This window comes from Streptomyces sp. NPDC039465 (genome assembly GCF_055639315.1).
The window spans coordinates 1-451,192 of the sequence record NZ_JBVKAP010000007.1; the positions used below are offsets into that span (position 1 = coordinate 1).

A 451,192-nucleotide genomic window follows, 5' to 3' on the forward strand; every position below is an offset into this window, starting at 1 on the left:
CTCGGGCTTTCCTCCGGGCGCTTCCCTTCGGTCTTTCGTGTTTCCAGTTTAGCAGATCCATTTTCCGTTTCTGCCACCCGCTGGAGCGGGCTGCCGGTCTGTTCTTCGCTTTCGCGTTTCCCTTTCCGGCGATTCCAACTCTATCAGAATCATTTCCGCCGAGCTAATCGGCTTCGTGATTCGAATGAGGAATCGGAGGAGGCTCCTCGGAAATTCAATTTCCGACCGGAGCGAGAGAGATTCTAGCTGCTGGCCTTCGAACATGTCCAGTCCGAGGCAACCGTTAAAATCTACCTCCCCACGCGCCCCGTGTCAACGGGTCTTGCGGGCGAAGAGGAGACTAGCAGGTCAGAGGGGTCGTACGCACATCAGGCGGCGGTCGGCAGCTCGGCGCTGCGGTCGGGCTCCTCCACGTCGCCCGCGTCGCCGGCCCGGGCCGCTCGGCCGCCGAGGACGTAGACGTAGGCGAGAAACGCCAGCTCAGCGACGATGCCGATGGTGATGCGGGCCCAGGTCGGAAGGCCTGACGGGGTCACGAAGCCTTCGATCAGGCCCGAGACGAACAGGACGAGGGCGAGGCCTATGGCCATGCCGACGGCTGCGCGGCCTTGCTGGGCCAGGGCGGCGCGGCGGGTCTGGGGGCCCGGGTCGATCACGGTCCAGCCCAGGCGGAGCCCTGTGCCGGCGGCGACGAAGACGGCGGTCAGTTCGAGCAGGCCGTGCGGGAGGACCAGGCCCAGGAACGTGTCGAGGCGTCCTGCCGACGACATCAGGCCGATGCCGACGCCGAGGTTGAGCATGTTGAGGAAGAGGATCCAGATCACCGGGACACAGAGGAAGGCGCCGAGGACGAGGCACGTGGCGGCGGCCTGGGCGTTGTTCGTCCAGACCTGGGCGGCGAAGGAGGCCGCCGGGTGGCTGGAGTAGTACGTCTCGTACTGGCCGCCCGGTCGCGTCATCTCGCGCAGCTCCTGCGGGGCGGCGATCGACGCCTGGACCTCGGGGTGCGTGCCGATCCACCAGCCGATGACCGCGGCGACCAGGGTGGAGAGGACGGCCGTGGGGATCCACCAGTGGCGGGAGCGGTACACCGCGGCGGGGAAGCCGGACGTCAGGAAGCGGGCGGCGTCGCGCCATGAGGCGCGGCGGGTGCCCGTGACGGCGGCGCGGGCGCGGGCGACGAGCTGGGTGAGGCGGGCCGTGAGTATCGGGTCCGGGGCGCTGGACTGGATCAGCGAGAGGTGCGTCGCCGTGCGCTGGTAGAGGGAGACGAGTTCGTCGGCCTCGGCACCGGTGAGGCGGCCGCTCCGGCGCAGGAGGTGGTCCAGGCGGTCCCACTCGGCGTGGTGGGCGGTGACGTAGACGTCGAGGTCCATGATCGGCTGCTGCTCCAGGGACAGGATGCGGACGGGTCCGTACTGCTGCGGCGCGCTGCGGGCCAGCTTGGCAGACTGGCGTTTCGAGGGGTCGGGAAGGTCGACGAAGGGTGGGCGTCATGAGCGGGGTGGTGACGGGGGATGCCGTCGTCCTGGGGTTGCAACCGGCGAGGCTGCCCAGTCGTGCGCTGGCGATCCTTCTCGATCTCGTCGTGGTGTGGACCGCGTATCTCCTCATATCCATCGGCCTGACGGTCGCGACGGCTTCGCTGGACGAAGCGGCTCGTACGGCGGTCCAGATCGCGTCCTTCCTGCTGGTGCTGGTCGGGGCGCCGATCGCCGTGGAGACGCTGACGCACGGTCGTTCGCTCGGGAAGCTGGCCTGCGGGCTGCGGGTGGTGCGGGACGACGGAGGGCCGATTCGTTTCCGGCACGCGTTGGTGCGGGGCGCGATGGGGGTGGTGGAGATCCTGATGACGTTCGGGGTGGTCGCCTGTATCGCGTCGCTGGTTTCGGCTCGTGGGCGGCGCATCGGTGACGTGTTCGCCGGGACGCTGGTCGTACGGGAGCGGGTGCCGGCGGCGCGGGGGCGGGCGGTGCCGCCGCCACCGCCGTGGCTGGCGGGACGGTTCGCGGAGTTGGATCTGTCGGCCGTGCCCGATGATCTCTGGCTCGCGATACGGCAGTACCTGACGCGGATGGGGCAGCTGGACGCGGCGGTGGGGCGGACGCTGGCGGAGCGGCTGGCGGACGAGGTGGTGGCGCGGACCGGGACTCCGCCGCCTGCGGGGGTGCCCGCGGCGGCGTATCTGGCCGGTGTCGTGCAGGAGCGCCAGGCGCGGGAGGCGCGCAAGGCGTTCGGTGAGGCTGGTGCGCGGGGCCGGGACTCCGTGGCGGGTGTGGCCGGTGAGGCTGGTGCGTGGGGCCGGGACTCCGTGGCGGGTGTGGCCGGTGGGCCCTTCGCGGCGCCGGCGCCGGCCTCGGTCAGGAGTCCGGCGGCCGCCCAGTCCACTCCCTCCACTCCGTCCGCTCGGCCCGCCCCGGACGCGGCGCCGACGCCTCCGCCCGCGACGGGGTTCGCGCCTCCCGCTTAGTCGCGCGTCCGCCCGGGCGTCAGGCGTCAGGCGTCGACGGAAAGACCGAGGGCGGGGATTCGAGGGCTTCGAGCTCGATGCCGGGGGCCGAGAGGACCACGTCACCGGCGATGTGGACGGTGTGCTGTTCGCCCGTGTCGAGGGCGCTGACCTGGTATTCGTCCACGATCAGGGGGCCGTTGTCAGTGGCGTGCGCTTCACTCTTCATCAGGGCCCACGACTGGTCGACGGTGAGGGGGGCGAGGACCGGGTCCGTGAAGGCGACGAGCCTTACGCGGGTCGCGGGGGAATCGGGGGTGAGTCGAAGCAAACGGGATGTCGCGACGAGGAACGCCGGGGACCGGCCGGTGAAGGCATGGGCGCGCACATTGCCTTCTGTGGCCTCGGTGCCGGTGGGGTCGGTACGGACCCAGGTGACGCCTTCGAGGGCGGCGCCTCGGACCTGCCAGCTCGCGGCGTGGAGTTCGAGGCGGATGGGGCGGCCGAGGTCGTCGAGGGCGAGGTCGACGGAGCCGGCGTGGTCGCCGGAGGGGGTGGTGATCTGGGAGACGTAGCGCCAGCCGGAGGGGCCTGGGGCGCAGTGGAAGTGTTCTTCGCCGAGGGGGGTGTGATCGTGCGGATCGTGAAGCGAATAACGGCCGCGGGGCATGGGTCCTCGGGGGCGGGTGAGGTCGGTGGCCGGTTTGGCGGCCGGCGACGACGGGTGGTGCGGGCGTCGGTGTGAGGAAGCAGGGCAGGCCCCCCGACACGGGGGTGCGGGGGGCCTGCCTGAACTTCCTGCTACCTGCCGGCTACTGCCGCTGGAGGATCAGTAGCGGTAGTGGTCGGGCTTGAACGGGCCCTCGACCGGGACGCCGATGTACGCCGCCTGCTCGGGGCGAAGCGTCGTCAGCTTCACGCCGAGCGCGTCGAGGTGCAGCCGGGCGACCTTCTCGTCGAGGTGCTTCGGCAGCACGTAGACGTCGGTCGGGTACTGCTCCGGCTTCGTGAAGAGCTCGATCTGGGCCAGCGTCTGGTCCGCGAACGAGTTCGACATGACGAACGACGGGTGACCGGTGGCGTTGCCGAGGTTCAGCAGGCGGCCCTCCGACAGCACGATGATGACCTTGCCGTCGGGGAACGTCCACGTGTGGACCTGCGGCTTCACCTCGTCCTTCACGACGCCGGGGATCTTCGCCAGACCCGCCATGTCGATCTCGTTGTCGAAGTGACCGATGTTGCCGACGATCGCCTGGTGCTTCATCTTGGCCATGTCCGAGGCCATGATGATGTCCTTGTTGCCCGTGGTCGTGATGAACAGGTCCGCGGTCTCGACGACCTCGTCCAGCGTCGTGACCTGGTAGCCGTCCATCGCGGCCTGGAGCGCGCAGATCGGGTCGATCTCCGTGATGATCACCCGGGCGCCCTGGCCCCGCAGGGACTCCGCGCAGCCCTTGCCGACGTCGCCGTAGCCGCAGACGACCGCGACCTTGCCACCGATGAGGACGTCGGTGGCGCGGTTGATGCCGTCGACCAGGGAGTGGCGGCAGCCGTACTTGTTGTCGAACTTCGACTTCGTCACGGCGTCGTTCACATTGATCGCCGGGAAGAGGAGGTCACCGCTCTGCTGCATCTCGTACAGGCGGTGGACACCGGTGGTGGTCTCCTCCGTGACACCGCGGATCTCGGACGCCAGCTGGGTCCACTTCTGCGGGTTCTCGGTGAGGGTGCGGTTCAGGAGACGGAGGATGTAGCCGTACTCCTCGCTGTCCGCGGTCGAGGGGTCCGGGGCCGAGCCGGCCTTCTCGAACTCGACGCCCTTGTGGACGAGGAGGGTGGCGTCGCCGCCGTCGTCCAGGATCATGTTCGGGCCGCCGGTGGGGCTGTTCGGCCAGGTCAGAGCCTGCTCCGTGCACCACCAGTACTCCTCCAGCGTCTCGCCCTTCCAGGCGAAGACCGGGACGCCGGCGGGGGCCTCGGGGGTGCCGTTCGGGCCGACGGCGATGGCGGCGGCCGCGTGGTCCTGGGTGGAGAAGATGTTGCAGGAGGCCCAGCGGACCTCGGCGCCGAGGGCGACCAGGGTCTCGATGAGCACGGCAGTCTGCACGGTCATGTGCAGGGAGCCGGTGATGCGGGCGCCGGCGAGGGGCTGCTGGGCCGCGTACTCCTTGCGGATCGCCATCAGGCCGGGCATCTCGTGCTCGGCGAGGGTGATCTCCTTGCGGCCGAAGGCGGCCAGGGAAAGGTCGGCGACCTTGAAGTCCTGCTGGTTGGCGACAGTCGTCATGACTGGGCTGCTCCTCGTTGTGTCGGTTCGAGGGTTCGGGCGGGCGCGGGCACGGCGGTGCCGGGCATGGGAAAGCCCGGGTGTTCCGTGCAGGTGCACGGGTGTCCCGCAGTGCAGTCGTCGGAGGCCCTCTCTCCCTCGGACGGTCCGTGCGGACCGCCCGACCGCCATCAGCAGCGACGTCTGGCTCGGTCACGAATCTACACCGATCGGCGCAGCGGGCCACAGTGGTCATGCGGAAGGGGCCCGGGTCGTGGTGACCTCGGGCCCCTGTGGGTCGGTTCCGGACGGGCGACGGCGGCCCGTGGACGGCTTTGGCCGTCAGTGGCTGGGGCCGCCCGGGTTCTTGGCCGGGTTGATGCCGGAGGCGGCGGCCGTCTCGCTGTAGATGTCCGGCTCGAGGTAGATGACCCGGGCGATCGGGACGGCCGCGCGGATGCGGTCCTCGGCGGCGTTGATGGCGGAGGCGACCTCGGCGGCGGTGTTGTCGTGCTGGACGGCGACCTTGGCGGCGACGAGGAGCTCCTCCGGGCCGAGGTGGAGCGTGCGCATGTGGATGAGGCGGGTGACGGTCCGGCCGTCGACCACCGCGTCCTCGATCTTCTTCACCTCGTCGACGCCGGCCGCCTCACCGAGCAGCAGGGACTTGGTCTCGGCGGCGAGGACGATCGCGATGATGATGAGGAGGACACCGATGCAGAGGGTGCCGATGCCGTCCCAGACGCCGTTGCCGGTGGCGAGGGCCAGGCTGACGCCACCGAGGGCGAGGATCAGGCCGACCAGCGCGCCGAGGTCCTCCAGGAGGACGACGGGGAGCTCGGGCGCCTTGGCGCGGCGGACGAACTCCTTCCAGGAGAGGTTGCCGCGCAGGGCGTTGGACTCCTTGATGGCGGTCCGGAAGGAGAAGGTCTCCGCGATGATCGCGAAGACGAGCACGCCGACGGGCCAGTACCAGGCCTCGATCTCGTGGGGGTGCTTGATCTTCTCGTAGCCCTCGTAGATGGCAAACATGCCACCGACGGAGAAGAGGACGATGGAGACGAGGAAGGCGTAGATGTACCGCTCGCGGCCGTAGCCGAAGGGGTGCTGCGGGGTCGCCTCGCGCTGGGCCTTCTTGCCGCCGAGGAGCAGCAGGCCTTGGTTGCCGGAGTCGGCGAGCGAGTGCACGCTCTCGGCGAGCATCGAGGACGAACCGCTGAAGAGGAACGCCACGAACTTGGCTACCGCGATCGCGAGGTTGGCGGCGAGAGCCGCCACGATCGCCTTGGTTCCGCCTGACGCGCTCATGGGTGGTGAAGGTCCCTTCCTCGGTGTGTCGCTGCCGTGCGGCCGCCGTACGGCCGCACATTGTTGCAGCAGCCGCGGGGGACGGTACGTCAGGCCACCACTGTGGCGCGGAAGACCGTACCGGTACCGGACAGTTCGGTCTTTTCGCCTGCCGGGACGAAGGCGGATTGTCCGGGGGTGAGGTCGAGCTCGCCGACGCGTACGGCGCCTGCTGTGCAGAGCAGGATCTGCGGGGTGGGGGCGGTGGCGTCGGTGGGGGCCGCGCCCGAGGCCCGTACGAAACGGCTGAGGCGGAATTCGTCGATCGGGGTCTCGTAGACCTCCTCCCCCGTCGGCGAGGCCTCGGGGCGGAGCACCCCTGGGTCGCCCGCCTCGAAGCGGACGACCTTGAGCAGTTCGGGGACGTCGACGTGCTTGGGGGTGAGACCGCAGCGCAGGACGTTGTCGGAGTTGGCCATGATCTCGACGCCGAGGCCGCTGAGGTAGGCGTGCGGGACGCCGGCGCCGAGGAAGAGGGCCTCGCCGGGCTGGAGTTCGACGTAGTTGAGGAGCATCGCGGCGATGACGCCGCGGTCGCCGGGGAAGTGGTGGGCGAGGGCGGCGTACGGGGCGTGGGCGCCGCCGAGCCGGTCGCTCGCGGCGGCGGCCTCGGTGACGGTGGCCGCCATCTCCTCCGGATCGGCGGTGAGGATCGCGGTGAGGACCTCGCGCAGGGCGGCGTCCTCCGGGTGGGCGTGGAGCAGGTCCACGTACGGCTTGAGCGAGTCGACGCCGAGGGCGGCGAGGGAGTCGGCGGCCTCGACCGGGGGGCGGAATCCGCAGAAGCCCCGGAAGGGGGTGAGGGCGCAGATGAGCTCGGGCTTGTGGTTGGCGTCCTTGTAGTTGCGCTCGGGCGCGTCGATGGGGAGGCCCGCGGCTTCCTCGGCGGCGTATCCGGCCTTGGCCTGCGCGATGTCGGGGTGGACCTGGAGGGAGAGGGGTGCGCCGGCGGCGAGGATCTTGAGGAGGAAGGGGAGGTGCGGGCCGAACTTCTCGACGGTGGGGGCGCCGAGCTCGCGTACGGGGTTGTCGGCGATGACGTCGTTCAGGGGGCCGCGGTCGGTCTGCGAGGGCGCTCCCGGGTGGGAGCCCATCCACATCTCGGCCTGGGGCTCGCCGGAGGGGGCGAGGCCGAGGAGTTCCGGGATGGCCGTCGTGGAGCCCCAGGCGTAGGGGCGGACGGTGTTGGAGAGGCGGTCCATGAAGCGTTCCAGCTTTCCTCGGTGCGGGAGGGGCTCGGGGGGCGGAGGGCCTGGGAGGGGCCCGATGGCCGGGGGTCCGTGACGGCGAAGGTCGGGGGAGGTCGGGGAAGTCGGGCGGACGGAGAGCTCGGCTCAGGGCAGGACGGCGACGGCGACCGGGACGGTGACCGGGACGGCGAGGGCGGCTGGGTCGTCGGCGACGGTGACGGCGACCGGAGCTGCTACCACGACGACCGCGACTGGGACGACGGTCATGAGGGGCTGCCGGGGGTCTCTGTGCGCGGTGTTGCCGCTGTGGCCGCGGAGGCGAGGGCGAGGTAGACCGCGGCGAAGTCGGTGATGGCGACAAGTTCGGCGAGGGCCTCGAGCTCGGTGCCTTCCCCGGGCTCCAGCTCGCTGATGGCCGTGTCGTGGCTGAGGGCCAGTTCGCGGGCGGCCGGGGCGGCGGTGAGGCCTTCGGCCGGGCGGTCCCGGAGCAGGACCACACGGGTCCGCAGGGCCTGCGGCTCGTCGACCCGGTCGCGGAAGAAGTCGTCCGGGTCCGCGCCCGCCGCGAAGTCGCTCGCGAGCAGGACGCCGTGCGCGGCGAGGGCCTCCGGGAGGTCGGCGGCGAGCGCGGGCAGGCCCGCGAGCTCGGCGAGCACGGCCGCGAACCTGCGGCCGGCCGGACCGGCGGTCGCGCCCTCGGTCCAGATCAGCGGCAGCGACTCGGTGAGCTCCGCGGCGAGGCCCTTGGCGGGGTTGCTGTGCGTGGCGATGGCGGGGCCGCAGCGCTCGGCGGTGTGGTCGAGGCGGTCGGCGACCTTCTCCAGGACGTCCGGGGGCGCGGTGGCCAGGCCCAGCCGGTCGAGGAGGGCGAGCAGGGGGGTGAACAGCGCCCACAGCGCGCCGGGGCTGGCGGCGGGGGTTTCGAGGGTTTCGTCGTACTGCTCGTTCGGCGGGGTCGCCATGGGGACGACGAGGCCGTGGTGGTTGCCGACCGATTCGGTCAGCGGGGAGCGGCTGGGGGCGACGGCGACGACGGTGACGCCGCGGCGGTAGGCCTGTTCGGTGAGGAGGGCGAGGCCCGGTTCGGAACCGTCCGTCGTGACGACGAGGAGGAGGTCCACGGAGCCGGCCCAGCCGGGGAGCTCCCAGCGCAGGGCCCCCGCGGCGGGGGCGACGCCGGTCGGGTGCAGCCGGGTCACCGGGGCGGCCGCGCCCGCGAGGGCGGTGACCAGGTCCGCGACGCCGGTGGCGGCGGTGCCGGTGCCCGCGACGAGGACGGCGCGGGGGCGGCCCTCGGGCCTGAGCTCGCCGACGCCGGCTTCGGCGGCGTGCCGGGCGGCGGTGCGCACGCGGGCGCCGGCTTCGGCGGCGCCGCGCAGGAGGCCACGGTGGTCGGCCCGGGCGAGGGCGTCCGGGTCGTCGAGCAGCGACTCGTCGAGCATGGGGGTGGGGCCTCCGATCGCCTTCGCCGGTTGTCCTGTGGCGTGCGTCTACGCGCGTACGTTACGGGCGTTACGTGAACGGGCGTGCGCCCACGTGGGTCACTCCGGGCGACGGGCTTCGTCGACGAGGAGTACGGGGATGCCGTCGCGTACGGGGTAGGCCAGGCCGCAGTCGGTGCCGGTGCAGATCAGCTCGGGGGTCTCGGCTGCGGTGCGGTCCTTGAGGGGCGCGTGGCAGGCGGGGCAGGCGAGGATCTCCAGGAGGCCGGCTTCGAGCGGCATGGGGGTTGTCCCTTCGGGGTGCGGGCGGGGTGTGTGGTGTTGGGGGTTGGGCCAGGTCAGCCTACCGCCGGGGGGCGGGGGGCGCGGCTTGGGTGGACGAGGGCGATCCCCCACCCCTCCCCTTCCCGAAACCGGGGCTCGGCCCCGGACCCCGGGGGCCGCGTTGGCCGGCGGCGCGGAGGGGGACGGGGGCTCGCCCCGGATCCGGAGGGTGGGCAGGCCCACGCCGGGCCCCGGCGGCCGGCGGCAGGCGCGGTCCCGAGGAGCCGGTCCCGCAGCCCGAAATCCGGCGGGCCCGGCCGCGCGCGGGAAGGCTCAGAAACAGCGCGGCGTGTGGCGGGGCCCTGGAGTCAGCCCGACGCGCGGAAGGAATCCCGCGTCAAAGGCGATCCGGACTCAGCCCGTCGCCCGGACCAGGGAGAGGACCTCGTCGCGGATCGCGGTCATCGTCGCCTCGTCCTGGGCCTCGGCGTTCAGCCGCAGCAGGGGCTCCGTGTTGGAGGGGCGAAGGTTGAACCACCAGGTCGGGGCGGTGACGGTGAGGCCGTCCAGCGTGTCCATCTCGACCTCGGGACGGGACTCGAAGGCGGCGCGGACCGCTGCCATCCGGGCGGCCTGGTCGTCCACGGTCGAGTTGATCTCGCCGGAGGCGGCGTAGCGGTCGTAGGAGGCGACCAGCTCCGACAGCGGGCCGTCCTGGCCGCCGAGAGCCGCCAGCACATGCAGGGCCGCCAGCATGCCGGTGTCCGCGTTCCAGAAGTCACGGAAGTAGTAGTGCGCCGAGTGCTCACCGCCGAAGACCGCTCCCGTACGGGCCATCTCCTCCTTGATGAACGAGTGCCCCACCCGCGTACGGACCGGGACGCCGCCGTTCTCCCGTACGACCTCCGGGACCGACCACGACGTGATCAGGTTGTGGATGATCGTGCCGCCCGGGTGCTTGGCCAGCTCACGCGCCGCCACCAGGGCCGTGATCGCCGACGGCGAGACCGGCTCGCCGCGCTCGTCCACCACGAAACAGCGGTCCGCGTCGCCGTCGAAGGCCAGACCGAGGTCGGCCCCCTCCGCGCGGACCCGCGCCTGCAGGTCGACGATGTTCTTCGGGTCCAGCGGGTTCGCCTCGTGGTTCGGGAACGTGCCGTCCAGCTCGAAGAACATCGGCACCAGGTCCAGCGCCAGACCCTCGAAGACGGTCGGGACCGTGTGGCCGCCCATGCCGTTGCCCGCGTCGACCACGACCTTCAGCGGCCGGATGGAGGCCACGTCCACCAGCGACTTCAGGTGGGCGGCGTAGTCCTTGAGGGTGTCCCGCTCGGTGATCGTGCCGGGAGTCTCGGCCGGCTCGGGGGCCGACGTCCAGGACTCGACCAGGGTCCGGATCTCCGACAGGCCGGAGTCCTGGCCGACCGGCGCCGCGCCCGCACGGCACATCTTGATGCCGTTGTACTGGGCCGGGTTGTGGGAGGCGGTGAACATCGCGCCCGGCAGGCCGAAGCTTCCCGACGCGAAGTAGAGCTGGTCCGTCGAGCAGAGGCCGATCATCGTGACGTCCGCGCCCCGGGCCGCCGCGCCGCGCGCGAACGCTCCCGACAGGCCCGGCGACGAGGGACGCATGTCGTGCCCGACGACGATCGCGTCCGCGCCGGTCACCTGCACGAACGCCGCGCCGAACAGCTCCGCCAGCGGCTCGTCCCACTGATCCGGCACCACTCCGCGGACGTCGTACGCCTTCACGATCTGCGACAGATCAGCAGCCACGGTCCAAACCCTCCTGAAGTCTCGGACCGCCCAAGCTACCGTTCCCCGCCGGCGCCGGGTGCCGGGGCTACGCGTCGGGGGAGCGCAGGACCCGCAGATGGCCTCGGCGGCCGGCCTCGACCGGGCTGCCGCCGCGTCCGCCGCCCTTGCCGCCGGCTTCCGCCGCGCGCTCCTGGGGGCGGGCCGCTTCCCGTACCGCGTTGGCGAGGGCTTCCAGATCGTCGCCGCTCGGCCGGGACGGGCCCGATGCGTCGGTCAGCCGGACGACTTCCCAGCCACGCGGCGCGGTCAGGCGCTCGCTGTGCTCGGCGCACAGGTCGTAGCAGTGGGGCTCGGCGTAGGTGGCGAGCGGGCCGAGGACCGCAGTCGAGTCGGCATAGACGTACGTCAGTGTCGCGACGGCAGGGCGGCCGCACGCGGTGCGCGAACAGCGACGTACAGGGCTCACGACGTTGGACGGTACCGCACTCTTGAGCGGGCCGCGACGACTCTCCACCAGGTCACTCCACCGTGTCGCGGTGTGACGTCCGACACGGGGCCCCTCCGGGCAACTGGCCTGACCTGCATGGGAGGAGGGGCCGGCGGAGGCCGGAGGTGAGCGATCCGGACATCGGGCGGTATGAATCCGGTCAATCCCGGACGGCGAGCCGATCGCCGGGGCGTTCGGATTCGGGCCCGTGCCTGGCCGGAATGCTCAACTAACGACATTCGGGTCGGGCGGCGCAGGGAGAGCTACGCTGCGTCAGTGATGGACAGTCCCGTACCGCCCCGCCCGATCGAGCCACGGCCCCGCCGCCGCGACCGCCACGGCCGCGGTATGCGCGGGCCCGTCGCGCCGCCGCAGGTACCCCTTTCGCTGAGCCGAGCCGAGTCCTTCCGCGATCTGGTGCAGGACTCCGTGGAGCGGCTGGAGCGGCACTGGCCGCAGCTGGCCGAGGTGGACTTCCTCGTGATGGAGGTGCCCGACCCGCGCGGGGACTCGGTGCCGCTGGGCAGCGCGCTCACCGCCGGGAAGGACCGGCCCGCGCGGGTGGTCGTCTACCGGCGGCCGATCGAGATCCGTACGAAGAACCGCGACGAGCGGGCGCTGCTCATCCACGAGGTGGTGGTCGAGCAGGTCGCCGAGCTGCTCGGCCTCTCCCCCGAGTCCGTGGATCCGCGGTACGGGGACAACTAACCCCGTATGCCTCTCCGGTTCAGTCCAGGACCGTGAGGTCCTGGCGTGCGGTGGGCACCTCGACCGTGCCCTTGTCGTCGGGCAGCGGCTGGATCGTGAACATCGGGATGCCGTCCTGCGGTACGGCCAGCATGCGCGAGGCGTGCACGGGGCCGCCCGAGACCGTCTCGACGATCAGGGCGTACGAGCCCTTGAGCCCGGCGGGCACCGGCGGGGCGACCGCGAGGGTCGTCCCGGCCTTGACCGTGTACGTCTTGCTCACCGGCGCGCCGGCCTGGGTGCCCGCCGAGGCCGTGACCTTGACCTCGGCGGCGGCGGCCGGGGCGGTCAGGGAGAGCGTCGAGCCGGAGGAGCGGTTGTCGGCCACGGCCGACCGCGCGCCCACCGGTCCGGTCGCGGGGACGAAGGCGATCTCCTGCTTCTGGCCGGTGCCGCGGATCACCCGCAGCGCGGCCACCACCGGGGTCGCCTGCTCCTTGCGTGCCGGGGTGAGCAGCAGTGAGCCGGGCTCGCCGCGGGTGACGTTCTTCAGCTCGACGGCTGCCGTCATGCCCGACTTGACGTGCACGGACTGCTGGGCAGCCGGGGTGAACGTGCCCGTCGCCCCGGCGAGCTGGATCTTCACCTCCGCGTCGTCGTCCCCGGGGGCGTACGCGATCAGCTTCACCGACGTGGCGTCGGCGGGGATGCCGGGCAGGACGAGCGTGCCGGACGGGTCGGCGGAGGCGGGCAGCCAGTCGCTGCCGAGCTTGTCGTCGGCGGAGCGGACCACCGCACCCACGCGGCCGGTGCGGGTGGTGACGTGGACGGTCAGGTCGGCGGTGGGGGGCGCGGCGGTCAGGGTGGAGAGGAGGACCGGGACGCTGGAGCGGGCGGGCACCGGAATGCCCTCGCTCAGCGTGGACTTGAGGACGCCCTCGGGGCCGTACAGCTCGATGTCGGCGACGGCGGCGGTGTCGTCGGGGTTGGTGAGGTGGACGTAGTCCTGGCGCTCCTTGGCGGTGGAGGCGCCGGGGAACCAGAAGTCGGTGTCGGGGGCGGTGCAGCTGACGCCGAGCAGGCCGCGGGCCGTGCCGGCGGCCTGGACCGTGGTCTGCTGGGTGGTCCAGCCGGGGGCGAGCGGGCCGGAGGCGGAGCCGACGAGGGCGGGGGCCCCGGCGCCCTTGGCCGTGGCGGAGGCGGGCTTGCCGGGCTGGCTGAGAGTGAGGGTGGCCTTGTCGGGGGCCGGCGCCTTGTCGGTCTTCTTCTTGGTGTCCGGGTCGGTCAACGTGGCGTTGGACGGCTTCAGTTCGGCCTTGCCCGCGGCCGTCTCACCGCCCGTGCCGCCCTTTCCGTCCGATGCGGCGGTCCCACCGGTCCCGGCGGGGGTGTACGAGGTGTACACCGTCTCCGCCAGCTCGGAGCTGCTCGGGGACGGGCAGAGCAGGCTCGTCCGCTCGACGGGGAGCCGGGCCGGGGCCTTCGCCTCCGCGCCCTGGGTGCCGTCGGGGGCGGTCAGGGCGGCGAAGCCGGTGACTGCGGCGAGGGCGGTGGCGGCCGCGATCAGGGAGAGGGTGGTGCGCTTCACTGGTTGCTGCTCCCGTCGGGACGCTGCTCGGTCTCGTAGCCGTACCCGTGCCCGTGTCCGTATTCGTCGGCGTACGGCGGCTGCGGCGGCTGCTGCGGCTCCTGGTACTGCTGCTCATAGTGCTGCTGGTATCGACCCTGCTGGTCTTGCTGCTGTTGGCCCTGACCGTACGCGTCGTACTGGCCGTTGTATGAGCCATCCTGCTGGCCGTCGTACTGACCCTCGTACTGGCTCTGCTGGTACGGGTACTGGTCCGCGGGCTGCTGGTAGTACTGCTGGTTCGGGTCGTACGCCGGGTAGTTCTGCCCGTCCCACTCCCCGTACGAGGGCTGCTGCGGGACCTCAGCCTGCTGTGCGGTGTACGGGTCGGCGTCCGGCTCGGCGGTCGCGGTCGCCGTGGCGGTCGCCGTCGCCGTCGCGGCGGCCGCCGCTTCGGCCTCGGCGGCGGCGCGGAGCCGGCGGGCCCGGCGGCCGTCGCCCTCCATGGCCTGGACGGGGATGGCGGCCTCCTCGTCCGGCAGGTCGTCGTCGATCTCGCGGCGGCGGCCGGGCAGGGCCATGACGACCAGGACGACCGCGAGGACGGTCTGGGTCCAGATCCAGGCCGTGTGGGTGAGCGGCTCGTCGTACGTCAGGTCCAGTCGGCCGCCTTCGGCGGGGAGTTCGAAGCCCTGGGCCCAGCCGTCGACGGTGGTCTTGGTCAGCGCCTTGCCGTCGAGGGTGGCCTGCCAGCCGTCGTCGGCGCGGTCGGCGATCCGCAGGACGCGGCCTTCGGGTCCCTTCGGGATGTCGGTGTGCGCCTCGACCGGGTCGGAGGCGACGGGCAGCGGTTCGGCCTTCCCGGACGCGTCCGGCTTGGGCACGATCATGGCGCGGGCGACCTGGCGGTCGACGCGCCACAGGGCGCTGCCGTCGAGCTGGCTGAGGCGGCTGAGGCCGGGGGTGGCGTCGAGGACGCGGCTCATCTGGCGCGGCGCTCCGTCCCGTACGAGGACGTAGCGGATCGCGAAGCCGCTGAGCTGGTCGGTCTGGTCGGCGCCGGAGCCGGCGACGAGGTGGGCGACGACTTTGTCGAGGCGGGGGTCGCTGCCGCCGGTCGCGGCGAGTTCGGCGTCGCCGAGGCGGGCGCCGGAGCCACGGACCAGGGTGTACGAGACCGTGGCGGACGACGTGCCGCCGAGGACGAGGGTGCGGGGCTGGTCGCGGGTGCCGCTCTCCTCGGCGACGAAGGCCGGGACCTGTACGGGGTCGCGCCGCTTGAGGGGGCCGTCCGCGCCGCCGAGCATCCAGCCGGCGGCGGCGAGGAGCGGGCCTGCGGCGCAGGCGAGGGCTATCAGGGCGGCGACGGGCTGGCGCCAGCCGAAGCTCTGGGCGGCGACGCGGGTGCGGCCGCCTTCGGCGCCGAGCATGCCGGCGGCGACGAGCGCGAGTCCATAGACGAGGGTGGCGGGTCCGGCCCAGCCGGTGCCGTCCGGGCCGGAGCCGTTCATCAGGGCGGCGAGGACGAGCCCGGCCAGGGCGGCGGCCCAGGCCGTACGGACCGCGGACTGCCGCTCCGCGCGCAGCAGCGCGGCGAGCCCGGCGAGGACCAGGCCGAGCAGGATCAGCCCGCCGGTGGCCTTGGGGCCGCCGGGGCTGATGCCGAGCAGGTCGAGTGCGGAGGCGGGGCCCGTGCCGAAGGTCAGACCGGCTTCGCGCAGGAACGCCGACGGGCTGGTCAGCAGGGAGAGCGACCAGGGCGCGAGGACGAGCAGGGGGGTGCCGACGGCGGCGAGGAAGCGCAGGCCGTAGGCGGTGAGGTCGTCGCGGCGCAGGGCGAGGACGGCGAGGCCGAGGACGACGGCGAGCGGCCAGACGACCGGCGTGAACGCCATCGTGAAGGTGAGCAGGAGGGTGTACGCCCAGGTGGCGCGCCAGCTGCCGCGTCCGTCGCCGCGCAGCCCGTGGGCGGCGACGGCGGCGCGGGCGATCAGCGGGAGCGTGATCGCGAGGACGGCGGTGCCGAGCCGGCCGGTGGCGAGGGCGCCGGTGGCGGCGGGCAGGAAGGCGTACGCGATGGCGCCCCAGGCGCGCAGCAGCCGGGACTCGACGAGCGAGCGGGAGGCGAAGTACGCGGTGAGACCGGCGAGGGGCACCGAGCAGACGAGGAGCACGGTGAGCGCGAAGCCGGTGGAGCCGAGGAACAGCGCGGACAGGCCGGCGAGTACGGCGAGGTAGGGCGGGGCGGACTGGGTGCCGCCGGTGCCGTTGGGGTGCCAGCCGTCGGCGTACCGGCTCCACAGGCCCGAGACGTCGTCGGGTACGGGCAGCAGGGCGCCGCCCGCGAGGGAGCCGCCGCCGAAGAGGCCGCGGCAGGCGACGACGGAGACGACGAGGAGCAGCGCGAAGAGGACCGGGCCGGGCTTGCGGGCGATCTTCTTGAGCCGGGCGAACTGCTCGATCTCCATGTAGTCGGCGTCGTCGCCGCCGGGGCCGGATTCGACGGCGCCGTGCCGTGAGCCGCCCGATTCGGTGTCGGAGCCGCCGAAGTTGGAGGCGATCTGTTCGGCGGTGGCGCGGATGGTGGCGCCGGCCGGTGGGAAGAGGGAGCGCAGCTCGCTGTTGGGCACGGCGGGCTTGGCTCGCCTGCGGCGGGCGGCGATGATCCGCTCCGGGCGCAGCAGGACGCCGAAGAGGCCCATGACTTCGTCGACGGCCTGCCCGGGCACCTTGCCGACCAGGTACGCGAGGGTGCGCAGCAGGGTGCCGAGGACGAGGCGGAGCAGTACATAGGGGAGGGCGATGCCGCGCGCGTTGGCGAGCAGGGTGTAGACGGCGCCGGCCTTGTCCACGCGGTGTGGGTTGGTGACCGAGCGGCCGGCGCAGTCGACGGTGCGGCGCTCGCGCGCGGAGGCCTCGGCGTGGCGCAGGACGGCATCGGGGGCGACGAGGACGCGGTGGCCGGCGCTCTGGGCGCGCCAGCACAGGTCGACGTCGTCGCGCATGAGCGGCAGGCGCCGGTCGAAGCCGCCGAGCGCTTCGAAGACGTCGCGGCGGATGAGCATGCCGGCGCTGGAGACGGAGAGGACGGTTCGGACCTGGTCGTGCTGGCCCTGGTCCTGTTCGCGGCGGTCGAGTCCGGTCCAGCGGCGGCCGCTGCGGGCGATGGAGACGCCGACTTCGAGCAGCTGCTTGCGGTCGTACCAGCCGCGCAGCTTGGGTCCGACGACGGCGGCGTCGGGGTCGGAGTCGGCGACGCGCAGGAGTTCGGCGAGGGCGTCGGGGGCGGGCGCGCAGTCGTCGTGGAGCAGCCACAGCCACTGGACCGGTTCGCCGTGCGGGAGTTCGGGCATGTCGTAGGCGTCGTCGCGCCAGGTCCTGCTGACCGGGTCCCAGCCGCTGGGCCGCTTCAGATAGGGCAGGTCGTCGGGGCCGAGGACCGGGGCGGTGCGGGCGGCCTCGTCGACGGCGGCGCCGAATCCCGTACGCCGGGCCAGATGCAGGACCCGTTCGTCGCCGATGGCTTCGGTGACCAGCCGCGCGGAGTCGTCGGCGCTACCGGTGTCGGCGGCGATGACGTTCTGTACGGGGCGTTCCTGGCCGAGGAGTCCCGCGAGGGCGTCGGGCAGCCAGCGGGCTCCGTCGTGGGAGACGAGCACGGCGGTGACGACATGGCGCGGGTACTCGGGCGCCTGGGCGGGTGCGAACGCTGGCGTGGTGGCGGACATCGAGGTACGGGCCCTCCGGCCGGGGTCGCCCGCGGGGGGCGTGGGAGCGTCTGGGACGGGGCCCCACACTAATGGCTGGCAGCAGAACGGTCCGCCGCCTGTGGACAGAGCACAGGGGCGGACCGTTCCTTGCGTACAGATGTGTCAGATGTGTGCGTTTTGATCGCGCGTGGGTCGGGCGGCGATCAGATGGCGATCAGACAGCGGCCTTCTTCAGGCGGCGGCGTTCACGTTCGGACAGGCCGCCCCAGATTCCGAATCGCTCGTCGTTCTGCAGGGCGTACTCGAGGCATTCCGAACGGACTTCACAGGCGAGACAGACCTTCTTTGCCTCTCGGGTGGATCCGCCCTTCTCGGGGAAGAAGGACTCGGGATCGGTCTGGGCGCAGAGTGCGCGCTCCTGCCAGCCGAGTTCCTCGTCCGCGTCCTCGACCAGCAGTTCCTGGAACAACTCGGTCATGTGCGCCCCTCGTCTGTCTTTGCGTCCCCGTGATGTTGCCGCCACCGATTTCGGCTGAACGACACGAGTGAAATTACAAGTTCGTAGCTCCGCGCGAGTCAAGCCGAGATCTGCTATTGGACCCGGTATTCACTCTGCGGAACCAAAGCTAGGCGGAAAGTGTTCAAATCACCAAAATCGCGACACATGCCACCGGCTCCTTCCCGCACCCCCTCACAGGGCTCACGACAGGCCCCTACAAGGGAGGACGACGGAGCTCGCGATCTTGTTGCGATCGAGCCGGGGAAGCGACTCGGATCACAGTACGGTCACGGCCCGCGATCACGGAGCGTGATCATGGCCGCCCCACGACACTCCCGGCGGAAGCCGGAGGTTTGCGAGCGCGGTTGCTGCGCCATGTCTCCGGCCTCCACCCTGAGCAAACCTTTCTTCGCTCCCAGTAACCGGATGAGGTGAAACATTTCCGCCAAACCGGGCATTGAGTTGACAGTCGGGTACCGGGCCCGCCACCTTTGATTCCATGCCAGCGACCTCAGCGCCCTCCGCGACCCACGCCCGTGGGTTCCGCCGCGCTGTCCAGGACCGCTGTTGCTGTTGCTGTTCCAGCTGTTGATGCGCACACACGGCCGATGAAGCCGTAGCGCTCCAGCGTTTCGATTCCCGTGCATCACTGCATCGCCCGCGCGTACCCCGCGCGCCCCCTTGCGACACCCCAGCACTACTTCGTTTCTGCCGAGGAACCACCGCACCCATGAACAGCGACAGCGACCTTCAGATCGCCGGCGACCTTCTCGAGGTCCAGCACCTCCTCCAGCCGGCCAAGCAGCACCCCGCCACCGTGGCCGACTTCGTCGGACTCGCCCGCTCCATCGCCGCCGACCGCGCGCAGTGGGAGCCGCTCGTCCGGTACGACGCCACCACCCGGTGGTACCACCGGCTGCGCACCGGCCCCGGCTACGAGATCTGGCTGCTCTCCTGGGTGCCGGGCCAGCGCAGCGGACTGCACGACCACGGCGCCTCCTCCGGCGTACTCACCATGCTCCAGGGCGAGCTGACGGAACGTACGGAACGAGCGCACCGCCGGCTCGGCGACGGCGCGCAGCGGGTCTTCGCGCCCGGCTACGTCCACGAAGTGGTCAACGACTCGCTCGAACCGGCCGTCAGTCTGCACATCTACTACCCGGGCCTGACCGAGATGCCGATGCACCCGCCCACGCACCACGCGCGGTGCGCCCCGGCGGCCCGAGGTGTCGTACCCGCCTGACAGACTGCTGTGCATGCGCATTGTGGTTCTGGCCGGCGGCATCGGTGGTGCCCGATTCCTGCGTGGCCTCAAGCAGGCCGCCCCCGACGCCGACATCACGGTCATCGGCAACACCGGTGACGACATCCATCTGTTCGGACTCAAGGTCTGCCCCGACCTCGACACGGTGATGTACACCCTCGGCGGTGGCATCAACGAGGAGCAGGGCTGGGGCCGCACGGACGAGAGCTTCCACGTGAAGGAGGAGCTCGCGGCCTACGGCGTCGGACCCGAGTGGTTCGGGCTCGGCGACCGGGACTTCGCCACGCACATCGTCCGTACGCAGATGCTCGGCGCCGGCTATCCGCTGAGCGCCGTCACCGAGGCGCTGTGCGCACGCTGGCAGCCGGGCGTGCGGCTGCTGCCGATGTCGGACGACCGGGTCGAGACCCATGTCGCGATCGACGTCGACGGCGAGCGCAAGGCCGTGCACTTCCAGGAGTACTGGGTCAGGCTGCGGGCCTCCGTCGACGCGCACGCCGTCGTGCCGGTCGGCGCCGAGCAGGCCAAGCCGGCGCCCGGGGTCCTGGAGGCGATCGCCGAGGCCGACCTCATCCTCTTCCCGCCGTCCAACCCGGTGGTCAGCATCGGCACGATCCTCGCCGTGCCCGGCATCCGGGAGGCCGTCGCCGCCGCCGGAGTGCCGGTCGTCGGCCTCTCCCCCATCGTCGGGGACGCGCCGGTGCGCGGCATGGCCGACAAGGTGCTGGCGGCGGTGGGCGTGGAAGCCACGGCGGCGGCGGTCGCCGAGCACTACGGCTCGGGGCTGCTGGACGGCTGGCTCGTCGACACGGTCGACGCGGGCACGGTGGAGCGGGTCGAGGCGGCGGGGATCCGCTGCCGGGCCGTGCCGCTGATGATGACGGACCTGGACGCGACGGCGGAGATGGCCCGTGCGGCGCTGGCCCTCGCGGAGGAGGTCCGGGCGTGAGCGTCGGCACGGACGGGGGTACGGGCGTCGCGGTGGCGCCCTCGTACCGGGTCTGGGCCCTGGGCGGGCTGCCCGAGGTCCGGGCCGGTGACGATCTGGCCAAGCTCATCGCGGGCACCGAGCCGGGGCTCGTCGACGGTGACGTCGTCCTGGTCACCTCCAAGATCGTCAGCAAGGCGGAGGGGCGGATCGTCGCCGCGGACGACCGCGAGGCGGCGATCGACGCCGAGACCGTACGGGTCGTGGCGCGCCGCGGCGCGCTGCGGATCGTGGAGAACCGGCAGGGTCTGGTCATGGCCGCGGCCGGGGTGGACGCCTCCAACACCCCGGCCGGGACGGTGCTGTTGCTGCCCGAGGACCCGGACGCCTCGGCCCGGGCGATCCGTACGGGGCTGCGGGACACCCTCGGTGTCGACGTCGGCGTCGTCGTCACGGACACCTTCGGGCGGCCCTGGCGCAACGGCCTGACCGATGTGGCGATCGGCGCGGCGGGCGTACGGGTCCTGGACGATCTGCGCGGCGGTCGGGACGCGTTCGGCAACCCGCTCAGCGCGACCGTCGTCGCCACCGCCGACGAGCTGGCCGCCGCGGGGGACCTGGTGAAGGGCAAGGCGGCCGGACTGCCGGTCGCCGTCGTGCGCGGGCTGCCGCATCTGGTGGGCGGCGAGGACGGGGCGCGGGCGATGGTCCGCGTGGCCGACGACGACATGTTCCGCCTCGGGACCTCCGAGGCGGTCCGGGAAGCGGTCACGCAGCGGCGTACGGTCCGTGAGTTCACCGACGACCCCGTCGACGGCGGCGCCGTCCGGCGGGCCGTGGCGGCTGCCCTCACCGCGCCCGCGCCGCACCACACCACGCCGTGGCGGTTCGTGCTGCTGGAGTCCGAGGAGTCGCGGGTGCGGCTGCTGGACGCGATGAAGGAGGCGTGGATCGCCGATCTGCGCCGGGACGGCAAGTCCGAGGAGTCGATCGCCAAGCGGGTGCGGCGCGGTGAGGTGCTGCGCAGGGCGCCCTATCTGGTGGTGCCGTGCCTGGTGACGGACGGCGCCCATCACTACGGCGACCCGCGCCGGGACGGCGCCGAGCGGGAGATGTTCGTCGTGGCGGCGGGTGCCGGGGTGCAGAACTTCCTGGTCGCGCTGGCCGCGGAGCGGCTGGGGTCGGCGTGGGTGTCCTCGACGATGTTCTGCCGGGACGTCGTACGGGACGTGCTGGACCTGCCGGCGCACTGGGACCCGATGGGCGCGGTCGCCGTCGGGCGGCCCGCGGCTCCGGCGAAGGAGCGGCCGGCTCGGGAGGCCGGGGACTTCATCACCGTGCGGTGAGCCCCCGTGCGCTGAGCCCCTGGGCGTGGCTCAGAGGGCGGCGATGTTGCCCGGGGTCATCCTGGGCGCGCGGCGCGGCGGGGTGCGGCCGCTGAGGAGGATGAGGCGGGCGGCGCGGTGGCGCTGGCCCGCGTACGGCTCAAGGAGTTCCAGCATCGCCGCGTCGTCGGCGTCTCGGTCGCCCGCGAGGGCGTAGCCGACGATGCTCGGCAGGTGGTAGTCGCCGACGGAGACGGCGTCGGGGGCTCCGTGGCTGCGCTGAACGGTTTCGGCGGAGCTCCACGGGCCGATCCCGGGGATCAGCTCCAGGCGTTCCTGCGCCTGCTCGGGCGCCATGGCGGCCGCCTCCTCCATCCGGCGGGCGACCCTGACCACGCGCAGGACCGTCGAGGCGCGCTTGTTGTCGACTCCGGCGCGGTGCCACTCCCAGGACGGGATCATCGCCCAAGTGCGGGGGTCGGGCATGACGTGGAGCCGGGGGTTCGGCCCGGGCGCGGGCTCGCCGTACCGGCGTACGAGCAGCCGCCAGGCGCGGTAGGCCTCGTCCGTCGTGACCTTCTGCTCCAGGATCGTGGGGATCAGCGACTCCAGGACCAGTCCCGTGCGGCCCAGCCGCAGGCCGGGGCAGCGGCGGTGGGTGGCGGCGAGGAGGCGGTGGCGGGGGGTGAAGGCGTCCGGGTCGTCCTCCGCGCCGAGCAGGACGGGCAGCTGAGCCAGCAGCCAGTCGGCGCCGGGGCCCCAGGCTTCGGCGTGGACCTCGCCCTCGGCGGCGAAGGCGGTGGTACGGAGCGTGCCGGGGCCCTCGGGCGTACGGCAGGCGCGCCACACGGAGCCGTCGGTGGTCTGGAAGGTGGGGTCGCCGGGGCCGCGGCGGAGGGGGCCGAGGGTGAGGCCGAGGTTGAGGGGGGCGGGGGGCGTGTAGCGGCGGGTGCGGGAGGGGGTGGGGGCGGGGGCGGTCCTGGCGGCGGGTATGCGGACGGGGCCACCGGGGGTGGGGGGGCGGGGAGCGAAGCGGCCGGACACGTAATGAGAGTAACGGTGCTTACCCCTGCCCGCGGAGGTGCAGGCAGGGGCGGTCCAAGCAAGGGCGCCGCCCGTCGTGGGGTTTGTGCCCACCCTCCCCCAGGTGGTCGAACGAGTCCCTACTGGTCCGACGAGAAACGCAACGAGCCGTCCGGGAGGGTGGCGTCGCACCAGACTCGTACGCCGTCGCGGAGTTCGTTGTCCGCGCCGACGTGGGCGCCGTCGCCGATGACCGCGCCTGTGACCGTCGTACGGGCGCCGACGCGGGCGCCCGCGCCGATGAGGGAGTCGGTGATGACGGCGCCGGCCTCGATCGTCGCGCCGGTCAGGATCGTGCTGCCCGTGACCCGGGCGCCGGCCTCGATCGTCGCGCCCTCGCCGACGACCGTGCCGCCCGTCAGCTTGGCGTCCGGGGCCACCGTGGCCGTCGGCAGGACCAGACGGTCGCCGCAGCGGCCCGGGACGGCCGGGGAGGGTGCCCGGCCCTGGACGAGGTCGGCGGAGCCGCGTACGAACGCCTGGGGCGTGCCCAGGTCGAGCCAGTACGTGGAGTCGACCATGCCCTGGAGGTGCGCGCCCGCGGCCAGCAGGTCGGGGAAGGTCTCGCGCTCGACGGAGACCGGCCGCCCGGCCGGGATGGTGTCGATCACCGAGCGGCGGAAGACGTACGCGCCGGCGTTGATCTGGTCGGTGACGATCTCCTCGGGGGTCTGCGGCTTCTCCAGGAAGGCGGTGACCCGGCCCGTGGGATCCGTGGGGACCAGGCCGAAGGCCCGCGGGTCCTCGACCCGGGTGAGGTGGAGCGAGACGTCGGCGCCGGACGACTCGTGGGTGGCGACCAGCGCGCGGATGTCGAGTCCGGTGAGGATGTCGCCGTTGAAGATCAGTACGGGGTCGTCGGGGCCGGAGTGGAGCCGGGAGGCCACGTTGCGGATGGCGCCGCCGGTGCCCAGCGGCTCCTCCTCGGTGACGTATTCGAGGTGCAGCCCCAGTGCCGAGCCGTCACCGAAGTGCGGTTCGAAGACCTCGGCCAAATACGACGTCGCGAGCACGATGTGCTCGACGCCGGCCGCCCGGGCACGGGCCAGCTGGTGCGTGAGGAACGGGACGCCCGCCGCGTGGACCATGGGCTTCGGTGTGTTCACCGTCAGCGGGCGCAGCCGCGTGCCCTTGCCACCGACCAGGAGGATCGCTTCTGTCACCTTGTCGTCTCTGCTTCCTGCTGGGGCCGGTCGTGGTGCGGTCGTATGACCGATGTGACCGGCCAGTGTATGCAGACCGTCAGGAACATGCTCCGACCGCTTCCCCGTGACATGGCGCTCACGTTCGTCCCTGGAGGGTCGCGGATGCGGTGCGGGCGGTACCGAGCTTGCTGTAGAGCCGTTTTCCGGGGCACTCGGTGGCGAATCCGTCCCGGTGTCCGGAGATGGTCTTGAGCTTCACCTTCGTCCCCTTCTTGTACAAGTTGCCCCCGCCGGACGTGAGATACGTCGTACCGCGCGGGTTGACTCCGTACAGGCCCAGCTTCCAGGCCGTCAGGCGGGCGATGGCGTTGACCGCCGCGGTGGGCGGGGCCTTGGCGGTGAAGGTGCCGAGGACGGCGACGCCCATGCTGTTGGCGTTGAAGCCGCGCGTATGCGCGCCCTGTACCGGCTTGGAGACGCCACCCGCGCGCCCTTCGTAGATATTTCCGCATTTGTCGACGGCGAAGTTGTAGCCGATGTCACGCCAGCCGCTGCTCACCACGTGGTAGCGGTAGATACTGCGCAGGAGTGAGGGGACCTGCTTGCAGGTGTAGTTGTTGCCTGTGACCGTGTGGTGCACGAAGGCGGCCTTCACCGAGTTGGTGTAGGCGAAGTTCTTCTCGCGGAGCTTCTCGTCGGCTCCCCAGCCCTTGCGGGTGACGATCTTCGGCCGTGGGCCGATGTACGGCTGGGCGAAGCCGACCAGCCGGGACTCCGTCTCCGCCTTGCTGAGGGCGGGGATGGTGGTGGCGCCCAGCGGGGCGAGGTCGGCGTTGACCGCGGACGAGGCGGCCTGTTCCGCCGTCATGGGGCCCGTCGCCGGAGCCCGGTCGTCGTCGTCGCCCACGACGCCGCGCGGGCCCGCCGCCACCGCGTCCACGGGGTCCTGTCCCGGGTCGACGAGTTCGAGGCGCAGGCCGCCGGGGAGGGCGGCGGTGCCGTCCGACTGCACGCGGATCTCGACGGCGTCCGAGGCGCCGACCCAGAGCGGGGCCGTGGCGCCGCGGACGGTCTCCGAGGCGCCTTCGGCGGTGCCGGGGTCGGCGGCGTGCTCGTGGTTGTGGGTCTCGAGGTCCTGCCAGCCGGACCAGGTGCGGCTGCCGCTCGGGCGGGTACGGACCTGGACTGTGCCGTGCAGTTCGGCGGTGGCGTCGTCCCAGACGACGCCGACGAGCGAGAACGGGCGGACGTCGCTCGGGGGCAGGCCCTGCTGTGCGGAACCGGCGACGCGGTCGGACGCCCGGGGGCCGAGCGGGGCGAGCGGGAGGGACTGGGTGGAGCCCGGGACGACGTCCGCCTCGACCGGTACGGCGGGCGGGGCCGCCACGGCGGGCGACGCGAACGGAACGGCGAGGGCGGCGGTGCACGCGACCCCGATGGCGGAGGCAAGGTAGGCACGCATGGACTGATCGTGTGCGGACCGGAGTTGTTCCGCCCGTCGGAACGACGCCAGGAAACTGACGGGGAGTCGGTCCGACCGGTGGACGGGGTCACCGGTACGGCGGGTACCGGGCGGGCCCGCCGCGTACTGTTGCGCGGGTGAATGCCAGCGACCGCACCCCCGCCGACCTGCTGCGATCCGCGCTCGCCGCGGACCCTGCCCGCCCCTTGGTCACCTTTTACGACGATGCCACCGGTGAGCGCGTCGAATTGTCCGTGGCCACTTTCGCCAATTGGGTGGCCAAGACCGCCAACCTCCTCCAGGGCGACCTCGCCGCCGGTCCCGGCGACCGGCTCGCGCTGCTGCTGCCCGCGCACTGGCAGACGGCCGTGTGGCTGCTCGCCTGTGCGTCGGTCGGGGTGACCGCGGAGGTGGGCGGCGATCCGGCCGAGGCCGATCTCGTCGTCAGCGGTCCGGACACGCTGGAGGCCGCGCGGGCCTGCTCCGGCGAGCGGGTCGCGCTCGCGCTGCGGCCGCTGGGCGGGCGCTTCCCGGCCCCGCCGGCCGGGTTCGCCGACTACGCCGTGGAAGTGCCCAGCCAGGGCGACCGCTTCGCGCCGTTCGCACCGGTCGACCCGGACGCGGCGGCGCTGCGGGTGGAGGGCGCCGGGCTGACGGCCGCCCAGCTCGTCGAGCGGGCCCGGGCGGATGCCTCGGCGTGGGGCCTCGAGCCCGGCGCGCGGCTGCTGTCGGGGCTCCCGTACGACACCTGGGAAGGGCTGTCGGCCGGGCTGTACGCACCGCTCGCCTCGGGGGCCTCGGTGGTGCTGTGCCGGAACCTCGACCAGCTGTCGCCGGAGGGTCTGGCGAAGCGGATCGAGAGCGAGCGGGTCACCGACACGCGAGCGTGAGGCGTGAGCGTCGGCACGGGTTCCCGGACCGTGGGCCGGTTCACGGACCGGGACCCCCACCACGGTCCGTCACCACTTCGCGGCCGCCCCGAAGTCCACCCGTCCGGCGCAATCGCCTGCCGAGTCCCCGGACCCAGGGGTCGGCTCCGGTACATGATCGGCGGTACGTACCCGAAGACGCCTTGAAGGACGGACCCCGAACGTGACGGACAGTGCTGGCACGCCCCCCGAACCGGAAGCGGACAGCACCGAGTCCAACGACTCCGCCAACCGCAGGCGGTACTGGCTGCGTTGGGCCGCGCTCGGGACCTCCTTCGTGCTGCTCGCGGCGGCCGGTGTCGGCTGGTGGCTCTACCGCAAGCTCGACGGCAACATCACCACGGACACCACGGCCGCCGCCGAACTGGAGCGGTACGAGAAGGAGCGCCCCACGTCCGTGGCGAAGGGGGCCCAGAACATCCTGATGATCGGCTCCGACACCCGCTCGGGCAGCGGCAACACCAAGTACGGCCGCGACGGGGACAGCCAGCGCTCCGACACGACGATCCTGGTGCATCTGGCCGCAGACCGCGGCAGCGCGACGGCCATGTCGATCCCGCGCGACCTGATGGTGACGGTCCCCAGCTGCCGCAAGGCCGACGGGACCCGCACGCGTGAGCAATGGGCCCAGTTCAACTGGGCCTTCGGGTTCGGTGGGGCGGCGTGCACGATCCGTACGGTCGAGAAGATGACCGGGATCCGGATCGATCACCACATGATCGTCGACTTCCACGGCTTCAAGAAGATGGTCGACGCCGTGGACGGGGTGGAGGTCTGCCTCAAGGAGCCGGTCAACGACGCCGACGCGCATCTGAAGCTGCCGGCCGGACGTCAGACGCTCCGCGGGGAGCAGGCGCTGGGGTTCGTACGGGCCCGGAAGACGCTGGGCAACGGCAGTGACACCGAGCGGATGGACCGCCAGCAGCAGTTCCTCGGAGCCCTGGTCAACAAGGTGCAGAGCAATGGCGTGCTGCTCAATCCGACCAAGCTCTATCCGGTCCTGGACGCGGCGACGAAGGCGCTGACCACCGACCCGGGCCTGGACTCGCTGCGGGATCTGTACGAACTGGCGCGCTCGATGCGCAGCGTACCGACTGAAAAGGTGCAGTTTCTGACTGTTCCGAGGAAACCATATGCATGGAATCCGAACCGGGACGAATTGGTGCAACCTGCCGCGAACGACCTCTTCAAGCGGCTGCGGGAGGACACACCGGTCGAGGTCGACCCGGAGGGCGGAGCCGAACGCAGACCCGACTCCTCCAGCGCGTGGAACTCCACTCCGTCGCCCACGTTCTCCGGGCGGAACGCGGCAGAAGGCACCTGCGCGTAAAGCGATGACCAAGCCGGGGTGGCCCTTCCATAAGGTTTGGGCGGTATGCCCGGTTGTAAGGGGCGTGGAATTTGTCACGGACGTCGCCCCACGCTGAACTGGGCGGATAGTGTGACGCGATCCGGTGCGCCGACCGTCTGGTCGCGCACTCCAGGATCGAAAGACCGAGCGCCTGACGGGGGAGGCGCCTCGCGTGGCACCGACGGAGGACTCAAGCAACCGTGGACGCGCACAGCCGTGGACGGGCGGAGGAGATCGACCCCGCCGACCAGTGGGTGCTCAACCCGCAGACCGGTAGTTACGAACTGCGACTGGACCATTCCGCTGGGCAGTCGCCCGCTTCCCGGTCGCGCGGCGCGGGCGCCTCCACGGCGTCCGGCCGCGGCAGAACCTCCGACGTCCCCGGCTCCCGCGGCAGGAGCGCCGAGGTCCCCGGCCAGCGCAGGCGCCGCCCGTCCGGCGGCGGCTCGGACGGTCCGCCGCCCGGCGCGGGCCGCCGCAAGCGCAAGCCGCAGAAGTCCCGTAAGAAGAAGGTGCTCCTGTGGACCGGCGGGGTCACGGCCTTCGCGCTCGTGGCCGGCGCCATCGGGGTGTACGCCCTCTACGAGCACTTCGACGGGAACATCCAGACCGTCGACATCGCGGGTGCGGGCAGCGGCGGTTTCAAGAAGGACCAGCCCGTCAACATCCTCGTGATCGGTACGGACAAGCGGACCGGCGACGGCAACGGCGGCTACGGCGACAAGAACAGCCCCGGCCACGCCGACACCACGATCCTCTTCCATGTCTCCAAGGACCGGACGAACGCGACCGCGCTCTCCATCCCCCGCGACATGATCGCCGACATCCCGGACTGCCCCACCAAGCAGCCGGACGGCTCCACCAAAATCATCCCCGGCCAGCGGGGCCAGCGGTTCAACGTCTCGCTCGGCCAGAACGGCCGGGACCCGGGCTGCACCATGCGTACGGTCAAGGAGCTCACCGGCCTTCAGGTCGACCACTTCATGATGGCCGACTTCAACGCGGTCAAGGAGCTGACCACCGCCGTCGGCGGCGTCAAGGTCTGCCTGGCCAAGCCGGTCGACGACAAGAAGTCGCATCTGAAGCTGCCGGCCGGTGAGTCGGTCATCCAGGGCGAGCAGGCGCTGGCCTTCGTCCGTACCCGCTCCAGCTTCGGCAACAAGAGCGACCTCGACCGGATCAAGATCCAGCAGCAGTTCCTCAGTTCGATGATCCGGCAGATGAAGTCGAGCGAGACGCTGACCAGCCCCACCAAGATGTACGGGCTCGCGGACGCCGCCACCAAGGCGCTCACGGTTGACTCGGGGATAGGCAGCATCAAGAAGCTCACGGGTCTCGCCCAGGAGCTGGGCAAGATCGACCCGAAGAACATCACCTTCGCGACCGTGCCGGTGATAGACAATCCGGCCGAGAAGATCCCGGCGACCGTCGTCCTCGACGAGCCCAAGTCCGAGCCGCTGTTCGCGATGATGCGCTCCGACACCTCGCTCACCGAGGTGAAGAAGAAGGAGCAGGACGCCAAGAACGCCCAGGCGAGCGCGCAGGCCGCGCTGCTCACGGGGCCGCGGTCGACGGCCTCCGCCGTCCGCGTCGACGTCTACAACGGCAGCGACACCCGGGGCGCGGCCCAGTCGACGATCAACTGGCTGCAGAACGACATGGGCGTGACGCGGTCGACGAACAAGAGCAACGCCCCGGCGAAGGTGGCGAAGACGACGCTCGAGTACGCGCCGAACCAGGCGGACCAGGCCCGCAAGCTCGCGGACATGATGGGTCTGCCGGCCACGGCGCTCAAGCCGGGCAAGGAGAACGCAGAGGGTCTGCAGGCGATGACCCTGACGCTCGGCGCGGACTTCAAGGGTGCGGGGGTGCCCCTCACGGGACCGGCGAAGGCCCCGGAAGGTGTGCAGAAGGTGGAAGCCGACAAGCAGGTGTGCGCCAAGTGATCCGGAGATGCCGGATCATGGAACACATCTGAGCGACAGGGGGATCCAGGGGTGGGACAGAGCAGCGTGCGCGGGGAGGGGACACGGAAACGTGTCTCGCGCGCCCGCGACCTCGGCTGGGACGACAGTCTCTACGCCGAAGGCGCCGAGGGGGACGTGCCGTCGCCGCGCGAGGGATCGGGCGGCGGTGGCCGCTCCGGGCGGGGCGGCAGTGGGGGCGGCGGTGACCGCGGTCCCGGTGGCGGTGGCCGCAGCAGGGGCCGTCGCCGCGGCAATCCGCGCCGTCGTGCGCGCAGCGGCAAGCGCCGGATATTCCGCTGGATCGCGATCGTCCTCTCGCTGCTGATACTCGGCACGGCCGGCGCCGGATATCTGTACTACCAGCACCTCAACAGCAATATCCGCAGCGGCGGGCGGGCCGGTGGCGACAGCGGTGTGAAGAAGCCGAACGCCAACGGCAACACCGCCCTCAATATCCTCCTGATCGGCTCCGACAGCCGCGCCAAGGCGGAGAACGTCGCTCTCGGCGGCGGCCGGGACCTCAAGGACGCGAAACCGCTTGCGGACGTGCAGATGCTGCTGCACATATCGGCGGACCGGAAGAACGCCTCCGTCATCAGCATTCCGCGGGACACGATGGTCCAGGTCCCGGAGTGCAAGGACGACAAGGGCGAGACGTACCGGTCGTCGTTCTCCCCCATCAACGAGTCCCTCCAGCGGGGCGGTCCGGGCTGCACGCTCACCACCTGGGAGAGCATCACCGGCGTCTACGTCGACCACTGGATGATGATCGACTTTGCGGGTGTGGTGTCGATGGCTGACGCCATCGGCGGCGTCAAGGTCTGTGTGGAGCACGGCGTCTGGGACCGGCCCACACGGCAGGTCAAGGGCGGCTCCGGTCTGAAGCTCCCCAAGGGCGACAACATCATCAAGGGCGAGGACGCGCTCAAGTGGCTGCGTACCCGGCACGCCTTCTACAGCGACCAGGGCCGTTCCAAGGCCCAGCACATGTACATGAACTCGATGATCCGCACGCTGAAGTCGCAGAGCGTGTGGACGGACACCGGGCGCCTGATGGATCTGGCCGAGGCCGGTACGAAGGCGCTCCAGGTCTCCGAGGAGATCGGCACGGTCAAGGGCCTGTTCGACGTGGCCATGGAGCTCAAGGACGTGCCGACCAATCGCATCACGATGATGACGATGCCGGCCGTCGAGTGGTCGCAGAACAAGAACAGGCTGGTGCCGGTCGAGAAGGACGCCGACAAGCTGTGGGCGATGCTCCGTGAGGACGTCGCCTTCGACAAGAACGGCAAGCCCGCCGACGCCAAGCCCTCGACGGCGCCGTCCACACCGGCCGGACCGGCCGCGGCCGCGCCGAACACCCTCGGTGTCACGGTCGTCAACGGCACGGGCGGCGACGGCGAGGTGTCCGTCAAGGGCCGGGCGACCCGGCTGAAGGAGGTCCTGCGCGGCAAGGGCTTCACCCAGACGTCGGCCTCGCAGAGCGCGGAGCCGCGCAAGGACACGGTGGTGCGGTACGCGCAGAAGGACGGCGCGCAGGGCAAGGCCGACGCGCTCTCCGTGGCGACGGCCCTCGGCATCCCGCCGACCTCGGTCCGGGCCGACGCGAAGGCGGAGGCGCTGACGGTGGTGATCGGCGCGGACTGGCGCGCGGGTGACACCTTCGCCAAGCCGAAGCCGGTGGCGGGCGACCTGCCTTCGAGCGTCGAGGCGAGCAACGGCGCCGACGAGAGCGCGTGCATGCCCGTGTACGAGACGTACCGCTGGAACGGCAAGGACTGACCCGGCAGCGCATGAAGGAGGCCGCCCGGTGCGTGACGCACCGGGCGGCCTCTTCTCGTTGCAGGTGCTCTCAGACCGTGGCCTTGACCGCCGGGCGGCGGCTCGCGATGACCTTCTTCGCCAGGGAGCGGGGGCTGGTCAGGAAGCCGTACCCCCACGACATGTGCATCGTGGCGAGCGCCACCGGGATCTGCAGCCGTGCCTTCAGCGGCAGGCCCTTGCCGGCCGGGACCGAGCCCGCCGTGATCGCGGCGAGGTAGCCCGCGGGGACGACGAAGCCGAGCGGGGTGAGCGTCGCACCGACCACGACACCCGCGGCGATCGCGCAGACCGCGGCCGGCGGGGCGAGGTAGCGCAGATTGATGGAGCCCTGGTGGTAGCGGGCGACCACATGGCGCCAACGGCCGTAGTCCTTGTACTGCTTGGCCAGGGCGCGGACGCTCGGCCGGGGGCGGTACTGGACCCGCAGCTCGGGCGAGAACCAGATCAGGCCGCCCGCCTCGCGGATGCGGAAGTTCAGCTCCCAGTCCTGGGCGCGGATGAACTCCTCGTTGTATCCGCCCTGTTGCTCCAGCGCCTCGCGGCGGAAGACACCCAGGTAGACGGTCTCGGCGGGGCCCGCCGCGCCGCCGGTGTGGAAGGCGGCGTTGCCGACGCCGATCTTGGAGGTCATGGCGGCCGCGACCGCGTCCTCCCAGGCGTTCTCGCCCTCGGCGTGCATGATCCCGCCGACGTTCTGCGCGCCGGTCTCCTCCAGGAGGCGGACCGCGGTGGCGATGTAGTTGGGCGAGAGCATGCCGTGACCGTCGACCCGGACCACGATCGGATGACGCGAGGCCTTGATCGCGGCGTTGAGGGCCGCGGGCGTGCGCCCGGTGGGGTTGGGGACGGTGTGGACCCGGGGGTCCTCGCGGACGAGCTCGGCGGCGATCTCGTCCGTACGGTCCGTGGACGGACCGAGCGCGATCACCACCTCCATCTCGCCGTCGTACTCCTGCTCGAGGATGTGACGGACCGAGTTGCGCAGATGCCGCTCCTCATTGAGGACCGGCATGATCACGGAGACAGGGGGCTTGGCGTTCATCGGTCGCCACGTTACCGCGAACGGGGGACACGGGCGCGCGCCGCCGGGGGCGGCGCACTCTGCCGCTGATCGTATGGGCCTACGGTTCTTACGGTTCTCCCCTCACCAGCGGAGGTGTCCCCCCAGTGCCCGCACCGCCCCGCCCGCACCGCCCCCGGCCGGCCGCCGCCCGTACCGCCCCGGCGGCGACGCGGCGGTCCAGACGAGGCGGGCGGCCCCGCTGGGGCATGCGGATGGCGACCGGTCTGTCGGTGCTGGTGCTCGCGGCGGGCGGCATCGGGCACGCAGTGGTGACCAGCCTGGACACCGGCATCGACCGGATCGACCCGTTCAAGGACATGAAGAACCGGCCCGAGGCCGGTCACGGCACCAACATCCTGGTCGTCGGCACCGACGGGCGCGACAAGATCAGCCCGGAGGAGAAGGAGAAGTACCGGCTGGGCGGGGCGCCCTGCCACTGCACCGACACGGTGATACTGGTGCACATCTCCGAGGACCGGGAGCGCGCCAGCATCGTGAGCCTGCCGCGTGACTCGTACGCCATGATGCCCGAGCACACCGACGCCACCAGCGGCAAGCACCACCAGGCCCATCCGGTGAAGCTGAACGCGGCCTACGCCGAGGGCGGCCCGGCGCTGACCGTACGGACCGTGGAGAACATGACCCGGGTCAAGATCGACCACTATCTGGAGGTCGACTTCACCAGCTTCATGCGGACGGTCGACGCCGTCGGCGGGGTGCGGATCTGTACGGCGCGCCCGATGAAGGACAAGTACTCCGGGATCGACCTGCCGGCCGGCACGCATCAGCTGAACGGCGGCCAGGCGCTTCAGTACGTCCGCTCCCGGCATGTCGACGGGGCCTCCGACCTGGGGCGGATGCAGCGCCAGCAGCGGTTCCTGGCCGCGCTGATCCACCGGCTGACCAGCGGCGGGGTGCTGCTCAACCCGGTGAAGTTCCGCGCGGTGGCCACGACCATGCTGAACTCGGTCCGGGCCGACCAGGGCTTCGGCACGCAGCAGATGCTCGCCCTCGCCAAGGCCATGCGGGGCTTCACCCCGGCCTCGTCGGAGTTCACCTCCGTGCCCGTGGGTGATGTAAGCCACGCGGTGAAGGGGATCGGCTCGACGGTGAAGTGGGACCCGGTGAAGTCCCGCAAGCTCTTCCAGGCGCTGCGCGACGACCGGCCGCTCGCCCCGCACGGCACCCGCGGACAGGGGACCGCGAAGCTGGTGGACGTGTCACCACGGCAGATCCGGGTGCAGGTCTTCAACGGCACCCGCACGGACGGGCTCGGCCGCCGCCTCGACACCGCGCTGCGCGCGACCGGCTTCAACACCACCCAGGCCCCGCTGAACGCCGGCGGCCCCATCCGCTCGCGCACGGTCGTCGCCTACGACCCGAGCTGGGACCGCTCGGCGAAGGCGCTGGCCACGGCGCTGCCCGGGTGCGAGATGAAGGCCGTGACCGGGCAGGGCGCGACGCTGAAGGTGACGGCCGGGACGGACTTCAAGGGGGTCACGCCGGTCCGAGCCCAGGATCCCCAGCAGGGCGAGTTCGGCGCGGTCACCGGCGATCAGGTGGTGTGTTCGTAGAAACGAGGGGCCGCGGGGTCAGTCCTCGTAGACGCGAGGGGCCAACGGAGACCGGTCAGTCCTCGTAACCCTCGGCGGCGCGGCGTTCACGCAGTTCCTTGATCGCGCGGCGCCGGGCGAGCCGGTGCGTGCGACGGATCTGGGCCTCCTGATAGCGGCGCTTGTCCTGGTCGGTCTCGGGGATGACCGGCGGGACGGTCCGGGGCTTGCCGTCGGCGTCGACGGCGGCGAAGACGAGATAGGCGCTGCCGACCTGGGTGGGGGGCGTCGACTCGTTCCAGCGCTCGGCGAGGACCCGTACACCGATCTCCATGGAGGAGCGGCCGGTCCAGTTGCACTGGGCGCGTACGTGCACCAGGTCGCCGACCCTGACGGGCTCCAGGAAGACCATCTCGTCCATGGAGGCGGTGACCGCGGGGCCGCCGGAGTGGCGTCCGGCGACGGCGCCCGCCACGTCGTCGACCAGCTTCATGATCACGCCACCATGGACCGTACCGAGGAGATTCGTCTCGTTCGCCGTCATGATGTGGCTGAGGGTCGTCCGGGCCGCCGAGGTGGGCTTGCCCGGAATATCGCTCTCCTGGCGCGGAGCCTGATCTGTCATGCCCTCCACCCTATTCATTCCTGTTCATTACCGATCGCATTGCATCAGCTTCGCAACAGGGCTGCCCCGATATCCCACCCACCCTGTCAGCGGCGCGGAGGGGGCCTGCACACTATCCGCATGAATGACTGGCCCGATGGACGTGACCGCGGATATGGCCGCGGCGGTGGCGGCGCGGACCCTGAGGGTGCTCGGGTGATGCGCCATGTGCAGCGCCCGCAGGTCCCCCAGCAGCCTCCGCAGTACGACGACGGTTACGGCCACGGGCAGCAGCCGGCCCCGTCGTACGAGGGGTACGACAGCGGGTACAACACGGGCCAGGTCTACGGCGCCCCCCAGGGACCCGGTGGCGGGCACGGCGGTGGCCGGGGCACGGTCCCGCCGCCGCGCGGTCCGCAGCCCTCCTACCCGGGGGCGGCCCCGGACTGGCGCAAGCGGATCAAGGTCGGCTCGATCGTGCTCGTGACGGCGGTGCTCGCCTGGGGCGTCGGTACGTACGCGTGGGCGAGCTCACAGATGCGCAACGAGGTCGACCTCGCGAAGGTGATCGAGCGCCCCAAGGAGGGCGACTGCACGACGTATCTGATCGTCGGCTCGGACAGCCGTGAGGGCATGTCGAGCGAGGAGAAGAAGAAGCTGCACACCGGCTCCGCCGAGGGCAAGCGGACCGACTCGATGATGATCCTGGCCGCCTGTGGCAGCGGCAACACCATGATCTCGCTGCCGCGTGACTCCTGGGTGACGATCCCGTCCTTCGTCGGCTCGGAGTCCGGCAAGAAGTACCAGGCGCGCGGCGGCTCCAAGCTGAACGCCGCGTACGCGATGGACGGACCGGAACTGCTGGTCCGCACGGTCGAGTTCAACACCGGGCTGCGGATCGACCACTACGCCGAGATCGGATTCGCGGGCTTCGCGAACATCGTGGACGCGCTCGGCGGTGTCGAGATGGACATCCCGAAGGCGTTCAAGGACAAGAAGTCCGGCGCCGACTTCCAGGCCGGCAAGCAGACCCTCAACGGCGAGCAGGCGCTGGCCTTCGTCCGGACGCGGTACGCGTTCGCGGAGTCGGACCTGGCGCGGACGAAGAACCAGCAGAAGTTCCTGTCGGCCCTTGCGAACCAGGCGGCGACGCCGAGCACGATCATCAACCCGTTCACGCTCTACCCGACGCTGGGCGCGGGCCTGGACACGCTGATCGTGGACAAGGACATGTCGCTCTTCGACCTGGGTCAGATGTTCTTCGCGATGAAGGGCATCAGCGGCGGTGACGGTACGTCGATGAACATCCCGATCTCGGGGTCGGCGCCGCAGGGCTCCCTGAAGTGGGACATGCCGAAGGTGAAGCAGCTGGTGAGCCAGATCCAGAACGACGAGAAGGTCACCGTCACCGAGAAGTGACGCCAGAGGAGAGGAAACGGGTGCCACGTCCGAGAGCTCTGAGCAGTCTGGGCCTCGACGAGACGACCGGCGCCGTCTACGAGGCGGTTCTTCGCTCCACGGAGGCGGTGGACCGCCAGCGGGTCGCCGCCGACCTGGACCTGCCGCTGTCACGGACACGGACGGTCTCGCCCGGCTGGTGACCCTGGGGCTCGTACGGCCGCACAGCGCGCCGGCCGGCACCTTCGGGACTCTCGGAGCGGCCCCCGCCTTGATCAACTTAAGAGGTCCGGGCCACCCCCGACGCCCCTTCGCGGTGTCCTCCACCGGCCACGTCCGTTACCGGACACACACCGCCGCCGAGGGCCGTGCGGACGGCCCGCGGGAAACGGAAAGGCCCCCGGCGTGGAGCCGGGGGCCTGACCGAAGCGAGGGAGGGGTTACGGCAGGTTGCGCGCCATGACGATGCGCTGGACCTGGTTCGTGCCCTCGTAGATCTGGGTGATCTTGGCGTCGCGCATCATGCGCTCGACCGGGTAGTCACGGGTGTAGCCGTAGCCGCCGAGCAGCTGGACGGCGTCCGTGGTGATCTCCATGGCGACGTCGGAGGCGAAGCACTTGGCCGCGGCGCCGAAGAAGGTGAGGTCGCCGTCGAGGCGCTCCGACTTGGCGGCGGCCGAGTACGTGAGCTGGCGGGCGGCCTCCAGCTTCATCGCCATGTCGGCGAGCATGAACTGCACGCCCTGGAAGTCGGCGATCGGCTTGCCGAACTGCTTGCGCTCCTGGACGTAGCCCTTGGCGTAGTCGAGGGCGCCCTGCGCGATGCCGAGGGCCTGGGCCGCGATGGTGATGCGGGTGTGGTCCAGGGTCTTCATCGCCGTGGCGAAGCCGGTGCCCTCCTCGCCGATCATGCGGTCGGCGGGGATGCGGACGTTGTCGAGGTAGACCTCGCGGGTCGGGGAGCCCTTGATGCCGAGCTTCTTCTCCGGAGCGCCGAAGGAGACGCCCTCGTCGCCCTTCTCCACGACGAAGGCGGAGATGCCCTTCGAGCGCTTCTCCGGGTCGGTCACGGCCATGACCGTGTAGTACTCGGAGACGCCGGCGTTGGTGATCCAGCGCTTGACGCCGTTGAGCACCCAGAAGTCACCGTCACGGACGGCCTTCGTCTTCATGCCGGCGGCGTCGGAGCCCGCGTCCGGCTCGGAGAGGCAGTACGAGAACATCGCGTCGCCCTTGGCGAGCGGGCCCAGGTACTTCTTCTTCAGCTCCTCGGAGCCGGAGAGGATCACCGGCAGGGAGCCGAGCTTGTTCACGGCCGGGATCAGGGAGGAGGAGGCGCAGACGCGGGCCACCTCCTCGATCACGATGACCGTGGCGAGGGCGTCGGCGCCGGCGCCGCCGTAGCTCTCCGGGACGTGGACGGCGTGCAGGTCGGAGGAGACCAGCGCGTCGAGCGCCTCCTGCGGGAAGCGGGCCTCCTCGTCCACCGTGGCGGCGTACGGAAGGATCTTGGCCTCGGCGAGCGAGCGGACGGTGTCCCGGAGCATGTCGTGCTCTTCGGACGGGCGGTACAGGTCGAAATCAGCGGAACCCGCCAAGGTCTCTCACTCCCCAAAGACGCTAACTACCGTTAAGTAACCCAAATTTTAGTGGGCTTCGGTGCGCCAGGCATACGTGAGCTTGCTGACAGCCGCAGCCCGCGGCTGATCTGCCCCGGTCAGGGCCCGACTATGCTCGTCCGCGCACTCCTCCCCCGTACCCCCTGGAGCACCGCATGGCCCTGAAGATCACTGTGATCGGCACCGGTTACCTCGGCGCCACCCACGCAGCGGCCATGGCGGAACTGGGCTTCGAGGTCCTCGGCCTCGACGTGGTGCCCGAGAAGATCGAGATGCTGGCCTCGGGCCGGGTCCCCATGTTCGAGCCCGGCCTTGAGGAGCTGCTCGCCAAGCACGTCGCGGGGATCGAGGGCTCGACGGGACGCCTGCGCTTCACCACCTCCTGGGAGGAGGTCGGCGCCTTCGGCGACGTCCACTTCGTCTGTGTGAACACACCGCAGAAGCACGGTGAGTACGCCTGCGACATGTCGTACGTCGACTCGGCCTTCGCCTCCCTCGCGCCCGTGCTGCGCGACGGCGCGCTGGTCGTCGGCAAGTCGACCGTGCCGGTCGGCTCGGCCGAGCGGCTCGCCGCGCTCCTCGCCGAGCGGGCGGCCGAGGGCGTGGAGCTCGCCTGGAACCCGGAGTTCCTGCGCGAGGGCTTCGCCGTCCAGGACACTCTGCACCCGGACCGGATCGTCGTCGGTACGGCCAGCGAGCGCGCGGAGAAGCTGCTGCGCGAGGTGTACGCCGTGCCGGTCGGGGAAGGGTCGCCGTTCGTCGTGACGGACTTCCCGACCGCGGAGCTGGTGAAGACCTCCGCGAACTCGTTCCTCGCCACCAAGATCTCCTTCATCAACGCGATGGCGGAGGTCTGCGAGGCGGCCGGTGGCGATGTGGCGAAGCTGGCGGAGGCGATCGGGTACGACGAGCGGATCGGGTCGAAGTTCCTGCGGGCCGGTATCGGCTTCGGCGGCGGCTGCCTGCCGAAGGACATCCGCGCGTTCATGGCGCGCGCCGGTGAGCTGGGCGTGGACCAGGCGCTGACCTTCCTGCGGGAGATCGACTCCATCAACATGCGGCGCCGCGGCCAGATGGTCGAGATGGCGCGTGAGGCGCTCGGCAACGGGCTCGGCAACGGCTCCTTCCTGGGCAAGCGGGTGGCCGTGCTCGGCGCGACGTTCAAGCCGGACTCGGACGACGTACGGGACTCGCCCGCGCTGAACGTGGCCGGTCAGATCCACCTCCAGGGCGGCCAGGTCACCGTCTACGACCCGAAGGGCATGGACAACGCCCGCCGCCTCTTCCCCACGCTGGGCTACGCCGACTCGGCCCTGGAGGCCGTACGGGGCGCGGACATCGTGCTGCACCTGACGGAGTGGCGGGAATTCCGCGAGCTGGACCCGGCGGAGCTGTGCGAGGTCGTGGCGTCGCCGGTGGTGCTGGACGGACGCAACGCGCTGGACGGCGCGCGCTGGCGCGAGGCGGGCTGGACGTACCGCGCGATGGGCCGCCCGCGGGCCTAGCCCTGTCGGCCGTCCGTCAGGTGCGGCGCTGGTGGGCGCCGGGCGTGTAGCCGTACGCCCGGCGGAAGACGTCGATGAACGCGCTGGTGGACGACCAGCCGCAGCGGTGGGCGACCGTGGTCACCGGCAGGCCGTCGGCGAGCATCCGCAGCGCGTGGTAGAGCCGCAGCTGGGTGCGCCACTGGGGGAAGGTCATGCCCAGTTCCCGGCGGAAGAGGCGGCTGAGGGTGCGTTCGCCGGCTCCGGTCGCGGCGCCGAGGGCCGCCAGGGTGCGCTGGTCCGCGGGGTCCTCGCCGAGCAGAGCGCAGACGGCCGCGAGGCGCGGGTCGGTGGGCGTCGGCAGCTGGACCGGCTGCTGCGGTGAGGCGCGCAGCTGGTCGAGGAGGACCGCGCGCAGCCGCCGCCGCTCGGGGGTGTCGTCCTGGGGGCCGCGGGTGCAGGCTCGCTGCACGTCACGCTCGGCCAGGACTATCTGCCGCGCCGGATCGGCACCGCGTCCGGAGTCACGCTGGGCCTGACGGTCGGCGTCGGCGGCCTGTTCGGCCCCCTGCTCGGCCTCCTCGCGGACGCGACGTCCCTGCGCACGGCTCTCGCCTCGCTGATCGCGGTGCCGGCGGTGGGCTGGCTGCTGCTGCGGGCCGTGCGTGAGCCGACGGCCTCACTCGGCGAGGCAGTGTCTCCCCCACCCCGCCCCTCCCCGAAACCCTGACGGGACCTGGGGGCGGCAGCTTCGCGCCGCGGGGGTGGGCGGAGGGAGGCCCTGGACTCCGGTCCCGTAGCCCCGGGGTCGGCGGCTTCGCGCCGCGAGCGGGGGGGGCCGGGGGCGGGGAGGGCAGACGCCCGGGGGCTCCACCCCCGTACCCCGGCGCGGCAGCTTCGCGCCGCGCGCGCCCCCTACCCGTCCAGCTCCTCCAGCGTCGCGTTCGACGGTCCCCTGACCGCCCCCACCGCCCTCGCCGTCGACTCCGCGTCGCGGAGGACGCGGACCGCGTTGTGCCAGGTCAGTTTTGCCAGGTCGTGGTCGGACCAGCCGCGGGAGAGGAGTTCGGCGATCAGGGTCGGGTACGTGGAGACGTCCTCCAGGCCCGCCGGGGTGAAGGCCGTGCCGTCGTAGTCGCCGCCGATGCCGATGTGGTCGATGCCCGCGACCTCGCGCATGTGGTCGAGGTGGTCCGCGACCGTCGCAGGGGTGGCCAGGGGGCGGGGGTGGGACGACTCGAAGGCGTGGTGGACCGCCATGGCGCGGTCCGTCGTGTCCAGGGGGTGCAGGCCGTGCGCGCGCATGTTCTCGTCCGCCCGGTGGGTCCATTCCACCGCCTCCGGCAGGATGAACTTCGGGACGAACGTCGCCATCGCCACACCCCCGTTCGCCGGGAGCTGCGCGAGCACGTCGTCGGGGATGTTCCTCGGGTGGTCGCAGACCGCCCGCGCCGACGAATGCGAGAAGATCACCGGCGCTTCCGTCGTCGCCAGCGCGTCCCGCATCGTCGTCGCCGCCACGTGCGAGAGGTCCACCAGCATGCCGAGGCGGTTCATCTCTCGGACGACCTCGCGGCCGAAGGGGGACAGGCCGCCCACCCCCGGCTCGTCCGTCGCCGAGTCCGCCCACGCGATGTTGTCGTTGTGCGTGAGGGTCATGTAGCGGACGCCCAGCGCGTACAGCGCCCGCAGCGTCGCCAGCGAGTTGGCGATGGAGTGGCCGCCCTCCGCGCCCTTCAGGGAGGCGATACGGCCCTGCGCCCGCGCCGCCTCCATGTCGTCCGCGGTGAGCGCGGGCGCCAGGTCCGCCGCGTACCGGGCCAGGAGCTGGTCGACGGCGTCGATCTGCTCCAGCGTCGCGCTGACCGCCTGGTCGCCGGCGAGGTCGCTGCGTACGTACACCGACCAGAACTGCGCACCGACCCCGCCCGCCCGCAGCCGGGGGAGGTCGGTGTGCAGCCGTCCTGTCTGGTCCGCGGCGACGTCCCGGCGGTCCAGGTCGTAGCGGACCTGCTCGCGCAGCGCCCACGGCAGGTCGTTGTGGCCGTCCACCACGGGGTGCTCGGCCAGCAGGGCACGCGCCTGAGCCAGGAGCTCCTGGGTCACTTGGCGAAGCCGAACGCCGCCGAGCCCTCGACCTTGGCCCGCAGCCGCTTGCCCTTCTCCGTCGCCTGCTCGTTCAGCTCCTGCTGGAAGTCCTGCATGCGGGCCAGCAGGTCCGCGTCCGAGGTCGCGAGGATCCTCGCCGCCAGCAGGCCGGCGTTACGGGCCCCCGCCACGGACACCGTCGCCACCGGCACGCCCGCCGGCATCTGGACGATCGACAGGAGCGAGTCCATGCCGTCCAGGTACTTCAGCGGGACCGGGACACCGATCACCGGCAGCGGGGTGACCGAGGCGAGCATGCCGGGCAGATGGGCCGCCCCGCCCGCGCCCGCGATGATCGCCTTGAGGCCGCGCCCCGCGGCCTGCTCGCCGTACGCGACCATCTCGCGCGGCATCCGGTGCGCGGAGACGACGTCGACCTCGTACGCGATCTCGAACTCGTCGAGGGCCTGGGCAGCGGCCTCCATGACCGGCCAGTCGGAGTCCGACCCCATGACAATGCCAACGACAGGACTCATTCGGTGATCGTTCCTCGCAGATAGCCGGCGGCGTGACGGGCGCGCTCCAGCACGTCGTCGAGGTCGTCGCCGTAGGTGTTGACATGCCCCACCTTGCGGCCGGGCTTCACGTCCTTGCCATACATATGGATCTTGAGCTGGGGGTCCCGGGCCATGCAGTGCAGGTACGCGGCGTACATGTCGGGGTAGTCGCCCCCCAGAACATTGCACATGACCGTCCACTTCGCCCGGGGGCGCGGGTCGCCCAGGGGAAGGTCGAGGACGGCCCGGACGTGGTTGGCGAACTGCGAGGTCACAGCGCCGTCCTGGGTCCAGTGACCGGAGTTGTGCGGGCGCATCGCCAGTTCGTTGACGAGGATCCTGCCGTCGGTGGTCTCGAAGAGCTCCACGGCGAGGTGGCCGACGACACCGAGCTCCTTGGCCACCCGCAGCGCCAGCTGCTGGGCCTGGCCCGCCAGCTGCGGGTCGAGGTCCGGCGCCGGGGCGATCACGGTGTCGCAGACACCGTCGACCTGGCGGGACTCGACCACGGGGTACGCGACGGCCTGGCCGTGCGGGGAGCGGACGATGTTCGCCGCGAGCTCGCGGACGAAGTCCACCTTCTCCTCGGCGAGGACCGGGACACCGGCGAGGAAGGGGTCGCGGGCGTCCTCCTCGGAGCGTACGAACCACACCCCCTTGCCGTCGTAGCCGCCGCGCACGGTCTTCAGGATCACGGGGAAACCCCCCACCTCCGCCGCGAAGGCCGCCGCGTCGGCGGGGTCCTTCACGATGCGGTGGCGGGGGCTGGGCGCACCGATCTCGTCGAGCTTGGCGCGCATCACCCCCTTGTCCTGGGCGTGCACCAACGCGTCGGGCCCCGGCCGGACGGGAATGCCGTCCGCCTCCAGGGCCCGCAGGTGTTCGGTCGGGACATGCTCGTGATCGAAAGTGATCACATCGCAGCCGCGCGCAAAGTCACGCAGCGTGTCCAGGTCGCGGTGGTCGCCGATGACGACCTCGCTGACCACCTGGGCCGCCGAGTCCTGCGGGGTGTCGCTGAGGAGCTTGAACTTGATGCCGAGGGGGATACCCGCCTCGTGGGTCATACGGGCGAGCTGGCCGCCGCCGACCATGCCGACTACCGGGAACGTCACCCTCTTAGGGTATCCGCCGAGTCGCGGCGCTCCACATCCTGTGCTTTGTCACAGGTCCGCCACGCGTTTAAGCCCGTCCTCAGGCGAGCGCGCGGGGGGCTGGTTAGCATGGCTTGGTTGACGGGACCCCGTTGACGCAACCGACCGGACGGGCTGAGCAATCACCATGAGTGAACGAAGCGCACTGCGTGTGCGGCTTGATCAGCTCACGCGCGAGTTCGCCAAGTTCGGCGCGGTAGGTGGTGTCGGGCTCCTGGTGGACCTCGGCGTGTTCAATCTCGTACGCCATCTCACCGATCTCCCCGTCGTCCGGGCGAGCATCATCGCCACGGTCGTCGCGATCGGTTTCAACTATCTGGGCTTCCGCTACTTCACGTACCGGGACCGCGACAAGAGCGGCCGGACGAAGGAGCTGACGCTCTTCTTCCTGTTCAGCGTCATCGGTCTGGTGATCCAGAACGGGGTGCTCTACGCGGCGACGTACGGCTTCGGCTGGGACACCCCGCTGCAGAGCAACGTCTTCAAGTTCCTCGGCATCGGGATCGCGACCCTGTTCCGCTTCTGGTCGTACCGCACGTGGGTCTTCCGCGCGCTGCCCGCGCGTGAGGCGGTCCAGGCGGCTGAATCGTTCCTGGAGCAGCGCACCCCCGCCACGCGGGCGGCCGAGCCAGACCGGGTCGGCTGACCCCGTATCCATCCGTACCCACCCGGATTCAGCGGACCGTCCGGGGCTCCTCCTCGTCCCGGCCGCGCACCTCACGGCTGAGGAAGAGCGCGAAGACCGGCGGCTGCTGCTGGAGGAGTTCCAGCCGCCCGCCGTCCGCCTCGGCCAGGTCACGGGCGACGGCGAGGCCGATGCCGGTGGAGTTGCGGCCACTGATGGCCCGCTCGAAGATCCGCGCGCCGAGGTCCGCCGGGACGCCCGGCCCCTCGTCGGTGACCTCGATCACGGACTGGTTGCCGGTGACGCGGGTACGCAGGGCGACCGTGCCGCCTCCGTGCATGAGTGAGTTCTCGATGAGCGCCGCGAGCACCTGGGCGACCGCGCCCGGGGTGCCGACCGCGCGCAGACCGACCTTCCCGGAGCGGACGATCGCCCGGCCCGCGCTGCGGTAGACCGGCCGCCACTCCTCGATCTGCTGCTTGATGACCTCGTCCAGGTCGAAGGCGACCGCGGAGCCGGTCCGGGGATCGCGGGCGTTGGTGAGCAGCCGCTCCACGACGTCGGTGAGCCGCTCGACCTGCGTGAGCGCGACCGTCGCCTCCTCCTTGACGGTCGCCAGGTCGTCGGTGAGCGAGACCTCCTCCAGCCGCATGGAGAGCGCGGTCAGCGGCGTACGGAGCTGGTGCGAGGCGTCCGCGGCGAGCCGGCGTTCGGCGGTGAGCATCCGGGCGATCCGCTCGGCGGAGGCGTCGAGGACGTCGGCGACCCGGTCCAGCTCGGGCACGCCGTACCTCTTGTGCCGGGGCCGTGGGTCGCCGGAGCCGAGCCGTTCGGCGGTCTCGGCGAGGTCGGTGAGCGGGGAGGCGAGTCTGTTGGCCTGGCGCACGGCGAGCAGGACGGCCGCGATCACGGCGAGCAGCGCCACCGCGCCGATGATCAGCAGAGTGCGGCCGACCTCCGCGGTGATCGTGGACCGGGACTCCTCGACGGTGACGGTCACCCCGCGCTCGCCGTCGGCGGAGCCCCGGATCACGCTGCCCTCGGGGCGGGTGCCGATCTCGATCGGGGCCCGGCCGGGGATCGTGATCAGCGCGTACCGCTTGGCGCCGGGCCCGCGGCTCTGCTCGGTGAGGATGCCGGGGTTGACCGGCTCCCCGCCGACGAGCCGGCTGTCGACGATGCTGGCCAGCCGTACGGCCTCGGTGTCGACGCTCTCCTGGGCGCTGGAGGAGATGGTGCGGGTCTCGACGATGACGAGGGAGACCCCGAACACGGCGATGACGACGAGCACCACGGCGAGCGTGGAGTTGATGAGCCTGCGGCGCACGGTCGGTCCTCCGGGCGGGGGTGACGGTCTTCCCCGTCGAGCCTAGGCCCCCGCCGAGCGTGCTCTCCCCGGCCGGAGCCGGCCCGGGCGCCAAGCGGTCTTGTCGAAGCGCGGTGCGGGATCGCGCCCCAAAGGGGCGTGGGGAACTGGTCGACCAGCCCCCACCGGCGCGCAGATGACGCACCCGGCTTCCCGCGGAGCGCTCAGCTCTTCTCGAAGCGGAAGCCCACGCCGCGCACGGTCGCGATGTACCGCGGGTTGGCCGCGTCGTCGCCGAGCTTCTTGCGGAGCCAGGAGATGTGCATGTCGAGCGTCTTGGTCGACGACCACCAGGTCGTGTCCCAGACCTCCCGCATCAGCTGGTCGCGGGTGACGACCCGGCCCGCGTCCCGGACCAGGACGCGCAGCAGGTCGAACTCCTTCGCCGTCAGCTGGAGCTCCTCGTCGCCCATCCAGGCGCGGTGCGACTCGACGTCGATCCGGACGCCGTGGGTGGCGGGGGCCGGGGCGGGCTCGGTGGCGCCGCGCCGGAGCAGGGCCCGGACGCGGGCGAGGAGTTCGGCGAGCCGGAACGGCTTGGTGACGTAGTCGTCGGCCCCGGCGTCGAGGCCGACAACGGTGTCGACCTCGTCGGCACGGGCCGTCAGAACCAGGATCGGGATCGTGTGCCCCTCCGCGCGCAGCCGCCGGGCGACCTCCAGGCCGTCCATGCCGGGCAGCCCCAGGTCGAGCACGACGAGATCGACTCCGCCCTGCAGGCCGGTGTCGAGGGCGGCGGGCCCGTCCTCCCGTACCTCGACCTCGTATCCCTCTCTCCGCAGGGCGCGGGCCAGCGGTTCCGAGATGGATGCGTCGTCCTCGGCGAGCAGTACACGGGTCATGGGGTGATGGTAGTCCGCACGGTCCGCGGCCTGTGGGGTGATCCGCCTTGCCTGGGGTAGAGGGGTGAGAACCCTACGTACACCTTGGAATTAGCGATGTTGGCTCCAGCAATACCTGTGATCCATCTCTCAAGTCCTTCCATTTCCGGCACTGTCGTGACGTAGAGTGGTCAGGCACTAAACGGGGACCTTTGGCCTACTTCGGTAGGCCAGGGGTCTCTTTTGTGCGCAAGGCCGGCTTTGCCAGTCTTGCGCACGGTGAAAGACCTCTGGGCCGGGCTCCGTGACGCGAGGATGTGTCAGGGGCGTGGATCCCGGTGCGGGACGCGGATCAGCGCTCCGGCCGGTGCCGGCCTCCCCCACCGGGCGTGACAGCTCACGAAGCGGCACGTCCCGAGCAAGCAAGGATCGACCATGGCGTCCAGCCTGACGAAGGACTCGGCCAGTACCACCGGCTCCGAGAAGACCTTCTTCGGCCACCCCCGCGGCCTGGCCACTCTCTTCATGACCGAGACGTGGGAGCGCTTCTCCTACTACGGCATGCGTGCCCTTCTCGTGTACTACCTGATCTCGGGTGGTCCGGACGGGAAGAAGGCCGGCCTCATGGACGGCGGCCTCGCCATGGACCTGGCCACGGCCACGGCCATCTACTCGGTCTACGTGTCCATGGTCTATCTGATGGCCATGCCGGGCGGCTGGTTCGGTGACCGCGTCTGGGGCGCCCGCAAGACCGTCACCATCGGTGGCGCCGTCATCATGACGGGCCACTTCGCGCTCGCCGTGCCGGGCCAGGCGATGTTCTTCGTCGGTCTCGCGCTGGTCGCGGCCGGTTCGGGTCTGCTGAAGGCCAACATCTCGACGCTGGTCGGCCACCTGTACGACGGCCCCACGGACCCGCGCCGCGACGGTGGCTTCACGCTCTTCTACGTCGGCATCAACCTGGGTGCCTTCGTCGCTCCGCTCGTCATCGGCACCGTCGGTGAGAGCGTCAACTGGCACTACGGCTTCGCGCTCGCCGGTGTCGGCATGGCGCTGGGTCTGGCCCAGTTCCTGATCGGTACGAAGCACCTGAACCCGAAGAGCAACGTCGTCCCGAACCCGATCACCGCCGAGGAGCGCAAGGCCATCCTCGTCAAGGTGATCGGCGCGACCCTCGTCGTCGCCGTCTTCTACGCCGCCGTCGTCGGCATGGGCCTGTACACCCTGAACTGGGCCCTGGTCCCGATCACCCTCGCCGGTCTGATCATCCCGATCGCCGTGCTCGCCCGGATCAAGCGCGACAAGGACCTGTCGTCCGCCGAGCAGTCGAAGATGAACGGCTACATCTGGTTCTTCGTGGCCGCCGCCATCTTCTGGATGATCTACGACCAGGGCGGCTCGACCCTGTCGGCGTTCGCCAAGACGCACACCGCGGGCGAGATCTTCGGCATCGGCTTCCCGGCCACCTGGTACCAGTCCCTGAACCCGCTCTACGTCATGGCGCTGGCCCCGGTCTTCGCCTGGCTGTGGCTGTGGCTGGCCCGCAGGAACCAGGAGCCGAACACCATCGTGAAGTTCGCGATGGCCCTGGTCCTGGTCGGTGCCTCGTTCTTCGTCTTCGTCGTGCCGATGGGCATGGCCGGTGACGGTACGAAGGTCAGCCCGATGTGGCTGGTGTCGATCTACATGATCCAGACGATCGGTGAGCTCTGCCTCTCCCCCGTCGGCCTCTCCGTGACCACGAAGATGGCCCCGGCGAAGTACGGCAGCCAGATGCTGGGTGTCTGGTTCCTCGCGGTGACCGCGGGCGACTGCACCACCGGCATGCTCGCCATCGCGGGTGTCGACCTCAACGGCACGACCGTGATCGCGATGGAGGCGCTGCTCGCCGTCGCGGCCGGTTTCGCGATCTGGATGTACCGCAAGAAGGTCCAGGCGCTCATGGGAGAGGTCCACTGACCCCCTGACACGCCACGAAGGGCCGTCGCACCGGGTTCGGTGCGGCGGCCCTTCGTCGTGTTTCTCAGTGGGGTCCGTCAGCGGCGCAGGCGGGCCCATGGGGTGAAGGTGAACACGGCGCCGCCGAGCAGGATCACCGTGCCCGCGACCAGGGCGAGGGCGCGCAGGGCGCCGTCGTTCTCGGCGCCGGTGTTGGCCAGTCCGCCGCCGGAGCCCGAGCCCCCGCCGGAGCCCGAGCCGCCGCCGGTCGTCGTGTCGCCGCCACCCGCGGCGCCGCCGTCCTGCTTGCTGGTGTCGAGCTCCAGGGAGGCCTGGACGGCGCCCTTGACCTGGCAGGGGATCACGATCGGCGAGCCGCCGAGCGAGACGTTGATGGTCAGGGTGCCGGGGCTGAGGGTCGACTTGCCGGTGGCTCCGGGCTTGTACGTGCCCTTCATGTCCGGCAGGTCGACCGGCTTGCCCTGCTCCAGCGGGGCCGGGTTGGCGGGGCCGTCGACCTTGACGGTGCCGCTGTCGGCGCCGCCGAGCTTGACCGCCATGGAGGGCTTGAGCGCTCCGGCGGGCAGCGGGGCGGGGCTGTTCATGACGCCCTTGGCGGTCTTGACGGTGAGGTCGTAGCTCCCACCGTTCTTCTTGGCGCTGACGGTCACCTTGGAGGTGATGTTCGCCGGGCCGGGCTGCTGGCAGGAGAACTGGACCGCGACCTCCTTGCCGGGGAAGTCGGTCTGCCCGCCGCTGCCGCCGGAGCTGCTGCCGCCCGACGTCGTGGTGCCGCCGGAGGTCGTCGTACCGCCCGACGAGCTGCCACCGGACGTCGTCGTACCACCGGAGCTGCTGCCCCCGGAGCTCGTTGTGCCGCCGGAGGTCGTCGTACCGCCCGAGGAGCCACCGCCGGCCGTGACCTTGATCGTCGCGCCGACGGCGACCGTCTCCTTCGGCGAGCACTTGGTGTCCGTCGACATCGGCTTCGAGACGTTGATCGTGTACTTGTCCGGCGTCAGCGTGATCTCGCCCGCCTTCTCCAGCTTCAGCTTGCCCTTCATGTCGGGCAGCTTCATCGGGCTGTTCTTCGGGATCGGCGGGTTCTGCCGCGGCCCTTCCATGGCCAGGGTGCCGCTCGCCGCGCCGCCGAGCTTGACGACACCGGTGGGCTTCACCGTGTCCTTCTCCAGGTCGAGGATGTCGGGGTTCTTGGACGCGGCCTCGACCGTCTTCCACACCACCTCGACCTCGTCGCCGACCTTGGCCTCCGCCGGTGCGGTGATGAGCACCTTGGTGGTGCCCTGCACCGGCGGCATGCCGGAGATCGCGGGCGGAATGCACTCGGTCTTGTAGGCGACCTCGGCGGCCTGCGCGGGGCTCGCGGCCAGCATCATCCCCGCGCCGCCGAGCATCAGCGCGACTCCGGCCGCGCTCATCCTCCGTTGCGTGCTCACGAATGTCCCTTCGTCGTCGGTCGGTTCTCTGACGGTGCGGAGTCAGGGGTGAACCACGGCAGGGCCGTGGTCGGGGCCGTGGCGGCCGGTGGGTCCGGCCGTTCGGCCGGCCGGGGCTGGCCCGTCCGGTTCCGGTGGCGCGCGGCGCCGCGGTGCGGGGTGCGGGGCCGTACGCGGTCCACCACCGCCATGCCGATGCGGAAGATCCCGGCCGGGACGACGACCGCGAGCAGCAGCCAGAAGAGCGTCACGCCCCACGGCCGCCCCACTCCCCAGGGCTGCTCGACCAGCACGGTCCCGGCGTACCTCACGGAGACCTGGTAGTCGCCGTGGGCTCCGGCCGACAGCTTGACGGGCAGCTTGACCAGCGCTTTCTTGCCCGGCTCGATGGTGCCGCGCCACTGCCGCTCCTCCCAGCGGGGGGCGTAGACGCCGTGCGCGGTGCCGACCTGGAAGACCGGGTCCTTCACCGGGGCCGTGCCGAGGTTGCCGACGGTGAAGACGATCTCGCGGCCGGCGGGGGCGCCGAACCAGACGAGCAGGCCGGACGACCCTTCGAGCCGTACGGTCGCCAGGACCGCGAGCCGGCCACCGTCCGACGGGCGCGGCAGCGGGGCGACGGGATGTCCGGCGACGGTGAAGGCGGCGTCGACGGTGTCCTGCTGCCCGGTGACCCCGGCGACGTGCACGGCGCAGGGGCAGGGCTTGGGCGGCTCGGCCACCGGCATTTTCTGGCTGAAGGCGCCCTTGGCGTCGACGGTGGCGGCCCGGCCCATCGCGTTGGCGCAGGAGTTGGTGCCGCCGATGACGCCCTTGCCGGGCTCGGCCTGACCGCAGATCAGCAGCATCAGCAGGGCGCCGGGTTTCCAGCCGGTGCCGCTGACGGTGATCTCCCCGCCCTTGCCCGCCTCCTGCTGGGAGAGGGTCACGGCGGGTGCGGGGTCGGCGGCGGACGCGCTTCCGGCGGGCAGGAGCAGCAGCGCGGGCAGCAGCAGGACGGGCAGCAGGAGCGCCCGCAGGAGTCGGGCTCCGGTCGGCCGGTTCATCCGCGTGCTCCTCCCGCCGTCACCAGATCCCGCTCCGGGACGTCGGCTGCCACCGGCTCCGGGCGCCGCCTGTCCCTCCGTACGGGCCGTACGAGCCGGGTGAGCCGCGTGAGCCCGACCGCGGCCGCGGCGAGTCCGGCCGCCGTGCCCAAGGCAGCCGGCCAGGTCACGAACAGCGCCCCGGTCTCGGCGCGCGCCTCGGCCGCGCCGGACGCCGTGACCGTCAGCCGGACGGTGACCGTGTCGAGGGCGGGGGCGCCCGGCCAGGGCTCGGTGCGGGCGACGCGCTCGCCTGGGCGCAGGGTCAGGGGCAGCGGGCGCGCGGGCCGGTCCAGGGCGGCGAAGAGCCCGTCGGCGCGCACGGCGAGCCGCGGGGCGAGGGTGGTGTTGCCGCGGTTGACCAGGGTGTAGTGGATGGTCCCGGAGTCGGCGTCGACGCGGACGTCCTCGACGCCGACGGCCGCCAGGGCGGGGCCGCGGACCCGCAGGTGGAGCCGTACGGTGATCGCGCGGCCGCCGGCGCTCGCGGTGAGCGTGCCGGGGTGGTCGCCGGGGGCGGTGTCAGCCGGGACCGTGACGGAGAACGGGACCGTGGCGCGGGTGCGGGGCGGGACGGTCACCGTCTCCGCGGCGAGCCGTGTCCAGGCGGTGGCCCGGAGCCGTACGGTCAGGGGGCGGGTGTCCGGGTTGGTGAGCGTGAGCCGGTCCGGGAGCACGGTGCCGGGTGTGCCTTCCAGATAGACGTACGGTCGGGTGCCGCCCTGCCCGGTCTCGGGGGCGGCGGTCCAGGCGGGCCCCGCCGCGGCCGCCGTCGGCGCCAGGACCGCCAGGACCGCGAGGCCCGCGAGGACAGCGCGGAGCAGCGCGGTGGCGGCGCGGGTGGGGACGGCTCGCGCGGGCATGCGCCCTCCTGGTGGGTCAGTTCGCCCGGCGCGGGCCGCGCCGGGTCAGCCAGAGCACCCCGGCCGCGCCGGTCAGCAGCACCGTGCCGCCGAGGGTGCCGAGCGCCGCCGCGGAGTCGAGCGGGCCGGTCTTGGGCAGCTCCCCGGCGGCGCCCGCCGTGCCTGACGAGCCGCCCGAGCCGTCCGATCCGCCGGTGCCGCCGGCCTTGACGACGTCGAGCTCCAGGGAGGGCTTGGGACTGTTGGAGGGCTTGCAGGTCGCCGCGTCCATGCCGAGGGCGTGGACGATGAGCGTCCCGGCGGTGAAGGTGACCTTGCCGGTCCCCTTGGGGGTGTACGTACCCGTCAACTGCCCGATTTTGATGGGGGTGTTGGGCGGGATCGCGGCCGCGTTGGGGACGCCTTTGACCTTGACCGTGCCCTTGTCGGCGCCGCCGAGGATCAGCTCGGCACGCGGGGTCATGACGCCTTGGGGCAGCTCGATCGGGCTGTCGGAGACGCCCTTGTCGAAGGACATGGTGATCGTGTAGCCGCTGCCGCTCTTGACGGCCCTGATGTCGACCGGCGAGACCGCGCTCTTGGGGCCGATCTTCGTCTCGCAGGCGTAGTTGACGTCGACGACGGCGGCCTGGGCCGCGGGGGCGGGCATCAGTACCACCGAGCCCGCCGCTGCCGCCGCGAGGGCCACAGCTGTCCTCTTCCGGTACGTCACCTCAAGCACCCCTCACGCCGTAGTTACTGACGGCACATCAGATTGGGCGTCAAGGTACGCCTGGGGTCTTGTAGAAGGAAGACAAGAAGCGCGCCCTGTTGGCGCGTTTTCAACGAGTCCCGCGGGCCGCTTCCGTGCGGCGGCGGGCTAGGCCGGAGCGGCGAGCTCCGCCCACACGGTCTTGCCCGGCGCTCCGGGCGTACGGACAACTCCCCAGTCCAGGCAGAGCCGTTGGACGATGAACATGCCGTGGCCCCCCGGGCGTCCGGCGCGGTGCGGGGTTCGGGGGGCAGGGTACCCGGCGCCCCGGTCGGTAACTTCGAGCCGCAGCACCTTGGCGGTGTACGAGACGCGCAGCTCCTCGGGTCCCTCGGCGTGCAGGCAGGCGTTGGTGACGAGTTCGGAGACGACGAGCAGGACGTCCTCCGCGGCAGCCCGGCGGTCGGCGGTGGCGGCCGGCAGCCAGCCCCAGTCGTAAAGCGCCTGCCGGGTGAAGTCCCGGGCCAGCGGAACGATGCCGCTCGCACTGCCCAGCGCGAGGCTGCGCAGCTGCCCGTCGGCCGCGCCGTTCGGCGTGTGCTCCCGGGTGGTGTCCATCAGCGCTTCACCTCACCGCTTCACCAGTTCGCCATTACTGATCAGGACTCGAATTCGATTCGGAGTGCGGGTGCCCAGCGACCCGCGCATTCAATCTGCGAGCGCCGCCTCGAGCGAGTCATGGACGGTGAAGACCGCCTCCGCTCCGGTGATCTCGAAGACCCTGGCAACGACCGGCCCCATCGCGGCGAGATGGACCCCGCCCCCGGCGGCTTCGGCCTGCAGGCGGGCTCCCAGCAGGACGTTGAGCCCGGTGGAGTCGCAGAATTCGAGCCGTGAACAGTCCACGACGAGGCGTGAGCGTCCTTCGGCGATCGCCGTTTCAAGTGGCGAACGCAACAGTTCGGCGGTGTGGTGATCGAGCTCACCCACCGGCGTGACGATCTCGCTCGTTCCGTGGGTCCGGACCTCGACCAGAAGTCGGCCCCGGTTCGCCGATCCGACCGTGCCGCGGTCCATGTACGCCCCTCTTCGCCGATGATCGTGGACTTCGTTGACGTCCGGAGAACACTACGCCTTCTTCACACGTTCTGGCACCGGTGCAGCACCACACAATAAGACAATCCGGACATTTAACACTTGCATCTCTCCATGTCGAGCGGGTAGGGCTAGTAGGGACACAACCAACACGGCCGGCCACGGAGGCGCCGCACACCGCAGCAAGGAAGGCATCGGCTGCCTTATGCCGAGAACGATGGAGGAGACCATGTCACCCCGGCTCGACGCCCCGCGTACCCCCCACCACCACGCGCCGTCGGCAGCAACTCCGCCCGTATCCCCCGAACTTGCGGATCTCCCCGAGATCCCTCCGTTCGACGAAGTGCAGCCGCTGGACGCGCGGGCACTGTCGAAGACGCTCTTCGCCCGCCTCGAACGGCTCGAAGAGGGCACGCACGACTACGCGTACGTCCGCAACACACTCGTCGAACTCAACCTGGCCCTGGTGAAGTTCGCCGCCACTCGGTTCCGCTCCCGCAGCGAGCCGATGGAGGACATCATCCAGGTCGGCACGATCGGCCTCATCAAGGCCATCGACCGTTTCGAACTCAGCCGCGGCGTCGAGTTCCCGACGTTCGCGATGCCGACCATCGTCGGCGAGATAAAGCGCTTCTTCCGTGACACCTCGTGGTCCGTGCGCGTCCCGCGCCGGCTCCAGGAGCTCCGTCTCGACCTCGCCAAGGCGGGCGACGAGCTCGCCCAGAAGCTCGACCGCGCGCCGACCGTCGGCGAGCTCGCCGAGAAGCTCGGCATCAGCCGTGAAGAGGTCGTCGAGGGCATGGCGGCGAGCAACGCCTACACCGCCAGCTCCCTGGACGCCCAGCCCGAGGAGGACGACTCCGAGGGTGCCCTCGCCGACCGCATCGGCTACGAGGACCACGGCATCGAAGGCATCGAGTACATCGAGTCGCTGAAGCCGATGATCGCCTCGCTGCCGGCGCGCGACCGGCAGATCCTGTCGCTGCGCTTCGTCGCCGGGATGACCCAGTCCGAGATCGGCGAGGAACTCGGCATCTCCCAGATGCATGTGTCGCGGCTGCTCTCCCGCACCCTGGGGCGGCTCAGGAAGGGCCTGACCCTGGAGGAGTGAGCCGGACCGCCCGGTCCCCCGGGCACCGTCACACCGTCGAAGGAGCCTGCCCCCGCACCGGGGGCGGGCTCCTTCGCGTTATTGACGGGCAGTCCGGAATGGGCCACATTGAGCCCGGGGGATCAGGGGGGAATCTGATGGTTTCTGCGTACGCGGAACTGGAACACCTGATGCGGGGCCGGCTCGGCAGGGAGTGCCTGTACGTGCCCTCCTGCCGCTTCGGTCTCTATCTGGCGCTGCGCCACTGGTGCGCGCCCGGAGGACGGGTGCTGATGTCACCCGTCAACGACGACGTCATCTTCTTCGTGGTGCTCGCCGCGGGGCTGCGCCCGGTGCAGGCCCCGCTGGACGCGCGCGACGGCTCCATCGACGCCGCGGCGGTGCCCGAGTCCGTCTGGCAGGGCCTGTCCGCCGTCCTCACCACCAATCTGTACGGGAACCCCGACCCGGCGCCGAGCCTGCGGGCCCACTGCGACCGGCTCGGCATCCCGCTCCTCGAGGACGCCGCCCACGCCATCGGCAGCGAGAGCGGTGACCGGCCCGTCGGCACCCACGGCGACGCGGCCGTCTTCAGCCTCTCCAAGCACACCGGCGCCAAGACCGGCGGCTTCCTCGCCTTCGCCGACCCGGCACTGCGCACCGAACTGGCCGCCGCCCGCGACGAGTTGCTCCACCCGACCCGGCTGCCGGCCGAACTCGCCTATCTCGTACGCCCGTACGCCGAGGCCACGGTCCGCGGACTGCGGCTCGTACGGGCCGCACGCGCCACCATGCGGCTGCTCGGGATGGACGAGCGCGCCGAGATCCGGATGCCGCTGCGTCCCGGAGAGCTCAAGCAGGCGGTGACGGCCGCGCCCGGCCTCGCGCCCTTCCACTCCTGGGTCCGCGTCGACATGCACGACTACCGCCTCTCCCCCGGCCGCGGCCGGATCCGCCGCACCACCCGGCTCCTGGACCGGCTGGACACCACCCTCGCCGCCCACCGGGCGGGTACGGCGACGCTCCTGGACAGCCCCTGGGGCGCGCCGGGCCCCGGCCCCGTACAGCCGCTGTTCCGGGTGCCGCTGCTGGTCGCCGACCGGGACGCGGCCATCGCCGCGCTCGCCCGCCGCCGCCTCACCACCGGCTACCTCTACGATCCGCCGCTCGACGACTACGCCGCCTCCTTCACCGAACCGTCGCCCGCCCCCGCTGCGGCCCGCTGGTTCGCCCGGCACGCCCTGCCGGTGGATCCGCGCCGCGCGGAGGAGGTCATCGAGGTCCTGCGCGCCTCCGGCGCCGAGCCCGCCACGCCCCAGGGCCCGGACGGTGGCTGAGACCGTCCGGCTGCGCGAGCCGGACGCCGGGGACGGCGCCGAGCCGGAGAGACCGGCCATGGACCCGGACGCGCCGAAGGCGCGGGACGCGGACGGCGGCAGCGAGTCGATGTTCCGCAACGCCTACGCGCTCATGCTGTCCACCGGCGTCTCCGCGGCGCTCGGCCTCGGCTTCTGGCTGGTCGCCGCCCGCTACTACAGCGAGGAGGCCGTCGGGCAGGGCTCCGCCGCCATCGCCGCGCAGCGGCTGCTCGCCTCGATCACGGCGACCACGATGATCGGCGCGGTCGTGCGGTACGTACCGCGGGCCGGGCGCGCCACCGGGTCGCTGGTGCGCCGGATCTACCTGGTCAGCTCCGTCGTGGTGGCCCTGGCCTGCGGCGCCTTCCTGCTCACGCTCGACCTGTGGGGGCCCTCGTACGCGCCGCTCGGCACGCTGAGCGCCGGGCTGTTCTTCACCGCGTCCTGCGTCGGCTGGGCGCTGCTCACGCTCCAGGACGGCGTCCTGACCGGGCTGCGCCGGGCCATCTGGGTGCCCGTCGGCAACGCCGTCTTCTCCGTCGGGAAGCTGCTGCTGCTCGTCGCCTGCGCCACCGCCCTGCCCGTCCTCGGCGTCTTCGTGTCGTGGTCGGCGGCGATCGCGCTGTCCGTGCTGCCGCTGGCCTGGCTGGTCTTCCGCCGGCTCATCCCCCGGCAGGCGCGCGCGGACCACGACCGCGAACCGCCCGCGATGCGGGAGATCGGCCGCTTCATGGCCGGGGACTCGGTCGGCGCGCTCTTCAGTCTCGCCATGATCAACCTGCTGCCGGTGATGGTCGCCGTCCGCTTCGACGCCGCCCACAACGCCTTCTTCTACACCGCGTACACCGTCGGCGGCACGATGGAGTTCATGGCCATCAACATGGCCTCCTCACTGACCGCGCACGCCTCCCACAGCCCCGACAGCCTCGCCCAGGGCGTGCGGGGCGCGCTGCGCCGGATGGCGCTGCTGCTCGTCCCCGTCGTCGCCTTCCTGATCGTCTTCGCCCCGCAGATCCTCGCCCCCTTCGGCCCCGACTACGCCGAGCACGGCACGATGGTGCTGCGGCTGCTCGCCGCGGCCGCGCTGCCCCGGGTCGCCGTCGAGCTGTACATCGGGGTGCTGCGCGTCCAGGGCCGTACGGGCATGCTCGCCGTCCTCCAAGGCGCCATGTGCCTGCTGGTCCTGGGCAGCGCCACCGTCCTGCTCGGCCCGCACGGCATCTCAGGCGCGGGTCTGGCCATGCTCGGCTCGATGACGCTGATGGCGGTCCTCTCGGCGCCGGGGCTGCGCGCCGCGCTCGCCGGGCGGGAGCCGAGGCGGCGCCGCCCCCGCAAGGGAGCGGCGGCCGAGTACGGCACGAGCTGGGCGCGCCGGGCCGCCGAGGGCCGCGCCGCGTCCTCGGAGGAGATCTACGGCACCGACTGGGCACGCCAGACCGCGTACCTACGGGGCGCGCACGACACGGCGACGCCCGCGTTCGGCATACCGGTGTACGTCCCCGAGCCGCCGCGGTCCATCGGGCGCGCCGAGGCCGACAGCGACGAGGGCTGGCTGACCAGCTGGCTGTGGCTGCTGCTCGCGCTGTCGGCGGGCCTGTTCTGGATCCCGCTGTCCCGGGCGCAGGACCTGTCCGAGCGGCATCTGTCCGGCGTCCAGCTCCACGAGGCGCTGCCGCCGATCACGCTCACCGCCGGCATCCTGCTGATCGTCGTGCACAGCGCGGCCGTCTCGCTCCAGCGCGTACGGCCGGTGCTGGTCTCGTCCGTACTGCTGGTGACGTTCCTGGCCCTGCACACCGCGCCGCTGCTGCTGGGGATCCGGCCCGACCCGGCGTCGGGCCCGCTGACCGGTCCGCTCGCCGACTTCCTGGCGCAGGCGGCCGGTCTGGACTCCCCCGCGGGGGTGCTGCGGGCGCTGCCGCTCGCCCTTCAGGCGCTGTGCCTGGGCCTGGTGGCGGTGGCGCTACGGGCGCTCGGGGTGAGCGAGCGGGCGACGGCGTGCGCGGTCTGGCTCCTGATGGTCGCGGGCTGGGCGGCCCAACACGCCTTCGCCACGGCCGCGCTGCCGGTGTTCGTGTGCCTCGGCGTGACGGCCGTGGCGGCGCTGGCGGCGGGTCGGGCGCGGGCGGGACGTACGGGGTCAGGACGTACGGGGCCGGGGCGCGGGTGACGGTCATGTGCGGCGGCGACGGCGAACGATGGCTCCCGAGACCGGTGTCAGCTCCGGCGGCGGTACCCTCGCCGTTCACCTGTTGCCGGCTGAGGAAAGTGGTGGTGGTCGTGGCCCGGCCGCGTGTGGGTGTCGCCGTGCTGACCATGGGCGACCGGATGCCGGAGCTGTTGGCGCTGCTGGAGTCGGTGGCCAAGCAGGACGAGTCCGCGACGCGGATCGTGGTGGTCGGTAACGGCACGGTCCTGGCGGGTCTGCCGGACGGTGTGACCGCGGTGGAGCTGGACGAGAACCTGGGGGTGTCCGGCGGCCGGAACGTCGCCTGGCGCCGGCTGAGGGACTTCGGGGACGTGGACGTCCTGGTGGATCTGGACGACGACGGCCTGCTCGTCAAGGCCGATGTGTTCCGGCGGATCGCGAACCTGTACGAGGCCGACGGCCGCCTGGGCATCGTCTCCTTCCGGATCGCGGACGAGACCGGTACCACCCAACGCCGCCACGTGCCCCGCCTGCGGGCGAAGGATCCGATGCGGCGGGGCCTGGTGACGACGTTCCTCGGCGGCGGTCATGCTCTGTCGATGCCGATGCTGGAGGAGACCGGGGGCTGGCCGGACGCCTTCTTCTTCACCCATGAGGAGACCGACCTGGCCTGGCGCGCGATCGACCGCGGCTGGGACGTCCTGTACGAGCCTCAGCTGGTCCTCCAGCACCCGAAGACCTCGCCCGCCCGGCACGCGGTGTACTACCGCATGACCGCCCGGAACCGGGTCTGGCTGGCCAAGCGGCATCTGCCCGCCCCGCTCGTTCCCCTCTACCTCGGCGTGTGGCTGGCGCTGAGCGTGGCCCGCACCAGATCGCTGTCGGGGCTGCGGGCCTGGTTCGCCGGCTTCACCGAGGGCATCCGGACGTCCGGCGGCCCCCGGCGCCCGATCCGCTGGCGGACGGTCGGGCGCCTGACCCGGCTGGGCCGGCCTCCGGTCATCTAGGCGACGCTGGTCTCCCGCAGCCAGCCGGGAAGGGCGGCCGGGGTTTCCCGGAGCCACTTCACGTAGTGGGCTACTCCCTGGGAGATGGTGACCTTGGCGGGGCGACTTCCTCGACAGCGCCGAAGGCGTACGGTCCGTGAAGATCAGCGACGCACTTACCGACCTACGCGTACGCCTCACGCGCTACGGCACAACACCTGGCGTGGCCGAGTTGGACAGCCGGGCGGCCGTGCTTCTTGGCGACACGTAGGCGAACCTGGCACGGCGAACCGTCAGCGGACGACGTCGAAGACGTTCTTCTGCAGGCCGTTGGCGTAGGTCTCGTGCTCGATCAGCTTCAGCTTCTGGGTGTCCTTGTCCGTGGCGCTGAAGAGACGCTTGCCCGCGCCGAGCAGGAGCGGGAAGACGAGCAGGTGGTAGCGGTCGATCAGGCCCGCGTCCGAGAGGCCGTGGTTGAGGGTGGCGCTGCCGTGGATGATGATCGGGCCGCCGTCGGTCTCCTTCAGGGCGGCGACGTCGTCGAGTGAGCGCAGGATCGTGGTCTCGCCCCAGTTCGTCACCAGGTCGGCGTCGGTGAGGGTGGTGGAGACGACGTACTTCGGCATCACCTTGTAGTCGGCGAACTCCTCCATGCCGGGCCACACCGGGCTGAACGCCTCGTAGCTGGTCCGGCCCAGCAGCATCGCGGTGGCTTCCTTCTGCTCCCGGTCCTTGATCTCGTAGGCCTCGGGGAGGAACTCGACGTCCTTGAAGGTCCACCCGGAGTTGCGGTAGCCGGGCTCGCCACCCGGGGCCTCCATGACGCCGTCGAGGGAGATGAAGGCGGTGCTGATCAGCGTACGCATCTGAGGTTCCTCTGTGTCTCGTGTCCGGCTCTCGGCAGTCCTTGCGACTACCCGCATGAACTATGACTGCCGATCGCGGGAAAACTCATCGGCCGCCGCCCGTCCCCCTCCGGCGGCCTATCGGTTCGGGACGGGCTGCGCGAAGTACCGGTCCTGTCCCGCCGTGCGATATCCCTCCAGACCAGGGCCGCCGTTGACGGTCAGGTCGCAGCCACGGCCGGGGACCGAGCGGTTCCAGTGGACCAGCGCCCGGGCCTTCGGCAGGGTGCGGACCACCTCCGGGATGGCGGTGTACCAGTCGCGCTGCCGGTCGGCGTCGGCCGGGTCCGGGACGGTGGCGAACTCCGCCAGCATGACCGGTTTCGTCGCCGAGACGTTGGCCAGCAGCCAGTCGTAGGTGGGCCGCTGGCTGCGGTCGAAGTCCTTCCAGTCGGTGGTGTCGTGGCAGACGAAGTAGTTGTACTGGTCCATGCCGATCCAGTCGACGTAGGCGTCGCCGGGGTACAGCTGCTTCATCAGCGCCGCGCTGCCGAGATAGCCGGAGACCGTCCACACCCAGACCACGTTGTCGGCGCCGAGCCGCTTGAACCGGTCGTGCAGGTGGCGGTACGCGGCGACGTACTCGGCGGGCGTACCGGCGCCCTCCTTGATCCGGGCGTCGACCTCCTGGTCGAAGGAGAGGAAGACGCGTTTGCCGTAGGCCTTGATGCGGCGGATCTGCGGGTCGAGGATCTCGGTGTCGTACCGCCCGGAGGCGATGTTCTTCCAGCCGAGCTGGGTCTCGGTGTATCCGGCGTGGTGCGGCTCCTTCCACACCGTGGACTCCCAGGCGAGCATCAGCATCCGGTCCCGGCCAAGGACCTGCTCGTCGGGGGTGAGAAGCGTTCCGTCGAGCTCGTTGCCGGACATGTCGTGGTACGTGTAGACGAGGTCGAGCCGGCGGCCGATCTTCTTCTCGAAGGCGTGGACCGGCTCGGTGAGGGAGCCTTCGGCGTCGTACGGGATGTACGCGCCCCACCACGCCCCGCACGGCGGCACCAGCTTGGCGTCGGGGGCGCAGGGCCCCTCGGGCGGCTTCCCGGAGACGGCGTTGCGGGGCAACTCGCCCGCCGCGGGGCGGGCGTCGTCCCCCTCTCCGCCGGAGCGGGTGGCCCATAGGCCAAGACCGGCGATCAGCGCGGCGACGGCGACCAGCACGGCGGCGGTGTACGCCGGCCGGTGCGGCAGTCGTCCGCGCGGGGCGTGGCGTCCGCTCATCGGCCACCGCCGGCCGAGCGTTTGACACGCGTGCGCTCCACGGCGCCGCGGGTGGCGGCGGGCAGCGGCAGGCCGGGCATCAGGGCGACGACGGTGGCGAAGGCGGCGAGCGGGATGAGGAACGCGGTCGCGGAGAACGCCTCGACCAGGAAGAGGGAGGTGGCGGTGAGCGTGGCGAGGGAGAGGCTGATCGGCGCGGCCAGCGCGAACGCCTCCAGACGGGCGCCGGGGCGCAGCCCGAGCGGCTGGGGGTGGAGCAGGGCGAGGCCGGGTCCGAAGCAGACGAAGAGCAGCACGGGCAGCCAGCGCAGCGGTGAGCCGCCGGGCAGCAGGCTCGCCGCGAGGGCCACCCACCCGGAGACGGCGACGGCTCCTCTGATCCGGTTCTGGGCCATGTTCACGGTGTACCGCCTGAGGTAGCTGGGGCCGGTGAGGCTGCTGGGGTCGCTCCGGGAGCTGGGCGCGCCGGGACCGCTGCGGGCGCCGGCGTGTAGGCGAGGACGATTCCGTACGGGTGTTCCTCGACGGTCGTGAAGAGCGGGGAGGCCTTCAGCCGCGCGCGCAGGGTCGCGAAGCCGCCCGGCGGGAGCAGGCCCTCGCCCGCCGTGTAGATGTCCTGGGTCCGGGTGAGGACGACATGGGCCGTGGTGCCGGGCGGGATCCCGTCGGCGAGATACCGGGCCGGGTCGGCGAGCATCTTCTCGTTCTCGGGCAGCTCCTGCTCGGCGAAGAACCAGTGCTCGACCTGGTCGTAGCGGTGCAGCGCCTGCGGGAAGGAGCCGGAGGTGGCGAGGATGAGACCGTCCCTGGGCAGCCGGTCGATGGCGCGGGTGACCAGCCGCGTCTCGGCGGGCGGGGTGTAGTACATCGTCTCCTTGCCGTAGTACGAGGGCAGGAAACCGGCCGCCAGGGCGACGAGGACGACCGGCAGGGCGACGGCCGCGGTCCGGCGCCGGGCGAGCCCGCCGCGGCTGCGGTGGGCGCCCGCGGTGGCCGGCACCAGCGCCGCCGCGGCGAAGAACGCGGCCCCGGGCAGCCCGAAGAGGTAGACCCGGAAGAGCATTTCGCCGCCGTAGTCGTTGACCGCGAAGAGCGGGACAGGCGCGATCGAGACCAGCAGCAGAGGCAGCGCGCTGCGGGTCAGCCGGCGGCGGCCGAGGACGGCGATCCCGGCGAGCGCGACGACGGCGAGGACCATGGCGATGTTGGCCCGCCCGGCCAGCTCGGGGCCCGGTCCGGTGAGCTGGCCGGCGTATCCGGCGCGGGAGTTCTCGGTCAGCTCGCCGATCGACTCGCGCAGCGTGCCGAGCGTCTCCAGGAACAGCGGCCGCCCCATCGTGAGGTCCCAGGTCAGCATCAGCAGCCCGGCGACGACCAGCAGACCGTAGTTGCGGTAGCGACGGGTGAGGCTGAGGACGAACAGAGCGGCGCAGAGCATGACCGGTGTCAGCTGGTGCGCGGCGTTGATCGCGGCGATCAGCGGGGCGAGGATCACCACACAGACCGCGCGCTGACGGAGGCCGGTCGGCGGCGGCACGGCGGCCGCGGCCGGGTCGAGATACGCCCGGTCGCGCAGCCGCCCCGCCGAGCCGGGCCGTACGAAGTGCCGCAGCACGACGGCGAGTACGGTCAGGTGCAGGACGTACGCGAAGCCCTGCGGCGCCAGATAGTCCTGGCCCACCCAGTTGGCGAGCTGGAAGATCCAGACGGCGGTCCACACCAGCCGCCAGTCCTCGGTGAAGGTGCGGTAGATCAGCACGAGCACGGGCAGCGTGATCAGACCGAGGACGATCGGCGCCCAGTTGAGATAGACGGCGGTGGACTCGACGCCGAAGGCGCGGACGAAGGCGGCGTTGAGGGTGAAGAAGCCCGGCCACTGGTCGTAGGCGGACATGTTCCCGGACAGGGCGGCGTTCGGGCGCAGCTCACCGGCGCCGAGGATGGTGTTGACGACGGCGTCGTGCTTGGAGGCCCAGGGGTAGCGCACGGAGTCGTACAGCACGGCCGGAGGCGCCTTAAGCGCGACGAGCAGCGCGACACAGTGGGCGAGCGGCCAGCCCGGCGAGGTCCCGGCGCGCCGCAGCGACACCAGGAACCCGGCGGTGAGGACGAGCAGGGAGGCGTAGAAGGCGGCGGGCAGCCGGTCCAGGAGCCCGTAGTCGCCCATGGTGCGGAAGTCGATCCGGGGCAGGGCGAACACCCACAGGCCGAGGCCGAGCAGCAGCAGGGCGGGCGGCAGCCAGGCGAGATCGGGCACGCCGGTGCGTCGCGCGCGTGACGGGGGCGTGCCGCCGCCGTCACGCGCGGGCCCCGGCGGCACGCTGCTCGCCGGCCCGCTGCCCGCCGACACACTGCTCGGCGGCCCGCTGTTCGGCGGCACCCGGCCCTGGAGCTCCTCGGACACGCGCTTCATCACCCCGCGAACTCCACTCCGCGCACCAGCGCGCGCGTCCGCCGGTAGAGCCGCCAGCCGACGGTCGGCAGCGAGTCGGGGTACGGCGCCGCCTTCGCGCCGCGCCCCTCCATCCAGGCCACGATGTCGGCGACGGTGTGGCTGCGGCGCAGGATGAGCCGGGCGATGCGGTAGGGCTCGTCCCGCTGGGAGCTCAGGGCGTGGCGTACGGCGACCGCGGAGGCATACCCGGCGTCGAGGGCGGCCCGGCGCACGGCCCGGCTGTTGTAGCCGTGCGGGTAGGCCAGATGCTCCACCTCGTGCCCGAGGACGTCTTCCAGAACCGCCTTCGATTCCCTCAGCTCACGGCGGACGGCCCCGGCGGGCAGGGTGTCGAGCTGCGGATGGGTGACGGTGTGGCCGCCGACCTCCAGGCCGTACTGCTCAAGGAGCGGCGCCTGCCCCAGCGCCATCATCGGCGCGGGCGGCAGCAGACTGGCCCGGCCCGGGGTGATCGCGCCGGTCGTCAGATAGGCGGTGGCGGGCAGGGAGCGGGAGGCGAGCGCCTCGGCGGTCGGTCCCGGCAGATCGGCGAAGCCGTCGTCGAAGGTCAGTACCACCGGCCGCTCGGGCAGCTCGCCCCTGCCCGCCAGATGGTCGGCGAGCACGCTGATGGGCACGGCGGTACGCCCGCTGGCCACGACCGCGTCGAGCTGCACCGCGAACTGCCGTGGCGTGACGGTGAATTCGGCGATCCACTCGGGCGGGTCCTCCATCACGGCGTGGTAGAGGAGCACGGGGATACGAGGAGTACGAGGAGTCATCGCGCCTCCCGGGGTCATCGCGCCTCCCGGCGGAATCTGGTGCCGCGCGTGCGCAGGCGGGTGCCGCGCGTGCGCAGGCGGGTGCCACGCGTGCGCAGGCGGGACTTGGCGTACCCGAGGGGGCCGTACAGCATGCCGCGCCGCTCCAGCCGCGACAGGCTGCGCGGCCAGGGGTGCTGCTCGGCGTGTGCGCCGGGGACGTGCCCGGTGCCCTCGCGCCGCGCGGTCATGTTCCGGGCGTGGACGAGCCCGCGCGGGAGGCGGGCGAGCAGCGCGGGCAGCAGGGCAGGGCGACGTACGAGCAGCGCGGTGAGGTACGCGGTGAGCCCGGCGCCGTAGCCGTAGGCCTGGTTGCGCAGGTCCTGCCAGGTCTCGCGGTGGTGGTGCCAGACGAGGGCGTCGGGGGTGTACCGCAGCCGGAACCCGGCGGCGAGGACGGCGACGAAGGCGTACAGGTCGTCGCCGCCCTTGGCGGGGGTGCCGGTGCCGGTGGCCGGGTCGAAGCCGCCGACGGCCCGCAGGGCGGTGGTACGGAAGGCCATGTTGGCGCCGGAGCCGAAGCTGCCGGCCGTGAAGGGGAACAGCGGCTCGTCGGCGGGCGGCCGGGCGGGGTCGTAGTGGCGGGGCGCGAAGCCCTTGGCGAAGCCGCCGTGGCTTTCGAGCAGGATCTGCGCCGGGGTGGTGAGCCGGGCGGGCAGGATCAGGCCGGTGACGCAGCCGAGCCTGGGGTCCTGGGCGAAGGGCGCGGTGAGCGCGGTCAGCCACTGCGGGTCGGCGACGACGTCGTCGTCGGTGAAGGCGATGACGGCGCCGTCGGCGACGGCAAGACCGCGGTTGTGCGCGACGGCGAGGCCGGGCACGTCCTCCCGTACGTACCGGACGCGCCCCTGGTACTTGCGTGTGACCAGCTCTTCGGTGGCGTCGGTGAGGGGCGCATTGTCGACGACGACGATCTCGTAGTCGGGGTGGTCCTGGTCGAGGAGCGAGTCGAGGGCCCGGGCGAGCTGGTCGGCGCGTTCGCGGGTGGCGACGACGACGCTGGTACGGGGCAGGTCGCCGTGGGGCTCGGGTACGGGCGGCGGCGCGGCCCGCAGGCGCTCGCGGGCGAGGGCGGCGACGGTGGCGGCGGCGTCCTCACCGGCCGGTACGTGCCCGACGACGGTGGCGGCGGGCCGGCCGCGCAGGCGGACGAGGGCGTAGAGGTCCCCGGCGGTGTCCGCCTCGACGGGCGGCCCGCCGGGCCCGGCCCGGAAGGCGATGATCCCGCCGTCGGGCGCGTCGAGGTCGATCTCGACGACGTGCATGCTCTTCATGCGTTCCCCCCAGAACTGGCGTACGTGCCGTGCGGGCGCGGTGCGGACGGGTCCGCCGGGCGGTGTTGTTCTTCTCGCCGTACGGCCTGTTGCGGCCGGTCACTTGCCCCGGATGCGGCCGATGTGGTTGAGCGCCTGGCGTCCGTAGCCGGCGAGTTTGGGCCTGCTGCGGACGAAGCTGTGGGTGCGGCGGGCGGGCTCCCGGCTGAGCCAGTAGAGACCGGCCCTTATCCCCGGCCGGACCGCCGATCCCTCGTACACGCTCAGCTCCCCGGTCTTGAGCGCGTCCTTGTACTCGGCGTCGCCCCGCCCGAGGTCGAGCATGCCGATCCCGGCGGCGGCCGCCGCCTCGGCCATCCGCAGGTGCAGGATGAGGCCGGGCGAGAACTTCGCGTACTCGGGGTCGTACGCCGGGAACCAGCAGGACAGGACGGTCGCCGAGCGCAGCCCGAAGTGGGCGGCGATCGGCCGGTCGCCGACGTACAGCACGGACAGCACGCCGGAGCAGCTTGGCGCGCGCAGCTCGTGCAGCCGCCGGACGAGGGTGGTGATCCACTCCTTGGCGAACCGGTCGCGGCGGCCGGTCCTGCGGTACTGCGCGGACTTCCACTCCATGAGGGTGGCGAGCGCCTTCGGGTCCCGTTCGTCGAAGACGAACCGCACCTCGCCGCCGCTCTGCCGGGCCAGCTTGCGCTCCTTGGCGAGGGTGGTCCGCAGGAACTTGGGCGACTGGGCGCGCAGCACGTCCTCGTACGCCGCGTAGCCCTCCCCTATATCGATGACGGGCGAGGCGAACTGCTCGGCGGCCACCGGCGTGAACGTGCTCTGCCCGGCCTCCAGGTTGTCGAACTCCCAGGCGGCGAGGGCGCAGGCCCGCAGCAACGCCCGCGCCGAGGTCCGCAGCCCCGGCCGCAGGACGGCCCCCTGACAGTCGGACACCCCAAGCCCTATGGCCCGCCCGTGCCCGAACGCCCCCCTCTCGTACGGAAAGAACCCGACGGGCTCCCCGTCCTCCCACAACACGGCCACCCGCGCCCGCGGCCGCACGGCGGCCACGGCCCGGGTGAACTCCGGCTCCATGAAGGGATTGGCGGGTGCCCCGGACTTGGCACGCAGCTCCCGCCAGGCTTCTGTCTCCCTGTCGCTCAGCTCCCCGGGCATGACGACACGAATGCGCACAGCGCTCAACTCGGACCCCCCGGTCTCCCCCTGAGTCTTGCCGCTACAGGACGGTACCGGCGGAAATCACTCGGTGACAGGGGAACCGGGCCATTCTGTGACCGACCCGTGAAGGAGTGTGCACGAGGGTGATGGGGGGTGATCCTGAGACCAATGGGACATGACGGCTCGACGCGGGCCGACGCTAGATCGGAGCGATCCCGGCGATGATCCCCCGCACGCCGTCGGTGACGCCGGGCAGCCGGTCCGCGCGGGCCCCGCCGGGCGAGGGCGGGGGTCAGGAGTCACACTGCTGTAGATCGGGGCCAGTTCACGGACCTCGCCCACCGAGGTGGCGAACGGCCTCTCCTTGGCGCGGCCGCCTCCAGCGTCACCCACGGTGAAATCATTCGACTTTATCCATTCACGGAAACGACCCCATCAGAGGTAGGCGAGATCTCCACCCTTTCCGAGGAAGCTGGTGATCTCAGATTCCGCCTCGCCACCTTCGAGAACCCTCGCGTCTCTCGCCATGTCCTGGAAGGCTTCTGGATAAAGTTCCGCGGGACAGAAAAGGACGAACCCCGCATAGGGATGCTTGTTGAGCGGAATGACAGGAAAAATACCCGCCTCGATGGAAAATCTCACATAGAGAGAGACGATTCTCCTGCGGCGCGACTCCAGATCAATTGTGTTCGCGAAATCCCTGGAGAGCGAGAAATGGGTTTCCATGACTTGCGCCGACTGAATCCATGAGCTATTTGGTTGATCGCGCCCCCCTACGGCACATGAAAATCCTGAGCTGCGAGTGGCCAGGTCGCCGATGAAGCCGCGCACTGTCGGTGCCGTGTTCGAAAATACCTGATACCTGGACTCATAGCGCGACAGTCCCTGGAACTGATCGGTGGCCGCGCGCTTCCCTGATCGCCACAGAATGAAGTGCTCGTCACCCTCACCCGGCGGCTCCCAGTCTCCCGGGCGAAGCTTTGCCGACCACGTGAAGATTTTCTGTTGGCGGAGGCGGGGCAAAGTTGCGGCCCAAGCGTCGCTTTCTGAGACTGGATCGCAGAACACCCACACTGCACCCACGTCACCCAAGGGGCCCTCCAGGGATGAGATTTTTGAACCGATCCCCGTCGGATCCCAGCGTGGCTGTCCCGCGATGGAATAGTACTCATTCCGCATTTCTTGACACTCCCCTGAGCCCATATCCTGATTGCATGTCGCCGTAGTAGATGTGCTCCCCCTTGGGCCCATGATAGTGAGGCAGCGACCACTGCTCCTGCTCTGGATCCTTGTGCTTGAAGTAGTGCCCATTCGCATGGTGATGGAACTCCAGCTCATTTCCCTTGGAGTCGATCGCCCGTATCAGCTCCCACGGTTCACCCTTGGGGCCGTACAAGTTCGGGTTCTTGCCCCACTGCTCGATTCTCATAAGGTATGAAGGATCCTCGATGTCATAGCGGCGCATGACTTCGGCGAGGGCTGCGTCATGGTCGGGGAACAGGACGTCGCCGCGTGGGGCATCCAGCGGAAGATGCTTTTCAGGGCCTCCAGGTGGACAGGGCGACAAGCCGAGCGGGTCGCTCCATGTCTGCGGATTGTTGACATACGTTGCTGGGTTCGGGGCGGGGACTAGACCTAGGGGGTCCTGGCTGAGGTATCGCGCCGATTCCGGGTCGTAATAGCGGAAGTGGTTGTAGTGCAGGCCCGATTCCGGGTCGAAGTACTGGCCCGGGAAACGCAGAGGGGTATATGCCGTAGCGTCACGGTTCCACGTCGTCGCGCCCCAGATCGTGGTGCGGGTGCGCCAGGCCAAGGTGCCTGATTCGTCGACGAGTTCCGTCGGAGTGCCGATCAGATCGGTGACGATGGCGAAGAAACGCTCGTCGGTGGAGTCCGTGCGGCGCTCCGTCTGGGCCAGTGGACGCAGGCCTACGTGGTCCCAGGTGAGGGTGACGCCCTCGGTGCTCTGCTCGCAGAGGGTGGAGCCATCCCAGGTGAAGTGGACCGTCTCCAGCGGGGATCGCTTCGAGATGCGGCGGCCCAGCGGGTCGTACGCGTACCGCCAGACCGTACCGTCCGGTGTCGTCACCGCGGTGAGACGGTCCTCCTCATCCCACTCGTAGCGCCAGGTGTCCGGCTTCCTGGACAGGCGAGTCTTCTGGCGCAGAACGACCCGGCCTTGCCCGTCGTGTTCGTAGCGGACGGACCCCGCGCCGGTGATGCGGGTGCCCTGGTAGGTGCGCATGCCCGTCGAGGAGTGGGACGGGTGGGTGGCAGGCCAGGAGGCCTCCGTCTGGTTGCCGGCGTCGTCGTAGGCGTACCGCTCCGTCCAACCGCCCGCGTGGACGGCCGTGACACGGCCAATCGCGTCCAGGTCGAAGCGGCGGGCGCCGGAGAGGTCGTCGTTTATGCCGACGATCGCTCCGTCCGCGCGGTAGGCGTAGGCCCGGTGCTGGAGGCGGCCGCCCGTGCCGCCGGTGACCTCCTGTGCGATGAGACGGCCCAACGTGTCGTACGACGAGGTCAGGACGGCAAAGTCGGCAATGTGGCGGGCCGTTTCCCGGCCGAGTGCGTCGTGGGCGAAGGCCAACGTTCGGCCTGAGGAGTTCAGTTCCGTTCGACGACCCGCCGCGTCGTACGACCATGTGCTCGTCGATCCGCCCGGAGTCGTCCGCCCGGTTCGGCGCCCCACCGCGTCGTGAGTGAAGAAGAGAGTACGGCCGTTCACGGTCTCGGAGACGAGGCGGCCGTACCGGTCCCGGAGACGCTCCAGCCTCGCGTCCGGGCCTGTCGCCACGGCGAGCTCGTCGAAGATGTCGTACGCGAACGTCGTGACCGCACCGCCCTCAGCTTCCTTGCGGATCACCTGGCCGAGCTCGTTCTGCGTGAGTTGGACGCACTGGCCGAGACCGTTCGTACGGGACGTCAGGCGGCCGGATGCGTCGTACGCGTACGTCAGCGTCCGGTCGTCGAAGTCCGTCTCCGTGACCAGTCGGCCCGCCGCGTCGTAGGCGTAGTCCCACGTCAGACCCTGCGGATTGGTCACCCGCGTCAGCCGCAGGTTCGAGTCATGGAAGAACTCGTAGCGGACACTGTCGGGGCCGGTGCGGGAGGTCAGCAGGTCGAAGTCGGTGTAAGTGAAGTGGGTCGTGCCGCCCAGCGCGTCCGTGTGGCTGAGGCAGTTGCCCTCGCCGTCGTACGTCCAGGACTCCACTGTGCCGTCGGGTCCGGTGCGCTGGGACGGTCGGCCCTCGACCGTCCACTCCAGCTGTGTGACCGCGCCGAGAGCGTCGGTGACACGGATCGTACGGCCGAAGGCATCGTGTTCGTAGCGGGTCGTGGCACCCAACGGATCGGTGACCTCGAGGGGAAGACCCCGGCGGTCCAGGAGCAGTCGAGTGGTGGTGCCGAGCGGGTCCGTCACCGAGGTGAGCCGGCCGGTCGGGTCGTACGCGAATTCCGTCGTCGCGCCCGAAGGGTCGGTCACCGACGTGCGGTTGCCGCGCTCGTCGAAGGTCTGGCGCGTGATGTTGCCGTCCGTGCCGACGATGCGTATCGGCAGTCCGTTGTCGTCGTACTCGGCCCGCGCCTGCCGTCCGTCGGGGCGCTCCAGCACCGTCACGCGGCCGTGCTCGTCATAGGTGGCGCGGCTGACGTGGCCCAGTGGGTCCGTCCGTGACAGCAGGCGGTTGTAGCGGTCGTACTCGAAGCGGGTGACCGCGCCCAGCGCGTCGATCTCGGCGACGACCTGGGCGCGATCGTTGATCAGGTGACGCTCGGTGTGCCCCAGCCCGTTGGTGAGGGTGGTCATGCGGAGCCCGGTCGTCGGATCGACATCGTCCCAGGTGAACGTGGCTTCGAGATGTCCGTTGGTGCCCGACTGGTAGGTGCAGCGGTCCTGGTCGTCGTAGACGTAGTCGAAGCGGCTGCCGTTGGTGTCGGTCCACGAGGTGATGCGGCCGTGTTCGTCACAGCCGAAGCGCAGGGGGCGGCCTGAGGAGTTGGTGACCTCGGTCAGGTGGCCGTCTGTGTAGCCGTAGCACAGGATCTCCTGGTCGGATCCGTCCGCCGCCGCTCCCGCAAGATGGAGGGCCGTCACTCGGCCTTCGCTCGTGGTGAGCTTCAGGTGGTAGCCGCCGTGGTGGACGATCGCCGTCGGGGCGCCCGCCTCGTCGTGCTCGAAGGTGATCCAGCGGCCGTTGCGGTCGTCGATCTGTGCCAGCAGCGCGAGCTCGTCGCTGTGATCGGTGAAGTGCCGGACCCTGCCGGTGCCGGGATCGGTGATGGTGTAGCCGTCCTCGACCCGGTCCAGCGGCCATTGCCGGCCGTGCGTGGGCATGACCGGGACCCCGGGGGCGGGGTGCGGATACGCGAGGAGGCTGCCCTCGTCGCAGCTGAAGATCACACCCTCGGAATCGATCTCCAGCCGCTGATCCACCGTCGACGACCACGCCGGGCCGAACCAGCGACCCGAACGGCGCGAGGAGTCGAAGGTGCGCCGGAAGACGAGGGGCAGCGAGCCGGGCAGGGTGATGTCCGTCTGGGGCAGCAGCATCCGGCCTGTGGCGATGTCGATCGGGTCGTTCTTGCACCGCGTCTCGCTGCACTGCTTGCCGTTGCTATTCGGATCCTTCTCATGGTCCGGGCGGCTGCCGCCCGGCTTGTTCCCGCCGGGCAGGTGTTTGGTGCCGTCCAGGCCAGCGCGTAGGCCGCCCTTGATGACCCCGCCGCCCTTCGTACCGAGCAACTCCGGCACCAGCCGTCCGAGGAACTCCGCCGGGTCCCCCTTCGCCGCGTCCCAGGCGTTCTTCAGCGCCCTGTCCGGGTTCGCCGCCGTGGACACCAGGCCGGCGAGCGTCATGTTGACGCCCTTGTAGTAGTCCGCCGGGTGGGTCAGGTTGTACGGATCCACCGGGTTGACCGAGCGGACGAAGTTGACCAGACCCGCCGTGCCCTTGATGACACCACCGCCGAAGTGGGCCAGCTCGATGCCCTGGCCCAGGCCGTAGTCCATCAGCTCGAGCTTGGCCCTCTCGCGGCCCGTCGGCTCCTTGGGCGCGTGTGCCAGAGCAGCGCGCACCGCGGTCTTGGCAACCTCGCCCGCCTCGTTCCGCGCGGTACGGGCCTCCTTCAGCTTCTCCCGCGCGAGTTGCCGCTTGGCCTTGCCCGGGTCGGAGAACTCCCCGGGATGAGGGAGCGGGCTGTCGCCGCTGCGGGCGGCGTTGTAGGCGTCGACCTTCTTGTTGAACGTGTCAGCGGCCGTCTTGGAGTCCTTGTCGCCCTCCTTATACAGCGCGATCGCCTCACGCGCCTTGCCCTGCGCGCTCACGATCGCCTTGGAGTACGTCTCCAGCGCCTTGGCCGCGTCCTCCATGGCATCCGCCGCATGCAGCCAGTCGGTCGGCAGCGTCTGGAACTTGTCCCGGAAGGCGTTGGCCGCCTCACCCTTCCAGTGGCTGGAGTCCAGCTTCTTCATCCCGCCGCCGACCAGGTCGAACGCGAGTCGGAAGTCCCGCAGGTTCTTCACCGTCTCGGCGATCTTCTCCGGCCTGCCGTGGATCAGCTCGTTCGCTTCCTCCGTCTGCCCGAGCTGCTTCTCCCCGACCTCCGCACCGAGCGAGGACGCCGTCTCGTCACCCCAGTCCTCGACGACTTCGGCCACCGAGTCGTAGCCGTAGCGTCGCAGCCCCTCGCCGGCCTTGTCGGTCACATAGTCGACGCCCTCACCGACGATCTCCTTGCCCTTGTCGATCCCGTCACCGATCTTGTCGATGCCCTTGTCGACCAGACCACCCCAGCCCACCATCAGCGACTCTCCCCCCACCGCGGCTGTTCGGCCTGATCGATGGTCGCCTGGTCGGGATCGAGCATGTCCTTCAGTCTCTCGTCCACCCCGTCACGCAGCTTCGGGTCCAGCACACCCGAGCGTTCCATCGAGTCGAGCATCGAGTCCTCGACGTCATACGCCGTGTTCTTCCAGGTCTGCTTCACCTCTCCGTGCGCCTCGGAGAACGACTCCCGGCTCCAGTCCGCGTTGTCCCACATGTCCTGATCCCGGACCGTGTCCCAGCGCATCTGCTTGACCTCGCCCTCGGACAGATGCGGATTCCCGTTGAGCGAGTTCACCCCGATCTTGAACGAGTCCTTGACGTACTGCTCCTGCTCCGCGAACGAACCCGCCGACAGGCCCACCCCCTGCGCAAAACCGTTTCCCCGCAGGGTCAGCGCCCGTACCCCCCACTCCCACCGGTCGCAGAACGTCTCGAACTCCGACCTCAGACCGCCGTGCCCCAACTCCAGCCCCGACAAAGCAAGATCCGAGAACCCACGACCCGCCGACGCCTCGCCGATCATCCCGAGATCCTTCAGCTCGGAATGCGCCAGATTGATGCCCTTCGCGATCTCCACCAACGCCGCCGCAGGCGCCGCGAGATCAGCCTCGTTCCCACTCACCGCGTCTCCCCCTCCAGATCCACTGCCACCTCATCCGGGACGATCCCGCGCACCGGCGGAAACAGGACCCCCGTCGCACTGCCCGCATCCAGCGCGACCCCGCCCGGTCCCGGCAGCATCGGCACCATCACATCCAGTAGCCGTGCGCCCAGAATCGTCCTGTACGCCCACTCGCGCGTCGTGTCTCCCCTTACCTCCGCGAACCGCGCCAGCGCCTCCTCATCCGAGAACGCGCAGATCCACCGAACCCCGTTGAAGTCCGCGGTCCACAGACTCCCGTGGTCGTCGAAGGGCACCAGCACCGTGTGGCGTCGAAACTCCCCCAGCAGTCGCGCAAACTCGCGTCGCCCGTCCGCCACCTCGTCCGCCTGCTTCGGATCCGGCGGCACGGTCCGCGTCGCAGCAGGCGAGGCCGCCAGAACCGGCTCCGCTTCCGGCAGCACTGCCGAAAGCGGAGCATCCGCCAATTCGGCCAGCTTCGAAACACGTTGAGGCTTCGGTAGGTCGTCCCCGTTGGCAGTCACGTGAACATGCTGCCATCTGGGACAGGACCCGTACGATCGGTCACGGCCGCCACGAGATCCGTCGGCTGAAAGTCTTCACCGAGGACGCCCCCCAGCTACGGACGGGGAACGCTCACGATCGCCGATCACCTCTTAGACCGTGTCCTATGTGGTCAGTCGGATGAGGCGTTTGTAGCAGCAGAGGGCGGCTGCGAGGCCGAGGAAGGCCAGGTAGTTGCGGGGGTGGCAACGGTTCCCGGATGGCCGGCCCAATTTCCTGCACGAAGTATGGACTGGAGGTTCCGGTCGGCGGCGGAGACCCAACACTAATGATCACCGGAGTCACCAGGGGGAGCCCGCAGCATGACCGGCACCACGGAGGCCCTTGGCGGGTCGGCTGCAGTCGACGATGCAGCACGAAGTGTCACGCGCCCGTTCTACGTATACGCCGTGCTCGCCAACACGCTTTTCCAGCGCGGCGTATTCGTCCTCTTCCTTTATCAGCGCGGCTTCTCCGTCGGGCAAGTGGCCCTACTGCAGACACTGCTCTACCTGGTCAGTGGACTTGCGGAGTTGCCGACGGGAGTCATCGCCGACCGAATCGGCAGGCGTGCCAGCATCGTGATCGGCCAGATGCTGATAGCTGGATGTCTGCTCGGTCAGGTGGCGTTCTCCAACTACTGGGTGTTCCTGGCGCTGTTCATCGGGCAGGGCGTGGGCATGGCATGTGTGTCCGGTTCGGACACCGCCCTGCTGTACGACCTGCTCGTGCGTCGCGGTGCAACGGCCAGCTACGTCAAGATCAAGTCCCGGTTCACCATGCTCGGGACGGTCACCTCGGGAGCCGCCATCGTCCTCGGCGGCCAACTGCAGCAGATTTCCTGGGGAGTCGTCTACGTCGGTTCGGCGGCGTGCCTCGTCCTGGCCATGGTGGTGCTGATGTCAGGGGTGCCCGAGATCCGCGGCGCGGACGCGGTGGACGAGCAGGGCGGAGCCGAGGAGCACGGCGACGCCACAGCATGGCGGGCGATGCTTCGGGTCGCCACGCCGGCGCTCGTGACGCTTGTCGTGGTGTCCGGATTGATGCATGCGACTTTGACGCCGTACATCATTTTTACGCAGAAGACCCTCTCCGATCAGGGAGCGGGCACCGCATTGGTCAGCGTGGTCATAGCGGCGGGATTCTTCGCTGGCGGGCTCACTCCATTGCTGTCGGACCGCGCGGACCGGCGCATCGGGTATCGGGTCATCGTCCCGGTGTCTCTCCTGACGCTCGCCGTGGCGCTCGGCCTGAGCGGCCTCGGCCTTGTCTGGGTCACCATCGCCGCGTTCCTGGTCCTGGCCGGGATTCCCGAGATCACCGCCGTGCTCGTGGACAACGTGTTCAACGAGGCAGTGCCGTCGCGCCACCGGGCGAGCCTGCTGTCGATGATCGCATTCGTGGAGTCGGCGCTCATCGGCATCGGCTATCTCGTCCTCGGCGCGCTCATGGACGGGTTGGGCTCCAGTGTGGGCATGGCCACCTACGCCGCGGTCCCCCTGCTGGCATGTCTCCTGTGGCTCCCGGTGCTCTTCCGAGGGGCACGGGTGACCACCGAGATCGAGAAGCCCGCCGACCAAAAGGCATCCTGAAACAGACCATCTCGAGCAACGCCCTGCCCGATGGCAGGGGCGCTACTCGTTGACATGTCGCTCCCAGTCAGCGACGGAGCTGTCATCGCGACGATCAGCGCCAAACGGGATGGGAAGAATCGCGCCACTGAGAAAACCTCACTGAGTGCGAGTTCTCCCGCGCAGCGGTGAGCTCGCCCAGGGTTCGCATGATCGCGTCGAGATCGTCCAGAGCCTGAGCGCAGAACTCCTGATCGCGGGTTGCCTCCTCGACGCGCTGGTCGAAAGCGGGCGAGGCTGCCGGGTTCGCACCGTCTCCCAGGATGCGCGCCGGAGCGAGGAGCCAGTTCCGCCGGGACGTGTCCACGCGCCAGTCCACCTGGGTCGGTGCCGTTCGGACGGCCTCTTCGATGGTCTGGAGCTTCTCAGGCGAGGGCTGGGCGAACCACCAGCCGACATAGGGCACTTGAAGGTGTCCGTAGTCCGGGTGAGGCACCGCGCTGAGCTTGAACCACTCCAGGGCCCCCAGACGGCTGAGGGTTTCGCCCGGCACACGGAAGCGTGTCGACATGAGTCCGATGCCTTTCTCGTCGTCACCAAAGGGGGCCGTCGTAGCCTCCGTTGCCGACGATCAGTTTCTTCCCTGGGAACTCGGTTGGGTCATCCCCATGGCCTCAGCCTTCGCCTCCTCAACTGCTGGGACTGGACGGCCAACTCGGCCACAGACCCCTTCAGTTGGGCTGTTGCCGCAATCGCTCTGGCCATCGGAATCGCTGCGAACGCTGCGACCCCCTGGCGACGGCAAGTCTTCCTCCGCAGGTGAAATTGAGCGGGTCACGTCTGCTGGAGGCTCTCTAGTGAGCCGAGCGCTGGTGGCGGCGGAGGAGGACGTTGGCGTCCGTTTCCGCGCTGCCGTCGCGGCGGAGGCGGGCCGCCTCGCGTCGGTCGGCAAGGGCGCGGCAGGTCGGGCAGCCGGGGGTGGGGGCCGGCGGGCGGGGGGTGTCGAAGTCTTCGGGCCTCATCGGGCCGCCCGCAAGGCCCGCTCGTTGGCGGCCTTCACCCCGGCGCTCAGGCGCTCGGCGGGGGTGGCCGGGCGGAGCTGCGCGGGGTCGGCCTCCCACTCAAGACCGCCGCCGAGGGGGCGCAGCATCACGTACGGCCCGGCTTCACCTCGGTACTCCCCGACGCGCCGGGTGACCGGGTCGTAGACCTGGTCCCCACACTCCGGGGCAGCAGCCTGTCCTTCACTCGCCATACGTTCCGCTCCATTCCGCTCCTTGCGTCCAACATCAGCGCGAGGCGCCGGAATTCGACTACCGTGCGCGTTCCGGGCGCTACGAGAATGGCCCCGGGAACAGGGAACGAAGACCGAAGTCGGGCGTACTTCCCCACCTCGCGCCGGTAGTTCCACACCTTCCACGGAGGAACACCCATGCCACCGAGACGGGTGATCACGGGCCGGAGCCAGGAACCGCGCAAGCGCTTCGCGGAGGAGCTCCGGTTACTGCGGACCGAGCGGGGCGAGAGCCTGCGCCGGCTGGGTGAGGTGCTGGGCTGGGACTGGTCGCTGTTCGGCAAGATGGAGAACGGCGAGACGCTGGGCGGCCCGGAGGTTGTCCAGGCGCTGGACCAGCATTACGGGACGCCGGGGTTGCTGCTGGCGTTGTGGGAGCTGGCGGTGGGGGATCCGACGCAGTTCAAGGAACGCTATCGGCGGTACATGATGCTGGAGGCGGAGGCGATGAGCCTCTGGCACTACGCCGTAAGCGTCCTGCCGGGCCTGCTTCAGACCGAGGCGTACGCGCGGACTCTACTGTCGGCAGGCGGCACGACGGGCGGGGAGCTGACTCGCCAGGTCGAGGCACGGATAGGACGACGGGAGCTGCTGGCGGGAGACAGCGCTCCGGCGTTCCGCACGATCCTGTCCGAGACGGTGCTGCGCTCGCCGCTGGCGGATGCCGCAGCGTGGCGCGAGCAGTTGGAACACCTGCTGACGGTTGGGGAGCGCCGGAACGTCACCATTCAGGTCGTACGGCACTCTGTCGGGCTCTACGCCCTGTCGAACACCGACGCGATGTTCCTGCGGCTCAACGACGGCCGAACGGTGACCTGGGTGGAGACCGCACTCACAGGCGAACTGGTCGAGGAAACTGCCTCGGTCGAGCGACTCCAGCTCAGTTACGATCAGGTCCGCGATCTGGCCCTTTCCCCGTCCGATACGCGGAAGTTCATTACGCAGACGTTGGAGGATGCAGCGTGCGAGCCATCGATCTGACCAACGTGACCTGGCGCAAGAGCTCGTACAGCAACGCGGACGGCGGGCAGTGCGTCGAAGTCTCCGACGACTTCCTCGTCGGCGCCACCTGGCGCAAGAGCTCGTACAGCAACCCGGACGGCGGGAACTGCGTCGAGGTCGCCGACAACCTCCCCGCCGTCGTCCCCGTCCGGGACAGCAAGAACCCCGCCGGACCAGCACTGGTCTTCGAGTCCGGCGCCTGGGCCTCGTTCGTCACCGCCCTGGGTCGCGGGATTCTGCGACCCGGTGGCGTGTGAACCGACGATCCACGACATCCCCGTTCAAAGAACGGGAGTGAAACCACTCCTACCCAAACCAGACGTCTCACACGTTCGGGTGACAAGGTGGCAGAACGCCTGGTCGGCACGGTACGGTCGCGCCAACTCCCAAACTCCATAAAAGATTTCGGCCCCCGGTCGGGACTGGCATCCCGGTCGAGGGCCTCATCATCAGGAAGCGAACACCTTCCCCATGACTGTTGCGCAGTTTAGCGCGCGGACGCCCGCGCGCGGCGGTTCGTCCGTCGCCGGAGTCACCCACGTCCGGCATCGCCACGACGAGAAGTTCACCGTCGTCGGCAACCATCTGGCCCAGCATCGGCAGCTCTCCGCCTGCGCGATCGGGATCGGGGTGTACATCCAATCGCTGCCCGACGGCGCCCTGATCGGCGTAAAGGTGCTGACGGCCCGCTTCCCGGAGGGCGAGGCACGGATCTCCAAGGCGCTCAGGGAGCTGGAGGCGGCGGGCTATCTGGAGCGCAAGGTCGAGCGGCTGGGCGGGTCGCGGATTGTCACCCGTACGCGGTGGTACGAACATCCGCACGCAGCCGATCAGGTGAAGGCCCCCGCACCTCCGCCCGTCGAGCGGCCCGTCAAGACGCGTACCGAGCCCAAGCCCCGGCTGCCCGAGCTCACCGACGAGCTGAAGCCCGCCGCCGCGCTCCTCGCCCGGCTGCGGCAGCACGACCCTCGGCTGCTGCTCTCGGAGACCGACGTCCGGCGCCTCGCCCCCGGCGTCCAGCGCTGGCTGGAGCGCGGGGTCACCCCGACCGCCGCCGCCCGGACCCTCGCGGGCGAGCTTCCGGCCGGGACGATCCGCTGGCCGGGACGGCTGCTGGAACACCGCCTCCGCGAGTGGCTGCCGCCGGAACTCCCGCCGGAGCCGGAGGGCCCCAAGCAGGTCCCGATGCAGACCTGCGAGGGCTGCGACCGGGCGTTCCGCAGCGACGAACCGGGCCGCTGCCGCGACTGTAAGGGCGATGTACATTGATGTTAAACATCACCAACATCGCGGGAGACGCCATGGCCGTCACTCAGATCGACCTCGACGAGGTTCTCCTGGAAGCCGCCATGAAGCTCATGGGGACGCGCACCAAGAAGGAGACGGTGAACACGGCCCTTCGCGAGTACGTCGAACGAATCGAGCGCATCAGGGCGGCGGAAGACCTCGCGGCACGCGGCGCGCGGGGCGAGTTCGACGAAGCAGCCGCCGCGCACGAGGCAGCCAAAAAGGCCCGGCGGGCAGGGCGCACGTGAACTCATACCTGCTGGACGCGTCGGCGCTGTGGTACTTGTTCCGCACGCCGACGGCCATCACCACATGGGAGGCCTACATCGGCGCGGGCGCGTTCCATCTGTGTGAGCCGACACGAGCCGAATTTCTCTACTCGGCAACGGGCCCGGCCCATCGGGACGAACTCGCCGACCTGATCGACACGCTGTGCCGTCCCGCCTCCGTACCGAAGAACGCGTGGCGTTGGGTCGAGACGGCTCAGTACAAGCTGACGCAACACGGGCAGCACCGCTCCGCAGGCCCCATCGACCTGCTGCTGTGTGCCACCGCCGTGCACCACGGCCTGACCGTGCTCCACGTCGACGACGACTTCGCCACGGTGAGCCGTGTGGTCAAGGAGCTGCGCCAGCAGGACGTCAGGGCGTGACCCGCTCCCCCTTCCGCCAGACCTCGCTCACCAGCGGGACGCCCGGGCGGTAGGCCAGGTGGACGTGTGACGGGGCGTCCAGGATGGTCAGGTCCGCACGGGCGCCGGGGGTCAGGTGGCCGATGTCCTGGCGGCGGAGGGCGGCCGCGCCGCCGGCCGTGGCGGACCAGAGGGCCTCGTCGGGGGTCATCCGCATGTCGCGGACCGCGAGTGCGATGCAGAAGGGGACGGACGAGGTGTAGGAGGAGCCCGGGTTGCAGTCCGTGGACAGGGCGACGGTCACGCCCGCGTCCAGGAGGCGGCGGGCGTCGGGCCACTCGGCGCGGGTGGAGAACTCGGCGCCGGGCAGCAGCGTGGCGACGGTGTTGCCGGAGGCCAGTGCGTCCACGTCCGCGTCGGTGAGGTGAGTGCAGTGGTCGGCGCTGGCCGCGTCGAGTTCGACGGCGAGCTGGACGCCAGGACCGTACGAGAGCTGGTTGGCGTGGACGCGCGGGATCAGGCCCTTGGCCTGGCCGGCGGTGAGGATCGCGCGGGCCTGGTCGCCGTCGAACGCGCCCTTCTCGCAGAAGACGTCGACCCAGCGGGCGTACGGCGCGCACGCCTCCAGCATCTCGCCGGTGACCAGGGCGACGTAGGCCGCCGGGTCGTCGGCGTAGTCCGGGGAGACGATGTGCGCGCCGAGGTAGGTGACCTCTTCGGTGTGGCGGGCCGCGATGCGCAGGGCGCGGGCCTCGTCCTCGACGGTGAGGCCGTAGCCCGACTTGGTCTCGAAGGTGGTCGTGCCCTGACGCAGCGCCTCGGCCAGGTGGCGGGTGAGGTTGGCCTCCAGGGCCTCGTCGCTGGCGGCGCGGGTGGCGGCGACCGTCGTACGGATGCCGCCCGCGCTGTAGGCGCGGCCGGACATCCGGGCGTTGAACTCGGCGGTGCGGTCGCCCGCGAAGACGAGGTGGGAGTGGGAGTCGACGAAGCCGGGGATCACGGCCCTGCCGCCGGCGTCGACGCGATTGTCAGTGGCGGGTGCTTTGCTTGATTCACCGACCCAGACGACACGGTCGCCGTCGATGACGACGGCCGCGTCCTGGATCAGGCCGAGAGGGGATCCGTCACCGAGGGAGGGGTTGTTGGTGACCAGACTGGCGATGTTGGTGATGACGGTGGCCGCCGCCGCGACGGCGCTGTTCGCCGTCGCGGGGCCGGGCGTCGCCGCGGGGGTGTTCGTGGTCTCGGGGGCGCTGTTCATGGTGGGGAACGTCTCCTTCAGTCGTGCAGCGCGGCGATCGAGTCCGTCAGTGCTCGCGGGACGTCCGGGATCAGCGCGTGGTGCCCGTCCCGTACGACGTGTCGGCCGGCCACGACGGTGTGCCGGACATCTGCCGCCGACGCGGCGAATACCGCTGTCTCAGCTGCCAGACGCGGCTGCGGTCCCGCTGTCCTGACGGAGTCCAGCGCGATCGTGGTGAAGTCGGCGAGCGCGCCGGCCTCCAGGTGGCCCGCGTCGGGCAGGCCGAGGGCGGCGTGGCCGTCGGCGGTGGCGGCGCGCAGCAGGGCCGCGGCCGTCCAGTGGCCGCGGGTGCGCGAGCGCAGCCGCTCGTCGAGCTCCATCGCCCGCGCCTCCTCCAGGAGGTCGACGACGGCGTGGCTGTCGCTGCCCAGCGAGAGCGGGGATCCGGCCCGCTGGAGGGCGACCGCCGGGCCGATGCCGTCCGCGAGGTCGCGTTCGGTGGTGGGGCACATGCAGGTGCCGGTGGTGGTGGTGCCGAGGAGGGCGATGTCGGCGTCGGTGAGATGGGTGTTGTGCACGCCGGTGGTGCGCGGGCCCAGGACGCCGTGGTCGGCGAGGAGCTGGGTGGGGGTGCGGCCGTGGGCGGCCTGGCAGGCGTCGTTCTCGGCGGTCTGCTCGGAGAGGTGGACGTGCAGGGGTGCCTGCCGGTCCTCGGCCCATCGGGCGACGGTGGCCAGCTGGTCGGCCGGGACGGCCCGTACGGAGTGGACGGCGGCGCCGATCCGTACGCCCTCGCGTTCCTTGAGCTGTGCGGCCCGCTCTGCCCACGCTTCGGCGGTGCCGTCGGAGAAGCGCAGCTGGGGGGTGGTGGGCGGTTCGCCGAAGCCCGAGGAGAGATAGGCGGTGTCGAGCAGGGTGATGCGGATGCCGGCCTCGCCGGCCGCCGCGATCAGGGCCTCGCCCATGGCGTTCGGGTCGGCGTAAGGGGTGCCGCCCGGGGCGTGGTGGAGGTAGTGGAATTCGCCTACGGAGGTGATGCCGGCGAGTGCCATCTCGGCGTACACGGCGCGGGCGAGCGCGTGGTACGAGTCCGGGGTCAGCCGGGCGGCGACCTTGTACATGACCTCGCGCCAGGTCCAGAAAGTCCCGGAGCCGACCTGGACCGTGCCGCGCAGGGCGCGGTGGAAGGCGTGGCTGTGGGCGTTGGCGAGGCCGGAGATGGTCAGGCCGCGCAGGATCTCGGCGCCGGGCGGCGGGGACGGGACCCCGGTCCGTACGGCGGCGATCCGGCCGTCCGCCACCTCCAGGGCCACGCCCGGCTCGACGTGTGTGCCGAGCCAGGCGTGTTCCAGCCAGTACGTCACCTGCACGCGAGCCCCTCCAGTACGTCGGCGAGTGCGAGGACCCCGGCGACGCAGTCGTCCTCGGCGGCGAACTCGGCCGGGGAGTGGGAGACGCCTGTGGGGTTCCGTACGAACAGCATGGCGGTGGGGATGGAGCCGGACAGAATACCGGCGTCGTGTCCCGCGCCGGTGCCGAGCACGGGGACGGCCCCGCCGAGGATCTTGTTCAGCTCGTCGCGCAGGGCGTGCTCGAACTCGATCACCGGGGTGAACGACTCCCGGACGACGGTCAGGTCGACGCCGTGGCGCTGGGCGTGGTCGCGGGCGGCGGCCTCGATGCCGGCGGTGACGGTGTCGAGGGTGGTCTGGTCGGCGGCGCGCGAGTCGAGCCAGCCGCGGACCAGGGAGGGGATGGCGTTGACGCCGTTCGGCTCGACGGAGATCTTGCCGAAGGTGGCGACGGCGCCGGCGAGTTCGGCCTCGCGGCGGGCGGCGAGGACGGTCTCGGCGTACGTCAGCATCGGGTCACGGCGGTCGACGAGCCGGGTCGTGCCGGCGTGGTTGGCCTCGCCGTGGAAGTCGTACCGCCAGCGGCCGTGCGGCCAGATCGCGGAGGCGATGCCGACGGCGTCGCCGCTCAGGTCGAGCGCGCGGCCCTGCTCGACGTGGAGTTCGACGAAGGCGCCGATGCGGGCGAGGCGCTCGGGGTCGGGGCCGATGGCGGCCGGGTCGTACCCGGCCGCCTCCATCGCCGCCGGGAGGGTGATCCCGTCGGCGTCCCGCAGTTCGTACGCCTTGTCCTTGGTCAGCTGCCCGGCGGTGAGCCGGGATCCGACGCAGGCGAGGCCGAACCGCGCGCCTTCTTCGTCACCGAAGTTGGTGAGCGCGAGGGGGTGGGTGAACTCCGCTCCGCGGCGGCGGAGTTCGTCGAGCGCGGCGAAGGCGGACACGACGCCGAGGGGGCCGTCGAAGGCGCCGCCGTCGGGGACGGAGTCCAGGTGCGAGCCGGTGACGACGGCGTCCCCCTGGGCGGGGTCGCCGAGCCAGGCCCACTGATTGCCGTTGCGGTCGGTCTCGTAGGTCAGCCCGCGGGCCTCGGCCTGCTCCTGGAACCAGGTGCGGCAGTCGGCGTCGGGGCCGGTCCAGGCGTAGCGGCGGTAGCCCCGGGTGTGGGTGTCGCGGCCGATTTCTGCGAGCTCTGCCCACATGGTGTGGAAGCTTGGGCCCGGCTTCGCCAGGTGGCGCCCACCCGCCCCCAGAGCTTCGCCTGGGAGGTGCCCCCCTTGCCCAGCGGAACGAATGCCCACAAGCCCGTCGTCGGCCCCGGTCACGCTTCGTCACCCTCGCGCATCGGGACGCGTACGCCCTTCGCGTCCGCGACCGACTCCGCGATGTCGTAGCCCGCGTCCACGTGGCGGATCACACCCATGCCCGGGTCGTTCGTCAGGACGCGGCGGATCTTCTCGGCCGCGAGGGGGGTGCCGTCGGCGACGGTGACCTGGCCCGCGTGGATGGAGCGGCCCATGCCGACGCCGCCGCCGTGGTGGAGGGAGACCCAGGAGGCGCCCGAGGCGACGTTGACCATGGCGTTCAGGAGGGGCCAGTCGGCGATCGCGTCGGAGCCGTCGAGCATGGCCTCGGTCTCGCGGTACGGGGAGGCGACGGAGCCGCAGTCGAGGTGGTCGCGGCCGATCGCGAGCGGGGCGGCCAGCTCGCCGGAGGCCACCATGTCGTTGAAGCGCTCGCCGGCGCGGTCGCGCTCGCCGTAGCCGAGCCAGCAGATGCGGGCGGGCAGGCCCTGGAAGTGGACGCGCTCGCCGGCCATCTTGATCCAGCGGTGCAGGGACTCGTTCTCGGGGAAGAGGTCGAGGATCGCCTTGTCGGTCTTGTGGATGTCGGACGCCTCGCCGGAGAGGGCCGCCCAGCGGAAGGGGCCCTTGCCCTCGCAGAAGAGGGGGCGGATGTAGGCGGGGACGAAGCCGGGGAAGGCGAAGGCCCGGTCGTAGCCGGCCAGCTGGGCCTCGCCGCGGATCGAGTTGCCGTAGTCGAAGACCTCGGCGCCCGCGTCCATGAAGCCGACCATGGCCTCGACGTGCTTGGCCATGGATTCGCGGGCGCGGGTGGTGAAGCCCGCCGGGTCCTTGGCCGCGGCCGTGGCCATGTCGTCGAAGTCGATGCCGATCGGGAGGTACGACAGCGGGTCGTGGGCCGAGGTCTGGTCGGTGACGATGTCGATCGGGGCGCTCTCGGCCAGCATGCGGGGCAGCAGCTCGGCGGCGTTGCCGAGGAGGCCGATGGAGAGCGGGCGGCGGGCGTCGCGGGCCTCGACGGCGAGCTGGAGGGCGTGCTCCAGGCTGTCGGCCTTCACGTCGAGGTAGCGGTGTTCGATCCGGCGCTCGATGGCGCGCGGGTCGCAGTCGATGCAGATGGCGACGCCGTCGTTCATGGTGACGGCGAGCGGCTGGGCGCCGCCCATGCCGCCGAGTCCGGCGGTGAGGGTGATCGTCCCGGCGAGGGTGCCGTTGAACTTCTTCGCGGCGACGGCGGCGAAGGTCTCGTACGTGCCCTGGAGGATGCCCTGGGTGCCGATGTAGATCCATGACCCGGCGGTCATCTGGCCGTACATGGTCAGGCCCAGCTGCTCCAGCCGCCGGAACTCCTCCCAGTTGGCCCAGTCGCCGACGAGGTTGGAGTTGGCGATGAGGACGCGCGGCGCCCATTCGTGGGTCTGCATGACGCCGACGGGGCGGCCGGACTGGACGAGCATCGTCTCGTCCTGCTTGAGGGTCTTCAGGGTGCGCACCATCGCGTCGAAGGAGCGCCAGTCGCGGGCGGCCTTGCCGGTGCCGCCGTAGACGACGAGCTTGTCGGGGTGCTCGGCGACCTCGGGGTCGAGGTTGTTCTGGAGCATGCGGAGGGCGGCCTCCTGCTGCCATCCCAGGGCGCTCAGTTCCGTACCGCGCGGGGCCCGTACGGGGCGGGGTCCTGACATGGCGGTGCCTCCTCCGTCGACAATCCTTTGTTGATCCTGTTATTCACATATTGCTGGGGTGAATAGTTTCAGTCAACAGCTGCGGCGGTCTCCGTCGGATGATTGGCTGGCCGACATGGCTTCCGACCGTCGCGATCAGGCCGTGCACGCGGCCGTCGAACAAGGACTCCTGCCCGCCGCCGTCCCGCTCACCGCTCTGCTCGACGTGGCCGGTATCCGCGCCTCGGCCACGGCGCTCACCCAGGCCTTCGCGGAGATCACCGACGCACCCGTCCTGCACGCCTTCGCCGTGAAGGCGTGCCCGCTCGTGCCCGTGCTCCGGCTGCTGCGCGACGCCGGGCTCGGCGCCGAGGTGGCCAGCCCCGGGGAGCTGGCGCTGGCCCGCGCCGCCGGGATCCCGCCGGGCCGTACGGTCCTCGACTCCCCCGCCAAGACACCGGCCGAACTGCGCGAGGCCCTCGCCCTGGGGATCGCGGTCAACGCCGACAACCCCCAGGAGCTGGACCGCATCGACGCCCTGGTGGCCTCCGCGCCCACCCGCTCGCCGCTCGGCCTGCGGGTCAATCCGCAGGTCGGGGCCGGCAGCATCGGGGCGCTGTCGACGGCCACCACGACCTCGAAGTTCGGGGTGGGGCTGCGCGACGAGGGGGCCCGGGCCCAGGTCGTACGGACCTACGCGGAGCGGCCCTGGCTGACCCGCCTGCACACCCACACCGGCTCCCAGGGCCTGCCGCTGCCGCTGATGGTGTCCGGGGTCCAGGCCGCGTACGAACTCGCCGAGGAGATCAACGCGGCCGTGGGCCGGCAGCAGATCGACACCGTGGACATCGGCGGCGGTCTGCCGGTGAACTTCGCCTCCGAGGAGCAGACGCCGACCTTCGCGGACTACGCGCGGCTGCTGAAGCAGACCGTGCCCGGGCTGTTCGACGGGCGGTACGCCCTGGTCACCGAGTTCGGGCGGGCCCTGCTCGCCAAGCACGGCACGATCCTCGCGCGCGTGGAGTACACCAAGAGCTCCGGCGGCCGCCCGATCGCCGTCACCCACGCGGGCGTCCAGGTCGCCACCCGTACCGTCCACGACCCGCGCTCGTGGCCGCTGCGGATCGCCGCGTACGACGCCAAGGGGCTGCCCAAGTCCGGCTCGGAGACCGTCCAGGACGTGGCCGGGCCCGCCTGCTTCGCGGGCGACCTGCTGGCCACCGGCCGCCCGCTGCCCCTGCTGGAGCAGGGGGACGTGGTCGCGGTCCTCGACACCGGCGCGTACTACTTCTCCAGTCACTACGGCTACAACAGCCTGCCCCGACCCGCCGTCCACGGCTTCACGCTCGACCCCGACGGCAGCGTCCGTTTCTCGGTCGTACGGGCCGCGCAGAGCCTCGACGAGATCGTCGCCGAGGCGGGCGGCGGCCAACCGGACGCGCTGCTCGACCAGTCGGCCCGGCGGCCGTAGGGGTCCCGGTCCGGGTACGTCCCGGTCCGGCCCAGCACCACGGGCGGTTGTCACACCCCGGTGCTTCCATGGATCCATGGCTACCAAGAGCGTCGTCGTCGAGCGACTGATCCAGGCGCCTCCCGGGCCGGTGTGGGAGGCGCTGACGGACCTGCAGAGCATGGAGCGGGTGCTCAGCGGGGTGGAGAAGGTCGAGGTGCTCACCGAGGGGGGCTTCGGTGTGGGCACCCGATGGCGCGAGACCCGGCGGATGCTCGGCAAGGAAGCCACGGAGGAGATGTGGGTGACTGCGAGCGTCCCGCCCGACCGCTATGTGGTGGAGGCCGAGTCCCATCGCACCCGTTACGTCTCCGAGTTCACGCTGCGGCCCGCCGGATCCGACGGCAAGGCGACGATGGTACGGATGGTCTTCACGGCCACCCCGCCCGGCGGCGCGATGGGGATGGTCACCAAGGTGCTCGGGGGCCTCGGCGCCAAGGCCGTCAGCAGGGCCATCACCAAGGACCTCGACGACGTCGCCGCCTCGATCGAGCGCCGCGGCGGCTGAGCCACGGCGCCGCACACCTCCGCCGTTCACCTGGCCGTACGGGTGACTGGCGGGCATCCCGGGCCGTCCGCCGGGCAGGAACCTTCCCATCGGCAAACGGGAGAGGTGTCACATGGCCACCACCGCGTCCACGTCCGGGCAAGCACCGGAGCAGCAGCCGCCCCTGAAGCGGGCCATCGGCCCGAAGCTGCTGCTCCTCTTCGTCATCGGCGACATCCTGGGCACCGGCATCTACGCCACCACGGGCAAGGTCGCCGGAAAGGTCGGCGGCGCGCTCTGGCTGCCGTTCGTGATCGGCTTCGTGGTGGCGCTGCTGACAGCCGCCTCGTACGTGGAGCTCGTCGGCAAGTACCCCAAGGCGGCCGGCGCCGCGCTCTACACCCAGAAGGCGTTCAAGGTCCCCTTCATCACCTTCATCGTCGCCTTCATGGTGATGTGCTCCGGCCTCTCGTCCGCGAGCGCCGCCGCGCGGGCCTTCAGCGGCGACTACTTCCAGGAGTTCACGGACGCCATCCCGCCCACCCTCCTCGCGATCGTCTTCATCATCGCGCTCGCCTCGCTCGCGCTGCGCGGCGTGTCGGAGTCGGTGAAGACCAACGTCGTCCTGACCCTCGTGGAGCTCACCGGCCTCGTGATCATCCTGGGGATCGGCGCCTGGGCCGTGATCAACGGCGACGGGGAGCCGTCACGTCTGGGCGAGTTCGAGGCTTCCGGCACCGGCTACGCGCTGATCACCAGCATCCTCGGGGCGACCGCGCTCGGCTTCTTCGCCTTCGTCGGCTTCGAGGACTCCGTCAACATGGCGGAGGAGACCCATGACCCGGTCCGCGCGTTCCCCCGGGCCATCTTCCTCGGCGTCACCATCACCGGCACGATCTACGTCCTGGTCGCGCTGGTGTCCTCGCTGCTCGTCGACTACGAGGTGCTGGAGCAGTCCAGCGGACCGCTCCTTGAGGTCGTGAAGGCGGGCGGAGTGGACTTCCCGCCCAAGCTCTTCGCCCTGATCGCGCTGTTCGCCGTCACCAACTCCGCGCTCATCAACATCATGATGGCCTCGCGGCTCTGCTACGGCCTGGCCAACGAGCGCGTCCTGCCGCGCATCATGGGCCGGGTCCTCAGGCGCCGCCGCACGCCTCTGACGGGCATCATCTTCGTCACCCTCATCGCCATCGCCCTGGTCTCCACGGGTGAGATCGAAGGCCTCGGTGACACCACGGCCTTCCTGCTGCTCTGCGTCTTCGCGGTGGTGAACGTGGCCGTCCTCGTGCTGCGTAAGGACCGGGTGCCGCACGCACACTTCCGGACACCGACGGCTCTGCCCGTACTGGGCGCGATCACGTCGGTGATCCTGGCCAGCCCGCTGGCCGAACGCGCCGCGGACGTGTACATCCGGGCCGGAATCCTGCTGGCCATCGGCATCGGGCTGTGGGTGGTCAACAAGATCGTGCTGAAGGTGCACGGCGAGGAATAGGCCCGGAGAGCGGGGTCCGCATCCAACCATTCCCGGGCATGTTCCGATGGAAATTGCCAGAACTCCCCTCCCCGGCAGAAACGTTGAGTAACGTCACCGTCACTGCCGACACGCCGCACGCTTCATCGGGAGGGGAACCCGCGTGCCCGGAATCGACGAGTGCCTGCACGAGGCCATGGCCCTGCCCGGCGCGCGCGGAGCCTCCCTGGTCGACTGGACGAGCGGGCTCGCGCTCGGCACCGCGGGGGACTCGCCGGTCGGCAACCACGAGACGACCGCCGCCGAGACCGCCGAACTGGCCCGCGCGGCCGCCGAGTACGAGTCGTTTGCGGCCGCGTCCGACGGCGAGGAGTTACCCAAGGGCCCGCCCGTCGAGGACGTCATCGTCACCACCCGCAGCGGCTACCACGTCATCAGGTTCGTCGAGACGTCCTTCGACAGCAGCGTCTTCCTGCATCTGTGGCTCGACCGCTCCGTCGGCAACCTCGCCCTCGCCCGGATACGTCTGGGCGACCTCGCCGAGAGACTGGTCCTCGGATGACCGTGTCCCCCATGCTCGCCCGTCTCGCCGCCGAGCGCGCCACCGGCGCCCTGCTGCGCGACCACGGCACCCTCTACCTCGTCGACGGCCGGGTCGTGCACGCCGAGAGCCCCGCCTCCCCGAGCCTGGACGTGCTGCTCACCGCCGGCGGCCGGCTCCCCCAGGAGGGCTGGGACGAGGCCGTCGACCGGGCCGGGGCCCGCAGCGCGGTGGGCCGCTTCCTGGTGGACAGCGGCCGGCTCGGCGGCGGCGAGCTGGAGATCTGCCACCTGGGCGCGGTGTTCGACGCCGCCTTCTTCGCCCTGGCCCCGGCGAGCGGGCCGACCCGGTTCCGGTACGGGGTCGGGCACTGGTTCGGGACCGTACGGCCGGTCTCCGCGGCGGCCGTCGAGCGCGAGACCCTGCGCCGCCGCGAACTCCTCGACAGCGTCTGGCCGTACGCGGCGGTCGACACCGCGCCCGTGGTGCCCCGCCCGGCCGCGCCCGGGCAGACGGTGAGCCTGCGTCAGCGCACCCTGCTCGCCGCGGCCGACGGCGTACGCACCCCGGCGGGCATCGCCCGTCTCCTGGGCCGGCCGGCGTTCCACACCCTGCTCGACGTACGGCGGCTCGCGGCCGCCGGGCTCGTCGAGACCCCGTTCGACCCGCTGCCGGAGGCTCCGCCCGCGCTCCCCACCTGGGTGGGCGAGGTGGCGGCCGACCCGGACATCGCCCTGCTCCGCAGGCTCCGTGACGCCCTGGAGGCACATCTGTGATCCACCGCCCCACCCCGCGCCCGGCCCTCCAGGCACTCCGTCCGCCGTCATGAGGCGCGCCCTGCGCATGCGTGCCGAAAGGAGACAGCTGATGACGGCAGAAGCCGAGGTGCTCGGCGAGCTCAGACGGCTGCGGGCCAGGCTGCCGCAGCTCACGGGGGCGCTCGCGGCCAGCGCCGACGGGCTGGTCCTGGCCCAGAACACCGTCGACACCGAGGCGGAGGCCGTGGCCGCGCTGACCGCGGCGGCGCTCGGGGTCGCGCAGCGGCTCGCCGAGACCACCGGCCAGGGCGGCTTCCGCGAGCTGCTCGTACGGGGCGAACACGGCTACGTCGCCACCTACGCGGCGGGCGCCTCGGCGGTGCTGACGCTGCTCGCGGAGCCCCGGATCAATGTGGGCCGGCTCCATCTGGAGGCCCGGCGCTCCAGCGCACGGATCGGCGAGCTGGTCGACGGGGCCCTCGAACGCAAGGAGCCCTCCTGACCCCAGCCGCGCACCACGGAAAGCACCGGACAACAGGCAGACGAACCACAGGCAGACGAGCCACAGGCAGACGAAAAGGAAGTGCGAGACCCATGGCCAACACCGAAACCTCCCTCAAGGAAGCCCTCACCGCGATCGACGGCGCGCTCGGCGCCGCCCTCGTCGACTACACCAGCGGCATGGCGCTCGGCATCGCGGGCGGCGGCAAGGACCTCGACCTGGCGGTCGCGGCCGCCGGGAACACCGATGTGGTCCGCGCCAAGGTCCGCACGATGGAGATGCTCGGCCTCAACGACGAGATCGAGGACATCCTGATCACCCTCGGCGGGCAGTACCACCTGATCCGGCTGCTCAGGGGCCGGGGCACGGGCGGGCTCTTCCTCTACCTGGCGCTGGACAAGGGCCGGGCGAATCTGGCGATGGCCCGCCACCAGCTGAAGAAGATCGAGTCCGAGCTGGAGGTCTGAGCCGCGGCGGCCGCGGCGTGCGGGCCTACTCGACGAACAGGCCCCGCGCCGCCGCGCCCGCGTCGAACTCCTCCAGGCGCGCCTGTGCGTCCGGCAGGCCGTCGCACATGGCCTCCAGGAGCACGCGGCCCAGCAGCATCGGCGCGCAGGCCGTGTCGAAGGCGAGGCCGGTGCCGACGGCCGCCGGGATGAGCAGATCGCTGTGCCGGGCGACCGGCGCGAACGCCGAGTCGGCGACGGTCACCACCGTCAGCCCGGACGAGCGGGCGTACTGCAGCGACTCCACGACCTCCCTGGGGTGGCGGGGCAGCGCGAAGCAGAGCAGCGCCGAGGCCCCGGCCCGTACGGCCACGTCGATCCGGTCGGTGAGCATCGAGCCGCCCTCGTCGAGCAGCCGTACGTCGGGGTGGACCTTGCCCGCGAAGTAGGCGAAGCCACGCGCCTGCGAGGAGGCCGCGCGCAGCCCGAGGACCGGCAGCGGCCGGGACGCGGCGAGCAGCCGCCCGGCCCGCTCGACCGGCGCCGGGTCGGCGAGCAGCTCGCAGAGGTGGCGGAGGTTCTCGATCTCGGCCTGGACGGCCTGCTGGTACTCGTTGTACGGGGTCCCGGCGGTCGCGGCGGGCTCGCCGGGGGTGACCTCGCGTAGGTGCTTGCGGAGCGCGGGGTAGCCGTCGAAGCCGAGGGCGACCGCGAAGCGGGTGACGGACGGCTGGCTGACGCCGGCGAGCTCGGCCAGTTCGACACTGGACAGGAACGGCACGTCGGCGGCCCGGCGCACCATGCAGTGGGCGATCCGGCGCTGCGTCGGTGTCAGACGGTGCCCCTCGAACAATTCCTGGAGCCGCCCGGCCGGGCTGTCGCTCATGCCGTCCCCCTTCGTCCTATTCACTCACCCAAAACTCTGCATGAGGATATGCAGCCGGGCAAGAAGTGTCCGGGGGACGGACGGCGCGGAGTGGGGGGTTACCCCCACTGACAACGCCCTGGCGGGCTCCGTACCGTAACGGCATGGATGCCCGCGACACCGAACTGAAGTCCGACCTCGACGCCACGCTGCAGGCCCGCCGTGAGCTGGGTACGGAGTACGAGTCGGCGCTCATCGAGTCCTTCCTGGAGAAGGTCGAGCAGCGTCTGGACGGGGCCGTGGAGCGCCAGGTGCGGCGTCAGACGGCTGAGCACCAGCTGGTGGTGGCGCGCGGCGGCCGCCCGCCGCAGCCGGGCGGCGAGAACTGGGGCGAGCGCTATGGCTTCGGCATCATCTCGCTGGTCCTCGCCGTCCCGATTTCGGCGATCGCGGCGCATCAGGCGCATCTGGAGGGCCTGATCGTGACGTGGCTCGGCATCGTCGGCGTGAACTTCGTCCACGCGTTCCGGGGTGGTCGTCCGCGCCGGCCCGGCTCGGACGGCTAACAGGACCGCCTTAAGGACGCCCACGACCGCCTGCCTGACGCCGCCCACGACCGCCTGGCGAGTGAGCCGAAGGGGCGCGCGGGCGCCGAAAGGGAGAACGCGCGGAGGCTGCGAGGAACGAGCAGCCGAGCACGATCGACCGTCGGAGCACGCTGAAAGCGCCCCGGAGGCGAACCGAGCCCTCAAAAAATGCAGCACGGGAACCGCCGCACCCCCGTTGCCGGGGGGCGGGACGACGGCGGTTCCCGTGGGGGACACGGGCCCGGGTCAGGGCCGGTCTCCGCGTCCTGGGCGTCGTTGGAGGTCCGGGAGCCGCTCCGGAGGTCCGTGACGCCGACAGGGATCAATCTGCCGGACGCGTGTTAAGCGGGTGCTGCGGGTACGTGTCGCGCTCGTACCGTTTGCGCGAACCCCACGTCCGTCCCGCCTACTTGGCGCCGTCCTTGGCAAGGAAGGCGAGCAGGTCCTGACGGCTCACCACACCGGTGGGCTTGCCTTCGACGAGCACGATCGCCGCGTCGGCCGCACCGAGCACGGACATGAGGTCGGCGACCGGCTCGCCGGAGCCGACCTGCGGCAGCGGCGGGCTCATGTGCTTGTCGAGCGCGTCGTCCAGCTCGGCGCGCTTGGTGAAGAGGGCGTCGAGGAGCTCGCGTTCGACGACGGAGCCGACGACTTCGGCGGCCATGACGTCGGGGTGGCCGGCGCCGGGCTTGACGATGGGCATCTGGGAGACGCCGTATTCGCGGAGTACTTCGATGGCCTGACCGACCGTCTCGTCCGGGTGCATGTGGACGAGGGAGGGCATGCCGCCTTCCTTGTGGCGCAGGACGTCGCCGACGGTGGCGGAGCCGGTCTCCTCCAGGAAGCCGTAGTCGGCCATCCATTCGTCGTTGAAGATCTTCGACAGGTAGCCGCGGCCGGAGTCGGGCAGGAGGACGACGACGACGTCGTCGGGGCCGAGGCCTTCGGCGACGCGCAGCGCCGCGACGACCGCCATGCCGCAGGAGCCGCCGACGAGCAGGCCCTCCTCCTTGGCGAGGCGGCGGGTCATCTGGAAGGAGTCCTTGTCGGACACGGCGACGATCTCGTCGGTGACGTTCGGGTCGTACGCGGTCGGCCAGAAGTCCTCGCCGACGCCCTCGACCAGGTACGGGCGGCCGGAGCCGCCGGAGTACACGGAGCCCTCCGGGTCGGCGCCGATGACCTTGACCTTGCCGCCGGACACCTCCTTGAGGTAGTTGCCGGTGCCCGAGATCGTGCCGCCGGTGCCGACGCCGGCGACGAAGTGGGTGATCTTCCCGTCTGTCTGCTCCCAGAGCTCGGGGCCGGTGGTCTCGTAGTGCGAACGGGGGTTGTTCGGGTTCGAGTACTGGTCGGGCTTCCAGGCACCGGGGGTTTCACGGACGAGCCGGTCCGAGACGTTGTAGTACGAGTCGGGGTGCTCGGGGTCGACGGCGGTCGGGCAGACGACGACTTCGGCGCCGTACGCCCGCAGCACGTTGATCTTGTCGGTCGAGACCTTGTCGGGGCAGACGAAGATGCACTTGTAGCCCTTCTGCTGGGCCACGATCGCGAGGCCGACGCCGGTGTTGCCGGACGTGGGCTCGACGATGGTGCCGCCGGGCTTGAGCGCGCCGCTCTCTTCGGCCGCCTCGATCATGCGGACGGCGATGCGGTCCTTGACCGAGCCGCCCGGGTTGAAGTACTCGACCTTGGCCAGGACGGTGGCCTGGAGGCCTTCCGTCACACTGTTGAGCTTCACCAGCGGGGTGTTGCCGACGAGGCTGATCATCGAGTCGTGGAATTGCACCGTAATCTCCGGGGTCTCCGTAATGGTGCCGCCAGCGTATGCGTAGTCGGAGGCGGTTACGGGGCAGTTAGCTCTTGAACGGCGAAGAGGAGGTGGCGGCCCCTATGTCGAGGGCGAGGGTGGCACGGCGGATCGCGGCGGGCGCGGCGTACGGCGGCGGGAGCATCGGGCTGCTGGGCGCCGCGGCGGTCGGCGTGCTGCTGGCGGAGATGCAACTGGCGAAGCGGTCGGTGGGGGGCGGTGTGGCGCCGCTGCCGCCGGGTGCGGACGGCCTCTACGGCAAGGGGTACGGGCCGGCGGAGCCGCTGCGGCTGGCCCTGCTGGGTGATTCGACGGCGGCGGGGCAAGGGGTGCGCCGGGCGGGTCAGACGCCGGGGGCGCTGCTGGCGTCGGGTCTCGCGGCGGTCGGGGAGCGGCCGGTGGAGATGCGGAACGTGGCGTTGCCGGGGGCGCGGTCGGACGATCTGGAGCGGCAGGTGTCGCTGCTGCAGGCGATGCCGTGGCAGCCGGATGTGTGTGTGGTGATGATCGGCGCGAACGATGTGACGCATCGCATGCCGCCGACGCAGTCGGTGCGGTATCTGGCGGCGGCGGTGCGCAGGCTGCGGACGGCGGGGGCTGAGGTGGTGGTCGGTACGTGCCCGGATCTGGGCACGATCGAGCCGGTGTACCAGCCGCTGCGGTGGCTGGCGCGGCGGGCGTCGCGGCAGCTGGCGGCGGCGCAGACGATCGTGGTGGTGGAGCAGGGCGGGCGGACGGTGTCGCTGGGAGATCTGCTGGGGCCGGAGTTCGCGGCGAACCCCCGGGAGATGTTCGGGGTGGACAACTACCACCCGTCGGCCGAGGGCTATGCGACGGCGGCGATGGCGGTGCTGCCGACGGTGTGCGCGGTGCTGGGTCTGTGGCCGGAGGCGGACCGGCTGGAGGCGGGCCGCCGGGAGGGCATGCTGCCGGTGGCGAAGGCGGCGGCCGAGGCGGCGGCGGAGGCGGGCACGGAGGTGACGGGTGCGCGTGCCCCGTGGGCGCTCCTGAAGCACCGCCGTCGCCGCCGTCTCCCCGCGACGACGGAAGCCCCGGTCCCGACGGAGGAGGAGACCCGCCGGGGGGCGGGGGGTGCGTCGTAGCTTGGGGCCGAGAGTCCCGGGCCCGCACCACACTGAGCGCTCGCTTAGAAAAGAGGCCCGCATCACACACCCAGCACCGTGACCAATGCGATACGTGCGGGTAACTTCCCAGTCAGTCCCGCAATCCCGCCCCTTGGAGCCGTGATGCCCGAAGCCGTGATCGTCTCTGCCGCCCGTTCCCCCATCGGCCGGGCCTTCAAGGGCTCCCTCAAGGACGTCCGGCCCGACGATCTGACCGCCACGATCATTCAGGCCGCGCTCGCGAAGGTGCCCGAGCTGGACCCGCGGGAGATCGACGACCTGATGCTGGGCTGCGGTCTGCCCGGTGGTGAGCAGGGGCACAACCTCGGGCGGATCGTCTCCGTGCAGATGGGGATGGACCACCTCCCGGGCTGCACCATCACCCGCTACTGCTCCTCCTCCCTCCAGACCTCCCGCATGGCGCTGCACGCCATCAAGGCGGGCGAGGGCGACGTCTTCATCTCCGCGGGCGTCGAGATGGTGTCCCGTAGCGTCAAGGGCTCCAGCGACGGGCTGCCGGACACCCACAACCCCCTCTTCGCCGAGGCCGAGGCCCGTACCGCCGAGCGCGCCCAGCAGGAGGGCACCGACTGGCACGACCCGCGCGAGGACGGCCTGATCCCGGACGCGTACATCGCGATGGGCCAGACCGCCGAGAACCTGGCCCGGCTCAAGGGCGTGACCCGCGCGGACATGGACGAGTTCGGCGTGCGGTCCCAGAACCTCGCCGAGGCGGCCATCAAGAACGGCTTCTGGGAGCGGGAGATCACCCCGGTCACGACGCCGGACGGCACCGTCGTCTCCGCGGACGACGGCCCGCGCGCCGGCGTGACCCTGGAGGGCGTGCAGGGCCTCAAGCCCGTCTTCCGCCCCGACGGTCTGGTCACCGCCGCGAACTGCTGCCCGCTGAACGACGGCGCCGCCGCGCTCGTCATCATGAGCGACACCAAGGCCCGGGACCTCGGCCTCACCCCGCTCGCCCGGATCGTGTCGACCGGTGTCACCGGCCTGTCGCCGGAGATCATGGGCCTCGGTCCGGTGGAGGCGTCCAAGCAGGCGCTCAAGCGGGCCGGTCTGACCGTCGACGACATCGACCTGTTCGAGATCAACGAGGCCTTCGCGGCCCAGGTCATCCCCTCCTACCGGGACCTGAACATCCCGCTGGAGAAGCTGAACGTCAACGGCGGCGCCATCGCCGTCGGCCACCCCTTCGGCATGACCGGCGCCCGGATCACCGGCACGCTGATCAACAGCCTCCAGTTCCACGACAAGCAGTTCGGTCTTGAGACGATGTGCGTCGGCGGTGGTCAGGGCATGGCCATGGTGATCGAGCGCCTCTCCTGACGCTCTCGCGCTAACCACCCCGCGTCCGAGCCGTGACCGAATCTCCCCCAGGATGTGACCTACATCCCGGGGGAGAGACGTTTTCCCAGGTCACAGCAGTTCCGGGGCTAAACACCAGGCCTAAATACCTGTCCATTTCGTGACGTAATGCACTGACAGAGGGCGCAGGCCCACGACAAGCTGATGTAGGAAGTCGGGGGATCGACTCGGAACCGGGAGTACGTCAGTGAGCGCCATGCCTCTTGCCCTGCTGCTGACCACGGCCGCTGCCACGGCCGTGGGCGCCGCTGCCCTGCACGCCGCCCACGGGCTGCGCAAGCAGATCGTCGCCCTGCGCGCCGACCTGGAGGCCGCCGAGGCGGGCCGTTCGGTCAGCGTGCCGCACGCCCGTGGCGCCGACTCCGTGACCCCCGCCGAGGAGATCCGCGCCGCGGTCGCCGAGGCCCTGGCCGAGGAGCGGGAGCGCGAGCTGGCCGAGGCGCGCGCCTTCTGGGCCGCGCAGGAGGCCCGGGACGCGGCCGACGCCCCCTCCCTGCTCAGCGGTCTGGGCGGACCGGTCGAGGACGGCGGCCCGTACTTCGTGCCGCGCCAGGCCGACCTGGCCGGTCTGGAGTCCATGGGCCCGGACGCCGACGGCCGCCTCGACGACCTGGCGGAGCTCGCGGAGCTGGCCGAGCTGGCGGACCTCGCCGACTTCGCGGACCAGCCGGAGACGGCCGAGTACGCCGAGTTCGCCGAGGACTCCCCCGAGCTCGCCGCGGCCCGCCGCCGCCACCCCTCGCACCCCGACTTCGTCCCGGTCCAGACCCCGGTCGTCACCGACCACGAGCGGACGGTGGCCCGGCTGGAGGAGCTCGCCGAGACGCGCACGGCCCTCGCCGACGTACGGCCCGGCCCGCTCGGCACGCTCGACGTGTACGTCTTCGCCGACGGCACCACGCTCTGCATGACCCCGGGCCACCGCGAGACCGCCGAACGTCTCGCCGAGGCGCTGCGGGCGGGCCGCACTCCGGTCCTGCTCGGCGGTTCGGGCGTCTCCGGCGCGTACGCCCTGACGTTCTCCTGCGGCGGCTCCGACGAGCGCGGCGACGACAACGTCTACATCCTCGCCGACCGCGTCATAGCGTCCCTGTAGCCCTGTAGGCCCGGCAGACGGCCTCAGGTCCGGCAGACGGCCTCAGGCGCCCCCCAGGGCCTCCTACAGGGCCTTCAGAGCCCTGACCGCGCCATCGCCTCCCGCACCGCCCGTACGGCCTCGTCCAGCTCCTCCTGGGAGCCGGCCGGGGCCGTTCTCAGTGCTTCGCCACAATCGTGCGCGGCGACCAGAAGCTGGTCCGCGACCGCGAACACGCCCGCGTCGGGCATCGTCCGGGGCTCCGTCCCGGGCTCCTCGATGCGCTGCGCCCTGACCGCCAACTCCCGTGCCAGCGCGAGCCCTTCGGCGGCCGCGCCGCGCTGGAGGCGGCTCTGCGGGGCGGCCCGCAGGCGGTCGGCGAACCGCTCTGCGGCGGCGGTCAGTTCACTCGTATCAAGCACGGTGTGACCCTATGCGCCGCCCGCGCACTGTTGCCAACGGGCGAACGCTCAGGCACGGTGGCGTGAAGGAACTCACGCATGCGGAACTCAACGCACCACGCAAGCAATACGCGTCCGGAGGCGCCGATGTCCCACGTCTTCTCCGAAGAGACCCATCGCAATCTGCTCGCCCGCATTCCCCATTGCACCGGTCGTGAAGTGTCCGACTGGCTCCGCGCCGTCGAGGAAGGCCCCTCCCTCTTCCGCTTCGAGGAGAAGGTCAGCTGGCTCCGGGGCGAGCACAACCTCGCGTACGGCCACGCGAAGGCGATCATCCACGAGTACGACCTGAGGCGAGCGGCCCGAAAGCTGCTCTAGCCCGCGACAAGGAACGACCAGGACACCAGCCCCCGACCCCGAAGGGCCCGCCCGGCGGATGCCGGACGGGCCCTTCGTCAGCGTCGGACGCTCTGTGGGAGGCGTCAGTCGTCGCCCTGCAGGATCGAGAGCAGACGCAGCATCTCCAGGTAGATCCACACCAGCGTGACGGTGAGACCGAAGGCCGCGATCCACGACTCCTCGCGCGGGGCGCCGTAGGTGATGCCGTCCTCGACCTCCTTGAAGTTCAGCGCCAGGATGCAGGCGCCGAGGATGACGCCGATGACACCGAAGAGGATGCCGAGGCCACCGCTGCGGAAGCCCAGACCGTCACCGCCGCCGATGAGGGCGAACAGGAGGTTGGCCACCATCAGGAGCATGAAGCCCATGACGGCCGCGATCACGAAGCCGTAGAAGCGGCGGGTGACACGGATCCAGCGCATCTTGTAGGCGAACAGCACACCGGCGAAGACCGCCATCGTGCCGAGCACCGCCTGGGGCACCACACCGTCGGCGATGTACGTGGAGACCACGCTGGAGATCACGCCGAGGAAGACGCCCTCGAACGCCGCGTACGCCAGGATGATCGCCGGCGACGGCTTGCGCTTGAAGGACTGGACGAGAGACAGGACCAGCGCGACGAGCGCGGCACCGATACCGATGCCGTACGACTTGCCGAGGTTGCTCGGGTCGACCGGCAGCAGGATCCAGGAGAGGACCGCGGTGAGCACGACCGTACCGAGCGTCATGGCCGTACGGCTCACGACGTCGTCGATCGTCATCACATTGCCGCGCACCTGCTGGGGGGCGCCGAGCTGGCTGTCCTGGGCGTAGGGATTGGTGGCGTACGGGTTCGTGGCCCCGTCCGCGTACGGATTGGCCGTGCCCTGCGCGTACGGGTTGGTTCCAACGGCGGGGCCCCCGGCCTGCGGCTGCTGCGCGTTGAAGCCGGCGTAGCCGTTGTCGCGGCTGAACCCCCGTCGCGAGAAGACCGGGTTGCTGCTCCTCATCTCACTCCTCCATGGCCGCACTGCGCGGCCTTGCGTCAAGAGTAATAGGGAAGCAAAAGAATCTCCCTAGTGCTCGGGGAGGATCTTTCCGCGATCATGACCGGCGGCGGGAGGAGGGGACGGGCCCCGGGGCCGGGGCAGTGCGTCCAGGTCGGCTGCGGGCGATCTTCCGCCCGGCTCATGAGTGCCCGGAGCCGGACTTGAACCGGCACGCCCGCGAGGGCAGCGAGGTTTAAGCTCGCCGTGTCTGCATTCCACCATCCGGGCATGGCGCGCGGCTCTGCGTTGGCACATGAGCCTATCCGGACGCATCCCCCGATCAGCGGAACCCTGCCCCGATGTTGTCTTATTTTATTGACGACTGAGGGTGCGTCAGCGCTGGTGGAGCGCGTTCTCCCGGAGGATGGCCGGGCTCGCAGCCGCAAATGCGTACCCGAGGGAATGACGGAAAGTCGTCGCCTCTCGGGGTCGGTGTCATACCAAAGGAGGAGGGGCGAGCCCCCCGGTCCGACTCCAGAGGGCCCCAGGAACGGGCACGCGGACGGACGCCCCGGGCGGATCCCGCGATGAGGATGGAGGTGTTCTTGCAGACACCGCACCTGTGACAGGAGTCGCTTCCGTGACCACCACCTCCTACGCCCACCGCGCCACCGCGGTGGCCGCCCGCGCCCAGGATCTTTCCAAGGTCTACGGACAGGGTGAGACCCAGGTGGTCGCGCTCAACCGGGTCAGCGTCGACTTCCGGCAGGGCGAGTTCACCGCGATCATGGGCCCGTCCGGCTCCGGCAAGTCCACGCTGATGCACTGCGTGGCCGGCCTGGACTCCTTCACCAGCGGTTCCGTGCGGATCGGCGAGACCGAGCTGTCCACCCTCAAGGACAAGCAGCTGACGCAGCTGCGCCGGGACAAGATCGGCTTCATCTTCCAGGCCTTCAACCTGCTGCCGACCCTGACCGCGATGGAGAACATCACGCTCCCCATGGACATCGCCGGCCGTAAGCCGGACAAGCAGTGGGTGGAGCGGGTGATCGACATGATCGGCCTGTCCGGGCGGCTCTCCCACCGGCCCGCGCAGCTCTCCGGCGGTCAGCAGCAGCGCGTGGCCGTGGCCCGCGCCCTGGCCTCCCGGCCGGAGATCATCTTCGGTGACGAGCCGACCGGAAACCTGGACTCGCGCTCCGGCGCCGAGGTGCTGGGCTTCCTGCGCAACTCCGTCCGCGAACTCGGCCAGACCGTCGTCATGGTCACCCATGACCCGGTGGCCGCCTCCTACGCGGACCGCGTGATCTTCCTCGCCGACGGCAGCATCGTGGACGAGATGCTCTCCCCCACCGCCGACGGTGTCCTCGACCGGATGAAGGCCTTCGACGCCAAGGGCCGCACGAGCTGATCCGCGCGCCGATCCGCCCGGCCCTTCCGATCCTTCCCGGCTCCCACTCCCAGGACTGACTCCTCATGTTCCGTACCGCCTTGCGCAATGTGCTCGCGCACAAGGCCAGGCTGCTGATGACCGTCCTCGCCGTCATGCTCGGCGTGGCCTTCGTCTCCGGCACCCTGGTGTTCACCGACACCCTCTCCAGCGCCTTCCGTAACCAGTCGGCCAAGAGCTACGACAAGGTCGCGGTCGCCGTGACCCTGGCCACCGACCCGAACGACCCCAAGTCGGTGCCCGGCCTCTCCCAGCAGTCCCTGACGAAGATCGGGCAGCTCGACGGGGTCGAGAAGGCCACCGGCCGGGTCAGCGGCTTCGCCGGTGTCCCGGACAAGGACGGCAAGCTGATCGGTGCCGGCTGGTCCAACAAGGGCACGAACTTCAGCCCCGGCAAGGACGGCAAGGACCCGGCGTACGACTTCACCACCGGCGCGGGCCCGGTGCGGGCCGGCCAGATCGCCCTGGACAAGGAGACCGCCGACAAGGGCGGCTACAAGACCGGTGACACGGTGCGGGTCGCCACCAACGGCCCGGTGAAGGAGTACACCCTCTCCGGTGTCTTCACCACCGAGGACGGCGCCGTCAACGCGGGCGGCAGCCTGGTCCTGTTCGACACGTCCGTCGCCCAGAAGCTGTACCTGAAGCCGGGCTACTTCCAGGAGATCTCCGTCGCCGCCGCCAAGGGCGCCGACGCCGGCACGCTCCTCGACCAGGTCAAGCCGCTGGTGCCGAAGGAGGCCGACGCCCGGACCGGGCAGGAGCTCGCCGACGAGCAGGCCGAGATGATCGAGGCCGGCCTCGGCACCCTCAAGCAGGTCCTGCTCGGCTTCGCCGGTATCGCGCTCTTCGTCGGTGTCTTCCTGATCTCCAACACCTTCACCATGCTGGTCGCCCAGCGCACCAAGGAGCTGGCGCTGATGCGCGCCGTCGGCGCCTCGCGCCGGCAGATCACCCGCTCGGTGCTGGCCGAGGCCGGTGTGGTCGGTCTGGTCGCCTCGGCCGTCGGCTTCGGCCTCGGTGTCGCCCTTGCGGTCGCCCTGCGCTCCGGGATGTCGGCGTTCGGCATGAAGATCCCCGGCGGTCCGCTCGTCCTCACCGCCACCCCGATGATCGCGGCCCTCGCCGTCGGCGTACTGATCACGATGCTCGCCGCCTGGCTGCCCGGCCGCCGGGCCGCGAAGATCCCGCCGGTCGCGGCGATGAGCAGCGTCCATGCGGTGGCCACCACCAAGTCGCTGGTGCTGCGCAACTCCATCGGCGGCGTGCTGACCGCGCTCGGCGCGGCGGCGATCGTGATGGGCGCGGGCGCCGGCGGCGAGAGCGGCCGGATGACCATCGGCGCGGGCGCGTTCCTCACCCTCATCGGTGTGATCGTGCTGATCCCGCTGCTGTCCCGCCCGGTCATCGCGCTGGTACGGCCGCTGCTCACCGGCCCGTTCGGGGTGGCGGGCAAGCTCGCCGGCCAGAACGCGGTGCGCAACCCGCGTCGTACGGGCGCCACCGCCTCCGCGCTGGCGATCGGCCTGACGCTGGTCACCGGTCTGTCGGTGCTCGGCGCCACGGTCGGCACGGCCCTGGACAAGACGACGACGGACCAGATCCGCGCCGACTACATGGTCACCATGGCCAGCGGCGAGGGCCTGGACAAGACGGCGCTGACCGCGCTGGAGAAGGCGCCGGGCGTGAGCGCGGTCTCGCCGCAGCAGGCCGGATACCTGGAGCTGAAGGGCGACTTCGCGTCGGCCTCCGGTGTCACCCCGGGCGCGATCGAGAAGGTCCTCAACCTCACCGTGCAGAGCGGCAGCCTGGCCTCGCTCGCCGAGGGCAAGATCGCGGTCGCCGACAAGACGGCCGAGAAGAAGGGCTGGAAGGTCGGCGACTCGCTGCCGGTGAAGTTCAGCGACGACAAGACCGGCAAGCTGACGGTCGGCGCGATCGTCAAGGACAGCGAGTTCGTCTCGCCGGTCCTGATCGACGCGAAGATCCTCGACGCCCATGACGTCCGGCCGTACATCGCGCAGATCTTCGTGAAGATGGAGAGCGGCGAGTCGGCGGCCAACGAGAAGGCGCTGATCACCTCCCTGGGCGACAACCCGGCGATCACCTTCCTCGACAAGAAGGACATCAAGGACACCTTCGGCGGCGCCATCAACATGATGCTGAACATCATGTACGGCCTGCTGGCGATGGCCCTGCTCATCGCGGTCCTCGGTGTCGTCAACACCCTGGCGATGTCGGTGTTCGAGCGGCAGCAGGAGATCGGCATGCTGCGGGCGATCGGTCTCGACCGGCGCCGGGTGAAGCGGATGGTCCGTCTGGAGGCCGTGGTCATCTCGCTGTTCGGCGCGGTGGTCGGCATCGGGCTCGGCGCGTTCCTCGGCTGGGCGATCGGCCAGACCTTCAAGGACAGCCTGCCCGGCTACGCGCTGGTCCTGCCGTGGGACACCATCGGCATCTGCCTGCTGCTCGCCGGTCTGGTGGGCGTGCTGGCCGCGATGTGGCCGGCCCGCAGCGCCGCGCGGCTGAACATGCTCTCGGCGATCAAGGCCGAGTAGCGAGCGGTACGGACGGCCAGGGCCGGGCTCCCCGCACAGGGAGCCCGGCCCTTCGCCGTACCCGGCACCGACCCCCGGGCTAGGCCTTCGCGCCCTCGGTCCAGGCACGCGGCCGCAAGGCCACCCCCGAGACCCCCGATTCGGGTGTCTTCACGGCCAGGATCTGGTTGACACCGATCCTGTTGCGCTCGAAGGAGACCGCGGAGGCGGCCATGTAGAGCCGCCAGATCCTCGCCCGGCCGGGCGAGGAGAGCCGGACCGCCTCGCTCCAGCGCGCCTCCAGATTGGCCACCCACTCGCGCAGGGTGCGCGCGTAGTGCTCGCGGATGACCTCGACGTCCCGCACCTCCAGACCGGCCTCCTCCAGGAGGGTGACGGTCCGTCCGACCGGCGCGAGCTCCCCGTCGGGGAAGACGTACGCGTCGATGAACTCGTCGACCTTGTAGGCGGCCTCGTCCCGTTCAGGGCGGCGGGCGATCTGGTGGTTGAGAAGCCGCCCGCCCGGCTTCAGGAGGGCGAAGAGCGTGTCGGCGTACTGGCGATACCGCACGGAGCCGACATGCTCTGCCATCCCGATGGACGAAATGGCGTCGAACGGCCCGTCCTTGACGTCTCGGTAGTCCTGGACGCGGATCTCGATCCGGTCGGCCAGGCCTTCCTCGGCGATCCGCTTACGGGCGTAGGCGGCCTGCTCACGAGAGAGGGTGACGCCGACGACCTCGGCGCCGTACTCCTTGGCCGCGTGGATGGCCATCGAGCCCCAGCCGCAGCCGACGTCCAGGAGCCGGTCGCCCTCCTTGAGACCGAGCTTGCGGCAGATCAGGTCGAGCTTGTCGCGCTGCGCCTCCTCCAGCGTGCCGTTCTCGGACCAGTAGGCGCAGGAGTAGACCATCGACGGCCCGAGGACAAGCTCGTAGAAGTCGTTGCCGACGTCGTAGTGGTGGCTGATCGCCTCCTTGTCGCGCCGCTTGGTGTGCAGCGGGCCGGTGCGCCGGCGCATCTCCTCGGCCGGCGGCGCGGGCGGCGGCCAGGGGCCGGCCAGCTTCACCAGCGCCTTCGCGGCGGCGCGCAGCTTGGGGTCGCGTACGGGATGCACAGCCGCGTCGTCGCTCCCGCGCTCCCAGATCAGTCCGGCCAGCCGGTCCAGGGTGTCGTAGAGGTCGCCCTCGACGTCGATCTCCCCGGCCACCCAGGCCCGTGCGAGGCCCAGCTCGCCCGGCTTCCACAGCAGTCGGCGCAGCGCCCGGCGCTGGTTGATGATGAGGACGGGGCCGCCGGTGGGTCCCGCCTCGCTGCCGTCCCAGGCCCTCAGACGCACGGGGAGCGGAACTCCCAGCAGATCCTCGGCAAGAGTGGTCAGCCGCAGCGCGGCGTCGGCCATGGTGCACACCTCCGTGATGTCGTGCCCCAGCAATGCTCGTCACCACGTAAACACCGTCGGTAGCCGTTGGAGTCCCAGCGGCACGCAACGACTCGGCAAAACACGCGAAGGGCCGTCCGCACCACGGATGGCGGACGGCCCTTGCGGGGTACTGCTCGGGGTACTACGGGTCGGCTAGGAGGCCTTGGCCTTCTCCGGAACCGACGACTGCGCGGCGGGCGCCGGCGCCGGCTTGGCGGCCTCGTAGAACTCCTCGCGCGGCGTCTCCATCGCACCGAGGGAGACGACCTCACGCTTGAGGAACATGCCGAGGGTCCAGTCGGCGAAGACGCGGATCTTGCGGTTCCAGGTCGGGACGGCCATGCCGTGGTAGCCACGGTGCATGTACCAGGCGAGACGGCCCTTGAGCTTGATCTTCATCTTGCCCATGACGATCATCGCGACGCCCTTGTGCAGGCCGAGACCCGCGACCGCGCCCTTGTTGGCGTGGCTGTACTCCTTCTGCGGGAAGCCCCGCATGCCGGAGACCACGTTGTCGCCGAGGACCTTCGCCTGGCGCAGCGCGTGCTGGGCGTTCGGCGGGCACCAGGCGTTCTCCACGCCGGCCTTGCGGGCGGCGAGGTCCGGGACCTGGGCGTTGTCGCCGGCGGTCCAGATGTAGTCGGTGCCGGTGACCTGGAGGGTCGGCTGGGCGTCCACGTGACCGCGCGGGCCGAGCGGGAGGCCGAAGCGGGAGAGCGCCGGGTTCGGCTTGACGCCGGCGGTCCACACGATCGTGTTGGAGTCGACCTCAAGGCCGTTCTTCAGCACGACGTGGCCGTCGACGCAGGAGTCCATCGACGTCGAGAGGTAGATCTCGACACCACGCGCCTCAAGGTGCTCCTTGCCCCAGCGGCCCAGCTCCGGGCCCACCTCGGGAAGGATCTTGTCGGCGGCGTCGACGAGGATGAAGCGCATGTCCTCGCGCTTCACGTTGGTGTAGTACTTCGCCGCGTCGCGGGCCATGTCCTCGACCTCGCCGATGGTCTCCGCACCGGCGAAGCCGCCGCCCACGAAGACGAAGGTCAGCGCCTTGCGGCGGACCTCCTCGTCGGTCGTCGAGTCAGCCTTGTCCAGCTGCTCCAGGACGTGGTTGCGGAGGCCGATGGCCTCCTCCACGCCCTTCATGCCGATGCCCTGCTCGGCGAGGCCGGGGATCGGGAAGGTGCGGGAGACCGCGCCCATCGCGATGACCAGGTAGTCGAACGGCAGGTCGTAGGCCTCGCCGACGAGCGGCGCGACCGTGGCGACCTTGCGGTCCTGGTCGATGGTGGTGACGCGACCGGTGAGCACCTCGGCTCCGCGCACGACGCGTCGCAGCGGGACGACGACGTGGCGCGGCGAGATGCTGCCTGCGGCGGCTTCGGGGAGGAAGGGCTGGTACGTCATGTACGACCGCGGGTCGACGACCGTGACGGTCGCCTCGCCGTAGCGCATCTTCTTGAGGATGCGCCGAGCTGCGTACAGGCCTACGTACCCGCCGCCTACTACGAGGATCCTGGGACGCTCCGTGGTGCTCATGCCATCGAGTATCCACCCCCCTCGGGGGGGTCGCTCGTGCGCCCCTTCACAAGCTCTTGGGGGACCTCTGCTACACTCCGCCGCCCACGTGACCGAGGTCATGGCGCGACGGAGGAACCAGGGTGTAACGACGGACGTTGTTCACCCCCTGTGAGCTGGCCCTGTGAGGCCTTTTCCATGCTGGACCGCCCCTGGCGTTCACACCGCCGAAACACCCCAACGCCCGTCCCGCGAAGGTGCGAAAGAGCCCTGACAGGGTGCCTCGGGGGCCCGAAACCCCGTTGTGGCACCCGTCAGGGCCCTTTTCCTTGTGAAGAACTTCACGAAGTTTTCCGACGAGATCCCGTCGGAGCACCATGGAAACCGCCTTCGAACGGCCCTCAGGCCACGGAATAAGCGATTCCGTCGAGGATGTCGTGCTCGCTGACGACCACCTCGTCGGCCCCGGTCCGCTCCATGATCTCCAGCAGGACGAGCGCGCCGGCGGCGATGACGTCCACCCGGCCCGGGTGGATCACCGGCAGGGCGGCCCGCTGGTCATGGGTGGAGGAGAGCAGCCGGCCGGTGACCTCGGCGACCTGGTCGCGGGAGATCCGGGCGTGGTGGATCGCCGTCGAGTCGTACGCGGTGAGCTCCAGCGCGAGGCCGGCGACCGTCGTCACCGAGCCGGCGAGACCGACCAGCGTGCGCTTCTCACGCAGCGGGACGGTCTCCTCGGCCAGGTCGAGGGCGGCCTTGATGTCGGCCCGCAGCGCGGCGATCTCGCCCACGGTCGGCGGGTCGTTGCGGATGTGGCGCTCGGTGAGGCGTACGCAGCCGATGTCGACCGAGCGCGCGGCCCGCACGTGCTCGTTGCCGACGACGAACTCGGTGGAGCCGCCGCCGATGTCCACGACCAGGTACTCCCCCTGGTCCCGCGTCAGTTCGCCGGTGGCGCCGGTGAAGGAGAACTCGGCCTCCTGGTCACCGGTGATGACCTCGGGCTCGACACCCAGGATCTCCACCACGCCCGCGACGAAGTCGTCGCGGTTCTCGGCGTCGCGCGAGGCGGAGGTGGCGACGAAACGCAGCCGCTCGGCGCCCAGTTCCTTGATGACGGCGGCGTACTCACGGCAGGCGGCGAAGGTCCGCTCCAGCGCCTCGGGGGCGAGCCGGCCGGTCTTGTCGACGCCCTGGCCGAGCCGGACGATCGTCATCCGCCGGTCCAGCTCGATCAGCTCACCCGTCTCGGGGTGGACGTCGGCGACGAGGAGGCGGATGGAGTTCGTACCGCAGTCGATGCCCGCGACCCGGGTCACTTGGCGTCCTCCTTGTCGGTGACCGGCGAGACGCAGGGGCCCTTGGCCCACCACTCGGGCAGCATGGCGATCGCCTCGTCGCCCAGCGGGTTGACGCCGGGTCCGGCCGCCAGCGAGTGGCCGACCAGGACGTGCAGGCACTTGACCCGGTCCGGCATACCGCCGGCGGACGGGAAGCCCTCCAGGACCTCGATGGCGTCCCGGCGCGCGATGTAGTCCTCGTGGGCGGCGCGGTAGGCGGCGGCCAGCTCGGGGTCGCTCTGGAGACGTTCGGACATCTCCTTCATCACCCCGTTCGCCTCCAGCGTGCCGATCGCCGAGGCCGCGCGCGGGCAGGTCAGGTAGTACGTCGTGGGGAACGGCGTGCCGTCCGGGAGCCGGGGCGCGGTCTCGACCACGTCCGGGTTGCCGCACGGACAGCGGTGCGCGATGGCGCGCAGCCCGCGCGGCGGGCGGCCGAGCTGCTCCTTGAAGGCCGCGACGTCCGCCTCGGTGGGCTCGGTGCGTTCGGTCTGCGGAGGGGGCGTTTCCATGCCTGCGTCTGTCTTCTCGTCGGGGCTCGTGGGGGAAGGGTCGGGGTACGGTCCGGGCTACTTGTCCGGCCGGTCGGCGGTGTCGATGCCGTCCCAGAGGTTGGAGTACCAGGAACGCTCGGTCGCGCCCTGGTCGCCGCGGCGCTCACGCGCCAGGTCCGGGTCGTTCGCGGTGAAACCGGTCTCGCCCGGAAAGACGTAGTGGAGATGCTCGCGGGCGAGCCGGGTGACGTACGCCGGGTCCTGGAGGCGGGCCTTCTCGTCCCGCAGCTCCTCGACCCGCCGGGCGGCCTCGGCGGCGCGCCGCTCCTGCTCGGCGATCTCGTTGCGCTGGGAGACGTACTGCCGCATCGGATAGGCGAGCGCCACCACCAGGGAGCAGACGATCAGCGCCAGGAAGGCGGCGCGGCCGGTGAGCCGGGAGCGGCGGGCCTGTCTGCGGTTCTGGGAGCGGTACACGCGGGCCGCGGTCTGCTCGCCGAGCAGCCGGATCCTGGTCGCGGTGGAGAACCGGTCCCGGGCCACTGTCTGCCGCCTCCCCTTTGTTACGTGCGTACGTCCCCGCACACGGTACGGGACCGAGTGCGGGGACGTACGTAACCGGGCTTTCCGGAAGCTCAGCCCGTGCTGTGCCTACTGGTTCGCAGAGCGCTGTGCCTACTGGTTCGCAGAGCGAAACCGCGGGAAAGCCGAGCGGCCGGCGTACACCGCGGCGTCGTCGAGGATCTCCTCGATGCGCAGCAGCTGGTTGTACTTGGCGACGCGCTCGGAGCGGGCCGGGGCGCCGGTCTTGATCTGGCCGCAGTTGGTGGCGACGGCCAGGTCGGCGATGGTGACGTCCTCGGTCTCGCCGGAGCGGTGGGACATCATGCACTTGAAGCCGTTGCGCTGGGCCATCTCGACGGCGTCCAGGGTCTCGGTCAGCGAACCGATCTGGTTGACCTTGACGAGCAGCGCGTTGGCGGCGCCGTCCTCGATGCCGCGGGCCAGGCGCTCCGGGTTGGTGACGAACAGGTCGTCGCCGACGAGCTGGACCTTGGCGCCGAGCTTGTCGGTGATGACCTTCCAGCCGTCCCAGTCGTCCTCGAACAGCGGGTCCTCGATGGAGACGAGCGGGTACGCGGAGACGAGCTCCTCGTAGTACTCGGTCATCTCGGCGGCCGAGCGGGACTTGCCCTCGAACTGGTACGAGCCGTCCTTGTAGAACTCGGACGCGGCGACGTCGAGCGCGAGCGCGATGTCCTTGCCGGGGGCGTAGCCGGCCTGCTTGATCGCCTCGACGATGAGGTCGAGGGCGTCGCGGTTGGAGTCGAGGTTCGGGGCGAAGCCGCCCTCGTCGCCGAGGCCGGTGGACAGACCCTTGTCCTTCAGGACCTTCTTGAGGGTGTGGTAGACCTCGGTGCCCCAGCGCAGGGCCTCGGAGAAGGACTCCGCGCCGATCGGGGCGATCATGAACTCCTGGATGTCCACGTTGGAGTCGGCGTGCGAGCCGCCGTTCAGGATGTTCATCATCGGAACGGGCAGCAGGTGCGCGTTCGGGCCGCCCAGGTAGCGGAAGAGCGGGAGGTCGGAGGCCTCGGAGGCGGCGTGCGCGACGGCGAGGGAGACACCGAGGATCGCGTTGGCGCCGAGGGACGCCTTGTTGTCGGTGGCGTCCAGGTCGAACATGGCCTGGTCGATCAGGCGCTGCTCGGTGGCGTCGTAGCCGACGAGCTCCGGGCCGATCTGCTCGATGACGGCGAGGACGGCCTTTTCGACGCCCTTGCCCTGGTAGCGGTTCGGGTCTCCGTCACGGAGCTCAATGGCCTCGAACGCTCCGGTGGAGGCACCGGACGGAACAGCAGCACGGCCGGTGCTGCCGTCGTCGAGGCCGACCTCGACCTCGACCGTGGGGTTGCCTCGGGAGTCCAGGATTTCCCGGGCTACGACGACGTCGATGGACGGCACGAGCATCTCCTTCTGGGATGTGACGCTAGATGTGACGCATGCGGTGCAGGGCCATTGCAGGGTCGCTCTGTCCTTGCGACAAGAGCCTAACCGGCCCGGACACCGGGGTCCGCCGGGCGCCCGCCCGCTGGGACGAAAAAGGACCCGAGCGCCTGCTTTACGGGGCAAACGGCGCACGTTCTACCGTTCGGTAACCGGGATGTGCGAGGCTCCGCACACATGGGAAACCCCGGCCCGGCGCGTACGGGGGAGACGCGCCGGACCGGGGTGGTCATCGGGTCACCGCGGGAGAGTCGTCGGGCTCACGCGAGCGGCCGCGCCCGACCCGACCTCACCGGAGCCGGAAGGCTCACTTCAGGTGGAGCTGCTGGCCCGGGTAGATCAGGTCGGCGTCCTCGACGATGTCCTTGTTCAGCTCGAAGAGCTTCGCCCAGCCGCCCTTGACGCCGTGCGCCTCGGCGATCTTGCTCAGGGTGTCGCCGGCGACGACCTTGTACTCGCCGTCACCCTTCTTGACCTTCTTGCCGGTCGGGGTGGTGACGGTCTTCTTCGCCTCGGCCTTGGGGGCGGCCTTCGGCGCGGTGCGCTGCTCGCTGCGCGTGGTCGGCTGCTCGGCCTTGCGCTCCTGCTTCGGGGCGGCCTGGGTGGTGCTCTCGCCGCCGCCGTTGTACGCGGCGTTGGACAGGCCCACGCCACAGCTCGGCCAGGCGCCCTTGCCCTGGCCGGCCAGGACCTTCTCGGCTATCTGGATCTGCTGCGACTTGGAGGCCTGGTCGGCGGTGGCCGCGAAGGCGGTGCCACCGTAGGCGGCCCAGGTGGAGGCGGAGAACTGCAGACCGCCGTAGTAGCCGTTGCCGGTGTTGATGGACCAGTTGCCACCGGACTCGCACTGCGCGACGCGGTCCCACTCGGCGGCGGTGGCGGCGGAGGCGGTGCCGGCGGTCATGAGCGGCGCGGCGACCGCGGCGCCGGCGACACCGGCGAGCGTGACGACACGGGTCGTGCGGTCGAGAACCGTGGGGCGGCGGTGCTTGCCCTTGCCGGAAAACAGCATGGAACGTCTCCTCACCGACGCCTACGAGGTGAGCTGTCGGGTTCGGGCTGTGAGTGCCCGGCCACGTGTCCTAGCACGTGGCTTCACCCCAAGCCGGGCGTCGGCCGTCTGTCTCAACGGCCGGGTCCGGCACTTACCTTGGGTCCCCCGCTCCTGCCTTCGGCGCATGACGCGACGACTGTTCCCGTCGTCCGGCGGCAGGATTCGGCGGACCGGTCGACGAGGCCCGCGGTGGCGAGCGGTGAAGACCGTAGACACAGACCTCCCGGAAGTTCAAAGAGGCACATCCGGGAGAAAACGCCCCTACTTGCCTTCCGGGAGCGGTCGTTTACGCAGGTGAGAGCGACAGCGGACGGAGTTCGCGGGCGAGACACGCCAGTTGGGGCAAAGAGACCCATGTCTCACTTGCACAGAACCGGACATACGCCCGCGAACCGCCTCTACTTCTGGGCCTGTCCGGCGTCCAGCACACCGCCGAGGTCGAGGCTCTGACCAGGATGGATGACGTCCGGATCGGCGCCCACGGTCTGGCGGTTGGCGTCGTAGAGCGCGGTCCAGCCGCCGTCGAGGTCGTGCTCGTCCGCGATGACGGAGAGGTTGTCGCCGGGCTGAACGGTGTACGCGCCGGAGGACTTGCCCGTGTTGTCCTTGTTGTCCGTATCGGTGGCACCGGAGTTGTCGGCGCGGTCGGGGCTTTCGCCCGTTTCGGACGGCTTGCCGCTTTCCGGAGTTTCAGTTGTTTCAGGGCTTTCGGGGTTCTTGGAGGTTTCGCCGCTTTCGTTCGCCGGGTCACCGGACGCTCCGGTCCCGGACCCCTCCTGCCCCGTACCGGTCGCACCATCCGTGTGGGGCACGTCACGTGTCGGGGCGTCACCCCGCGAGGCATGGCGGCCCGATTCGCGCTCGTTGACCGGATTGCCCGTATCGGTGCCGTTATCGACCGTCTCGTCCGGCGCGGGCGTGCCCCGGTGCTTCCCGGTGCCGGCGGGAGCGGAGGGCGTGGCGGGGGCCGTGGGCGCCTCGGGGGCGATGGGAGCGTTGGGGGTCACCTGGCCGGGGTCGAGGCCGGGCTCGGCCGGGGTGCCGTCAGGGCGGAGCGGAAGGGTCTCACCGGCGCCCGCGTCGGCGCCGGACCCGCTGCCACCGGCCGTAAGCCCGGCGATCGGGGCGCAGGTGGCCCAGGGCGCCACGCCCTGCGCCGCGAGCGCCTTCTCGGCGACCGCGATCTGCTGGGGGCGGCTGGCGAGGTCGGCGCGCGGGGCGTGGACGAGGCCGCCGTACTGCTCCCAGGTGGCCTGCGTGAACTGGAGGCCGCCGTACTGCCCGTTGCCGAAGTCGGCGCTCCACAGCCCGCCGGACTCGCACTCGGCGACCCTGTCCCATGTGACGGAGTCCGCGGCGGACGCGGAGCCCGCGCCGAGCAGAGGGAGGGCGATGGCCGAGCCGGTCACCCCCGCGGCGACAACGATGGCGGGGGCCTGGCGGGGTCTACGGTGCCGTCCGTTTCCGGAGCGCATGCGGTGGACCTTCCGTGTGACTACTGGGACATCGGTTGAGATTGACGGTGAACGTAGCGGCATTCGAACGTCAGTCACAAGTCGATGCAGGGGAGATCACATAAAAGTCACAGTCTTGACGGAGTGTCAGCTTCCGGTGGGTGTGGAAGCGGGCGTGAACTCCACCGGAAGCGTGCGCAATCCACGCATGATGAGCCCTCCACGCCACCGCAAATCACCCGGATCAACCCCAAGTCGCACATCCGGCAGCCTGGTCAGCAGCGTCGCGAGCGCGGTCTGCCCCTCCAGGCGGGCGAGCGGCGCGCCGAGGCAGTAGTGGATGCCGTGCCCGTACCCCAGATGCTGGTTGTCGCGGCGGGCGAGGTCGAGCGTGTCCGGCTCGGCGAACCGCTCGGGGTCCCGGTCGGCCGCGGCGAGCACGACCAGTACGGGATCGCCGGCCCGGATCTCCTGCCCCCCGAGGGTCAACGCCTCGGTGGCGAACCGCCACGTGGCGAGCTCCACCGGCCCGTCGTAGCGCAGGAGTTCCTCGACACCGGTCTCCAGCAGCCCGCTCTCCCCCTCGGCGAGCGACCGCTGGAGCCGCTCACGCTGATCGGGGTTGCGCAGCAGCGCGTAGACGCCGTTGCCGATGAGGTTGACGGTGGTCTCGAACCCGGCGAAGAGAAGGATGAAGGCCATGGCGGCGGCCTCGTTCTCGGTCAGGTGCTCGCCGTGGTCGGACGCCTTGATGAGCCCGGAGATCAGATCGTCGCCCGGATTCTCCCGCTTACGGTGAATCAGCTCCGCGAGATAGCCCCGCATCTTCTTCACCGACCGCGCGACCCCGCCGCGCGGCCCGCCGCCGTGCCGGATCATCATCCCGGCCCAGTCCCGGAAGTCGTCCTGGTCCTCCGGCGGGACGCCAAGCATGTCGCAGATGGCGTAGATGGGAAGAGGGAAGGCGAACTCATGGATGAGGTCGGCCGACCCCTTCTCGATGAACCCGTCGATGAGCCGGTCGGTCAGCTCCTGCACCCGCGGCGCGAACTCGGCGACCCGCCGGGGCGTGAACGCCTTCGACACGAGCCGCCGCAGCCGGGTGTGGTCCGGCGGATCGATGTTGAGCAGATGCGTCATCAGCTCGGCCTTGCGCTCCCCGGGGATCCCGGTCTTCCCCTTGGCGTGCGCGGGCTCGTCATGATGCGCCGGATTCTTACTGAGCCGCTGATCAGCGAGCGCCTGTCGGGCGTCCCCGTACCGCGTGACGAGCCACGCCTCGACCCCACTGGGCAGCCGGGTCCGGTGGACCGGGGAGTGCTCCCGAAGCCAGGCGTAGGCCGGGTACGGGTCGGTGGCGAACTCCCAGGTGAAGAGCTCGGGGGCGGGGGGTGGGGGTACGGGCGTCTCGCTCACTCCTCGACGTTAACCTGCCCCTCTTCGGCGGCGCGGCGCAGGAGGGCGTCGGCCTCGTCGGCGTTCGGGCCGTCCTTCTGGCGGAGGAGGGCGGCAAGGTTGCGCATGGCGCGGGGGTCGCCGGCCTTGACGCCGATGCGGTACCAGGCTTCGGCCTCCTTGAGGTCGCCGGTGTGGTGGAGGAGGGTGCCGAGGCTGGCGGCGACGGTTTCTTTGAGGAACTGGTTCTTCGCCGCCTTCTGGTAGAGGTGCAAGGCCTCGTCCGTGGCGCCGGTACCGACGAGCATGTCCCCCAGCACGTACGCCGCTCGGACGCTGCCACCCTCGACGCCGACGCGCAGCCAGTGCTCGGCGCGGTCACGCAGGAACTCCCCCAGGCGGGAGGCGGCGTGCGGGTCCCCGGTCCCGGCGGCGCGCTGAAGGTAGGTGAGCGCCTCGGTGTACTCGCCCTGCGCGGCCAGCTGGTTACCTACCCGCAGGAGGGAGTACCCGTGTCCCGTGTCGGCCGCCTTCTGGTACCAGCGCAGCGCCTCCTCCTCGTCGTGGTCCTCGTGCAACAGGGCGAGCGAGTACATGGCCCGGCCATTACCCCGCTCGACGTCCGGTCGGTATGCCTCGACGGCAGCTGTCAGGACTGCGCTCCGGTCGGTGTCGTCACCCTCGTGGGCCGCGTGGATCCACGCGCCGAAAGGCGCACGCGGCAGGTCAGGTGCGCGCACCGCTTCCGCCACCAGGGAGCCGTACACCTGCCAGGCCTCCTGCGCTCCCCCGGCCACGAGCAGGCCGGTGACACCAAGTCTGGCCTTGGTGGCCCACGCAAGGGCGTCCTCGAAGGTCTCCCGGCCGACGGCTGCGTCGTACTCCTTGTAGTCCCTGCACATGTCGAACAGCTCGTCCTCAGGGATCGGGCCCACGTAGCCGCACCGTCCCACGTCGATCGCCGCCTTCACCACAAGATGCCCCAGCGGGTGGTTCCTCTTCGCCCACTGCCACTCGCTCCACAGCTCCGGCCCCACCGCCAGGAACTCCGTCACCCCCGACCCGCCCCGCCACTTCAGCGCGTCCCGGTGCCGGGGGTTCGGGCTCTCCGCAAGGCCCCGAAGCTCCGTCTCGCTCCACTCGCGTGGCAGTTCCACCGTGCGTGCGCGGCGCAGGAGTTGGGCGTGGGCGGCCGAGCCGAAGCGGTGTTCGCCGTATTCCTGGTCGGACATCGTGGCGACGACCGGGACGCCGAGAGCCGAGAGCTGGGCAAGGAGGCCGTGGTCGAGGCCGTGGGCGCCGAGGTGGTGGGTCAGGTCGTCGAGCCACAGGGCGTAGCCGTCGTCCGGGCGGGCGCGGATCAGGTCTGGCAGGCCGCGGAGGTCGGCGCCCGGCGAAGGGGCGCAGACGCGGTAGCCCGGGAGGGCGTAGCGCAGGGCCGCCCAGGCCGTGAAGGTCTTCCCGGTCAGGGGCGCGCCGGTGACCAGGACAAGCGGGTGCTCGCCGGACGCGATCAGGCCAGCCAGGTCCAGGCCGCGGTCGCGGGAGAGGTAGGGCAGGACGTCCGAGCCCTTGACGCCGGGGTCCACCCGGACGGCGTCCCGCAGGAAGGGCCAGTGGGACGGGTCCGGCAGGGGGCTGTGGTTATGGCCCTGTGCGTAGAAGGAGACCGAGCTTATGGAACCGGCCTGGACGACGTTCCTCGCCGAACCGCCCGACACGTTGTTCTCCATCGCTCCCCACCCCCGTACGGCCCTGAGGCCACCGTACTAACCCGCGTGGCCCTCCGCCGCCCTGATCGCGTCGCGGTACGTACGGGCCGCGGCGCGCAGCGCCGCCTCGGGGTCGACGCCCTCCGCCTCCGCGCGGGCCGCCATCGCGAGGAGCTCGTAGCCGATGCCGTCGCCGGCGGGGAGCTCCACCGGCAGGCCCGCCGTGCGGACGCGGGAGGCGAGCTTCGCGGCGAGGGCCAGGCCGGGCTGGCCGAGCGGCACGCCGTCCGTCACCGAGGCACGCTGCTTCTCGGCGGCCTTCGTACGCAGCCAGTGCTCCTTGACCTCTTCCGGGGTCTCCGCGTGTTCGTCGCCGAAGACGTGCGGGTGGCGGTGGATCAGCTTCTCCACGATCGTGCCGGCGACGTCGTCGATCGAGAACGGCTCCGCGCCATCCTCCTCGCGGCCTTCCTCGGCGATGCGGGAGTGGAAGACGACCTGGAGCAGGACGTCGCCGAGCTCCTCTCGCAGCTCGTCGCGGTCGCCGTCCTCGATCGCCTCGACGAGTTCGTACGCCTCCTCGATGCCGTACTTGGCCAGGCCCTTGTGGGTCTGCTGCGACGACCAGGGGCATTCGCGGCGGATGCGGTCCATGACCTGGACGAGGTCGAGGAGCCGGGAGCCGGGCAGGTCGTACGAGCCGGGGAGCAGCTCCAGGTCGGGCATGCTGACGCGGCCCGAGCCGGCCATCCTGGCGAGCCCGTCCGTGAGCGCCCGGTCGCCCTCGCCAGACGGGACGACGACCACGGTCCGCCCGCCGGCGCAGGCCTCGACGAGCTCCTGGGCGGTCGGGATCACGGTCTCCGCCTCGACCCCGGCCTCCCGCAGATACGGCAGCTGCGGGTGGGACGGGTCGGGGCAGAGCACACGGTCGGCGGCGCGCAGGGTCTGCCACGCGGGCCAGGACAGGAGTCCGGGGGCGACGCGGTGGCTTGCGGTGAGCAGGACGATACGGCCGGGCTCGACGGGGGCTTCAGCGTTCACCCCTCGACCCTACGTCCCGCTACGCACCGGCCTCCACGGGCTGGGGCTGCTTGGTGAGCTGCCGCAGCCACGGCGCGGTGTACGTGCCGAGCTGGATCTTCTCGTCGTCCCAGGAGCCGTAGCGGGGGTTCACGTCGATGTCGAGGGACTTCGACGCGGCGGCGAAGACCTCGGCGAGCTTGCGCTGGCCCTCGGGGGTGTTGCCGACGCCGAGCTTGGCGGCGACCTTGTTCATCAGGACCTGGCGGCGGACGGCCGTGTCGATCTGGTCGGGGGCGACGCCCTGCGACTGGAGCAGCATGGCGGCCAGCTGCTCCTCGCCGCCACTCTGGTCCGCGGCTTCCTGGCGGGTCTGCTGGATCTCCCTGCGGGTGGCGCTCACGCCGTGGTCGTCGGCGACGCGCTCCACGATCAAGTCGAAGATCATGACGTTGAGCTTCTCGCGGCTGAGGTCGCCGGTCGCCTTGACCAGCTGAGCGGCCTGCGGGGAGGCCTCCTGGGCGGTCCGCACGTCCCGCACCTGCTCCTGGAGCGTGGCCACCTCGATCCGGTCGCCCCCGACGACCGCCGCCGCTCCTGGGTGGGCGTCACTGCCACAGGCGGTGAGCAGCGGGGCCGCGGCGAGCAGCGCGGCGGAGAGGGCGTATGCGGTGCGGCGGTGCAAAGGAGCCTCCCGGCGGTCGTGCGTCAGTGTGGACGACCTTGCGGTGATCGATGGTAGGCAGTCGTGGTGGCCTGGGCCACTACTTCGAAGCCACTGTTTTCGTCCAACGAGTCGCGCGTTCGAGGGGTCTCGGGCCGGAGCATGATCGTTCGCGAGACGAGGAAGGTGACGGGGATCGCGGCGGCCGCGGCGAGCAGGGGGGCGTACCGGTCGGAGAGGCCCGCGAGGTCGACCAGGACGTAGACGCCGGCGGTGGTGACGACGAAGTTGGTGGCGTTCGTCAGGGGGAAGAGGAGGAACTTCCGCCAGGTCGGGCGGGTGCGGTAGGTGACGTACGTGGTCAGGAAGAACGAGCCGACCATGCTCAGGACGAAGGCGGCCGCATGGGCCGCCACGTACGGCAGCCAGTTCTTCAGCAGCAGGTAGAGGGCGTAGTACGTGGCCGTGTTCACGACGCCCACCAGCGCGAAGCGGAAGATCTGGCCCCGGGTCCGCATCGTCTCCTCACCCGTCCTCACCGTCGTACGAGCTCCTCCCGGCGCGGCTGGCGCGGCACGCCGGTGCTGGCCGCCTTCACCAGGAAGTGGGGGCGGCGTTTCACCTCGTAGTAGATACGGCCGACGTACTCCCCGACCAGTCCGAGCATCACCATCTGGACCCCGGCGAGCGCCGTGACGATCACCAGGAGGGTGACGTAGCCCGGTGTGTCCACGCCGTTGACCAGGGCGACGCCGACGATCCAGGCAGCGTAGGCGGTGGCGAGCGAGACGAGCAGCAGGCCGAGGTAGAGCGCGGCACGCAAGGGTTTGTTGTTGAAGGAAAGCAGTCCGTCGAGACCGTAGTTGAGCAGCTTTCCGAACGTCCATTTGGAGCGGCCCTGTTCGCGTACCGCATTCTCGTACTCAAATGTGGTGGTACGAAATCCGACCCAGGCGAAAAGACCCTTGGAGAAGCGGTTGTACTCGGTGAGTTCCAGGACCGCGTCGACCGTGCGGCGGGAAAGGAGGCGGAAGTCTCCGACACCGTCCATGAGTTCGACGTCGACCAGGCGGTTGATGAGCCAGTAATAGGCGCGGGCGGTCAGGGTGCGGGTGACCCGGTCGCCTGTTCGGGTGCGACGGGCGACGACCTGGTCGTAGCCCTCGGCGTGCAGCGCGAGCATGCGGTGGACGAGCTCCGGCGGGTGCTGGAGGTCGGCGTCCATGATGATCACCGCGTCGCCGTCGGCGTGCTGGAGGCCGGCCAGCATGGCGGCCTCCTTGCCGAAGTTGCGGCTGAAGGAGACGTACCGGGCGCGCGGGTCGGAGGAGGCGATCTCCTCCAGGATCGGGAGCGTACGGTCGTTGCTTCCGTCGTCCACGTAGACCAGCTCGAATTCTCCCTCGCTACGGGAGAGCTCCGCCGTCACATGGTCGTGGAAGCGGCCGATGATCTCCTCTTCGTTGAAGCACGGGATCACAATCGAGATCAGCACGCCGGTAACGACAGCCGATGGGAATGTCGGCGGCGGATTCGGCACATGGCGCCCCGTCGGCAAGCAGACGACCATCGCGTGAACTGCATTCCGGCGCGGCCCATTTCACCTTCCGCACTGGCATATTCGCACCATCATGCGCTCCCATTCCCCCCGTGCCGCCGCGCTGGCCGGACTGCTCACCGCGCTCGCGGTGGGAGCCGGTGACGCCGTCGCCCGAGTCTTCCCCTTCGGGCCGAAGACGCGCAGCGTCAACGACCTGGGCAATCAGTTCGTGCCGTACCACGCCCAGCTGTGGGACCTGCTGCACGGGCGGGCCGAGGGCGGGCTGCTCCTGAACTGGCGCTCCGGATACGGCACCAGCTTCCTGCCGGACCTCGGAACCTATCTGACCAGCCCGTTCGCGCTCCTGGTCGGGCTCTTCCCCCGGGACGACATCGATCTCGCCGTGTACGTCGTCACGCTGCTGAAGATGGCGGCCGCCGCGGCCGCGATGACGGCGCTGCTGCGCGGCCAGCGGCCGGCCGGGCCCTGGTGGGGCGCCGCCGCGCTCGGGGCGTCGTACGGGCTGTGCGGCTGGGCGGTCATCGAGGCGTCGTACAACCCGATGTGGCTGGACGGGCTGATCGCCTTCCCCCTGCTGTGCCTGGTCGGCGAGTGGGTACGGCAGCGGCGGCACCGGGTGCTCGGACCGGTGGTCGTCGCCCTCGCCTGGACCGCCAACTTCTACACCGCGTACATGGCCACCCTCGGCGCCGCGCTGGTGCTGCTGGCGCGGCTCGCCGCCGCGGACGACCTGCCGGTACGGGCCAGGGCCCGGACCGTCGTACGCGCCACCGGGACGGTCCTGCTCGGCGTCGCGCTCGCCGCGCCCGTGCTCGTACCGGTCTTCCTCGGCTCCCGGCACGCCTATCCGGGCTGGCGGCGGGAGTTCGCGGCGGCCGGCTGGCCCGATGTGTTCGCCCGGACGCTTCCGGCGACGTACAGCTTCTCCACCCCCGCGCTCTTCCTCGGCACGGGCGCGCTGCTGCTCGCCGCCGCGCTCGCCTTCGACCGGAACGTGCCCGGGCGGGAGCGGTGGATCTGGACCGGGCTGACCGTCACCGTCGCCGTCTCCTTCCAGTGGGGGCCGACGCATCTGGTGTGGCATGTGTTCGCCACCCCGAACGGCAGTCCCTACCGGCAGACGTTCGTCCTCGCCGGGATCGTCGTCCTGACGGCCTGGACCGGGCTCGCGCATGGCCGGCCCGGGCGGCGGGCGCTGCTCGGCGGGGCGGCGGTGCTCGCCCTGGCCGCGGCGTGCGAGGCCGCGGGCAGCGAGCTGCTGACTGGCTGGACACTGCCGCTGGCCGGTGCGGGGCTGGTGGCGGTGGTGGGCGGGCTGGTGGCGGCCCGGCGCGGACGGTACGAGGCCGTGGCGGCAGTGCTGCTGTGCGGGACGCTCGTCGGGCAGGCGGCGGCGACCACCGCCTACGCCGACCGGCAGCGCCTCGGCCGGATGGACGACTACCCGGCGTGGGACGCCCGGCACGCCACACGGGCGGCCGCGGTGGCGGCGGCGGACGGCTGGCCCGCGTACCGGACCGACCCGGGCCGCGAGCAGATCACCGGCAACGACCCGCTGCTGATGGGCGGTCAGGGCGCCGGGTACTACAGCAGCCACACCCCGGACGTGCTCACCCGGACACTGGCCGCCCTCGGCGGCGGCTGGACGTCGAACGGCCGCAACCTGCAGAGCCTGGACAATCCGGTCACGGACGCGGTGTTCTCGGTCGGCGCGCGGGTACGGGCCGGCGGCGGCCGGGACGTGGAGGTCGTACGGGCCGACGCCGTGCCCCCGCTGGTGACCGTACGTCCCAGTCCTGGGCGTCTTCGGTACGGCCCCTCGCCGTTCCGCAACCAGGAGCTGCTGCTCGGCGCCCGCGTCTACACCCTGCCCGCGGACGGTGTCTGCCCGGTCGGCAGCGACGTCTTCGTCTGGGCACCGGACTTCACCGGCACCGCGCGGCTCGGTGACGGGCCGGTGGCCGAGCTGCGGGGCGGACTGCCGCGGCGGCGCGGCGCGATGGCGCCGCTCGGCCCGCAGCGCGCCGCCGGGACACCGGTCACCCTGACCGGCCGCGGCGCGGTCCCGGCCCCGGGCGAGCGGGTCGGCTGCCTGGACCGGGCCCGGCTCACGGCGGCCGTGGACGGGCTGCGCGCGACCGGCGCCGTCTCGGTCCGGGTCACCTCCCGGGGCGTCCACGCCGAACTGCCCCCGGGCACCCGCGGTCTCCTCGTCGTGGCGGCGCCCCGCATCCCCGGCTGGACCTGCGGCGGCCGGCCGGCATCCAGTCATCTGGGCCTGATCGCCACCGAGGCGACCGGCGCCACCATCCTGGACTGCTCGTTCCGCCCGCCCGGACTGCGCCTCGGGGCGGGGCTTGCCGCGGTGGCTCTGCTGACCCTGGCCTGGACGGCGGCGTACGGGCGACGGCCCGGCGGCGGGTCCCGGCCCCGGCGCGCTTCGCGCGAAGCACATGGGCGGCGGGTCACCGGGCCACTGCCGAGCTGCCGCATGCCGAGCAGCGCCCCGAGCCGCGGCGCCGGGCGGTAGCCGGCCGGCGCGGCGTCCTGCCCTGCGCCGGCCGGGACCGGCCGCGCGTCCCCTGGGAGACACCCAGACTTCACCCGACCACCACGCGTCCGTGGCCCGTAAGGCCGTCGAATCGGCGTAGCTTGCCCGCCATGCCCTCTCTTCTGAGCAACCGGCTGGCGAAGCGGGTTCTTCGGCCGGCGTTCACCATGGTCGAGCAGAACTTCGACCAGCGCCTCGAGCGCGCCACCTCCGCCTTCCAGTCGGACCTGGACGCACTCCAGCACGAGGTCTCCGACCTGCGGCGGCAGCAGTACGGGCTCTCTCTGCTGCTCGACCAGGCGGGCCGGGACGGTCACCGGATGCCGACGGCCGCGCAGTTCGACACGCTGGTGCGGGAGGTGCGGGACCTCGCCGGAGAGCACGGCGGGCGCGCACGCCGGGACGTCACCGTCGCCTACCGGCACCTGGTCGCCCTGGAGGCGCTCGGCGTCGGCAGCCTCGCCGGGTCGCTGTCCGACGTGTGCGGACGCCTCGCCACGGTGCCGCTGCTGCGGCCGCCGAACGGCGACGTCCTGGAAATCGGCACGCTGCACGGCCTCTTCGCGGCCGCGCTGCAGCGGATGCTGCGGCACGCCGACATCGACGCGCGGCTGACCATCGTCGACCCGCTGTCGGACTCGCCGACCCGTGCGGACCGCGTCCGGGCCAACCTCTCCCTGGGCGGCGGCGACACCTCCCGGGTGATCCAGGGCGACTTCACCGACCCGGCGGTACGGGCGTCCGCGGACGACCGCCTCTACGGCGTGATCGTCGTCAACGGTGACCACGACCTGTCGGCGGTGGCGCAGCTCGCGGCGCCGGGCGCGGTCGTGGTCGCCCCGGGCCGCGACAACCCGGGCACGGCCGCGCTGCGGCCCCTCGGCAGCGTCTCGGACTCGGTCTTCCTGCGGGCCTGAGGAAGCGGGGGCGGGGGCGCGCGGGCGGGGGCGCGCCGGCCCGGCCGCGGCGCGTGCCCGCGCTCGCGGGCCGACCCCGTACCGCCGAGCGCGACGGCGCACACGGCCCTCGCCGTCACGCCGTACCCGCTGCCTCGGGCGGCCGTCCCGCCCACCGGTGCGGGACCGGCCCCGGCGGGGGGCGTGGCGCCCGGGGCCCCCGCCGCGCACCAGCGCGTCGCCGCGCTCGCGGGGCCTGGGGGCCCGGCCTACGCTCGTAGGGACATGATCACGAGGTCTCCCCGAGGCGTCCCATGAACGTTCCGCTGCCCGACGACGCGACCTCCCTCAAAGCGCTCATCGAGCGGGAGGTCGCCGCCCTTCGCGCGGACGTACGGAGGAAGGCCGAGGCCCGGCAGCCGCCCGCCGTGACCGCGGCGCTCGCCTCCCCCGCCCAGGCCGACACGCTGTCCCTGCCGCACAAGCCCGGCGGCGCCCGTTCCTTCACCTGCCTCTGCGAAAAGGGCGATGGCGCCCGGCAGGCGTACGAGGGCATCGAGCCGCGCGCCCCCTGGTCGTGCGTGTGCGCCGCGCTGCCGGCCATCCCGGTCTCCGCCGCGCTGCTGACCCCCGTACGGGACGACGCCGACCAGATCACCGACTTCGTCATCCGGGCCGGCAACCACATCCGTTCCGCCGAATGGCTGGAGGCCCCCGACCGCCAGGTGGGGCAGCGGTTCCTGGCCGCCCGGCCCGGTGCCGCCACGAGCGGGCTGCTCGGCGCGCTGACCGACGTGCTGAAGACCGGTCGTGCCCTCGACGGGCTCGTCGTGGACTACACGGAGGAGCGGCACGGCCGGCTGCACCGCGCCCAGCTCCTCCACTACGCCGCGTCCTGCGGCGACGAGGTGCTGGCGACCTGGCGTCCCGTCCGCAGCCAGGCCGAGCTGCTCACCCTCGACGCGCAGCACCTGGCGTCGATGGGGTGGGGCCACTGGGATCTGCTGTCGGGGAAGGTGACCTGGTCGGAGGGGCTGGGGCGGATCTTCCGCGTGGAGACCCACATTCCGTGGTCCTTGCAGGAGCTGTGCGACGTCGTGCTGCCGGTGGACATGACGGCCTTCGGCGAGTTCGTCACCGCCGTGCTGGCGGGCGAGGAACCCGCCTGGACCCGGATCCGCTTCCTGGTGCTCGGCGAGGTACGCACGCTGGATCTGCTCGCGCGTCCGGTGGCCGGTACGGACGGGCGGCCGTGGGCCTTGCATCTGGTCGCCCGCGACCTGACCCCGCAGATGCGCAGCCGGCGCCGGCTCGCCGAGACCGAGCGGGAGACGGAACGGCTGCGCCAGCGGGCGGCCGCGGAGCGCCGGGTCGCCGAGTCGCTGCGCGAGGCGCTGCTGCCGACGCACTCCGAAGCGCTGGCCGCGGTGGGACTGACGGTGGCGGCCGCGTATCTGCCGGCCGAGTCGGAGGCCGCGGTCGGCGGGGACTGGTACAAGTGCCGGCTGCTGCCGGACGGCCGGGTGCTCGTGGCGATGGGGGACGCCTGCGGCCACGGTCTCGACGCCGTTGCCCGGATGGCGCAGCAGCGGCACGCGCTGGCGGGGCTCGCCCAGACGGGTTCACCCCCCGGCGCGATCATGACCTGGCTGAACGAGCTGGTGTGCAGCGACCCTTCGGGCGAGACGGCGACCGTGATCGCCGGGCACATCGACGAGGAGCGGGTGCTGCACTGGGCGGACGCCGGACACCCCGCCCCGCTGCTGCGGCGCGGAGGGAGCGCCTTCGCCCTGCCGACCGATCAGCGCGGCCCGCTGCTGGGGGCGCTGCCCGGATACGCGTACGACACGTCGTCGTACCCGCTGCGTCCGGGCGATCTGCTGCTGCTCTACACGGACGGCATGGTCGAGCGCCGCGGTGAGGACATCACCGACGGCATCGAACGCCTCACGCGGGAGCTGGGCGCCATGGACGGCATGGCGCCGGAGGCGGTCATCGGCCGGCTCACCGCGGGGTACGAACGCTCGGGCCACGACGACGACGCCTGCCTGCTGGCCATCCGCGTCGACTGACCCCGGCGGAACACGCCCTAGCCCCGCATCTGGCGTTGGCGCTCCAGCGCGCGGCGCAGTTCGCCGGGCAGGGGGTGGTACGGGCCGTAGGTCCGCTCGGCGTCGTAGAGCAGGTTCTGCAGCTGGTGCTGGGCGGCGGTGTGGTCGCCGGTCGCGAGGAGCAGCTGCCCGATGCGCTGGCGTATGTCGAAGGCCCGGCCGGGGTCGGCGCCCGGGGCCTGGTGGTAGGGCAGGAGGCCGCGGTATTCGGCGAGGGCCGCGGCCGTCTCCCCCAGCTGTTCGAGGCAGAGCGCGGCGTCGTAGCGGTACTGGAGGGTCTGCGGGTCGGCCGAGCCCGCTTCGGCGGCCCGGTCGTCGGCGAGGCGGCGCAGCTCCGGCAGGGCGCGGCGGTACTGGCCGTCGTCCATGAGGGTGGTCGCGTACTGCTTGCGCAGGATCCGGACGACCGGGGAGTGTTCGCCGTGTTCGGCCGCCGCGGCCGGCAGGATGCGGCCGAGGATGTCCACGGCCTGGGTGATGCTGCCCTCGCCGAGGAGGCGCTTGACCTCGTCGACGGCGGCGGCGACGTCCGGGCGGCCGCCGCCGGCCGGGGGCGTGGCCGGTGGCGCCGGTACGGACGCGGGGGTGGTGGCCCGGTCGGGCCAGGGCGCGTGGGGGCGCAGGAAGGGGCGGGTCGGGTCGAGCGGTCCCGCCGGGGTGCCGCGGGCGGGCAGCAGCGGCAGCAGGTGCTCGTACACCTCCTGGACGCCGGCCGGCCGGTGCTGCGGGTCCTTGGCGAGCAGCCGCAGCACGAGCGCTTCGAGCGCCTCGGGGATCTCGGGGCGCAGCTGGCGGACAGGCACCGGGGCTTCGTACAGATGGCGGTGGAGGACGCCAAGGACCGTGGAGCCGGCGAAGGGGACGTTGCCGCTGAGGAGTTCGTAGAGGGTCACGCCGAGCGCGTACAGGTCGGTGTACGGGCCGACAGCACCGCCCATCGCCTGTTCGGGGGCCATGTAGGCGGGGGTGCCGATGGGGAAGCCGGTGTGGGTGAGGCGTGTGGTGTCGGTGTCGAGGACGGAGGCGACGCCGAGGTCGAGGACGGTGACCGTGCCGTCCGGCTTCACCATCACATTGCGCGGCTTCAGGTCGCGGTGGACGATCGGGACGGCGTGGACGGCCGCGAGGACGGCGCAGAGCTGGGCGGCGACGGAGACGGCCCAGGGCCAGGGGTAGGGGTTGTGCTCGGCGAGATGGCCGGCGAGGTCGGCGCCCTCGACGTACTGCATGACGAGGTAGAGGTCCTCGCCGTCGCTGCCGGCGTCGTGGACGGTGACCAGACCGGGGTGGTCGACCTGTGCGGTGACCCGGCATTCCCGGACGAACCGGCGCCGCATCTCGTCGGCGCCGGTGGCGGCGGCCATGCGGTCGGGCCGCAGGAGCTTGACGGCGACGCGGCGGTCGAGCCGGCCGTCGTAGGCCGTCCAGACCTGGCCCATGCCGCCCTGGCCGATGAGCGTCGACAGCTCGTACCGGCCCCCGACGACCCGTCCGGTCACTTCCCCTCTTCCTTGCGGAGGAGATCACTGAGCTCGTCGAGCTCGGCACGGACCTGGTTGATCCGGGGGGACTGCGACGGCGGTGCGGGGGCGGGCGCGGGAGCCGGGGCGGGCGCGGGAGCCGGGGCGGGCGCGGGGGCCGGTGTGTACGGCTGGGGCTGGGGCTGCGGCGGGAGCTGCGGTGCGGTCTGGCGCTGCGGCGGGGCGTAACCCCCGCCCTGCGGCGGCAGGGTGGTCGCGTACGGGTTGAACGGCGGCCGGCCGGGCTGCTGGGCGCCGGGGTGGGCGCCGAGCCGCTCGTGGTGGCGGATGTCGGCGTAGAGGAAGTACGCGGCGGCCGCGGCGGCGTTCAGCAGCAGGACGGACATGGCGATGTCCATCTGCGTGCTGTCCGTGTCGTCCGGGAAGGACGCGACGGAGCCGATCGTGACGACGACGGACACGACGAAGTAGACCCAGTCCCGGACGCGACGCGTCACGAACGCGATGCGCATCGCCGTGACGCCGGTCAGGAAACCGATGCTGATCAGCGGCACCAGCGTGAACAGGACACGCAGCACGACCACCACTCCTGTCGACGGGCGACGGGGCGGTGGGGGTGCGAAGCCGGGGCCGGGGCCGTACATTCCTGCTCCTGGGCGGTGAGTCGGGTGCGGAGTCGAGCCTATACACCGACGCCGACAACAGCTCCCGGGTTGTACCGAACCGTTGTTGAACTGATCAGCTCCGGCAGGGGCCGACGTGCGGCCCCGGCACCCGGGGCCCGGGAGACCGCCTCGGTGGCGCTCCCGGGCGCGGGGCGTTCACAGCCGGTGGCGGACCCAGACGTTCGGCTCGACGTAGACCGCGTAGCCGCGGCTCGCCTCGCAGTGCACCGGCACCAGCGCACCCTCCACCTCGACGGGCCCGTCGACGTCGAAGGGCAGCCCCGTCCACTCCCGCCACTGGCCCACCGAGGCGGCGATCGTCATCGACGCCGGGGCGATCGCCTCGACGGTGGCGCCCGCGCGGACGTGGACGCGCAGCCACGGGTCGTAGGGCAGCCCGTCCTCGGGGCGCGTACGGAAGGCGTACTCCTCGATGGACGTTCCCGGTTCGCGGTGCTTGGCGCTGGGCCGCACCGGGGCGACGACCTCACGGAAGCCGAGCGCCCGGGCGTTGTCCCGCATGGCGGCGAGCATCCGCGCCGAGAGCCCCGTGCCCTGGACGCCCTCGTCGACGGCGACCTCGATGGCGCTCACCGTGTCGGGGATGCGCCCGTGCCGCAGATCCGAGAAGGCCCACAGCAGCACCTGGTCCCAGCCCGTGGCCGGCAACTCCCCGCGCCCCTGCGCCCCGAGCTGGAAGGGGACGCTGAACGCCCGCGCCACCACCTTGTCGTCGGCGTCGGTGGCGACCAGGACGTACTCGGGCAGCTCGGCGACGATGCGCCCGATGTTCGCCCAGCCGATCGGGTCGTGGAGCATGAACTCCGGCCAGAGGTCGATCATCTGCCACAGCGGGCCCTGGAGCTGCGGGCGCTCCGCGAGGGTGGTTATGTTCACGTGCATCGGGGCAGGCTAGCCAGCCCTCCGCCACACCCCAAGGGATTTTCCCGCCGCCAACGGGTCCTACGGCAAAGCCTGTTGCGGGCAGCCGCCCAGCACGCGCTTCATCGCGTCCCGCTCACTCGCGGTCACCCACACCCCGTACTTCCTCTTCACCGCCACCTGCCGGGCCACATATGCGCAGCGATAGGCCTTGTGGGGCGGTAGCCAGGTCGCGGTGTCGCCGTCGCTTTTGCGGCGGTTGGCGGTGGAGTCGACGGCGAGGAGGTTCAGCGGGTCGTTGGCGAAACGCGTCCGCTTTCCCGCGTCCCACTTGTGCGCGCCCTTCTGCCAGGCGTCCGACAGGGCCACGACATGGTCGATGTCCACCCTGCTGCGGCCTCGGGTGAAGGTGACGCTCCGGCCGGTGTACGGGTCCTCGGCGAGGGTTCCGGAGGCGACCTTGCACCGCCCGTCCTTGAAGGTGACGCCGGTCAGATCACGCTTGAGTATGTCGTCGCGGGTGCCGCAGCCATTGCGGTCGACGTCCGTCCAGGCGCGGCCGAACTCCTCGCGGGCGTAGCCGGTCCTGGGGGCGCGGCCCTTGACGGTGAGGGTGTCCACGGCCGCGAGCGCGGAGCCGCGTGCGGCCGGCGCCCCGCGCTCCCCGCCGGGGGAGCCGCCTTCCGTCGTGCACGCGGACGTTGCGAGGACGGCGGCGGCGAGGAGGGCGGCGGGGGCGGCCGTTCGATACGTGGGCACCGGGGGATCTTAGCCAGACACCCCCGTGGTCCAGACCACTTGGGTTTCGGCGCGCGGATTCGGAGCGAGGCGCGTAGCGTCGAATGCGCTGTATGTCCCCTTCCGAAGGAGCCACACATGGGGATCATGGACAAGCTCAAGGACATGCTGGGCCAGCATCAGGACAAGGCCGGCCAGGCGTCCGACGCCGCTGAACGGAAGATGAACGAGAGGACCGGCGGCAAGTACGAGGACAAGGTCGATCAGGGTCAGCAGCAGGTGGAGGACCGCCTCGGCATGCGCGACCGGCGGGACCAGCCCCCGACCTGACGGCTCCCCCTCACACCCGTCCGCGGAGCGCGTTCCCGCCTCCGCGGACGGTGCCGTTCTTGGGCCCGGGCAGCCCCCGGCCGTACGGCGATCGCGGGCCGCCCCGGGACCCGTGGCCCCGCGCTCAGATCTTGCCGATGCCGAGGGTGTTCTCGGCCGGGAGCAGGCCCGAGCCGATGACCGCGAGCCAGGGCTCGCCGAGCAGGTCCGCGAGGCGAGTGGTGTCCTCGGGGCCCAGGGCGTCCCAGGGGCCCGCGGCCAGGGTGTCCGTGCGCCGTTCGACCTCGTCGCGCAGGGCCCGGCCGGCCTCGGTCGCCGTGCCGTCGGGCGCCAGGAGTCCGCGCGCGACGAGCCGGTCGTGCGCGGCCGCCCACTCCTCCTCGCTCCAGCCGCGGCTCGCGAAGACTTCGCGCGGCGCCGCGCCGACGGCCGCGAAGGAGACCAGCGCTTCGACCGGGTCGAGCCCGGCGAGCAGCAGGGCAGCCAGATGGCCGTCGCCGCGGTGCTCGCGCAGGATCGTGGCGGCCTGCCAGAGCAGGAGGTGCGCGGGCTCGGGCCAGGCGAGCTCGGCGTTGGCGGCGGCCAGGGGGCGCCCGGCGGTGACCGCGGCCTCGGCGGCGCGGCGGGCCAGTACGGCGGCCTCGGCGAGGGCGGGGCCCTCGACCGCGTCCCCCAGCAGGTCCCGGTAGACGCGGTCGACGGCCCGCGAGCGGGCGGCGAGCACGTCGCCGGGGGCCGCGATCCGCCAGGCGTCCGGCACGTACCGCGCCACCATGCCCGGCCGGAAGCTGTAGAAGGCGGAGGCGACCCGCCCTGCGTCGGCCTCGCCCAGCGGGGCGGCCCGCCAGGCGAAGTAGCTGGGCCACCGCTCGTCGGTGGCGTAGCCGAGCGCGGCGGCCTCCTCGAAGGCCTGCGGCGCGTAGTAGACGACGGCGTGCAGGGGCTCCAGCAGATGCCACAGCTGCCGTACACGTCCCGGATCCGTGGTGGTCACCGCGGTACCTCCGTCTTGTCGACCTTCTCGACCGAATCATCTTGTCACTGACAAGATTGCGCCCGCCCCGCCAACTTGTCAATGACTAGATTTGGCATCGGTGAGGCATAGGGTGAGCCCATGACTGAGGAGCCGCAGACGGACCGGCAGCCGGACCGGCGTACGTACCACCACGGCGACCTGCGGCGGGCCGTCCTCGGCGCCGCCCTCGACGTCATCCGCGCCGACGGCCCCTCCGCCCTGAGCCTGCGCGACCTCGCCCGCCGCGCGGGCGTCTCGCACGCCGCCCCCGCCCACCACTTCAAGGACCGCGCCGGGCTGCTGACGGCCGTGGCCGCCGAGGGCTACGACCTCCTCGCCCGGACCCTCGCCGACGCGGACGACCTGAAGGACGCGGGCGTGCGGTACGTACGCTTCGCCGTCGGGCATCCGGCCCATTTCCAGGTGATGTTCCAGCCCGATCTGTACCGGCCGGACGACCCGGAGCTGATGGCCGCGAAGGCCCGCGCCGCGGAGGGGCTCCGGGCCGGGGTCGCCGGCCTGCCCGTCGAAGGCCGCGGGCCCGACGCGCGGCTCGCGGGGGTCGCCGCCTGGTCCCTGGCGCACGGCTTCGCGACGCTGCTGCTCAGTCACAACCTGACCGGGCCGGTCGGCGGCCAGGACCCGGCGGAAGTATTCCGGGCCCTGGCCGGGTTGTTGTTCAGTACGGACGACGATCAGCATCTTCGCGATCCCGGAGGACCACGATGACGAGCGACACCTGGGACCCGACCACCCCGGGGATCCTTCCTCTGCCCTCCGGCCGGCTCATCCGCGGGCGCGGTCTGCGCGAGCCCCTGCCGCCCGGGCCGCACCCGGACTACGCGGTCTATCTGCTCGGCAAGCGGCCGCCGGAGGTCGACTGGGAGGCGGTCTGGATCCACTGGCCGGACTTCTGGGTCCCCACCAACCGGACGACGGCCCGCGCGATCCTCGGCGAGGCATGGGACCGGGCGGCCACCGAACGCGTCGAGGTCGCCTGCTTCGGCGGCCGCGGCCGCACCGGCACCGCTCTGGCCTGCCTCGCCGTCATCGACGGGGTCCCGGCCGCCCGGGCGGTGCAGTACGTCCGCGACAACTACGACGCGAAGTCGGTCGAGACGCCCTGGCAGAAGCGGTACGTCCGCCACTTCAAGCCCTGAAGCCAGAAGACCCGTAGCCCTCACGGAATAACCGAAGTCGATCATCACTTGTCACTGATCGCTTGCACACGATCAGTGTCGATCGGATTCGGAACAGAACGAGGGGCGGGACCATGAATTCCAGGACTTCCTTACGGCGTACGGGAGTTGCGCTGTTCGCCGCGGCCACCCTGACCGCGCTGCCGGTCCTCGGCGCGGGAGAGCCGGTCGGCGGCTCCGTCGCTGTCGCGGCCGCGCACGGCGACGGCGGGTGGCGCGGCGGGTGGGCGACGTCGCCGCAGTCGCCGACGGCACCCTTCGGCCCCAACTGGTCTCAGGCGGGCTTCTCGGACCACACCGTCCGCCAGGTCGTCCGCCTCACCACCGGCGGCACCAAGGCCCGTATCGAACTGTCCAACCGCTACGGCACGACCCCGCTGCGGATCACCGGAGCGACGATCGCCCGCACCACCGAGGGCGCCGGGGTGAAGGCGGGCTCCGTACGGCAGCTGTCCTTCGGCAAGGGCCGGTCCGTCACCATCCCGGCCGGCGGCACGGTGCTGAGCGACGGCGTGCCGTTCAAGGCCAAGGCCCTCGAGTCCGTTACCGTCACGCTCTACCTGGCGGGGCCGACCGGGCCCGCGACCTTCCACACGGCCGCCGCCGCCACGAGCTACCGGGCGCGCGGAGACCACCGCTTCGACGGTGGCACCGCGGCGTTCCAGGAGACCAGCAGCTCCTGGTACTACCTCACCGGTGTCGAGGTCTCGGGTGGTAAGGCCGCACGCGGGGACGGGATCGTGACCTTCGGCGACTCCATCACCGACGGCGTGGGCTCCTCGACGGACACGAACAACCGCTACCCCGACGAGCTGGCCGAGCGCCTCGCGGCCGCCGGGAAGCCGCGCAGCGTCCTCAACCACGGGATCGGCGGCAACCAGGTCACCAACGACACGGTGTGGGCCGGTGAGAAGGGCATCGCCCGCTTCAAGAAGGACGTCCTCACCGAGCGGGGCGTGCGCACGGTCATCGTGCTGGAAGGCCTCAACGACATCGGCGGCAGCGGCTGGCGGGACTTCCCCGGCGGCCCCACCCCCGAGGTCTCGGCCGACAAGCTGATAGAGGGCCACAAGGAGCTGATCCGTCAGGCCCGCGCCAAGGGGCTCAAGGTGATCGGCGCGACCCTGACCCCCGTCGGGGGCTCGTCCTACTACACCCCGGCCAACGAGGCCAAGCGCCAGGCGGTCAACGACTGGATCCGCACGTCCGGCGCGTACGACGCGGTGATCGACTTCGACCGGGCGCTGGACCCGAAGGGCACGAGCCGCCTCCTGCCCGCGTACGACTTCGGCGACCATCTGCACCCGAACGACGCCGGGTACCGCGCGATGGCCCGGGCCGTCGACCTCGACACGCTCTGACGGAAGGTCCGGGGGCCGGCCGCACTCGGCGCCGGCCCCCGGGCTCCTCCTACAAAAAGACCTACGAGACCTACGATCCCAGGATCGTCGTCAGGAACTCCCCGGTCCACGCCAGCAGTTCGCGGCCCACCACCGGCTTCCCGCCGATCTGGCCGCTCGTCGGGCGCGGCACCAGGATCTGGTGCGTCGGCGCCTTGATCACCGTACGCGGGTACAGCCGCTTCAGCCGCAGCTCCTGCGACTCCCGCAACTCCACCGGCGCGAAGCGGATGTTCGGCCCCTGCAGGACGATCTCGCCGACGCCGCACGCCCGCGCCAGCATCCGCAGACCCGCGACGAGAAGCAGGTTCTCCACCGGCTCCGGCAGCTTGCCGTAGCGGTCGGTGAGCTCCTCGCGGACCGCCTTGATGTCGTCCTCGGAGTTGGCGGCGGCGATCGCGCGGTAGGCCTGCAGACGCAGCCGCTCGCCCGGCGCGTAGTCGTGCGGGACGTGCGCGTCGACCGGCAGCTCGATCTTCACCTCCAGCGGCGGCTCCTCCTCCACACCGCCCTCCAGGGACGCGCGGTAGTCCGCGACGGCCTCGCCGACCATCCGTACGTACAGGTCGAAGCCGACGCCCGCGATGTGACCGGACTGCTCGCCACCGAGCAGATTGCCCGCGCCGCGGATCTCCAGGTCCTTCATCGCCACATACATGCCCGCGCCCATCTCCGTGTGCTGGGCGATCGTGGCGAGCCGCTCGTGCGCGGTCTCCGTCAGCGGCTTCTCCGGCGGGTAGAGGAAGTAGGCGTAGCCGCGCTCCCGGCCACGGCCGACCCGGCCGCGCAGCTGGTGCAGCTGCGACAGGCCGAAGTTGTCGCCGCGCTCGACGATCAGGGTGTTGGCGTTGGAGATGTCGATGCCGGACTCGACGATCGTCGTCGACACCAGCACGTCGAACTTCTTCTCCCAGAAGTCGACGACGACCTGCTCCAGCTGGCTCTCGCCCATCTGCCCGTGGGCGGTGGCGATCCGCGCCTCGGGCACGATCTCCCGCAGCCGGGCCGCGGCCCGGTCGATCGACTCGACCCGGTTGTGGATGTAGAAGACCTGGCCCTCGCGCAGCAGCTCACGCCGGATCGCGGCACCGATCTGCTTCTCCTCGTACGGGCCGACGAAGGTGAGAACCGGGTGCCGCTCCTCCGGCGGGGTGGTGATCGTCGACATCTCGCGGATGCCGGTGACCGCCATCTCCAGCGTCCGCGGGATCGGGGTGGCGGACATCGTCAGCACGTCCACATTGGCGCGGAGCTTCTTCAGCTGCTCCTTGTGCTCGACACCGAAGCGCTGCTCCTCGTCGACGATGACCAGGCCGAGGTCCTTGAACTTCGTCTCGGACGAGAACAGCCGGTGCGTGCCGATGACGACGTCGACCGAGCCGTCCCGCAGCCCCTCCATCGTCGCCTTCGCCTCGGTGTCCGACTGGAAACGGCTGAGCGCGCGTGTGACGACCGGGAACTGCGAATACCGCTCGGAGAACGTGCCGAAGTGCTGCTGCACCAGCAGCGTCGTCGGCACGAGCACGGCGACCTGCTTGCCGTCCTGGACGGCCTTGAACGCCGCCCGCACCGCGATCTCGGTCTTGCCGTAGCCGACGTCGCCGCAGATCAGCCGGTCCATGGGGACCGTCTTCTCCATGTCGTCCTTGACCTCGGCGATCGTGGAGAGCTGGTCGGGGGTCTCCGCGTACGGGAAGGCGTCCTCCAGCTCCCGCTGCCAGGGCGTGTCCGGGGCGAAGGCATGGCCGGGCGCCGCCATCCGGGCGCTGTAGAGCTTGATCAGGTCGGCGGCGATCTCCTTGACGGCCTTCTTGGCGCGCGCCTTCGTCTTCGTCCAGTCGGCGCCGCCGAGCCGGTGCAGGGTCGGGGCCTCCCCGCCGACGTACTTGGTGACCTGCTCCAGCTGGTCGGTGGGGATGTACAGCCGGTCGCCGGGCTGGCCGCGCTTGGCCGGCGCGTACTCCACCAGCAGGTACTCGCGGGTCGCGCCCTGCACGGTCCGCTGCACCATCTCGATGTACCGGCCGACGCCGTGCTGCTCGTGCACGATGTAGTCGCCGACCTCCAGGGTCAGCGGGTCGATCTGCTTGCGGCGCCGGGTCGGCATCCGCTGCCCGTCCTTGCCGGCCGCCTTCTGGCCTGACAGGTCCGTCTCGGTCAGCACGGCCAGCTTCAGCGCCGGGTCGACGAAGCCGTAGTCGATCGAGCCGCACGCCACGTGCACCAGTGCCGGGGACAGCTCCCCGAGGTCGGCGTCGAGCCGGGCCGGGATGCCCTCGCCGCCGAGGACCTCGACCGTACGGGCCGCCGGGCCGTGCGCCTCCGTCACGAACACGGTCCGCCAGCCGTCGGCGAGCCAGCCCTTGGTGTCGGCGAGCGCCCGGGCGGTGTCGCCGCGGTACGACTCCGGGGCGTGCATCCCGAGCTTGAGAGTGTCGGCGTCGAGCTCCTCATCGACTGCGAAGGGCGAGACGGACCACCACATCATGCCGAGCTCGCGCGCCCGGTCCCGTACGTCCGCGATCCCCCACAGCGACGCCGCGCCGACGTCGATCGGGGCCTGGCCGCCGCCGGCCGTGGCCGCCCAGGACGCCTGCAGGAACTCCTGGCTCGTCGCGACGAGGTCCGCCGCCCTCGTCCGCACCCGCTCCGGGTCGCAGACCACCGCCATCGAACCCGCCGGCAGCACGTCGAGCAGCAGCTCCATGTCGTCCACCAGGACCGGCGCGAGGGACTCCATGCCCTCGACGGCGATCCCCTCGGCGATCTTGCCGAGGAGTTCGCCCAGCTCGGGGTGGGCCTCGGCGAGCGCGGCGGCCCGCTCCTTCACCGAGTCCGTCAGCAGCAGCTCCCGGCAGGGTGGCGCCCACAGGCCGTGCTCGGCGATCTCAAGGGACCGCTGGTCGGCGACCTTGAAGTAACGGATCTCCTCGACGTCGTCGCCCCAGAACTCGATCCGCAGCGGATGCTCCTCGGTGGGCGGGAACACGTCCAGGATCCCGCCGCGCACCGCGAACTCGCCGCGCTTCTCGACCAGCTCCACGCGCGCGTACGCGGCCGCCACCAGCCCCTCCACGATCTCGTTCAGATCGGCCTGCTGACCGGTCCGCAGTGCCACCGGCTCCAGCTCGCCGAGCCCCTTGACCTGCGGCTGGAGCACCGACCGTACGGGCGCCACGACCACCGACACGGGACCGGCGGCCGGGTCGTCCGGCGACGGGTGGGAGAGCCGGCGCAGCACCGCGAGCCGGCGGCCGACGGTGTCGGAGCGGGGCGAGAGCCGCTCGTGCGGCAGCGTCTCCCAGGAGGGGTAGTCCACGACCGTGTCCGGGTCGAGCAGGCCGCGCAGCGCCGCCGCCAGGTCCTCGGCCTCCCGGCCGGTCGCGGTCACGGCGAGCACCGGCCGCCCGGCCTCCCGGGCCAGCGCCGCCACCGCGAAGGGGCGGGCCGCCGGCGGGCCGACCAGGTCGACGTGCATACGGTTGCCGTCGGCGGCGGCCTTCACCGCTTCGGCGAGGGCCGCGTCTCGTACGACGGCGTCGAGCAGACCGTGCAGGCTCATGGGTGTTCCATCCGGGGTGGCCGAACTGGGCATCTCGGTCAGCGCTGGGCAACGCGAACCGCCCGACACGTCGTACGGGCCGGGGGTTCCCAGACTACGCCCAGACCTCTCGCGCCACCGTGTCAACCGAATCGCCCCGCCCAGGCGTACAGACCATGAGACCTGTCCGACCACCAGGAGACCGCATTGACCGTCGAGGAGTTCGAGGAGTTCTACGCTCACTCCGTCACGCAGCTGGTGGGGCAGGTCTATCTGATGACGGGCGACCTCCACGAGGCGCAGGACGTCGTCCAGGAGGCGTTCGTACGGGCCTGGGGGCGGCGCGCCAAGCTGTCCCGGGCCGCCGGGCCCGAGGCGTGGATCCGGACGGTGGCCTGGCGGCTCGCGGTCAGCCGCTGGCGGCGCCGGGGCCGGGCCGTGGAGGCGTGGCGGCGGCACGGGGCCGCCCAGGACGCCTCGGCGCCCCCGCCCGACCCGGACACGGTCGCCCTGGTCGCGGCGCTGCGCACGCTGCCCGACCGGCAGCGGCGGGTCGCCGTCCTGCACTACGTGTGCGACCTGACCGTCGAGCAGATAGCCGCCGAGACCGGGGTCTCGGCCGGCACGGTCAAGACCCATCTCTTCCGCGCCCGCGCCGCCCTCGCACCCCAGCTGACCCCCGAGGAGGACCACCGTGTCTGAGCCCGAGCTCCGTCCCTCCGGGGACGACCCGCTGGCCCGCGCCCTCAAGCGGGCCGCCGCGGCCGGCGGGCGGCGGATCGTGCCCGTGCCGGCCGCGCAGGTCACCGTCCGCGGGATGCGGCGCCGGGCCCGCCGGGTCGCGGCCGCCGCCGCGTGCGTGGTGTGCGTCCTGGCGGGCACGGGCGCGGCCGTCTCGCTGCGGGAGACGAACGGGCCGGCGCTGCCCGCGTCCGGGGTCTCGGACACGCCCTCGCCCTCCCCGTCCCCCTCGGAGCCGCGGGAGCCGTCCGCTTCGGTGTCCCCGTCGATCCCGCCCGCAGTGACACCGACCTCGCCGCCGGCCGGGTCGGCGACCGTGTCCCCGCCCCAGTCCTCGCCGCCGCCGACGACCCCGGGCGGCGAGGCGAGCGTCACCCCCACCACGGAGGCCCCGACCACCGGCAGCCCGTCGGGCACGCCGCCCGGGCGGCGCTGACGTGAAGGACACCGGCATACGAGGAGCCCTGCTCGACCCGCCCGGAACCGGGCCGACCACCGGACCGGTCACCGACGCAGACGACGGCGACGGCAACGGCGCGATACCCGAGCCGGGCCCCGCCCCGGCACACCCCCCGGCGCCGCCCGTGCGGCGCCGGCGCGACACGTACCCGTACGCCCTCGCCGCGCTGCTCTTCGCCGCCTACGCGACCCTGTCCGTGCTGCGCCACCACGCCCTGGCCACCCGCTCCTGGGACCTGGGCATCTTCGAGCAGGCCGTCCGCGCCTACGCCCACCTCCAGGCCCCCGTCGCCGACCTCAAAGGGCCCGGCACGCACATCCTCGGCGACCACTTCAGCCCGGTGACCGCGCTGCTCGCCCCCGCCTACCGGCTCTTCCCCACCCCCGTCACCCTCCTCGTCGCCCAGGCCGCCCTGTTCGCGCTGTCGGCGATCCCCGTCACGAGGGCGGCCACCCGGCTCCTCGGCCGGGGCGGGGGCCCCGCCCTGGGGGTGGCGTACGGGCTGTCCTGGGGCGTCCAGCGGGCCGTCGACTTCGACTTCCACGAGATCGCCTTCGCCGTCCCACTGATCGCGTTCTCCCTGGAGGCCGTCCTGCGCGGGCGGTGGCGGGCCGCCCTGCTGTGGGCGCTGCCGCTGGTCCTGGTCAAGGAGGACCTCGGCGCCACCGTCGCCGCGCTCGCGCTGGTGGTGGCCTGGCGGGCGCGCCGGTCCGGGCCGCGGGTACTGCCCTACGCGATCGGCACCGCCGCCTTCGGGATCCTGGCGACCCTGCTGACGCTGACCGTGCTGATCCCGGCGTTCAACACCACCGAGGCGTACGACTACTGGAGCAAGCTCGACGGCACGGGCAACCCCCTCACCACCGGCCTGGAGACCAAGACCAGGACCCTGCTGTGGCTGCTGCTGCCCACCACCGGCCTGCTCGCCCTGCGTTCCCCGCTGCTCCTTGCCGCCCTGCCCACCCTGGGCTGGCGGTTCCTCTCCGCCGACGACCACTACTGGTCCACGGACTGGCACTACAACGCCGTCCTCATGCCCGTCCTGCTGCTCGCCCTCGCCGACGCCGTGGACATCTCGCGCCGCAGCCCGCGCCCGTGGCTGCGGACGTACGCGACGCACCTGCCGGCCTGCGCGGCGGCGGTCGCGCTCGCCCTGACGACCTCGCTGCCGCTGTCGATGCTCACGAAGCCGGAGGCCTACCGCCCGCCCGCGCGGGTCGCGGCGGCGAAGGCGCTGCTCGACCGGATCCCCGACGGCGCCACCGTCGAGGCGAACGTCGGCCCGATCGCCCGGCTGACCGCACGCTGCCGGGTCTTCTGGATCGGCGACACCCGCGGCATCACCCCGCAGTTCATCGCGCTGGGCAACGAAGACCTCGACGATCCGGTGGCGTACGCCAAGCGGCTGCACCCGGAGGCCCGCTGGGCCCTGGAGGGCGAGGCGGGCGGCTACGTGGTGCTGCGGCGCCGGTGACGCGGGCACGGGATCGGGCATGAGAACGGCCCCGGTGAGCATGGAGGATGCTCACCGGGGCCGAGACCCAATCCTACGGAACCGGTCCGCGCCGGTCCGGGCCAAGCGGTCTTGTCGAAGCGCGGTGCGGGATCCCCCCCAATGGGGCGCGGGGAACTGCGCGACCAACCCCCGCCGGCGCGCGGATGACGCACTCGACTTCCCGCGGAGCGCTCAGTCCGTGGCGATGGCGCCCAGGACGTTCATCCGCCCGGCCCGGAACGCCGGGACCAGCGCGGCGAACAGGCCCACGAACGCCGACCCCACGAAGACCGTCAGGATCGTCGGCCAGGGGATCTCCAGCACACCCAGGCCCTCCAGGGCGAGGAGCCGCTGCGCGGAGGTGCCCCAGCCCATGCCCAGCCCGAGCCCGAGCAGCGCGCCGAACAGGGCGATGACGACGGACTCCAGACGGATCATCCGGCGCAGCTGGCGCCGCGACAGACCGATCGCCCGCATCAGCCCGATCTCCCGGGTCCGCTCCACCACCGACAGGGCCAGCGTGTTCACGACACCGAGCACCGCGACGATGATCGCCAGCGCCAGCAGCCCGTAGACGATGTTGAGGAGCTGGCCGACCTGGTCCTTCAGGTCCTGCTTGAAGTCGGCCTGGTTCTGCACCTTGTACTGCGGGTAGGCGGCGAGGGACTTCTTGAGCGCCTCGTAGCTCTCGCTCTCCTTGCCGTCCTGCGCCGTCGCGAACATGATCATGTTCTGGGGCATCCGGTCGGCGGGGAGGTACCGCGCCGCGGTCGTGATGCTGGTGTACATCGCGCCCTTGTCGACATTGCCCTCGTCGGAGGTGATCGCCGCGACCTTGAGCTTCGCCGTCCGGCCGCCGGGGAAGCCGACCGTGAGCGTGTCACCGACCTTCACCCCGTGCTTGGTGGCGTAGTCGTCGCCGACGGACATGGCGTTCTCGCCGTACGCGGCGGACAGTTCGCCGTCGACCATCGCGCGCCGCAGGTCCTGCACGTAGGTCGGGTCGGCGGCGGTCAGGCCGTCCTTCTCCGGCTTGCCGCCGGGCGCCGTGACGGTGACGTTCAGCCACTTGTACTCGGTGACATGGTCGAGCCCGGCCGTCTTCTCCACCGCCCGCTGCGCCTGCGGCATGATCGGCTGGCCGTTGGAGGACTGGATGATGAAGTCCGCGCCGACCGACCGGTCCAGCTCCTCGGTGGCCGAGGCGACCATCGACGAGCCGACCACCGACAGGCACGCCACCAGCGCCAGACCGATCATCAGGGCCGCGCCGGTCGCTCCCGTACGGCGCGGGTTGCGCAGCGCGTTGCGCTCGGCCATCCGCCCCACGGGCCCGAACATCCGCAGCACGAGCACGCTGATGGCCCGGACCACCGCGCCCGCGAGCAGCGGGCCGACGACGATGAAGCCGATCAGGGTCAGGACGACGCCGAGGCCGAGCCAGAGCGAGCCCACACCGGCCTTCTCGGCCTGCGTGGCGGTCCACAGCGCCGCGGCCCCGCCGGCGGTGAGGACCAGGCCGAGCACGCCCCGGACCAGACCGGCCTTGCCGTCGGCGGGCGTTCCGGCGTCGCGGAGGGCCGCCATCGGGGAGACCTTGCCGGCCCGGCGGGCCGGGATGTACGCGGCGAGGACGGTGACGACGACACCGAGGCCCAGACCGACGGCCGGGGTGGTCCACTTCACGGTCAGGTCCTGCGTGGACAGCTCCATGCCCATGGACGACATGAGCTCCATCAGACCGACGGCGAGCCCCACCCCGGCGGCCACGCCGGCGACGGATCCCACGACGCCGAGCAGCAGCGCCTCGACCAGGACCGAGCGGTTGACCTGCTTACGGCTCGATCCGATGGCCCGCATGAGACCGATCTCGCGGGTGCGCTGGGCCACCAGCATCGAGAAGGTGTTGACGATGAGGAAGATGCCGACGAGGAAGGCGATCCCGGCGAAGCCGAGCATCGCGTACTTCATCACGTCCAGGAACGAGCCGACGTCCTCCCGGCCGGCGTCCGCGGCCTCCTGCTGGGTCTGGAGTGTGTACGGGCCGTCCAAGGCGGCGGCGACGTTCCGCTTCAGCGTCTCGTCGCTGACACCGGGCGCGGCCTCCACCGCGACATTGGTGAACAGGCCCTCCTTGCCGAGCAGTTCACGCTGGGCGGTGGCGGTGTCGAAGTAGACGACGGCGGCACCCGGGTTGGTGACCTTGAAGGAGACGATGCCGGAAATCTTCGCCTTGAAGTCGCCGGTGACGGCGATGGTGCGCAGCTCGCCGCCGAGCTTCAGGCCGTGCTTCTCGGCGGTGTCGGCGTCGACCATCACGTCGGTGGGGCCGTGCGGGGCGTGGCCGGAGGTGATCTCCATCGACCGCAGGTCGTTACGGGTCCAGTTGCCGGCGATGGTGGGCGCGCCGCTGGTGGGGCCGACGTTCTTGCCGTCGGCGTTCACGACGGTGACGCTCATCGAGACGACGGCGCCCTCGGCGGCCCTGACGCCCTCGGCCCGCTCCACCTGGCCTACGAGCGAGGCCGGGAGGGTCTCGGGGCGGCCGGTCTGCGGGGTCTCGTCGTCGCTCCCGGCCGTCTTCGGGCTGACGGTGACATCGGGCGCGGTCGCCGCGAACAGCTTGTCGAAGGTGGTGTTCATGGTGTCGGTGAAGACGAGCGTGCCCGACACGAATGCCACCGAGAGCACCACGGCCACGGCGGAGAGCGCCATCCGGCCCTTGTGGGCGAGGAAGTTGCGCAGCGAGGTTCTGAGCACGCTCATGAGGTCCGCCCGCGCGCGTCGAAGTCCTTCATGCGGTCGAGCACGGCTTCGGCGGTCGGCCGGTACATCTCGTCCACGATCCGCCCGTCGGCGAGGTAGAGCACCCGGTCCGCGTAGGAGGCGGCCACCGGATCGTGGGTGACCATGACGATGGTCTGGCCGAGCTCGTCCACCGACTGGCGCAGGAAGCCGAGGACTTCGGCGCCCGCGCGGGAGTCCAGGTTTCCGGTGGGCTCGTCACCGAAGATGATCTCGGGCCGGGCGGCGAGCGCGCGGGCCACGGCGACCCGCTGCTGCTGGCCGCCGGAGAGCTGGTTGGGGCGGTGCTTGAGGCGCTCGCCGAGCCCGACGGTCTGCACGACCCGGTTCAGCCAGGCCTGATCCGCCTTACGGCCGGCTATGTCCATCGGCAGCGTGATGTTCTCCAGCGCGTTCAGCGTCGGCAGCAGATTGAACGCCTGGAAGATGAAGCCGATCCGGTCCCGGCGCAGCTGGGTCAGCTTCTTGTCCCTGAGACCGGTGATCTCGGTCTCGTCGAGAAAGATCTGACCGCCGGTCACGGAGTCCAGACCGGCCAGGCAGTGCATCAGCGTCGACTTGCCGGACCCCGACGGACCCATGATCGCGGTGAACTGGCCACGGGCGATGTCCACATCGACATGGTCGAGGGCCACGACGCGGGTCTCCCCGGAGCCGTACGCCTTGACGACCTGCCGAGCCCGCGCGGCGACGGCCGTACGCTCTCCAGTACCCCCGTGCCTGGGAATGGTCACAGCCGAAGTCACGGTATGTCTCCTATTTCACCGAAAGCGGTGTGCGTGGGGCCGGATCTGTTGTCCGGATCTGTTTCGAGTCTGTCGGGGCGACGGGGCTGACGCGCTGGTGCGCAGCGCACTCTTCACCCTGGGGTTTTCCCCACCCCCCGGGTCGGTGCCGGGGCTCTCCCCTGCCCCGTAAGACCAAGGTAAGGACCGGTTTCGGCCATCACCTCCTCCGGCGGGACGACCCGCCCCCGGTCCGGATGAGGGAGGACCCCCTAAGGGCTCTCCACCCCTGGGCCGACCCCCACTCCCAGGACTCTGCCCCCTCCCGCAGGGTGAGGTGCAAGTGAGAGGCTGTCCCGGGCGCGATACATGCATAGGGAAAGGAATCCCGGTGAGCGAAGCGACCGAGGCTGCCGCGTCACCGTCCACCGCCCCTCGCGGGCGCGGGCCGGTCGTCGCGGCCCTCATGCTCGGCATGGCGCTCGCCGCCCTCGACGGCACCATCGTCTCCACCGCCGTCCCCCAGATCGTCGGCGATCTGGGCGGACTCGCCGTCTTCTCCTGGCTCTTCTCCGGCTATCTCCTCGCCGTGACGGTGACCCTCCCGGTCTACGGCAAACTCTCCGACACCTTCGGCCGCAAGCCGGTCCTGATCGCCGGGATCATCCTCTTCCTGATCGGCTCGGTGCTGTGCGCGGCCGCCTGGAACATGCCGTCCCTGATCACGTTCCGCATCGTCCAGGGCTTGGGCGGCGGCGCGCTCCAGGGCACCGTGCAGACCCTCGCGTCCGACCTCTACCCCCTCAAGGAACGCCCGAAGATACAGGCCCGGCTCTCCTCGGTCTGGGCCACGGCCTCGGTCGCGGGCCCGGCGGCGGGCGGCCTGCTCGCCGGCTACGCCGACTGGCGCTGGATCTTCCTGATCAACGTGCCGGTGGGCGCGCTGGCCCTGTGGCTGATCGCCCGCCACCTGGTGGAACCGGCCCGGGAGGCTGGGGGCAGCGCGCGTACGGGCGCCGGAGGCCGGGACGGCTCGCGTACGGGAGAACGGGCCGCACGGGAGGGCCGCCGCAGGCCCAAGGTCGACTGGCTCGGGGCGCTCGCCATCTTCGTCACCGGCACCCTGCTGCTCACCGCGCTCGTCCAGGGCGGCGTCGCCTGGCCCTGGCTCTCCGCGCCCTCCCTCGGCCTCTTCGGCGCCGCCGCCGTGGCCGCCGCGCTCACCGTCGTCATCGAACGGCGCGCCGCCGAGCCGATCATCCCCGGCTGGACATGGCGCCGCCGCACCATCGCCGCCGTCAACCTCGCCCTCGGCGCCCTGGGCCTGCTGATGGTCGCCCCCACCGTCTTCCTGCCCACCTACGCCCAGGCCGTCCTCGGCCTCGGACCGATCGCGGCCGGTTTCGTCCTCTCCGCGATGACCCTGACGTGGCCGGTGAGCGCGGCGTTCTCCAGCCGTCTCTACACCCGCATCGGCTTCCGGCTCACCGCCGTCATCGGCATCACCCTGTCGCTGCTGACCTTGCTGGCCTTCCCGTTCCTGCCGTTCCCCGGGGAGCCCTGGCAGCCCACCCTGATCATGCTGCTGCTCGGCGCGTCGCTCGGCCTGTTCCAGCTGCCGCTGATCGTCGGCGTCCAGTCGACCGTGCCCTGGTCCGAGCGGGGCACCACCACCGCCTCTGTCCTCTTCTGCCGCCAGGTCGGCCAGAGCGTCGGCGCCGCGCTCTTCGGAGCCGTCGCCAACGGCGTCCTGGCCGCCCGGCTCGGCGGCGGCGACGACTTCGACTCCCTCGCCCGCACCCTCACCGACGGCACCGCCTCCGAACCGGTACGGCGGGCCGTCGACGCGGCCGTGGAGTACGTGTACGTGGGCGCGGCGGCCGCCGCCGCCCTGGCGCTCATCGCCCTGCTCACCCTCGCCCCGCGCCGCTTCCCCGTCCTCACCGAGGAGGCCCTCGACGGCGCCCCCGACCAGACGTCGGCGAGCGGGACGGAGGAACCGACGAGCCGTACCCTCAGGACTCCTCGTCCTCCGTCTCCACCGCCGCCGCCCGCCCGGTGAGCGCCGCCAGACTGCTGCGGACGTGTTCCATGTGGGCCTGGAGCTCCTCCCGGGCCTCCGCGTGCTCCCGGAGCACCCGTTCCGTGTCCCGCTCAATCCGCTCCCGCTGCGCCCGGGCCGCCGACAGCAGCTCCTCCGCGCGGGCGTCGGCGTCCTCCTGGCCGTGCCGGACGCTCTCCTCCAGCTCGGCGAAGTCCCGCTTCACCTCCGACAGCCGCGCCTCCGCATAGCCCGTCAGCTCCGCGTGCCGGGCCTCCAGCGCCGCCTCCCGCTCGGCGAGTTCATGCTCCAGCTCCTCCAGCCGCTCGGCCCGCTCCGCCTCGTCCGCGGCGAGCAGCTCGTCGATCCGGCGGCGCGTCGCCTCCAGCTCCTCCTGCGCCTCGCCCCGCTCCCGCTCGGCGTCGGCGCGGGCCGCTCCCCGTACCGCATCCGCCTCCGCCCCGGCCGACCGCAGCACCTCACGCGCCCACTCCTCCGCCTCCGCCCGGACCGCGTCCGCGTCGGCGCGCGCCGCGTCCTTGGCCTGACGCCCCGCCAGCTCGGCCGCGTCCCACAGGGCCTGCGCCTGCTCGGCCGCCCCCGCCCGGACCGCGTCCGCCTCGTCCTCCACGAGGACCAGGATGTGCTGGGCCCGGCTGCCCAGGGACTCGTACCGCTGCGGAGCCAGCGCCGCGACCACCGCCCGCAGCCGCGCCGCCTCCTCCTCCATCTCCTTCGCCAGGACGGTGAGCCGCGCCGCCCGCTCCCACGCCGTGTCACGCTCCGCGGAGAGGTCAGCGACCCGGCAGTCCACCTGCTCCGCGCGATAGCCGTAGCCGCGGCGGCGGACGACGGCGAAGCCATGCGATGTCGCTTCCGAACTCATCCCTGTCGGCTCCTCTCACGATGGACCCTTCCTCGGTCAAGGATGCGGCAATTGCGGACAGAAACGGCGGTGCCCCGGCCTGAATCCAGACCGGGGCACCGCCGTTCGTGCACGTTCGTACACGTTCCTCCACAGGCTCAGCTCACAGCAGCCCGTCCCACATCTGCTCCAGCAGTACGGACCACCAGCTCTCCGGCGACGCCAGCGCCGCCGGATCCACCATCGCCAGCTGCGCCTGGAAGTCCACGGTCCAGCGCCCCGCCTGCTCCGGATTGAGCCCGAACCGCAGCCGCCACATCCGCCCCAGCAGCGCCATCGACCGCGTGAACTCCGGCAGACCGCTGTTCACGAACTGCGGCGCCACCGGCTGACCACCCGGACCGGCCTCCACCGGCACCGCCACGATGTGCGCCGTGCCGTACTGCACACAGATCGCCCGGCCGAAGTCCGAACCGACAACGAGATACGAGCCCGCGTCCGCCGCCGGCTGCACCTGCCGCTGCGCGGCCAGCTCGGCCAGCGTCGGCACCACCGGCTGGGCCGGCTGCGCCCAGAAGAACGGCCCGAAGTCCGCCGGAAGCCCCGCCCACACGAGCGTACGAGCCACCATCTCCGGCACGCCCTGACGGGACACCGCCCGCTGGTCGAACCGGCAGATCCCCGGCCCGAACGCGCCCGCCAGCTCCTGCGCGATCGCCTCCGGCGGCACCGGCGGCGCGGGCTGCACCTGCGGCAGCGGCGCCCGCACCGGAGCCGGCCGCGCCGGACCGTCCGCGACCTGGTGCAACTCCCCCTGGTGCGTGAGCAGCTGACGCATACCCTGCTGACGGCCCGCATGGTCCCGGCCGTACGGCGCGATGCTGGTGATCCGCGCCTGCGGCCACGTCTCCCGGATCATCCGGGCGCAGTAACCACCCGGCAGCTCACACGACTCCAGCTCGGTGTGCAGCTCAAGCACCTGGTCCGGCGGGATGTTCATGGCGCGCAGCTCATGGAAGATCTGCCACTCCGGATGCGGAGTGCCCGGCGCCGAACGGCGGATGAGCTGCTGCTCGGACCCGTCCGGCGCGCGGTAGCGCAGCACGGCCTGATAGCCGGGGCCGACGGTCGGCTGACCGGTCGGCTGCTGCGGATACCCGTACGCGGGACCGGGCACAGGGCCGGGGGCGGGCGCCGGTGCGGGCGCCGGAGGCGGCGGGGTACCCGGACCACCCGGGCCCGGATGCGCCAGCATCGTCGCCGCGTGCTGCATCCCGCCACCGGGAGCCCCGGGCGCACCCGGGGGAGCCGGAGGCGGCGGCGTCCCCGGACCACCGGGGCCCGGGTGGGCGAGCATCGTCGCCGCGTGCTGCACGCCCCCACCACCGGGCGCACCCGGAACACCGGGCGGAGCCGGCGGCGGCGGCGCACCGGGCCCGACCTGACCCGGATGCGCCAGCATCGTCGCGGCATGGTGCACCCCGCCCCCGGGAGCGCCGGGCGCACCAGGAGCAGCGGGAGCGCCAGGGGCACCGGGGGGAGCCGGAGGCGGCGGCGGAGTACCAGGACCGGCCGGACCCGGATGCGCCAGCATCGTCGCCGCGTGCTGCACGCCCCCACCACCGGGCGCACCCGGAACACCGGGCGGAGCCGGCGGCGGCGGAGTGGTCGCCCCACTCCCCCGCCCGGCCCTCGGCGGCAGCGCGGCCTTGCTGGTCGCGGCGTCCGCGATGTCCGCGGACCCGCCCGCGGGCGCGGCGAACGGATCCCGCGCGGGCGGAGGCGTCGCCCCCGCGCCGGGCACGGCGAACGGATCGGCGGGAGCGGCCGGGGCTCCGGGCGGGAAGGAAGCACCAGAGGCCCCAGGGGCACCCGGGGCCGGGGCCGGCGCCGGGGCGTCCGGGCGCAGGGCAGGAGCCACCGCCGTCTTCGGGAGCTGGCTCCCGCCCGATATCAAGGCCGTCGGAGCATCCGCACCCACCGCCGGCGGCGGAGTGTCCTCGTCGTCCGTACCGGACAGCGGCGGCGCGAACACCGTCGCCGGCAGCGGTACGGAACCACTGTCGTCGTCCGAGGCGTTCGCATCCGCCCACGGCGCACGCGGCGGCACCCCCTCGGACGCCGTCGGCTCGTGCTCCGGACCACCGGCCCCGGCACTCGGCCAAGAGGCCCCCGACGACGAAGCCGGCTCCCACGGCGCGGACTGGTCCGACGAACTCCCGGCCGCCTGCGACGCGTTCACCGACGCCACAGCAGGCGCGGCGGGCACAGCAGGCGCAACGCCCGGCTCGGACGACAAGGGAGCGGGCGCGGGCGAGGGCGCGGGCGAGGACTCCGCGGACTCGCCCTTGCGCGCGTCCGGAATCCCCAGCTTGTCCGCCGCCTCCTGCAACCACTCCGGCGGGCTCAGCAAGAACGACGTCTGATTCAGATCGATCCGCTCCGGCGCCGCCGCCACAGGCTCCGACGCCTCCTGCGCCACCCCGTACTCCTCCTCATACCGGCGAATCACCTCACCCACCGGCAACCCCGGCCACAACGACGCCTCGCCGCTGTCCCGAGCGATCACCAGCCGCTGCCGGCCACCGTCCGACGTCGGACCGTCCTCACGGTCCTCCGCCCACACCACGAACCCCAGCTCGAACTCCCGCACCCGCACCTCCCGGTGCTGATACACGGGCACATCGCCGTTGATCCACTCTTCCGCGCGCTCCTGCGCCTGCGCGAAGGTCACCATCGGGCGCTCACCCCTCGTCCGAAACCGGGACAGCACGCGCGAAGCCGCCGTCAACCATCAGGTTCGCCACCGTCTCCAGCTCCGGCGGACTCCCCGCCAGCCGCTGCAAGAACTCGTCGAAGTCCGCACCGCACGGCAGCAACAACCGCTCCACGCGCTCCTGCACACTCCACCCGTCCTGATCCCGCGCATCGTCATACGCACAGAACCACACCGAGCCGATGTCCCCGCCCTTCACCTTCACCGCGAGGATCCCGCCCTGGACGAAACCGACGCCCAGATAGTCCTTCGTCAGATGATCACGCAGACACTTGTTGACGTACACCAGGTCATTGACCGCCGCCTCCTCGCGCACCGTGAAGAACGGCTGGTCCACCAGCAGCCCCAGCTCGGCATCGAGCGCCACACCCACCGGGGCACAGCCACCCGCCGCCTTCAGGAACGAGCGGTACGCACCCGGCAGCCGGTACCCCAGATCTTCCTCCACCCCGAGCAACTGCTGCTCGGAGACGGACACCGACCCCTTCGGCAGACCGAAATGCGCGGGCCGCGTCTCCTGAAGAGGCCGCGTACCCCGCTTCCCCTGATCCACCGCAGCCGTCGCCACGCCACCGTGGTGCCGCAGCAACGCCTTCACCTCGACCGGCACCAACTCCATCCGGCGCGACCCCGCCGCGTGATGCCACGTCCAGCCGTGCGGCGTCGCCACCGGCGCCACCGTGTCCCACAGCTCATGGCCCGCCGCATGCTGCGCCGCATTCGCCGACACGTAATCCGTGAGCCGCAACTCGTCCACACCGAACCCCTCCGGAGGATCGGCGATCTCGGCGGCGGCCCGCGCGTACGGCGAGAAATCCGGATAGCCGTTCTCGTCCACCCGCACCCCTCTAGGATGCCGGGACGCCCGGACCGGATCCGGGAAGTGCACGACCTGCCCGGCGTAGGCCGCGTTCGGTGGCGCGGCATTCCCCCGGCCCTGGGGGCCGGGAGGTGCCCCAAGCCCGAGCCGACCTGTCGTCATGGCGGATGACCCCCTGCTACGTCTGGCTGGTTCCGCACAGCCTATGCGGTGCCCCGCCACCCGGTCCCAGCCCACTTCCACCGTGACCAACCGTCACAGCCACGTGACCCAAAGACGCCCCCACACCACCCCCACGACACACCCACGACACGTTTCAGAGCCCCAGCTTCCACACGACCCACCCCATTTGGCAGGCTGTAACCGCAACTCGGGGGATTGCGTAGGAGGGGAAGACAGCACCATGTACGCAGCACCGACCGGTACGACGAATACCGGAGGCGATCCACGCCTCAGCTGGAGCAGCGCCGAACCCAACCGCGCCCCCTTACTGCGTCAACGCCGCGACGGCATCCTCCCCACCGTGGGAGCAGCACTCTCCGTACGCGGCGAAACCCTCACCTGCACCGCCGGACGCGGCGAACACCCGCCCCCGCTGCACCCCCTCGTCCAGGACTTCCTGGACACCCTCACCAGCGGCCAACGCGAACGCTTCACCGGCCGCTGCCCCGAAGCCATCCTGCTCTCCCGCCACCTCACCGCCACCGAAGCAAGCCGCTCCAAACGCGCCCAGCGCAAACCCCTCACCCACAGCGAAGCCCGCCGCTCCCTCAAACACGCCAAACTCACCGCCCGGCGCATCCGCGAGGACGGCGACCCCCTCCACGGCAGCTACGCCGCCCCCTGCCGCTCCTGCACGGCCATGCTCGCCCACTTCGGCGTCCGCCCCGTCGACCCCACCGCCCAGAACGGCTGACCGCCCCCTCATGCCCGACCTCAACACCACCCGCTTCCCCGTAGCCGTCGACGCCGCCCTACGCGAAGCCGGCTGGCAGCCCGGCCGCTGGGACATCAAACAGGCCGAACACTGGGCCGACACCCTGCGCGCCCACGTCTCCCCCGCCGGCCACCGCCACACCCTCTTCCCCGCCGCCGTCGAAGCCTGGGCCGAATTCGGCGGACTCCACATCACCGCCCCCGGCCCCGGCCGCGAAATAGCCCCCGCCACCCTCCACATCGACCCACTCGCCGGGCTCCACCTCGCCCGCACCCTCGCCGACCTCGGACGCGCCCTCGACACCGACATCGCCCCGCTCGGCGAAGAGGGCGACCACCAAGCCGTCCTCGCCATCGACACCCAAGGCCGCGTCTACAGCCTCGACCACACCGGCGACTGGTACCTCGGCAACACCATCGACGCCGCCCTCGCCACCCTGATCACCGGAGCCCGCCCCACCCGCCTGGTCTCCCCCTGACCCAGGCCAGCCCCTAGGCTCAGGCAGCGCGGCCCGTCGGCAACACCGCCGACACCCGGAAACCACCCGCATCCGTCGGACCCGACACAAACACCCCACCGAGAGCCGTCACCCGCTCCCGCATCCCCACCAGACCATTACCCCCACTCGGCAGACCCGCATCCGCCACCGCCCCGTCCGACGGACCGTTCTCCACCTGCATCGCCACCTCCGCCTCACGGTGCGCCAGCCGGACGATCACCTTCGCGCCCGCCGCATGCTTGTGCACATTCGTCAGCGCCTCCTGCACCACCCGGTACGCCGTCTGCTCCACCTCCGGCGCATACGCCCGCACCTCCCCCATCACCACCAGCTCCACCACCGTGCCCGCCTGCCGCGACTGCTCCACCAGCTCCGCCACATGCTCCAAACACGGCCCCTCGGACCCCCCACCCGCATCCGCCGCAGCCTGAGCAGCCGCAGCCGCGGCCACCCCCACCGCCGCCAACGGCACCGGAGCCACCGCCCGCACCTGCCCCACCGGCGCCGCGTCCTCCCGCAGCACCCCCAACATCTCCCGCAGCTCCGTCAACGCCTGACGCCCCATGTCACCCACCAGAGCCGCGTTCTTCACCGCCTTCTGCGGATCCCTCAACGCCACCGCCTGCAACGCCGCCGCATGCACCACCATCAGACTCACCCGATGCGCGACCACGTCATGCATCTCCCGCGCGATCCGCGTCCGCTCCTCCTGCCGCGCCCACTGAGCCCGCTGCTCAGCCCGGTCCGCCAACAGCGACAGCTCCTGCTCAAGACTGTCCGCCCGCTCCCGCAGACTCTCCATCAGCCGCCGCCGCGCCCCTATGTACAGACCGAACAGCACAGGCGGCGCGTTCAGCCCCAGCGTCATGATCACCGACACCAACGGGACGTACCACGCGGAGGCGTCGAAATCCGCCTCCGCCATGTCCTGCCGCAACCGCACGAACGTCACGATCATCACCGCGACCATCGACATCCCCGCGAGCGCGGCAATGATCCGCCGAGGCACCTCGGACGCCGCGAGCGTGTACAGCCCGACGATGCCCATCAGATAACCCATCTCGGCCGGCGTCACCGCGATCGACACGAGAACGACGACGATCGGCCACCGCCGCCGCACCACCAACACGGCCCCGACGACCAGCCCGAACAACACCCCCACCGGCACCGGCACCCCGGCCCGATCGGCGAACCCGACCCCCTGCAGCGCACACTCCAGCGCGGACACCAGGCCAAGCCCCACGTCCAACGCGACACTCCGCCGCCGCTCCCACCACCACCAGCCACGGGCGGCCACGCCCGCCGCGTCCTGGTGTGCCCCCGTTGTGGTCATGTCTCCCAGACTACGGGCGGCCGCGAGCGATTTTCCGGGGAGTGCGGGAGCACGGAACATGGCGATTCGCCATCGAAACGGGCGGTTATCCCCCGAACAACTGAATCGACTGCGCTTTCGAGCCGGACGTCCGGATTCCGGACGACGGTATGCCCATGACGACTGCCACCGGCAAATACGCCGACTTCGAGGGCCTGCGCCGCCAGGCCGTAGCCCTGCGCCGCGAAGGCCTCAGCCGCCGCCAGATCCGCGACCGCCTACTGATCGACAACAACGACATCCTCAACCGCCTCCTGACCGGCGAACCGGCCCCGGAGTGGACGAAGCGCCCGAACGCGAAGGACGACCTAAGGGAGCGGGCGCGGGAGCTCCGGCGGGAGGGAAAGACGTACGACCAGATCCAGATGGAGCTGGGGTGCTCGAAGAGTTCGATCTCGCTGTGGGTGAGGGATCTGCCGAAGCCGGAGCGGAAACGGACCCGCGAGGAGGCGTCGGAGATCGCCAGGCGCGGGTGGGAGGCCACGCTGAAGCGGCGCGAGGAGGAGCGGCAGGCGACCAAGCGCACCGCCGCGCGCGAGGTCGGCAGCCTCTCGGACCGCGAGCTGTTCCTTCTGGGCGTGGGCCTCTACTGGGCGGAGGGAAGTAAGGACAAGCCCTACGACCGCAGGGAGAACGTAGCGTTCGTCAACAGCGACCCCGGGATGATCCAGATCTTCCTCGCCTGGCTCGATCTCATCGGGGTGGAACGGGAACTTGTCCGGTACTGCGTGATGATCCACGAGAACGCCGACGTCGAGGGCGCCGAGCAGTACTGGGCAAGTCTCGTAGGGGCGGATCGCGGCGCCTTCAACAAGACCACGCTCAAGAAACACAACCCCAAGACGGTCCGCAAAAACACCGGCGAGGACTATCGAGGCTGCCTCGTCGTCAAAGTCCGGCAGAGCGCCGAGCTCTACCGTCGCATCGAGGGGTCCTGGTACGGCATAGTGGAGGCCGCCAGGTCAGAGGACTAAAAAATTGTCCGTTTTGACCTGGGAAGCCATCCCCTGTGGTGTAATCGGCAACACGGGTCACTTTGGATGATTTGTTCCAGGTTCGAGTCCTGGCAGGGGAGCTTCTTGGTTCGGGTCCTGACCTCCTCGGTCGGGACCCGCACTCATTTCTCCCCCGGAACCCCCCGGTATCCTGCGGATGTCCACCACCCGAAGCCGAAGGGCATTCCCGTGAGCGCCAACCGCCCGGCAGCCGTCGTCGTCCTCGCAGCGGGTGAGGGCACCCGCATGAAGTCGAAGACCCCCAAGGTCCTGCACGAGATCTGCGGGCGCTCGCTCGTCGGACACGTCGTTTCCGCAGCCCGTGAGCTCGACCCCGAGCACCTCGTCGTGGTCGTCGGGCACGCCCGTGAGCAGGTCAAGGGGCATCTCGACGCGTACTACGAGGGCACCCGCACCGCCGTCCAGTACGAGCAGAACGGCACCGGTCACGCCGTTCGTATGGCCCTCGAAGAGCTGGGGCAGGCGCCCGAGGGGACCGTCGTCGTCGTGTGTGGTGACACGCCCCTGCTGTCCGGTGAGACGCTCAAGAGCCTCGCCGCCACGCACTCCGGTGATGGCAACGCCGTCACCGTGCTGACCGCCGAGGTGCCGGACTCCACGGGGTACGGCCGGATCGTGCGGGACGCCTCCGGGGCCGTCACGGCGATCGTCGAGCACAAGGACGCCTCGGCCGAGCAGCGGGAGATCCGGGAGATCAATTCCGGGGTCTTCGCCTTCGACGGGCGGCTGCTCGCCGATGCGCTCGGCAAGGTGCGTACGGACAACAGCCAGGGCGAGGAGTACCTCACCGATGTCCTGGGGATCCTGCGGGAGGCGGGGCACCGGGTGGGTGCGTCGGTCGCGGGTGATCATCGGGAGATCCTGGGGATCAACAACCGTGTGCAGCTCGCGGAGGCCCGGCGGCTGCTGAACGAGCGGCTGCTGACGGCGGCGATGACGGCGGGTGTGACGGTCGTGGATCCGGCGTCGGTGCTGGTGGACGTGACGGTGACGTTCGAGCGGGACGCGGTGATCCACCCCGGTACGCAGCTGCTCGGCGCCACGCACATCGCCGAGGACGCCGAGGTGGGTCCGAACAGCCGGCTGAAGGACACGACGGTGGGCCGTGGGGCGCGGGTGGACAACACGGTCGCCGATTCCGCGGTGATCGGCGAGGACGCGTCGGTGGGTCCGTTCGCGTATCTGCGGCCGGGGACGCGGCTGGGTGCCAAGGGCAAGATCGGTACGTACGTGGAGACGAAGAACGCGTCGATCGGTGAGGGTACGAAGGTGCCGCATCTGTCGTACGTGGGTGACGCGACGATCGGTGATCACTCGAACATCGGTGCCGCGAGTGTCTTTGTGAACTACGACGGCGAGAAGAAGCACCACACGACGATCGGTTCCCACTGCCGGACCGGCTCGGACAACATGTTTGTGGCTCCTGTCACGGTCGGGGACGGCGCGTACACCGCGGCGGGCTCCGTGATCACCAAGGATGTGCCGCCCGGCTCGCTCGCCGTCGCCCGTGGCCAGCAGCGGAATATCGAGGGTTGGGTGGCCCGGAAGCGGCCTGGAAGCGCGGCCGCTCAGGCGGCCCAGGTCGCGGCTGAACAGGCCAACGGCGAAGACTGACCGAAAACAGGTGCGCCGAACTGGGCGTACCGTGATACGTGCACATTAATTCGGCTCGGGGTCCGGGGTGCCATCCCCGGGTCCGTACAGTCGGCTGGCTCGCGCTCGAGGGACCCGCGGCCAGAGAACACGTCTGAGGAGACAGTGCTGTGACCGGGATCAAGACGACCGGCGAGAAGAAGCTGATGCTCTTCTCCGGCCGCGCCCACCCCGAGCTGGCCGAGGAGGTCGCCCATCAGCTGGGTGTCGGCCTCGTGCCGACCAAGGCTTTCGACTTCGCGAACGGTGAGATCTACGTCCGCTTCCAGGAGTCGGCGCGTGGCGCGGACTGCTTCTTGATCCAGAGTCACACGGCTCCGATCAATAAGTGGATCATGGAACAGCTGATCATGCTCGATGCGCTGAAGCGGGCGTCGGCCCGGAGCATCACCGTGATCATTCCGTCGTACGGCTATGCCCGCCAGGACAAGAAGCACCGTGGCCGTGAGCCGATCTCGGCGCGTCTGATCGCGGATCTGCTGAAGACGGCGGGTGCCGACCGGATCCTCACGGTCGATCTGCACACGGACCAGATCCAGGGCTTCTTCGACGGTCCGGTGGACCATCTGTCGGCGCTCCCGGTCCTGGCGGACTACGTGGGTGCGAAGGTGGACCGGTCGAAGCTGACGATCGTGTCTCCGGACGCCGGCCGGGTGCGGGTGGCCGACCGTTGGTGCGACCGGCTGGACGCGCCGCTGGCGATCGTGCACAAGCGTCGTGACAAGGACGTGGCGAACCAGGTGACCGTGCACGAGGTCGTCGGTGAGGTCGAGGGCCGGGTGTGTGTCCTGGTCGACGACATGATCGACACGGGTGGCACGATCTGCGCGGCGGCTGAGGCGCTCTTCGCGCATGGTGCGGAGGACGTCATCGTGACGGCGACGCACGGTGTGCTGTCGGGTCCGGCCGCGGACCGGCTGAAGAATTCGAAGGTGAGCGAGTTCGTGTTCACGGACACGCTGCCGGACCCGAGCTCGCTGGAGCTGGACAAGATCACGGTGCTGTCGATCGCGCCGACGATCGCGCGTGCGGTGCGTGAGGTGTTCGAGGACGGTTCGGTGACGAGCCTCTTCGAGGAGCAGGGCTGATCAGTTCCTCAAGCCGAGAAGGCCGCGGGTGATCCAATTGGGTCGCTCGCGGCCTTCCGCGTAGACTGGCGAGGTTGCTCGGCGAGGGAGGCCGTACCCATGGGTGCGGCGGTCCGTTATCGACGCGCTCTTCGTAGCAGGCCAGTCGTGGCCGGGTGACTCAGCCACATTCGTTACTGCTTACGAGGAGTGCATATGTCCGAGGTGAAGATCTCCGCCGCGACCCGTTCCGAGTTCGGCAAGGGTGCTGCCCGCCGTATCCGCCGCGACAACAAGGTTCCCGGTGTTCTGTACGGTCACGGTACCGACCCGCTGCACCTGACCCTGCCGGGTCACGAGCTGCTGCTGGCGCTGCGTACGCCGAACGTTCTGCTGTCCCTGGACATCGACGGCAAGTCGAACGAGCTGGCGATCCCGAAGGCTGTGCAGCGTGACCCGCTGAAGGGCTTCCTGGAGCACGTCGACCTGCTGCTGGTGAAGCGTGGCGAGAAGGTCACCGTCGAGGTTCCGGTGCAGGCCGAGGGTGAGCTGAAGGCCGGTGGCAACCTGCTGGAGCACGTGCTGAACACGGTCTCCGTCGAGGCTGAGGCCACCCACCTGCCGGAGGCCGTGACCGTGTCGGTCGAGGGCCTGGAGGCCGGTGCTTCGCTGCTCGCCAAGGACCTGACCCTTCCGAAGGGCGTGACCCTGGTGACGGACGCCGACGCCGTGGTGCTGCAGGTTCTGGCCGCGCAGGCCGAGGAGCCGGCTGCCGAGGGTGAGGGTGCCGAGGGCGCTGAGGGTGCCGAGGCCTGAGCCGTAGGCTCTGCTTGATGTGACGGGGTGGTGGGCTGCGGCCCGCCACCCCGTTTCTCTGTACGTGTACGCATTCGAGGAGACGTGACGCACATGACGACCGACGCGAACGCCCCCTGGCTGATCGTGGGCCTCGGTAATCCGGGTCCGGAGTATGCCGGTAATCGGCACAATGTCGGCTTCATGGTGGTGGATCTGCTGGCGGAGCGGATCGGCGGCAAGTTCAAGCGGGCGCAGAAGGCACAGGCGCAGGTGGTCGAGGGGCGTGTGGGGCCTGTGGGTCCGGCGAATCGTCGGGTGGTGCTGGCGAAGCCGATGTCGTACATGAATTTGTCGGGTGGGCCGGTGACGGCGTTGCGGGATTTCTACAAGGTGCCGACGGCGCATGTGGTGGCGGTTCATGACGAGTTGGACATTGATTACGGGGCGCTGCGGCTGAAGCTGGGTGGCGGGGACAACGGTCACAACGGTCTGAAGTCGATGACGAAGGCGATGGGTGCGGAGTACCACCGGGTGCGGTTCGGGATCGGGCGTCCGCCGGGGCGGATGCAGGTGGCGGATTTCGTGCTGAAGGATTTTTCGTCGGCGGAGCGCAAGGAGCTCGGGTATTTCGTGGACCGGGCGGCGGATGCGGTGGAGGCGTTGGTCATCGAGGGGTTGGAGCGGGCGCAGTCCACGTACAACTCCTGAGGGGTACGCCTGTACGATCCCCGCTCATGAAGCGGAGTGACCTCGTCCCCCTTGCCCGCAGTCTCGCCATGGCGTTGGTGGCCGTGTTGTTGGTGGTGGCGGGTGTCTGGTCGTCGTGGGGTTCGGCGCAGCATGTGGTGTTGTCGAAGGGCCGTGAGCACGGGACGTTTTCGGTGGCGGGGTGTGGTGAGGAGGTCTGTACGGGCCGGTTTGCGCCGGAGGTTGGTGGGGCTCGTACGGATGTGACGATCGCGAGTTCTGTGGCGGTGCAGAAGGGGCAGTCGTTGCCGGTGGTGGTGAAGCCGGGGACGAAGGAGGCGCTGCGGACGGGCTGGGCGGGGGGTTTGCACGCGTGGCTGCCGTTGGGTGGGGCGTTGTTGCTGGCGTCGCTGGTGATCGGTGGGGGGATGCGGTTGCCTCGGGTGGCGTGGGGTGTGGCCGCGGTGGGTGGTTCGGTGTTGGTGGGGACGTTCTTCGCGTTGTGAGAGGCGTGTCGGGGGCGCGGGGGGCTTGCGTCGGGGCTCGAAGAGTCGTGTCGGAGCTCGGGGCGCGTAGCGGAACCTGAGATTCACCCGATTGTTATCGCCGTGGGTTTGGGTGGTGCGTGGGGTGCGTGGGAGGCTGAGCCGCCCCCCACGGCATCCCTCACTTCTCACGTTGGACTGCCCATGCGCATCCGTGTTTCCGTCAGTGCTGCCCTGGTCACGGCCATGTCCGTGCCGCTGCTGCTGACTTCCTCCGCTCATGCCACGCCCAAGCCCAAGGGCGACAACGGCACCGTGAAGATCCATGACGCGAAGACCGGCGTGGAGGACCGCCGGAACGTCCCCAAGGTCTGCTCCTTCTACCTCGACGCCTTCAACTTCGACGCGGGCCAGAAGGTGGACTGGCACATCGAGGCCTGGGCCAACAACGAGCTGGACAAGGGCGCGACGGTGAAGGCCGGTTCGCTGTCGTTGGACGGTTCCGGTCACGGTCGTACGCCGGAGATGACGCTGCCCGACGGGCAGTACAAGCTGTTCTGGAACTTCGAGGGCGAGAACGGCCGGGCGAAGCACAAGGTCTTCAAGACGGACTGCGAGCCGCAGAAGTCGGAGCCGTCCAAGCCGGGTTCGGAGCCCTCGAAGCCTGGTTCGGAGCCGTCGAAGCCGGGTGAGCCGTCCGCGCCGGGCAAGCCTGGTTCGGAGCCGTCGGCTCCGGCGTCGGAGCAGCCGGGTGGCGGCGAGTCGTCGGCGCCGTCGGCGGCCCCGTCCGGTCAGGGTGGCGGTTCCGGTGATCTCGCCGAGACGGGCGCCGGTGCGCCGGTGGGTGTGCTCGCCACCGTCGCCGTCGCCCTCGCGGGTGTCGGTGGCTTCCTGGTGATGCGGCGTCGTAAGGCTCAGCAGCACTGATTCGCGTAAGGCAGTGCCCCCGTCGGAGTGTTCCGGCGGGGGCACTGTCGTGTGCGGGGTCGGTCGGGGTCAGCCGGTGTTGCGCAGGCCGGCGGCGACGCCGTTGACGGTGAGGAGCAGGGCCCTGGAGAGCAGGGGGTCGGCTTCCTCGCCGCGTTCGGCGGCGGTGCGCTGGCGGGCGAGGAGGGCGACCTGGAGGTAGGAGATGGGGTCCAGGTAGGCGTCGCGGATGGCGAAGGTCTGCTGGAGGACCGGGTGGGAGTCGAGGAGCTTCTCGCCTCCGGTGATCTTGAGGACTTCGGCGACGGTGAGGGCGTGTTCGGCCTCGATGGTGTCGAAGACGTGCTTGAGGTGGTCGGGGACGAGGGTGTCGACGTAGTGGCGGGCGATCCGCAGGTCGGTCTTGGCCAGCGTCATTTCGACGTTGGAGAGGAAGTTGCGGAAGAAGTGCCACTGGCCGTACATCTCGCCGAGGACCGGGTCGAGGCCGGCTTCGCGCAGCGCCTTGAGGCCGGAGCCGACGCCGTACCAGCCGGGGACGATCTGGCGGGACTGGGTCCAGCCGAAGACCCACGGGATGGCGCGGAGCCCGTCGAGGCCGGCGCCGGAGTCGGGGCGCCGGGAGGGGCGGGAGCCGAGGTGGAGTTCGGCGAGCTGGTCGACGGGGGTGGAGGCGAAGAAGTACGCGGGCAGGTCGGGGTCTTCGACGAGCCTGCGGTAGGCGGCGTGGGCGGCGTCGGAGACGGTGTCCATGGCCGCGTCCCAGCGGGCGAGGGCTTCGCCGGACTGGCGGGGGGAGGTGTGCAGGGCGGAGGCCTGGAGGGTGGCGGCGACGGTCAGTTCCAAGTTCTCCCGGGCCAGGGAGGGGATGAGGTACTTGTCGGAGATGACCTCGCCCTGTTCGGTGACCTTGATCTCGCCTTCGAGGGTGCCCCAGGGCTGGGCGAGGATCGCGGTGTGGGAGGGGCCGCCGCCGCGGCCGACGGTGCCGCCGCGGCCGTGGAAGAGGCGCAGGCGTACGCCGTAGCGGTGGGCGACGTCGCGCAGGCGCCGCTGGGCGCGGTGGATCTCCCACTGGCTGGTGGTGATGCCGCCGAACTTGGAGGAGTCGGAGTAGCCGAGCATGACCTCTTGGACGTCGCCGCGCAGGGAGACGAGGCGGCGGTAGGAGGGGTCGGCGAGCATGCCGTCGAGGATGACGTCGGCGGCCTTGAGCTCGTCGGTGGTCTCCAGGAGGGGCACGATGCCGATCTTGGCCCAGCCGGCGTGGAGGTCGACGAGGCCGGCTTCGCGGGCGAGGACGGTGGCGGCGAAGACGTCGTCGGCACCCTGGCACATGGAGATGATGTAGGACTCGATGACTTCGGGGCCGAAGCGCTCGAAGGCTTCCTTGATGGTGTGGAAGACGCCGAGGGTCTTCTGGCCGGCCGGGTCGAGGGGGGCCGGGGTGGGCGCGAGGGGGCGGCGGGAGCGCAGCTCCTTGGCGAGGAGCTTCTGCCGGTAGTCGCGGGGCATGTCGGCGTAGCGCCAGGACTCCTCGCCGAGGCGGTCGAAGAGCTGGCCGAGCGCGTGGTGGTGGGCGTCGGCGTGTTCGCGGACGTCCATGGTGGCGAGCTGGAGGCCGAAGGCGCTGAGGGTGCGGATGGTGCGGTCGAGGCGTCCGTCGGCGACGATGCCGCCGCGGTGCTCGCGCAGGGAGGTCTGCAGGAGGGCGAGGTCCTCGACGAGTCCGGCGGTGCCGAGGTAGTCGCGGCCTTCCTGGTGGGGGGTGCCGTGGGCGAGCCGCTCGCGGGTGTTGACCAGCTTCTGGCGGATGCAGGTGGCCTTGAGGCGGTAGGGCTCTTCGGCGTTGAGGCGCTTGTAGCGGGGGCTGATCTCGGGGAGTCGCTCGAGGTCGGCCTGGAGGGAGCTGAGGAGCTCCTCGGTGGCGCCGGTGTAGCGGATGGAGTTGGAGAGCAGTCCGCGCAGCTCGTCGATGGCTTCGAGGGCGTCGGTGATGCCGTGTTCGTGCTGGAGGATCAGGACGTCCCAGGTCACCTGGGGGGTGACGTTGGGGTTGCCGTCGCGGTCGCCGCCGATCCAGGTGCCGAAGGTGAGGGGGCGGGTGCCGGCCGGGATCTCGATGCCGACGCGCTGGAGCTCGGCGGTGAGGTCTTCGAGGACGTCGCCGACGGCTCCGGCGTGGAGCTCGTCGAGGTAGTAGATGGCGTTGCGGGCCTCGTCGGCGGGCTCGGGACGGACGACGCGGAGTTCGTCGGTCTGCCAGATGAGGTCGATGTTCTCGGCGAGGCGCAGGTCGTGGCGGCGCCGGTCGGCTTCGATGACCGGGGTTTCCAGGAGTGCGGCGATGCGGCGGAGCTTGTTGAGCACGGAGCGCCGGGCGGCTTCGGTGGGGTGTGCGGTGAAGACGGGCCGGACGTTGAGGTTCTTGACCGTTTCGCGGACGTGCTCGGGGTCGCCGTCCTTGAGCATGTCGGCGGTGCGGGCGAGGAGGCCGCCTTCGGCGGCGCGCTTCTCGCGCATCTCGCGGCCGCGGTGGACCTGCTCGGTGACGTTGGCGAGGTGGAAGTAGGTGGAGAAGGCGCGGACGAGGCGCGCGGCGGTCTCCAGGTCGGTGTCGCCGAGCAGCTCGGCTGCGGCTTCGCCGTCCTCGCGGGTGAGCCGGCGGACCTTCTCGACGAGTTCGAGGAGCTCGGGTCCTTCCTGCCGGACGAGGGTCTCGCCCAGCAGATCGCCCAGTCGGCGGATATCGGATCGCAGCTCGGCGTTGGCGGCGGGGGTCTGGTCGGCACTGCTCACAGGTGCGGCTCCTTGCAGCGTTTGAGCACGTCTGGAGGGGTTCTGGAGGCTTGCGGACCGCGCTGTCCGACGCACCCAGGATAGGTGTCCATTTTCGCGGCGCAGTCCTTGGCCCTCTTGCCGCGAGCCTGGGCGCTGCGATACTTACGTCGCCGTAGGTTACGGGAGCGTAGCCGCGCGTCCATCCACTTTCCTTCACCCCCCAGGGGACACCCATGACCACAAGCTCCGACGTGCTCGAACCCGCCCCGGATCTCCCCTCCGCGACACTCGGCGGGGACAACAAGCGTTCGATCGAGCAGATCACGCTGCTGCTGTTCATCACGGTGCCGTTCCTGGCCCTGCTCGCGGCGGTGCCGCTGGCCTGGGGGTGGGGCGTGAGCTGGCTGGATCTTGGTCTGCTGGTGGCGATGTACTACATCGGCTGCCATGGCATCACGATCGGCTTCCACCGCTATTTCACGCATGGCGCGTTCAAGGCGAAACGTCCGCTGCGGATCGCGTTGGCGATCATGGGGTCGCTGGCGGTGGAGGGGCCGCTGGTGCGCTGGGTGGCGGATCACCGTAAGCACCACAGGTTCTCGGACGCGGAGGGTGACCCGCATTCGCCGTGGCGGTACGGGGAGACGGTTCCGGCGCTGATGAAGGGCCTGTGGTGGGCGCACATCGGCTGGATGTTCGACGAGGAGCAGACTCCGCAGCACAAGTACGCCCCGGACCTGATCAAGGATCCGGCCATTCGGGCGATTTCGCGGCAGTTCGTGCTGTGGACGGCGCTGTCGCTGGCGCTGCCGCCGCTGATCGGCGGTCTGGTGACGATGTCGTGGTGGGGCGCGTTCACGGCGTTCTTCTGGGGTTCTTTGGTGCGGGTGGCGCTCCTGCACCATGTGACGTGGTCGATCAATTCGATCTGTCACGCGGTGGGGAAGCGTCCGTTCAAGTCGCGGGACCGGTCGGGGAACGTGTGGTGGCTGGCGGTGCTGTCGTGCGGTGAGTCGTGGCACAACCTGCACCACGCGGATCCGACGTCGGCGCGGCACGGGGTGCTGCGGGGGCAGGTGGATTCGAGTGCGCGGCTGATCCGCTGGTTCGAGCTGGCGGGCTGGGCGCACGATGTGCGGTGGCCCGACAAGTCCCGGATCGCCGCCCGGCGCCGGAGCGAGTCCGCGAACGCGGCATGATTGAGGATGTGGCGATCGACGGCGGTACGAACAGCAGCGACAAGCCCCGGCGTGGCCGCCGGGTGCGGATGACGGGCGCGGAGCGCCGTGAGCAACTGCTGGACATCGGCCGGACGCTCTTCGCCGAGAAGGGTTTCGAGGGCACGTCGGTGGAGGAGATCGCGGCGAAGGCCGGGGTGTCGAAGCCGGTGGTGTACGAGCACTTCGGCGGCAAGGAGGGGCTGTACGCGGTCGTGGTCGACCGGGAGATGCGTCAGCTGCTGGACGGGGTGACGGGTGCGTTGACGGCCGGGCATCCGCGGGAGCTGCTGGAGCAGGCGGCGTTCGCGCTGCTGGACTACATCGAGAACTACACGGACGGGTTCCGGATCCTGGTCCGGGATTCGCCGGTGGCCCAGTCGACGGGTACGTTCGCGTCGCTGATCAGCGATATCGCCACGCAGGTCGAGGACATTCTGGGTCTTGAGTTCAAGGCCCGGGGGTTCGATCCGAAGCTGGCGCCGCTGTACGCGCAGGCGCTGGTGGGGAGTGTGGCGCTGACCGGCCAGTGGTGGCTGGACGTCCGTAAGCCGAAGAAGGCGGAGGTCGCGGCGCATCTGGTGAATCTGGCGTGGCACGGTCTGGACGGTCTGGAGCAGAAGCCGCGGCTGATAGGTCACCGGAAGAGCTGATAGGTCACCGGAAGAACTGAGCCGGCTGGAAGATCTGAGCTGGGTGCGAGGTGCGGCCGGCGGTGGGCCCCTGGTGGGGGTGGTGCCGCCGGCCGCGCTGCTGCTTATGGCTTCCTCGCCACGGCGAAGATCCTTCGGAAGGGGAAGACGGTGCCGTGCCGACCGGGCGGGTAGGCCTGGCGGAGGAGGGTGCGGTACTGGTTAAGGAATGTTTCGATCGCCTCGTCGTCGCCCTCCAGAGCCGTGAGTACGGGGCGCAGTGCGGTGCCCTTGACCCAGTCGAGTACAGGATCTTCGCCGGACAGGAGCTGGGAGTAGGTGGTTTCCCAGACGTCCACCTGGCAGCCGAGGTCGGTGAGGCGGGTCAGGTAGTCGGCGGGTTCGAGGATGTGGACGAAGCGGCGGCCCTGGTCGGCGAGGCGGCTGTGCCATTGGGGTGTGTCGCAGAGTTCGCCGAGCAGGGCGTGGCTGGGTGAGGTGAAATTTCCGGGTACCTGGAAGGCGAGGGTGCCGCCGGGGGTGAGTTTGTCGAGCCAGAGCGGGAAAGACTCCGGGTGGTTGGGGACCCACTGGAGGGCGGCGTTGGAGATGATCAGGTCGTACGGTTCGTCGGGGGTCCAGTGGGCGGCGTCGGCAGGGCGGAAGTCCAGCCAGCCTCCGCCGAATGTGGTGCCGGCGTAGTGTTTCTCGGCCTGTTCCAGCATTTCGGGTGACAGGTCGAAACCGGTGATGTGGGCGTCCGGCCAGCGGTCCGCGAGGAGTGCGGTGACATTGCCGGGGCCGCAGCCGAGGTCGGCGATGCGGGCGGGCCTGACGTCCGCGGCGCGACCGGCGGCCCGGGCGGCGTCGCCGGGGAGGTCCGGTATCCGGCCGAGAAGATCGAGGAAGGGCCTGGTGCGGTGTCCGGAGTGCCGGAGATACTGCTGTGGATCCCAGGTTGGTACGGAATACATGTTCGAGCCCCCTTGCTGGAACGGAACGCAAAAGCGGAACGAGGTTCCGGCCCGGTCCTTCCCAATCGTCAAGCAGAATATATCTTGACGTCAAGAGACTTCATATCGACAGACCCTCTACACTGATCGTCATGGAGGACGAGGTCGATCGACTGGTCGCAGCATGGCGCCGTGAGCGCCCCGACCTCGACGTGGAACCGCTCGAGGTGCTCAGCCGCGTCTCGCGTCTTGCCCGCCACCTCGACCGGGCCCGGCGCCTCGCCTTCTCCGAGCACAATCTGGAGCCCTGGGAGTTCGACGTCCTCACGTCGCTGCGCCGGGCCGGCGCCCCCTACCAGCTCTCCCCCGGCCAGCTGCTGACCCAGACGCTGGTCACCTCCGGCACGATGACCAACCGGATCGACCGCCTGGCCAAGAAGGGTCTGGTGGAGCGGCTGCCCGACCCGAGCGACCGCCGGGGTGTGCTGGTGCGGCTGACCCCCGAGGGGCGCGACCGGGCGGACCAGGCGCTCGCCGGGCTGCTCGCCCAGGAGCGCGCGATCCTGGCCGAGCTGTCCCGTACACAGCGCGGTGAACTGGCCGCCCTGCTACGCCAGTTGACCGCCCCGTTCGACAACGTCCCCGGCTGATTCGGCGGGGCCGACACCGGCCCGGCGGGCCAGGGCGACCGCCGCCAGGGTGGAGTGGACGCCGAGCTTCCCCAGCACGTTCTGCATATGTGTGCGGACGGTGTGCGGGGAGAGGAAGAGCCGCTCGGCGACCGCCTTGCGGCCCAGGCCCGCGACCATGCAGCGCAGCACCTCGCGCTCGCGCGGGGTCAGCGACTCGACCAGCTGCTCGCTCTCGGTGCGGTGCTTGCGGGCCGCGGTCAGCTCCCGCAGGACGCCGGTGAGCAGGGCGGGCGGCAGGTGGGTCTCGTCGCGCAGCACGCCCCGTATCACCGTGAGCAGCCGCTGCAGGGAGCAGTCCTTGGCGACCCAGCCGGAGGCGCCGGCCTGGAGGGCGAGGGCGGCGCGGCGCGGGTCGTCCTTCTCGGCGAGTACCACCATGCGCACGGCGGGCTGGCCGGAGCGGACCCCGGCGACCAGCGAGATGCCGTCGACCAGCGGGTCCGGGCCGTCGGGGACGGGGCGGGCCACCGCAGGGGCGGCGGCGGCCCCGAGATCGGCGTCGACGAGCATCACGTCGAATCTGCGGCCCTCGGCCGCCGCCCGCTCCAGGCAGCGCAGGGCGGCGGGGCCGCTGCCCGCCGCCGAGACGTCCACGTCGGGCTCGGCCGCGAGGGCGGCGGCGAGCGACTCGGCGAAGATGCGGTGATCATCCACCACGAGAACCCGGATACGGACCACGGACACCCCCAAGTGTCAGAAACGGAGCGGAGCGGGTACGGCGCCTGGAGAGTGAGGGGTCCCTCGGTCGCACGGCCGCCGCCGCGCAGTGACTGTTACCCCGCCCCGGACGCCGTACCCGACCGTCTCGTCCCCTGATCAGCACCGGCCCCCACCGGCGCTGTGCATCAGGGTACGGGCGGGCGGCGGCGGGGGAAGCCGAATCGGGGAACTGGTCGCCCACGTCGGGCCCTGTGGGGCGGGAGTGCGGGGGTGCGACAGAAGTCGACATTTCATGTCGACATTCGGGGCTCGTTCAGAGCCGGCGGGCTCCCTGCGAGGGGATGGCGGGGAAGATTCCGGGGGCGGTGAACCCGGCGGCGGCGAAGGCCTTTCCGACCGCGGAAGCCACCTCGTCGGCGGCGTCTTCGCCGGTGAGGACGATCACGGAGCCGCCGAAGCCACCGCCGGTCATGCGGGCGCCGAGGGCCCCCGCCGCGTTCGCGGCCGTCACGGCGAGGTCGAGTTCGGGGCAGGAGACCCGGAGATCGTCGCGCAGTGAGGCGTGGCCTTCGGTGAGCAGCGGACCCACCGCGCGGGGGTCCCCGGCGTCGAGGAGGGCGACCGTGCGGCGGACGCGTGCGTTGTCCGTGACGACATGACGGACATAGCGGCGAACCGTTTCGTCAGTCAACTGCGCGAGCACCACGGACAGTTGCACGCCATCCAGTTCACGCAGCGTGCGCACGCCGAGCGCCCGCGCACCGGCTTCACACCCGGCGCGCCGCTCGCCGTACGCGCCGTCGCCGAGCGCGTGCTTCACGCGGGTGTCCACGACCAGGAGCCGCAGCCCGTGGGCGGCGAGGTCGAAGGGCACCTGCCGCCAGGACAGATCACGGGTGTCGAGGTGGAGCGCGTGGCCCGCCACGCAGCACGCCGCCGCCATCTGGTCCATGACGCCGCACGGCACGCCCACGAAATCGTTCTCGGCGCGCTGGGCGATCAGGGCCAGCTCGGGCCGGGTGAGCCCGAGCCCGTACAGCTCGTCGAGGGCGAGGGCGACCACCACTTCGAGCGCGGCCGATGAGGAGAGCCCGGCGCCGGTCGGCACGGTCGAGGAGAGGTGGATGTCGGCGCCGGTGACCGGATGGCCGGCCTCCCGCAGCGCCCACAGGACCCCCGCCGGGTACGCGGCCCAGCCGGCGGACGCGCGAGGAGTGAGCGTGGCCAGATCCAGCTGGATCACGCCCTCGGGGGACTCGGCGGAGTGGACCCGCAGCACACCGTCGTCGCGCCGGGAGACGGCGGCGACCGCGGTGTGCGGCAGGGCCAGCGGGAGCACGAAGCCGTCGTTGAAGTCGGTGTACTCACCGATCAGGTTGACCCGGCCGGGGGCGGCCCAGACGCCCTCGGGCGCGGCCCCGTAGAGCTCCGCGAACTCCCCGGCGACCCTCATCCGGCACTCTCCCGGGCGGCGGTGCGCCGGGCGAAGGCCCAGGCGTCGCCGATGATCTCCGCGAGGTCAGGCCGGGAGGGGACCCAGCCGAGCCGTTCGCGGGCGGCCTCGGCGGAGGCGACGAGGACGGCCGGGTCTCCGGCGCGGCGGGGGGCGATCACCTCCGGTACGGCGTGACCGGTCACCTTGCGCGCCGTCTCGACGACCTCGCGGACCGAGAAGCCGTTGCCGTTGCCGAGGTTGCAGATCAGGTGGTCGCCGGGGGTGACCGCGTCCAGGGCGAGCAGATGGGCCTCGGCGAGGTCGGCGACGTGGATGTAGTCGCGGACGCAGGTGCCGTCGGGGGTGGGGTAGTCGTCGCCGTAGACGGAGATGGCGTCCCTGCGGCCGAGGGCGACCTGGAGGACGAGCGGGATGAGGTGCGACTCGGGGTCGTGGCGCTCGCCGCAGCTGCCATACGCCCCGGCGACGTTGAAGTAGCGCAGTGAGGCGGCGGCCAGGCCGTGGGCGCGGGCCTCGCCGGTGATCATGTGGTCGACGGCGAGTTTGGAGGCGCCGTAGGGGTTGGTGGGGAGCGTCGGGTCGGTCTCCGTGACGGGGACGGAGCGCGGCTCCCCGTAGGTGGCGGCGGTCGAGGAGAAGACGAGCCGTCGCACCCCGGCGTCCCGCATGGCGGCGAGCAGGGCGGTGGTGCCGCCGACGTTGTTCACCCAGTACTTCTCGGGGTCGACGACGGACTCGCCGACCTGCGAGAAGGCGGCGAAGTGGAGGACGCCGTCGTAGGAGGAGTCGAGCCAGCGGGCGGCGTCCTGGATGCGGCCCTCGATGAACGCGGCGCCCGCTGGGACGCCTTCGCGGAAGCCCGTGGAGAGGTCGTCGAGGACGGTGACCTCGTGTCCCGCCTCCAGCAGATGGGCGGCGACCACCCCGCCGACGTAGCCGGCCCCGCCCGTCACCAGATATCTCATCAGCTCGCTACCTCTCGCAGTCGTCGGGCCGCGGCCTCCGGCGGCACGTCGTTGACGAAGACGCTCATGCCGGACTCGGAACCCGCGAGGTACTTCAGCTTGCCGGACGTTCGGCGAACGGTGAAAAGCTCGAGGTGGAGCCCGAACTCGTCGCGTCCTTCGGCAGGGAACGGCGCCTGGTGCCACGCGGCGATGTACGGAGTCGGGGACCGGCCCTCGCCGAAGATCCGGTCGAAGCGCCTCAAGAGTTCCAGATAGATCTGTGGGAACTCCGCGCGGGCCGCCTCGTCCAGGGCCCGCAGGTCCGGGACGCGGCGCAGGGGGTGGAGGTGGATCTCGTACGGCCAGTGGGCGGCGTAGGGAACGAACGCGATCCAGTGCTCGCCCTGAAGAACCACCCGGACGGAGTCGGCGCGTTCGCGAGCCACGACGTCGTCGAAGAGGTTGCGGCCGGTGCGGGCGCGGTGCGCGGCGGCCGAGCGCTGCATCAGCGCGGTGCGCGGGGTGGTGAAGGGGTAGGCGTAGATCTGGCCGTGCGGATGGCCGAGGGTGACGCCGATCTCGGCGCCCCGGTTCTCGAAGCAGAACACCTGCTCGACCTGCGGCAGGGCGGCGAGTTCGGTGGTGCGGTCGGTCCAGGCGGCGAGGACGAGCGCGGCCCGCTCCTCGGTGAGGCCGGCGAAGGAGGCGTCGTGGTCGGGGGTGAAGCAGACGACCTCGCAGCGGCCGGTGTCGCCGGCGAGGGAGGGGAAACGGTTCTCGAAGACGACGACCTCGTAGTCGCTGTCGGGGATCTCGCTCTGCCGCCCGTCCGCGGAGGGGCACAGCGGGCACTCGTCGGCCGGCGGGTGGTAGGTGCGGCCCTGGCGGTGCGAGGCGATGGCGACGGCGTCACCGAGCAGCGGGTCGTGCCGGATCTCGGAGGCGGTGGTGATCGCGTCCAGGGGGCGGCGGTCGACGGCGTCGCGGACGGTGTCGTCGCGCAGGTCGTAGTAGAGCAGCTCGCGGCCGTCGGCGAGCTTGGTCGAGGTCTTCTTCACGCGGAGCCCCCTCACGACCACCAACAGAAACGCACACAAGAAATCATAAGTGAACAGGTGCGTCAACGGTGGAATGCGGCGCCCCAAGGGCGGTTTCGGGCCTCGTGCCGATCACGATCGAACAAAGAACCTCAACGGTCTCGCCCGGCCGCCGCGGCGGCCGGGCGTCGTGGCGCTATCGGGGACCGGGCTGCGACGGCACCGACGCGGCCCGGTCCAGCAGGCCCGTACGGGCCGCCAGCGCGGCCGCCTCCAGCCGCGAGCCGACGCCCAGCTTCATCAGCACCCGCTGGACATGCGTACGGGCCGTGCTCGGGGCGATGCCCATACCGGCCGCGATGAGGCGGGTGTCCTCGCCCTCCGCGACCCGGACCAGCACCTCCACCTCGCGCGGGGTGAGCATCCGCAGCAGCCGCTGGCCCTCGTCGTCGGGCTGCGCCGCCGGGTTCAGCAGCTCGGTGAACGCGCCCTGCAGCAGCTGCGGGGCAACCGCCGCCTCACCGGAGCGGGCCTTCATCATGGCCCGCTCGACGCCCTCGATCCGCTCGTCGTGGCGGACGTAACCGGACGCGCCGGCCGCGAACGCCGCCGCGATACCGCGCGGCGACGGCACCGGGCCGAGGACCACGACGGCCACCTGCGGTCGGTCCCGTTTGATCCGCACCACGGGGTCGAAGACGCCCGCCGCGGCCGGGGTCGCCGTACCGAACAGACACACCTCCGGCGCACGGCTCACCACCAGCTCGGCCGCACCCGCCGTCGGGGCCGCCGCCGCGAGCACCCGGTGCCCACGCAGTTTCAGTGCCGAGGCAAGCGCCTCCGCGAGCAGTCGGTGGTCGTCGACCACCATGAGCCGCACGCCCATCGAGCAAACCCCCAAATCCCCCTGGAGTCGGCCCCCCGGCCTCCCAGCTCCTACTGACCCGGCAAGCTACACGCTTGTTCGACGCCGCGCGCCCCTTACGTGCCAGAAGCCCCCCAGAATGCCGAATTCTTCGCCAATCAGGGCCAGTTGCAAACGGCAGCGGCCCGGCGCACCGAGTCACTTCGGTGCGCCGGGCCGCTCACGCGCGCCGCGTCAGTTGGTCGAGTACGACAGCGCCAGGTACTCCCGGTCCGTGGCACCGGCCCGGGGCTTGCTCAGCATCGTCTCCGACAGGAACAGCCGGCCGCCCGAGAAGAGGATCTCCGCGTAGTCGATCGAGAAACTGTTCTCCGCCTTGCGGACCGACTCCTCCGCCGGGTTCTCCAGAAGCACCGTCTGCTTGAAGGTGCCGCCGTCGATGGAGACGATCTGGCCGCCCTTGTCGTAGGGCGGGGTCTTGTAGGCGATGATGTTGCCGCCGTCCATGCGCAGCGGGAACATCGAGTAGCGGTCGCCCGCGTCGGCCTTGTCGGAGGTCGGCTTGCCGGTGGCGAGGTCGAAGGACACGATCTCGTTGGTGTCTCCGTACTCGCCGGAGCCCTCGTGGTCCTCGGTCGGCAGATAGATCCGGCCGTTGCCGACGACGACCTTGTTGCAGGTCTCGACCTCGGTGGCGCGGCAGCGGGCCGCGAACCGGTCGCCCGGCGCCGAGATCTTCGCCTTCAGCTTGCCGGTCTTCTCGTCGATCGAGAAGAAGTCCGAGATGCCGCTGCCGTCACCGGCGGTGTCACCGACGTCGGCGGCGACGACCAGCGGCTTGGTGGAGACGATCGACGCGTACTTCACACCCGTCGGCATCTTGAACTGCGACACCGGCGCGCCGGTGGTCGGGTTCAGGCTCTGGATGGTGACGTACTGGGTGTCGTACGGGCCGCACTTGCGGGCCGCGACGAGCGCCTCGCCGCCGCCGTAGCCCATGTCGTAGCAGTTCTCGGCGTTCGCCTGGGGCTTCCAGCGCGGGGCGCCGGTGGCCAGGTCGAAGGCGGCGCCGCCGTCGGTGCCGCCGGCCGCGACGGTGGTGCCGCTGAGCGTCACCTCGCTGAAGCGGACCTTGTCGTCACCGGACTGCGGGCTGGTCAGCGACTTGCTCCAGACCAGCTTGCCGGTGAGCAGGTCGAGGACGCCGACCTCGGTGCACGGCTGGTAGTTGCGCGGCGGGACGCGCTTGGTGGCCTCGAAGACGATCGCCGTCTTGAAGTCCTTGGAGACGTGCTTGGTGGTGGCGCAGACCTGGCCGGGCAGCTTGGCCGTCCACAGCGGGGTGCCCTTGGCGATGTCGTAGCCGACGACGGAATCGACGCCGGTCTTCACATACGCCTTGTCGGTGACCCAGGAGCCGGCGACGTCGGTGATGTCGGTGACCTTGGGCTGCGGCAGCTGGAAGGCGACCTTGGCCTGGATGTTGGCCGGCGGCTTCTCCTTGCCGTTGCCACCGAGGCCGTTGCCGCCGTTGGTGGCGCCCGCGGTGTTCTTGGGGTCCGCCGGCTTGTCCGGGTCGTCACCGGAGGTGGCGTACCAGACACCGCCGGCGACGATCAGGACGACCGCGACCGCCGCGGCGATGATGATCTGCATCTGCGCCGACAGCTTCTTGCCGCCGCCGGGGCCGCCGGCCGCGGGCATCGGCGCCGTCGGGTAGGCGTACGGCGGCTGCTGCTGCTGCGGATAGCCGTAGGGCTGCTGGGGCTGGGGCGGCTGGCCGTAGGGCGGCTGCGCCTGGGGCGGCTGCTGCTGCGGGTAGCCGTACGGCTGCTGCGGCGGCTGCGCGGGCGGCGGAGTCTGCGGGGCCTGCGGATAGCCGTACGGGGGCTGCTGCGGCGCCGGCGTGGGCGCGCCGAAACCACCGGGCGGGGGGTCCTGCGGCGCGCCGAAACCGCCGCCCGGCGGCGGCCCGGGCGGCTGGTTCGGCGGGGGCGGAGGCGGCTGCGTCATGACGTACGTACCTCTGAAGTCTCGGAAGGGGTAAGGAAGTCGGTGCCCGATGCCCGGCAGGGCCCGGACGCGGTCACTTGCCGAAGGCCATCAGGGTCTCCTTCGTACGCTCCTCGGCGTCGCTGTCGGCGGCGACCGTCCCGTTCACGAGGGTGTAGCGGTCGTTGTCGTACGCGACGATCGGCGACTTGAACCCGCGCTCCAGGGGCGCCGTCGCCGCGGGGAGCTGGAGCAGGACCTTCGGAGCGCCGGACGAGAAGGGAGCGAGGGCGACCGCGCCGCCCAGCTTGCCGGTCGCCTCCAGGCGTACCAGTAGACCGGCGTCGGTCACCTCCATCGGCATCATGACCCGTCCGGCGGGCGCGGCGATCCGCCGCTTGACCTTGCCGTTGTCGAGGTCGATGACGACGATCTGGTTGGCACCGTTCGCGGCGGGCTCCGTGGCCATGTAGAGATGGCCGGTGTTCGCGGCGACCTGGCAGCTGTCGACGTTGGTCGCCTCGGCGACCCGCTGGCTGCAGCCGTGCCGGTACTCGTTGGTGAGCGGGGCCGAGGAGCGCTTCTTGCCGTTCTTGTCGAGGGCGAGGAAGCTGTACTTCTCCGTGGTCGCGTTGTGCAGGGCGAGCACCACCGGCTTCACCGAGAAGACCCTCCTGACCTGGTCACCGGCGGGCAGCTGGTGGGTCCAGCGCGGCTTGCCGGTGTCCGGGTCCAGCTCCTGGACCTGCTCCTGGCGGGCCTTCCCCGCCTCGCCGCCGGGGCAGTTCAGGACGGCCAGCAGCCGGGGGCCGCCGGCCCAGCGGTACGGCTGGCAGTTGCCGGTGCTCGTGCGGCCGAAGATCTGCTTGCCGTCGGCGATCTTGTAGCCGGTGATGAAGTTCGACCGGCCGACGACGAGGGTGGTGCGGGTGACCGCCATGGAGAGGCCGGAGTCGATGCCCTCCCCCATCTCGTCGTCGGGGACCTTGTGCTCCCAGAGCTGCTTGCCGGTCGCCAGATCGATCCCGCGCACCCGCCGGCAGTCGCCCGTCGCGCCGGGGCCTTCCTTGGTGGCGATGGCGATGTACGTACCGGAGCGGTGCGCGGCCGCCTGGCAGACCTCGCTGTCGAGCGGCAGGCTCCACTTGACCTTGCCGGTCGTCGCGGAGACAGAGGTGACCGTGCGGTACATGGCAGTGGTGACGGTGCCCTTGGAGAACCACGGGCCGAAGACGTCCGCGCCGTTGCGCGGCAGGTCCACGCCACCGCGGCGCAGCCACAGCATCTTGGCGTCGGTGGTGGTGCGGCTCTGGTTGATCTTGTCGGCCGCAGCGGTGTCCGGCCCCGGCGGGGCGGTCGGCGCCGCCGACTGCGACGGCTTGGCGTCGGCCGGGCCGTCGCCGCCGTCCATGTTCAGGGCGTACCACGTGCCGCCGGAGACGACGAGCAGCGCCGCCACGACCGCGGCGATCACCGCGAAGGGGCGGCGCCGGCGCCGCTCGGGCCCGGGAGCGGGCTCCGGCTCCAGGTCGACCGGCCCCGCGGCCGGGTCCTGCCGCAGACCCGGGAACGGGTCGTAGGCGGGCCCCGCGGCGGGAGCGGCGGCCTGCGGGTGCGGGTAGCCGTACCCGGGCTGGGGCTGCGCCTCGGCCTGCGGGTACCCGTAGCCGGGCTGCGGCGGCTGCGGGGCCTGGGGCTGCGGGGCCTGCGGCTGCGGGTAGCCGTACCCCGGCTCCGGCACCGGGGCCGGAGCGGGGGCGGGCGCGGCGGGCTGTGCGGCCACGGGCTCGGGTGCCTGCGGGGCCGCGGGCTCCGCAGCCTGGGGCTGCGGTGCCTGCGGGTAGCCGTAGGCGGGCTGGGGCGCGGCGGGGGCTGAGCCGCCGTGCGGGTTCAGGCTGCCGTACGGCCCGTACGTCGGCTGCGGGGGCTGCTGCTCTGTCACTTCGAGAAGGCCATCATCGTCTTCGTCTCCTTCTCCTCGGTGTCGTTGCGCGCGCTCACACGGTCGCTCGCCACCACGAAGGTGCCGTTGCCGTAGGCGTACTTCGCACCGAAGAAGGAGTTCTCGATCTCGGCCGTCGCCTCAGGGTGCTGGAGCACGATCTTCGGCGCGCCGCCCGTCGGCGCGAGCGTGGCGACCGCACCGCCCTTGTTGTACGAGGCGTCGATGTAGAGCAGCACCTCCGAGCCCTCCATGCGCAGCGGCGTGACCATGCGCTCGGCGGGGGCCTTGGCGCGCCACTTGGGCTTGCCGGTGTTCAGGTCGAACGCGACGACCTCGTTGGTGCGGGCGAGGCCGCTGGAGTCCGGCTCGGTCGCCATGTAGAGCGTGCCGGCGTCGACCGCGAGGCCGGTGCAGCCTTCGAGGTTCTGACCGAAGACGATGAACGAACCGCCGCACTTGGGGGCGAACTTGTCCTTGCCGCCCTGGATCGTGGAGCGCGGGGTGCCGTTGTCCTTGAGCGCGATGACGCTCCACTTCTTCTGGTTGCTCTCGTCGCGCTGGATCGCCGAGATGACCAGCGGGCTCACCGAGTAGACCTTGTCGACCTCCCAGTTGGGGGCCAGCTTGTAGGTCCACTTCGGCTTGCCGGTCTTCGGGTCGACCTCGCTGACCTGGTGCTGGGCCTTGTCGATGTTGCCGGTGGGGCAGCTGGCGGCGGCGATGAGCTTGGCTCCGCCCGCGAAGGCGAACGGCTGGCAGCCGCTGGCGGGCTTGGTGAAGAGCTGGGCGCCGTCGGTGAGGGAGTAGCCGTACGAGTTGTTCGTACCGGCCGCCGTCACGGTGTTGCCGCTGATGGCGAGGGTGATGTCGGACAGGGAGCTGAAGCCGGTGCCCTTGGGGACGTCCTTCTTCCAGCCGGCCTTGCCGGTCTTGAGGTCGACCTGCTGGAGCACGGTGCACTTGGCGCGCTCGGCCGTGGAGTCCTTGACGCCGATGACGGTCGAGCCAGCGGCGGTGGGCGTGGGCGCGGCGGCACACAGCTCGGTCGTCAGCGGCAGCGTCCAGCGCTGCTTGCCGTCGGCGAGGCCGTAGCCCGCCAGGCCCTTGTACATGCCCTTGACGACGACGTCGCCGACGATCCACGGGCCGAACACGTCGGCGCCGTTGCGCGGCAGGTCGACATCGTTCTTCAGCAGCCAGTTGACCTTCGCCTCGCCCGGCTTGCGCCCGGCGTTGAGGTCGTCCTCGGCGGGGCGGCCGTTGCTGCCGCTGCCGTCGCCCTGGTCGACGGAGGCGGACGCGCTCGGCGCGGCGCTGCCGCTCGGTCCGGCGATCGGGGGCTTCTCGCCCTCGTCGCCGCTGAGCGCGAACCAGGTGCCGCCGCCGATGACGAGGGCGGCCGCCACGGCCGCCGCGATGATGACACCGGTCTTGCCCTTGAACGGGCCGCCGCCACCGGGCGGGGTGGGCGCGCCGGGGTACTGCGGCTGCATGGGGGCGGTGGGGTGGCCGGCGTACGGGCCGGGCTGCTGGCCGTAGGGGCCCGGCTGCTGCGGCTGGCCGTACGGGCCGGGCTGCTGCGGGTAGCCGTAACCGGGCTGCGGCTGCTGCGGATAGCCGTAACCGGGCTGGGTGGGCGGCGCGGCGGGCGGGGCCTGCGGCGGCATCTGCGGGACGGTCGGCGGGACCGGCGGCATCTGCGGCGGCTGCGGCGGCTGGTCCTGAGGCGCGCCGAAGCCCCCCGGCGGCTGGTTGCTGGGTGGCTGAGTCATCAGCGCTTTTCCCCCTTCATGCGGTTCCCGGCCCGCATCGGCCGACGATCCCGCAGTTTTACTGACTCGAGCGAGGCTTCTTTCTACCACCCGTCCCGTGGCGTAAAAGTGGCCGGTCCGCCCCTGTTCCCAAGGGAGGACCGGCCCGTAATGCCTTCGTTACGGCGCCTGCACGCGTTCTCTACGCGTCTTCGGCCAGCTCCAGCCAGCGCATCTCCAATTCCTCGCGCTCGCCCGCCAATTCACGGAGCTCCGCATCCAGCTTCGCCACCTTTTCGAAGTCCGTGGCGTTTTCGGCGATTTGCGCGTGCAGCTTGGTCTCCTTGTCGGCGACCTTGTCGAGCTGACGCTCGATCTTCTGCAGCTCCTTCTTCGCGGCGCGGGCGTCGCCGGCCGACTTCTCCTTGACGGGCGCGGCCACGGGGGCCGGGGCGGCCGCCTCGATCATCTTCTGGCGGCGCTCCAGATACTCCTCGATGCCGCGCGGCAGCATCCGCAGCGTGGCGTCGCCGAGCAGGGCGAACGTCTTGTCCGTGGTGCGCTCGATGAAGAACCGGTCGTGGGAGATGACGACCATCGAGCCGGGCCAGCCGTCGAGGAGGTCCTCCAGCTGGGTCAGGGTCTCGATGTCGAGGTCGTTGGTGGGCTCGTCGAGGAAGAGCACGTTCGGCTCGTCCATCAGCAGCCGCAGCAGCTGGAGGCGGCGGCGCTCACCACCGGACAGGTCGCCGACCGGTGTCCACTGCTTCTCCTTGGTGAAGCCGAACTGCTCGCAGAGCTGACCGGCGGTCATCTCCCGGCCCTTGCCGAGGTCGACCCGGTCGCGGATCTGCTGGACGGCCTCCAGGACCCGCAGCGTGGCGGGGAGTTCGGTGACGTCCTGGGAGAGGTAGGCGAGGCGGACGGTCTTGCCGACGACGATCTTCCCGCTCGCGGGCTGGGCCTCGCCCTGGGTGCGGGCCGCGTCCGCGAGGGCGCGCAGCAGGGAGGTCTTGCCGGCGCCGTTGACGCCGACCAGGCCGATCCGGTCGCCGGGGCCGAGCTGCCAGGTCAGATGCCGCAGCAGGGTCTTGGGTCCGGCGGTGACGGTGACGTCCTCGAGGTCGAAGACGGTCTTGCCGAGCCGGGCGTTGGCGAACTTCATCAGCTCGCTGGTGTCGCGCGGCGGCGGCACGTCGGCGATGAGTTCGTTGGCGGCCTCGATGCGGTAGCGGGGCTTGGAGGTACGGGCGGGGGCGCCGCGCCGCAGCCAGGCGAGCTCCTTGCGCATCAGGTTCTGCCGCTTGGCCTCCTCGGTGGCGGCGATGCGCTCCCGCTCGGCGCGGGCGAAGACGTAGTCGGAGTAGCCGCCCTCGTACTCGTGGACGGTGCCGCGCTGCACGTCCCACATGCGGGTGCAGACCTGGTCGAGGAACCACCGGTCGTGGGTCACGCACACCAGCGCGGACCTGCGGTTCTGGAGGTGCTGGGCGAGCCAGGCGATGCCTTCGACGTCGAGGTGGTTGGTCGGCTCGTCGAGGACGATCAGGTCCTGGTCGGCGATGAGCAGCTTCGCCAGCGCGATCCGGCGGCGCTCGCCGCCGGACAGCGGGCCGATGACGGTGTCGAGGCCGTGCTCGAAGCCGGGCAGGCCGAGCCCGCCGAAGAGTCCGGTGAGCACGTCGCGGATCTTGGCGCTGCCGGCCCACTCGTGGTCGGCGAGGTCGCCGATGACCTCGTGCCGGACGGTGGCCTTCGGGTCGAGGGAGTCGTGCTGGGTGAGCACGTCCAGGCGCAGCCCGCCGCTGTGGGTGACGCGGCCGCTGTCGGCCTCTTCGAGCCGGGCGAGCATCCGGATAAGGGTGGTCTTGCCGTCGCCGTTGCGGCCGACGACGCCGATCCGGTCGCCCTCGGAGACGCCGAGGGAGACACCGTCGAGCAGGGCACGTGTGCCGTACACCTTGCTGACTGCCTCGACATTGACCAGGTTGACGGCCATTTCACTCCTGTACCGGGGGATGGATCGACATACCAGAGTAGACGCCGTGGGCGGTGCGATAGCGTGCGCGATCATTCGAGGCCGCGTACGAGGACCGGGGGACAGGGATGGCCGAGTCGGTGTGGGCGCGGTTCCGGAGGCATCGGTGGCTGCCGCAGGCGACCGGAGTGGGTCTGGTGGCGGTGCTGGTGGCCGGAGGTGTGGCCGTCCGCGCGGAGCTGCGGGAGGGCCACGACGACGACGTGCTGGCGCGGGCGTGCGGCGGGGTGCTGCCGGCCTCCGCGGTACGGGCCGTGCTGGACGGGGACGGGTGGTGGGAGCTGCGGACGGGCGCCGGGCCGCGCGGGCTGGTCGCCTGTGACCTGGGCGGCGACGACGGCCCGTCGCTCCAGGTGACGGCGGTGCCGGTGCTGGACGCCCCGCTGGAGGGCGTGCGGCAGGACGACGTCGTGGGGCGCTCGCCGTACGAGGATCTCCCGGAGTGGGCCGAGGACCATGAGCGGGCGGACGTGGCGCTGACGGTGTCCTGCCCGAAGGGGCTGCCGGGGTACGCCCGGCCGGTGACGCGTTTCCGGGTGCATGCGTCGGTGACCGACGAGGTGGACGACCGGGGCAGCGAGCGGGTCGGGGAGATCGTCGAGGCGTTGGCGGAGGACGTGCGGGAGCGGTATGGCTGCGGCGGTGCGGCGGTGAAGCCGGGCGACGCGCGGCCTCCGGCCCGCACGGAGGAGCCCGGCCCGGAGCCGGAGGGGCTGCCGGCGACGTGCCGGTGGTTCCGGTCCGCGTATCTGGGGGCCGGGGACTGGCGGCCGACGGAGAACGGCGCTCGTGGCGGGAGCCCGGCGTGGGCCCGCGGCTGTTCGATGAGCCTGATGTGGGCGGCGGCGCCGTCCCGGGAGGAGCAGCTGGTGTCCGTGGAGTCGGCGAGCTGGTGGGGCGTGGCGCTCGGGGAGGTGCGGACGGAGTACGGGGCGGAGCTTGCGGCCGTCGGGAAGGACGGCGCGCCGCCCCAGGGCAGGCGTTCTCTGACCCGCGTGGCCTGGGCCGAGGCGGTGTGCGCGGAGGGCCGGAGCCTGCACCGGGTGAGTGTGGCGGGCACGGCGGACAGGCGCGCGGAGGCCCGGGCGGACAAGCGGGTGGACACGCTCCTCGACCGCTATCTGGCCGGGTCCGGCTGCCGTGGCGTGAAGGTTCTCGGAAAGGTGTGGAAGTGAGCGGGGAGCGGTGGTGGCGTCGGCGGCGGGTGCGGCTCACGGCCGCGGGCACGGCGGGGGCCGTGGCGGTCGCGGGCGGTCTGTTCTGGCTGTCGGGCGGGTACGAGTCGTGGCGCAACGACCGGGCGCTGGATTCGGTGTGCGACGGGGACCTGGCCGCCGATGAGGTGCGCACGCTTCTCGACGGCGCCGACGTGGAGTCGTCGGGCGGGAGGTACGGCGGCGTGTGGCTGTGCAAGCTGCGGGCGGCCGACCGGGACGAGGACGGCCCCGTCCGGATCGTCCTGTCCGTCCGGGCCGCCGACGAGGACGACGTCACCGTCGCCAGTGCCCCTTATGGGGCGCCGCTGGGCAACGGCTGGACGGGCTCCTTCCTGTTCGACCCGGACCAGGACACGCGCTCGCGGGACCAGGCGTCCGCCTCGCTGCTCCTGGACTGCGGCCGTGAGTCCGGCGACGGTCTCCTTGCGACGATCGACGCCCGCCTCGGCCGGGGCGACTTCGACGCGGCGGAGGCTCGGGAGCGGCTGACGGCGGTGCTGACGCGGACGGCGACGGCGTACGCGGAGCGGACCGGCTGCGCGGCGGAGCCGGGGCGGCCGGTGAAGGACGTCGGGGTGGCGGCGACACCGTGGGACTACCGTCCCGTGGCCCGGGTCTCCGGCACCTGCGCGGGTGTGGTGGACGCGGCGACGGCCGCGCGCTGGGGTGTGCGGACGGCGGTGGAGACCGCGGCCGTGCCGAAGCCGGTCGAGGGCTGCACGCTCGGCGGCCTGCAGGGCGCGGCGCTGTACGAGTTCACCGCGTCCTACGGCCCCTTCGCCGGGCAGCGCCGCTTCGACCTGGACCGCGCCCGGGAGCAGGGTGCGGGCGTCCGGCCGGACGGCCGGTACGTGTTCACCACCGACTGCCCGGGCGCCGGGGCGCGGGCGGTGTACGGCGTCGAGCCGCTCGGCGAGCGGTTCGGCACCTCCCTGGCCCTGGACCATCCGTCCCTGCGCGCCGCGCTCCAGCGCTTCGCGAACGCCTCGGCGAAACGCCACGGCTGCCCGGCGCCGAAGGCGCCCTAGCCGTTCCGTCCGCGTCCGGCCCGTTCGACCAGCAGCCAGCCGGCGAGGGCCAGGGCGACGGCGGCCGGTGCGGTGACGTGGACGGCGATCAGCAGGGCGGAGTGGCCTTCGAGGAGGCCGCCGAAGCCGGTCATGGAGAGCCCGAGCACACCGAACAGGGCGAGGGTGACGCCGAGGGCGGCGAGGGGCCCGGACCGGGCGGGCGGGAGGCCGGTCGCGTCCCGGCCAAGGGTCCCTACCCGCGGCCGCTCGAAGCGGCGGAACGCCGCGACCAGCAAGGCCGTCAGGGCCGCCGCCGCCAGAAGCCGTGCCGGGAGCTGGGTCCACCAGGCGGTGGAGGCCGGGGCGGGGAGCGGCAGATCGAGGGCGAGCATCGTGCCGTAGACGCCGAGCATCGCGGTGAGGTGCCACAGGAACGCGGTCATGGCGACGCCGTTGGCGGCGACGACCGTGCGCCAGACTCCGGCGCGGCGGGCGAGGCGGGTGCCCGGGCCGCGGAGGAGTTCGACGGCGCCGACCAGCCACAGGCCGTGGCAGAGCAGGGCGAGGGTGGGCGGGGCCATGTTGGAGACCTTCTCGCCGGGCATGCCGACCATGGACAGCGGGTACGGGCCGAGCGCGACGAGCGCCGCCGCGCCCAGGAGCCCGGCGCCGGCCAGCAGCGCGGGCCTGTGGATGCGGCCGTCGGCGCGCAGGAAGCCGAGCTGGTGCACGGCGAGCCAGACGAAGGCGAAGTTGAGGAAGGCGACGTAGGGGGCGTCGAAGGCGAAGCGCAGGACGTCCACGGCGACGGCGCCCGCGGCGAGCATGGCGAACGCGCCCCAGCCGCAGCGCCGGTGGAGCCGCAGCAGCGGCGGGGTGAACGCGACCATCGCCAGGTAGATGCCGATGAACCACAGCGGCTGGGTCACCAGCCGCAGCGCCACCCCGGTCAGTCCCGTGTCCCCGCCGAGGAGTTGGACGGCGAGCGCGGCGAGGCCCCAGATCAGGACGAAGACCATGGTGGGGCGCAGCAGCCGCTGGAGGCGGGCCCGCAGGAAGGTGGCGTAGTGGGGCCGGGAGCGGTGGGCGAGGGCGTGCGAGAAGCCGCCGACGAAGAAGAACACCGGCATGACCTGGAGTACCCAGGTCAGCAGCTGGAGTTCGGGGACGACGGCGAGGAGGTTGCCGACGCCGCCGTCGGCGGTGACGGCCGCCATCAGCCAGTGGCCGAGGACGACCGTGCCGAGCGAGGCGACCCGCAGCAGGTCGACGTACCGGTCGCGGGTGGCCGGGGTGGCCGCGGCGAGCTCTGAGACGCTGGTTCCCATACGGGTACGGTCGCGTCCCGTACCCGGGGGGCGTCAGCGCGTACGTACTCAGATCCAGAGCTGAGTACCTACAGGACGTGGGCTCCGGGTGCCGGTGAGGTGGCCACGCGGGCGGTGCGGCAGGTGCCGGAGGCGAGCAGGGCCTCGGCGACCGCGGCGGCCGTTTCGGGATCCTTGGTGAGGAACGCGGTGGTGGGGCCCGAGCCGGAGACGAGGCCGGCCAGCGCGCCGGCGGCCGTCCCGGCCTCCAGGGTGGCCGCGAGGGAGGGCCGCAGGGAGAGCGCGGCGGGCTGGAGGTCGTTGACGAGGGTGGCGGCCAGCGCGGTGGTGTCGCCGGTGCGCAGGGCGTCGAGGAGGGCCGGGGAGGCGACCGGCTCGGGGACGTCGACGCCGGCGGTGAGGCGGTCGAACTCGCCGTAGACGGCCGGGGTGGACAGTCCGCCGTCGGCGACGGCGAAGACCCAGTGGAAGGTGCCGCCGACGGGCAGTTCGGTGAGGTGTTCGCCGCGGCCGGTGCCGAGGGCGGCGCCGCCGGCCAGGCTGAAGGGCACGTCGCTGCCGAGTTCGGCGCAGATGTCGAGGAGTTCGGCGCGGGGGGTGTCCAGGCCCCAGAAGGCGTCGCAGGCGAGCAGGGCGCCCGCCCCGTCGGCGCTGCCGCCGGCCATGCCGCCGGCGACGGGGATGTCCTTGGCGATGTGGAGGTGGACGTCCGGGGAGATGCCGTGGCGGGCGGCGAGGGCGAGCGCGGCGCGCGCGGCGAGGTTCGTCCGGTCCAGGGGGACCTGGTCGGCGTCGGGGCCCGAGCAGGTGATCGTCAGCTCGTCCGCGGCGGTGACCGTCACCTCGTCGTAGAGGGAGACGGCGAGGAAGACGTTGGCGAGGTCGTGGAAGCCGTCGGGGCGGGCGGCGCCGACCGCCAGCTGGACGTTGACCTTGGCCGGTACGCGTACCGTCACGCTCTCGCTCACTGCTTCGCCTCCGCGATCCGTGCGAACTCCTCCACCGTGAGGGATTCTCCCCTGGCCTGGGGCGAGACTCCGGCGGCGGTCAGGGCGGCCTCGGCGGCGGCCGGGGAGCCGGCCCAGCCGGCGAGGGCGGCGCGCAGGGTCTTGCGGCGCTGGGCGAAGGCGGCGTCGACGACGGCGAAGACCTCGGCCTTGGTGGCGGTGGTCTTGAGGGGTTCGGTGCGTCGCACGAGGGAGACGAGGCCGGAGTCGACGTTGGGGGCGGGCCAGAAGACGTTGCGGCCGATGGCACCGGCCCGCTTGACCTCGGCGTACCAGTTCGCCTTGACGGAGGGGACGCCGTAGACCTTGTTGCCGGGCCGGGCGGCGAGCCGGTCGGCGACCTCGGCCTGGACCATGACGAGGGTCCGCTCGATGGTGGGGAACCGGTCGAGCATGTGCAGCAGGACGGGCACGGCGACGTTGTAGGGCAGGTTGGCGACGAGCGCGGTGGGCGGCGGCCCGGGCAGTTCCTGGACGTGCATGGCGTCGGTGTGGACCAGCGCGAAACGGTCGGCCTTCGCGGGGATGCGGGCGTTGATCGTCGAGGGCAGCGCCGCGGCGAGGACGTCGTCGATCTCGACTGCGGTGACCCGGTCGGCGACCTCCAGGAGCGCCAGGGTCAGGGACCCGAGGCCCGGTCCGACCTCGACCACGACGTCGTCGGGGCGCACCTCGGCGGTGCGGACGATACGGCGGACCGTGTTGGCGTCGATGACGAAGTTCTGGCCGCGCTGCTTGGTGGGGCGTACGCCCAGCTTGGCGGCGAGTTCGCGGATGTCGGCGGGGCCGAGGAGGACGTCGGGATCAGTGGTGCTCACCGGTACAGCCTACGGCCGCAGTGCGGCCATGGACTTGCCCCCCGCTGCACGTAGAGCTTCTTGGCCCGGAAGGTCTGTTCGGCGGCGGGCGCGTTCTGGGCGACGCCGGTGCCGCCGAGGGCGCGCCAGGTGCCGGGGTCGAACTGGTAGAGGCCGCCGTAGGTGCCGGAGGGGTCGACGGCGCCGGGGCGGCCGCCGGACTCGCACTGGGCGAGGGCGTTCCAGTCGAGGCCGTCGGCGCCGGCGACGGAGGAGGGCAGCGGTTTGGTGCCGACCCTGATCTTCTGGGTGACCGGTTCGCGGACGATCTCCTCGGCGATCCGGCGGGGTTTCTGCCTGACGCCGTTGACGGTGCGCAGGGCGTAGGTGACCCGGCGTACGCCCTGCCTGCCCTGGCGTTCGACGACTTCGGTGCCGGCGAAGAGCTCCGGGTCGCGGGTCTTCTCGGTGGCGTACGGGATGGGTTCCTCGCGGATCTCCTTGGTGCCGGTGATCCGCATGACGGCGATGGTCTGGCCGTCGCGGGGGAAGGCGTCGGGCGGTACGGAGGTGGTGTCCTGGCCGCTGAGGGTGATCCCGGCCTCGGCGAGGGCTTCGCGGACGGTGGCGGCGTTGGTGCGGATGGTGCGTTCGCGGCCGTCGGCCATGAAGGTCACGGTGCGTTCGGTGCGGACGTCGAGGGTGAGGCCCTTGCGGGTGATCTCCATGGAGCGGGAGACGGAGAGGTAGGCGCCTTCGGCGCGGATGCCGAGCTGGCGCAGGGCGCCGTCGACGGTGCGGGCGGTGGTCCAGACGCGGAGCCGGTGTCCGTCGAGGGTGAGGGTGACGGGGCGGCCGTAGCGGACGACGATCACGTCGCCGCTGGCGAGGGCGGCGCCGGGGGCGGGGGCGACGATGTCGTGGTCGCCGACGGTGATGCCCTCGTCGTCGAGGAGCTCCCGGACGTCGTCGGCGAAGGTGTGCAGGGTGCGCGGGGCTCCGTCGACGCTGAGCCGGACAGCTTTGTCGTTGGCGACGAAGGCGCTGGTGCCGCCGGCGAGGACGACGACGACCATGGCCTGCGGCAGGAGCCGCCGCAGCCCTTCGGGGCCGCGGCCCTGGCCTGCTCTGCGGCGGCGGGCGGCGCGCCGGGCCTCGGCGCGGCCGCCGGTGGTGGCCCCGGTCGGGGCGCCGGTGGGGGCGGCCGGCTGGCCCGGTACGAGCGCCGCCTCCTGGGTCTCGTACGACGCGAAGGCCACATCGGTCGCGCTCCTTGCGGCGCGACGCCCGGACCGTACGGCTCGGTGACTGCCCTGCGAGTTGCTCACGAGGCCGGGACACTAGCGGAGCCCCGGTCACTCTCCAAAGCAGCGCGACTACGGACTGTGGCTGTTATGTATCAGTGATCGTCGGGGTTTGTCAGTAGTCGAACGCACGCGCGGTGTTCGCGCCGATGGCCTCGGCGAGGGTGTCCTCGTGGATGCCCCGGACGGCGGCCATGGCCCGGACGGTGACCGGGATCAGGTAGGGGGCGCCCGGCCGCCCCCGGTAGGGCGCGGGGGTGAGGAAGGGCGCGTCGGTCTCGACCAGGACCAGTTCCAGCGGGGCGACGGCGAGCGCATCCCGCAGCGGCTGGGCGTTCTTGAAGGTGACGTTGCCGGCGAAGGACATGTAGTAGCCGCGGGCGGCGCAGATCTCGGCCATCTCGGCGTCGCCGGAGTAGCAGTGGAAGACGGTCCGCTCGGGGGCGCCCTCCTCGGCGAGGACGCGCAGCACGTCGGCGTGGGCCTCACGGTCGTGGATGACGAGCGCCTTGCCGTGCCGCTTGGCGATCTCGATGTGGGCGCGGAAGGAGCGCTCCTGGGTGGCCATGCCCTCGGGGCCGGTACGGAAGTAGTCCAGGCCGGTCTCGCCGACGGCCTTGACCTCCGGCAGGGCGGCGAGCCGGTCGATCTCGGCGAGCGCCTCGTCGAGGGCGGCGTCCCCGCCCGCGTCCCGGGCGCCCTGGCGCGACCAGCCTCCCCCAGCCCCAGGGGGCTGGGAGGTGCCCCCATGATCTCCGAGCACGATGCGCGGCGCTTCGTTGGGGTGCAGGGCGACGGCCGCGTGGACCTGCTCGTACTGGGCGGCGGTCTCGGCCGCCCAGCGGGAGCCCTTGAGGTCGCAGCCGACCTGGACGACGGTGGTGACACCGACGGCGGCGGCCTTGACGAGGGCCTCCTCGACCGAGCCGCTCTGCATGTCCAGATGGGTGTGCGAATCCGCCACCGGCACCAGAAGCGGTTCGGGCAGCGGCGGCGGGGCGTCCTTCGAGCTCATGGCCCCGATCGTACGAGGACGGCGCGGCGGGCCGCGATCGGGTTACCCGCGCTCTCTGAAGGGGTGGAGCAGGTCGGAGAGGTGCCAGCGGTGCTCGGCCGGGGGTTCCTCGGCCGGGGCTGCGGGCCGGCCCGACGTCTTCTGGCCGATGGGTCCGGCCGTGGCGACCGGCGGGTACGACCAGGACTCGTCGGCCCGTTCCATGTACTCCCGGACGGCGGAGACCTGACCCGCCCGCATGATGCGGACGACATGGCTTCCGCAGTTCAGACAGGTCGGGTTGGAGAGCGGGGAGGGGACCCGCTGTCCCTTCGTGCGGTAGACGACCAGTTCGTGGCGAGCGGCGTCGGTGTGGTGCTCGATGTCGTACGACTGCTCCCAGCCGTATCCGCAGCGCATGCACGCGAAGGCGTACGACTCGTGGCCGACGGATGTGCCGGTGATCTCACTCATCCCAGCTCCTCTCCACTGATCCAGTGGACGCCCATTTCGGCCGGAGCGCATCAGCGCCGGTTGAACCATGGAGTTCTTTTGGGTCTTCCGTTGCCGAAAGGCCTACCGCACGGGCAAAGCCTTCTTTTCAGATTAGCCCTTTACCGGTCCCGGGTGCCTTTCGGACCGCGGTCTTCCCGGTCCGCGGTCTTCGCCGCCACCACGGCGTCGAACACCTCCCGCTTGGGCAGGCCCGCCTCGGCGGCGACCGCCGCGATGGCCTCCTTACGGCGCTCCCCCGCCTCCTCGCGCACCCGCACACGGCGCACCAGCTCGTCGGCGTCCAGCTCTTCGGGGCCGGTCTCGGGGGCGCCCTCGACGACGACGGTGATCTCGCCGCGTACGCCCTCCTTCGCCCACTCGGCGAGCTCGCCGAGGCCGCCGCGCTTGACCTCCTCGTACGTCTTGGTGAGCTCGCGGCAGACGGCGGCGCGCCGCGACACGCCGAAGACCTCGGCCATCGCGGCGAGCGTGTCGTCGAGCCGGTGCGGGGCCTCGAAGTAGACGAGGGTGCGCCGCTCGCCGGCGACCTCGCGCAGCCTGCCGAGCCGCTCGCCTGCCTTGCGTGGCAGGAAGCCCTCGAAGCAGAAGCGGTCGACGGGCAGTCCGGACAGGGCCAGCGCGGTGAGCACGGCGGACGGGCCGGGCACCGCGGTGACCTTGATGTCCTTCTCCACGGCGGCGGCGACCAGGCGGTAGCCGGGGTCGGAGACGGACGGCATGCCCGCGTCGGTGACCAGCAGGACCCGTGCGCCGCCCTCCAGGGCCTCGACCAGTTCAGGGGTGCGCGCCGACTCGTTGCCCTCGAAGTACGACACGACCCGGCCGGTGGTGTGGATGCCGAGCGCCCGGGTCAGCCCGCGCAGCCGGCGGGTGTCCTCGGCCGCGACGATGTCGGCCGTCTCCAGCTCGGCGGCGAGCCGCGGTGGGGCGTCCGCGATGTCACCGATGGGGGTCCCTGCGAGTACCAGCGTTCCTGTCACATGGGTCATCCTCGCAGCCCGGACGGGCGACTCGCACAGACGCGTTCCCTACGATGGCGCGGTGACCAGTACTGCGCCAGAGGCCCTGCACGGACAGGACGCCGGGGACTCGCCGCCTTCGTGGCAGCAGCGCCTGCGCCGATACGGCTACGCGCCGCGCGCGGAGATCGGGCTGCGGGAGCGGCTCGTACCGCCGTACACCCGGCCGTCGGAGCGGATGTGGTCGCTGCTGGGGGTCTCCCCGTCGCGCGCGGACCGGCTGACGCGCCTCGCGGCCTGGGGCGGCCCGCTGCTGGTGGCGCTGGTGGCGGGGCTGCTGCGGTTCTGGCACCTGGGCAGCCCCAAGGCGGTGATATTCGACGAGACGTACTACGCCAAGGACGCCTGGGCGCTGGTCAACCAGGGGTACGAGGGCGCGTGGCCGAAGGACGTCGACAAGTCGATCCTGGCGAACCCGGACGCGGTGGCGATCCCCACCGAGCCGGGCTATGTCGTGCATCCGCCGGTCGGCAAGTGGGTGATCGGCCTGGGTGAACAGCTGTTCGGCTTCACGCCGTTCGGCTGGCGGTTCATGGTGGCGGTGCTCGGCACGCTGTCGGTGCTGATGCTGTGCCGGATCGGGCGGCGGCTGTTCCGCTCGACGTTCCTTGGCTGTCTGGCCGGTCTGCTGCTCGCCGTGGACGGACTGCATTTCGTGATGAGCCGCGCGGCGCTGCTCGATCAGGTACTGATGTTCTTCGTCCTCGCGGCGTTCGGCTGTCTGCTGATCGACCGTGACCATGCCCGGCGGCGGCTGGCGGCGGCGCTGCCCCGGGACGAGGAGGGCCTGCTGCGGCCGGACGCGGAGGTCGCCGAGACACTGCGGCTGGGCCTTCGGCCGTGGCGGATCGCGGCGGGCGTGATGCTGGGCCTGGCGTTCGCGACGAAGTGGAACGGGCTGTACATCATGGCCGCGTTCGGGGTCATGGCGGTGCTGTGGGACGCGGGCGGGCGCCGGACGGCCGGTGCGATCAGCCCGTACGCGGCGGTGCTCAAGCGGGATCTGGTGCCGGCGTTCGTGTCGGTGGTGCCGGTCGCCGTGGTCACGTACATCGCCTCCTGGACCGGCTGGATCGCCTCGGACAAGGGGTACTTCCGCGACTGGGCCGAGCGGCCCGGCGGAGGCGGCGGGACATGGGGATGGCTGCCGGACTGGCTGCGCAGCCTGTGGCACTACGAGACCGAGGTCTACAAGTTCCACGTCAACCTCACCTCAGGCCACACCTACGAGTCGAACCCCTGGAGCTGGATCGTCCTGGGCCGCCCGGTCTCGTACTTCTACGAGGACCCGGCCCCGGGCCGGGACGGCTGCCCGGTCGACGCGACGGAGAAGTGCGCCCGGGAGGTCCTGGCGATCGGAACGCCGCTGCTGTGGTGGGCGGCGTGCTTCGCGCTGTGTTACGTGCTGTGGCGGTGGTTCTTCCGGCGCGATTGGCGGGCGGGCGCGATCGCATGCGGGGTCGCGGCGGGCTGGCTGCCGTGGTTCTTCTACCAGGAGCGGACGATCTTCCTCTTCTACGCGGTGGTGTTCGTGCCGTTCCTGTGTCTCGCCGTGTCGATGATGATCGGCGCGATCATCGGCCCACCGGGCTCGGACGAACGCCGGCGCACGGTGGGCGCGGTCGGCGCGGGTGTGCTGGTGCTGCTGATCGTCTGGAACTTCATCTACTTCTGGCCGCTGTACACGGGCGAGGCAATCCCGATGGACGCCTGGCGGTCCCGGATGTGGCTGGACACCTGGGTGTGACGGGCGGGGTGGCCACGGTCGGGTAACGACCGCCCCTCTCGTCACTACTGTCGCGTAGAGTCCGCTCCGTCAGGCACTTGAACATGTTCAAGTGCACTCTTGGGGGAGGGAACTGAACAGCATGCGCAGCGGAGCGAAGGTCGCCGTCGTCGGCGGGGTGTTCGTGGTCGTCGCCGGTGGGGTGGGGTACGGGGGCTACAACCTGTGGAACGGGCTGAGCGGTAACGGCGGCGGTACGTCCACCAAGTCCGCGGAGACGAAGAAGAGCGGCCCGGTGACCCCGGACGAGGTGAAACAGGCCGCCGAGGAGTTCCTCGCCGCATGGGCCGCGGGCGAGAGCGACAAGGCCGCGCAGCTCACCAACAACTCTGGCGCCGCCGGGACGGCGGTCGAGGGCTTCCGGACCCAGGCCCATGTCTCGAAGGCGGTCATCACGCCCGGCACGCCGAGCGGGACCAGGGTGCCGTTCACGGTCGCCGCGACCGTGACGTACAAGGGCGTCTCGAAGCCGCTGGCCTACTCCTCGTCGCTGACGGTGGTACGCGGACTGACCACCGGCAAGGCGCTGGTGGACTGGCAGCCGACCGTCATCCACCCCAAGCTCACGAAGACCGCCACCCTGAAGACCGGGGCGGCGAAGACGGCCGAGATCAAGGCCGTCGACCACAGCGGCGTCGAGCTGACGAAGGAGAAGTACCCCTCCCTCGGCCCGATCCTGGACGAGCTCCGCAAGAAGTACGGGGCGAAGACGACCGGCACCCCCGGGGTCGAGACCTTCGTCGACAGCGGCTCGCAGACTGTGGCCGACACGACCCTGCTCACGCTCACCAAGGGCAAGCCGGGCGAGCTGAGGACGACCCTGGACGCCGGCGTGCAGGCCGCCGCCGAGAAGGCCGTGAAGAAGTACGGCAAGGCGTCGGTCGTGGCGATCAAGCCCTCGACCGGAGAGATAAGGGCGGTCGCCAATACCCCCGCGAACGGCTACAACACGGCCTTCATGGGCTCCCAGGCCCCCGGCTCCACGATGAAGATCGTGACCGCCGCGATGATGATGGACCAGGGGATCGTCTCCGGCCCGGACGCGAAGGTGGAGTGTCCGGCGACGGTCTCGTGGGAGGGCGTCCCCTTCCGCAACCTCGACCACTTCAAGATCGACAACGGTACTTTCGAGGCCTCCTTCCGCCGCTCCTGCAACACCGCCTTCATCAAGGCGATCGGCCCCCTCAACACCAAGGGCATCGAGAACACCGCCCTCGGTGACACGGCCCGGAAGTACTTCGGCATCGGCCTGGAGTGGCAGACCGGCATCGTCTCCTTCGACGGGAAGGTGCCGCCCTCCTCCGGCGGCGAGACCGCCGCCTCGTACATAGGCCAGGGCAAGGTCCAGATGAACGCGCTCAACGTCGCGTCCATCGCCGCCACCGCCAAGTCCGGCGCGTTCAAGCAGCCGGTCATCGTCCCGCAGGACCTGGACGACCGCGAACTGGCCACCGCGCAGCGGCTCCCCGGCCGTATCGCCGGGGCGCTGAAGCAGATGATGAACGCGACCGCCACCGCCGGCGACGGCACGGGCCGTACGGCGATGGCCGGGGTGGGCGGCTTCAAGGGCGCCAAGACCGGCTCGGCGGAGGTCGACAACCAAGCCACCTCCAACAGCTGGTTCACCGCCTTCGCCGACGACCTCGCCGCCGCGGCGGTGGTCGAGTCGGGCGGCCACGGCGGCGACGCGGCTGGGCCGGTGGTCGCCTCCGTGCTGAAGGCGCGGTAGGGGCGACCGGCGCATCGGGGGTCTCCATGGCCCGTACAACCACCGATAGCGTGCGGGCCATGACCACCACCGAAGCCCCGACCGGGCGTGGCGCGTGACGCCGGTCGTCGCGGCGGCCGTGCTGCTGGCCGCTGTCACCCACGCCAGCTGGAACGCGATCGCCCATCACATCAAGGACCAGCTCCTCTCCTTCACCCTCATATCCGGCGGCGGGACCCTCATCGGGGCCCTCGCCGCCGTCTTCGTGCAGCTCCCGGCGCCGGAGGCGTGGCCGTACCTGATCGCCTCCGCACTGGTGCACGTCGGCTACATGGCCCTGCTGATGCGGTCGTTCACCCTCGGCGACTTCGGCCAGGTGTACCCGATCGCGCGGGGCACGGCCCCGCTCGCGGTGACCGGGCTCGCGGCGGTCTTCGCCCACGAGATCCCGGACGGCCCTCAGCTGGCGGGCGTGGCGGTGGCGTGCGCGGGTCTGGTCGGGCTCGCGGTGTGGGGCATCCGGAGCCGGGGAGGGCCGGGCGTCCGCCCCCACTGGCCGGCGCTCCTCGCGGCGGGCGGGACGGGCCTGGCGATCGCCGCGTACTCGGTCCTGGACGGGCTCGGGGTGCGCGCGTCGGGCACCGCGCTCGGCTACATCGCCTGGCTGATGCTCCTCCAGGGCACGGCGATCCCGCTGTACACCCTGGCGCGCCGCAGGGGCGCGCTGGTCGCCCAGCTGCGGCCGTACGTGACGTGGGGCGCGGTGGGCGCGGCCCTGTCGGTCTCGGCGTACGCGCTCGTCCTGTGGGCCCAGACGAAGGCGGCGCTCGCCCCGATCGCGGCGCTGCGGGAGTCCTCCGTCATCGTGGGCGCGGCGATCGGGGCGCTGTTCTTCAAGGAGCGCTTCGGCACGCCACGGATCGCGGCGGCGGCGCTGATGGCGGCGGGAATCGCCCTGATGCTGTACGGGAGTTGAGCGCGGGGCGGCCCGGCGCCTGAGGTTCAGTGGACGGTCGAGGCGGCGGCCTTGGCCCGCTCGGCGAGGGTGAGGAGTTCGTCGACGGACCACTGGTCGTTGATGTGGGCGCCGTACTTGGCGGCGAGAATCCGCCCGTCCGTCCCGATGAGGAAGTCCGCGGGCAGCCCGAGCCGGCCGTGCTCCTGACGCAGCGCCGGAGCGTGCCCGCCACCCCGCAGGATCTGCGCCGTACCGACCAGCAAGGCCCGGACGACCGGCCCCCACGCACGCGGGTCGAGCAGGGCGCGGGGCGCGGCCTCGACACCGAACTCCGCGTACAGCCGCTTGGCCGGGTCGGCGACGACGGCGAAGGGGAGCTGCTCGACGTGCGGGCGCAGTTCGCCGGCGGGTGAGTGGAAGACGACGACCTCGCGGATCCCGGCGCGCTCGATCTCGTCGTGGCGGGTGACCACCGACCGCAGGTGGAGATGACAGACCGGGCAGCCGGCGAAGCGCCGGAACTGGAGGTGGACGAGCCGGTCCGGGTCGGGGACGGGGACCGGTTCGCCGAGGACGGGCGTGAACGGGCGGGCGGGGAGGGTGGATCCGGGGGCGAGGCGCAGGTGGGACGGAGGCATCGGGACGCTTCCCTTCGTAGGAGTACGCCGTACACCTACGAGCATAGGCGTATACCGTACGCTGTCAATCGCCATGCCCCGCCCACGCTCCCTCACCCCCCGCCAACTGGCCTCCGCCGCGCTGACGGTTCTCGACCGCGACGGCCTCGCCGGGCTCTCCATGCGTACGGTCGCCAAGGAGCTCGGGATGAGCCCGATGGCCCTGTACCGGTACGTGGAGGACCGCGAGGAGCTCGAAGGGCTCGTCGTCGACCTCGTCCTCGGCGCGGTCGACACCACACCGCCTCCGCCCTCGGCGGACTGGCGCGAGCGGATCGCCACCATGGCCGACCGCCTCCGCACGGCCGTCGCCGCCCACCCGGCTGCCGTCCCCCTCACCGTCACCCACCGACACCGCTCACCGAGCGGCCTGCGCTGGTCGGAGACCGTCCTCGCGATCCTCACCCAAGCCGGCATCACCGGCGAGCGGCGGGTCATCGCCCTGCGCGGTCTGGTCAGTTACGTCACCGGCGCCATCCAGCTCGAACACCTCGGCCCCCTGGCGGGCGACGGCACCGACACCATCGCGGCCCTGCCCGAGGCCGATTTCCCCTACATGTCGGAAACGGCCCGCACGGCGCGTGGGGTGACGGCGGAACGGGAGTTCACCGAGGGGCTGGACGTGTTCCTGAGAGGGCTGGGCGCGGCGCCGCGCGACGAGGAGCCGCCGGCCTGATCCGGTCCGGGCTAGGCAGCGCCGCTGACGCCCGGGGCGACGAAGCGCCGGTGGAGCGAGGAGACGGTCACCTGCGGGTCGCTGCCCACACCCAGCTCGCCCTGGACCACGGGTCCGATCCGGCCGGCGATGAACCGCTCGAACTGGTCCTGCGACTCCCACACGTCGATCACCCGCAGTCCCCCTTCGAACCAGCTCGCATGCATCACGAGCCCGTCCGGAGGCTCCTCCTCCCACCGCACCCGGGCACGCGACTGGTCGTACACCTCGGGAGTGATCTCGGGCCACACAATGCTCACCACGACGGCCATGGACGTTCCTCTCACTGACTTCGGGCACGGCATGACGACGCTAAGCGGGGCGGGCGGGGCGGGCACGCCGGTGGGGCCATTCAGAGGTGGCGGGTCACCGGGACGCGGCGGCGGCGAACGTACGACGCGGTGAGCGCGGCCACGAGGGGGCCCCAGGCCAGGAGAGGGGCGTAGCAGATGACCAGGGCCCAGGCGGCGGGGCCGGAGGTCGGGAAGGTGGCGCCGGTGTCGTTCAGGGGCGGGACGAAGTGGAAGAAGTGGTTCAGGGTGCCGTAGGCGAAGAGCACGGTGACCAGGAAGGCGCCGGTCGCGGCGGGCACCGCGACCAGGGTCACAGGGATACGGCGGCCCCGCAGGCGCGGCACCCAGCGGGGCACGACCTCGCCCCAGGGACGGACGAGCGCGAAGGCGAGCAGGGCCAGCGCCTCGGAGACGACGGAGAGCGCGAGAACGTACGGCCGTTCCCACGGCCCCCAGTCGTACGGGGCCCCGAACAGCACCCCCGGGACCCCGGTCACCAGGCCGACCCGCCAGAGCCCGGAGGGCAGGACGACCAGCGGAACGGCGTGCGCGGCGTAGTGGGTCCAGCGGGGGGCGGCGAGGGTGGTCATGGCCGGTTCCTTGGCGACGAAGGCGGGTACCCACCCATCGTTCTGCGCCCCGGGGAGCCGGCCATCGACCGGCAGGACCAACCGCCTCCGCCGCGCGGCGGAGGCGGAAACGCTACTCCTGAACCCCGTTCATCGCCCAGGCGAAGCCCGTGTTCACCGCCAGCAGCCCGCCGTCCACCCGCAGCGTCGTGCCCGTGATCCAGGAGGCGTCCGAGGAGGCCAGGAAGGCGACCGCCGAGGCGATGTCGTCCGGGGTGCCGACGCGGCCGAGGGGGTAGACGTGGTCCGCGAGGCGGGTGAGGTCCTTGGCGCGGCCCTCCCAGGCGCGGGTGGCGATAGTGCCCGGGTTGATCTGGTTGACGCGGACGCCGCGCGGGGCCGCGTCGCCCGCCAGGGTGCGGGTGAAGGAGGCGAGGCCCGCCTTGGCCGCGCTGTAGGCGTGGTTGCCGAAGTCCTGTTCGGCGTTGACGGAGCCGATGTTGACGATCGCGCCCCGGCCCGACGCCGCAAGCAGCGGCATCGCGGCGCGGGCGCAGCGGAAGGCGCCCATGAGGGTCACGTCGAGGTTCTGCCGCCAGCCCTCGTCGCCCTCGTCCTCGATCCGTTCGGCGTCCGGCGCCACGCGCGCGAGGGCGTTGTTGACGAGCACGTCGAGGCCGCCGAAGCGGTCGGCCGCGTACGCCACCGCCGCCTCGACCGACGCCCGGTCGCCGACGTCGCAGCGCAGCGGAAGCGCCCCGGGGATGGACTCGGCCGCGCGGGCCGCCGCGTCCTCGTCGATGTCCGTCAGCAGGATCCGCCCGCCCTCCGCGGCGAGTCTGCGGGCGGTGGCCTCGCCGATGCCGCGTGCCGCGCCGGTGATCAGTACGCCGTACCCCTCGAAACGATTCATGGGGCGATCATGGCGTCGTGGCCTCCGCCGTCACCAGACCCCGGGCCGCCGTCAGATCGCCGAGCGGACCGCCCGTACCAGCGCCTGCGCCCGCGGGTCCGCCGTGACCGTCTTGCGCATGCCGTTAGTGACGTAGCCGAAGGCGATCCCGCTCTCCGGGTCGGCGAACCCCAGCGAACCGCCGCGGCCCGGGTGGCCGAACGAGCCGGGCGCGAGGAACGGGGAGGCCGTGCTGTGCAGCATGTAACCCAGGCCGAAGCGGGTGTTGACGACGAGGATCCGGTCCGGGCCGGTGGACTCCTCCGTACGGGCGAGGGTGAGGGTCGCCGGGGCGAAGAGGCGGTGGCCGTCGACCGGGCCGATGGTGGCCGCGTAGAAGCGGGCCAGGGCGCGGGCGGTGGAGACACCGGCGGAGCCGGGGAGTTCGGCGGCACGGTAGGCGGGGTCGTTCTCGTCGGGCGCGGGGTCGATCGCGCCGAAGGCGCGGCGGGTGAGGGAGGCCGGGTCGCGGTACGCCTCGGTGACCGCGCGCTTGGGGCGGAGCTTGAGGCCGGGGCCCTGCGGGGTCTCGGGCTCCTCGACGGGCCCGACGCGGCCGGCCCGGTGGGCCTCGTCCACCGGGAGGCCGATCCATAGGTCCAGGCCCAGGGGGCGGGCGATCTCCTCCGCCACCCAGCGGCCTATGGAACGGCCGGTGACCCGCTTGACCAGGCCGCTCAGCAGCCAGCTGAAGGTGTGCGGGTGGTAGCCGTGGTCCGTGCCGGGCTCCCACACCGGCGCCTGCGCGGCGACGGCCGCGCCCGACGCCTCGGGGTCGATCGCCTCGGCGAGGGTGAGCGGACGGTCCAGGACGGGCAGGCCCGCGCGGTGGGACAGCAGCTGCCGTACGGTCACCCGGTCCTTGCCTGCCGCCTTGAACTCCGGCCAGTACGTGCCGACCGGGGCGTCCAGGTCGAGCTGGCCGCGCTGGTGCAGCAGCAGCGGGACCGCGGCGGCCACGCCCTTGGTGGCGGATCGGACGATCTGCGCGGTGTCCACGGCCCAGGGGGCGCTCCCGTCGACGTCACGCGTGCCGGCCCACAGGTCGACGACCTTGGTGCCGTGGCGGTAGACGGCGACGGCCGCGCCGCGCTCGCCGCCCTCGGCGAAGTTGCGCAGGAAGGCGTCCCTGACCGGCTCGAATCCCGCCGCCACCGTGCCCCGGACGTCCACGCTCCACGCTCCCTTTCCCAGCACCCGTTCGGTGCCACCCCATGGTGCAACGTGGGCTTCGAAGCACGGATTCCGGGGGTGCCTCAGCCCCGGGCGGCCGGGGTCACCGACAGTGGATCGAAGCCGTACGGCAGCTCCAGGCGGTGGCGGCGCATCAGCTCGGGGTCGCTCAACACGTCCTGGGTACTCCCGTCGGCGGCGATCACGCCGTCGCTGAGGATCACCGAACGGGGGCAGAGCTCCAAGGCGTACGGCAGGTCGTGGGTGACCATCAGGACGGTGACGTCGAGCGAGCGGAGGATGTCGGCCAGTTCCCGCCGGGAGGCGGGGTCGAGGTTGGAGGAGGGCTCGTCGAGGACGAGGATCTCCGGCTCGGTGGCGAGGACGGTCGCGACGGCGACGCGGCGCCGCTGGCCGAAGGAGAGGTGGTGCGGGGGGCGGTCGGCGAACTCCGCCATGCCGACCTGCTCCAGCGCGCGGCGCACCACGGCGTCCAGGTCGGCGCCGCGCAGTCCGGCGGCGGCCGGACCGAAGGCCACGTCCTCGCGGACGGTGGGCATGAAGAGCTGGTCGTCGGGGTCCTGGAAGACGATGCCGACGCGGCGCCGGATCTCGGCGAGGTGCTGCTTGGCGACGGGCAGACCCGCGACGGTGACCGTGCCCGCGCCGCCGGTGAGGATGCCGTTGAGGTGCAGGACGAGGGTGGTCTTGCCGGCGCCGTTGGGGCCGAGCAGGGCGACCCGTTCGCCGCGGCCGACGGTGAGGTCGACGCCGAAGAGGGCCTGGTGGCCGTCGGGGTAGGCGTACGCGAGCCCGCGCACCGCCAGTGAGGCCGGCGAGTCGGGTGAGTCGGTCGTGGCGAGGGGGTCGGTCATAGGGTCCATCCCAGCAGGCAGATCGGCAGGGCAGCGGCGGGGAGGGCGGCGGCGTACGCCCACTGGGTACGGGTCGCGGACACGTCGTCGATGACCGGCATCGACCCGGTGTAGCCGCGGCTCACCATCGCCAGGTGCACCCGCTCCCCGCGTTCGTACGAGCGGATGAAGAGCGCGCCGGCGGACTTGGCAAGGACGCCCCAATGCCGTACGCCGCTCGCCTCGAAGCCCCGGGAGCGGCGGGCGATCGACATCCGCCGCATCTCGTCGGTGATCACATCGCCGTAGCGGATCATGAAGGAGGCGATCTGGACCAGCAGCGGCGGGAGCCTGAGCCGCTGGAGGCCGAGGAGCAGGGCGCGCAGCTCGGTGGTGGCGGCGAGCAGGACGGAGGCGGCGACGCCGAGGGTGCCCTTGGCGAGGACGTTCCAGGCGCCCCAGAGGCCCGGGACGCTGAGCTGGACGCCGAGGACCTCGGTCTGCTCGCCGGGCACGACGAACGGCATGAGCAGCGCGAAGGCGACGAACGGGATCTCGATCGCGAGGCGCTTGAGGAGCAGGCCGGCCGGGATGCGGGCCAGGGCCGCGACCGCGGCGAGCAGCACGGCGTACAGCGCGAAGGCCCACATCGCCTCGCGCGGTGTGGAGACCACGACCAGCACGAAGCCGAGCACGGCGACGAGCTTGCAGTGCGGAGGCAGCCGGTGCGGGAGCGAGTCGCCGTGGCGGTAGAGCTGGTGGGTGTGGCCCGCGCCCATGTCAGTCCGACGCCTGCGCGGCGGGGCGGCGGCGGACGGCCCAGAAGACGCCGCCGCCGACGAGGACGGTGGCGCCGACGCCGATCACGCCCGCGAGGCCGCCGGAGAGGCGCGGGGCCTCGATGCCCTTGACGCCGTAGTCGGCGAGCGGGGAGTCGGCGGCGGCGTGGTCCTCGACGTTCTTGTCGATGCCCTGGTCGGCGGCGACCTTCTCCAGGCCGTCGGGGCTGGCGGAGGCGTAGAAGGAGACGAAGCCGGCGAGCAGCAGGGCGGCGGCCAGGCCGCTGAGCAGCAGCTTCTTCGGGGAGCGGGCGGCGATGGGGGCCTGGGGGGCAGGGGCGGCGTCGACGAGTTCGCCGCCGACGCGCAGCTTGAGCGGGGCGCTCAGGCCACGGGCGCCGTAGACGAGGTCGGGGCGGACGGCGACGACGGCGCCGACGGTGAGCATGGTGATGACCGCCTCGCCGATGCCGATGAGGACGTGGACGCCGACCATGGCGGTGAGGACCTTGCCGACCGGGACGTGGGTGGTGCCGCCGATCGCGTAGAGCAGGGTGAAGGCGGCGGCCGAGGCCGGTACGGAGACCAGCGCGGCGGCGAAGGAGGCGGCGGTGAGGGAGCGGCGGGTGCGCGGCAGCACCTTCACCAGGCCGCGGAAGAGGGCGTACGAGACGACGACGGTGACGACGCCCATGACGGTGATGTTGACGCCGAGCGCGGTCAGGCCGCCGTCGGCGAAGAGGATGCCCTGCATGAGCAGGACGACGGAGATGCAGAGCACTCCGGTGTACGGCCCCACGAGGATGGCGGCGAGCGCGCCCCCGAGGAGGTGGCCGCTGGTGCCGGCGGCGACGGGGAAGTTCAGCATCTGCACGGCGAAGATGAACGCGGCGACGAGGCCGGCGAGCGGGGCGGTCTTTTCGTCCAGTTCCCGCCGGGCGCCCTTCAGGCCGACGGCCACGGCGCCCGCGGCGGCGACGCCTGCGGCGACGGAGACGGGGGCGTTGATGAATCCGTCGGGGACATGCATGGCGGGGTCTGCTTTCGGCCGGTTCGAGGGATGGAAGCGGAACCGTTCGATGATGCGGCCTTCTGCAAAGAGGTTGCAAGAACAAGAAGGTCACGAATAAGAGCGGGATAAGCGTGGCCAGGGGAGGCCGCGGCGCCCAGAATGTGGCACATTGGAGGGCAAATAGGACGAAAAGAGGAGTCGGCCGATGTCCGCCGCCGCCCAGAGTCCCGCTGTCGAAGACCACGCCAAGGGCCGGATCATCACCGACGCCCCCCTCTCCCGGGCCGTCCCGGTCTCCCTGCGCTACGACCCGGGCACCGATCCGGCGGCCGTACGGTTCGCCTTCCCCAGCGGAAGCGAGTGGAGCTTCCCTCGCGAGCTGCTCGAATCCGGGCTACGCGCCCCGACCCACCGCGACGACATCGACATCTGGCCGTGCGGCCGGGTGCAGACGGTGGTGGAGTTCCACACGGACGACGGGGTCGCGGTGGTGCAGTTCGACACCTCCGCGCTGGTGCGGTTCCTCAAACACACGTATGCCGTCACGGCGTCGATGACGACGCGGTGACGGCATACGGTCGTCCGCCAGATATCAGGCTTCAGATGCCCGATGACGGATGACAGACATCAGATGACAGACGTCAGGCTTTGACGAGCTCCCGGTCGTCCTCGGGCGCCGGGCCGCCGAGTTGTTCGCGCAGGCCCTCGCCCTCGACGTCCACGTTCGGCAGCGCACGGTCGAGCCAGCGCGGCAGCCACCAGGCCTTGTGGGCGAGCAGTGCCAGTACGGCCGGGACGATCGCCATGCGGACCACGAAGGCGTCGAAGAGGACGGCGACCGCGAGGCCGAAGCCGATCATCTTCACCATCTGTTCGCTGGAGCCGATGAAGCCCGCGAAGACGGCCATCATGATCACGGCCGCGGCGGTGACCACCCGGGCGCCGTGGCGGAAGCCGGTCACGATCGCCTCGCCGGGGCGCTCCCCGTGGACATACGCCTCGCGCATTCGGGTGACCAGGAAGACCTCGTAGTCCATGGCGAGACCGAAGACCACGCCCACCATGAAGATCGGCATCATCGACATGATCGGGCCGGTCTGTTCGACGCCGAAGAGGTCGCCGAGCCAGCCCCACTGGAAGACCGCGACGACCGCGCCGAGCGCGGCGACCACCGAGAGCAGGAAGCCGAGCGCTGCCTTGAGCGGGACCAGGATCGAGCGGAAGACGACCATCAGGAGCAGGAAGGCGAGTCCGACGACGAGCGCGAGGTAGGGAAGCAGCGCGTCGTTCATCTTCTGCGAGAAGTCGATGTTCATCGCCGTGGCGCCGGTGACCAGGACCTCGTCGCCGCCGGCGTCGCGGATGTCGTGGACCAGCTCTTCGGTCGCGGCCGAGGACGGGCGGTCCTTGGGGACGACCGTGATCATCGCGGTGTCGCCGGCCTTGTTGAGGGTCGGCGGGCTGACGAACACGTGGCCCTCCAGGCCCTTGATCGTCTTGGCCGTGGCGTCGGCGGCGGCCTTGTCTCCGTCGACCACGACCACCAGGGGGCCGTTCGAGCCGGGGCCGAAGCCGTCGGAGAGCAGGTCGTAGGCGCGGCGCTGGGTGGTGGAGGTGGGCTGAGAGCCGTCGTCGGGCAGGCCCATCTCCAGCGAGGCGGCGGGGACGGCGATCGCACCGAGGCCGAGCACGCCGGCGAGCAGTACGGCCACCGGGCGGCGCAGGACGAACCGGGCCCAGCGGGTCCCTATGTTGGGCTTGTCGCTGACCGCGCCGCCCTTGCGCTGCTTGCGGCCGAGGACCTTCGTCCCGGCGAAGCCGAGCAGTGCCGGTATGAGGGTGAGCGCGATGAGGACGGCGATGACGACCGTGCCGGCGGCGGCGAAGCCCATCTTGGTCAGCATCGGGATGTTGACGACGGCGAGGCCGACCAGGGCGATGACGACGGTCAGTCCGGCGAAGACGACGGCGGAGCCGGCCGTGCCGACGGCCCGTCCGGCGGCCTCCTCGCGGTCGTGGCCCTCGGCGAGCTCGGCGCGGTAGCGGGAGACGATGAACAGAGCGTAGTCGATGCCGACGGCGAGGCCGATCATCATCGCGAGGGTGGAGGTGGTCGAGCCGAGGTCGAGGACGCTCGCCAGCGCGGTGATCGTCGAGACGCCGATGCCGACGCCGATGATGGCGGTGAGCAGCGGGAGGCCGGCGGCGACCAGCGAGCCGAAGGTGATGACGAGGACGATGCCCGCGACGATCACGCCGATGATCTCGCCGGAGCCGGTTTCCGGCATGGCCTGGAGCGCGTCACCGCCGATCTCGACGGTCAGTCCCTGGCCCTGGGCGTGGTGCCCGGCCTTCTCCAGCGCCTCGCGGGTGGCGTCGGTGAGCTCCATGCCGTTGACCTTGTACGCGACGGAGACGTACGCGGTGGAGCCGTCGCGGGAGACGGCCTTGGCGGTGTACGGGTCGGTGACGGAGGCGATCTGGTCGGAGCCGGTCTTCAGCTCGGCGACGGTCTTGTCGACCTTGGCCTTGTTGGCCGCGTCGGTCATCTTCTGGCCCTGCGGGGCCTTGAAGACGATCCGGGCGGTGGCGCCGTCGGCGGCGGCCTCCGGGAAGCGCTGTTCGAGGAGGTCGAAGGCCTTCTGGGCCTCCGTGCCGGGTATGGAGAAGGAGCTGGTGGTGGCGGCGGGCGCGGTGGCGGCGCCGGTTCCGGCGAGCGCGAGCAGCGCGACCCAGAGCAGGGCGGCGAGCCGGCGGCGCCGGAAGGCCAGACGGCCGAGTTTGTAGAGGAACGTGGCCACGGGGGCGTACTCCCATTGGTGGGCGGGACAGGGCATGGGGAGCCGACCCGACGGCGTGAGCGGTGACGCGTCGGTGGTGCTGGTCGGTCGTGCTTGACCGGTGGTGCTGGTCGGTGGTGCTTTGACCGGTGGTGCTGGTCCGTGGTGCTTGACCGGTGGTGCTTTGACCGGTGGTGCTGGTCGGTCGTGTCAGACGCCGAGGGCGGGGAAGACCACGGCGTCGATGAAGTCGGAGAGGAAGGCCCGGTCGACGGAGCGTTCCTCGATCAGCGGGAGTGCGATGAACGCTCCGACGAGCATGTGGGGCACGAAGTCGAGGGCCGGACAGTCCGGGGCGATCTCCCCCCGGTCGACGGCCCGTTGCAGCAGCGCATGCAGGCCGGTGATCTCTGGGTCGATCAGGAGGTCCTTGAGCGCCCGGTGAAGCTCTGGGCTCTCGTGGACGGCGTGGGCCAGACCCCGCATGAGCGCGGCGTCCTTGGCCATCTGGTCGTCGTCGGAGTGCTGGATCATGACCGCGAAGTCACCGCGGAGGGTGCCGGTGTCGATCTCGCTCAGGGAGACGGGCTGGGTGCAGCGCAGCGCCCGGGCGACCAACTCGGGCTTGCTCCCCCACTGGCGGTAGAGGGTGGCCTTGCTGGACTTCGTACGGGCGGCGACCGCGTCCATGGTCAGGCCCTCGTAGCCGACTTCACGGAGCAGGTCGAGGACCGCCGCGTGGAGTTCGGCCTCCCGTTCGGGAGTGAGCTTGCCTGCCATGACGCGCCTCCGAAACGAAACGGTTTCGTACACCACGACGGTAACCCGGCCGACAGCGAAACGACAACGTTTCGCATGTGTTCTGAGCCACACCTTTTCCGAGCCACAAGTTGCCGACCCCCCTGCGCGCGGAAAGCATTGGGGAGTGAGTCACGACGTCGCGTATCTCCGCTTCCCGCATCTGTACGACGACTTGCTGTGCTTCGTGGCCGAGGATGACCTGTGGGTCGCGCCCCTCGTCCCCGAGGGCGACACCCCTGGCCGGGCGTGGCGGGTCACGGTCGACCGGACGCGGGTGGGCCACCCGCGGTTCTCCAACGACGGCCGGCACATCGCCTTCACCAGCTGGCGCAGCCTCGACCCCGAGATCCATCTCGCCCCGGTCGAGGGCGGCCCGGCCCGCCGGCTCAGCTACTGGGGCTCGCTGGACACCCGGGTCTGCGGCTGGTCCCCGGACGGCGACATCCTCGCCGTCTCCTCCCACGGCCAGCCCTTCTCGCACTTCTCCTGGGGGTACAAAGTCCCCACCGACGGCTCCCCCGGCAGCAGACTGCCCTGGGGGCCGGTCTCCTCGCTGGCCGCCGCCGACATCGACGGGGAGCGGCGCACGCTGCTGCTGACCGGGAAGCCGCCGCACGAACCGGCGGCCTGGAAGCGGTACCGCGGCGGGGCCATGGGGCGGCTGTGGCTGCACGGCGAGCGGCTGCTGCCCGACCTCGGCGGACACCTGGACGCGCCCATGTTCGTCGGCGACCGGATCGCGTTCCTCTCCGACCATGAGGGCGTCGGCAATCTCTACTCCTGCCGTCACGACGGCTCCGACCTGCGCCGCCACACCGACCACGCCGACTTCTACGCCCGGCATGCCGCCAGCGACGGGCGGCGGGTGGTCTACCAGTGCGCGGGCGAGCTGTGGATCGTCGACGCGCTGACCGAGGACTCGGTTCCGCGCCGGCTTGAGGTCCGGCTCGGCGGGCCGCGCGCGGGGCGGCGTACGTACCAGGTGCCGGCGGCCAACCATGTGGACGCGCTCGCGGTCGACGAGACCGGCCGGGCCAGTGCGGTGGCGGTGCGCGGCAGCCTGTACTGGCTCACCCACCGCGACGGGCCCGCCCGGACCATCACCGACACGCCGGGGGTGCGGGTGCGGCTGCCGGAGATGCTCGGCAGCGGCGGCCAGGTCGCCTATGTCACGGACGCCGACGGCGAGGACGCCGTCGAGATCGCCTCGCTGCCGCGGGCGAGCGGCGACCGTGAGACGCGGCGGCTGGCCTCCGGGAAGCTGGGCCGGGTCCAGGAGATGGTGTCGGACGCGGAGGGCGAGCGGCTGGCGCTCGCCTCGCACGACGGGCGGCTGCTGCTGCTCGACGCCACGGAGGAGTCCACCGGAGAGGTCACGGAGCTGATCCGGTCGGTCAACGGGCCGGTGCGCGATCTCGCGTTCTCCCCCGACGGGACGTGGCTGACCTGGTCGCATCCGGGTGTGGGGCGGTCGCTGCGGCAGATCAAGATGGCCCGGATCGCGGGGCCCGGCGAGCGGACGGTCGTCGATGTGACCAACGGACGCTTCGAGGACGAGAACCCGGTCTTCACCCGTGACGGCCGCTATCTCGCCTTCCTGTCCTGGCGCGGCTTCGACCCGGTGTACGACGTGCACACCGGCGACCTCTCCTTCCCGCTGGGCTGCCGCCCGTATCTCGTACCGCTCTCCTCGACGACGCCGTCGCCGTTCGCGCTGCTGCCGGACGGGCGGCCGGCGGCGGGCGGGCTCGACCCGGGCGAGGCGGACACCGGGGACGGGGCGGTGCTGGTGGAGGTGGAGGGGCTCGCGGAGCGGGTCACCCCGATCCCGGTCGCCGCGTCCAAGTACTCGGCGCTGCATCCGGTCAGCGGCGGCGGTCTTGTGTGGCTGCGCTGGCCGATCTCGGGGGCGCTCGGCGAGACGTTCGCCAACCCGGCCGACACCTCCGGCCGTCCCACCCTGGAGCACTTCACCATCTCCAAGGCCCGTAAGACCGAACTCGTCGGCCATCTCGACTGGTTCGCGGTGAGCGGTGACGGCAGCCGGCTCGTCGTGGTCGACGAGGGCGATCTGCGGGCGGTGCCGGCCACCGAGTTGGGCGACAGCGACTCGACGGTCTATCTGGACCTGCGGCGGATCCTGCACCAGGTGGACCCGGCGGCCGAGTGGCGCCAGACGTACGAGGAGGCGGGCCGGGTCATCCGGGCGTTCTTCTGGGAGCCGCACATGTGCGGGATCGACTGGCAGGGGGTGCTCGACCAGTACCGGCCGCTGGTGGAACGGGTCGCCTCGCCGGACGAGTTCGCCGATCTGCTGCGGGAGGTCCTCGGCGAGCTGGGCACCTCGCACGCCTATGTCACCGCGGGCCGGCGCAACGAAGGCCCCCCGCACTACCAGCGACCCATGGGTCTGCTGGGCGCCAACTTCGTGTGCCGTGACGGCGGCTGGATGGTCAAGCGGATCCTGCCGGGCGAGTCGTCGGACTCCAAGGCGCGCTCCCCGCTGGCCGGTACGGGCATCCGGGAAGGCGCGGTCCTCACCCATGTCGACGGCCGTCCGGTCGACCCGGTCACCGGCCCGTACCCGCTGCTCGCCGCGTCCGGCGGCACGACGGTCGAGCTGACCTTCGAGCCCGCCGAGGGCGAGGGCCGGGCCCGCCGGGTCGCGGTGGTGCCGCTGATCGACGAGCGGCCGCTGCGCTACCAGGACTGGGTGGCCAAACGCCGTCAGGTGGTCCGGGAGCTGAGCGGCGGGCGGTGCGGCTATCTGCACATCCCCGACATGGGCGGCTCGGGCTGGGCGCAGTTCAACCGCGATCTGCGCCTTGAGGTCGCCCGGCCCGCGCTGATCGTGGACGTGCGCGGCAACGCGGGCGGTCACATCAGCGAGCTGGTCGTGGAGAAGCTCACCCGCAAGATCCTCGGCTGGGACCTCACCCGGGACGCGCAGCCGGTCAGTTACGCCTCCAACGCGCCGCGCGGGCCGGTCGTCGCGCTCGCCGACGAGGCGACCTCCTCGGACGGCGACATGATCACGGCAGCGTTCCGGCTGCTGGGGCTCGGGCCTGTGGTGGGCCAGCGGACCTGGGGCGGTGTGGTCGGGATGACCGGGCGGCACCGGCTGATGGACGGCACGGTGATCACGGTGCCGATGAACGCGGCCTGGTTCGACGCGTACGGCTGGTCGGTGGAGAACCACGGTGTGGAGCCGGACCGGGAGGTGCTGCGCACGCCGCTGGACTGGGCGGAGGGGCGCCGGACCGACCTGGAGGACGCGGTGCGGCTGGCGCTCTCGCTGCTGGGCGAACAGCCGGCGGCGATGCCTCCGGGCTACGCAGGCGTGCCGGACCGGCGCCGCCCACCGCTGCCGCCCCGCGGCTGACGCGGGCTGATACGGAAAGGAGCCGCACCCGGCGCCCCGGGTGCGGCTCCCTCATCAGGCCGTACGGTCGCTCGTACCAGAGGTCAGAGCTCGTAGTTCTGGCGGAACTTGTCCTCCGCCTCCTGCTGTGCCTTGCGTGTCTCGCGGTCGTTCTCCTCGCGCTGCGTGGCCCGCTTCGACTCCTCACCCCGCGAGGCGCCCCCCGCCTTCCGCTTCGCCTGCTCCTTGAGCTGGGCCGCCTTCTCCTTGGACTGGTCTGCCATGCCCATGAACGTTCACTCCTCGTGAGCATGCGGGAAACGGGGCATGCGGCCCCCTGGGCACGACCAGCGTGGCACGGGGTCACAGGGCACGCATTTCGATCATTTCGCGGGGTGCGAGCGCTCCTGTTCGTCGGCGGCGCCACCCGCTCCGACCAGGCCCTTGGAGACGCTCGCCAGCCTCGGTTCGAACCGCTTCATCTCCCGTCGGCCGACGCTCGCGATGAGGCCGGGGAGGTGGCCGCGTACCCCCTGCATCCCGCGCAGCCACCACTGTGCGTACACATGGGCCGAGCGGCGCTCGATGCCGGCGACGATCCGGTCGACGGCTGGGCCCAGCGGGTAGGTGCGGTTGGCCGGCCAGGGCAGCCGCTGCCGCAGCTCGCGCATCACGTCGTCCTGGTCGGCGCCGCGGACCATGTCGGTGTCGGTCCAGGACAGGTAGCCGACGCCGACGCCGACCCCCTTGTAGGCGACCTCGGCGCGCAGGCTGTGCGCGAAGGCCTCGACGCCCGACTTGGAGGCGCAGTACGCGGTCATCATCGGCGCGGGGGTGATCGCGGCGAGGGAGGCGATCTGGAGGAAGTAGCCCCGGCTCTCCATCAGGACGGGCAGGAACGCCCGGCACGTGACGGCGCCGCCGATCAGATTGACCTCGATGACCCGCCGCCAGGCGACCGGGTCGGAGTCGGCGAAGGGGCCGCCGGAGGCGACGCCGGCGTTGGCGACGACGATGTCGACCTTGCCGAAGCGTTCCTTGACCTCGGCCGCGACCCGGGCCATCGCCTCGTGGTCGGTGACGTCGGCGTGCCACCAGTCGCTGTCGGTGTGCAGCCGGCCGGCCACCTGCTTGAGCTCGTCCGGCTCCAGGCCGACCAGCGCGATCTTCGCGCCGCGTGCGGAGAGCTTGCGGGCGAGCAGTTCCCCGACCCCGCGTGCCGCGCCGGTGACGACCGCCACCTGTCCATCCAGGCTCACCCTGGTCATACCGCTTCCTCCTTCGTCCGGGCCGGCCTCGCGTATGCCGTCACCAGGTCACGGATCTTGGCGGTGACGGCCTCGGGGGCCTCCACCGGGGTCATGTGTCCCGTCCCGGTCAGCTCGACGAGGCCGACGCACTGGGGGAGTTCGGCCGCGAGCGCGCGTGCGTGCACGGGCGGGGTGAGCCGGTCGGCGGTGCCGGCGATCACGGCGGCCGGCACGGTCAGTTCCCGTACGCCGGCCGCGAGGTCGAGCCCGGCGAGGACGTGGGACCAGGCGACCCGGGAGGGCCTGGGGCAGGCGTGCACGATACGGGCGCAGACCTCGACCCGATCGGGCGCGGCACCCGGTCCCATCGTGGCGTACTTGAGCACCTTCTTGGAGAGGGGGGTGACCGGCCCGAGGGGTGCCCGTGCGCCGAGGATCGCCTTGGTCAGGCGGGTCCGCAGCCGGCTCGGCCGCAGTGGTACGACGGTGGACTCGGCGACCAGGCGGCCGGAGCCGGTGCTGCACAGCAGGACGGCGACGGCGTGCTCGCGGAAGCCGGCCCGGTCCGCCGCGGCCATGATCGTCATGCCGCCCATGGAGTGGCCGGCGACGACGGCCTTCTCGCCGGGGGCGAGGCTGGCGCCGAGGACGGCTTCGAGGTCGTCGGCGAGGGCGTCGGTGCTGTAGCCGCCGGGGCCCGGCAGCGGGGAGCGGCCGTGTCCGCGCTGGTCGTAGGCGATCACGCGGTGGTCGGTGGCGAGGTCGCGGATCTGCGCGGCCCAGAACTGTATCGAGCAGGTCCAGCCGTGGGCGAGGACGACGGCCGGGGCGCCTTCGGGGCCGTACACCTCGACGTGGAGGCGTGAGCCGTCGGCGGAGACGGCGGTCAGCTCCCGGGCGGGCTGCGGGGGTGTGGCGGCGGGGCCGCCGGTGCGTCCGGTGAGACGGCTCATGCGACGGCCTCCGTGTCGCGCGGGGCGTGTTCGGCGGTGGCCGGGGCCGCCTTGGGGCGGATGATCTCGTACTCGGCGAGGTCGACCTGGCGGGTCTCGCGCCGGAACTCTCCGGTGGTGCCGGGCCACAGGGTGGTGTTGCGGCCGTTGGCGTCGAGGTACCAGCTGTCGCAGCCGCCGGACTTCCAGACGGTGCGTTCCATCCGGGACTGGACCTTGCGGTTCCAGGCGCCGACGGCGGAGGGGCGGGCGGCGAGCGCGACCCGGCCGCCGAGGACGGTCAGCTGGCGCATGTAGTCGGCGAGGTAGTTCAGCTGGGACTCGATCATGAGGATCATGGAGGAGTTCCCGAGGCCGGTGTTGGGGCCGATGATCGTCATCCAGTTGGGGAAGCCGGCGGCGGTGGCGCCGCGCAGCGACTCCATGCCGTCCTTCCAGGACTCGGCGAGCGTGAGGCCCTCGGCGCCGACGACGCGGTCGGCGATCGGCATGTCGGTGACGTGGAAGCCGGTGCCGAAGATGATCGCGTCGACCTCGGTCTCGGTGCCGTCGGCGGCCACGACCGTGGCGCCGCGGACCTCGCGGAGTCCGGAGGCGACGACGTCCACATTGGGCTGGGCGAGCGCGGGGTAGTACTCGCCGGAGAGCAGGATGCGCTTGCATCCGAAGCGGTACGACGGGGTGAGCTTGGCGCGCAGCGCGGGGTCCTTGATGGACTTGGCGAGGTTGGCCCTGGCGAGGTTCTCGATCAGGCCGAGCACGCCGGGGCGCTTGGTGAACGCGCTGACCTGCAACTCCCTGATGCCCCAGAGCAGTCCGCGGCGGGCGGTGCCGGTGAAGGGCAGGGTGCGGTGGAGCCAGCGCTCGGCGCCGGTGATGCGCCGGTCCATGCGGCGCATGACCCAGGGGGGTGTGCGCTGGAAGAGGGTGAGCCGGCCGACGGTGGGCTGGATCGCGGGCACGATCTGGATGGCGGAGGCGCCGGTGCCGATCATGGCGACGCGCTTGCCGGTGAGGTCGTAGTCGTGGTCCCAGCGGGCGGAGTGGAAGACCTTGCCGGGGAAGCCGTCGAGGCCGGGCACGTCCGGGATCTTCGGGTCGGAGAGCGGGCCGGTCGCGGAGACGACCACGTCCGCGCTGAAGGAGCCCTTCGAGGTCTCGATCTCCCAGCGCAGCGCGTCGCCGTCCCAGCGCATCATCCGCACCTCGTGGCTGAGCCGGAGGTGGGGGCGGAGCCCGAAGGTGTCCGTGACATGCTCCAGGTACGCGCGGATGTGCCGCTGGCCGGAGAAGGTGCGCGGCCAGTCGGGGTTGGGCGCGAAGGAGAAGGAGTAGAGATGCGAGGGCACGTCGCAGGCGCACCCGGGGTAGCTGTTGTCGCGCCATGTGCCGCCGACGGCGTCGGCCCGCTCCAGGACGACGAAGTCGGTGATGCCTTCGCGGCGCAGCCGGACCGCCGCGCCCAGGCCGCCGAATCCGGATCCGATCACCGCCACCCGTACGTGCTCGTGCTTCGCCATACCGCCTCCCAAAACTCCGCCAGTAATCACTGGCACGATGGGGAGAGTAGGGCACGGGTCTACCGAGCGGTAGGGGTCACGCGAGGGAAGGTTACTCGCGGTACAACATAGGCTGGCCCGTGTGGACGAAGGATCGGACGTACGCGAATATCGCATGGAGGAGCTGGCCGAGGCGGCCGGCATCACCGTGCGCACCCTGCGCTTCTACCGCGAACGCGGACTGATCCAGCCCCCGCGCCGGGAAGGCCGTATCGCTTGGTACGACTCCCACCACCTGGCCAAACTCCGCACCATCGCCGCCCTCCTGGAGCGCGGCCACACCCTCAACGGCATCGCCGACCTCAACACCGCCTTCGAGAGCGGCAAGAACGTCAGCGAGGTGCTGGGCCTGGGCGCCCCCACCGAGGAGGAGCCCGTCCGGCTCACCCCCCAGGAACTCGCCGACTACTTCGAGGGCGAGGTCACCCCCGAGAACCTCAAGTCCGCCCTCGACCTCGGCTATCTCGCCACCGACGGCGACGAGATCGTCCACATCAGCCGCCGCCTCCTCGACGTGTCGGCCGCCCTCGTCAAGGAAGGCGTTCCGCTCGCCGCCGTCCTGGCCGCCGGACGCCGGGTCCGCGAGCACGCCGACGCCCTCGCCGGGCTCTTCACCGATCTGCTGCGCACCCACGCGCAGGAGGAGGACATCGCCCGGCTGCGCCCGCTCGCCAAGAGCGTGGTGGAGGCGGAGCTGTCCATGGCCCTGGACCGCAGGCTGCGCGAGGACGCGTCGCAGCCGTCACCCTCGGCGCCGTCAAATGCCGCCGAGGCAGAGGTAATTGACCGCGCGCGCTGAGGTCTGACCGGCGTACGCCGTGGCTATAGTGCGCCCATGGACAGCGCACCGCACCGTCGCCCGCCAGGCCGCCGGATGCCGTTCTGGTCCCTCCTCGACGAAGACGCCCGCGCCACGCTGCTGCGCATCGGACGACCGGTCGGATTCCCGGCCAAGGACACCCTGATACGGCAGTACGACCTCACCGACCACCTCCTCGTCGTCCGGCGCGGCTGCGTCAAGGTCTCCGCCAACTCCGCCGCCGGCTACCAGGCCGTCCTCGCCATCCGCAACGCCGGGGACCTCCTCGGCGAACAGGCCGCCTTCGACGGCGGGCCACGCTCGGCCACCCTCACCGCGCTCACCCGCGTCGAGGCGCTGTGGCTGGCCGCGGCGCCGTTCCGCGACGCCGCCCGGGCCGCTCCCGGCATCGCGCTCGCCCTCCAGCAGGTGCTCTCCGCGCGGCTGCGCGAGGCGGACGGCCACCGCGCGGCGGCCGGGTCCGAGGCGGTGCAGGCCCGGCTCGCCGCGCTGCTGCTCGAACTCGGCGCGGAGTACGGCCGCCCCGAGGGCAACGGCTCCGTACTGATCGCCCTGCCGCTGTCCCAGGACGACTTCGCCGGACTCGTCCTCAGCTCACGCCGGACCGTCAGCCGCGTCTTCGAGCAGTGGCGCGGCCGCGGCTGGGTGACCACGGGGCGGGAGCGGCTGACCATCGACCGCCCGGACGAACTGAAACGGATCGGCACCGGCGCGGCCTGACGCCCCCTCGGAGGCGGTCGCGCACCGCGCGGCCTGACGCCACCTCGGAGCCCGGGCGTTCCGGCCTCGCGGGCGATCACCGTGCCGGAGGGCCGGACGCTGTTCGACGCGACCCTGGCGGGCCGCGGTCAGCGCGGGTGCACCTGCCGGCACCGGCCGGCGACCCAGCAGCCCCGGCCCGCAGCAGCCGGGGACGCCGCTCGCCCCGGCGAAGCCGACGTCGCGGCGGGCGCCCGGCGGCAGGCCGTTCACGCGCTGCCGCGGATCAGACCTCGCCCTCGGTCAGGGTGGTCAGTCCGTACTTCCGCGCCAGCGGATTCCAGTCGGCCACGAAGTCCTTCTTCGCGGCGGTGGCGCGGCCGCTGGCGTCGGCCGCCTCCTGCCACGGTGTGGAGGAGCGCAGCGCCTCGGCCGAGCAGCCGCTCATCATCTCCTCCGCCACCCGGGCATAGGCCCGGTCGGCGTCGGCCGAGGCCTCCCAGCCCGTGCTCAGGTTCGAGGTCGTGGACGAGGGCAGCAGCCGGAGGTCCAGCGCCGACAGATCCCGTACGAGACCGTCCCGCTCCTTCGCTGCGTCCTCGAAGACCCCCTTGGCCTCGCGGAGCCGGGAGTCGCCGGGGCAGGACGTCATCAGCCGGACCGCGTCCACCACGCTGCCGCGGTTGCCTTCGTTCCGTTTGAGCAGGCTGTCCAGCGCGCGGGCCTGGCCCTCCACGGAGGCGGGGGTGGCGCTGCCCTCGCCCCCTCCCCCGCTGCTGCCCATGCCCTCGGAGGCGCTGCGGGTGCCGAACCCGCTCTCACCGGCCACCGCGTCGCCCGCCCATTCGTAGACCTGGGGCCCGAACAGCACGGCCACCAGCACGAGCCCGAACAGCCCGGCCAGCCACCGGCCGAACCGCCCCTTGGCCGGCGCGGAGGCGGTGAACGCCGGCTGGGTGGCGACCGGGGGCGCCGGCACCGTAAGCCCCTGTGCCTGCGTGGGAGTCGGCCGCGGCCTCTGCGTCGTCTGGGTCTGCGTCTGGGCCCTGGGCCGGCGCGGGGGCGGCACCCCCACCGTCGTCGGCGCCGTGGCCGCCGCGTTCGCCAGGGCGGGCACCCACTCCTCCAGGGTCGGCCGGGCCATGGGATCGGCCCACAGGCTGCGTTCGGCCAGCGCCCCCACCGCCGCGTCCGCCTGCTTCAGCGGCGCCAGGTCCTCGCCGTGCTGTTCGCCGTGAAAGAGCCGCGCGGCGAGCAGACCGAACTTGTACGCGTCCCCGCGCGCGCTGCCCAGCCGCTCCCCCTGGCGCAGCTGCCAGCCCGGCGTCTCCACCGGCGGGAGCGCCCACCGCCCGTTCAGGAGCATGGCGTCGCAGTCGATGAGGAAGCAGGCGGGCGTGCCCTCCAGCGTGAACAGCACGTTGTTGGGTGACATGTCGCCCACCACGACCCCGAGGGAGTGCAGCCGACCAAGGATCCGGGCGAAGTCGAGCAGCAGCTCGAACCGATGCCGGTGCGAGAGCGGGATCCCGGCCGTCTTCAGATAGCCGGGGCTGTTGAGCAGGTACTGGAACCCGGCGGGCTTCTTCACCCCCGGCTCGAAGTTCAGCTCCCGGAAGAAGCCGGGCGGGATCTGCCGCATCAGGAAGCCGCTCACCCCCGCCGCGTCCTTGACCAGCGCCGCCGGCCAGGCCGAGCACTCCGCCAGCCACTGCCCGGTGCCGCGCGGCAGGTCCGGCATGAAGGCGACCATCTGGGCGAGCACGTCCGCCTTCAACTGGCCGCGGGTGGCCGGGTGGTACTCCTTGTACGCCACCGGCCACACTCCGTTGATCGTCCTGTCCTTCACCGCCCAGACCGAACCCTGCCCGCCGGAGTTGAACTTCCGCTCCTTGACGACCTTGCTGATGTCCATCGCGCCCGGCGCCGCTCCGCTCATCCCACCGCCCCACCCGTCCCCGTCGCCGTACCGGCGGGGCCGCCGCCGGCCTCCTCCAGCCGGTGGCGCGGCCAGATCGCCAGCAGTGTGCGGTCGTCGTCGAAGGTCTCCCGGGAGAAGTCGAGGAGCTGGGCGAGCGCGCGCGGCTCACGCGGCGGGCGGTTCAGCTCCAGCTTGATGGTCTGCCCGACCATGCCGGTGCCGTCGCCCAGCGGATCGCCGAAGCCGTCCGTCCCCACCAGCAGCGCCCCGTCCTCCGGGACGGTGAACAACGTGCCCTCGATCTGCGGCGGCACCCACGGCAGCGCCCGCACGGACGACGAGAAGATCCCGTCCTCCCGCTCGGTCTTGCCGCCGAGCAGCGGGTGGAAGGCGCCGCGGTGCAGCAGCCAGGCGCCGCTGTCGCCGACGTGCGCCAGATGGACCCCGAGCTGGCCTCGCTCCAGGGGCTGGACCAGGCCGGTCACCAGCGTCGTGGCCAGCAGGCTCTGCGCCTCCCTGCGCTGCTCCGCACTCGCCTCGGCGCCCCCGGTGACCCGCATGACCAGCTGGTACGCGGCCGCCGACACGGTCCGCCGCCAGTCCACCTCCGCCTTGCCACCGTCGAGCTGCCGCATCACGTCCTGCACGGCCGTACGGCAGGCCAGCGCCGCGCCCACATGGGACTGCTTCGCCTGCGAGACCCCGTCGGCGACGGCGAAGACCACCGCGCCGGTCCGCTCGTGCACCGCGACCGCGATGTCGTCCTGGCGGGGCTGGCCGCCGTAGCGGTGCGCGTCGCCGCGCACGGAGGCGAGCCGGACCGTGATCGCCGGGGTCGACCAGCCGTCGAAGAGCGTGTCGGGGCGGTACGGGTCGGACGGCGGCGGCTTCGGCTCGAACTCCGGGCTCGGCCGGCCCAGCACGATCCGCGCCCACCGGTCCGGCGAGGGCCGCCCGGCGTGCCGCGCCCCCTTCTCGCGGCGCGGCTCCGGCGGGGCCTGGGCCCCGGGGGGCCGAGAGGCCGCAGGGACCTGCGGGGACGGAGTGGAAGGTGAGGAGGGCCGGGTGGGCGCCTTCGCCTCGCGGCCGCTCTTTGGCGGCTCGTACGGCGGAGGCTCGTAGGGCGGTGGTTCATACGGCGGAGGTGGCTCGTACGGCGGCGGCTCGTAAGGCGGCGGGGGCTCGTACGGCGGTGGTTCGTACGCCGGGGGTGAGGAGGCAGCGGGCAGCGGGGGCGGCGGCTTCGGCGGGGGCACGGACGCGGGCCGGGGGCCGGAGCGGTCCTTCCGCTCCGGCTCCCGCCGCTTCCCGAACGGGAAGTTCGGCACGCTCACACCTCGTCGATCGCGAGGCGGAAGCCCTCCGGCTTCTCCACCACCAGCTCGGCGCTGCCGGACGCCATCGCGTTGCCCGACTCCACGACGCTCTTGGTGAGCGCGGTGAAGAACTGGGCGATGGACTCGCCCAGCTGCGCGCCCGGCACCGAGATGAACGCGAACTCCGCCTGGGTGGCGACGCTCAGCATCGTCTCCGCCTGGGCCTGCCCGATCCCGCAGGCGATGATGTTCGGCGCCGCCTTGGTCACCGAACGGTCGGTGAGCTCACGGTGTCGGTCCTGCCAGGCCTCCCCGAAATTGGGCTGGCCGTCGCTGAGGAAGAACACCGCGGGCCGGTGCACGCGGTAGCCCTGGCTCTTGAGGGTGTCGACGTCCTGCGGGATACGCCGCAGGAGCGCCGCGAACGCGGCCTCGTAGCTGGTCCCGCCGCTCGCGGTGAGCCGGGGCAGCTCACTCTCGGCCCGCAGATCAGCGAGTATCAGCCGCTCGGTGACGCTGTTGGCGAACCCGATCACGGAGAACCGGACCTTGGCCGCGGCCATCGGTTCGCCGAGCAGCGCCCGGTGCAGCGAGGCGAGCCCGGCGTTGAGATCGCCGACGTACGGATGCATCGAACCGGACTCGTCGGCCAGGACGTACACAGGCAGCAACTGCCCTTGCGTTTCGGCCATGTCTCTCGACTCTCTCTACTCGATCTGTACGCGATCTGTGGAACGCTCGGGTCGGGGCCGCCCCGGAGCTAGTCGACGCCGTCGACCGGGCTCAGCCCCTGCGGGCGCTGCAGGCTCAGCTCCGAGGAGCCCGCGACGGCGCTGCGGCCCAGATGGAGCACGGTGTTCTGGAGCAGCATCGAGAACTGCGCCGCCGCCTCGGCGAGGTCCGCGTGCGGATCCGCCGCGAGGGCGAACTCCGCCGGGCTGGCGATCCGCGCCACCGTGCGGCGGTCGATCCGGCCGATGCCGCAGGAGACGATGTTCGGCCGGTAGTGGTGCTGGAGCAGCCGCTGGTGGGCGGCCTGCCACTGGCCGCCGTCCTCCGGGTCGCCCGCCGTGAGCAGGAAGACGGTGGGGCGGTTCACGCGGGCCTGCTGCTTGAGCCGTTCCATCTCCAGCGGTACGAGCTCCAGGAGCCGGCGGAAGACGGGTTCGTAGCGGCAGCCGATGCCCGGCTGGAGGTCGGGGACCCCGGTCTGCCAGGACACCTGCGTCAGCGGCAGCCGGACGTCCACGGTGTCGGCGAAGGCCAGCACCGACAGCCGTACGGCCGAGGCCACATCAGGGCTGTTGGCCAGCAGCGACTGCAACGACCGCAGGGCGTCGCGCAGTTGCGGGACGCAGGGAGCCGCCGCGGGCGAGGTGTCGAGGACGACGTAGACCGGGGCGAGGCCGACGGCCGCCGGGCGGGCGTCGCGGACCGTGGGTGCCGGGTCGCCGGAGGGCTGCGTGGACGGAGCCGTGTCGGGCCGGGTCCCGCCCCATGGCACGGTCGCCGGCGGGGGCGGGGACGCGGCGCCCGGGCCGGCCGGCGAGGAGGCCGGGGCCTGCTGAGCGGGCTGGGCCACCGGCGCGGTGAGCGGCGGCGGGAGCAGCGCCGGGGCCGCGCCCGTGCCGGCGGTGAGCGCGCCGCCCAGCATGGCGTTCGCGCCGAGGACCCCGTCGCGCAGGCCGGGCAGGTCCACCTCCCGCACGATCCCCTTGTCGATCATGTAGCGGACCATCTCGACCTGGCGCTGCTCCAGGTCGAGGGCCTGCCCGCGCTGGCTCTCCTCCCAGCGCATCAGCAGGTCCATGGCCTTCTCGGTGTCGCCGGGGTGCTTGGCCAGGTGCTCCATCACGATGGAGCGGAAGTCGAGGCGTACGGCCGCGAGCGCCTCGCGCTCCTGCATCTCCCGCTGGATCCGGCCCTGCTGCTTGATGTCCTCGATGATCTGCTCGTGGCGGGTGTGGCCGACGGACGCGGTGTGCTCGATGCGGCCGAGGACGGAGTCCCGGCCCGCCTTGGTCCGGCTGCGGATGAACTCCCGTGCCGCCTCGTCCGGTTCGAGCTGGACGTCGCAGTAGTAGAGGGTGATGCCCTCGGGCAGCGCCATCGGCAGCGCCAGCGCGCCGTTGATCCTGGCCTGTGCCTCGAAGGCCTCGTCGATGTCGAACTGGGCGGCGTGCGGCCGCAGCCGCTTCACCAGCGGCGGGTAGACGGCGGTGAGCACATCGGGCAGCGCGCTGCGCACCACCGCCACCGGATCGTGGACCCTGAACCCGACGTCGATCGTCGCCTCGAAGCGGTGGGCCTGGTCCTTGCAGGTCAGCGGCGTCTTGGTGAGCTTGGCGGTACGGCGGTGGTCGCCCAGGTCGACGACGTGGCAGAGCCTGTTCTTGTTCAGCATCCGCTGGGTCATCGTGCGGTGCTTGGCCGTCTCCACCTCCCAGCCGCCGCCGTCGACGGCGTAAACGACCGCGAAGTTGGGCGGGAGGTTGGTCAGGGTGCCCAGCTGCCCGCGGGGCACGGGGCGGTTGTTGAGGATCAGCGAGAGCGTCATGTCACACCCTTTCGAGATCGAGCTGGGCATGGACGACCGCGGCGGTGAGCGGCAGCGGCGCCAGCTCCTCCGGGTCGGTCCAGTCGGCGGCGCACCGCCGCAGGATCCGGCCGGTCCTCGGGTCTCCGTAGGCGACCGCCCCGACCATCAGCTGGAACATCTCCCGCAGCGCCGGGTCCCGTTCGGCCAGCGCCGCCCAGTTGCGCAGCACCTGCTGGGCCTCGCCGCCGAAGTCGGCCTGGTTCAGCGCCTCGCGCCACAGCGCGACGAACGAGCCGCGTAACTCCTCGCGGTGGTGGGCGAGATGGAGCAGCGCGGGCCAGCTCTCCACGGTCCCGCCCGTCCCCCACTCCTCACGCTCCACCACGAGCTGCGCCGCGACGATGAGGAAGGCCAGCAGCGCCGTGGGCCGCCCCCGGTGGTCCGCGGAGCGGGCGTGGAGGGTGCGCAGGACCAGGCCCGTGCCGTCGGAGTCCCGGGCGAGGAGGTCGGTGAAGCTGCGGCCGACGGCGACGGCGACGGCCGCCCGGTCGACGACGGTGAGCCGGTCGAGCGCTGCCACCGCCCGCTCCAGGTCCTCCCCCATGCCGTGCACCCGCGCCGCGGTGGCCTGGACGTACGGCCGGCCGCGATCCGTGAACCACCCCTCCACCAGGATGTTCGTCCGCTCGGCGATCCATGGCTCGTCCGAGGCGACCTGGAGCGCGTAGGCGACGGCGTCCCGCTGGTAGGGGCTCTCGCTGCCGGCCCAGCGGTGGAAGACCCGGTCGCAGAGGTACGTGTACGACTCGGCGGCGAGCACGCCAAGGGCGGCGGCCGCGTAGACCCGGACCTCCTCGGCGGGGTCGACGACCAGCTCGGCGAGCCAGTCGAGGAGCTCGGCCTGTATCTCGTACTGCGCCCAGGCGTGCCGCAGGACCCGCGGCGGGTAGGACGGGTCCTTGTACTCCAGGGCCCGGCCCGGCTCGCCATCCTCCTTGGCGGTGTCCCGTGCGCGCAGCCGGGTCAGCTGGGTGCGGCGCGGGGCGGCGAAGGGGTCCTTGAGCCGGGGCGGCTCGCCGCCGGGCGCGGCCATCAGCACATGGGGGCGGTCGTCCTCCAGCCGTTCGCGCAGGGAGCGCGCGGCGGAGGCGATGTACTCCTGAGGCAGTCCGTTGAGCACGGCCAGCGCGAGGGCGAGGCTGCGGACGGCCGGCTCCTTGAGGCCCTCGACCCAGATGTCGAAGTCCTCGTCGTCGAGGCGGGCCCGCCGCTCCTTGATCCGCTCCGGGTCCAGCTGTCCGGTCTCGTACTCCTCGCTGATCGCGGCCGCCAGGTCGGCGGCCTGCCGGCACGCCGGGTCGCCGGAGAGGAGCTCGTCGAGCAGGTTGCCGATCTCGGCCAGGGCCAGGATCCGGTCGCGTACGGCGTCGCCGAGGCGCCAGCGCAGATGTGCGGCGACGATGCCCCGCTGGTCGGGCGGTTCGGTCACCTCGACGACGGCGGTGAGCAGTTCGCCGTCGGTCACTCCGGTCCCGGCGACGGTGATGACCAGCCAGGCCCCGGCGAGGGCGAGGGCGCCCTGCACCTTCTCGTACACCTCGCCGCGCAGGGAGGCGATGTCGGAGGGCTGGTCGAGCAGGAAGCAGACGCCGCGCTCGATGCCCTCGCCGCCGCGCTCCAGATGGTCGGCGAGCGAGGCGAAGTCGACATCGCTGTCCAGGTGGTACTTGGTCAGGGCACCCATGCCCTGGAGGAGCCGGACCGCCATGGCGGTCTTTCCGTAGCCGGGGGCGCCGCGCAGGATCAGCAGGTGGCGGCTGAACAGCGCCTCCCGGGCGTCGGCCAGGCCCGGCGGCTCCTCGTAGGCGAACCGCACCCGCTCCTCCAGGAGCGGGGAGAGGGGGCGCAGCCGCTTCTGCGTGCCGCTGATGAGCTGGATGTACTTGTTCCCGCCGACGACATCGCCCTGCACGTTGGCGAAGGCGTTGCGAAGCCGGTCGTGGCGCAGGGAGCCCTCGCCCATCTGGCCGGTGGCCTCGAAGGGCGCGGAGCCGGGGCCCGAGCGGGGCGGCTCCCCCGTGCCGCCCGCCGCCCCCGTGGCCCCCGCTCCGGCCGGCGCTCCCTGCGCCCCGTCCCCCGTGGCGGGCGGTGCGGCGCCGGGCGGCGGGGCGGGGTTGCCCCCCGCGCCGCCCGGCGTGCCCCCCGTACCGCCCGCCGGACCGGCCGCCGGTCCCCCGGTCGCGCCGGCGGCCGGCGCTCCCCCCGTGGTGGTGGTCATGGCTGCCCCGGCCGGTTGAAGTTGATGGTGTCGATCTTGTGGCCCTGGACGAGGTCGCCGTGGACCGTGCCGTTGACGATGTTGGTGACGCTGCCGGGGGCCGGAGCCGGAGGCAGTCCGGTCGTCCCGGGTGCGCCGGGCGCGGGGCCGGAGGCCGGGGGCTGCTGCTCCTCGCCGGTCAGCCCGGGCGGGGCCGGGTAGCCCGGCACGGTCACCCAACTGCTGACGGTCTCGCCGTGCTTGGTGCGAAACGCCATCGGGAGGTACGTGGCCGGGTCGATGGAGAGATGTCCGTGCCGGACGAGGCTCTGGTAGATCTGGTCGGACACGGCGAAGACCATGCGCGCGGAGGTGGCGGCGGCGAGGACGCCGCGCAGCGGGCCGGCCTCGGCGAGGGCGCAGGTGTCGTTGACCGCGCCGCCGGTCCAGCTCCGGCCGTTCCACGAGGCGAAGCCCAGGTGGGCGGCGACCCGGAACCGCATGGCGTGGGCGGCGCTGTAGATGACCGCCCGCTGCTTGAGCTCGTCGTCAAGAGCCCGGATGAAGCCGCCGACCAGATCGATCGGTGACACCGACGCCGGAAAGATCATCAGCATGCCGTCGCCGCGGTCCTCGACGGCTATGCCGTCGTCCGGCAACCCGGCCCGTTTCCGGGCCTCCTCGACGACCTCGTGCATCGCGGTGTTCAGCGAACCAAGGATCGGATCGGGGCGCGAACTGGAGTTTTCCATGTCCAGCACCACGACCCAGTACTGCTTGACGTCACCAGGCATGGGTGCCTCCCCAAGCGCTTCCTGGAGCAACTACTCGATCAGTCGCCCCAGTAGTACGGCACCAAACTCCGCTGGGTCTACGCCAATTGACACACAGCGAGAAATGGCCGAATCACCGCTGCCGAGGCCCGCTGAACGCGCCGGGGCGTGCGCCATGTGCGCCTCCGTACGCCCTCGTCATGACCGCACGGGACCTTGCGCCTGGAGCTCGTAAACGGCGGTGACGGGGGCGTGGTCGCTCCACCGCTCGGGGTGGCTGGCGGCCCGCTCGACCCAGGCCTTGACCGCGCGGGCGGCGAGGCCGGGGGTGGCGACCTGGTAGTCGATGCGCCAGCCGGTGTCGTTGTCGAAGGCGCGGCCGCGGTAGGACCACCAGGAATACGGGCCTTCCTGGTCCGGGTGGAGGGCGCGGACCACGTCGACGTAGCCGGCCTCGTCGAAGACGCGGGTCAGCCAGGCGCGCTCCTCGGGCAGGAAGCCGGAGGACTTCCTGTTGGCCCGCCAGTTCTTGAGGTCAGCCTCCTGGTGGGCGATGTTCCAGTCACCGCAGACCAGGACCTCGCGGCCGTCGGCGGCCGCGCGCTCCTTGAGCCCCTTGAGGTAGGGGAGGAACTCGTCCATGAAACGGATCTTCTCGTCCTGCCGCTCGGTGCCGACCTCCCCGGAGGGGAGGTAGAGGCTGGCGACGGTGACGCCGGGCAGGTCGGCCTCCACGTACCGGCCGCTGCCGTCGAACTCGGACGACCCGAAGCCGATCCGCACCTGGTCGGGCTCGCGCCGGGTGTAGAGGGAGACGCCCGCGCGCCCCTTGGCGGCCGCCGGGGCGTGAACGGTGAACCAGCCCTCGGGGGTGCGCACCTCCTCGGGGAGCTGCGCCGCCTCGGCCCGTACCTCCTGGAGGCACACCACGTCGGCGCCGGTCGCGGCGAGCCACTCCACGAAGCCCTTCTTGGCTGCGGCGCGGAGTCCATTTACATTCGCGGTCGTGACAGTGAGCATCCCGGCACCCTACCTCCGGGAGCAGCGGGTGCATACATGTACGATACTACGCATGGATATACGACCGATGCCCTTCGACCACCCGGACGCGGTCAAGCTCAACGACCAGGTGCAGCTCGAGTACGCCGCGCGCTACGGCGACGGGGGCGACATCACGCCACTCGACCCGGCGATGTTCGCCCCGCCGTCGGGCCTGTACCTCATGGCGTACGACGCCGAGGGCCAGGCGGTCGCCACGGGCGGCTGGCGTGTCCAGGACGAGAACGAGGAGCGTTACTCGGACGGCGACGCCGAGCTGAAGCGCATGTTCGTGGTCCCCGAGGCCCGCGGTCTCGGCCTGGCCCGCCGCATCCTGGCGGCCCTGGAGGACGACGCGCGCGCCGCGGGCCGGATCCGGATGGTGCTGGAGACGGGCGACCAGCAGCCGGAGGCGATCGCGCTGTACACCTCCAGCGGCTACGAGCCGTGCGCGAAATTCGGCCTCTACCGGGACTACTCCAACAGCCGCTGCTTCGCCAAGCCGCTGGGCTGAGCCCGCCCGGCGGGGCCTACGGCTCGGCGACGGCCGGACCTGCCGGGGACGCGGACGCGCCCTCGGCGCCGGCTTCCGATCCGCTGCCGCCGCCCGCGTCGAGGGGGCGCAGGGCCGGCAGCAGCACCACGGTGAGCGCCACCACGCCCCAGGCCACCCCGAGCAGGGCGCCGGTCTGGCACAGCCCGATCCACTCGACCAGGACGCCGGCGCCGAGGGTCCCCAGCGGAACCGCCGTCATGGAGACCGCGTTCTGCAGCCCGAGGACCCGGCCCCGGACCTGCTCCGGGATCCGCTCGCTGACCAGCGCGGGTTCGTCGCCCGGCCCGGGCAGGTCGTCGCCGAGCCGTCGTCCGACGGCCGCTCGGTGGTCCTGAACGTCGGTCTCGGCCCGGCCGGTTCGGCGACTGCGGCCACGTTCCGGCGCGCGGCGGCGGCGGCCGTACGGGCGGCGGGACCGGTCCGTACGCTCCGGCTCGATCTCGCCCTGGCGCAGAGCGGGTCGGTCCCGGCCACCGACCGGGTCCGCGCAGTGGCGGAGGGCGCGGCGCTCGCCTCGTACCGCTTCGACGCGTACCGCTCGAAGAGACCAGGCCCTCCGTCGGCCGTGGTGATCGTGGCCACCTCCGGCTCCCCGGCCGAGCCCCTGGCCCTCGCCGAGGCGCTCGCCGTCGCCGACGGCACGTGCCTGGCCCGGGATCTCGTCAACTGCCCGCCGGGGGTGCTAACCCCGACCCGGTTCGCGCAGCGGGTCGAGCGCCTCGCCCAGGCGGCCGGGCTGAGCTGCACGGTCTACGAGGGGCGTGGCCTGGCCCGGCTGGGCTCGCGGGCCCCGCGTCAACTGCTCCCCCCGCCACGGCGACACCGTCCAGGCGGCGCTCTTCCTCCAGGACTTCGCCCCGACGGCCACCGCCTGGGCGCATCTCGACATCGGCGGCCCGGCCTACAACGACGAGGGCCCGTACGACGAAGTCCCGCACGGCAGCACGGGTTTCGGCGTCCGGACGCTGCTTGAGGCGCTCCGGGGGCGGTGAGGTCAGCCGAGCGCGGCGGCGACCAGCCGTCCGACGGCCTGCGCGTCCACGTCGTCGCCGCCCGCCACGAGCCGTTCGAAGACGAGCCCGTCGACGCAGGCCAGCAGGGTCACCGTGCGTCCTTCCGGGTCCGGGGCGCCCTGCCCGGCGAGGAAGTCCCGGACGGCCGCCCGGCCGCGGTTCTCGCGGGGCGTCATGATCTCCCGCAGCTCCGGATGGTGCACGCTCTCCACCGCGCAGGCGTAGCGCGCCAGCGACCGCCGCCGCCCCTCCCCCACCAGCCGGGCGCGGCTGAAGGCGACGAGCGCCGCGGTGAGTTCGGCGGCGTCGGCGGGGGCGGGCGCCTGACTTCCGGCGGCCTCCAACTCGGCCTGGTCCCGCTCCACCAGGCGCCGTACGAGCGCGGTCAGCAGCGCGGCGCGGGTTCGGAAGTAGGCGGAGGTGGTCCCGGCGGGCATGCCCGCGGCGGCGTCGACGGCGCGGTGGGTGAGCGCCCGGATTCCGCCGTCGGCGAGGACCTCGACGGCGGCGTCGGCGAGGACGGTACGGCGATCCTTGGTCACCCCACCTTTCTACACCTGTAGGAGGCGGCAGTAACCTCCTTCTACAGGTGTAGAAGAGTGCGGCTGTCGGGCCGCGGATGGGAGGAGACCGTGCACCCCGGAACAGCGGTGGTCATCGGCGGCGGCATCGGCGGGCTCGCGGCGGCCCTTGGACTCCTGCGCATCGGCTGGCGCGTCACCGTCGTCGAGCGCGCGCCGGTCCTCGACGACGCGGGCGCGGGCATCTCGCTCGCGGCCAACGGCCTGCGGGCCCTGGACGCCCTCGGCGTCGGTCCGCGGATCCGCGCTGCGGCGCACCGCCAGCTCACTGGCGCGACCCGCACACCCTCCGGCCGCCTGCTCGCCCGGATGGACGGCGAGGCACTCGAACGCGCCCTGGGCTCCTCGATCGTGGGCATCCCGCGCGCCACGCTCCACCGGCTGCTGCGCGACCCGCTGCCCGAAGGGACCCTGCGGATCGCCGAGGCCCTCTCCGTCGACCCCGATTCCGGCCGGGTGACCACCACCGAAGGCACCCTGGACGCCGAGCTGGTCGTGGCGGCCGACGGCATCGGCAGCCGGGTCCGTACGGCCCTTCTCCCCGACGCCCCCGGTCCGTCCCACAGCGGCTCCACCGTCCTGCGCGCGATCACGCGCGACGCCGTCGAGGCGGCCGGCGACTTCGAACTGACCTGGGGCCGGGGCGAGGAGTTCGGCCACATCAGGTTCGCGGACGGCCGCGCCGAGTGGCACGCGGTGCTCAACGCCCCGGCCGGGGTGCGCTTCCCCCACCCGCTCGCCGAGCTCCGGCGCCGCTTCGGCGGCTGGCACGCCCCCATCCCGCAGCTCCTCGCGGCGACCGACCCGGCCGCCGTCCTCCACCACGACGTGGCCGAACTGGCCACCCCCCTGCCCACGTTCACCGTCGGCCGGGTCGCCCTGCTCGGCGACGCCGCCCATGCGATGACCCCGCATCTGGGGCAGGGCGCCTGCCAGGCCCTGGAGGACGCGGCGACCCTGGCGGCAGCCGTGTCCGCCGCGCCCGATTCCCGTACCGCCCTTGCTCGTTACGACGCCGAGCGCCGCCCGCGCAGCCAGGCGGTGGCTCTCGCGGCGCGCCGGGCGGGCCGGATGGGCCAGCAGCTCGCGCATCCCCTGGGCGTGAGTCTGCGGAACGCGGCGATGCGGCTGACCCCCTCGGCCGTGGCCGTCCGGGCGATCCTGCGCCATGCGGACTGGACGCCACCCGCCTTGCACACAGCCGCGAGGTGAAGATCGTTCGTTGACAGGGGGAACGGGGGGTGGTTGTAATGGTCCGCGTGCCGCGTGGCGCCGATCAAAGAGAAGTGGGCAGATCGGCAGCCGGGCGAGCACCTTCACTCAGGGACCACGTCATGAGTTCACACACCACGGGCTGAGCCCGACCTCGGCGCGCCCCCGCGTACGCACAGCTCGTCACTCCAGCTCGTACCCCGGCGCGCGCAGCTCCCTTCCCCCTTTTTCTTGCGTCCGGAGAGACAGCACACCCATGCCCACTTCGTTCAACCAGTCCGTGATCGACGAGTTCCGCGCCAACGGCGGCCAGGTCGGCGGCCCCTTCGAGGGCGGCGATCTGCTCCTGCTGACCACGACCGGCGCCCGCTCGGGCCGCGAGCACACCACCCCCCTCGGCTACGTCCGCCACGACGGCCTGCTCCTCATCGTCGCCTCGGCGGCCGGCGCCCCGCACCACCCCGCCTGGTACCACAACCTCCTCGCCCACCCCCTGGTGCGCGTGGAGCTCGGCACCGAGGAGTTCGAGGCGGTCGCCGTCCCCGCCGAAGGCGACCGCCGCACCGAGCTGTTCGCCCAGGTCGTCCGCGCCGAACCGGGCTACGGCGAGTACCAGCGGAACACCACCCGCCTGCTGCCGGTCGTCGTCCTGGAGCGCGCCGATCCCCCGGCAGACGCCCCGCGCGAGATCAGGACCGTGGCCGACAAGCTCCTTGAGGTCCACGCCTGGCTGCGCGCCCAGCTCGATCACGTACGCGCCGAGGCCACGGCCCACTTCGCCGCCCGCGCCGCCCACACCGGCCCGGGCGCACCCCCGGCCCCCGGCCTCGGCCTCCAGCTCCGCCAGCACTGCCTGGCGTTCTGCGAGTCCCTGGAGTTCCACCACATCAGCGAGGACACCCATATGTTCCCGGCCCTCGCCGAGCACCATCCGCACCTGGCCGACGCCTTCGCCCGGCTGCGCGCCGAACACACCACGGTCACGCGCATCAACGGCGAACTCCTCGCCCTGCTCGCCGACCTCGCCACGGCGGACCCCGGCCGCTTCACCGCCGAACTGGACCGCATGACCGAGGAACTCCGCTCCCACCTCACCTTCGAGGAGGAGACGATCCTGCCGCTCCTCGCCGAGATCCCCCTGCCCACCGGTCCGTGAGGCGTGTTCCGGCCCCGCGCGGGGCCGGAAACGCGAGATCCCGCCCGATCGTGATGATCGGACGGGATCTCGTCGTGCGCTGGTGGACCTGTGGGGATTTGAACCCCAGACCCCCTCGATGCGAACGAGGTGCGCTACCAGACTGCGCCACAGGCCCTTGCGACGTGTGAAACATTAGCATCCCGATCGGGGTGGTCGGAAATCCGTACCCCGCTGGTCAGCCCCCGGGCCTCATTCGTTGGCCGCGCGCGGCCTGTCGTCGTCCTCGTACTGGTCGAAGAGCGGCGTGCGGCCGTGGTCGCGGGTCCGGCGCGGCGGCGGGGTACGGCGGGCCGGCGGCGGAGTGGGGGCCGGGGTCGGGTCGGCCGTGGAGGAGCGGGCCGAGCTCCAGGTCTCCGGGTCCGTCACATCCACACCACCGGTCGCACGGGGCGCCACCGGGGCGGTGACGTACGTGGGCAGCGGGACCGGCACGGGATCCCAGCTGTCGCCACGGGCCGGGCCGCGCTCGCGCTGCTGGTCGACCCACTCCGCGTGGTCGGTCTGCTCGACCAGCGCACGGCGGCCGGCCTCCTGCGGGGAGACCACGGGGGCGGGCTCGGGCTCCGGGTGGGGCGTCTCCCCGTCCGGCTCCGACGCGTCGGCCGGGCGGCGCGAGCGGCTCTCGCGCAACCGCTGGGCGGCCACCTCGGCGCGGCGGCGGTCCATCACGTACACGAAACGGCGCCGCTCCTGGGCGCGCAGATGCACGATGTACGCGCTCAGCAGCACGGCCGGGATCGCGGGCGCCCACAGGAAGGCGAGCCCGCCGACCGCGGCGACGATCGCGCCGAGCGTGAAGGCGAGGAAGAGCACGACCGTGGTGCGCCGGCGGCGGGCCAGGACCTTGCCGCGCCGGGCCCGTTCGGCCGCGGCCCGGTTCGGGCGGGGGCGGGCCGGGGCGGGCGCGGGGATCTCGATCCGCGCCTCCGTGTGGTCCGGAGGCGCGGCGAAGGCCCGGACGTCGACGGAGTCCAAACGGTCCGTCACGGCGTCCGGGTCCACGGCTGGAACCGACTCGGCGTCGCGCTCCCGCAGCTCCTTGGCGTACCGGCGCTCCATGCCCGCCCGTCCGGACAGCAGCCGGATGGCGGTGCTGAAGCGTTCCGTCGGACGAGCCTCGTTGAGCTCGTCCTGCCTGCGGAGCCACATCGGCACCAAGTAGGCGGCCCAGGCCCCGACGATGACTGCGTAGATGAGGCCGCTGCTGCTCACGCCTCACACCGTAGAGGGGTTTGCGTAGGGGGATCGGCCAATTGAGCCGGTGTGTCGCACGATCTGGCTGATATCACTGACTTTTTTTATGACTCTTCAGATCAGTTGATGGTCAACCGATGAATTAATTCGAACGTTTATGTCATTCGCGGGTCAGTGCATGGTCTAGCGCGGGGTCCCAGGTCGGGCCCGGTGCCAGCGGCGCAGCAGCCCGTCGGGGACCTCCTCCGCCGTCAGCGCGTAGACAAGATGGTCACGCCACGCGCCGTCGATGTGGAGGTAGCGGGGGCGCAGGCCTTCCTCGCGGAATCCCAATTTCTCCACAACGCGCCGGCTGGGCCCGTTCTCCGGGCGAATGCAGACTTCCATCCGGTGCAGCCCGACCGTGCGGAAGCAGTGGTCGACGGCGAGCGCCACCGCCGTCGGCATCACCCCACGGCCCGCGACGTCCCGGTCGACCCAGTAGCCGACATGACCCGAGCACATCGAGCCCCATGTGATCCCCGCCACGGTGATCTGGCCGACGAGCCGGCCCTGGTACTCGATCACGAACGGCAGCATTCGGCCGGCGTTGGCCTCGGCCCGCAGATGGCGGACCATCTGCCGGTACGTGGGCCGCTGGGCGACCGGGCCGCCGGGCGCGGGCGGCGGGATGGTCGCCTCCCAGGGGCGCAGCCAGTCGCGGTTGCGCCGGTTCACCTCGCGCCAGGCCCGCTGGTCGCGCGGCTTTATCGGCCGCAGCACGACGTCGCCGTCCGCCAGGACCACGGGCCAGGACGGGATCATGACGGTCTGGGGTGGTCGCCGCCGCGCAGCTGGTCGACCGCGTGGACCAGCAGCGGCTCCAGGGCGGCGAGACCGTCGCGCACGCCGCCGGGCGAGCCCGGCAGGTTGACGATCAGGGTGCGGCCGGCGACCCCGGCGAGGCCGCGGGAGAGCGCGGCGGTGGGGACCTTCTCCCGGCCGTAGGCGCGGATCGCCTCGGGGATGCCGGGGATCTCGTAGTCGAGGACGCGGCGGGTGACGTCGGGGGTGGCATCGGTGGGCGAGATGCCCGTGCCGCCGGTGGTGACCACCACGTCGTACGCGGCGTCCACCGCGGTCCGCAGCGCCGCCTCGACCGGGTCGCCGTCGGGGACCACCTGCGGGCCGTCGACGGCGAAGCCGAGCGCGGCGAGCCCCTCGGCGAGGACCGGGCCGCCCTTGTCCTCGTACACCCCGGCCGCGGCCCGGTTGGAGGCGGTGACGACGAGCGCGCGGTACGAGCCGGGCGGAGTGCCCTCGCCGGCCGGGCGCTCACCGTGGGTGGCGTGCGTGCTGTGCGACGCGTGGGCGGTGTGGCGCGCGTGGGCGCTGTGCCCCGCGGGGGCTGCGTGCGCCTCGTGCGCCTGGTGCGCTGATTGCGTCCCGTGGACTGCGTGACTCTCCGGCGCCGCGTGGGCTGCGTGCGTCTCGTGCGTCGCCGGCGCCGCGTGCGTCACGGGCGCCGCGTGCGTTTCGCGGTGCTGTCCGGGGTTCACGCGCGGCTCCAGTCGCCCGACTTTCCGCCTGTCTTCTTCTCGACCCGGACGTCCGAGATCACCGCGGCCTTGTCGACCGCCTTCACCATGTCCACGACGGTCAGCGCGGCGACCGACACGGCCGTCAGCGCCTCCATCTCGACGCCGGTGCGGTCCGTCGTCTTCACGGTCGCGGTGATCTCCACCGCGTCGTCGGCGACGGTGAGGTCCAGGGTCACCCCGGAGACGGCGAGGGGATGGCAGAGCGGGATCAGGTCCGGGGTGCGCTTGGCCCCCATGATCCCGGCGATCCGGGCGGTGGCGAGGGCGTCGCCTTTGGGGACCCCCTCGCCCCGGAGCAGCTCGATCACGCGCGGCGAGACCAGGACCCGGCCGCTGGCCCGCGCGGTGCGGGCGGTGACGTCCTTGCCGGAGACGTCGACCATACGGGCCGCCCCGGCGTCGTCGATGTGGGTCAGCCTGCCTTGCGTACTCAACTGGACTCCGCCTCGCGTTCTGGCGCCGGTTCCCCGCACGGCCTGCTCGGCGAGCGGAGGTCCGGGGGACGTCCCCCGGAAGGCACAGCGCCAGACACCGTACCGCCACCGGCCCCCTCTCAGCCGATCAGGACCACGTCCAGCTCGTCGCCCGGCTTGACCGACGTCGTGTCCTCCGGGACCACGAGCAGCGCGTCGGCGTGCGCGAGGGCGGCGATCAGATGGGAGCCGGTGCCGCCCACCGGAGTGACCGTGCCGCTCCGCGCGTCGTACGTCCCGCGCAGGAACTGGCGCTTGCCGGCCGGGGAGGTGAGCGCCGACTCGGCCTTGAGCACGGCACGCGCGCGGGGCCGGTGCAGATCCTCGCGGCCCATCAGGGCGCGGATCGCGGGGCGTACGAACAGCTCGAAGGAGACGTACGAGGAGACGGGGTTGCCGGGCAGGGCCAGCAGGGGGGTGTGGTCGCGGCCGATCGAGCCGAAGCCCTGGGGCTTGCCGGGCTGCATGGCGAGCTTGCGGAAGTCGACGCCGCCGCCGGGCTCGTCCTCGTCGCCTACGGAGGACAGGGCCTCCTTGACGACGTCGTACGCGCCGACGCTGACCCCGCCGGTGGTGACCAGCAGGTCGGCGCGGAGCAGCTGGTCCTCGATGGCGGCGCGCAGGGTCTCGGCATCGTCGGTGACCGCGCCGACCCGGTAGGCGATGGCTCCGGCGTCCCGGGCGGCGGCGGCCAGCGCGAAGCTGTTGGAGTCGTAGATCTGGCCCTGGGCCAATTCGTCGCCGGGCTGGACCAGTTCGCTGCCGGTGGAGATGACCACGACGCGCGGGCGGGGGCGGACCCGGACCGTGCCGCGGCCGATCGCGGCGAGCAGCCCGATCTGGGGCGGGCCGAGGACCGTGCCGGCCATCAGCGCCAGGTCGCCTGCCTGGACGTCGCTGCCGCGCGCGCGGACGTGGGAGCGGGCCTCGACCGGGCGGTGGACCCGGACCTCGCCGCTCGCGCCCTCGGGCGCGGCCCCGGCCGGGCGCATGGTGGTGGCCGCTCCCCCGCCCGTGCCGCCGTCGGTCCACTCGACCGGGACGACGGCCTCGGCACCGGGCGGCAGCGGCGCGCCGGTCATGATGCGGGCCGCCTGCCCGGGGCCGACGGCGAGCTGGCCGTCGCTGCCGGCGGCGACGTCGCCGACGACGGTGAGGACGGCCGGGTACTCCTCCGTGGCGCCGGCGACGTCGGCGACCCGGACCGCGTACCCGTCCATGGAGCTGTTGTCGAAGGGCGGCAGCGCGACCGGCACCGTGACGTCCTCCACGAGGACGCAGCCCTGGGCCTCGGGCAGCTGGAGCTCGATGGGGTCGAGCGGCTTGACCGTGGCGAGAATGTCGTCCAGGTGCTCGTCGACCGACCAGAGGCCGGCGGACGGCGATGCTGCCGTGCTGCTCAAGGTGCTACATCTCCTCGGTGACGTAACTGCGAAGCCAGGTCCGGAACTCCGGGCCCAGGTCTTCACGTTCGCACGCCAGTCTGACAATGGCACGCAGGTAGTCGCCACGGTCACCGGTGTCATAGCGGCGGCCCTTGAAGACGACTCCGTGCACCGGGCCGCCGACCTTCTCGTCCGCGGCGAGTTTCTGCAGCGCGTCGGTGAGCTGGATCTCGCCGCCGCGGCCCGGCTCGGTCTCCCGCAGTATCGCGAAGATCGCCGGATCCAGGACATACCGGCCGATGATGGCGTAGTTGCTGGGCGCCTCACCCGGATCCGGCTTCTCCACCAAGTTCGTCACCTTGACGACGTCGGAGTCGACGGTGGCCTCGACGGCGGCGCAGCCGTAGAGCCCGATCTGGGCGGGTTCGACCTCCATCAGGGCGATGACGCTGCCGCCCTCGCGCTCCTGGACCTCGACCATGCGGGAGAGCAGCGGGTCGCGCGGGTCGATGAGGTCGTCGCCGAGGAGGACCGCGAAGGGCTGGTCGCCGACGTGCGGGGCCGCGCACAGGACGGCGTGGCCGAGGCCGCGGGGGTCGCCCTGACGCACGTAGTGCATGGTGGCGAGGTCGCTGGACTGCTGGACCTTCGCGAGCCGGTCCTGGTCGCCCTTCTTGAGAAGGGCCTCCTCCAGCTCGTAATTGCGGTCGAAGTGGTCCTCCAGCGGCCGCTTGTTGCGCCCGGTGACCATCAGGACATCGGTGAGTCCGGCGCCGACGGCCTCCTCGACCACGTACTGGATCGCGGGCTTGTCGACGACAGGCAGCATCTCTTTGGGAGTGGCCTTGGTGGCCGGCAGGAACCGGGTTCCGAGGCCGGCGGCCGGGATGACAGCCTTGCTGATCCTGAAGGGCGACTGAGTCATGCGGTGCACCCTATCCGGTCGGAATGTGGTGAACCTGAGGCTGCGGTTAACTTCCTTCGCATAACGCCGCATACGAGAGGTTTGTGAGTTTCCCATGACAGGCGACATGTCCGACAAGGCCATACTGCGGGGCCAACTCCTCGCCGCCCGCGCCGCGCTGACCGGCGACGACGTCCAGGAGGCGGCGGAGCAGCTGGCCCGCACGGCCCTGGAGCTCGACGAGCTGGCGGACGCCCGGACCGTGGCCGCCTATGTGTCGGTGGGGCGGGAACCGGGCACGCGCGCGTTGCTGGAGACCCTGCGCACCCGCGGCATCCGGGTCCTGCTGCCCGTGCTGCTGCCGGACAACGACCTCGACTGGGGTGTGTACGAAGGCCCCGAGCGGCTGGCGAAGGCCTCCCGAGGCCTGCTGGAGCCGCTCGGCCCCCGGCTCGGCCCGGACGCCGTCCTGCGGGCCGACGCGGTGCTCCTGCCCGGCCTGGCGGTGGACGAGGAGGGCGTACGGCTCGGCCGGGGCGGCGGCTCGTACGACCGGGTCCTGCACCGGCTCGCCCGGGCGGGCGTCGTCCCGGAGCTGGTCGTGCTCCTGTACGCGAACGAGGTGGTCACGCGGATCCCTCAGGAGCCGCACGACCACCCCGTGCACGCGGTGGTGACACCCGAGGGCGTCCGCCGGTTCGAGCCGCCTACTTCCGCGGCGTGAGCTGGAGGCTGTCCTTGGTGGCCGCCTCCACCGCCCGCGGGCTGTAGGCCCAGTCGAGCAGCTCGCCGCGGGCCCACAGATCGGTCTGGTCGGTGTAGTTCGCGTGGTAGGCGTGGCCCGACGCGCCGCTCAGGTTGATCCAGCGGGACTTGTCCCAGTCGCCGACGTTGACGACCATCCGCATCGACGGCACCCAGATCACCCCGTAGCCGCCCGCCGCGTTCCAGCCGGTGGCGTTGACCGCGGCCTCGCCGCCGCCCAGGTTCCACGGGCCGCGGTTGAGCATGGTCCGAAGCGCGCTCGGGCCCTCCTTGCCGAGGGTCTGGTTGTCCAGGTTCAGCTGGTGCAGCCGGCCCCAGCTCCAGGTGGAGACGTCCTTGCCGAGCTTGGCGGTCAGCTCCCAGCGGGCGTCCTCCATGGCGCGCTTCAACAGCTCGTCACGGGTCTCGGAGCCCGCGTCCCGGCGGCTGGGCGCGGTCTTCCACCACTCGCTCTTCTCGTCCTTCAGCAGCGGGCGGACCACCTCGTACCACCGGTCGCCGCCGTCCGGCTGCGCGGTGTCGGGGTCGCGCTCACCGCACTCGCGTACCAGCTTGTTCTGCTCGTCGACCGGACCGGTCGAGTCGGCCGGACGCACATTGATGCAGTCGCCCTCGACCCGCAGCTCCTTGGGCAGCTTGTCGCCGAAGGCGAGCTTGAGGACGTTGCGCCAGACCGCGTTGAAGTACGCGGCGGCGGCCGAGTCCGGCTCCTGTGTGTAGTCCCAGCCCTCAAGGAGCTTCTGCGCCTCGCGGACGTACGGATCCGAGATGTCGATCTTCAGCAGGAGCGGGTTCAGCAGGGTGGCGATCTCGCTGCGGTTGTCCATCTGCATGGTCCGCATGTCGTCCGGCGAGATCTTGCCGCCGTCCTTGGTCTTCGACTCGATCAGGTCGTTGATGCGCTGGCTGCGCGAGCCGTAGCCCCAGTCCTTGGTGATGAGGTAGGGGTACTTCTCCGCGTCGATCACGGCCTGGTTGGCGGTGACGATGTAGCCGCGCTTCGGGTCCTGCTCGTAGGGCAGCTCCTCGAAGGGGATCATGCCCTTCCAGGTGTACGCGGGGTCCCAGCCCGGCGCCGGCATCGTGCCGTCGTGGCCGGCGGCGCGGACCGGGATACGGCCAGGGGCCTGGTAGCCGATGTGGCCCTCGGCGCCCTTGGCGTCGGCGTAGATCAGGTTCTGCGAGGGGACCTCGAAGTCCTTGGCGGCGGCCCGGAACTCGGCGAAGTTCGTGGCCCGGTTGAGCCCGAAGACCGCGTCCATCGACTTGCCCGGGTCCAGCGCGGTCCAGCGCAGGGCGACCGCGTAGCCCTCGCCGCGGTCGGGGGCAGAGTTCTTGACCGGGGCCTTCTCGCCGACCTTCTCCAGCTCACTGCTGCGGTCGGAGACGAGGGGGCCGTTGTTGGTCGACCGGATGGTGATGGTGCGCGGGGTGCCTCCGGCGACCTTGATGACCTCGTCGCGGATGGTGAACGGCACCTCCTTGCCGCCGTACTGGTAGCCGCGGTCGGAGACCTTCTGCAGGTACAGGTCGGTGACGTCGGCGCCCAGGTTGGTCAGACCCCAGGCGATGTCCTGATTGTGGCCGATTATCACACCGGGCATGCCGGAGAAGGTGTAGCCGGCGACGTCGTAGCCGCAGGTGGCACTGCGCTGCCGGCAGTGCAGGCCCATCTGGTACCAGAGTGAGGGCAGCTGGGGCGCCAGGTGCGGGTCGTTGGCGAGCAGCGGCTTGCCGGAGGTCGTGTACTTGCCCGAGACGACCCAGGAGTTGGACCCGATGCCGTTGCCGCTGGGGCCGAGCAGGGCCGGGATCTTGTCGAGGCTCTCGGAGAGCGCCGACAGCTGGGTCCGCACGCCCTGCGCGGCGCCGCCGGGGGTGTTCGGCCGGCCGCCGCGAGTGGCGGCGCCCGAGGAGTCGTCCGAGGAGCCGGAGCGCTCCGGGTCGAACTCGCCCTTGGCGCCGTCGACCCCGCCCTTGTCGAGGATCGGCTTGTGCAGGCCGCTCGGGTAGGCCGGGTAGAGCTGCTTGATCTGCGCGTTGCTCAGCCGGCTGGTCATGAGCGACCGGTCGATCTCGTCCTCCATGTTGCCGCGCAGGTCCCAGGCCATCGCCTTGAGCCAGGCCACGGAGTCGACCGGCGTCCAGGGCTCGATCTTGTAGTCGTTGGCGAAGGCGAGGGCGGCGTACTCGACGGAGACGTCCCGGCCCTCCTTGCCCTCCAGATAGGCGTTGACACCGGCCGCGTACGCCTGGAGGTACTTCTTGGTCTGCGGCGAGAGCTTGGTGTCGTACTCCCGCTGGGCGACCTGGCGCCAGCCCAGGGTGCGCAGGAACGCGTCCGTGTCGACCTGCTCCTTGCCGAACATCTCGGAGAGCCGGCCCGAGGTCATGTGGCGGCGGACGTCCATCTCCCAGAACCGGTCCTGCGCCTGGACGTAGCCCTGGGCGCGGAAGAGGTCCTCGTCGGTGGAGGCGTAGATCTGTGGGACGCCGTTCGCGTCACGTTTCACGTCGACCGGGGCCGAGAGGCCGGCCAGCTGGAGCGTGCCGGTGGTCTGCGGATACGAGGCCCGGACCGTGTCGACACCCCAGAAGGTGCCGTAGCCGATGCCCGCGACCAGCGCCAGCACCAGAACGATGACGATCAGGCGGGCGCGTCGCCCCTTCTTCTTGGCGGAGGGGGCGGTCGTGTTGGAGGGCATCGCTGTCCTTCGAGGGGCAGGGTGGTCCTGGAGTGCTGGAGCAACCATAGGCGCAGCGCTCCACCGGCCCGGACGCGGAGTCAGTAAGGAGCACGCTTGCGTAGCTTCGCTCGGTTTCCGATCGATTGATCGCTCGCGTCAAGAGAGCGTTAAAGATTAGGTAAGGTAACGAAGTACCGGCTGCTGGGCGAAAGGATCCGGCCGCACGAGGAGAAGGGATCGGCCACTGACTGTCCACCAGCTCAATGAACTCCTGCTCATCTGCTCGCTCGTGCTGCTCGTCGCCGTCGCCGCGGTGCGCATCTCGTCCCGCAGTGGGCTCCCCAGCCTTCTGCTGTACCTCGGGATCGGGGTCGCCATAGGGCAGGACGGCATCGGCAACGTCGCCTTCGACAACGCCGAGCTGACGCAGGTGATCGGCTATGCCGCTCTTGTGGTGATCCTGGCCGAGGGTGGCCTGGGCACCAAGTGGAAGGAGATCAAACCCGCGTTGCCCGCGGCGGTCGTGCTGTCGACCGTCGGCGTCGCGGTGAGCGTGGGCATCACCGCCGCCGGGGCCCACTATCTCGTGGGCCTGGAGTGGCGGCAGGCGCTGATCATCGGTGCGGTCGTCTCCTCGACGGACGCGGCGGCGGTCTTCTCCGTACTGCGCAAGGTGCCGCTGCCGTCCCGGGTCACCGGTGTCCTGGAGGCCGAGTCCGGTTTCAACGACGCCCCCGTCGTGATCCTGGTCGTCGCCTTCTCCACGGTCGGACCGGTCGACGAGTGGTACGTCCTGGTCGGCAAGATCGCCCTGGAGCTGGCGATCGGGGCGAGCATCGGCCTCGCGGTCGGCTTCCTCGGCGCCTTCGGCCTGCGGCACGTCGCGCTGCCCGCCTCCGGCCTCTACCCGATCGCCGTCATGGCCATCGCCGTGGTCGCGTACGCGACCACGGCGATGGCCCACGGCTCCGGCTTCCTCGCCGTCTACCTGGCCGCGATGGTGCTGGGCAACGCGAAGCTGCCGCACTCCCCCGCCAACCGCGGCTTCGCCGAGGGACTCGGCTGGATCGCCCAGATCGGCATGTTCGTCCTGCTCGGTCTGCTCGTCACGCCGTCCAAGCTGACCAACGACTTCTGGCCGGCGGTGATCATCGGCCTGGTCCTGACGGTCGTGGCGCGGCCCATGGAGGTCCTGGTCAGTCTGCTGCCGTTCCGCATCCCCTGGCAGGAGCAGGCCCTGATGTCCTGGGCGGGCCTGCGCGGAGCCGTGCCCATCATCCTGGCCACGATCCCGATGGTGTCCGGGATCGAGGGCAGCCAGCGGGTCTTCAACATCGTCTTCGTGCTGGTCGTCGTCTACACCCTGGTCCAGGGGCCGACCCTGCCCTGGCTGGCCAAGGCCCTGCGGCTCGGCGACCCGTCCGAGGCCGCCGACCTCGGCGTCGAATCGGCGCCCCTGGAGCGGCTGCGCGGGCATCTGCTGTCCGTCGCGATCCCCGAGAAGTCCAAGATGCACGGCGTGGAGGTGGCCGAGCTGCGGCTCCCGGCCGGCTCCGCGGTCACCCTGGTCGTACGGGACGGCAAGAGCTTCGTACCGTCGCCCTCCACCGTGCTGCGGCGCAGGGACGAGCTCCTGGTCGTGGCGACGGACCCGGTCCGGGACGCCGCCGAGCGGCGGCTGCGGGCGGTCGGACAGGGCGGCAAGCTCGCCGGCTGGCTGGGGACCGGCGGCGCGAGCGCCGCGAGCGAGGGGGAGCACGCGCGCGTGAAGCGGCTCAAGGGCCTCTGGGAGGGCCTGGTCGGCAAACGGACGTCCGGTTAATCACAGGTGCACAAGGGAAGGGGTTGGCGTTTTCCCAGGCGGATCATCGCCACCCCCTGTACCATGAAGGCACACTGATCGACCAACTCTGCCTGACGCAGAGCTGGCGCGACCGTATGGCGGCCGTGGCACCCTCGCAGTGGGGCCTGGTATCTACCGCAGTTCCGCGCAAGAGGACAGCTCTCGGCGGCTCCCGACACCCAGGGGAGCGCTACCAGGCGGCAGAAAGGCAAGGACCGTGGCATCCACGGTCACCACGTCCGCTGCGAAGCGCCCCGGGTACGGACAACTCCTGCGCACCCCCGGCGCCCTCTCGTTCCTGTTGCCCGGCTTCCTGGCCCGGCAGCCGTTCGCGATGCTGACCATCGGCATCGTCCTGCTCGTGCAGCACACCACCGGCTCCTACGGCAGCGCGGGCGCTGTCGCCGCCGCGACCGGTGTCTCCATGGCGCTGTTCGCCCCGCAGAGCGGCAAGCTCGCCGACCGCTTCGGCCAGCGCGCCGTGCTCGTCCCGGGCGTCCTCATCCACACCGTCGCGGTCTCCGCGCTGGTGGCCCTGGCCCTCGCGGACGCCCCCATGTGGGCCCTGTTCGCCGCCGCCGTGCCCACGGGCGCGTCCGTCCCGCAGATCGGCCCCATGGTGCGGGCCCGCTGGGCGGCCAAGCTGGAGCGCTCCCCTCTGATGCCGACCGCGGCCGCCTGGGAGTCGGTCACCGACGAGTTCACCTTCGTCGTCGGACCGGTCCTGGCCACCGCCCTGTGCACCGGCGTCCACCCGGCGGCCGGTCTGATCGCCGAGGCGGTGCTCACCCTGGTCGGAGGCCTGTTCTTCGCCGCCCAGCGCGCCACCCAGCCCGCCCACGGCCTGGTCGCCTCGGCCACCGCCGAACGGCACGCCTCCGCCCTGTCCATCCCGGGCATCCGGGTCCTGATCGTCGCCTTCCTCGGCATCGGCTCGGTCTTCGGCGGCATGCAGGTCTCCCTGACCGCCTTCACCGAGGAGATCGGCAACCCGGGCGCCAACGGACTGCTGTACGGGATCTTCGCCGCGGGCAACATGCTCGCCGGCATCGCGTGCGGCACCATCGCCTGGAAGATCGGCCCCCGCCGCCGTCTGATCCTCGGCTACGCCGGTCTGACCGTGGCCGCCTCGCTGCTCTGGTCCGTCCACTCCGTGCTGCTGCTCGGCGCGCTGGGCCTGGTCGTCGGCCTGTGCATCGCACCGGCCCTGATCACCGGCTACACCCTGGTCGAGTCGCTGGTGCCGTCCTCCGCCCGTACCGAGGCCTTCACCTGGCTCACCGGCGCGGTGGCCCTGGGCCAGGCGGCGGCCGTGACGGTCGCCGGACGGCTGGCCGACGCCCACGGCGCCAGCACCGGATTCCTGGTCCCCCTGGTCGGTACCGCGCTGGCGCTGGCCACCCTCCTGGCGCTGCGTTCGCGCCTCGCCCCGGCCCCGGCCGGGCGGACCGCCGGACGGATCGCGGCACGTGGTGTCGGTCACCGCGTCCCTGTGACGGTGGACTGATTCACAGGAATACGTCAGTATGGACAGTCGTTAGCACTCATCGAGTCAGAGTGCCAGGAGGAAGACAAGTGCCGACCTACCAGTACCAGTGCACCGAGTGCGGCGAGGGCCTCGAGGCGGTGCAGAAGTTCACCGATGACGCCCTCACGGAGTGCCCGAGCTGCCAGGGACGCCTGAAGAAGGTGTTCTCCGCGGTCGGCATTGTCTTCAAGGGCTCCGGCTTCTACCGCAACGACAGCCGCGGCTCGTCGTCCAGCAGCTCGCCGGCGTCGTCGTCGAAGTCGTCCACGACCTCCTCGGCCTCCTCGGACTCCAGCTCGTCGTCCTCGTCGGACTCGAAGCCGGCCGCCTCGTCCTCCTCGACGTCGGCGTCCACGGGCTCCAGCTCGGCCGCCTGAGCGACTCCACGGACTCATCCGGACCCCGCCGTTTCCTGACGGCGGGGTCTTCGGCATCAGGTCACCGGCGCGCGGCCCGTTGTTAGGGTGACCGTCATGGCGACCAACGCGCAGGTGTACGCGGGCATAGGCGTAATCGGGGGATCGGGCTTCTACTCCTTCCTGGAGGACGTGACGGAGGTGTCCGTGGACACCCCGTACGGCAGCCCGAGCGACTCACTGTTCATCGGGGAGGTCGCCGGCCGGCAGGTCGCGTTCCTGCCCCGGCACGGACGCGGCCACACCCTGCCCCCACACAAGATCAACTACCGGGCCAACCTGTGGGCCCTGCGGTCAGTGGGCGTACGACAGGTGCTCGGACCGTGCGCAGTGGGCGGCCTCCAGGCGGAGTACGGGCCCGGCACGCTGCTCGTCCCCGATCAGCTCGTGGACCGTACGAAGTCCCGGGCGCAGACCTTCTTCGACGGGGAGCCGCTGCCGGACGGGAGCGTCCCGAACGTCGTCCACACCACCTTCGCCGACCCCTACTGCCCCGACGGGCGGCGCGTCGCGCTGAAGGCGGCCCGGGGGCGCGGCTGGGACGCCGTCGACGGCGGCACGATGGTCGTGATCGAGGGCCCCCGCTTCTCCACCCGCGCCGAGTCCCGCTGGCACGCGGCGGCCGGCTGGTCGGTGGTCGGCATGACCGGGCACCCGGAGGCCGTCCTCGCCCGTGAGCTGGGGCTCTGCTACACGTCGATGGCGCTGGTGACGGACCTGGACGCGGGCGCCGAGACCGGCGAGGGCGTCTCGCACACCGAGGTCCTGAAGGTGTTCGGCGCGAATGTCGGGCGGCTGCGTGAGGTGCTCTTCGACGCGGTGGGCGCGCTGCCCGAGACCGTGGACCGGGACTGCCTGTGCACGCATGCACACGACGGCTGGGACCTGGGGATCGAGCTGCCGTAGGGGGCGGGCGGCTGCCCGGGCCTCACCTGCCCGGGCCCTCACCTGTGTGGGTGAGGGAGTTTTCCACAACTGGCCGGTAGTGCACAGGCCGGAGCGGGATCGGGCGGGGTGCGGGATCGTCGTGGGGCGGTGACCGGAAAGGCCGGGAACCCCTTTCGACAGGCGGTGTTCGCGATGACGTCCTGCACTCCCTCTTCCTCTTCTCCCTCGGCCGTGCCCGGGCTGCGGGGCGTCCCCGCGTTCCCGCCGGTGCGGGTGCGCCGTGGAGCGCAGCGGCTTCGGCTGCGGCGGGCCATGCGGCGCCGACGCAGGTCGCTGGCGGCGGGGCTGGCGATGACCGCGGCCGCGTTGGCGGCGATGGGGCAGGGCCTGCCGGGAGGTTCGGTCGCCGCGGGGCCGCCCAGGGCGAGCGCCTCGGCCGCGGTCGCCGGTGCGCCCGCGTCCCGGCCACGGCCGGTGCGGATGGTGGCGGCGCCGGTACGGATCGCGGACGCCGCGACCGTACGGCTGTTGCGGCCTGGCGACCGGGTCGATGTGATCGCCGCCGCCAACTCGCCCACGGGGGAGGCGAGTGAGGCGCGCGTGGTGGCTACGGGCGCTCGAGTGGACCGAGTTCCGCAATCACGCGAGACTTCTCCGGACGGCGGAGCCTTGGTCGTCCTGTCGGTGCCGCGCTCCACGGCGACGGCGCTGGCCGGTGCGGGGGTGTCCTCGCGACTGGCGGTGGTCTTGTGCTGATTCGTACTGACGCACCGTCAAGTCATCGGTCTGTGCGTACGGATTGGACTGCCCCGCGCCATGCGCGGCCTAATGGCTCAGCCAACTGCACACGTGACGAAAGGCGCCCTGGTGAGCTCGAAGAAGGAAAGCGTGATGGCAGGCTTCAAAGCCTTCCTGATGCGCGGGAACGTGATCGATCTCGCGGTGGCCGTCGTCATCGGTGCCGCCTTCACCAACATCGTGAACTCGGTGGTGAAGGGCGTCATCAATCCGCTGGTCGGCGCCTTCGGCACCAAGGACCTGGAGAGCTACCAGTCCTGCCTCAAGGGCCCCTGCGAGGTGAACGCCGCCGGGGAGGTGGTCTCCGGCATCCCGATCATGTGGGGCCTGGTCCTCAGCGCGGTCCTCAGCTTCCTGATCACCGCGGCCGTCGTCTACTTCCTGATGGTCCTGCCCATGGCGAAGTACCTGGCCCGGCGGGCGGCCCTGGAGCGGGCGAAGCAAGGCGTTCAGGAGACCTTGGAGATCAGCGAGATCGAGGTGCTGAAGGAGATCCGCGACCTGCTGGCCGAGCAGCGGCAGGCGGGTACGGTCGCCGGCGCCGGCGGTGCGGGAGGCCCGGGTGGCACGGGTACGGCGGGCCCGGGCGGGACCGGTGGCGGCGGGGGCACCACCCCCTAGCCGGCGTCGGCCGGCATCAGAGGTGGTGCGGCGGCTTCTCGTCGAGGAAGCGCGCCAGATCGGCGGCGCTGTCGCCGCCCGGAGGCCGCTCGCCCCACCCACGGTCCGTATCGTCCGCGGATTGCTGGTCCAGCGGATCGTCGAAGATCAGCTTCGGCTGGGGCTTCGGCTGCTTCGCGTCTCGCGGTCCGGGAGCGGGGGCGGTACTCATACGACAAGGGTACGCCGGGGTTCCAGCGGCCCTTCGGCTCAGCGGTCCTTCGGGTACCAGCAGCCACAGGCCGAGGACGACCAGACCCGGGGTGGACCGGGGCGGGCGGTGTGGCGGGCGACGGGGCGGTGGAGCGCTGCGGTGGCTCGGTCACCCGGTCACCGTAAGGTGGTCTGATCCGTTTCAGCCCGTTTGAGCTGCGGCGGGGTGAGGCGGTCCCTCGGATGGCGCGCCGCGCGTCTGACGGCCGGTCCGTCCCGGCTCTGCTGTTCTGGGCATATGACGCACACGCCCGGAAGCTGGCCCGGTGCCTCATCAGGGCAGGGCCACCATCACCATCGCCACCCCGCATCACCGCCCCACCCACTGCGGCCACTGGTCTCCCGCAGCCGCACCGAGGAGCACCGGCCCGCCACACCGCTCGAGCTTTTCTTCGACCTCTGCTTCGTCGTGGCCGTGGCCCAGGCCGGGGCGCAGCTGGTGCACGCGGTCGCCGAGCACCACACGGGCGAGGGGATCGCCAACTACGCGATGGTGTTCTTCGCGATCTGGTGGGCGTGGATGAACTTCACGTGGTTCGCGTCGGCGTACGACAACGACGACGCGCTCTACCGGGTGGTCACCCTCGTCCAGATCGCCGGTGTGCTCATCCTCGCCGCCGGGGTGTCACGGGCCTTCGAGGCCCACGACTTCCTGATCGTATGGCTGGGCTATCTGGTGATGCGGCTCGCGCTGGTCTTCCAGTGGCTGCGCGCGGCGCGGCATGCCTCCGGCGGGGAGCGGACGACTGCGCTGCGCTACGCGGGCGGCGTGATGCTGTGCCAGGTCGGCTGGACGGCGCTGCTGTTCACGCCGGAGGGCGCACGCCCGTGGGTCTTCCTGGGGATGGCGGTGGCCGAGATGGCCGTGCCGGTGTTCGCGGAGAAGGACGTGACCACGCAGTGGCATCCGCATCACATCGCCGAGCGGTACGGGCTGCTGACGATCATCGTCCTCGGCGAGACAATCGCCGCGGCGACGGTCGCGGTGAAGTCCGGGATCGACGAGAACGACGCCCTCGACGAGCTGCTGCCGATCGCCGCGGGCGGGCTGCTGATCGTCTTCGCGGCCTGGTGGATCTACTTCGTGGTGCCCGCGCACGACCGGCTCGTATCGAACAAGCAGGGGTTCTTGTGGGGCTACGGCCACTATTTGATCTTCACCTCGGCGGCGGCGATCGGCGCGGGGATCGAGATCGCGGTGGAGCAGACCGTCGGTAAGGCGCACATCTCGACGCTGGCGGCGGCGAGCGCGGTGACCGTCCCGACGGCGATCTATCTGCTGACGGTGTGGGGGCTGCACGCCCGGTACTTCAAGGTGGGCATCGCCCAGCAGATGGTGCTGCCAGTCTCCGCGCTGGCGGTGCTGTGCTGCTCGTTCGCGGGCCGGTGGGCCGTCTTCGCGGCCGGACTGGTGGCGGCCGCGACGGTCGCCACCGGGGTGACCCTGACCGCCCGTATGCGACGGCGGGAAGAAGCGGCGATGGCGTGAGGGAGCCCAAGTGGTCGGTGCCGCCCGCGTGATACGCAGGTGGCATGACCATCAACGACGCACTGACGGACGTGTCCGGCCTTCGGGTCGGCCACGCGCGCGTGGCGGGTCCGGGCGCGCTCAGCGGTACCACCGTCGTCCTCGCGCCGCCGGGCGGGGTGATCGCTGCCGTCGACGTACGCGGCGGCGGGCCCGGCACCCGGGAGACGGACGCGCTCGATCCGCGGAATCTGGTGCAGCGCGTGGAGGCGGTGACGCTGACCGGCGGCAGCGCGTACGGCCTGGAGGCGGCGGCGGGGGTGATGGCCTGGCTGGAGGAGCGGGGGCGGGGGGTCCGGGTCGGTCCGGACCCGTCGCAGGTCGTGCCCGTCGTCCCGGCGGCCTGTCTGTTCGACCTCGGGCGGGGCGGCGAGTGGCGGGCCCGGCCGGACGCGTCGACGGGCCGCGCGGCGGTGGAGGCCGCGGCGGCCACGGAGCTCGGCGCGCCGGTGCCGACGGGCGCGGTCGGGGCGGGGACCGGCGCGGTCGTCGGCGGGCTGAAGGGCGGCGTGGGCACCGCGTCCACGGTCCTGGATTCCGGGGTGACGGTCGGGGCGCTGGTGGTGGTCAACGCGGTGGGTTCGGCGGTTGATCCGGAGACGGGCGTGCTGTACGGGCGGTATTTCGACGGCCGCCCGGAGTACCCGGAGCCGGAGGTCCACGCGGCGGCCCGGCGGCGGCTCGCGGAGGCGGCGGAACGGAACGGGGCGCAGCCGCTGAACACGACCCTCGCGGTCGTCGCCACCGACGCCGACCTCACCCGCGCACAGGCGCACAAGCTTGCCGGGACGGCGCACGATGGGATCGCGCGCGCCGTGCGCCCGGTGCACCTGCTCAACGACGGTGACACGGTGTTCGCACTGGCGACGGGCGAACGGCCTCTGGAAGGGGGTCTCTTGGCATTGAACCCGGTACTCGAGGCGGGTGCGGACGTGGTGACCAGGGCGATCGTACGGGCGGTTCTGTCGGCGGAAGGCGTCGAGGGGGCGGGCGGGACGTTCCCCTCGTACCGCGACCTCTACCACCTCGACTGACGTACGGTTACGGCGAGTTGGGGGCGCACGGGAACTTCCCGAGCGCCCCCTTCGTTTTGCCGAACCCCGGACGCGATGTCAGACCAAGGGACTACGTTAAGCAAGCACCAAGTGACATGCGGCGACGGCCTGGAGACCCCTTGAACCATCCGAACGCTCCGTACGATCCGGCTGATCCGTACGAGACGACTGAGACGCACCTTGAGCGACTCCTCGGGCGGGCGCTCAACTCCTTCGACCTGCCCGACACCACGGTCGAGCGCCTGGAGTCCGCTCTGGCGCACTCCAGCTCGCTGCATGCCTCGCACCACAGTGCGGCGCGGCACCGCACGACGTACAAGCACTCGTATCTGCTCCTGGACGGGACGTCGCTGACGCTGTGGGAGCTGGTCCACAACACCGGGCGCGACGGCGCCGAGCAGCACGAGCTCTACACGGACGAGTCGGAGGCCGCTCTCGCCGCGTCCCGCCTGCCGCTCGTCGGCGGGGCGCTGGGCGCGGCGGCGCGGGGCCGCGACGGCACGGAGGCTCCCGGCCGCGCACAGCCCCTCGACCGGGACCGGGACCAGATCCGGGACCAGGACCAGGACCAGGACCAGGACCAGATCCTGGACCTGGACGGCGATCTGCGGCTGCTGGCCCGGCTGATGGCGAAGCCGATCCCGACGCGGCCGCGGATGTACGTGCCGGACAATTCGGCGGACCACGCCCGCCGGGTGCTGCGGCGCGCGGAGAACGCGGACCGGCCGGGCGAGGAGACGGCGGCCCGGCTGCGTTCCGCCTTCGCGCACCACATCACGCAGGCGTTCGGCCGCCACTGCGCGGTGCGGGGCGGCAGCAGCCCGAGGGCCGGCTTCACGCTCTACGAGCACGCGTTCCTGCTCCTGGACGGCAGCGAGCTGAGCCTGTGGGAGGTCGAACACACGGCGACGCCGGACGGCCGCCACATGTGCGAGGTGTACGTGGAGGAGCGCGCGGCCCGCGAGGCGATGGAACACCGCTCCCGAGTCCGCTGACAGGCGGACAGCCGGAAGCCGCCTCCCGTGGGGGAGACGGCTTCCGGTGTCACTCGCAGGGCCCCCTCCGGAGCCTTCGCGTCCTCGGCGCCGGCCTCAGCGGCTGAGCGCCGGTTTGCGGGCCTCGGCCGAGGCGAGAGCCTCGGACTCCGCGATCTCCGGCTCCGCGGTCTCTGACTCCACAGCCTCGGCCTCCGCGTGCTGCTTCGGCCGCGCGGGGAGCGCGAACATCACCACGAAGATCAGACCGAGCACCGCCACGACCCACCACAGCGAGCTCTGGAAGGCGTCCGTGAAACCGGCCGTCCTCGCGGCCGGGCCGCCTTCGGGCCGGATGTCGTCGACGACCGAGAAGAAGACCACCGACACCAGACCCAGGCCCAGCGCGTTGCCCATCTGACCGACCGTGTTGATGAGCCCGGACGCCGAGCCGGCGTGCTCGCGGGGCACCTCCGAGAGCACCGCGTCCGTCAGCGGGGCCACGATCAGGCCCATCCCCAGACCCATCACGATCAGCGGCAGGCTCATCTGCCACGGCGCGATCGAGGCGCCGTACCGGCCGGCCTCCCAGATGTAGAGCAGCAGCCCGGCCGCGAGTGTCAGCGCACCCGCCTGCAGCACCTTGCGCCCGAACCGCGGCACCAGCTTCTGCACCGACATGCCCGCCGCGACCGACACCGCCAGGGAGAACGGCACCCCGGTCAGACCGGCCTTCAGCGCGCTCCAGCCCAGGCCGATCTGCATGTACAGCGTCCAGACCAGGAAGAAGATGCCCATCACGACACCGAAGGTCAGCTGCACCGCGATACCGCCCGCGAAGCTCTTCACCTTGAACAGCGACAGCTCGACGAGCGGCGAGCCGTCCTTCCTCGTCTTGTACTTCTCGTACGCGACGAAGGCGGCGAAGACGAGGACGCTGCCGGCCATGCACAGGTGGCCCCAGAGCGGCCAGCCCAGCTCACGGCCGCGGGTGAGGGGGTAGATCAGCATCAGCAGGGCGAGCGTGATCAGGACGACGCCGACCAGGTCGAGCCGGAGCGCCTTCGGGGCGCGGGACTCGATGATGAACTTCCTGCCCAGGATCAGACCGGCGATGCCCACCGGCAGGTTGATCAGGAAGATCGGGCGCCATTCGAGGCCGAAGAGGTTCCACTGGGTGAGCAGCGCGCCGAGCAGCGGTCCGGAGACCGCGCCCAAGCCGACGATCGCACCGAAGAGCCCGAAGACCTTGCCGCGCTCATGGGCGGGGAAGGTGACGTGGACGATGGCCAGCACCTGCGGGACCATCATCGCCGCCATCGCGCCCTGGAGCAGGCGGGAGGCGACCAGCATCTCCGGGTTCGCGGCGAAGCCGCAGAGCGCGGAGGCGAGGGTGAAGCCCGCTATCCCGAAGAGAAAGAGGCGCTTGCGGCCGTAGATGTCACCGAGACGACCGCCGGTGATCAGGCCCGCGGCGAAGGCGAGCGCGTACCCGGCGGTGATCCACTGGATCGCGCCGAAGGAGGCGCCGAGGTTCCGCTCGATGCTGGGGATCGCGATGTTCACGATCGTGACGTCGACCAGGTCCATGAAGGCGGCGGTCATCACGATCGCGAGGGCGAGCCAGCGACGCCGGTCCGCGGCGGGCGAAACGGTCGGCGAAACGACCGTCGAAACGGCGCGCCCGGGCACGTCGGGTTCCTTGGACGAGGCGTCCTGGATGGAGGGGGAGGAGGTCATGCGGAAGAACTTAGGCGGCATATAGGCCAGGACATGTCCTAGATACCCAGGCATCCTGGAGAACATGACGGACACCCCGGCGCGACTCCTGAACCTGCTCTCCCTCCTCCAGACCCCGCGCGAGTGGCCCGGCAGCGAGCTCGCCGAGCGGCTCGCGGTCAGCCCGCGCACGATCCGCCGGGACATCGACCGGCTGCGCGACCTCGGCTACCCGGTCGAGGCGACGAAGGGTGCCGTGGGCGGGTACCGGCTGGTCGCGGGCACGGCCATGCCGCCGCTGCTCCTCGACGACGAGGAGGCGGTCGCGATCGCGGTCGGTCTGCGCGCCGGCGCGGGCCACGCCATCGAGGGCATCGAGGAGGCGTCCGTACGGGCGCTGGCGAAGCTGGAGCAGGTGCTGCCGTCGCGGCTGCGGCACCGGGTGTCGACGTTGCAGGCCGCGACGATCCCGCTGACCCGGGGCGACGGCGCGACGGTCGATCCGCACACGCTGACGGCGATCGCGGCGACGGTCACGGGCCGGGAGCGGCTGCGGTTCGGCTACCGGGCCGGGGACGGTACGGAGTCCAAGCGGCTGGTCGAGCCGTACCGGCTGGTGTCGACCGGGCGGCGGTGGTACCTCGTGGCGTACGACATGGGGCGGGAGGACTGGCGTTCGTTCCGGCTGGACCGGGTGAGCGAGCCGTTCGCGACGGGGGCGAGGTACACCCCGCGGGAGCTGCCGAAGGGGGACGCGGCTCGCTTCCTGAAGCACTCGATGTCCCGGCTCCAGCCGGAGCTCGACCTCGACGTCACCTTCCACGCCCCCGCGGAGTTCGTCGCCGCCCGCCTCCCGGCCCATCTGCCGCTGGCGCCTGAATCCCCGACCACCTGTCGCCTGCGGACGCGCTCCACGGAGTCGGCGGAGTGGCTGTCGATGCGGCTGGCCATGATGGACTGCGCCTTCACGGTCCACGCCCCGGAGTCACTGATCACGTACATGGGCGAGCTGGCGGACCGCCTGGCCCACGCCGTGCGGGAGTAGCCGGTACGCGAAAAAAGGGCCTGGGCTCCCCCGAGGGAGCCCAGGCCCGGACGTGGTGCGGCGGCCGGCGCATCACGCCACGGCGTCGAAGCCGGTGTCGCGGGCCATCTTCTTCAGTTCGAGGAGCGCGTGCTTCTCGATCTGGCGGATGCGCTCGCGCGTGAGGCCGTGCTCCTTGCCGACCTCCGTCAGCGTGCGCTCGCGGCCGTCCTCGATGCCGTAGCGCATGCGGATGATGGAGGCCGTGCGGTGGTCGAGCTTGCCGATCAGGTCGTCGAGCTCCTCGCGGCGCAGCAGCGAGAGAACCGACTGCTCGGGCGAGATCGCCGAGGTGTCCTCCAGCAGATCGCCGAACTGCGTCTCGCCGGCGTCGTCGACGGACATGTTCAGCGACACCGGGTCGCGCGCCCAGTCCAGGACGTCCAGGACCCGCTCCGGGGTCGTGCCGAGCTCCGCGGCGACCTCCGCGGGCTCCGGCTCGCGGCCGTTCTCACGGTTGAACTCGCGCTGGACGCGGCGGATGCGGCCCAGCTCCTCCACCAGGTGGACGGGGAGCCGGATCGTGCGGGACTGGTCGGCTATGGAGCGGGTGATGGCCTGGCGGATCCACCAGGTCGCGTACGTGGAGAACTTGAAGCCCTTGGCGTAGTCGAACTTCTCCACCGCGCGCACCAGGCCGGCGTTGCCCTCCTGGATCAGGTCGAGCAGGGGCAGACCGCTGCGCGGGTAGCGCCGGGCGACGGCGACGACGAGCCGCAGGTTGGAGCGGATGAAGACGTCCTTCGCACGCTCCCCCTCGGCGGCGAGTGCCTCCAGCTCTTCCCGGCTGGCCCCGCCCGCGTCGCTGTCGACCTCCTTGTCGAGGATCTGCTGGGCGTAGACACCGGCCTCGATGGTCTGCGACAGCTCGACCTCCTTGGCGGCGTCGAGCAGGGGCGTGCGCGCGATCTCGTCGAGGTACATGCCGACCAGGTCGCGGTCGGCGATCTCCCCGCCCACGGCGCGAACGCTGCTTGCCCGGCTGGTTCCATCGGTGGCGGTGGACTGGCGGGCGACGGCACGGGTTGCCATGCGTGCTCCCTTGCTGAGTAGGTCGCGACACCCTTCGGGTGCCCTGCATCCGACGGAAACAACGACTGGAATCGGGACAGAATTCCCAAGCCGCCCATCGATTTTCGTGATCATGCAGTACCCTGTACCGCCGCCGGGGGCGGACGGGTGCCGCAGAGGCCCGTAGAAGTGCAGGTCAGGCCGGGGGCGGAGGCGCTCCGGGGGCTCTTGCGTAGCTCCCTGACCACACCCCGCTTCCCACCCGGAAGACGCCCCCTGCCACCGTCCGGTTGCTCGCGATGTCCGAATTGTCGATCCGGGCGCCGAAACCGTCCGTCAGGACGAGAAACCGGCTCCACCAGGACGAGAAACCGACGTGCCGGGCCTCCGCCCTAGGTCCCAGGCCGGGCCCGCCTAGGTCCACAGCCCGTTACGGGCCACCCCGCCCCGCTCCTACAGTCCCCTCCATGGACACGACAGGCATCCTCGACGAGGCGCTGGAGCGGCTGCACGCCGCCGGGCCTGAGCGGAACGGCTGGCTCAGCAACCACGGCCCCATGGCCGTCGAAGCGCTGGTACGGCACGGCCAGGCGCCGGTCGTCCACCGCTGGCTGGACCACTACCGCGCCAAGCTGGAGGACATGCCACCCCTCAACACGCCGGTCACCGACGCCACTTGGCGTGAGGCGCTCGGCGACCCGGCCCGGATCGCCGACTGGGCGCGCTACTTCGAGCGGGAGACCGCCGAGCGGCCCTGGCGCGAGGTGCTGGCGCGGTGGTGGCCGCGGCTGCTGCCCGGTATCGCGGGCGGGGCCACGCATCCGGTGATCCGCACGGGCCATGCCGTACGCACGCTCCTGGACGGCGAGGAGACCGCACCCCGGGTCGTCGAGCTGGCCCACGCACTCGGCTACTGGGCCGCCCGCCACCAGCCGCTGGCGGACCTCACGACCCTCGCCCCCGCGCCGGACGCGGCCACCGCCCTGGACGCCGTACGGCCCGTACCCCTCCAGGAGGGCGGGATCAGGGACCGTCTCGACCAGCTGACCGCGTTCCCGCTCTGGGGTCTCGCTCCCGACCCGGAGGCCGCACGGGAGCGGCTGACCGAGCTCGTCGCGGCGGCGACCCACCGGTACGCGACCCATGGACACGGCGAGCCGGTCATGCTCGTGCACGCGGCCACCGCCCCCAACGCCGTCCTGCGGACCCTGCCGGCACTCCCCCGCGAGCTGTGGGCGGCGAGCCTGGCGGCCGCGTGGACGGCGAGCGCGGCGGTCACGGCGGCGTACGCACCCGGCAGGCCGGCGCCGTACAAGGCCACCTGCCTCACCGCCGAGGAGGTCTTCGAGCAGGCGGCGGCGCACGGCGACGACCACACGATCAAGTTCACCGACACCGCACTCGATGTGGGCGACCGGGTCGCCCTGGCCGCCGCGGCCCGCGCGATCGCCCTCAATCCCCCGGTGTTCCGCTGATCGGGAACGTCTGGGCGGCGGCCGCGCCGAACTGGACGGAGCGCTTGGCCAGGCCCATCCAGAAGCCGTCGATGACGCTGCGGCCCGCGTCCAGCTCCCCGGCCGCGTCCGCCGCGCCCAGGGTCACGAAGAGTGGCGCGAAGTGCTCGGTCCGCGGGTGGGCGAGCGCGCCCGCCGGAGACTTGTGCGCGAAGTCGAGGAGCGCGTCGACGTCGGCGGCCTCCAGCGCGCGCCGCCCCCAGTCGTCGAACTCCGCCGACCAGCCGGGCACTGCCGGGCCGGTGTGCCGCAGCGCGGCGAGATTGTGGGTGAAGAACCCGCTGCCCACGATCAGCACGCCCTCGTCCCGCAGTGGCGCGAGCCGGCGGCCGATCTCCATGAGCCGCCCCGGGTCGAGGGTCGGCATGGAGATCTGAAGCACCGGAATGTCGGCGGTGGGGAACATCTCGACCAGCGGGACGTACGCGCCGTGATCCAGGCCCCGGTCCTCGATGTCCTGGACCGGAGTGCCGGGGCCGCGCACCAGCTTGCGTACGGAATCGGCGAGCGCGGGCGCGCCGGGGGCCGCGTACCGGACCCGGTAGTAGTGCTCGGGGAAGCCCCAGAAGTCGTACACCAGGGGGACGGTCTCGGTGGCGCCGAGAGCGAGCGGGGCCTCTTCCCAGTGGGCGGAGACCATCAGGATCGCCGCAGGGCGGGGCAGGGCAGCGGACCAGGCGGCGAGCTGACCGGGCCAGACGGGGTCGTCGGCGAGCGGCGGGGCGCCGTGGGAGAGATAGAGGGCGGGCATCCGCGGGGGAGCGCTCATCACAGAGTCCTTGGATCAGTCCTTGGGTTCAGTCCTGGGATCACGTACACATGCCACGTGTATTTGAATCTTCAAGCTCATCGGACATGACGAGCCTAGGGCCATCTTGTTCAACTTTCAAGAATGGTCCGTAAGCTTGGACGCATGACCACCGCATCCCATGGCACGCCCCGCTGGCTCAGCGACGAGGAGCAGCGGGTCTGGCGCGCCTACCTCCATGCCACCACCCTCCTGGAGGACCATCTCGACCGCCAGTTGCAGCGCGATGCCGGGATGCCGCACATCTATTACGGACTGCTGGTCCAGCTCTCCCAGGCTCCCCGCCGCCGGATGCGGATGACCGAACTGGCCAGGGAAACCAAGATCACCCGCTCACGGCTCTCGCACGCCGTGGCACGGCTGGAGAAGAACGGCTGGGTCCGCCGCGAGGACTGCGCCTCCGACAAGCGCGGCCAGAACGCCTGCCTCACGGACGAGGGGTTCGAGGTGCTGCGGCGCACGGCGCCGGGGCATGTCGAGGCCGTACGGCAGGCGATGTTCGACCGGCTCAGCACGGAGCAGGTGGGGCAGCTCGGCGAGATCATGCGGGTCATGGCCGAGGGGCTCCAGCCCACGGACCCGAACGCGGACCTGCCCTGGCTCCGCTGACTTCAGGGAACCAGGGCAGGTACGGAACCAGGGCAGGCGCGGAACCAGGCAGGACACCCGGCATAGGGCCTCGGCGACTCAGTGCGCGACGACGGGGATCTTCACCGCGCCCTCGGACTCGGCGTCCGTACCCGAGCCCGCCACCACACCGCCGCCGGGGCGCCCGGTGTTGATGAAGGTGACGGCGATGACCGCGGAGACCGCCAGGATGCCGACCGCCCACCAGATCGCGGCCGCGTAGCCCTCGACCATGCCCTGGAGCTGGAGCAGCTTCTGGGCCGCGGGGGTGGTCGCGGCGGCCGCGTGGTCGGTGAGGTACGCGGTGGTCGCCGACGCGGCGATCGTGTTCAGCAGGGCCGTACCGATCGCACCGCCGACCTGCTGCGAGGTGTTCACCATCGCGGAGGCGACACCGGCGTCCCGCGGGTCCACGCCGTGCGTGGACAGCGACATCGCCGGCATGAACGCCGTACCCATGCCCAGGCCGAGCAGCAGCTGCGCCGGCAGGATCAGACCGGTGTAGGAGGAGCCGACCTCCAGCTGCGTCAGAAGCAGCATGCCGACCGCGGCGCTCAGGAATCCGGGGCCCATGAGCCAGCGCGGCGGGACACGGGTCATCAGCCGCGTGCCGATCTGCGTGGAGCCCACGATCATGCCCGCGATCATCGGCAGGAAGGCGAAGCCCGTCTTGACCGGCGAGTATCCCTTCACGACCTGGAGGTAGTAGGTCAGGAAGAGGAACAGGCCGAACATCGCGATGATCGCGAGACCCAGCGAGAGGTAGACCCCGCCGCGGTTGCGCTCGGTGAGCACACGCAGCGGCAGCAGCGGCGAGGCGACCTTCGCCTCGGTCGCGACGAACCCGGCGAGCAGCACCACCGACGCGACGAAGATGCCGACCGTCATCGAGTCCGACCAGCCGTCGGACTCGGCGCGGGTGAAGCCGTAGACCAGCGCCACCAGACCGAGGGTGGACAGGACCACGCCCGGGATGTCGAGCGGGGCGCGGTGGCGGCCGCCGGCCGGCTCGCGGATCACGAAATACGCGCCGAGGGCGGCGACCACGGCGAAGGGGATGTTGACGAAGAACGTCCAGCGCCAGTCCAGGTACTCGGTGAGCACGCCACCGAGGATCAGGCCGACGGCGCCACCGCCACCGGCGATCGCGCCGTAGATACCGAACGCCTTGGCCCGCTCGCGCGCGTCGGTGAACATGACGGCGAGCAGGGAGAGCGCGGCCGGGGCGAGCAGCGCGCCGAAGGCGCCCTGGAGGGCACGGGCGCCGAGCATCATCGCCTCGCCGGTGGCGGCACCGCCGAGCGCGGACGCGGCGGCGAAGCCGATCAGACCGACCACGAAGGTGCGCTTACGGCCCCAGAGGTCGGCTATCCGGCCGCCGAAGAGCAGCAGCCCGCCGAAGGCGAGGGCGTAGGCGGTGATGACCCACTGCCGGTTGCCGTCGGAGATCCCGAGGTCCTGCTGGGCGGAGGGCAGCGCGATGTTCACGATCGTCGCGTCCAGCACGACCATCAGCTGGGCGAGGGCGATGAAGACGAGCGCTTTCCAGCGACTCGGGTCGGCGACGGGGGTCTCGGCGATTTTTGACATGGGGGTAGCCACCTAGCGGTACGGAGTGGGGAAAAACGGACGTACGGAAGTCAGATGCGGGTGGTCAGCTGGGCGTGACGTACAGACGAGGAGCCGCTACGAGGGCTGCCGCAGGTCCTCCAGGGTCGCGGCGGCACCCGGGAGTACGGACCGGGCCGGCGTTTCGAGCCCGTCCAGGAAGAGCTGGAGATGCCGGTGGACGAAACGGTCCATGACGAGGCAGCCGGTGCCCGGCAGCGGGCGGGTCAGCTGCGAGAGGGCGACGAGCAGATCCCCCACGGCGACGTCGGTGCGGAGTCGGCCCGCCTGCTGCGCACGGTCGAAGAGGCCCTGGACGGCCTCCTCCAACCGCGTGCGTTCGACGAGGAGTTCGGGGTGGTCCAGGTCGAAGACGCCGGCGAGCATCGGGCACAGGGCGCCGATCCGCTCGTCGGCCGCGGCATGGGCGAAGCGGCGCACCGCGTCGAAGGTATCGGCCTCCTCCTCGGCCGCCTCGCGCGCCAGCTCGGTGGTGCGGGACATCACCGAGAGGACGACCTCGTGGACGAGGGCAGCGCGCTCGGGGAAGTGCCGGTAGAGGGTGGCGTTGCCGACCCCGGCCCGGCGGGCGATCTCGTCGAAGGGCACGTCGGGGCCGAACTCGACGAACATCTCGCGCGCCGCGCCGACGATCCGCTCGCGGTTGCGCAGGGCGTCCGCCCGCGGCCGGGAAACGCGCCGGGCGCCGCACACGCCGTTCGCCGTCTCGCCCACGATTCCGCCCTCCGAAGCCATCCGCCCCTCTCGGGGATCCCCCAACCGGGGAGTGTTTCCCCGTTTCCCGGGGACACAGGCGTAAACGGGGACTCCTTCCCCGGTTATTTCCCGAACCGGATGTGACCTGAGTCACTCCGGTGCGGCGGGGAAAACCCACGATCGGGCCACCCGGCGCGCGCGCCCGCACCCCCCGGCAGAGGGTGATCTCAGTGAGCGCAGTCCGGACCCGGCCGGCTGCCGCGGACCGAAGGCGACCGCATGCAGCCACCTCGCCGCCGGATACGCAGACCCCTCGCGCTCGGCGCGGCCACAGCCCTGGCGATCGCCGCGCTGGCCACCGCGAGCAGCACCCCGGGGCCCACCAAGGCCTCGGCCGGGCCGACCTCGTCCCCTGCGGGCCACAGCCCGCTCGGCCCCTGCCGGATCGCCGCCGCGCTCGGCGTCCAGATGTCGGAGGGGCTCCCCACACCCCCCGGCTACACCCGCTCCACCGGCCGCGTCCGGGCCCTGAACCTGATGGTCGACTTCCCCGACGCCCCCGGCCAGGGCACGGCGATGGGACGGTTCGACGAGTTCTTCCCGCAGACCGCCGAGTGGTTCCGGACCAGCTCGTACGGACGGCTCACCTACGTCCCCGAGGCGCCCCTGCCGGAGTGGCTGCGGATGCCGATGCCGTTCACCGCGTACGGGATAGAGCGCGGCTCGCCGTACGAACCGGGCTACCGCAGGCTCGCGCAGGACCTCGTCACGGCCGCCGACCCGAAGGTGGACTTCAGCGCCTACGACCTGGTCAACGTGCTGGTCACACCCAATGCCGGCCCCTCGGCGCTGGACACCGTGCTGTCCGTGACCTTCTCCGGCAACGACGACGCCCCCTACGCGGACGGGGTGCCGCTCGCCAACACCTCGTTCGTCTACAGCCGCCAGGACGACGGCTCGGGGTCGTACGCCGAGACCGGATACCGCGTCCTGCCGCACGAGAACGGCCATGTCTTCGGGCTGCCCGACCTCTACACCATGGACGGCGGCGGGACCGTCGGGCACTGGGACATCATGTCCGAGGACTGGGGGGCCAACAACGACCTGCTCGGCTGGCACAAGTGGAAGCTCGGCTGGATCGACGACGAACAGGTGGGCTGCGCGTCGGAGACCGGCGCCAGCGAGTACACCCTCACCCCGCTCGCGGTGAAGGGCGGCCCCAAACTGGCGGTCGTCCCGCTGTCGGACCGGGCCGGTTACGCGGTCGAGGTCCGCACCCGGGACGGCAACGACGAGGCCGTGTGCGAGCCCGGGGTCCTGATCTACCGCGTGGAGTCCGACGTGGACACCGGCCATGGGCCGATCACCGTCTCGGACAGCGACCGCGACAGCGGCGGCTGCACCCGCCGCCCCAACGTCCACGCGGAGCTGTCGGACGCGCCCTACCAGCCGGGCGAGACCTTCACGGACCGGGAGAACGGCATCCGTATCGCGGTCCTGGGCGAGGACGACTCAGACGGCTACCAGGTGCGCGTCACCCGGAGCTGACCGCCCCGGACCCTGCCGGCCCGGCATCGACCATGCTGTCGCGCAGCTCCCGCTTGAGGATCTTCCCGGTGGCGTTCCGGGGCAGCGGCTCCTCCTGCACGCGGACCTGGGCGGGCACCTTGAACGCGGCGAGCCGCTCCCCCACGTGCGCCCGCAGCTCCGGCGCTCCGGCCCGGGCGCCCGGCCGCAGCCGTACGACGGCGGCGACCTCCTCACCGAGCACGGGGTGCGGAACGCCCAGCACGGCCGCGTCGACGACGTCGGGATGCTCGTGCAGGACGGCCTCGACCTCGACGCAGTACACGTTCTCGCCGCCGCGGATCACCATGTCCTTGATCCGGTCGACGATGCTGACCCGCCCGTCGACAAGGGTGGCGAGGTCACCGGTGCGGAACCAGCTGTCGTCGGTGAAGGCCCGCCGGGTCGCCTCCTCGTCGCGCCAGTAGCCCCGCACCAGCGACTGACCGCGCAGCAGCAGCTCCCCGACCTCGCCGTCGGCGCCGCCGCCGGGCGCGTCTATCCGGAGCTCGGTGACGGGCGTGGGGCGCCCGGCGCTGCCGGGATGATCGCGGTACTCCTGCCCGAAGTTGGCCGTCACACCGCCGCAGGTCTCGGTCAGGCCGTAGCCGTTGCGGGGTTCGACCCGGTCGCCGAAGAGCCGGGTGACCTGGGCGACGAGCCGGGCGGGGGCGGCGGCGCCGCCGGTGTTGAGATGGCTGAGCGTCTCCAGCCGCTCCCCGCGCGCCTCGACGGTGTCGAGCAGCTGGAGGGCGGTGGTGGGCACTCCGGCGTAGTGCGTGACGCCGTGCTCCCTGATCAGGTCGACAGCCTCTTCCGCGTCCCACTTACGCATCAGGACGAGGCTGCCGCCGGCCGCCATCACGGCGTAGAAGGAGGTGAAGGCCGCGACGTGGAAGAAGGGGAAGGTCGTCAGGGAGACGGGGTCCGGGCCGAGGCCCGGCACCTTCCCGCGCCGCAGAGCGGACACGGCGGCCTGGAAGCGCGGGTTCATCGCGGCCCCGGCCTGCGCGAGGTGGGTGGCGACGGCGCCCTTGGGCCGGCCGGTCGTGCCGGAGGTGTAGATGATCGTGGCGTCGTCCTCGGGCCGTACGTCCACATCGGGCGGCCCGAGCGCGGGATCGGCGGGCCCCAGCTGGTCGTACGCCTCGAACCCGGGCTCGGCCTCCCCGTGGAAGACGATGCCGGGGACCCGGGCCCGCGCTGCCCAACGCCGTACGCGCGCCACCCGCTCCCCGTCGACGAGGAGGATCCCGGGCCGGCAGTCGTCGAGGGCGTACGTGAACTCGTCCTCGGTCCACCAGGCGTTCAGCGGCACCGCCACCAGCCCCGCCAGCTGGGCCGCCCAGAAGGCGATCTGCCACTCGGGGTGGTTGCGCATCGCGACGACGGCCCGGTCGCCCGGGCGCAGACCGTGGACCTCGGTGAAGCGGCGGGCGAGCGCGCAGGCCCGGGCGAAGAACTCGCCGTAGCTCGTGGTCCCGTCCCGCGTGACGAGGAAGGGCCGCTCGCCGTACGCCCAGGTCGCCTCCACGAACTCGCGCAGCGTGCGCGGCCCCTCGGCGTAGACGCCGTCCGTGACGGCGAAGGGCGCGCCGGGCGCGGTCAGCTTCCGAACGATCTCCACGGCCCCCACCTTTCCGCGGCGACGCTATGCGCCCACCCTGCCCCCGTCAAGATCGGTGTACGGACCATCGAGCGCCCGCACCGCAGGCTGGCGGTCAGAACATGCCGTGGTCGTGGGCGGGCGTCTCCGGGATCGGCTGGATGACGTCCCAGTGCTCGACGATCCTGCCGTCCTCCACCCGGAAGAGGTCGTAGAAGACGCTCGGGGCGGGCCCGACCGCCCCGTCGGCGAGGGTCAGGACGAAGTTGCCCTGCGCGACGGTCTTGCGCAGCGCGCGGTACGCGATCCGCTGCCCGCGCCCGGCGAAGGTGACGAGCCCGGCCCGCAGCCCCTCAAGCCCGTCGCCGAAGTGGGGATCATGCTGGAGGTACCGGTCCGCGTCGATGAACTCGGTGACGTCCCGGCCCCCTCCCATGAGCACGCCCTGCACGAAGCCGGTCACCAGCGCGCGGTTGGCCTCGGTCCGGTCGAGATCGACGACCTCGGTGGGCCCGTCGGTCTCGCTCCGCCCACTGACGGTGTCGCTGGTGAGCGGCTGCAGGGCGTCCCAGTGCTCGGCGATCAGCCCGTCCTCGACCCGGAACACGTCGAACGCGACCATGGGCCCGGGCCCGAATCCTTCGTACGTGACGTGGAGGGCGACATGATCGCCGTCCTCCAGCACCCGGTGCACGTCGTACCGGAAGTCGTTCCCCAGCATCCCGAGCATCGCCCTGAGCCCCTCGCGCCCGTCCGCGACGGTCGGATCGTGCTGGACGAACCCCTCCGAGAACCACCGGTCGACGGCCCGCGCGTCCAGCGCCCCGAACAGCTCACCTGCGGCTGTGAGCACAATCTCCTTGGCGCTGCGACCGGCCCCGGGACCCGGGCTGCTGCTCATACGACGACTCCTCCGCCACGACCACCGGGCCGCCCACCTGGCCACCCACCGGATGGTTCCCCCACCCCCGCCCCGACGCGGACCCGCGCACCCCCACGACACCCGGTCGGCCCAGGGGTGCCATCCGCTACGCTAGTCGCGCCGCCTTCGTAGCTCAGGGGATAGAGCACCGCTCTCCTAAAGCGGGTGTCGCAGGTTCGAATCCTGCCGGGGGCACAAGGGAAAACGGCCCGGAGCGATCATGCTCCGGGCCGTTTGACTGCACCACCTGACGCCGGTGCCACCGGATCGGGGCGATGCACAGCGCGGGCAACGGGACGACCCGCCGACGTCGGCTCTTGGGATCGTCCTGGTAGAGCTTCCCGCGACGGCGCTGCGTCTGCTGCCGGACGTGCAACACCCGGTGTTCCAGGTCGAGATCCGACCACCTCAGCCCAACCAGCTCTCCCCGGCGGAGCCCCATCGCGATAGCCAGAACGAAGGCCGCGTAGAGCGACTCGCCCCTGTCCCGGGCGGGGCGTGCTCCGACCGGGAGCGCGTCGAAGTGCTCTTCCTCGGCGAGGGGACGGTTCCGTCTGATCTGACGTGAACAGGCGGCTGCGTGACGGCCTGGGAGCGTCGTGACGCGGTGGCTCAGGCCAATCCGCAGGTAAGGCCCGCCATTTGCAGCCGGTGTCCACGACATAGCGGATCGCGTCGACGATCTCGCCCGGGGTGCTTCTCCGGCCGGCCGCTGCACCTCCCGCAGGAGCGGCCAGGTCGTGGACGTCTCCGGAGGCTCCGCGGCCGAAGCCGCGGCAGTCATCCAGTATCCCGGCCAGGACCGACACGGCCCCCCGATCCAGTGAATTACGGCGACACGCCGCGTGAGGTCACACAATGTGGCTATATGACTACTATCAGCAACACCTCATTCATCTGACCGAGCACGGCAGCTCGGCACCCGGAGGCAGCAATGGGGGCGCTCAACAAGATCGAACAAGGCTTCGAGGCCTTGGTGAACGGACCCTTCGCCAAGGTATTCAAGTCTGCGGTCCAGCCCATGGAATTCATCGGCGCTCTTAGACGCGAGTGCGACATCAATGCCCGGATCTGGGACCGGGACTGCACCATCGCGCCCAACGGCTTCATAGTCGAACTGAGTCCGGTCGATCACGAACTGCAGAGCGCGTGCCTGGTCATGCTCGGCGAAGAGCTGGTCCAGAAGCTGCGCGAGTACGCCGATCAACAGCGCTATTCGTTCGTGGGTCCGCTGAAAGTGCAGTTGCTGCGAACCGAGAACCTGAAGGCCGGACGGTTCCGCGTGCGCAGCCGACTCGAGGTCCCGCCCGGGGTCCAGCAAGCCCTGCAGGCCAATCAGCGCCGCCACACCACGTATGCGCCGTCGGCCAGGCCCGGCAGTGAAGGGCTCCCATCCTGGCAGCCGTCCCCACACATCCTGCGTGGGGACAAACAGGTTCTGACGGTGGAGCAGTTCATATCCCTTGGTCTGACGGTCGCCCCAGACGGCACGCTCGTCCGCGACGACCCGCCGAGGCCTCTCAGCACTCCGCCAAGGCCGCTGCGCCTCTTGGAACCCACGACGGACCGCGCGGGAGTGGCTGTTCTGCCTCGAACCGGTCACGGAGTACGTGGCCTCCCTTCTGCGCACGGTGTACCTACCGCGCTCCGTCCTGCAGAAAGCCTTACGCCTCACCTTGGGTGGGATACCGGCCGCCATGACGCCGGCTCGCCCGAACCTCAGATCAGAAACCGGGCCGTCCGGAGGCCGCCGGTCCGTCCAGTACCCCGCGGCGGTCTGCTCCGCGCAGAAGCCCCCCGTGACCGGTCCGGCCCACAGACCCAACCGCCGGCCGGGGAGCACCGCCGTCGTCACGCCGCCGACCCGGTGCCCGACGGAACTCTCACTCACTCGAAAGGACGCACCGTGACCAAAAAGCGCAAGACCTCCGTCGACCGTCCCGCGCCTGACAGAAGACGAGAGGCATCCGACGGCCCCGGCCTCGCGCCTCCCGCCTCGGGCGCCGCCGACGAGCCACAGGACGCCGCAGGTGAGACCCCCCTGCCGCACAGTGCAGCGGAGCACCACGACTCGGTGCCCGCCACGCACCGCCTCGGTGCAGAGCAGCCCCTGCCGGGGACCTATGCCAACCGGGCGCACGTGCCGCACGGCGCTCCCGGAATGCCGCAGCACTACGGCCCACCGGCTCACCAAAGTCCGGCGCTCTGGGCTGGTCCGGACCGAGGAGGTCGTACCGGGCTCCTGGGTCGCAGTGCTGCGGTGGAGCTCTCCTCTGACCGTCTGCTGCGCAACCAGCCCAGCGACCGTCGCAGCCTCAGCCGGTTGCGCATCGGCGAAAGGAAGGCGGAAAGGGAGCGCGAGCAGAAGTTGGCCATCCTCCGCACTCCGGTGGTGCAGTGCCACAAGATCGCCGTCATCAGCCTCAAGGGCGGAGTCGGCAAGACCACCACCACGACCGCCCTGGGCGCGACCCTCGCCACCGAGCGCCAGGACCGGGTCGTCGCGATCGACGCCAATCCGGACGCGGGAACACTCAGCCGACGCGTGCGCTGCGAGACCAGCGCCACCATTCGTGACCTCGTGGCCGAGATCCCGAACATCGACAACTACATGGCCGTACGGCGCTTCACCTCCCAGTCCCCGAGCGGACTGGAGATCCTCGCCAACGAGGCGGACCCTGCGCTCTCCACGGCGTTCAACGACGAAGACTACCGAGAAGTGGTCGGCTGCCTCGGACAGCACTATCCGATCATTCTCACCGACTCGGGGACCGGTCTGCTGCACAGCGCGATGCGGGGCATCCTGGATTTCGCGGACCAGCTGATCGTCGTCGCCACGCCCAGCGTGGACGGCGCCACGAGCGCCAGCACGACCCTGGACTGGCTCAACGCGCATCATTACGAGGACCTCGTCCAGCGGAGCATCACCGTGATCTCCGAGGCGCGCATGAAGAGCAAGAACGTGAGGGTGAACGACGTCGTGGACCACTTCCGCGCCCGCTGCCGAGGCGTCGTGATGGTTCCCTACGATGAGCACCTTGCCACGGGCTCGGAGGTCGATCTGGAACAGATGAAGCCGCGGACCCGCCAGGCCTACTTCGACCTGGCGACGCTGGTGGCTGCGGACTTCCCCCGCACCCAACCCGAGGCCGTGAGCTGGGGCGCCTCCTACCCCCATTCGGGGTACAACGCGGCCAGCATGTTCGCTGCCCCCGCGTGGGGCTGATCCGGTACCGGAGCGCGGCGGGGGCACAACGCGTTACCGCTCTGATCTGGGGTTTCTCCCCCAGGGAGGGCTCCTGCTCGGCCTCGGACGTCTCGTCCGGGGCCGTTCGCGTGAGCGGTGCGTGCGCGGTGCGTGAGCGGGCGGGTCGCCAGACCCCGATTTTTCTCCCGACGGCGTTCGTCCACACCGCCACCATGGGGCTTCCCTGACAGGACAGGGCCACTGCTACGACCTGCCAAGTGGTGACTGAGTGAATTCTGTTACGAAAATCCCGGACGAACGCAACAGTAGCTTCATAGCTTTCACCCACGACCGCACCCGCTGCTGAGGCGTCCAGAGCGCCGGCACACATCCGGGGGACGAAGCCGGGTGCGATTCCGCCTCCCTGCGTTGGCTACCCCAACGTGCCGCAGCTGCGCTCCTGTGCGCCTGGATGGCGGGCGGCGGACCCCCCACAACTCCTGCTGAAAGAAAGCGAAGACGGACATGACCACACCCGTCACCATCCCTGACCACAAGGCGCCGCGCCGAACGGGGAGGCGTGCCACGCTCCTTGCGGCGTCCACCCTCATGGCAGCGCCGCTGCTGGCCGGCACGGCGACGCCCGCCATCGCCGAGGACGGCAACACGTACCTCAAGACCGAACAGGAAGTCTTCGACTTCATCAGCAGGAGCGCGCCCCTGAACCAGAAGGAGGCCATCAAGGGCTACCCGGTCAGCGGTCAGGACTCGCGGGAGGTCAAGCTCGACGACGTCGAGAAGGTCTACCCGCACGACCAGGCCCTCTCTGACGTCCCGGGCAAGCTGGGCAGCCGATTCAACCTCCCGTCGGAGATTGCCACCGAGGGTCCCGACATCCGCAGGAGCAGCAGCGACGACAGGGAGCCCTGGCTGAGCAACTGGGACGCCAAGTCGATGTGCGGCCAGCCCAGCCACAAGCCCGGTGGCGAGCCCATGCCGTGCGGCTTCGTCGGCGTGCTCGACAAGGCGTACCCGAACTTGCTGACTGGGTCGGCAGTGATGGGCAAGGCGCAGTTCTCCTACAAGACCCAGGCCACGGTCGGTCAGGACACCAGCCAGACCAGCGGCTGGTCCGTCGGCGGAAAGGTCACCTCGGAACTGACGACCCCTGGTGGGCCGGGCGGCGGCAAGGCCGGCACGGAGCTCAACTTCACCTACAGCGAGTCGACCACCACCACCAACAAGTGGACGACCATGACCGAGCAGACCAACACCTATGACGTCCCGGACGGCGTGTCGGGGTGGGTCGAAGGGCGCGCCAACGGCGGCTGGTACCTGGGGTACAACGTCTACAAGCTCGACTTCACCGACGGCGACGGCAACCGGAAGCAGAAGATGGTCCTCATACCGGCACGCGTCCTGATCCAGGCACCCGGCAACTCGGTTCCCATGACGTTCGTCAAGCGCCAGGGGTAGCAGCGCATACACCGTCCGCCGCGACGACCCCACCCACGTCGGCCTCGGAGCCGGGGATGAACTTTTTCGAAAACCTTCAACGGAGACTTAAGAATTCTTCGGCCGCGAGGTAAGAAAATTGGTGTGCCACGCGGTGAGGAAATCTCATGCAACGACTCACGTCAGATTCCTCACCCGGCAGGGGCGCACCCCCCGTGCTACTGTCGATACCAGTTGCAGTTGTGGTTCCCAAAAACGTATTTCCGGATGTTTCTCCGGTCGGGGCAATCATCACGGCGACGCGGAGTCCGCAAAGTGTGGGCTCCGGGCTCTGCCCCAAAGGAGATTTGACATGGCATCTGGCACCGTGAAGTGGTTCAACGCTGAAAAGGGCTTCGGCTTCATCGAGCAGGACGGCGGCGGCCCCGACGTCTTCGCCCACTACTCGAACATCGCCGCCCAGGGCTTCCGCGAGCTGCTCGAAGGCCAGAAGGTGACCTTCGACATCGCGCAGGGCCAGAAGGGCCCGACGGCGGAGAACATCGTCGCCGCCTGACGCTGACACAGCGCGCGTAAAAACGTGGCCGGGGCCGCACCCTTTTGGGTGCGGCCCCGGTTTTTTGCGTGCGCGTCAGCCGGTCAGCGGAGCTCCTCCGGGCAGGTCGTGCCGCGCGGGAAGATCTTGTACGGGGCCGCGAGCCGGTAGACGCCCGGTTTCGGGGCCAGGAGCTCGGTCCATTCGTCGCCTTCCGCGTCTTCCTCCGCCTTCAGCAGGCACCCGTGCTCGTTGGCGAAGGACTTCGGCAGCTCGTCGTCCGTGCGGGCCTTCGACTCCTCCGTCTCCTGCGGAGGTTCCAGCTTCTTGCCGTTCTCGTCGACGAGGGCGAGCCAGGGGGAGTACGGGACACGGATCAGGACCCGGCCCGGCGCGTCCAGCCGGATCGTGACCTCGTTCGCACCGGCCCGGTCCACCTTGGCAGGCGGGGCCGCGAGCGGGGTCGGGTTGGCGACCTCGAACAGCCGCCAGTTGGCGTCCGACCAGATCTGGCGCAGATACGGCAGGCCCTCCGCGACGAGTTTCGCCTCCTGCTCGGCGCCCGAGTCCGGGGCGCCCGTCGGCAGCACGACGTAGTGGACGGCCCAGCGGGCCAGCCACTCCTGGTAGGCCGCGGCACTGAGCGTGTCGTCGTAGAAGACCGGGTTGCGCTCCATGTCCGCCTGCCGGTTCCAGCCGCGGGCGAGATTGATGTACGGGGCCAGCGCCGACGCCTCGCGGTGGCTGCGCGCCGGGACCACCTCCACCCGTGCCTTCTCGGCGCCGCGCACCTGAAGCTGGTTGATCAGCGGCGCCGCCTCGCGCGCCCAGGACGCGTCCGGCGCGGTCCGTACGACGTCGTCGACGCTCTTGAAGCCGATCCAGAAATTGAGCCCGGCGAAGGCCAGCACCAGCGCGTACCACCTGCGTGAGCGCGGCACGGCGTACGGCAGGGCGGCGAGCAGCACCACGCCCGCGAACAGCATCGCCATCCGCGACACATTCGACCCGATCTGCGAGTCGACCACCCACGTCAGCAGGGTGCCCAGCGTGTAGACGGCCGCGGCGGTGCGGACCGTACGCCACTGCTTCGGCACGAGCACGGCGACCAGGGCCCCGAAGAGGAACGGCAGGCTCGTCGACATCAGCGACATCGGCTGCGTCCCGGAGAAGGGGAAGAGCCACGCGGAGAGCGCCACCACCACGACCGGGGCCAGCCCGAGCGCGTACGCCCCCGGGCGCCGCTTGTGCAGGAACAGCGCGGCGGCGACGACCCCGAGGAACAGCCCGGCGACCGGGCTCGCGGCCGTGGCCAGACCGGCCAGCGGCGCCGCGACGGCGGCCTTCGCCCAGCGCTTGTGCCGCCACCGGTAGGGCCAGCAGAAGACGGCGGCGACCGCGCCCAGCGCGAACATCATGCCGAGGCCGAAGGTGACCCGGCCGGACAGCGCGTTGCACAGCAGCGCGAAGACCCCGGCGAGCGCGCAGGCCAGCGGATTGCGGACGGCCCGCACCCGGACGAGGATCAGCGCGACGAGCCCGGCCGAGACCGTGCCGGCGACCATCATCGTCGTCCGGACGCCGAGGACGGACATCACGTACGGCGACACCACGCTGTACGAGACCGGGTGCATGCCGCCGTACCAGGCGAGGTTGTACGCGGAGTCGGGGTGCCGGCCGACGAACTCCGCCCAGGCGTCCTGGGCGGCGAGGTCGCCGCCACTGTTGGCGAAGACGTAGAACCAGAGGACGTGCGTCAGCGCGGCGACCGCGGTCGCGACGGCGACCGGGAAGCGCCTGCGCCGGTGGAACGGCTTCGGGCGGGCCGCCGGACGAGGGCCCGGGCTCCGCGGCACCGGGTTCCTGGGGGCCGGGAGCTGTATTCGCGGCGCGGCCGGCGCCCGGTCCGGGCCCGCTCCCGGCTCGGCGCGTGTCGGGTCAACAGTCGTCACTGCGGCTCTCTCCGTGTAGTCCCCGACCCCTGCGCTGCACCCCTCGCACCCCCGTCGCCGGCCCGGAACCAAGAAACCCCGGATTCAAGAAACGCCGGAATCAAGAAACGCTAACAGCTGGGCGCCCCGGTGACCGGGGCGCCCAGCCGCGTCAGCCGAGGCGCGTCAGCTTCTTGCCGAAGCCCGGCTCGATCAGATCCTTCTTGAGGGCGACCGGCGAGCTGACCTTGCCCGTGCCCGTGCCGATCGAGATCTCCCCGACCACCGTGCCGGACTTGGCCTCGTGCGGGACGGCCTTGCCGCCGCCGTCCAGCGTCAGCTCCACCTTCAGACCCGGCCAGCCGACGGCCTTGACGTCCTTGGTGGCGATGACCGGGGTCAGTCCGCCCATGCCGTCGTCGATGTGCCCGACGACCTGGCCCTTCTTCACCACCGAGGCGGAGGTGACGTCCTTCTGGGCCGCCTGGATCAGCTTGAGGCTGTTGTCGATCGCCAGCTGGAGCTTCTCGTGCAGGACGCTGGCGTTCTGGGCGCCCATCACGACGCCGAGGATCCGGCGCTTCTTGCCGTCGACGACCGTGTCGGCGGCCCAGAGGAGATTGCCGCCGGCCGGGGTGGACGAGCCGGTCTTGATGCCGCTGACACCCGGCTCCAGCAGGATGTTGTTGTTGTTCTCGATCTGGGTGTCGATGCCGGGGACCCGGAGGTTCGGCATGTTCACGATCTCGCGGAACACGTCGTACTGCATGACCGCCTTGCCCAGCTTCAGCTGGTCCTGCGGGGTGGAGACGGTCGTCTTCTCCAGACCGCTGGGGTCCGTGTACGTCGAGCCGGTCATGCCCAGCTCCTTGGCGGCAGCGTTCATCTTCTCGACGAACTTCGCCTCGCTGCCGGCGTCCCAACGGGCCAGCAGCCGGGCCACGTTGTTGCCCGACGGGATCATCAGCAGCTGGAGGAGCTGCTTCTGGGTGTACTTCTGGCCCTCCTTGATGGGGGCCGTCGACTCCGAGGGACGCTTGGCCTCGTCACCGGCCTTGGCGTCGACCTCGATCTTGGGGCCGGTCGCCTTCCCCTTGATCGGGTGGTCGCGCAGGATCACGTACGCCGTCATGGTCTTGGCGACGCTGGCGATCGGCGCGGGCTTCTGGGCGCCGTACGTGCCCATGCTGCCGACGCCCTCGACCTCGACCGCGCCCTGGCCCTCGTCGGGCCACGGCATCTTCAGCTCGCCGCCCTCGAAGGTGAACGTGGGGGCGGCGGTGAGGGTCAGCTTGGGGGTGGGCAGCGGCCGGACGGCCTGTGCGACCGCGAACACGATCAGCAGCAGGACGACGAGGGGCGTCCAGATCTTGAACCGCCGCGTCACGGTCCGGATCGGGGTCTGCGGCGGGGGCGGGGTGTTGGTCAGCTCGGCCAGCAGGTCGAGCGGGGGCAGCGGCGGCAGCGGCTGCTGCTTGGTCCGCTCGGCCTCGGTGAGCGAGGCGGGTACGTGCGCCGCGGGCGCGGCGGGGGCCTCCGTGGGCGCCGGGGCCGAGATCCGTACGGGAGCCGGGCCGGCGGGCTTCGGGGCGGGCGCCTTCGGGGCGTCGTCGGTCCGCAGCGGGACGAACGTGCTGGGGCGAGGAGCCGCCTCGTCCGGGTCCTTCGGCTTGGCGGGGGACTTCCGGGCCTCCGCCGCCTCGTCCGGCGTGACGATCTTGAGGGCGGTGGTCGGCTGATCGACGACCGGCGGCTTGATGGCCTTGAAGACCGTCGTCGGCTGGTCGACCGGCTCGTCGTCGGCCGCCTCCTTGGCGGGAGCCTTCGGCTCGTCCTTCGCGGCCCCGGAGGGTGCGTCAGAGCTCTTGGCGGGGGCCGGGACGGCCACGACGGGGGTCTCGACGGCCACCGAGGCCCCAGGCGCCTCGTCGGCCTCCGCGGGCTCGCCGGGCTCCTCCGTGGCGGCACGATCCTGCACTGCCTCACCAGCGGTTTCACCGGCGGGCTCGGCAGCCTCCTCGGCCTCGTCCTCCGCCGTCTTCACCCACGCGGCGACCGCCTGACGCAGCCGTGTGTCACCTTCGGCAGCGGCCTCCGGCTTGTCGTCGGTCTCGGGCTCGGGCTCGGCCTTGGCACCAACCTCGGCCTCGGCCTCGACGTCAGCCTTGGCCTCCGGCTCAGGCTGCGGCTCCGGCTCCGGAGCGCGCGGGGACACGGCCTTGAAGACGGCCGTGGGCTGGTCCACCTGAACCGCCGTCGTGGACACGGCCGGGGAGGAATCCGATTCACGGAACACGGAGACCCGCGGATCCCGTCCGCCCGGAGTCGTCTCCCCCGACGACTTCTGCTGCTCCGACTTGTCGGGGGACTCGCCCGCCACCGTGCCTCCTTCATGCGTCATCAATTCGCTGCTGCCGGACGTACTGCCGGTCGCGCTGTCCGAACCATCTCTCAGTGTCCTGTGTGAGCGCTTGGCCCCCGTGCTAGACGAGAACGACATAGCTGACGGTTCCCGCACAAAGCACCCAGGCGCTCTCGACAGACCAATGTGAGAGGGGTCACCCTGTCATTCATCCACGCGGGGAGGCATGGATGGGCAGGAGCCGCAGAACAATTCCGGAGGAGCTTCTGCTGCTCGCTCTGGACCCGGCCACGGGTACCACAGCGCAGCCGCAGTCGCTCGACCTCGGCCTGGCCGGAGCACAGCTAGTGGAGCTGGCTCTGGCAGGACGGATAGCCCCTGACGGGGATCGTATCGCCGTGGTGATGCCACGGCCGACCGGAGATCCGACTCTGGACTCCGCACTGGAACTGCTGCGCAGGCGCGGCAGCCCGGTACGGGCCGTCCACTGGATCGGTGGACCCCGACTGGGGCTCCGCCAGATTTACCTCGCTCATCTGGAGCGGTGCGGCATGGTGCATGCCGTGGCGGGCCAGATGTGCGGAGTGCTGCCGACGACTCGCTACCAGGCGACGGACACGGCCATCAGCCGGGACATCAGGGCCCGGCTGGACAGTGCGATCCGCACCGGCGTACCGCCGGACCCGCGGACCGCGGCGCTCGCCGCGCTGGCCCACGCGGTCGGTCTCGGCAAGCACCTGTATCCCGGGAACGAAGGGCGCTCGTCGCGCTCCCGCCTCCGGGATCTGATCAGGCACGACCCCATGGGCGGTCTCGTGGCGCACGCCGTGATGGACGTCCAGAACGGTGTGGCCGCGCAGCCGCGCCGTACCCAGGCCTCGACCGGCGGCCGTCAGGCGGCCGTGCCGATGCCGTCCCAGTCGCGTCACGGCTCGATGGCCCGGGTCGCCGCGCACTGACAGCTCCACCCAGCTCCACAGCTCCACACACCCCAGCAAGCCGGCACACCGCACCGCCGTACCGTCGTCGTCCCCAAGACCCGGTTCGGGAGCCGCACAGGCGCGCGGGGCAGTCACACAGGCTGCCCCGCGCGCCCGCGCGTGTGGCCATTTCCCAGCGCGCCCCACACCTTTGGTGGCAGTCTGCTGAGACGTAGATACGCAGAGCTACGCCAGTATCAGCAGTAGCCAGCAGCCGGAGGTGCAGTTTCCGTGGCGTCCAATGTCAATCCCACCGTCAGGCGACGCCGTTTGGGCCAGGAGTTGCGCCGCCTTCGCGAGCTCAAGGGCATGACGGCGGAGGAGGTGGCCGAGCGCCTGCTGGTCTCCCAGTCGAAGATCAGCCGCCTGGAGAACGGCCGTCGTTCCATCAGCCAGCGCGATGTGCGCGATCTGTGCGGGGTGTACGACGTCGAGGACCATCGCATCGTCGATTCGCTGATGCAGATGGCGAAGGACTCCCGCCAGCAGGGCTGGTGGCACGCGTTCGGCGACATCCCGTACAGCGTCTACATCGGCCTGGAGACGGACGCGGCCTCGCTACGGGTGTACGAGTCGCTCATCGTTCCCGGTCTGCTGCAGACCCGGGAGTACGCGCAGGCGGTGATCGAGGGGATGTGGCCCGAGGCCACACCCAGCGAGATCGAGCGGCGGATCCAGATCAGGCTCAAACGCCAGGACCGCCTGAAGGACCCGGTGAACCCGCTGCGCTTCTGGGCGGTCATCGACGAGGCACTGCTGCGACGCGTCGTGGGCAATCGGCAGATCATGGTCGATCAGCTGGAGCACCTGGCCGGGCTGAGCGAGCAGCCGCATGTGACGCTCCAGGTCCTGCCGTACTCGGTCGGCGCCCACCCCGGCATGTATGGCAAGTTCGCGATCCTCGAGTTCCAGGAGACCATGGACGCCAGCGTGGTCTACCTGGAAGGCGTCACCAGTGACCTGTACCTGGAGAAGGCCAACGACGTTCAGAGCTACGCGATCATGTACGAGCACCTGCGCGCCAAGGCTCTCAGTGCGGAACAGTCGCGGGAATTCATCTACGAGGTGAGGGAGAGCTACGTCGAATGACTCCCCGCCTCACATGGGGGCGCGCACGATACACCTCAGCCAGTACGGCTGAAAAGTACTCGATGGGCTATGCCATCCGGACGGGTGAAGGGGCCCTGTATCAAGCGATGTTGCCGCGTAGCGTCGAGGCAGCAGCGCTTGGGGTCACCACCCCCGGCAACCCGGCACAACCATCGGAGTCACCATGCTGATCAGGCATCACACGTTGACGGACTGGACCAAGTCCTCCTACTCCGCGGTCAACGGAGACTGCGTGGAGGTTAAGGCGGCGAACAGCACCACGATGCTGGTACGCGATTCGAAGGTCGCGCACGGCGCCACGCTCGGCCTCACGGCAGAGGCGTGGTCCACCTTCCTGAGCGACGTCGTCCGAGGCACCGGGAGCAGTGCCTGACAGCGCTTCCGTTAGCTCGGCTACCGCAGCACAGCAAGCGACAAGCCCTCTCGACCGGTCCGCCGTCCTGGCCGAGGGGGCTCGGCTATGCCCGCAGACGGTCGACGTGGCGGTCCGTGCCCGGCACCGTCGGGATGAATGGCGCCACCAGCTCCACCCGCCCCCGCTCCCCCACGGAGAGGCCGATGAAGTGCGCCTCCCAGCAGTCGCGTGGATCGCTCTCCAAGAACCAGAGCAGGGTCAGCCTGGTGTCCACCCCCTCGACCTGCTTCACGTAGGTCATCCGGTCGCCGGGCAGCGGGGTCGGGCGGAAGACGGTCACCACCGCGGCCGGTGAGCCGGCCAGCAGCCGCGGCAGCTCGCGCGAGCGCAGCCACTCCAGGAGCTCCGCCCGGCGCCCGGCGTCCTGGGCGTCGACGACCTGGAGGACCAGGCCCGCGTACGGATGGTCCAGCGCGTGGATGTCGCGCGGACCGGCCGCGCCGTCGCGGTAGACGGTGGCCTCGTGGTCCTGGAAGGCGGTGAAGACATGGGTACGGGCCTGGTGGACCCGGCCGTCCCGGTTGAGCCGCTTGTTGATGCCGACGGTCCACTTCATGTGCTCGTCGTAGCGGCCTTCGGTGATCCAGTACGTGGAGAGGTAGCAACCGGCGGTGACCGGCTGGGTGATCGCGGACTTCTCGGGGTAGCGCAGCTCCTGGAGGTCGCGGGTGGCGACCCAGCGGCGTCCGGCGAATATCCAGGGCATGGCCATCGCGCCCGCGTAGTAGTGGTCGTCCTCGTACCAGCGGTTGTAGGCGTACTCCTGGCCGGGATGCGGTTCGACCATGGTGATCAGGGCGTGGCCGGGGCGGACGCCGTACGGGCCGACCGCCGCCAGCTCCGCGTACACCTCACTTCGCGTGTCCTCCGTCATGGCCACTCATTCCCTTCCCAAGTCGGTGACGGAGACTTACTCTGACGGGTCGTCAGATGATTGGCCAGAGTCGGGAGGCGCCGGATGCTGCTCCAGGGGAAGACCGTCGTCGTGTCCGGGGTCGGCGCCGGGCTCGGCCATCAGGTCGCGGCGACGGTGGTGCGGGACGGCGGCAACGCGGTCCTCGGCGCGCGCACCGAGGCCAATCTCGTGAAGACCGCCCACGAGATCGACCCGGAGGGGCGCCGCACGGCCCATCTGGCCACCGACATCACCGACGAGGGCCAGTGCACGGCGCTGGCCGTGCTGGCCGTCGAGCGGTTCGGCGGGATCGACGCGGTGGTCCATGTCGCCGCCTGGGACTCGTACTTCGGCGGGATCGAAGACGCGGACCTCACCACCTGGCAGGGAGTCCTTGACGTCAATCTGCTGGGGACGCTGCGGATGACCAGGGCCTGCCTGCCGGCGCTCAAGGAGCGGGGCGGATCGGTGGTCATCATCGGCACCCAGTCGTCGGTGGCCGCGCCCTCGCAGGTCCGGCAGGCGGCGTACGCGGCGTCGAAGGGCGCGCTGACCTCGGCGATGTACTCGATGGCGCGGGAGTTCGGCCCGCACCGGATCCGGGTCAACACCGTGCTGCCGGGCTGGATGTGGGGCCCGCCGGTCCAGGCGTACGTACGGTTCACCGCGGACACCGAGGGTGTACCGGAGGCGGAGGCGCTGGCGCGGCTCACCGAGCGGATGGCCCTGCCGGAGCTGGCGACCGACGGCGACGTGGCGGAGGCAGCGGCCTTCCTCGCCTCGGACCGGGCCCGCGCCATCACGGGCCAGTCGCTGCTGGTGAACGCGGGAGAGCTGATGCGCTGATCCTCCGCCGTCACTGACGTTCTCCTAGAGGCTGCGGGCGGTGATGTTGCCGTAGGAGGTGGTGGCGTCGATGTTCAGGGTGGCGGCGGGGCCGGCGGTGTTGTTGAGGGTGTTGTGGATGCGGCCGTAGGCGGTGCCGGCGTTCAGGGTGGCGGAGACGCCGCGGGCGGCGCCGACGGTGATGTCGCCGTGCTCCGTCTTGAGGGTGAGCGTGCCGCCGACGGCCTCGGCGATGCGGAGGTCGCCCTTCCGGGTGCTGATCTCGGCGGGGCCGGTCAGGCGGCCGACGGTGATGTCGCCGGCCTGGAGGGTGAGGCGGGCGCCGACGGTCTCGTCGAGCTTGACCGTGCCGTGCGCGCTCTCGACGGTGACGTCGCCGAGGCGTCCGACGCCGCGGAGTTCGGTGGTGGCCGCCTTCGCCTCGACGCGGGAGCCGGTGGGCAGCTGGATGGTGACCTCGATGGATCCGACGGCGCCGAGGATGCGGTTCTTCGGCTCGGGGACCGCGATCCGCAGGATGCCGTCGCGGTAGGTGACCTCGGTCTGCTCCGCCGTCTTGACGTCGCGGCTCTTGGCGGCGTCCGCGGGCAGGACCTCGACGGTGGCGTCGGTGCGGTCGGCGGCGATGAGCTGGATGCGTCCCGCGGGGATGTCGAGGACGGCCGAGACCGGGGCGGGGGCGTTGAACTTCTGCATGGTGGTTCTCTCCTACGTCGGTATCGCGGCCCCTTGCGGCCCGCTGCTTTCTGACAAGAGAAACGCTACGTTGCATTCACAGGCTCCGCAACCATCTCATTGCATGAGAAAGCAGAAAGCGCAGGTGAAAGCCTAGATTTCGTTGCAACAGGCCTGAAGGTAACGCAACAACCCCACCCTCGCTCGTTGCAATGAAATGAGGGTGAACGCTATGCTGGCGAGGCAGACACCACAGAACGCGAAGGAGACCCGCGATGCCGGGAGGCAGGCTCACCCAGCAGGAACGCCAGCAGATCGCGCTGGGACTGGCCGACGGCCTCGCCTACGCGGAGATCGCCCGGCGTCTCGAACGCCCGACCTCGACCGTCACGCGCGAGGTCATGCGCAACGGCGGCCCCACCGGCTACCGCGCCGACCTCGCCCACCGCGCCACCGAACGCCGCGCCCACCGCCGCAGGCAGGCCGCGCCCCGGGGGTCGGAGGTGCCCCAGCCGGCGCACGGGCGCGACGCCGACGCCGTGCGTGAGTACGAGGAGACGTTCACCACCGTCCTCATGGCGTCCGGCATGCCCAAGATGACGGCCCGGGTGCTGGCCTGCCTCACCCTCACCGACACCGGCAGCCTCACCGCGTCGGAGCTCGTCCAGCGCCTCCAGGTCAGCCCGGCGTCCGTCTCCAAAGCGGTCACGTTCCTCGACGCCCAGGGCCTGATCCGCCGGGAGCGCGACGAACGCCGCCGCGAGCGCTATGTCGTCGACGACGACGTCTGGTACGAGTCGATGATGGCCAGCGCACGTGCCACCGCCCACCTCGTCGACACAGCACGGCAGGGCGTCGGCATCCTCGGCCCCCAAACCCCCGCCGGGGCCCGCCTGGAAAACATCGCCCGCTTCGTCGACTTCGTCTCCGAAAGCATCGCTCGCGCCGCCGAACAAGCCCGCGACGTCCTCTACACGAAGCCCCCGACGCCCTCGGGCGAGAAGGACGGTCAGGCCCTCGGGTAGCGGGCCAGCCAGCCCGGCGCCGAGGCGGCCGGGCCGTGCAGGGCTGGGCCCTGGGTCATCTCCATGGCGAAGTCGTCGGCGAGTTCGAGGACGGTCGGGCGGCCCTCCAGGTCGGCCAGCCAGGCCGGCGGCAGCGCGGTCTCCCCGTGCAGGGCCCCCAGCAGCGCACCGGTCAGCGCCCCGGTCGCCGCGGAGGGCCCGTCGTGGTTCACGGCCAGCCGCAGACCGTGGCGTACGTCCTCGCCGACGAGGGCGCAGTAGACGGCGACGGCCAGGGTGTGTTCGGCGAGGGCGGGGTCGCCGCCGCAGAGCGCGGCGATCCTGCCGGGGCCGGGGATGCCCTGCCGTACGGCACCGAGGGCCTGCTGCAGCGCCTCGGTGACGGGCTCGTGGCCGGGGCGCGGGGCCAGCTGGGCGAGGGCCCGCTGCACGGAGCCGTCCACGGTCTCGCCGCGGGCCAGCCCGTGCACGATCACCGCGAAGGCCCCGGCCGAGAGATACGCGGCGGGGTGACCGTGGGTCTGGGCGGCGCACTCGACGGCGAGCTGGCACACCAGCTGCGGCTCCCAGCCGACGAGCAGCCCGAAGGGCGCCGAGCGGACCAGGGCGCCGGAGTCCCGGGCGCCGGGGTTCTTGGGGGCGTCGAGGGTGCCGAGGATCTCGTCGCCGAGGCCGCTGAGGCAGGCGCGGGCGGGGTCGCGGCGGGCGTAGAGCCACTCCTCGCGGGCGAGCCAGCCGTTGTCCTTGCGGCGCTCGTCGGGGCCCCAGTCCCGCTGGGTGGCCGCCCAGCGCAGATGGGCGCGGTGGACGTCGGTGGGCGGATGCCAGGCGCCGGTGTCGCGGCGGACCTGGGCGCGTATGAGTCCGTCGACGGTGAACAGGGTCAGCTGGGTGGCGGCGGTGACGGCGCCGCGCCGGCCGTAGGCGGGAGCGGGGTCGGCGAGACCTTCCGGGCCGTGGGCGGCCCGGATCTCCTCCAGCGTGAGACGGTCGACCGCGGCCCCGAGGGCGTCGCCGACGGCCCCGCCGAGGAGGCAGCCCCGGACCCGGGACCGGAAGTCCTGCTGCTCGGCACGGCCCCAGACGGCCGTGGCTGCTGTGGTCACTGCGCCCCCTCCGCGGAACGTAAGTCTGGCCGCACTGTAATGGACCCGTCCGTACGCGCGTACGCCTCCGGGGCGACCCCGGCTCCGCCGCGCGGCGGAGGCGTACGGCACCGGCGGCTGACGCGGCCCGGCCCCGAGCGCAGCCACGATCGGGGGCAGTCACGCCTCTCGATCGGAGATCCACCATGCTGAAGACGACCCTTCGGGCCGCCACGCTGCTGGCGCTGGTCGCCGCCGTCGCGGCCCCGGTCGCCGTGGCGGCCCCCGCGCACACTGAGCCTCCGGCTCCTGCCCCGACAGCGATCACGACGTCCGTCCTGAAGGGCGAGGGCCGGCTGGACTACCCCGTCCGGGACGAGGAGATCCGCGTCGCCGTCGACGCCCGGACCCGCTACGAGGGCGATTCGTCGTTCTCCGTGGGCTCCCGCGGCACCTTCCGTATCTCCCACTCCTTCCCCGCGCGGGGCGGCAAACCCGCCGTCACCCACTGGGGAGAGTTCAAGGTCGACTGTCTGCGCACCGGCGGCCCGACCGCCACCGTGACCGGGATCCTCGTCCGCAGCAGCCCCGACCACCCATGGCTGAGCGAGCTGGACGCGAACCCCCGGATGGGTCTGAGCTTCTACGTCCCGGGGAAGGGCAAGGACAAGGCCCGCGTCGGGATCGCGCCCGCCGCCGCCAAGGGCGAGCCCATGCTCACCCCGTGCATGGCCCCGGCCGCCGACAACAAGATCGTCGCCGGCGGCTACACCCTCAAGGACCGGATGCCGGCCAGGGACTAGTCCACCAGCGGCAGCAGCTGCGGCAGATGCCCGTCGGAGGCCCTGGCCGCCGCCACCCGTTCCGCCGGGACCTCGCCGTAGAGCGTGGTCCGCGGCCGGGACGGGCAGCCCGCCGCGTCGGCGATGGCGGTGAGGTCCTTGACCGAGCGGTACGAGCCGTAACTGGAGCCCGCCATCCGGGAGATGGTCTCCTCCATCAGCGTCCCCCCGAGGTCGTTGGCGCCGGAGCGGAGCATCTCCGCCGCGCCCTCGGTGCCCAGCTTCACCCAGCTGGTCTGGATGTTGGGGATGTGCGGATGGAGCAGCAGCCGGGCCATGGCCGTCACCGCGCGGTTGTCGCGGTCGGTCGGGCCCGGCCGGGCGATGCCGGCGAGGTAGACGGGCGCGTTGGTGTGGATGAACGGCAGCGTCACGAACTCGGTGAAGCCACCGGTCTCCTGCTGGATGGCGGCCAGCGTGCGGAAGTGGCTTAGCCAGTGGCGGGGCTGGTCCACATGCCCGTACATCATCGTGGAGGAGGAGCGGATGCCGAGCTCGTGGGCGGTCTTCACCACCTCGATCCAGGTCGCCGTCGGCAGCTTGCCCTTGGTGAGGACCCAGCGGACCTCGTCGTCGAGGATCTCCGCTGCCGTGCCCGGGATCGAGTCGAGTCCGGCCTCCTTGGCGGCGATCAGCCACTCCCGGATCGACAGGCCGGTGCGGGTCGCGCCGTTGACGACCTCCATCGGGGAGAAGGCGTGCACATGCATGCCGGGCACGCGCTCCTTCACTGCCCGGGCGATGTCGAAGTAGGCCGTGCCGGGCAGGTCGGGGTGGATGCCGCCCTGCATGCACACCTCGACGGCGCCGACCTCCCACGCCTGCTGGGCGCGGTCGGCGACCTGGTCCAGGGAGAGGGTGTAGGCGTCGGCGTCCGTGCGGCGCTGCGCGAAGGCGCAGAAGCGGCAGCCGGTGTAGCAGACGTTGGTGAAGTTGATGTTCCGCGTGACGATGTACGTGACCTCGTCGCCGACCGCCGCCCTGCGGACGTCGTCGGCGATCCGGGTCAGCGCGTCGAGGGCGGGACCGTCCGCGTGGAGCAGGGCGAGGGCCTCGTCGTCGGTGAGCCGGGTGGGGTCGTCGGCGGCCGTGGCGAGCGCGGAGCGTACGTCGGTGTCGATCCGGGACGGCACCATGCCGGGCGCCGCCTGCTCGCGCAGGGCTTCCCAGTCGCCGTACACCTCGTCGAAGTCGTCGCGCCGGTCGGACGTACGGCCCTCGGTGTCGATGGTGCGGTGCAGATCGACCCGGCCGGTGGCGGTGAAGCCCTCGTCCGGCTCCTGCCAGGGCAGGCCGCGTACGGGAGCGTCCGGGACGGCCAGGCCGGTGTCCGGGTCGGCGAGCGCGCGGACGTGCGGCAGCAGGCGGGGGTCGAGCCAGGGCTCGCCGCGCAGGACGAACTCGGGGTAGACGCAGAGCCGTTCGCGCAGCTCGAAGCCGGCCGCCGCCGACTGCTCGGCGAGGGCGTCGATCTGCGGCCAGGGCTGCTCGGGGTTCACATGGTCGATGGTGACCGGCGAGACGCCGCCCCAGTCGTCGATGCCGGCGCCGATGAGCCGGACGTATTCGCCGTCGACGAGGTTGGGCGGGGCCTGGAGATTGCCGGAGGGGCCCATGATGTGCCGGGCGACGGCGACGGTGGCGACCAGGTCGTCCAGCTCCGCGTCGGGCATGCCGCGCATCGCCGTGTCCGGCTTGGCGCGGAAGTTCTGGATGATCAGTTCCTGGATGCCGTGGTACGAGCGGGCCGTGCGGCGCAGCGCGAAGAGCGACTCGGCGCGCTCCTCGTAGGTCTCGCCGATGCCGATGAGCAGCCCGCTGGTGAAGGGGACGGAGGAGCGTCCGGCGTCCTCCAGGACGCGCAGCCGCACGGCCGGTTCCTTGTCCGGTGAGCCGTGGTGGGGGCCGCCCGGCTCGGACCACAGGCGGGTGGCGGTCGTCTCCAGCATCATGCCCATGCTCGGCGCGACGGGCTTGAGCCGCTGGAAGTCGGTCCAGGTCATCACCCCGGGGTTGAGGTGCGGCAGCAGCCCGGTCTCCTCCAGGATCCGGATCGCCATGGCCCGTACGTACGCGATGGTGTCGTCGTAGCCGTGCGCGTCCAGCCATTCGCGGGCCTCGGGCCAGCGGTCCTCCGGCTTGTCGCCGAGGGTGATGAGGGCTTCCTTGCAGCCCAGGTCGGCGCCGCGCCGGGCGATGTCCAGGACCTCGTCCGGCGACATGAACATCCCGTGACCGGCGCGGCGGAGCTTGCCGGGGACGGTGGCGAAGGTGCAGTAGTGGCACCGGTCGCGGCACAGCCGGGTGAGCGGGATGAAGACGCTCTTGGAGTACGTGATGACCCCGGGGCGGCCCGCCGCCGCCAGACCCGCGTCCCGCACCCGGGCCGCGGACGCGGTGAGGTCGTCGAGATCCGAGCCGCGCGCCTGGAGCAGCACCGCCGCCTCGGTGACGTCGAGCGCGACACCGTCCCGCGCGCGCTTGAGCGCGCGCCGCATGGCGTTCGCCGTGGGGGCGTTCGGCCCGGTCGGGGACCCGGTCGGGGTAGTTGTCATTCTTCAGAGCATACGAGCGCGGTCCGTCGGCGGAACCGGTGGCGTGTTCCGGCCAATGTGCGGAAGAGCCGCAGAAGTCTGCGTACTCCGCGACCCATACTGAATGCCGCTCCGGGCCCAGAGCAGTGGAACTCCTCGCATGCCTTCCATGTCGCCCATCGACGGAATGGATGGATCTGCCATGACTTCTCCCGTTCAGGGCTCGCAGCCGGAGAGCCTCTACCCCGAACTCGACGAGGCCGCGCTCGCCCAGTACTTCGCCGCCCTCACGGGTGACGAGACCGCGCCTCTCGCCCCGGCCCGGGCCGCCGAGGTCGCGGAGGCCCGCGCGCTGGTCGCCCCGGTCCCGGTCCGGATCCCCGGGGCCGGCGGCGACCTGCTCGACGGCGTCTTATGGACGCATCTGACCGGCGACCGGGCCCGGCCCGCGATCGTGATGCCCTCGCCGTGGACGGACCTGGGCTGGCTGGCGTACGCGGTGCAGGCGACGCGCTTCGCGTACAGCGGCTACCACGTCCTCGCCTACACGGCACGCGGCTTCGGCCGTTCCGAGGGCGAGGTGGAGGTGGGCGGGCCGCTGGACATCGAGGACGGCAGCAGGGCCCTGGACTTCCTGATCGAGCGCACCGGCTGCGAGCCGACCCGGGTCGGATTCCTCGGGGACTCCTACGGCTCCGGCATCAGCCAGCTGGTCGCCGCCCACGACCACCGGGTGGACGCCGTGGTGGCCCTGTCGACCTGGGGCGATCTGGGGGAGGCCTTCTACGAGAACACCACCCGGCACACGGAGGCGGTCCGCACGCTGCTCGGCGCGGCGCGGAACGCCCGGCTGAGCAAGCGCACCCAGCAGGTCTTCGACGACGTCCTGGCCGACCGGAACGTGGACGAGACGCTCCAGTGGGCGGCCGAGCGCTCGCCGTACACCTATGTCGCCGCGCTCAACAGCCGTCAGGTGCCGATCTTCTTCGCGCACGCCTGGCACGAGACGCTCTTCCCGTCCAACCAGACGCTGAAGATGTTCCACGCGCTGACCGGCCCCAAGCGCATCAACCTGTCGATCGGCGACCACTCCGGACCGGAGATGACCGGGATCGTCGGGCTGCCCAACCGCATCTGGACCGACGCCCACCGGTGGTTCGGCCACCACCTCCAGGACGACGACAACGGCATCGACACCGAGGGCCAGGTCGTCAGCCAGATCATGTGGAACAAGGCCCTGGAGTCGCGCCCGACCTGGGCCGCCGTCACCGGCTCCACCCAGCGGCTGTATCTGGCCTCCCCCGGCGCGGCCGAGGACCACACCCTCGCCGACAGCCCGGACACCGGCTGGAGCCTGTCCATCCAGACCGGCGTGGACACCCCGGCGACCGTCGCCGACGAGATCATCCAGACCGGCTACGACGAGATGGCCGGCAATCCGAAGGTGTATCCGACCGGCGCCATCAGCCGCGCCGACGCGGGGGTGTGGGTGACCGCCCCGCTGCCCGTCACCACCGGCCTGCGAGGCGTCCCCCGGCTGCGGCTCACCTACACCCCGAGCGCGGAGCATTCGACGTTCGTCGCGCACCTCTTCGACGTGGCGCCCTCGGGCAGCGCGCACATCGTCACGCACGCGCCGTTCACCCGCCTCGACGGCGAGCCCGGGGTGGCGGTGACGGCCGACATCGAGCTCCAGGCCACCGGCTACGACGTCCCCGCCGGGCACCGCCTGATGCTGGTCATCGACACCAGGGACCCCTTCTACGGCGACGCCAACGCGCCGCGCGCCACGCTCACGGTCTCCTCCCCGGCGGCCGACCCGTCCCATCTGGAGCTGCCCCTGAGGTGAGGCGTCAGAGGTACTGGGCGTAGTCGTCCAGGACCCGCAGCACCTCCGCCTCCCCGGCCGGCGGAAGCTGCAGCACCACCTCGTCGATGCCGAGCCCCGCGTAGTGCGCGAGCTTGCCGGGGTTCGGCAACACGGCGTACGGCACGACCTGGAGGGCCGCCGGGTCGCGTCCGGCCTTCTCCCACACCTCCCTCAGCACGGGCACGGACTGGCTCAGCCCGCGTCCGCCGACCGGCAGCCAGCCGTCCCCGTACTCCGCGATGTGGGAGAACAGCTTGGGCCCGGCGGCGCCCCCGAGGAGCGTGCGGGGGCCGCTGACCGGCTTCGGGAAGGCGTACGAGGCCCGTACGGAGCCGAACTTCCCGTCGTACGCGGTCGGTTCGGGCGCCCACAGGGCGCGGATGAGCGCCATCCGGTCGCGGCCGAGCTCGCGCCGGCTCGCCCACTCCACGCCGTGGTCGGCGGCTTCCTCCTTGTTCCAGCCGAAGCCGATGCCGAGGGTGAAGCGGCCGCCGGAGAGATGGTCGAGGGTCGCGACCTGCTTGGCGAGGTCGATCGGGTCGTGCTGGGCGACGAGGGTGATGCCGGTGCCGAGGGTGAGCCTTTCGGTGACGGCGGCGGCCTGGGCGAGGGCGACGAACGGGTCGAGGGTGCGGCCGTATTCGGGCGGCAGCTCACCGCCCGCCGGGTAGGGGGTGGCGCGTTCGACCGGGATGTGGGTGTGCTCGGGGAGGTAGAGCCCGGCGAAGCCGCGCGCCTCCAGTTCTCGGGCGAGGCGGACGGGCGAGATCGTCTCGTCGGTGAGGAAGATCGTGGTCGCGATGCGCATAGGGGCAAGGTAGGGCGTGCGGTGGGGATTTCCGAGAGATGCGGCAGGCGTTGTTCCGTCGTTCACGGCCCGCCACGACAGTGGGGGCATGACGAGCAGACGGGCACTTCTGGTGACGGGCGCGGCATCCGCGCTTACGTTGGGAACCGTGAGCTTCGCCGAGGCGGCCCCTGGGGAGGGTGACCGGACGGAAGTCGTCCGGGGCACCCTGCCGCCCGGCTCCCCGGACTTCGTGTACCTCCCGGTCGAGGTGCCGAGCGGGGTGCGTGAGCTGCATGTCGCCTACACGTACGAGCGCCCCGCCGTGCCCGCCGGCACGACCGGCAACGCCCTGGACATCGGGGTCTTCGACGAGCGCGGCTTCCGGGGCTGGTCGGGCGGGGCGCGGACGGAGTTCTTCCTGCGCTCGGACGCGGCGACGCCCGGCTATGTGGCGGGGCCGGTACGGGCCGGGACGTGGCGGATCGCGCTGGGGCCGTACACGGTCGCGCCGCAGGGTCTTGCGTACACGGTGACGATCACGCTGCGGTTCGGGCCGTCGGAGGCGGTGGTGCGGCCGGTGTATCCGCCGGAGCGGGCGCGGGGCCGGGGCCGGGACTGGTACCGCGGCGACTGCCATCTGCACACGGTGTACTCCGACGGGCGCAGGACCCCGGCGGAGGTGGCGGCGCTGGCCCGTGCGGCGGGGCTCGACTTCCTCACCACGACCGAGCACAACACCCATGCGGGCCACGGGGCGTGGGCCGCGCACGCCGGGGACGACCTGCTGATCCTGCTCGGCGAGGAGGTCACCACCCGCAACGGCCATGTCCTCGCGCTGGGCACGGACCCGGGGACGTTCGTCGACTGGCGCTACCGCGCCCGGGAGAACCGTTTCGGCCGCTACGCCAGGGAGATCCGGCGGGCCGGCGGCCTGGTCGTACCGGCGCACCCGCACGCCACCTGCATCGGCTGCGCCTGGAAGTTCGGCATGGGCGAGGCGGATGTGGTGGAGGTCTGGAACGGCCCGTGGACCCCGGACGACGAGGTCTCCCTCCAGGCCTGGGACGCGGCGCTCGGCCGGGGCCGGTGGACCCCGGCGATGGGCAACAGCGACGCGCACCGCGACCCCGACCGGGTCGGCACCCCGCAGACGGTCGTCCTCGCCGACGACCTGTCCCGGGCGGCGGTCCTGGCGGGCCTGCGGGCGGGGCGCAGTTACGTCGCCGAGTCCTCGGCGGTGTCGCTGTCGTTCACGGCGACGGACGGCCGGGGCCGTACGGCGGGCATCGGCGAGCGCCTCGACGCGGCCCCGGACACCCCGGTCACGGTCCGGCTGACGGTGATGGGCGCCCCGGACTGCACGGCCCGCCTCGTCACCGACCAGGGCACACTGCACACGGCGCCGCTGCCGCCCGCGTCCGAGGGCACGGTGGAGTGGCGCACGACCCCCGCCTACGCCACCTACGTCCGCGCGGAGATCCGCCGGTCCCCGGCGGTACCGGGCCTGCCGGGGCCGCTGGTGGCGTTCACCAATCCGGTGTTCCTGGGCGGTTCCGTAGGCTCGACGGTATGAGCAGCCCCTCGCCCGGACCGCAGTCCGTCGACCGTGCCCTGGAGATCCTCGACGCCGTCGGGGACGCGCCGGGGCCGGTCGCGGCGAAGGCGCTGGCGCGGCGGGTGGGGTGCTCGCTGTCGACCGTGTACCACCTGGCGGGTCCGCTGGTCGCGCGCGGGCTGCTGGTCCGCACGGGCGAGGGGTTCGCGGTGGGGCCGCGGGTGCCCGGGCTGCACCGGGCCCATCAGCGGCACCACGGCCTCGGGGCGCCGGTCGGCGAGGCGCTCGGACGGCTGCGTCGGCTGGCCGGCGCGGAAGCCTATTTCACGGCGTACCGGGACGGGCTGATCACCGTGGTCGACTCGACCGCGCCGGTCACAGACACGGCCCACCCGTTCGCGCCCGGCCCCGAGACGCGGGCGCACGCGACCGCGCACGGGAAGGTGCTGCTGGCGGGGCTGCCGAGGGCGGTGCGGCGGCGGTATCTCGAGGACCACGGCATGCCCCGGTTCACCGACCGGACGATCACCGGCCTGGAGCGCTTCGAGGCGGAGCTTGCGCGGGTGCGCGGGGAGGGGGTCGCGGTCTCGGTGGGCGAGGCGGACCCCGCGTACACCTGTCTGGCGGTGGCACTGCCGGGGCGGGCCGACGGGAGGGCGCACGCCCTGTCGGTGTCGCTGCCGACGGCCGAGTTCCGCCGGCGCCAGGGCCAGGTGCGGGCGGCGCTGGCCCGGAGCGTGCCCGGTTTTCCGACGCTGCCGGAATCGGCGGGCGGCTGAATTAGCGGACGGCGGGGCGGTGGGGCAGCGTGGACGCCATGATCTTCATCGCCGTCCGTTTCACCGTCCGCCCCGACCACGCCGACACCTGGCTCGACCTGGTCGCCGACTTCACCGCGGCGACCCGCGCCGAGCCCGGCAACCTCTTCTACGACTGGTCGCGGAGCGTCGACGACCCGAACCGGTTCGTCCTCCTGGAGGCCTTCACCGACGCGGAGGCGGGCGCCGCCCACGTGGCGTCGCCCCACTTCGCGGCGGGCATGGAGGCGATGGCGCCCGCGATCGCCACGACCCCGGAGATCATCAACGTCGAGGTCCCGGGCCAGGGCTGGAACGCCATGGCGGAACTCTCCCCGCGCCCGGCCTGACCGGCGGCCGCACGGATCCGGGCGCGACGATGCCCCATGCCCCCGTCCGGGCATGGGGCATCCGCGCGTCCGTCGGTCAGTCGGTGACGACCAGGGACGGCGTCTCCTTGGTGAGCACCTCGCCGCGGAAGAAGGCGGGGCTGAGGCGGCGCATCACCAGCATGATCACGCCGCCGAGGAGCAGCAGGCCCACACCGATCACGAAGACCGAGCCGACGCCGAGGACCGAGGAGCCGGAGCCGTAGGCCGGGTCCCACATGTCGTAGAGGGTCTTGGCGAAGACCGCGGTCAGCATCAGGCCGCCGAGGACCGGGAAGAGGCCCTTGTAGACGAGGTCCCGGCCGGAGCGGAAGATCTCCTTGCGGAAGTACCAGGCGCAGGCGAACGCGGTGAGCGAGTAGTAGAAGCAGATCATCAGGCCGAGCGCGTAGATCGTGTCGACCAGGACGTTCTCGCTGACCAGGGTCATCGCCGCGTAGAAGACGCCGGTCGCGACGCCCGCGGTGACCGTCGCCTTGCCGGGGACCTTGAAGCGGGGGTGGACCTTGGCGAAGGACGCCGGCAGTGCCTCGTACGTCGACATCGCCAGGACCGTGCGGGCCACCGGGATGAACGTGGTCTGGAGGCTGGCCGCGGCGGATGCGAGGACCGCGACGAAGAGGGTGATGCCGAGGACGGGGCCCATGACCGGGCCGGCCAGCGCGGCGAAGACGTTGTCGGAGGTCTCCGGGTTGGCGAGGCCGAGGCCCTGGTCGCCGGAGCCGACCGCCATCTGGGCGGCGATGCCGGTGGCCAGGTAGGAGCCGACGAGGACGACCATCGCGATCAGGGCGGCGCGGCCGGGGGTCTTGGCCGAGCCCGAGGTCTCCTCGTTGGTGGACAGGCAGGCGTCCCAGCCCCAGTACATGAAGATCGAGAGCGACAGACCGGCGGTGAAGGCGGCGAAGGACTGGACCGCGAACGGGTTCATCCAGGACCAGGAGAAGTCGATGCCGGTGTCGAAGGCGCCGCTGCTCGCCTTCTGGAAGGCCATGGCGACGAAGACCACGAGGACGACGAGCTGGAGGCCGACGAGGGCGTACTGCACGCCCTTGGTGGCGGTCATGCCGCGGTAGCTGACCGCGGTGGCCAGGGCGATGAGCGTGAGGCAGGTCAGGATGTGGACGGCCTTGTTGTCGTCGAGACCGGCGACGTATGCGCTGCCCGAGATCTCCCCGGCGAGGAGCCAGAAGTAGGAGGTCGCGACGCCCGCGAGGTTGGAGAGCACGATGATCGTGGCGATCACCAGACCCCAGCCGCACATCCAGCCGATCTTGGGGCCGAAGGCCTTCACCGTCCAGGTGAAGGAGGTGCCGCAGTCGGGCATGGCGCGGTTGAGCTCGCGGTACGCAAAGGCGACCAGGAGCATCGGCAGGAAGCCGGCCAAGAAGATGGCGGGCATCTGCAGTCCGACCTCGCCCGCGGTGGAGCCGAGCGTGGAGGTCAGACAGTAGACGGGGGCGACTGTCGAGATGCCGATGACGGCACTCCCCATGAGCCCGACGGAGTTCCCGCCGAGTCCTTTGGTACGTACGCCATGCGTGTCGCCCGTGGCGTGGACGCCCCTTACCGTGTCTCCACCCTGGGGCCGAGCCCCGGGCTGCGCATCAACCTGAACCATGAACAGGACGTTAAATGCTGCGGTTTCCTTATCCGGAGGCTTGAAATCCGAATACGGAACCGATCTTCACCTTGCTTTTCCAGGCACCCCTAGGGCTCCGTCGATGATTGAAAGATCGACCACCGGCCGCGCCGACCGATCGACAGGCGCAGCCGGGAAACCGTCCGACATACGGGAACCGCAGCACTGACCGTTTTGTCCGTTTTCAAATTTTCCCGTGCCGTTTTCAGCCCGGCCACACCACCGCCTGGATCTCGCTGTACGCATGCAGCGCGTACGAGCCGACATCCCGCCCCACACCGCTCTTCTTGAAGCCGCCGAAGGGTGCCTCCATGTTCCGGCCGACGGTGTTCACCCCGACCCCGCCGGCCCGCAGCCGGCCCGCGACCCGGAAGGCGCGCGCCACGTCGCCGGACCACACGTAGTCGAGGAGGCCGTAGTCGCTGTCGTTGGCGAGCGCGATCCCCTCCTCCTCGTCGTCGAAGGGCACCACCACCACGACCGGCCCGAAGATCTCCTCCCGCACGATCCGCATGTCGGGGGTGCAGTCCGCGAAGAGCGCCGGGGCGACGTAGAACCCCCGCTCCAGGCCGGCCGGCCGCTCCCCGCCCGCGACCAGCCGGGCGCCCTCCTTGCGGCCGAGCTCGACGTACGACTCGATCCGGTCCCGGTGCGCCGCCGAGATCACCGGGCCGACCACGGTCCCCGGCTCGGCCGGGTCGCCGACCTTCATGTACGCGAGGTAGCCGGTCAGCTTCTCGATCAGCTGCCGGTAGATCCCGCGCTGGGCCAGCACCCGCGTCGGGGCCGTGCAGATCTGGCCGCTGTAGAAGGCGAAGGTGGTGCCGATGCCCATGACCGCCGCGTCGAGGTCGGCGTCGTCGAAGACGAGCGCCGCGCCCTTGCCGCCGAGCTCCATCAGCTGCCGCTTCAGCGTGCGCCCGCACACCTCGCCGATGCGCTGCCCGACGGCGGTGGAGCCGGTGAAGGAGACCATGTCCACCTCGGGGGCCTCGACCGCCGCCGCACCGACCGCCGGGGAGGAGCCGGTGACCACGTTGACCACCCCGGGCGGCGCGCCCGCCTCCTGGAGGGCGCGCGCCATCGCGTAGACGGAGAGCGGGTCCTGCGGGGCGGGTTTGACCACGACCGTGTTGCCCATGGCGAGGGCCGGGGCGACCTTGCCGGCCGGATTGGCCCAGGGGTTGTTGTACGAGGTGATGCAGGTGACCACGCCGACCGGGCGCCGCACCGCCACGGCACCGAACACTCCTGCCTTCCCCATCGGGCCGGCCTCGTTGATCTGCGGCGGCAGCGCCTGCTCGACCGGCTCCAGGGCGCCGCGCGCGTACCGCCGGAACCGCGAGATCCCGACCGCGACCTGCATCCCGCGCGCGGTGGCGGTGGTGGCGCCGGTCTCGGCCTGGGCGAGGACGGTGTTCGGCCCCGCGTCGCGGGCCATGAGGTCGGCCGCCCGGTCGAGGATCGCGGCCCGCTCCTCGGGGGCCGTACGGGACCAGGCGGCGAAGGCGTCCTTGGCGCAGGCGGCGGCCGCGAGGACCTGCGCCCGGCTCGCCTCGGGGGCGAGGCCTACGGTCTCCTCAGTCGCGGGGTTGATCACCTCGTAGTGCCCGCCGTCGGGCTCGACCCACTCGCCGCCGATGAACAGCCGCTCGTTCAGCCGCTCGTTCAGCCGTTCGTTCACCGGGTGCTCACCGTCCTGGTGTCCCGGCCCGAGCGCAGCACCCGGCCGGGGATCGCGCCGGTCACCTCGTCGTCCCGGACCGTCTCGACGCCGTTGACCCGCACGGAGACGATTCCGACAGCCCGTGAGTCGAGCCGGGGGCTGTCCCCCGGCAGGTCGTGGACGAGGGTCGCCGGGCCCGCGTCGATCCGCTCCGGGTCGAAGAGGACGAGGTCCGCGTGGAAGCCCTCGGCGATCCGGCCGCGCTCGCGCAGCCCGAAGAGCCGGGCCGGATCGTCGGTGAGCATCCGTACGGCCCGCTCCAGCGGCACCAGCCTGCGGCCGCGCAGGCAGTCCCCGAGGAAGCGGGTGGTGTACGGCGCGCCGCACATCCGGTCCAGGTGCGCGCCGGCGTCGGAGCCGCCGAGCAGCACGTCCTCGTGCTCCCAGGTCTCCCGGCGCAGCGCCCAGGAGTCGGGGTCGTTGTCAGTGGGCATCGGCCACAGGACCGTACGCAGCTCGTCGTTGGCGCAGATCTCGACGAGGCAGTGGAAGGGGTCCTGGCCGCGTTCGGCGGCGATGTCAGCGACGACCCGGCCGGTGAGGCCCTCGTTCGCCGGTGAGTACGTGTCGCCGATGACGTACCGGGCGAAGTGCGCGAGGCGCCGGAAGACGCCCGCCTCCTTGGAGTCGGCGCGGCGCAGCATCTCGGCGCGCACGTCCGAGTCACGGAGCCTGGCGATCCGCTCGGGGACGGGCAGGGCGAGGATCTCGCCCCAGCCGGGGATGAGGTTGAGCGCGCAGAAGGTGCCCAGGGACATGTTCATGGGGGTGAGGATCGGCATGGTGAGCGCGACGATCCGGCCGCCGGCCTTGCGCGCGCGTTCGCTGGGGATCAGCTGGCGCGGGACGCGTTCGGGCACGGCGGCGTCGATGGTGAGGACGTTCCAGTTGAGCGGCCGGCCGGCGGCGGCGCTCATCTCCACGAAGAGGTCGATCTCGTCGTCGCTGAACTGGTCGAGGCAGCCCGCGAGGATCGCCTCGATCTGGGTGCCCTCGTGTTCGCCGACCGCCTTCGACAGGGCGATCAGTTCGGCGGGGGTCGCGTGACGGGAGGCGACGGGCCTGCCGTCGCCGTCGGAGTGGGTGGCGGACTGGGTGGTGGACAGGCCCCAGGCGCCGGCGTCCATCGCGTCGTGCAGGAGGTCGAGCATCTGCTCCAGCTGCTCCGCGGTGGGCTGCCCGCCGACGGCGTCGGTGCCCATGACGTACCGGCGCAGGGCGCAGTGGCCCACCATGAACCCGGCGTTGATGGCGATGCGGCCTTCGAGGGCGTCGAGGTACTCGCCGAAGCTGTGCCAGCTCCAGGGGGCGCCCTGTTCCAGGGCGACCAGCGCCATGCCCTCGACCTTGGACATCATGCGGCGGGTGTAGTCGGCGTCCTCGGGCCGGTCCGGGTGGAGCGGGGCGAGGGTGAAGCCGCAGTTGCCGCCGGCGACGGTGGTGACGCCGTGGTTCATGGAGGGGGTGGCGAAGGGGTCCCAGAAGAGCTGGGCGTCGTAGTGGGTGTGCGGGTCGACGAAGCCGGGCGTGAGGATCAGCCCGGACGCGTCCTCGGTGGTGCGGGCTGCCGCGCCGGCCTCGGCGAAGACGATCCGCCCGTCGCGGATCCCCACGTCGGCCGTGAAGGCGGGGGCGCCGGTGCCGTCCACGACGGTGGCGCCCTTGATCAGGTGATCGAGCATGACGGTCCCTTTCTGCGCGTGGACGCGGGCGTGCCCCGGCCGAGGCCGCCGCGGAACGGCCTCCGGCCGGGGCCGGTACGAGGCGGCGGTCCGGGAAGACACCGCCCCGCGCTCGTGGGGGCGGGATGTGAGCCCCCGCCCCGCCCCTACGCCCAGGGGCGTGGGGGGACCCCACTTCCCGAAAACCTTCCGTGGGCGGGGGGTTGCTGCGACGGGGGCAGACCCCGCCCCGGTTGTAGGCAATCGGGCCACCGGGCCGCACCCGGCACCCGGGTCCGGGGCGGAGCCCCGGTTCAGGAAAAGGCGGGGTGGGGAAGAGCCCGCCGCAGGCGCCCCGGCCCCGCCCTCAGGCGCCCGCGGCCTGCCGGAAGCGGGTGGTGCGGTGGACGGGATCCGTGTCGATCTTGGGGATCACGTGCTCACCGATGAGCTTGATCGTGTTCATGGTGTCCTCGTACGAGACCCCGATCGGCAGCCCGAACGACAGCTGGTCGGCGCCCGCCTGCTCCCACCGCTTGCACTGGCGCAGCACCTCGTCCGGGTCGCCGCAGATCATCAGCTCCTCGGCGATGAGGAGCTCAATGATCTCCTCGGAGTACTCGGGCAGCAGCTCGGGCCACTCCGGGATGCCCTCGGGCCGGGGGAAGGTGTCGTGGTAGCGGAAGAGCAGCGACTGGAGGTAGTTCAGCCCGCCGCCGACCGCGATCTCGACGGCCTTCTGGTGGGTCTCGGCGCAGATCGCCGTCGAGGTCACCATGACGTTGTCGTTGACGAAGTCGCCGACCGCCTGTGCCTCCTTGACCGCGGTCTTGTAGGAGTCGACGACCCACTCCATGTCGGAGACCTTCTGCACGCTGAAGCCGAGGACGCCGAGGCCCTTCTTGCCGGCCATGGCGTACGAGGACGGTGATCCGGCCGCGTACCACATCGCCGGGTGGGACTTCCCGTACGGCTTGGGCAGGACCTTGCGCGGCGGCAGGGACCAGTGCTTGCCCTGGAAGCCGACGTACTCGTCCTGGAGCCACATCTTGGGGAACTCGGCGATGGTCTCTTCCCAGATCTCCTTGGTGTGGTTCATGTCGGTGATGCCCGGCATGAAGCCGAGGATCTCGTGCGAGCCGGCCCCCCGTCCCGACCCGAACTCGAAGCGCCCGCCGGAGAGGTGGTCGAGCATGGCGACCTTCTCGGCGACCTTGACCGGGTGGTTGACCGGGGCCAGCGGGTTGAAGATGCCGGAGCCGAGGTGGATGCGGTCCGTGGCGTGGGCGAGGTACCCGAGGTAGACGTCGTTGGCCGAGAGGTGGGAGTACTCCTCCAGGAAGTGGTGCTCGGAGGCCCAGGCGTACTTGAAGCCGGACCGGTCCGCCTGGATGACGTACTCCGTCTCCTCCATGAGCGCCTTGTGTTCCGCCTCGGGATCGGTCTCGGCACGCTTTCCGACGTATCCCTGAACAAAGATCCCGAATTCCAAGGTCTTCTCCTCCGGGTATTTCTGACGAGCCGTCAGATCTCGATGGGGTCGACTGTGGCACCGCGCCCGGGGGCCGTCAATACCTGACGAAGCGTCAGACGAGGCTGACTCCGGCCAGCCAGCCGCCGTCGATGACGAACGGCTGACCCGTGATGTACGAGGAGTCCGCGCAGCTCAGGAAGAGGGCCAGGGCGGCCACCTCCTCCGGCTCGCCGACCCGCCCGAGCGGCACGAGCTTGCGGTACAGCTCGTCGACCGCGCTGCGCTCGACCCCCTCGGGCCGGCTCATCGGGGTGTCGACGGCGCCCGGGCAGACGGCGTTGACCCGGATGCCCTTCGCGGCCAGCTCGACCGCCGCGACCCGGGTCAGCCCGAGGACGGCGTGCTTGGTGGCGGCGTACGCGCCCACGCCCGCCATGCCGGTCAGCGCGGTGTACGACGCGGTGTTCACGATCGTGCCACCGCCGGCCGCCTCGATCTCGGGCGCCACCGTCCGTATCCCCAGGAAGCAGCCGACCTGGTTGACCTGCACGATCGCCTGGAACTCGGCGAGCGGCGTGGACACCAGCTCGTTGAAGCGCAGGATCCCCGCGTTGTTCACCAGGCCCGTGATCGGCCCGAAGGCGTCCTTGGCGGCGGCGACGGCCGCCGCCCAGTCCGCCTCGCTCGTCACGTCGAGGTGGATGTAGCGCGCGCGGTCCTCGCCGATCTCCTTCGCCAGCGCCTCGCCCTGCTCGTCCAGCACGTCCGTGAGGACGACCTTGGCCCCTTCGGCGGCGAAGAGCCGCGCCTCCTGCTCCCCCTGTCCGCGCGCCGCGCCCGTGACGACGACGACCCGCCCGTCCAGCTTGCCCATGCCGTACTCCCTAGCCTTGAAGGTGCGGAGCCACATCGGCGGCGAACGCCGCCATCTGATCGGTCAGTTCGGTACGGCTCCGGGAGCGGAACCGCACCTGGATCTGGTGCACACCCATCGCGCCGTACGCCCGCAGCGACTCGGCGAGGGCCTCCGGCGCGCCGCTCAGGGTGCGCCGGCCGGTGTCCCAGGACGCCTGGCCGACGTACAGCGGCTCGGTGATGGCGCCGACGGTGAGCGGATCGGTCACCCCCGCCTCCTCCCGCAGCCGCCGCAGCCGCGCGATCTGCCCCGGCAGCCGGTCCCGGGGATCGCCCTGCGGCAGCCAGCCGTCCCCCTTGAGCGCGGCGCGCCGCACGGCGGCCGACGAGGAGCCGCCGACCCAGACGGGCACCCGCTCCTGGGCGGGCCGGGGCCGCTGCCCGAGGTCCTTGAAGGCGAACCGCTCCCCGGCGAAGGCGGGGTACTCCTCCGGCCCTAGGGCCGCCTTCAGCGCGTCGATCGTCTCGTCGAGCACGGCCCCGCGCCCGGCGAAGTCGGCGCCGACGGCGTCGAACTCCTCCTGTACGTGCCCGGCCCCGACCCCGAGGACCAGCCGCCCCCCGGAGAGGTGGTCGACGGTGGCGTACGCCTTGGCGGTGACCAGCGGATGGCGCAGCCCCACGACGGCGACATGACTCAGCAGCCGGACGCGCGAGGTGGCGGCAGCGAGGAAGGAGAGGGTGGCGACAGGGTCGTACCAGACCGTGCTCATGGCCCCCGCCAGCCTGCGGGGTATCGCCACATGGTCGCAGCAGGCGAGATAGCCGAAGCCGCAGCGGTCGGCGGTCGCGGCGATCGCGACGAGGTCCCCGGGCCCGGCCCCGGCCTCCCACGGCTCGGCGTAGAGGCTGCTCTGCGACTGGACCGGGAGCTGCATCCCGTACATCACCATGGACCCCACCCACCTCAACCTGACGGGTCGTCACCAGCGAGGGGTCCATGGTTGTGGCTGACGGTCCATCAGACAAGGGGTCGGGCTCACACCACGAAGAGGCGGGTCAGGCCGCCCACAGCCCGTCCGCCGTCAGACCCAGCAGATCGATCGCGTTGCCCCGCACGATCCGCTCCACCACCTCCGGGTCGAGGTGCCCCATCTGCGCCTGGCCGACCTCCTTGGACTTGGGCCAGGTCGAGTCGGAGTGCGGGTAGTCCGTCTCGTACAGCACGTTGCCGACCCCGACGGCGTCGAGGTTCCGCAGCCCGAAGGCGTCGTCGAAGAAGCAGCCGAAGACATGGCCGGCGAAGAGCTCGGACGGTGGCCGGTGGACCTTGTCGGCGACGCCGCCCCAGCCGCGGTTCTCCTCCCAGACGACGTCCGCGCGCTCGAGGATGTACGGAATCCAGCCGATCTGACCCTCGGCGTACATGACCTTGAGGTTCGGGAAGCGCTCGAACTTGCCGCTCATCAGCCAGTCGACCATCGAGAAGCAGCAGTTGGCGAAGGTGATTGTGGAGCCGACCGCGGGCGGCGCGTCCGCCGATGTCGACGGCATCCTCGACGAGGATCCGATGTGCATGGCGACGACCGTGCCGGTCTCGTCGCAGGCGGCCAGGAAGGGGTCCCAGTAGTCGGTGTGGATCGAGGGAAGCCCCAGGTGGGGCGGTATCTCGGAGAAGGCGACCGCCCGCACGCCACGGGCCGCGTTGCGGCGCACCTCGGCCGCCGCCAGCTCGGCGTCCCAGAGCGGGATCAGGGTGAGCGGGATGAGCCGGCCGTGCGCCTGGGGCCCGCACCACTCCTCGACCATCCAGTCGTTGTAGGCGCGCACCCCGAGCAGCCCGAGCTCGCGGTCGCCGGCCTCGGTGAATGTCTGCCCGCAGAATCGGGGAAATGTGGGGAAACACAGGGCGGACTGGACGTGATTGACGTCCATGTCCGCGAGCCGGTCGGGCACGCTGTAGGACCCGGGCCGCATCTGCTCGTACGTGATCACTTCGAGCTTGATCTCGTCGCGGTCGTACCCGACGGCGGTGTCGAGGCGGGTGAGGGGGCGGTGCAGATCCTCGTACACCCACCAGTCGCCGATCGGCCCTTCGTCCCCCTTCGCGCCCATGACCGGGGCGAACTTGCCGCCGAGGAAGGTCATTTCCTTCAGCGGCGCCCGGACGATCCGGGGTCCGACGTCGTGGTACTTCGACGGGAGCCGGTCCCGCCAGACGTTGGGGGGCTCCACCGTGTGGTCGTCCACCGAGATGATCTTCGGGAAGGTCTCCATGCCTTCCACGGTAGCGCCGATCTGACGGTCCGTCAGCTCTGTGGTAGCCGGATCCTGTCATGACCTTGTGCAGAGAGTCACCCGATGCTGACGCGCCCGCTCCGGACAAGGCAGACTGTCGGGGGCGAAACCAGCGACAAGACCAGGGACCAGGGACCAGGGGTGCGAGCAGGGGGAGCTATGGACCGCGACAACGGGCCACGCGTACCGGAGCAGCGGGCTCCGCTGACAGGTCACAGAAGTGACCTGCGCTTCGGTGTGCTCGGCCCGGTCCGCGCGTGGCGGGACGGCGAAGCCCTGCCCTCCGGCTCACCGCAGCAGCGCGCCCTGCTGGCCGCGCTGCTGCTCCGCGACGGCCGCACGGCGACCGCCTCCGAGCTGATCGACGCCATCTGGGGCGACGAACCGCCCTCGCAGGCGCTCGCGGCGGTCCGGACGTACGCCTCGCGGCTACGCAAGGTCCTCGCCCCCGGTGTCCTGGTCAGCGAGTCCGGCGGTTACGCCATCCGCACCCGCGCGGACTCCCTCGACCTGCACGTGGCGCAGGAGCTCGTCGCCGAGGCGGAGAAGGCCCGCGCCGCCGGGGACCGCACCCAGGCCCGCGTCCTCATCAACAAGTCGCTGGGCCTCTGGGACGGCGAGCCGCTCGCCTCCGTACCCGGCCCGTACGCCGAGACCCAGCGGGCCCGCCTTGAGGAGTGGCGGCTCCAGATCCTGGAGTCCCGCCTCGACCTGGACCTGGAGGTCGGGTCGCACGCGGAGGCCGTCTCCGAGCTCACAGCCCTCACCGCCGCGCACCCCCTGCGCGAACGGCTGCGCGAGCTCCTCATGCTGGCCCTGTACCGCAGCGGACGGCAGGCCGAGGCCCTCGCCGTCTACGCCGACACCCGCCGCCTTCTCGCCGACGAGCTCGGCGTCGACCCGCGCCCCGAGCTCGCCCGGCTCCAGCAGCGCATCCTCCAGGCCGACGCCGAGCTGGCCCGCCCGGTCGAACCGTCCGCCGCGCCCGCGCCCAGCCGCAACCGCCCCGCCCAGCTCCCGGCCACGGTCTCCGACTTCACCGGCCGCGCCGCCTTCGTCCGCGAGCTGGGCGACCGGCTCGCCACCGCCGAGGGCTCGGTCATGGCCGTCTCCGCCCTCGCCGGGATCGGCGGGGTCGGCAAGACCACGCTCGCTGTCCACGTCGCCCACGACGCCCGGCCGCACTTCCCCGACGGCCAGCTGTACGTCGACCTCCAGGGCGCCGGGGCCCGCGCCGCCGAGCCCGAGACCGTCCTCGGCTCCTTCCTGCGCGCGCTCGGCACCCCGGACGCGGCCATCCCGGACTCCCTGGACGAGCGGGCCGCGCTCTACCGCTCCACCCTCGACGGCCGGCGCATCCTCGTCCTGCTCGACAACGCCCGCGACGCCGCCCAGATCAGGCCGCTGCTGCCGGGCACACCGGGCTGCGCGGCCCTGGTCACGAGCCGCACCCGGATGGTCGACCTGGCCGGCGCGCACCTCGTGGACCTCGATGTGATGTCCCCCGAGGAGGCTCTCCAGCTCTTCACCAAGATCGTCGGAAGGGAGCGGGTCTCCGCCGAGCGCGAGGCCGCCCTCGACGTGGTCGCCGCCTGCGGCTTCCTGCCGCTCGCCATCCGGATCGCGGCCTCGCGGCTGGCGGCCCGGCGCACCTGGACCGTGTCCGTGCTGGCCGCCAAGCTCGCCGACGAGAGGCGCCGCCTCGACGAGCTCCAGGCCGGCGACCTGGCCGTGAAGGCCACCTTCGAACTCGGCTACGGCCAGCTGGAGCCGGCCCAGGCCCGCGCCTTCCGCCTGCTCGGCCTCGCCGACGGCCCCGACATCTCCCTCGCGGCCGCCGCCGCGGTCCTGGACCTGCCGGTGCGGGACGCGGAGGACCTCCTGGAGGGCCTGGTCGACACCTCCCTCCTGGAGTCGGCCGCCCCCGGGCGCTACCGCTACCACGACCTCGTACGCCTCTACGCGCGCTCCTGCGCCGAGCGGGATGAACAGCCCCCGGCCGAGCGGGAGTCGGCGCTGTCGCGGCTGCTCGACTTCTATCTGTCGACGGCGGCGGGGGTCTACGCCATCGAGCGGCCGGGCGACCGTCTGGTCGACCACCTGGAGCCGACGACCCACCCCGGCCTGGCCTTCACCGACCGCCACGCCGCCCAGGACTGGCTCTACGCCGAGGCCAACTGCCTCCTCGCATGCGTGCGCCAGTCGACGACCGCGGCCACCCTGCGCCGGTCCGTGGACCTACTGTGGGCCTCCCTCGACCTCGCCGAGTCGGGCGCCAACTCCAAGGAATACGAAGCCGCGGCCGCCGGGCTGCGCGAGGCCGCGCGGGCGGCCGGCGACACCAGGGCGGAGGCCCGCGCCTCGGTCACCCTGGCCTACGTCCACCACGTCTCGGGCCGCTTCGACCAGGCCGACCAGGAGGCCCGGGAGGCCATGGGCCAGGCCGAGGCGATCGGCGACCCGCTCCCCTGCTGCTGGGCGGCGAACACCCGGGGCGTCATCGCCATCTACCAGAACCGGCAGGACGACGGCGAACAGCACCTCACCCAGGCCATCGACGCCTTCCGCGGCTGCGAGGACCAGGCCGGCGAGGCCAGCGCCCTGTGCAACCTCTCCCGTATCCACCTCGGCATGGGCCGTACGGACAGCGCGGTCACCCTCGCCCAGCAGGGCACCGACATGTACGACGCCATGGGCCACGCACTCAAGGGCGCCAACGGCCGCTACGCCCTGGGGCTCGCGCTCACCCAGAGCGGACGCCTCCCGGCCGCCGCCGACCGGCTCCGCGAAGCCCTGGACGTCTTCCGCGACAGCCGCCAGCGGCTGTGGGAGGGCATGACGCTCTTCCGCCTCGCCGAGGTCGACATCGCCGCCCTGCGGCACGCGCAGGCCGCCGCCAACGCCGAGATGGCGCTCACCGTCCTGCGCGGCATCGGCGGCGAATGGCGCCGGGGCAACGTCCTGACGGTCCTGGGCCGCGCCCTGGACGGCATCGGGCAGAACGGCCGCGCGCGGGTCTGCTGGCAGGAGGCCCTCGGCATTTACGAGGAGCTGGGCTCCCCCGAGGCCGACGCGGTCCGTGCCCTGCTCAAGCCGGTCGCGGCCGCCTGACCGACCCCGGCGGACGCCCGAATCAGACGTTCATCGTTCGTTTATCGCCGCACGGCATTCTTTTCTTCAAGGATCCGTCGCGTCGGGGGGCAGACGGGTCACTGGAGAGGCCGTCGCTCCAACGCACTAGGGTGAACGGCCCCAAGAGGCCCGTCCGGCCGTCCACGGGGGAACAGCCGGGCGGGCCTTGCCCAAACCCAGCGTCTGACGCACGACACCAACGGGAGAACACCATGAGCGACACCACCAACGCGACCGGCACCGGCGGCGAGCAGATCCAGACGAAGAACATCCACGCCACCGGCTCCCCGGCGACCGACGCCGTCGCCGAGAAGATCGGCATCAAGAACATCCACGCCACGGGCACCAACCCGGCCCCGGCCCCGGCGGCCCCCGAGGCCGGCACGGGCGACGCGTCGACGGACAACATCCACGCGACGACCGAACCGGCCAAGTAAGGCCGTACACGGGGGACGAAGACCTTCACCCACGGGGTGCGGCCGCGGCGGCGCGGAGGGGGAGCCGTCGCGGCCGCGGTCTTTTACCCGCCATAAGTTGTCCGGAACACACGGCAACCATCGAACATTCGCCCGACCGACACCTAGGGTCAGTCATGTCCGGAAACAACCCGTCCTTGCGGAGGATCGCATGAACCGCGCCAGACGCCTGCTCCTCGGCGCCCTCATCGCCGTCGCGGTCACCGCGGGTTCGGCGACCTCCGCGGCCGCGAACGTCCACGCCACGGGCCACGCCGTGACCGTCGCCCCACGCTGATCAGCCGGTCCCCCGCGCGGACCGGTCGCGCAGCTCCCCCTTGACCACCTTCCCGCTCGCGTTCCGGGGCAGCGCCGCGACGAACTCCACCTCCCTCGGGACCTTGTAGTTCGCCATCTCCCGCCGCGCCCACGCGATCAGGTCGTCCGCGGTGAGCGTCGCCCCCGGCCGCCGGACCGCGAACGCCTTGCCCACCTCGCCCAGGCGCGCGTCCGGGACCCCGATCACGGCCACGTCCGCGATCTCGGGGTGGATGCCGAGGAGTTGCTCGATCTCCGCCGGGTAGGCGTTGAAGCCGCCGACGATGAACATGTCCTTGATCCGGTCCGTGATCCGCAGATTGCCGGCCGCGTCCAGCTCGCCCACGTCGCCCGTGTGCAGCCAGCCGTCCGCGTCCAGGACCTTCGCCGTCTCCTCCGGGTCCTCGAAGTAGCCGCCCATCACATGGTGGCCGCGGACCAGCACCTCGCCGTTCTCGATACGGATCTCCGTGTCCGGGATCGCCCGGCCCGAGGTCGCCGCGATCACCTCCGGGGGATCCCCGCGGCGGCACATCGTCACGATGCCACTCGCCTCGGACAGACCGTACGCCGTGAGGACCGTCCCCACCCCCAGCTCCGACCGCAGGCGTTCCACCAGCTGGAGCGGCACCACCGCCGCGCCCGTGACGACAAGCCGCAGGGCGGACAGATCATGGCTTCCGCGGGCCGGGTGGTCCAGGAGCGACTGGTGGAGCGTGGGCGGGCCGGGCAGCACCGAGATCCGCTCGGCGGCGATGTTGGCGAGGACGGTGTCGACGTTGAAGACCGGCTGCGGGACCATCACCGCGCCCCGCATCAGGCAGGCGATGATGCCCGCCTTGTAGCCGAAGGTGTGGAAGAACGGGTTCACGATCAGATAGCGGTCGCCCTCCCGCAGCCCGGCCAGCTCGCTCCAGACGCCGTAGCAGCGCAGGGTCTGGGCGTGCGTGATGACCGCGCCCTTGGGCCGGCCGGTGGTGCCGGAGGTGAAGATGATGTCCGAGGGCGCGGCGGACTCCACGGCGTCGGCCCGGGCCCTGACCTCGTCGGCGCCGATCGCGTCCCCGCCCGACAGGAAGTCCTTCCAGGTGCGGTAGTCCTCCGGAGCGCTGTCCGCGAGGACCACCACCTGCTCCAGGTCGGGCAGTTCGACCCCGGACCGGCGCAGCGAGGCGACGTACGACGTGCCCAGGAACGTGCCCGTGATGAAGAGCAGCCGGGTGCGGGAGCGGGAGAGGACGTATGCCGCCTCCGCGCCCTTGAAGCGGGTGTTGAGCGGGACGAGCACCGCCCCGGCGGTCACCGCGCCGAGAGCGGAGACGATCCAGTCGAGGGTGTTGGGCGCCCAGAGGGCGACGCGGTCACCCGGGCGCACCCCCGCCGCCATACAGGCGGCCGCGGCCCGCTCGACGCGCTCGCCGAGTTCCGCGTAGGTGATCCGGGTGCGGCCCTCGACGACCGCCTCCCTCGGGCCGTACCGCTCGGCGGCCGACCGCACCAGCCTCGGGATCGAGCCCCACTCCAGGTCCCCGCGCATCTCCGCCCCTCCCGATTAGCTGACTATCCGTCAGATTAGCGGTAGCCTGACGCGCTGTCAGCAGCAGCGACCCACCGCGGAGGTGCCGGTGCCAGGACTCAAGGACGCGACCGCGATCGTCGGCATAGGACAGACCCCCTTCGCGAAACAACTCCCTGAATCCGAGAAGACCTTGGCCTGCCGGGCCATCCTCGCCGCGCTCGACGACGCGGGCATCGCCCCCTCGGAGGTCGACGCGTTCGCCTCGTACACCATGGAGGAGACGGACGAGGTCGAGGTCGCCAAGGCCATCGGCGCGGGCGACATCACCTTCTTCTCCAAGGTCGGCTACGGCGGCGGCGGTTCCTGCGCCACCGTCGGACACCTCGCCGCCGCCGTCGCCACCGGCCAGGCCGGCGTCGGCGTGGCCTGGCGGTCCCGCAAGCGCGGCTCGGGCCCCCGGCCGTGGAAGAACACGGCGGTCCAGCTCCCCACCCCGGGCCAGTGGACCCGGCCGTTCGGCCTGCTGCGCCCCTCCGACGAGATCGGGATGCTCGCCCGCCGCTACATGCACGAGTACGGCGCCACCCGCGACCACCTCTTCAACGTGGCCCTGGCCTGCCGCAACCGCGCCAACCAGAACCCGGCCGCGATCATGTACGAGCGCCCGCTGACCCGCGAGATGTACATGACCGCCCGCTGGATCAGCGAGCCCCTCTGCCTCTTCGACAACTGCCTGGAGACGGACGGCGCGCTGGCCTGCGTGATCGTCTCTGCCGAGCGGGCCCGCGACTGCCGGCAGCGGCCGGTGTACGTGCACGCCGCCGCCCAGGGCCTGCCCGCTCAGCACCACGGCATGGTCAACTACTGGAACAACGACCCGCTCACCGGCCCGGCCTGGACCGCCGCCCGGCAACTGTGGAAGCAGGCCGACTTCGGCCCCCAGGACGTGGACGTCGCCCAGATCTACGACGCGTTCACCCCGCTGATCCCGCTGTCGCTGGAAGGCTACGGCTTCTGCGCCCGCGGCGAGGGGGGCGCCTTCACGGAGGGCGGCGCGCTGGAGATCGGCGGCCGGCTGCCGGTCAACACCGGCGGCGGCGGACTCAGCGAGGCGTACGTCCACGGCTTCAACCTGATCAACGAAGGCGTGAAGCAGCTGCGCGGCACCAGCACCGCGCAGGTCCCGGACGCGTCGACCTGCCTGGTCACGGCAGGCGAGGGCGTCCCCACATCGGCGATCCTGCTTCGAGCGTGAGGAGCTCACGATGCTCGCACCCGTCATCGACGAGGACGGCGCCCCCTTCTGGGAGTACGCCGCCCAGGGGGAGCTGCGGATCCAGGCCTGTGCCGCGCCGGACTGCGGCGAGCCGCGGTTCCCGCCCCGGCCGTGCTGCCCGCGCTGCCAGTCCTTCGACAGCCGGTGGCTCCGGATGAGCGGACGCGGCCGGATCTGGTCGTATGTGATCCCGCACCCGCCGCTGCTGCCCGACTACGCCGCACAGGCGCCGTACAACGCGGTCCTGGTCGAGCTGGTGGACGCCCCGCAGATCCGGCTGGCCGGCAATGTGGTGGCCGCGCCGGACGCGGCGCTCAATTCGGTCGATCCGGCGCGGCTGCGGATCGGTGCGACGGTGCGGGTCGTCTTCGCCGAGATCGACGGGGTGAGCGTGCCGCGCTGGCTGCTGGAGCGCTCATGAGCGTTCGGGTGGAGTGCGACAAGGAGTCGGGGGTCGCGCTGGTCACCCTGGACCGCCCGGCGAAGCACAACGCCCTCACGCTGGAGATGGCCGCCCAACTCGGCGACATCTGGCGTGAGTTCAGGCGGGACAACACGGTACGGGCGGTGGTCGTCACCGGCTCCGGCACCCGGGCCTTCTGCACGGGCATCGACCGCGAGGCGGTGGTGGAGCAGCCCTCCTCGCCGTACTCGATCGACGATCCGCTGCTCGCCGCCGGCCCCAAGGCGAACGACCTGTGGAAGCCGGTGATCGCGGCCGTGGAGGGGATGGCCTGCGGCGGGGCCTTCTATCTGCTCGGCGAGGCGGAGTTCGTGGTGGCCTCGACGGAGGCGACGTTCTTCGACCCGCACACGACGTACGGCATGGTCAGCGCCTACGAGGCGGTTTACATGGCGCAGCGGATGCCGTTCGGTGAGGTCGCCCGGATGTCCCTGATGGGGACGGCGGAGCGGATCTCGGCCCGGCGGGCGTACGAGACGGGCCTGGTGTCCGAGCTGACCCCGCCCGGCGGGGCGGTGGAGGCGGCCAGGAACGCCGCCGCCGTGATCGCCGGCCATCCGACGGAGGCGGTGCAGGGGACCGTACGGGCGGTGTGGTCGGCCAAGGAGGCGGCGCGGGCGCAGGCGCTCGCCCACGCCCGGCACCTGATCGCGCTCGGGAACCTGCCGCCGAAGCGGCAGGCGGAGCTGTTTACGGGCAGGCGCGGGGCGGGGAGTGCGGGCTTTCGGCTGCGTTAGCTCGCCGAGACCCGGCTGGCGCTCATGACCTGGCACTTCTTGTACTCGGAGCCGTCGCCGGTGCCGGTGTACGGGGTGCTGGCCTCGGTGCTCTTGGAGGAGTTGGCCGGCACGAGCAGGTCGTCGACGTTGGCGATGGCGACGTTGGCGGAGGGGCCGCCGATCTCGCCCTTGAACTGGACGCCGACGTCGTACTTGTAGGTGGTGGAGCTGTTGTTGGTGACGGTCAGCTTCACGGTGAGCTTGTCCCGCGTGATCAGGCAGTCGTCGATGCGGACGTCGCGCTCGGCCTTGTTGGCGCCGGAGCCGCCGGGCACGGAGACGCCGCCGGAGCTGCTGCTGCTGCCGTCGTTGCCGGAGGACGAGCTGCCCGAGGAGGAGCTCCCGCCGGAGCTGCTGGAGGAGCTGCTGTGGTTGTCACAGCCACCACCGCCGGAGCCGCGGGCGCCCGTCAGCGCGACCAGGGCGATGCCGAAGACGGCGACGGCGCGGACATGGCGAAGCTTCATTTCAACCCCCGTTGAGTGAGTGTCCGAAAGCCCGCTCTTGACGGGCGCACGACACCTTCTCATACTCCGCGCCCCCTCCGTCCCGCGTGGCGGCCCGCACGGCCCGGGCGTAGCGTCGGAGAATGATTCGGAACGTCATCGGCACCGTGGTGGCCCTTGTCGGAGCGGCGGCCGCCGTGTGGAGCCCCTTCCGCGCCTGGTACGACGGCCGGCACGGACGCGACTACCGCATCGGTGACCTGTTCAGCGGCATCACGGACGTGAAATCGGAGCTGTGGGTCTCGATCCTGCTTCCGTTCGTCGTCGCGGCCGCGATCACCCTGATCGGCGTCGTCCTGCGCTCGCGCCTGCTGGTGGCGCTCGCGGGCGTGATCGTGCTGGGCTTCACCATCCTGTGGATGGTCCGCGTCGGCCAGGTCGAGGAAGGCCTGACGGTGGGCTCCGACGGGACGGGCATCGGCGACGGCGTGGCGAACGCCTTCGGCGGCGGGGCGCTGCTGCTCCTGGCCGCCGTGATCATGTCGGGCCGCCCCCGCCGCCGGGACCGCCTGGAACACCGTCCGGCGCCTCCCGGCCCGTACGAGCCGCCCCCGCACGCCCAGGAACCGACCCGGACGATGGACACGCCGACCTGGGACGAGCCCCGCCCGCCGCGGGACCGCGACGGGCCGGTCTAGGGCGTTTCGAAAGTCGCGCCGGGTCAGCCGGCCGCCGGGCGGGCGCCGGCGCCGCGGCCGGTCGCCGTGCCCTTCACCGCGTCAAGGGCGTAGACGCAGCGGTCCTTGCTGCACGCGTAGACCACCCCGCCCTTGGCCACCGGCGAGCCGGTGATCTCCCCGCCGGTGGCGAGCTTCCAGCGGAGCTGGCCGCCGCTCGCGTCGAGGGTGTAGAGGACGTGGTCGGCGGAGCCGAAGTGGACGCGGCCGTCGGCCACGACCGGGGTGCCGATGACATCGCCGCCCGCCGCGAAGCGCCACTTGGGGGTGCCGGTGACCGCGTCGAGGGTGTAGAGCGCGCTGCCGCTGCCGACGTGGACGTTGCCGTTGACGACGAGGACCGGTTCCATCGACTGACGGGACTCGGTGGCGATCCGCCAGCGGTCCTTGCCGGTGGTCGCGTCCAGGGCGTAGACCGTGCCGAGGTAGTCGGCGAGGTAGACCCCGCCGCCGGTCACGGCCGGGCCGGGGGCGAAGGCGGGCGGGGAGAGGAAGACCGCGGGGGCCTCGAAGTGCCAGCGGACGTGTCCGGAGGCGATGTCGACGCAGAGCACCCGCGTCCCGGCGGAGACGTACGCACAGCCGTCCTCGGCCGGGGCGACCCGTACGGGCACGCCGCCGCAGGAGGCCGCGTCGCCGATCGGGTACGACCAGCGCTCCACGCCCGTGCGGGCGTCGAGCGCCTGGAGGCGGGCGTCCCGCCACACGTACACCGTGGAGCCGTGGATCACCGGCCCCGCCTCGGGGGTCTCGAAGTCGGTCTGCGCTCCGGTGATCTCCCACAGCTTGGCGCCGTTGGACGCCTCCCAGCCCTGGACACCGCCGCCACGGGTGGCGGTGACGACCGTGCCGCGGTCGGCCTTGAGGGAGTACGCCCACGCGTCGGTCTGAAGCCGCCAGCGCTCGGTGCCGTCGAGCGCGTCGAGGGCGTAGAGGGTCGGGCCGTCGGAGGCGTGGATCCGGCCGCCGTCGACCGTCATCGACCAGGCCACGTCCCGGGTCTTGAACTGCCGCCGCCCCGTCGCCACGTCCAGTGCGTGGACCTCGAAGGAGGTGACGTAGAGCAGGTCGCCCGCGACGACGGGGGTGCCCCAGACGTCGTTCGACATCCGGAACCGCCACGGCCGCCACGGGCCGGGCTCGGCGGGCTCGGCGGGCTCGGCGGGCGCGGGGGGCTGTGCGGCCTCCGGCGCCTGGGCGGGGGACGGCAGCGGGCGCGTCCCGGGCGCGGGGGCGGGCTCGGTGGCGCCGGGCCGGCGGATCCAGCCGGTCGCCGGGCCCGCGTCGGCCACGATCGCGGCGCGTGTGTCGGCGACCCGGGGCCCGGGTCCGATGGGCACCGCGGCGCCGACCAGCCGTACGGGTCCGGGGGCCGCCTGGCCCGTCCGCGGATCCTCGCCGCCCTGCCAGGCGGGGCGGGGCGGTCTGGGCGGGGTCGGTGGGGTCGCCGGCGGCGGGGCCGAGGGGCGGCCCCCGCGCCGCGCCTCGATCATGGCGGTGGCCCGCGCGGGCAGCCACGCGGACGCGGTCCCGCTGTCGTCGCTGCCGGAGCCGAAGAGGTGCGGGGCGAGCTGGGCCTGCAGGTCGGCGGGGGTGGGCCGGAGCCCCACCTCCATCTGCATGCAGGACTCGATCAGCGGCCGCAGCTCGTCGGGCAGCCCCTCCAGGTCCGGCCCTTCGCGCAGCAGCATGAAGACGGTCTCGACGGGGTTCGCGCCGTGGAAGGGCGCGTGTCCGGTGGCCGCGAACACCAGCATCGAGCCCAGCGAGAAGACGTCGCTGGCGCCGGTGACGCTGCGCGAGTCCCGCGCCTGCTCGGGCGACATGTAGGCGGGTGTGCCGACGGCCACGTTCGTCATGGTCAGCCGGGTGTTGGAGACGCCGGAGGCGATACCGAAGTCGATGACCCGGGGCCCGTCCTCGACCACGAGCACGTTCGACGGCTTGAGGTCGCGGTGGACGAGGCCCGCGCCGTGGATGGACTGGAGGGCCTCGGCGACGCCCGCGGCCAGCCAGCGCACGGCCTGGGCGGGCAGTGGCCCGCACTCATTCACTATTTCCTCGAGCGAGGGCGCCGGGACGTACGCGGTCGCCAGCCACGGCACCGCGGCCCGCGGGTCGGCGTCGACCACGGCCGCCGTGTAGAAGCCGGAGACCGCCCGCGCGGCCTCTACCTCGCGGGTGAAGCGGACACGGAACAGCTGGTCCTCGGCGAGCTCGGTCCTTACGGTCTTGATCGCCACGCGCCGACCCGAGGCCGAGCGTGCGAGATAGACCAGGCCCATACCGCCGGCACCGAGCCGGCCCAGCACCTCGAAGGGTCCGATCCGCCTCGGGTCGTGCTGCGTCAGCTGCTCCACTTGCCTGCCACCTCCCCGTAGGGCCATGAGGGTACGGCCCCGCGCCCCCTGATTGTTCCTGTCCGAGGCGGCCGAGGCGAACCCGGGGGCGGATCGGGGTGTCTCAGGTCATATCACTCGCCCCTGCCGCCCTGATCAAGCGGCTCCGGCTCCGGCTCGGCGAGGACGGCGAAGGCGGCGCCCTGGTTGTCGACGAGCGCGGCGATCCTGCCGTACGGGGTGTCGAAGGGCGGCTCGGTGACGCGACCGCCCAGACGGGTGGCGGTCTCGACGGTGGCGTCGCAGTCCTCGACGGCGAAGTAGACGAGGAAGTGGCTGGGCATCTCCGCGGGGAAGACGTTGGTGATCACGCTCCGGCCGCCGATCGCGGTGTCGTCGGCCGCCTTGCTGCCCTTGGGGGACCAGACCCGGAAGTCGATGGGCTCGGCGTCCTCGTCGAACGCGGCGTCGATGTCCCGCGTCTCGTAGCCGAAGACCGATGCGTAGAAGGCGTCGACGGCCTCCTTGTCGCGGGTGTAGACCTCGGTCCAGCAGAAGGATCCCGGTGCGTTCTGCAGCTCGAAGCCTGCGTGGCTGCCGGGCTGCCAGAGGCCGAAGACCGCGCCTCCGGGGTCGGCGGCGAGCGCCATGGTCCCGAAGGGGCCGACGGGGAAGGGCGTCCGCACCATCGAGCCGCCGGCCGCCTCGATGCGGGCGGCGAGCGCGGTGGCGTCGGGGGTGGCGAGGTAGACGCCCCAGGTGGTGGGGAGGCGGCCGTCGCGCTTGGGGGCGAGGGCGGCGACGCGCCGGCCGCCGCGGAAGGCGTTGGTGTAGTGGCCGTAGGCCGCGCCGGCGTCCTCGTCGTACGTCCAGCCGAAGAGCTCGCCGTAGAAGCGCTTGCCCGCTTCGAGATCGGGCAGCTGCGCGTCCACCCAGCAGGGTGTGCCCTCTGCGAATGCGGCCATGGGCGTCCTTCCCTGGTGCGGGTCGTTACGGGTCGGTGTGGTGCCCGTCACGGTCAAGTTAGCGGCGGGGATCGTCCTACGCAGGCAGGGAAAGGCCCCTCAAATCGAACAAACGGCCACATATGGAGTTCCCGGTCCAGGGTTTCCATGGGTTGTCCACCGAAGTTGTCCACAGGCTGTTAATAAGCCTTATGGGGGTGTGACGGTGTGGCGCCTGGACATCCGGCGGCCGCGGACCGGGGTGCACCCCATTTGCAGTCGGCCGAATCGCGCGCCGATCACCCCTCGGTAAGCTGACGGCATGACAGGACAAGTACGCACCGTCGACGGCCGCGTGGCCGGTCGACGCGGTCAGGCGACGCGGCAGAAGCTGCTCGACTGCCTCAGCGAGATGCTCAGCTCCTCGCCGTACCGGGACGTCAAAGTCATCGACGTGGCCCGGAAGGCGGGTACCTCACCCGCGACGTTCTACCAGTACTTCCCGGACGTCGAGGGCGCGGTCCTCGAGATCGCCGAGGAAATGGCCAAGGAGGGCGCGGGGTTGACCGAATTGGTCTCCGGCCGCGCCTGGATCGGCAAGGCCGGCTGGCAGACCGCCGAGGAACTCGTCGAAGGCTTCCTGGACTTCTGGCGCCGCCACGACGCGATCCTGCGCGTGGTGGACCTGGGGGCCGCAGAGGGCGACAAGCGGTTCTACAAGATCCGCATGAAGATCCTGAACTCCGTCACCAACTCCCTCACGGACGCGGTGAAGGAGCTCCAGTCCAAGGGCAAGGTCGACAAGGACGTCAGCCCCGCGGCGATGGCGGGCTCGCTGGTCGCGATGCTGGCCGCGGTCGCCGGGCACCAGAAGGGCTTCCAGACCTGGGGCGTCAAGCAGGCCGAACTCAAGCCGAACCTGGCCCTGTTGGTCCATCTGGGCATCACCGGCAAGAAGCCGACGAAGTAACGCCGGCATACGCCCCACCCCCCAGAGCGCTGCGTGCAGACGCACCTGCCACGGCTCTCCCCTTACGTCCGTCCCGTCGTCAAGTCCTGTCACGCCGACGGCGGTTCACCCTTGCGACCGCCGTCGGCGTTCCCGTATCCGCATGCCGTGGCGTCACTCCGTACGCGTCAGCCGGAAGAGTCTGATCTCCCGCTCCACCCGGGCCTGGTACGTGGCGTACGGCGGCCAGAAGTGCAGCACCGCCGCCCACGCCCGCGCCCGCTCCTCACCGGTCAGCAGCTCGGCCCGTACGCCGAACTCCTCGCCGCGCAGGCTCACCCGCGCGTCCGGGTGCGCGAGCAGGTTCGCGGTCCACGCGGGGTGCCCCGGACGGCCGAAGTTGGAGCCGACCAGGATCCAGCTGCCGCCCGCCTCCGGCATGCAGGCCAGCGGGGTGGTGCGCGGCCGCCCCGACTTCGCGCCGCGCGCGGTCAGGACGAGGCCGGGCAGCATCCGCGCGCTGAGCATGACCTTGCCGCGGGTGAGGCGGTGCACCGCGCGGTCCATCGCCGGGACGACATGCGGGGCGATCTTCGCGAAGGCCCGGGTGGAGGAGACTTTCTGGATCAGCCGGATTCCCGGAGGTCCCGGAGATCCCTGGGGTCCCTGTGATCCCTTTGACATCAGGGAGCCACCATCTCGTCGGCGAAAAGGCCGGCCTCCTCGGCCGCGCGGGCGCGCAGCCGGTGGACCGGCCCGAAGAGCAGCTCGTCGGCGGCGGCCCGTTTGAAATACAGATGCGCCTCGTGCTCCCAGGTGAAGCCGATGCCGCCGTGGAGCTGGATCGCCTCGCCGGTGACGGTCCGCAGCGCGTCCAGGGCCTGAGCGAGGGCGAGACCTCCGGCGTCCGGGTCCCAGGCCGCGTAGTACGCCGCCGAGCGAGCCGCCTGGAGCTGGACGTACAGATCGGCGAGGCGGTGTTTGACGGCCTGGAAGGAGCCGATGGGCCGGCCGAACTGTTCGCGCGTACGGACGTACTCGACGGTCCGCTCCAGCGCCGCGGCCGCCGCGCCGACCGCCTCCGCAGCGAGGACGGTGGCCACCGTGCGGCCCGTGGCGGCGAGCGCGCCGGGCACGTCGGCCGGGTCGGCGCCCAGCAACTCCCCGGCACAGTCGCGTAGTTCGATCGTCGCCTGCGGCCTGGTCACGTCCAGCGTGGTCTGCCGCTGCCGGCTCAGGCCCGGGGTGTCCGCGCGGACGAGGAAGAGGAGGGTGCGGCTGCGGGCGAAGCCTCCCGTGTGCGCGGCAACGAGCAGCAGGTTCGCGCTGTGCCCGTCGAGCACCTGGGCGGCCTCCCCGTACAGCTGCCAGCCGTCCCGCACCGGCCGGGCCTGGACACCGCCCGCCCGGCCGCCGCCGGCCCACTGCCCCTCGGCGGGGTCGCCGGTCAGGCCGAGGGCGGTGGCGAGGTGCCCGCCGGGGACGGCGAGCGTGGCGGTGAGCGTCCCGGCGGCGATCGGGGGCAGGAGCGCGGCCCGCTGGGCCTCGGTGCCGAGCGCGGTGATCAGTGGGGCGGCGAGGACGGAGGTGGCGAGCAGTGGTGAGGGGGTGAGGGCGCGGCCGGTCTCCTCGGCGGCGAGGGCGAGGTCGGCGGTGGTGCAGCCGACGCCGCCGTACGCCTCGGGCAGGGCGAGGCCGGGCAGGCCGAGCCGTTCGGAGAGCTGGGTCCAGAGCGCGGGGTCGTAGCCGTCGGCGGTGGCGACCGCCGCCCGGACGTCGCCGGGTGAGGACCGTTTGGCGAGCAGTTCGCGCAGGGTGCGGCGGATCTCGTCCTGCTCCGCGGTGAAGGCGGCGTCCATGGAGCTCCCCTCCGTATCTGACGGGCCGTCATGTTAGAGCGGGCCCGGCCAAATGCCCAGAGGCGGGGGCGGGGGCGGGGAGGATCAGCCGACCTGGCCGGGGCCCGCGGCGGTGGCCCGCAGCAGGTCCCGTACGAGCGCGAAGTCGACCTTCTCGGTCCGGCGGAAGCGCAGGCAGGCCATGCCCATGTCCTGGTCGGAGAGCTGGTCCGCGAAGCCCTCCCGGACGTCGGGGCGCATCAGATAGAAGGAGATGTACTGCCGCTGGTTCGCGAAGGCGATCTCGGGTTCGCCGCCGGGCCGCCGGTAGGCGGGCATGCCGTACGCCATCCCCTCCTCGTACCCCTTCAGCTCCAGACGGCACAGTTCGCGCAGCCGCACGAGGACGGTGAGCCGGTCGGGCTCCACGACCTCGGCCAGGTACTCGTCGACGTCTTCGGCGCTGCTGTGGGGCATACGCGCCAGATTATCTGATGTACCGTCAGATTTATGACTGCCACCCCGCGGACTTCCTCCCGACGGACTTCCTCCCGGCGGCGCCAGGTCGCCGTCGTCGGCATATCCCTCTCGGACTGCGGCCGGGTCGACGAGGCCACCCCCTACACCCTGCACGCCCAGGCCGCGCGGCGCGCGCTCGCCGACAGCGGGATCGACCGGTCGGTGATCGACGGGCTGGCGTCGGCCGGGCTCGGGACGCTCGCGCCGGTCGAGGTCGCCGAGTACCTCGGGCTGCGACCGCGCTGGGTCGATTCCACCGCCGTGGGCGGCGCCACCTGGGAGGTCATGGCGGCCCACGCGGCCGACGCGATCGCCGCCGGGCACGCCAACGCGGTCCTGCTGGTGTACGGCTCGACCGCCCGCGCCGACATCAAGGCGGGGCGGCGCACCTCCAACCTCTCCTTCGGCGCGCGCGGGCCGCTGCAGTTCGAGGTGGCGCACGGGCACACCCTCGTCGCCAAGTACGCGATGGCCGCGCGCCGCCATATGCACCAGTACGGCACGACCCTGGAGCAGCTCGCCGAGGTGGCCGTCCAGGCGCGGGCGAACGCCGCGCTCAACCCGGAGGCGATGTTCCGCGACCCCATCACGGTGGACGACGTCCTGGCCGGGCCGATGATCGCCGACCCGTTCACCAAGCTGCACTGCTGCATCCGCAGCGACGGCGGCTGCGCGGTGCTGCTCGCCGCCGAGGAGTACGTCCCGGACACGGCGAAGGTGCCCGTCTGGATCCTAGGCACCGGCGAGCACGTCTCGCACACGGCGATGGCGCAGTGGGAGGACTTCACGGTCTCCCCGGCGGCGGTCAGCGGCCGGCTCGCCTTCGAGCGGGCCGGGGTGGGGCCCGAGGACATCGACTTCGCCGAGATCTACGACGCCTTCACCTACATGACGCTGGTGACCCTGGAGGACCTGGGCTTCTGCGCCAAGGGCGAGGGCGGGCCGTTCATCGAGGAGAAGGGCCGGCTGCCGGTCAACACCGACGGCGGCGGACTCTCGGCCTGCCATCCGGGGATGCGGGGGCTGTTCCTGCTGGTGGAGGCCGTGCGGCAGCTACGCGGGGAGGCCCCGGGACTCCAGGTGCGGCGCCCGGACGGAAGCCTCCCGGAGCTTGCCGTGGCGTCGGGGACGGGCGGCTGGTTCTGCTCCTCGGGGACGGTGGTGCTCGGCCGCGGCTGACCGCGGGACCACCCTCGGGCAAGAATCTATACAAGCGTCATAGACACGCGTGTAGGACATCCGTATAGTCAGGTGTGCGAGGCCGGAGAGGCCCCGCACCCACCGACCAAGGAGTCCTGCCATGCCCCGCACGACCCGCCCCCTGAGCAACAGGACCGTTCTGATCTCCGGCGCCTCCGTCGCGGGCCCCGCCCTCGCCCTCGCGCTGCACCGCTACGGCTTCACGCCGACCGTCGTCGAGCGCGCGCCGGAACTGCGCTCCGGCGGCTACAAGGTCGATCTGCGCGGCACCGCCATCGAGGTCTGCGCCCGGCTGGGCATCCTCGACGCCGTGCGCGCCCACTCCACCGACATGAAGGGCGGTTCGTACGTCGACGAGACCGGCCGGACGATCGGTGCCCTGCCCGCCGAGATCTTCGGCGGGCGGGCCGAGGGCGACGACGAGATCATGCGCGGCGACCTGGCGCGGATCCTGTACGAGCGGACCCGCGACGACGTCGAGTACCTCTTCGGCGACTCGATCGCCGCCCTGGCGGAGGACGCCGACGGCGTGCTGGTCACCTTCGAGAGCGGGCTGCGCCGCCGCTTCGACCTGGTCGTCGGCGCGGACGGGATGCACTCGAACACCCGGCGGCTGGTCTTCGGCGACGAGAAGCGGTTCACCCGTCATCTGGGCGCCTACGTCTCGATCTTCACCGCCCCCAACCATCTGGGGCTCCAGCAGTGGGAGACGTACCACGCCCTGCCCGGCCGGCTGGTCTGCGCCTACAGCCCGGCCGGCGAGAGCGACGCCAAGAACTCCTTCGTCTTCGCCTCGCCCGAGCTCTCCTGCCACCACCGCGACACGGACGCGCAACGCCGGATCCTCGCGGAGACCTTCGCGGACGCCGGCTGGGAGGTGCCGCGGATGCTCGCGGACGCGGCGGCGGCCGACGACTTCTACTTCGACGCCATCGCGCTCGTCGAGATGGACCGCTGGTCCAAGGGGCGGGTCGTGCTGCTCGGCGACGCGGCGCACTGCGCCTCCCCGGCCTCCGGGCAGGGCACCGGCCTCGCGCTGATCGGCGCCCACACCCTGGCGGGCGAACTGGCCGCGGCGGGCGGCGACCACACGGTCGCCTTCGCCCGCTACGAGGAGCGGATGCGCCCCGGCGTGGAGCTGAACCAGCGGTTCGCGGAGTCCTTCGTCGAAGAGATGACCCTGCCCACCCGTCGCAAGATCGCCTTCCGGATGCTGATGATCCGCTCACTGCCGAAGATGCCCTGGCGAAACCTGATCGCGAAGAAGATCCGCGCCGACATCCAGAAGGCGGCGCACGCCATCCCGGTCAGGGACTACGGGGCGTACGAGGTCAGCGCGGCTCCCCGCCCGGCTGCTCCCGGCCCGGTTTCCGCGCCTCGATGAGGAAGCGGGTCGAGTGGGCCACGAACGGCCCCTCGCGCCGGATCTGTTCATGCAGCTCCCGCAGCCGGTCGACGGCCGCGCGTCGGCGGTCGTCCGGGGGCCGGGGATGATGGGACCCATGACCGGATCCGGTGACGACCTCGCGGCCCGTTTTCAGCAGACCCTCCGCTCGCTGCGGGTGTGGGACACGGAGCTGCCCTCCTTCGATCCGGCCGCCGCGCCCGACGAACCGCTCGCGCTGTTCCACGCGTGGTTCGTGGCGGCCGCGGAAGCCGGGCAGACCGAGCCGCACACCATGACGCTGGCCACCGTCGACGAGCACGGCCGGCCGGACGTACGGACGCTGATGCTGCACGGCGCCAACGAGCGGGGCTGGCACTTCGCCTCACACGCCACCAGCGCGAAGGGCCGCCAGCTGGCCGCCCGCCCCGAGGCCGCGCTCGGCTTCTACTGGCCCGCGCAGGGCCGCCAGATACGGGTCCGGGGCCAGGTCACCACCGGCACCCCCGAGGAGGCCGACGCCGACCTGCGGGTCCGCTCGACGGGCGCGCTGGCCTCCGCCCTCGTCGGCCACCAGAGCGAGGTCCTCGACTCCCCCGAGTCCCTGCGACAGGCAAGCCAGGCGGCATGGGAGCGGGCCCAGGCGGACCCGGACGCCCGGTCGGCGACCTGGACGACGTACGTCCTCGCGCCGCGCGAGGTCGAGTTCTTCCAGGGCGACGAACGCCGCCGCCACATCCGGCTGCGCTACGTCAAGAACGACGAGGCCTGGACGCGCCAGCTGCTCTGGCCCTGACGGGGGCGCCGCCGCCGACCCGCCCTCAGGCGTTCGTGCCCGAGTCCACCGTGAACGACGCGCCCGTGACGCCCCGGCCGGCCGGGCCCGCCAGATACGCGACCGTCGCCGCTATCTCGGCCGGGTCCAGGTAGCTGCCCAGGGCGGTCAGACTCCGCTGGGTGTCGGCCAGTTCGCCGTCCGCCGGGTTCATGTCCGTGTCCGTGGAGCCGGGCTGGACCAGATTGACCGTGATGCCGCGCGGGCCCAGCTCCCGGGCGAGGGCGCGCGTCATGCCGCTGAGCGCCGACTTGCTCATGGAGTAGAGCACGCTGCCGGCGAACGGCACGCGGTCGGCGAGGTTGCTGCCGATGCTGATGATCCGGCCGCCCTCCGGCAGATGCGCCACCGCGGCCCGCGAGCCGAGGAACACGGCACGGACGTTGACCGCCAGCGTCCGGTCGACCTCCTCCAGGGAGATGTCCTCGACCGGGCCGAACACGCCGATCCCGGCGTTGTTGACCAAGATGTCCAGCCGCCCGAGCTCGGCCACCGTCCGCTCGACCGCGCCCTCGACCGCCTGCGCATCCGCCGAGTCGGCCTCGATCGCCAGCGCGCGCCGCCCCAGCGCCTCGATCTCGGCCACGACCTCCTGCGCCTTCGCCTTGGAGGAGGCGCTGGCGTGGGTGAGCGCGACATCCGCGCCCTCCGCCGCCAGCCGGCGCGCGACCGCCGCCCCGATCCCCCTGCTGCCACCCGTCACCAGCACGACCTTGCCCGCGAGCTCGCTCACGCCACTCCCCATTTCTGTGTTGATCGGCACAGAAATAAGATCACGCGCCGCCCGGCCACGTCAAGGCATATATTTAATGACCGACACAGAAAAAGGAGGGAGCATGGCCGGCCGCGGACGCCCCCGGAAGTTCGACCGCACGACAGCCCTCGAACGTGCGATGGAGGTGTTCTGGCAGCACGGTTACGAGTCGACCTCGATGACCGACCTCACCACCGCCATGGGCATCAACTCCCCCAGCCTTTACGCCGCGTTCGGCTCCAAGGAGGAGCTGTTCCGCGAATCCGTGGCGCTGTACGACGCCACCGAGGGCGCCCCCTCCTCCCGCGCGCTCACCGAGGCCCCCACCGCCCGCGCCGCCGTCGAGGCGCTGCTGCGGGCGAACGCCCGCGCCTACACCGAGAGCGGCCGGCCCACCGGCTGCATGATCGTGCTGGCCGCGACGAACTGCTCCGACGCGAACGCCCCCGTACGGGAGTACTTGGCGCAGCGGCGCAGGAACGGTCTTGAGGAGTTGACCCACCGCCTGGAGCAGGGCGTACGGGACGGCGACCTCACCGAGGGGGCCGACACCGCCGCCGTCGCCGCCTTCTACACGACCGTCGTCCAGGGCATGTCCGTCCAGGCCCGCGACGGCGCCTCGCGCGAGGACCTGGAGCGGATCGCGGAGCGCGCGATGGCGTCCTGGGACGCGGTCACCGCGCCGCCGCCGCTCCCGGCGCGCACCATGGAGTGAGGGAAGGAAACAGACACCCCGGAGGTGTGGAATCCATGGGCACGTACATGGACGTCCATCACGGCATGGTGGGCATCACGGCCGAGCAGCTCAACGAAGCGCACCAGGCGGACCTCGCCATAGAGAAGGACGAGGGCGTGCACTTCAAGAACGCGTGGGCGGACCCGAAGTCGGGGACGGTCTACTGCCTGTCCGAAGCGCCGTCGGCGGAGGCCGTCCAGCGCATCCATGAACGGACCGGGCACGCGGCGGACGAGATCCACCCGGTACCGCTCACGGTGTGACGGGAGCCCGGGCCCTCAGCGCGCGGCCGGCCCGAAGACGGGCACGGCGACGCCCTGCGGGCCCTCCTCCCGGAAGGTGACCTCCAGATCCATCCCGATCCGCAGGTCCCCTTCCGCGCACCCGACGATCTCGGTCATCATCCGCGGCCCCTCGGCCAGATCCACGACCGCGGCCGTGTAGGGCGTCCGCGCGCCGAACGGCGGCAGGTCGTTGCGGTGGACCACCGACCACGTGTAGAGCGCGGCCCGGCCGCTCGCCCGCTCCCAGGCCACGCTCTCGCTCCAGCAGTACGGGCAGAACTCGCGCGGATAGTGGTGGGCGCGCGCGCAGTCCCGGCAGCGCCTGATCAGCAGCCGTCCCTCGGCGGCGGCGTCCCAGTACGTGCGGGTGAAGGCGTCGATCTCCGGTACGGCGGTCATCAGAAGATCCCGATCGCGTGGTCGAGGGACCAGGCCTGCCAGGATATGGCGAACAGCGCGACGAAGGAGATCAGCGCCATCATCGCGTTCTGCCCCTGCTCGGCCCAGTCGTGGATCATCAGGGTCAGGTAGAGCAGATTGAGCAGCAGACCGCCGACGAGTGCGACGGGCGTGAGGAAGCCGACGACCAGGCCGAGGCCCAGGGCGAGTTCGGCGTAGACGACGACGTACGCCATGGCCTTCGGGCGGGGTGCGACCACCCGGTCGAAGCCGGCCCGGACCGCGGGCCACTTGTGCTTGGCGGCCACGTCGGCGGCCCAGGCGATGCCCGTACCGCGCTCGAGCCAGCCCTTCTTGTCCTTGTGGCGCCAGCTCTCCAGCCACCACAGACCGAGGCCGATACGGAGGACGGCGAGCCACTCGCCGCCGGTGAGCCAGACGGTCTGCATCCCGGACACCTTCCCACTCATCCGACCACTCATCTGACGGTACGTCAGTTCAGCGGATGGCGCCCCCCGGCGCAAGGGGCGTGCGGGCGTGATCGATTCGCAACCGAACCCCCTCTTGGCCGAGACCCATCAAGTGAGCACGCCGTTACGCTGAGCATCCATGGACAGAACCACCGACGACAGACCCGTCTATGTGATCGGCGCGGGACCCGGCGGCCTCGCCGTCGCGGCTGCACTGCGCCAACGGGGCGTACGGGCCGTCGTCCTGGAGAAGTCCGATGCCGTCGGCGCGTCCTGGCGCGGCCACTACGACCGGCTGCGGCTGCACACCACCCGACGGCTCTCCGCGCTGCCGGGCCTGCCCATACCCCGCTCCTCCGGCCGCTGGGTGTCCCGCGACGACGTCGTGCGCTATCTGGAAACCTACGCCGACCTGCACGAACTGGAGATAGTGACGGGCGTCGAGGTCTCCCGCGTCGAGCGGGCCGAGCCGTCCCCGCGGCCCGGGAGCCAGGGCCCGGAGTGGGTCCTGCACGCGACCGGCGGACGTCGGCTGACCGGACGCGCGGTCGTGATCGCCACCGGCTACAACCACACCCCCCGCCTCCCAAAGTGGCCCGGCCTCCCCTCGTACGAAGGGGAGTTGCTCCACGCCTCCTCCTACCGCAACGCCTCCCCGTACGCCGGCAAGGACGTCCTGGTCGTCGGGGTGGGCAACACCGGCGCCGAGATCGCCGTCGATCTCGTGGAGGGCGGGGCGGCGCGGGTACGGCTCGCGGTCCGTACCGTCCCGCACATCGTGCGCCGCTCCACGGCCGGCTGGCCCGCGCAGCGCAGTGGCATCCTGGTGCGCAGACTGCCGGTGTGGTTCGTGGACCGGGTCTGCGCCGTGCTGGGCCGGATCTCCGTGCCCGATCTGTCGGCGCGCGGGCTGCCCCGCCCGGACACGGGGCTGGCCTCGCGAGTGCGGCAGGGGGCCGTGCCGGTCCAGGACGTGGGGTTAATCGCCGCGGTGAAGTCCGGGCGGGTCGAACCGGTCGCGGCCGTCGAGGCGTTCGAGGACGGCAAGGTCGTCCTCGCGGACGGCGAGTGCCTCGCCCCGGACGCGGTGATCGCCGCGACCGGCTACCACCGGGCCCTGGAGGGTCTGGTGGGACACCTGGGCGTGCTGGACGAGCGCGGCCGCCCGCTGGTGCACGGCGGACGCAGCCCGGCGGGAGCAGCGGGGCTGTACTTCACCGGTTTCACCAACCCGATCAGCGGCATGCTCCGCGAACTGGCCATCGACGCACGGAAGATCGCCACGGCGCTGGCGCGGACGGCCAGGAAGTCCTGACCGCCCGGCCCGCCCCGCTCAGACCAGGGCGTTGAACCCGCTCCAGCCCGTACCGGCCTTCACCTTCGCCTTCAGACCGCCCTTGCCGTTGCCGTCGAACCGCCACAGCACCCCGGCCGCATCGCGCGCGAGCAGGTCACCCACGGCGTCGCCGTTGAGGTCGCCGGCCGCGGTCAGCTGGTACGGCTTCCAGCCCACGCCGATCTTCACCCGGGTCTTGAGACCCCCCTTGCCGTTGCCGTCGTAGCGCCACAGGTCGCCCGCGGCGTCCCGGGCCAGCAGGTCCGGGGCTCCGTCGCCGGTGAGGTCACCGGGCGCGGTGAGCGTGTACGGCTTCCAGCCCGTACCGGCCTTCACCCGGGCCTTGAACCCACCCTTGCCGTCACCGTCGAACCGCCACAGCACCCCGGCCGCGTCGCGCGCGTACAGGTCGGGGACCTTGTCGCCGGTCAGGTCGCCGGCGGCGATCAGCTCGTAGCCGCCCCAGCCGGTGCCGACCTTCACGCGGGCCTTGAGACCGCCCTTGCCGTTGCCGTCGTAGCGCCACAGCGCCCCGGCCGCGTCCCGCGCGAGCAGGTCGGCGTGCCGGTCGCCGTTCAGGTCCCCGGCGAGGGTGAGCGTGTACGGCTTCCAGCCCGTCCCCGCCTTCACCCGCGCCTTCAGGCCACCCTTGCCGTCGCCGTCGAACCGCCACAGCACCCCGGCCGCGTCCCGGGCCAGCAGGTCGGGGATCCCGTCGCCGGTGAGATCGCGATTGAGCGGGACGCCGCGGGGCGTGGGGGGCTCGGGGGCGGCGGGGACGACCCAGCCGGCCTCGTCCACCGTCACGTCGGAGCCCTTGGTGAGGACGGTGCCCGGCCCGGGGGTGGTCGCCGAGTGGACGGTGAGCTGCTGGCGTGTGCCGCCGGAGATGTAGATGATGCTGCCGCCGTCCGGGGACCACTCGGGGAGCATCGCGCTCTCGCCCTGGGTCAGCCGGGTCTCCGTGCCCGTGGCCAGGTCGCGGACGAAGATGTCCATCGAGCTGCCCTCGAACCGGGCGAAGGTGATCTTCTTGCCGTCCGGCGAGAAGCTGGGGTGCAGCCCCTGCGTGACGGCCTCGGGGGCTTCTCCGGTGCGCGGGTCGTAGAGGTGGACCGTGCTGCCGCGCAGGAACGCCAGGCGCCCGTCCGCGGCGACGTCGAGCTGGCCGTCCCAGGTCCGCTCGGGCTGGTCGAAGACGTACTTCAGGCCGGTGCCGTCCAGATTGACCTGCATCAGCCGCAGCCGGTCATGGCCGGGCTTGGCCCGGAAGCTCAGGTAGAGCTTGTCGCCCGCGGGCGCCCAGTCGAGCCCCTGCAGCCAGCCGTCGGGCTCGTTGGCGTCCATCAGGACGGGACGCGCCCCGGTGCCGTCGGCGTTCGCCACCCAGACGTCGGCGTAGCCGTCCTGGCTGATGAAGGCCATGCGGCGGCCGTCGGGCGAGAAGGACGCGCCGGTGATGTCGGTCCTGGGCAGGCCGGTCCCGGTCGGGACGAGGGTGCGCCGGTCGGTGCCGTCGGCGTTGGCGGTCACCAGGCTGCTGCTGAGGATGCCGTCGACCCGCACGGTCTCATGGAAGACGATCCGGGGCACGGCCGGCGTCTCGGCGGCCGTGGCCGGGGTGGCGGTCACGGCCCCGGCGGCGGTGGTCCCGGCCAGGACCGCGAGAGCGACGGCGAGGGCACGGCCTTTTCGGGTACGGGTACGGGCACCTCGGCCGGCGCCGGTATGGCTGAACAAGTGACTTCCCCCAAGGAAGAACGGTCAGGCACGGTGGAGAGCACCGTGCGATTGCAAGACGTTCGAGTGACGCGAAGGGTTGTGCGCGCTCACGCACAACACCTTTACCTGCACGACCGGTTCCTGACATGTCGTCAGTTCGCTAATCTGACTATGCGTCAGTTAAGTGTTGCCGGACGAGCAGGAGCGGGCGGACGATGCTTGGATCAACCCACGGCACCTTCACCACCGATCTCCGCGCCCGAGTGGTCGCCTGCGGAGAGCAGACCGGAACCGCCGTCCACGGCGTGGCCGCGGCCGAGGGCGACCAGGACGTCAGCGGCCGGCCCCTCTACGCCCCCGTTCCCGACCTGGACCGGTTGTTCCGGCCCGAGTCCGTGGCCGTCGTCGGGGCCTCCGACACCGAGGGCCGTCCCAATACCGGCATCACCAAGCAGCTGCTCGCCTGGGCGGAGCGCGTCGGGGCACGGCTGCACCCCGTGCACCCGACCCGTACCTCCGTCTTCGGCATCGACTGCGTCCCGTCCGTCGCCGACCTCGCCGACCCGGTCGACCTGGCCGTCCTGCTGGTCGCCGACCCCCTTCCGGTCATAGAAGAACTCGCTGAGGCCAAGGTGAAGTTCGCCGTGGCCTTCGCCTCCGGGTTCGCCGAGACCGGTGCCGCCGGGGCGCAGGCCCAGGACCGGCTGTCCGCCGCCGTGCGGCGGTCGGGGCTGCGCCTGCTCGGCCCGAACACCAACCTCAACGCCTTCGAGGAGTTCCGCGACGACCTGGACGGCCCCGCGATCGCCCTGATCACCCAGTCCGGCCATCAGGGCCGCCCCGTCTTCGCCCTGCAGGAGCTGGGCGTACGGCTCTCCCACTGGGCGCCCACCGGCAACGAGGCCGATCTGGAGACCGCCGACTTCATCTCGTACTTCGCCGAGCGCCCCGAGGTCGGGGCCATCGCCTGCTACGTCGAGGGCCTCAAGGACGGCCGCTCCTTCCTCCTCGCCGCCGACCGCGCCGCCCGCCGGGGCGTGCCGGTGGTGACGGTGAAGGTCGGCCGCACCGAGGCCGGGGCCCGGATGGCCGCCTCACACACCGGCAAGCTGACCGGCGCCGACCAGGTCGTCGACGCGGCCATGCGGCAGTTCGGCGTCATCCGGGTGGACGGTCTCGACGAACTCCAGGACACCGCCGCCCTGCTGGCCCGCGCCCGGCCACCGGCCGCGGAGGGCGTGGTCGTGTATTCGATCTCGGGCGGCACGGGCGCGCACTTCTCCGACCTGGCCACGGCGGCCGGACTCACCCTGCCGGCCCTGAGCCAGGCCAAGCAGGACGAGCTCCACCGGTGGATACCCGACTATCTGAGCGTGGCCAACCCCGTCGACAACGGCGGCCACCCGGTCGGCGACTGGCGCGGCCGCAAGATCATCGACGCGATCCTCGCCGACCCGTCCGTCGGCGTCCTCATCTGCCCCATCACCGGCCCCTTCCCGCCGATGAGCGACAAGCTGGCGCAGGACCTGGTGGACGCGGCGGAGAGCACCGACAAACTGATCTGCGTGGTGTGGGGCTCCCCGGTCGGCACGGAGGACGCCTACCGCCGGACCCTCCTCGGATCGTCGCGCGTGGCCACCTTCCGTACGTTCGGCAACTGCATCACCGCCGTCAAGGCCTACCTGGACCACAGCCGGTTCACCACGGGCTACCACTCCCCCTTCGACGAGGCGCCGCGCACGCCGTCCCCGTCCTTCCGCAAGGCGCAGGCACTGCTGCGCCCGGGCCACCGCCTGAGCGAACACGCGGCGAAGCAGCTCCTGCGCGCCTACGGCATCCGCGTACCGCGCGAACAGCTGGTGACCAGCGCCGCGGCGGCGGTCCGGGCGGCCGGTCTGGTCGGCTACCCGGTGGTGATGAAGGCGTCCGGCGCCCAGCTCGCCCACAAGACCGAACTGGGCCTGGTCAAGATCGGGCTGACCTCGGCCAGCCAGATCCGCGACGCCTATCGCGAGCTGACCGACATCGCGCGCTACGAAGGCGTCGACCTCGACGGGATCCTCGTCTGCCAGATGGTCGAGCGGGGCGTCGAGATGGTCGTGGGCGTCACGCAGGACGCCCTTTTCGGCCCGACGGTGACCGTCGGACTCGGCGGCGTGCTGGTCGAGGTCCTCGCCGACACCGCCGTACGCGTACCGCCCTTCGGCGAGCAGCAGGCCCGGGCGATGCTCGCCGAACTGCGCGGGCGGGCCCTTCTGGACGGCGTCCGGGGCGCGCCCCCGGCGGATGTGGACGCGCTGGTGGAGGTCGTGCTGCGGGTGCAGCGGATGGCGCTCGAACTCGACGGCGACCTGTCCGAGCTGGACATCAATCCCCTGGTGGTGCTGGAGCGCGGCCAGGGCGCGGTGGCGCTGGACGCGCTCGCCGTGTGCCGCTGACCGCCCCCACCCCGATCGCTCCCACCCACATCGCAGCCATCCGCAGCGCTCCCACCCGCAGCGCAGCCACCTCAATCGGAGCCGCAGGACCATGACTTCCTCCCCCGAAGAATCCACGAACTCCCTCGAGTCATTGGTACTGCACGCCACTGACAACGGCGTCTCGTGGATCACCCTCAACCGTCCCGAGGCGATGAACGCGGTCACCTGGGACCAGCGCGAACGGCTCATCGCGCTGCTCGCCGACGCCTCCGCCGACCCGGGCGTGCGGGCGGTCGTCCTCACCGCCACCGGCAAGGGCTTCTGCGCCGGCGCCGACCTGCGGGGCGCGCCGTCCATCGGCCGGGAGCGGGTGACCGGTGACATCGCCCGGACGATCCGGCTCGGGGCGCAGCGCCTGATCGGAGCCGTACTGGACTGTGAGAAGCCGGTGATCGCGGCGGTCAACGGCACCGCGGCCGGGATCGGGGCGCATCTCGCGTTCGCCTGCGACCTGGTGCTGGCGGCGGAGTCGGCCACGTTCATCGAGGTGTTCGTCCGGCGCGGCCTGGTGCCGGACGGCGGCGGGGCGTATCTGCTGCCGCGCCTGGTCGGCCCGCAGCGCGCCAAGGAGCTGATGTTCTTCGGCGACGCGCTCCCGGCGGCCGACGCGCAGCGCATGGGCCTGGTCAACCGGGTCGTACCGGAGGGCGAGTTGGAGAAGACGGCCCGCGCGTGGGCGGAGCGGCTGGCCCAGGGCCCGACCCGCGCGCTCGCCCTCACCAAGCAGCTGGTGAATGCCTCCCTGGACACCGACCGGGCCACCGCGTTCGCCGCGGAGGCGATGGCGGTGGAGACGACGATGACGACGCGCGACGCGAACGAGGGCGTGGCGAGCTTCGTGGAGCGCCGCACTCCCGAGTACCGGGGGTTCTAGGCCCCGTTCCCGGCCGTGGCCCGGCGCGCCGCCGCCACGAAGGCCGTGATCAGCTCCGGGCTCTTCATGCCCCGGCTGATCTCGATGCCGCTGGAGACATCCACGCCCCAGGGCCGTACGGCGCGCACGGCGTCCGCGACGTTGCGCGGGTCGAGGCCTCCGGCGAGGAGCCAGGGCTGCCCCGGGTTCGGGAGCCGCTTGCCGGAGTGGTCCCACACCTCGCCCGCGCCCGGCACGGGGGCGTCGAGCAGCAGGATGTCCTCGCCGCGCTCCCCGTAAGCGGGCACCTCGCCCCGCACGGCGACCCCGCGGATGAGCGTGCGCCCCTCGGGCCGCAGCGCGTCGTAGAAGGCGAGGTCCTCCTCCCCGTGCAGCTGCACGGCGCGCATCCCGGTGGCCTCCAGCGACTGCCGTACGTCCTCGATCGGCTGGTTGCGGAAGACCCCGACGGTCAGGATCCCCTCGGGCACCCGCTCGGCGAGGCGCCGCGCGGTACCGGCGTCGATCCGCCGCGGGCTCTCGGCGAAGACGAACCCGATGGCGTCCGCGCCCGCCTCGACGGCGGTGTCCACGTCCCGCTCGGTCCGCAGACCGCAGACTTTGACGAACAAGGACGACGACGAGGACGTGCCCATTTCCGCTGCTCCAAGCGCTCGCGACCGACGGTGTACCACCACGCTAGTCCTTGCGCAGGATCTCCAGGCCCGGATCGAACTCGTCCCCCGTCACCAGGAAGAGCTCGAGGGCGCCGGTGGTCCCGGCGATCGCCCAGCCGCCACCGCCCGGGCAGCCCTCGACGTGGACGTCGACCCCGGCCCTTCGGCCGTCGTCGGCGGGCCGGAACGTCCAGGTCCCGGTGCCGGTGCACGCGGGCGTCTGCCCGCCCGGCTCCTCCCCCTGGGGCACCTGGTGCAGTACGGCCCGGCCGCCCGGTTCCAGCCGCAGGACGGCCGGGCCCGCGTGGGCGTCCCGCCAGACGCCCACGTACTGCTCGGCCGACAGCCGGGGAGGCCGATAGGCGTGCGCGTACACCGCCCCGGCCGCCGCAAGGGCGATCGCGAGCACTCCCCCGAGCATCGCCCCGCTGATCCGCAGGACGGCCCAGCCGTCGCCACGCGGTTCGCGGTACGAGGCGCAGGCCACCGCCAGCACCGGCAGGAGCCCGCCGACGGCGATCCACGCCCACGCCATGAGCCGGCCCTTCTCGCTCACGCCGGCGAGCGGGATCGCGTAGAGGGCCGCCGTGCCGGTGAGGAGCGCGATACGGCAGAGCCAGTACACGATCCGTGCGAAGCGACCGGCCAGGTAGGCCGCGAGGCGGGCCACCGCGACGGTCAGCGCGCTGTCGAGGCAGAGGTGGACGAGGCCGACCAGCAGACCCACGGGAATGGCCACCAGGAGCGCGATCAGGCCGATCCCGGCGGCGACGCCTCCGGCGGTCACGCCGTACGGCGGCGCGTCCGCCATCACGGAGGCCGCGACGACGGCCGCCACAAACAGCTATCCCGCGACGCTCAGCACGCTGCTCATGACGGCCCAGTCGTCCCGGAATCTCGCCATTCGCCCCCACCCCACCCGGTAATTGAACGCGTTCAATACCTACCCGACGTCACCGTACACGCCCACCGGCCGACCACCCCGCACCCCTTTCCATCTGACGAACCGTCAGCTTCAATGGAAGGGTGATGGGACACGCCGGGATGGCGGCCACCGCCGTCCGCTACCTCAGTTCGGTCGGTGCGCCGACGGCCCACGCGCGCGTGGAGGCCCTCCCGCGCCCCGATCTGCGGGCGGTACGGGAGGACGAACGGCCGCCGGTCGACCCGGCCGAGTTCCGACGCGTCCTCGGGAACTTCGCGAGCGGGGTCACGGTGATCACCGCGTACGACGAGGAGGGGCCGGCCGGGTTCGCCTGCCAGTCCTTCGCGTCGCTGTCGCTCGACCCGCCGCTCGTCGCGTTCATGGTCGCCCGTACATCGACGACCTGGCCGAGGATCGCCCGGGCCGGGGTGTTCTGCGTGAACGTCCTGGGGGCCGACCAGGGCGCGATGTGCCTGGGGTTCGCGGTGAGCGGGGCGGACAAGTTCGCAGGAGTGGACCACGGGCCCGCCCCCGTCACCGGCTCGCCCCGGCTGGCCGGAGTGCCCGCGTGGATCGACTGCGCGATCCAGGCCGTGCACACGGGCGGCGACCATCTGATCGTGGTGGGACGGGTGGAGGCCCTGGGCGCCGAGGACGACGGCGAACCGCTGCTCTTCCACCGGGGACGGTTCGGCCGCTTCAGCGCCTGAACCCACGCGCGGTTCGGCCGCTTCAGCGCCTAGCCCGCCCCCTAGCCCGTACCGCTACGCCGCTCAGCGCGTCAGGACGAAGAACTGCGGCGAGTCCGGGTCCCCAACCTCGTAGACCAGCTTGGGGTCCGCCTCCGTGCCGCTCACCCGCCACGCACCGAACCAGCACTTCCCGATCGAGACGGTGAGCTTCTGGTTCCAGGTGTCCTTGGCGGGCTCGTAGCGCCAGGTGCCCTCGCCCACGCATCCCTCGTGGCGGGTGTCGCCGCGCCAGGTGTCCTGGGGCGCCCCGGCCGCCCGCGCGGTGCCGTCCTTCTCCAGGCGCAGGGTGCCCTTGCCGTTGTTGGTCCAGGTGCCCGTCACCCCGATCTGGCCGAGGTGCGGGGGACGGTAGGCCTCGACGAGGCCGGTGGCGTACACCGCCGTGCCGAGGGCGAAGATCAGGGCCGAGACCAGCGCGCCGCCGCCGTACACCCGCCCCTGCCACTTCGGCCTGAGGCCCTGCGCCAGCTGACCGCCCGCGAGATGGGCGACCAGGGCCGCCACGGACTGGACGAGTGTCAACAGCAGCCAGCCGGCGACCACCTCCCCGAGCGTGAACCTGAACATCGCGTACACGGCGGCCGCCGGCACGGCGGCGGCGACGGCGGCCGGCACCAGCAGCCACCACCACACCTCACGGCCCGTGAAGCGTCGCCCGAGCCACTCGCCGGCCACGGTCACCAGCAGCGTGACGAGCGCGCCGACGGCCGCGAACGGCAGCCCGAAGCAGGCGATGGCGGGAATCTGCACCAGGAAGATGGGCGGATCTTCCGGCCGCCGGTAGGCCTCCTCGTCGAGTCCCGTGAAGGCCAGCACCTCGGCGACCAGCACGGCCCCGACCAACAGCACCGACATCGCCAGCAGAAACGGCGCCGAGCTCGCGCGCCGTGCCTTCGTCCCCGTCATCCCGATCACCCCTCCCACCAGCGATCTTCCCCCTGGCGGAACGGGCGTCCGACACCGCCCCCCGTTACGCCACCGCCGCCGACCGCCGGCGGATCACCAGCGCCATCAGCGCCGCCGCCGCGCACAGCGCCCCGGAGGCGTACCAGACGACGTTGTACGAGCCGAAGAGGTCCCGCGCCACACCGCCCGCGAAGGCGACCACCGCCGCACCGACCTGGTGGGAGGCGAGGACCCAGCCGAAGACGATCGCCGAGTCGTCGCCGTAGTGCTCCCGGCACAGGGCGATCGTCGGCGGGACCGTCGCCACCCAGTCCAGGCCGTAGAAGACGATGAAGAAGACCATCGGCGGGTGGACGCTCGGCGCGAGCAGCATCGGCAGGAAGAGCAGGGAGATCCCGCGCAGCGCGTAGTAGACCGCGAGCAGCCGCCGGGCCTCGAAGCGGTCGGTGAACCAGCCGGAGGCGATCGTGCCGATGACGTCGAAGACGCCGATGACCGCGAGCAGCGAGGCCGCCGCCGTGATGGGCATGCCGTGGTCGTGGGCGGCCGGCACGAAGTGGGTCTGGATCAGGCCGTTGGTGGAGGCGCCGCAGATCGCGAAGGTGCCGGCGAGCAGCCAGAACGGACCGGTGCGGGCGGCCTGGAACAGGACGGTGACGGCCCGTCGGGCCGCGCCGGTGACGGGCTGCGGCTTGGGTACGAACTCCTTGGCGCCGTACGGCGCGAGGCCCACGTCGGCCGGGTGGTCGCGCAGCAGCAGCCAGACGAAGGGGACGACGGCGAGCGCGGACAGGGCGACCGTGACAGAGGCGGGCCGCCAGCCGTGGTTCGCCACGATCCATGAGAGCAGCGGCAGGAAGACGAGCTGACCGGAGGCGCCGGCGGCGGTCAGGATGCCGGTGACCAGACCGCGCCGTTCGGCGAACCAGCGGTTGGTGACGGTCGCCGTGAACGCCAGCGCCATCGAGCCGGTGCCGAGGCCGACGAGCAGACCCCAGTAGGTGATCAGCTGCCAGGAGGAGGTCATGAAGACGGAGAGCCCGGAGCCGACCGCGATGACCGTCAGGGCGACGGCGACGACCCTGCGGATGCCGAAGCGGTCCATCAGGGCGGCGGCGAACGGCGCCGTCAGACCGTACAGCGCGAGGTTCACCGAGACGGCGAACCCGATCGTGCCGCGTGACCAGCCGAACTCGCCGTGCAGGGGGTCGATGAGCAGACCCGGCAGGGAACGGAAGGCGGCCGCTCCGATGATCGTGACGAAAGCGACGGCGGCGACGAACCAGGCGCGGTGGACACGGGAGGCGCGCGGGGCCGGCCGGCCGGCCGAGGAAGCCGGGGAAGACGGGGAGGACGGCGGATCGGTACGGGAGTCGGTTGTCTGGGTCACGACAGACAGCTTCGGGCCGGCGGCCGATCACGACCACTGGCCCGAATGACAGCTTTCGCTAGGATCGGGCCATGGCCGGACCTCGCAAGCACCGCCCCCACCGCCCGCACCGCATCGCGGTCCTCGCCCTCACCGGACTGCTCCCGTTCGAGCTCGGCATCCCCCACCGCATCTTCGGCCGCGCCAAGGACGCCGCGGGCCGCCGCTTGTACGAGATCGTCACCTGCGCGCCCACCGCCGGACCGGTCCGTACGGACGCCGACTTCGCCATCCAGGTCGAGCACGGCCCGGAGGCCCTGGCCACGGCGGACACGGTCATCGTCCCCGCCTCGTACGAACTGGGGCCGGTGTACGAGGAGGGGCGGCTGACCGCCCCGCTGGCGGCGGCGCTGGCCCGCATCCGGCCGGGCACGCGCCTGGTCTCCATCTGCACCGGCGGGTACGTCCTCGCCGCTGCGGGCTACCTCGACGGGCGGCGGGCCACCACCCACTGGGCGGCGGCCGAGCACTTCCAGCGGCTGTTCCCGGCCGTCGAGGTCGACGCGGACGTGCTGTTCATCGACGACGGCGACGTCCTCACCTCGGCGGGCGTCGCCGCCGGGATCGACCTGTGCCTGCACATCGTGCGCCGCGACCACGGCTCCGCCGTCGCCAACGAGGTCGCCCGCCGGACCGTCGTACCCCCGCACCGCGACGGCGGCCAGGCCCAGTACATCGAGCGGCCGATCCCCGAGCCGGGCACCCACACCACCACCACCGCGCGCGCCTGGGCCCTCGCGCATCTGCACGAGCCGATCCAGCTGCGCGATCTGGCCGAGCAGGAGGCGATGAGCGTACGGACCTTCACGCGCCGCTTCCGCGAGGAGGTGGGCGTGAGCCCCGGGCAGTGGCTGACCGCCCAGCGGGTCGAACGGGCCCGGCATCTGCTGGAGTCCAGCGACCTCTCGATCGACCAGGTCGCGCAGGACGCCGGCTTCGGCACGGCCCAGTCGATGCGCCAGCACCTACAGGCTGCGCTCGGCGTCCCGCCGACGGTCTACCGCCGCACCTTCCGCAGCGGGGGTCTTCGAGGCGGCACTGTCCGCGGCGGGGTCGGAACCGGCGCCCCGCACGGGTGACATGCGGCGCTCCCCCACCGCCCCGATCAGCGCCAGGAGCAAGGTGAGTCCCACGCCGACCAGGATCGCCGTGGACGGTGCCACGACGCGCAGCAGACCGCCCGCGAGAGAGCCGGTGGCCGCGTAACCGGCGCCGACGGCCGCGTACATCACCGAGTACCCGGCGGCCAGCGCGCTCGAGGGGAGCGTCTCGCGGAGCGACAGGTTCCGGGCCAGGCTCGAGGGTGCCTGGAGCAGTCCGGCGGCGACCAGCGCGGCGCCCATGACGGCCGTCCACGGCAGTACGGCGACGAGCGTGACGCCCGCGGAGACACCGAGGAGCAGCACCAGGCTCTGCGTGGGCAGCCGGCCCGGCCAGCTGCGCAGCCCGTACACGAACGCGCCCACCGCCGAGGCGATCGAGAACCCGGCGAGGAGCGGTCCCGCCCAGCCGATGCCGATGGACCGCTGTTCCAGGAGCGCGGGCAGGATCAGTTCGGTCAGCGCCAGCAGGGACAGGCTCGCCGCGCCGGTCACGTACAGCGGCCAGGCGCGGGCGAGTAGGCGGCCCATCGACTGCCCGTTCAGGTCGTCCGCGCCCGTCTGCCAGCCCGCGGGCAGCGCCCACAGGCCGGCGACGGAGACCGCCATCATGGCGCCGGCGAGGAGCAGCGGCGCGTACGGGGCCGCGCCGAGCGCGAGGCTCGTGGCGATCGCGGGCGCGGCCGCCCAGATGACGAAGGTGAGCACCGACTCCAGGCTCAGCGCCTGGGCGACCGCCCGTTCGGGGACCATGCCGGTGAGCAGGGCGCGCGTCGCGCCGGGCGCGGAGGCAGGCGCGAACCCGGCGAGGAACGCGCACGCTCCGAGGACGACGGGGTGGGCGCCGGGCAGGACGCCGAGTCCAGTGAAACCGGCCGCACCGGCGGCCAGTCCGACGGCCACATGGGGGCGCGGCCGGTCGGGCCGCAGCCGGGTACCGAGGAGCGGGGCGCCGATGACCTCGCCGATGACGTAGACCGCGGCGAGTACCGCGCCGAGGGTGTAGCCGCCGGGCCGCTCACGGACGAGGAAGACCAGTGCGAGAGGCGCCATGGCGACGGGCATGCGGGCGGCGACGACGACGGCGGCCCAGGTCAGGACGGGCCGGGTGGCCAGCTCTCGGTAGGACATGGCCATGACCGTAGCCTCGTACGGTCATGGCCGCCTCGGAGTTTTCGCGCCGGAAGGCCGCCGGAACGCGTCAGAAGGTGAGCACACCGCGGGCCACCCGGCCCTGGTGGGCGTCGTCCGCCGCCTTCGCGAAATCCTCCACGGGGTACGTCTCGGTCACCAGCTCGTCAAGGAGGAGCCGCCCGTCCCGGTATAGGTCGGCGTAGAGCGCGATGTCCCGCTGGGGGCGCGAACTGCCGTACCGACAGCCCAGGATGGACTTGTCCAGGAACATCGCGGCGGGCGCGAACGACGCCTCGGCGGCCGGCGCGGTCATGCCGAGCAGGATCGCCTGCCCGTGCCGGTCGAGGAGGTCGACGGCCTCCCGGACCAGGCCGGTGTGGCCCACGCACTCGAAGACGTGGTCGGCGCCGGTCGGCAGGATCTCCCGTACGGCCTTGGTGGACGGCAGGAAGTGCGTGGCGCCGAACCGCCGGGCCGTCTCCTCCTTCGCCGGGTTCGTGTCGACGGCGACGACGGTGGAGGCCGCGGCGATCCTGGCCCCCTGGAGGACGTTGAGGCCGATCCCGCCGGTGCCGATGACGACGACGGTGTCGCCGCGGTCGACCTTCGCCCGGTTCAGTACGGCTCCGACGCCGGTGAGGACGCCGCAGCCGATCAGCGCGGCGGAGGTGAGCGGGATGTCGTCGGGGATCTTCACGGCCTGGACGGCCTTGACGACGGTCCGCTCGGCGAACGCGGAGTTGGACGCGAACTGGTGGAGCAGGCGTCCGGCGCGGCTGAAGGGCCGGCGGGGCATCCCGATCGCCTTGCGGCACATCGTGGGCCGGCCGCGGTCGCAGTCCGCGCACGCCCCGCAGTTGGCGAGGGTGGACAGCGCCACGTGGTCGCCGGGCGCGACATGGGTGACGCCCGGCCCGACCGCCGCGACCACGCCGGCGCCCTCGTGGCCGAGGACGACCGGCGCGGGGAAGGGGATCGTCCCGTTGATCACCGACAGGTCGCTGTGGCACAGTCCGGCCGCGGCGATCTCGACCAGGACCTCGCCGGGGCCCGGATCGCCTACCTCCAGGTCGTCGACGACCTGGACCTGGGTCCCGTCGAACACGACGCCTCTCATCGCGGCTCCTTCGGTAGGCCGAGTATCCGCTCGGCGATGACGGTGCGCTGGATCTCGTCCGAGCCGCCGTAGATGGTGTCGGCCCGGCTGAACAGGAACAGCCGTTGCAGCTCGTCGAGTTCGTACGACTCCGACCACGGGCCGGGCCCGGCGGTGCCGCCGGCTCCCTTCACCTGCATGGCCAGCTCGCCGAGGCGCTGGTGCCAGCGGCCCCACAGCAGCTTGGCCACGTTCGGCGCGCCGTCGGGTCCCGGGCCGTCGGGGGCGGCGGCGCCGAGGGTGCGCAGGGCGTTCCAGCGCATGGTGCGCAGTTCGGCCCACTGGCGGACAAGGCGGTCCTTGAGCACGGGGTCGTGGACGGCGCCGCTGTCGACGGCGAGCCGGACGACCTGGCGGAGCTCCTGTTCGAACCCGATCTGCTGGGCGAGCGTGGACACGCCCCGCTCCAGGGCGAGCAGGCCCATGGCGACGGTCCAGCCGTTGCCCTCGCCGCCGACGAGGTCCTGGGCCTGGGCGAGGGCGCCGTCGAAGAAGACCTCGTTGAACTCGCTGGTGCCGGACATCTGGCGGATGGGGCGTACGTCGATCCGGCCCGGCTGGTCCATGGGGACGAGGAGGAAGGAGAGGCCGTGGTGGCGCCGGGAGCCTTCCTCGGTCCGTGCGAGGACGAAGCACCAGTCGGCGTCGAGGGCGAGGGAGGTCCAAATCTTCTGCCCGGTGACGCGGTAGGCCCCGGCCCCGTCCCGTACGGCCCTGGTCCGCAGGGCAGCGAGGTCCGATCCGGCGCCGGGCTCGCTGTACCCCTGGCACCAGAGCGTCTCGCCGCGGGCGACGCCGGGCAGGAAGCGGTCCTGCTGCTCCCGGGTGCCGTGGGCGAGGAGGGTCGGCGCGAGGAGGTTCTCGCCGATGTGGCCGAGGCGGGCGGGGGCGGCGGCGCGGGCGTACTCCTCGGCCCAGACGACCTGCTGGGTGAGACTGGCCCGCCGGTTCCCGTACCCCTCGACTCCCCACCCGATCCCGATCCACCCGCCCGCCCCGAGCTCCCGCTCCCAGCAGCGGGGATCGTCCCCCGGCGGGTGCGCCCGCAGCCACGCGCGAGCCTCCTCCCGAAAGCCGTGCTCGTCACTCCCGAACCCGAAGTCCACGTGCGCCTCCTGTAGTGGGGCGGTTGATTCCCCCGTCCCCTCAGCCGTTCGGCCGCGCGCCATCCGCCGCCGCCCTGGCCATTTCCTCCAGGCGGGAGAGCATCGGCATCGGGTCCACCCCCACCGTCCCCGGGAGGAAGTCCGCGATGCGTTCGGGGGTCCAGGGGGCCTCGCCGTAGGCGGCGCGGAGTTCCCTCGGCTGGGACCAGACCGCGATCTTGGGGCCGGCGATCGTGTAGACCTGGCCCGTGATGCGTTCGGCGTGGGCGCGGTCCGAGAGGAGGTAGACGACGAGGGCGGCGACGTCCTCCGGGTCGCCGATCTCCTTCAGTTCCATGGGGACGTTCGCGGACATCCGGGTGCGGGCGACCGGCGCGACCGCGTTCGCCGTGACGCCGTACTTGTGGAGGCCGAGGGCCGCCGAGCGGACCAGGGAGATGATGCCGCCCTTGGCCGCCGAGTAGTTCGCCTGGGACACGGAGCCCTGGTGGTTGCCGCTGGTGAAGCCGATCAGCGTGCCCGAGCCCTGTGTGCGCATCACCGCCGAGGCCGCCCGGAAGACCGTGAACGTGCCCTTCAGGTGCGTCGCGACGACCGGGTCCCACTCCTCCTCGGACATGTTGAAGAGCATCCGTTCCCGCAGGATGCCCGCCACGCACACGACCCCGTCGATCCGCCCGTACCGCTCCAGCGCCTCGTCGACGACCCGCTGCCCGCCCGCCATCGTGGAGATGTCGTCGGCGACCGCGACCGCCGCCCCGCCCGCCGCCTCGATCTCCTTGACGACGCCGAGCGCCACCTCCGACGTCGGCTCGCCGCCCTCGATCGAGACGCCGTAGTCGTTGACGACGACCTTCGCGCCCTCGGCGGCGCAGGCGAGCGCGACGGCCCGGCCGATGCCCCGCCCCGCGCCGGTGACGGCGACGACCTTGCCTGCCAAGAAGTTCCCCACGCCCGGCCCCTTCCCGGAGTTTCTGACGGACCGTTAGATTTTATGGGCCCTCGGACACCCCAGCACAAGACCCAGGAGACCGGATGTCACTTCCCGCCGCGTTCCACGACATCGCCAAGCGCGTCAACAACTGGGGCCGTTGGGGCCAGGAGGACGAGCGGGGCACGCTCAACCTGGTCACCGACGACGTGGTCAGGGCTGCGGCCGCCACCGTCCGCAGCGGCCTGCGGGTCCCCCTCGCGCTCCCGCTGACCCAGGACGGGGTGCAGACCGGGATGATCCCGGGCCGGGTCAACCCCCTGCATGTGATGGTGCAGATCAACCAGGAGCTGTTCGGCCCCGGTACGGTCGCCACCAGCGACGACGCCGTCACCTTCGGGCTCCAGGCGGCCACCCACTGGGACGCGCTCACCCATGTCTCGCACTCGGGGAAGATCTACAACGGCCGCCCGGCCGACTCGATCACCCCGCACGGCCGCAGCGCGTTCAGCGGCATCGACAAGGCCCGGCACGTCGTCTCGCGCGGTGTGCTCCTCGACGTGGCCGCCGCCAAGGGGCTCGACCGGCTGCCCGGGGACCATGCCGTCACACCCGAAGATCTGGACGAGGCCGCGGAGTTCGGCCGGGTCTCGGTCCGGGCCGGGGACATCGTGCTCGTACGGACGGGGCAGGTGCGGCAGTATCTGGCCGGGGACAAGCACGCGTACGCGTTCCCCTCCCCCGGGCTGTCGATCCGGACGCCCGAGTGGTTCCACGCGCGCGATGTGGCCGCCGTCGCCAACGACACCCTGACCTTCGAGATCTTCCCGCCGGAGATCGAGAACCTCTGGCTGCCCGTGCACGCCCTCGATCTCGTGGAGATGGGGATGCTCCAGGGGCAGAACTGGAATCTCGAAGAGCTGTCCACAGCCTGTGCACAGGAGGGCCGGTACGCCTTCCTGCTCTCGGCGATGCCCGAGCCGTTCGTGGGCGGTACGGGCACGCCCGTCGCCCCGGTCGCGATCCTCTGAGCCCCCACGGCGACTTCTCACGGGTGGCGGCACGCGCATGCGCACCCCGAGCACGGCACGGCGGCCGCCACCCCGCCGCGACCCGCACTCGTCGAGGGCGAAGCCCTCGTCGTCCCCTCGCAACGAATCGCTCACCCAAGGGTGATCAACCGGACACGGCCCGTCAACCGTTGGTCGGGGATTTCGCCGTTACGCGTGATGTGTGACGGCGCACGAGGGCTCGTACGCGCCCGGCTCGCGCACCCGTGCGGTCACCACGGGCGCGCCCCGGTCGACCTCGCACCAGATGCTCTTGCCGGTGCCTTCGGCCTGCCAGCCCCACCGGTCGGCGAGACCGTCGACCAGCGCGAGGCCCCGCCCGTTGGTGTCGTCGCCCTCGGCGTGCCGCTGGAGCGGCGGGCGGGCGCTCGCGTCGGCGACCTCGACCCGGACGGTCCCCGCGTCGGGGGCGCCGCCGAAGAGCATCCGCAGCACGGCCGGACAGCCCGTGTGCACCACCGCGTTGGTGACGAGTTCGGAGATGAGCAGCACCAGCGTCTCGGCCAGCGGCTCGTCATCCCCTATGCCTGAACCGGCGAGCCTCGAACGCGCCCATCGACGAGCTCGTCCCACCTCTGCCGGGTCTGGCCCGACCTCCAACTGAACCTGAAGCACCTGCACCGCTCACACCATCCGAACCGGCGGACACATCGCCTCGCGCCTCACAGCCATCACGGAATGTGATTTCCTTGTGAGACAGCATGGTTGACGTACAGTCACCGCAACAAGCGCTTCGGGCATATTCCAGCGCGAAGGAGTACTTGTGGTCCATACTGTGCGACGCACGTTGCGGGGAGTCGAACAGGAGGGCGCACGGCGCCTTCCGTTGGGGCGAGCGGCGGGCACTCCCGCGTCCGGGGCCGCCGCAGGGGCAACACCGGGAGCACCGGGCCTCCGAACCACTCGCATCCCCGGAGCGTACCCGAGCCCGGCCCCGACTCCGGCCTGTGACGACCCCGCTTAGGACACAACCCGATATCGACCGCCGGTGACCGCGCGTCACCCTTCGGGGTGTTCGCGGTCCCCCGTCAGGGGGTCTCCAGGAGCGCCGCCGCCGCGATCTCCTCGGCGCGTGCCGCGGGCAGCCACCGCTCGGCGCGCAGCCAGGCCCGTTTGAGGTGCAGATGCACATCGGCCTCCCAGGTGAACCCCATGCCGCCGTGCACCTGCAGACAGTTCCTGGCCCCGCGGACCGCCGCCTCGTCGGCGAGGAGCTTGGCCGCGGCGATGTCGACGGTGTCCTCGGTCACGGCCGCGGCGTACACGGCGGCCCGGGCGACCTCGACCCGTACGAGCATCCCCGCGCAGAGCTGTTTCACGGCCTGGAAGGAGCCGATGGGCCGGCCGAACTGCTCGCGTTCACGGGCATAGGTCACGGCCATGTCGGTGGTGCGGGCGGCGCTGCCGAGCTGTTCGGCGGCGGTGAGCAGGACGCCTGCCGCGGGCGGCCGGGCCGGGCCGCCGGTGTTCGGGAGGCGGTGCAGGGGCGTCAGGGGGTCGACGGAGCGGACGGGTACGGCGCCGGAGACGTCGCCCTGGGCCACGTCCGCCTCGGCCAGCCACTCCACGAGCGGCCCGTCGGCCGCGGTCACGACGGTCTCCCCCTCGGCCGCGCCCGGTACGCTCCCCGCCGCCAGATGGGTCGCCACCAGCGGCCCGGGCAGCAGTGCCCGTCCGGCCTCCTCGAAGAGGAGGACCGCCTCGGGCAGACCGAGCCCGACGCCGCCCTCCTCCTCCGGCAGCCGCAGCGCGAAGAACCCGGCCGCTCCGAGCTCCCGCCACAGGGAAAGGTCCAGGGTGCCGGAGCCGACCGCGGCCCGCAGCGCCTCGCGGTCGAAGCGGCGCGCCAGCAGCTCCCGTACGCCCGTGCGCAGGGCCCGCTGGTCGTCGGTGAGCCGGAAGTCCATCAGCGCCCCCTCGGCAGGCCGAGGATCCGCTCGGCGACGATGTTCTGCTGGATCTGGGAGGTCCCGGCGGCGATGGTGTACGACAGCGAGGAGAGCCGGTCGAGGGTCCACTCCCGGCCGAGGTCCAGCGCGTCGGGGCCGAGGACCTCGGCGGCCGTGTCGTACAGCTCCTGACGGGCGTGCGAGTAGCGGAGCTTGAAGACGGAGCCGCCGGTGCCCGGGACCCCGCCGGTCGCCTGCGCCTCGCTGACGTTCCACTGGGTGAGCCGCCACAGCGCGCGGAACTCTGCGTTCAGCCGGCCGAGGCGGCGGCGCAGCACGTCGTCGTCCCAGCGTCCGTTCTTGCGCGCCACGCGCGCGAGGTCGGCCAGTACGCGGCGGCAGGCGACGACCTCGCCGACGAAGGCGGTGCCCCGCTCGAAGGAGAGGGTGACCATCGTGACGCGCCAGCCGTCGTTCTCCTCGCCGACCCGGTTGGTGACGGGCACGCGGACCTCGTCGAGGAAGACCTCGGCGAACTCGTCCGATCCGGCGAGGGTGCGTAGCGGCCGTACGGTGATGCCGGGGGCGTCCATGGGCAGGGCAAGCCAGGTGATGCCCTGGTGTTTGGGGGCCTGCGGGTCGGTGCGGACGAGCAGTTCGCACCAGTCGGCGACCTCGGCGTGCGAGGTCCAGATCTTCGATCCGGTGACGACGTACGCGTCTCCGTCGCGTACCGCGCGCGTACGCAGGGCGGCGAGGTCGGATCCGGCGCCGGGTTCGCTGAAGCCCTGGCACCACACCTCCTCGCCGCGCAGGACCGGCGGCAGCCAGCGCTCCCGCTGCGCGGGGGTGCCCTCGGCGGCGATGGTGGGGCCGGCGTGCAGCAGTCCGACGAAGTTGGCGCCGACGTAGGGCGCCCCGGCGAGCTCGGTCTCCTCCAGGAAGATCAACCGCTGGGTGGGGGGCGCGTCCCAGTGGACCTCGCCGTATCCGGCGTCGTACAGCATGCGCTGCCAGGTGGTGTCGTAGGCGCGGCGGGCGGGCCAGTCGAGCGGATCGGGCCTGGGGGGCAGGGCGGGCAGCGCGCCGCGCAGCCAGGCTCTCAGGCGGGCCCGGAAGGCCTCCTCCTCGGGCGTGTACGCGAGGTCCATCAGACGAGGTCCAGGCCAAGCATCCGGATGGCGTTGCCCCGCATGAGCTTGTACACGGTCTCGTCGTCGAGGCCCTTCACATGGTCGAGGGCGACCTCCTTGGTGTGCGGGAAGGTCGAGTCGACGTGGGGGTAGTCGGTCTCGAAGGTGGCGTTGTCGCGGCCGACGACGTCCAGCGAGGCGATGCCGTGTTTGTCGCGGAAGAAGCAGCAGAAGATCTGGCGGTAGTAGTACGTCGAGGGCGGCTCGGGGATCAGGTCGCGGACGCCGCCCCAGGCGCGGTGCTCCTCCCAGACGTCGTCGGCGCGTTCGAGGGCGTAGGGGATCCAGCCCATCTGGCCCTCGCTGTAGGCGAGCTTCAGGCTCGGGAACTTCACCAGGACGCCGGAGAAGAGGAAGTCCATCATCGAGGCCATCGCGTTGTTGAAGGACAGCGAGGCCTGGACGGCGGGCGGGGCGTCGGGGGAGGCGGCGGGCATCTGGGAGGAGGACCCGATGTGCATGTTGACGACCGTGCCGGTCTCCTGACAGACGGCGAAGAACGGGTCCCAGTACCCGGAGTGGATGGACGGCAGTCCGAGGTGGGTGGGGATCTCCGAGAAGGTCACGGCCTTCACGCCACGGGCGGCGTTGCGGCGGATCTCGGCGACGGCCAGGTCGATGTCCCACAGCGGGATGATGCAGAGCGGGATGAGCCGGCCGCCGCTGTCGCCGCACCACTCCTCGACCATCCAGTCGTTGTAGGCGCGGACGCAGGCGAGGGCGACCTCCTTGTCGTGGGCCTCGGCGAAGGTCTGGCCGCAGAAGCGGGGGAAGGTGGGGAAGCACAGGGAGGCCTCGACGTGGTTGAGGTCCATGTCCTTGAGCCGCTCGGCGGGGTCCCAGCAGCCGGGGCGCATCTCCGCGCGCGTGATGCCTTCCAGGGTCATGTCGTCGCGGTCGAAGCCGACGGCGGCGATGTTGCGCTTGTACGGGAAGTGCAGGTCCTCGTAGATCCACCAGTCGGCCGGGGGCCCGGCGGGGTCCATGGTGATCCGGTACTTCCCGCCGACGTAGGCGAGCTCCCCGATGCCGGTGGTGAGCGGCTTGGGGCCGCGGTCGCGGTACTTCGCGGGGAGCCAGGTCTCGAAGAGGTGGGCCGGCTCGATCACGTGGTCGTCGACGCTGATGATCCGCGGCAGTTCGGTCATGAGTCCCCTCCGGAGGCTCCGAATCTGATGACCCGTCAGAAAGCAGGCTAGCCCCGCACCTCTGGACCGACAAGGAGCGGCGGCCTACGCTCTGCGCGTCATCTGACTGACCGTCAGTTCCGTTCGGCTACGAGGGGACCCGCCGTGACCGACACCGCACACGCCCTGGGCGCCTCCCGCACGCTCTGGGAGCTCGTCGAACGCCGCGCCACCCTCACCCCCGACCGGCCCGTCCTCCTCCAGGACGACCGCGTGCTCACCTTCGGTGAGCTGCGGCAGCGGTCCGAACGGGTCGCCGCCGGCCTGCACAGACTCGGCGTACGGCCCGGCACGGTCGTCGCCTGGCAGCTGCCCACCCGCATCGAGACGGCACTGCTGTCCTTCGCCCTGGCCCGGATCGGCGCCGTCCAGTCACCCGTCATCCCGTTCTACCGGGACCGCGAGGTCGGCTTCGCGCTACGCGCCTCCCAGGCCGAGTTCTTCGCCGTCCCCGGCGAGTGGCGCGGCTTCGACCACACCGCCATGGCCCGCCGCCTCGGCGCGCGCGGAGTCTTCGAGGCGTACGGCACCCTGCCCGACGGCGACCCGGCCGTCCTGCCCCCGCCGCCCGCCGAGGGCACCTCCGTCCGCTGGATCTACTGGACCTCCGGCACGACCTCCGACCCCAAGGGCGTGCTGCACACCGACCGTTCCCTGATCGCGGGCGGCTCCTGCCTCGCGCACGCCCTGCGGCTCTCCCCCGACGACGTCGGCTCAATGGCCTTCCCGTACGCCCACATCGCCGGGCCCGACTACACCGTCATGCTGCTGCTCTACGGCTTCCCGGCCGTCATGTTCGAGCAGTTCGCCCTGCCCGAGGCGCTGGAGACGTACCGCAGGCACGGCGTCACGGTGGCCGGCGGCTCCACCGCCTTCTACGCGATGTTCCTCGCCGAACAGCGCGCCCGGCCCGGCGAGAAGATCATCCCCACCCTGCGCCTGCTGGCCGGCGGCGGCGCCCCGAAGCCGCCGGAGCTGTACCACTCCGTGGTACGGGAGATGGGCTGCCAGCTCACCCACGGCTACGGCATGACCGAGGTCCCGATGATCACCATGGGGGACCCGGACGACACCCCGGAGAACCTCGCCACCACCGAGGGCCGGCCGCCGCAGGGGATGGAGATACGGATCGTCGACGGAGAGGTACGGCTGCGGGGCGAGGCGGTCTGCCAGGGATACCTCGACCCGGCCCAGACCGCGGAGGCCTTCGACGAGGACGGCTTCCTCATCACCGGCGACGTCGGCCACCTCACCGACAGCGGCCACCTCGTCCTCACCGGACGGATCAAGGACATCATCATCCGCAAGGGCGAGAACATCTCGGCCAAGGAGATCGAGGACATGCTCCACCGCCACCCCGCCGTCGGCGACGTGGCGGTGATCGGCCTGCCCGACGCCGCCCGCGGTGAACGGGTCTGCGCCGTCGTCGAACAGCCCGCGGACGCGCCCGCCCTCACCCTCCCGGACCTCACCGCCTACCTGCGCGCCGAGGGGCTCTCCGTCCACAAACTCCCCGAACAGCTGGAGATCGTGGACGCGCTGCCGCGCAACGACACCCTGCGCAAGGTCCTCAAGTACAAGCTGCGTGAACGCTTCTCGGTGCCCGGCTGAGACCGGCCTACGCGTCGGGCAGCGGGGTCACGTAGTACGCGGCGAAGGCGGACAGCACCTCCTCCTCGGTGATCCGGCCGTCGCCGTCACCGTCCAGCGCGGCCGCCACGCGCGGTGCGATCGGCTCGGCCACACCGAGCGCGGTCAGCGCCCGCTCGGCGGAGGCGAGGGTCAGCCCGCTGCCGCCCTCCGCCGCCACGTCGATGACCGCGTGCAGGAACGGGCGGGCGATCTCCGCGAACTTCTGCGGCTGGTCCCGCAGCCGCTTCACGGCTCCCGTGACGAACTCCGCGCGGTTGACCTTCTGGTCGCCGTCGACGTCCGCGATCCCGGCCATGCCCTGCCAGAACGCCTCCGCGCCGCTGTACAGCGCCTGCCCCTTGGCCGACCGGGCGGCGATGCCGAAGGCCGCGAGCACGGCGGCGGCCGCGGCGTTGAAGTCCTGACGGTCGATCCAGCCGTTGTGGTCCTGGTCGAAGGTGGCGAACCGGCGGGCGATCCTGCGCTCGTACTCCTCGCTGTCCATGGCGGGAGCGTACGGCGTCGGGACCGGATCGCGCGCCCGTTGGGCGCGCCTTTCACGCGAGGGCGTCACGCGGACAGGCGCTGCGGCTGCCGGCTCGTCGCGCTGGCCACATCGGGATACACCTCGAAGAGCCGGCGCACCCCGAGGGCGGCGAGGACCCTGTTGACGTGCGATCCGTCCACCGCGCCCTGCGCGGGCAGGATCAGCCGCAGCCTGCCCCGGCACGAACGCATCAGGCGGCGCGAGGCGACCAGCACCCCGACCCCGCTGGAGTCGCAGAACTGCACACCGGAGAGATCGAGCACGAGGTCGTGGCGGCCGCCGGCGACGGCGTCATGGACGCGCTTGCGGACCAGCGGCGAGGTCACCAGGTCCAATTCGCCCTCGATGCGCACCACGGTCCAGGCGCCCTGCACGGCTTCGTCGACGTTGAGCGTCACGGGTCCGGACCTTTCTTGGGGGTGGGACCGCACGGGAACCGGAGTCGGTCCTTCCCCACCCGCGTGCCCGGTCGGCCCCCGCCGAAACCCCGTTCGCCAGGAGTGACGATTTCCTTACCATCGCCCTTCCCGGAAGGGCGTACTTGTCGTAAAGGGGCGTGCTCTGTCAGTGACGGGGACTACATTCGAAGGGAGTCGGATGCAGTCGGGTCGGGAGGGGCCAGGAGGGCATCGCATGGCGAAGGACACACCACCGCGCTGGGACCGCAGGATGCAGCAGCGGCTGGCGCGGGGTGAGGCGGCCGCGCTCGGCGAGCTCTACGACCGGTTCGCGTCGCTCGTGCACAGCCTCGCGCACCGCGTCCTCGACGACGACGCGGCAGCCGACCAGGTCACCCGCGAGGTGTTCGGCTACATCTGGGAGAACCCCGACGCATACGACCCGAAGCAGGGGAACATGCGCTCCTGGGTCGCCAAACTCACCCAACGGCAGGCCGTGCACCGCCTGCGCCAGGCGGAGGCGGAGGTGTACGAGGAGACCGGCGAGGGCTCCGCGGAGGAGCTGGAGCAGAAGGTCCGCCGGGCCTCCGTCGCCGCCCGCGCCGACTACATCGTGACGTCGATGCCCGCGCCACTGCGGGCCGCGCTGGAGCTGGCGTATTTCCAGCGCCGCGACTACCGCCAGACCGCGGCCGACCTCGGCGTGACCGAGGACGAGGCGCGGCGGCGCCTGCGGCTGGGGCTCCAGCTGCTGTCGACCGCGAACACCCGCTCCCTGGAGGGCTCCTCGCCGCCCGGATACGGACGGTCACTGTGACCGGCCCGGCCGACGAGCGCGGCCCCGACGACGAGATCCGGGGCGCGCCGCGCATACCGGCACCCAGGCCGGCCGCCGACGACTGGGCGGACCTCTCGGGCACGCCCGGCAAGGAGCCGCAGGTCCCGGAGACCAGCACGGAGCCGGGCAAGGCTCCGGGCACGCCCGCGGTCGCACCGCCCTCGGCCTCACCCGAGGAGCGCGCGCCGGTCGAGCGCGCGCCCGCACACAGCGACCACGCGGCCGAGGTGGCGCCGCGCGTTCCGCACAGCGTCCTCAAGTCACTGCTCGGCGCCTGGGCCCTGTCCGCCTGCTCCGCCGAGGAGACCCGTGCGGTCGAGGAGCATCTGACCGAGTGCGCGCCCTGCGCGGACGAGGCGCTGCGGCTGCGGGACGCCGTGGGCCTGCTCCACTCCGAGCGCGATCTCGACCTCGATCCCCTGCTGCGCTCCCGGGTCCTCGAGAACTGCCTCGGCCGTCGCCCGGCCCGTATCCCGGTGCCCTCCTGGGCCACGCCGTACGACTCCGAGACCGCCCGGCTCGACGCGCTGCTGCGCGACATCGGCGACGCGGAGTGGCATGCGCCGGTGCGGCTCAAATGGTTCGAGGGCGAGCGGCAGGTGAGCCGCCGCACGACCGTCGCCGGGGTGATGGGGCACCTGCTGACCGTGGACGGGATGGTCGCGACCGCGCTCGGCCTCGACGACCCGCTGGGCGCGGGGCCGGCGTCTTCGGCCCCGGCGTCGTACGCCCCGCGGTCACCGGCCGAGCGCACCGAGGCGTACTGGAAGGACGCGCACTACCCTCCGACGCGCACGGTCCGCTCGCCGTGGCGGGACCAGAGCCACACCCTCATCCGCACGGTCTCCTTCGCGGGCCGCGGGGTCGCCGAACTCTCCGTCTCATACGGCGACTTCGCGCTGCCGCTGCGGGACTCCCTGCTCGACCGGGCCTTCGAGTGCTGGGTGCACGCCGACGACATCGCCAACGCGGTGGACTATCCGTACGACCCGCCCAGCGGCGCGCATCTGCACGGCATGGTCGACCTGGCCGCCCGGCTGCTCCCGGCGGCCCTCGCCGACCGGCGCCGCACAGGTTTGGCCGCCCCGGCCAAACAGCTGGTCACGGCGGGCTCCCCGGGCCGCACGCTCCATCTGGAGGTCGAGGGCTCGGGCGGCGGCCACTGGTACATCTCGCTGGACTCGCCCGCGGCGGTCGGCTCCCCCGACCACACCGTGGCCCAGGTCGCGATGGACGGCGTGGAGTTCTGCCAGCTGGTCGCGGGCCATGTCTCCCCGGAGGAAGCGGCGGCCGGCCAGGACGGGGACCGGGAGGCGATCAGGGACGTCCTGTTCGCGGCGGCGTCACTGAGCCGGATGTAGCCCGGCCCCCCGGCCCGCAGCCTGCGGGCCGGGGCGGCGGTGGCTCAGGTGAAGACGACCGTGCGGCGGCCGTTGAGGAGGATGCGGTGCTCCGCGTGCCACTTCACGGCGCGCGCGAGAGCCTGGCACTCCACGTCACGCCCGATCGCCACGAGCTGGTCGGGGGTGACGTCATGGGCGACGCGCTCGACCTCCTGCTCGATGATCGGGCCCTCGTCGAGGTCGGCCGTCACGTAGTGGGCCGTCGCGCCGATCAGCTTCACGCCGCGTGCGTGGGCCTGGTGGTAGGGCCTGGCGCCCTTGAAGCTCGGCAGGAAGGAGTGGTGGATGTTGATGATCCGGCCGCTCAGCTGCTTGCACAGGTCGTCGGAGAGGACCTGCATGTAGCGGGCGAGGACGACCAGCTCGACGTTCTCCGCGCGGACCAGCTCCAGGAGCTCGGCCTCCGCCTGCGCCTTGGTGTCCTTCGTCACCGGAATGTGGTGGAAGGGGATGTCGTACGAGGCGACGAGCTCGGCGAAGTCGGTGTGGTTGGAGACGACCGCCACGATGTCGACCGGCAGCGCGCCGATCCGGCTGCGGAACAGCAGGTCGTTGAGGCAGTGGCCAAACTTGGACACCATCAGCACGACGCGCATCCGCTCGTCGGCCCGGTGGATCTGCCAGTCCATCTGGAAGGAGTCGCCGACGGCGGCGAAGCTGGCCCGCAGCTTCTCCACGGTCACCGGCGCCTCGGCCGAGAAGTGGACCCGCATGAAGAACAGACCGGTGTTCCGGTCTCCGAACTGCTGACTGTCCTCGATGTTGCATCCCGTGATGAAGAGGTAGCTCGACACGGCGTGCACAATGCCCTGTTTGTCCGGGCTGGAGAGCGTGAGGACGTACTGGTCAGTCATCCCCGCAGGATGCCATATCCGCGCGGACCCGACGGACGCCCGTCCGGCACGCGGACCCCTCGCGGCCGTCAGGCGGACCGGGTCATGATCCGCAGGACGTCCAGCGAGCGCGGCGGCGCGTCCGGGTCGTCCCCGTCGCTCGTCGCCATCCGTACGTGCGCCTCACGGGCGGCCCGTACGGCCTCCGGCCAGCCGTGGTGCTCCATGTACGCGGAGACGGGCGCGTCCGGACCGACCTGGTGCATGATCCGCAGCACCCGCAGCACGGCCACGTCGACCAGGGCGGCCTCGCCGGAGTCGCGGAAGATCGTCCCGACGTACTTCTCCGCGGACCAGCTGTCCAGCCAGGTGTCCTCCACCAGCCGGTAGACGGCGTCGGTGACGTCGCCGTACCCCTCATGGCCCGCCAGCCAGGTCTCCTGGTGGAAGGTGGGGTCGGAAAGCATGTGCAGCGCCGAGCGCACATTGCTGCGCCAGCGCCACCAGGGCATGTCATTGAGCGGCATGCCGCCCATGGTGGAGGAGCGACGGCCGCGACGGGAAGAGTTCACCGAACCTTGCACGTTTCGATCGTACGTTCCCTTGTCGTACGCCCCGCTCGGCCCCCGTAATTCACCGGGGCGTCACCCTGCGTTGAACCGCCCTCACTTCGCCGTTACCCGTGAGGCGGAAATGTGCATGGCCATGACCGGTAGGCGACGCTCCTCCATTCCCCGCCCTTCCAGGACCGTGACCTCGTTGATCGCGTGGACGACGGCAGTGGCGGCCGGGGCCTCCCTGCTCACCGGCTGCGGCGGGCTCCCTGGCACCACGGGGGGTTCCAGGGAGCCCGTCACGGTGATGACCTGGGCCCCCGACGGCACCAAAGCGACCAATATGCCAGGAATGCCCGCCATGGCCCAGGCGTACGCCCGCTGGGTCAACGCCAACGGCGGCATCGACGGCCATGAACTGCGCATCCTCACCTGCAACGAACAGAACACCTCCGCGGGCGCCGCGGCCTGCGCCCGGCGCGCGGTGCAGGAGAAGGTGGCCGCCGTCGTCGGCTCGTACAGCCAGAACGGCCGCGCCTTCATGGCCCCGCTCGAAGTCGCCGGGATCCCGTACATCGGCGGCTACGGCACGACCGACGAGGAGTTCAGCAGCTACCTCTCCTACCCGGTCAACGGCGGCCAGGCCGCGCTGATCGCCGGGCACGGCATGCAGCTGGCCGACCAGTGCCGCCGGGTCTCCCTCGTCCGCCCCGACACGGTCAGCGGCGACAAGATGCCCGACCTCCTCAACTCCGGGCTGAAGAAGGCCAGCCGGCGCACCGCCGTCGACATCAAGGCCGTCGAGGACGCCGGCGAGTACATCGCCCAGGCCGAGCAGGCGCGCAGCGAAGCGGGCAAGAAGCACGGCTGCGTCACCGCCGTCCTCGGCGAGCGGACGCAGAACTTCTTCGACTCCTTCCGCCGGCTCCCCTCCGACGACCGCGAGGTCCGGATCTCGTCCGTGCTCGGCAGCGTCGGCCAGCAGCTGGTGGACCGCACCGGCGGATCGAACAGCGTCTTCGAGGGGGCGTTCGTCACCGGCTGGTACCCGGAGGCGGGCGACCGGCGCTGGGAGCCGATGCGCAAGGTGATCAAGGAGCACGCCTTCGTCGACAACCGCGTCGACCCCGCCGACCCCGGCGTGCAGACCACCTGGATCGCCTACACCGTCCTCAAGAAGGTGATCGAGACCCTGGACACCGACACGGTCACCGCCGCCAAGGTGGCGCGCGCCCTCGACCAGGGCGTCCAGGTCGACACCGGCGGCCTCACCCCGGACCTGCGCTGGCGGTACGAGGACATGCTCGGCGTCCCCGGCCTGCCCCGGCTCGTCAACCACGAGGTGACCTTCCAAGTGGTGCGCCAGGGACGGCTGGTGGCCCAGCGGCCCGGATTCGTCGACGTCGGCGACACCGTACGCAGGGCCCCGTAGCCGGGGAGAACGACGAACGGCCGGCCCCGAGGGGCCGGCCCGTTCGCGTGTCCGGAGCGGACCCGCGCGCTCAGAGCTGGGTCGAGGAGCGCTTGGTCAGGCTGTACTTCTCCGCGATCGCGTTCCACCGCTTCGACGCGTTCTTCTTGGCCACCGTCGCCTCACCGCTCGCCTTGTGGGCCAGCGCGGTGCGCGGGGTGTTGCGGGCCTTGCCGTCCTTGCAGCCCTTCTTGCCCTTCACCTGCACCGCCCAGGCCGCGTAGTGGTCGTCCGCGGTGGCCGACGCGTTCCAGGCCTTGTTGAGCGAGGCGGTGAGCGCCGCGTGGTCGGGGAGCTTGTCGACGGCGATGCCCTGGAGCCGGGTCACCAGGCTGCGGCGCTGCGCGGCGGCGCCGCGCAGATCGGTGGCCGCCTGGTCGAGGTTGGCGCACTTCTTGATGTTCTCCACCGAACGGATCACCGCCTCGCGGCTGTTGTTGCTGTCCGCGAGGAGCTTGTCGAGGGCCTGGGCCTGCGGCTCGGCCGGGTCGACGGGCTTCTTCTCCGGGGCGGCGGACGCGGCCGGGGAGCTGTTGGCCACGGGCTGTCCCGTGCCCTTGTCCTTTTCCTCGTCCCCGCCGTTGAGCAGGGCGCCCGCGCCAAGACCGACGATCGTGCAGCCGATGACCACGGCGGCGATGAGCGCGACGGGCGACTTACGGCGGCGCGGCTCGGGCTCGTCGTCGTAGCCCTGCTGCGGCGCGTAGTGCTGCGACGGCTGCTGCTGGAACTGCGGCTGCCGGGGCTGCTGATGCTGCTGTCGGGGCGCCTGATGCTGCTGGTACTGCTGCTGATGGACGGGCGGCACCGGCATCTGCTGGGTGGAGTCGCTGCGGAAGAGGCTGTCGAACTCCGGCGGCGGCTGCCGCTCGTCCGGCGTGCCGGGCCGGATGCCGAACGGCGCGCCCGGCGGCGGCGCGGGGATGTTCTGTGCCGGTACGGGTGGTATGTACTGGGTCGCCTCGGAGTCGCCGCCCGCCACCGGGGGCGGGGTGACCGGGCCGGTCCCGAGGAAGTGGGTGGACTCCTCGGGCCGCTCCGGGGGCATCGGCATCGGACCGGGCGTCGCCCCCGGCATGGGACCGGGCACGGGACCGGGCATGGGACCGGCGTGCACCGGCGGGAGGTACTGCGTCGCCTCGGCCTGGGGCGCCGCCGGGGGCACGTACGGCAGGTACTGCGTCGCCTCCGCGTCGGACGGCGCCGCGGGCACGGGCGGAAGGTACTGCGTCGCCTCCGCGCCCGTCACCCCCGGCACCGCCTCGGGCGGCAGCGGCTGGGCGCCCGTGACCGGCGGCTGCTGGCCGCCCGGCCCCCAGGCACCGCCCCACGGCTGCCCGCCGGCCGGGCCGGCCGCGTCGGGCACCCAGGGGCCACTGCCGTCCGAGGGCAGCACGACACCTTCGTGCGCGGGCCGCACCGCGGGAAGCTGCGGCTCCTGACCCTGTCCGCTCTGCGTCACCGGGACTCCTACCCATCAACCTACGGAATCGTCGGTTCACGCTACCGGGTGTATCGACGGCTCCGCACACGCGTGTGAGACCTGTAACAGGACGCCCCCCGCGGGCGCTGTTCACGGCCCCGGTCACAGCCCCCGTACGCCATGACCGCCGTGCAGCCACGCGACCGTGTCGTGCAACTCGTCCTCGTTCATGGCCGAGAGCGTCGCGTTGCGCTCCAACGCTCCCTCCCCCTCCGGGTGGTAGATCCGCCGTCCCAGCTCACGCGCCACGAACTGGGTCTTCGCGGTGCGTTCGCGCCGTTCGGCGGTGTACTTCTCCAGCCGCTGCGGTACGGCGTCCGCGTCCCGGTCCTCGAGCATGTCGCCGAGGACGACCGCGTCCTCCAGCGCCATGCAGGCGCCCTGGGCGGCGTACTGAAGCATCGGGTGCGCGGCGTCGCCGAGCAGCGCCACCCGGCCGTACGACCAGTCCCGCACGGGGTCGCGGTCGCACAGCACCCAGGCCCGCCATTCCTCCCCGAGCTCCAGCAGGGCCCTGGCCCGTTCGCTCATGCCGGGGAACTCGCCGAGGACGTGGTCGCGGGGCGTGGGCACGGCGGCGATCGCCTCGGTGGCGGCGTCGTCCCGGGTGGCGGCGAGGTTGAGGGAGGCGCCGCCGTCGATGGCGTAGTGGACGAAGTGCCACTTGGGCCCGGCCCACAGGGTCACGGTGTTGGTGCGCAGCTCCGGGGGGACCTTCTCCATCGGGATCACCGAGCGGTAGATGGTGTGGCCGGAGACGCGGGGGTCGCCGTCGCCGATGAGCTGCTGCCGGATCGTGGAGCGGATACCGTCCGCGCCGATGACGGCGGTGCCTGTGTGACGGGTGCCGTCGGCGGTGACGGCGTGGGCGTGGGCGTGGTCCTGTTCGTAGCGGACGACGGCGCTGCCGGTGCGCAGTTCGATCAGCTCGGAGGCGCGGCAGGCGTCCAGGAGGGGCTCGTAGAGGTCGGCGCGGCGTACGACGGCGTACGGGTTGCCGAACCGCGCGCGGTACGTCTCGGTCAGCGGGAGCCGGACGACGGGGTCGCCGGTCGTGCCGTCCATGAGCTGGAGGGCGTCGATGAAGACGGCGCGGGCGCGGACCGCGTCGCCGATGCCGAGGCTGTCGAGGGCGTGGAAGGCGTTGGGGCCGAGCTGGATCCCGGCGCCGTATTCGGAGAACTCGTCGCGGCGTTCGAGCACGGTGACCCGGTGCCCGCGGGCGGCCAGGCTCACGGCCGTGGCCAGTCCGCCTATTCCGCCGCCCGCGACGATGGTCTTCGACATGAGTACGTTGCGTCCCTTCGGTGGTGGTCGAACGGAGGCGGGCGGGGGCGCCGGGACGGCAGCGCCCTCGCCCGCCGGGGGTCATTGGGCGGCGGGCGCGGAGCCGATACGGCTGACCACGACGGCGACCAGGCCGACGACACCGCAGCCGGCCAGCAGCCAAGGGGTGGCGCTGTCCATGGAGCTCTGGTCGAGGGCGACACCGAGGAAGGTGTAGAGGCCGTAGACGGCGGCGGCCCACAGACCGCAGACGGAGACGGCGACGACCGCGAAGCCCTTGGCGAAGGTGCCCTCCGTCGCGCCCTCGGGGGCGGGCACGACGGTCGGCCAGGCCTTGAGATTCACCAGGACGAGTGCGGCGGCGATGACGCCCATGGCACCGAAGATGGCCCGCCAGCCTACGTGGTCGACGAGCGCGGCCCCGATCGGGGCGCCCGCCCACAGGGCGGACAGCAGCCCGGAGACGGTCACGTCCATCCAGCGGGCCCGCCGCTCGGGCGGCGCCATCAGGCTGGTGAGGGCGTACAGCGTGGGGCTGGCGGCGCCGGCCGCGGCGCCGGAGAGCACGCGGGTGATGACGACCCAGGTGTAGCTCGGGGCGAGGGCGGTGCCGATGTTGGCGAGGGCGAACACGGCCATGGCGAGAACCAGCATCCGGCGCTGCCCGATCTTCCCGGCGAGGCTGCCGAGGAGCAGCGCGGCGAGGAAGTAGGCGACGGAGAAGCTGGTGGCCATGAGGCCCATGCCGTTGGGGGTGAGGCCGTAGTCGTCGCCGATGCTCGGCATCAGCGGCGTGACCATGTAGAGCGCCAGGCCGATCATGAAGTTGGTCGCCCAGGCGACGGCCAGCCGGACGCCGCCTCTGGAGGAGGCGGGGGCCGCCGCGTTCTCCTGACCGGCCGATGCTGTTTTGCTGGTCATGCCGAATAGCCTTTCTTGCTCTTTTGACGGGCCGTGACGGGCCGTTGAGGGGGCCGTTCAGACGCGGCTGAGGCGCTCCGCCAGTTCCAGGCGGCGGATCTTGGACGTGGCCGTGCGGGGCAGGTCCGTGAGCCGGAGCTGGACGGGGTGGGCCAGGTCGGCGGGGAGGTCGGTCACGGCGGCGCGCCAGCGGTCGAGGTCCAGCGGGAGGTCGTCGCGGGTGCACAGGACCGGTACGGGTTCGCGGTCCGGGCCGGGGACGAAGACCAGCTCGATGAGTTCGGGGAGCCGGGCCAGGACGGTGTCCTCGGCCTCCAGCGTGGAGCGCAGCGAGGGGATCAGGTCGACCTCGCGGTCGAGGAGGTGGACGCAGCCGCGCGGGGTGAGGTGGCCGACGTCCCCCATCCGCCACCAGTCGCCGTCGACCTGCCGGGCGTACCGCTCGTCCTCGCCGTAGTAGGTCAGGGCCCGGCCGGGGGTGCGTACCTCGATGTGGCCGGGGGTGTCGGGGCCGGGTTCGGCCCCTTCGCGGGCGACCACGCGGATCTGCGCGGTGCCCGGCAGCGGGTGGCCCAGGCAGCGTCCGTCGATGGTGTCGGCGCCGCGCCGGGTGTAGGAGCGGCCGGCGACGGGCCCGCACTCGCTCTGCCCGTACAGCTGGTGGAAGAGCGGGAAGCGCCGCTCGGAGGCGGCGAGCAGGCGCCGGATGGTGCCGGGGTGGATGGCGTCGAAGGTGGAGCTGAAGTACTTGACGTGGGCGAAGGGTCTGCGCGGGTCGTCGGCCAGGTGCTCCCACTCCATGAAGCTGTTGGGGTGGGTCTCCAGGAGTCCGGGCTCGGTCTTGGCGCAGATCGCGGCGACGTGCTCGGGGTCGCCGTCGCGCAGCACGATCGCGGGCATGCCGCGGGGCAGCATGACGGCGAGGGCGAGGAAGAGCCGGGAGTGGACGAACGAGACGTGGATCAGACAGCGTTCGGGCTCGCGGATCGCTGCGGCCAGCCGTTCCTGGGGCCGTAGCCGGCCGAGGAGGGAGCGGGCCGAGTGGACGACGAGCTTGGGGATGCCGGTGGTGCCCGAGGTGTGGGTCATCAGGGCGGGACTGTCGGGCGCGGTCCGTATGGCGTCGACGGCCGGTGATCCGGCGAGGGCGGCCAGGGAGACGGCCCCGGGGTGGCTTCCGGCGGGTATGAGCACACGGTCGGTGAGCTCGGCGAGGTCGAGCCCGGCCAGGTCGCCGGTGAGCTTGGCGGTGTCGGTGAGCAGATGGGGGCGGCCGAGGCGGCGCAGCAGGACGGCGACGGTGGCCGGGTCCAGCGCGGGCGACAGCAGGGCGGGTACGGCCCCGATCCGGGCGGCCGCGCAGGCCAGCAGGTAGAGGTCGAAGTTGGCGCTCTTGTGCAGGGCGATGTGGTCGCCGGGGCGTACGCCCGCCGCCCACAGCCGGGCGGCCAGTTCGGCCGCATGTCCGGCGAGTTCGGCGACGGAGAGCTTGCGGCGCGCGTCGGGCAGGGCGTCGAGCTGGTGGTCGATCACGACGATCCCGTCGGGGCGCCGGGCGGCGGCCTCGTCGAGCAGGGTGCCCAGCCACAGCCCGGTCCGGTCGTCGCCGCTCACGCCGCGCCCCCCTCGGCGGCGAGGCGCTGGGCGAGGCCGGGGAAGAGCCGCAGGGCGTTGCCGCGCTCGACGAGCAGGCGCTGCTGGTCGTTCCAGCCGGGGTGGGCGAGGATCTCGGCGACGGATTCGGCGACCTCGGGCTGCTTCATGAACGGGAAGTCGGTGCCGAAGAGGATCCGGGTGGGGTCGACGAGCCGGTCGAGGGCGGGCAGGGCGAACTCGTTGGCCGACATGGCGGTGTCGTAGTACAGCCGCCGCAGCGAGCCGATGAGGTCGGCGGGCTGGCGGTCCTTGAGGTGGGCGCCGATGGTGGGCCCGTAGGTGAGCCGCTTGGCGAGGAACGGGACGGTGCCGCCGGCGTGGGAGAGGATCAGCTTGAGGTCCGGCAGCCGGTCGAGGACGCCGTTGAAGAGCAGGCTGGCGACGGTACGGGTGGTCTCGAAGACGAAGTCGTACAGCGACGGCGGCAGGTCGAAGGAGCGTACGTCCTTGGCGGGCGGGCTCATCGGGTGGACGTGCACCGGCACCCCGCGCTCGGCCAGTTCGGCGAGGACGGGCTCGAACTCCGGGTCGCCGAGGTAGCGGTCGCCGTAGCTGGAGAACAGCCCGACGCCGTCGAGCTTCAGCTCGTCGAGGGCGTAGGCGAGCTCCTCCTTGGAGGCGGCGGGGTCCGGCAGCGGCAGGACCGCGAAGGCGCCGAAGCGAGTGGGGTGTTCGGCGACGATCCCGGCGAAGGACTCGTTGACCTCGCGGGCGACGCGGCGGGTGGCGGCGAGGTCGCCGAAGTAGATCCCGGGGGCGGTGATGGACAGCACGGACGCGGCGATGGCGTTGCGGTCCATGATCTCGAGGCTGCGGTCGGCGGTCCAGGCGGGATAGTCCACGCCGGGCAGCGGTACGCCGCTGGGGAGCGCCCGGGCGAACGTGTCGGGCATGGCGTGGTGGTGGATGTCGATCAGCCAGGGGCGAGCGCTCATGGGGGTCCCATCAGACAGTGAGTTCACGATTCGGAAATGAACTTCCATTTCCGAGGGCGCGCCCAGAGTGCTGATAGCTGTAAGCGACAGCAATGATCACTTCAACAATTTGTCAGGTGCCGTGGGGCCACCCCACCGCGTCCGGCACCGAAAAAGCGGCCGGCGCGCACCCCGAAGGGGCACGCGCCGACCGCATCCGGTACCGCGGTGACGCCGCCGACGACCGCTGTTACGCCGCCTGCAACTCCAGCCTCGCCATGAACTCCCGTACCGACGGCTCGTCCCCGTACGGCTCCAGCCGCTGCTGGAGATCGTCCAGATACTCCGCACCCCGCGACGACCGCAGCGACCCCAGCAGCTCCAGCGCGCGCGTGCCCGTGTGGCAGGCCTGCTCCACCTCACGCTGCTGCACCTGCGCCGACGCCAGCAGGACCATCCCGATCGCCCGCCGCCGCGCCCGCGTCTGCGGATGCCCCTCGACCGCGTCCCTGGCCGCCCGCGCCGCCGCGTCCGACTGCCCCAGATCGCGGTGGCAGTGGGCCAGTTCGTCGGCGAGGTAGGCGTGGTCGAAGTGGGCGATCCACACCGGGTCGTCGCCCGCCTCCGGATCGGCCCGGTCCAGCGCGGCCAGCGCCCGGCCCGCCACCTCCTGGCACATCCGCGCGTCACCGAGCAGCGCGTGCCCCCGCGCCTCCGCCGCGAAGAACATCGCCTCCGCGCGCGGGGTCACATGCCCCCGCGCGCCCTCCTGCGCTGCCCGCGCCAGCTGCGCGATCTCCCGGGGGTTGCCCAGCTGCGCGGCCAGATGACTCATGGACGCCGCCAGGACGTACCCGCCGTATCCCCGGTCCCCAGCCGCCTGAGCCAGCCGCAGCGCCTGGATGTAGTACCGCTGCGCGAGGCCGGGCTGCCCCGTGTCCACCGCCATGTAGCCGGCCAGCTCGGTCAGCCGCGCCACCGCCGCGAACAGCCGCCGCCCCACCGATTCGCGGTACGTCCCCGAAAGGAGCCCCGACACCACACTGTTGAGGTAGTGGACCACCACCGGCCGCACATGACCGCTGCCGAACCGGTGATCCAGGTCCACCAGCGCCTGCGTCATCGCGATGACCGCCTCGACGTCCGAGACACCCACCCGCGCCCCGGCCGGCCCCGCCGCCCGCGCCACCTGCGCGTCCGCGGCCGTGATCAGCCAGTCCCGGCTCGGCTCCACCAGCGCCGACGCGGCGACCGTCGACCCCGACAGGAAGTCCCGCCGCCCCACGTCACTGCGCCACAGCTCACAGACCTGCTCGATCGCGCCGAGCACGGTCGGCGAGAACTGAAGCCCCACACCCGAGGCCAGGTTCTTGCCGTTCGCCATCCCGATCTCGTCGATCGTGACCGTGCGCCCGAGCTTCCGGCCGAGCGCCTCGGCGATGATTCCCGGCGCCCTGCCCCGCGGTTGCTGGCCACGGAGCCAGCGGGCCACAGACGTCTTGTCGTACCGCAGATCGAGGCCGCGCTCGGCGCCGACCATGTTGACGCGCCGGGCAAGCCCGGCGTTGGAGCACCCGGCTTCCTGAATCAGCGCCTGCAGCCGTTCGTTGGGCTGACGGGCGACGAGAGGCCTGGCTGCCATGACTACCCCCTGAGGCCGGTGCGCGATCACTGGCGTGATCACTGCCCGGTGAATATGCGGTCAATGCAGATGTGTGTGCACCAATGCCGAAAGTTCGCCCGTTCCGGGAAGTTCGGGCGCTGCGGATGGTTCCGGTGGTACCGGTCTGTTCCAGATCTTCCGGGTGGCTCTGGTGGTTCCGGATCGTTCCAGATCTTCCGGGTGGCTCCGGTCGTACCGGATGGTTGCAGATCTTCCGGGTGGCTCCGGTCGGGCCGGCGGTACGGATGATCAACGACGGGATCGGCCCATCGACGCCTCACCGGATCTGGCTACCCCACCGCCGCTCCCCGACCGCACGCGCGCCCCCACCCGTGCACCCATGCGCCCCGCATGCAGGATCGATTGCTCCTCGCCGTGCCGTGTAACGCCCGTAACCCGAGGTGATGGCGGGAGTTGTGTTCTTCGTGGAAGAGACCATCGGAGTCACGGAAGCCGCACAGATCCCCAAGCAGCGAGGCGAGCAGCTGCTGGACAGCGCCGTGCGGTACGCGGAAGAGCGGCACTGGGACGTGTTCCCCGGCACCTGGCTGGAGGCGGTGGACGGGGCTGAGCGCTGCTCCTGCGGCGTCCCTTCCTGTGTCACGCCGGGCGCCCACCCGGCCAGGCCGGACTGGGCGACCCAGGCCACGGGCAGCGGCGCCGGGGCCCGCCGGATGTGGGGCAAGCAGCCCAAGGCGTCGATCCTGCTGCCGACCGGCCGCACCTTCGACACCCTCGACGTGCCCGAGTCCGCCGGATTCCTGGCCCTGGCCAGGATGGAGCGGATGGAGCTGACCCTCGGCCCGGTCACCTGCACCCCCGACCGCCGGATGCTGTTCTTCGTCCTGCCCGGCGCCGCCGCCAAGGTCCCCGACCTGGTCCGCAAGCTCGGCTGGGCACCGAGCTCGATCGACCTCATCACCCGCGGCGAAGGCCACTACGTCGCCGCCCCGCCCACCCGCGTCGGCACCCAAGGCGCCGTCCAGTGGGTACGCCGCCCCACCCCCGCCAACCGATGGCTTCCGGACGTGGAAGAGCTGATCAGCCCGGTGGCGTACGCCTGCGGACGCGAGGCAGCGGCGGCCCGCACCCGACGACCGTAAGGTTGGCCCCGTACCACGGGGACAATCGAAAGGTTGAGGTCGGAGCCATGCCGGACCAGCAAGTTGACGTGGCGGGTGGAGCGCCGGAGACGGCGCCGCCCGCCGTTCGTGTCGAAGGGCTCTGGAAGAGATTCGGCCAGCAGATCGCGGTCGCCGGCATCGATCTCACCCTCCCGGCAGGCAAGTTCATCGGTCTCGTCGGCCCCAACGGCGCCGGCAAGACCACCACCCTCTCCATGGTCACCGGCCTGCTCCGGCCCGACGCGGGCCGTATCGAGGTCGCCGGACACGACGTCTGGAGCGACCCCGCAGAGGTCAAGGCCAGGATCGGCGTCCTCCCGGAGGGGCTGCGGCTCTTCGAACGGCTCTCGGGCCGCGAACTCCTCGCGTACACCGGGCGGCTGCGGGGGCTGCCCGGCGCCGAGGTCGACAAGCGGGCCGGACAGCTCCTCGACGTGCTCGACCTGGCCGGCGCCCAGCACAAGCTGGTCGTCGACTACTCGACCGGCATGCGCAAGAAGATCGGCCTCGCCGCCGCGCTGCTGCACAATCCCCAGGTCCTCTTCCTGGACGAGCCGTTCGAGGGCGTCGACCCCGTCTCGGCCCAGACCATCCGCGGCGTCCTGGAGCGCTACACCGCCTCCGGCGCCACCGTCGTCTTCTCCAGCCACGTCATGGAGCTGGTGGAGTCGCTGTGCGACTGGGTCGCCGTGATGGCCGCCGGGCACATCCGCGCCCAGGGCACCCTGGAGGAGGTACGCGGCTCGGCACCTTCCCTGCAGAACGCTTTCCTCGAACTGGTGGGCGCGGGCGGGCAGGACGGCGGCCACAGCCTCGACTGGCTCGGCGGTTCCGCCCGATGAGCCCGAGCCTGAGCCAGACGATCCCGGTGAGCCCGGTGAGCCCGGTGAGCGCCGACACCGCCGCCCTCACTCCCGTCTTCGTACGGCTCAAGCTGGCCCTGCTGCGCAACGGTCTGCGCCAGTCCTCCGGCCGCACCGTCGCCTACGTCCTGTCCGCCGTCTGCGGCCTCCTCGTCGCCGCGGCCCTGCTGCTCGCCCTGGTCCTGCTGCGCGGCAACGCCCACGCCGACGCCATCGCCCTGCTGCTCGTCGGCCTCACCGGCCTCGGCTGGGCGGTCATGCCCCTCTTCTTCCCCAGCGGCGACGAGACCCTGGACCCTACCCGGCTGGTCATGCTGCCGCTGCGGCCCGCACCGCTCGTACGGGCCCTGCTGGTCTCCTCCCTCGTCGGCATCGGGCCGCTGTTCACCCTCTGCCTGGCCGTCGGCGCGAGCATCTCCCTGGCCCACGGCGCCGCCGCGACGGTCACCGCCGTGCTCGCCGTGCCGCTGGTGCTGCTGACGTGCGTGGCACTCGCCCGGGCCGTCGCCGCGGGGAACATCCGGCTGCTGACCTCCCGCAAGGGCCGCGACCTCGCCGTACTCAGCGGCCTGGTCGTCGCCGTCGGCATCCAGATCGTCAACTTCGGCGCCCAGCGCCTCGGCCAGGCCGGCGGCCTGACCCCGCTGGAACCGGTCGCGGACGTGGTCGGCTGGATCCCGCCCGCCTCCGCCATCGGCGCCGTCGACTCCGCGAGCGAGGGCGCGTACGAGCAGGCCGGCGGCCAACTCCTCCTGACGTCCGCCGCCCTCCTCTGGCTGCTGCACGCCTGGCGGCGCAGCCTCGTCAAGCTCATGACCGCCCCCGACGGCTCGACGCTCCAGACCGCCGAACCGGCCCGCAAGGAGTCCGCGCGAGGCCTGTGGCAGCTGCTGCCCGAGGGCCGGACGGGCACGGTGATGGAGCGCAGCCTGCGCTACATCCTGCGCGACCCGAAGACCAAGTCGGCCTGGGTGACCTCACTGGTCATCGGGCTGATCGTGCCGCTTTTCAACGCCCTCCAGGGCACCGGCTCGATCTACTTCGCCTGCTTCGCCGCAGGCATGCTCGGCATCCTGATGTACAACCAGTTCGGCCAGGACACCTCCGCCTTCTGGATGGTGGCGCAGACGATCTCCACGCCGCGCGATGCCTTCGTGGAGCTGCGCGCCCGGGCGTACGCCCTGCTGGTGATCACGCTGCCGTACGCGGCCCTGGTCACCGGCCTGACCGCCGCCGTCCTCGGCGACTGGACCCAGCTGCTCGACGCGCTCGGACTCTCCTTCGCCCTGCTCGGCGCGATGCTGGCGACCGGCGCGGTCGCCTCGGCCCGCTTCCCGTACTCCATCCCGCAGGACAGCGGCTACAAGAACGTGGCACCGGGGCAGGTCGGGCTCGCCTGGATCTCCATCTTCGGCGGCATGCTGGCGGCGGCTCTGCTGTGCGCCCCGGTGATCGCGCTCACGATCTTCCTGCACGCCGCGGACCTCCCGGACTGGCGCCCGCTGCTGCTGCCGGTCGGCACGGCCTACGGCATCCTGATCGCCTGGGCGGGCCTGCGCGTCGCCGCGCCGCAGGTGGCGAGGCGACTGCCGGAGATCCTGACGGCGGTCAGCAAGGGCTGAGCACCCGGCCGGGGTGGCGGCCCGGTGCCGTCCGGGGGCGGCCCGGGGGCGGGCCGCCACTCCGGGCCGCTCGCTACCACGTGACGCCGGCGGGCTCCTTGATGCTCGCGTTGAGCCGGTTGAACATGTTGGTCAGGCCGATGGTCAGCAGCAGCGCGGAGAGCTCCCGCTCGTCGAAGTGGTCGGCCACCTCGTCCCACAGCTCGTCCGACACCGCCTCGTCGGAACGGTCGGCGACCCGGGTGAGCTCCTCGGACAGCCGCAGCGCCGCCCGCTCGGCGTCGGTGAAGAACGGCGCGTGCCGCCACGCCGCGACCGCCGCGATCCGCTCAGTGGTGGCGCCCGCCTTCACGAGGTTCTGCACATGGCCGTGGACGCAGGGGCTGCAGCCGTTGATCTGGCTGACGCGCAGCCCGACGATCTCCTCCAGCTCCTTCGAGATACCGCCCTGGCTGATCGCCTTCATGATGCTGCCGATGCCCTTGAGGCCGTCGGGGAGGATGTACGCGGGGTTCTTCATCCGTGCCTGCATGGTCGGTCTCTCCTCTTCCGTACCGGCCCCGTGTGGACCGTCACTTCACTGACGGAGCCCGTCCCACGGATGTGACCGCCCTGAGGAAAAATCTTCGAATCTCTTCGAATCGGACCGTCACCTGGGCCGCGACCGCCGTCCGATCAGATAGGAGAACCCACGTGACCAGTGAAGACCCCGAGGAACACCCCGCTCCCAAGCCGACCGGCTGGGCGGCCGAACCCGTCGACCCCGACACCGCGATCGACCCCTGGCCCCCCAAGCCCGGCCGCACGCACGCCCGCGAACATGCCGCGATCCTCTGCGCCATCGCCCTCGGCGGCGCGCTCGGCGCCTGCGCCCGCTACGGCGCCACCCTGATCTGGCCCACCGAGCCGACCGCGTTCCCCTGGACCACGTTCTGGACCAACGTCACCGGCTGCGCCGCCATGGGCTTCCTCATGGTCCTGATCACCGAACGCTTCACCGTCCACCCCCTCGTACGCCCCTTCCTCGGCACCGGCGTCCTCGGCGGCTTCACCACCTTCTCCACCGCCACCATCGACACCCAACGCCTGCTGGACAGTGGTCGGCACGCGACAGCGCTCCTGTACGTCTCCACCACCCTGGCCGCCGCGCTGGCCGCCGTCTGGGCCGCCGCCGCACTCACCCGCCGGGCCGTCGCATGAACTGGCTGATGGTCGTCCTCGGCGCCCTCGCCGGCGCCCCGCTGCGGTACCTCACCGACCGGGCCGTCCAGGCCCGCCACGCCACTGTCTTCCCCTGGGGCACCTTCAGCGTCAACGTCACCGCCTGCGCCCTCCTCGGCTTCCTCACCGGCGCCACCGCCGCCGCCACCGTCCCCCCGGCGCTCCAGCACCTCATCGGCCCCGGCTTGTGCGCGACCCTGAGCACGTACTCCACCTACTCCTTCGAGACTCTGCGCTTGGCCGAGACGGGCGCGAAGTTCTTCGCCGCCGCCAACGCCCTCGTGAGCGTCCTCGCCGGCCTCGGCGCCGCATACGTGGCCGGGGCCCTCGCCACGACCCTCCTGGGCTGAGCGGCCGGTACTTTCTCACCGTCCAGAAGGCTCCGCACGACTCATCGAACAGGTGGCCCGAAATGACCGTCCCCGTCCCCCTCCCCGTCCACGCTCTCCTCGTCGTCGACATGCAGACCGCGTTCGTCTCCGGCGACCACGTCGTCCCCGGCGCCGACCGGCTCCTAAAGAACATCGAGGACCTGATCGTCCGGGCCCGCGGCGCCGGGGCGGTGGTGGTGCATCTGCAGAACGACGGCGGGCCGGGGGCGGACGACGAACCCGGCACGCCCGGCTGGGAGTTGTTCCTGACTCCGCAGCCGGGGGACCACGTCATACGTAAGCCGGAGGACGACGGCTTCTACGAGACGGACCTCGGCGACGTCCTCGACGCAGCGGGTGTGAAGGCGCTCGCCGTGTGCGGGGTGATGTCGGAGATGTGCGTGTCGGCGACGGCCCGGGAGGCGCTGGAGCGGGACTACCGGGTCGTTCTGCCGCACGACGCCCACGGCACGTACGACATCCCGGCCGCGCCCGGCATCAGCGATGCCGTACCGGCCGCGATGGTGTCGCGGGTGGCCGAGTGGGCGCTCGGCGACGAGGTGGAGGTCGTGGCGCGGGCGGCGGACGTGACGTTCGTACGCCCCTGAGCCGGACGCCCCGGCGGGGTGCCGTTTCTTTGGCGGTCGGGGTGCGCCGGGGGGTGGGGTCCCACACCCACAGTCCCGGCTACGCACGGTCCGGCAAAGAAACCCGCGTTGTCAGGCGCGTCGCCCACGTCCGGCCCGTTACCCAGGGCGGACCCACCCGACACCCACGGTCCCGGCTAACGGCTGCCCCGCGTCCTGGACAGTCCCTTTCACCGGGCTGAGCCTGCGACAGTTCGGCAACCTGGTGAAAGGCACTGCGGCGCGGGAGTGCGGATGCGGTCCGCAAGGGCCGGCCATGGAGTCTTCCATTGGAGGACCGGGCACTGCTGGTCACGACTTCACACGCCGGGCGCGGGTCGCACGGCGATCCCGTTCCGCTCAAGCAGCGCCGCCGTCACCCCGTCTCCCGGCACCAGCTTCCCGGCGAACGACCCGTCGTACACCACGCCTCGTCCGCACGACGGACTACGCGGCATCAACAGCGCCTCCGTGCAGCCTCCGTGACGCGCCGCCGCGAGTGCGCGCCGTGCTCCGTCCACGAACTCCGCTGTCACGTCACGCCCAGTGTCTTCAACGACCCGCGCCGTCCCGTCGAGCACGTCGTGCCCGTCGCCGCCCACCAACTCCGCAGGCCTCCGCGGTGTCGTAAGCCCGCCCGCGACCTCTGGACAGAAGGAGACGACTTCACGACCGGCCACTGCCTGCTCGATCTCCGACGACGCCTTGTGACGCCCGTCGAACCGGCATGGCACCCCGCGCAGACACGCGCTGACTAGAATTGCTTCCATACCGTCAGGCTAGCCATGGCGGTGGGCAGCGCCGGGGATTTTCAAGGAGCCCCGACACCGCGAGGAAGCCCGCGTCGTCAGGCACGACGGAGGGGGCGCGCCCAGGGACGGGGCCAGGCCGGCCGCGCGGGCGGTGAAGCCGGGGACGCCAGCCGCTAAGACTTGTCCCGCAAACTGCCTGCTCAGGGCCTGATGGCGTGATCGAAGCATGATCAGTGAACCCGGCCAGTCTGGTGTGATGAGGTATGTCCTGTTTGATGTCGATGGCACGTTGATCGACGCGGTGGACAATCCGCGCCTTGTTTGGCGAACGTGGGCAGAGCGATACGGACTGGACCCCGATGAGGTCTACCGGGTGGCACTGCGGACGAGGCCGATGGAGACCTTTGCGCAGGTTGCTCCGGACCAGGACCCCGGGGATTGCCTTGCCGCACTGCACGAGCTGGAGGACGAGGACGTCCGCTCCGGCGCTTATGCCGCCTTCGGCGGAGCCTCGGAGCTGCTGAGTGCTCTGCAGCCCGGGTCCTGGGCACTGGTGACTTCGAACTATGAGCACCGGGTGCGGGGACGCTTCGCACGGACGGGCTTGCCAGTCCCCGAGGTCCTCGTGGATGCGGCCGCCGTGGCGGAAGGCAAGCCGTCGCCGGTGCCGTATCTGCAGGCAGCCGCGCGACTTGGTGCCAAACCGGAGGACTGTCTGGTCATCGAAGACGCCCCTTCCGGGGTGGAGTCCGGGCTCCGTGCCGGGATGACGGTGTGGGGTGTCAACGCCCCTGCAGCGGTGGACGGCGTGCATCGTCACTTCGGCAGCCTGCGCGAAGCGGTCCGCGACGTCCTTGCCTTCGCGTCCGGACCCCGCCCTCACGGGCTGGAGGGATCAGCCGCGGTGAAATGATCTTGACATGACTGCCGTCTCAAGGGCGACGGCGTCCACCACGCCATGCTCGGCATCGCCCGCCTGCACAACCTCAACCTCGCCGGATAAACGAACGGGTTCCACAGCGGCCGACCCATCCAGCTCGATTCGAAGATCTTTTGCGGGACAAGCCTTAGTTTCGAGTCTTGCCGGGTGCCGCTCCGCGCAACGCCGCCAGTCCGGCCAGCCTCGCAAGCGCGGCGGCCGCCTCCACATCCACGTAAGCGCTGGCCCGTCAGGCGCCGAGCGCCCGGTACTCCACCTGCTGTCGGGTGGCCTCATCGACCTCATCGGCCGTCAGAAGCACCACCGTGCTCGTGCGGACCCCGCCCGCCGCCGTTGTGGTCATCCCAATGGCAGCGGCGGCGGTGTTGCCCGGCAGGTCCGCCGTGACGTAGACGTCGTCCTCGCCGAAAGCCCAGTAGACCGACTCCAGCCGTCCGCCCACGCTTTGCACCATCCGCTCGACGACCTCGCGGCGAGCGATGGCACCCTCCGCGCGCAGGCCTTTCAGTCCGTCCACGGTCAGCTTGGCCCTGAAGAGGTACTTCGGCATGGGTTCCGCCCTTCCATAAGTGTCACAGCGAGGCTCCCCTGCCGACCGATCCTCCTCCTGCCCCACGACCGCCGCCGCACGACCGCCGCCATACGGATTACTCGACGGCTGGCATACCGGTCTTTCCGGCCCCGTCCTGGATCGCTTCGCCTCACGGCTGCGCGGGCGCCTCGTCCGCCCCCGGGACCCGGATTACGCGTCGGCGAGAGCACTGTGGAACGGCATGATCGACCGGCGGCCGGCGCTTGTGGCCCGATGCCGCGGTGAGGACGATGTGGTCGCCTCTGTGGACTTCGCCCGGGACAACCTGCTGCCACTCGCAGTGCGCGGGGGCGGGCACGGAGTGGCTGGCCAGGCCGCCCTGATGGTGCTGATGGCGGCTGCCCTGATGGTCACCCACACCACCACCCTGGACAAGCTCGCGCTGCCGCTGTGGGCTCAGGTGCCCTGCGGAGTCGTGGCCTGCTTCGGCATCGGCCTGGTCGCGGCGATCATGGGCGTCGCTGGCGGCGAGCTCCTGATTCCGACGATCGTGCTGCTCTTCGGGGAGGACATCAAGACCGGAGGAAGCCTCTCACTGGTGGTGTCGCTGCCGACGATGCTGGTGGCCTGCGCCCGCTACAGCCGCGACGGCAGCTTCGCCGTCCTCGGCGTGAACCTCCGCTTCACCACGGTCATGGCCGCAGGGTCGATCGCCGGCGCTGTGCTGGGCGGCCTGCTCCTCGGTGTGTTCCCGGACTCGGTGCTCATCCCCGTGCTGGCTGTGATCCTGCTGGTTTCCGCGGTCAAGCTCGCCCGGCACGACTGAGACTGCCAAGACGCCCGGCGCCGATGCCGAGGCCCGCACCAGCTTCCACGCTGTGAACGAGCGGGCCGCGCCTTGAGGCGCCATCTGGGCAGCTTCGCCGTGCGCTCGGGGTGGGCGGTGGTGACGTAGTGCATGGCGGTCTTCTCTGTGATCCCGAAGAGCCTCATCAGCCTGAGGGGGTCTGCAGTTTCGGCTGCCTCGTTGAGGATGCGGTCTTGGCGCAGGCCGACCAGGGTGAGCCCTTGGGGCACGTCGGCGCGGAGCAGGGTCTTGCCGACGGCGGGATGGTCGGGGTCGAGCGCCGATCTCTGGCTGACGATCAGGCGGGGGTTGGTCGAGGCGGGCCAGCGGCGGTGGCGGTAGTCAAGCCGTGACTTCTGTGACGCCAGAGGCGCCCATCTGGCGAGGGCCTTCATTCCGCGCGCGTTTTTGTTCGCCAACCCCGGGACCAGCCCACCACCGGGCAGCAACCCAGTGCCTGCGCCCAGGCCAACAGACGGCCGTCCGCCGCTAAGCCGAGCCGTCACCGCCCCATTCCACTCACGCGCATCACTGACCCGCAGACGCCCACCAGCCCCAGGCGCGAAACAAGGCCTCGCGTGGGACCCCACCCCCGGCCCACCCCGACCCCGCAAAGAAACCCGCACGACACCTGGTGGCATCGATGTCAGAGAGGCTCAGGAGGTCACTGGGTTCAGGAGGTGAGGACGCCGTCCAGGAAGGGTTCGATCGCCGAACGCCACGCGTCCGGGCGGTCGTAGTGGACGAGATGGCCGGCGTCGGGGACCTCCGCGTACTGGCCGTGGGGCAGGACGCGGACCATTTCCTGGGCCTCCGCGCGGCCCAACTCGCCGTCCAGGCCCCGGACGACCAGCGTCGGGCAGCGGACCTGCGCGAGCGACTCCCAGTGGGCGTCGTGGACCCAGGTCTCGCGGGCCTTCAGCATCTGGGCGCGGGAGAAGACCGGGCGCCAGCCGTCCGTCCGCTCGGCCATGACCTCGGCGAAGAACGCACCGCGCGCGGGGTTGGGGCGCTCGACCCAGGGGTCGTCCTCGCCGAACCACTTCCGTACGTCCGCGAGCGTGGCGAACGGCAGCGGCCACGACCGGAACCAGTCCTCCCACTCGCGCTGGGAGGCCGCGCCGAGGGCCGAGGCGCGCATGTCGCAGATGATCAGCGCCCGCACGAGGTCCGGTCGCTCGGCGGCGAGCTGCCAGGCCGTCAGGGCGCCCATGGAGTGGCCGATGAGGGTGACCGGGCCGAGTCCGAGCTGCTCGACGGCGGCGGCCGCGTCGGCGACGTAGGCCTCGCGGGTGAAGGGGCCCTCGGCGGGCTTGTCGCTGCGGCCATGGCCCCGCTGGTCGAGCGCGACGGCGCGGTGGCGCTCGGCGAGCCACCGGGCGGTGGGCGCCCAGTGGGAGGCACGGCCCATCAGTCCGTGCAGCAGTAAGACACCGGGCGCCGGCTCACCGTCGCCGTGTCCCTTCGGCGGGTCCGCGAACTCCCAGGCAGCCAGGCGTACGCCGCCGGTTCCGTTGATGTCGATCCGTCGCACCATGTGCCCTGGCACCCCCTCTTGTCCTTGCGTCGTCGAACCCCGCCAGACTATCGAACCTGCATTCGAAAACGGGGGTCTGCCGCGTAACACCCCTCGTTCGAGTGACCGCGCTCAATGATTGACGCCCGGCGCCGAGGGGAGATTTTCAGCGGGAGGCGGGCCGCTCGGGGAAAACGGTCCGAGGGAGCCGACCCTGGGAGCTCGGGGCTCCGGGTCGGCACAGGGGAGGACAGGCCCCGGCGCCCATCGGCGCCGGGGCTTTGCTCGTCTCCGCGTCGCTCGTCTCCGCGTCGCTCGTTGCGGAGTCGCTCGTTTCCGAGTCGCTCGTCAACGTGTCGTACGTACGGGCTCATCGCAGCGCTCCCTCCCGGCCCCAGCCCAGCGTGGCACGGCACGCGGCGGGACCGCTGGGATTCCGCGGAAGGCGCGGAGACGGGCAGGCCGAGAACGGGCGCGGCGGCCGGTTCAGCGCTTGGCGACGAAGACGTGCGAGGCCACGTCGGCGTCCAGCTCCGCGGCCTCACCGCTGCTGCCGACCAGCACACCACCGGGCGACTCGGTCACGCTGACCACGGAGCCGGGCTGCACGCCCGCGCGGCGCAGCGTGTACATGAGCTGGGCGTCGGTCTGGATCGGCTCGCCGATACGGCGGACGATCACGGTCTTGCCTTCCGTACCCGCGTCCAGGTCGGCCAGGCTGACCATGGAGTCGTCCAGGAAGGACTCCGTCTCGGCCTTCTCGCCCAGCTCCTCAAGACCCGGGATCGGGTTGCCGTACGGCGACTCCGTCGGGTGCCGCAGCAGCTCCAGGACGCGCCGCTCCACCGCCTCGCTCATCACGTGCTCCCAGCGGCACGCCTCGGCGTGGACCTGCTCCCACTCCAGGCCGATGACGTCGACGAGCAGGCACTCGGCGAGCCGGTGCTTGCGCATCACGCGCGTGGCCAGTTTGCGACCCTCGTCGGTGAGCTCCAGGTGCCGGTCGCTGGCGACGGCCACCAGGCCGTCGCGCTCCATGCGCGCCACCGTCTGGCTCACCGTCGGACCGCTCTGGTCGAGCCGCTCGGCGATTCGGGCGCGCATCGGGACCACGCCTTCTTCTTCGAGCTCGAGGATGGTGCGGAGATACATCTCCGTGGTGTCGATCAGTCCGGACATACGTGCCCCTCGAGAGAAATCGTGCGTGGCCCTGGTTCCAATTCTGCCGGATACCGCTGACAACCGTGCCGCGCCGGAGGGAACTGACGGTGGAGCCGGTATTGACAGGGCAATGGTCCAGACCGCACGGTGATCGGCGTCACGGGGGGCGGGTACGAGGAGAAGGAGCTCCGGGCATGGGCGACAGCAAGCTGGCCGACCAGTTCTTCGACGCCGCGATCGGTCTGCTGCAGAAGGTCCGTGACGAGGACGCGACGGAGATCGCCGCCGCGGGCGCCGCGATCGCCGACACCGTCGTGGCCGGTGGCCGGCTGTTCGCCTTCGGCGCCGGACACTCCTCGCTCGCCGCGCAGGACGTCGTCTACCGGGCGGGCGGCCTGGCCCTGATGAACCTGCTCGCCGTGCCGGGCGTGGTCGGCGTGGACGTGATGCCGGCGACGCTGGGCTCCGCGCTGGAGCGGGTGGACGGCCTGGCGGGCGCGGTCCTCGACTCCTCCCCGGCGACGGCCGGCGACCTCCTGATCATCATCTCCCTCTCCGGGCGCAACGCCCTGCCGGTCGAGATGGCGATGAACGCGCGGGCCCTGGGGCTCACGGTGATCGGTGTGACGTCGGTGGCGTACGCGACGGAGACGAAGTCGCGGCACGTCTCGGGGACGTACCTCAAGGACCACTGCGACATCGTCCTCGACTCCAAGATCGCGGTCGGCGACGCGGAACTGACTCACGAGGGCATCGAGGCGCCGTTCGCCCCGGCGTCCACGGTGGTCACCAGCGCCCTGATGCAGGCGACGATGGCAGCGGCAGCCGAGGAACTGGTCCGCCGCGGCATCGAACCGCCCCTGCTGCGCTCCGGCAACGTGGACGGCGGCCACGAGTGGAACGGCCGCGTGATGTCCGAGTACCGCGACCGGATCTTCTTCCGCCACTAGCCCCGGCCGGCGGCCCCGTTCGCGCAGGCGGCGGAAGGCGACGCCGGCCGTCCACGCGGTGTGAGCACAGACGCAGACGACCCGTGGGCCTTGGTTCCCGCCGTACGAATCGGCGGAAAGCCGGCCGGACTTACCGGCGGCCCACGGGTCGGGTGACTGCTTGGGTTTCGGCAGGCGGCCTGCCGAGGTGCACAGAGTGCGACGGCAGGCCGTTAGCCCGCAGTCACCTCACGAGTCCGAAAAGAAACCATTTTTCCGGATCACCTCCTTTCGCGTGTACCCACAGCCTAGGCAGCACCCCTGGGCCCGCTCAAGGGATTTATTCGCCCGCCTTTTCCTCCGCCTCGTTTCCGGGATGAAACGATTTCGGGGAACCAGCTGTGTCCTGCGTCACGTTCGAGTTGAATTGGCTGCGCGTGCACCTGCACGTGTGACGCACGTCCTGCAGGGGGTTCCGGGATGAGTGCTACCAGGAGCGAGACCGCTCAAGACGCCGGGCCCGGGGGTGAGTCTCCCGGGGGAGATCTGTTGGCCGCGTTGCTCGACGGTATGGATGCCGCGCTCTGTGCCTTCGACGCCGACGGGGCCGTCACCCACTGGAACAGAGAGGCAGAGCGGATCCTCGGGTGGACCGCCAAGGACGCCGTCGGGCGGCGGGGGTTCGACGGGTGGGCCGTGCGGAGTGAGGATGCCGAGGAGGTGCATGGGCGGCTGATGGGGGTCATGCACGCGCCGGGACGGCAGGTGCATGAGTTTGCGCTGGTACGCAAGGACGGCGGGCGGGTGCTCGTACGGACCCAGTCCGCCGGAGTGCGCGGGGCGGACGGGCGGCCCGCCGGGGTGTACTGCGCGTTCAGCGAGGTGCACGCGCAGATCGATCTGGAGCGGTCCATCGCGCTGAGCGAGGCCCTGTTCGAGGACGCCGCCTGGGGTGTCGTCCTCGTCGACGTCGATCTGCGGCCGACCGTCGTCAACGGACACGCCGCCCTCGCCCTCGGCGCCGGGCGGACCCCGCTGCTCGGGCGGCCCCTGGGAGACCTGATCACGCAGGGCGTCGAGGAGCTGGAGAGCGCCCTGCAGTATGTCCTCGCCGAAGGCCCGCCCCGCGCGCCCGCCGAGGTGTGGGTGACCCTGAAGACCGGCGACGGCGAGCGGCGCCGCTGCCTGCGTTCGGCGTTCGTACGGCTCGCGTCGCCGCTCGCCGAGGAGCCCGTACCGCTCGGTGTGGGCTGGATGTTCCAGGACGTGACCGACGAACGGCTCGCGCAGCAGGACGCGGACCGGCTGCGGTTCCGCTTCAGCCAGCTGCACCGGGCGGGGGTGGCGGCGGCCGAGTTCGAGGATCCGATGGAGGCGGCGGCCTGTTACCTCGACTTCGCGCTGGCCGGGTTCGCGGATCACGCGCTGGTGGATCTGTGCGGGCCCGGGGAGCGACTGCGGCGGGTCGCGGCGACACCGGCCGGTACGCCGGGTCCGGTCACCGCGGTGATGGGCGGCGGGATCCCGGTCCGCTACCGGGCCGGCCATCCGGCGCTGCAGGCCGTGGACCGTACGGGCCCGGTGCGGGCCGGCGCCCCGGTCGCCGCGCCGGAGGCGGCCGAGGCCTGGGCGGCGGACCGGTGCTGGCCGCGGGACGCGGTGTACGCCCGGTGCGTGGTGCTGCGCAGCCGGGGCCGGACGCTGGGGGTCCTGACGTTTCTGCGCTCGGCGGCGCGCCCGGCGTTCGAGCGGCCGGACGCGGCGTACGGGGAGAGCGTGGCGGCGCGGGTGGCGGCGGCGGTGGATCTGGCGGGGCGCTAGCGGCTCTCAGGGCGAGGCCCTGGCCGCGCCCGTGCCGCGCCGGCGTTCCCGGCCGGGCAGGCGCCCGCGCAGGCGCCGAAGCGGGCGGTGCTCGTGCCGGCCCGGCAGCGCGCATCGCCCGGGTCTACGGGAACCCCACGCACGTGGGCCGTACGCAGCCTTCGCCACGCCCCTCGCCGTCACGCCGAGAGGCGCGGGGACGCCCACGCACGTACGCCGTACGCAGCCGTCGCCGACGCCCCCTCGCCGTCACGGCGAGAGGCGCTCCACCGTCCAGCCCTCGCCCGTGCGCTCGTAGCGCAGCCGGTCGTGCAGGCGGTTCTCGTGGCCCTGCCAGAACTCCACCGTCTGCGGCACGACGCGGAAGCCGCCCCACTCCGGCGGTACCGGTACGTGCGTGCCCTCGGGGTAGCGGGCGTGCAGTTCCTCGTAGCGGGCGAGGAGCTCCTCGCGTGTGCCGATCACCGTCGACTGGTGGCTGGCCCAGGCGCCCAGCTGGGAGCCGTGTGGGCGGGTGCGGAAGTACGCGGCGGTCTCGTCGCGGCCGGTGCGGGTCGCCGTGCCCGTGACGATCACCTGGCGGGCGATCGGGTGCCAGGGGAAGAGCAGCGAGACGTGCGCGTTGGCGGCCAGCTCGTGGCCCTTGCGGGAGTTGTAGTTCGTGTAGAAGACGAAGCCGGCCTCGTCGTAGTGCTTCATCAGGACCGTACGGGACGACGGCCGCCCGTCGGGGGTGGCGGTGGAGACGACCATGGCGTTCGGCTCGTGGATGGCGACGGTCTCGGCCGCGGCCTCCTTGAACCAGCGGGCGAACTGTTCGACCGGCGAGGGCGCGAGGTCCGCCACGGTCAGCTGAGGGGTCCGGTACTGCTCACGCATGTCGGCGGGGTCGAGGGCATAGCCATCGAGGGCATCGGCAGAGTCCGCGGTGTGCGCATCGGCGTCGGTCACAGCCCCATCCTGCCGCAGAGGCCCTCGGCGCCGGGGCCGGGGGGCGCACCGGGTGCAGCGCGGACCCAGTCTGCCCGGCACGGAGTGCCGCTAACCCTCCTTGGAGGCATTGGCGGAGTGTGCCGGTTGTCACGCTTCCCCGCATCGGCGGGACCGGCCAAACTCTCCGCTGGGCCACTGTGGCCTCCCTACGAAGCGATGCGGGTGGCAACCCGCCGCACGGGGCATCACCCCCGCACAGCCCGACCGAGCTTGTCTGGAATCTGAGGAGCCGCCTGATGTCCGACTTCGTACCCGGACTCGAAGGAGTCGTCGCGTTCGAAACGGAGATCGCCGAACCGGACAAGGAGGGCGGTGCCCTCCGCTACCGGGGCGTCGACATCGAAGACCTCGTGGGTCATGTGTCCTTCGGGAACGTCTGGGGCCTGCTGGTCGACGGGGCGTTCAACCCCGGTCTGCCGCCGGCCGAGCCGTTCCCGATCCCGGTCCACTCCGGGGACATCCGCGTCGACGTGCAGTCCGCGCTCGCGATGCTCGCCCCCGTGTGGGGCCTGAAACCGCTCCTCGACATCGACGCCGAGCAGGCCCGTGACGACCTGGCCCGGGCCGCCGTCATGGCCCTGTCGTACGTCGCGCAGTCCGCCCGCGGTCAGGGCCTGCCGATGGTGCCGCAGAGCGAGATCGACAAGGCCGAGTCGGTCGTCGAGCGGTTCATGATCCGCTGGCGTGGGGAGCCGGACCCGCGGCATGTGAAGGCTGTGGACGCCTACTGGACGTCGGCCGCCGAGCACGGCATGAACGCCTCCACGTTCACCGCCCGGGTCATCGCCTCCACCGGCGCCGACGTGGCCGCCGCGCTCTCCGGGGCCGTCGGCGCCATGTCCGGCCCGCTGCACGGCGGTGCCCCCTCCCGCGTCCTCGGCATGATCGAGGAGATCGAGCGGACCGGCGACGCCGCCGCCTACGTCCGCCAGGCCCTGGACAAGGGCGAGCGTCTGATGGGCTTCGGTCACCGCGTCTACCGCGCCGAGGACCCGCGCGCCCGCGTCCTGCGCCGTACGGCCCGCGAGCTGGCGGCGCCCCGCTTCGAGGTCGCCGAGGCGCTGGAGAAGGCCGCCCTGGAGGAGCTGCACAACCGCCGCCCGGACCGGGTGCTTGCCACCAACGTCGAGTTCTGGGCGGCGATCGTGCTGGACTTCGCGGAGGTCCCGGCACACATGTTCACCTCGATGTTCACCTGCGCCCGTACGGCGGGCTGGTCGGCGCACATCCTGGAGCAGAAGCGCACCGGCCGGCTCGTGCGCCCCTCGGCCCGCTACGTCGGCCCCGGGGCCCGTAACCCCCGCGAGATCGCCGGCTACGACGACATCGTGGGCTGACCCGAGGGCCCTAGCGGGACAGCGCGGGCTGCCGCTCGGTGAGCAGCAGATCCGCGTGGTGCCGGGCGGCGACCAGCGGGTGGGCCCGCAGCTTGCCCTTGAGTTCGTTGCGGCCGTACTCGGCGAACAGCGGGTTCGCCGGGTCGGCCGTGACGCCGGGCGCGTGTGCCGCGTACGGGAAGGGCAGCGGCTCGATCCGGGCGTCGAGCCGCGGGTTGTAGAAGAACGGCACGGAGAAGCGCTCGGTGGCTCCGGGCGGGCTCACCACGCGGTGGTTGGTCGCCAGCAGATAGCCGTCCGTGGCGACCTCCAGGAGCTCGCCCAGGTTGACGACGAACGCGCCGGGCAGCGGCGGTACGTCGTGGAAGCGGCCGTCCTCACGCTCCACCTGGAGCCCGCCGACCTGGTCCTGGAGCAGCAGGGTCAGGAAGCCGTAGTCCTTGTGCGCGCCGACGCCCTGGTCGGCGCCGTCGCCCGCGCTGCCGGGGTAGCGGACCATCTTCAGGTGCGGGTGGGCCCGCTCGCCGAAGGCGTCGTCGTAGAAGCCGGCCGGTGCCCCGATCGAGGCGAGCAGCTCGCGCAGGAGCCGCTCGGCGACGCCGCTGAGCCGCTCGATCCAGTTGAGTGCGGCGGTCCGCAGCTGCGGCAGCGCGGCCGGCCACTGGTTGGGGCCCTGGAGCCACCAGTAGGCGGGCTCGCCCGGGCCGGGCACGTGCGCGGGCCGCTCGGCGCCGATGTCGAGCTGGTCGCGCCAGTCGCGGGAGCCGCCGGTGCGTTCGTCCCCGGTGCGGGTGTAGCCGCGGAAGTGCGGCGAGTTCACGTTGTCGATCGCGAGCCGGTCGGCCTCCGGCAGGGCGAAGAAGGCCCGCATGGCGCCGAGCAGCGCCTCGGTCTCGGCGTCGGTGACGCCGTGCCCGACGAGCTGGAAGAAGCCCACGTCATGGGCGGCGCTGTGGAGCTGCGCATGGAGCAGCCGGCGGGCCTGCGGGCCGCGGTCGGCGGCGGACAGGTCGATGATCGGGAGCTGGTGGTACGTCTGAACGGGCTGAACAGTCTGAGCAGTCATGATGCGTCCGCGGGGTATACGGGTTCCCGGGCGGCCGCCGAGGGTGGGGCGGGGGCCACAGGAGACGTACGGAAAGTGGCGTCGGGGTCAGACGGAGCGACGACAGCCCATGCTCGCGACGCGGAGGAAGTCCACGTGGCGGCGGCGTACGAGCGAAAGCATGCGGCCAGCGTACGCCTCGACAGGAGAATTTGAAGTGACCCACGTCACACGCCGGGGCTCCGCCCCAGCGTCGCGTCGAGGATCGCCGCCCACTGCGCCACCACCCGCCCCCGGCGCGCCGAATCGTCGGTGAGCAGCGTCGCGAGCCCCAGCCCCCGGGCCATGTCGAGGAGCCCCTGCACCGTCTCCCGCACCCCCGGCACCGACTCGTCCGCGCCCAGCAGCTCCACCGCGATGCGGTGGGACTCCCGCCCCACCCGCGCCTCCAGCTCCGTCACCCGGGCCCGCAGCTGCTCCTCGTTCGAGGCCGCCACCCACAGGTGCAGCGCCGCCCGGAACAGCGGCCCCGTGTACAGGTCCACCAAGGCCGCCACCACCGCCGCCCGGTCCTGCGGCGGCAGCGTCCGCAGCGCCTGCGAGCGCTCCTCGGCGACGTACTCGACCGCCGCCGTGAACAGGTCCTCCCTGGTGGGAAAGTGGTGCTGCGCCGCGCCCCGCGACACCCCGGCCCGCTCGGCGACCACCGACACCGTCGAGCCCGCCCAGCCGTACTCGGCCAGGCAGGCCACGGCCGCCTCCAGGAGCCGCTGCCGGGTCACCCGGCTGCGGTCCTGCTTGGGAGGGGTCACCACACCCATGCGGGGTCCCGTCGTTCGAGGAAGGCTGTCATCCCCTCGCGCGCCTCCGCCGAGGCGAAGAGCGACGCGGACCGCTGGACCAGGTCCTCCGCGTCCCGCTCGAAGGCTGCCAGCACCCTAGCCGTGACCAGGCGCTTGGACTCGGCCAGCCCCTGCGGCGACCCCTTGCGCAGCCCGTCCAGGACCGGTTCGAAAGCGTCGTCGAGCGCCGTCAGCAGACCGATCCGCACCGCCTCGGCCGCGTCGAACCGCTCCCCCGTCAGGTAGTAGCGGGCCGCCGCCCGCGCGTCCACCTTCGGCAGCAGCGTCAGCGAGATCACCGCCGGCGCCACCCCGATCCGGGCCTCCGTCAGCGCGAAGTCCGACCCCGCCGTCGCCACCGCGACATCGCACGCCCCGACCAGACCGAGCCCGCCGGCCCGCACATGCCCCGCCACCCGCGCCACCACCGGCTTCGGCAGCTCCACGATCCGCCGCAGCAGCGCCACGAACGCGTACGGGCTCGGTGGCGCCTTCAGATCCGCGCCCGCGCTGAACGTGCCGCCCGTGTGGGTCAGCACCACCGCCCGGACCGCCGGGTCCTCGCCGCACTCCCCCAGCGCCTGCGCCAGCTCCGCCACCAGACGCGCCGACAGCGCGTTGCGGCTCTCCGGCGCGTCCAGCGTCAGGGTGGTGATACCGCGCTCGTACGCGCGCGTGACGACAGCTGTCATACCTCTTCCCGCTCCCCTTCCCGGTCCCTCAGCTCACGGCGCAGGATCTTCCCCGACGCCGCCCGGGGCACCGCCCCGACGAACTCCACCCGGCGCACCTTCTTGTACGGCGCCACCCGCCCGGCGACGAACTCCATGACCTCGTCCTCGCTCAGCTGCGACGCCGTCGGCTGCCGCACCACGAACGCCTTCGGCACCTCGTTGCCGTCCTCGTCGTACACCCCGATCACCGCCGCGTCCGCCACCCCCTCGTGAGTGAGCAGCAACGCCTCCAGCTCGGCCGGCGCGACCTGGTAACCCTTGTACTTGATGAGCTCCTTCACGCGGTCGACGATGAACAGCCAGCCGTCCTCGTCGACCCGGCCGACGTCGCCCGTGTGCACCCAGCCCTCCGCGTCGATCATCTCCGCGGTGGCCTCCGGACGCCCCAGATACCCCTTCATCACCTGCGGCCCCCGGATGGCGACCTCGCCCGCCTCACCGGGCGCCGCGTCCGCCGACGGATCGTCCAGGGACAGGATCCGCATCTCCGTGTTCGGCAGCAGCAGGCCCACCGTCCCCGGCGGCGGCCGCTCCACGTCCAGCGGCACCACATGCGTCCCCGGCGACAGCTCCGTCATGCCGTAAGCCTGCCGCACCGGCGGCAGCTTCAACCGGTCCGAACAGGCCTGCGCCAGCGCCGCGTCCAGCGGGGCCGCCGCGCTCACGACGTACTCCAGCGACGACAGGTCGTAGCGCGCCACCGCCGGATGCTTGGCCAGCGCCAGCACGATCGGCGGCGCCACGTACAGGCCGTTGATGCGGTGCTTCTCGATCGCGCCGAGGAACTGGTCCAGCTCGAACCGGGGCAGCACGACCACCGTCGCGCCGTGCCGCAGCGGCGCGTTCATCAGCGCCGTCAGACCGTAGATGTGGAAGAACGGCAGCACCGCGAGGATCCGGTCGCCCGGTCGCATCGGGATCGCCGGATACAGCTGCGCCAGATTGGTGGCGATCGAGCGGTGCGTGAGCATCACCCCCTTCGGCACCCCGGTCGTGCCCGACGAGTACGGCAGCGCCGCCACGTCCTCGGCCGGGTCGATGCCGAGCACCGGCTCCGGCGCCGTCGACCCGATCAGGTCCCGCACCGACCGGTGCCCCTCCGCCTCGTCGCAGACGAAGATCTCCTCGATCCCGCCGACCATCTCCGCCGCCCGCCGCGCCGACTCCAGCAGCGGCGAGACGGTGACGATCCAGCGGGCCGAAGAGTCCCGCAGCTGCTTGGCGAACTCCTCCGCCGTCGCCAGCGGATGCACGGTCGTCACCGACGCCCCCGCGCGCGTGGCGCCGTAGAACACCACCGGATACAGCACGGTGTTGGGGCTGTGCAGGGCCAGCACATCGCCCTTGCGCAGCCCCGCGTCGGCCAGGGCGGCGGCGATCCGCCGATGGAACGCGTCGACCTGCGCGTACGTCAGCGCCGCCCCGCCCGCCCCGTCGACCAGGGCGAGCGTGTCACCGAACTCGGCCGCCCGGCCCAGCACGGCGTCATGGATGGGGAGCGAGACGGCGGGAACGTCCTCGTACGCGCTGCGGTGCACCTTCGGGATCACGGTCAGCCCCTTCGCATCGGATCGTCGGACGCCAGGATCGCCCCTGCCGGGCCGCGTTGGGGAGACCTAATACGACTTCGGCAGCCCCAGGGACTGGTGCGAGACGAAGTTGAGGATCATCTCCCGGCTGACCGGCGCGATCCTCGCCACCCGCGACGCCGTGATCAGCGACGCGAGGCCGAACTCCCTGGTCAGACCGTTGCCGCCGAGGGTGTGCACCGACTGGTCCACCGCCTTCACACACGCCTCACCGGCCGCGTACTTCGCCATGTTCGCCGCCTCCCCCGCGGCCATGTCGTCACCGGCGTCGTACAGCGCCGCCGCCTTCCGCATCATCAGCCGCGCCAGCTCCAGCTCGATGTGCGCCTGGGCGAGGGGATGCGCAATGGCCTGGTGGGCGCCGATCGGCACCTTCCACACCTGCCGCTCCTTGGCGTACGCGACCGCACGGCCGAGCGCGTACCGCCCCATGCCGATCGCGAACGCCGCCGTCATGATCCGCTCCGGGTTCAGCCCCGCGAACAGCTGCAGCAGCCCCGCGTCCTCTTCCCCCACCAGCGCGTCCGCCGGCAGGTGCACCTCGTCGAGCGTCAGCTCGAACTGCTTCTCGTGCGCCTGGAGCTCCATGTCGATCTGCCGCCGCCCGAAGCCGGGGGTGTCGCGCGGCACGATGAAGAGGCAGGCCTTGAGGTTGCCGGTACGGGCGTCGGACGTACGGCCGACGATGAGCGTCGCGTCGGCGATGTCGACACCGGAGACGAAGACCTTACGGCCGTCGAGTATCCAGCCGTCCTCGGTACGGTTCGCGGTGGTCGTGATGCGGTGCGAGTTGGAACCGGCGTCGGGCTCGGTGATGCCGAACGCCATCGTGCGGCTGCCGTCGGCGAGACCGGGCAGCCAGGCAGCCTTCTGCGCGTCGGTGCCGAAACGGGAGATGACGGTGCCGCAGATGGCCGGCGAGACCACCATCATCAGCAGCGGCGCACCGGCCGCGCCGGCCTCCTCCAGGACGATGGACAGCTCGGCCATACCGCCGCCCCCGCCGCCGTACTCCTCGGGCAGGTTGACCCCGAGGTAGCCGAGCTTGCCGGCCTCGGCCCACAGGGCCGCCCGGTCGAAGCCGCGGCCGTGACGGTGGCCGAGGGCGGAGACGGCGGCGCGGAGCGCGGTGTGCTCCGGCGACTCGATGAGGCTGGTCATTGCGGATCCTCCTGAACGACGGCGAGCAGGGCGCCGACCTCGACCTGACGGCCGGGGACGGCGTGGAGCGCGGTGAGCGTGCCGGAGGCGGGGGCGGTGATGCGGTGCTCCATCTTCATGGCCTCCAGCCAGAGGAGCGGCTGCCCGGCGCCGACCGGGGCGCCGACGGCGAGACCGTCCGCGACCCGGACGACCGTGCCGGGCATGGGCGCGAGCAGGGAGCCGGGGGCGGCCCGCTCGCGAGGGTCGGTGAACCGGGGCACGGCGGTGAGCCGGTACGGGCCGACGTGGACGGTGCCGTCCCCGTCCCGGGCGACAGCGAAGTCCCGTACCACCCCCTCGACTTCGAGACGTACACGGTCGGGGGCGGCGGCTACGGCACGGACACCCTCGGGAGCGGTGACGGTGTACCCGCCGCCGCGCACGGGCCGGTAACGCACCTCGTGCACGCCGTACGTGCGGACCTGGTCCTGGGAGCGGACGTTGCGCCACCCGCCCCCGAACCGCCCGGCACTGTCGGCCGCGTCCGCGAGGGCGGCGGCGACGGCGGCGTACGCCTCACCGTCCCGGGGCCGGACCAGCGCGTCGAGGTTCCGCCCGTAGAACCCGGTGTCGAGCCGGCCGGGGTCCTGGAAGTCGGCGTGCCGCAACGAGGCGACGAGCAGGTCCCGGTTGGTGACCGGCCCGTGCACCGCGGCCCGTTCCAGCACGTCCGCCAGCTTCCGCACCGCCGCCGCGCGGCTCGGAGCGTGCACGACGACCTTGGCGAGCATGGCGTCGTAGTGCACCGGCACGACGTCCCCGGAGGCGTAGCCGCTGTCGACCCGGACGCGGACAGCATCGGCCAGGCCCGCCCCGCCCCGATTCGGGAACTCCAGGGCGTGCAGCACGCCCGTCTGCGGGGTCCAGCCCGTGGCCGGGTCCTCCGCGTACAGGCGGGCCTCGACGGCGTGGCCGCTCGGCGTCGGCGCATCGGCCGGCAGCCGCGCGCCCTCCGCGACGGCGATCTGGAGCGCCACCAGATCCACCCCGTACACCTCCTCGGTCACCGGGTGCTCGACCTGGAGCCGGGTGTTCATCTCCAGGAAGTGCGCGCGGCCGTCCGCGACCAGGAACTCCACCGTCCCCGCCCCCACGTAGCCGACCGCCTTGGCGGCCGCCTGCGAACGCTCGTACAGCTCTTCGACGAGCGGGGCCGGGAGCCCTGGCGCCGGGGCCTCCTCGATCACCTTCTGGTGGCGCCGCTGGAGCGAACAGTCCCGCGTCCCCAGCGCCCAGACCGTGCCGTGCGTGTCGGCGAGGATCTGCACCTCCACATGGCGGCCGCCCTCCACATACGGCTCGACGAACACCTCCCCGTCCCCGAACGCGCTCAGCGCCTCCGCCCGCGCCGCCGCCAACTCCCCTTCCAGCGCGGACAGTTCCCGTACGATCCGCATGCCGCGCCCGCCGCCGCCCGCGGCCGCCTTCACCAGCACCGGCAGATCAGCCGCGGTGACGTCCGTGAGCGGGGCAAGGCCCATCAGCTCCTTCGCCCGCGTCTTCGACGCCATCGCCTCGATCGCGGCCGGCGGCGGACCGATCCACACCAGCCCCGCGCCGGCCACCGCCGCCGCGAACTCGGCGTTCTCCGACAGGAATCCGTACCCCGGATGGACCGCGTCCGCGCCCGCCGCCAGCGCCGCCTTCACGATCAGGTCGCCGCGCAGATACGTCTCGGCGGGCGTCGATCCCGGCAGCCGTACGGCGGCGTCCGCCTCCCGTACGTGCAGCGCCGACGCGTCCGCGTCCGCATACACCGCCACCGTCGCGAGCCCCAGCTCACGGCAGGTACGGAAGACCCGGCAGGCGATCTCGCCCCGGTTCGCGACAAGAACAGTGGAGATCATCAGTGCCTCACATCCGGAAGACGCCGAAGCCGCCCCGCGCGCCCTCGACCGGTGCCGTGTGGATCGCCGACAGACACAGCCCGAGGACCGTGCGGGTGTCCCGGGGGTCGATGACCCCGTCGTCGTACAACCGCCCCGACAGGAACATCGGCAGTGACTCGGACTCGATCTGCTGCTCCACCATCGCCCGCAGCCCGGCGTCCGCCTCCTCGTCGTACGGCTGCCCCTTGGCCTGCGCGGACGCCCGGGCGACGATCGACAGCACCCCGGCCAGCTGCTGCGGGCCCATCACCGCCGACTTGGCGCTGGGCCAGGCGAAGAGGAAACGGGGGTCGTAGGCCCGGCCGCACATGCCGTAGTGACCGGCGCCGTAGCTCGCGCCCAGCAGGACCGACAGATGCGGGACCTTCGAATTGGCCACCGCGTTGATCATCATCGCGCCGTGCTTGATGATGCCGCCCTGCTCGTACTCCTTGCCGACCATGTAGCCGGTGGTGTTGTGCAGGAACAGCAGCGGAATGTCCCGCTGGTTGGCGAGCTGGATGAACTGCGCGGCCTTCTGCGACTCCGCGCTGAACAGCACGCCCTGCGCGTTGGCCAGGATCCCGACCGGATAGCCGTGCAGCGACGCCCAGCCCGTCACCAGACTCGGCCCGTACGCCGCCTTGAACTCGTCGAAGTCCGAACCGTCCACGATCCGGGCGATCACCTCACGCGGATCGAACGGCGTCCGCAGATCCCCCGGCACGATCCCCAGCAGCTCCTCCGCGTCGTACTTCGGCGGCTGCGCGGGCCCCGGATCGGGGTGTGCCTTGCGGTGGTTGAGCCGGGCGACGATCCGGCGGGCCTGGCGCAGCGCGTCGGCCTCGTCGACGGCGTAGTGGTCGGCGAGACCGGACACGTGTGCGTGCATCCGCGCGCCGCCGAGGGACTCGTCGTCGCTCTCCTCCCCCGTCGCCATCTTCACCAGCGGCGGACCGCCGAGAAAGACCTTCGACCGCTCCTCGATCATCACGGTGTGGTCGGACATGCCGGGGACGTACGCACCACCGGCCGTGGAGTTGCCGAAGACGACCGCGATCGTGGGGATCCCGGCGGCGGACAGCCGGGTCAGGTCGCGGAAGAGCGCCCCGCCCGGGATGAAGATCTCCTTCTGGGACGGCAGATCGGCCCCGCCCGACTCGACGAGGGAGATCACCGGGAGGCGGTTGGCGTACGCGATCTCGTTGGCGCGCAGCGCCTTCTTCAGCGTCCACGGGTTGGAGGCGCCGCCGCGGACGGTCGGATCGTTGGCGGTGATCAGGCACTCGACGCCTTCCACCACACCGATGCCGGTGACGAGCGACGCGCCGACTGTGTACTCGGGGGAGGCGCTGCCCCAGGCGGCGAGCGGCGACAGCTCCAGGAACGGGGTGTCGGGGTCGAGGAGCAGTTCGATCCGCTCACGGGCGAGAAGCTTGCCGCGGGCGTGGTGCCGGGCGGTGTACTTCTCACCGCCGCCGGCGAGCGCCTTGGCGTGTTCGGCTTCCAGCGCGGCCAGTTTGTCGAGGAGGGCGGCCCGGTGGGCGGCGTAGTCGGCGCCGCCGGTGTCGAGGGCCGAGGCGAGCACGGTCACAGGAGAACCTCCGGTACGTCGAGTTCGCGGGCGCGCAGCCACTCGCCGAGGGCCTTGGCCTGGGGGTCGAAGCGGGCCTGGGAGGCGACGCCCTCGCCGAGAAGGCCGGTGATGACGAAGTTCAGGGCGCGGAGGTTGGGCAGTACGTGTCGGACGACCGACAGCTGACGGATTTCAGGCAACAGATGACAGAGTCGGTCGACTGTCAGTTCGTTCGCGAGCCACCGCCAGCCGTCATCCGTCCGCGCCCACACCCCCACGTTCGCGTCCCCACCCTTGTCCCCGCTGCGCGCCCCCACGACCCGCCCGAGCGGGACCCGCCGCAGGGGCCCGGCGGGCAGCGGCGGCGGCAGACCGGGCTCCGGTACGGGCTCCAGTTCGCGCACGCGCACCGGCTCGGGGACCGGTTCGCGTCGCCCGTCCGGGAGGACGGCGAGGTGGGTGACCGCCGAGCGGTCCACGTACCGGGCCTCGAAGACGCCGTAGGGCGCGCCCTTGCCGGGCGGGGCGGTGACGTGGAAGCCGGGGTAGGAGCCGAGGGCCAGTTCGACGGCCGCGCCGCTGAGGGTGCGTCCCACCGTCTCGGGGTCCTGGTCGCGCACGACGAGCCGGAGCAGGGCGCTGGCGGTCTCCTCGGTGTCGGCGTCGGCGCGGTCGGTCCGGGCGAGTTCCCAGCGCACCTCGGCCGGGCGGGAGGCGCCGCGGGCGAAGGCGTCCTCGATCTGGCCTTGGACGAGGGCGGCCTTGGCGTCGATGTCGAGGCCGGTGAGGACGAAGACGACTTCGTTGCGGAAGCCGCCGAGGCGGTTGAACCCGGCCTTGAGGGTGGGCGGCGGGGCTTCGCCGCGTACGCCGTCGATCCTGACCCGGTCGGGCCCGTCCTGGGTGAGCCGTACGGTGTCGAGGCGGGCGGTGACGTCGGGCCCGGCGTACCGCGCGGGGCCCGTCTCGTACAGCAGTTGCGCGGTGACGGTGCCGGTGTCGACGAGGCCGCCCGTGCCGTCGTGTTTGGTGATGACGCTGCTGCCGTCGGCGTGGATCTCGGCGAGCGGGAAGCCGGGGCGGCGGACGTCGTGGCCGGTGAAGAAGGCGTAGTTGCCGCCGGTGGCCTGGGTGCCGCACTCCAGGACGTGTCCGGCGACGACCGCGCCGGCGAGCTGGTCGTACGCCTCGGGGCCCCAGCCGTGCCACCACTGGGCGGGGCCGGTGACGAGCGCGGCGTCGGTGACCCGGCCGGTGACGACGACGTCGGCTCCGGCGGCGAGGGCGGCGGCGATCCCGCCGCCGCCGAGGTAGGCGTTGGCGCTGAGGACCCCGTCCGGGGCGGGCAGCCGGTCGCCTTCGACGTGGGCGATGCGGACGGGGACGCCGAGGCGGGCGGCGAGGGCGCGCAGGGCGTCGGCGAGGGCGGCGGGGTTGAGCCCGCCGGCGTTGGTGACGATTCTGACGCCGCGTTCGTGGGCGAGGCCGAGGCCTTCCTCCATCTGCCGCAGGAAGGTTTTGGCGTAGCCGGTGGCGGGGTCCTTGAGCTGGTCGCGGCCGAGGATGAGGAGGGTGAGTTCGGCGAGGTAGTCGCCGGTGAGGACGTCGAGCCGGCCGCCGGTGAGCATCTCGCGGACGGCGTCGAAGCGGTCGCCGTAGAAGCCGGAGGCGTTCCCGATCCGCAGGAGGCTCATGCGGCTCCCTTCGGGGCGCGTCCGGGGCCGGCCGGGCCGGCGAAGGCCTGGGCGATGGAGAGCCAGGTGTCGGCGTCGCGTCCTTCGGCGCGCAGGGCGAGGTCGTCGCGGTGGGCGCGCTGGGTGACCAGGAGGCAGAAGTCGAGGGCGGGGCCGGTGATCTTCTGCGGGGCGTCCTCGGGGCCGTATGTCCACAGGCCCGTTCCGTCGGGTGGGGTGAGTTCGACTCGGAAGGGTGCGGTGGGCGCGGGCAGGCCGCGTACGAGGTAGGCGTAGTCGCGGGCGCGTACGCCGATCCAGGCGACGTGGCGCAGCCGGGCGGTCGGCTGGCGTACGGCACCGAGGGCGTCGGCGATGTCCTGGCCGTGGGCCCAGGTCTCCATGAGGCGGGCGGTGGCCATGGCGGCGGCGCTCATGGGCGGGCCGTACCAGGGGAAGCGGGTGCCGGGCGGGGCGGCGCGCAGGGCGTCCTGGAGCTGCTCACGCCCCTTCCGCCACCGCGCGAGCAGCTCACCGGGCGGCAGCGAGGCCCCCTCCTCGGCGCCCTCGTCGACGAACCGCTCGGGCGCGGCGAGCGCCTTCCGGGTCTCGACGGCGAAGCCCTCGGCATCGGTGACGGCGAGGAGCGCGGCGCGGTCGGTCCAGGCGAGGTGGGCGATCTGGTGGGCGACGGTCCAGCGTGGGGCGGGGGTGGGGGTGGCCCACCGTTCCCGGCTCAGCTGCCCGACCAGCTGGTCGAGTTCCTCGCTCTCGCTGCGCAGGTCGTCGAGGACGACGGCAGGGTCGGACACGGTGCGCTCCCCTCGGGACACGGCGGTGTGTGCCGAGGAGCATGGCAGCGCCCAAGGAAACAAGCAAGCATGCTTGCTTTACTTCTGGCCACAATTCCCGGCGCGGCCAGCCGGGGACAGAGGTACGGGTGGTCAGAGGCGGCGGGCGCCTCGCTGGCTCTGGTACCAAGCCAGCGCGGCCAGAACGTCGGAGGGCTCAGCGGCGAGCGCGGCCGCATGACTGCGGCAGGCAAGGACATCCCGGCCGTCTCGAACACCGACGACCCGCAAGGTCTCTGTCGCGCCGCACCGATCGCATGCCCGGGAGTCCGCGGCCCCTTGCCCTGCCCCCGGCCCGAAGGCAGCCTGGGCCGCGCTCGTCGGCTGCTTGCCTGTCGCCAACCCCCGCGTCCCCCCGCGAGCCCCGTCGATCTCGCCATTGACCGTCTCGCAATACCCGCCCGCCAATCCCACCGCGCGACGCATGCCCGCCTGGCGATCGGCGGCCCTGCTGAGCCGGTCGAAGGTGTCCACAAGGCACACCTTGGGCCCTTCGGCCTGCCTCATGGCCAGACACAAGGCGTCGAACTGGGGACGATGGTCGCCAAGGGCATCGTCACCCAAGTCGACCCAGATGCCGGCGAGTTCCCACCCGCGGCCGACCGCGCGGGCGCGGCACCGGTCGATGCGGAGATCGAGGACCGCGGTGGTCGGTGTGGCGTGCCGGTCGTAGATGAAGGCACGCGGTTTCCTCCCCACTCCGGCACCCGAGTCAGAACCCCTCGAAGGCGTCTGTGCAACGTCGTCCACAGCCATGCTTCCTCCATTACGCTGAGTGGCAAGTCGTCACGCAGTACGACGGTAGAAAGCTGGGACCGCTGCTTGAAGTGACCACGGGTACGGGTGATCGACCCGTTCCACGGTCCAGGGGGATGCCATGCCAAGCAATCCGCGCCCCACCCCGACCGACGGTCAGGGATCGGCCTCACGCGGTCGTCGCGGCATCGTTTCCGGCTATGTCTTCCGCCTCATCCGCGAGCAACTCGGCCACACGCAAGACGCTCTCGCCGAGCACCTGCACGTCACCTCCGACACCGTCGCGGGCTGGGAGTCCGGTCGCCGCGCGCTCACGGCCGTACCCGTCGGCCAAGTGGCGGCCTGTCGCCACAGGCTGCTGCGACTGGGTGCGTCACCCGCGCTGCTCCTCTCCCTTGAACGGGCCTTGGAGACTGATGTGCTCCTCACCAGCTCCCTCGCCGAGGGAACACCCACGGACAACAACCCGATCGGCGCATGGGTGATGCAGCGCGATCTCGTCGAGGTGCTCGCCTGGCCTCTCAGCGGGGTTCCGCCCACGGCTCTGCGGCAGCTGCCGGAACCACCACGGCCACGCCGAGGACCGGTGCCCAAGGGGCCTGAACTGCCGGAGTCGGACCGTCGGCGCTTCTTCGCGCACATGAGGCGCACGGTGGAGCACTCCTGTGGTCCCGATCGATTCCTGCTCCGCCGCCAGGCCCTCTACTTGGCGGGGTACGACACCGCGCCCGACACCGGCGAGTGGCTGGCCCACCATCAGCGAACGGGACGCCCGGACGACTGGCTCACCACCTGGCTCAACGCCCGCTCCGTCGCCGCCGTTGCGGCCCGGCAGGGAGACCGGGACCGGATGCGGCACTTCATCAGCGCCACACTCGACGAGGATCAGGCAAGCGAAGTGGCCAATCTGAACTACTGGGCGTATTGGATCGGCGAGGCACCCCACGTCGAACTGTCCGACGACTTCATCGCGTCGCCGCATCCCGGGCCTTGGCAGGGCGACAAGCTCATGCACCACCTGGTCCGAGGACTGAAGCCGCAGCACGGGTTCTTCGACCTCAACGTGCACACTCTCTGGACGTTGATCGCCGCCCGGCCGAACCTGCTCCAGCTGACGGCTCCCGCACGCCGCGCCCTACGCGGCCGTCTCCCCGTGATGTTGGATAGCTCCGAGCTGTCGGCGCGCACGCGCCGCGAGCTGGAGAGCATCCGGTACGCGATCCGCCTCGCCGAGGCGTGAGAGGAGACGGACGGTGGCTGACGACCTGTCCGCGGTGGCGAACTTCCTGTACGAAGCGGGGACGCTGAAGCAGACCAGGCGCACCGGCTGGTGGATGGCTGGGGTCCGCGACCCGGAGAGCGTCGCCGAGCATTCGTGGCGTACCTCGCTGATCGCGTCGATCATCGCCGAACTCGAAGGCGCCGACCCCGCACGAGCGGCGTTTCTCGCGGTCTGGCACGACTCCCAGGAGACCCGTACCGGGGATGTGAACTACCTGGGGAGGAAATACTCGCCCACGGCCGATCCGCGGGAGGTGACCGCGGACCAGACGGCAGGCATGCCGGAAGGGCTGGCTTCCACGGTGCGGAACCTGATCGCCGAGTACGAGGCGAAGGAGTCTCCCGAGGCGGTCTGCGCCCGGGATGCCGACAAGCTGGAGTGCATGCTGCAGGGCATCGAGTACAAGGCGCAGGGCTACGAGAACGCTCAGCGTTGGATCGACAACAGCCGGGGCCGCCTCGTCACCGAAACCGCCCGCCGCCTTGCCGACGAGCTGCTGGAACACGGAAGCCTGGACTGGCTGCGCGCAGCCCTGGGCGAGAAGCGGGACTGACCCCGGACTCCCCGGCGGTCACTTCGCCGACGTGCGCTTCACCTGGGTGCGGACGGCGCCCATGCTGGCCGCGATGACCAGGGCGATGGCGAGTGCGTCGGTCACGGACAGGGCCTGGTGGAGGACGAGGAATCCGGCGGCGGCGGCGATGGCGGGTTCCAGGCTCATCAGGATGGCGAAGGTGGGGGCGGGCAGGCGGCGCAGGGCGAGGAGTTCGAGGGTGTAGGGCAGGACGGAGGAGAGCAGCGCGACCGCGAGGCCGAGCCCGATCGTGCTGGGCACGGTCAGCTTGGCGCCGGCGTCGAGGATGCCGAGCGGGACGGTGAGGACGGCTCCGACGGCCATGGCGAGGGCGAGGCCATCGGCCTGCGGGAAGCGGCGGCCAGTGCGGGCGCTGAAGACGATGTACGTGGCCCACATGGCGCCGGCGGCCAGCGCGAAGGCGGCGCCGACGGGGTCGAGCCGGTCGAAGCCGCCGCCGCTGAGCAGGACGACGCCGCCGAGGGCGAGGCCGGCCCACAGGAAGTTGATCAGTCGGCGGGAGGCGAGGACGGAGAGGGCGAGCGGGCCGAGGACTTCGAGGGTGACGGCGGCGCCGAGGGGGATGCGGTCGACGGCCTGGTAGATGAAGACGTTCATCGCGGCCATGACGGCGCCGAAGACGACGACGGTGCTCCAGTCGGCGCGGGTGTATCCGCGCACCTTGGGGCGGCAGACGAGGAGGAGGACGAGGGCGGCGAGGACGAGCCGGAGGGTGACGACGCCGAGGGCGCCCGCACGGGGCATGAGGAGGACGGCGACGGCGGAGCCGAACTGTACGGAGAGGCCGCCGGCGACGACGAGCGTGACGGAGCCGAGGGTGCCGGAGCCGAGGGTGCTGTGCGCGGGGCGGCCGCCTGCCGGGCCGGGGGCGGCGGTGGTGACCGCCGCCGCGGTACGCGAGTCGTCGACCGTCACCGAAGTACTCCCAAGATCAGTTCAATGCAATGCACCGTCGATCCAAGATACTGCACTCCCCGTGGGGCTTCACTCCGGGGCGTCCAGCCCCTCTGCCAGCATCTCTGCCAGGTGGCGGGCCCGGTAGGGACCGAGGTCCTGGAGCTGGGTGCGGCAGGAGAAGCCGTCGGCGAGGAGCACCGCGTCCGGCGGGGCGGACCGTACGGCCGGCAGGAGCTGGTCCTCGGCGCAGCGCACGGAGATCTCGTAGTGGCCGCGTTCGAAGCCGAAGTTGCCGGCGAGGCCGCAGCAGCCGCCGCTCAGCTCGCCCGTCAGACCCGCCTTCTCCCGCAGTCGGCGCTCGGCGGCGTCGCCGAGGACGGCGTGCTGGTGGCAGTGGGTCTGGCCGGCGACCGGGCGGTCGAGGCGGGGCGGGGCCCAGTCGGGGGCGTACTCCTCCAGGGCCTGGGCGAAGGTGCGGACGGAGGCGGCGAGCCGGTGGGCGCGGGGGTCGTCGGCGAGCAACTCCGGGAGGTCGGTGCGCAGGGCCGCCGCGCAGGAGGGTTCGAGGACGACGACCGGGCGGCCGAGGTGGGGGCCGAGGGTGTCCAGGGTGCGGCGCATGACCGTACGGGCGCGGTCGAGCTGGCCGGTGGAGACGTAGGTAAGTCCGCAGCAGACGCGGCCGGGCGGGAGGCTTACGCCGGTCCCGGCGGCCTCAAGGACATGGACGGCGGCCCTGCCGACCTCGGGCGACAGGTGGTTGGTGAACGTGTCGGGCCACAGGAGGGGACCCGGCGTCCCGGGCGCCTGGGGGCGCGCCGCGAACCAGCTGGTGAAGGTCCGCGGGGCGAGCCGGGGCAGGTCGCGCTCAGGGGCGATACCGGCCAGGCGTTTGGCCAGGGCCGCCAGCGGGCCTTGCCTGGCCGCCGCGTTCAGCGGCCGGGCCAGGGGCGCGGCCGCCCGCAGCCACTGCGGCAGGCGGCCCATGACCAGGTGGGAGGCGGGGCGGCGGCGGCCCGCGTAGTAGTGGTGGAGGAATTCGGCCTTGTACGTGGCCATGTCGACGCCGACCGGGCAGTCGCGGCGGCATCCCTTGCACGACAGGCACAGGTCCAGCGCCTCGTGGACCTCCTCGGAACGCCAGCCGTCCGTGACGATCTCTCCGGCGAGCATCTCGTGGAGCAGCCGGGCCCGCCCCCGGGTCGAGTGCTGTTCCTCGCCGGTCGCCCGGAAGGACGGGCACATCACCTCGGGACCAGAACTGGGCCCGGCGACACGGCATTTGGCGACGCCGACGCAGCGGCGGACCGCGCCCGCGAAGTTGCCGCCGTCGCCGGGGTAGGCGAAGGCGGTGCCGGGGACCGGTTCGCGGGGCAGGACGGCGAAGCGGAGGTTGTCGGTGAGGGAGTGGGGGCGCACGAGCATGCCGGGGTTGAGGCCGCCCGCCGGGTCCCACACGTCCTTGGCGCGGCCGAAGAGCTGGACGAGGTCGGGCCCGTACATCTTCGGCAGCAGTTCGGCGCGGGCCTGCCCGTCGCCGTGTTCGCCGGAGAGGGATCCGCCGTGGGCGACGACGAGGTCGGCGAGGTCGTGGGAGAAGGCACGGAAGCGTGCCACGCCGCTCGCGCTCAGCAGGTCGAAGTCGATCCGGACGTGGACGCAGCCGTCGCCGAAGTGGCCGTAGGGGGCGCCGCGCAGGCCGTACTCGCCGAGCAGGGCGCGGAAGGCGCGCAGGTAGGGGCCGAGGACGGCGGGGGGTACGGCGCAGTCCTCCCAGCCGGGCCAGGCTTCGGTGCCGTCGGGCATCCGGGTCGCCGTGCCGGCGGCGTCCTCCCTGATGCGCCACAGGGTTCGCTGGGCGGCGGGGTCGGTGACGATCGCGGCGTCGAGGGCGTCGGAGGCGCGGATCAGCCGGGTGGCGTGGGCGTGTGCTTCGGCCGGGGTCGCGCCGCCGGTCTCGACGAAGAGCCAGGCGCCGCCCCGTGGCAGGCCGGTGGCGTGGGGTACGAGGTCCTGGGCCATGCCTTCGACGGTGAGCGGCCCGTACGGCAGCAGGCCGGCGGCGGCCTCGGCGGCGGCGCTCTCGTCCGCGTGGCCGAGGACGGCGAGGGCGCGGGCGGGCGGTGTCTCGACGAGCCGTACGACCGCCTCGGTGACCACGCCCCAGGTCCCTTCGCTGCCGCAGAAGGCGCGGGCGGTGTCGGCGCCGTGTTCGGGCAGGAGGGCGTCGAGGGCATACCCGGAGATCCGGCGCGGCAGGCCCTGGGGGTAGCCGGTGCGCAGCAGGGCGAGGTGTGAGTCGACGAGGTCGCGCAGGCCTTCGGGGGCGCCGGCCCAGCCGGGGCCGAGGCGCAGGCGCGCGCCGCCGTAGGTGGTGACGGCGAGTGCGGCGATGTTGTCGGCGGTGGTGCCCCAGGCGACGGTGTGGGCGCCGCAGGCGTTGTTGCCGATCATGCCGCCGAGGGTGCAGCGGCTGTGGGTGGAGGGGTCGGGGCCGAAGGTGAGGCCGTGGGGGCGGGCGGCGGCGCGGAGGGTGTCGAGGACGACTCCGGGCTGGACGACGGCGGTGCGGCTGTCCGGGTCGAGGGCGAGGACGGCGGCCATGTGGCGGGTGAGGTCGAGGACGACTCCGGTGCCGGTGGCCTGTCCGGCGATGGAGGTGCCCGCGCCGCGGGGGACGACGGGGGTGTCGTGGTCGCGGCAGACGGCGAGGGCGGCGGCGAGGTCGTCGGCGTCGCGGGGGGCGACGACGCCGAGGGGGACGCGGCGGTAGTTGGAAGCGTCCATGGTCGTCAGCGCGCGGGCGGCGGCTCCGAAGTCGACGTCGCCGCGTACGGCGGTGCGCAGGGCCCGTGCCAGGTCCCCGGTGTGGGTGTTCCGCTGCTGCGCCATGGGGTTCAGCATGCCAACGGCCGTGGGCGGCCGGTGTGGCCGCCGCCCGTGTCGTGATTCCGACCATAGAAAAAGGTCACAACCGCTTCCCACAGTGATCGTCAATTCTCCTATAGTGACCACGAATTGATCGGGAATCGACGGCTCCTGTTACCCATCTTCCAGAGGCACTCACCTTCCAGAGGACGGACGATTTGCGCTCCTCCCTCCGGCCCGTCTGGCCGGCCCTGCTGATCTCGGCGGCCGTCACCGGCCTCCTGTGCGCGGGAGCCGTCTCCGTCGCTCCCGACACCGTGCGGACCCCGATCGCCTGGGGCGGCGGCGGCGCGGCCGCCTTGCTCACCGCCGCCGCGGCCCTCCTCGCGTACGCCGCCGACACCACCCGACGGCTGCGCCGCCACAACGCCGCGCTGCTGTCCCAGGCGCAGTACGCCAACGCCGAGACCCTCCGGGTCACCGCCGAGACCAGCCGCACCGTCGCCGAGGTGCGCGCCGAGGCCGCCCGCTCCGTCGCCGAGGCCCGCGCCGAGGCCGCCCGCAGCGAGACGCTGCGCGCCGCCGCCGTGGCCTCCTGCGCCAACGCCGCCGGCCGGATGCAGGCGATGGCCACCAGCATGCTCGCCGATCTGCGCGAGATGGAGCACCGGCACAGCGACGAGGACGTCCTCACCGACCTCCTCCACCTCGACCACCGCACCGCCCAGGCCGGCCGGCTCGCCGACTCCATCGCCGTCCTCACCGGGGCCCGTTCGGGCCGCCGCTGGGCCCGGCCGATCGTGATGGAGTCGATCCTGCGCGGGGCGATGGGCCGGATCAGCGGCTATCAGCGGGTACGGCTCCACTCCACCAGCGACGTCGCCATCGCCGGGCACGCGGCCGAGGGTGTCATGCACGCGCTCGCCGAACTCCTCGACAACGCCACGACGTTCTCGCCGCCCACCGCCGAGGTCCATGTGTACGTCGAGGAGGTCCCGGCCGGGGTCGTCGTCACCATCGAGGACAGCGGGCTCGTGATGAGCGAGGTGCAACTGCGCCGCGCCGAACGGGCCGTGAGCGCCCAGGGCGGCGACCTCACCGGCCTCTCCGGCACCCGCCTCGGCCTCGCGGTCGTGGGCCGGCTGGCCCGCAAGCACGGACTGACCGTCTCCTTCCGGCCCTCCGCGCGCGGTGGCACCGGCGCGCTGGTGATGCTCCCGCAGGAGCTGATCACCCGCACCCCACAGGCCCGTACGGCCCCGGAGCCCGAGGCGCCCGCCCTGCCCGCGGCCACCACCGCCGCACCGGAGGCCCACGAGCGCACCCCCGAACCCCCCACCGCCCAGCCTCAGCACGCCTCCGCCCCCGGCATCGAGCTCGGGGAGAGCGGCCTGCCCAAGCGCCGCCGCGGCCGCACCCTCGCCGCCGCCCACCCCGACACCGCCCCACGGCCCAAGGCCGCACCCACCGCCCCCGCCGACCCGCAGACCCGGGCGGCCCGCTTCAGCAGCTTCCGCCAGGCAGTACGGAACATCCCCACGGAAGGCAGCTCATCCGAATGACCGGCACCACCGCCGCCACCAGCACCGCCGTCGAGCAGCTCAACTGGCTCCTGGAGGGCCTGCTCAAGCGCACCCCCGGCGCCCGCCACGCCCTCGTCCTGTCCCGGGACGGCCTCAAGCTCTGCCGCACGCCCGAGCTCTCCGTCGACCAGGCCGACCAGCTGGCCGCGATCGCCGCCGGCATCCAGAGCCTCTCGCACGGCGCGTCCGTGGAGTTCGGCGACGGCACCGGCGGCGTACGCTCCGCGATGGCCGAGTTCTACGGCGGTGTCCTGCTCATCGTGGAGGCCGGTGACGGGGCCCATCTGGCGGTCGTCGCCGACGAGGACTCCGACGTCGGCCTGATCGGGCACAACATGAGCGAACTCGTCGAACAGCTCGGGGAACACCTCGCCGCCGAGCCCAGGACCCCGTGAGCCGCCCGTGAGCCGCGCGCCGAGGAACCCCAGGGACGAGTTACCGGACCGGCTCTACACCCTCACCGGCGGCCGCTCCCGCTCCGGCCCGGACAGCCCGTTCGACCTGGTCACCCTGGTCGTCGCCGAGTCCGAGCCGGTGGCGGGCATGCAGTCCGAGCACACCGCGATCCTGCGGATGTGCCGGCGCCCCACGGCGGTCGTGGAGATCGCCGCGGAGCTCGCCCTGCCGGTGAGCATCGTGCGGATCCTGCTGTCCGACCTGCTCGGTACGGGCCGGATCGCCGCCCGCCATCCCCGTACGGCCCGCGGCGGCTACTGCCTCCCCGACCCCGACCTCCTGGAACAGGTGCTCGTTGGACTCCGCAACCTCTGACCGGCCCGCCCTGCGGGCGACCGCCGACAACGGTCTCAAGATCGTCGTCGTGGGCGGGTTCGGTGTCGGCAAGACCACGCTCGTCCGCTCGGTCAGCGAGATCCGCCCGCTGAACACCGAGGAGACGATGACCCGCGCCGGCGAGGAGGTCGACGACATCAGCGCGGTGGGGTCCAAGACCGCCACCACGGTGGCGTTCGACTTCGGCCGGATCACCCTGGACGCGCGCAACGTCCTCTACCTCTTCGGCGCACCCGGGCAGGAACGCTTCTGGTTCCTGTGGGACCGGCTCTTCGCCGGCACGCTCGGCGCGGTCGTCCTCGTCGACACCCGCCGCCTGGCCGACTCGTGGTACGCCATCGACCGGCTGGAGCACCACGGCACGCCGTTCATCGTGGCCTGCAACGACTTCGGCGGACCCGTCCACACCGAGGCCCAGATCCGCGAGGCGCTCGACCTGCCCGAGGAGGTGCCGCTGGTGGAGTGCGACGCCCGGGACCGCTCCTCCAGCAAGTACGTCCTCATCACCCTGCTCGAGCACCTTCAGAAACTCTCCCAGGAGCCTCCCGCATGAGCGTGCCGCCCGTCCCCCTCTCCGGGCCCCGGTTCCAGACCGAACCCGCCGAGCTGTACCGGGAGATGCGCCGCGACCACGGAGCCGTCTGCCCCGTCGTCCTCGACGGCGACGTGCCCGCCTGGCTGGTCCTCGACTACCGCGAGCTGCACCAGGTCACCAGCGACCCGGTGCTCTTCAGCCGCGACTCCGACCTGTGGAACCAGTGGGACCGCATCCCCGACGACTGGCCGCTGCTCCCGATGATCGGCCGCAAGCAGGCGTCGATCCTCTACACCGTCGGCGAGCGGCACCGGCAGCGCGCCCACATGGTCGGCCACGCCCTGGAGGCCGTCGACCCGTTCGCCCTGCGCCGCCACGCCGAGACGTTCGCGGACGCCCTCATCGACGGGTTCTGCGGCACGGGCCGCACCGACCTCGTCGGCGCGTACGCCATGCTGCTGCCCGTACGCGTCCTGGCGAGGATCTACGGCTTCCCCGACGACCGGGGGCCGGGCCTGGTCACCGCCATGAACCACATGATCGACGGCCGGGAGCACGCGCTCGCCGGGCAGCAGCACCTGGCCGGATCGATGTACGAACTCATCGCGGCCAAGCAGGCCGAGCCCGGCGAGGACGTGGTCTCCCGGATGCTGGCGGACACCTCCGGTTTCAGCGTCGACGAGATCGCCCAGGACCTGATGGTGATGATGGCCGCCGGGCACCAGCCCACCGCCGACTGGATCGGCAACTCGCTGCGGCTGATGCTCACCGACGACCGGTTCGCCGCCTCCCTGTCCGGCGGGCGGCACAGCGTCGGCGAGGCGATGAACGAAGTGCTGTGGGCGGACACCCCGACCCAGAACGTGGCCGGGCGGTGGGCCGCCCGCGACACCCGCCTGGGCGGCCACCACATCAAGGCGGGCGACCTGCTGCTGCTCGGCATCGCCGCGGCCAACTCCGACCCGCAGGTCCACATCGACAACTCCACCCTCACCGGCGGCAACAGCGCCTTCTTCTCCTTCGGGCACGGCGAGCACCGCTGCCCCTTCCCGGCCCAGGAGATCGCCGAGGTCATCGCCCGTACGGGCATCGAGGTCCTCCTCGACCGGCTGCCCGACGTCGATCTCGCCGTGCCCGCCGAGGCCCTCACCCGCCGCCCCTCACCCTGGCTGCGCGGGCTGACGGAGCTGCCGGTGACGTTCTCGCCCACCCCCGCCATCGGAGGCCCCGCGTGATCTCCCTCGACCCGTTCGTCACCGACCTCGACGCCGAGAGCGCCGCCCTGCGCGCCGCCGGCCCGCTCGCCGAGGTGGAGCTGCCCGGCGGCGTGCGCTGCTACGCCGTCACGCACCACGCCGAGGCCCGCCGCCTCCTCACCGACAAGCGGCTCGTGAAGGACATCGGGCAGTGGGGTGCCTGGCAGCGCGGCGAGATAGCCCCCGACTGGCCCCTGATCGGTCTGGCCAACCCCGGCCGGTCCATGCTCACCGTCGACGGCGAGGACCACCGCCGGCTGCGCACCCTGGTCGCGCAGGCGCTCACCCCGCGCCGGGTGGAGCTCATGCGGGAGCGGATCACCGAGCTGACGGACGGCCTGCTGGACGCGCTGGACGGGGCGGACACGCCGGCGGGGGCGGCCGCCGGGGACGCCGTCGACCTGAAGGCCGCGTTCGCCTACCCGCTGCCCATGTACGTCATCAGCGACCTCATGGGTCTCGATCCGGCCGACCACCCCCGGCTCAAGGTCCTCTTCGACAAGTTCTTCTCCACCCAGACGCCCCCGGCGGAGGTCCTCGCCACGCTCGGCGAGCTCGCCGCCCTGATGGGCAAGGTCGTCGCGGCCCGGCGCGCCGAGCCCGGCGACGATCTGACCAGCGCGCTGATCCTGGCCTCCGACGGCGGCGACCGGCTCACCGACGAGGAGATCGTCTCCACCCTCCAGCTGATGGTGGCGGCCGGTCACGAGACGACGATCTCCCTGATCGTCAACGCGGTGGTGAATCTGTCCACCCATCCGGAGCAGCTCGCGCTGGTCCGCTCCGGGGCGGTGGGCTGGGACGCGGTGGTGGAGGAGACCCTGCGCTATTCCACCCCGACCTCGCACGTCCTGATCCGGTTCGCCACCGAGGACGTCCAGGTCGGCGAGAAGGTCCTCCCCCAGGGTGAAGCGCTGATCGTGTCGTACGGGGCGATCGGCCGCGACGAGCGGGCGCACGGGCCGAGCGCCGGAGTCTTCGACGTGACCCGTACGTCCGAGAACCGGCACATCTCCTTCGGGCACGGGCCGCATGTGTGCCCGGGGGCGGCGCTGTCCCGTCTGGAGGCGGGTGTGGCGCTGCCCGCCCTGTATGCGCGCTTCCCCGGGCTGCGGCTCGCGGTGCCCGCCGAGAAGCTGCGCCGCAGGCCGGTGGTCACCCAGAACGATCTCGCGGAGCTCCCCGTCCACCTGCGCTGACCGGCGCGGTCAGGTGTCCGGCCGTCGCACCGTCCTGTCTCATCTCCCTGTCTCATCGGGCGGACGGCGGCGGCCGGCACCTGTCGGGAGGGACTACGCTCGCGCTCGTGGCTGAGATCCAGATTCCCGCTGACATCAAGCCCGCCGACGGCCGTTTCGGCGCGGGCCCCTCCAAGGTGCGTACGGAGGCGCTGGACGCCCTCGCGGCCACCGGAACCTCCCTGCTCGGCACGTCCCACCGCCAGGCCCCGGTCAAGAACCTGGTCGGCGAGGTACGTGCCGGAGTGCGTGACCTCTTCTCGCTGCCCGAGGGCTACGAGGTGATCCTCGGCAACGGCGGCTCCACCGCCTTCTGGGACATCGCGACCCACGGTCTGATCGAGACGAAGTCGCAGCACCTGAACTTCGGCGAGTTCTCGTCCAAGTTCGCCAAGGCCGCCAAGGCCGCGCCGTGGCTGGCCGACCCGTCGGTGATCTCCTCCGAGCCGGGCACGCACCCCGAGCCGGTCGCCGAGGCGGGCGTCGACGTGTACGCCTTCACGCACAACGAGACCTCCACCGGTGTCGCCGCCCCGCTGAAGCGGGTCGCGGGCGCCGACGAGGGCGCGCTGGTGCTGGTCGACGCGACCTCCGGCGCGGGCGGTCTGCCGGTCGACATCACCGAGACCGACGTCTACTACTTCGCGCCGCAGAAGTCCTTCGCCTCGGACGGCGGTCTGTGGCTGGCCGCCTTCTCTCCGGCGGCGCTGGAGCGGGCGAAGAAGATCCACGAGTCGGGCCGGCACATCCCTGAGTTCTTCAGCCTGCCGACGGCGATCGACAACTCGCTCAAGAACCAGACGTACAACACCCCGGCGCTGGCCACGCTGTTCCTGCTCAACGAGCAGCTGAAGTGGATCAACGGCCAGGGCGGTCTCGCCTGGTCGACCGCGCGTACGGCGGACTCCTCGTCGCGGCTGTACACGTGGGCGGAGAAGTCGTCGTACGCGACGCCGTTCGTCACCGACCCGGCCAAGCGCTCGCAGGTCATCGGCACGATCGACTTCGCGGACGGCATCGACGCGGCGGCGGTGGCCAAGACGCTGCGCGCCAACGGCATCGTGGACACCGAGCCGTACCGCAAGCTGGGCCGCAACCAGCTGCGGATCGCGATGTTCCCGGCGATCGACCCGGCGGACGTCGAGGCGCTGACGGCCTGCGTGGACTACGTCATCGAGAAGCTGTAACCACAGGGAAGCCGTCACCACCTCGCTCTCCTTCGGAAGGGGTCTCGCGCACCGGGTGCGCGGGGCCCCTTCCGGCCGTCCTGACCTCTTTCGGCCGTCCTGGGCGCGACCGATAACCGCCGTACCGCACGGCCCAGGTGGTCCCTAGCATCACTGGCGATCCGGTGCATCGCACCTGCCCGGACCGGTCACGTTGGCATGTTCAGGCCTCAACTGTCGGCCGCTGAACATGTCGTTCGGCTGGACTCCCCACATGTCCGCAAGGCCACCGACACAACGATCGGAGCATCATGCCCGGTGCACTGCTCACCGGCGCGGCCACGACCGTGGCGCTCGCCTCGACGCTCGTCGCCCTGCCGGCCTCCCCGGCGACCGCGCGGATCATCGCGCCTCCGGACAAGATCGTCATCGAGATCGCGACGGTGAACGGCTCCGGCTGCCCGGCCGGCACCGCGGCCGTCGCCGTCGCGCCCGACAACACCGCCTTCACCGTCACCTACAGCGACTATCTGGCGCAGGTGGGCCCCGGCTCCAAGCCGACCGACTTCCGCAAGAACTGCCAGCTCAATCTGATCGTCCATGTGCCGCAGGGCTTCACCTACGCCGTCGCCAGCGCCGACTACCGCGGCTTCGCCCATCTGGCGCGCGGGGCGAGCGCGGTGCAGAAGGCGTCGTACTACTTCCAGGGTTCACCGGACACGGCCGCCAGGAACCACCACTACAGCGGCCCCCTCGACACCAACTGGCAGGCCACCGACACGACCGACTGGGCGCAGCTGGTGTGGGCGCCGTGCGGGGTGAAACGGAACTTCAACATCAACACCGAGCTGCGGGTGAACGCCGGGTCCTCCGACCCTGCGAAGGTGAACAGCTTCATCACGATGGACTCGACGGACGGTGAGATCAACACCGTCTACCGGCTCGCCTGGAAGGAGTGCCCGGCGTAGGCCGTACGAGCCCGGGTGCGGGTGGGCCCGCTCTTCCCTCGTGGGCCCACCCGCCCCCGCTTCCGTGTCACTTGCTGAGCCGCTGGAACCGGCGTACCGCCAGCGGCAGGAACACCGCCGTGATCATTAGCGGCCAGACCACGGCCATCAGAACCGCGTTCTGCTCGACCCAGCTTCCGCCGCCCGCGCCCGGGTTGCCGAACAGCTCACGGGTCGCGGTGACGGTCGACGACACCGGGTTCCAGGCGGCCACGGGCGCCAGCCAGCCGGGCATCAGCGTCGGCGAGACATAGACGCTGGAGACCATGGTGAGCGGGAAGATCACCGCGTACAGCGCGCCCGCGGCCTCCGCGTTCGGCAGGACGAGACCGCACCAGACGCCCACCCAGATGAGGCTGAAGCGCAGGAACAGCAGCAGCCCGAAGGCGGTGACGGTGGCGATGAGGCCGCCGTCGGAGCGCCAGCCGATGGCGAGGGCGGTGGCGGCGAGCAGGGCGAGTTCGGCCGCGGCCACGACGAGGTCGGCGACGCCCTGGCCGGAGGAGACCGCCGAAGGGGCCATCGGCATGGACCGGAAGCGGTCGATGACGCCCTTGCCGGCGTCGGTCACGACGGCGATGGCGGTGTTCATGAGGCCGAAGGCCATGGTCATGGCGAACATGCCCGGCATCAGGAACTCCTTGTAGTCCCCGCCGCCCGGTACGCGCATGGCGCTGCCGAAGACGAATCCGTACAGCAGGACGGAGACGATCGGGAAGCCGAGGCGCCACACGATCGCAACGGGCTGGCGGCGGTAGTGGAGCATCGTGCGGCGTACGACCGAGAGGCAGTCGGCGACGGCCCAGTAGGCCCGGCCCCTCCGCTGGGGCGCGGTCAGTTCGGCGGTGCTCATCAGGCGGCCTCCGTCCGGTGTCCGGTCAGGTGCAGGAACACGTCGTCCAGGCTCGGCCTGCGCAGTCCGATGTCCTCGACCGTGATCCCCGAGTCCCGCAGTGTGCGTGCCACGTCGGTGAGGGCGGCCACCCGGTCGTCGACGGGCGCGTGCACGCGCCGTTCGGCGTCGTCCGTCCCGGGCTCGGTGTTGGCGACCCGCGCGACGGCCTTGACGGCGGCGGGCAGGTCGGCCGCTTCGGCGACCACGACCTCGATCCGGTCCGCGCCGACGGTGTTCTTCAGCCCGTCGGGGGTGTCGTCGGCGATGGCCCGGCCGTGGTCGACGACGGTGATGCGGGAGGCGAGCCGGTCGGCCTCGTCCAGGTACTGCGTCGTCAGCAGGACCGTCGTGCCACCGGCCACCAACGCCCGCACGGTGTCCCACACCTCGCCCCGGGAGCGGGGGTCGAGTCCTGTCGTCGGCTCGTCGAGGAAGAGCACGTCGGGGGCGAGGATCATCGACGCGGCGAGGTCGAGCCGGCGCCGCATGCCGCCGCTGTACTCGCGCACGCCGCGGTCGGCGGCGTCCACCAGGTCGAACTTCTCCAGGAGTTCGGCGGCGCGCCGGGCGGCGCCGCGGGCGCCGAGGTGGAAGAGCCGCCCGAACAGGTCGAGGTTCTGCCGTCCGGTGAGCTGTCCGTCGACGGCGGCGTTCTGCCCGGCGAGCCCGATGCGGCGGCGTACGGCCCTGGGGTCGCGGGCCACGTCGATGCCGGCGACCAGGGCGCGGCCGCCGTCGTGGCGGAGCAGGGTGGCCAGGACGCGGACGGCGGTGGTCTTTCCGGCGCCGTTGGGGCCGAGCAGGCCGTGGACGGTTCCGGAGCGTACGGCGAGATCGAAACCGTCGAGAGCGGCCACGGCGTCGGTGTTCTTCCGGCCGCCGTAGCGCTTGCGCAGGCCCTCGGCGAGGACCGCGTGGTCATGCATGGTGCCTCCACTCAGAGAAACTGAGTACACCGTACCTTGATATGGGTACGGTGTACTCAGTTTTAGAGTGAGGCCATGACGACGAGCAGCCTGGAACTCCTCTGGGGCACCGGCGAGCGGCCCAGCCGCGGGCCCAAGCCCGGCCTGACCCTCGACCGGATCGTCACCGCGGCGGTCGCCGTCGCCGACGCGGAGGGCCTGGACGCGGTGTCGATGCGGCGCGTGTCGACCGAGCTCGGCGTCGGCACGATGTCTCTGTACCGCTACGTCCCCGGCAAGACCGAGCTGCTCGACCTGATGCTCGACCGGGTGCAGGGCGAGTCCCTCACCGACGCGCCACCGCCGCCGACGCACTGGCGCACCACCGTCGAGCGGCTCGCCCGCACCCATCTCGCGCTCTACCGCGCCCACCCCTGGCTGCTGAAGGTCAACGAAGCCCGCTCGGTCCTCGGCCCGTCCACGCTGCGCGGCCTGGAGCTGTGCCTGTCGGGGCTCAAGGGCGAGCACGGCATGGGGCTGAGCGACCACGAGACGATCTCGGTCATCGTCACGGTCCAGAGCTTCGTCACCGGAATGGCCCGGATGGAGATCCAGACGGCCGAGGCCGCCAAGGAGACCGGCGTCAGCGACGAGGACTTCTGGGAGGGCCAGCGCCCGTTCCTGGAGCGGGCCATGGCGTCGGGCGACTATCCGCAGATGGCCGAGCTGGCGGAGGACACCTTCTCCCGCGAGGACGACCAGTTCACCTTCGGGCTCGACCGGCTCCTCGACGGCTTCGAGACGCTGGTGAACGCCCGGCGCGGGGCCGCCGACGCCGGCTAGCGCGCCGGTGAACGCCCGGCGCGGGGCCGCCGACGCCGCCAGCGCGCTGGTGAACGCCCGGTCGCGGCCGCCGACGCACGTTACCGCGCTGGCGAACGCCCGGCGCGGCGCCGCCGACGCCGACTGGCTGGTGAACGCCCGGCGCGCGGGGCCGCCGGCGCACGTCAGCCGCGGCGCAGCAGCCGCTTGCCGCCGACCACGAGCGCGGTGGCGAGGGCGAGGACGACGACCCCGAGGGCGAAGCTCCCCTTGGACCCCTCGGACTCGGACCCGCCGCCGTCCGTGGAGTCCCCCGGCGCGGGCCGCCCCGGCTTCGCCGGAGGCGTCGCCCCCGCGCGCTCCGTCGCGACCCGTATCACCTCACTGCTCTCCCCCTCCGTGCCGAACATCACCGCCGACCCGTCCGGCGTGTACGTCACCGACTCCGCCTGCCCCTGGAACGGCGCCCGTACGGAACGGTCCGCGCCCAGGCGACCGTTCTGCCACACGTAGGCGCGGGCGCTGAAGTAGCTGCGCAGGGTCAGCTCGGTGCCGTCCGGGGAGAACGCCCCGTCCGTCACCCAGGGCACCTCCCCTATCCGGCGGAAGACGTTCGTACCGGAGGTGGAGAGCTTCGCCGGCCCCTCGTACAGCCCGCCGCCGTCCTCGTTCTTGCTGGCGATGTAGACCCGCCCGGTCTTCGGATGGACCATCAGCGCCTCGGCGTTGCGGGGCCCGTCCGCGTACTTCACGTCGTACTGCCGGGCCTGGACCGTCTGGTTCCGCAGCTGCTCCGGCTCGGGGAAGCGGTAGATCCAGACGTGGTCCCAGGTGCCGTCCTTGTTGTCGCCGATGTCACCGACGTAGATGTCGCCGTCGGGGCCGATCGAGATCGCCTCCATGTCACGGGGCTTGCCGACGCCCTTCATGGTGAGCGTGGCGACCGTCTCGCCGGTCTTCGCGTCGATGCCGTAGATCAGCGGCGCGTCCTGGTCGTTGTGCGTCCAGTAGACGCCCGGGTGGCGCCGGCTGGCGGCGAGCCCGCTGGACTCGGTGACCCTCGGGTCCTTGATGGTGAAACGCTCCACGTCGTCGTCGGCGGCGGCAGCGGGGGAGGCGGCCAGAAAAACGAGGGCGGCGGCACCGAAGACGTGCAGAAGCGTTCGCATGGACTCAACGGTAGGCCGTGGTCAGCATCACGTCGCAGCTCACAGCGGCATTCCGCCATGATGACCCCATGCGTTTCATGTTCGTCGGCGACTCCATGACCATCGGACGCGCCGGCGACTGGACCTGGCGCTACCGGATGTGGCAGCACCTCGGCCGCTGCCCCGACGGCCCGCACGAGATCGTGGGCCCGCGCACCGAGCTGTACGACACGACCGCCGACGCGGCCGTCTCCCATGCCTACGCCGACCCCGCCTTCCCGGCCCCGGCGCGCAGGCACCTGGCCGGCTGGGGCGAGGGCTGGCTGCACATGGCCCCGCTGATCGGCGCGGCGGTGACGGCGGCCGAGGCGGACGTGCTGCTGATCTCGCTGGGCCTGATAGACCTCGGCTTCTACACCGACAGCGGCCAAACCGCCGCCAACGTCCGCCACTTCCTCGACCAGGCCCGCGCCGCGAACCCGCACGTACGGGCCGTGATGCTGCCGGTCATCCCCAACGTGCGGGCCGAGGCCGACGCGCCCTTCGCCGCCGAGTGCGACCGCTTCAACGACCTCCTCGCCAAGACGGTCGCCGACCTGGACACGGCCCGCTCGCCGCTGCTGCTCGCCTCCCCGCCGGGGGACTACGACATCCACACGGACACGTACGACGGCACGCACCCCGGCCCGTCGGGCGAACACAAACTGGCGGCGGCCTTCGCGACGGCGATGCACCAGGGATGGGGCTTGGGCGGACCGTACGCCGCCGTGGACTGAGCCGCGCTACCGTGCAAGGCATGGGGGAGAACAACGTCACGGGCGGGTCGCTGGAGAACGTCGTCCAGGCCGGGTCCATCGGCAACGTGACGATCAACTCCGTCGCACGCCACCAACTCCCCCGCCCCTTACGCGATCCCGCCCGCTGGCCCCTGGCCGCCGACTGGGACGCCCTCGCGGCAGGCGCCCACCGCGCCCGCCCCGGCACCGACGGCACGACGCTCCCGCCGTACGTCCCCCGCGACATCGACGCGCGCCTGCGGGAGCGGATCACCCGGCCTGGCCTGACGGTCGTGGTGGGCGACTCGACGGCCGGCAAGACGCGGGCGGCGTTCGAGGCGGTACGGGAGGTCCACCCGGCCCGCCGGGTGATCGCCCCGCCGCCAAGCACCGCGCTCGCGCTCATCCCGGACGCCGTCGAGACCGCGTCCGGGCCGTGCCTCCTCTGGCTCGACGACCTCGAGCGTTACCTCGGGCCGGACGGGCTCCAGCCGGACGTGCTGGGCGATCTGGTGCATCTGGGGGTGCCGGTGGTGGCGACGATGCGGCTGAAGCAGTACACCACCTTCGGCGGTGACCGGGACCGTACCGTCGGTGCGGAAGTCCTCCGCCTCGCCGAGGTCGTCGACCTGGACCGCCTCTGGTCGGAAGCCGAACTGGCCCGAGCCGAAACCTGCGACGACGTCCGCGTCGCCGACGCGCTCGCCCACCACGAGCGGTACGGGATCGCGGAGTACGTCGCCGCCGGACCCGCCCTGTGGAGCGAGTGGGACCGGGCCAGGAAGACCACCGGGCATCCACGCGGCGCCGCACTCGTCGCCACGGCCGTCGACCTGAGTCGTACGGGCCTGACCGGCCCGTACGCCCCTGACCTGCTGGTCGAACTTCACGGCCGCTATCTCGCCAAGGCGGGCGGGGAGTTGCTCCGCCCGGAACCCGTGGACGAGGCATTCACCTGGGCCGGGAAGGTCCGGCACGGCGTGACGAGCCTGCTGCTGCCCGCGGACGGCGGGCGGTGGCTGCCGTTCGACTACCTCGTCGACCACGCGGAGGAGCCGGTCCCGGAGGAGGTGTGGGAGGCGGCGCTGAGGGAGGCGGACGACGGCGATCGCCAGGCGATCGGGTACAGCGCTTGGGAGGAGGCACCGCACATCGCCGAGAGCGCGTTCCGCTCTCTTGCCGAATCCGGGAGCGCCGAGGCGATGACTGCACTCGGCCTGGTCTTCGCGCTGGACAAACGCGTCGAGGAGGCCGAGAGGTGGCTGCGCTCCGGCCTCGAGCACAAACACTTCTCCGCCTCCTATGCGCTCGGGGCCTTCCTCCTCGTCCGAGACCGCCATGCCGAGGCCGAGCCTCATCTCCGTCAGGCCGTGGACGATGGCACCACCGAAGCCGTCCTTCCCCTCGCAGGCCTGCTCGCCACCACAGGCCGACACAGCGAGGCCGAGTCCCTCCTCCGCGAGGCCGTGGCGTCGGACCTCCCGGAAGCTCCCCTTCGACTTGCCCTGCTGCTCATCGACATGGGCCGCCACGACGAGGCCGAGCCGATACTGCGGGCACTGCACATGGACGCCGACCCACATGCGGTGGTCCCCCTTGCGAAGGTTCTCCGCTCCTCCGGCCGCCATGAGGAGGCCGAGCACCTGCTTCGGGGGGAGCTGCCCGGGGGTGCGCGTGACGTCGCCCTCACGCTTGCCACCCTGCTGATCGAGACGGACCGCAGGGAGGAGGCCGAGCACGTCCTACGCCCCCTCCTCGCCAAGGGTGACCTCAGTGCGGCTGTCATGCTGGGCGGACTGACCTTCATCGACGGCCGCTTCGACGAGTCGGCAGCCTTGTTCCGCCGCGCCATCGATGCCGGCCCCCAGGTCTCCACGTTCCTCGGCATGGCCCTCGCCAAGGCAGGAAACACCGAAGAGGCAGAACCTCTGCTCCGCGCTGCGACCGCGAACGGCGACCGCAACGCCGCCCTCAGCCTGGCCGAGCTCCTCGCCCGGACCGGCCGCTCGGCCGAGGCCGAGGAACTGATGCGCACGCTCACGCCGACCGAGTAAGCCGGTTCGCCAACGTCGACAGCGTGTACGCGCCGATACCCAGCACGACCTCCAGCGCCTGCTGACGGGTGTACCCCGCCGACAGGAACGCCGTCAGTTCCTCGTCGCTCACCGCGCCCGCCGACGCGAGCACCTGGTGCGTGAAGCGGGCCACCGCCTCAAGGCGGTTCTCGTCGGGCGCCGAGCCCAGCTTGGCCAGCTTCGCCTCGTGGAGGTGGATGCAGATGTGGCACTGGTTGCGAGTGGCGACGGTGAGGATCACCGTCTCGCGGGAGTGCGGGTCGAGCGTCGTCTGCTCGAACAGCGCGCTCAGCTTCAGGAAGCCGTCCAGCGTGTGCGGGGACTCCGCCATGCGGGCGACCGCCTGCGGGAGGTGGCCGAAGTTGGTGGTCACCGCCTCCATCGCGCGGCGGGCGGCGGACGGGGCGGTCTCGACGGTGTGGTCGGTGAACAAGGCGGCTCCAAGAGAGGTCCGGTACGGAAAGGGCGATACGATCGACAACATGGTTGACCAGTTCGATGCGAGAAACGTAAACCAGGTTGTCGATCCCGGCAAGGGGGTTTCTCCGGAACCCCCCGGCTTCGAGCTGCCCCTGCTCCTCTTCGCCGGCTTCCGCACCCTCATCGACCGGCTCCACGCCGAACTCGCCCGCCAAGGCCACCCCGACGTCCGCCCCGCCCACGGCTTCGCCCTCCAGGCCATCGCCGCGGGCGGCCCCGCCGGCGCCACGGCCAGTGACGTCGGGCGCCGGCTCGGGGTCTCCAAACAGGCCGCGGGCAAGACCGTCGACCGGCTCGTCGCCCTCGCCTACGCCGAGCGCGCCGACGACCCCGCCGACGCGCGACGCAAGCTCGTCCGGCTCACCCCGCGCGGCGTCGACGTCCTCACCCGCTCCGCCGCGATCTTCGACGCCCTCCGCGGGCAGTGGGCGGCCGCGCTCGGTCCGGACCGGCTCGCCGGGATCGAGGACGGCCTGCGGACGGTCGTACCGCCCGAGACCGCCTTCCGCCTCGACGCCACCAGCTGGCTCGGCGCCCCCTGACCGCCGAGCAGGACCGACCTCAGCCGGGCGGCTACGCCGGCCCCCGCCCGTACACCTCGCGGGCGATGAACTGCGCGACCGTGTCGCCGTACGTGTCCCGGCCCGTCTCGTTCGCCTGGAGGAACCACGGCAGCTTCTGGTGCAGCAGCGTCACCATCGACTGCTCCAGCAGACCGCCGACCGCCCGGTCCGACCCGTCGCACGCGGTGGACGCCCCGCTCACCGCGTACAGGTCCACGAAGTGGGCGTGGTGCTGCTTCGCCTTCTGCCGCATGAGGGTGTTCAGCGGCGCCTGCACCTTCCTGTCGAGGAAGGACAGCGCCGCCTCCGGCACGTCCGCCAGCGGCTTCCCGCCCCCGTCCGGCAGCGTCGCCCGGCACAGCTTCGTGTCCTTCGGTACGAGCCGGGGATAGCCGACCAGGACCACCTTGGCCGACGGCGACTCGCTGCCGATCTCCGAGAACAGCTTGTCGAGGTCCTTCCCCGTCTCCTCGAACCGGGCCGCCAGCCACGCCTTCCCCGCCCCACGGGTGAAGTACGCGGCACAGTCCGTCGCCTTGGAGCGGGCGCTCACCGCCTTGTCCGGCAGCAGCGCCCCCTCCGTACCGCGCAGCCGCTCCGAGCACTGCTTGAGGATCCGGCCCAGACCGACGGTGTTGGCCCCGAGTCCGGCCACCACCAGCTCCGTCGACTTCGCCAGCACCTTCTTCTGCGGCTGCGCGGTCATGCCGCCGCCGAGGTCCTGCTCTTCCCAGACGTGGTTGAGCCGCGCCCCGGCGCAGGCGACGTCCGCGGTGATGTTCAGCAGGATCGCCTGGTCGGCGAGCTGGTCCTCGATGACGTCGGGCAGGTTCTCCTGCGCCCGTACGCACGGCAGCCGGGTCTCGTCGACGGGCGCGATGCCGTAGCCGCCGATGAAGGCGTCACCGAGCAAGACCGTCGGGACGGCGGGCGGGTTCGCCTTCACGGGGGATGACGTGGGGGCGGGCGCGGTGAGGGAGGGCGCGGCCGTCGCGAGGGCGACGGCCAGGACGACAGCGGAGATGCCTTTCAGTGCCATGTGACGCATTCAAAACGCACACGCACCGTCATCGCCGCTGTCCACGCCCCTCTCACCCGCCCGAGCGAAGCCGGCCTGTCCAAACCGCCCAGGCCGGCCCACTCACCAGGCGAAGGCCTCCGGCGACGGCCCGGGCCCGGGGAAGATCTCGTCGAGGCCGGCCAGCACCGCGTCCGGGAGCTCCAGCTCCAGGGCGCGCAGCGCGCCCCCCAGCTGCTCGGGGGTGCGCGGGCCGACGATCGGGCCGGTGACGCCGGGCCGGGTCAACAGCCAGGCCAGCGCCGCCTCGCCCGGCGCGAGACCGTGCTTGTCGAGCAGGTCCTCGTACGCCTGGATCCGCGCCCGTACGACCGGGTCGGCCAGCGCGTCCGCCGCCCGGCCGGAGGCGCGGCGGCCGCCCTCGACCTCCTTCTTGATGACTCCGCCGAGCAGGCCGCCGTGGAGCGGGGACCACGGGATCACACCGAGGCCATAGTCCTGGGCGGCCGGGATGACCTCCATCTCGGCCCGCCGCTCGGCGAGGTTGTACAGGCACTGCTCGCTGACCAAGCCGACCATGCCCCGGCGCGCCGCGGCCTCGTTGGCCTGGGCGATCTTGTAGCCGGGGAAGTTCGAGGATCCCGCATAGAGGATCTTGCCCTGCTGGATGAGGACGTCGATCGCCTGCCAGATCTCGTCGAACGGGGTCAGACGGTCGATGTGGTGGAACTGGTAGACGTCGATGTAGTCGGTACGGAGCCGCTTGAGGCTGGCCTCGACGCCCCGGCGGATGTTGAGGGCCGAGAGCTTGTCGTGGTTGGGCCAGACCGGCTCGCCGTCGCCCGTCATGTTGCCGTAGACCTTGGTGGCCAGCACGGTCTTGTCCCGGCGGCCGCCGCCCTGGGCGAACCAGCCGCCGATGATCTCCTCGGTCCGGCCCTTGTTCTCGCCCCACCCATACACATTGGCGGTGTCGAAGAAGTTCAGACCCGCGTCGAGCGCGGCGTCCATGATCGCGTGGCTGGTCGGTTCGTCGGTCTGCGGACCGAAGTTCATCGTGCCGAGAACGAGTCGGCTGACCTTGAGTCCGGTGCGTCCGAGCTGCGTGTACTCCATGGAGCACAAGCCAACTGCTTCGAGTCCACTCCAGGCAAGGGTCCTACTGACCGACGGCCGCCGCCACAGCGATGATCGCGAACATCAGTACAAGCACACCGGCCATGATCCGGTTTCGGGTCTTCGGGTCCACCCTTCGAGGTTAACCCGCGCCCTTCAGCGGCCAGGAACCGACCGTCTCGTACCGCGGCTGCTCCCCCGCCACGCCCCGCACGGGGAGGTTGCTGCGCACGAGCGCCAGCTCGGAGACCTGCCAGCGGGTGCCCTCGAAGGAGTCGAGCGCGGCGACGAAGGGCCGCAGGTCGGTGTCGTCGCGGCCGCGGGCGAGGGTGAGGTGGGCCTGGTAGCGGCGGTGCTCGTCCATCGGGATGCCCGAGCGGCGGGCCGCGGCGTCGGCGCGTTCGGCGAGCAGGCGCATCTCGTCGAGGCCGCCCGCCGCGCCCGCCCACAGAGCCCGGCGGCCGAAGTGCCCGCCGCCGTGGACGCGGAGGGGGAAGGGGTCGGTGCGGTGGGCGGCGCGGGCGAGGCGTTCATGGAGTTCGGGCAGGAGCTCGTCGTCCACCTCGCCCATGAACGCCAGGGTGTAGTGCCAGCCCGGCCGCCCGGTCCAGCGCAGCCCGTCCGCGCCGGGCAGTCCCCTGAGCCGGTCGACGACGTGCCCCACCTCGGTCAGCTGCGCCGGGGGCGGCAGTACGGCAGCGAAAAGCCTCATGACACGAGTCTGGCAGCACCCGCCCCGCCGGTGGAGAGCCTGTGCCCACCACCGACCGGGGCCGGTGCCGCCGTCATCATGCCTCGGTCACGAGTCTGCTCACGCCGCGGACATCAGCTTCCTCATGCCGCAGATGTCGGCTTCCTCATGCCGCGGATATCAGCTTCCTTTTCTCCACGAAGTGGACCTCGGGATGCCCCCGGCGCCAGCCCACCGCGACCTTCAGGCCGCCCACCCGGGCCAGGACGAGACCGACGGTGACGGCCGCCGCCAGCGAGATCAGACCGCCCGCGGCGAAGCCGACGCGCGGGCCGTACGTGTCGGTGATCCAGCCGAAGAGCGGGGCACCGAGCGGCGTGCCGCCGGTGAAGACCATCATGAACAGGCTCATCACCCGGCCCCGCATCGCGGGGTCCGTCGCCATCTGCACGCTGGAGTTCGCGGTGACGTTGACGGTCAGACCGAACATGCCGATCGGGACCATCAGCGCCGCGAAGAGCCAGAAGGACGGCGCGAACGCGGTCACGATCTCCAGCAGGCCGAACAGCACCGCCGCGCCGACAAGCAGCCGCAGCCGGGAGGCGCCCCGGCGGGCGGCGAGCAGGGCGCCGGCCAGGGAGCCGGCCGCCATCAGGGTGTTGAGCAGCCCGTACGTGCTGGCCTGGCCGTGGAAGACGTCGTCGACGAAGGCGGAGAGCCAGATCGGGAAGTTGAACCCGAAGGTGCCGATGAAGCCGACGAGGACTATGGGCCAGATCAGCTCGGGGTGGGCGGAGACGTACTTCAGGCCCTCCCTGAGCTGGCCCTTGCCGCGGGGTGTCCGCTCGACCTTGTGCAGTTCGGACGTACGCATCATCAGCAGGCCGACGACGGGCGCGAGGAACGACAGGCCGTTGAGCAGGAACGCGTAGCCGCTGCCGACGGCGGTGATGAGGACACCGGCGACGGCGGGACCGACGAGCCGCGCGGACTGGAAGTTGGCCGAGTTGAGGCTGACGGCGTTGGCGAGGTCCTTGGGGCCGACCATCTCGGCGACGAACGCCTGCCGGGCGGGGTTGTCGACGACGGTGACGAGGCCGGTGACGAAGGCGGTGGCGTAGACGTGCCAGACCTCGACGTGGCCGCTGAGGGTGAGGACGGCCAGGGCGATCCCGGCCAGGCCCATCGCGGACTGGGTGAACAGCAGCAGCGGCCGCTTGGGCAGGCGGTCGGCGAGGACGCCGCCGTACAGCCCGAAGAGCAGCATCGGCAGGAACTGCAGCGCGATGGTGATGCCCACCGCGGACGCGGATCCGGTGATGCTGAGGACCAGCCAGTCCTGGGCGATGCGCTGCATCCAGGTGCCGGTGTTGGAGACGACTTGCCCGCTTGCGAAGAGCCGGTAGTTACGGGTCCTGAGCGAGCTGAACATGGAAGTAGGTGCGGTCGGTGCGGGGGCGGAGTCTGCTCCGGATCCCGTACTCAAAAGGGGTCGCCTCCTTGGCGTCTTACGTCAGGACAGATGTGCGAGCTTCTCCAGCACGGGGGCGGCGGCACGCAGCTTGGCCCACTCGTCCTCGTCCAGGCCCTCGGCGAGGGTGGCCAGCCAGGCGTTCCGCCGGCGGCGGGACTCTTCGAGCATGGCCTCGGCCCGCTCGGTCTGGGTGACCACCTTCTGCCGGCGGTCGTCGGGGTGCGGCTCCAGCCGGACCAGGCCCTTCGCTTCGAGCAGCGCGACGATGCGGGTCATCGACGGCGGCTGGACGTGCTCCTTGCGGGCCAGCTCGCCGGGGGTGGCGGAGCTGCACATCGAGAGGGTGCCGAGCACCGACATCTCGGTGGGGCTCAGCGACTCGTCGACGCGCTGGTGCTTCAGGCGCCGGCTCAGACGCATGACGGCCGAGCGGAGGGAGTTCACGGCGGCGGTGTCGATGGCGTCGCCGTGGGACAGGTCTGGCATGTCTTTAGGGTAACTCATTACCCTCCCTAAAGACCAATGGGTATGTGCCGCCGCCCGGTTTCTTCCGGATCTATCACCCGAAGGAGTGAGCCGGGTCCGGAAAGTGACGCATCCGGCCGCTGACTGCGGCGAACCTGACAGGCATGGGATCGACAGTGCTCAGCCTGCGCATAGATGGTGAGCTGCTCGACCGGCTCCGGGGGCATGCCGCCAAACGCGGAATGAGCGTCCAGGACTATGTGGTCCGGACGCTCATGTGCGACGACTTCGACGAGCGGTTCAAGACCGCCGTGGACGAAACCGAGAAGTTCTACGGTCTGACGTGAGGGTGTGAAGGCGTGAGGCCCCAGGGGGCCCGCCCGCCTGTGTGGGTTCGCTTACGTGAGGCCGAGCGCCGGCATCGCGTAGTAGAAGACGAACACCGCCGAGACGACGTACATCGCCGCCGGGACCTCCCGGCCGCGGCCGGTCGCCAGCCGCAGCACGGCGAAGGCGATGAAGCCGATGCCGATGCCGTTGGTGATCGAGTACGTGAACGGCATCATCACCATCGCCAGGAACGCGGGGACGGCGATCGTGAAGTCGCTCCAGTCGATCTCCTTGATCGACCCGGCCAGGATCAGGAAGCCGACCGCGAGCAGCGCAGGGGTGGCCGCCTGGGACGGGACCATCGTGGCGAGCGGGGTGAGGAAGAGCGCCACGGAGAACAGCGCGCCGGTGACGACGGACGCCAGTCCCGTACGGGCCCCCTCGCCGACGCCCGCCGTGGACTCCACGAAGCAGGTGGTGGCCGAGGAGGAGGTGGCGCCGCCGGAGGCGACGGCGAGGCCGTCCACCAGCAGGACCTTGTTGATGCCGGGGAAGTTGCCGTCCTTGTCGATCAGCTTGGCCTCGTCGCCGACGCCGAGGATGGTGCCCATCGCGTCGAAGAAGCAGGACAGCAGGACGGTGAAGACGAAGAGACAGCCGGTGAGCAGGCCGACCTTCTCGAAGCCGCCGAACAGGCTGACCTCGCCGACCAGCCCGAAGTCGGGCGAGGCGAGCGGGTTGCCGGGCCACTTCGGGGTGGTCAGGCCCCAGGACGGGACCTTGGCGACGGCATTGATCACCATCGCGACGACCGTCATCACGACGATGGAGATCAGGATCGCGCCGGCCACCTTGCGGATGATCAGCGCGAGGGTGAGCAGCGTGCCCAGGATGAAGACGAGGACCGGCCAGCCGCCGAGGTGGCCGTCGGCGCCGAGCTGGAGCGGCACGGTGGTGTGGGCGGCGTCCGGGATCCGGGAGACGAAGCCGGAGTCGACCAGGCCGATGAGCATGATGAAGAGGCCGATGCCGATCGCGATGCCCTTGCGCAGGCCGACCGGGACGGCGTTCATCACCCGCTCGCGCAGACCGGTCGCGACGAGCAGCATCACGACGAGACCGGCGAGCACGACCATGCCCATCGCGTCCGCCCAGGACATCCGCGGCGCGAGCTGGAGCGCGACGACGGTGTTGACGCCGAGGCCGGCGGCGAGCGCGATCGGGACGTTGCCGATGACACCCATGAGGAGCGTCGAGAAGGCGGCGGTGAGGACGGTCGCGGTCACGAGCTGGCCGCCGCCGAGCTGATGCCCGTACATGTCCTTGGCGCTGCCGAGGATGATCGGGTTCAGCACGATGATGTAGGCCATCGCGAAGAAGGTGGCGAAGCCGCCGCGGACCTCGCGGGCGACGGTTGAGCCGCGCTCGGAGATCTTGAAGTAGCGGTCGATGCCGGAGACGGGGCCCTGAGGGACGCTGGGCTCCGGGGAGGTGGCCTTGGCGGTGGCCGTGGTGCTCATGGGGTTCCTCTGCGGAGATGGGTGTCCATTTGGCGGTTCATACGAAGGAAACCCGCCTGAGGCAAACCGTTTCAGTATGAACACATGAACGAAGGCGAGTCCATCTCCGCGCGTAGACCGCATTTCTGGCCGCCTAGACTTGGGCCATGGCCAAATGGACCCCCACGCACGAGGCGCCCGAGCCCCTGGAGGGGCCCGTCGTCGCCACCATCACCGGCGGCACGATTCTGTGGTTCGTCCTCTTCCTGGTGCAGGTCCCCTTCTACGGCTGGTTCGACGACCGCGACGCCACCTGGTGGGTGTGGACCTGCCTGGCCGGCGCCGGCCTCGGGCTCATCGGCATCTGGTACGTACGCAAGCGGGACGCGGCGATCAAGCGCGACGCGGCGCTCAAGGCCCGAGCGGCGGAGTCCGACCGCGCGTAGTGCCTGGGGACCATTCCCGTCCTACCCCGGTCTGATCTTCCGCCCGCTCGGGGGGTGAACGCGCCCCTCCGGTCGTACCGTCGGAACCATGACTCAGCGGGCGAAGATCGACACGGATGGCAGTGAGCCCACGGGGCCGTCCGCCGGGGCGCCGGCCGGGCCGGAGCGGCCCGTCGTGCACCGGCCCGGCGGGCTCACCTCCGCCGAGATCGCCGAGCGCGTCGCCCGCGGTGAGGTCAACGACGTACCCGTCCGCTCCAGCCGGTCCACCGCCGACATCATCCGCGGCAACGTCTTCACCCGCTTCAACGCCATCATCGGCGTCCTGTGGGTGATCATGCTCTTCGTCGCGCCGATCCAGGACAGCCTCTTCGGCTTCGTGATCATCGCCAACACCGGCATCGGCATCATCCAGGAACTGCGCGCCAAGAAGACCCTCGACGGCCTCGCCGTCATCGGCGAGGCCAAACCCACCGTCCGCCGCGACGGGGTCTCCGGCGCCGTCTCCACCTCCGAGATCGTGCTCGGCGACCTCATCGAACTCGGGCCCGGCGACAAGGTCGTCGTCGACGGCGAGCTCGCCGAGGCCGACAACCTGGAGATCGACGAGTCGCTGCTCACCGGCGAGGCCGACCCCGTCCTGAAGAAACCCGGCGACCCAGTCATGTCCGGGTCGTTCGTGGTCGCCGGCGGCGGCGCGTTCACCGCCACCAAGGTCGGCCGCGAGGCCTACGCCGCCCAGCTCGCCGAGGAGGCCTCCCGCTTCACCCTCGTCCACTCCGAGCTGCGCTCGGGCATCTCCACCATCCTCAAATACGTCACCTGGATGATGGTCCCCACCGCGATCGGCCTGATCATCAGCCAGCTCGTCGTGAAGGACACCAACTTCAAGGACTCCGTCGCCCGGACCGTCGGCGGCATCGTCCCGATGATCCCCGAGGGACTCGTCCTGCTCACGTCGGTCGCCTTCGCGATCGGTGTCATCCGGCTCGGCCGCAAGCAGTGCCTCGTCCAGGAACTCCCGGCCATCGAAGGCCTCGCCCGCGTCGACGTGGTCTGCCTCGACAAGACCGGCACCCTCACCGAGGGCGGCATGGACGTCACCGAGCTGCGCCCCCTCAACGGCAGCGACGAGGCGTACGTACGGAAGGTGCTGGGCGCCCTCGGCGAGTCCGACCCGCGGCCCAACGCCTCCCTCCAAGCCATCATCGACACCTACCCCGACAGCGAGGACTGGCGCTGCACCGAGTCGCTGCCGTTCTCCTCGGCCCGTAAGTACAGCGGCGCCGCCTTCAGCGAGGGCAACGGCGAGACGTCCACCTGGCTGCTCGGCGCCCCCGACGTGCTGCTGAACGCCGACGACCCGACGCTGGCCGAGATCGACCACCTCAACGAGCAGGGCCTGCGCGTGCTGCTGCTCGCCCGCTCCGGGCGCGAACTGGACCACCCCGACGTCGCCCACGACGCCCGCGCCACCGCGCTGGTCGTCCTCGAACAGCGGCTGCGGCCCGACGCCGCCGACACGCTGGCCTACTTCGCGGACCAGAACGTCGCCGCCAAGGTCATCTCCGGCGACAACGCCGTCTCCGTCGGCGCCGTCGCCGGGAAGCTCGGCCTGCCCGGCGCCGAGCGGACCGTCGACGCCCGCACCCTGCCCGCCGAACGCGACGGGATGGCCAAGGCCCTCGACGAGGGCGCGGTCTTCGGCCGGGTCACCCCGCAGCAGAAGCGGGACATGGTCGGCGCCCTCCAGTCGCACGGCCACACGGTCGCCATGACCGGCGACGGCGTCAACGACGTCCTCGCTCTCAAGGACGCCGACATCGGCGTCTCCATGGGCTCCGGTTCCGAGGCGACCCGGGCCGTCGCCCAGATCGTCCTGCTCAACAACAGCTTCGCCACGCTGCCTTCGGTGGTCGCCGAGGGCCGCCGGGTCATCGGCAACATCACCCGGGTCGCCACGCTCTTCCTGACGAAGACCGTCTACTCGGTCCTCCTCGCCGTCCTCGTGGTCTGCTCGCAGGTCGAATACCCCTTCCTGCCCCGGCATCTGACCCTGCTGTCCACGCTGACCATCGGCGTCCCCGCCTTCTTCCTCGCCCTCGCCCCCAACAAGGAGCGTGCCCGGCCCCACTTCGTGCGCCGGGTCATGCGGTACGCCATCCCCGGCGGCATCATCGCGGCCGCCACCACCTTCACCACGTACCTCCTGGCCCGCTCCCACTACAGCGGCCCCGGCGCGCTCGACGCCGAGACGAGCGCGGCGACGCTCACCCTCTTCCTGGTCTCCATGTGGGTGCTGGCGATCATCGCCCGCCCCTACACGTGGTGGCGGATCGCCCTGGTCGCGACGATGGGCGGCGGCTTCCTGCTCGTGCTGGTCGTGCCCTGGCTCCAGGACTTCTTCGCGCTCAAGCTCGTGGGGACGACGATGCCGTGGGCGGCGGTCGCGATCGCGGCGGCCGGGGCGGCGCTGCTGGAGTTCGCCTGGCGTTGGGTGGACCGGAAGTTCCCCGCGTAAATCCCCGGTGAAGGCCGCGGCCAGGGTGCTCTACCCTGTGCCCACAGCGATCGCTGTGACACCTGCGGGCGGAGTTCCGCCGCAGGTCGCTGAGGGTGGGGAGATCCGCGAAAAATGCGGCACACCGGCATATCCGGAATTGCACGAAAAGGCGCCACGGGCGCCCTGGCGTCCGCGCTGGCCGCGGCCGCCGTCCTGATCGCGCCGGCAGGCGCACAGGCCGCCGAGGGCCCGACGGCCGCCGCGCAGGCCACCGGCGCCCCGACCGGCGCCACGCTCGCCACCGGCGAGCGCCTCGAACTGACCCCGGGCGGGAAGAAGAGCGCGGCGCCCGGCTTCCAGGTCCTCCCGGCGCCCGGCGCCGAACAGCCCGGCCGGTACGCCTTCGCGCACACCGGCGGCGAGCTGGAGGTCCAGCCGCACGGACAGGGCAAGCCGGTGCCGTCCACGACGGTGAAGACGGGCATGGCCTCGACGTCGAGCGCCCCGGCGGAGTCCTTCGCGGCCACGGCCAACCAGACCGTCACGTTCTCGGTGGCCAACTCCACGGCCGCCGCGGGCTCGCTGATGCGCGTCTACAACCTGTCGACGTGGATGTCGTACGAGGTCAACGCGGACCAGTACCACCTCACGGGCACCGCGTCGCTGCCCGCCGGCACGTACCTCGCCGTCATCAGCTACTCCTCCTGGCAGCAGCCCTCGTACCTGCTCGCCAAGGGCTTCACCGTCGGCTCCGCGCCGGTGTCGGTCGTCTGGGACCAGGCCGCGGCCAAGGAGGTCGGGATCGTCCCCGACGACCCGGCCGCGCGCCGCAGCTCCGCCTCCGTGTGGCTGACCACGCCCAAGGGCGACACGTTCGGCGACGCGGGCGGCCGCGGCCGCACCTTCGTGACCCCGCTGAGCGTGACCGGGGTCAACGTCGTCGTGCACGACAAGCTCACCAAGTACGGCTCGGGCGTCTCCAAGCCCACCCCTTACGTCTACGACCTGGTGCACACCTTCCAGCGGACGGTGCCCACCACGGCGATGGTGAAGGTCGTCACGAGCTCCCTCGCGAAGACCACCACGACGCTGCGTTCGCAGGCCACCAACCAGACCGGCTACCTCCACTCGTACGCGAAGATGGGCGACGTCCACCCGCAGACCTACGCGCCGGTGTACATGCCGAGCACGGTCACCGAGTACGTCACCCCGGGCCAGACCTTCGGGCGGGCCCTGGAGTACGGACGGCACCGCCTGGAGCTCGCGGACCGGACCCTGACCGGCACCGGCGCGCCCGAGACGATCGGCCGCGCGCCGTTCGGCCCCGACAAGTCGCCGTACGGCACCAGCCGCACCCGCGACCGTATGTGGATCGCCGAGTACAACGCCTTCGGCGACGCCGACGGCAATGTCGGCTCCGACAGCGCCGCCTACAAGTCGGTGAAGCTGACCTCGCGCGGAACGGTCCTCACCGACCAGCGCAACGTGCCGAGCTCGCAGAGCACGAGCGTCGACGTGCCGGCCGACGCCGCCCCGTACCAGCTGGTGCACGAGACCACCCGGAGCGGGCTCCAGAAGCGCCTGTCGACCCGGGTGACCCGTGAGTGGACCTTCACCTCCGACGGGTACTCCAACACCACACCGGTCGGTCAGCCCCTCGGCGAACTGGTCGACGTCACCTTCGACACGACCGGCCTGGACGTCCACAACACCGCCGGCACCGCGCCGGTCACGATCTCCGCGAAGGCGGCCTCGCGCGACGCGAACACCGCCGCGACCCTGACGGGTCTGGAGTACTCCGTGGACGACGGCGCCACCTGGACCGCGCTCACGGTCCCCGGCACCGAGGCCTCGGCCTCCGCCGCACTCACCGTCCCGGCCACCGCGCGGTTCGTGTCCCTGCGGGCCTCCGGCAAGGACAGCCGCGGCTTCACCAACCGGTCCACGGTGATCCGCGCCTTCGCGGGGCCGGGGTCCACCACGCTGCCGAGCGAGCAGGCCGGCGCCACCACCCTGTCCGGGGTGAGCGTCAACGGCGGGAAGCCGATCGTCCTCGACGGCGCCTACGGCCGCGACTGGATCGATGTGGAGGCCCAGTTCACCGCGAGCGACCCGGCCGGGATCCGCGGCAGCGACATGTACCTCTACCGGGGCTCGTACGAGCGGCCCACCGCGGTCGTCGGGATGTACCGGTCCGGCTGCACGAAGACGGACGCCACGACGTCCACGTGCACCTTCCTTGGGAGCCTCTCCCCGGCGGAGCTGGCCGACAACGCGCTGGCCGGCGTCTGGAACGTCGCCGCGTACGTCGAGTCCGCCGACGGCACGGGCTTCGTCGACAACCACACGGCCGGCACCACCCGCATCATGCGGCCGACCGCGCTGACCTCGGACGCCGGCCCCGAGCCGGTCGCCCGCGGCGGCCAGCTCACGGCCTCCGGCACGCTGACGGTCTCCGACTGGCTGTCCGGCAAGAAGGTCCCGTACGCGGGCCGCCCGGTCACCCTGGAGTTCAAGAAGGCCGGCACGACCACCTGGTCGAAGGTCCGCACGCTCACCACGCCGTCCACCGGCAAGGTGACGACGACGCTGGCGGCCTGGCACGACGGCTACTGGCGCCTGACGTCCCCGGCGACCGACACGACGACGGCGGTGGCCGGGCCCGCCGACTACGTCGACGTGCGATAGCCACAAAAACGCAGGTGAAGACGCCCGGCCGGGGTTTCCCGTCCGGGCGTTTCGCGTAGGCGACGTGGGGGCCGCGAGTCAGGCGGGCAGCGGAGTCCCACGGAGGGCAGGCAGCACCGCCCGCGCCTGCTCCATCAGCTCGGGGTCGGCGAGTGTGAGGCGTCCCGCCTGCAACCGCTCATGGCCGTACATGATCCTCCCGAGTTCCGTCGTCCCTTCCATCTCCAACGACCAGGCCGCGTCCTCGATCTCCAGACGGCCAGGCTTCGGCACCGTGCGACCGCTCCAGCCGGTACAGATCAGCCAGCAGGCCGCGGCGAACCTCTCGCCCCCCGCGGAGCCGTACAGCCGACTCGGCTCGTGGCGTGCGGCGATGTCCATCAGATCGACGTCCGGGATGCCGGGAACGGGCACGTGCCCGACGATCGCGGTGTCCCCGAACACTCCCGTCGTCGTGTACGCGAACAGGCAGTGCTGATCCGGCCACGTGTGCAGCAACGGCAACACGGTGACCCGGCCCGAGCCCGTCACGAGTTTCGCCATGAGGTCTCCCCTTCGGTGACGGGGGTCCGCCTGCCTCGCGGAGCGGACCACCCGCACGATGCTCTACTGCGTGAAGCGGCTGCTGTCGCCGCAACCATGGCTGGGGTTGCCCTCCTGGCCGTCGGAACCCGAGCCGGTCTCACCGGAAGAGTTCTCTTCGTTCCCGGCAGCGACTGCCCAGCGCTGTACGGTGATCCTCATGTGCCGTGCCCTTCTCTCGGACGGGTGGTGCATGACCCGTTCCGGCTGCGGTCCTGCCAGGGAATGAGCAGCCGGAACGGGGGCTCAGGGGGTGCAACCTGGCCGCTGATCATCGGCGCCACCAGCGGCCAGGAGTTCGGTCAGCGCGCCGCTCTGCGCCGGGCCAGGTCTTGGTGCTGGGCCAGCTGCGTCAGCACATCGCTTTCAGGCGCGGCCAGTGCGCGGCGGTGCTGCGCGCAGGCGTAGATGTCGCGATCGGCGCGTGCGGCCACCAATGTCGTGACGACGGGCGTGCCGCACTCCTCGCATGTGTTCGCGGGCATGGTCGGTTCCTTCCGATCAGTCAGCGCACGAGGCTGGTGCCGGTCCACAGACGGCCGGTCGCCGACGTACGGGCGAGGTAGGAGTCCCGCTCTTTCCTGCTCGGGCGAGCGGGCAGCGGGTCGAGACCGAGCGAGATGTGGACGCGCCGGGAGACCCGGGCGGTCGTCTGCCAGTCGGGACGGGGCCAGGGGATGACCATGAGGTGGTCGGTGTGGCCGTAGTCGAGGGCAACGACCAGGTTGCTCATGTAGACCTGCCAACCCGCGTACGCGGAGGGCTCTCCGGCCGGTGTGAGGTGCAGCCCGTGCGCGAGCGCGAGCAGCGCTGGAAGGGTGCGGTCGGGCGACACGCCTGGGCGGAGTGGGTCGAGGGTGATGAGCACGCAGCAGCGCGGGAAGAGCGTGGTCCCGTCGACCCAGGTGGAGACCGCGAGCCGTTCGAGGGTCGGCGCGTCCAGGAGGCGGGCCGAGTGACGTGTGGTCACGTGATCCTCCGATGGCAGAAGCACGGGCGGACCACGGGGCTGGGGGCCTCACTCACTGCGATACCCGGGCTGCTCATCCGAACGCCTCCGCCCGAGGGGGATAAGGGAAGGCGCGGGCGGTCTTGCGCGGTCGCAGCGAGCGGTGCGGGCCACGTCGCTGGAGGCGGTGACGATCCGGCCCGGCTTGCATGCGTGATGCAGATCCAACTGGCGTGCAGGGCCGACCCCTGCGGGTGCGAGTTGCCATGACCAGCACCGTAGGAAGCATGCGGTGGCCCGTCCGTCCAATTGCGCGGGATTGCGCAGGCCAACCGGACGATTGGCGACGGTTGCTCAGGTCGCCGCAATCGTGCGGCGTGCGCGCGCAATCAGGCGGTGTGCCGCTGCCCCGTAGGCGGCGGACCGGTCGAGCCGGTCCCACACCCGCCCGTACAGCGCCAAGTCGTCAGCGGAGTCATATTGCAGCTCCGTGTTGATCGTCTCGACGATGACCCGCTCCTCGTCAAAGATCCAGAAGCCGTGCTTCGGCGTGATACCCATACCGGCACCGAGGGGGACGATGCCGAGCTCCACCGTTGACATGCCGATCAGCCCGACGAGCCGGTCGAGCTGACCAACCATGGTCTCCGTTGCGCCCACCACGGCGTGCAGGGCGGCCTCCCAGACCAGGACACGGAACAGCTTGCCCGGCTCGTAGAGGACCTCTTGACGGCGCATACGGGCCTGCACGGCGGCGTCCGTGTCCCGGGGTGAGTTCATCAAATCCGCGTTCTGCACCAGGAGATGGCGGGCGTACTCCGGCGTCTGGAACAAGCCCGGAATGACCGTGGCCTCGTACCCGCGCATCGTGGCAGTTCGCCGGTACTCGACGACGTAGCGATCCTGCACGGGCGCATGACCAGAGGCCAGCTGCCGGCGCCAGTGCCGTTGCTGAGACTCCAGGCCCCGCAACCGGGCCAGCAACTCGGGTGCGGTTTCGGGGCGCCCCGAAGCGCTCGCCCACGCCTCCAAGTCATCAGCCGTGGCGGTCTGCCGGCCGTTCTGGAGACGGGAGACCTTCGAGCGCTGCCAGCCGAGCCGCTCCGCGAACTCCTTGCCGTTCAAGCCGGTCTCGGCGCGCAATTCGCTCAGGCGCGCGCCGAGGGCCTCTCGACCGCTCTGGAAGTCCGTGGTCACACGGACGAACGTACCCTTGCCCACACATCGGCAGAAGGCACGGCAGCCGCCAGGGCGGCATCACGGGCCCGGCATGCGGCAAGTACTTCGGTGGGGTCCTCCACCAGCTCGACGCCTGTCGTGGTGTCGGTGTCGTCGATGTGCATGCGCACCAAGGTGATGGAGTCGAAGAGCCAGAAGTCGTAGGCAGGCAGGCTGAGGCCCTCCGCCTTGCCACGGGAAATGATGCGGATGTCTTCGCCCGCCTCTACGTTCCCGGCCGCGGTCGCCATGAGGAACCGCTGCCCGTCGGTGGGCGGCTCGTCAACGATCCGCACCCGGGAGAACCGGGCACCCTGCTCGGCCTTCCGGCGAACGTTCACGTTCCACGGATGATCCGGCTCCGGGGCCGGATCGACGCCGCGCATGAACGCCTGGAAGCGGGCACCGGCCCGGTCCGTGGCGTACCCGCGTCGGGTCTCCAGGCGGAAAGCACTGTGCTGGAACTCGCCGAACAGGTGGGTGATCTCCTCGAAGGGCATCAGCGTGGGCACAGTCACTCCTTGGGGGCGAAACGGGTGAGGAGCTCGCGAGGGATGACAACGGCGGTCTCTTTGACCCCGAGATCCCGCAGCTGGGCCCGGTGCTCCTCGTCGGCGAGCTCGTCGCCCTGGACCACAATGTCCCCGGTTTCGACGACCTCGTACAGGGTGGGGCAGTTGCCGTGCTCGCTGGTGGTACCGATGAACCTGAGCGTCATGGGGTGCTCCGTCCTCGCTGGGTGGAGCACCAGCATGCTGGGAGTTGTCCATCGGTGGGCGTCAGTTGCGCGGAATTGCGAGGGCAGTTGGCGGAGGCCTGGTTGCGCGCAACCTGCGACATGACGAAGCGCCCCCTCCCGCCCGAAGGCGAGAGGGGCGGTGGTCACGGAGGCATCAGCTCACGGAGCGCCGCAACGATCCGCCGGGGCGGCTACACACGTCCCACGTCCGGCGGGCGCATGCCGTCCCTGCGGATGTCCCAGCAGCGGACCGCTGCGACCAGGGAGCCGGACGCGGTACGCCCGTAGCGCCGGCTTCCGCGGCTCAGTCGAACCAGCGGTCCCGCGCCAGCTCCGCCGTCCGCGACGGGTCTTCCAGCAGCGCCGCCACCTCGAAGCGGCGGGGCCACTGGCCCGCTGCCCAAGCCAGGCCCGCCGCGACACCCTCCAGGGTGGCCGCGTGGATGACGCCGTCCGGGGTGCGGCGCCAGTCCAGTTCGACGCCGCCCGCGCGCAGTTCGTCGTGCTCGATGTACACCTCGGGGGTGGCCGGGCCGAGCAGGGCGTGCACCGACGGCGGCACCTCGTGCTCCTCGCCGAGGGAGGTGACCTCCGCCTCCACGGTCTCGCCCAGGCGCCGGACCTGGAACAGGTCGGCCAGGTCCGCCGCGCGGGTCGGCGAGACCGGCAGGAGGGGCAGACCGCCCGCGAGCGGCAGCAGGTCGGGGGCGTCGGCGACCACCGCGTCCGCGGCGTCCACCACCCGGACCTCGCCGTCCACGACCGCGCGCAGCTCGTCGGGGAGGGTGACCTGCTCGGGGTCCAGGTCGGCGAGGGCGGTGTAGAGGGCGTGCAGCTGGGCGCCGGTCACCTCTCGGTCCGGGTCGGCGAGCCGACCGAGGAGTTCGGCGGCGCCGCCCGGCTCGTCCAGCAGGGCGGCGACGGACGTCCGTACCCCGAGGGCCCGCAGGACCTGCTCGTCCTCGAAGCCGGTCGCGTCGGCGGAGTCGTACAGACCGGCCAGCAGCGGGTCGGTGCCCGCGGCGCGCAGACCGGCGGGGCGGCGGCCGTCCAGGACGGGGTGGTCGCGCAGCCACCAGGCGGTGTAGGGCCGTACGGTCTCGGTGGTGCCGTCGGGCAGCAGGATCCGTACGGGCTGGGTGAGGGCGTCCCGCAGCGGCGGCCGGGCCAGCATCGCGAGCGCCTGCGGCCAGGCGTCGTCGTCGACGAGGTCCAGGTCCCGTACGGCGACGATCTCCGTGGCCACGGGCGGTACGGGCGTGTCGGGGAGTCGGTCGAGGACGTCCTCGCACCACACGTCGACGGCGTCGAGCAGACCGGCGTCGTCGGGCTCGGCGAAGTCGCTGTCGCGGGGCTCCAGCTCGTCCGGGTCGAGGACGACGTCGGTGGCGCGGACGAGGGCGAAGGTGGCGAGGACACCGCAGGCGGCGAGGGGCTGTTCACCCCAGCGTTCGGCCAGCTCGGCGTCGCACAGGGCGAGTTCGCCCTCGCGCATGACGGCGGCGAAGGGCGAGCCGGGCAGGACGAGCTCACCGGCCGGGGCGAGTTCGCCGTCCTCGTCGGGCAGCGCGAGCGCGCCCAGCCAGGGCTCGTCGCCCGGTTCGAGTCCGGCGTCACGGACGAGCGCGAGGACGGTCTCGGCGAGCTCCTCTGCGTCGAGGGTGTCGGCGTCCTCGTCCCAGACCTCCCCGGCGTCGAGGGACGCGGCGACCGCCGCCCGCACCTGAGGGGTCGTCAACACCGCGCGCGGGGTGGCGGGCAGGGCGCCCAGCTTCTCCAGGAGCGGATGGGTGGCGTCCTGGTGGGCGACCTTCAGGCCGAGCCGGGCCAGGTCGGCCGGGGTCTCGGGCAGCGGCAGGAGGATCTGCCGGGGGCCGATGGTGGTGCGGCCCGAGGCGAGCGGCACGGGCAGGCCGGTGAGCCGGTCCGGGTCGACCCCGGCGAGGCTGTCGTAGAGCCGCCACCACCAGTCGGGGTCCTTCTCCAGGCCGGCGAGGCGGTCGATCGCGTCGGTGAGCGGAACCCGGCCGACGCCGAGGGTCCGCAGCTCGACGCGGCGTTCCAGGCCGGCGGGCAGCAGCGTCGGCAGGACCTCGGCGAGGACCCCTACGGTGTCGGCGCCCGCGCCCTCGACGATCTCGGCCTCCAGCGGCCGCAGCGCGGGCAGTTCCTCGGAGGGGGCGGCGGGGGCCAGGAACGCGACCCGTCCGAGCCGCTCCAGGACGGCCGCGCGCAGCGCCCCGTCGAGCTCGCCCTTGCCGAGGGGGCCGGGTACGAGGTCGATGGTGGCGGACGACACGGGCGCCCAGGCGGCCAGCAGTTCGGCGTAGGCGTCGGCGGCGCGCTGCACCAGGAAGTCGGTGAGCGGGCCGGGCGCGGGGTGGCGGCGGGTGGTGTCGAGCGGGAGCGTGGCGATCAGCAGGGCGGGCACGCCGAGCGGCTCGTCGGTGGGGGTGGGGGCGTGCACGACGGGCGCCGTACGGGGGGTGAGGGGGGCGCCTTCGGTGTCGACGGGCACGGCCCAGACCACCGACCATTGCGGGCGCAGCCGCTCCTCGACGGGCCGGCCCTTGAGGAGGGCCGGTTCGATGGCGCCGCCGTGGGCGACGGTCCGCCAGCGGCTCGTACCGCCGAGGCTGTCGTCGATGTGGACGTAGGAGCCCTGCTGGGAGCGGCGCAGGACGCGGACGCCGTCGCCGGTCTCGATGACGACCTCGGCGAGGCCGGGCAGGGTGAGCAGCAGCGCGTCGTCGATGGAGCGCAGCAGCCGCTCGGTCAGGTCGACGGCGGCCGGGTCGCGCAGGGGCAGTACGACGACGGTGTCGTACCCCTCGGGGGCGGTGCCCTCAGCGGGCAACGGCAGCCGCAGCAGCGGCACATGGCCGTCGCGGCGGCGCAGTTCGTCACCGAGGCCGGGGCTGGCCTGGGCGGCCTCGCGGGCCAGCTCGGAGGCTTCGGCGAGGGACCAGCGGACGCCGCCGTGCCGGCCGAGGACGGCGGGCTCGTCGCTGACGGCCAGGACCGCAGCGAAGCCGACGCCGAAGCGGCCCACGGCGGCGGTGTCGTTCTCCCGCTTGGCGGAGGCGCGCAGCGTGGACAGCGACTCGACACCGGTCGCGTCCAGCGGGGCGCCGGTGTTGGCGGCGGCGAGCACGGCGGGCGTGTCGGGCCCCGCCGGGTGGAGGGTGAGCCGCAGCCGGCCGGTCACCCCGGCGCGGCCGGCGGCGTCGGAGGCGTTCTGGGCCAGCTCGACCACAAGCCGGTCGCGGTAGCCGCCGAGGGCGAGATCTTCCTCGGCGTTGGCGTCCTCGCGGAAGCGCGCGGGGCTCGCGCCCCAGGCGTCGAGGACACCCCGGCGCAGCCGGGCGGTACCGAAGGGGTCGGCTCCACCGGTCGTCGTCCTGACGCTCACGCTGTGACTCCACTCTGTCCGGGCCGCACGGGACGTGCCGCGGCCGAAAGGTACCGCGCCTGCGCGCGTACCCTTCAACGCCGTCGGAACCACCCGTCGCGGACCATTCAAAAATAGATCCGCGGCGGGCCGTCACCGCGCAGGGCGCCCGGTCAGGAGTGGCCGAGGTCCTCCGAGGCGCCGTCCGCCTCCGGCGGGACCGAACCGCTGTCGCGGGGCGGGCGGAGCACGAACTCGTCGGAGCCCATCGAGTCCAGGACCGGCGCGGCGGGGCGCGGCGGCTTCGGCATGACCGCGGCCTCGGAGTGGCCGCCGCAGCCGTACGCGAGGGAGACGACCCGCCCGTCGGCCGGGGAGAACTCGTTGGCGCAGACACCGAAGGCCTGCTTCAGGGAGCCGGCGAGCGGCATCAGGAAGGCGCAGGACGCGCAGGTCGCCGGGGCGGCCTGGGCCATGGGCGTCTTCTCGCCGAACGCCTCTTCCCAGCGGTCCGCGGCCACGCGCAGCCCGTACCGGGAGAGCACCCGGGCACGCCGCATGCCGAGCTCCTCGGCGACCGAGGCGATGGAGCCCCGGGACGGCGTACGGGAGGTGATCTCCGCGTCCTCGACGTCGAGGTGCTCGGCCATCTCCTCGGAGACGGCGGAGTTCGGCGGCGGGGCGTCCTCGCCGCTGTAGCCGGGCTCCAGGCGCAGGTCGTCGGCCTCGGTGGGCAGCAGATCACCCGGGCCGAGGTCGCCGGGGCGCAGCCGCTCGCTCCACGGCACCCACTCGGGCGCCAGGAGCGCGTCGGGGCCCGGGAGCAGGACGGTCTCGTCGAGGGTGATCACCTTCGCGCGGGAGGCGCGGGTGACGGTCACCGCCCAGCGCCAGCCGCGGTAGCCCGGCTCCTTGCATTCGAAGAAGTGCGTGACGACCCGGTCACCCTCGGCGACCACCTCGACATGTTCGCCGACGACGCCGGGCGCGGCGGCCTCCTCGGCAGCCTCCCTGGCGAGGTCTACCGCCTCGGCGCACAGGCGGTCGGGGGTACGGCTTCGCGTCGTCGCAGCACTCACAGGTCTCGCTTCTCTCCTACGCCGTCTCACGGGTGCGCCTGGCCGATTCGCGATGTACGGGCAGCGGGCGGAGCGGACCAGGGGGCCGCATCGACGTCCGCGCCCGACGTCCCTCGGGCACACCTCACGTCATCCATTCTGCGGGATGCCGAAGAGGCGCGCGGCCGAGATCTTCCGCCGGTGGCGCGCTACGCACGCTACCCCCTCCGCAGCCCGCCGCCCACCTGCCCGTCCCAAGTGGCCCGCATCGCGGTTCGGGCGGGAGAGGGTTGGGGCACTATGACGGGGTGGCAGCCGCGAGGTCGTCCCAAGCCCCCGGGCCGCTCCGCAGAGCGGGCCGGACGGTCGGCCGCGCCCTGCACCTGCCGTTCACCGGCACGGCCCGAGGTATCCGAAAAGCTACCCACGCCCATGGCGCGGGCGAGTCGGGCCTCGGGAAACTGATCGAACTCCACGCCGTGAACGGCGCCGGCGACGTCATGATCACCGTCGCGCTAGCCTCCACGGTCTTCTTCTCCGTCCCCACCGACGAGGCCCGCGGCCGGGTCGCTCTCTACCTCGCCATCACGATGGCGCCGTTCACCCTTCTCGCCCCCGTCATCGGCCCGCTCCTGGACCGCATCCCGCACGGCCGCCGCGCCGCGATGGCCGGCGCGATGCTGACCCGGGCCGTCCTCGCCCTGACCATGTCCGGCGCGGTCGCCACCGGCGGCCTGGAGCTGTACCCGGCCGCGCTGGGGGTCCTGGTCGCCTCCAAGGCGTACGGCGTCGTACGCAGCGCGGTCGTCCCCCGGCTGCTCCCACCAGGTTTCTCGCTCGTCAAGGCGAATTCCCGCGTCACCCTCGCGGGTCTGCTGGCCACCGGCATCGCCGCCCCGATCGGGGCAGGCCTCCAGGTGGTCGGGCCACCCTGGCCGCTGTACGGCGCGTGCGCGCTGTTCCTGCTGGGCACGTACTGGGCGTTCACGATGCCGCACAAGGTCGACTCGGCGAAGGGCGAGCGCAAGGCGCACATGCTCACCCACGGCGAGCAGAAGCCCAGCCTGCGCACGGTCGGCCCGTCCGTCCTGCACGGCCTCCAGGCGAACGCCGCGCACCGCGCCCTCTCCGGCTTCCTGATCTTCTTCCTGGCGTTCCTGCTGCGCGAGCACCCGCTGGGCGGGCAGAGCGCGGCGGTCTCCCTGGGCATCGTCGGCGTCGCGGCGGGCGTCGGCAACGCCTGCGGCACGGCGATCGGCTCCTGGCTCAGGGCCCGCGCCCCCGAGCTGATCGTGGCCACGATGCTGACGCTGGCGCTGACGGCGGCCGTCCTCGCGTCGGCGTTCTTCGGCGGGCTGATGGTGGCCGTGCTCGGCGCGACGGCGGGCCTCTCGCAGGCCCTGTCCAAGCTCTCCCTGGACGCGATGATCCAGCGTGACGTCCCGGAGGTGGTGCGCACCTCCGCGTTCGCCCGCTCCGAGACGCTGCTCCAGATGTCCTGGGTGGTGGGCGGCGCGATCGGCATCGCCCTGCCGCTGAACGGCTCCCTCGGCATGGGCGTGGCGGCGGGCCTGCTGGCTCTGGGCGCGCTCCTCGCGGTACGGGGCCTGCTGAAGGCGGCCCGGCGTGGCGCGCACCACGGCTCCGGCCCGGAGCAGCCGACGCGGCCCCGCGTGGTGTGAGCCGGGCGCGGCCCGTGGGCCCGGGTGGCACGAGCCGGGCGGGACACGGTGGCGCCCCCCGTGCGCCCTCCGGCGCCTGGCCCGATAGCCTTCGGGCCATGACCGTTGCGTACTTCTCCGGCAGGCGCCGCCGGGCCGCCGCCGCCCTCGGCGCTGTCTCCGCCGGGCTCCTCGTGCTCTCCGCCTGCGACAAGCCGACGCCGCTCGCGACCGTGACGGTCGGCAGCGACTCGGTCCACACCGAGGCGTCCTGCTACAACGACGGCGACGCCATCAAGGAGTCGCAGATCCAGGCCTGCCTGAACAAGAAGGCCGAGAAGACCCTCACGGTCTCCATGGACGACAAGATCCGCTTCGGGGTCGACCCCGAGATCGCGGAGAACGGCTGGACGCTCTTCATCGGCGGCCAGCAGGCCGAGCAGGAGCCGTACAAGAAGACCTACCGGACCATTCCGGCCAGCGCCTTCTTCTCCAGCCAGACCGGCGAGACGGCGAACAAGGCGCAGATCAGCATCGTCGAGACCAGCGGCAAGAAGCTGACCGGCATCTGGCACTTCGAGCTGAAGAAGGCGTCCTGACTCTCCGGACGCTCGTGGTGACGGCCGTACCGGCGGAGGCGGACTCCGTCGCCGCCGGCCTCACCTCCCTCGGCGGCCCGGGCTCGGGTGACATCCCACTCCTGGGCGGCTTCGTCCTGCGCCGCAGGGCGGGTGTGCTGCCCGTGCCGGGGACCTCCGGAGGGCCGGACACCCGGACGCCCGGCGGCCCGTACGCCGCGGTCGCCGCGCCCGCCCCCGGGACCGCCTCGCGCGAGGTGCCGCCCCCGAACGAGACGGACGCCGTCGTGGACGTCCTCATCGCCGGGGTCGGGCCCGCCGCCGCGGCCGTCGGGGCCGCGACCGCGCTGGCCCAGGGCAGTGGCGCGTACGACCTCGTCATCTCCGCCGGGATCGCCGGCGGGTTCGCGCCGCAGGCTCCGCTCGGGGCCGTCGTCGTCTCCGACGAGATCGTCGCCGCCGACCTCGGGGCGCAGACCCAGGACGGCTATCTGACCGTGGAGGAGCTCGGTTTCGGGCGCTCCACGCACCCCTGCCCGGCCGACCTGACCGCACGGATCGCGCGGGCCCTCGCCGACGGCGGGCAGCGCCATCTCGTCGCGCCCGTCCTGACCGTCTCCACCGTCACCGGCACCGCCGCCCGCGCCGCCGAGCTGGCGGCACGTCACCCCCGCGCCGCCGCCGAGGCGATGGAGGGCTTCGGTGTCGCCGAGGCCGCCGCCGCGCACGGCGTACCCGTCGTCGAGATCCGCGCGGTCTCCAACGCGGTCGGCCCGCGCGACCGGGCCGCCTGGCGGATCGGCCAGGCGATGGACTCCCTGCGCTACACCTTCCAGCTGCTCAGCCGGACCGTCTTCGTGGAGGCGAAGTGACGCCGAAGGCCCTGAAGATCGCCTACTCGCCCTGCCCGAACGACACCTTCGTCTTCGACGCCTGGGCGCACGGCCGGGTCCCCGGCGCCCCCAAGATCGACGTCACCTTCGCCGACATCGACCTCACGAACGGCATGGCCGAACGCGGCGAGTTCGACATCCTGAAGGTCTCCTACGCGGTCCTGCCCTGGGTCCTGGACGAGTACGCCCTGCTCCCCTGCGGCGGCGCCCTGGGCCGTGGCTGCGGCCCGCTCGTGCTCACCCGCGAGCCCGGCGTGGACTTGACCGGCAAGACCGTCGCCGTGCCGAGCGAGCGGTCGACGGCGTATCTGCTGTTCCGGCTGTGGGCGGCGGACGTGGTCCCGGAGGGCGTCGGCGGGGTCGTCGTGATGCCGTTCCACGAGATCATGCCGGCCGTCCGGGACGGGAAGGTCGACGCGGGCCTCGTCATCCACGAGGCCAGGTTCACCTATCAGAATTACGGGCTGCACAGTCTTGCGGACATGGGCGAGCACTGGGAGCGGACCACGGGCCTGCCCATCCCGCTCGGCGCGATCATCGCCAAGCGCTCGCTCGGCGAGGAGACCCTGCGGCGACTCGCCGACGCGGCCCGCACCTCGGTCCGGATGGCCTGGGACGACCCGGCCGCCTCCCTGCCGTACGTACTGGAACACGCGCAGGAGATGGACCCGATGGTGGCCGATCAGCACATTGGTCTCTACGTCAATGAATTCACGGCCGACCTCGGCGAGGACGGCTACGCGGCGGTGCGGGGGCTGCTGACACGCGCGGCGGCCGAGGGGCTGGTACCTCCCCTCGGCCGCGACGCGCTGTCGTTCGTATGAGGCCGTACGGATCAGGCCGTACGGGCCGGGTCATCCGGTCCGAGTCATACGACCCGGCGTCCGGTCCCGGCGTACGGCCAGCTCGTACGTTCGAGGCCGTACGACTGGGCCGTACGGGCGACGGGCTACACGTCCAGCTGGTCGGCGACGGCCCGCAGCAGGCCCGCGATCTTCTTGCCGTGCACCTTGTCGGGGTAGCGGCCGCGCTCCAGCATCGGCGTGATGTTCTCCAGCAGCGTCGTCAGGTCCTGGACGATCGATGCCAGTTCGTCCGGCTTGCGGCGCTGCGCGGCCGCCACGGAGGGAGTCGGGTCGAGGACCGTCACCGAGAGCGCCTGGTCACCGCGCTGCCCGGCGACCACGCCGAATTCCACGCGCTGGCCCGGCTTGAGGGCCTCGACTCCGGCAGGGAGCACCGACGAGTGGACGAAGACGTCGCCGCCGTCGTCGCGGGAGAGAAAGCCGAAGCCCTTCTCGCTGTTGAACCACTTGACCTTGCCGGTAGGCACGTCTGTCCTCGTCCTCGTACTCGATGGGTGATGCCGGAAATTCGGCTCTGGATAGCACTACAGCGGGTCGCCCGACCCGCCAAGCACCAAGGCTAATGGTCCAGGAGCTGGTGACAAGACGTCGCTGGTTTGTTCCTCCGGCCGGGGAACTACCCTGGCTGAATGCGTAGTGAAACCCCTTCGAACAGCGCCGCGCCCGGAGACGGTCTCGTCCGTGCCGGAGCGATCGTCTTCATCATCGGCGCGGTGGCCACATTGGTCACTGTGGCCCCGCTGTTCCTCGGGACCGACCCGTTCCCGCCGGTGGCGTACGCCGTCTGCATGCTGATGGGCGTCGGCTTCCTGATCGCCGCGGCGGGCGTGCTGCGGTCGATCGCGGCCCAGCGCCGCCAGGCGCGAGGGGCGGCGCTTCAGGGCCGGTAGGCCTGGTAGCCCTCCAGCCAGGTCCGGAACCCGGTCAGATCGGGCAGGACGACATCGGCGCCCGCCGCGCGCAGCTCGGCCTCGTCGCACGGCCCGGTCGATACGGCGATCGAGAGCGCGCCGGCGGTACGCGCCCCGCGCACATCCCCGGTGTGGTCGCCCACGTACACGCCCGCGCCGTACTCGCGCAGCGCCTCCGCCTTGGCCTCGGCCCACAGCCAGCCGACGACGGCGTGCGGCTCGATGCCCAGGTGGCTGAGGTGCAGTTTGGCGTTCGGTTCGTGCTTGGCGGTGACGACGACGGTCCGGCCGCCCGCGTCATGAACGGCTTGAATCGCATCCTTCGCACCGGGCATGGCGGGAGACGGCTCGATGGCGTACTGCGGATATATCTCCCGGTAGCGGTCGGCCATCGCCGGGACGGCGTCCGCCGGGAACCAGTGCGCGAGCTCCCAGTCCAGCGGCGGCCCGAGCCGGGTCACCGCCAGATCGGCGTCGATCACCACACCGGTCTCCGCGGCGAGGGCCACGTACGCGGCGTGGATGCCCGGCCGGGAGTCGATCAGGGTCATGTCGAGGTCGAAGCCGACGGTGAGCGGGAGGGCGGGGAGCGAAGGCATGGGGGCCATTGTGCCGGGGCGGTAACCCGGCCGGGGTTGGCCGTCCGGGGTATGGGCAGAGACGTGGGCGACGGTCGTCGGGCGGCCGAAGGGCGGCCGAAGGGCGGCCGAAGGGCGGCCGAAGGGCGGCCGAAGGCCGGCCGCAGGCCCTGCTTAGACTTAGCGAAGCCTTACCAACCTCTTGTCACGTTCTCGGCCACGTTCGATGGGTTTCGATGCCAGCCGCCCCCTTCCGCACCCGACGGGTCCTCGCGACCGCGGCGGCCGTCGTGGCCCTGCTGGTCGCGATCCTGCTGAGCCTCGGCGTCGGCGCCCGCGCCGTCGCGCCCTCCGCGGTGCTCGACGCCCTCCTGCACGGCGGGCAGAGCGACGCCGCGCAGGTCGTCCGTGAACTGCGCGTGCCCCGCACCCTCATCGGCCTGATGGTCGGCGCCGCCCTCGCCCTCGCGGGCACGGCGCTCCAGGGCATCACCCGTAACCCCATCGCCGACCCGGGCATCCTCGGCATCAGCCAGGGCGCCTCGGTCGGGGTGGTCGCGGCGATCGCCTTCGCGGGGGTGCACACCCTCACCGGCTACGTCTGGTTCGCGTTCGCGGGCGCGGCCGTCGCGTCGGTCGCGGTGTACGCCATCGCGTCCAGCGGCCGGGGCGGGGCGACGCCGGTGAAGCTCGCCCTGGGCGGAGCGGCGATCAACGCGCTGCTGCTGTCGGTGACCACCGGCATCCTGACGACGAAGGCGTCGGCACTGGACGAGTTCCGGTTCTGGCAGATCGGGTCGGTGGCCGGGCGCGAGGCGGCCGTGGTGGGCCAGATCTGGCCGTTCCTGCTGCTCGGCGCGGTGCTGGTGCTCTCCGTGGCGCGCGGCCTGGACGCCCTGGCGCTCGGCGAGGACGTGGCGAAGGGCCTGGGCCAGCGGGTGGCGACGGTACGGATCGTGGGCGGCGTCGGCGCGACGGTCCTGACCGGCGCGGGCGTGGCGGCGGCCGGCCCGATCGCCTTCATCGGCCTGGCGGTCCCGCACATCGCCCGCGCGATCGTCGGCAGCGACCACCGCTGGGTGCTGCCGATGGCGGCCCTGATCGGGCCGGTGATGCTGCTGGTCTCGGACGTGATCGGCCGCGTGATCTTCCCCCCGAGCGAGGTCCCGGCGGGTGTGATGACAGCGCTGATCGGGGTGCCGTTCCTGGTGACCCTGGTGCGTAGGAAGGCGGTGCCCGCGTGAGCGACGCGACTGTGCGCGGAGTCCGGGCGCGGGGAGGGGTCCGGCCCGGTGGGTACGGGGTGGTGCGCGCCGGGCGGGGGAGTTTTCTGCTGCACCGGCGGGCCGCGGTCGTCGCGGTCGCGCTCGCCGTCGTGCTGGCCGCCGGATCGGTGGCGTACCTCTGTGCCGGGGAGCGGTTCGTCGCCCCCGGCGACGTCCTCGACGTGCTCCTCGGCCGGCCCTCCTCCGCCGAACTCGTCGTCGGCACCCTGCGCCTGCCCCGGCTCGTCGTCGGCCTCCTCGTCGGCGCCGCCTTCGGTGTCGCGGGCGCGCTCATCCAGACCGTCGCCCGCAATCCGCTCGCCAGCCCGGACATCATCGGCATCAGCCAGGGCGCGGGCGCGCTGACGGTCGGTGCGATGACGTTCGGCGTCACGTCGTTCGCCGTCCTCCCGTACCTCTCCGTCATCGGCGGGATCGCGGCCGCCGCCCTCGTGTACGTCTTCGCCTGGCGCGGCGGGCTGCACGCCACGCGCTTCGTCCTCATCGGCATCGGCTTCGCGATCGCGCTGCGTTCGGTGACGACCCTCTTCATGACGAAGGGCGACTACCTCGTCGCCCAGCAGGCCCAGATCTGGATGACGGGCTCCCTCAACGGCCGCGGCTGGGACGAGGCCGCGCCGCTCGGCTGGTCATTGCTCGTGCTGCTCCCGGCCGTGGCGTGGGCGGCCCGCGCCCAGCGGAACGTCTCCCTCGACGACGACACGGCCACCGGGCTCGGCGTCCGGCTCGGCCGCGTACGGCTCGGGCTCGTCCTGCTCGGTGTGGTCCTGGCGTCCGTCGCGACCGGCGTGGCGGGGCCGGTCGACTTCGTGGCACTGCTGGCCCCGCAGGTGGCCCGCCGGCTGACCCGTACGGCCCAGATCCCGCTGCTCAGCTCGGCCCTCATGGGCGCGGTGATCGTCGTCCTCGCCGATCTCTTGGGCCGCAGGCTCTTCGCCCCGACGGAGCTGCCGGTGGGTGTGCTGACGGCGGCGGTCGGGGCCCCGTATCTGATCTGGCTCATCATCCGGAGCCGTGGCGCAGGAGGTAAGGCGTGAGCAGGCTGACGGCGCGGGCGCTGACGCTCGCGTACGAGGACCGCGTGGTCGTCGACGAATTGGACCTGGCCGTCCCCGACGGCAAGGTCACGGTGATCGTCGGCCCGAACGCCTGCGGCAAGTCGACCACTCTGCGGGCGCTCGGGCGGCTGCTGAAGCCGAAGAGCGGCGCGGTCCTGCTCGACGGGCAGGAGCTGGCGAAGATCCCCACGAAGAAGATCGCCCAGTCGATCGGCCTGCTGCCGCAGACCCCCGTCGCCCCGGAGGCGATCACCGTCGCCGACCTGGTGTCACGCGGCCGGCAGCCGCACCAGGCGTGGTGGAAGCAGTGGTCGGACGAGGACGAGCGGGCCGTCGTCGACGCGATGGAGCGTACGGACGTGAGCGCGCTGGCCGAGCGGCCGGTGGACGAACTCTCCGGCGGGCAGCGGCAGCGCGTGTGGATCGCGATGGCGCTGGCGCAGGAGACGGACCTGCTGCTGCTCGACGAGCCGACGACCTATCTGGACATCTCGCACCAGGTGGAGGTCCTCGACCTCGTACGCCAGCTGAACCACGGCCGGGGCCGGACGGTCGTCGTGGTGCTGCACGACCTGAACCAGGCGGCGCGGTACGCCGACCATCTGATCGCGATGAAGTCGGGCCGTGTCGTCGCGCAGGGCCCGCCGGCGGAGATCGTCACAGAGTCACTCGTCCGGGAGGTCTTCGGCTTGGAGTCGGTGGTGATCCCGGATCCGGTGACGGGGTCGCCGCTGGTGGTGCCGGGGTCGCCGTGGCGGGCGGACGGGGACGGTGTGGCGGCGGCGCCGGCGGACAGCGTGTCCGGCTGACCTGTCCTGTTCTTGTTCCTGTTCTTGTTCCTGTTCTTGTTCCTGTTCTTGTTCCTGTTCTTGTTCGTGTCTTCGCCCCTCCTTCGGAAGGACCTACTCCATGAGGCACTCGATGACCGCCCGGCTGGGCGGCCTCGCCGTCGTCGCCGCGCTCGCGCTGACGGGCTGCGGCGGGTCGTCCGGCGGGTCCGGCGGGTCCGACGGGGCGGCGGGCCCGTCGGGCCGTACGCACGTCGTCAAGACGGCGATGGGTGACGTCACCGTCAAGGACGCGCCGCAGCGGGTCGTCGTCCTCGACACCGCCGAACTGGACTCCGCGCTCACCCTGGGCGTGAAGCCGGTCGGCGCGACGCACGTCGACGCGGCGAACGGCTTCCCTGGCTACCTCCCCAAGGAGAAGCTCCAGGGCGTCAAGGACGTCGGCGAGATGATGAACCCGAACCTGGAGGCGATCGCCGAGCTGGCGCCCGATCTCATCCTTACGAGCAAGATCCGCCACGGCGACAAGTACGCGGAACTGAAGAAGATCGCGCCGACGGTGATGACGGAGACGACCGGCTACCCCTGGAAGGAGAACTTCCAGCTGCACGCGGACGCGCTGGGGAAGAAGACGGAGGCCGCGAAGGTCACGGCCGCGTACGACGCGCAGGCGCGGAAGGTCACCCAGTCCCTGGGCGGCCCGGCGAAGGCGGCGGCGACGAAGGTCAACGTGGTCCGCTTCATGGAGGGCGCGGACATCCGCCTCTACGGCCACCAGGCCTACATCTCGACGATCCTGAAGGACGCGGGCCTGGGCCGCCCGCCGATCGTCGACAAGGCGAAGGACGGCTTCTCCTACGACCTGAGCCCGGAGAAGATCGACCTCGCGGACGCGGACGTCATCATCCACTCGACGTACGGCGACCCGTCGAAGGCGAAGGCGACGCAGACGCTGGGCAGCGGGCTGTGGCGGAACCTGGGGGCGGTGAAGGCGGGGAAGGCGTTCGGGGTGGACGACGAACTGTGGATCCAGGGGATCGGCTACACGGCGGCGACGCGGATCCTCACGGAGCTTGACGCGAAGCTGTAGCCCGGTGTGGGGGATTTCCCCCACACCGCCCCTTCCCGAAACCCTGCCGGGGGCTGGTGGGAGTGACGGCCCGGGGGCGAAGCCCCCGGGGCCCCGCGGGCGCGGCAGCTTCGCGCCGCGGGGGAGGCACACGCCGCCTCAGCGGGCGGCACCCGGCCCCCGGCGGGGGCGGCAGCTTCGCCGCGCGGGCGAAGGGCACGCCGTTCGGTGGGCGGCACCCGTTGTCGGCGAAGCCTCCGCCGGGCGGCACCGTTGTGGGCAATCGTCCCGCAGGGCGGGGGCCCCCGGACGAAGTCTGGGGGAGGGTGGGCACAACACCCCGGTGGGCGGCGCCCTTTCGGACCCGGCCCACCCCGACGGCCCGCGCCTCCTCGGACCCGGCCCACCCCGACCTCCCCCGCGCCCGTGGGCCCCCGCGCCCGTCGGACCCCCGCCCCCTACCCCCTCCGCGCCCGCCACAGCAGAAACGTCGCCGACGCCACCGCCGCCGTCTTCAGCGACCACGGCCACGTCGTCGACAGCGCCGACGTCAGCGCCTCAGGCCCCGGTGGAATCGGCGGGCCCCATTTCGCGGTGACGCGCCCCCAGAGCCAGATCGCGGAGGCCGCCGCGACCAGGGCCGGCAGGCCGAGGACCGTCCATTTCGCCTCCGTACGCGTCAGGCGGCGGGAGACGTACGCGAGGGCCCACCCCGCCGCGAGGGCCAGGAGGTTGCCGAAGACCGCGCCGCCGAGCAGGAGGAGCGCGGCGAGGAAGAGGAACGGGTTCGCGACGCGCCCGACGCGCCCGAGACGTCCAAGACGCCGTTTCGGTGCGGCGGGCTCCTCGGCGGACGCCTCGTCCGAATCCGAATCCGAATCCGCCTCCACCTCCGCGCCCGCCACCTTCGACGGCCGCTTCAGCAGCTCCGGCACCTCCACCCCGCCCACAAACCCCGGCACCTCCAACTCCGCGTCCAACTCCGCGTCGTCCAGGCTCCACCAGTCTTCCTGCGCGGCCGGCTCCCCACCCCGCTGCCGCGGCACCGCCGGCCGCACCACGCCCGACGGCCCCGACACCGACTCGACGACCTCGTCCGGCGTACCCAGCCTCCCGAGGATCCGGCGCACCGCCACCGGACTGTCCGCGCCCGTCTGCGTCCGCCGCCGGTCGATCTCGTCGCGGAGCGCGGAAACCAGCCGCATGCGCGTGTTCGCGGGCAGCTGGCGCTGCTGTGCCAGGTCACCGACCCGGCTCAGATAGTCGAAGACCAACTGGTCGCTCTCGATCCCCACAGTGCCCTCCACAGCAGCCTGTCCCGACGGTAGCGCCTGCGCAGGGGCTAACGTGGTCCGGATGGGGACCGGCGAGCGCAATCGGGAGGCGCACGTGCCCGAAGGATCTGGCGGTGCGGCTGCGCCCCGCACCCTCGCGGAGGCGCTGCGGGCGCGGGGCGACGACGGGCTGGCCGCGCTGCTGCGGGCCCGCCCCGATCTGCTGTCGCCCGTACCGAACGATCTGACGCAGCTCGCCACGCGCGCCGGCACGCGCGCGTCGGTCGTACGGGCGTTGGAGCGGCTCGACCGGTTCGCGCTGCAGACCGCGGAGGCGCTGGCGGTCGCGCCGGACCCGGCGCCGTACGACGTCCTGCTCGACCTGCTCACCGGCGACGAGGGCGACGCGACCATCGAGGCGGCGCTGCCGCGCGCGGTGGAACTGCTGCGGGAGCAGGCCCTGGTGTGGGGCGACGACGAGCGGCTGCGGCTGGTGCGCACGGCCCGTGAACTGCTCGCGCCGTCGCCGCAGCACCCGTCGCCGACCGGGCTCGGGCCGACGGTCGCGGAGGCCACGTCCGGAATGTCCCCGACCCGGCTCCAGGAGATCATCGCGACGGCGGGCCTCGGCTCGACACACGACCCGGTGTCGGCGGTCACGGCGTTGACGGAGCTGTTCACGGACCGCCGGCGGATGGGTGAACTCCTCGACACGGCGCCGTCGGACGCGCTGACGGTCCTCGACCGGCTGGTGTGGGGGCCGCCGTACGGGGAGGTGACGGCGAATCCGGCGCCGCCGGTGCGCTGGCTGCGCGACCGTGGCCTGCTGCTGCCCGCGTCGCCGCGCACGGTGGTGCTCCCGCGCGAGGTCGCGCTCCATCTGCGCGCCGGGCGCGCGCACCGCATGCCGGAGCCGCTGCCTCCGGCGGTGGCGGAACTGCGCACGTACCGTCCACAGGTTGTGGACAGCGCGGCGGCCGGCCAGGCCCACCGGGCGCTCGCGACCATCGAGGAGCTGCTGCGGGAGTGGAACGAAGGCGGCCCGGCCGTGCTGCGCGCCGGGGGCCTGTCCGTACGGGACCTCAAGCGGACCGCGACGGCGCTGGACCTGCCGGAGCAAGAGGCCGCCTTCTGGGTCGAACTTGCCTACGCGGCAGGGCTGTTGGCCTCCGACGGCGAGGCGGACGAGCGGTACGCGCCCACGCCGGACGCCGACACCTGGCTGGAGCTGCCCCCCGCCGCGCGCTGGGCCCGGCTGGCGACGGCCTGGCTCTCCGCGACCCGTACGCCGGGCCTGGTCGGCGGCCAGGACGCCAAGGGCCGCGCCCTGTCGGCCCTCGGCCCGGACCTGGACCGCGGTGTGGCCCCGGAGGTCCGCCACCGCGTCCTCACCCTCCAAGGCACCCTGCCGCCCGGCACGTCCGCCGACCCCGAATCCGTCCTCGCCCGCCTCCAGTGGGACCGCCCGCTGCGCGGCACCGCCCAGTCCGGCGCCGATCTGCGGGCCCGGATCGCCACCTGGACGCTGACCGAGGCGGAGCATCTGGGGATCACGGGCCGCGGCGCGCTGTCGACGCACGCGCGCGTGCTGCTCGGCCTGGACACGACGGGCCCCGCCGCCCCGGCCGCGCCCCTCACCCCGGCCGAACTCACCGCCCGCGCGGCGCTCGCCGCCGAGGCGATCGCACCGCTGCTGCCCGAGCCCGTCGACCACGTCCTGCTCCAGGCCGACCTGACGGCGGTGGCACCCGGCCCGCTGGAGCGGCCGCTGGCCGAGATGCTTGCCGTCCTCGCGGACGTGGAATCCAAGGGCGGGGCGACCGTCTACCGCTTCACCGCCGCGTCCGTACGGCGCGCCCTCGACGCCGGGCAGACCGCGTCCGACCTGCACGACTTCCTCGTCGCACACTCCCGTACGCCGGTGCCGCAGCCGCTCGCCTACCTCGTCGACGACGTGGCCCGCAAGCACGGCCACCTCCGAATCGGCGCCGCCTCCGCGTACGTACGCTGCGACGACGACGCCGTCCTCGGCGAGATCCTCGCCGACAAGCGGTCCGTCCCCCTGCGGCTGCGCCGCCTCGCACCGACCGTGCTCGCCGCGCAGACCGACCCCGCGACGCTGCTCGAAGGGCTGCGCTCGATGGGGTACGCGCCGGCCGGGGAGTCCGCCGAGGGCGATGTGCTGATCACCCGCGCGCACGCCCACCGCACCCCGCCGCGCTCGGCCCCGGCCCCCGTCCCGGACGGCCCGCCCGCCCCCGACGCGACGCTCCTGGGCGCGGCGGTACGGGCGATCCGCGCCGGTGACCTCGCCTCCACCGTCGAACGCAAGGAGGCCCCACAGGCCCCGCCGCACGCCCCCGGCGAGCTGCCCCGCACGAGCCCCGCCGACACCCTGGCCACCGTCCAGGCGGCCGCGATGACCGGCTCCGCGGTCTGGATCGGCTACGTGAACGCCGACGGCGCCGCCAGCCAGCGCGTGATCGCCCCGGTCCGGGTGGAGGGCGGTTTCGTGACGGCGTACGACCACACCGCGGACGAGGTCCGTACGTACCCCCTGCACCGCATCACCGGCGTCGCCGAACTCGCCGACGACGCGGTCTAGGCGCTCTAGGCGGTCACGTTCCCGGTCAGCAGCATCACGATCAGCACCACCCAGCCGACGGCCATCAGCACGTACGCGTGCAGCGCCGCCACCGCACAGGCCGCCCAGCCGAGCCCGACCCGGGCCCGGCGGTGCCCCGCCGTCCGCGGCAGGAACCAGCTCACCGCCACCAGCACGAGCGGCACCAGATAGGCGGGCACCCACCAGCCGAGCGCGTCCGCGCCCTCCCTCAGCGGACCCGACCCCACATGCCCGAGCACCACCGCCCCCACGGTCGCCACCACCGGCGGCCCCCACCACCGCCGGTCGGCCACGCCGGCGGCCGCGGCCGCTGCCGCCTCCCGGGCGGCGGCAGCGGCGGCCACGTCAGGGTGTACACGCATCACGGGTCGTCGTCGCATGCCCCCATTCCACCGCCCCGGCCCGTCCCGCCCCACCGCTCACATACTCATCTTCGAGCGATCAAACCTGGGCGCACATACCTGACCGCGGTCTCTCAGGCCGCTTGGAAGACCAAGTCGACTCCGGTGCGTCATCCTTTCCCCTGGGAGGGCGATGTGGGCAAAGCAGCCAGAAAGAAGCGGGAACAGCGGGCACGGAAAGTGGCCCCAGCCACTTCACACGGAGTCATCGGCGATGGTGACCCGCGAGCGCTCGGCGAGGAAGCGCTCGAGCGACTGTTGCGCTCGAACTCACCGGGGAAGCTCAGCTTGGCCGGTGCCTACGCGTTCGGTTACGCGGCACTGGGATACGCCCAGCAGGAGGGGACCGATCCGAACTGGTACCAGAAGATCGACCCGCTGGACACGCTCTTCCTGGGAACGGCCTGGCCCGGAACGTTCAGTGATGAGTTCGAGTTCGCCAACGCGCGCGACGCTTGGCTGCGTCTCCTGCACGGCACCGTCCACGGGAAGGGCATCCAACGCTTCGCACGAGAGGCCGTCTCGGCGAGCGAGGAGCTGGGGCTGCCGGTGGACGACGGAGAACTGATGCTGGCGCTCACCGGCCGGCTTGAGGCGGCCGGACTCGACCAGCGCCGCGTACCCCGCCGGCTGCTGCCCGGGGCGGCCCTCCAGGGCAGCCGTGCCGTCTTTGGGCCGGCACTGGATCAGCGGCTCCCCGACCCGCCGGAGGACGCGGAGGAGCGGATCAATCGCTTCTGGGACGGGGAGGAGGAATCGTGGGCCGATGACACACCTCAGGCCGTTCTCCGCGACGGGCTGCGCCGGTTCCATGACGCGGGGCTGCCCGTGGAACAGGAATCCGCGATGCTGCTGCCGGCCTTGTACGCGGCGCTCATGGCGAAGCCTGGCGAGCTTCTGGAGGACATGGGAGAACACGCCTCGGCATGGGCCATGTCCTTGGACGAGGCGTCGACGCTGGTGCCGGTGCTCGACATCCTTCTTGTCGCCCCTGAGCTGGAGATGTCTTGCGCCGAAGCCCTCGGGCATCTCTTCGCCGTGCCCGCCTTCACCGAGCCGATCCCATCGGATGCCCTGCTCTGGACCAGTTCGCCCGGTCTCGCCCTGCCGCGGCTGGCCTTCGAGCGTGGGATTCCGGAGGTGTCCACGCGGGCGGAGACGATCACCCCGGACATGCTGGACTGGATCGGCATGCACACCAGAATGGGCCTGAGCGCCGCCGCCCGCGAGAGTGCTGCCGAGTTCGACGAGACGGACACGGCCGACGCCACGGACGGCACACAGGAGGTGTCGGACGAGCGATTGGCCGAGCGACGTGAGGCCGTGCGCAAGGCCGTTCTGCACAAAGTCCGCAAGAAGTCCGGCGGAACGGCATCCACGCGCCCACGATTCGACCGTCCCGTCGAGCGTATCTGGAACGCCGACGGCAGTTCCGTGGTGCGGATCTCGGCCGACACTCCCCGCGGACAGAAGTTGATGGAGGGGATGGAACACCAACTGGATCTGTTCCGGCAGAAGTTCGGCCGTGAGCCAGGACCGGACGACCCCCTCTTCTTCGACCCCGACGCCGACGAACCCACGCCTCTCACCAAGGAGTACTTCGACGCCATGCTGCTGGACATGGCGGAGCAAGCGGCCGACATGGGCCTGGACCCCGCGTTCCTCCATGCCTGGCGCGAGGTGGGGTACGTGGTCACCGAGGAGACCCGGAGCATGTTCACCACCGCGGAGGTGCTCGCCTTCAACAGGGCCCTCACTCGGCACCGGCAGGCCGTCGAATGACCGACAGAACCGAGAACCACATCAGCGGAGGAGTCTTCTTCGGCGTCGTCGTCCAGGGGCGGACCGTCACCCTGACGCTTCCGGACCGCCCGGACCCCGCGCTCGCCGGACTTCCCCGGCAGTCGGCCACCTTCTCGGGCCGCCGCGCCCAGCTGGAACAGGTGCTCGCGTCCTTGGCACCGACAGCGCCCGACGAGACGGCCGGCACCGTTGCCGTGACCGGGCTCGCCGGGACGGGCAAGACCGAACTCGTCCTCCAAGCCGCCCACCGCGCTCTGCGGGAAGAGGGCTGGTTCCCCGGGGGCGTTCTCTTCGTCGACCTGCACGGCTACGACGCGAAGCGCAAGGTGTCGCCGAAACAGGCCCTCGGCACCCTCCTGCGGGCGCTCGGCATCCCTCCGGAACACATCCCGCCCGGGCTCGAGGAACGCGCGCTCATCTACCGTTCCGCGCTCGGCGCACTGGCCGCTGCCGGGCGGCGGGTCCTGGTCGTCCTGGACGACGTACCGGCCACCGGCAAGATCCGCCATCTCCTTCCCAGTGACGGGAGCACGGCCACGCTTCTGACCTCGCGGCACTCCCTGGCGGAGCTGGATGCTCTGGCGCTGACCCTGCGCGAGTTGGCCACGCACGGGGGCCGGGAGTTGCTGGACGACGCCATCGGCAAAGCCCTGCCCGAGGACGCGCGGGTGACGGCCGAAGCCGGCGAGGCCGACCGGATCGTCGCACTGTGCGGCGGTCTGCCGCTGGCCCTGCGCATCCTGGCGTCCCTGCTCGTGGACGTGCCGACCCGGCCCCTGTCCCACCTCCGCCAGGACCTCGAGGACGCGCACTCCAGGCTGTCCGTGCTGAGCCGGGAGAAGCGCGCCGTGACCGCGGCCTTCGAACTGTCGTACCGAAGGCTCACCAAAGACCAGGCCAAGCTCTTCCGGCTGATGTCCCTGCACCCCGGACCGGACTTCTCCACCGAAGCCACGGCACAGCTGTACGGCGCGAGCACCAAGGAAACCGAACGGCTCCTTCTCGAGCTGGACCGCCGGCACCTGGTCGAGCCACGAGAACCGTTCGGCCGCTGGCAGCAGCACAGTCTCGTACGCCTCTACTCCAGGGAACAGCTCACGTCGGGCGACGACTCCTGGGGCGAGGGCCTCATGCGCCTGCTGGCCCACTTCCACAAGATGGCCACCCGGGCCTGTGAAACGCTCTTCGACCCCGTGGCACCGCGGCCCACCGCTGAGCCCCTCTTCGCCGATCGAGCCTCGGCACTGCAGTGGCTCGAACTCGAGCGTCACTCCCTGGTCGCGGCGGCCATCTGGACTCACAAGGCCGGCGACGACCTGATATGCGTTGCCCTGGCGGTGCCCGTCTCACAATTCCTGATGGAGATGCGCTACCTGGAGGATGCCGGGTGGGTCCTGACCGCGGGCATCCGGTCCAGTCGAAGGCTCCGGGACCCTCTTCGTGAGGCCGCTCTGCTGAGTGCCCTCGGCGTGGTGCTTCGGGACATGCGCAAGCTCCGCAAATCCGTTCGCATGCACGGCAAGGCCATCAAGATCGGCCGGAAGCTGAAGAAGCGAAAGGCCCTGGCCGGTGCGTTGAACAACCTTGGGCTCTCCCTCCACGAGCAGCGCAAGTTCGAACAGGCCGTGGCGGCCCACACCGAAGCCGCACAGCTGTTCAAGCGCGCCGGCGACCGGATCGGAGTGGCGCACGCTCTGAGCAACACCGGTGAGACCCTGACCGAGCTGGGCCGCGCCGAGGAGGCCTCCCGCGCCCTCCGCAAGGCCGCAAAGATCTTCCAGAAGGAGGGCGACCTGCGCGGTTACGCCCAGGCTCTGGGCAGCCTCGCCAAGGCGACGCGCGACGACGGCAGGGCCGAGCAGGCCCTGGAACTGCACAAGCGCGCGCTCGACATGTCCGACGGTCTGCTCCTGCCTCATGAGAGGGCGATCGAGCTGTCGAACTTCGCCGGCACGCTGACGGCTGCCGGAGAGTTCGAAACAGCTCTCACCGCACAGCAGGAGGCACTGGGCACCTTCCGGCGCCTGGGAGACCGCCGTGGTGAGGCGATGACCCTGGGCAACATGGCCCTCGTACGCCAGCGGCAGGGGAAATGGCACAAAGCCGTACGGCTGCACACCCTCGCCTTGGAAGCGTTCCTGGAAGGCAAAGACGATCACGGTCTGGCCGACGAGCTCCGGAGGCTTGGGTTTGCCCTTCTTCAGCAGGGCTGCAACACGGAGGCCCTGGAGAATCTGGAGCTCGCCGCCGATCTGTTCCGCCAGACCGGCGACGCGGAGAGTGCCGTCGACACGTTGGCCCTGGTCGACCGGGTGCGCGGGCGAGCCGCGGCCGGCATGCGGCCCTGGCCAGAGCCAGATCTGATATCTCGGGCATGAGGCACACTGGAGGTTTGGCCCGCGCGGAAGGAATCCAGGTACGTGAACGGACCACTGATCGTCCAGAGCGACAAGACACTCCTGCTCGAGGTCGACCACGAGCAGGCCGAGGCGTGCCGTCGTGCCATCGCTCCCTTCGCGGAGCTGGAGCGGGCCCCCGAGCACATCCACACCTACCGCGTCACCCCGCTCGGCCTGTGGAACGCCCGGGCCGCCGGGCATGACGCCGAGCAGGTCGTCGACGCGCTCGTCGAGTACTCCCGCTACCCCGTGCCGCACGCGCTGCTCGTCGACGTCGCCGAGACCATGGCCCGCTACGGCCGGCTCACCCTCGCCAAGCACCCCACCCACGGCCTCGTCCTGACCACCACCGACCGGCCGGTCCTGGAGGAGATCCTCCGCTCCAGGAAGGTCCAGCCGCTGGTCGGAGCCCGGCTCGACGCGGACACCGTCGCCGTGCACCCCTCCGAGCGCGGGCAGATCAAGCAGACGCTGCTGAAGCTGGGCTGGCCCGCCGAGGACCTCGCCGGGTACGTGGACGGCGAGGCGCACCGCATCGATCTGGCCGAGGACGGCTGGGCGCTGCGGCCGTACCAGAAGCAGGCCGTCGACGGCTTCTGGCACGGCGGCTCCGGTGTCGTCGTCCTGCCCTGCGGCGCCGGGAAGACGCTGGTCGGGGCGGGTGCCATGGCGCAGGCGAAGGCCACCACGCTGATCCTGGTCACCAACACCGTCTCGGCCCGGCAGTGGAAGAGCGAGCTGGTGCGGCGGACCTCGCTGACCGAGGACGAGATCGGCGAGTACTCGGGGACGAAGAAGGAGATCCGCCCCGTCACCATCGCCACGTACCAGGTCCTCACCACCAAGCGGAAGGGCGTCTATCCGCACCTGGAGCTGTTCGACTCCCGCGACTGGGGGCTGATCGTCTACGACGAGGTGCACCTGCTGCCCGCGCCGGTGTTCAAGTTCACCGCCGACCTGCAGGCGCGCCGCCGGCTCGGTCTGACCGCGACGCTCGTACGGGAGGACGGCCGCGAGTCGGACGTCTTCTCGCTCATCGGGCCCAAGCGGTTCGACGCGCCGTGGAAGGAGATCGAGGCGCAGGGCTACATCGCCCCGGCGGACTGCGTCGAGGTCCGGGTCAATCTCACCGACTCCGAGCGGCTGGCCTACGCGACCGCCGAGACGGAGGAGAAGTACCGCTTCTGCGCGACGACCGCGACGAAGCGGAAGGTAACCGAGGCGCTGGTGAAGAAGTTCGCCGGGCAGCAGATCCTCGTCATCGGCCAGTACATCGACCAGCTCGACGAGCTCGGTGAGCATCTGGACGCGCCGGTCATCAAGGGCGAGACGTCCAACGCGCAGCGCGAGAAGCTCTTCGACGCGTTCCGCAACGGCGAGATCTCCGTCCTCGTCGTCTCGAAGGTGGCGAACTTCTCGATCGATCTGCCCGAGGCGACGGTCGCGATCCAGGTGTCGGGCACGTTCGGGTCGCGGCAGGAGGAGGCACAGCGCCTGGGCCGGGTGCTGCGCCCGAAGGCGGACGGTCACCAGGCGCACTTCTACTCGGTGGTGGCGCGGGACACGATCGACCAGGACTTCGCGGCGCACCGGCAGCGGTTCCTGGCCGAGCAGGGGTACGCGTACCGGATCATGGACGCGGACGAGCTGCTGCGGGAGGCGGCCGGCTAGGCACGTCGGCCTGCTCCGGGAGGCGGCCGGCTGGGCGCGTCGGCCTGCTCCGGGAGGCGGCGGGCCAGGCGCGTCGGCCTGTTACGGGAGGCGGCCGGCCAGCGGTCGCCGCGGTCGCGGCACGGGAAGGCCGGGGGCGGGCTCAGGCGTCCGGCCGGCCGGACGGCAGCGGCTGTCGCGGTGCTCAGGCGCCGCGACCGTGGTCGTCGCGGCGGGTGCGGACGCCCGCCTCCTCGGTGTACTCGCCGAGGACGACGACGCTGACGACGGCGCCCGCGAAGACCTTGATCGCGCGCAGGGCGTTGCCCATGCGGTGGGTGGCAGGGGCGGGGGCGGGGGTGAAGGTGGCTGCGGTCATGTCCTCAAGGATCGGCTCCCGGGCCGCCGAAAGCGTCGGCCCCGGGGCTGAACCGCCGCCCCTGCCGCGTACGACTCCAGGCATAGGGCATCCCCTACGGGTCGGATACGGGCCGTACGACTCCCGGCGAAACCCCGGCGAAAACGGTTCGACCGGCGCCGCGGCCCGAGGCTAGACTCCCCCCTTCCCCCGCCTCCCCCGGGAGCGCCGCCGTCCGGTCGGAAACCGGCGGCCACCTCGACGTGTCCGCGTACCCGACCCGGAGGCTTCACCGTGTCCGCGCCCGATCCCGAAAACCCGCTCGCGCGCGAGCGCGCCCATCTCACGTCCTCACGGGCCGCGCTGCGGGCCATGCGCGAGGACGTCGAGGCGCTCGACATCAAGGACGTGACCGCGAACTGGGTCAACTCCCTTGTGCTCGGCGCCCAGATCGAGGAACGGATCAAGGCGCTCGCCGATCTGTCGCACACCCCGCTGTTCTTCGGCCGGCTCGACTACCTGCCGACCACGCAGGAGGGGCAGCGCTTCTACATCGGCCGTCGCCACGTCCATGACGCCCACGGCGACCCGATGGTGATCGACTGGCGCGCGCCGGTGTCGCAGCCGTTCTACCGGGCGTCGAAGAAGGACCCGCAGGACGTGCGGCTGCGGCGGCGCTTCGGATACACCGGCGGCGAGCTCACGGCGTACGAGGACGAGCACCTGACCGACCCGACAGAGGCGGAACAGACCTCGAAGCTGCTCCAGGCGGAGATCGAGCGGCCGCGCGTCGGCCCGATGCGGGACATCGTTGCCACCATCCAGCCCGAGCAGGACGAGATCGTCCGCTCGGGCCTGTCCGGCACGGTCTGCGTCCAGGGCGGCCCCGGCACCGGGAAGACCGCCGTGGGCCTGCACCGGGTGGCGTATCTGCTGTACGCGCACCGCGAGCGCCTCGCCCGCACGGGCACGCTCGTCGTCGGACCGAACGAGTCCTTCCTCCACTACATCGAGCAGGTCCTGCCCGCGCTCGGCGAGTTGGAGGTCCGGCAGGCGACGGTCGATTCGCTCGTCGCCCATGTCGAGGTGCGCGGGGAGGACTCCGCGCAGACGGCGGTGATCAAGGGCGACGCGCGGATGGCGCAGGTCCTGCGCCGGGCCGTGCGCTCCCACGTCACGCTGCCGACCGAGCCGCTCGTCGTGGTCCGCGGCTCGCGCCGCTGGCGCGTCCCGGCGTACGAACTGGAGGAGATCGTACGGGAGTTGCTGGACCGGGACATCCGCTACGGGGCGGCCCGCGACGCCCTGCCGCAGCGCATCGCGCACGCGGTTCTGGTGCGGATGGAGCAGGCGGGCGAGGCGCCGGACGACCGGGTGCAGGACGCGGTGGCGCGCAACGCGGCGGTCAAGGCCGCGGTGAAGGCGGTGTGGCCGCCGGTGGATCCGGCGAAGCTGGTGCTGCGGCTGCTGGGCGACGCCGAGTTCCTCGCCGCGCACGCGGAGGGGATCCTCACCGAGGACGAGCAGAAGCTGCTGCTGTGGCAGAAGCCGTTCCGGAGCGTGAAGTCGGCGAAGTGGTCGCCTGCGGACGCGGTTCTGATCGACGAGGCGACCGATCTGGTGCAACGCACCCAGTCGCTGGGCCATGTCGTCCTCGACGAGGCACAGGACCTCTCCCCCATGCAGTACCGGGCGGTCGGGCGGCGCTGCACGACCGGTTCGGCGACGATCCTCGGCGACCTGGCCCAGGGCACCACGCCGTGGGCGACGGAGAGCTGGCGGGAGGCGCTGACCCATCTGGGCAAGCCGGAGGCGGCGGTGGAGGAGCTGACGGCGGGCTTCCGCGTCCCCCGCGAGGTCATCGCGTACGCGTCCCGGCTGCTGCCCCACATGTCTCCGGGCCTTGCCCCGGTCTCCTCGGTCCGTGAGACCCCCGGCTCGCTGGAGATCCGGCCGGTCGCGGACGCCGCCGGGCTCGACGCGGCGGTCGTGGCGGCGTGCCGGGAGGCGCTGCGCCACGAGGGCTCGATCGGTCTGATCGCGGCCGACGCCCGGATCGCCCCGCTGCGCGAGGCGCTGGCGGCGGCCGGTCTGTCCTGCCTCGCGCCGGGCGAGGAGACCACCGCCGAGGCGCGTCTGACGCTGGTCCCGGCGTCGCTGGCGAAGGGCCTGGAGTACGACTACGTGGTCCTCGACGAGCCCGCCGCCGTCGTCGACGGCGAACCGGACGAGCGCACGGGCCTGCGCAGGCTGTATGTGGCTCTCACCCGCGCGGTGTCGGGCCTGACGGTCCTGCACGCGGCGGAACTCCCGACGCAGCTCGCGTAGGCGCCGACGGCCGGGGCGAGGCTGGCTGGGCACCTCGGATGGCCCAAGCCGGCTGCCCATAGGGTCCGCGGAAGGCGGGGCATTAGACTCCACACGCTTGATTTCCACGAGTGTTGGGGGGCGACGTGGCGGGTGAAGGCGGCAGCTCTGGCAGAGCGACGCGGCGCATCGACTTCGGCACAACGATGTTGTTCGGCGCGGTGTATGCCAGCGCGTTGTTTCTCGTGGTGACAGGCTTCGCAGTGGAACCGAGCGGCTGCGGGGGGCGTTTTCGCGCTTCGTGTGCAGGCGGGACGTACTGGCGCCTCGGTGTCGGCTTCGGTCTCATCCTGCTGGTGGCACCTGTTCTTCACAAGGTTGTGCCGAGTGTTCCGTACGAGCAGGGTGTCGGCCGGCCAGCTGCTGTCACCGCCCTGCTGTTGGGGGCGACGGTGGGTATCGCTCTGAGTGCGATGGCTGTTCGCCTGGCAGGCTGAGGCGTTCGGACATCGCGCGGACCGGATGAAGATGCCTCCGTAGCGGCCGGGAAGTCCGCGCCGCTGCTTCAGTTTGTTGCGCGAGCGGCGAGGGCGTCATCGTCCGGCTTGCCGGCCGGAGCCCCTTTTGACGGGCTCCGGCAGCGTGCTGATGGGCACGAACGATGGTGGAGTCGATCGAGACGCCCCAGTTCGGATCGACTTCGGCGTCGGCCAGGGTGGTCAGGGCGGTGAACACCGCCGGTTGTGGACGCCGGCTCAGGCGTCGACGGCCTCGCGCCAGGTGCGGACGGCGGCCGCGGAGACCGGCGCGGTCCAGCCCTGGGGGCGGGCCGCGCCGCCGATGTGGAAGGCGGTGAGGCCGGCCGCGCGCAGGGCGGGCAGGTGGTCCAGGCGCAGGCCGCCGCCGACGAGGATCTGGGGTTCGTAGCCGGGCTCGTCGTGGCGGGCGGCCTCGGCGGCCAGGGTGTGCAGGCCGTCGTCGACGCCGTGGGGCGAGCCGGCGGTGAGGTACGTGTCGAGGCCCGGCAGGTCGGCGAGCTGCTTGCGCAGGGCGTCACGGTCGGCGGCGCGGTCGATGGCGCGGTGGAAGGTCCAGGGGCAGCCGTCGAGGACGGCGACGAGCCGTTCGACCGTGACGAGGTCCGGCGAGCCGTCGGGGTCGAGGAAGCCGAGGACGAACTCGTCGGCGCCCGCCGCGCGCAGGTCCCGGGCGGCGGTGACGAGCGCGTCCACGTCTCCCGCCGCGAAGCCGTCGGTCAGTCGGAGCATCACGCGCAGGGGGATGTCGACCGCGGCACGGATCGACGCGAACGTCTCCGTCGACGGGGTGAGCCCGTCGGCCGCCATGTCGGTGACCAGTTCGAGGCGGTCCGCCCCGCCGGTCTGGGCCGCGACCGCGTCCTCGGCGTCGAGAGCGATCACCTCCAGCACTGCACGGTTGCTCATCGAGCCCATTCCTCCATCGGATGACGCCTACAGGTCTAGTCCAATGAACAGCCTACGCGGGTGAGCGCCCCGCCGCACCGTGCGCGTCACCGCCGTCGGCACCCCCGGTTCCGACTCCGGTTCCGGCTCCGGCTCCGGCTCCGGCTCCGGTCGCCTGCCCGCCGACGCGGACGGTGAACGCCGCCGTACGCACCTTCCCCTCATACCCCGCGCCTTCGGCGCGCCCGCCCGCGCCCTCCCCTGCCTCCCCCGCCTTCGCGGTGTGGCCGGCGTGCTCGGCCTCCGCCGGCTTGCCGACCGGGCCGACGCCCGCGCCGACTCCGTACCCGGCCCCGAAGGTCGCGGCGATCGCGGCGGCGAAGGCGGTGATCCTCACTGCGGTGTTCATGGCTGCTCTCCCTGCATGGGTCATGGCCGCATGTGGCCTGGGCGTTACTTCGATGCACCTCACGATACCCCTGGGGGGTATCAAGTCAACCCAAGGGAAACACTTGCGGTGCGATACGAGCGGGGGGTATACATGGACCTCAGTTGATACCCCCGGAGGGTATATCCCCACGGCCGCCCACCGACGAATGAAAGGCAGCCAGATGACTACGACGACCCCCGGCGCCGCCCAGGTCGAGCTCGCCATCGGCGGCATGACCTGCGCCTCCTGCGCGGCCCGTATCGAGAAGAAGCTGAACCGCATGGACGGGGTCGAGGCCACCGTCAACTACGCCACCGAGAAGGCCAAGGTCACCTTTGACGCGGACATCTCGGTCGCCGATCTGATCGCCACCGTCGAGGCCACCGGCTACACCGCAGAGGAGCCGCGGCCCGAGCGCCCCCGCGACGACGGCGGCGGCGGCGACGGCGACGGCCCCACGGACGAGGAGAAGGCCTACGAGGCCCTGCGGCCGCTGAAGCAGCGTCTGATCACCGCCGTCGCCCTCGCCGTCCCCGTCATCGCGATGGCGATGGTCCCGGCGCTCCAGATCCAGTACTGGCAGTGGCTGAGCCTCACCCTCGCCGCACCGGTCGTCGTCTACGCCGCCTGGCCGTTCCACCGCGCCGCCTGGACCAACGCCAAGCACGGCGCGGCGACGATGGACACCCTGATCTCGGTCGGCACGATCGCCGCGTTCCTGTGGTCGCTGTGGGCGCTGTTCTTCGGAACGGCCGGTACGCCCGGTATGACGCACCCCTTCGAGTTCACCATCGCCCGTACCGACGGCGCCGGGAACATCTACCTGGAGGCGGCGGCCGGAGTCACCGCGTTCATCCTGGCCGGCCGGTACTTCGAGGCCCGTTCCAAGCGGAAGGCGGGCGCCGCGCTGAAGGCGCTGATGCAGCTGGGCGCGAAGGAGGTGACCGTGCTGCGCGGCGGCCGGGAGGCCACCGTGGCGACCGCGGACCTCCAGGTCGGCGACCGTTTCCTGGTGCGCCCCGGCGAGAAGATCGCCACCGACGGCACGGTCGTGGAGGGCTCCTCCGCGGTGGACGCCTCCATGCTCACGGGCGAGTCCGTGCCCGTGGAGGTCGGCGTCGGCGACGCCGTCACCGGCGCCACCCTGAACGCCGGCGGCCGACTGGTCGTCGAAGCCACCCGCGTCGGCGCGGACACCCAACTCGCCCGCATGGCCAAGCTGGTCGAGGACGCCCAGAACGGCAAGGCCGCCGCCCAGCGCCTCGCCGACAAGATCTCCGCCGTCTTCGTACCCGTAGTCATCGCCCTCGCGCTCGGCACCCTCGGCTTCTGGCTCGGCACCGGCTCCGGTCTGACGGCCGCCTTCACCGCCGCCGTCGCCGTACTGATCATCGCCTGCCCCTGCGCCCTGGGCCTTGCCACGCCGACCGCGCTCCTGGTCGGCACCGGCCGCGGCGCCCAGCTCGGCATCCTGATCAAGGGCCCGGAGGTCCTGGAGACCACCCGCAAGGTCGACACGATCGTCCTGGACAAGACCGGTACGGTCACCACCGGCCGGATGGCCCTCATCACGGTCCACACCGCCGAAGGTGTCGACGAGACCGACGTCCTGCGCCTCGCGGGCGCGCTGGAGCACTCCTCCGAGCACCCGATCGCCCAGGCCGTCGCCACCGGCGCCGCCGCCAGGGTCGGTACGCTCCCCACCCCCGAGGACTTCGCCAACGTTCCCGGTCTCGGCGTGCAGGGCGTCGTCGAGGGCCACGCCGTCCTCGTCGGCCGCGAGAAGCTCCTCGAAGAGTGGGCCATGGAGCTGCCGCGGCCGCTGAAGTCCGCGAAGGACGCGGCCGAGCGGGCCGGGAAGACGGCCATCGCGGTCGCCTGGGACGGCAGGGCCCGCGCGGTCCTGGAGGTCGCCGACGCCGTCAAGGAGACCAGCCCCGAAGCCATCCGGCGGCTGCGCGCGCTCGGCCTCACCCCGATCCTCCTCACCGGCGACAACAAGGCCGTCGCCGATGCGGTCGCCGCCGAGGTCGGCATCGACAAGGTCATCGCGGAGGTCATGCCGCAGGACAAGGTCGACGTGGTCAAGCGGCTTCAGGCCGAGGGCCGTTCGGTCGCCATGGTCGGCGACGGTGTCAACGACGCGGCCGCGCTCGCCCAGGCGGATCTGGGCCTCGCGATGGGTACGGGCACGGACGCGGCGATCGAGGCCGGCGACCTGACGCTCGTACGGGGCGACCTGCGGGCCGCCGCGGACGCCATCCGGCTCTCCCGCAAGACGCTCGGCACGATCCGCTCCAACCTCTTCTGGGCCTTCGCCTACAACGTGGCCGCCCTGCCGCTCGCCGCGGCCGGACTGCTCAACCCGATGATCGCGGGGGCCGCGATGGCCTTCTCCTCGGTCTTCGTGGTCGGCAACAGCCTGCGCCTGCGCGGCTTCCAGGCCGCCGACAAGTGATCTCTCCCCAGGGTCAGGTTTCGGCCTCGCCCCCCTCATCGGAACCCGCCGCGGTGTCCGGCTACTCAAAAGCAGATGAGTACCTGCACGCTGCCCCAGGGCCGCGTGGCGCCGCGACGATTGGGGCATGCGCCCAAGACGACTTGAACTCGATCTCTCCCTCTTGCTGCTGGCCCTCGTGCCCGTTGCGGCATGGGCCGCCTGGATGGGCTGGGATCAGCACCGTGACGTGCACCCCGACGGGTCGGTCAGCGGGCCGTACGAGGCCTGGCAGGTGATCGGGCTGGTGGTGACGCTGCTGGCGCCGGTGTGCTGGGCCGCGTCCCGGCAGTTGGTTGCGTCGGCCGTGTTCGGGACCACGGCCGGTCTGACCGTCGCCGCCTACTACGACTGGTCGGACGACGGCAGCGGGCTCTTCGTGATCGGCGTGGGCATGATCATGGTGGCGAGCATCGTCGGCACCTTCGCCATTTCCGCCCCGATCGCCTCTGTGACACGGAAACGCTCCTGACACCGTACGGATCAGGGACGAAAGTCCCGAATGGCCAGTGTCACCGCGAAAGGTGAAACCTTCCCGCCCGCCCGCTCGTCCTCCCCACCGGGAACCGGTCAAGCGCCAGCGGGGAGTGGGCACACATGGCAGGGAAGAAGTACACCGCGCACATAACCATCGTGGCATCGGCACTCGCGCTCGTCGCGGCCGTCTGGGGCGCGGTGATCCTCACCGGCCCGGGAACGGCCAACGGCGCCCAGGAGTCGACGTCACGCACCCCCGCCCCCAAGGCCCCCGGGGGCCCCGAGAAGCCCCCGCAGAAGGTGCCGGAGACCATCGCCCACGACTCCGAGGCAGGCGGCCGGACCGTCAACATCACCATCGACGACGGCCCCGACCCCCGCTGGACCCCCGAAGTCCTGGAAGTCCTCCGCGAGAACAACGCCAAAGCCGTCTTCTGCATGATCGGCCCCCAGGCCAAGGAACACCCCGACCTGGTCAAGAAGGTGGTCGCGGACGGACACCGGCTCTGCGACCACACCATGACCCACGACACCTCGATGGACAAGAAGTCCGTCGACTACCAGAAGCGGCAGATCCTCGACGCGAAGAAGATGATCGAGGACGCGGCCGGCGGCGGCGCCAAGGTCGAGTACTACCGCGCCCCGGGCGGCGCCTTCACCCCCGCCAGCCGCCGGATCGCGGCGGAGGCGGGCATGCGGCCCCTGGGCTGGAACGTGGACACGAAGGACTTCGAAAAGCCCGGCGTGAACGCCATCGTGAACACCGTCCGCAGCGAACTCCCCAACGGCCCCACCATCCTCTTCCACGACGGCGGCGGCGAGCGCGGCCAGACCGTCGCCGCGCTGGAGCAGATACTCCCCTGGCTCAAGGCCGAAGGCCGCCCGACCGGCTTCCCGGTGCGTACGCAGCCCAGCAGCTGAAGGCGAGATGCCGGTACGCGATCCTGGTAGCTGATCATCGTCGACAGTCGACAGGGGAGCTGCCACATGCCACACATGACCTCACGTCCGGTCACCGTCGTCACCGGCGGCAGCCGCGGCATCGGCGCGGCCATCTGCGTACGACTGGCGGCCGACGGCCACGACATCGTCCTCGGGTACGTCTCCGACCCCGCCGCCGCCGAGAAGACCGCGGCGGAGGTACGGGCCGCCGGGGCGCGCTGTGTGACCGTACGCGTCGACATCTCCGCCGAGGCGGACGTGGAACGCCTCTTCGACACCGCCGTCGCCGAACTGGGCACGGTGACCGGCCTCGTCAACAACGCCGGCGTCACCGGCCCGCTCGGCCCCCTCGCCGACGCCCGTACGGAGGACCTGCGCCGGGTCGTCGACGTCAACGTCCTCGGCACCCTGCTGTGCTGCCGCCGCGCGGCCCGCCACATGACCGCCGCCGGCACGGGCGCCATCGTCAACATCTCCTCCGGCGCGGCCACCCTCGGCTCCCCCGGAGAGTTCGTCCACTACGCGGCCACCAAGGCGGCCACCGACACCCTCACCCTGGGCCTCTCCAAAGAACTCGGCCCCCACGGCATCCGCGTGAACGCGGTCGCACCCGGCCTTGTCGACACCGACATGCACGCGGCCATGGGCGACCCCGACCGCCCGGCGAAGATGGCCCCCCACATCCCCCTGCGCCGCGCCGCCGACCCGTCCGAGATCGCGGCCGCGGTGGCGTGGCTCCTCTCCCCCGAGGCCTCGTACACGACGGGCACGGTGCTGCGGGTGGCGGGCGGGCGGTAGGGCCGCCGCTTCAGCGGCCGCGGTCAGCGGCGGTGCAGTACGGGCAAGGGCCCCGGGGACGGGGAGCCGGGTGGGGTCCCACCCGGCCGACCAGGTTCTGACATCAGCCGCGGGGCCCTGAGCTCGAGGGGCGCTACCGTGTCTCCAGACCTCCAAGATCGTTTACCGCGCGTGATCTATTCCGGAACGCCGCTCAAGACGCCGCATCTCCCCGCCGAGACCGCTCCGCCACCGGGCGAGGCACTTGTGCGAGCACATCATTGGCAGGGCTTCTCCTGCGAATCACGTGCGGTCCGCGCATCCGCCCCTCGATTCCCACCCGTGCTGCTCATCGGCGGTGCGTTCCAGCGCAAGGAGTCCTGGGGGCGCTGCGAAGAGGTGTTCCTCGGGAGCATGGACGTGTTCACCGTCGACCCCCCGGGTTGGGGGGCAGCCGACTTGCTGCCCGAAACCCACGGCGTCGACTTCCTCGCCGACGCGGTCTGCCACATGCTCGATGAGTGGGGTGCCGGCCAGGTCAACGTGCTCGCCGGCTCCTACGGAAGCGCCATCGCCTACGAGATCGCCCGGCGCTACCCAGACCGGGTGGGGCGCATGGTCCTGGTCGGCACGATGACTGTCATCCCCGACCACGCACAGGCCGCGATGCGCCGCACTCTGGAGCACCTGGCTGCCGGAGATATGGAGACTTACGCGCACGCGACGGTCGACCTGCTCATGACGCCAGAACGCCTCGCAGACATCCCCAACGGCGCCCGCGTCCGCAGACTGCTGCTGCGCCGCATCACCAACCTCTCCGAGGTGGAGGCGCACCAGATGCATACCAACACCCTGCGCCTGCTCACCCATCAGGCTCTCGACACCAGCCAGCCGCCTCGTGCACCGGTCCTGACCGTGACCGGCGAGTACGACTCGTTCACCACCCCGGAGCTGTGCCGCCAGATGGCGGCGGCGTGTGCCGACAGCTGGCACGCGGAGGTCCGCGACGCCGACCACATGCTCATCCTGGAACGGACAGCGGAAGTCGCCGACTTGATCACCCGCTTCCTCGCCGCGGAGCCGCTGCACGGACTGCCGTACTGCCGCAGCGTCGAGCGAGTGTCCCCGGGCATCACGGTGTGAGTAGTTGCGGTAAAGAAAAGTGCCGCTGAGCCCGATCTCGATCTCGATCTCCACCGGTGTGCCGAGCGGCCCCAGGATTGTCGGTGCGGTGCGCTTCACTGTCCGTCATGGAGCTCACTCAAGCGACCGTCAACGACCTGCTGGCCCAACTCGGCTCGGGGACCGGCCACCTGTACCTTCCCAGCGACTTGGACCCGCAGGACCTGACCGACCTGCTCGGCGACAGGTACGGCGCCCCGCGCACCCTCGTCCTCGACGGCTTCACCGACCCGACGGTCGACGAGTCGAAAGGCGCGGCTCTCCTCGTCCCCTTCGATGACCGGGCGGTGACGATACGGGCGTGGGCTTACGGGGATCAGTGGGTCGGCACGGGTACGGCGCGGGACGCCGAGGGGGCCACGCGGCCGGTGCTGGTGGTCGCTCACAGAAAGGTGCCCGCACCCTTGGTGGTCGCTCCGGGCGAGGACGAGCACGCCGACTGGATGGAGCGGCTCGTCCGGATCACCGGCTGGACCCAGCCCGCCCAGCGGCCTGACGTGGACTGGGCGGAGGTGGAGTCGCGCCTGGGCACCGCGCTGCCGAGCGACTACAAGCGCATGGTCGAGACGTTCGGCGAAGGCGCCTTCGACGGATTCCTGGACCTGAACCAGGAGCCGTGGACACATCTCAGGGAGGACGGCCTGCTCATCTGGGCGGCCACGGAGCACGAGAACTTGTACTGCTGGAGGGCCGACGGCGACGACCCCGACCGTTGGCCCGTCGTGATCCGGTCCTTCGACGGCGAGGACGTCCCCTTCGACTGCCAGGCAGCGGAGTTCGTCTGCCGCATCCTCGTCGATCCGCACCACCCCTTCACGATGGCCCGCTTTTTCGACACGCACTGGTTCATGAACTACGGCGAGAACGGCTGACCGAACCAGCGGGCCCCGAGAGGCGCGGGCGAACGGCCACGGTTAAAAGAGCGCCCGCCCACCGACTCCAACGGCACACGGTGACCGGGAGGCGAAGAAGCGGTCACCACGCAAGCAGCACCCACAGCAACGGCGGGTTGACGGGGAGCGCCGCCAGGGCCGGGCCGGGCCTCAAAGGTCCCGCAGCTCGCACCAGACCGTCTTGCTGCCGGGCCCCTGATTCACCCCCCACCGCACCGCCACCGCGTCCAACAGCGCCAGCCCCCGCCCCGACTCGTCCGCGTCCGTCGCCCGGCGCAGCACCGGCCACGCGCGGGGGTCGGGGTCGGTGACCTCCACCCTCGTACGCCCGTCACCCGTCGCCGCGATACGCACGTTGACCGGGGTCCCCTCGCCGACGTGCGTGATCACGTTGGTCACCAGCTCACTCACACACAGCTGAAGATCCGGGCACGGCCCGCCCACGTAGTCCCGCAGCGTGTCCCGTACCCCCGCGACCGACTTGGGCATCGCCAGCAGATCGAACGTCAGTGGCCTCACCGATCCGCCGCCTTCCGCAGCACATCCACCAGCCGACGGGCCGTAGCGACATTGCAGTTGCCCAAGCCGATCAACGGCGGCTCTGCGGACCGCGCCGCGTACGTCACGAGATCGACGCCAAGTGACGGCAG

401 protein-coding genes, 4 tRNA genes, 9 pseudogenes and 1 riboswitch (1 of these 415 cut by a window edge) are annotated in these 451,192 nt (G+C 71.7%); of the genes and pseudogenes, 182 read left to right on the forward strand and 232 right to left on the reverse strand.

The genetic code is table 11. The features are described 5' to 3' along the window. Positions 1-368: 368 nt before the first annotated feature. Entirely contained in the window at positions 369-1,376 is a 1,008-nt protein-coding gene (locus ACZ7LT_RS22800) for a stage II sporulation protein M (protein ID WP_471237913.1), read from the reverse strand. 119 nt (positions 1,377-1,495) lie between these two features. On the opposite strand from ACZ7LT_RS22800, the gene ACZ7LT_RS22805 reads away from it, so the two are divergent. Then, positions 1,496-2,470: an RDD family protein gene (locus ACZ7LT_RS22805; RefSeq protein ID WP_471237914.1), complete on the forward strand. Its 975-nt coding sequence runs from the start codon at positions 1,496-1,498 to the stop codon at positions 2,468-2,470. A 19-nt stretch (positions 2,471-2,489) separates the two neighbouring features. On the opposite strand, the gene ACZ7LT_RS22810 is transcribed toward ACZ7LT_RS22805, so the two are convergent. From ACZ7LT_RS22810 to ACZ7LT_RS22850, 9 genes are all read right to left on the reverse strand, one after another. Then, positions 2,490-3,119 (reverse strand): hypothetical protein, encoded by a 630-nt coding sequence (locus tag ACZ7LT_RS22810; RefSeq protein ID WP_471237915.1) that lies wholly within the window; start codon positions 3,117-3,119, stop codon positions 2,490-2,492. Between the two features lie 159 nt (positions 3,120-3,278). Then, positions 3,279-4,736: an adenosylhomocysteinase gene (gene ahcY / locus ACZ7LT_RS22815; protein ID WP_471237916.1), complete on the reverse strand. Its 1,458-nt coding sequence runs from the start codon at positions 4,734-4,736 to the stop codon at positions 3,279-3,281. 321 nt (positions 4,737-5,057) lie between these two features. Next, positions 5,058-6,023 carry a cation diffusion facilitator family transporter gene (locus ACZ7LT_RS22820; protein ID WP_471237917.1) on the reverse strand — a complete coding sequence of 322 codons (966 nt, stop codon included), beginning with the start codon at positions 6,021-6,023 and terminating at the stop codon, positions 5,058-5,060. 89 nt (positions 6,024-6,112) lie between these two features. Then, on the reverse strand, positions 6,113-7,264 hold the full coding sequence (gene manA / locus ACZ7LT_RS22825; protein WP_471237918.1) for a mannose-6-phosphate isomerase, class I: 1,152 nt from the start codon (positions 7,262-7,264) through the stop codon (positions 6,113-6,115). Positions 7,265-7,396: 132 nt separating this feature from the next. Next, a complete protein-coding gene (locus ACZ7LT_RS22830) occupies positions 7,397-7,519 on the reverse strand; it encodes a hypothetical protein (RefSeq protein ID WP_471237919.1) in 123 nt (40 codons plus the stop codon). Beyond that, positions 7,516-8,694, reverse strand: coding sequence for an SIS domain-containing protein (locus ACZ7LT_RS22835; protein WP_471237920.1), 1,179 nt, complete (start codon positions 8,692-8,694; stop codon positions 7,516-7,518). The genes ACZ7LT_RS22830 and ACZ7LT_RS22835 overlap by 4 nt, the downstream gene beginning before the upstream one ends. Positions 8,695-8,793: 99 nt before the next feature. Continuing rightward, the gene (locus ACZ7LT_RS22840; RefSeq protein ID WP_471237921.1) at positions 8,794-8,976 is read right to left on the reverse strand and encodes a Trm112 family protein; all 183 of its coding nucleotides are present in this window, start codon (positions 8,974-8,976) and stop codon (positions 8,794-8,796) included. Positions 8,977-9,372: 396 nt separating this feature from the next. Continuing rightward, positions 9,373-10,734 carry a phosphomannomutase/phosphoglucomutase gene (locus tag ACZ7LT_RS22845; protein WP_471237922.1) on the reverse strand — a complete coding sequence of 454 codons (1,362 nt, stop codon included), beginning with the start codon at positions 10,732-10,734 and terminating at the stop codon, positions 9,373-9,375. Between the two features lie 67 nt (positions 10,735-10,801). After that, positions 10,802-11,230 carry a DUF3499 domain-containing protein gene (locus ACZ7LT_RS22850; protein ID WP_471237923.1) on the reverse strand — a complete coding sequence of 143 codons (429 nt, stop codon included), beginning with the start codon at positions 11,228-11,230 and terminating at the stop codon, positions 10,802-10,804. A gap of 252 nt (positions 11,231-11,482) precedes the next feature. Between ACZ7LT_RS22850 and ACZ7LT_RS22855 the strand changes: the two genes are divergently transcribed. Next, the gene (locus ACZ7LT_RS22855) at positions 11,483-11,911 is read left to right on the forward strand and encodes a metallopeptidase family protein (RefSeq protein WP_471237924.1); all 429 of its coding nucleotides are present in this window, start codon (positions 11,483-11,485) and stop codon (positions 11,909-11,911) included. A 19-nt stretch (positions 11,912-11,930) separates the two neighbouring features. On the opposite strand, the gene ACZ7LT_RS22860 is transcribed toward ACZ7LT_RS22855, so the two are convergent. The 3 genes from ACZ7LT_RS22860 to ACZ7LT_RS22870 form a co-directional block, all read right to left on the reverse strand. Continuing rightward, entirely contained in the window at positions 11,931-13,478 is a 1,548-nt protein-coding gene (locus ACZ7LT_RS22860; RefSeq protein WP_471237925.1) for a DUF5719 family protein, read from the reverse strand. Beyond that, on the reverse strand, positions 13,475-17,185 hold the full coding sequence (locus ACZ7LT_RS22865) for a glycosyltransferase family 2 protein (protein WP_471237926.1): 3,711 nt from the start codon (positions 17,183-17,185) through the stop codon (positions 13,475-13,477). The genes ACZ7LT_RS22860 and ACZ7LT_RS22865 overlap by 4 nt, the downstream gene beginning before the upstream one ends. Positions 17,186-17,381: 196 nt before the next feature. Continuing rightward, on the reverse strand, positions 17,382-17,645 hold the full coding sequence (locus ACZ7LT_RS22870) for a WhiB family transcriptional regulator (protein WP_015033978.1): 264 nt from the start codon (positions 17,643-17,645) through the stop codon (positions 17,382-17,384). A 751-nt stretch (positions 17,646-18,396) separates the two neighbouring features. On the opposite strand from ACZ7LT_RS22870, the gene ACZ7LT_RS22875 reads away from it, so the two are divergent. Genes ACZ7LT_RS22875 through ACZ7LT_RS22885 form a run of 3 tightly spaced genes read left to right on the forward strand, consistent with a single transcriptional unit; the run spans position 18,397 to position 21,204 of the window. Next, complete coding sequence (locus ACZ7LT_RS22875; protein ID WP_471237927.1) at positions 18,397-18,909, forward strand: cysteine dioxygenase; 513 nt, start codon at positions 18,397-18,399, stop codon at positions 18,907-18,909. Between the two features lie 13 nt (positions 18,910-18,922). Further along, entirely contained in the window at positions 18,923-19,879 is a 957-nt protein-coding gene (gene cofD / locus ACZ7LT_RS22880) for a 2-phospho-L-lactate transferase (RefSeq protein ID WP_471237928.1), read from the forward strand. Continuing rightward, positions 19,876-21,204 carry a coenzyme F420-0:L-glutamate ligase gene (locus ACZ7LT_RS22885; RefSeq protein ID WP_471237929.1) on the forward strand — a complete coding sequence of 443 codons (1,329 nt, stop codon included), beginning with the start codon at positions 19,876-19,878 and terminating at the stop codon, positions 21,202-21,204. The genes cofD and ACZ7LT_RS22885 overlap by 4 nt, the downstream gene beginning before the upstream one ends. 30 nt (positions 21,205-21,234) lie before the next feature. On the opposite strand, the gene ACZ7LT_RS22890 is transcribed toward ACZ7LT_RS22885, so the two are convergent. The 3 genes from ACZ7LT_RS22890 to ACZ7LT_RS22900 form a co-directional block, all read right to left on the reverse strand. Next, positions 21,235-22,227, reverse strand: coding sequence for a DNA-3-methyladenine glycosylase family protein (locus tag ACZ7LT_RS22890; protein WP_471237930.1), 993 nt, complete (start codon positions 22,225-22,227; stop codon positions 21,235-21,237). Between the two features lie 119 nt (positions 22,228-22,346). Next, a complete protein-coding gene (gene manB / locus ACZ7LT_RS22895) occupies positions 22,347-23,429 on the reverse strand; it encodes a mannose-1-phosphate guanylyltransferase (protein WP_471237931.1) in 1,083 nt (360 codons plus the stop codon). A 118-nt stretch (positions 23,430-23,547) separates the two neighbouring features. Then, positions 23,548-24,873, reverse strand: a complete 1,326-nt coding sequence (locus tag ACZ7LT_RS22900; RefSeq protein ID WP_471237932.1) for a peptidoglycan recognition protein family protein — start codon at positions 24,871-24,873, stop codon at positions 23,548-23,550. 137 nt (positions 24,874-25,010) lie between these two features. On the opposite strand from ACZ7LT_RS22900, the gene ACZ7LT_RS22905 reads away from it, so the two are divergent. The 4 genes from ACZ7LT_RS22905 (at position 25,011) to ACZ7LT_RS22920 (ending at position 30,902) form a co-directional block, all read left to right on the forward strand. Continuing rightward, complete coding sequence (locus ACZ7LT_RS22905; RefSeq protein WP_471237933.1) at positions 25,011-25,763, forward strand: TIGR03089 family protein; 753 nt, start codon at positions 25,011-25,013, stop codon at positions 25,761-25,763. Positions 25,764-25,965: 202 nt separating this feature from the next. Continuing rightward, positions 25,966-27,132 (forward strand): LCP family protein, encoded by a 1,167-nt coding sequence (locus tag ACZ7LT_RS22910; RefSeq protein ID WP_471237934.1) that lies wholly within the window; start codon positions 25,966-25,968, stop codon positions 27,130-27,132. Positions 27,133-27,353: 221 nt separating this feature from the next. Then, entirely contained in the window at positions 27,354-29,099 is a 1,746-nt protein-coding gene (locus ACZ7LT_RS22915) for an LCP family protein (RefSeq protein WP_471237935.1), read from the forward strand. Positions 29,100-29,150: 51 nt separating this feature from the next. Next, on the forward strand, positions 29,151-30,902 hold the full coding sequence (locus ACZ7LT_RS22920) for an LCP family protein (RefSeq protein WP_471237936.1): 1,752 nt from the start codon (positions 29,151-29,153) through the stop codon (positions 30,900-30,902). Between the two features lie 70 nt (positions 30,903-30,972). Here ACZ7LT_RS22920 and ACZ7LT_RS22925 read toward each other — a convergent pair whose 3' ends face one another. Then, the gene (locus ACZ7LT_RS22925; RefSeq protein WP_471237937.1) at positions 30,973-31,986 is read right to left on the reverse strand and encodes a glycosyltransferase family 2 protein; all 1,014 of its coding nucleotides are present in this window, start codon (positions 31,984-31,986) and stop codon (positions 30,973-30,975) included. Positions 31,987-32,111: 125 nt separating this feature from the next. Between ACZ7LT_RS22925 and ACZ7LT_RS22930 the strand changes: the two genes are divergently transcribed. Continuing rightward, entirely contained in the window at positions 32,112-33,581 is a 1,470-nt protein-coding gene (locus ACZ7LT_RS22930) for an LCP family protein (protein ID WP_471237938.1), read from the forward strand. 55 nt (positions 33,582-33,636) lie between these two features. Here ACZ7LT_RS22930 and ACZ7LT_RS22935 read toward each other — a convergent pair whose 3' ends face one another. Further along, complete coding sequence (locus ACZ7LT_RS22935; RefSeq protein ID WP_471237939.1) at positions 33,637-34,185, reverse strand: acyl-CoA thioesterase; 549 nt, start codon at positions 34,183-34,185, stop codon at positions 33,637-33,639. 120 nt (positions 34,186-34,305) lie between these two features. Between ACZ7LT_RS22935 and ACZ7LT_RS22940 the strand changes: the two genes are divergently transcribed. Together ACZ7LT_RS22940 and ACZ7LT_RS22945 are read left to right on the forward strand one after the other, a co-directional pair. Further along, positions 34,306-35,583: an LCP family glycopolymer transferase gene (locus ACZ7LT_RS22940; protein WP_471237940.1), complete on the forward strand. Its 1,278-nt coding sequence runs from the start codon at positions 34,306-34,308 to the stop codon at positions 35,581-35,583. 20 nt (positions 35,584-35,603) lie between these two features. After that, a complete protein-coding gene (locus ACZ7LT_RS22945; protein WP_471237941.1) occupies positions 35,604-35,765 on the forward strand; it encodes a hypothetical protein in 162 nt (53 codons plus the stop codon). A 237-nt stretch (positions 35,766-36,002) separates the two neighbouring features. Here the strand turns inward: ACZ7LT_RS22945 and ACZ7LT_RS22950 are convergent, their stop codons facing one another. Beyond that, complete coding sequence (locus ACZ7LT_RS22950; protein WP_471237942.1) at positions 36,003-37,160, reverse strand: acyl-CoA dehydrogenase; 1,158 nt, start codon at positions 37,158-37,160, stop codon at positions 36,003-36,005. 176 nt (positions 37,161-37,336) lie between these two features. Here ACZ7LT_RS22950 and ACZ7LT_RS22955 point away from each other — a divergent pair, with 176 nt between their 5' ends. After that, a complete protein-coding gene (locus ACZ7LT_RS22955; RefSeq protein WP_471237943.1) occupies positions 37,337-38,686 on the forward strand; it encodes a UDP-glucose dehydrogenase family protein in 1,350 nt (449 codons plus the stop codon). Positions 38,687-38,702: 16 nt separating this feature from the next. Here ACZ7LT_RS22955 and ACZ7LT_RS22960 read toward each other — a convergent pair. Beyond that, positions 38,703-39,122: pseudogene (locus ACZ7LT_RS22960) on the reverse strand (helix-turn-helix transcriptional regulator); the annotation flags it as partial. A 6-nt stretch (positions 39,123-39,128) separates the two neighbouring features. Here ACZ7LT_RS22960 and ACZ7LT_RS22965 point away from each other — a divergent pair. Then, positions 39,129-39,395: pseudogene (locus ACZ7LT_RS22965) on the forward strand (MFS transporter); the annotation flags it as partial. Positions 39,396-39,580: 185 nt separating this feature from the next. On the opposite strand, the gene ACZ7LT_RS22970 reads toward ACZ7LT_RS22965, so the two are convergent. The 3 genes from ACZ7LT_RS22970 to ACZ7LT_RS22980 are packed head-to-tail and all read right to left on the reverse strand — an operon-like array spanning position 39,581 to position 42,404. Further along, positions 39,581-40,771 (reverse strand): dipeptidase, encoded by a 1,191-nt coding sequence (locus ACZ7LT_RS22970; RefSeq protein WP_471237944.1) that lies wholly within the window; start codon positions 40,769-40,771, stop codon positions 39,581-39,583. Next, on the reverse strand, positions 40,768-41,289 hold the full coding sequence (purE, locus tag ACZ7LT_RS22975; protein WP_078513532.1) for a 5-(carboxyamino)imidazole ribonucleotide mutase: 522 nt from the start codon (positions 41,287-41,289) through the stop codon (positions 40,768-40,770). The genes ACZ7LT_RS22970 and purE overlap by 4 nt, the downstream gene beginning before the upstream one ends. Next, entirely contained in the window at positions 41,286-42,404 is a 1,119-nt protein-coding gene (locus ACZ7LT_RS22980) for a 5-(carboxyamino)imidazole ribonucleotide synthase (RefSeq protein ID WP_471238348.1), read from the reverse strand. Before ACZ7LT_RS22980 ends, purE begins: the two co-directional genes overlap by 4 nt. 187 nt (positions 42,405-42,591) lie before the next feature. Here ACZ7LT_RS22980 and ACZ7LT_RS22985 point away from each other — a divergent pair, with 187 nt between their 5' ends. Further along, a complete protein-coding gene (locus ACZ7LT_RS22985) occupies positions 42,592-43,110 on the forward strand; it encodes a GtrA family protein (protein WP_471237945.1) in 519 nt (172 codons plus the stop codon). Positions 43,111-43,138: 28 nt separating this feature from the next. Here the strand turns inward: ACZ7LT_RS22985 and ACZ7LT_RS22990 are convergent, their stop codons facing one another. Beyond that, positions 43,139-44,416: an ATP-binding protein gene (locus ACZ7LT_RS22990; RefSeq protein ID WP_471237946.1), complete on the reverse strand. Its 1,278-nt coding sequence runs from the start codon at positions 44,414-44,416 to the stop codon at positions 43,139-43,141. A 203-nt stretch (positions 44,417-44,619) separates the two neighbouring features. After that, on the reverse strand, positions 44,620-45,297 hold the full coding sequence (locus ACZ7LT_RS22995; RefSeq protein ID WP_471237947.1) for a response regulator transcription factor: 678 nt from the start codon (positions 45,295-45,297) through the stop codon (positions 44,620-44,622). A 414-nt stretch (positions 45,298-45,711) separates the two neighbouring features. On the opposite strand from ACZ7LT_RS22995, the gene ACZ7LT_RS23000 reads away from it, so the two are divergent. Beyond that, complete coding sequence (locus tag ACZ7LT_RS23000; protein WP_471237948.1) at positions 45,712-47,235, forward strand: peptide MFS transporter; 1,524 nt, start codon at positions 45,712-45,714, stop codon at positions 47,233-47,235. Positions 47,236-47,312: 77 nt separating this feature from the next. On the opposite strand, the gene ACZ7LT_RS23005 is transcribed toward ACZ7LT_RS23000, so the two are convergent. The 6 genes from ACZ7LT_RS23005 to ACZ7LT_RS23030 all read right to left on the reverse strand — a co-directional run bounded on the left by ACZ7LT_RS23005 (position 47,313) and on the right by ACZ7LT_RS23030 (position 52,387). Beyond that, positions 47,313-48,653, reverse strand: a complete 1,341-nt coding sequence (locus ACZ7LT_RS23005; protein ID WP_471238349.1) for a hypothetical protein — start codon at positions 48,651-48,653, stop codon at positions 47,313-47,315. A 14-nt stretch (positions 48,654-48,667) separates the two neighbouring features. After that, positions 48,668-49,717 (reverse strand): hypothetical protein, encoded by a 1,050-nt coding sequence (locus ACZ7LT_RS23010; protein ID WP_471237949.1) that lies wholly within the window; start codon positions 49,715-49,717, stop codon positions 48,668-48,670. Beyond that, positions 49,714-50,619 (reverse strand): COG1470 family protein, encoded by a 906-nt coding sequence (locus tag ACZ7LT_RS23015; protein WP_471237950.1) that lies wholly within the window; start codon positions 50,617-50,619, stop codon positions 49,714-49,716. Before ACZ7LT_RS23015 ends, ACZ7LT_RS23010 begins: the two co-directional genes overlap by 4 nt. A gap of 16 nt (positions 50,620-50,635) precedes the next feature. Further along, positions 50,636-51,331, reverse strand: coding sequence for a peptidase (locus ACZ7LT_RS23020; protein WP_471237951.1), 696 nt, complete (start codon positions 51,329-51,331; stop codon positions 50,636-50,638). A 147-nt stretch (positions 51,332-51,478) separates the two neighbouring features. Continuing rightward, the gene (locus ACZ7LT_RS23025) at positions 51,479-51,928 is read right to left on the reverse strand and encodes an ATP-binding protein (protein WP_471237952.1); all 450 of its coding nucleotides are present in this window, start codon (positions 51,926-51,928) and stop codon (positions 51,479-51,481) included. A gap of 90 nt (positions 51,929-52,018) precedes the next feature. Next, complete coding sequence (locus ACZ7LT_RS23030; protein ID WP_471237953.1) at positions 52,019-52,387, reverse strand: STAS domain-containing protein; 369 nt, start codon at positions 52,385-52,387, stop codon at positions 52,019-52,021. Between the two features lie 235 nt (positions 52,388-52,622). Between ACZ7LT_RS23030 and ACZ7LT_RS23035 the strand changes: the two genes are divergently transcribed. From ACZ7LT_RS23035 to ACZ7LT_RS23050, 4 genes are all read left to right on the forward strand, one after another. Continuing rightward, the gene (locus ACZ7LT_RS23035; RefSeq protein ID WP_471237954.1) at positions 52,623-53,516 is read left to right on the forward strand and encodes an RNA polymerase sigma factor SigF; all 894 of its coding nucleotides are present in this window, start codon (positions 52,623-52,625) and stop codon (positions 53,514-53,516) included. Between the two features lie 170 nt (positions 53,517-53,686). After that, entirely contained in the window at positions 53,687-54,832 is a 1,146-nt protein-coding gene (locus ACZ7LT_RS23040) for a DegT/DnrJ/EryC1/StrS family aminotransferase (protein ID WP_471238350.1), read from the forward strand. Beyond that, on the forward strand, positions 54,825-57,023 hold the full coding sequence (locus ACZ7LT_RS23045; RefSeq protein ID WP_471237955.1) for a lipopolysaccharide biosynthesis protein: 2,199 nt from the start codon (positions 54,825-54,827) through the stop codon (positions 57,021-57,023). Before ACZ7LT_RS23040 ends, ACZ7LT_RS23045 begins: the two co-directional genes overlap by 8 nt. Before the next feature lie 110 nt (positions 57,024-57,133). Then, entirely contained in the window at positions 57,134-58,009 is an 876-nt protein-coding gene (locus tag ACZ7LT_RS23050) for a glycosyltransferase family 2 protein (RefSeq protein ID WP_471237956.1), read from the forward strand. A gap of 272 nt (positions 58,010-58,281) precedes the next feature. On the opposite strand, the gene ACZ7LT_RS23055 is transcribed toward ACZ7LT_RS23050, so the two are convergent. The 11 genes from ACZ7LT_RS23055 to ACZ7LT_RS23105 all read right to left on the reverse strand — a co-directional run bounded on the left by ACZ7LT_RS23055 (position 58,282) and on the right by ACZ7LT_RS23105 (position 72,781). Then, complete coding sequence (locus tag ACZ7LT_RS23055) at positions 58,282-58,854, reverse strand: dihydrofolate reductase family protein (RefSeq protein WP_471237957.1); 573 nt, start codon at positions 58,852-58,854, stop codon at positions 58,282-58,284. 117 nt (positions 58,855-58,971) lie between these two features. Next, positions 58,972-60,111 carry a glycoside hydrolase family 26 protein gene (locus ACZ7LT_RS23060; protein ID WP_471237958.1) on the reverse strand — a complete coding sequence of 380 codons (1,140 nt, stop codon included), beginning with the start codon at positions 60,109-60,111 and terminating at the stop codon, positions 58,972-58,974. Next, positions 60,108-60,506, reverse strand: coding sequence for a hypothetical protein (locus tag ACZ7LT_RS23065; protein ID WP_471237959.1), 399 nt, complete (start codon positions 60,504-60,506; stop codon positions 60,108-60,110). The genes ACZ7LT_RS23060 and ACZ7LT_RS23065 overlap by 4 nt, the downstream gene beginning before the upstream one ends. Positions 60,507-60,508: 2 nt before the next feature. After that, entirely contained in the window at positions 60,509-62,524 is a 2,016-nt protein-coding gene (locus tag ACZ7LT_RS23070; RefSeq protein ID WP_471237960.1) for a hypothetical protein, read from the reverse strand. Further along, complete coding sequence (locus ACZ7LT_RS23075; protein WP_471237961.1) at positions 62,524-63,327, reverse strand: polysaccharide deacetylase family protein; 804 nt, start codon at positions 63,325-63,327, stop codon at positions 62,524-62,526. The genes ACZ7LT_RS23070 and ACZ7LT_RS23075 overlap by 1 nt, the downstream gene beginning before the upstream one ends. 14 nt (positions 63,328-63,341) lie before the next feature. Next, a complete protein-coding gene (locus tag ACZ7LT_RS23080; protein ID WP_471237962.1) occupies positions 63,342-64,640 on the reverse strand; it encodes a glycosyltransferase family 2 protein in 1,299 nt (432 codons plus the stop codon). A gap of 99 nt (positions 64,641-64,739) precedes the next feature. Then, complete coding sequence (locus ACZ7LT_RS23085; protein WP_471238351.1) at positions 64,740-65,801, reverse strand: GNAT family N-acetyltransferase; 1,062 nt, start codon at positions 65,799-65,801, stop codon at positions 64,740-64,742. Between the two features lie 438 nt (positions 65,802-66,239). After that, entirely contained in the window at positions 66,240-66,983 is a 744-nt protein-coding gene (locus ACZ7LT_RS23090) for a hypothetical protein (protein ID WP_471237963.1), read from the reverse strand. After that, positions 66,973-71,610: a putative T7SS-secreted protein gene (locus ACZ7LT_RS23095; protein ID WP_471237964.1), complete on the reverse strand. Its 4,638-nt coding sequence runs from the start codon at positions 71,608-71,610 to the stop codon at positions 66,973-66,975. Before ACZ7LT_RS23095 ends, ACZ7LT_RS23090 begins: the two co-directional genes overlap by 11 nt. Next, positions 71,610-72,257, reverse strand: a complete 648-nt coding sequence (locus tag ACZ7LT_RS23100; RefSeq protein ID WP_471237965.1) for a hypothetical protein — start codon at positions 72,255-72,257, stop codon at positions 71,610-71,612. Before ACZ7LT_RS23100 ends, ACZ7LT_RS23095 begins: the two co-directional genes overlap by 1 nt. Further along, complete coding sequence (locus tag ACZ7LT_RS23105; RefSeq protein ID WP_471237966.1) at positions 72,254-72,781, reverse strand: SseB family protein; 528 nt, start codon at positions 72,779-72,781, stop codon at positions 72,254-72,256. Before ACZ7LT_RS23105 ends, ACZ7LT_RS23100 begins: the two co-directional genes overlap by 4 nt. A 342-nt stretch (positions 72,782-73,123) precedes the next feature. On the opposite strand from ACZ7LT_RS23105, the gene ACZ7LT_RS23110 reads away from it, so the two are divergent. After that, positions 73,124-74,392 (forward strand): MFS transporter, encoded by a 1,269-nt coding sequence (locus tag ACZ7LT_RS23110; RefSeq protein WP_471237967.1) that lies wholly within the window; start codon positions 73,124-73,126, stop codon positions 74,390-74,392. 94 nt (positions 74,393-74,486) lie between these two features. Here the strand turns inward: ACZ7LT_RS23110 and ACZ7LT_RS23115 are convergent, their stop codons facing one another. Both ACZ7LT_RS23115 and ACZ7LT_RS23120 read right to left on the reverse strand, forming a co-directional pair. Then, entirely contained in the window at positions 74,487-74,942 is a 456-nt protein-coding gene (locus ACZ7LT_RS23115) for a hypothetical protein (protein ID WP_471237968.1), read from the reverse strand. Between the two features lie 447 nt (positions 74,943-75,389). Further along, on the reverse strand, positions 75,390-75,626 hold the full coding sequence (locus ACZ7LT_RS23120; protein ID WP_471237969.1) for a hypothetical protein: 237 nt from the start codon (positions 75,624-75,626) through the stop codon (positions 75,390-75,392). 177 nt (positions 75,627-75,803) lie between these two features. Between ACZ7LT_RS23120 and ACZ7LT_RS23125 the strand changes: the two genes are divergently transcribed. The 5 genes from ACZ7LT_RS23125 (at position 75,804) to ACZ7LT_RS23145 (ending at position 78,606) form a co-directional block, all read left to right on the forward strand. Then, entirely contained in the window at positions 75,804-76,646 is an 843-nt protein-coding gene (locus tag ACZ7LT_RS23125) for a helix-turn-helix domain-containing protein (RefSeq protein WP_471237970.1), read from the forward strand. After that, positions 76,628-76,924 carry a DUF397 domain-containing protein gene (locus ACZ7LT_RS23130; RefSeq protein ID WP_471237972.1) on the forward strand — a complete coding sequence of 99 codons (297 nt, stop codon included), beginning with the start codon at positions 76,628-76,630 and terminating at the stop codon, positions 76,922-76,924. Before ACZ7LT_RS23125 ends, ACZ7LT_RS23130 begins: the two co-directional genes overlap by 19 nt. 214 nt (positions 76,925-77,138) lie before the next feature. Further along, the gene (locus tag ACZ7LT_RS23135) at positions 77,139-77,936 is read left to right on the forward strand and encodes a helix-turn-helix domain-containing protein (protein ID WP_471237973.1); all 798 of its coding nucleotides are present in this window, start codon (positions 77,139-77,141) and stop codon (positions 77,934-77,936) included. Positions 77,937-77,968: 32 nt separating this feature from the next. Continuing rightward, complete coding sequence (locus ACZ7LT_RS23140) at positions 77,969-78,202, forward strand: type II toxin-antitoxin system VapB family antitoxin (RefSeq protein ID WP_028797611.1); 234 nt, start codon at positions 77,969-77,971, stop codon at positions 78,200-78,202. Then, a complete protein-coding gene (locus ACZ7LT_RS23145; protein ID WP_471237974.1) occupies positions 78,199-78,606 on the forward strand; it encodes a PIN domain-containing protein in 408 nt (135 codons plus the stop codon). The genes ACZ7LT_RS23140 and ACZ7LT_RS23145 overlap by 4 nt, the downstream gene beginning before the upstream one ends. On the opposite strand, the gene hutI is transcribed toward ACZ7LT_RS23145, so the two are convergent. From hutI to hutU, 4 genes are all read right to left on the reverse strand, one after another. Further along, the gene (gene hutI / locus ACZ7LT_RS23150) at positions 78,596-79,846 is read right to left on the reverse strand and encodes an imidazolonepropionase (RefSeq protein ID WP_471237975.1); all 1,251 of its coding nucleotides are present in this window, start codon (positions 79,844-79,846) and stop codon (positions 78,596-78,598) included. The two genes, ACZ7LT_RS23145 and hutI, sit on opposite strands and share 11 nt — an antisense overlap. Positions 79,847-79,863: 17 nt before the next feature. Next, positions 79,864-81,198, reverse strand: coding sequence for a formimidoylglutamate deiminase (locus ACZ7LT_RS23155; RefSeq protein WP_471237976.1), 1,335 nt, complete (start codon positions 81,196-81,198; stop codon positions 79,864-79,866). Next, on the reverse strand, positions 81,189-82,379 hold the full coding sequence (locus tag ACZ7LT_RS23160; protein WP_471237977.1) for an allantoate amidohydrolase: 1,191 nt from the start codon (positions 82,377-82,379) through the stop codon (positions 81,189-81,191). Before ACZ7LT_RS23160 ends, ACZ7LT_RS23155 begins: the two co-directional genes overlap by 10 nt. A 119-nt stretch (positions 82,380-82,498) precedes the next feature. After that, positions 82,499-84,163 (reverse strand): urocanate hydratase, encoded by a 1,665-nt coding sequence (gene hutU / locus ACZ7LT_RS23165; protein ID WP_471237978.1) that lies wholly within the window; start codon positions 84,161-84,163, stop codon positions 82,499-82,501. Positions 84,164-84,278: 115 nt separating this feature from the next. Here hutU and ACZ7LT_RS23170 point away from each other — a divergent pair, with 115 nt between their 5' ends. The 7 genes from ACZ7LT_RS23170 to ACZ7LT_RS23200 all read left to right on the forward strand — a co-directional run bounded on the left by ACZ7LT_RS23170 (position 84,279) and on the right by ACZ7LT_RS23200 (position 89,878). Beyond that, complete coding sequence (locus ACZ7LT_RS23170; RefSeq protein WP_471237979.1) at positions 84,279-85,613, forward strand: type III PLP-dependent enzyme domain-containing protein; 1,335 nt, start codon at positions 84,279-84,281, stop codon at positions 85,611-85,613. 76 nt (positions 85,614-85,689) lie between these two features. Beyond that, the gene (locus ACZ7LT_RS23175; protein ID WP_471237980.1) at positions 85,690-86,160 is read left to right on the forward strand and encodes an SRPBCC family protein; all 471 of its coding nucleotides are present in this window, start codon (positions 85,690-85,692) and stop codon (positions 86,158-86,160) included. Positions 86,161-86,272: 112 nt separating this feature from the next. Beyond that, positions 86,273-87,631, forward strand: coding sequence for an APC family permease (locus tag ACZ7LT_RS23180; protein WP_471237981.1), 1,359 nt, complete (start codon positions 86,273-86,275; stop codon positions 87,629-87,631). 142 nt (positions 87,632-87,773) lie between these two features. Beyond that, complete coding sequence (locus tag ACZ7LT_RS23185) at positions 87,774-88,172, forward strand: roadblock/LC7 domain-containing protein (RefSeq protein WP_471237982.1); 399 nt, start codon at positions 87,774-87,776, stop codon at positions 88,170-88,172. After that, positions 88,169-88,927, forward strand: coding sequence for a transcriptional regulator (locus ACZ7LT_RS23190; RefSeq protein WP_471237983.1), 759 nt, complete (start codon positions 88,169-88,171; stop codon positions 88,925-88,927). The genes ACZ7LT_RS23185 and ACZ7LT_RS23190 overlap by 4 nt, the downstream gene beginning before the upstream one ends. 91 nt (positions 88,928-89,018) lie before the next feature. Continuing rightward, positions 89,019-89,411, forward strand: coding sequence for a roadblock/LC7 domain-containing protein (locus ACZ7LT_RS23195; RefSeq protein ID WP_471237984.1), 393 nt, complete (start codon positions 89,019-89,021; stop codon positions 89,409-89,411). 92 nt (positions 89,412-89,503) lie between these two features. Then, complete coding sequence (locus ACZ7LT_RS23200) at positions 89,504-89,878, forward strand: hypothetical protein (protein ID WP_471237985.1); 375 nt, start codon at positions 89,504-89,506, stop codon at positions 89,876-89,878. A 25-nt stretch (positions 89,879-89,903) separates the two neighbouring features. Here the strand turns inward: ACZ7LT_RS23200 and ACZ7LT_RS23205 are convergent, their stop codons facing one another. Next, a complete protein-coding gene (locus ACZ7LT_RS23205) occupies positions 89,904-90,743 on the reverse strand; it encodes a MurR/RpiR family transcriptional regulator (RefSeq protein WP_471237986.1) in 840 nt (279 codons plus the stop codon). A 143-nt stretch (positions 90,744-90,886) separates the two neighbouring features. Between ACZ7LT_RS23205 and ACZ7LT_RS23210 the strand changes: the two genes are divergently transcribed. Then, positions 90,887-91,288, forward strand: a complete 402-nt coding sequence (locus ACZ7LT_RS23210) for a hypothetical protein (protein ID WP_471237987.1) — start codon at positions 90,887-90,889, stop codon at positions 91,286-91,288. 427 nt (positions 91,289-91,715) lie between these two features. Here the strand turns inward: ACZ7LT_RS23210 and ACZ7LT_RS23215 are convergent, their stop codons facing one another. Continuing rightward, positions 91,716-93,101, reverse strand: coding sequence for a cystathionine beta-synthase (locus tag ACZ7LT_RS23215; protein ID WP_471237988.1), 1,386 nt, complete (start codon positions 93,099-93,101; stop codon positions 91,716-91,718). Positions 93,102-93,205: 104 nt separating this feature from the next. Between ACZ7LT_RS23215 and ACZ7LT_RS23220 the strand changes: the two genes are divergently transcribed. The 3 genes from ACZ7LT_RS23220 to ACZ7LT_RS23230 all read left to right on the forward strand — a co-directional run bounded on the left by ACZ7LT_RS23220 (position 93,206) and on the right by ACZ7LT_RS23230 (position 96,725). Beyond that, positions 93,206-94,225: an SGNH/GDSL hydrolase family protein gene (locus ACZ7LT_RS23220; protein WP_471237989.1), complete on the forward strand. Its 1,020-nt coding sequence runs from the start codon at positions 93,206-93,208 to the stop codon at positions 94,223-94,225. Between the two features lie 144 nt (positions 94,226-94,369). After that, positions 94,370-95,590, forward strand: a complete 1,221-nt coding sequence (locus tag ACZ7LT_RS23225; RefSeq protein WP_471237990.1) for an acetyl-CoA C-acetyltransferase — start codon at positions 94,370-94,372, stop codon at positions 95,588-95,590. Between the two features lie 235 nt (positions 95,591-95,825). Then, positions 95,826-96,725 carry a hypothetical protein gene (locus tag ACZ7LT_RS23230; RefSeq protein WP_471238352.1) on the forward strand — a complete coding sequence of 300 codons (900 nt, stop codon included), beginning with the start codon at positions 95,826-95,828 and terminating at the stop codon, positions 96,723-96,725. 74 nt (positions 96,726-96,799) lie between these two features. On the opposite strand, the gene ACZ7LT_RS23235 is transcribed toward ACZ7LT_RS23230, so the two are convergent. Next, complete coding sequence (locus ACZ7LT_RS23235) at positions 96,800-97,126, reverse strand: hypothetical protein (protein ID WP_471237991.1); 327 nt, start codon at positions 97,124-97,126, stop codon at positions 96,800-96,802. Positions 97,127-97,252: 126 nt separating this feature from the next. On the opposite strand from ACZ7LT_RS23235, the gene ACZ7LT_RS23240 reads away from it, so the two are divergent. Further along, positions 97,253-97,483 carry a DUF4287 domain-containing protein gene (locus ACZ7LT_RS23240; protein WP_019886945.1) on the forward strand — a complete coding sequence of 77 codons (231 nt, stop codon included), beginning with the start codon at positions 97,253-97,255 and terminating at the stop codon, positions 97,481-97,483. Between the two features lie 104 nt (positions 97,484-97,587). On the opposite strand, the gene ACZ7LT_RS23245 is transcribed toward ACZ7LT_RS23240, so the two are convergent. Both ACZ7LT_RS23245 and ACZ7LT_RS23250 read right to left on the reverse strand, forming a co-directional pair. Then, positions 97,588-98,493: a Bax inhibitor-1/YccA family protein gene (locus ACZ7LT_RS23245; protein ID WP_471237992.1), complete on the reverse strand. Its 906-nt coding sequence runs from the start codon at positions 98,491-98,493 to the stop codon at positions 97,588-97,590. Between the two features lie 185 nt (positions 98,494-98,678). Next, positions 98,679-98,760, reverse strand: a tRNA-Leu gene (locus ACZ7LT_RS23250). 352 nt (positions 98,761-99,112) lie between these two features. On the opposite strand from ACZ7LT_RS23250, the gene ACZ7LT_RS23255 reads away from it, so the two are divergent. Continuing rightward, a complete protein-coding gene (locus tag ACZ7LT_RS23255) occupies positions 99,113-99,883 on the forward strand; it encodes an ABC transporter ATP-binding protein (RefSeq protein ID WP_471237993.1) in 771 nt (256 codons plus the stop codon). 65 nt (positions 99,884-99,948) lie between these two features. Further along, the gene (locus tag ACZ7LT_RS23260; protein ID WP_471237994.1) at positions 99,949-102,480 is read left to right on the forward strand and encodes an ABC transporter permease; all 2,532 of its coding nucleotides are present in this window, start codon (positions 99,949-99,951) and stop codon (positions 102,478-102,480) included. A gap of 79 nt (positions 102,481-102,559) precedes the next feature. On the opposite strand, the gene ACZ7LT_RS23265 is transcribed toward ACZ7LT_RS23260, so the two are convergent. The 14 genes from ACZ7LT_RS23265 to ACZ7LT_RS23330 form a co-directional block, all read right to left on the reverse strand. Next, positions 102,560-103,861: a class I SAM-dependent methyltransferase gene (locus ACZ7LT_RS23265; RefSeq protein ID WP_471237995.1), complete on the reverse strand. Its 1,302-nt coding sequence runs from the start codon at positions 103,859-103,861 to the stop codon at positions 102,560-102,562. A 174-nt stretch (positions 103,862-104,035) separates the two neighbouring features. Continuing rightward, the gene (locus ACZ7LT_RS23270; protein ID WP_471237996.1) at positions 104,036-105,421 is read right to left on the reverse strand and encodes an NAD(P)/FAD-dependent oxidoreductase; all 1,386 of its coding nucleotides are present in this window, start codon (positions 105,419-105,421) and stop codon (positions 104,036-104,038) included. A 380-nt stretch (positions 105,422-105,801) separates the two neighbouring features. Beyond that, positions 105,802-106,719: a Ppx/GppA phosphatase family protein gene (locus ACZ7LT_RS23275; RefSeq protein WP_471237997.1), complete on the reverse strand. Its 918-nt coding sequence runs from the start codon at positions 106,717-106,719 to the stop codon at positions 105,802-105,804. Beyond that, a complete protein-coding gene (locus ACZ7LT_RS23280; RefSeq protein WP_471237998.1) occupies positions 106,716-107,252 on the reverse strand; it encodes a DUF501 domain-containing protein in 537 nt (178 codons plus the stop codon). Before ACZ7LT_RS23280 ends, ACZ7LT_RS23275 begins: the two co-directional genes overlap by 4 nt. A 57-nt stretch (positions 107,253-107,309) precedes the next feature. Next, a complete protein-coding gene (locus ACZ7LT_RS23285) occupies positions 107,310-107,777 on the reverse strand; it encodes an FtsB family cell division protein (RefSeq protein ID WP_471237999.1) in 468 nt (155 codons plus the stop codon). Positions 107,778-107,909: 132 nt separating this feature from the next. Beyond that, the gene (gene eno, locus ACZ7LT_RS23290) at positions 107,910-109,199 is read right to left on the reverse strand and encodes a phosphopyruvate hydratase (RefSeq protein ID WP_471238000.1); all 1,290 of its coding nucleotides are present in this window, start codon (positions 109,197-109,199) and stop codon (positions 107,910-107,912) included. Positions 109,200-109,548: 349 nt separating this feature from the next. Next, the gene (locus ACZ7LT_RS23295) at positions 109,549-110,253 is read right to left on the reverse strand and encodes a transglycosylase family protein (protein WP_471238001.1); all 705 of its coding nucleotides are present in this window, start codon (positions 110,251-110,253) and stop codon (positions 109,549-109,551) included. A 3-nt stretch (positions 110,254-110,256) separates the two neighbouring features. Beyond that, positions 110,257-110,428: riboswitch (cyclic di-AMP (ydaO/yuaA leader) on the reverse strand. 265 nt (positions 110,429-110,693) lie between these two features. After that, complete coding sequence (locus ACZ7LT_RS23300) at positions 110,694-111,770, reverse strand: transglycosylase family protein (protein WP_471238002.1); 1,077 nt, start codon at positions 111,768-111,770, stop codon at positions 110,694-110,696. Positions 111,771-111,896: 126 nt separating this feature from the next. Continuing rightward, positions 111,897-113,165: a cytochrome P450 family protein gene (locus tag ACZ7LT_RS23305; RefSeq protein ID WP_471238003.1), complete on the reverse strand. Its 1,269-nt coding sequence runs from the start codon at positions 113,163-113,165 to the stop codon at positions 111,897-111,899. After that, entirely contained in the window at positions 113,162-114,877 is a 1,716-nt protein-coding gene (locus ACZ7LT_RS23310) for a hypothetical protein (protein WP_471238004.1), read from the reverse strand. Before ACZ7LT_RS23310 ends, ACZ7LT_RS23305 begins: the two co-directional genes overlap by 4 nt. Positions 114,878-114,913: 36 nt before the next feature. Next, entirely contained in the window at positions 114,914-115,900 is a 987-nt protein-coding gene (locus ACZ7LT_RS23315; protein WP_471238005.1) for a nucleoside triphosphate pyrophosphohydrolase, read from the reverse strand. Between the two features lie 19 nt (positions 115,901-115,919). Further along, the gene (locus tag ACZ7LT_RS23320; protein ID WP_471238006.1) at positions 115,920-116,564 is read right to left on the reverse strand and encodes a SurA N-terminal domain-containing protein; all 645 of its coding nucleotides are present in this window, start codon (positions 116,562-116,564) and stop codon (positions 115,920-115,922) included. 23 nt (positions 116,565-116,587) lie between these two features. Beyond that, the gene (locus ACZ7LT_RS23325; RefSeq protein WP_471238353.1) at positions 116,588-117,061 is read right to left on the reverse strand and encodes a GtrA family protein; all 474 of its coding nucleotides are present in this window, start codon (positions 117,059-117,061) and stop codon (positions 116,588-116,590) included. A gap of 17 nt (positions 117,062-117,078) precedes the next feature. Further along, the gene (locus ACZ7LT_RS23330; protein WP_471238007.1) at positions 117,079-118,038 is read right to left on the reverse strand and encodes a glycosyltransferase family 2 protein; all 960 of its coding nucleotides are present in this window, start codon (positions 118,036-118,038) and stop codon (positions 117,079-117,081) included. Positions 118,039-118,174: 136 nt separating this feature from the next. Between ACZ7LT_RS23330 and ACZ7LT_RS23335 the strand changes: the two genes are divergently transcribed. From ACZ7LT_RS23335 to ACZ7LT_RS23345, 3 genes are all read left to right on the forward strand, one after another. Continuing rightward, complete coding sequence (locus ACZ7LT_RS23335; RefSeq protein ID WP_471238008.1) at positions 118,175-120,634, forward strand: YfhO family protein; 2,460 nt, start codon at positions 118,175-118,177, stop codon at positions 120,632-120,634. A gap of 131 nt (positions 120,635-120,765) precedes the next feature. After that, on the forward strand, positions 120,766-121,572 hold the full coding sequence (locus ACZ7LT_RS23340; RefSeq protein ID WP_471238009.1) for a class I SAM-dependent methyltransferase: 807 nt from the start codon (positions 120,766-120,768) through the stop codon (positions 121,570-121,572). A 293-nt stretch (positions 121,573-121,865) separates the two neighbouring features. Further along, positions 121,866-123,623: a PP2C family protein-serine/threonine phosphatase gene (locus ACZ7LT_RS23345; protein WP_471238010.1), complete on the forward strand. Its 1,758-nt coding sequence runs from the start codon at positions 121,866-121,868 to the stop codon at positions 123,621-123,623. A gap of 17 nt (positions 123,624-123,640) precedes the next feature. On the opposite strand, the gene ACZ7LT_RS23350 is transcribed toward ACZ7LT_RS23345, so the two are convergent. The 4 genes from ACZ7LT_RS23350 to ACZ7LT_RS23365 form a co-directional block, all read right to left on the reverse strand. Further along, positions 123,641-125,161: a protein kinase domain-containing protein gene (locus ACZ7LT_RS23350; RefSeq protein ID WP_471238011.1), complete on the reverse strand. Its 1,521-nt coding sequence runs from the start codon at positions 125,159-125,161 to the stop codon at positions 123,641-123,643. Further along, entirely contained in the window at positions 125,158-125,721 is a 564-nt protein-coding gene (locus tag ACZ7LT_RS23355) for a hypothetical protein (RefSeq protein WP_471238012.1), read from the reverse strand. The genes ACZ7LT_RS23350 and ACZ7LT_RS23355 overlap by 4 nt, the downstream gene beginning before the upstream one ends. Before the next feature lie 243 nt (positions 125,722-125,964). Further along, a complete protein-coding gene (locus tag ACZ7LT_RS23360; RefSeq protein ID WP_471238013.1) occupies positions 125,965-126,711 on the reverse strand; it encodes an N-acetyltransferase in 747 nt (248 codons plus the stop codon). A 60-nt stretch (positions 126,712-126,771) separates the two neighbouring features. Continuing rightward, entirely contained in the window at positions 126,772-127,449 is a 678-nt protein-coding gene (locus ACZ7LT_RS23365) for an HNH endonuclease family protein (protein WP_471238014.1), read from the reverse strand. A 117-nt stretch (positions 127,450-127,566) separates the two neighbouring features. Here ACZ7LT_RS23365 and ACZ7LT_RS23370 point away from each other — a divergent pair, with 117 nt between their 5' ends. Further along, positions 127,567-127,758, forward strand: a complete 192-nt coding sequence (locus tag ACZ7LT_RS23370; protein ID WP_471238015.1) for an antitoxin — start codon at positions 127,567-127,569, stop codon at positions 127,756-127,758. 124 nt (positions 127,759-127,882) lie between these two features. Here ACZ7LT_RS23370 and ACZ7LT_RS23375 read toward each other — a convergent pair whose 3' ends face one another. Beyond that, complete coding sequence (locus ACZ7LT_RS23375; RefSeq protein ID WP_471238016.1) at positions 127,883-128,752, reverse strand: SCO6745 family protein; 870 nt, start codon at positions 128,750-128,752, stop codon at positions 127,883-127,885. 120 nt (positions 128,753-128,872) lie between these two features. On the opposite strand from ACZ7LT_RS23375, the gene ACZ7LT_RS23380 reads away from it, so the two are divergent. The 3 genes from ACZ7LT_RS23380 (at position 128,873) to ACZ7LT_RS23390 (ending at position 131,333) form a co-directional block, all read left to right on the forward strand. Next, positions 128,873-129,502 carry a TetR/AcrR family transcriptional regulator gene (locus tag ACZ7LT_RS23380; RefSeq protein WP_471238017.1) on the forward strand — a complete coding sequence of 210 codons (630 nt, stop codon included), beginning with the start codon at positions 128,873-128,875 and terminating at the stop codon, positions 129,500-129,502. Next, complete coding sequence (locus tag ACZ7LT_RS23385; protein WP_471238018.1) at positions 129,499-129,933, forward strand: protein-tyrosine phosphatase family protein; 435 nt, start codon at positions 129,499-129,501, stop codon at positions 129,931-129,933. The genes ACZ7LT_RS23380 and ACZ7LT_RS23385 overlap by 4 nt, the downstream gene beginning before the upstream one ends. A gap of 113 nt (positions 129,934-130,046) precedes the next feature. Next, on the forward strand, positions 130,047-131,333 hold the full coding sequence (locus ACZ7LT_RS23390) for an SGNH/GDSL hydrolase family protein (RefSeq protein WP_471238019.1): 1,287 nt from the start codon (positions 130,047-130,049) through the stop codon (positions 131,331-131,333). 70 nt (positions 131,334-131,403) lie between these two features. On the opposite strand, the gene mfd is transcribed toward ACZ7LT_RS23390, so the two are convergent. Next, a complete protein-coding gene (mfd, locus tag ACZ7LT_RS23395; RefSeq protein WP_471238020.1) occupies positions 131,404-134,934 on the reverse strand; it encodes a transcription-repair coupling factor in 3,531 nt (1,176 codons plus the stop codon). A gap of 186 nt (positions 134,935-135,120) precedes the next feature. On the opposite strand from mfd, the gene ACZ7LT_RS23400 reads away from it, so the two are divergent. The 3 genes from ACZ7LT_RS23400 to ACZ7LT_RS23410 are packed head-to-tail and all read left to right on the forward strand — an operon-like array spanning position 135,121 to position 137,588. Further along, positions 135,121-135,615, forward strand: coding sequence for a SigE family RNA polymerase sigma factor (locus tag ACZ7LT_RS23400; protein ID WP_471238021.1), 495 nt, complete (start codon positions 135,121-135,123; stop codon positions 135,613-135,615). Further along, positions 135,608-136,090 carry a hypothetical protein gene (locus ACZ7LT_RS23405; RefSeq protein WP_471238022.1) on the forward strand — a complete coding sequence of 161 codons (483 nt, stop codon included), beginning with the start codon at positions 135,608-135,610 and terminating at the stop codon, positions 136,088-136,090. The genes ACZ7LT_RS23400 and ACZ7LT_RS23405 overlap by 8 nt, the downstream gene beginning before the upstream one ends. A 1-nt stretch (position 136,091) precedes the next feature. Further along, positions 136,092-137,588 carry a DUF2079 domain-containing protein gene (locus tag ACZ7LT_RS23410; RefSeq protein ID WP_471238023.1) on the forward strand — a complete coding sequence of 499 codons (1,497 nt, stop codon included), beginning with the start codon at positions 136,092-136,094 and terminating at the stop codon, positions 137,586-137,588. 213 nt (positions 137,589-137,801) lie between these two features. On the opposite strand, the gene ACZ7LT_RS23415 is transcribed toward ACZ7LT_RS23410, so the two are convergent. Further along, complete coding sequence (locus tag ACZ7LT_RS23415) at positions 137,802-140,375, reverse strand: ABC transporter permease (protein ID WP_471238024.1); 2,574 nt, start codon at positions 140,373-140,375, stop codon at positions 137,802-137,804. Continuing rightward, positions 140,372-141,160, reverse strand: coding sequence for an ABC transporter ATP-binding protein (locus ACZ7LT_RS23420; RefSeq protein ID WP_471238025.1), 789 nt, complete (start codon positions 141,158-141,160; stop codon positions 140,372-140,374). Before ACZ7LT_RS23420 ends, ACZ7LT_RS23415 begins: the two co-directional genes overlap by 4 nt. Before the next feature lie 370 nt (positions 141,161-141,530). Here ACZ7LT_RS23420 and ACZ7LT_RS23425 point away from each other — a divergent pair, with 370 nt between their 5' ends. Beyond that, positions 141,531-143,201 carry an MFS transporter gene (locus tag ACZ7LT_RS23425; protein ID WP_471238026.1) on the forward strand — a complete coding sequence of 557 codons (1,671 nt, stop codon included), beginning with the start codon at positions 141,531-141,533 and terminating at the stop codon, positions 143,199-143,201. Here the strand turns inward: ACZ7LT_RS23425 and ACZ7LT_RS23430 are convergent. The 3 genes from ACZ7LT_RS23430 to ACZ7LT_RS23440 all read right to left on the reverse strand — a co-directional run bounded on the left by ACZ7LT_RS23430 (position 143,155) and on the right by ACZ7LT_RS23440 (position 147,803). Continuing rightward, positions 143,155-144,066: a cellulose-binding protein gene (locus tag ACZ7LT_RS23430; protein WP_471238027.1), complete on the reverse strand. Its 912-nt coding sequence runs from the start codon at positions 144,064-144,066 to the stop codon at positions 143,155-143,157. The two genes, ACZ7LT_RS23425 and ACZ7LT_RS23430, sit on opposite strands and share 47 nt — an antisense overlap. A 142-nt stretch (positions 144,067-144,208) precedes the next feature. Further along, positions 144,209-146,782 carry an SUKH-4 family immunity protein gene (locus tag ACZ7LT_RS23435; protein ID WP_471238028.1) on the reverse strand — a complete coding sequence of 858 codons (2,574 nt, stop codon included), beginning with the start codon at positions 146,780-146,782 and terminating at the stop codon, positions 144,209-144,211. Positions 146,783-146,789: 7 nt separating this feature from the next. Beyond that, positions 146,790-147,803, reverse strand: a complete 1,014-nt coding sequence (locus ACZ7LT_RS23440) for an SMI1/KNR4 family protein (protein WP_471238029.1) — start codon at positions 147,801-147,803, stop codon at positions 146,790-146,792. 241 nt (positions 147,804-148,044) lie between these two features. Here ACZ7LT_RS23440 and ACZ7LT_RS23445 point away from each other — a divergent pair, with 241 nt between their 5' ends. Further along, positions 148,045-148,557, forward strand: coding sequence for a YwqJ-related putative deaminase (locus ACZ7LT_RS23445; protein ID WP_471238030.1), 513 nt, complete (start codon positions 148,045-148,047; stop codon positions 148,555-148,557). Positions 148,558-148,567: 10 nt separating this feature from the next. Then, a complete protein-coding gene (locus tag ACZ7LT_RS23450; RefSeq protein ID WP_471238031.1) occupies positions 148,568-149,056 on the forward strand; it encodes an SUKH-3 domain-containing protein in 489 nt (162 codons plus the stop codon). A 19-nt stretch (positions 149,057-149,075) separates the two neighbouring features. Here ACZ7LT_RS23450 and ACZ7LT_RS23455 read toward each other — a convergent pair whose 3' ends face one another. Continuing rightward, positions 149,076-150,410, reverse strand: coding sequence for a sensor histidine kinase (locus tag ACZ7LT_RS23455; RefSeq protein WP_471238032.1), 1,335 nt, complete (start codon positions 150,408-150,410; stop codon positions 149,076-149,078). A 155-nt stretch (positions 150,411-150,565) separates the two neighbouring features. On the opposite strand from ACZ7LT_RS23455, the gene ACZ7LT_RS23460 reads away from it, so the two are divergent. From ACZ7LT_RS23460 to ACZ7LT_RS23495, 8 genes are all read left to right on the forward strand, one after another. After that, the gene (locus ACZ7LT_RS23460) at positions 150,566-151,423 is read left to right on the forward strand and encodes a hypothetical protein (RefSeq protein WP_471238033.1); all 858 of its coding nucleotides are present in this window, start codon (positions 150,566-150,568) and stop codon (positions 151,421-151,423) included. Positions 151,424-151,452: 29 nt separating this feature from the next. Beyond that, positions 151,453-151,524 (forward strand) — tRNA-Gln (locus ACZ7LT_RS23465). A gap of 109 nt (positions 151,525-151,633) precedes the next feature. Beyond that, a complete protein-coding gene (gene glmU / locus ACZ7LT_RS23470) occupies positions 151,634-153,079 on the forward strand; it encodes a bifunctional UDP-N-acetylglucosamine diphosphorylase/glucosamine-1-phosphate N-acetyltransferase GlmU (protein WP_471238034.1) in 1,446 nt (481 codons plus the stop codon). 149 nt (positions 153,080-153,228) lie between these two features. Further along, a complete protein-coding gene (locus tag ACZ7LT_RS23475; RefSeq protein ID WP_471238035.1) occupies positions 153,229-154,206 on the forward strand; it encodes a ribose-phosphate diphosphokinase in 978 nt (325 codons plus the stop codon). A gap of 195 nt (positions 154,207-154,401) precedes the next feature. Next, on the forward strand, positions 154,402-155,001 hold the full coding sequence (locus tag ACZ7LT_RS23480; protein ID WP_471238036.1) for a 50S ribosomal protein L25/general stress protein Ctc: 600 nt from the start codon (positions 154,402-154,404) through the stop codon (positions 154,999-155,001). Between the two features lie 93 nt (positions 155,002-155,094). Next, the gene (pth, locus tag ACZ7LT_RS23485) at positions 155,095-155,691 is read left to right on the forward strand and encodes an aminoacyl-tRNA hydrolase (protein WP_471238037.1); all 597 of its coding nucleotides are present in this window, start codon (positions 155,095-155,097) and stop codon (positions 155,689-155,691) included. A gap of 26 nt (positions 155,692-155,717) precedes the next feature. Then, positions 155,718-156,176, forward strand: a complete 459-nt coding sequence (locus ACZ7LT_RS23490; protein WP_471238038.1) for a hypothetical protein — start codon at positions 155,718-155,720, stop codon at positions 156,174-156,176. A gap of 183 nt (positions 156,177-156,359) precedes the next feature. Next, positions 156,360-157,082: an LPXTG cell wall anchor domain-containing protein gene (locus ACZ7LT_RS23495; protein ID WP_471238039.1), complete on the forward strand. Its 723-nt coding sequence runs from the start codon at positions 156,360-156,362 to the stop codon at positions 157,080-157,082. A 69-nt stretch (positions 157,083-157,151) separates the two neighbouring features. On the opposite strand, the gene ppc is transcribed toward ACZ7LT_RS23495, so the two are convergent. Then, entirely contained in the window at positions 157,152-159,881 is a 2,730-nt protein-coding gene (gene ppc, locus ACZ7LT_RS23500; RefSeq protein ID WP_471238040.1) for a phosphoenolpyruvate carboxylase, read from the reverse strand. Between the two features lie 215 nt (positions 159,882-160,096). Here ppc and ACZ7LT_RS23505 point away from each other — a divergent pair, with 215 nt between their 5' ends. Continuing rightward, positions 160,097-161,062, forward strand: coding sequence for an acyl-CoA desaturase (locus tag ACZ7LT_RS23505; protein ID WP_471238041.1), 966 nt, complete (start codon positions 160,097-160,099; stop codon positions 161,060-161,062). Beyond that, positions 161,059-161,733, forward strand: coding sequence for a TetR/AcrR family transcriptional regulator (locus ACZ7LT_RS23510; protein WP_471238042.1), 675 nt, complete (start codon positions 161,059-161,061; stop codon positions 161,731-161,733). The genes ACZ7LT_RS23505 and ACZ7LT_RS23510 overlap by 4 nt, the downstream gene beginning before the upstream one ends. A 104-nt stretch (positions 161,734-161,837) precedes the next feature. On the opposite strand, the gene ACZ7LT_RS23515 is transcribed toward ACZ7LT_RS23510, so the two are convergent. After that, a complete protein-coding gene (locus ACZ7LT_RS23515; protein WP_471238043.1) occupies positions 161,838-162,686 on the reverse strand; it encodes a trans-aconitate 2-methyltransferase in 849 nt (282 codons plus the stop codon). A gap of 131 nt (positions 162,687-162,817) precedes the next feature. Here ACZ7LT_RS23515 and tamR point away from each other — a divergent pair, with 131 nt between their 5' ends. Continuing rightward, entirely contained in the window at positions 162,818-163,315 is a 498-nt protein-coding gene (tamR, locus tag ACZ7LT_RS23520; RefSeq protein WP_019887016.1) for a MarR family transcriptional regulator TamR, read from the forward strand. On the opposite strand, the gene ACZ7LT_RS23525 is transcribed toward tamR, so the two are convergent. From ACZ7LT_RS23525 to ACZ7LT_RS23565, 9 genes are all read right to left on the reverse strand, one after another. Next, the gene (locus ACZ7LT_RS23525; protein ID WP_471238044.1) at positions 163,274-164,035 is read right to left on the reverse strand and encodes a LuxR C-terminal-related transcriptional regulator; all 762 of its coding nucleotides are present in this window, start codon (positions 164,033-164,035) and stop codon (positions 163,274-163,276) included. The genes tamR and ACZ7LT_RS23525 overlap by 42 nt on opposite strands. Positions 164,036-164,330: 295 nt before the next feature. Beyond that, complete coding sequence (gene galK, locus ACZ7LT_RS23530) at positions 164,331-165,470, reverse strand: galactokinase (protein WP_471238045.1); 1,140 nt, start codon at positions 165,468-165,470, stop codon at positions 164,331-164,333. After that, complete coding sequence (gene galE, locus ACZ7LT_RS23535) at positions 165,467-166,438, reverse strand: UDP-glucose 4-epimerase GalE (RefSeq protein WP_471238046.1); 972 nt, start codon at positions 166,436-166,438, stop codon at positions 165,467-165,469. The genes galK and galE overlap by 4 nt, the downstream gene beginning before the upstream one ends. After that, entirely contained in the window at positions 166,438-167,478 is a 1,041-nt protein-coding gene (gene galT, locus ACZ7LT_RS23540; RefSeq protein WP_471238047.1) for a galactose-1-phosphate uridylyltransferase, read from the reverse strand. The genes galE and galT overlap by 1 nt, the downstream gene beginning before the upstream one ends. A gap of 175 nt (positions 167,479-167,653) precedes the next feature. After that, the gene (locus tag ACZ7LT_RS23545) at positions 167,654-168,343 is read right to left on the reverse strand and encodes a helix-turn-helix transcriptional regulator (protein WP_471238048.1); all 690 of its coding nucleotides are present in this window, start codon (positions 168,341-168,343) and stop codon (positions 167,654-167,656) included. A 213-nt stretch (positions 168,344-168,556) separates the two neighbouring features. Beyond that, positions 168,557-170,335 (reverse strand): outer membrane protein assembly factor BamB family protein, encoded by a 1,779-nt coding sequence (locus ACZ7LT_RS23550; protein ID WP_471238049.1) that lies wholly within the window; start codon positions 170,333-170,335, stop codon positions 168,557-168,559. Positions 170,336-170,408: 73 nt separating this feature from the next. After that, the gene (locus ACZ7LT_RS23555; RefSeq protein ID WP_471238050.1) at positions 170,409-172,256 is read right to left on the reverse strand and encodes an outer membrane protein assembly factor BamB family protein; all 1,848 of its coding nucleotides are present in this window, start codon (positions 172,254-172,256) and stop codon (positions 170,409-170,411) included. Continuing rightward, positions 172,253-174,031, reverse strand: coding sequence for an outer membrane protein assembly factor BamB family protein (locus ACZ7LT_RS23560; RefSeq protein WP_471238051.1), 1,779 nt, complete (start codon positions 174,029-174,031; stop codon positions 172,253-172,255). The genes ACZ7LT_RS23555 and ACZ7LT_RS23560 overlap by 4 nt, the downstream gene beginning before the upstream one ends. 181 nt (positions 174,032-174,212) lie before the next feature. After that, positions 174,213-176,009, reverse strand: a complete 1,797-nt coding sequence (locus tag ACZ7LT_RS23565) for an ABC-F family ATP-binding cassette domain-containing protein (protein WP_471238052.1) — start codon at positions 176,007-176,009, stop codon at positions 174,213-174,215. 107 nt (positions 176,010-176,116) lie between these two features. Here ACZ7LT_RS23565 and ACZ7LT_RS23570 point away from each other — a divergent pair, with 107 nt between their 5' ends. Beyond that, entirely contained in the window at positions 176,117-177,223 is a 1,107-nt protein-coding gene (locus ACZ7LT_RS23570) for a hypothetical protein (protein WP_471238053.1), read from the forward strand. After that, entirely contained in the window at positions 177,220-178,293 is a 1,074-nt protein-coding gene (locus ACZ7LT_RS23575; protein ID WP_471238054.1) for a hypothetical protein, read from the forward strand. Before ACZ7LT_RS23570 ends, ACZ7LT_RS23575 begins: the two co-directional genes overlap by 4 nt. On the opposite strand, the gene ACZ7LT_RS23580 is transcribed toward ACZ7LT_RS23575, so the two are convergent. From ACZ7LT_RS23580 to rsmI, 7 genes are all read right to left on the reverse strand, one after another. Beyond that, complete coding sequence (locus ACZ7LT_RS23580; protein WP_471238055.1) at positions 178,290-179,603, reverse strand: acyltransferase family protein; 1,314 nt, start codon at positions 179,601-179,603, stop codon at positions 178,290-178,292. The genes ACZ7LT_RS23575 and ACZ7LT_RS23580 overlap by 4 nt on opposite strands. 68 nt (positions 179,604-179,671) lie before the next feature. Next, entirely contained in the window at positions 179,672-180,571 is a 900-nt protein-coding gene (locus ACZ7LT_RS23585; RefSeq protein WP_471238056.1) for a 4-(cytidine 5'-diphospho)-2-C-methyl-D-erythritol kinase, read from the reverse strand. Further along, positions 180,568-181,428, reverse strand: a complete 861-nt coding sequence (rsmA, locus tag ACZ7LT_RS23590; RefSeq protein ID WP_471238057.1) for a 16S rRNA (adenine(1518)-N(6)/adenine(1519)-N(6))-dimethyltransferase RsmA — start codon at positions 181,426-181,428, stop codon at positions 180,568-180,570. The genes ACZ7LT_RS23585 and rsmA overlap by 4 nt, the downstream gene beginning before the upstream one ends. Further along, on the reverse strand, positions 181,425-182,666 hold the full coding sequence (locus ACZ7LT_RS23595) for a ubiquitin-like domain-containing protein (protein ID WP_471238058.1): 1,242 nt from the start codon (positions 182,664-182,666) through the stop codon (positions 181,425-181,427). Before ACZ7LT_RS23595 ends, rsmA begins: the two co-directional genes overlap by 4 nt. A gap of 160 nt (positions 182,667-182,826) precedes the next feature. Beyond that, a complete protein-coding gene (locus tag ACZ7LT_RS23600) occupies positions 182,827-183,726 on the reverse strand; it encodes a TatD family hydrolase (protein WP_471238059.1) in 900 nt (299 codons plus the stop codon). Positions 183,727-183,768: 42 nt separating this feature from the next. Beyond that, positions 183,769-184,179 carry a hypothetical protein gene (locus tag ACZ7LT_RS23605; protein WP_471238060.1) on the reverse strand — a complete coding sequence of 137 codons (411 nt, stop codon included), beginning with the start codon at positions 184,177-184,179 and terminating at the stop codon, positions 183,769-183,771. Positions 184,180-184,319: 140 nt separating this feature from the next. After that, positions 184,320-185,210 (reverse strand): 16S rRNA (cytidine(1402)-2'-O)-methyltransferase, encoded by an 891-nt coding sequence (rsmI, locus tag ACZ7LT_RS23610; RefSeq protein ID WP_471238061.1) that lies wholly within the window; start codon positions 185,208-185,210, stop codon positions 184,320-184,322. A 52-nt stretch (positions 185,211-185,262) separates the two neighbouring features. Here rsmI and ACZ7LT_RS23615 point away from each other — a divergent pair, with 52 nt between their 5' ends. The 3 genes from ACZ7LT_RS23615 to ACZ7LT_RS23625 all read left to right on the forward strand — a co-directional run bounded on the left by ACZ7LT_RS23615 (position 185,263) and on the right by ACZ7LT_RS23625 (position 189,710). Beyond that, positions 185,263-186,987, forward strand: coding sequence for a dolichyl-phosphate-mannose--protein mannosyltransferase (locus ACZ7LT_RS23615; RefSeq protein ID WP_471238062.1), 1,725 nt, complete (start codon positions 185,263-185,265; stop codon positions 186,985-186,987). Positions 186,988-187,108: 121 nt separating this feature from the next. Then, complete coding sequence (locus ACZ7LT_RS23620; protein ID WP_471238063.1) at positions 187,109-188,755, forward strand: penicillin-binding transpeptidase domain-containing protein; 1,647 nt, start codon at positions 187,109-187,111, stop codon at positions 188,753-188,755. A 94-nt stretch (positions 188,756-188,849) separates the two neighbouring features. Further along, positions 188,850-189,710, forward strand: a complete 861-nt coding sequence (locus ACZ7LT_RS23625) for an EamA family transporter (protein ID WP_471238064.1) — start codon at positions 188,850-188,852, stop codon at positions 189,708-189,710. A 26-nt stretch (positions 189,711-189,736) separates the two neighbouring features. Here the strand turns inward: ACZ7LT_RS23625 and ACZ7LT_RS23630 are convergent, their stop codons facing one another. Continuing rightward, a complete protein-coding gene (locus ACZ7LT_RS23630) occupies positions 189,737-190,330 on the reverse strand; it encodes a peroxiredoxin-like family protein (protein WP_471238065.1) in 594 nt (197 codons plus the stop codon). 73 nt (positions 190,331-190,403) lie between these two features. Here ACZ7LT_RS23630 and ACZ7LT_RS23635 point away from each other — a divergent pair, with 73 nt between their 5' ends. Continuing rightward, positions 190,404-191,045 carry a TetR/AcrR family transcriptional regulator gene (locus ACZ7LT_RS23635; RefSeq protein WP_471238066.1) on the forward strand — a complete coding sequence of 214 codons (642 nt, stop codon included), beginning with the start codon at positions 190,404-190,406 and terminating at the stop codon, positions 191,043-191,045. An 11-nt stretch (positions 191,046-191,056) separates the two neighbouring features. Here ACZ7LT_RS23635 and ACZ7LT_RS23640 read toward each other — a convergent pair whose 3' ends face one another. From ACZ7LT_RS23640 to ACZ7LT_RS23670, 7 genes are all read right to left on the reverse strand, one after another. Further along, positions 191,057-191,356, reverse strand: a complete 300-nt coding sequence (locus ACZ7LT_RS23640; RefSeq protein ID WP_471238067.1) for a hypothetical protein — start codon at positions 191,354-191,356, stop codon at positions 191,057-191,059. Between the two features lie 80 nt (positions 191,357-191,436). Continuing rightward, the gene (locus ACZ7LT_RS23645; RefSeq protein ID WP_471238069.1) at positions 191,437-191,967 is read right to left on the reverse strand and encodes a hypothetical protein; all 531 of its coding nucleotides are present in this window, start codon (positions 191,965-191,967) and stop codon (positions 191,437-191,439) included. Positions 191,968-192,079: 112 nt separating this feature from the next. Continuing rightward, the gene (locus ACZ7LT_RS23650) at positions 192,080-192,859 is read right to left on the reverse strand and encodes an SDR family NAD(P)-dependent oxidoreductase (protein WP_471238070.1); all 780 of its coding nucleotides are present in this window, start codon (positions 192,857-192,859) and stop codon (positions 192,080-192,082) included. Positions 192,860-192,910: 51 nt separating this feature from the next. After that, positions 192,911-194,071 (reverse strand): serine hydrolase domain-containing protein, encoded by a 1,161-nt coding sequence (locus ACZ7LT_RS23655; RefSeq protein WP_471238071.1) that lies wholly within the window; start codon positions 194,069-194,071, stop codon positions 192,911-192,913. A gap of 83 nt (positions 194,072-194,154) precedes the next feature. Beyond that, a complete protein-coding gene (locus tag ACZ7LT_RS23660; RefSeq protein ID WP_471238072.1) occupies positions 194,155-194,946 on the reverse strand; it encodes an energy-coupling factor ABC transporter ATP-binding protein in 792 nt (263 codons plus the stop codon). Next, positions 194,943-195,704: a cobalt ECF transporter T component CbiQ gene (gene cbiQ, locus ACZ7LT_RS23665; RefSeq protein WP_471238073.1), complete on the reverse strand. Its 762-nt coding sequence runs from the start codon at positions 195,702-195,704 to the stop codon at positions 194,943-194,945. The genes ACZ7LT_RS23660 and cbiQ overlap by 4 nt, the downstream gene beginning before the upstream one ends. A 1-nt stretch (position 195,705) precedes the next feature. Then, positions 195,706-196,734 (reverse strand): energy-coupling factor ABC transporter permease, encoded by a 1,029-nt coding sequence (locus tag ACZ7LT_RS23670; RefSeq protein WP_471238074.1) that lies wholly within the window; start codon positions 196,732-196,734, stop codon positions 195,706-195,708. A 187-nt stretch (positions 196,735-196,921) separates the two neighbouring features. On the opposite strand from ACZ7LT_RS23670, the gene ACZ7LT_RS23675 reads away from it, so the two are divergent. Then, a complete protein-coding gene (locus tag ACZ7LT_RS23675) occupies positions 196,922-197,284 on the forward strand; it encodes an SsgA family sporulation/cell division regulator (protein ID WP_471238075.1) in 363 nt (120 codons plus the stop codon). Between the two features lie 73 nt (positions 197,285-197,357). On the opposite strand, the gene ACZ7LT_RS23680 is transcribed toward ACZ7LT_RS23675, so the two are convergent. Together ACZ7LT_RS23680 and ACZ7LT_RS23685 are read right to left on the reverse strand one after the other, a co-directional pair. Then, positions 197,358-199,517, reverse strand: a complete 2,160-nt coding sequence (locus ACZ7LT_RS23680) for an MMPL family transporter (RefSeq protein WP_471238076.1) — start codon at positions 199,515-199,517, stop codon at positions 197,358-197,360. Positions 199,518-199,706: 189 nt separating this feature from the next. Then, positions 199,707-200,276 (reverse strand): TetR/AcrR family transcriptional regulator, encoded by a 570-nt coding sequence (locus ACZ7LT_RS23685; protein ID WP_471238077.1) that lies wholly within the window; start codon positions 200,274-200,276, stop codon positions 199,707-199,709. Between the two features lie 145 nt (positions 200,277-200,421). Here ACZ7LT_RS23685 and ACZ7LT_RS23690 point away from each other — a divergent pair, with 145 nt between their 5' ends. Further along, positions 200,422-203,679 carry a S41 family peptidase gene (locus ACZ7LT_RS23690; protein WP_471238078.1) on the forward strand — a complete coding sequence of 1,086 codons (3,258 nt, stop codon included), beginning with the start codon at positions 200,422-200,424 and terminating at the stop codon, positions 203,677-203,679. Positions 203,680-203,762: 83 nt separating this feature from the next. Here ACZ7LT_RS23690 and ACZ7LT_RS23695 read toward each other — a convergent pair whose 3' ends face one another. The 4 genes from ACZ7LT_RS23695 to ACZ7LT_RS23710 all read right to left on the reverse strand — a co-directional run bounded on the left by ACZ7LT_RS23695 (position 203,763) and on the right by ACZ7LT_RS23710 (position 207,381). Then, a complete protein-coding gene (locus tag ACZ7LT_RS23695; RefSeq protein WP_471238079.1) occupies positions 203,763-203,942 on the reverse strand; it encodes a hypothetical protein in 180 nt (59 codons plus the stop codon). 99 nt (positions 203,943-204,041) lie between these two features. Beyond that, complete coding sequence (locus ACZ7LT_RS23700; protein ID WP_471238080.1) at positions 204,042-204,926, reverse strand: SDR family oxidoreductase; 885 nt, start codon at positions 204,924-204,926, stop codon at positions 204,042-204,044. Beyond that, positions 204,923-205,861: an alpha/beta fold hydrolase gene (locus tag ACZ7LT_RS23705; protein WP_471238081.1), complete on the reverse strand. Its 939-nt coding sequence runs from the start codon at positions 205,859-205,861 to the stop codon at positions 204,923-204,925. The genes ACZ7LT_RS23700 and ACZ7LT_RS23705 overlap by 4 nt, the downstream gene beginning before the upstream one ends. Beyond that, positions 205,858-207,381, reverse strand: a complete 1,524-nt coding sequence (locus ACZ7LT_RS23710) for a flavin-containing monooxygenase (RefSeq protein WP_471238083.1) — start codon at positions 207,379-207,381, stop codon at positions 205,858-205,860. Before ACZ7LT_RS23710 ends, ACZ7LT_RS23705 begins: the two co-directional genes overlap by 4 nt. Before the next feature lie 154 nt (positions 207,382-207,535). On the opposite strand from ACZ7LT_RS23710, the gene ACZ7LT_RS23715 reads away from it, so the two are divergent. Together ACZ7LT_RS23715 and ACZ7LT_RS23720 are read left to right on the forward strand one after the other, a co-directional pair. Then, the gene (locus ACZ7LT_RS23715) at positions 207,536-208,219 is read left to right on the forward strand and encodes a MerR family transcriptional regulator (RefSeq protein ID WP_471238354.1); all 684 of its coding nucleotides are present in this window, start codon (positions 207,536-207,538) and stop codon (positions 208,217-208,219) included. Positions 208,220-208,255: 36 nt separating this feature from the next. Further along, entirely contained in the window at positions 208,256-208,960 is a 705-nt protein-coding gene (locus ACZ7LT_RS23720) for a Crp/Fnr family transcriptional regulator (protein ID WP_471238085.1), read from the forward strand. Positions 208,961-209,225: 265 nt separating this feature from the next. On the opposite strand, the gene ACZ7LT_RS23725 is transcribed toward ACZ7LT_RS23720, so the two are convergent. From ACZ7LT_RS23725 to ACZ7LT_RS23755, 7 genes are all read right to left on the reverse strand, one after another. Beyond that, entirely contained in the window at positions 209,226-210,878 is a 1,653-nt protein-coding gene (locus ACZ7LT_RS23725; RefSeq protein ID WP_471238087.1) for a serine/threonine-protein kinase, read from the reverse strand. Further along, positions 210,875-212,188 (reverse strand): protein phosphatase 2C domain-containing protein, encoded by a 1,314-nt coding sequence (locus ACZ7LT_RS23730; RefSeq protein WP_471238088.1) that lies wholly within the window; start codon positions 212,186-212,188, stop codon positions 210,875-210,877. Before ACZ7LT_RS23730 ends, ACZ7LT_RS23725 begins: the two co-directional genes overlap by 4 nt. Positions 212,189-212,190: 2 nt before the next feature. Beyond that, positions 212,191-212,868, reverse strand: coding sequence for a vWA domain-containing protein (locus ACZ7LT_RS23735; protein ID WP_471238089.1), 678 nt, complete (start codon positions 212,866-212,868; stop codon positions 212,191-212,193). 68 nt (positions 212,869-212,936) lie between these two features. Continuing rightward, positions 212,937-214,733 (reverse strand): vWA domain-containing protein, encoded by a 1,797-nt coding sequence (locus tag ACZ7LT_RS23740; RefSeq protein WP_471238090.1) that lies wholly within the window; start codon positions 214,731-214,733, stop codon positions 212,937-212,939. Position 214,734: 1 nt separating this feature from the next. Next, complete coding sequence (locus tag ACZ7LT_RS23745; RefSeq protein WP_471238091.1) at positions 214,735-216,993, reverse strand: hypothetical protein; 2,259 nt, start codon at positions 216,991-216,993, stop codon at positions 214,735-214,737. Next, positions 216,990-217,766: a hypothetical protein gene (locus tag ACZ7LT_RS23750; protein WP_471238092.1), complete on the reverse strand. Its 777-nt coding sequence runs from the start codon at positions 217,764-217,766 to the stop codon at positions 216,990-216,992. Before ACZ7LT_RS23750 ends, ACZ7LT_RS23745 begins: the two co-directional genes overlap by 4 nt. Positions 217,767-217,943: 177 nt before the next feature. Continuing rightward, positions 217,944-218,765, reverse strand: coding sequence for an exodeoxyribonuclease III (locus ACZ7LT_RS23755; protein WP_471238093.1), 822 nt, complete (start codon positions 218,763-218,765; stop codon positions 217,944-217,946). Positions 218,766-218,817: 52 nt separating this feature from the next. On the opposite strand from ACZ7LT_RS23755, the gene ACZ7LT_RS23760 reads away from it, so the two are divergent. After that, positions 218,818-219,297, forward strand: coding sequence for a GNAT family N-acetyltransferase (locus ACZ7LT_RS23760; RefSeq protein ID WP_471238094.1), 480 nt, complete (start codon positions 218,818-218,820; stop codon positions 219,295-219,297). Between the two features lie 16 nt (positions 219,298-219,313). Here ACZ7LT_RS23760 and ACZ7LT_RS23765 read toward each other — a convergent pair whose 3' ends face one another. Further along, positions 219,314-219,538, reverse strand: a complete 225-nt coding sequence (locus ACZ7LT_RS23765; protein ID WP_471238095.1) for a hypothetical protein — start codon at positions 219,536-219,538, stop codon at positions 219,314-219,316. Between the two features lie 39 nt (positions 219,539-219,577). Between ACZ7LT_RS23765 and ACZ7LT_RS23770 the strand changes: the two are divergent. Then, positions 219,578-219,823, forward strand: a pseudogene (locus ACZ7LT_RS23770) (M17 family peptidase N-terminal domain-containing protein); the annotation flags it as partial. 277 nt (positions 219,824-220,100) lie between these two features. Further along, a complete protein-coding gene (locus tag ACZ7LT_RS23775; protein WP_471238096.1) occupies positions 220,101-220,331 on the forward strand; it encodes a hypothetical protein in 231 nt (76 codons plus the stop codon). Positions 220,332-220,333: 2 nt separating this feature from the next. Here ACZ7LT_RS23775 and ACZ7LT_RS23780 read toward each other — a convergent pair whose 3' ends face one another. Further along, positions 220,334-220,894 carry a TetR/AcrR family transcriptional regulator gene (locus ACZ7LT_RS23780; RefSeq protein ID WP_471238097.1) on the reverse strand — a complete coding sequence of 187 codons (561 nt, stop codon included), beginning with the start codon at positions 220,892-220,894 and terminating at the stop codon, positions 220,334-220,336. A 90-nt stretch (positions 220,895-220,984) separates the two neighbouring features. On the opposite strand from ACZ7LT_RS23780, the gene ACZ7LT_RS23785 reads away from it, so the two are divergent. Next, on the forward strand, positions 220,985-222,145 hold the full coding sequence (locus tag ACZ7LT_RS23785) for an FAD-dependent monooxygenase (RefSeq protein ID WP_471238098.1): 1,161 nt from the start codon (positions 220,985-220,987) through the stop codon (positions 222,143-222,145). Positions 222,146-222,401: 256 nt separating this feature from the next. Then, on the forward strand, positions 222,402-223,301 hold the full coding sequence (locus ACZ7LT_RS23790; protein ID WP_471238099.1) for a nitroreductase/quinone reductase family protein: 900 nt from the start codon (positions 222,402-222,404) through the stop codon (positions 223,299-223,301). Between the two features lie 80 nt (positions 223,302-223,381). On the opposite strand, the gene ACZ7LT_RS23795 is transcribed toward ACZ7LT_RS23790, so the two are convergent. The 7 genes from ACZ7LT_RS23795 to galU all read right to left on the reverse strand — a co-directional run bounded on the left by ACZ7LT_RS23795 (position 223,382) and on the right by galU (position 228,900). Then, a tRNA-Ala gene (locus ACZ7LT_RS23795) sits at positions 223,382-223,458 on the reverse strand. Positions 223,459-223,532: 74 nt separating this feature from the next. Then, positions 223,533-224,555, reverse strand: a complete 1,023-nt coding sequence (gene sepX, locus ACZ7LT_RS23800; RefSeq protein ID WP_471238100.1) for a divisome protein SepX/GlpR — start codon at positions 224,553-224,555, stop codon at positions 223,533-223,535. 165 nt (positions 224,556-224,720) lie between these two features. Continuing rightward, a complete protein-coding gene (locus tag ACZ7LT_RS23805; protein ID WP_471238101.1) occupies positions 224,721-225,341 on the reverse strand; it encodes a GNAT family N-acetyltransferase in 621 nt (206 codons plus the stop codon). After that, entirely contained in the window at positions 225,338-226,075 is a 738-nt protein-coding gene (locus ACZ7LT_RS23810; RefSeq protein WP_471238102.1) for a MogA/MoaB family molybdenum cofactor biosynthesis protein, read from the reverse strand. Before ACZ7LT_RS23810 ends, ACZ7LT_RS23805 begins: the two co-directional genes overlap by 4 nt. Next, positions 226,072-226,551 (reverse strand): cyclic pyranopterin monophosphate synthase MoaC, encoded by a 480-nt coding sequence (gene moaC / locus ACZ7LT_RS23815; protein WP_471238103.1) that lies wholly within the window; start codon positions 226,549-226,551, stop codon positions 226,072-226,074. The genes ACZ7LT_RS23810 and moaC overlap by 4 nt, the downstream gene beginning before the upstream one ends. A gap of 119 nt (positions 226,552-226,670) precedes the next feature. Next, a complete protein-coding gene (gene glp, locus ACZ7LT_RS23820; protein WP_471238104.1) occupies positions 226,671-227,993 on the reverse strand; it encodes a molybdotransferase-like divisome protein Glp in 1,323 nt (440 codons plus the stop codon). Between the two features lie 4 nt (positions 227,994-227,997). Continuing rightward, positions 227,998-228,900 (reverse strand): UTP--glucose-1-phosphate uridylyltransferase GalU, encoded by a 903-nt coding sequence (galU, locus tag ACZ7LT_RS23825; protein ID WP_471238105.1) that lies wholly within the window; start codon positions 228,898-228,900, stop codon positions 227,998-228,000. Positions 228,901-228,994: 94 nt separating this feature from the next. On the opposite strand from galU, the gene ACZ7LT_RS23830 reads away from it, so the two are divergent. After that, positions 228,995-229,603 (forward strand): 5-formyltetrahydrofolate cyclo-ligase, encoded by a 609-nt coding sequence (locus ACZ7LT_RS23830; protein ID WP_471238106.1) that lies wholly within the window; start codon positions 228,995-228,997, stop codon positions 229,601-229,603. Here the strand turns inward: ACZ7LT_RS23830 and ACZ7LT_RS23835 are convergent. Continuing rightward, positions 229,587-232,349, reverse strand: a complete 2,763-nt coding sequence (locus tag ACZ7LT_RS23835) for a penicillin acylase family protein (protein ID WP_471238107.1) — start codon at positions 232,347-232,349, stop codon at positions 229,587-229,589. The two genes, ACZ7LT_RS23830 and ACZ7LT_RS23835, sit on opposite strands and share 17 nt — an antisense overlap. A 271-nt stretch (positions 232,350-232,620) precedes the next feature. Here ACZ7LT_RS23835 and ACZ7LT_RS23840 point away from each other — a divergent pair, with 271 nt between their 5' ends. The 6 genes from ACZ7LT_RS23840 to mscL all read left to right on the forward strand — a co-directional run bounded on the left by ACZ7LT_RS23840 (position 232,621) and on the right by mscL (position 238,425). Continuing rightward, positions 232,621-234,153, forward strand: coding sequence for a potassium/proton antiporter (locus ACZ7LT_RS23840; protein WP_471238108.1), 1,533 nt, complete (start codon positions 232,621-232,623; stop codon positions 234,151-234,153). A 238-nt stretch (positions 234,154-234,391) separates the two neighbouring features. Then, on the forward strand, positions 234,392-235,681 hold the full coding sequence (locus ACZ7LT_RS23845) for an MFS transporter (protein ID WP_471238109.1): 1,290 nt from the start codon (positions 234,392-234,394) through the stop codon (positions 235,679-235,681). Positions 235,682-235,749: 68 nt separating this feature from the next. Next, positions 235,750-236,079: an FmdB family zinc ribbon protein gene (locus tag ACZ7LT_RS23850; RefSeq protein ID WP_471238110.1), complete on the forward strand. Its 330-nt coding sequence runs from the start codon at positions 235,750-235,752 to the stop codon at positions 236,077-236,079. 96 nt (positions 236,080-236,175) lie between these two features. Then, complete coding sequence (locus ACZ7LT_RS23855) at positions 236,176-237,024, forward strand: S-methyl-5'-thioadenosine phosphorylase (protein ID WP_471238111.1); 849 nt, start codon at positions 236,176-236,178, stop codon at positions 237,022-237,024. Between the two features lie 174 nt (positions 237,025-237,198). Beyond that, a complete protein-coding gene (locus ACZ7LT_RS23860; protein ID WP_471238112.1) occupies positions 237,199-237,762 on the forward strand; it encodes a hypothetical protein in 564 nt (187 codons plus the stop codon). Positions 237,763-237,873: 111 nt separating this feature from the next. After that, positions 237,874-238,425, forward strand: a complete 552-nt coding sequence (gene mscL, locus ACZ7LT_RS23865) for a large conductance mechanosensitive channel protein MscL (protein WP_471238113.1) — start codon at positions 237,874-237,876, stop codon at positions 238,423-238,425. A 16-nt stretch (positions 238,426-238,441) separates the two neighbouring features. Here mscL and ACZ7LT_RS23870 read toward each other — a convergent pair whose 3' ends face one another. Continuing rightward, on the reverse strand, positions 238,442-238,636 hold the full coding sequence (locus ACZ7LT_RS23870) for a hypothetical protein (RefSeq protein WP_028797639.1): 195 nt from the start codon (positions 238,634-238,636) through the stop codon (positions 238,442-238,444). A 279-nt stretch (positions 238,637-238,915) separates the two neighbouring features. Between ACZ7LT_RS23870 and ACZ7LT_RS23875 the strand changes: the two genes are divergently transcribed. The 3 genes from ACZ7LT_RS23875 to ACZ7LT_RS23885 all read left to right on the forward strand — a co-directional run bounded on the left by ACZ7LT_RS23875 (position 238,916) and on the right by ACZ7LT_RS23885 (position 242,255). After that, positions 238,916-240,166, forward strand: coding sequence for a low temperature requirement protein A (locus tag ACZ7LT_RS23875; protein WP_471238115.1), 1,251 nt, complete (start codon positions 238,916-238,918; stop codon positions 240,164-240,166). 44 nt (positions 240,167-240,210) lie between these two features. Continuing rightward, on the forward strand, positions 240,211-241,239 hold the full coding sequence (locus ACZ7LT_RS23880) for a P1 family peptidase (protein WP_471238116.1): 1,029 nt from the start codon (positions 240,211-240,213) through the stop codon (positions 241,237-241,239). Positions 241,240-241,355: 116 nt separating this feature from the next. Continuing rightward, the gene (locus ACZ7LT_RS23885; RefSeq protein ID WP_471238117.1) at positions 241,356-242,255 is read left to right on the forward strand and encodes a DUF6227 family protein; all 900 of its coding nucleotides are present in this window, start codon (positions 241,356-241,358) and stop codon (positions 242,253-242,255) included. Positions 242,256-242,351: 96 nt separating this feature from the next. On the opposite strand, the gene ACZ7LT_RS23890 is transcribed toward ACZ7LT_RS23885, so the two are convergent. Beyond that, positions 242,352-243,974: an MFS transporter gene (locus ACZ7LT_RS23890; protein WP_471238118.1), complete on the reverse strand. Its 1,623-nt coding sequence runs from the start codon at positions 243,972-243,974 to the stop codon at positions 242,352-242,354. 64 nt (positions 243,975-244,038) lie between these two features. Here ACZ7LT_RS23890 and ACZ7LT_RS23895 point away from each other — a divergent pair, with 64 nt between their 5' ends. Next, positions 244,039-244,998 carry a helix-turn-helix transcriptional regulator gene (locus tag ACZ7LT_RS23895; protein WP_471238119.1) on the forward strand — a complete coding sequence of 320 codons (960 nt, stop codon included), beginning with the start codon at positions 244,039-244,041 and terminating at the stop codon, positions 244,996-244,998. Between the two features lie 72 nt (positions 244,999-245,070). Here ACZ7LT_RS23895 and ACZ7LT_RS23900 read toward each other — a convergent pair whose 3' ends face one another. Then, positions 245,071-246,069, reverse strand: coding sequence for a sigma-70 family RNA polymerase sigma factor (locus ACZ7LT_RS23900; RefSeq protein WP_471238120.1), 999 nt, complete (start codon positions 246,067-246,069; stop codon positions 245,071-245,073). Between the two features lie 446 nt (positions 246,070-246,515). On the opposite strand from ACZ7LT_RS23900, the gene ACZ7LT_RS23905 reads away from it, so the two are divergent. Continuing rightward, positions 246,516-247,523 carry a questin oxidase family protein gene (locus ACZ7LT_RS23905; RefSeq protein ID WP_471238121.1) on the forward strand — a complete coding sequence of 336 codons (1,008 nt, stop codon included), beginning with the start codon at positions 246,516-246,518 and terminating at the stop codon, positions 247,521-247,523. Here the strand turns inward: ACZ7LT_RS23905 and ACZ7LT_RS23910 are convergent. Beyond that, positions 247,501-248,331 carry a dioxygenase family protein gene (locus ACZ7LT_RS23910; RefSeq protein ID WP_471238122.1) on the reverse strand — a complete coding sequence of 277 codons (831 nt, stop codon included), beginning with the start codon at positions 248,329-248,331 and terminating at the stop codon, positions 247,501-247,503. The genes ACZ7LT_RS23905 and ACZ7LT_RS23910 overlap by 23 nt on opposite strands. Before the next feature lie 144 nt (positions 248,332-248,475). Between ACZ7LT_RS23910 and ACZ7LT_RS23915 the strand changes: the two genes are divergently transcribed. Next, on the forward strand, positions 248,476-248,979 hold the full coding sequence (locus ACZ7LT_RS23915; RefSeq protein ID WP_471238123.1) for a MarR family winged helix-turn-helix transcriptional regulator: 504 nt from the start codon (positions 248,476-248,478) through the stop codon (positions 248,977-248,979). Positions 248,980-249,057: 78 nt separating this feature from the next. On the opposite strand, the gene ACZ7LT_RS23920 is transcribed toward ACZ7LT_RS23915, so the two are convergent. After that, entirely contained in the window at positions 249,058-250,587 is a 1,530-nt protein-coding gene (locus ACZ7LT_RS23920) for an MFS transporter (protein ID WP_471238124.1), read from the reverse strand. Between the two features lie 96 nt (positions 250,588-250,683). Next, the gene (locus tag ACZ7LT_RS23925; protein WP_471238125.1) at positions 250,684-251,340 is read right to left on the reverse strand and encodes a TetR/AcrR family transcriptional regulator; all 657 of its coding nucleotides are present in this window, start codon (positions 251,338-251,340) and stop codon (positions 250,684-250,686) included. A gap of 261 nt (positions 251,341-251,601) precedes the next feature. Here ACZ7LT_RS23925 and ACZ7LT_RS23930 point away from each other — a divergent pair, with 261 nt between their 5' ends. Beyond that, positions 251,602-252,870, forward strand: a complete 1,269-nt coding sequence (locus ACZ7LT_RS23930; RefSeq protein WP_471238126.1) for a M6 family metalloprotease domain-containing protein — start codon at positions 251,602-251,604, stop codon at positions 252,868-252,870. Here the strand turns inward: ACZ7LT_RS23930 and ACZ7LT_RS23935 are convergent. Then, the gene (locus ACZ7LT_RS23935) at positions 252,857-254,515 is read right to left on the reverse strand and encodes a class I adenylate-forming enzyme family protein (protein ID WP_471238127.1); all 1,659 of its coding nucleotides are present in this window, start codon (positions 254,513-254,515) and stop codon (positions 252,857-252,859) included. The genes ACZ7LT_RS23930 and ACZ7LT_RS23935 overlap by 14 nt on opposite strands. Before the next feature lie 94 nt (positions 254,516-254,609). After that, a complete protein-coding gene (locus ACZ7LT_RS23940; RefSeq protein ID WP_471238128.1) occupies positions 254,610-255,395 on the reverse strand; it encodes a nuclear transport factor 2 family protein in 786 nt (261 codons plus the stop codon). Between the two features lie 143 nt (positions 255,396-255,538). Between ACZ7LT_RS23940 and ACZ7LT_RS23945 the strand changes: the two genes are divergently transcribed. After that, positions 255,539-255,611 (forward strand) — tRNA-Arg (locus ACZ7LT_RS23945). Positions 255,612-255,669: 58 nt separating this feature from the next. On the opposite strand, the pseudogene ACZ7LT_RS23950 reads toward ACZ7LT_RS23945, so the two are convergent. Then, positions 255,670-255,972: pseudogene (locus ACZ7LT_RS23950) on the reverse strand (tyrosine-type recombinase/integrase); the annotation flags it as partial. Positions 255,973-256,030: 58 nt separating this feature from the next. After that, positions 256,031-256,130, reverse strand: a pseudogene (locus ACZ7LT_RS23955) (transposase); the annotation flags it as partial. A 220-nt stretch (positions 256,131-256,350) separates the two neighbouring features. Between ACZ7LT_RS23955 and ACZ7LT_RS23960 the strand changes: the two are divergent. The 3 genes from ACZ7LT_RS23960 to ACZ7LT_RS23970 all read left to right on the forward strand — a co-directional run bounded on the left by ACZ7LT_RS23960 (position 256,351) and on the right by ACZ7LT_RS23970 (position 260,614). Next, positions 256,351-258,642 carry an FhaA domain-containing protein gene (locus tag ACZ7LT_RS23960; RefSeq protein ID WP_471238129.1) on the forward strand — a complete coding sequence of 764 codons (2,292 nt, stop codon included), beginning with the start codon at positions 256,351-256,353 and terminating at the stop codon, positions 258,640-258,642. 486 nt (positions 258,643-259,128) lie between these two features. After that, positions 259,129-260,079 (forward strand): hypothetical protein, encoded by a 951-nt coding sequence (locus ACZ7LT_RS23965; protein WP_471238130.1) that lies wholly within the window; start codon positions 259,129-259,131, stop codon positions 260,077-260,079. A gap of 331 nt (positions 260,080-260,410) precedes the next feature. Further along, entirely contained in the window at positions 260,411-260,614 is a 204-nt protein-coding gene (locus ACZ7LT_RS23970) for a cold-shock protein (protein WP_019887138.1), read from the forward strand. Positions 260,615-260,697: 83 nt separating this feature from the next. Here the strand turns inward: ACZ7LT_RS23970 and ACZ7LT_RS23975 are convergent, their stop codons facing one another. Further along, positions 260,698-262,545, reverse strand: a complete 1,848-nt coding sequence (locus tag ACZ7LT_RS23975) for an MFS transporter (protein WP_471238131.1) — start codon at positions 262,543-262,545, stop codon at positions 260,698-260,700. 151 nt (positions 262,546-262,696) lie between these two features. Continuing rightward, entirely contained in the window at positions 262,697-264,925 is a 2,229-nt protein-coding gene (locus ACZ7LT_RS23980) for a D-alanyl-D-alanine carboxypeptidase family protein (RefSeq protein WP_471238132.1), read from the reverse strand. A 191-nt stretch (positions 264,926-265,116) separates the two neighbouring features. On the opposite strand from ACZ7LT_RS23980, the gene ACZ7LT_RS23985 reads away from it, so the two are divergent. The 3 genes from ACZ7LT_RS23985 (at position 265,117) to ACZ7LT_RS23995 (ending at position 267,349) form a co-directional block, all read left to right on the forward strand. Further along, complete coding sequence (locus tag ACZ7LT_RS23985) at positions 265,117-265,845, forward strand: GOLPH3/VPS74 family protein (RefSeq protein WP_471238133.1); 729 nt, start codon at positions 265,117-265,119, stop codon at positions 265,843-265,845. Positions 265,846-266,097: 252 nt separating this feature from the next. Then, the gene (locus ACZ7LT_RS23990) at positions 266,098-266,955 is read left to right on the forward strand and encodes a helix-turn-helix domain-containing protein (RefSeq protein WP_471238134.1); all 858 of its coding nucleotides are present in this window, start codon (positions 266,098-266,100) and stop codon (positions 266,953-266,955) included. Between the two features lie 184 nt (positions 266,956-267,139). Next, the gene (locus ACZ7LT_RS23995; RefSeq protein ID WP_471238135.1) at positions 267,140-267,349 is read left to right on the forward strand and encodes a DUF397 domain-containing protein; all 210 of its coding nucleotides are present in this window, start codon (positions 267,140-267,142) and stop codon (positions 267,347-267,349) included. Between the two features lie 85 nt (positions 267,350-267,434). Here the strand turns inward: ACZ7LT_RS23995 and ACZ7LT_RS24000 are convergent, their stop codons facing one another. Further along, a complete protein-coding gene (locus tag ACZ7LT_RS24000) occupies positions 267,435-268,265 on the reverse strand; it encodes a hypothetical protein (RefSeq protein ID WP_471238136.1) in 831 nt (276 codons plus the stop codon). A gap of 84 nt (positions 268,266-268,349) precedes the next feature. On the opposite strand from ACZ7LT_RS24000, the gene ACZ7LT_RS24005 reads away from it, so the two are divergent. Further along, the gene (locus ACZ7LT_RS24005; RefSeq protein ID WP_471238137.1) at positions 268,350-269,132 is read left to right on the forward strand and encodes an SDR family oxidoreductase; all 783 of its coding nucleotides are present in this window, start codon (positions 268,350-268,352) and stop codon (positions 269,130-269,132) included. Between the two features lie 24 nt (positions 269,133-269,156). On the opposite strand, the gene ACZ7LT_RS24010 is transcribed toward ACZ7LT_RS24005, so the two are convergent. Beyond that, a complete protein-coding gene (locus ACZ7LT_RS24010) occupies positions 269,157-269,828 on the reverse strand; it encodes a DUF4097 family beta strand repeat-containing protein (protein WP_471238138.1) in 672 nt (223 codons plus the stop codon). A 254-nt stretch (positions 269,829-270,082) separates the two neighbouring features. On the opposite strand from ACZ7LT_RS24010, the gene ACZ7LT_RS24015 reads away from it, so the two are divergent. Next, positions 270,083-270,832 (forward strand): GbsR/MarR family transcriptional regulator, encoded by a 750-nt coding sequence (locus ACZ7LT_RS24015; RefSeq protein WP_471238139.1) that lies wholly within the window; start codon positions 270,083-270,085, stop codon positions 270,830-270,832. On the opposite strand, the gene ACZ7LT_RS24020 is transcribed toward ACZ7LT_RS24015, so the two are convergent. Next, positions 270,817-271,938 carry an ADP-ribosylglycohydrolase family protein gene (locus ACZ7LT_RS24020; protein ID WP_471238140.1) on the reverse strand — a complete coding sequence of 374 codons (1,122 nt, stop codon included), beginning with the start codon at positions 271,936-271,938 and terminating at the stop codon, positions 270,817-270,819. The two genes, ACZ7LT_RS24015 and ACZ7LT_RS24020, sit on opposite strands and share 16 nt — an antisense overlap. Before the next feature lie 185 nt (positions 271,939-272,123). On the opposite strand from ACZ7LT_RS24020, the gene ACZ7LT_RS24025 reads away from it, so the two are divergent. Further along, positions 272,124-272,720: a hypothetical protein gene (locus tag ACZ7LT_RS24025; protein ID WP_471238141.1), complete on the forward strand. Its 597-nt coding sequence runs from the start codon at positions 272,124-272,126 to the stop codon at positions 272,718-272,720. Here the strand turns inward: ACZ7LT_RS24025 and ACZ7LT_RS24030 are convergent. Then, a complete protein-coding gene (locus ACZ7LT_RS24030; RefSeq protein ID WP_471238142.1) occupies positions 272,717-275,314 on the reverse strand; it encodes a bifunctional FO biosynthesis protein CofGH in 2,598 nt (865 codons plus the stop codon). The two genes, ACZ7LT_RS24025 and ACZ7LT_RS24030, sit on opposite strands and share 4 nt — an antisense overlap. A gap of 181 nt (positions 275,315-275,495) precedes the next feature. Here ACZ7LT_RS24030 and ACZ7LT_RS24035 point away from each other — a divergent pair, with 181 nt between their 5' ends. Then, the gene (locus tag ACZ7LT_RS24035; protein ID WP_471238143.1) at positions 275,496-277,142 is read left to right on the forward strand and encodes a CocE/NonD family hydrolase; all 1,647 of its coding nucleotides are present in this window, start codon (positions 275,496-275,498) and stop codon (positions 277,140-277,142) included. A gap of 4 nt (positions 277,143-277,146) precedes the next feature. Here ACZ7LT_RS24035 and ACZ7LT_RS24040 read toward each other — a convergent pair whose 3' ends face one another. Next, complete coding sequence (locus ACZ7LT_RS24040) at positions 277,147-277,971, reverse strand: LLM class F420-dependent oxidoreductase (RefSeq protein WP_471238144.1); 825 nt, start codon at positions 277,969-277,971, stop codon at positions 277,147-277,149. A gap of 88 nt (positions 277,972-278,059) precedes the next feature. Between ACZ7LT_RS24040 and ACZ7LT_RS24045 the strand changes: the two genes are divergently transcribed. The 3 genes from ACZ7LT_RS24045 to ACZ7LT_RS24055 are packed head-to-tail and all read left to right on the forward strand — an operon-like array spanning position 278,060 to position 280,655. Then, entirely contained in the window at positions 278,060-279,526 is a 1,467-nt protein-coding gene (locus ACZ7LT_RS24045) for a CehA/McbA family metallohydrolase (protein ID WP_471238145.1), read from the forward strand. Beyond that, a complete protein-coding gene (locus tag ACZ7LT_RS24050) occupies positions 279,523-280,287 on the forward strand; it encodes an IclR family transcriptional regulator (RefSeq protein WP_471238146.1) in 765 nt (254 codons plus the stop codon). Before ACZ7LT_RS24045 ends, ACZ7LT_RS24050 begins: the two co-directional genes overlap by 4 nt. A 38-nt stretch (positions 280,288-280,325) precedes the next feature. Then, the gene (locus ACZ7LT_RS24055) at positions 280,326-280,655 is read left to right on the forward strand and encodes a putative quinol monooxygenase (RefSeq protein ID WP_471238147.1); all 330 of its coding nucleotides are present in this window, start codon (positions 280,326-280,328) and stop codon (positions 280,653-280,655) included. Positions 280,656-280,731: 76 nt separating this feature from the next. Here ACZ7LT_RS24055 and ACZ7LT_RS24060 read toward each other — a convergent pair whose 3' ends face one another. From ACZ7LT_RS24060 to ACZ7LT_RS24090, 7 genes are all read right to left on the reverse strand, one after another. Continuing rightward, positions 280,732-282,315 carry an APC family permease gene (locus ACZ7LT_RS24060; RefSeq protein ID WP_471238148.1) on the reverse strand — a complete coding sequence of 528 codons (1,584 nt, stop codon included), beginning with the start codon at positions 282,313-282,315 and terminating at the stop codon, positions 280,732-280,734. 226 nt (positions 282,316-282,541) lie between these two features. Next, positions 282,542-284,020, reverse strand: coding sequence for an aldehyde dehydrogenase family protein (locus ACZ7LT_RS24065; protein WP_471238149.1), 1,479 nt, complete (start codon positions 284,018-284,020; stop codon positions 282,542-282,544). Continuing rightward, entirely contained in the window at positions 284,017-285,744 is a 1,728-nt protein-coding gene (locus ACZ7LT_RS24070) for an N-acyl-D-amino-acid deacylase family protein (protein WP_471238150.1), read from the reverse strand. Before ACZ7LT_RS24070 ends, ACZ7LT_RS24065 begins: the two co-directional genes overlap by 4 nt. A gap of 346 nt (positions 285,745-286,090) precedes the next feature. Continuing rightward, positions 286,091-287,215, reverse strand: a complete 1,125-nt coding sequence (locus tag ACZ7LT_RS24075) for an LLM class flavin-dependent oxidoreductase (protein ID WP_471238151.1) — start codon at positions 287,213-287,215, stop codon at positions 286,091-286,093. A gap of 94 nt (positions 287,216-287,309) precedes the next feature. Further along, positions 287,310-288,071 (reverse strand): SDR family NAD(P)-dependent oxidoreductase, encoded by a 762-nt coding sequence (locus ACZ7LT_RS24080; RefSeq protein ID WP_471238152.1) that lies wholly within the window; start codon positions 288,069-288,071, stop codon positions 287,310-287,312. A gap of 10 nt (positions 288,072-288,081) precedes the next feature. After that, positions 288,082-289,005, reverse strand: coding sequence for an LLM class F420-dependent oxidoreductase (locus ACZ7LT_RS24085; protein WP_471238153.1), 924 nt, complete (start codon positions 289,003-289,005; stop codon positions 288,082-288,084). A gap of 106 nt (positions 289,006-289,111) precedes the next feature. Next, positions 289,112-290,329 carry an amidohydrolase family protein gene (locus ACZ7LT_RS24090; RefSeq protein WP_471238154.1) on the reverse strand — a complete coding sequence of 406 codons (1,218 nt, stop codon included), beginning with the start codon at positions 290,327-290,329 and terminating at the stop codon, positions 289,112-289,114. Positions 290,330-290,509: 180 nt separating this feature from the next. Here ACZ7LT_RS24090 and afsR point away from each other — a divergent pair, with 180 nt between their 5' ends. The 3 genes from afsR to ACZ7LT_RS24105 all read left to right on the forward strand — a co-directional run bounded on the left by afsR (position 290,510) and on the right by ACZ7LT_RS24105 (position 294,235). After that, positions 290,510-293,461: an SARP-family global regulator AfsR gene (gene afsR / locus ACZ7LT_RS24095; protein WP_471238155.1), complete on the forward strand. Its 2,952-nt coding sequence runs from the start codon at positions 290,510-290,512 to the stop codon at positions 293,459-293,461. Between the two features lie 233 nt (positions 293,462-293,694). Then, complete coding sequence (locus ACZ7LT_RS24100) at positions 293,695-293,919, forward strand: hypothetical protein (protein WP_471238156.1); 225 nt, start codon at positions 293,695-293,697, stop codon at positions 293,917-293,919. A gap of 190 nt (positions 293,920-294,109) precedes the next feature. Then, positions 294,110-294,235 carry a hypothetical protein gene (locus ACZ7LT_RS24105; protein WP_471238157.1) on the forward strand — a complete coding sequence of 42 codons (126 nt, stop codon included), beginning with the start codon at positions 294,110-294,112 and terminating at the stop codon, positions 294,233-294,235. On the opposite strand, the gene ACZ7LT_RS24110 is transcribed toward ACZ7LT_RS24105, so the two are convergent. Further along, on the reverse strand, positions 294,236-295,792 hold the full coding sequence (locus tag ACZ7LT_RS24110) for a FadD3 family acyl-CoA ligase (protein ID WP_471238158.1): 1,557 nt from the start codon (positions 295,790-295,792) through the stop codon (positions 294,236-294,238). 88 nt (positions 295,793-295,880) lie between these two features. Here ACZ7LT_RS24110 and ACZ7LT_RS24115 point away from each other — a divergent pair, with 88 nt between their 5' ends. Genes ACZ7LT_RS24115 through ACZ7LT_RS24125 form a run of 3 tightly spaced genes read left to right on the forward strand, consistent with a single transcriptional unit; the run spans position 295,881 to position 298,250 of the window. Continuing rightward, positions 295,881-297,029 (forward strand): lipid-transfer protein, encoded by a 1,149-nt coding sequence (locus ACZ7LT_RS24115; protein WP_471238159.1) that lies wholly within the window; start codon positions 295,881-295,883, stop codon positions 297,027-297,029. Positions 297,030-297,039: 10 nt separating this feature from the next. After that, positions 297,040-297,471, forward strand: a complete 432-nt coding sequence (locus tag ACZ7LT_RS24120; RefSeq protein ID WP_471238160.1) for a Zn-ribbon domain-containing OB-fold protein — start codon at positions 297,040-297,042, stop codon at positions 297,469-297,471. Beyond that, positions 297,468-298,250: an enoyl-CoA hydratase/isomerase family protein gene (locus ACZ7LT_RS24125; RefSeq protein ID WP_471238161.1), complete on the forward strand. Its 783-nt coding sequence runs from the start codon at positions 297,468-297,470 to the stop codon at positions 298,248-298,250. The genes ACZ7LT_RS24120 and ACZ7LT_RS24125 overlap by 4 nt, the downstream gene beginning before the upstream one ends. On the opposite strand, the gene ACZ7LT_RS24130 is transcribed toward ACZ7LT_RS24125, so the two are convergent. Next, positions 298,247-298,759, reverse strand: coding sequence for a hypothetical protein (locus tag ACZ7LT_RS24130; protein WP_471238162.1), 513 nt, complete (start codon positions 298,757-298,759; stop codon positions 298,247-298,249). The two genes, ACZ7LT_RS24125 and ACZ7LT_RS24130, sit on opposite strands and share 4 nt — an antisense overlap. A gap of 122 nt (positions 298,760-298,881) precedes the next feature. On the opposite strand from ACZ7LT_RS24130, the gene ACZ7LT_RS24135 reads away from it, so the two are divergent. Next, positions 298,882-299,436, forward strand: a complete 555-nt coding sequence (locus ACZ7LT_RS24135; protein ID WP_471238163.1) for a hypothetical protein — start codon at positions 298,882-298,884, stop codon at positions 299,434-299,436. 23 nt (positions 299,437-299,459) lie between these two features. On the opposite strand, the gene ACZ7LT_RS24140 is transcribed toward ACZ7LT_RS24135, so the two are convergent. Continuing rightward, the gene (locus tag ACZ7LT_RS24140; RefSeq protein ID WP_471238164.1) at positions 299,460-301,835 is read right to left on the reverse strand and encodes an outer membrane protein assembly factor BamB family protein; all 2,376 of its coding nucleotides are present in this window, start codon (positions 301,833-301,835) and stop codon (positions 299,460-299,462) included. Positions 301,836-301,948: 113 nt separating this feature from the next. After that, complete coding sequence (gene kbpA, locus ACZ7LT_RS24145) at positions 301,949-302,779, reverse strand: AfsK-binding protein KbpA (protein WP_471238165.1); 831 nt, start codon at positions 302,777-302,779, stop codon at positions 301,949-301,951. Between the two features lie 301 nt (positions 302,780-303,080). On the opposite strand from kbpA, the gene ACZ7LT_RS24150 reads away from it, so the two are divergent. Beyond that, positions 303,081-303,728, forward strand: a complete 648-nt coding sequence (locus tag ACZ7LT_RS24150) for a TetR family transcriptional regulator (protein ID WP_471238166.1) — start codon at positions 303,081-303,083, stop codon at positions 303,726-303,728. A 153-nt stretch (positions 303,729-303,881) separates the two neighbouring features. On the opposite strand, the gene ACZ7LT_RS24155 is transcribed toward ACZ7LT_RS24150, so the two are convergent. From ACZ7LT_RS24155 to ACZ7LT_RS24165, 3 genes are all read right to left on the reverse strand, one after another. Further along, complete coding sequence (locus ACZ7LT_RS24155; RefSeq protein ID WP_471238167.1) at positions 303,882-304,391, reverse strand: nitroreductase family deazaflavin-dependent oxidoreductase; 510 nt, start codon at positions 304,389-304,391, stop codon at positions 303,882-303,884. Further along, the gene (locus ACZ7LT_RS24160; protein WP_471238168.1) at positions 304,391-305,566 is read right to left on the reverse strand and encodes an acyl-CoA dehydrogenase family protein; all 1,176 of its coding nucleotides are present in this window, start codon (positions 305,564-305,566) and stop codon (positions 304,391-304,393) included. The genes ACZ7LT_RS24155 and ACZ7LT_RS24160 overlap by 1 nt, the downstream gene beginning before the upstream one ends. An 84-nt stretch (positions 305,567-305,650) precedes the next feature. Beyond that, positions 305,651-306,022 carry an iron chaperone gene (locus tag ACZ7LT_RS24165; protein ID WP_471238169.1) on the reverse strand — a complete coding sequence of 124 codons (372 nt, stop codon included), beginning with the start codon at positions 306,020-306,022 and terminating at the stop codon, positions 305,651-305,653. Positions 306,023-306,055: 33 nt separating this feature from the next. On the opposite strand from ACZ7LT_RS24165, the gene ACZ7LT_RS24170 reads away from it, so the two are divergent. Then, positions 306,056-307,243 carry a thiolase C-terminal domain-containing protein gene (locus ACZ7LT_RS24170; protein ID WP_471238170.1) on the forward strand — a complete coding sequence of 396 codons (1,188 nt, stop codon included), beginning with the start codon at positions 306,056-306,058 and terminating at the stop codon, positions 307,241-307,243. A gap of 121 nt (positions 307,244-307,364) precedes the next feature. Continuing rightward, complete coding sequence (locus ACZ7LT_RS24175; RefSeq protein ID WP_471238171.1) at positions 307,365-308,648, forward strand: FAD-dependent monooxygenase; 1,284 nt, start codon at positions 307,365-307,367, stop codon at positions 308,646-308,648. On the opposite strand, the pseudogene ACZ7LT_RS24180 reads toward ACZ7LT_RS24175, so the two are convergent. Further along, positions 308,596-308,718, reverse strand: a pseudogene (locus ACZ7LT_RS24180) (SAM-dependent methyltransferase); the annotation flags it as partial. The gene ACZ7LT_RS24175 and the pseudogene ACZ7LT_RS24180 sit on opposite strands and share 53 nt — an antisense overlap. A 48-nt stretch (positions 308,719-308,766) precedes the next feature. Here ACZ7LT_RS24180 and ACZ7LT_RS24185 point away from each other — a divergent pair. Then, on the forward strand, positions 308,767-309,444 hold the full coding sequence (locus ACZ7LT_RS24185) for a pyridoxine/pyridoxamine 5'-phosphate oxidase (RefSeq protein WP_471238172.1): 678 nt from the start codon (positions 308,767-308,769) through the stop codon (positions 309,442-309,444). A 25-nt stretch (positions 309,445-309,469) separates the two neighbouring features. Here ACZ7LT_RS24185 and ACZ7LT_RS24190 read toward each other — a convergent pair whose 3' ends face one another. Beyond that, positions 309,470-310,216, reverse strand: coding sequence for an SDR family NAD(P)-dependent oxidoreductase (locus ACZ7LT_RS24190; protein ID WP_471238173.1), 747 nt, complete (start codon positions 310,214-310,216; stop codon positions 309,470-309,472). Between the two features lie 103 nt (positions 310,217-310,319). Between ACZ7LT_RS24190 and ACZ7LT_RS24195 the strand changes: the two genes are divergently transcribed. Together ACZ7LT_RS24195 and ACZ7LT_RS24200 are read left to right on the forward strand one after the other, a co-directional pair. Continuing rightward, positions 310,320-310,952 carry a TetR/AcrR family transcriptional regulator gene (locus ACZ7LT_RS24195; RefSeq protein ID WP_471238174.1) on the forward strand — a complete coding sequence of 211 codons (633 nt, stop codon included), beginning with the start codon at positions 310,320-310,322 and terminating at the stop codon, positions 310,950-310,952. A gap of 35 nt (positions 310,953-310,987) precedes the next feature. Further along, positions 310,988-311,236, forward strand: coding sequence for an SCO4226 family nickel-binding protein (locus ACZ7LT_RS24200; protein WP_471238175.1), 249 nt, complete (start codon positions 310,988-310,990; stop codon positions 311,234-311,236). Between the two features lie 15 nt (positions 311,237-311,251). Here ACZ7LT_RS24200 and ACZ7LT_RS24205 read toward each other — a convergent pair whose 3' ends face one another. Next, positions 311,252-311,656: a Zn-ribbon domain-containing OB-fold protein gene (locus ACZ7LT_RS24205; protein ID WP_471238176.1), complete on the reverse strand. Its 405-nt coding sequence runs from the start codon at positions 311,654-311,656 to the stop codon at positions 311,252-311,254. Further along, entirely contained in the window at positions 311,656-312,105 is a 450-nt protein-coding gene (locus tag ACZ7LT_RS24210; protein ID WP_471238177.1) for a DoxX family protein, read from the reverse strand. The genes ACZ7LT_RS24205 and ACZ7LT_RS24210 overlap by 1 nt, the downstream gene beginning before the upstream one ends. 160 nt (positions 312,106-312,265) lie before the next feature. Between ACZ7LT_RS24210 and ACZ7LT_RS24215 the strand changes: the two genes are divergently transcribed. Further along, the gene (locus ACZ7LT_RS24215) at positions 312,266-313,441 is read left to right on the forward strand and encodes a flavin-containing monooxygenase (RefSeq protein ID WP_471238178.1); all 1,176 of its coding nucleotides are present in this window, start codon (positions 312,266-312,268) and stop codon (positions 313,439-313,441) included. 18 nt (positions 313,442-313,459) lie between these two features. Here ACZ7LT_RS24215 and ACZ7LT_RS24220 read toward each other — a convergent pair whose 3' ends face one another. Further along, on the reverse strand, positions 313,460-315,202 hold the full coding sequence (locus tag ACZ7LT_RS24220; RefSeq protein WP_471238180.1) for an FG-GAP-like repeat-containing protein: 1,743 nt from the start codon (positions 315,200-315,202) through the stop codon (positions 313,460-313,462). Positions 315,203-315,399: 197 nt separating this feature from the next. Here ACZ7LT_RS24220 and ACZ7LT_RS24225 point away from each other — a divergent pair, with 197 nt between their 5' ends. Continuing rightward, positions 315,400-317,622: an acetate--CoA ligase family protein gene (locus tag ACZ7LT_RS24225; RefSeq protein ID WP_471238181.1), complete on the forward strand. Its 2,223-nt coding sequence runs from the start codon at positions 315,400-315,402 to the stop codon at positions 317,620-317,622. 91 nt (positions 317,623-317,713) lie between these two features. Further along, positions 317,714-318,538 carry an enoyl-CoA hydratase/isomerase family protein gene (locus ACZ7LT_RS24230; protein ID WP_471238182.1) on the forward strand — a complete coding sequence of 275 codons (825 nt, stop codon included), beginning with the start codon at positions 317,714-317,716 and terminating at the stop codon, positions 318,536-318,538. Here ACZ7LT_RS24230 and ACZ7LT_RS24235 read toward each other — a convergent pair. After that, positions 318,535-319,173, reverse strand: coding sequence for a phosphoribosylanthranilate isomerase (locus tag ACZ7LT_RS24235; protein WP_471238183.1), 639 nt, complete (start codon positions 319,171-319,173; stop codon positions 318,535-318,537). The two genes, ACZ7LT_RS24230 and ACZ7LT_RS24235, sit on opposite strands and share 4 nt — an antisense overlap. Positions 319,174-319,216: 43 nt before the next feature. Next, positions 319,217-320,032, reverse strand: coding sequence for a hypothetical protein (locus tag ACZ7LT_RS24240; protein ID WP_471238184.1), 816 nt, complete (start codon positions 320,030-320,032; stop codon positions 319,217-319,219). Positions 320,033-320,238: 206 nt separating this feature from the next. Between ACZ7LT_RS24240 and ACZ7LT_RS24245 the strand changes: the two genes are divergently transcribed. Then, positions 320,239-320,829: a flavin reductase family protein gene (locus ACZ7LT_RS24245; RefSeq protein ID WP_471238355.1), complete on the forward strand. Its 591-nt coding sequence runs from the start codon at positions 320,239-320,241 to the stop codon at positions 320,827-320,829. A gap of 63 nt (positions 320,830-320,892) precedes the next feature. Here the strand turns inward: ACZ7LT_RS24245 and ACZ7LT_RS24250 are convergent, their stop codons facing one another. Both ACZ7LT_RS24250 and ACZ7LT_RS24255 read right to left on the reverse strand, forming a co-directional pair. After that, positions 320,893-321,777: a hypothetical protein gene (locus ACZ7LT_RS24250; RefSeq protein WP_471238185.1), complete on the reverse strand. Its 885-nt coding sequence runs from the start codon at positions 321,775-321,777 to the stop codon at positions 320,893-320,895. A gap of 64 nt (positions 321,778-321,841) precedes the next feature. Continuing rightward, the gene (locus ACZ7LT_RS24255) at positions 321,842-323,167 is read right to left on the reverse strand and encodes an MFS transporter (RefSeq protein WP_471238186.1); all 1,326 of its coding nucleotides are present in this window, start codon (positions 323,165-323,167) and stop codon (positions 321,842-321,844) included. 71 nt (positions 323,168-323,238) lie between these two features. On the opposite strand from ACZ7LT_RS24255, the gene ACZ7LT_RS24260 reads away from it, so the two are divergent. Further along, the gene (locus tag ACZ7LT_RS24260; protein ID WP_471238187.1) at positions 323,239-324,285 is read left to right on the forward strand and encodes a GlxA family transcriptional regulator; all 1,047 of its coding nucleotides are present in this window, start codon (positions 323,239-323,241) and stop codon (positions 324,283-324,285) included. Here the strand turns inward: ACZ7LT_RS24260 and ACZ7LT_RS24265 are convergent. The 4 genes from ACZ7LT_RS24265 to ACZ7LT_RS24280 form a co-directional block, all read right to left on the reverse strand. Next, positions 324,172-325,437 carry an MFS transporter gene (locus ACZ7LT_RS24265; RefSeq protein ID WP_471238188.1) on the reverse strand — a complete coding sequence of 422 codons (1,266 nt, stop codon included), beginning with the start codon at positions 325,435-325,437 and terminating at the stop codon, positions 324,172-324,174. The two genes, ACZ7LT_RS24260 and ACZ7LT_RS24265, sit on opposite strands and share 114 nt — an antisense overlap. Before the next feature lie 70 nt (positions 325,438-325,507). Continuing rightward, positions 325,508-326,557 (reverse strand): Zn-dependent alcohol dehydrogenase, encoded by a 1,050-nt coding sequence (locus ACZ7LT_RS24270; protein WP_471238189.1) that lies wholly within the window; start codon positions 326,555-326,557, stop codon positions 325,508-325,510. After that, entirely contained in the window at positions 326,554-327,702 is a 1,149-nt protein-coding gene (locus ACZ7LT_RS24275; RefSeq protein WP_471238190.1) for an acyl-CoA dehydrogenase family protein, read from the reverse strand. The genes ACZ7LT_RS24270 and ACZ7LT_RS24275 overlap by 4 nt, the downstream gene beginning before the upstream one ends. Before the next feature lie 40 nt (positions 327,703-327,742). Continuing rightward, a complete protein-coding gene (locus ACZ7LT_RS24280; RefSeq protein WP_471238191.1) occupies positions 327,743-328,654 on the reverse strand; it encodes an SDR family oxidoreductase in 912 nt (303 codons plus the stop codon). 83 nt (positions 328,655-328,737) lie between these two features. Here ACZ7LT_RS24280 and ACZ7LT_RS24285 point away from each other — a divergent pair, with 83 nt between their 5' ends. Further along, positions 328,738-329,664 (forward strand): cyclase family protein, encoded by a 927-nt coding sequence (locus tag ACZ7LT_RS24285; RefSeq protein ID WP_471238192.1) that lies wholly within the window; start codon positions 328,738-328,740, stop codon positions 329,662-329,664. A gap of 189 nt (positions 329,665-329,853) precedes the next feature. Here the strand turns inward: ACZ7LT_RS24285 and ACZ7LT_RS24290 are convergent, their stop codons facing one another. The 4 genes from ACZ7LT_RS24290 to ACZ7LT_RS24305 form a co-directional block, all read right to left on the reverse strand. Then, entirely contained in the window at positions 329,854-330,324 is a 471-nt protein-coding gene (locus tag ACZ7LT_RS24290) for an ATP-binding protein (RefSeq protein WP_471238193.1), read from the reverse strand. A gap of 407 nt (positions 330,325-330,731) precedes the next feature. After that, positions 330,732-331,610, reverse strand: coding sequence for an acyl-CoA dehydrogenase family protein (locus tag ACZ7LT_RS24295; protein ID WP_471238194.1), 879 nt, complete (start codon positions 331,608-331,610; stop codon positions 330,732-330,734). Next, complete coding sequence (locus ACZ7LT_RS24300; protein ID WP_471238195.1) at positions 331,610-332,743, reverse strand: acyl-CoA dehydrogenase; 1,134 nt, start codon at positions 332,741-332,743, stop codon at positions 331,610-331,612. The genes ACZ7LT_RS24295 and ACZ7LT_RS24300 overlap by 1 nt, the downstream gene beginning before the upstream one ends. Then, on the reverse strand, positions 332,743-333,933 hold the full coding sequence (locus ACZ7LT_RS24305) for an amidohydrolase family protein (RefSeq protein ID WP_471238196.1): 1,191 nt from the start codon (positions 333,931-333,933) through the stop codon (positions 332,743-332,745). The genes ACZ7LT_RS24300 and ACZ7LT_RS24305 overlap by 1 nt, the downstream gene beginning before the upstream one ends. A 144-nt stretch (positions 333,934-334,077) precedes the next feature. Between ACZ7LT_RS24305 and ACZ7LT_RS24310 the strand changes: the two genes are divergently transcribed. Next, on the forward strand, positions 334,078-335,583 hold the full coding sequence (locus ACZ7LT_RS24310; RefSeq protein ID WP_471238197.1) for a class I adenylate-forming enzyme family protein: 1,506 nt from the start codon (positions 334,078-334,080) through the stop codon (positions 335,581-335,583). Positions 335,584-335,590: 7 nt separating this feature from the next. On the opposite strand, the gene ACZ7LT_RS24315 is transcribed toward ACZ7LT_RS24310, so the two are convergent. Next, positions 335,591-336,109 (reverse strand): EF-hand domain-containing protein, encoded by a 519-nt coding sequence (locus tag ACZ7LT_RS24315; RefSeq protein WP_471238198.1) that lies wholly within the window; start codon positions 336,107-336,109, stop codon positions 335,591-335,593. Between the two features lie 65 nt (positions 336,110-336,174). Then, positions 336,175-336,549 (reverse strand): STAS domain-containing protein, encoded by a 375-nt coding sequence (locus ACZ7LT_RS24320; RefSeq protein WP_471238199.1) that lies wholly within the window; start codon positions 336,547-336,549, stop codon positions 336,175-336,177. 235 nt (positions 336,550-336,784) lie between these two features. On the opposite strand from ACZ7LT_RS24320, the gene ACZ7LT_RS24325 reads away from it, so the two are divergent. Further along, positions 336,785-337,366 (forward strand): sigma-70 family RNA polymerase sigma factor, encoded by a 582-nt coding sequence (locus ACZ7LT_RS24325; RefSeq protein WP_471238200.1) that lies wholly within the window; start codon positions 336,785-336,787, stop codon positions 337,364-337,366. Beyond that, positions 337,363-338,748: a zf-HC2 domain-containing protein gene (locus ACZ7LT_RS24330; RefSeq protein ID WP_471238201.1), complete on the forward strand. Its 1,386-nt coding sequence runs from the start codon at positions 337,363-337,365 to the stop codon at positions 338,746-338,748. The genes ACZ7LT_RS24325 and ACZ7LT_RS24330 overlap by 4 nt, the downstream gene beginning before the upstream one ends. 44 nt (positions 338,749-338,792) lie before the next feature. Here ACZ7LT_RS24330 and purU read toward each other — a convergent pair whose 3' ends face one another. Together purU and ACZ7LT_RS24340 are read right to left on the reverse strand one after the other, a co-directional pair. Then, positions 338,793-339,644, reverse strand: coding sequence for a formyltetrahydrofolate deformylase (purU, locus tag ACZ7LT_RS24335; RefSeq protein WP_019887231.1), 852 nt, complete (start codon positions 339,642-339,644; stop codon positions 338,793-338,795). Positions 339,645-339,712: 68 nt separating this feature from the next. Continuing rightward, positions 339,713-340,159, reverse strand: a complete 447-nt coding sequence (locus ACZ7LT_RS24340; protein WP_471238356.1) for an SCO4402 family protein — start codon at positions 340,157-340,159, stop codon at positions 339,713-339,715. A 169-nt stretch (positions 340,160-340,328) separates the two neighbouring features. Here ACZ7LT_RS24340 and ACZ7LT_RS24345 point away from each other — a divergent pair, with 169 nt between their 5' ends. After that, positions 340,329-341,609, forward strand: coding sequence for an ABC transporter substrate-binding protein (locus ACZ7LT_RS24345; RefSeq protein ID WP_471238202.1), 1,281 nt, complete (start codon positions 340,329-340,331; stop codon positions 341,607-341,609). A 70-nt stretch (positions 341,610-341,679) separates the two neighbouring features. Here ACZ7LT_RS24345 and ACZ7LT_RS24350 read toward each other — a convergent pair whose 3' ends face one another. From ACZ7LT_RS24350 to ACZ7LT_RS24375, 6 genes are all read right to left on the reverse strand, one after another. Next, entirely contained in the window at positions 341,680-343,110 is a 1,431-nt protein-coding gene (locus tag ACZ7LT_RS24350) for a hypothetical protein (RefSeq protein WP_471238203.1), read from the reverse strand. Between the two features lie 123 nt (positions 343,111-343,233). Further along, a complete protein-coding gene (locus ACZ7LT_RS24355; RefSeq protein ID WP_471238204.1) occupies positions 343,234-344,418 on the reverse strand; it encodes a 3-hydroxybenzoate 6-monooxygenase in 1,185 nt (394 codons plus the stop codon). An 81-nt stretch (positions 344,419-344,499) separates the two neighbouring features. Then, on the reverse strand, positions 344,500-345,339 hold the full coding sequence (locus ACZ7LT_RS24360; protein ID WP_471238205.1) for an MFS transporter: 840 nt from the start codon (positions 345,337-345,339) through the stop codon (positions 344,500-344,502). 57 nt (positions 345,340-345,396) lie between these two features. Next, positions 345,397-346,953, reverse strand: coding sequence for a class I adenylate-forming enzyme family protein (locus ACZ7LT_RS24365; protein ID WP_471238206.1), 1,557 nt, complete (start codon positions 346,951-346,953; stop codon positions 345,397-345,399). Next, positions 346,950-347,930 (reverse strand): amidohydrolase family protein, encoded by a 981-nt coding sequence (locus ACZ7LT_RS24370; RefSeq protein ID WP_471238207.1) that lies wholly within the window; start codon positions 347,928-347,930, stop codon positions 346,950-346,952. The genes ACZ7LT_RS24365 and ACZ7LT_RS24370 overlap by 4 nt, the downstream gene beginning before the upstream one ends. A 229-nt stretch (positions 347,931-348,159) precedes the next feature. Continuing rightward, a complete protein-coding gene (locus ACZ7LT_RS24375; protein ID WP_471238208.1) occupies positions 348,160-349,551 on the reverse strand; it encodes a transcriptional regulator in 1,392 nt (463 codons plus the stop codon). A 425-nt stretch (positions 349,552-349,976) separates the two neighbouring features. Here ACZ7LT_RS24375 and ACZ7LT_RS24380 point away from each other — a divergent pair, with 425 nt between their 5' ends. Genes ACZ7LT_RS24380 through ACZ7LT_RS24390 form a run of 3 tightly spaced genes read left to right on the forward strand, consistent with a single transcriptional unit; the run spans position 349,977 to position 353,181 of the window. After that, positions 349,977-350,675 carry a bifunctional DNA primase/polymerase gene (locus ACZ7LT_RS24380; RefSeq protein ID WP_471238209.1) on the forward strand — a complete coding sequence of 233 codons (699 nt, stop codon included), beginning with the start codon at positions 349,977-349,979 and terminating at the stop codon, positions 350,673-350,675. A gap of 47 nt (positions 350,676-350,722) precedes the next feature. Beyond that, the gene (locus ACZ7LT_RS24385; protein WP_471238210.1) at positions 350,723-351,538 is read left to right on the forward strand and encodes an ABC transporter ATP-binding protein; all 816 of its coding nucleotides are present in this window, start codon (positions 350,723-350,725) and stop codon (positions 351,536-351,538) included. Further along, entirely contained in the window at positions 351,535-353,181 is a 1,647-nt protein-coding gene (locus ACZ7LT_RS24390; RefSeq protein ID WP_471238211.1) for a transporter, read from the forward strand. Before ACZ7LT_RS24385 ends, ACZ7LT_RS24390 begins: the two co-directional genes overlap by 4 nt. Before the next feature lie 73 nt (positions 353,182-353,254). On the opposite strand, the gene ACZ7LT_RS24395 is transcribed toward ACZ7LT_RS24390, so the two are convergent. Continuing rightward, a complete protein-coding gene (locus ACZ7LT_RS24395) occupies positions 353,255-353,713 on the reverse strand; it encodes a carboxymuconolactone decarboxylase family protein (protein ID WP_471238212.1) in 459 nt (152 codons plus the stop codon). 161 nt (positions 353,714-353,874) lie between these two features. Here ACZ7LT_RS24395 and crcB point away from each other — a divergent pair, with 161 nt between their 5' ends. The 4 genes and pseudogenes from crcB to ACZ7LT_RS24415 all read left to right on the forward strand — a co-directional run. Next, entirely contained in the window at positions 353,875-354,381 is a 507-nt protein-coding gene (crcB, locus tag ACZ7LT_RS24400) for a fluoride efflux transporter CrcB (RefSeq protein ID WP_471238213.1), read from the forward strand. Further along, positions 354,378-354,752 (forward strand): fluoride efflux transporter FluC, encoded by a 375-nt coding sequence (locus ACZ7LT_RS24405; RefSeq protein ID WP_471238214.1) that lies wholly within the window; start codon positions 354,378-354,380, stop codon positions 354,750-354,752. The genes crcB and ACZ7LT_RS24405 overlap by 4 nt, the downstream gene beginning before the upstream one ends. Before the next feature lie 62 nt (positions 354,753-354,814). Beyond that, positions 354,815-355,381: an isochorismatase family protein gene (locus ACZ7LT_RS24410; protein ID WP_471238215.1), complete on the forward strand. Its 567-nt coding sequence runs from the start codon at positions 354,815-354,817 to the stop codon at positions 355,379-355,381. A gap of 217 nt (positions 355,382-355,598) precedes the next feature. Further along, positions 355,599-355,713 (forward strand): annotated as a pseudogene (locus ACZ7LT_RS24415) (IS5/IS1182 family transposase); the annotation flags it as partial. A 6-nt stretch (positions 355,714-355,719) separates the two neighbouring features. Here ACZ7LT_RS24415 and ACZ7LT_RS24420 read toward each other — a convergent pair. Further along, positions 355,720-356,169 (reverse strand): 2-thiouracil desulfurase family protein, encoded by a 450-nt coding sequence (locus ACZ7LT_RS24420; RefSeq protein ID WP_471238216.1) that lies wholly within the window; start codon positions 356,167-356,169, stop codon positions 355,720-355,722. A gap of 208 nt (positions 356,170-356,377) precedes the next feature. Between ACZ7LT_RS24420 and ACZ7LT_RS24425 the strand changes: the two genes are divergently transcribed. Together ACZ7LT_RS24425 and ACZ7LT_RS24430 are read left to right on the forward strand one after the other, a co-directional pair. Next, positions 356,378-357,064, forward strand: coding sequence for an HAD family hydrolase (locus ACZ7LT_RS24425; RefSeq protein WP_471238217.1), 687 nt, complete (start codon positions 356,378-356,380; stop codon positions 357,062-357,064). A gap of 9 nt (positions 357,065-357,073) precedes the next feature. After that, positions 357,074-357,154: pseudogene (locus ACZ7LT_RS24430) on the forward strand (IS5/IS1182 family transposase); the annotation flags it as partial. A 166-nt stretch (positions 357,155-357,320) separates the two neighbouring features. Here the strand turns inward: ACZ7LT_RS24430 and ACZ7LT_RS24435 are convergent. Continuing rightward, the gene (locus ACZ7LT_RS24435) at positions 357,321-357,641 is read right to left on the reverse strand and encodes a GYD domain-containing protein (protein ID WP_471238218.1); all 321 of its coding nucleotides are present in this window, start codon (positions 357,639-357,641) and stop codon (positions 357,321-357,323) included. 223 nt (positions 357,642-357,864) lie between these two features. Between ACZ7LT_RS24435 and ACZ7LT_RS24440 the strand changes: the two genes are divergently transcribed. Next, a complete protein-coding gene (locus ACZ7LT_RS24440) occupies positions 357,865-358,449 on the forward strand; it encodes a TSUP family transporter (RefSeq protein WP_471238219.1) in 585 nt (194 codons plus the stop codon). Positions 358,450-358,532: 83 nt separating this feature from the next. On the opposite strand, the pseudogene ACZ7LT_RS24445 reads toward ACZ7LT_RS24440, so the two are convergent. From ACZ7LT_RS24445 to ACZ7LT_RS24455, 3 genes and pseudogenes are all read right to left on the reverse strand, one after another. Beyond that, positions 358,533-358,817, reverse strand: a pseudogene (locus ACZ7LT_RS24445) (hypothetical protein); the annotation flags it as partial. Positions 358,818-359,143: 326 nt separating this feature from the next. Further along, positions 359,144-360,007, reverse strand: coding sequence for an alpha/beta fold hydrolase (locus ACZ7LT_RS24450; RefSeq protein ID WP_471238220.1), 864 nt, complete (start codon positions 360,005-360,007; stop codon positions 359,144-359,146). 465 nt (positions 360,008-360,472) lie between these two features. Then, positions 360,473-361,165, reverse strand: coding sequence for a metal-dependent transcriptional regulator (locus tag ACZ7LT_RS24455; RefSeq protein ID WP_471238221.1), 693 nt, complete (start codon positions 361,163-361,165; stop codon positions 360,473-360,475). Positions 361,166-361,341: 176 nt separating this feature from the next. On the opposite strand from ACZ7LT_RS24455, the gene ACZ7LT_RS24460 reads away from it, so the two are divergent. After that, on the forward strand, positions 361,342-362,097 hold the full coding sequence (locus ACZ7LT_RS24460; protein ID WP_471238222.1) for an SIS domain-containing protein: 756 nt from the start codon (positions 361,342-361,344) through the stop codon (positions 362,095-362,097). Positions 362,098-362,556: 459 nt separating this feature from the next. After that, positions 362,557-363,897: a PAS domain-containing protein gene (locus ACZ7LT_RS24465; RefSeq protein WP_471238223.1), complete on the forward strand. Its 1,341-nt coding sequence runs from the start codon at positions 362,557-362,559 to the stop codon at positions 363,895-363,897. Positions 363,898-364,146: 249 nt separating this feature from the next. Here the strand turns inward: ACZ7LT_RS24465 and pdxH are convergent, their stop codons facing one another. Continuing rightward, complete coding sequence (gene pdxH, locus ACZ7LT_RS24470; protein WP_471238357.1) at positions 364,147-364,776, reverse strand: pyridoxamine 5'-phosphate oxidase; 630 nt, start codon at positions 364,774-364,776, stop codon at positions 364,147-364,149. 350 nt (positions 364,777-365,126) lie between these two features. On the opposite strand from pdxH, the gene ACZ7LT_RS24475 reads away from it, so the two are divergent. Further along, positions 365,127-366,227 (forward strand): citrate synthase 2, encoded by a 1,101-nt coding sequence (locus ACZ7LT_RS24475; RefSeq protein ID WP_471238224.1) that lies wholly within the window; start codon positions 365,127-365,129, stop codon positions 366,225-366,227. Between the two features lie 10 nt (positions 366,228-366,237). On the opposite strand, the gene ACZ7LT_RS24480 is transcribed toward ACZ7LT_RS24475, so the two are convergent. From ACZ7LT_RS24480 to ACZ7LT_RS24525, 10 genes are all read right to left on the reverse strand, one after another. Then, positions 366,238-367,293, reverse strand: coding sequence for an isopenicillin N synthase family dioxygenase (locus ACZ7LT_RS24480; RefSeq protein ID WP_471238225.1), 1,056 nt, complete (start codon positions 367,291-367,293; stop codon positions 366,238-366,240). Positions 367,294-367,499: 206 nt separating this feature from the next. After that, positions 367,500-368,093 carry a TetR/AcrR family transcriptional regulator gene (locus tag ACZ7LT_RS24485; RefSeq protein WP_471238226.1) on the reverse strand — a complete coding sequence of 198 codons (594 nt, stop codon included), beginning with the start codon at positions 368,091-368,093 and terminating at the stop codon, positions 367,500-367,502. Next, positions 368,081-368,806 carry an enoyl-CoA hydratase family protein gene (locus tag ACZ7LT_RS24490; protein ID WP_471238227.1) on the reverse strand — a complete coding sequence of 242 codons (726 nt, stop codon included), beginning with the start codon at positions 368,804-368,806 and terminating at the stop codon, positions 368,081-368,083. Before ACZ7LT_RS24490 ends, ACZ7LT_RS24485 begins: the two co-directional genes overlap by 13 nt. Next, entirely contained in the window at positions 368,803-370,398 is a 1,596-nt protein-coding gene (locus ACZ7LT_RS24495) for a 4-coumarate--CoA ligase family protein (protein WP_471238228.1), read from the reverse strand. The genes ACZ7LT_RS24490 and ACZ7LT_RS24495 overlap by 4 nt, the downstream gene beginning before the upstream one ends. 66 nt (positions 370,399-370,464) lie before the next feature. Next, on the reverse strand, positions 370,465-371,598 hold the full coding sequence (locus ACZ7LT_RS24500) for an acyl-CoA dehydrogenase family protein (RefSeq protein ID WP_471238229.1): 1,134 nt from the start codon (positions 371,596-371,598) through the stop codon (positions 370,465-370,467). Continuing rightward, positions 371,595-373,487: an acetyl/propionyl/methylcrotonyl-CoA carboxylase subunit alpha gene (locus tag ACZ7LT_RS24505; protein WP_471238230.1), complete on the reverse strand. Its 1,893-nt coding sequence runs from the start codon at positions 373,485-373,487 to the stop codon at positions 371,595-371,597. Before ACZ7LT_RS24505 ends, ACZ7LT_RS24500 begins: the two co-directional genes overlap by 4 nt. Positions 373,488-373,494: 7 nt before the next feature. Next, positions 373,495-375,102 carry an acyl-CoA carboxylase subunit beta gene (locus tag ACZ7LT_RS24510; RefSeq protein WP_471238231.1) on the reverse strand — a complete coding sequence of 536 codons (1,608 nt, stop codon included), beginning with the start codon at positions 375,100-375,102 and terminating at the stop codon, positions 373,495-373,497. Beyond that, positions 375,099-376,778: an acyclic terpene utilization AtuA family protein gene (locus tag ACZ7LT_RS24515; RefSeq protein ID WP_471238232.1), complete on the reverse strand. Its 1,680-nt coding sequence runs from the start codon at positions 376,776-376,778 to the stop codon at positions 375,099-375,101. The genes ACZ7LT_RS24510 and ACZ7LT_RS24515 overlap by 4 nt, the downstream gene beginning before the upstream one ends. Then, the gene (locus ACZ7LT_RS24520) at positions 376,775-377,569 is read right to left on the reverse strand and encodes a TIGR03084 family metal-binding protein (RefSeq protein WP_471238233.1); all 795 of its coding nucleotides are present in this window, start codon (positions 377,567-377,569) and stop codon (positions 376,775-376,777) included. Before ACZ7LT_RS24520 ends, ACZ7LT_RS24515 begins: the two co-directional genes overlap by 4 nt. Before the next feature lie 132 nt (positions 377,570-377,701). After that, positions 377,702-378,364 (reverse strand): recombinase family protein, encoded by a 663-nt coding sequence (locus ACZ7LT_RS24525; RefSeq protein ID WP_471238234.1) that lies wholly within the window; start codon positions 378,362-378,364, stop codon positions 377,702-377,704. A gap of 121 nt (positions 378,365-378,485) precedes the next feature. Between ACZ7LT_RS24525 and ACZ7LT_RS24530 the strand changes: the two genes are divergently transcribed. Both ACZ7LT_RS24530 and ACZ7LT_RS24535 read left to right on the forward strand, forming a co-directional pair. After that, positions 378,486-379,604 carry a helix-turn-helix domain-containing protein gene (locus ACZ7LT_RS24530; RefSeq protein WP_471238235.1) on the forward strand — a complete coding sequence of 373 codons (1,119 nt, stop codon included), beginning with the start codon at positions 378,486-378,488 and terminating at the stop codon, positions 379,602-379,604. A gap of 13 nt (positions 379,605-379,617) precedes the next feature. After that, on the forward strand, positions 379,618-380,199 hold the full coding sequence (locus ACZ7LT_RS24535; protein ID WP_471238236.1) for an HD domain-containing protein: 582 nt from the start codon (positions 379,618-379,620) through the stop codon (positions 380,197-380,199). An 18-nt stretch (positions 380,200-380,217) separates the two neighbouring features. Here the strand turns inward: ACZ7LT_RS24535 and ACZ7LT_RS24540 are convergent, their stop codons facing one another. Both ACZ7LT_RS24540 and ACZ7LT_RS24545 read right to left on the reverse strand, forming a co-directional pair. Further along, positions 380,218-381,156 carry an EamA family transporter gene (locus ACZ7LT_RS24540; RefSeq protein WP_471238237.1) on the reverse strand — a complete coding sequence of 313 codons (939 nt, stop codon included), beginning with the start codon at positions 381,154-381,156 and terminating at the stop codon, positions 380,218-380,220. 69 nt (positions 381,157-381,225) lie between these two features. Further along, positions 381,226-384,030 carry an FAD-binding and (Fe-S)-binding domain-containing protein gene (locus tag ACZ7LT_RS24545; protein ID WP_471238238.1) on the reverse strand — a complete coding sequence of 935 codons (2,805 nt, stop codon included), beginning with the start codon at positions 384,028-384,030 and terminating at the stop codon, positions 381,226-381,228. Between the two features lie 194 nt (positions 384,031-384,224). Here ACZ7LT_RS24545 and ACZ7LT_RS24550 point away from each other — a divergent pair, with 194 nt between their 5' ends. The 8 genes from ACZ7LT_RS24550 (at position 384,225) to ACZ7LT_RS24585 (ending at position 391,544) form a co-directional block, all read left to right on the forward strand. Further along, positions 384,225-385,568, forward strand: a complete 1,344-nt coding sequence (locus ACZ7LT_RS24550) for a sensor histidine kinase (RefSeq protein ID WP_471238239.1) — start codon at positions 384,225-384,227, stop codon at positions 385,566-385,568. Continuing rightward, the gene (locus tag ACZ7LT_RS24555; RefSeq protein WP_471238240.1) at positions 385,565-385,984 is read left to right on the forward strand and encodes a roadblock/LC7 domain-containing protein; all 420 of its coding nucleotides are present in this window, start codon (positions 385,565-385,567) and stop codon (positions 385,982-385,984) included. The genes ACZ7LT_RS24550 and ACZ7LT_RS24555 overlap by 4 nt, the downstream gene beginning before the upstream one ends. A gap of 7 nt (positions 385,985-385,991) precedes the next feature. Further along, positions 385,992-386,360, forward strand: coding sequence for a DUF742 domain-containing protein (locus ACZ7LT_RS24560; protein ID WP_471238241.1), 369 nt, complete (start codon positions 385,992-385,994; stop codon positions 386,358-386,360). Continuing rightward, complete coding sequence (locus ACZ7LT_RS24565; RefSeq protein WP_471238242.1) at positions 386,341-386,934, forward strand: GTP-binding protein; 594 nt, start codon at positions 386,341-386,343, stop codon at positions 386,932-386,934. Before ACZ7LT_RS24560 ends, ACZ7LT_RS24565 begins: the two co-directional genes overlap by 20 nt. Further along, positions 386,931-388,151: a cytochrome P450 gene (locus ACZ7LT_RS24570; protein WP_471238243.1), complete on the forward strand. Its 1,221-nt coding sequence runs from the start codon at positions 386,931-386,933 to the stop codon at positions 388,149-388,151. Before ACZ7LT_RS24565 ends, ACZ7LT_RS24570 begins: the two co-directional genes overlap by 4 nt. Continuing rightward, complete coding sequence (locus tag ACZ7LT_RS24575; RefSeq protein ID WP_471238244.1) at positions 388,148-389,371, forward strand: cytochrome P450 family protein; 1,224 nt, start codon at positions 388,148-388,150, stop codon at positions 389,369-389,371. Before ACZ7LT_RS24570 ends, ACZ7LT_RS24575 begins: the two co-directional genes overlap by 4 nt. Before the next feature lie 107 nt (positions 389,372-389,478). Further along, entirely contained in the window at positions 389,479-390,597 is a 1,119-nt protein-coding gene (gene serC, locus ACZ7LT_RS24580) for a phosphoserine transaminase (RefSeq protein ID WP_471238245.1), read from the forward strand. Between the two features lie 290 nt (positions 390,598-390,887). Further along, entirely contained in the window at positions 390,888-391,544 is a 657-nt protein-coding gene (locus ACZ7LT_RS24585) for a DUF4360 domain-containing protein (protein ID WP_471238246.1), read from the forward strand. Between the two features lie 67 nt (positions 391,545-391,611). Here ACZ7LT_RS24585 and ACZ7LT_RS24590 read toward each other — a convergent pair whose 3' ends face one another. Both ACZ7LT_RS24590 and ACZ7LT_RS24595 read right to left on the reverse strand, forming a co-directional pair. After that, the gene (locus tag ACZ7LT_RS24590; protein ID WP_471238247.1) at positions 391,612-392,436 is read right to left on the reverse strand and encodes an ABC transporter permease; all 825 of its coding nucleotides are present in this window, start codon (positions 392,434-392,436) and stop codon (positions 391,612-391,614) included. Further along, entirely contained in the window at positions 392,436-393,404 is a 969-nt protein-coding gene (locus ACZ7LT_RS24595) for an ATP-binding cassette domain-containing protein (protein WP_471238248.1), read from the reverse strand. The genes ACZ7LT_RS24590 and ACZ7LT_RS24595 overlap by 1 nt, the downstream gene beginning before the upstream one ends. Positions 393,405-393,479: 75 nt before the next feature. Between ACZ7LT_RS24595 and ACZ7LT_RS24600 the strand changes: the two genes are divergently transcribed. Further along, a complete protein-coding gene (locus tag ACZ7LT_RS24600) occupies positions 393,480-394,226 on the forward strand; it encodes a TetR/AcrR family transcriptional regulator (RefSeq protein WP_471238249.1) in 747 nt (248 codons plus the stop codon). Positions 394,227-394,390: 164 nt separating this feature from the next. On the opposite strand, the gene ACZ7LT_RS24605 is transcribed toward ACZ7LT_RS24600, so the two are convergent. Further along, on the reverse strand, positions 394,391-395,374 hold the full coding sequence (locus tag ACZ7LT_RS24605; protein WP_471238250.1) for a WD40 repeat domain-containing protein: 984 nt from the start codon (positions 395,372-395,374) through the stop codon (positions 394,391-394,393). A gap of 68 nt (positions 395,375-395,442) precedes the next feature. On the opposite strand from ACZ7LT_RS24605, the gene ACZ7LT_RS24610 reads away from it, so the two are divergent. Beyond that, positions 395,443-396,129, forward strand: coding sequence for a GDSL-type esterase/lipase family protein (locus tag ACZ7LT_RS24610; RefSeq protein ID WP_471238251.1), 687 nt, complete (start codon positions 395,443-395,445; stop codon positions 396,127-396,129). Positions 396,130-396,149: 20 nt separating this feature from the next. Beyond that, complete coding sequence (locus ACZ7LT_RS24615; RefSeq protein WP_471238252.1) at positions 396,150-398,183, forward strand: tetratricopeptide repeat protein; 2,034 nt, start codon at positions 396,150-396,152, stop codon at positions 398,181-398,183. Here ACZ7LT_RS24615 and ACZ7LT_RS24620 read toward each other — a convergent pair. After that, a complete protein-coding gene (locus tag ACZ7LT_RS24620) occupies positions 398,167-398,637 on the reverse strand; it encodes a carboxymuconolactone decarboxylase family protein (RefSeq protein ID WP_471238253.1) in 471 nt (156 codons plus the stop codon). The two genes, ACZ7LT_RS24615 and ACZ7LT_RS24620, sit on opposite strands and share 17 nt — an antisense overlap. A 49-nt stretch (positions 398,638-398,686) precedes the next feature. Between ACZ7LT_RS24620 and ACZ7LT_RS24625 the strand changes: the two genes are divergently transcribed. Continuing rightward, the gene (locus ACZ7LT_RS24625; RefSeq protein ID WP_471238254.1) at positions 398,687-399,226 is read left to right on the forward strand and encodes a MarR family winged helix-turn-helix transcriptional regulator; all 540 of its coding nucleotides are present in this window, start codon (positions 398,687-398,689) and stop codon (positions 399,224-399,226) included. 31 nt (positions 399,227-399,257) lie between these two features. Here ACZ7LT_RS24625 and ACZ7LT_RS24630 read toward each other — a convergent pair whose 3' ends face one another. The 5 genes from ACZ7LT_RS24630 to ACZ7LT_RS24650 form a co-directional block, all read right to left on the reverse strand. Next, a complete protein-coding gene (locus tag ACZ7LT_RS24630) occupies positions 399,258-400,286 on the reverse strand; it encodes an SGNH/GDSL hydrolase family protein (protein ID WP_471238255.1) in 1,029 nt (342 codons plus the stop codon). Positions 400,287-400,388: 102 nt separating this feature from the next. After that, entirely contained in the window at positions 400,389-401,381 is a 993-nt protein-coding gene (locus ACZ7LT_RS24635; protein WP_471238256.1) for an aldo/keto reductase, read from the reverse strand. A gap of 142 nt (positions 401,382-401,523) precedes the next feature. Continuing rightward, on the reverse strand, positions 401,524-402,093 hold the full coding sequence (gene thpR, locus ACZ7LT_RS24640) for an RNA 2',3'-cyclic phosphodiesterase (protein ID WP_471238257.1): 570 nt from the start codon (positions 402,091-402,093) through the stop codon (positions 401,524-401,526). 145 nt (positions 402,094-402,238) lie between these two features. Continuing rightward, positions 402,239-403,558 (reverse strand): MFS transporter, encoded by a 1,320-nt coding sequence (locus ACZ7LT_RS24645; protein ID WP_471238258.1) that lies wholly within the window; start codon positions 403,556-403,558, stop codon positions 402,239-402,241. Between the two features lie 27 nt (positions 403,559-403,585). After that, a complete protein-coding gene (locus ACZ7LT_RS24650) occupies positions 403,586-404,032 on the reverse strand; it encodes a MarR family winged helix-turn-helix transcriptional regulator (RefSeq protein ID WP_019887305.1) in 447 nt (148 codons plus the stop codon). Positions 404,033-404,175: 143 nt separating this feature from the next. On the opposite strand from ACZ7LT_RS24650, the gene ACZ7LT_RS24655 reads away from it, so the two are divergent. Further along, entirely contained in the window at positions 404,176-404,358 is a 183-nt protein-coding gene (locus ACZ7LT_RS24655) for a ribbon-helix-helix protein, CopG family (RefSeq protein ID WP_471238259.1), read from the forward strand. Between the two features lie 51 nt (positions 404,359-404,409). Here ACZ7LT_RS24655 and ACZ7LT_RS24660 read toward each other — a convergent pair whose 3' ends face one another. Beyond that, positions 404,410-405,861 carry an NCS2 family permease gene (locus ACZ7LT_RS24660; RefSeq protein ID WP_471238260.1) on the reverse strand — a complete coding sequence of 484 codons (1,452 nt, stop codon included), beginning with the start codon at positions 405,859-405,861 and terminating at the stop codon, positions 404,410-404,412. A gap of 146 nt (positions 405,862-406,007) precedes the next feature. Here ACZ7LT_RS24660 and ACZ7LT_RS24665 point away from each other — a divergent pair, with 146 nt between their 5' ends. From ACZ7LT_RS24665 to ACZ7LT_RS24675, 3 genes are all read left to right on the forward strand, one after another. Continuing rightward, positions 406,008-406,286, forward strand: coding sequence for a DUF2530 domain-containing protein (locus tag ACZ7LT_RS24665; protein ID WP_471238261.1), 279 nt, complete (start codon positions 406,008-406,010; stop codon positions 406,284-406,286). Positions 406,287-406,374: 88 nt separating this feature from the next. Then, positions 406,375-408,807 carry a cation-translocating P-type ATPase gene (locus ACZ7LT_RS24670; RefSeq protein ID WP_471238262.1) on the forward strand — a complete coding sequence of 811 codons (2,433 nt, stop codon included), beginning with the start codon at positions 406,375-406,377 and terminating at the stop codon, positions 408,805-408,807. 114 nt (positions 408,808-408,921) lie between these two features. Continuing rightward, positions 408,922-411,477 (forward strand): hypothetical protein, encoded by a 2,556-nt coding sequence (locus ACZ7LT_RS24675; protein WP_471238263.1) that lies wholly within the window; start codon positions 408,922-408,924, stop codon positions 411,475-411,477. 78 nt (positions 411,478-411,555) lie between these two features. Here ACZ7LT_RS24675 and ACZ7LT_RS24680 read toward each other — a convergent pair whose 3' ends face one another. The 8 genes from ACZ7LT_RS24680 to ACZ7LT_RS24715 all read right to left on the reverse strand — a co-directional run bounded on the left by ACZ7LT_RS24680 (position 411,556) and on the right by ACZ7LT_RS24715 (position 419,435). After that, a complete protein-coding gene (locus ACZ7LT_RS24680) occupies positions 411,556-412,020 on the reverse strand; it encodes a hypothetical protein (protein WP_471238264.1) in 465 nt (154 codons plus the stop codon). A 341-nt stretch (positions 412,021-412,361) separates the two neighbouring features. Beyond that, positions 412,362-412,544: a hypothetical protein gene (locus tag ACZ7LT_RS24685; RefSeq protein ID WP_471238265.1), complete on the reverse strand. Its 183-nt coding sequence runs from the start codon at positions 412,542-412,544 to the stop codon at positions 412,362-412,364. 20 nt (positions 412,545-412,564) lie between these two features. After that, positions 412,565-413,029 carry a hypothetical protein gene (locus tag ACZ7LT_RS24690; protein WP_471238266.1) on the reverse strand — a complete coding sequence of 155 codons (465 nt, stop codon included), beginning with the start codon at positions 413,027-413,029 and terminating at the stop codon, positions 412,565-412,567. 333 nt (positions 413,030-413,362) lie between these two features. Then, entirely contained in the window at positions 413,363-414,205 is an 843-nt protein-coding gene (locus tag ACZ7LT_RS24695) for a helix-turn-helix domain-containing protein (RefSeq protein ID WP_471238267.1), read from the reverse strand. Beyond that, a complete protein-coding gene (locus ACZ7LT_RS24700; protein ID WP_471238268.1) occupies positions 414,202-414,738 on the reverse strand; it encodes a DUF6879 family protein in 537 nt (178 codons plus the stop codon). The genes ACZ7LT_RS24695 and ACZ7LT_RS24700 overlap by 4 nt, the downstream gene beginning before the upstream one ends. Positions 414,739-414,740: 2 nt before the next feature. Beyond that, positions 414,741-414,944, reverse strand: a complete 204-nt coding sequence (locus tag ACZ7LT_RS24705) for a hypothetical protein (protein WP_019887313.1) — start codon at positions 414,942-414,944, stop codon at positions 414,741-414,743. 325 nt (positions 414,945-415,269) lie between these two features. After that, on the reverse strand, positions 415,270-418,377 hold the full coding sequence (locus tag ACZ7LT_RS24710; protein ID WP_471238269.1) for a sacsin N-terminal ATP-binding-like domain-containing protein: 3,108 nt from the start codon (positions 418,375-418,377) through the stop codon (positions 415,270-415,272). A 152-nt stretch (positions 418,378-418,529) separates the two neighbouring features. Further along, complete coding sequence (locus ACZ7LT_RS24715) at positions 418,530-419,435, reverse strand: DUF3027 domain-containing protein (protein ID WP_471238270.1); 906 nt, start codon at positions 419,433-419,435, stop codon at positions 418,530-418,532. 287 nt (positions 419,436-419,722) lie between these two features. Here ACZ7LT_RS24715 and ACZ7LT_RS24720 point away from each other — a divergent pair, with 287 nt between their 5' ends. From ACZ7LT_RS24720 to ACZ7LT_RS24735, 4 genes are all read left to right on the forward strand, one after another. Then, positions 419,723-421,096 (forward strand): MFS transporter, encoded by a 1,374-nt coding sequence (locus ACZ7LT_RS24720; protein ID WP_471238271.1) that lies wholly within the window; start codon positions 419,723-419,725, stop codon positions 421,094-421,096. A gap of 98 nt (positions 421,097-421,194) precedes the next feature. Then, positions 421,195-421,674, forward strand: a complete 480-nt coding sequence (locus ACZ7LT_RS24725) for a DUF2771 domain-containing protein (RefSeq protein ID WP_471238272.1) — start codon at positions 421,195-421,197, stop codon at positions 421,672-421,674. Between the two features lie 14 nt (positions 421,675-421,688). Continuing rightward, the gene (locus ACZ7LT_RS24730) at positions 421,689-422,525 is read left to right on the forward strand and encodes a futalosine hydrolase (protein ID WP_471238273.1); all 837 of its coding nucleotides are present in this window, start codon (positions 421,689-421,691) and stop codon (positions 422,523-422,525) included. Further along, positions 422,522-423,370: a 1,4-dihydroxy-6-naphthoate synthase gene (locus tag ACZ7LT_RS24735; protein ID WP_471238274.1), complete on the forward strand. Its 849-nt coding sequence runs from the start codon at positions 422,522-422,524 to the stop codon at positions 423,368-423,370. The genes ACZ7LT_RS24730 and ACZ7LT_RS24735 overlap by 4 nt, the downstream gene beginning before the upstream one ends. 125 nt (positions 423,371-423,495) lie before the next feature. Here ACZ7LT_RS24735 and ACZ7LT_RS24740 read toward each other — a convergent pair whose 3' ends face one another. Continuing rightward, complete coding sequence (locus ACZ7LT_RS24740; RefSeq protein WP_189550285.1) at positions 423,496-423,879, reverse strand: cold-shock protein; 384 nt, start codon at positions 423,877-423,879, stop codon at positions 423,496-423,498. Between the two features lie 162 nt (positions 423,880-424,041). On the opposite strand from ACZ7LT_RS24740, the gene ACZ7LT_RS24745 reads away from it, so the two are divergent. Next, positions 424,042-424,302 (forward strand): hypothetical protein, encoded by a 261-nt coding sequence (locus tag ACZ7LT_RS24745; protein WP_471238275.1) that lies wholly within the window; start codon positions 424,042-424,044, stop codon positions 424,300-424,302. Here the strand turns inward: ACZ7LT_RS24745 and ACZ7LT_RS24750 are convergent. Then, a complete protein-coding gene (locus tag ACZ7LT_RS24750) occupies positions 424,290-424,931 on the reverse strand; it encodes an HAD family hydrolase (protein WP_471238276.1) in 642 nt (213 codons plus the stop codon). The genes ACZ7LT_RS24745 and ACZ7LT_RS24750 overlap by 13 nt on opposite strands. 206 nt (positions 424,932-425,137) lie before the next feature. On the opposite strand from ACZ7LT_RS24750, the gene ACZ7LT_RS24755 reads away from it, so the two are divergent. The 4 genes from ACZ7LT_RS24755 (at position 425,138) to ACZ7LT_RS24770 (ending at position 429,123) form a co-directional block, all read left to right on the forward strand. Beyond that, on the forward strand, positions 425,138-426,145 hold the full coding sequence (locus tag ACZ7LT_RS24755; RefSeq protein WP_471238277.1) for a FecCD family ABC transporter permease: 1,008 nt from the start codon (positions 425,138-425,140) through the stop codon (positions 426,143-426,145). Further along, positions 426,142-427,224: a FecCD family ABC transporter permease gene (locus tag ACZ7LT_RS24760; protein WP_471238278.1), complete on the forward strand. Its 1,083-nt coding sequence runs from the start codon at positions 426,142-426,144 to the stop codon at positions 427,222-427,224. The genes ACZ7LT_RS24755 and ACZ7LT_RS24760 overlap by 4 nt, the downstream gene beginning before the upstream one ends. Then, a complete protein-coding gene (locus ACZ7LT_RS24765) occupies positions 427,221-428,054 on the forward strand; it encodes an ABC transporter ATP-binding protein (RefSeq protein WP_471238280.1) in 834 nt (277 codons plus the stop codon). Before ACZ7LT_RS24760 ends, ACZ7LT_RS24765 begins: the two co-directional genes overlap by 4 nt. Positions 428,055-428,154: 100 nt before the next feature. Then, positions 428,155-429,123 carry an ABC transporter substrate-binding protein gene (locus ACZ7LT_RS24770; RefSeq protein ID WP_471238281.1) on the forward strand — a complete coding sequence of 323 codons (969 nt, stop codon included), beginning with the start codon at positions 428,155-428,157 and terminating at the stop codon, positions 429,121-429,123. A 437-nt stretch (positions 429,124-429,560) separates the two neighbouring features. Here ACZ7LT_RS24770 and ACZ7LT_RS24775 read toward each other — a convergent pair whose 3' ends face one another. Further along, complete coding sequence (locus tag ACZ7LT_RS24775; protein WP_471238282.1) at positions 429,561-430,397, reverse strand: hypothetical protein; 837 nt, start codon at positions 430,395-430,397, stop codon at positions 429,561-429,563. 61 nt (positions 430,398-430,458) lie between these two features. Here ACZ7LT_RS24775 and ACZ7LT_RS24780 point away from each other — a divergent pair, with 61 nt between their 5' ends. After that, a complete protein-coding gene (locus ACZ7LT_RS24780; protein WP_471238283.1) occupies positions 430,459-432,981 on the forward strand; it encodes a helicase-associated domain-containing protein in 2,523 nt (840 codons plus the stop codon). 5 nt (positions 432,982-432,986) lie between these two features. Here the strand turns inward: ACZ7LT_RS24780 and ACZ7LT_RS24785 are convergent, their stop codons facing one another. Continuing rightward, positions 432,987-433,382, reverse strand: a complete 396-nt coding sequence (locus ACZ7LT_RS24785; protein ID WP_471238284.1) for a hypothetical protein — start codon at positions 433,380-433,382, stop codon at positions 432,987-432,989. A 309-nt stretch (positions 433,383-433,691) separates the two neighbouring features. Here ACZ7LT_RS24785 and ACZ7LT_RS24790 point away from each other — a divergent pair, with 309 nt between their 5' ends. The 3 genes from ACZ7LT_RS24790 to ACZ7LT_RS24800 are packed head-to-tail and all read left to right on the forward strand — an operon-like array spanning position 433,692 to position 439,276. Next, entirely contained in the window at positions 433,692-435,185 is a 1,494-nt protein-coding gene (locus ACZ7LT_RS24790) for a hypothetical protein (RefSeq protein WP_471238285.1), read from the forward strand. After that, the gene (locus tag ACZ7LT_RS24795) at positions 435,182-437,584 is read left to right on the forward strand and encodes a tetratricopeptide repeat protein (RefSeq protein ID WP_471238287.1); all 2,403 of its coding nucleotides are present in this window, start codon (positions 435,182-435,184) and stop codon (positions 437,582-437,584) included. The genes ACZ7LT_RS24790 and ACZ7LT_RS24795 overlap by 4 nt, the downstream gene beginning before the upstream one ends. 42 nt (positions 437,585-437,626) lie before the next feature. Next, complete coding sequence (locus ACZ7LT_RS24800; RefSeq protein ID WP_471238289.1) at positions 437,627-439,276, forward strand: DNA repair helicase XPB; 1,650 nt, start codon at positions 437,627-437,629, stop codon at positions 439,274-439,276. A 184-nt stretch (positions 439,277-439,460) separates the two neighbouring features. On the opposite strand, the gene ACZ7LT_RS24805 is transcribed toward ACZ7LT_RS24800, so the two are convergent. Beyond that, positions 439,461-439,634: a hypothetical protein gene (locus ACZ7LT_RS24805; RefSeq protein ID WP_471238290.1), complete on the reverse strand. Its 174-nt coding sequence runs from the start codon at positions 439,632-439,634 to the stop codon at positions 439,461-439,463. A gap of 351 nt (positions 439,635-439,985) precedes the next feature. Here ACZ7LT_RS24805 and ACZ7LT_RS24810 point away from each other — a divergent pair, with 351 nt between their 5' ends. Together ACZ7LT_RS24810 and ACZ7LT_RS24815 are read left to right on the forward strand one after the other, a co-directional pair. After that, entirely contained in the window at positions 439,986-441,941 is a 1,956-nt protein-coding gene (locus ACZ7LT_RS24810) for a HelD family protein (RefSeq protein WP_471238358.1), read from the forward strand. A 125-nt stretch (positions 441,942-442,066) separates the two neighbouring features. Further along, on the forward strand, positions 442,067-442,417 hold the full coding sequence (locus ACZ7LT_RS24815; RefSeq protein WP_471238291.1) for a hypothetical protein: 351 nt from the start codon (positions 442,067-442,069) through the stop codon (positions 442,415-442,417). Between the two features lie 258 nt (positions 442,418-442,675). On the opposite strand, the gene ACZ7LT_RS24820 is transcribed toward ACZ7LT_RS24815, so the two are convergent. After that, complete coding sequence (locus ACZ7LT_RS24820; RefSeq protein ID WP_471238292.1) at positions 442,676-443,365, reverse strand: copper homeostasis protein CutC; 690 nt, start codon at positions 443,363-443,365, stop codon at positions 442,676-442,678. A 52-nt stretch (positions 443,366-443,417) separates the two neighbouring features. Further along, positions 443,418-443,753 (reverse strand): hypothetical protein, encoded by a 336-nt coding sequence (locus tag ACZ7LT_RS24825; RefSeq protein ID WP_471238293.1) that lies wholly within the window; start codon positions 443,751-443,753, stop codon positions 443,418-443,420. Between the two features lie 202 nt (positions 443,754-443,955). On the opposite strand from ACZ7LT_RS24825, the gene ACZ7LT_RS24830 reads away from it, so the two are divergent. The 6 genes from ACZ7LT_RS24830 to ACZ7LT_RS24855 all read left to right on the forward strand — a co-directional run bounded on the left by ACZ7LT_RS24830 (position 443,956) and on the right by ACZ7LT_RS24855 (position 450,521). Beyond that, complete coding sequence (locus tag ACZ7LT_RS24830) at positions 443,956-446,232, forward strand: heavy metal translocating P-type ATPase (RefSeq protein ID WP_471238294.1); 2,277 nt, start codon at positions 443,956-443,958, stop codon at positions 446,230-446,232. A gap of 127 nt (positions 446,233-446,359) precedes the next feature. Beyond that, positions 446,360-446,743, forward strand: a complete 384-nt coding sequence (locus tag ACZ7LT_RS24835) for a hypothetical protein (protein ID WP_471238295.1) — start codon at positions 446,360-446,362, stop codon at positions 446,741-446,743. A 125-nt stretch (positions 446,744-446,868) separates the two neighbouring features. Next, positions 446,869-447,669, forward strand: a complete 801-nt coding sequence (locus tag ACZ7LT_RS24840; RefSeq protein ID WP_471238296.1) for a polysaccharide deacetylase family protein — start codon at positions 446,869-446,871, stop codon at positions 447,667-447,669. Positions 447,670-447,744: 75 nt separating this feature from the next. Continuing rightward, positions 447,745-448,488, forward strand: coding sequence for an SDR family NAD(P)-dependent oxidoreductase (locus tag ACZ7LT_RS24845; protein WP_471238297.1), 744 nt, complete (start codon positions 447,745-447,747; stop codon positions 448,486-448,488). Positions 448,489-448,809: 321 nt separating this feature from the next. Further along, the gene (locus tag ACZ7LT_RS24850; protein ID WP_471238298.1) at positions 448,810-449,610 is read left to right on the forward strand and encodes an alpha/beta fold hydrolase; all 801 of its coding nucleotides are present in this window, start codon (positions 448,810-448,812) and stop codon (positions 449,608-449,610) included. Positions 449,611-449,717: 107 nt separating this feature from the next. After that, on the forward strand, positions 449,718-450,521 hold the full coding sequence (locus ACZ7LT_RS24855) for an SMI1/KNR4 family protein (protein WP_471238299.1): 804 nt from the start codon (positions 449,718-449,720) through the stop codon (positions 450,519-450,521). A gap of 171 nt (positions 450,522-450,692) precedes the next feature. Here the strand turns inward: ACZ7LT_RS24855 and ACZ7LT_RS24860 are convergent, their stop codons facing one another. Together ACZ7LT_RS24860 and ACZ7LT_RS24865 are read right to left on the reverse strand one after the other, a co-directional pair. Next, positions 450,693-451,061, reverse strand: a complete 369-nt coding sequence (locus tag ACZ7LT_RS24860; protein ID WP_471238300.1) for an ATP-binding protein — start codon at positions 451,059-451,061, stop codon at positions 450,693-450,695. Next, a protein-coding gene (locus ACZ7LT_RS24865) for a hypothetical protein (protein ID WP_471238301.1) crosses the window boundary here: on the reverse strand, positions 451,058-451,192 show its 3' portion. Its footprint extends 75 nt past the window's final position; only the last 135 of its 210 coding nucleotides appear in the window; its start codon lies beyond the right edge, outside the window; the stop codon is at positions 451,058-451,060. The genes ACZ7LT_RS24860 and ACZ7LT_RS24865 overlap by 4 nt, the downstream gene beginning before the upstream one ends.

Coding starts and splice junctions, on each gene's coding strand:
- ACZ7LT_RS23660 (WP_471238072.1), bottom strand. CDS start 194,946: ATGACCGACCCCCTCGCCACGACCGACTCACCCGACTCGCCGGCCTCA.
- ACZ7LT_RS23140 (WP_028797611.1), top strand. CDS start 77,969: ATGGCCGTCACTCAGATCGACCTCGACGAGGTTCTCCTGGAAGCCGCC.
- ACZ7LT_RS23715 (WP_471238354.1), top strand. CDS start 207,536: ATGGAGGAGCTGGCCGAGGCGGCCGGCATCACCGTGCGCACCCTGCGC.
- ACZ7LT_RS23890 (WP_471238118.1), bottom strand. CDS start 243,974: ATGACCTCCTCCCCCTCCATCCAGGACGCCTCGTCCAAGGAACCCGAC.
- ACZ7LT_RS23570 (WP_471238053.1), top strand. CDS start 176,117: ATGGCCGAGTCGGTGTGGGCGCGGTTCCGGAGGCATCGGTGGCTGCCG.
- ACZ7LT_RS24405 (WP_471238214.1), top strand. CDS start 354,378: ATGAACTGGCTGATGGTCGTCCTCGGCGCCCTCGCCGGCGCCCCGCTG.
- ACZ7LT_RS24265 (WP_471238188.1), bottom strand. CDS start 325,437: ATGTCCTACCGAGAGCTGGCCACCCGGCCCGTCCTGACCTGGGCCGCC.
- ACZ7LT_RS23605 (WP_471238060.1), bottom strand. CDS start 184,179: ATGAGTGAGATCACCGGCACATCCGTCGGCCACGAGTCGTACGCCTTC.
- ACZ7LT_RS23055 (WP_471237957.1), bottom strand. CDS start 58,854: ATGCGTACGCTGATCAGCACCGCCTTCATCTCCCTCGACGGCGTCATG.
- ACZ7LT_RS24670 (WP_471238262.1), top strand. CDS start 406,375: ATGACTCAGCGGGCGAAGATCGACACGGATGGCAGTGAGCCCACGGGG.
- ACZ7LT_RS24270 (WP_471238189.1), bottom strand. CDS start 326,557: ATGAGAGGCGTCGTGTTCGACGGGACCCAGGTCCAGGTCGTCGACGAC.
- ACZ7LT_RS24785 (WP_471238284.1), bottom strand. CDS start 433,382: ATGCGACGACGACCCGTGATGCGTGTACACCCTGACGTGGCCGCCGCT.
- ACZ7LT_RS23270 (WP_471237996.1), bottom strand. CDS start 105,421: ATGAGCACCACGGAGCGTCCCAGGATCCTCGTAGTAGGCGGCGGGTAC.
- ACZ7LT_RS23970 (WP_019887138.1), top strand. CDS start 260,411: ATGGCATCTGGCACCGTGAAGTGGTTCAACGCTGAAAAGGGCTTCGGC.
- ACZ7LT_RS24395 (WP_471238212.1), bottom strand. CDS start 353,713: ATGCAGGCACGGATGAAGAACCCCGCGTACATCCTCCCCGACGGCCTC.
- ACZ7LT_RS24205 (WP_471238176.1), bottom strand. CDS start 311,656: ATGACCGCCGTACCGGAGATCGACGCCTTCACCCGCACGTACTGGGAC.
- galU (WP_471238105.1), bottom strand. CDS start 228,900: ATGACTCAGTCGCCCTTCAGGATCAGCAAGGCTGTCATCCCGGCCGCC.
- ACZ7LT_RS23455 (WP_471238032.1), bottom strand. CDS start 150,410: ATGACCACAACGGGGGCACACCAGGACGCGGCGGGCGTGGCCGCCCGT.
- ACZ7LT_RS23920 (WP_471238124.1), bottom strand. CDS start 250,587: ATGTCAAAAATCGCCGAGACCCCCGTCGCCGACCCGAGTCGCTGGAAA.
- ACZ7LT_RS23545 (WP_471238048.1), bottom strand. CDS start 168,343: ATGGGCGTGCGGCTCATGGTGGTCGACGACCACCGACTGCTCGCGGAG.
- ACZ7LT_RS23565 (WP_471238052.1), bottom strand. CDS start 176,009: ATGGCCGTCAACCTGGTCAATGTCGAGGCAGTCAGCAAGGTGTACGGC.
- ACZ7LT_RS24260 (WP_471238187.1), top strand. CDS start 323,239: ATGGCCGGACCTCGCAAGCACCGCCCCCACCGCCCGCACCGCATCGCG.
- ACZ7LT_RS23210 (WP_471237987.1), top strand. CDS start 90,887: ATGGATGCCCGCGACACCGAACTGAAGTCCGACCTCGACGCCACGCTG.
- ACZ7LT_RS23035 (WP_471237954.1), top strand. CDS start 52,623: ATGGAGGAGACCATGTCACCCCGGCTCGACGCCCCGCGTACCCCCCAC.
- ACZ7LT_RS23835 (WP_471238107.1), bottom strand. CDS start 232,349: ATGCCCTCCAACACGACCGCCCCCTCCGCCAAGAAGAAGGGGCGACGC.
- ACZ7LT_RS23635 (WP_471238066.1), top strand. CDS start 190,404: ATGCCCCGCCCACGCTCCCTCACCCCCCGCCAACTGGCCTCCGCCGCG.
- ACZ7LT_RS23630 (WP_471238065.1), bottom strand. CDS start 190,330: ATGCCTCCGTCCCACCTGCGCCTCGCCCCCGGATCCACCCTCCCCGCC.
- ACZ7LT_RS24745 (WP_471238275.1), top strand. CDS start 424,042: ATGCGTAGTGAAACCCCTTCGAACAGCGCCGCGCCCGGAGACGGTCTC.
- ACZ7LT_RS23205 (WP_471237986.1), bottom strand. CDS start 90,743: ATGAGCGACAGCCCGGCCGGGCGGCTCCAGGAATTGTTCGAGGGGCAC.
- ACZ7LT_RS22865 (WP_471237926.1), bottom strand. CDS start 17,185: ATGTCCGCCACCACGCCAGCGTTCGCACCCGCCCAGGCGCCCGAGTAC.
- ACZ7LT_RS24500 (WP_471238229.1), bottom strand. CDS start 371,598: ATGACCAGCCTCATCGAGTCGCCGGAGCACACCGCGCTCCGCGCCGCC.
- ACZ7LT_RS24135 (WP_471238163.1), top strand. CDS start 298,882: ATGATTCGGAACGTCATCGGCACCGTGGTGGCCCTTGTCGGAGCGGCG.
- ACZ7LT_RS24570 (WP_471238243.1), top strand. CDS start 386,931: ATGAGCGTGCCGCCCGTCCCCCTCTCCGGGCCCCGGTTCCAGACCGAA.
- cofD (WP_471237928.1), top strand. CDS start 18,923: ATGCGCATTGTGGTTCTGGCCGGCGGCATCGGTGGTGCCCGATTCCTG.
- ACZ7LT_RS23075 (WP_471237961.1), bottom strand. CDS start 63,327: ATGACTCCTCGTACTCCTCGTATCCCCGTGCTCCTCTACCACGCCGTG.
- ACZ7LT_RS24385 (WP_471238210.1), top strand. CDS start 350,723: ATGCCGGACCAGCAAGTTGACGTGGCGGGTGGAGCGCCGGAGACGGCG.
- ACZ7LT_RS22820 (WP_471237917.1), bottom strand. CDS start 6,023: ATGAGCGCGTCAGGCGGAACCAAGGCGATCGTGGCGGCTCTCGCCGCC.
- ACZ7LT_RS22870 (WP_015033978.1), bottom strand. CDS start 17,645: ATGACCGAGTTGTTCCAGGAACTGCTGGTCGAGGACGCGGACGAGGAA.
- ACZ7LT_RS22840 (WP_471237921.1), bottom strand. CDS start 8,976: ATGCCGCTCGAAGCCGGCCTCCTGGAGATCCTCGCCTGCCCCGCCTGC.
- ACZ7LT_RS24855 (WP_471238299.1), top strand. CDS start 449,718: ATGGAGCTCACTCAAGCGACCGTCAACGACCTGCTGGCCCAACTCGGC.
- ACZ7LT_RS23740 (WP_471238090.1), bottom strand. CDS start 214,733: ATGACGCTCTCGCTGATCCTCAACAACCGCCCCGTGCCCCGCGGGCAG.
- ACZ7LT_RS24635 (WP_471238256.1), bottom strand. CDS start 401,381: ATGGAGTACACGCAGCTCGGACGCACCGGACTCAAGGTCAGCCGACTC.
- ACZ7LT_RS23745 (WP_471238091.1), bottom strand. CDS start 216,993: ATGACCACCACCACGGGGGGAGCGCCGGCCGCCGGCGCGACCGGGGGA.
- ACZ7LT_RS24295 (WP_471238194.1), bottom strand. CDS start 331,610: ATGGACTTCCGGCTCACCGACGACCAGCGGGCCCTGCGCACGGGCGTA.
- ACZ7LT_RS24505 (WP_471238230.1), bottom strand. CDS start 373,487: ATGATCTCCACTGTTCTTGTCGCGAACCGGGGCGAGATCGCCTGCCGG.
- ACZ7LT_RS24490 (WP_471238227.1), bottom strand. CDS start 368,806: ATGACAGCTGTCGTCACGCGCGCGTACGAGCGCGGTATCACCACCCTG.
- ACZ7LT_RS23480 (WP_471238036.1), top strand. CDS start 154,402: ATGTCCGAGGTGAAGATCTCCGCCGCGACCCGTTCCGAGTTCGGCAAG.
- ACZ7LT_RS23060 (WP_471237958.1), bottom strand. CDS start 60,111: ATGAGCGGACGCCACGCCCCGCGCGGACGACTGCCGCACCGGCCGGCG.
- ACZ7LT_RS24835 (WP_471238295.1), top strand. CDS start 446,360: ATGCGCCCAAGACGACTTGAACTCGATCTCTCCCTCTTGCTGCTGGCC.
- ACZ7LT_RS23280 (WP_471237998.1), bottom strand. CDS start 107,252: ATGGAAACGCCCCCTCCGCAGACCGAACGCACCGAGCCCACCGAGGCG.
- ACZ7LT_RS24175 (WP_471238171.1), top strand. CDS start 307,365: ATGCCCCGCACGACCCGCCCCCTGAGCAACAGGACCGTTCTGATCTCC.
- ACZ7LT_RS24170 (WP_471238170.1), top strand. CDS start 306,056: ATGACTGCCACCCCGCGGACTTCCTCCCGACGGACTTCCTCCCGGCGG.
- ACZ7LT_RS23325 (WP_471238353.1), bottom strand. CDS start 117,061: ATGCGGACCCGGGGCCAGATCTTCCGCTTCGCGCTGGTGGGCGTCGTG.
- ACZ7LT_RS24820 (WP_471238292.1), bottom strand. CDS start 443,365: ATGAGCAACCGTGCAGTGCTGGAGGTGATCGCTCTCGACGCCGAGGAC.
- ACZ7LT_RS23645 (WP_471238069.1), bottom strand. CDS start 191,967: ATGACCACCCTCGCCGCCCCCCGCTGGACCCACTACGCCGCGCACGCC.
- ACZ7LT_RS23095 (WP_471237964.1), bottom strand. CDS start 71,610: ATGGTGGGCTGGGGTGGTCTGGTCGACAAGGGCATCGACAAGATCGGT.
- ACZ7LT_RS23765 (WP_471238095.1), bottom strand. CDS start 219,538: ATGACGGCGGTTCCGCTGGGGACCCTCGGCGCCGGCGTCCTGGTCGAG.
- ACZ7LT_RS24625 (WP_471238254.1), top strand. CDS start 398,687: ATGGTTGACCAGTTCGATGCGAGAAACGTAAACCAGGTTGTCGATCCC.
- ACZ7LT_RS22935 (WP_471237939.1), bottom strand. CDS start 34,185: ATGACAGATCAGGCTCCGCGCCAGGAGAGCGATATTCCGGGCAAGCCC.
- ACZ7LT_RS23010 (WP_471237949.1), bottom strand. CDS start 49,717: ATGAACCGGCCGACCGGAGCCCGACTCCTGCGGGCGCTCCTGCTGCCC.
- ACZ7LT_RS23735 (WP_471238089.1), bottom strand. CDS start 212,868: ATGGCCGAAACGCAAGGGCAGTTGCTGCCTGTGTACGTCCTGGCCGAC.
- ACZ7LT_RS23550 (WP_471238049.1), bottom strand. CDS start 170,335: ATGACGCAGCCGCCTCCGCCCCCGCCGAACCAGCCGCCCGGGCCGCCG.
- ACZ7LT_RS24795 (WP_471238287.1), top strand. CDS start 435,182: ATGACCGACAGAACCGAGAACCACATCAGCGGAGGAGTCTTCTTCGGC.
- ACZ7LT_RS23430 (WP_471238027.1), bottom strand. CDS start 144,066: ATGAGTTCGGAAGCGACATCGCATGGCTTCGCCGTCGTCCGCCGCCGC.
- ACZ7LT_RS24755 (WP_471238277.1), top strand. CDS start 425,138: ATGCCAGCCGCCCCCTTCCGCACCCGACGGGTCCTCGCGACCGCGGCG.
- ACZ7LT_RS24060 (WP_471238148.1), bottom strand. CDS start 282,315: ATGGTTCAGGTTGATGCGCAGCCCGGGGCTCGGCCCCAGGGTGGAGAC.
- ACZ7LT_RS23090 (WP_471237963.1), bottom strand. CDS start 66,983: ATGCGGAATGAGTACTATTCCATCGCGGGACAGCCACGCTGGGATCCG.
- ACZ7LT_RS24665 (WP_471238261.1), top strand. CDS start 406,008: ATGGCCAAATGGACCCCCACGCACGAGGCGCCCGAGCCCCTGGAGGGG.
- ACZ7LT_RS24840 (WP_471238296.1), top strand. CDS start 446,869: ATGGCAGGGAAGAAGTACACCGCGCACATAACCATCGTGGCATCGGCA.
- ACZ7LT_RS24805 (WP_471238290.1), bottom strand. CDS start 439,634: ATGACCGCAGCCACCTTCACCCCCGCCCCCGCCCCTGCCACCCACCGC.
- ACZ7LT_RS24185 (WP_471238172.1), top strand. CDS start 308,767: ATGACCGGATCCGGTGACGACCTCGCGGCCCGTTTTCAGCAGACCCTC.
- ACZ7LT_RS23390 (WP_471238019.1), top strand. CDS start 130,047: ATGAATTCCAGGACTTCCTTACGGCGTACGGGAGTTGCGCTGTTCGCC.
- ACZ7LT_RS24160 (WP_471238168.1), bottom strand. CDS start 305,566: ATGGACGCCGCCTTCACCGCGGAGCAGGACGAGATCCGCCGCACCCTG.
- ACZ7LT_RS23880 (WP_471238116.1), top strand. CDS start 240,211: ATGACCATCAACGACGCACTGACGGACGTGTCCGGCCTTCGGGTCGGC.
- ACZ7LT_RS24600 (WP_471238249.1), top strand. CDS start 393,480: ATGACGACGAGCAGCCTGGAACTCCTCTGGGGCACCGGCGAGCGGCCC.
- ACZ7LT_RS23600 (WP_471238059.1), bottom strand. CDS start 183,726: ATGAGCTCGAAGGACGCCCCGCCGCCGCTGCCCGAACCGCTTCTGGTG.
- ACZ7LT_RS24450 (WP_471238220.1), bottom strand. CDS start 360,007: ATGGTGCGACGGATCGACATCAACGGAACCGGCGGCGTACGCCTGGCT.
- ACZ7LT_RS23230 (WP_471238352.1), top strand. CDS start 95,826: ATGCCTCTTGCCCTGCTGCTGACCACGGCCGCTGCCACGGCCGTGGGC.
- ACZ7LT_RS24750 (WP_471238276.1), bottom strand. CDS start 424,931: ATGGCCCCCATGCCTTCGCTCCCCGCCCTCCCGCTCACCGTCGGCTTC.
- ACZ7LT_RS23225 (WP_471237990.1), top strand. CDS start 94,370: ATGCCCGAAGCCGTGATCGTCTCTGCCGCCCGTTCCCCCATCGGCCGG.
- ACZ7LT_RS23180 (WP_471237981.1), top strand. CDS start 86,273: ATGGCCACCACCGCGTCCACGTCCGGGCAAGCACCGGAGCAGCAGCCG.
- ACZ7LT_RS23345 (WP_471238010.1), top strand. CDS start 121,866: ATGAACGTTCCGCTGCCCGACGACGCGACCTCCCTCAAAGCGCTCATC.
- ACZ7LT_RS23125 (WP_471237970.1), top strand. CDS start 75,804: ATGCCACCGAGACGGGTGATCACGGGCCGGAGCCAGGAACCGCGCAAG.
- ACZ7LT_RS23120 (WP_471237969.1), bottom strand. CDS start 75,626: ATGGCGAGTGAAGGACAGGCTGCTGCCCCGGAGTGTGGGGACCAGGTC.
- ACZ7LT_RS24685 (WP_471238265.1), bottom strand. CDS start 412,544: ATGCCCGCGAACACATGCGAGGAGTGCGGCACGCCCGTCGTCACGACA.
- ACZ7LT_RS24770 (WP_471238281.1), top strand. CDS start 428,155: ATGAGGCACTCGATGACCGCCCGGCTGGGCGGCCTCGCCGTCGTCGCC.
- ACZ7LT_RS24605 (WP_471238250.1), bottom strand. CDS start 395,374: ATGCGAACGCTTCTGCACGTCTTCGGTGCCGCCGCCCTCGTTTTTCTG.
- ACZ7LT_RS23930 (WP_471238126.1), top strand. CDS start 251,602: ATGCAGCCACCTCGCCGCCGGATACGCAGACCCCTCGCGCTCGGCGCG.
- ACZ7LT_RS24045 (WP_471238145.1), top strand. CDS start 278,060: ATGACGAGCAGACGGGCACTTCTGGTGACGGGCGCGGCATCCGCGCTT.
- ACZ7LT_RS23030 (WP_471237953.1), bottom strand. CDS start 52,387: ATGGACCGCGGCACGGTCGGATCGGCGAACCGGGGCCGACTTCTGGTC.
- ACZ7LT_RS23940 (WP_471238128.1), bottom strand. CDS start 255,395: ATGAGCAGCAGCCCGGGTCCCGGGGCCGGTCGCAGCGCCAAGGAGATT.
- ACZ7LT_RS24555 (WP_471238240.1), top strand. CDS start 385,565: ATGACCGGCACCACCGCCGCCACCAGCACCGCCGTCGAGCAGCTCAAC.
- ACZ7LT_RS23720 (WP_471238085.1), top strand. CDS start 208,256: ATGGACAGCGCACCGCACCGTCGCCCGCCAGGCCGCCGGATGCCGTTC.
- ACZ7LT_RS23450 (WP_471238031.1), top strand. CDS start 148,568: ATGCCCGACCTCAACACCACCCGCTTCCCCGTAGCCGTCGACGCCGCC.
- ACZ7LT_RS24585 (WP_471238246.1), top strand. CDS start 390,888: ATGCCCGGTGCACTGCTCACCGGCGCGGCCACGACCGTGGCGCTCGCC.
- ACZ7LT_RS24120 (WP_471238160.1), top strand. CDS start 297,040: ATGCTCGCACCCGTCATCGACGAGGACGGCGCCCCCTTCTGGGAGTAC.
- ACZ7LT_RS23190 (WP_471237983.1), top strand. CDS start 88,169: ATGACCGTGTCCCCCATGCTCGCCCGTCTCGCCGCCGAGCGCGCCACC.
- ACZ7LT_RS23370 (WP_471238015.1), top strand. CDS start 127,567: ATGGGGATCATGGACAAGCTCAAGGACATGCTGGGCCAGCATCAGGAC.
- ACZ7LT_RS23580 (WP_471238055.1), bottom strand. CDS start 179,603: ATGGGAACCAGCGTCTCAGAGCTCGCCGCGGCCACCCCGGCCACCCGC.
- ACZ7LT_RS24375 (WP_471238208.1), bottom strand. CDS start 349,551: ATGGCAGCCAGGCCTCTCGTCGCCCGTCAGCCCAACGAACGGCTGCAG.
- ACZ7LT_RS23335 (WP_471238008.1), top strand. CDS start 118,175: ATGCGCTCCCATTCCCCCCGTGCCGCCGCGCTGGCCGGACTGCTCACC.
- ACZ7LT_RS23505 (WP_471238041.1), top strand. CDS start 160,097: ATGACCACAAGCTCCGACGTGCTCGAACCCGCCCCGGATCTCCCCTCC.
- ACZ7LT_RS24250 (WP_471238185.1), bottom strand. CDS start 321,777: ATGACGGGGACGAAGGCACGGCGCGCGAGCTCGGCGCCGTTTCTGCTG.
- ACZ7LT_RS22980 (WP_471238348.1), bottom strand. CDS start 42,404: ATGGTCGGCGGCGGCCAGCTCGCCCGTATGACCCACGAGGCGGGTATC.
- ACZ7LT_RS23560 (WP_471238051.1), bottom strand. CDS start 174,031: ATGACTCAGCCACCCAGCAACCAGCCGCCGGGGGGCTTCGGCGCGCCT.
- ACZ7LT_RS23115 (WP_471237968.1), bottom strand. CDS start 74,942: ATGTCGACACGCTTCCGTGTGCCGGGCGAAACCCTCAGCCGTCTGGGG.
- ACZ7LT_RS22800 (WP_471237913.1), bottom strand. CDS start 1,376: ATGGACCTCGACGTCTACGTCACCGCCCACCACGCCGAGTGGGACCGC.
- ACZ7LT_RS23910 (WP_471238122.1), bottom strand. CDS start 248,331: ATGAGCGCTCCCCCGCGGATGCCCGCCCTCTATCTCTCCCACGGCGCC.
- ACZ7LT_RS23760 (WP_471238094.1), top strand. CDS start 218,818: ATGGATATACGACCGATGCCCTTCGACCACCCGGACGCGGTCAAGCTC.
- ACZ7LT_RS24455 (WP_471238221.1), bottom strand. CDS start 361,165: ATGTCCGGACTGATCGACACCACGGAGATGTATCTCCGCACCATCCTC.
- ACZ7LT_RS23300 (WP_471238002.1), bottom strand. CDS start 111,770: ATGCGCTCCGGAAACGGACGGCACCGTAGACCCCGCCAGGCCCCCGCC.
- ACZ7LT_RS24035 (WP_471238143.1), top strand. CDS start 275,496: ATGACTTCTCCCGTTCAGGGCTCGCAGCCGGAGAGCCTCTACCCCGAA.
- ACZ7LT_RS23000 (WP_471237948.1), top strand. CDS start 45,712: ATGGCGTCCAGCCTGACGAAGGACTCGGCCAGTACCACCGGCTCCGAG.
- ACZ7LT_RS24420 (WP_471238216.1), bottom strand. CDS start 356,169: ATGGAAGCAATTCTAGTCAGCGCGTGTCTGCGCGGGGTGCCATGCCGG.
- ACZ7LT_RS24460 (WP_471238222.1), top strand. CDS start 361,342: ATGGGCGACAGCAAGCTGGCCGACCAGTTCTTCGACGCCGCGATCGGT.
- ACZ7LT_RS23960 (WP_471238129.1), top strand. CDS start 256,351: ATGGGGGCGCTCAACAAGATCGAACAAGGCTTCGAGGCCTTGGTGAAC.
- ACZ7LT_RS24150 (WP_471238166.1), top strand. CDS start 303,081: ATGACAGGACAAGTACGCACCGTCGACGGCCGCGTGGCCGGTCGACGC.
- ACZ7LT_RS23885 (WP_471238117.1), top strand. CDS start 241,356: ATGCGGCGACGGCCTGGAGACCCCTTGAACCATCCGAACGCTCCGTAC.
- ACZ7LT_RS24845 (WP_471238297.1), top strand. CDS start 447,745: ATGACCTCACGTCCGGTCACCGTCGTCACCGGCGGCAGCCGCGGCATC.
- ACZ7LT_RS24000 (WP_471238136.1), bottom strand. CDS start 268,265: ATGACGGAGGACACGCGAAGTGAGGTGTACGCGGAGCTGGCGGCGGTC.
- ACZ7LT_RS23985 (WP_471238133.1), top strand. CDS start 265,117: ATGGGCAGGAGCCGCAGAACAATTCCGGAGGAGCTTCTGCTGCTCGCT.
- ACZ7LT_RS22855 (WP_471237924.1), top strand. CDS start 11,483: ATGGACAGTCCCGTACCGCCCCGCCCGATCGAGCCACGGCCCCGCCGC.
- purE (WP_078513532.1), bottom strand. CDS start 41,289: ATGAGTCCTGTCGTTGGCATTGTCATGGGGTCGGACTCCGACTGGCCG.
- ACZ7LT_RS23995 (WP_471238135.1), top strand. CDS start 267,140: ATGCTGATCAGGCATCACACGTTGACGGACTGGACCAAGTCCTCCTAC.
- ACZ7LT_RS23900 (WP_471238120.1), bottom strand. CDS start 246,069: ATGGCAACCCGTGCCGTCGCCCGCCAGTCCACCGCCACCGATGGAACC.
- kbpA (WP_471238165.1), bottom strand. CDS start 302,779: ATGGCCGCATTCGCAGAGGGCACACCCTGCTGGGTGGACGCGCAGCTG.
- ACZ7LT_RS24105 (WP_471238157.1), top strand. CDS start 294,110: ATGAACCGCGCCAGACGCCTGCTCCTCGGCGCCCTCATCGCCGTCGCG.
- ACZ7LT_RS23965 (WP_471238130.1), top strand. CDS start 259,129: ATGACCACACCCGTCACCATCCCTGACCACAAGGCGCCGCGCCGAACG.
- ACZ7LT_RS24485 (WP_471238226.1), bottom strand. CDS start 368,093: ATGGGTGTGGTGACCCCTCCCAAGCAGGACCGCAGCCGGGTGACCCGG.
- hutI (WP_471237975.1), bottom strand. CDS start 79,846: ATGAACAGCGCCCCCGAGACCACGAACACCCCCGCGGCGACGCCCGGC.
- ACZ7LT_RS23195 (WP_471237984.1), top strand. CDS start 89,019: ATGACGGCAGAAGCCGAGGTGCTCGGCGAGCTCAGACGGCTGCGGGCC.
- ACZ7LT_RS23875 (WP_471238115.1), top strand. CDS start 238,916: ATGACGCACACGCCCGGAAGCTGGCCCGGTGCCTCATCAGGGCAGGGC.
- ACZ7LT_RS23685 (WP_471238077.1), bottom strand. CDS start 200,276: ATGGCAGGCAAGCTCACTCCCGAACGGGAGGCCGAACTCCACGCGGCG.
- ACZ7LT_RS24005 (WP_471238137.1), top strand. CDS start 268,350: ATGCTGCTCCAGGGGAAGACCGTCGTCGTGTCCGGGGTCGGCGCCGGG.
- ACZ7LT_RS23440 (WP_471238029.1), bottom strand. CDS start 147,803: ATGACGACAGGTCGGCTCGGGCTTGGGGCACCTCCCGGCCCCCAGGGC.
- ACZ7LT_RS23640 (WP_471238067.1), bottom strand. CDS start 191,356: ATGGCCGTCGTGGTGAGCATTGTGTGGCCCGAGATCACTCCCGAGGTG.
- ACZ7LT_RS24655 (WP_471238259.1), top strand. CDS start 404,176: ATGGGATCGACAGTGCTCAGCCTGCGCATAGATGGTGAGCTGCTCGAC.
- ACZ7LT_RS22805 (WP_471237914.1), top strand. CDS start 1,496: ATGAGCGGGGTGGTGACGGGGGATGCCGTCGTCCTGGGGTTGCAACCG.
- ACZ7LT_RS23620 (WP_471238063.1), top strand. CDS start 187,109: ATGCGCAGCGGAGCGAAGGTCGCCGTCGTCGGCGGGGTGTTCGTGGTC.
- ACZ7LT_RS23040 (WP_471238350.1), top strand. CDS start 53,687: ATGCGGGGCCGGCTCGGCAGGGAGTGCCTGTACGTGCCCTCCTGCCGC.
- ACZ7LT_RS23025 (WP_471237952.1), bottom strand. CDS start 51,928: ATGGACACCACCCGGGAGCACACGCCGAACGGCGCGGCCGACGGGCAG.
- purU (WP_019887231.1), bottom strand. CDS start 339,644: ATGACTGACCAGTACGTCCTCACGCTCTCCAGCCCGGACAAACAGGGC.
- ACZ7LT_RS23675 (WP_471238075.1), top strand. CDS start 196,922: ATGTCCGCCGCCGCCCAGAGTCCCGCTGTCGAAGACCACGCCAAGGGC.
- ACZ7LT_RS24435 (WP_471238218.1), bottom strand. CDS start 357,641: ATGCCGAAGTACCTCTTCAGGGCCAAGCTGACCGTGGACGGACTGAAA.
- pth (WP_471238037.1), top strand. CDS start 155,095: ATGACGACCGACGCGAACGCCCCCTGGCTGATCGTGGGCCTCGGTAAT.
- ACZ7LT_RS24590 (WP_471238247.1), bottom strand. CDS start 392,436: ATGAGCACCGCCGAACTGACCGCGCCCCAGCGGAGGGGCCGGGCCTAC.
- ACZ7LT_RS23860 (WP_471238112.1), top strand. CDS start 237,199: ATGACGTCCTGCACTCCCTCTTCCTCTTCTCCCTCGGCCGTGCCCGGG.
- ACZ7LT_RS23790 (WP_471238099.1), top strand. CDS start 222,402: ATGCCCACTTCGTTCAACCAGTCCGTGATCGACGAGTTCCGCGCCAAC.
- ACZ7LT_RS23650 (WP_471238070.1), bottom strand. CDS start 192,859: ATGAATCGTTTCGAGGGGTACGGCGTACTGATCACCGGCGCGGCACGC.
- ACZ7LT_RS24545 (WP_471238238.1), bottom strand. CDS start 384,030: ATGGCGCAGCAGCGGAACACCCACACCGGGGACCTGGCACGGGCCCTG.
- ACZ7LT_RS23855 (WP_471238111.1), top strand. CDS start 236,176: ATGGCGACCAACGCGCAGGTGTACGCGGGCATAGGCGTAATCGGGGGA.
- ACZ7LT_RS24130 (WP_471238162.1), bottom strand. CDS start 298,759: ATGAAGCTTCGCCATGTCCGCGCCGTCGCCGTCTTCGGCATCGCCCTG.
- ACZ7LT_RS22875 (WP_471237927.1), top strand. CDS start 18,397: ATGAACAGCGACAGCGACCTTCAGATCGCCGGCGACCTTCTCGAGGTC.
- ACZ7LT_RS24345 (WP_471238202.1), top strand. CDS start 340,329: ATGACCGGTAGGCGACGCTCCTCCATTCCCCGCCCTTCCAGGACCGTG.
- ACZ7LT_RS24155 (WP_471238167.1), bottom strand. CDS start 304,391: ATGTCAAAGGGATCACAGGGACCCCAGGGATCTCCGGGACCTCCGGGA.
- ACZ7LT_RS23110 (WP_471237967.1), top strand. CDS start 73,124: ATGACCGGCACCACGGAGGCCCTTGGCGGGTCGGCTGCAGTCGACGAT.
- ACZ7LT_RS23515 (WP_471238043.1), bottom strand. CDS start 162,686: ATGTATTCCGTACCAACCTGGGATCCACAGCAGTATCTCCGGCACTCC.
- ACZ7LT_RS24425 (WP_471238217.1), top strand. CDS start 356,378: ATGATCAGTGAACCCGGCCAGTCTGGTGTGATGAGGTATGTCCTGTTT.
- ACZ7LT_RS24230 (WP_471238182.1), top strand. CDS start 317,714: ATGACTTCCTCCCCCGAAGAATCCACGAACTCCCTCGAGTCATTGGTA.
- ACZ7LT_RS24215 (WP_471238178.1), top strand. CDS start 312,266: ATGGACAGAACCACCGACGACAGACCCGTCTATGTGATCGGCGCGGGA.
- ACZ7LT_RS24595 (WP_471238248.1), bottom strand. CDS start 393,404: ATGCATGACCACGCGGTCCTCGCCGAGGGCCTGCGCAAGCGCTACGGC.
- ACZ7LT_RS23200 (WP_471237985.1), top strand. CDS start 89,504: ATGGCCAACACCGAAACCTCCCTCAAGGAAGCCCTCACCGCGATCGAC.
- ACZ7LT_RS24440 (WP_471238219.1), top strand. CDS start 357,865: ATGATCGACCGGCGGCCGGCGCTTGTGGCCCGATGCCGCGGTGAGGAC.
- ACZ7LT_RS24085 (WP_471238153.1), bottom strand. CDS start 289,005: ATGGTGATGTACGGGATGCAGCTCCCGGTCCAGTCGCAGAGCAGCCTC.
- ACZ7LT_RS24300 (WP_471238195.1), bottom strand. CDS start 332,743: ATGGACCTCGCGTACACGCCCGAGGAGGAGGCCTTCCGGGCCCGCCTG.
- ACZ7LT_RS24340 (WP_471238356.1), bottom strand. CDS start 340,159: ATGGGCGGCATGCCGCTCAATGACATGCCCTGGTGGCGCTGGCGCAGC.
- ACZ7LT_RS23830 (WP_471238106.1), top strand. CDS start 228,995: ATGACAGGCGACATGTCCGACAAGGCCATACTGCGGGGCCAACTCCTC.
- ACZ7LT_RS23070 (WP_471237960.1), bottom strand. CDS start 62,524: ATGAAGCGCGTGTCCGAGGAGCTCCAGGGCCGGGTGCCGCCGAACAGC.
- ACZ7LT_RS24245 (WP_471238355.1), top strand. CDS start 320,239: ATGGCGGCCACCGCCGTCCGCTACCTCAGTTCGGTCGGTGCGCCGACG.
- ACZ7LT_RS24650 (WP_019887305.1), bottom strand. CDS start 404,032: ATGCCAGACCTGTCCCACGGCGACGCCATCGACACCGCCGCCGTGAAC.
- ACZ7LT_RS23385 (WP_471238018.1), top strand. CDS start 129,499: ATGACGAGCGACACCTGGGACCCGACCACCCCGGGGATCCTTCCTCTG.
- ACZ7LT_RS23710 (WP_471238083.1), bottom strand. CDS start 207,381: ATGGCGAAGCACGAGCACGTACGGGTGGCGGTGATCGGATCCGGATTC.
- ACZ7LT_RS24235 (WP_471238183.1), bottom strand. CDS start 319,173: ATGGGCACGTCCTCGTCGTCGTCCTTGTTCGTCAAAGTCTGCGGTCTG.
- ACZ7LT_RS23445 (WP_471238030.1), top strand. CDS start 148,045: ATGTACGCAGCACCGACCGGTACGACGAATACCGGAGGCGATCCACGC.
- ACZ7LT_RS23340 (WP_471238009.1), top strand. CDS start 120,766: ATGCCCTCTCTTCTGAGCAACCGGCTGGCGAAGCGGGTTCTTCGGCCG.
- ACZ7LT_RS23705 (WP_471238081.1), bottom strand. CDS start 205,861: ATGAGCCGTCTCACCGGACGCACCGGCGGCCCCGCCGCCACACCCCCG.
- ACZ7LT_RS23870 (WP_028797639.1), bottom strand. CDS start 238,636: ATGAGTACCGCCCCCGCTCCCGGACCGCGAGACGCGAAGCAGCCGAAG.
- ACZ7LT_RS22810 (WP_471237915.1), bottom strand. CDS start 3,119: ATGCCCCGCGGCCGTTATTCGCTTCACGATCCGCACGATCACACCCCC.
- ACZ7LT_RS22985 (WP_471237945.1), top strand. CDS start 42,592: ATGAGTGAACGAAGCGCACTGCGTGTGCGGCTTGATCAGCTCACGCGC.
- ACZ7LT_RS23460 (WP_471238033.1), top strand. CDS start 150,566: ATGACGACTGCCACCGGCAAATACGCCGACTTCGAGGGCCTGCGCCGC.
- ACZ7LT_RS23495 (WP_471238039.1), top strand. CDS start 156,360: ATGCGCATCCGTGTTTCCGTCAGTGCTGCCCTGGTCACGGCCATGTCC.
- ACZ7LT_RS24055 (WP_471238147.1), top strand. CDS start 280,326: ATGATCTTCATCGCCGTCCGTTTCACCGTCCGCCCCGACCACGCCGAC.
- pdxH (WP_471238357.1), bottom strand. CDS start 364,776: ATGCGTGAGCAGTACCGGACCCCTCAGCTGACCGTGGCGGACCTCGCG.
- ACZ7LT_RS24480 (WP_471238225.1), bottom strand. CDS start 367,293: ATGACTGCTCAGACTGTTCAGCCCGTTCAGACGTACCACCAGCTCCCG.
- cbiQ (WP_471238073.1), bottom strand. CDS start 195,704: ATGGGCGCGGGCCACACCCACCAGCTCTACCGCCACGGCGACTCGCTC.
- ACZ7LT_RS24530 (WP_471238235.1), top strand. CDS start 378,486: ATGCCAAGCAATCCGCGCCCCACCCCGACCGACGGTCAGGGATCGGCC.
- ACZ7LT_RS23085 (WP_471238351.1), bottom strand. CDS start 65,801: ATGCCCGGGGAGCTGAGCGACAGGGAGACAGAAGCCTGGCGGGAGCTG.
- ACZ7LT_RS24525 (WP_471238234.1), bottom strand. CDS start 378,364: ATGGCTGTGGACGACGTTGCACAGACGCCTTCGAGGGGTTCTGACTCG.
- ACZ7LT_RS24780 (WP_471238283.1), top strand. CDS start 430,459: ATGGGGACCGGCGAGCGCAATCGGGAGGCGCACGTGCCCGAAGGATCT.
- ACZ7LT_RS24025 (WP_471238141.1), top strand. CDS start 272,124: ATGCTGAAGACGACCCTTCGGGCCGCCACGCTGCTGGCGCTGGTCGCC.
- ACZ7LT_RS24810 (WP_471238358.1), top strand. CDS start 439,986: ATGCGCGAGGACGTCGAGGCGCTCGACATCAAGGACGTGACCGCGAAC.
- ACZ7LT_RS24030 (WP_471238142.1), bottom strand. CDS start 275,314: ATGACAACTACCCCGACCGGGTCCCCGACCGGGCCGAACGCCCCCACG.
- ACZ7LT_RS23380 (WP_471238017.1), top strand. CDS start 128,873: ATGACTGAGGAGCCGCAGACGGACCGGCAGCCGGACCGGCGTACGTAC.
- ACZ7LT_RS24660 (WP_471238260.1), bottom strand. CDS start 405,861: ATGAGCACCACGGCCACCGCCAAGGCCACCTCCCCGGAGCCCAGCGTC.
- ACZ7LT_RS24410 (WP_471238215.1), top strand. CDS start 354,815: ATGACCGTCCCCGTCCCCCTCCCCGTCCACGCTCTCCTCGTCGTCGAC.
- manA (WP_471237918.1), bottom strand. CDS start 7,264: ATGGACCGCCTCTCCAACACCGTCCGCCCCTACGCCTGGGGCTCCACG.
- ACZ7LT_RS24225 (WP_471238181.1), top strand. CDS start 315,400: ATGCTTGGATCAACCCACGGCACCTTCACCACCGATCTCCGCGCCCGA.
- ACZ7LT_RS24380 (WP_471238209.1), top strand. CDS start 349,977: ATGGCGGGAGTTGTGTTCTTCGTGGAAGAGACCATCGGAGTCACGGAA.
- ACZ7LT_RS23295 (WP_471238001.1), bottom strand. CDS start 110,253: ATGCTGTTTTCCGGCAAGGGCAAGCACCGCCGCCCCACGGTTCTCGAC.
- ACZ7LT_RS24630 (WP_471238255.1), bottom strand. CDS start 400,286: ATGGCACTGAAAGGCATCTCCGCTGTCGTCCTGGCCGTCGCCCTCGCG.
- ACZ7LT_RS23220 (WP_471237989.1), top strand. CDS start 93,206: ATGTCGAGGGCGAGGGTGGCACGGCGGATCGCGGCGGGCGCGGCGTAC.
- ACZ7LT_RS24210 (WP_471238177.1), bottom strand. CDS start 312,105: ATGCAGACCGTCTGGCTCACCGGCGGCGAGTGGCTCGCCGTCCTCCGT.
- ACZ7LT_RS24070 (WP_471238150.1), bottom strand. CDS start 285,744: ATGCTCGATCACCTGATCAAGGGCGCCACCGTCGTGGACGGCACCGGC.
- ACZ7LT_RS22900 (WP_471237932.1), bottom strand. CDS start 24,873: ATGCGTGCCTACCTTGCCTCCGCCATCGGGGTCGCGTGCACCGCCGCC.
- ACZ7LT_RS24125 (WP_471238161.1), top strand. CDS start 297,468: ATGAGCGTTCGGGTGGAGTGCGACAAGGAGTCGGGGGTCGCGCTGGTC.
- ACZ7LT_RS24325 (WP_471238200.1), top strand. CDS start 336,785: ATGGCGAAGGACACACCACCGCGCTGGGACCGCAGGATGCAGCAGCGG.
- ACZ7LT_RS24360 (WP_471238205.1), bottom strand. CDS start 345,339: ATGACCAGCAAAACAGCATCGGCCGGTCAGGAGAACGCGGCGGCCCCC.
- galK (WP_471238045.1), bottom strand. CDS start 165,470: ATGAGGGTCGCCGGGGAGTTCGCGGAGCTCTACGGGGCCGCGCCCGAG.
- ACZ7LT_RS23240 (WP_019886945.1), top strand. CDS start 97,253: ATGTCCCACGTCTTCTCCGAAGAGACCCATCGCAATCTGCTCGCCCGC.
- ACZ7LT_RS23895 (WP_471238119.1), top strand. CDS start 244,039: ATGACGGACACCCCGGCGCGACTCCTGAACCTGCTCTCCCTCCTCCAG.
- ACZ7LT_RS23245 (WP_471237992.1), bottom strand. CDS start 98,493: ATGAGGAGCAGCAACCCGGTCTTCTCGCGACGGGGGTTCAGCCGCGAC.
- ACZ7LT_RS23260 (WP_471237994.1), top strand. CDS start 99,949: ATGTTCCGTACCGCCTTGCGCAATGTGCTCGCGCACAAGGCCAGGCTG.
- ACZ7LT_RS24080 (WP_471238152.1), bottom strand. CDS start 288,071: ATGGGCAAGCTGGACGGGCGGGTCGTCGTCGTCACGGGCGCGGCGCGC.
- ACZ7LT_RS23170 (WP_471237979.1), top strand. CDS start 84,279: ATGGCTTCCGACCGTCGCGATCAGGCCGTGCACGCGGCCGTCGAACAA.
- ACZ7LT_RS23510 (WP_471238042.1), top strand. CDS start 161,059: ATGATTGAGGATGTGGCGATCGACGGCGGTACGAACAGCAGCGACAAG.
- ACZ7LT_RS23175 (WP_471237980.1), top strand. CDS start 85,690: ATGGCTACCAAGAGCGTCGTCGTCGAGCGACTGATCCAGGCGCCTCCC.
- ACZ7LT_RS24515 (WP_471238232.1), bottom strand. CDS start 376,778: ATGAGCCTCCTGCGGATCGGGAACGCCTCCGGCTTCTACGGCGACCGC.
- ACZ7LT_RS23415 (WP_471238024.1), bottom strand. CDS start 140,375: ATGAGCGTGCTCAGAACCTCGCTGCGCAACTTCCTCGCCCACAAGGGC.
- ACZ7LT_RS23360 (WP_471238013.1), bottom strand. CDS start 126,711: ATGCACGTGAACATAACCACCCTCGCGGAGCGCCCGCAGCTCCAGGGC.
- afsR (WP_471238155.1), top strand. CDS start 290,510: ATGGACCGCGACAACGGGCCACGCGTACCGGAGCAGCGGGCTCCGCTG.
- ACZ7LT_RS24015 (WP_471238139.1), top strand. CDS start 270,083: ATGCCGGGAGGCAGGCTCACCCAGCAGGAACGCCAGCAGATCGCGCTG.
- ACZ7LT_RS24610 (WP_471238251.1), top strand. CDS start 395,443: ATGCGTTTCATGTTCGTCGGCGACTCCATGACCATCGGACGCGCCGGC.
- ACZ7LT_RS24050 (WP_471238146.1), top strand. CDS start 279,523: ATGAGCAGCCCCTCGCCCGGACCGCAGTCCGTCGACCGTGCCCTGGAG.
- ACZ7LT_RS23905 (WP_471238121.1), top strand. CDS start 246,516: ATGGACACGACAGGCATCCTCGACGAGGCGCTGGAGCGGCTGCACGCC.
- ACZ7LT_RS23805 (WP_471238101.1), bottom strand. CDS start 225,341: ATGATCCCGTCCTGGCCCGTGGTCCTGGCGGACGGCGACGTCGTGCTG.
- ACZ7LT_RS23750 (WP_471238092.1), bottom strand. CDS start 217,766: ATGCCTGGTGACGTCAAGCAGTACTGGGTCGTGGTGCTGGACATGGAA.
- ACZ7LT_RS23670 (WP_471238074.1), bottom strand. CDS start 196,734: ATGCATGTCCCCGACGGATTCATCAACGCCCCCGTCTCCGTCGCCGCA.
- ACZ7LT_RS23015 (WP_471237950.1), bottom strand. CDS start 50,619: ATGCCCGCGCGAGCCGTCCCCACCCGCGCCGCCACCGCGCTGCTCCGC.
- rsmI (WP_471238061.1), bottom strand. CDS start 185,210: ATGACCCATGTGACAGGAACGCTGGTACTCGCAGGGACCCCCATCGGT.
- ACZ7LT_RS24725 (WP_471238272.1), top strand. CDS start 421,195: ATGACCGTTGCGTACTTCTCCGGCAGGCGCCGCCGGGCCGCCGCCGCC.
- ACZ7LT_RS22995 (WP_471237947.1), bottom strand. CDS start 45,297: ATGACCCGTGTACTGCTCGCCGAGGACGACGCATCCATCTCGGAACCG.
- ACZ7LT_RS24285 (WP_471238192.1), top strand. CDS start 328,738: ATGTCACTTCCCGCCGCGTTCCACGACATCGCCAAGCGCGTCAACAAC.
- ACZ7LT_RS23080 (WP_471237962.1), bottom strand. CDS start 64,640: ATGAAGAGCATGCACGTCGTCGAGATCGACCTCGACGCGCCCGACGGC.
- mfd (WP_471238020.1), bottom strand. CDS start 134,934: ATGAGCCTGCACGGTCTGCTCGACGCCGTCGTACGAGACGCGGCCCTC.
- ACZ7LT_RS24475 (WP_471238224.1), top strand. CDS start 365,127: ATGTCCGACTTCGTACCCGGACTCGAAGGAGTCGTCGCGTTCGAAACG.
- ACZ7LT_RS24110 (WP_471238158.1), bottom strand. CDS start 295,792: ATGCGCGGGGACCTGGAGTGGGGCTCGATCCCGAGGCTGGTGCGGTCG.
- ACZ7LT_RS22835 (WP_471237920.1), bottom strand. CDS start 8,694: ATGCTCGACGAGTCGCTGCTCGACGACCCGGACGCCCTCGCCCGGGCC.
- ACZ7LT_RS24705 (WP_019887313.1), bottom strand. CDS start 414,944: ATGACGCTCAGGTTCATCGGTACCACCAGCGAGCACGGCAACTGCCCC.
- ACZ7LT_RS24830 (WP_471238294.1), top strand. CDS start 443,956: ATGACTACGACGACCCCCGGCGCCGCCCAGGTCGAGCTCGCCATCGGC.
- ACZ7LT_RS22955 (WP_471237943.1), top strand. CDS start 37,337: ATGGCCCTGAAGATCACTGTGATCGGCACCGGTTACCTCGGCGCCACC.
- ACZ7LT_RS24615 (WP_471238252.1), top strand. CDS start 396,150: ATGGGGGAGAACAACGTCACGGGCGGGTCGCTGGAGAACGTCGTCCAG.
- galE (WP_471238046.1), bottom strand. CDS start 166,438: ATGAGATATCTGGTGACGGGCGGGGCCGGCTACGTCGGCGGGGTGGTC.
- ACZ7LT_RS24195 (WP_471238174.1), top strand. CDS start 310,320: ATGGCCGGCCGCGGACGCCCCCGGAAGTTCGACCGCACGACAGCCCTC.
- ACZ7LT_RS24040 (WP_471238144.1), bottom strand. CDS start 277,971: ATGCGCATCGCGACCACGATCTTCCTCACCGACGAGACGATCTCGCCC.
- ACZ7LT_RS24465 (WP_471238223.1), top strand. CDS start 362,557: ATGAGTGCTACCAGGAGCGAGACCGCTCAAGACGCCGGGCCCGGGGGT.
- ACZ7LT_RS24370 (WP_471238207.1), bottom strand. CDS start 347,930: ATGAGCGCTCGCCCCTGGCTGATCGACATCCACCACCACGCCATGCCC.
- ACZ7LT_RS24165 (WP_471238169.1), bottom strand. CDS start 306,022: ATGCCCCACAGCAGCGCCGAAGACGTCGACGAGTACCTGGCCGAGGTC.
- ACZ7LT_RS23265 (WP_471237995.1), bottom strand. CDS start 103,861: ATGGCCGACGCCGCGCTGCGGCTGACCACTCTTGCCGAGGATCTGCTG.
- ACZ7LT_RS23310 (WP_471238004.1), bottom strand. CDS start 114,877: ATGGAGAACAACGTGTCGGGCGGTTCGGCGAGGAACGTCGTCCAGGCC.
- ACZ7LT_RS23135 (WP_471237973.1), top strand. CDS start 77,139: ATGACTGTTGCGCAGTTTAGCGCGCGGACGCCCGCGCGCGGCGGTTCG.
- ACZ7LT_RS24315 (WP_471238198.1), bottom strand. CDS start 336,109: ATGGACAGCGAGGAGTACGAGCGCAGGATCGCCCGCCGGTTCGCCACC.
- ACZ7LT_RS23435 (WP_471238028.1), bottom strand. CDS start 146,782: ATGGTGACCTTCGCGCAGGCGCAGGAGCGCGCGGAAGAGTGGATCAAC.
- ACZ7LT_RS24010 (WP_471238138.1), bottom strand. CDS start 269,828: ATGCAGAAGTTCAACGCCCCCGCCCCGGTCTCGGCCGTCCTCGACATC.
- hutU (WP_471237978.1), bottom strand. CDS start 84,163: ATGTCAGGACCCCGCCCCGTACGGGCCCCGCGCGGTACGGAACTGAGC.
- thpR (WP_471238257.1), bottom strand. CDS start 402,093: ATGAGGCTTTTCGCTGCCGTACTGCCGCCCCCGGCGCAGCTGACCGAG.
- ACZ7LT_RS24200 (WP_471238175.1), top strand. CDS start 310,988: ATGGGCACGTACATGGACGTCCATCACGGCATGGTGGGCATCACGGCC.
- ACZ7LT_RS23065 (WP_471237959.1), bottom strand. CDS start 60,506: ATGGCCCAGAACCGGATCAGAGGAGCCGTCGCCGTCTCCGGGTGGGTG.
- ACZ7LT_RS24355 (WP_471238204.1), bottom strand. CDS start 344,418: ATGTCGAAGACCATCGTCGCGGGCGGCGGAATAGGCGGACTGGCCACG.
- ACZ7LT_RS23755 (WP_471238093.1), bottom strand. CDS start 218,765: ATGCTCACTGTCACGACCGCGAATGTAAATGGACTCCGCGCCGCAGCC.
- ACZ7LT_RS23490 (WP_471238038.1), top strand. CDS start 155,718: ATGAAGCGGAGTGACCTCGTCCCCCTTGCCCGCAGTCTCGCCATGGCG.
- ACZ7LT_RS23980 (WP_471238132.1), bottom strand. CDS start 264,925: ATGACGCATGAAGGAGGCACGGTGGCGGGCGAGTCCCCCGACAAGTCG.
- tamR (WP_019887016.1), top strand. CDS start 162,818: ATGGAGGACGAGGTCGATCGACTGGTCGCAGCATGGCGCCGTGAGCGC.
- ACZ7LT_RS22830 (WP_471237919.1), bottom strand. CDS start 7,519: ATGACCGTCGTCCCAGTCGCGGTCGTCGTGGTAGCAGCTCCGGTCGCC.
- ACZ7LT_RS24680 (WP_471238264.1), bottom strand. CDS start 412,020: ATGGCGAAACTCGTGACGGGCTCGGGCCGGGTCACCGTGTTGCCGTTG.
- ACZ7LT_RS24675 (WP_471238263.1), top strand. CDS start 408,922: ATGCGGCACACCGGCATATCCGGAATTGCACGAAAAGGCGCCACGGGC.
- ACZ7LT_RS23695 (WP_471238079.1), bottom strand. CDS start 203,942: ATGGCAGACCAGTCCAAGGAGAAGGCGGCCCAGCTCAAGGAGCAGGCG.
- ahcY (WP_471237916.1), bottom strand. CDS start 4,736: ATGACGACTGTCGCCAACCAGCAGGACTTCAAGGTCGCCGACCTTTCC.
- ACZ7LT_RS24390 (WP_471238211.1), top strand. CDS start 351,535: ATGAGCCCGAGCCTGAGCCAGACGATCCCGGTGAGCCCGGTGAGCCCG.
- ACZ7LT_RS23160 (WP_471237977.1), bottom strand. CDS start 82,379: ATGTGGGCAGAGCTCGCAGAAATCGGCCGCGACACCCACACCCGGGGC.
- ACZ7LT_RS24825 (WP_471238293.1), bottom strand. CDS start 443,753: ATGAACACCGCAGTGAGGATCACCGCCTTCGCCGCCGCGATCGCCGCG.
- ACZ7LT_RS22925 (WP_471237937.1), bottom strand. CDS start 31,986: ATGAACGCCAAGCCCCCTGTCTCCGTGATCATGCCGGTCCTCAATGAG.
- ACZ7LT_RS23915 (WP_471238123.1), top strand. CDS start 248,476: ATGACCACCGCATCCCATGGCACGCCCCGCTGGCTCAGCGACGAGGAG.
- ACZ7LT_RS23700 (WP_471238080.1), bottom strand. CDS start 204,926: ATGACCAGGGTGAGCCTGGATGGACAGGTGGCGGTCGTCACCGGCGCG.
- ACZ7LT_RS24305 (WP_471238196.1), bottom strand. CDS start 333,933: ATGACCGAACTGCCGCGGATCATCAGCGTCGACGACCACGTGATCGAG.
- ACZ7LT_RS23725 (WP_471238087.1), bottom strand. CDS start 210,878: ATGAGCGGAGCGGCGCCGGGCGCGATGGACATCAGCAAGGTCGTCAAG.
- ACZ7LT_RS24090 (WP_471238154.1), bottom strand. CDS start 290,329: ATGGAGACCTTCCCGAAGATCATCTCGGTGGACGACCACACGGTGGAG.
- ACZ7LT_RS23005 (WP_471238349.1), bottom strand. CDS start 48,653: ATGAGCGCGGCCGGAGTCGCGCTGATGCTCGGCGGCGCGGGGATGATG.
- ACZ7LT_RS24100 (WP_471238156.1), top strand. CDS start 293,695: ATGAGCGACACCACCAACGCGACCGGCACCGGCGGCGAGCAGATCCAG.
- ACZ7LT_RS22940 (WP_471237940.1), top strand. CDS start 34,306: ATGAATGACTGGCCCGATGGACGTGACCGCGGATATGGCCGCGGCGGT.